Source organism: Flavobacterium galactosidilyticum (genome assembly GCF_020911945.1).
Classification (GTDB): Bacteria; Bacteroidota; Bacteroidia; order Flavobacteriales; family Flavobacteriaceae; genus Flavobacterium; species Flavobacterium galactosidilyticum.
Map to the genome: position 1 here is coordinate 2,659,729 of NZ_CP087135.1, position 461,373 is coordinate 3,121,101.

General features: G+C 32.9%; 401 protein-coding genes, 4 tRNA genes, 1 pseudogene and 1 riboswitch (1 of these 407 only partly in view). Of the genes and pseudogenes, 202 read left to right on the plus strand and 204 right to left on the minus strand.

Translation table 11 applies throughout. The annotated features are described in order from the left end of the window. Window positions 1-114 precede the first annotated feature (114 nt). A complete protein-coding gene (gene aroB, locus LNP27_RS11435) occupies window positions 115-1,182 on the minus strand; it encodes a 3-dehydroquinate synthase (protein ID WP_229941731.1) in 1,068 nt (355 codons plus the stop codon). 92 nt (window positions 1,183-1,274) lie between these two features. Between aroB and LNP27_RS11440 the strand changes: the two genes are divergently transcribed. Beyond that, entirely contained in the window at window positions 1,275-2,444 is a 1,170-nt protein-coding gene (locus LNP27_RS11440) for a proline dehydrogenase family protein (RefSeq protein WP_229941732.1), read from the plus strand. Between the two features lie 85 nt (window positions 2,445-2,529). Here the strand turns inward: LNP27_RS11440 and LNP27_RS11445 are convergent, their stop codons facing one another. Further along, window positions 2,530-4,317 (minus strand): ABC transporter ATP-binding protein, encoded by a 1,788-nt coding sequence (locus LNP27_RS11445; protein ID WP_229941733.1) that lies wholly within the window; start codon window positions 4,315-4,317, stop codon window positions 2,530-2,532. A 207-nt stretch (window positions 4,318-4,524) separates the two neighbouring features. Between LNP27_RS11445 and LNP27_RS11450 the strand changes: the two genes are divergently transcribed. Continuing rightward, a tRNA-Val gene (locus tag LNP27_RS11450) sits at window positions 4,525-4,602 on the plus strand. A gap of 784 nt (window positions 4,603-5,386) precedes the next feature. On the opposite strand, the gene LNP27_RS11455 is transcribed toward LNP27_RS11450, so the two are convergent. The 8 genes from LNP27_RS11455 to LNP27_RS11490 all read right to left on the minus strand — a co-directional run bounded on the left by LNP27_RS11455 (window position 5,387) and on the right by LNP27_RS11490 (window position 14,239). Next, window positions 5,387-6,844 (minus strand): FAD-dependent oxidoreductase, encoded by a 1,458-nt coding sequence (locus LNP27_RS11455; RefSeq protein ID WP_229941734.1) that lies wholly within the window; start codon window positions 6,842-6,844, stop codon window positions 5,387-5,389. 204 nt (window positions 6,845-7,048) lie between these two features. Then, window positions 7,049-9,307 (minus strand): acyl-CoA dehydrogenase family protein, encoded by a 2,259-nt coding sequence (locus LNP27_RS11460; RefSeq protein WP_229941735.1) that lies wholly within the window; start codon window positions 9,305-9,307, stop codon window positions 7,049-7,051. Between the two features lie 135 nt (window positions 9,308-9,442). Further along, complete coding sequence (locus LNP27_RS11465; protein WP_229941736.1) at window positions 9,443-10,375, minus strand: transglutaminase-like domain-containing protein; 933 nt, start codon at window positions 10,373-10,375, stop codon at window positions 9,443-9,445. Between the two features lie 22 nt (window positions 10,376-10,397). Further along, the gene (locus LNP27_RS11470; RefSeq protein WP_229941737.1) at window positions 10,398-11,249 is read right to left on the minus strand and encodes a substrate-binding domain-containing protein; all 852 of its coding nucleotides are present in this window, start codon (window positions 11,247-11,249) and stop codon (window positions 10,398-10,400) included. Beyond that, window positions 11,246-11,776 (minus strand): GNAT family N-acetyltransferase, encoded by a 531-nt coding sequence (locus tag LNP27_RS11475; protein ID WP_229941738.1) that lies wholly within the window; start codon window positions 11,774-11,776, stop codon window positions 11,246-11,248. The genes LNP27_RS11470 and LNP27_RS11475 overlap by 4 nt, the downstream gene beginning before the upstream one ends. A 124-nt stretch (window positions 11,777-11,900) precedes the next feature. Next, complete coding sequence (locus LNP27_RS11480) at window positions 11,901-12,770, minus strand: nucleoside phosphorylase (RefSeq protein WP_229941739.1); 870 nt, start codon at window positions 12,768-12,770, stop codon at window positions 11,901-11,903. Window positions 12,771-12,831: 61 nt separating this feature from the next. Next, on the minus strand, window positions 12,832-13,161 hold the full coding sequence (locus tag LNP27_RS11485) for a translation initiation factor (protein WP_229941740.1): 330 nt from the start codon (window positions 13,159-13,161) through the stop codon (window positions 12,832-12,834). Between the two features lie 127 nt (window positions 13,162-13,288). Next, the gene (locus LNP27_RS11490; RefSeq protein ID WP_229941741.1) at window positions 13,289-14,239 is read right to left on the minus strand and encodes an isopenicillin N synthase family dioxygenase; all 951 of its coding nucleotides are present in this window, start codon (window positions 14,237-14,239) and stop codon (window positions 13,289-13,291) included. 165 nt (window positions 14,240-14,404) lie between these two features. Between LNP27_RS11490 and LNP27_RS11495 the strand changes: the two genes are divergently transcribed. Next, window positions 14,405-16,381: an alpha-ketoacid dehydrogenase subunit alpha/beta gene (locus LNP27_RS11495; protein WP_229941742.1), complete on the plus strand. Its 1,977-nt coding sequence runs from the start codon at window positions 14,405-14,407 to the stop codon at window positions 16,379-16,381. 324 nt (window positions 16,382-16,705) lie between these two features. Next, the gene (locus LNP27_RS11500; protein WP_229941743.1) at window positions 16,706-16,927 is read left to right on the plus strand and encodes a hypothetical protein; all 222 of its coding nucleotides are present in this window, start codon (window positions 16,706-16,708) and stop codon (window positions 16,925-16,927) included. Window positions 16,928-16,957: 30 nt separating this feature from the next. Here LNP27_RS11500 and LNP27_RS11505 read toward each other — a convergent pair whose 3' ends face one another. Beyond that, window positions 16,958-18,502 (minus strand): hypothetical protein, encoded by a 1,545-nt coding sequence (locus tag LNP27_RS11505; RefSeq protein ID WP_229941744.1) that lies wholly within the window; start codon window positions 18,500-18,502, stop codon window positions 16,958-16,960. A gap of 155 nt (window positions 18,503-18,657) precedes the next feature. Here LNP27_RS11505 and LNP27_RS11510 point away from each other — a divergent pair, with 155 nt between their 5' ends. The 7 genes from LNP27_RS11510 to acs all read left to right on the plus strand — a co-directional run bounded on the left by LNP27_RS11510 (window position 18,658) and on the right by acs (window position 29,118). Then, entirely contained in the window at window positions 18,658-19,833 is a 1,176-nt protein-coding gene (locus LNP27_RS11510; RefSeq protein WP_229941745.1) for a 2-isopropylmalate synthase, read from the plus strand. Between the two features lie 47 nt (window positions 19,834-19,880). Beyond that, window positions 19,881-20,996 carry a 3-isopropylmalate dehydrogenase gene (gene leuB, locus LNP27_RS11515; protein WP_229941746.1) on the plus strand — a complete coding sequence of 372 codons (1,116 nt, stop codon included), beginning with the start codon at window positions 19,881-19,883 and terminating at the stop codon, window positions 20,994-20,996. A 276-nt stretch (window positions 20,997-21,272) separates the two neighbouring features. Beyond that, window positions 21,273-22,946: a dihydroxy-acid dehydratase gene (ilvD, locus tag LNP27_RS11520; protein ID WP_229941747.1), complete on the plus strand. Its 1,674-nt coding sequence runs from the start codon at window positions 21,273-21,275 to the stop codon at window positions 22,944-22,946. A 38-nt stretch (window positions 22,947-22,984) separates the two neighbouring features. Next, a complete protein-coding gene (gene ilvB / locus LNP27_RS11525) occupies window positions 22,985-24,682 on the plus strand; it encodes a biosynthetic-type acetolactate synthase large subunit (RefSeq protein WP_229941748.1) in 1,698 nt (565 codons plus the stop codon). 4 nt (window positions 24,683-24,686) lie between these two features. Continuing rightward, window positions 24,687-25,208: an acetolactate synthase small subunit gene (gene ilvN, locus LNP27_RS11530; protein ID WP_229941749.1), complete on the plus strand. Its 522-nt coding sequence runs from the start codon at window positions 24,687-24,689 to the stop codon at window positions 25,206-25,208. Between the two features lie 68 nt (window positions 25,209-25,276). Further along, window positions 25,277-26,746, plus strand: coding sequence for a ketol-acid reductoisomerase (gene ilvC, locus LNP27_RS11535; RefSeq protein WP_229941750.1), 1,470 nt, complete (start codon window positions 25,277-25,279; stop codon window positions 26,744-26,746). Window positions 26,747-27,210: 464 nt separating this feature from the next. Continuing rightward, the gene (acs, locus tag LNP27_RS11540; protein WP_229941751.1) at window positions 27,211-29,118 is read left to right on the plus strand and encodes an acetate--CoA ligase; all 1,908 of its coding nucleotides are present in this window, start codon (window positions 27,211-27,213) and stop codon (window positions 29,116-29,118) included. 51 nt (window positions 29,119-29,169) lie between these two features. Here the strand turns inward: acs and LNP27_RS11545 are convergent, their stop codons facing one another. Next, a complete protein-coding gene (locus LNP27_RS11545) occupies window positions 29,170-29,859 on the minus strand; it encodes a hypothetical protein (protein ID WP_229941752.1) in 690 nt (229 codons plus the stop codon). 107 nt (window positions 29,860-29,966) lie between these two features. On the opposite strand from LNP27_RS11545, the gene LNP27_RS11550 reads away from it, so the two are divergent. The 7 genes from LNP27_RS11550 to LNP27_RS11580 all read left to right on the plus strand — a co-directional run bounded on the left by LNP27_RS11550 (window position 29,967) and on the right by LNP27_RS11580 (window position 35,746). After that, window positions 29,967-31,079, plus strand: coding sequence for an NAD(P)/FAD-dependent oxidoreductase (locus tag LNP27_RS11550; RefSeq protein WP_229941753.1), 1,113 nt, complete (start codon window positions 29,967-29,969; stop codon window positions 31,077-31,079). Then, window positions 31,080-31,793, plus strand: coding sequence for a methyltransferase domain-containing protein (locus LNP27_RS11555; RefSeq protein WP_229941754.1), 714 nt, complete (start codon window positions 31,080-31,082; stop codon window positions 31,791-31,793). It begins immediately after the preceding gene. Beyond that, window positions 31,790-32,842 (plus strand): type III polyketide synthase, encoded by a 1,053-nt coding sequence (locus LNP27_RS11560; protein WP_229941755.1) that lies wholly within the window; start codon window positions 31,790-31,792, stop codon window positions 32,840-32,842. The genes LNP27_RS11555 and LNP27_RS11560 overlap by 4 nt, the downstream gene beginning before the upstream one ends. 243 nt (window positions 32,843-33,085) lie before the next feature. After that, a complete protein-coding gene (locus tag LNP27_RS11565) occupies window positions 33,086-33,514 on the plus strand; it encodes a 3-hydroxyacyl-ACP dehydratase FabZ family protein (protein ID WP_229941756.1) in 429 nt (142 codons plus the stop codon). A gap of 69 nt (window positions 33,515-33,583) precedes the next feature. Then, window positions 33,584-34,858 (plus strand): beta-ketoacyl-[acyl-carrier-protein] synthase family protein, encoded by a 1,275-nt coding sequence (locus LNP27_RS11570; RefSeq protein ID WP_229941757.1) that lies wholly within the window; start codon window positions 33,584-33,586, stop codon window positions 34,856-34,858. A 68-nt stretch (window positions 34,859-34,926) separates the two neighbouring features. Beyond that, a complete protein-coding gene (locus LNP27_RS11575; RefSeq protein WP_229944067.1) occupies window positions 34,927-35,181 on the plus strand; it encodes an acyl carrier protein in 255 nt (84 codons plus the stop codon). A 58-nt stretch (window positions 35,182-35,239) separates the two neighbouring features. Next, the gene (locus tag LNP27_RS11580; RefSeq protein WP_229941758.1) at window positions 35,240-35,746 is read left to right on the plus strand and encodes a 4'-phosphopantetheinyl transferase family protein; all 507 of its coding nucleotides are present in this window, start codon (window positions 35,240-35,242) and stop codon (window positions 35,744-35,746) included. Window positions 35,747-35,753: 7 nt separating this feature from the next. Here LNP27_RS11580 and LNP27_RS11585 read toward each other — a convergent pair whose 3' ends face one another. Next, complete coding sequence (locus LNP27_RS11585) at window positions 35,754-36,350, minus strand: 3'-5' exonuclease (RefSeq protein WP_229941759.1); 597 nt, start codon at window positions 36,348-36,350, stop codon at window positions 35,754-35,756. Between the two features lie 2 nt (window positions 36,351-36,352). Beyond that, complete coding sequence (locus tag LNP27_RS11590; RefSeq protein ID WP_229941760.1) at window positions 36,353-38,269, minus strand: DUF294 nucleotidyltransferase-like domain-containing protein; 1,917 nt, start codon at window positions 38,267-38,269, stop codon at window positions 36,353-36,355. Window positions 38,270-38,453: 184 nt separating this feature from the next. On the opposite strand from LNP27_RS11590, the gene LNP27_RS11595 reads away from it, so the two are divergent. Next, window positions 38,454-38,960 carry a DUF2911 domain-containing protein gene (locus LNP27_RS11595; protein ID WP_229941761.1) on the plus strand — a complete coding sequence of 169 codons (507 nt, stop codon included), beginning with the start codon at window positions 38,454-38,456 and terminating at the stop codon, window positions 38,958-38,960. 346 nt (window positions 38,961-39,306) lie between these two features. Then, a complete protein-coding gene (locus LNP27_RS11600) occupies window positions 39,307-40,536 on the plus strand; it encodes a multidrug effflux MFS transporter (protein ID WP_229944068.1) in 1,230 nt (409 codons plus the stop codon). A gap of 182 nt (window positions 40,537-40,718) precedes the next feature. Here LNP27_RS11600 and LNP27_RS11605 read toward each other — a convergent pair whose 3' ends face one another. From LNP27_RS11605 to LNP27_RS11660, 12 genes are all read right to left on the minus strand, one after another. Continuing rightward, the gene (locus LNP27_RS11605) at window positions 40,719-41,975 is read right to left on the minus strand and encodes an NAD(P)/FAD-dependent oxidoreductase (protein WP_229941762.1); all 1,257 of its coding nucleotides are present in this window, start codon (window positions 41,973-41,975) and stop codon (window positions 40,719-40,721) included. A 142-nt stretch (window positions 41,976-42,117) separates the two neighbouring features. Further along, complete coding sequence (locus LNP27_RS11610; RefSeq protein ID WP_229941763.1) at window positions 42,118-44,355, minus strand: multicopper oxidase family protein; 2,238 nt, start codon at window positions 44,353-44,355, stop codon at window positions 42,118-42,120. Window positions 44,356-44,476: 121 nt separating this feature from the next. Beyond that, window positions 44,477-45,286 carry a hypothetical protein gene (locus tag LNP27_RS11615; protein ID WP_229941764.1) on the minus strand — a complete coding sequence of 270 codons (810 nt, stop codon included), beginning with the start codon at window positions 45,284-45,286 and terminating at the stop codon, window positions 44,477-44,479. Next, window positions 45,286-45,783, minus strand: a complete 498-nt coding sequence (locus LNP27_RS11620; protein WP_229941765.1) for a heavy-metal-associated domain-containing protein — start codon at window positions 45,781-45,783, stop codon at window positions 45,286-45,288. The genes LNP27_RS11615 and LNP27_RS11620 overlap by 1 nt, the downstream gene beginning before the upstream one ends. A gap of 1 nt (window position 45,784) precedes the next feature. Then, window positions 45,785-46,261, minus strand: coding sequence for a TlpA family protein disulfide reductase (locus LNP27_RS11625; RefSeq protein WP_229941766.1), 477 nt, complete (start codon window positions 46,259-46,261; stop codon window positions 45,785-45,787). A 62-nt stretch (window positions 46,262-46,323) separates the two neighbouring features. Further along, entirely contained in the window at window positions 46,324-47,187 is an 864-nt protein-coding gene (locus LNP27_RS11630; RefSeq protein ID WP_229941767.1) for a DUF3347 domain-containing protein, read from the minus strand. Between the two features lie 178 nt (window positions 47,188-47,365). Further along, on the minus strand, window positions 47,366-47,734 hold the full coding sequence (locus LNP27_RS11635) for a hypothetical protein (protein WP_229941768.1): 369 nt from the start codon (window positions 47,732-47,734) through the stop codon (window positions 47,366-47,368). Between the two features lie 245 nt (window positions 47,735-47,979). Further along, entirely contained in the window at window positions 47,980-48,987 is a 1,008-nt protein-coding gene (locus LNP27_RS11640; protein ID WP_229941769.1) for a DNA topoisomerase IB, read from the minus strand. Window positions 48,988-49,408: 421 nt separating this feature from the next. Continuing rightward, a complete protein-coding gene (locus LNP27_RS11645) occupies window positions 49,409-50,392 on the minus strand; it encodes a LamG-like jellyroll fold domain-containing protein (protein WP_229941770.1) in 984 nt (327 codons plus the stop codon). Window positions 50,393-50,736: 344 nt separating this feature from the next. Further along, the gene (locus LNP27_RS11650; RefSeq protein WP_229941771.1) at window positions 50,737-52,074 is read right to left on the minus strand and encodes a DEAD/DEAH box helicase; all 1,338 of its coding nucleotides are present in this window, start codon (window positions 52,072-52,074) and stop codon (window positions 50,737-50,739) included. A 130-nt stretch (window positions 52,075-52,204) separates the two neighbouring features. After that, on the minus strand, window positions 52,205-53,749 hold the full coding sequence (locus LNP27_RS11655) for a DEAD/DEAH box helicase (protein WP_229941772.1): 1,545 nt from the start codon (window positions 53,747-53,749) through the stop codon (window positions 52,205-52,207). A gap of 425 nt (window positions 53,750-54,174) precedes the next feature. Beyond that, window positions 54,175-54,702, minus strand: coding sequence for a DUF6155 family protein (locus LNP27_RS11660; protein ID WP_229941773.1), 528 nt, complete (start codon window positions 54,700-54,702; stop codon window positions 54,175-54,177). A 102-nt stretch (window positions 54,703-54,804) separates the two neighbouring features. On the opposite strand from LNP27_RS11660, the gene LNP27_RS11665 reads away from it, so the two are divergent. From LNP27_RS11665 to LNP27_RS11750, 18 genes are all read left to right on the plus strand, one after another. After that, complete coding sequence (locus tag LNP27_RS11665) at window positions 54,805-55,083, plus strand: DUF3817 domain-containing protein (protein WP_229941774.1); 279 nt, start codon at window positions 54,805-54,807, stop codon at window positions 55,081-55,083. Continuing rightward, window positions 55,076-56,323, plus strand: coding sequence for a mechanosensitive ion channel family protein (locus LNP27_RS11670; protein WP_229941775.1), 1,248 nt, complete (start codon window positions 55,076-55,078; stop codon window positions 56,321-56,323). Before LNP27_RS11665 ends, LNP27_RS11670 begins: the two co-directional genes overlap by 8 nt. 191 nt (window positions 56,324-56,514) lie before the next feature. After that, window positions 56,515-56,907, plus strand: coding sequence for a glyoxalase (locus LNP27_RS11675; RefSeq protein ID WP_229941776.1), 393 nt, complete (start codon window positions 56,515-56,517; stop codon window positions 56,905-56,907). A gap of 304 nt (window positions 56,908-57,211) precedes the next feature. Beyond that, window positions 57,212-57,925 (plus strand): esterase family protein, encoded by a 714-nt coding sequence (locus LNP27_RS11680; protein ID WP_229941777.1) that lies wholly within the window; start codon window positions 57,212-57,214, stop codon window positions 57,923-57,925. 18 nt (window positions 57,926-57,943) lie between these two features. After that, window positions 57,944-58,891, plus strand: a complete 948-nt coding sequence (locus LNP27_RS11685; protein ID WP_229941778.1) for an ATP-grasp domain-containing protein — start codon at window positions 57,944-57,946, stop codon at window positions 58,889-58,891. 147 nt (window positions 58,892-59,038) lie between these two features. Further along, window positions 59,039-60,145: a carboxylate-amine ligase gene (locus tag LNP27_RS11690; RefSeq protein ID WP_229941779.1), complete on the plus strand. Its 1,107-nt coding sequence runs from the start codon at window positions 59,039-59,041 to the stop codon at window positions 60,143-60,145. A 43-nt stretch (window positions 60,146-60,188) separates the two neighbouring features. Continuing rightward, the gene (locus LNP27_RS11695; RefSeq protein WP_229941780.1) at window positions 60,189-61,019 is read left to right on the plus strand and encodes a type 1 glutamine amidotransferase; all 831 of its coding nucleotides are present in this window, start codon (window positions 60,189-60,191) and stop codon (window positions 61,017-61,019) included. Window positions 61,020-61,034: 15 nt separating this feature from the next. Continuing rightward, entirely contained in the window at window positions 61,035-62,225 is a 1,191-nt protein-coding gene (locus tag LNP27_RS11700; protein ID WP_229941781.1) for a hypothetical protein, read from the plus strand. Window positions 62,226-62,695: 470 nt separating this feature from the next. Further along, on the plus strand, window positions 62,696-63,256 hold the full coding sequence (locus LNP27_RS11705; protein WP_229941782.1) for a gluconate 2-dehydrogenase subunit 3 family protein: 561 nt from the start codon (window positions 62,696-62,698) through the stop codon (window positions 63,254-63,256). A 50-nt stretch (window positions 63,257-63,306) separates the two neighbouring features. Then, the gene (locus LNP27_RS11710; RefSeq protein ID WP_229941783.1) at window positions 63,307-65,010 is read left to right on the plus strand and encodes a GMC oxidoreductase; all 1,704 of its coding nucleotides are present in this window, start codon (window positions 63,307-63,309) and stop codon (window positions 65,008-65,010) included. 10 nt (window positions 65,011-65,020) lie between these two features. Beyond that, entirely contained in the window at window positions 65,021-66,178 is a 1,158-nt protein-coding gene (locus tag LNP27_RS11715; RefSeq protein ID WP_229941784.1) for a Gfo/Idh/MocA family protein, read from the plus strand. A gap of 5 nt (window positions 66,179-66,183) precedes the next feature. Further along, window positions 66,184-67,236, plus strand: coding sequence for a sugar phosphate isomerase/epimerase family protein (locus LNP27_RS11720; RefSeq protein WP_229941785.1), 1,053 nt, complete (start codon window positions 66,184-66,186; stop codon window positions 67,234-67,236). 13 nt (window positions 67,237-67,249) lie between these two features. Then, window positions 67,250-67,615, plus strand: a complete 366-nt coding sequence (locus LNP27_RS11725; RefSeq protein WP_229941786.1) for a c-type cytochrome — start codon at window positions 67,250-67,252, stop codon at window positions 67,613-67,615. A gap of 53 nt (window positions 67,616-67,668) precedes the next feature. Next, the gene (locus tag LNP27_RS11730) at window positions 67,669-69,126 is read left to right on the plus strand and encodes a Gfo/Idh/MocA family protein (RefSeq protein WP_229941787.1); all 1,458 of its coding nucleotides are present in this window, start codon (window positions 67,669-67,671) and stop codon (window positions 69,124-69,126) included. Between the two features lie 30 nt (window positions 69,127-69,156). Further along, window positions 69,157-69,879, plus strand: a complete 723-nt coding sequence (locus tag LNP27_RS11735) for a 3-keto-disaccharide hydrolase (protein ID WP_229941788.1) — start codon at window positions 69,157-69,159, stop codon at window positions 69,877-69,879. Between the two features lie 45 nt (window positions 69,880-69,924). Further along, on the plus strand, window positions 69,925-71,154 hold the full coding sequence (locus LNP27_RS11740) for a nucleoside permease (RefSeq protein ID WP_229941789.1): 1,230 nt from the start codon (window positions 69,925-69,927) through the stop codon (window positions 71,152-71,154). Window positions 71,155-71,166: 12 nt separating this feature from the next. Then, the gene (locus LNP27_RS11745; protein ID WP_229941790.1) at window positions 71,167-72,057 is read left to right on the plus strand and encodes a hydroxypyruvate isomerase family protein; all 891 of its coding nucleotides are present in this window, start codon (window positions 71,167-71,169) and stop codon (window positions 72,055-72,057) included. 44 nt (window positions 72,058-72,101) lie between these two features. After that, on the plus strand, window positions 72,102-72,974 hold the full coding sequence (locus tag LNP27_RS11750; RefSeq protein ID WP_229941791.1) for a sugar phosphate isomerase/epimerase family protein: 873 nt from the start codon (window positions 72,102-72,104) through the stop codon (window positions 72,972-72,974). Window positions 72,975-73,053: 79 nt separating this feature from the next. Here the strand turns inward: LNP27_RS11750 and LNP27_RS11755 are convergent, their stop codons facing one another. The 19 genes from LNP27_RS11755 to LNP27_RS11845 form a co-directional block, all read right to left on the minus strand. Continuing rightward, entirely contained in the window at window positions 73,054-74,709 is a 1,656-nt protein-coding gene (locus tag LNP27_RS11755; RefSeq protein ID WP_229941792.1) for a M1 family metallopeptidase, read from the minus strand. 66 nt (window positions 74,710-74,775) lie between these two features. Beyond that, window positions 74,776-75,813: an alkaline phosphatase D family protein gene (locus LNP27_RS11760; protein WP_229941793.1), complete on the minus strand. Its 1,038-nt coding sequence runs from the start codon at window positions 75,811-75,813 to the stop codon at window positions 74,776-74,778. 129 nt (window positions 75,814-75,942) lie between these two features. Then, window positions 75,943-77,157, minus strand: a complete 1,215-nt coding sequence (locus tag LNP27_RS11765) for an ATP-grasp domain-containing protein (RefSeq protein WP_229941794.1) — start codon at window positions 77,155-77,157, stop codon at window positions 75,943-75,945. 3 nt (window positions 77,158-77,160) lie between these two features. Further along, window positions 77,161-78,594 (minus strand): leucyl aminopeptidase family protein, encoded by a 1,434-nt coding sequence (locus tag LNP27_RS11770; protein WP_229941795.1) that lies wholly within the window; start codon window positions 78,592-78,594, stop codon window positions 77,161-77,163. 56 nt (window positions 78,595-78,650) lie between these two features. Then, window positions 78,651-79,781: an alpha/beta hydrolase gene (locus LNP27_RS11775; protein ID WP_229941796.1), complete on the minus strand. Its 1,131-nt coding sequence runs from the start codon at window positions 79,779-79,781 to the stop codon at window positions 78,651-78,653. A gap of 135 nt (window positions 79,782-79,916) precedes the next feature. Beyond that, a complete protein-coding gene (hisIE, locus tag LNP27_RS11780; RefSeq protein WP_229941797.1) occupies window positions 79,917-80,516 on the minus strand; it encodes a bifunctional phosphoribosyl-AMP cyclohydrolase/phosphoribosyl-ATP diphosphatase HisIE in 600 nt (199 codons plus the stop codon). Between the two features lie 87 nt (window positions 80,517-80,603). Next, window positions 80,604-81,365: an imidazole glycerol phosphate synthase subunit HisF gene (gene hisF / locus LNP27_RS11785; protein WP_229941798.1), complete on the minus strand. Its 762-nt coding sequence runs from the start codon at window positions 81,363-81,365 to the stop codon at window positions 80,604-80,606. A gap of 72 nt (window positions 81,366-81,437) precedes the next feature. Further along, a complete protein-coding gene (gene hisA / locus LNP27_RS11790; protein ID WP_229941799.1) occupies window positions 81,438-82,181 on the minus strand; it encodes a 1-(5-phosphoribosyl)-5-[(5-phosphoribosylamino)methylideneamino]imidazole-4-carboxamide isomerase in 744 nt (247 codons plus the stop codon). A gap of 57 nt (window positions 82,182-82,238) precedes the next feature. Then, window positions 82,239-82,820 (minus strand): imidazole glycerol phosphate synthase subunit HisH, encoded by a 582-nt coding sequence (gene hisH, locus LNP27_RS11795; RefSeq protein WP_229941800.1) that lies wholly within the window; start codon window positions 82,818-82,820, stop codon window positions 82,239-82,241. Window positions 82,821-82,919: 99 nt separating this feature from the next. Continuing rightward, window positions 82,920-84,056 carry a bifunctional histidinol-phosphatase/imidazoleglycerol-phosphate dehydratase HisB gene (gene hisB, locus LNP27_RS11800; RefSeq protein WP_229941801.1) on the minus strand — a complete coding sequence of 379 codons (1,137 nt, stop codon included), beginning with the start codon at window positions 84,054-84,056 and terminating at the stop codon, window positions 82,920-82,922. A gap of 23 nt (window positions 84,057-84,079) precedes the next feature. Next, window positions 84,080-85,129: a histidinol-phosphate transaminase gene (gene hisC, locus LNP27_RS11805; protein WP_229941802.1), complete on the minus strand. Its 1,050-nt coding sequence runs from the start codon at window positions 85,127-85,129 to the stop codon at window positions 84,080-84,082. Then, a complete protein-coding gene (hisD, locus tag LNP27_RS11810) occupies window positions 85,119-86,411 on the minus strand; it encodes a histidinol dehydrogenase (protein WP_229941803.1) in 1,293 nt (430 codons plus the stop codon). The genes hisC and hisD overlap by 11 nt, the downstream gene beginning before the upstream one ends. A gap of 121 nt (window positions 86,412-86,532) precedes the next feature. Beyond that, window positions 86,533-87,390: an ATP phosphoribosyltransferase gene (gene hisG / locus LNP27_RS11815; RefSeq protein WP_229941804.1), complete on the minus strand. Its 858-nt coding sequence runs from the start codon at window positions 87,388-87,390 to the stop codon at window positions 86,533-86,535. A gap of 286 nt (window positions 87,391-87,676) precedes the next feature. After that, on the minus strand, window positions 87,677-88,177 hold the full coding sequence (locus LNP27_RS11820; protein ID WP_229941805.1) for a DUF2231 domain-containing protein: 501 nt from the start codon (window positions 88,175-88,177) through the stop codon (window positions 87,677-87,679). A 73-nt stretch (window positions 88,178-88,250) separates the two neighbouring features. After that, a complete protein-coding gene (locus LNP27_RS11825) occupies window positions 88,251-89,369 on the minus strand; it encodes a VIT1/CCC1 transporter family protein (protein ID WP_229941806.1) in 1,119 nt (372 codons plus the stop codon). Window positions 89,370-89,384: 15 nt separating this feature from the next. Beyond that, entirely contained in the window at window positions 89,385-90,497 is a 1,113-nt protein-coding gene (locus tag LNP27_RS11830; RefSeq protein WP_229941807.1) for an efflux RND transporter periplasmic adaptor subunit, read from the minus strand. Between the two features lie 10 nt (window positions 90,498-90,507). Further along, entirely contained in the window at window positions 90,508-94,842 is a 4,335-nt protein-coding gene (locus tag LNP27_RS11835; RefSeq protein WP_229941808.1) for a CusA/CzcA family heavy metal efflux RND transporter, read from the minus strand. A 65-nt stretch (window positions 94,843-94,907) separates the two neighbouring features. Continuing rightward, a complete protein-coding gene (locus LNP27_RS11840; protein ID WP_229941809.1) occupies window positions 94,908-96,293 on the minus strand; it encodes a sensor histidine kinase in 1,386 nt (461 codons plus the stop codon). A 5-nt stretch (window positions 96,294-96,298) separates the two neighbouring features. Continuing rightward, entirely contained in the window at window positions 96,299-96,961 is a 663-nt protein-coding gene (locus LNP27_RS11845) for a response regulator transcription factor (protein ID WP_229941810.1), read from the minus strand. Window positions 96,962-97,152: 191 nt separating this feature from the next. Between LNP27_RS11845 and LNP27_RS11850 the strand changes: the two genes are divergently transcribed. Continuing rightward, window positions 97,153-99,252: an LTA synthase family protein gene (locus tag LNP27_RS11850; protein ID WP_229941811.1), complete on the plus strand. Its 2,100-nt coding sequence runs from the start codon at window positions 97,153-97,155 to the stop codon at window positions 99,250-99,252. A 60-nt stretch (window positions 99,253-99,312) separates the two neighbouring features. Here the strand turns inward: LNP27_RS11850 and LNP27_RS11855 are convergent, their stop codons facing one another. Continuing rightward, on the minus strand, window positions 99,313-100,311 hold the full coding sequence (locus LNP27_RS11855; protein ID WP_229941812.1) for a zinc dependent phospholipase C family protein: 999 nt from the start codon (window positions 100,309-100,311) through the stop codon (window positions 99,313-99,315). Between the two features lie 97 nt (window positions 100,312-100,408). On the opposite strand from LNP27_RS11855, the gene LNP27_RS11860 reads away from it, so the two are divergent. Continuing rightward, entirely contained in the window at window positions 100,409-101,149 is a 741-nt protein-coding gene (locus LNP27_RS11860; protein ID WP_229941813.1) for a YoaK family protein, read from the plus strand. Here LNP27_RS11860 and LNP27_RS11865 read toward each other — a convergent pair. From LNP27_RS11865 to LNP27_RS11930, 14 genes are all read right to left on the minus strand, one after another. After that, a complete protein-coding gene (locus LNP27_RS11865) occupies window positions 101,142-102,056 on the minus strand; it encodes a YeiH family protein (protein WP_229944069.1) in 915 nt (304 codons plus the stop codon). The genes LNP27_RS11860 and LNP27_RS11865 overlap by 8 nt on opposite strands. Window positions 102,057-102,194: 138 nt before the next feature. After that, entirely contained in the window at window positions 102,195-103,091 is an 897-nt protein-coding gene (locus LNP27_RS11870; protein WP_229941814.1) for a LysR family transcriptional regulator, read from the minus strand. A gap of 20 nt (window positions 103,092-103,111) precedes the next feature. Beyond that, a complete protein-coding gene (locus LNP27_RS11875; protein WP_229941815.1) occupies window positions 103,112-105,139 on the minus strand; it encodes a hypothetical protein in 2,028 nt (675 codons plus the stop codon). A gap of 68 nt (window positions 105,140-105,207) precedes the next feature. Continuing rightward, window positions 105,208-105,954 (minus strand): 3-oxoacyl-[acyl-carrier-protein] reductase, encoded by a 747-nt coding sequence (gene fabG, locus LNP27_RS11880; protein WP_229941816.1) that lies wholly within the window; start codon window positions 105,952-105,954, stop codon window positions 105,208-105,210. A 174-nt stretch (window positions 105,955-106,128) separates the two neighbouring features. Then, the gene (locus tag LNP27_RS11885; protein ID WP_229941817.1) at window positions 106,129-107,451 is read right to left on the minus strand and encodes a Na+/H+ antiporter NhaC family protein; all 1,323 of its coding nucleotides are present in this window, start codon (window positions 107,449-107,451) and stop codon (window positions 106,129-106,131) included. Window positions 107,452-107,508: 57 nt separating this feature from the next. Beyond that, a riboswitch (SAM-I-IV-variant riboswitch) is annotated at window positions 107,509-107,607 on the minus strand. A gap of 123 nt (window positions 107,608-107,730) precedes the next feature. After that, on the minus strand, window positions 107,731-108,153 hold the full coding sequence (locus LNP27_RS11890) for a hypothetical protein (RefSeq protein WP_229941818.1): 423 nt from the start codon (window positions 108,151-108,153) through the stop codon (window positions 107,731-107,733). A gap of 211 nt (window positions 108,154-108,364) precedes the next feature. Continuing rightward, a complete protein-coding gene (gene sucD, locus LNP27_RS11895; RefSeq protein WP_229941819.1) occupies window positions 108,365-109,237 on the minus strand; it encodes a succinate--CoA ligase subunit alpha in 873 nt (290 codons plus the stop codon). 97 nt (window positions 109,238-109,334) lie between these two features. Beyond that, on the minus strand, window positions 109,335-109,697 hold the full coding sequence (locus LNP27_RS11900) for a nuclear transport factor 2 family protein (protein WP_229941820.1): 363 nt from the start codon (window positions 109,695-109,697) through the stop codon (window positions 109,335-109,337). 1 nt (window position 109,698) lies between these two features. Beyond that, a complete protein-coding gene (locus LNP27_RS11905) occupies window positions 109,699-110,628 on the minus strand; it encodes a UDP-3-O-(3-hydroxymyristoyl)glucosamine N-acyltransferase (RefSeq protein ID WP_229941821.1) in 930 nt (309 codons plus the stop codon). A 133-nt stretch (window positions 110,629-110,761) separates the two neighbouring features. Next, entirely contained in the window at window positions 110,762-111,328 is a 567-nt protein-coding gene (efp, locus tag LNP27_RS11910; protein WP_229941822.1) for an elongation factor P, read from the minus strand. A 102-nt stretch (window positions 111,329-111,430) separates the two neighbouring features. Beyond that, the gene (lpxA, locus tag LNP27_RS11915; protein ID WP_121925176.1) at window positions 111,431-112,216 is read right to left on the minus strand and encodes an acyl-ACP--UDP-N-acetylglucosamine O-acyltransferase; all 786 of its coding nucleotides are present in this window, start codon (window positions 112,214-112,216) and stop codon (window positions 111,431-111,433) included. An 88-nt stretch (window positions 112,217-112,304) separates the two neighbouring features. Next, a complete protein-coding gene (locus LNP27_RS11920; RefSeq protein ID WP_229941823.1) occupies window positions 112,305-113,690 on the minus strand; it encodes a bifunctional UDP-3-O-[3-hydroxymyristoyl] N-acetylglucosamine deacetylase/3-hydroxyacyl-ACP dehydratase in 1,386 nt (461 codons plus the stop codon). Window positions 113,691-113,715: 25 nt separating this feature from the next. Beyond that, a complete protein-coding gene (gene lpxD, locus LNP27_RS11925; protein ID WP_229941824.1) occupies window positions 113,716-114,726 on the minus strand; it encodes a UDP-3-O-(3-hydroxymyristoyl)glucosamine N-acyltransferase in 1,011 nt (336 codons plus the stop codon). Between the two features lie 40 nt (window positions 114,727-114,766). Then, on the minus strand, window positions 114,767-115,996 hold the full coding sequence (locus LNP27_RS11930) for an HD domain-containing protein (protein ID WP_229941825.1): 1,230 nt from the start codon (window positions 115,994-115,996) through the stop codon (window positions 114,767-114,769). A gap of 305 nt (window positions 115,997-116,301) precedes the next feature. Between LNP27_RS11930 and LNP27_RS11935 the strand changes: the two genes are divergently transcribed. The 9 genes from LNP27_RS11935 (at window position 116,302) to LNP27_RS11975 (ending at window position 127,048) form a co-directional block, all read left to right on the plus strand. Beyond that, a complete protein-coding gene (locus tag LNP27_RS11935; RefSeq protein WP_229941826.1) occupies window positions 116,302-116,790 on the plus strand; it encodes a GbsR/MarR family transcriptional regulator in 489 nt (162 codons plus the stop codon). A 26-nt stretch (window positions 116,791-116,816) separates the two neighbouring features. After that, window positions 116,817-117,968 (plus strand): efflux RND transporter periplasmic adaptor subunit, encoded by a 1,152-nt coding sequence (locus LNP27_RS11940; RefSeq protein WP_229941827.1) that lies wholly within the window; start codon window positions 116,817-116,819, stop codon window positions 117,966-117,968. Between the two features lie 8 nt (window positions 117,969-117,976). Beyond that, complete coding sequence (locus LNP27_RS11945) at window positions 117,977-121,147, plus strand: efflux RND transporter permease subunit (RefSeq protein WP_229941828.1); 3,171 nt, start codon at window positions 117,977-117,979, stop codon at window positions 121,145-121,147. Beyond that, complete coding sequence (locus LNP27_RS11950) at window positions 121,137-122,537, plus strand: efflux transporter outer membrane subunit (RefSeq protein ID WP_229941829.1); 1,401 nt, start codon at window positions 121,137-121,139, stop codon at window positions 122,535-122,537. Before LNP27_RS11945 ends, LNP27_RS11950 begins: the two co-directional genes overlap by 11 nt. Window positions 122,538-122,822: 285 nt before the next feature. Beyond that, window positions 122,823-124,376 (plus strand): T9SS response regulator signal transducer PorX, encoded by a 1,554-nt coding sequence (porX, locus tag LNP27_RS11955; RefSeq protein WP_229941830.1) that lies wholly within the window; start codon window positions 122,823-122,825, stop codon window positions 124,374-124,376. Window positions 124,377-124,449: 73 nt separating this feature from the next. Continuing rightward, a complete protein-coding gene (tsaE, locus tag LNP27_RS11960; RefSeq protein WP_229941831.1) occupies window positions 124,450-124,857 on the plus strand; it encodes a tRNA (adenosine(37)-N6)-threonylcarbamoyltransferase complex ATPase subunit type 1 TsaE in 408 nt (135 codons plus the stop codon). 8 nt (window positions 124,858-124,865) lie between these two features. Further along, a complete protein-coding gene (locus LNP27_RS11965; protein ID WP_229941832.1) occupies window positions 124,866-125,339 on the plus strand; it encodes a GNAT family N-acetyltransferase in 474 nt (157 codons plus the stop codon). A 90-nt stretch (window positions 125,340-125,429) separates the two neighbouring features. Then, window positions 125,430-126,629, plus strand: a complete 1,200-nt coding sequence (locus LNP27_RS11970) for an alanine dehydrogenase (protein ID WP_229941833.1) — start codon at window positions 125,430-125,432, stop codon at window positions 126,627-126,629. A gap of 35 nt (window positions 126,630-126,664) precedes the next feature. Beyond that, a complete protein-coding gene (locus LNP27_RS11975; RefSeq protein ID WP_229941834.1) occupies window positions 126,665-127,048 on the plus strand; it encodes a DUF4258 domain-containing protein in 384 nt (127 codons plus the stop codon). 64 nt (window positions 127,049-127,112) lie between these two features. Here the strand turns inward: LNP27_RS11975 and ung are convergent, their stop codons facing one another. Then, complete coding sequence (gene ung / locus LNP27_RS11980; protein ID WP_229941835.1) at window positions 127,113-127,793, minus strand: uracil-DNA glycosylase; 681 nt, start codon at window positions 127,791-127,793, stop codon at window positions 127,113-127,115. Between the two features lie 171 nt (window positions 127,794-127,964). Between ung and LNP27_RS11985 the strand changes: the two genes are divergently transcribed. The 3 genes from LNP27_RS11985 to LNP27_RS15270 all read left to right on the plus strand — a co-directional run bounded on the left by LNP27_RS11985 (window position 127,965) and on the right by LNP27_RS15270 (window position 130,935). After that, window positions 127,965-130,130 carry an endonuclease MutS2 gene (locus LNP27_RS11985; RefSeq protein WP_229941836.1) on the plus strand — a complete coding sequence of 722 codons (2,166 nt, stop codon included), beginning with the start codon at window positions 127,965-127,967 and terminating at the stop codon, window positions 130,128-130,130. A 186-nt stretch (window positions 130,131-130,316) separates the two neighbouring features. Further along, complete coding sequence (locus LNP27_RS11990) at window positions 130,317-130,733, plus strand: thiol-disulfide oxidoreductase DCC family protein (RefSeq protein ID WP_229941837.1); 417 nt, start codon at window positions 130,317-130,319, stop codon at window positions 130,731-130,733. A 76-nt stretch (window positions 130,734-130,809) separates the two neighbouring features. After that, window positions 130,810-130,935, plus strand: coding sequence for a hypothetical protein (locus LNP27_RS15270; RefSeq protein WP_255673702.1), 126 nt, complete (start codon window positions 130,810-130,812; stop codon window positions 130,933-130,935). A 68-nt stretch (window positions 130,936-131,003) separates the two neighbouring features. On the opposite strand, the gene ettA is transcribed toward LNP27_RS15270, so the two are convergent. The 3 genes from ettA to holA all read right to left on the minus strand — a co-directional run bounded on the left by ettA (window position 131,004) and on the right by holA (window position 134,036). Next, complete coding sequence (gene ettA, locus LNP27_RS11995) at window positions 131,004-132,698, minus strand: energy-dependent translational throttle protein EttA (protein WP_229941838.1); 1,695 nt, start codon at window positions 132,696-132,698, stop codon at window positions 131,004-131,006. A gap of 74 nt (window positions 132,699-132,772) precedes the next feature. Beyond that, the gene (locus LNP27_RS12000; RefSeq protein ID WP_196851371.1) at window positions 132,773-132,955 is read right to left on the minus strand and encodes a CAL67264 family membrane protein; all 183 of its coding nucleotides are present in this window, start codon (window positions 132,953-132,955) and stop codon (window positions 132,773-132,775) included. A gap of 76 nt (window positions 132,956-133,031) precedes the next feature. After that, window positions 133,032-134,036 carry a DNA polymerase III subunit delta gene (gene holA, locus LNP27_RS12005; protein ID WP_229941839.1) on the minus strand — a complete coding sequence of 335 codons (1,005 nt, stop codon included), beginning with the start codon at window positions 134,034-134,036 and terminating at the stop codon, window positions 133,032-133,034. Between the two features lie 85 nt (window positions 134,037-134,121). Between holA and LNP27_RS12010 the strand changes: the two genes are divergently transcribed. Genes LNP27_RS12010 through LNP27_RS12020 form a run of 3 tightly spaced genes read left to right on the plus strand, consistent with a single transcriptional unit; the run spans window position 134,122 to window position 136,471 of the window. Next, the gene (locus LNP27_RS12010; protein WP_229941840.1) at window positions 134,122-134,571 is read left to right on the plus strand and encodes a type I restriction enzyme HsdR N-terminal domain-containing protein; all 450 of its coding nucleotides are present in this window, start codon (window positions 134,122-134,124) and stop codon (window positions 134,569-134,571) included. 12 nt (window positions 134,572-134,583) lie between these two features. Next, entirely contained in the window at window positions 134,584-135,582 is a 999-nt protein-coding gene (locus LNP27_RS12015) for a glycosyltransferase family 2 protein (RefSeq protein ID WP_229941841.1), read from the plus strand. 55 nt (window positions 135,583-135,637) lie between these two features. After that, entirely contained in the window at window positions 135,638-136,471 is an 834-nt protein-coding gene (locus LNP27_RS12020) for an OmpA/MotB family protein (RefSeq protein WP_229941842.1), read from the plus strand. Window positions 136,472-136,546: 75 nt separating this feature from the next. On the opposite strand, the gene LNP27_RS12025 is transcribed toward LNP27_RS12020, so the two are convergent. From LNP27_RS12025 to LNP27_RS12045, 5 genes are all read right to left on the minus strand, one after another. Then, window positions 136,547-137,284, minus strand: a complete 738-nt coding sequence (locus tag LNP27_RS12025; protein WP_229941843.1) for a LytR/AlgR family response regulator transcription factor — start codon at window positions 137,282-137,284, stop codon at window positions 136,547-136,549. Next, window positions 137,284-138,696, minus strand: coding sequence for a sensor histidine kinase (locus tag LNP27_RS12030; protein ID WP_229941844.1), 1,413 nt, complete (start codon window positions 138,694-138,696; stop codon window positions 137,284-137,286). The genes LNP27_RS12025 and LNP27_RS12030 overlap by 1 nt, the downstream gene beginning before the upstream one ends. Window positions 138,697-138,800: 104 nt before the next feature. Next, a complete protein-coding gene (locus tag LNP27_RS12035; RefSeq protein WP_229941845.1) occupies window positions 138,801-139,421 on the minus strand; it encodes an L-threonylcarbamoyladenylate synthase in 621 nt (206 codons plus the stop codon). Between the two features lie 60 nt (window positions 139,422-139,481). Continuing rightward, the gene (locus LNP27_RS12040) at window positions 139,482-141,815 is read right to left on the minus strand and encodes an ATP-dependent helicase (protein WP_229941846.1); all 2,334 of its coding nucleotides are present in this window, start codon (window positions 141,813-141,815) and stop codon (window positions 139,482-139,484) included. A gap of 117 nt (window positions 141,816-141,932) precedes the next feature. After that, a complete protein-coding gene (locus LNP27_RS12045) occupies window positions 141,933-142,700 on the minus strand; it encodes a sulfite exporter TauE/SafE family protein (protein ID WP_229941847.1) in 768 nt (255 codons plus the stop codon). Between the two features lie 129 nt (window positions 142,701-142,829). On the opposite strand from LNP27_RS12045, the gene LNP27_RS12050 reads away from it, so the two are divergent. Then, window positions 142,830-143,351 (plus strand): DUF7935 family protein, encoded by a 522-nt coding sequence (locus tag LNP27_RS12050; RefSeq protein ID WP_229941848.1) that lies wholly within the window; start codon window positions 142,830-142,832, stop codon window positions 143,349-143,351. Window positions 143,352-143,372: 21 nt separating this feature from the next. Here LNP27_RS12050 and LNP27_RS12055 read toward each other — a convergent pair whose 3' ends face one another. Genes LNP27_RS12055 through LNP27_RS12065 form a run of 3 tightly spaced genes read right to left on the minus strand, consistent with a single transcriptional unit; the run spans window position 143,373 to window position 147,572 of the window. Further along, entirely contained in the window at window positions 143,373-144,512 is a 1,140-nt protein-coding gene (locus LNP27_RS12055; RefSeq protein ID WP_229941850.1) for a serine hydrolase, read from the minus strand. Between the two features lie 57 nt (window positions 144,513-144,569). Beyond that, window positions 144,570-145,469, minus strand: coding sequence for a patatin-like phospholipase family protein (locus LNP27_RS12060; RefSeq protein WP_229941851.1), 900 nt, complete (start codon window positions 145,467-145,469; stop codon window positions 144,570-144,572). 39 nt (window positions 145,470-145,508) lie between these two features. After that, entirely contained in the window at window positions 145,509-147,572 is a 2,064-nt protein-coding gene (locus LNP27_RS12065; RefSeq protein WP_229941853.1) for a M1 family metallopeptidase, read from the minus strand. A gap of 101 nt (window positions 147,573-147,673) precedes the next feature. On the opposite strand from LNP27_RS12065, the gene LNP27_RS12070 reads away from it, so the two are divergent. Further along, the gene (locus LNP27_RS12070) at window positions 147,674-148,411 is read left to right on the plus strand and encodes a Dph6-related ATP pyrophosphatase (RefSeq protein ID WP_229941855.1); all 738 of its coding nucleotides are present in this window, start codon (window positions 147,674-147,676) and stop codon (window positions 148,409-148,411) included. A gap of 96 nt (window positions 148,412-148,507) precedes the next feature. Here the strand turns inward: LNP27_RS12070 and LNP27_RS12075 are convergent, their stop codons facing one another. Together LNP27_RS12075 and LNP27_RS12080 are read right to left on the minus strand one after the other, a co-directional pair. After that, on the minus strand, window positions 148,508-149,053 hold the full coding sequence (locus LNP27_RS12075; RefSeq protein WP_229941856.1) for a DUF1697 domain-containing protein: 546 nt from the start codon (window positions 149,051-149,053) through the stop codon (window positions 148,508-148,510). A 54-nt stretch (window positions 149,054-149,107) separates the two neighbouring features. Next, on the minus strand, window positions 149,108-149,554 hold the full coding sequence (locus LNP27_RS12080; protein WP_229941857.1) for a NanQ anomerase/TabA/YiaL family protein: 447 nt from the start codon (window positions 149,552-149,554) through the stop codon (window positions 149,108-149,110). 165 nt (window positions 149,555-149,719) lie between these two features. Here LNP27_RS12080 and recG point away from each other — a divergent pair, with 165 nt between their 5' ends. The 5 genes from recG to pheT all read left to right on the plus strand — a co-directional run bounded on the left by recG (window position 149,720) and on the right by pheT (window position 160,293). After that, window positions 149,720-151,828 (plus strand): ATP-dependent DNA helicase RecG, encoded by a 2,109-nt coding sequence (gene recG, locus LNP27_RS12085; protein WP_229941858.1) that lies wholly within the window; start codon window positions 149,720-149,722, stop codon window positions 151,826-151,828. Between the two features lie 223 nt (window positions 151,829-152,051). Beyond that, window positions 152,052-153,110 carry an efflux RND transporter periplasmic adaptor subunit gene (locus tag LNP27_RS12090; RefSeq protein WP_229941860.1) on the plus strand — a complete coding sequence of 353 codons (1,059 nt, stop codon included), beginning with the start codon at window positions 152,052-152,054 and terminating at the stop codon, window positions 153,108-153,110. Between the two features lie 60 nt (window positions 153,111-153,170). Continuing rightward, entirely contained in the window at window positions 153,171-156,266 is a 3,096-nt protein-coding gene (locus LNP27_RS12095) for an efflux RND transporter permease subunit (RefSeq protein WP_229941862.1), read from the plus strand. Window positions 156,267-156,347: 81 nt separating this feature from the next. Continuing rightward, window positions 156,348-157,661 carry a TolC family protein gene (locus LNP27_RS12100; protein ID WP_428979005.1) on the plus strand — a complete coding sequence of 438 codons (1,314 nt, stop codon included), beginning with the start codon at window positions 156,348-156,350 and terminating at the stop codon, window positions 157,659-157,661. 211 nt (window positions 157,662-157,872) lie between these two features. Further along, complete coding sequence (gene pheT / locus LNP27_RS12105; RefSeq protein WP_229941863.1) at window positions 157,873-160,293, plus strand: phenylalanine--tRNA ligase subunit beta; 2,421 nt, start codon at window positions 157,873-157,875, stop codon at window positions 160,291-160,293. 113 nt (window positions 160,294-160,406) lie between these two features. On the opposite strand, the gene LNP27_RS12110 is transcribed toward pheT, so the two are convergent. The 6 genes from LNP27_RS12110 to lon form a co-directional block, all read right to left on the minus strand. Then, window positions 160,407-160,961, minus strand: a complete 555-nt coding sequence (locus LNP27_RS12110; protein ID WP_229941864.1) for a fasciclin domain-containing protein — start codon at window positions 160,959-160,961, stop codon at window positions 160,407-160,409. A 352-nt stretch (window positions 160,962-161,313) separates the two neighbouring features. After that, window positions 161,314-163,092, minus strand: a complete 1,779-nt coding sequence (rpsA, locus tag LNP27_RS12115; RefSeq protein ID WP_229941865.1) for a 30S ribosomal protein S1 — start codon at window positions 163,090-163,092, stop codon at window positions 161,314-161,316. Between the two features lie 635 nt (window positions 163,093-163,727). Beyond that, the gene (locus LNP27_RS12120) at window positions 163,728-165,104 is read right to left on the minus strand and encodes a nucleoside permease (protein WP_229941866.1); all 1,377 of its coding nucleotides are present in this window, start codon (window positions 165,102-165,104) and stop codon (window positions 163,728-163,730) included. A 72-nt stretch (window positions 165,105-165,176) separates the two neighbouring features. Then, window positions 165,177-165,872 (minus strand): (d)CMP kinase, encoded by a 696-nt coding sequence (cmk, locus tag LNP27_RS12125; RefSeq protein ID WP_229941868.1) that lies wholly within the window; start codon window positions 165,870-165,872, stop codon window positions 165,177-165,179. A gap of 37 nt (window positions 165,873-165,909) precedes the next feature. Continuing rightward, on the minus strand, window positions 165,910-166,929 hold the full coding sequence (gene porQ / locus LNP27_RS12130) for a type IX secretion system protein PorQ (protein WP_229941869.1): 1,020 nt from the start codon (window positions 166,927-166,929) through the stop codon (window positions 165,910-165,912). Window positions 166,930-167,074: 145 nt separating this feature from the next. Beyond that, window positions 167,075-169,525 (minus strand): endopeptidase La, encoded by a 2,451-nt coding sequence (lon, locus tag LNP27_RS12135; protein WP_229941870.1) that lies wholly within the window; start codon window positions 169,523-169,525, stop codon window positions 167,075-167,077. A gap of 310 nt (window positions 169,526-169,835) precedes the next feature. Here lon and LNP27_RS12140 point away from each other — a divergent pair, with 310 nt between their 5' ends. The 4 genes from LNP27_RS12140 to LNP27_RS12155 are packed head-to-tail and all read left to right on the plus strand — an operon-like array spanning window position 169,836 to window position 172,714. Then, entirely contained in the window at window positions 169,836-170,390 is a 555-nt protein-coding gene (locus LNP27_RS12140; protein WP_229941871.1) for an RNA polymerase sigma factor, read from the plus strand. Continuing rightward, window positions 170,387-170,923 carry an anti-sigma factor gene (locus tag LNP27_RS12145; RefSeq protein WP_229941872.1) on the plus strand — a complete coding sequence of 179 codons (537 nt, stop codon included), beginning with the start codon at window positions 170,387-170,389 and terminating at the stop codon, window positions 170,921-170,923. The genes LNP27_RS12140 and LNP27_RS12145 overlap by 4 nt, the downstream gene beginning before the upstream one ends. Next, window positions 170,907-171,968, plus strand: coding sequence for a hypothetical protein (locus tag LNP27_RS12150; RefSeq protein ID WP_229941874.1), 1,062 nt, complete (start codon window positions 170,907-170,909; stop codon window positions 171,966-171,968). The genes LNP27_RS12145 and LNP27_RS12150 overlap by 17 nt, the downstream gene beginning before the upstream one ends. A gap of 11 nt (window positions 171,969-171,979) precedes the next feature. Further along, a complete protein-coding gene (locus tag LNP27_RS12155) occupies window positions 171,980-172,714 on the plus strand; it encodes a head GIN domain-containing protein (RefSeq protein WP_229941875.1) in 735 nt (244 codons plus the stop codon). 31 nt (window positions 172,715-172,745) lie between these two features. Here LNP27_RS12155 and LNP27_RS12160 read toward each other — a convergent pair whose 3' ends face one another. The 6 genes from LNP27_RS12160 to LNP27_RS12185 all read right to left on the minus strand — a co-directional run bounded on the left by LNP27_RS12160 (window position 172,746) and on the right by LNP27_RS12185 (window position 182,400). Continuing rightward, complete coding sequence (locus tag LNP27_RS12160; RefSeq protein WP_229941876.1) at window positions 172,746-174,074, minus strand: MFS transporter; 1,329 nt, start codon at window positions 174,072-174,074, stop codon at window positions 172,746-172,748. Between the two features lie 156 nt (window positions 174,075-174,230). Then, the gene (locus LNP27_RS12165) at window positions 174,231-175,043 is read right to left on the minus strand and encodes a M48 family metallopeptidase (RefSeq protein WP_229941877.1); all 813 of its coding nucleotides are present in this window, start codon (window positions 175,041-175,043) and stop codon (window positions 174,231-174,233) included. 84 nt (window positions 175,044-175,127) lie between these two features. Continuing rightward, window positions 175,128-177,530, minus strand: coding sequence for a glycoside hydrolase family 31 protein (locus LNP27_RS12170; RefSeq protein WP_229941878.1), 2,403 nt, complete (start codon window positions 177,528-177,530; stop codon window positions 175,128-175,130). 193 nt (window positions 177,531-177,723) lie between these two features. Next, window positions 177,724-179,631 (minus strand): 1,4-alpha-glucan branching protein GlgB, encoded by a 1,908-nt coding sequence (glgB, locus tag LNP27_RS12175; RefSeq protein WP_229941879.1) that lies wholly within the window; start codon window positions 179,629-179,631, stop codon window positions 177,724-177,726. Window positions 179,632-179,701: 70 nt separating this feature from the next. Further along, on the minus strand, window positions 179,702-180,982 hold the full coding sequence (locus tag LNP27_RS12180; protein ID WP_229941880.1) for a glucose-1-phosphate adenylyltransferase: 1,281 nt from the start codon (window positions 180,980-180,982) through the stop codon (window positions 179,702-179,704). Further along, window positions 180,979-182,400 carry a glycogen synthase gene (locus LNP27_RS12185; protein WP_229941882.1) on the minus strand — a complete coding sequence of 474 codons (1,422 nt, stop codon included), beginning with the start codon at window positions 182,398-182,400 and terminating at the stop codon, window positions 180,979-180,981. Before LNP27_RS12185 ends, LNP27_RS12180 begins: the two co-directional genes overlap by 4 nt. A gap of 163 nt (window positions 182,401-182,563) precedes the next feature. Between LNP27_RS12185 and LNP27_RS12190 the strand changes: the two genes are divergently transcribed. The 3 genes from LNP27_RS12190 to LNP27_RS12200 all read left to right on the plus strand — a co-directional run bounded on the left by LNP27_RS12190 (window position 182,564) and on the right by LNP27_RS12200 (window position 184,532). Next, window positions 182,564-183,427 carry an alpha/beta fold hydrolase gene (locus tag LNP27_RS12190; protein ID WP_229941883.1) on the plus strand — a complete coding sequence of 288 codons (864 nt, stop codon included), beginning with the start codon at window positions 182,564-182,566 and terminating at the stop codon, window positions 183,425-183,427. A 65-nt stretch (window positions 183,428-183,492) separates the two neighbouring features. Continuing rightward, the gene (gene msrB / locus LNP27_RS12195) at window positions 183,493-183,888 is read left to right on the plus strand and encodes a peptide-methionine (R)-S-oxide reductase MsrB (RefSeq protein WP_229941884.1); all 396 of its coding nucleotides are present in this window, start codon (window positions 183,493-183,495) and stop codon (window positions 183,886-183,888) included. Window positions 183,889-183,890: 2 nt separating this feature from the next. Beyond that, entirely contained in the window at window positions 183,891-184,532 is a 642-nt protein-coding gene (locus LNP27_RS12200) for an endonuclease III domain-containing protein (protein ID WP_229941885.1), read from the plus strand. A 390-nt stretch (window positions 184,533-184,922) separates the two neighbouring features. Here LNP27_RS12200 and LNP27_RS12205 read toward each other — a convergent pair whose 3' ends face one another. Further along, complete coding sequence (locus LNP27_RS12205) at window positions 184,923-185,171, minus strand: hypothetical protein (RefSeq protein ID WP_229941888.1); 249 nt, start codon at window positions 185,169-185,171, stop codon at window positions 184,923-184,925. Window positions 185,172-185,682: 511 nt separating this feature from the next. Next, on the minus strand, window positions 185,683-186,726 hold the full coding sequence (locus tag LNP27_RS12210) for an NAD(P)-dependent alcohol dehydrogenase (protein WP_229941889.1): 1,044 nt from the start codon (window positions 186,724-186,726) through the stop codon (window positions 185,683-185,685). Between the two features lie 337 nt (window positions 186,727-187,063). On the opposite strand from LNP27_RS12210, the gene LNP27_RS12215 reads away from it, so the two are divergent. Together LNP27_RS12215 and LNP27_RS12220 are read left to right on the plus strand one after the other, a co-directional pair. Continuing rightward, window positions 187,064-187,498, plus strand: coding sequence for a DUF6526 family protein (locus tag LNP27_RS12215; protein ID WP_229941891.1), 435 nt, complete (start codon window positions 187,064-187,066; stop codon window positions 187,496-187,498). 89 nt (window positions 187,499-187,587) lie between these two features. Then, window positions 187,588-188,157: a pentapeptide repeat-containing protein gene (locus tag LNP27_RS12220; RefSeq protein ID WP_229941893.1), complete on the plus strand. Its 570-nt coding sequence runs from the start codon at window positions 187,588-187,590 to the stop codon at window positions 188,155-188,157. On the opposite strand, the gene LNP27_RS12225 is transcribed toward LNP27_RS12220, so the two are convergent. The 5 genes from LNP27_RS12225 to glyA all read right to left on the minus strand — a co-directional run bounded on the left by LNP27_RS12225 (window position 188,154) and on the right by glyA (window position 193,330). Beyond that, on the minus strand, window positions 188,154-188,834 hold the full coding sequence (locus tag LNP27_RS12225) for an ABC transporter ATP-binding protein (RefSeq protein ID WP_229941894.1): 681 nt from the start codon (window positions 188,832-188,834) through the stop codon (window positions 188,154-188,156). The genes LNP27_RS12220 and LNP27_RS12225 overlap by 4 nt on opposite strands. A gap of 15 nt (window positions 188,835-188,849) precedes the next feature. Continuing rightward, the gene (locus LNP27_RS12230) at window positions 188,850-190,106 is read right to left on the minus strand and encodes an ABC transporter permease (protein ID WP_229941895.1); all 1,257 of its coding nucleotides are present in this window, start codon (window positions 190,104-190,106) and stop codon (window positions 188,850-188,852) included. After that, entirely contained in the window at window positions 190,106-191,131 is a 1,026-nt protein-coding gene (locus tag LNP27_RS12235) for an efflux RND transporter periplasmic adaptor subunit (protein ID WP_229941896.1), read from the minus strand. The genes LNP27_RS12230 and LNP27_RS12235 overlap by 1 nt, the downstream gene beginning before the upstream one ends. 217 nt (window positions 191,132-191,348) lie before the next feature. Beyond that, window positions 191,349-191,942, minus strand: a complete 594-nt coding sequence (locus LNP27_RS12240; RefSeq protein ID WP_229941898.1) for a MiaE family protein — start codon at window positions 191,940-191,942, stop codon at window positions 191,349-191,351. Between the two features lie 113 nt (window positions 191,943-192,055). Then, entirely contained in the window at window positions 192,056-193,330 is a 1,275-nt protein-coding gene (glyA, locus tag LNP27_RS12245) for a serine hydroxymethyltransferase (protein WP_229941899.1), read from the minus strand. Window positions 193,331-193,438: 108 nt separating this feature from the next. Between glyA and fahA the strand changes: the two genes are divergently transcribed. From fahA to LNP27_RS12315, 14 genes are all read left to right on the plus strand, one after another. Further along, the gene (gene fahA / locus LNP27_RS12250; protein WP_229941900.1) at window positions 193,439-194,722 is read left to right on the plus strand and encodes a fumarylacetoacetase; all 1,284 of its coding nucleotides are present in this window, start codon (window positions 193,439-193,441) and stop codon (window positions 194,720-194,722) included. A 131-nt stretch (window positions 194,723-194,853) separates the two neighbouring features. After that, complete coding sequence (locus LNP27_RS12255; protein WP_229941901.1) at window positions 194,854-196,038, plus strand: hypothetical protein; 1,185 nt, start codon at window positions 194,854-194,856, stop codon at window positions 196,036-196,038. A 474-nt stretch (window positions 196,039-196,512) separates the two neighbouring features. After that, window positions 196,513-197,130, plus strand: a complete 618-nt coding sequence (locus LNP27_RS12260) for a GNAT family N-acetyltransferase (protein ID WP_229941902.1) — start codon at window positions 196,513-196,515, stop codon at window positions 197,128-197,130. Window positions 197,131-197,194: 64 nt separating this feature from the next. After that, a complete protein-coding gene (locus LNP27_RS12265; protein WP_229941903.1) occupies window positions 197,195-198,388 on the plus strand; it encodes an argininosuccinate synthase in 1,194 nt (397 codons plus the stop codon). Beyond that, window positions 198,381-199,358: an N-acetyl-gamma-glutamyl-phosphate reductase gene (gene argC / locus LNP27_RS12270; RefSeq protein ID WP_229941904.1), complete on the plus strand. Its 978-nt coding sequence runs from the start codon at window positions 198,381-198,383 to the stop codon at window positions 199,356-199,358. Before LNP27_RS12265 ends, argC begins: the two co-directional genes overlap by 8 nt. Before the next feature lie 91 nt (window positions 199,359-199,449). Next, on the plus strand, window positions 199,450-200,586 hold the full coding sequence (locus tag LNP27_RS12275; protein ID WP_229941905.1) for an aspartate aminotransferase family protein: 1,137 nt from the start codon (window positions 199,450-199,452) through the stop codon (window positions 200,584-200,586). A 5-nt stretch (window positions 200,587-200,591) separates the two neighbouring features. After that, window positions 200,592-201,788: a glutamate-5-semialdehyde dehydrogenase gene (locus LNP27_RS12280; RefSeq protein ID WP_229944071.1), complete on the plus strand. Its 1,197-nt coding sequence runs from the start codon at window positions 200,592-200,594 to the stop codon at window positions 201,786-201,788. A gap of 131 nt (window positions 201,789-201,919) precedes the next feature. Then, window positions 201,920-202,681, plus strand: a complete 762-nt coding sequence (proB, locus tag LNP27_RS12285) for a glutamate 5-kinase (protein WP_229941906.1) — start codon at window positions 201,920-201,922, stop codon at window positions 202,679-202,681. A gap of 36 nt (window positions 202,682-202,717) precedes the next feature. Further along, window positions 202,718-203,665, plus strand: a complete 948-nt coding sequence (locus tag LNP27_RS12290; RefSeq protein ID WP_229941907.1) for an N-acetylornithine carbamoyltransferase — start codon at window positions 202,718-202,720, stop codon at window positions 203,663-203,665. After that, window positions 203,655-204,440: an acetylglutamate kinase gene (argB, locus tag LNP27_RS12295; protein WP_229941908.1), complete on the plus strand. Its 786-nt coding sequence runs from the start codon at window positions 203,655-203,657 to the stop codon at window positions 204,438-204,440. The genes LNP27_RS12290 and argB overlap by 11 nt, the downstream gene beginning before the upstream one ends. A 51-nt stretch (window positions 204,441-204,491) precedes the next feature. Further along, on the plus strand, window positions 204,492-205,562 hold the full coding sequence (locus LNP27_RS12300; RefSeq protein ID WP_229941909.1) for a M20 family metallo-hydrolase: 1,071 nt from the start codon (window positions 204,492-204,494) through the stop codon (window positions 205,560-205,562). Between the two features lie 182 nt (window positions 205,563-205,744). After that, on the plus strand, window positions 205,745-207,025 hold the full coding sequence (argH, locus tag LNP27_RS12305; protein ID WP_229941910.1) for an argininosuccinate lyase: 1,281 nt from the start codon (window positions 205,745-205,747) through the stop codon (window positions 207,023-207,025). Between the two features lie 102 nt (window positions 207,026-207,127). Further along, on the plus strand, window positions 207,128-208,117 hold the full coding sequence (locus LNP27_RS12310; RefSeq protein WP_229941911.1) for a DUF2157 domain-containing protein: 990 nt from the start codon (window positions 207,128-207,130) through the stop codon (window positions 208,115-208,117). Beyond that, the gene (locus LNP27_RS12315; RefSeq protein WP_229941912.1) at window positions 208,114-209,277 is read left to right on the plus strand and encodes a hypothetical protein; all 1,164 of its coding nucleotides are present in this window, start codon (window positions 208,114-208,116) and stop codon (window positions 209,275-209,277) included. Before LNP27_RS12310 ends, LNP27_RS12315 begins: the two co-directional genes overlap by 4 nt. A 69-nt stretch (window positions 209,278-209,346) precedes the next feature. Here LNP27_RS12315 and ytxJ read toward each other — a convergent pair whose 3' ends face one another. After that, the gene (ytxJ, locus tag LNP27_RS12320; RefSeq protein WP_229941913.1) at window positions 209,347-209,736 is read right to left on the minus strand and encodes a bacillithiol system redox-active protein YtxJ; all 390 of its coding nucleotides are present in this window, start codon (window positions 209,734-209,736) and stop codon (window positions 209,347-209,349) included. A gap of 144 nt (window positions 209,737-209,880) precedes the next feature. Between ytxJ and clpB the strand changes: the two genes are divergently transcribed. Further along, window positions 209,881-212,484 (plus strand): ATP-dependent chaperone ClpB, encoded by a 2,604-nt coding sequence (clpB, locus tag LNP27_RS12325; RefSeq protein ID WP_229941914.1) that lies wholly within the window; start codon window positions 209,881-209,883, stop codon window positions 212,482-212,484. 95 nt (window positions 212,485-212,579) lie between these two features. On the opposite strand, the gene LNP27_RS12330 is transcribed toward clpB, so the two are convergent. Then, window positions 212,580-212,861 carry a hypothetical protein gene (locus LNP27_RS12330; RefSeq protein ID WP_229941915.1) on the minus strand — a complete coding sequence of 94 codons (282 nt, stop codon included), beginning with the start codon at window positions 212,859-212,861 and terminating at the stop codon, window positions 212,580-212,582. A 314-nt stretch (window positions 212,862-213,175) separates the two neighbouring features. Here LNP27_RS12330 and LNP27_RS12335 point away from each other — a divergent pair, with 314 nt between their 5' ends. After that, complete coding sequence (locus LNP27_RS12335; protein ID WP_229941916.1) at window positions 213,176-214,063, plus strand: carbon-nitrogen hydrolase; 888 nt, start codon at window positions 213,176-213,178, stop codon at window positions 214,061-214,063. A 3-nt stretch (window positions 214,064-214,066) separates the two neighbouring features. Further along, complete coding sequence (locus LNP27_RS12340) at window positions 214,067-215,107, plus strand: agmatine deiminase family protein (protein WP_229941917.1); 1,041 nt, start codon at window positions 214,067-214,069, stop codon at window positions 215,105-215,107. An 81-nt stretch (window positions 215,108-215,188) separates the two neighbouring features. Here the strand turns inward: LNP27_RS12340 and LNP27_RS12345 are convergent, their stop codons facing one another. Then, on the minus strand, window positions 215,189-217,456 hold the full coding sequence (locus LNP27_RS12345; RefSeq protein ID WP_229941918.1) for a M1 family metallopeptidase: 2,268 nt from the start codon (window positions 217,454-217,456) through the stop codon (window positions 215,189-215,191). A 173-nt stretch (window positions 217,457-217,629) separates the two neighbouring features. Between LNP27_RS12345 and LNP27_RS12350 the strand changes: the two genes are divergently transcribed. The 3 genes from LNP27_RS12350 (at window position 217,630) to LNP27_RS12360 (ending at window position 219,709) form a co-directional block, all read left to right on the plus strand. Next, window positions 217,630-218,481 carry an aldose 1-epimerase family protein gene (locus tag LNP27_RS12350; protein WP_229941919.1) on the plus strand — a complete coding sequence of 284 codons (852 nt, stop codon included), beginning with the start codon at window positions 217,630-217,632 and terminating at the stop codon, window positions 218,479-218,481. Window positions 218,482-218,491: 10 nt separating this feature from the next. After that, complete coding sequence (locus LNP27_RS12355) at window positions 218,492-219,043, plus strand: GNAT family N-acetyltransferase (protein WP_229941920.1); 552 nt, start codon at window positions 218,492-218,494, stop codon at window positions 219,041-219,043. A 114-nt stretch (window positions 219,044-219,157) separates the two neighbouring features. Next, window positions 219,158-219,709: a DUF3575 domain-containing protein gene (locus LNP27_RS12360; protein WP_229941921.1), complete on the plus strand. Its 552-nt coding sequence runs from the start codon at window positions 219,158-219,160 to the stop codon at window positions 219,707-219,709. Between the two features lie 7 nt (window positions 219,710-219,716). Here LNP27_RS12360 and LNP27_RS12365 read toward each other — a convergent pair whose 3' ends face one another. Then, window positions 219,717-219,947, minus strand: coding sequence for a VF530 family protein (locus tag LNP27_RS12365; protein WP_229941922.1), 231 nt, complete (start codon window positions 219,945-219,947; stop codon window positions 219,717-219,719). A gap of 49 nt (window positions 219,948-219,996) precedes the next feature. Between LNP27_RS12365 and LNP27_RS12370 the strand changes: the two genes are divergently transcribed. The 3 genes from LNP27_RS12370 to LNP27_RS12380 all read left to right on the plus strand — a co-directional run bounded on the left by LNP27_RS12370 (window position 219,997) and on the right by LNP27_RS12380 (window position 222,142). Next, window positions 219,997-220,482: a phosphoglycerate mutase family protein gene (locus LNP27_RS12370; RefSeq protein ID WP_229941923.1), complete on the plus strand. Its 486-nt coding sequence runs from the start codon at window positions 219,997-219,999 to the stop codon at window positions 220,480-220,482. A gap of 73 nt (window positions 220,483-220,555) precedes the next feature. Continuing rightward, window positions 220,556-221,008 (plus strand): SsrA-binding protein SmpB, encoded by a 453-nt coding sequence (gene smpB / locus LNP27_RS12375; protein WP_229941924.1) that lies wholly within the window; start codon window positions 220,556-220,558, stop codon window positions 221,006-221,008. Between the two features lie 84 nt (window positions 221,009-221,092). Further along, a complete protein-coding gene (locus LNP27_RS12380) occupies window positions 221,093-222,142 on the plus strand; it encodes a Fic family protein (RefSeq protein ID WP_229941925.1) in 1,050 nt (349 codons plus the stop codon). A 223-nt stretch (window positions 222,143-222,365) separates the two neighbouring features. Here the strand turns inward: LNP27_RS12380 and LNP27_RS12385 are convergent, their stop codons facing one another. Next, window positions 222,366-223,007 (minus strand): protein-L-isoaspartate(D-aspartate) O-methyltransferase, encoded by a 642-nt coding sequence (locus LNP27_RS12385; RefSeq protein ID WP_229941928.1) that lies wholly within the window; start codon window positions 223,005-223,007, stop codon window positions 222,366-222,368. A gap of 154 nt (window positions 223,008-223,161) precedes the next feature. On the opposite strand from LNP27_RS12385, the gene LNP27_RS12390 reads away from it, so the two are divergent. The 8 genes from LNP27_RS12390 (at window position 223,162) to LNP27_RS12425 (ending at window position 231,219) form a co-directional block, all read left to right on the plus strand. Then, window positions 223,162-224,127 carry a Gfo/Idh/MocA family protein gene (locus LNP27_RS12390; RefSeq protein ID WP_229941930.1) on the plus strand — a complete coding sequence of 322 codons (966 nt, stop codon included), beginning with the start codon at window positions 223,162-223,164 and terminating at the stop codon, window positions 224,125-224,127. A gap of 69 nt (window positions 224,128-224,196) precedes the next feature. After that, entirely contained in the window at window positions 224,197-225,084 is an 888-nt protein-coding gene (locus LNP27_RS12395; RefSeq protein ID WP_229941932.1) for a 3-hydroxyacyl-CoA dehydrogenase family protein, read from the plus strand. Between the two features lie 78 nt (window positions 225,085-225,162). Continuing rightward, window positions 225,163-226,383 (plus strand): DUF1015 domain-containing protein, encoded by a 1,221-nt coding sequence (locus tag LNP27_RS12400; protein WP_229941933.1) that lies wholly within the window; start codon window positions 225,163-225,165, stop codon window positions 226,381-226,383. Window positions 226,384-226,416: 33 nt separating this feature from the next. Further along, entirely contained in the window at window positions 226,417-227,079 is a 663-nt protein-coding gene (locus tag LNP27_RS12405) for a YggS family pyridoxal phosphate-dependent enzyme (protein WP_229941934.1), read from the plus strand. Between the two features lie 105 nt (window positions 227,080-227,184). Then, complete coding sequence (locus LNP27_RS12410) at window positions 227,185-228,546, plus strand: exonuclease domain-containing protein (protein ID WP_229941935.1); 1,362 nt, start codon at window positions 227,185-227,187, stop codon at window positions 228,544-228,546. Window positions 228,547-228,571: 25 nt separating this feature from the next. Next, on the plus strand, window positions 228,572-229,402 hold the full coding sequence (locus tag LNP27_RS12415; protein WP_229941936.1) for an ion transporter: 831 nt from the start codon (window positions 228,572-228,574) through the stop codon (window positions 229,400-229,402). Window positions 229,403-229,503: 101 nt separating this feature from the next. Further along, complete coding sequence (gene miaA / locus LNP27_RS12420; protein WP_229941943.1) at window positions 229,504-230,421, plus strand: tRNA (adenosine(37)-N6)-dimethylallyltransferase MiaA; 918 nt, start codon at window positions 229,504-229,506, stop codon at window positions 230,419-230,421. A 48-nt stretch (window positions 230,422-230,469) separates the two neighbouring features. Then, a complete protein-coding gene (locus LNP27_RS12425; protein WP_229941944.1) occupies window positions 230,470-231,219 on the plus strand; it encodes an acyl-[acyl-carrier-protein] thioesterase in 750 nt (249 codons plus the stop codon). Window positions 231,220-231,536: 317 nt separating this feature from the next. Here the strand turns inward: LNP27_RS12425 and LNP27_RS12430 are convergent, their stop codons facing one another. The 12 genes from LNP27_RS12430 to LNP27_RS12485 all read right to left on the minus strand — a co-directional run bounded on the left by LNP27_RS12430 (window position 231,537) and on the right by LNP27_RS12485 (window position 243,420). Further along, a complete protein-coding gene (locus LNP27_RS12430) occupies window positions 231,537-232,253 on the minus strand; it encodes a response regulator transcription factor (RefSeq protein WP_229941946.1) in 717 nt (238 codons plus the stop codon). Between the two features lie 3 nt (window positions 232,254-232,256). Beyond that, window positions 232,257-233,840, minus strand: coding sequence for a sensor histidine kinase (locus LNP27_RS12435; RefSeq protein ID WP_229941947.1), 1,584 nt, complete (start codon window positions 233,838-233,840; stop codon window positions 232,257-232,259). Window positions 233,841-233,911: 71 nt separating this feature from the next. Then, on the minus strand, window positions 233,912-234,496 hold the full coding sequence (gene coaE, locus LNP27_RS12440) for a dephospho-CoA kinase (protein ID WP_229941948.1): 585 nt from the start codon (window positions 234,494-234,496) through the stop codon (window positions 233,912-233,914). Window position 234,497: 1 nt separating this feature from the next. Continuing rightward, entirely contained in the window at window positions 234,498-235,499 is a 1,002-nt protein-coding gene (locus LNP27_RS12445) for a glycosyltransferase family 2 protein (protein WP_229941950.1), read from the minus strand. Between the two features lie 153 nt (window positions 235,500-235,652). Further along, window positions 235,653-236,843, minus strand: a complete 1,191-nt coding sequence (gene fabV, locus LNP27_RS12450; RefSeq protein WP_229941951.1) for an enoyl-ACP reductase FabV — start codon at window positions 236,841-236,843, stop codon at window positions 235,653-235,655. Window positions 236,844-236,930: 87 nt separating this feature from the next. Continuing rightward, window positions 236,931-238,583, minus strand: a complete 1,653-nt coding sequence (gene recN / locus LNP27_RS12455; protein WP_229941952.1) for a DNA repair protein RecN — start codon at window positions 238,581-238,583, stop codon at window positions 236,931-236,933. A 54-nt stretch (window positions 238,584-238,637) separates the two neighbouring features. Next, entirely contained in the window at window positions 238,638-239,522 is an 885-nt protein-coding gene (gene porD, locus LNP27_RS12460) for a type IX secretion system protein PorD (protein WP_229941953.1), read from the minus strand. A 70-nt stretch (window positions 239,523-239,592) separates the two neighbouring features. Next, the gene (coaBC, locus tag LNP27_RS12465) at window positions 239,593-240,804 is read right to left on the minus strand and encodes a bifunctional phosphopantothenoylcysteine decarboxylase/phosphopantothenate--cysteine ligase CoaBC (RefSeq protein WP_229941955.1); all 1,212 of its coding nucleotides are present in this window, start codon (window positions 240,802-240,804) and stop codon (window positions 239,593-239,595) included. A gap of 7 nt (window positions 240,805-240,811) precedes the next feature. Next, window positions 240,812-241,129 carry a DNA-directed RNA polymerase subunit omega gene (locus LNP27_RS12470; protein WP_026709525.1) on the minus strand — a complete coding sequence of 106 codons (318 nt, stop codon included), beginning with the start codon at window positions 241,127-241,129 and terminating at the stop codon, window positions 240,812-240,814. Window positions 241,130-241,137: 8 nt separating this feature from the next. Beyond that, entirely contained in the window at window positions 241,138-241,932 is a 795-nt protein-coding gene (locus tag LNP27_RS12475) for an outer membrane protein assembly factor BamD (RefSeq protein WP_229941956.1), read from the minus strand. Between the two features lie 134 nt (window positions 241,933-242,066). Continuing rightward, window positions 242,067-242,948, minus strand: coding sequence for a 4-hydroxy-tetrahydrodipicolinate synthase (gene dapA / locus LNP27_RS12480; protein ID WP_229941957.1), 882 nt, complete (start codon window positions 242,946-242,948; stop codon window positions 242,067-242,069). A 7-nt stretch (window positions 242,949-242,955) separates the two neighbouring features. Beyond that, window positions 242,956-243,420, minus strand: a complete 465-nt coding sequence (locus tag LNP27_RS12485) for a DUF6913 domain-containing protein (RefSeq protein WP_229941958.1) — start codon at window positions 243,418-243,420, stop codon at window positions 242,956-242,958. Between the two features lie 100 nt (window positions 243,421-243,520). On the opposite strand from LNP27_RS12485, the gene LNP27_RS12490 reads away from it, so the two are divergent. Then, the gene (locus LNP27_RS12490; protein WP_229941960.1) at window positions 243,521-244,297 is read left to right on the plus strand and encodes a 5'-nucleotidase C-terminal domain-containing protein; all 777 of its coding nucleotides are present in this window, start codon (window positions 243,521-243,523) and stop codon (window positions 244,295-244,297) included. Between the two features lie 157 nt (window positions 244,298-244,454). Then, the gene (locus LNP27_RS12495) at window positions 244,455-245,366 is read left to right on the plus strand and encodes a bifunctional metallophosphatase/5'-nucleotidase (protein WP_229941962.1); all 912 of its coding nucleotides are present in this window, start codon (window positions 244,455-244,457) and stop codon (window positions 245,364-245,366) included. Here LNP27_RS12495 and LNP27_RS12500 read toward each other — a convergent pair. The 6 genes from LNP27_RS12500 to rpsF form a co-directional block, all read right to left on the minus strand. Then, complete coding sequence (locus LNP27_RS12500; RefSeq protein WP_229941963.1) at window positions 245,352-246,065, minus strand: hypothetical protein; 714 nt, start codon at window positions 246,063-246,065, stop codon at window positions 245,352-245,354. The two genes, LNP27_RS12495 and LNP27_RS12500, sit on opposite strands and share 15 nt — an antisense overlap. 118 nt (window positions 246,066-246,183) lie before the next feature. Further along, window positions 246,184-248,181: an NAD-dependent DNA ligase LigA gene (gene ligA / locus LNP27_RS12505; RefSeq protein ID WP_229941965.1), complete on the minus strand. Its 1,998-nt coding sequence runs from the start codon at window positions 248,179-248,181 to the stop codon at window positions 246,184-246,186. A 75-nt stretch (window positions 248,182-248,256) separates the two neighbouring features. Continuing rightward, the gene (locus tag LNP27_RS12510) at window positions 248,257-248,730 is read right to left on the minus strand and encodes a DUF6495 family protein (protein ID WP_229941967.1); all 474 of its coding nucleotides are present in this window, start codon (window positions 248,728-248,730) and stop codon (window positions 248,257-248,259) included. Window positions 248,731-248,947: 217 nt separating this feature from the next. Continuing rightward, entirely contained in the window at window positions 248,948-249,391 is a 444-nt protein-coding gene (gene rplI / locus LNP27_RS12515) for a 50S ribosomal protein L9 (RefSeq protein WP_229941969.1), read from the minus strand. A 64-nt stretch (window positions 249,392-249,455) separates the two neighbouring features. Then, window positions 249,456-249,752 carry a 30S ribosomal protein S18 gene (gene rpsR / locus LNP27_RS12520; RefSeq protein WP_066077030.1) on the minus strand — a complete coding sequence of 99 codons (297 nt, stop codon included), beginning with the start codon at window positions 249,750-249,752 and terminating at the stop codon, window positions 249,456-249,458. A gap of 2 nt (window positions 249,753-249,754) precedes the next feature. Further along, window positions 249,755-250,096 (minus strand): 30S ribosomal protein S6, encoded by a 342-nt coding sequence (rpsF, locus tag LNP27_RS12525; protein ID WP_229941971.1) that lies wholly within the window; start codon window positions 250,094-250,096, stop codon window positions 249,755-249,757. A gap of 168 nt (window positions 250,097-250,264) precedes the next feature. Here rpsF and LNP27_RS12530 point away from each other — a divergent pair, with 168 nt between their 5' ends. Then, window positions 250,265-250,954 carry a LytR/AlgR family response regulator transcription factor gene (locus LNP27_RS12530; RefSeq protein ID WP_229941973.1) on the plus strand — a complete coding sequence of 230 codons (690 nt, stop codon included), beginning with the start codon at window positions 250,265-250,267 and terminating at the stop codon, window positions 250,952-250,954. 136 nt (window positions 250,955-251,090) lie between these two features. Here LNP27_RS12530 and priA read toward each other — a convergent pair whose 3' ends face one another. From priA to nadC, 4 genes are all read right to left on the minus strand, one after another. Continuing rightward, a complete protein-coding gene (gene priA, locus LNP27_RS12535; RefSeq protein WP_229941975.1) occupies window positions 251,091-253,541 on the minus strand; it encodes a replication restart helicase PriA in 2,451 nt (816 codons plus the stop codon). Between the two features lie 74 nt (window positions 253,542-253,615). Further along, entirely contained in the window at window positions 253,616-254,044 is a 429-nt protein-coding gene (locus tag LNP27_RS12540) for a DUF2147 domain-containing protein (protein ID WP_229941977.1), read from the minus strand. Window positions 254,045-254,160: 116 nt separating this feature from the next. After that, window positions 254,161-255,072: a YihY/virulence factor BrkB family protein gene (locus tag LNP27_RS12545; RefSeq protein ID WP_229941979.1), complete on the minus strand. Its 912-nt coding sequence runs from the start codon at window positions 255,070-255,072 to the stop codon at window positions 254,161-254,163. Then, the gene (gene nadC / locus LNP27_RS12550; RefSeq protein ID WP_229941984.1) at window positions 255,069-255,926 is read right to left on the minus strand and encodes a carboxylating nicotinate-nucleotide diphosphorylase; all 858 of its coding nucleotides are present in this window, start codon (window positions 255,924-255,926) and stop codon (window positions 255,069-255,071) included. Before nadC ends, LNP27_RS12545 begins: the two co-directional genes overlap by 4 nt. Before the next feature lie 262 nt (window positions 255,927-256,188). Here nadC and LNP27_RS12555 point away from each other — a divergent pair, with 262 nt between their 5' ends. The 4 genes from LNP27_RS12555 to rlmH are packed head-to-tail and all read left to right on the plus strand — an operon-like array spanning window position 256,189 to window position 258,927. Next, window positions 256,189-256,641, plus strand: a complete 453-nt coding sequence (locus LNP27_RS12555) for a hypothetical protein (protein ID WP_229941985.1) — start codon at window positions 256,189-256,191, stop codon at window positions 256,639-256,641. A 19-nt stretch (window positions 256,642-256,660) separates the two neighbouring features. Continuing rightward, a complete protein-coding gene (locus tag LNP27_RS12560; RefSeq protein WP_229941986.1) occupies window positions 256,661-257,152 on the plus strand; it encodes a CIA30 family protein in 492 nt (163 codons plus the stop codon). 26 nt (window positions 257,153-257,178) lie between these two features. Continuing rightward, window positions 257,179-258,417: an ATP-binding cassette domain-containing protein gene (locus tag LNP27_RS12565; protein WP_229941987.1), complete on the plus strand. Its 1,239-nt coding sequence runs from the start codon at window positions 257,179-257,181 to the stop codon at window positions 258,415-258,417. 36 nt (window positions 258,418-258,453) lie between these two features. Beyond that, the gene (gene rlmH / locus LNP27_RS12570; RefSeq protein WP_229941988.1) at window positions 258,454-258,927 is read left to right on the plus strand and encodes a 23S rRNA (pseudouridine(1915)-N(3))-methyltransferase RlmH; all 474 of its coding nucleotides are present in this window, start codon (window positions 258,454-258,456) and stop codon (window positions 258,925-258,927) included. Window positions 258,928-259,116: 189 nt separating this feature from the next. Here rlmH and LNP27_RS12575 read toward each other — a convergent pair whose 3' ends face one another. Beyond that, complete coding sequence (locus LNP27_RS12575; RefSeq protein ID WP_229941989.1) at window positions 259,117-259,740, minus strand: hypothetical protein; 624 nt, start codon at window positions 259,738-259,740, stop codon at window positions 259,117-259,119. After that, complete coding sequence (gene folP, locus LNP27_RS12580) at window positions 259,740-260,564, minus strand: dihydropteroate synthase (protein ID WP_229941990.1); 825 nt, start codon at window positions 260,562-260,564, stop codon at window positions 259,740-259,742. Before folP ends, LNP27_RS12575 begins: the two co-directional genes overlap by 1 nt. Window positions 260,565-260,653: 89 nt before the next feature. On the opposite strand from folP, the gene LNP27_RS12585 reads away from it, so the two are divergent. The 4 genes from LNP27_RS12585 to tpiA all read left to right on the plus strand — a co-directional run bounded on the left by LNP27_RS12585 (window position 260,654) and on the right by tpiA (window position 263,838). Continuing rightward, window positions 260,654-261,199, plus strand: a complete 546-nt coding sequence (locus LNP27_RS12585; RefSeq protein ID WP_229941991.1) for a DUF1599 domain-containing protein — start codon at window positions 260,654-260,656, stop codon at window positions 261,197-261,199. Between the two features lie 12 nt (window positions 261,200-261,211). After that, window positions 261,212-262,312: a BT_3928 family protein gene (locus LNP27_RS12590; RefSeq protein ID WP_229941992.1), complete on the plus strand. Its 1,101-nt coding sequence runs from the start codon at window positions 261,212-261,214 to the stop codon at window positions 262,310-262,312. 187 nt (window positions 262,313-262,499) lie between these two features. Next, window positions 262,500-262,994, plus strand: a complete 495-nt coding sequence (locus LNP27_RS12595) for a TlpA family protein disulfide reductase (RefSeq protein ID WP_229941993.1) — start codon at window positions 262,500-262,502, stop codon at window positions 262,992-262,994. Between the two features lie 91 nt (window positions 262,995-263,085). After that, window positions 263,086-263,838: a triose-phosphate isomerase gene (tpiA, locus tag LNP27_RS12600; RefSeq protein WP_229941994.1), complete on the plus strand. Its 753-nt coding sequence runs from the start codon at window positions 263,086-263,088 to the stop codon at window positions 263,836-263,838. A 54-nt stretch (window positions 263,839-263,892) separates the two neighbouring features. On the opposite strand, the gene LNP27_RS12605 is transcribed toward tpiA, so the two are convergent. Beyond that, complete coding sequence (locus LNP27_RS12605; protein ID WP_229941995.1) at window positions 263,893-265,116, minus strand: porin; 1,224 nt, start codon at window positions 265,114-265,116, stop codon at window positions 263,893-263,895. Between the two features lie 95 nt (window positions 265,117-265,211). Between LNP27_RS12605 and prmA the strand changes: the two genes are divergently transcribed. The 4 genes from prmA to LNP27_RS12625 all read left to right on the plus strand — a co-directional run bounded on the left by prmA (window position 265,212) and on the right by LNP27_RS12625 (window position 268,412). Continuing rightward, window positions 265,212-266,045 carry a 50S ribosomal protein L11 methyltransferase gene (gene prmA, locus LNP27_RS12610; RefSeq protein ID WP_229941996.1) on the plus strand — a complete coding sequence of 278 codons (834 nt, stop codon included), beginning with the start codon at window positions 265,212-265,214 and terminating at the stop codon, window positions 266,043-266,045. 45 nt (window positions 266,046-266,090) lie between these two features. Then, a complete protein-coding gene (locus LNP27_RS12615; RefSeq protein WP_229941997.1) occupies window positions 266,091-266,366 on the plus strand; it encodes an ATP-dependent Clp protease adaptor ClpS in 276 nt (91 codons plus the stop codon). Window positions 266,367-266,447: 81 nt separating this feature from the next. Next, window positions 266,448-267,713, plus strand: a complete 1,266-nt coding sequence (locus LNP27_RS12620) for a sterol desaturase family protein (protein ID WP_229941998.1) — start codon at window positions 266,448-266,450, stop codon at window positions 267,711-267,713. A 15-nt stretch (window positions 267,714-267,728) separates the two neighbouring features. After that, on the plus strand, window positions 267,729-268,412 hold the full coding sequence (locus LNP27_RS12625; RefSeq protein WP_229941999.1) for a lysoplasmalogenase: 684 nt from the start codon (window positions 267,729-267,731) through the stop codon (window positions 268,410-268,412). Window positions 268,413-268,554: 142 nt separating this feature from the next. Here LNP27_RS12625 and LNP27_RS12630 read toward each other — a convergent pair whose 3' ends face one another. From LNP27_RS12630 to LNP27_RS12640, 3 genes are all read right to left on the minus strand, one after another. After that, window positions 268,555-269,073, minus strand: a complete 519-nt coding sequence (locus tag LNP27_RS12630) for a GNAT family N-acetyltransferase (protein ID WP_229942000.1) — start codon at window positions 269,071-269,073, stop codon at window positions 268,555-268,557. A gap of 78 nt (window positions 269,074-269,151) precedes the next feature. Further along, window positions 269,152-269,568, minus strand: coding sequence for a DUF6691 family protein (locus LNP27_RS12635; protein WP_229942001.1), 417 nt, complete (start codon window positions 269,566-269,568; stop codon window positions 269,152-269,154). A 45-nt stretch (window positions 269,569-269,613) separates the two neighbouring features. Beyond that, window positions 269,614-270,174, minus strand: coding sequence for a YeeE/YedE family protein (locus LNP27_RS12640; protein ID WP_229942002.1), 561 nt, complete (start codon window positions 270,172-270,174; stop codon window positions 269,614-269,616). Window positions 270,175-270,415: 241 nt separating this feature from the next. Between LNP27_RS12640 and LNP27_RS12645 the strand changes: the two genes are divergently transcribed. From LNP27_RS12645 to LNP27_RS12685, 9 genes are all read left to right on the plus strand, one after another. Further along, on the plus strand, window positions 270,416-271,729 hold the full coding sequence (locus LNP27_RS12645; RefSeq protein ID WP_229942003.1) for a TolC family protein: 1,314 nt from the start codon (window positions 270,416-270,418) through the stop codon (window positions 271,727-271,729). A 62-nt stretch (window positions 271,730-271,791) separates the two neighbouring features. Then, the gene (locus LNP27_RS12650) at window positions 271,792-272,868 is read left to right on the plus strand and encodes an efflux RND transporter periplasmic adaptor subunit (protein ID WP_229942004.1); all 1,077 of its coding nucleotides are present in this window, start codon (window positions 271,792-271,794) and stop codon (window positions 272,866-272,868) included. A gap of 163 nt (window positions 272,869-273,031) precedes the next feature. Next, window positions 273,032-276,265, plus strand: coding sequence for an efflux RND transporter permease subunit (locus LNP27_RS12655; protein WP_229942005.1), 3,234 nt, complete (start codon window positions 273,032-273,034; stop codon window positions 276,263-276,265). A 49-nt stretch (window positions 276,266-276,314) separates the two neighbouring features. Next, window positions 276,315-276,587, plus strand: coding sequence for a hypothetical protein (locus LNP27_RS12660; RefSeq protein WP_229942006.1), 273 nt, complete (start codon window positions 276,315-276,317; stop codon window positions 276,585-276,587). Between the two features lie 49 nt (window positions 276,588-276,636). After that, window positions 276,637-276,822, plus strand: coding sequence for a YgaP family membrane protein (locus LNP27_RS12665; protein WP_229942007.1), 186 nt, complete (start codon window positions 276,637-276,639; stop codon window positions 276,820-276,822). A 280-nt stretch (window positions 276,823-277,102) separates the two neighbouring features. Continuing rightward, the gene (locus LNP27_RS12670; protein ID WP_229942008.1) at window positions 277,103-277,555 is read left to right on the plus strand and encodes a 2-dehydro-3-deoxyphosphooctonate aldolase; all 453 of its coding nucleotides are present in this window, start codon (window positions 277,103-277,105) and stop codon (window positions 277,553-277,555) included. A gap of 244 nt (window positions 277,556-277,799) precedes the next feature. Then, window positions 277,800-278,618 (plus strand): 3-deoxy-8-phosphooctulonate synthase, encoded by an 819-nt coding sequence (gene kdsA / locus LNP27_RS12675; RefSeq protein ID WP_229942009.1) that lies wholly within the window; start codon window positions 277,800-277,802, stop codon window positions 278,616-278,618. A gap of 18 nt (window positions 278,619-278,636) precedes the next feature. Continuing rightward, the gene (locus tag LNP27_RS12680; RefSeq protein WP_229942010.1) at window positions 278,637-279,491 is read left to right on the plus strand and encodes a hypothetical protein; all 855 of its coding nucleotides are present in this window, start codon (window positions 278,637-278,639) and stop codon (window positions 279,489-279,491) included. Window positions 279,492-279,732: 241 nt separating this feature from the next. Further along, the gene (locus tag LNP27_RS12685) at window positions 279,733-280,839 is read left to right on the plus strand and encodes a PAS domain-containing sensor histidine kinase (protein ID WP_229942011.1); all 1,107 of its coding nucleotides are present in this window, start codon (window positions 279,733-279,735) and stop codon (window positions 280,837-280,839) included. 39 nt (window positions 280,840-280,878) lie between these two features. Here LNP27_RS12685 and LNP27_RS12690 read toward each other — a convergent pair. The 4 genes and pseudogenes from LNP27_RS12690 to corA all read right to left on the minus strand — a co-directional run bounded on the left by LNP27_RS12690 (window position 280,879) and on the right by corA (window position 286,928). Next, a pseudogene (locus LNP27_RS12690) lies at window positions 280,879-282,258 on the minus strand (M28 family peptidase). Window positions 282,259-282,425: 167 nt separating this feature from the next. After that, a complete protein-coding gene (locus LNP27_RS12695; protein WP_229942012.1) occupies window positions 282,426-283,622 on the minus strand; it encodes an acetate/propionate family kinase in 1,197 nt (398 codons plus the stop codon). Window positions 283,623-283,694: 72 nt separating this feature from the next. Beyond that, the gene (pta, locus tag LNP27_RS12700) at window positions 283,695-285,788 is read right to left on the minus strand and encodes a phosphate acetyltransferase (protein ID WP_229942013.1); all 2,094 of its coding nucleotides are present in this window, start codon (window positions 285,786-285,788) and stop codon (window positions 283,695-283,697) included. Window positions 285,789-285,857: 69 nt separating this feature from the next. Further along, window positions 285,858-286,928 (minus strand): magnesium/cobalt transporter CorA, encoded by a 1,071-nt coding sequence (gene corA / locus LNP27_RS12705; protein WP_229942014.1) that lies wholly within the window; start codon window positions 286,926-286,928, stop codon window positions 285,858-285,860. Window positions 286,929-287,277: 349 nt separating this feature from the next. Here corA and LNP27_RS12710 point away from each other — a divergent pair, with 349 nt between their 5' ends. Continuing rightward, on the plus strand, window positions 287,278-289,815 hold the full coding sequence (locus tag LNP27_RS12710) for a zinc-dependent metalloprotease (protein ID WP_229942015.1): 2,538 nt from the start codon (window positions 287,278-287,280) through the stop codon (window positions 289,813-289,815). Window positions 289,816-290,096: 281 nt separating this feature from the next. Here LNP27_RS12710 and LNP27_RS12715 read toward each other — a convergent pair whose 3' ends face one another. Further along, window positions 290,097-291,386, minus strand: a complete 1,290-nt coding sequence (locus LNP27_RS12715) for a dicarboxylate/amino acid:cation symporter (RefSeq protein WP_229942016.1) — start codon at window positions 291,384-291,386, stop codon at window positions 290,097-290,099. Between the two features lie 104 nt (window positions 291,387-291,490). After that, window positions 291,491-292,549, minus strand: a complete 1,059-nt coding sequence (gene aroC / locus LNP27_RS12720) for a chorismate synthase (RefSeq protein ID WP_229942017.1) — start codon at window positions 292,547-292,549, stop codon at window positions 291,491-291,493. 301 nt (window positions 292,550-292,850) lie between these two features. Between aroC and LNP27_RS12725 the strand changes: the two genes are divergently transcribed. After that, a complete protein-coding gene (locus tag LNP27_RS12725) occupies window positions 292,851-293,357 on the plus strand; it encodes a hypothetical protein (protein ID WP_229942018.1) in 507 nt (168 codons plus the stop codon). Window positions 293,358-293,528: 171 nt separating this feature from the next. Here LNP27_RS12725 and LNP27_RS12730 read toward each other — a convergent pair whose 3' ends face one another. From LNP27_RS12730 to LNP27_RS12785, 12 genes are all read right to left on the minus strand, one after another. After that, window positions 293,529-293,957: a protease complex subunit PrcB family protein gene (locus LNP27_RS12730; protein ID WP_229942019.1), complete on the minus strand. Its 429-nt coding sequence runs from the start codon at window positions 293,955-293,957 to the stop codon at window positions 293,529-293,531. A gap of 330 nt (window positions 293,958-294,287) precedes the next feature. Further along, window positions 294,288-295,421 (minus strand): N-acetyl-alpha-D-glucosaminyl L-malate synthase BshA, encoded by a 1,134-nt coding sequence (bshA, locus tag LNP27_RS12735; RefSeq protein ID WP_229942020.1) that lies wholly within the window; start codon window positions 295,419-295,421, stop codon window positions 294,288-294,290. Window positions 295,422-295,501: 80 nt separating this feature from the next. After that, a complete protein-coding gene (locus tag LNP27_RS12740) occupies window positions 295,502-297,520 on the minus strand; it encodes a heavy metal translocating P-type ATPase (protein ID WP_229942021.1) in 2,019 nt (672 codons plus the stop codon). Next, a complete protein-coding gene (locus LNP27_RS12745) occupies window positions 297,504-298,703 on the minus strand; it encodes an MFS transporter (RefSeq protein ID WP_229942022.1) in 1,200 nt (399 codons plus the stop codon). The genes LNP27_RS12740 and LNP27_RS12745 overlap by 17 nt, the downstream gene beginning before the upstream one ends. 31 nt (window positions 298,704-298,734) lie before the next feature. After that, window positions 298,735-299,373, minus strand: a complete 639-nt coding sequence (locus LNP27_RS12750) for a phosphatase PAP2 family protein (protein ID WP_229942023.1) — start codon at window positions 299,371-299,373, stop codon at window positions 298,735-298,737. A 154-nt stretch (window positions 299,374-299,527) separates the two neighbouring features. Continuing rightward, the gene (locus LNP27_RS12755) at window positions 299,528-302,524 is read right to left on the minus strand and encodes a serine hydrolase domain-containing protein (protein WP_229942024.1); all 2,997 of its coding nucleotides are present in this window, start codon (window positions 302,522-302,524) and stop codon (window positions 299,528-299,530) included. A gap of 15 nt (window positions 302,525-302,539) precedes the next feature. Then, the gene (locus LNP27_RS12760; protein WP_229942025.1) at window positions 302,540-303,022 is read right to left on the minus strand and encodes an ABC transporter ATPase; all 483 of its coding nucleotides are present in this window, start codon (window positions 303,020-303,022) and stop codon (window positions 302,540-302,542) included. A 43-nt stretch (window positions 303,023-303,065) separates the two neighbouring features. Further along, window positions 303,066-303,857 carry a (Fe-S)-binding protein gene (locus tag LNP27_RS12765; RefSeq protein ID WP_229942026.1) on the minus strand — a complete coding sequence of 264 codons (792 nt, stop codon included), beginning with the start codon at window positions 303,855-303,857 and terminating at the stop codon, window positions 303,066-303,068. A gap of 69 nt (window positions 303,858-303,926) precedes the next feature. Beyond that, on the minus strand, window positions 303,927-305,261 hold the full coding sequence (locus LNP27_RS12770) for a 4Fe-4S dicluster domain-containing protein (RefSeq protein ID WP_229942027.1): 1,335 nt from the start codon (window positions 305,259-305,261) through the stop codon (window positions 303,927-303,929). A gap of 5 nt (window positions 305,262-305,266) precedes the next feature. Next, window positions 305,267-306,232 carry an MlaD family protein gene (locus tag LNP27_RS12775; protein ID WP_229942028.1) on the minus strand — a complete coding sequence of 322 codons (966 nt, stop codon included), beginning with the start codon at window positions 306,230-306,232 and terminating at the stop codon, window positions 305,267-305,269. Between the two features lie 50 nt (window positions 306,233-306,282). Further along, a complete protein-coding gene (locus LNP27_RS12780) occupies window positions 306,283-307,440 on the minus strand; it encodes an N-acetylmuramoyl-L-alanine amidase family protein (protein WP_229942029.1) in 1,158 nt (385 codons plus the stop codon). A 55-nt stretch (window positions 307,441-307,495) separates the two neighbouring features. After that, window positions 307,496-308,662, minus strand: coding sequence for an N-acetylmuramoyl-L-alanine amidase family protein (locus LNP27_RS12785; RefSeq protein WP_229942030.1), 1,167 nt, complete (start codon window positions 308,660-308,662; stop codon window positions 307,496-307,498). A 134-nt stretch (window positions 308,663-308,796) separates the two neighbouring features. Here LNP27_RS12785 and LNP27_RS12790 point away from each other — a divergent pair, with 134 nt between their 5' ends. Both LNP27_RS12790 and LNP27_RS12795 read left to right on the plus strand, forming a co-directional pair. Then, the gene (locus tag LNP27_RS12790) at window positions 308,797-311,493 is read left to right on the plus strand and encodes a putative LPS assembly protein LptD (RefSeq protein WP_428979006.1); all 2,697 of its coding nucleotides are present in this window, start codon (window positions 308,797-308,799) and stop codon (window positions 311,491-311,493) included. Window positions 311,494-311,555: 62 nt separating this feature from the next. Further along, on the plus strand, window positions 311,556-311,936 hold the full coding sequence (locus LNP27_RS12795; RefSeq protein ID WP_229942032.1) for a RidA family protein: 381 nt from the start codon (window positions 311,556-311,558) through the stop codon (window positions 311,934-311,936). Here the strand turns inward: LNP27_RS12795 and LNP27_RS12800 are convergent. The 5 genes from LNP27_RS12800 to LNP27_RS12820 form a co-directional block, all read right to left on the minus strand. Next, window positions 311,917-312,291, minus strand: coding sequence for a methylglyoxal synthase (locus LNP27_RS12800; protein ID WP_229942033.1), 375 nt, complete (start codon window positions 312,289-312,291; stop codon window positions 311,917-311,919). The two genes, LNP27_RS12795 and LNP27_RS12800, sit on opposite strands and share 20 nt — an antisense overlap. Before the next feature lie 3 nt (window positions 312,292-312,294). Continuing rightward, the gene (locus LNP27_RS12805; protein WP_229942034.1) at window positions 312,295-313,146 is read right to left on the minus strand and encodes an N-acetylglucosamine kinase; all 852 of its coding nucleotides are present in this window, start codon (window positions 313,144-313,146) and stop codon (window positions 312,295-312,297) included. A gap of 134 nt (window positions 313,147-313,280) precedes the next feature. Beyond that, on the minus strand, window positions 313,281-314,285 hold the full coding sequence (gene gap, locus LNP27_RS12810; RefSeq protein ID WP_229942035.1) for a type I glyceraldehyde-3-phosphate dehydrogenase: 1,005 nt from the start codon (window positions 314,283-314,285) through the stop codon (window positions 313,281-313,283). Between the two features lie 74 nt (window positions 314,286-314,359). Next, window positions 314,360-315,346 (minus strand): 6-phosphofructokinase, encoded by a 987-nt coding sequence (pfkA, locus tag LNP27_RS12815; protein ID WP_229942036.1) that lies wholly within the window; start codon window positions 315,344-315,346, stop codon window positions 314,360-314,362. 342 nt (window positions 315,347-315,688) lie between these two features. Next, a complete protein-coding gene (locus tag LNP27_RS12820; RefSeq protein ID WP_229942037.1) occupies window positions 315,689-320,086 on the minus strand; it encodes a translocation/assembly module TamB domain-containing protein in 4,398 nt (1,465 codons plus the stop codon). A 238-nt stretch (window positions 320,087-320,324) separates the two neighbouring features. Here LNP27_RS12820 and tsaD point away from each other — a divergent pair, with 238 nt between their 5' ends. The 6 genes from tsaD to LNP27_RS12850 all read left to right on the plus strand — a co-directional run bounded on the left by tsaD (window position 320,325) and on the right by LNP27_RS12850 (window position 325,633). Next, the gene (gene tsaD / locus LNP27_RS12825; protein ID WP_229942038.1) at window positions 320,325-321,347 is read left to right on the plus strand and encodes a tRNA (adenosine(37)-N6)-threonylcarbamoyltransferase complex transferase subunit TsaD; all 1,023 of its coding nucleotides are present in this window, start codon (window positions 320,325-320,327) and stop codon (window positions 321,345-321,347) included. 3 nt (window positions 321,348-321,350) lie between these two features. After that, on the plus strand, window positions 321,351-322,058 hold the full coding sequence (locus LNP27_RS12830) for a 16S rRNA (uracil(1498)-N(3))-methyltransferase (protein ID WP_229942039.1): 708 nt from the start codon (window positions 321,351-321,353) through the stop codon (window positions 322,056-322,058). Window positions 322,059-322,073: 15 nt separating this feature from the next. Then, window positions 322,074-322,712 (plus strand): DUF4159 domain-containing protein, encoded by a 639-nt coding sequence (locus LNP27_RS12835; protein WP_229942040.1) that lies wholly within the window; start codon window positions 322,074-322,076, stop codon window positions 322,710-322,712. Window positions 322,713-322,788: 76 nt separating this feature from the next. Next, window positions 322,789-323,880, plus strand: a complete 1,092-nt coding sequence (locus tag LNP27_RS12840; RefSeq protein WP_229942041.1) for an AI-2E family transporter — start codon at window positions 322,789-322,791, stop codon at window positions 323,878-323,880. Between the two features lie 2 nt (window positions 323,881-323,882). After that, window positions 323,883-325,061 (plus strand): THUMP-like domain-containing protein, encoded by a 1,179-nt coding sequence (locus LNP27_RS12845; RefSeq protein WP_229942042.1) that lies wholly within the window; start codon window positions 323,883-323,885, stop codon window positions 325,059-325,061. A 5-nt stretch (window positions 325,062-325,066) separates the two neighbouring features. Then, a complete protein-coding gene (locus LNP27_RS12850; protein ID WP_229942043.1) occupies window positions 325,067-325,633 on the plus strand; it encodes a hypothetical protein in 567 nt (188 codons plus the stop codon). 1 nt (window position 325,634) lies between these two features. On the opposite strand, the gene LNP27_RS12855 is transcribed toward LNP27_RS12850, so the two are convergent. Beyond that, complete coding sequence (locus LNP27_RS12855; protein ID WP_229942044.1) at window positions 325,635-326,294, minus strand: M15 family metallopeptidase; 660 nt, start codon at window positions 326,292-326,294, stop codon at window positions 325,635-325,637. Window positions 326,295-326,693: 399 nt separating this feature from the next. Here LNP27_RS12855 and LNP27_RS12860 point away from each other — a divergent pair, with 399 nt between their 5' ends. Continuing rightward, entirely contained in the window at window positions 326,694-328,070 is a 1,377-nt protein-coding gene (locus tag LNP27_RS12860; protein ID WP_346432406.1) for a flavin-containing monooxygenase, read from the plus strand. Window positions 328,071-328,142: 72 nt separating this feature from the next. Here LNP27_RS12860 and LNP27_RS12865 read toward each other — a convergent pair whose 3' ends face one another. The 4 genes from LNP27_RS12865 to LNP27_RS12880 all read right to left on the minus strand — a co-directional run bounded on the left by LNP27_RS12865 (window position 328,143) and on the right by LNP27_RS12880 (window position 329,027). Then, window positions 328,143-328,541, minus strand: a complete 399-nt coding sequence (locus tag LNP27_RS12865; RefSeq protein WP_229942046.1) for a DUF2452 domain-containing protein — start codon at window positions 328,539-328,541, stop codon at window positions 328,143-328,145. Between the two features lie 193 nt (window positions 328,542-328,734). Then, window positions 328,735-328,808, minus strand: a tRNA-Arg gene (locus LNP27_RS12870). Between the two features lie 40 nt (window positions 328,809-328,848). Then, window positions 328,849-328,923, minus strand: a tRNA-Pro gene (locus LNP27_RS12875). 20 nt (window positions 328,924-328,943) lie between these two features. Then, window positions 328,944-329,027, minus strand: a tRNA-Ser gene (locus LNP27_RS12880). 230 nt (window positions 329,028-329,257) lie between these two features. Between LNP27_RS12880 and LNP27_RS12885 the strand changes: the two genes are divergently transcribed. After that, entirely contained in the window at window positions 329,258-330,436 is a 1,179-nt protein-coding gene (locus LNP27_RS12885) for an acetyl-CoA C-acyltransferase (RefSeq protein WP_229942047.1), read from the plus strand. Between the two features lie 74 nt (window positions 330,437-330,510). Further along, a complete protein-coding gene (locus LNP27_RS12890) occupies window positions 330,511-331,272 on the plus strand; it encodes a C40 family peptidase (RefSeq protein WP_229942048.1) in 762 nt (253 codons plus the stop codon). A 75-nt stretch (window positions 331,273-331,347) separates the two neighbouring features. On the opposite strand, the gene LNP27_RS12895 is transcribed toward LNP27_RS12890, so the two are convergent. Beyond that, window positions 331,348-332,616, minus strand: a complete 1,269-nt coding sequence (locus tag LNP27_RS12895) for a tetratricopeptide repeat protein (RefSeq protein ID WP_229942049.1) — start codon at window positions 332,614-332,616, stop codon at window positions 331,348-331,350. 49 nt (window positions 332,617-332,665) lie between these two features. Next, entirely contained in the window at window positions 332,666-335,317 is a 2,652-nt protein-coding gene (gene gyrA, locus LNP27_RS12900; protein ID WP_229942050.1) for a DNA gyrase subunit A, read from the minus strand. A 256-nt stretch (window positions 335,318-335,573) separates the two neighbouring features. On the opposite strand from gyrA, the gene LNP27_RS12905 reads away from it, so the two are divergent. The 4 genes from LNP27_RS12905 to LNP27_RS12920 all read left to right on the plus strand — a co-directional run bounded on the left by LNP27_RS12905 (window position 335,574) and on the right by LNP27_RS12920 (window position 340,641). Then, complete coding sequence (locus LNP27_RS12905; RefSeq protein ID WP_229942051.1) at window positions 335,574-338,120, plus strand: ATP-dependent Clp protease ATP-binding subunit; 2,547 nt, start codon at window positions 335,574-335,576, stop codon at window positions 338,118-338,120. A gap of 138 nt (window positions 338,121-338,258) precedes the next feature. Continuing rightward, complete coding sequence (gene rimK, locus LNP27_RS12910; protein ID WP_229942052.1) at window positions 338,259-339,629, plus strand: 30S ribosomal protein S6--L-glutamate ligase; 1,371 nt, start codon at window positions 338,259-338,261, stop codon at window positions 339,627-339,629. Window positions 339,630-339,653: 24 nt separating this feature from the next. Beyond that, entirely contained in the window at window positions 339,654-340,169 is a 516-nt protein-coding gene (locus LNP27_RS12915; RefSeq protein WP_229942053.1) for a DUF421 domain-containing protein, read from the plus strand. 79 nt (window positions 340,170-340,248) lie between these two features. Continuing rightward, window positions 340,249-340,641 carry an OsmC family protein gene (locus tag LNP27_RS12920; protein WP_229942054.1) on the plus strand — a complete coding sequence of 131 codons (393 nt, stop codon included), beginning with the start codon at window positions 340,249-340,251 and terminating at the stop codon, window positions 340,639-340,641. Between the two features lie 76 nt (window positions 340,642-340,717). Here LNP27_RS12920 and LNP27_RS12925 read toward each other — a convergent pair whose 3' ends face one another. Genes LNP27_RS12925 through hutH form a run of 3 tightly spaced genes read right to left on the minus strand, consistent with a single transcriptional unit; the run spans window position 340,718 to window position 344,303 of the window. Beyond that, a complete protein-coding gene (locus LNP27_RS12925) occupies window positions 340,718-342,064 on the minus strand; it encodes an inorganic phosphate transporter (protein ID WP_229942055.1) in 1,347 nt (448 codons plus the stop codon). 30 nt (window positions 342,065-342,094) lie between these two features. After that, window positions 342,095-342,739 (minus strand): DUF47 domain-containing protein, encoded by a 645-nt coding sequence (locus LNP27_RS12930; RefSeq protein WP_121925471.1) that lies wholly within the window; start codon window positions 342,737-342,739, stop codon window positions 342,095-342,097. A gap of 49 nt (window positions 342,740-342,788) precedes the next feature. Continuing rightward, entirely contained in the window at window positions 342,789-344,303 is a 1,515-nt protein-coding gene (gene hutH / locus LNP27_RS12935) for a histidine ammonia-lyase (RefSeq protein WP_229942056.1), read from the minus strand. A 736-nt stretch (window positions 344,304-345,039) separates the two neighbouring features. Between hutH and thrA the strand changes: the two genes are divergently transcribed. The 4 genes from thrA (at window position 345,040) to LNP27_RS12955 (ending at window position 351,971) form a co-directional block, all read left to right on the plus strand. Then, window positions 345,040-347,487, plus strand: coding sequence for a bifunctional aspartate kinase/homoserine dehydrogenase I (gene thrA, locus LNP27_RS12940; protein ID WP_229942057.1), 2,448 nt, complete (start codon window positions 345,040-345,042; stop codon window positions 347,485-347,487). A gap of 42 nt (window positions 347,488-347,529) precedes the next feature. After that, a complete protein-coding gene (locus LNP27_RS12945) occupies window positions 347,530-348,450 on the plus strand; it encodes a homoserine kinase (protein WP_229942058.1) in 921 nt (306 codons plus the stop codon). Between the two features lie 89 nt (window positions 348,451-348,539). Next, window positions 348,540-349,832, plus strand: a complete 1,293-nt coding sequence (gene thrC, locus LNP27_RS12950; protein ID WP_229942059.1) for a threonine synthase — start codon at window positions 348,540-348,542, stop codon at window positions 349,830-349,832. Window positions 349,833-350,546: 714 nt separating this feature from the next. Next, window positions 350,547-351,971, plus strand: a complete 1,425-nt coding sequence (locus LNP27_RS12955; protein ID WP_229942060.1) for a hypothetical protein — start codon at window positions 350,547-350,549, stop codon at window positions 351,969-351,971. An 82-nt stretch (window positions 351,972-352,053) separates the two neighbouring features. Here the strand turns inward: LNP27_RS12955 and LNP27_RS12960 are convergent, their stop codons facing one another. Further along, complete coding sequence (locus tag LNP27_RS12960; RefSeq protein WP_229942061.1) at window positions 352,054-352,962, minus strand: SH3 domain-containing protein; 909 nt, start codon at window positions 352,960-352,962, stop codon at window positions 352,054-352,056. Between the two features lie 278 nt (window positions 352,963-353,240). Here LNP27_RS12960 and LNP27_RS12965 point away from each other — a divergent pair, with 278 nt between their 5' ends. Continuing rightward, on the plus strand, window positions 353,241-353,750 hold the full coding sequence (locus tag LNP27_RS12965) for a GNAT family N-acetyltransferase (RefSeq protein ID WP_229942062.1): 510 nt from the start codon (window positions 353,241-353,243) through the stop codon (window positions 353,748-353,750). 301 nt (window positions 353,751-354,051) lie between these two features. After that, window positions 354,052-355,242 carry a BaiN/RdsA family NAD(P)/FAD-dependent oxidoreductase gene (locus LNP27_RS12970; RefSeq protein WP_229942063.1) on the plus strand — a complete coding sequence of 397 codons (1,191 nt, stop codon included), beginning with the start codon at window positions 354,052-354,054 and terminating at the stop codon, window positions 355,240-355,242. A gap of 67 nt (window positions 355,243-355,309) precedes the next feature. Here LNP27_RS12970 and LNP27_RS12975 read toward each other — a convergent pair whose 3' ends face one another. The 3 genes from LNP27_RS12975 to LNP27_RS12985 are packed head-to-tail and all read right to left on the minus strand — an operon-like array spanning window position 355,310 to window position 357,395. Further along, window positions 355,310-355,693 (minus strand): DUF3037 domain-containing protein, encoded by a 384-nt coding sequence (locus LNP27_RS12975; RefSeq protein WP_229942064.1) that lies wholly within the window; start codon window positions 355,691-355,693, stop codon window positions 355,310-355,312. Next, entirely contained in the window at window positions 355,671-356,465 is a 795-nt protein-coding gene (locus LNP27_RS12980) for a HipA family kinase (protein ID WP_229942065.1), read from the minus strand. Before LNP27_RS12980 ends, LNP27_RS12975 begins: the two co-directional genes overlap by 23 nt. A gap of 60 nt (window positions 356,466-356,525) precedes the next feature. Further along, window positions 356,526-357,395 carry an NAD(P)H-hydrate dehydratase gene (locus LNP27_RS12985; protein WP_229942066.1) on the minus strand — a complete coding sequence of 290 codons (870 nt, stop codon included), beginning with the start codon at window positions 357,393-357,395 and terminating at the stop codon, window positions 356,526-356,528. A gap of 233 nt (window positions 357,396-357,628) precedes the next feature. On the opposite strand from LNP27_RS12985, the gene LNP27_RS12990 reads away from it, so the two are divergent. The 8 genes from LNP27_RS12990 (at window position 357,629) to LNP27_RS13025 (ending at window position 368,622) form a co-directional block, all read left to right on the plus strand. Further along, a complete protein-coding gene (locus LNP27_RS12990) occupies window positions 357,629-359,026 on the plus strand; it encodes an alpha/beta hydrolase family protein (RefSeq protein WP_229942067.1) in 1,398 nt (465 codons plus the stop codon). A 261-nt stretch (window positions 359,027-359,287) separates the two neighbouring features. Then, entirely contained in the window at window positions 359,288-360,004 is a 717-nt protein-coding gene (locus tag LNP27_RS12995) for an AAA family ATPase (protein WP_229942068.1), read from the plus strand. A 213-nt stretch (window positions 360,005-360,217) separates the two neighbouring features. Next, entirely contained in the window at window positions 360,218-360,610 is a 393-nt protein-coding gene (locus LNP27_RS13000) for a hypothetical protein (protein ID WP_229942069.1), read from the plus strand. Between the two features lie 34 nt (window positions 360,611-360,644). After that, window positions 360,645-361,673: a TQO small subunit DoxD gene (locus tag LNP27_RS13005; RefSeq protein ID WP_229942070.1), complete on the plus strand. Its 1,029-nt coding sequence runs from the start codon at window positions 360,645-360,647 to the stop codon at window positions 361,671-361,673. Between the two features lie 331 nt (window positions 361,674-362,004). Then, window positions 362,005-363,087, plus strand: coding sequence for a glycine cleavage system aminomethyltransferase GcvT (gene gcvT / locus LNP27_RS13010; protein ID WP_229942071.1), 1,083 nt, complete (start codon window positions 362,005-362,007; stop codon window positions 363,085-363,087). A 127-nt stretch (window positions 363,088-363,214) separates the two neighbouring features. After that, window positions 363,215-365,260 carry a S41 family peptidase gene (locus tag LNP27_RS13015; protein WP_229942072.1) on the plus strand — a complete coding sequence of 682 codons (2,046 nt, stop codon included), beginning with the start codon at window positions 363,215-363,217 and terminating at the stop codon, window positions 365,258-365,260. Between the two features lie 168 nt (window positions 365,261-365,428). Next, a complete protein-coding gene (locus LNP27_RS13020) occupies window positions 365,429-366,142 on the plus strand; it encodes a YebC/PmpR family DNA-binding transcriptional regulator (protein WP_229942073.1) in 714 nt (237 codons plus the stop codon). Window positions 366,143-366,549: 407 nt separating this feature from the next. Continuing rightward, window positions 366,550-368,622: a hypothetical protein gene (locus tag LNP27_RS13025; RefSeq protein ID WP_229942074.1), complete on the plus strand. Its 2,073-nt coding sequence runs from the start codon at window positions 366,550-366,552 to the stop codon at window positions 368,620-368,622. 128 nt (window positions 368,623-368,750) lie between these two features. Here LNP27_RS13025 and capA read toward each other — a convergent pair whose 3' ends face one another. Together capA and LNP27_RS13035 are read right to left on the minus strand one after the other, a co-directional pair. Further along, on the minus strand, window positions 368,751-369,791 hold the full coding sequence (gene capA / locus LNP27_RS13030) for a cysteate synthase (protein WP_229942075.1): 1,041 nt from the start codon (window positions 369,789-369,791) through the stop codon (window positions 368,751-368,753). Between the two features lie 68 nt (window positions 369,792-369,859). Further along, a complete protein-coding gene (locus LNP27_RS13035; protein WP_229942076.1) occupies window positions 369,860-371,920 on the minus strand; it encodes a S9 family peptidase in 2,061 nt (686 codons plus the stop codon). A 145-nt stretch (window positions 371,921-372,065) separates the two neighbouring features. On the opposite strand from LNP27_RS13035, the gene LNP27_RS13040 reads away from it, so the two are divergent. Then, on the plus strand, window positions 372,066-372,386 hold the full coding sequence (locus tag LNP27_RS13040; RefSeq protein ID WP_229942077.1) for a YbaB/EbfC family nucleoid-associated protein: 321 nt from the start codon (window positions 372,066-372,068) through the stop codon (window positions 372,384-372,386). A gap of 62 nt (window positions 372,387-372,448) precedes the next feature. Here the strand turns inward: LNP27_RS13040 and LNP27_RS13045 are convergent, their stop codons facing one another. Beyond that, window positions 372,449-373,468 (minus strand): threonine aldolase family protein, encoded by a 1,020-nt coding sequence (locus LNP27_RS13045; RefSeq protein WP_229942078.1) that lies wholly within the window; start codon window positions 373,466-373,468, stop codon window positions 372,449-372,451. Window positions 373,469-373,557: 89 nt separating this feature from the next. On the opposite strand from LNP27_RS13045, the gene prfB reads away from it, so the two are divergent. The 4 genes from prfB (at window position 373,558) to LNP27_RS13065 (ending at window position 379,527) form a co-directional block, all read left to right on the plus strand. Continuing rightward, window positions 373,558-374,656, plus strand: a protein-coding gene (prfB, locus tag LNP27_RS13050; RefSeq protein WP_229942079.1) for a peptide chain release factor 2 whose coding sequence is annotated in 2 segments (ribosomal slippage) — window positions 373,558-373,620 and window positions 373,622-374,656 — 1,098 coding nt in all. Because the reading frame shifts where the segments join, the coding sequence is not laid out codon by codon here. Between the two features lie 152 nt (window positions 374,657-374,808). Next, a complete protein-coding gene (locus LNP27_RS13055) occupies window positions 374,809-376,413 on the plus strand; it encodes a DUF4139 domain-containing protein (protein ID WP_229942080.1) in 1,605 nt (534 codons plus the stop codon). A gap of 332 nt (window positions 376,414-376,745) precedes the next feature. After that, a complete protein-coding gene (lpxD, locus tag LNP27_RS13060; protein ID WP_229942081.1) occupies window positions 376,746-377,747 on the plus strand; it encodes a UDP-3-O-(3-hydroxymyristoyl)glucosamine N-acyltransferase in 1,002 nt (333 codons plus the stop codon). Window positions 377,748-377,898: 151 nt separating this feature from the next. Beyond that, a complete protein-coding gene (locus tag LNP27_RS13065; RefSeq protein ID WP_229942082.1) occupies window positions 377,899-379,527 on the plus strand; it encodes an acyl-CoA carboxylase subunit beta in 1,629 nt (542 codons plus the stop codon). An 82-nt stretch (window positions 379,528-379,609) separates the two neighbouring features. Here the strand turns inward: LNP27_RS13065 and LNP27_RS13070 are convergent, their stop codons facing one another. Together LNP27_RS13070 and LNP27_RS13075 are read right to left on the minus strand one after the other, a co-directional pair. After that, on the minus strand, window positions 379,610-380,662 hold the full coding sequence (locus LNP27_RS13070; RefSeq protein ID WP_229942083.1) for an AMP-binding protein: 1,053 nt from the start codon (window positions 380,660-380,662) through the stop codon (window positions 379,610-379,612). A 40-nt stretch (window positions 380,663-380,702) separates the two neighbouring features. Continuing rightward, complete coding sequence (locus LNP27_RS13075; protein ID WP_229942084.1) at window positions 380,703-381,617, minus strand: CPBP family intramembrane glutamic endopeptidase; 915 nt, start codon at window positions 381,615-381,617, stop codon at window positions 380,703-380,705. A gap of 99 nt (window positions 381,618-381,716) precedes the next feature. Here LNP27_RS13075 and LNP27_RS13080 point away from each other — a divergent pair, with 99 nt between their 5' ends. Together LNP27_RS13080 and LNP27_RS13085 are read left to right on the plus strand one after the other, a co-directional pair. Continuing rightward, window positions 381,717-382,061 (plus strand): ArsC/Spx/MgsR family protein, encoded by a 345-nt coding sequence (locus LNP27_RS13080; RefSeq protein ID WP_229942085.1) that lies wholly within the window; start codon window positions 381,717-381,719, stop codon window positions 382,059-382,061. Between the two features lie 95 nt (window positions 382,062-382,156). Then, window positions 382,157-384,610 carry a TonB-dependent receptor gene (locus LNP27_RS13085; RefSeq protein ID WP_229942086.1) on the plus strand — a complete coding sequence of 818 codons (2,454 nt, stop codon included), beginning with the start codon at window positions 382,157-382,159 and terminating at the stop codon, window positions 384,608-384,610. 114 nt (window positions 384,611-384,724) lie between these two features. Here the strand turns inward: LNP27_RS13085 and LNP27_RS13090 are convergent, their stop codons facing one another. Continuing rightward, window positions 384,725-384,898 carry a hypothetical protein gene (locus tag LNP27_RS13090; protein ID WP_229942087.1) on the minus strand — a complete coding sequence of 58 codons (174 nt, stop codon included), beginning with the start codon at window positions 384,896-384,898 and terminating at the stop codon, window positions 384,725-384,727. Between the two features lie 245 nt (window positions 384,899-385,143). Between LNP27_RS13090 and fumC the strand changes: the two genes are divergently transcribed. Continuing rightward, window positions 385,144-386,541: a class II fumarate hydratase gene (fumC, locus tag LNP27_RS13095; RefSeq protein ID WP_229942088.1), complete on the plus strand. Its 1,398-nt coding sequence runs from the start codon at window positions 385,144-385,146 to the stop codon at window positions 386,539-386,541. Window positions 386,542-386,643: 102 nt separating this feature from the next. On the opposite strand, the gene lpdA is transcribed toward fumC, so the two are convergent. Further along, the gene (gene lpdA / locus LNP27_RS13100) at window positions 386,644-388,047 is read right to left on the minus strand and encodes a dihydrolipoyl dehydrogenase (RefSeq protein ID WP_229942089.1); all 1,404 of its coding nucleotides are present in this window, start codon (window positions 388,045-388,047) and stop codon (window positions 386,644-386,646) included. A 230-nt stretch (window positions 388,048-388,277) separates the two neighbouring features. Next, complete coding sequence (locus LNP27_RS13105) at window positions 388,278-388,736, minus strand: Lrp/AsnC family transcriptional regulator (protein ID WP_229942090.1); 459 nt, start codon at window positions 388,734-388,736, stop codon at window positions 388,278-388,280. Window positions 388,737-388,999: 263 nt separating this feature from the next. Between LNP27_RS13105 and LNP27_RS13110 the strand changes: the two genes are divergently transcribed. After that, window positions 389,000-390,208, plus strand: coding sequence for an aminotransferase class I/II-fold pyridoxal phosphate-dependent enzyme (locus LNP27_RS13110; protein ID WP_229942091.1), 1,209 nt, complete (start codon window positions 389,000-389,002; stop codon window positions 390,206-390,208). Between the two features lie 121 nt (window positions 390,209-390,329). Here LNP27_RS13110 and LNP27_RS13115 read toward each other — a convergent pair whose 3' ends face one another. The 3 genes from LNP27_RS13115 to LNP27_RS13125 are packed head-to-tail and all read right to left on the minus strand — an operon-like array spanning window position 390,330 to window position 396,331. Beyond that, a complete protein-coding gene (locus LNP27_RS13115; RefSeq protein WP_229942092.1) occupies window positions 390,330-391,973 on the minus strand; it encodes a PAS domain-containing hybrid sensor histidine kinase/response regulator in 1,644 nt (547 codons plus the stop codon). Window positions 391,974-391,991: 18 nt separating this feature from the next. After that, window positions 391,992-394,667, minus strand: a complete 2,676-nt coding sequence (locus LNP27_RS13120; RefSeq protein WP_229942093.1) for a PAS domain S-box protein — start codon at window positions 394,665-394,667, stop codon at window positions 391,992-391,994. Window positions 394,668-394,675: 8 nt separating this feature from the next. Next, window positions 394,676-396,331, minus strand: a complete 1,656-nt coding sequence (locus tag LNP27_RS13125) for a PAS domain-containing protein (RefSeq protein WP_229942094.1) — start codon at window positions 396,329-396,331, stop codon at window positions 394,676-394,678. 506 nt (window positions 396,332-396,837) lie between these two features. Here LNP27_RS13125 and LNP27_RS13130 point away from each other — a divergent pair. From LNP27_RS13130 to LNP27_RS13140, 3 genes are all read left to right on the plus strand, one after another. Next, entirely contained in the window at window positions 396,838-397,311 is a 474-nt protein-coding gene (locus tag LNP27_RS13130) for a GlcG/HbpS family heme-binding protein (protein ID WP_229942095.1), read from the plus strand. Window positions 397,312-397,512: 201 nt separating this feature from the next. Next, window positions 397,513-398,097, plus strand: coding sequence for a fasciclin domain-containing protein (locus LNP27_RS13135; RefSeq protein WP_229942096.1), 585 nt, complete (start codon window positions 397,513-397,515; stop codon window positions 398,095-398,097). A 228-nt stretch (window positions 398,098-398,325) separates the two neighbouring features. After that, window positions 398,326-398,835: a GNAT family N-acetyltransferase gene (locus LNP27_RS13140; RefSeq protein ID WP_229942097.1), complete on the plus strand. Its 510-nt coding sequence runs from the start codon at window positions 398,326-398,328 to the stop codon at window positions 398,833-398,835. A 94-nt stretch (window positions 398,836-398,929) separates the two neighbouring features. On the opposite strand, the gene LNP27_RS13145 is transcribed toward LNP27_RS13140, so the two are convergent. The 4 genes from LNP27_RS13145 to LNP27_RS13160 form a co-directional block, all read right to left on the minus strand. After that, the gene (locus tag LNP27_RS13145; RefSeq protein ID WP_229942098.1) at window positions 398,930-399,481 is read right to left on the minus strand and encodes a DUF4494 domain-containing protein; all 552 of its coding nucleotides are present in this window, start codon (window positions 399,479-399,481) and stop codon (window positions 398,930-398,932) included. Between the two features lie 194 nt (window positions 399,482-399,675). Then, window positions 399,676-400,308: a nitroreductase family protein gene (locus LNP27_RS13150; protein ID WP_229942099.1), complete on the minus strand. Its 633-nt coding sequence runs from the start codon at window positions 400,306-400,308 to the stop codon at window positions 399,676-399,678. A gap of 44 nt (window positions 400,309-400,352) precedes the next feature. Continuing rightward, a complete protein-coding gene (locus LNP27_RS13155; RefSeq protein WP_229942100.1) occupies window positions 400,353-400,931 on the minus strand; it encodes a TetR/AcrR family transcriptional regulator in 579 nt (192 codons plus the stop codon). A gap of 1 nt (window position 400,932) precedes the next feature. Continuing rightward, the gene (locus LNP27_RS13160) at window positions 400,933-401,325 is read right to left on the minus strand and encodes a DoxX family protein (RefSeq protein WP_229942101.1); all 393 of its coding nucleotides are present in this window, start codon (window positions 401,323-401,325) and stop codon (window positions 400,933-400,935) included. Window positions 401,326-401,701: 376 nt separating this feature from the next. On the opposite strand from LNP27_RS13160, the gene LNP27_RS13165 reads away from it, so the two are divergent. The 4 genes from LNP27_RS13165 to LNP27_RS13180 are packed head-to-tail and all read left to right on the plus strand — an operon-like array spanning window position 401,702 to window position 406,319. Next, a complete protein-coding gene (locus LNP27_RS13165; RefSeq protein ID WP_229942102.1) occupies window positions 401,702-402,328 on the plus strand; it encodes a TetR/AcrR family transcriptional regulator in 627 nt (208 codons plus the stop codon). Beyond that, window positions 402,318-403,646 (plus strand): TolC family protein, encoded by a 1,329-nt coding sequence (locus LNP27_RS13170; RefSeq protein ID WP_229942103.1) that lies wholly within the window; start codon window positions 402,318-402,320, stop codon window positions 403,644-403,646. The genes LNP27_RS13165 and LNP27_RS13170 overlap by 11 nt, the downstream gene beginning before the upstream one ends. Before the next feature lie 11 nt (window positions 403,647-403,657). Continuing rightward, window positions 403,658-404,737, plus strand: coding sequence for an HlyD family secretion protein (locus LNP27_RS13175; RefSeq protein ID WP_229942104.1), 1,080 nt, complete (start codon window positions 403,658-403,660; stop codon window positions 404,735-404,737). Between the two features lies 1 nt (window position 404,738). Beyond that, the gene (locus tag LNP27_RS13180) at window positions 404,739-406,319 is read left to right on the plus strand and encodes an MDR family MFS transporter (RefSeq protein WP_229942105.1); all 1,581 of its coding nucleotides are present in this window, start codon (window positions 404,739-404,741) and stop codon (window positions 406,317-406,319) included. Between the two features lie 67 nt (window positions 406,320-406,386). On the opposite strand, the gene yaaA is transcribed toward LNP27_RS13180, so the two are convergent. After that, complete coding sequence (gene yaaA / locus LNP27_RS13185) at window positions 406,387-407,145, minus strand: peroxide stress protein YaaA (protein WP_229942106.1); 759 nt, start codon at window positions 407,143-407,145, stop codon at window positions 406,387-406,389. Between the two features lie 343 nt (window positions 407,146-407,488). On the opposite strand from yaaA, the gene LNP27_RS13190 reads away from it, so the two are divergent. Further along, complete coding sequence (locus tag LNP27_RS13190; protein WP_229942107.1) at window positions 407,489-408,727, plus strand: NAD(P)/FAD-dependent oxidoreductase; 1,239 nt, start codon at window positions 407,489-407,491, stop codon at window positions 408,725-408,727. Between the two features lie 100 nt (window positions 408,728-408,827). Here the strand turns inward: LNP27_RS13190 and LNP27_RS13195 are convergent, their stop codons facing one another. After that, window positions 408,828-410,360 carry a SulP family inorganic anion transporter gene (locus LNP27_RS13195; protein WP_229944072.1) on the minus strand — a complete coding sequence of 511 codons (1,533 nt, stop codon included), beginning with the start codon at window positions 410,358-410,360 and terminating at the stop codon, window positions 408,828-408,830. Window positions 410,361-410,700: 340 nt separating this feature from the next. Here LNP27_RS13195 and LNP27_RS13200 point away from each other — a divergent pair, with 340 nt between their 5' ends. Then, on the plus strand, window positions 410,701-412,119 hold the full coding sequence (locus tag LNP27_RS13200) for an amidohydrolase family protein (RefSeq protein WP_229942108.1): 1,419 nt from the start codon (window positions 410,701-410,703) through the stop codon (window positions 412,117-412,119). Between the two features lie 106 nt (window positions 412,120-412,225). Here the strand turns inward: LNP27_RS13200 and LNP27_RS13205 are convergent, their stop codons facing one another. The 5 genes from LNP27_RS13205 to LNP27_RS13225 are packed head-to-tail and all read right to left on the minus strand — an operon-like array spanning window position 412,226 to window position 418,495. Continuing rightward, window positions 412,226-414,577 carry a response regulator gene (locus LNP27_RS13205; protein ID WP_229942109.1) on the minus strand — a complete coding sequence of 784 codons (2,352 nt, stop codon included), beginning with the start codon at window positions 414,575-414,577 and terminating at the stop codon, window positions 412,226-412,228. A gap of 17 nt (window positions 414,578-414,594) precedes the next feature. Further along, the gene (locus tag LNP27_RS13210) at window positions 414,595-415,005 is read right to left on the minus strand and encodes a response regulator (RefSeq protein WP_229942110.1); all 411 of its coding nucleotides are present in this window, start codon (window positions 415,003-415,005) and stop codon (window positions 414,595-414,597) included. 21 nt (window positions 415,006-415,026) lie between these two features. Next, window positions 415,027-415,437 carry a response regulator gene (locus LNP27_RS13215; protein ID WP_229942111.1) on the minus strand — a complete coding sequence of 137 codons (411 nt, stop codon included), beginning with the start codon at window positions 415,435-415,437 and terminating at the stop codon, window positions 415,027-415,029. Between the two features lie 4 nt (window positions 415,438-415,441). Next, the gene (locus LNP27_RS13220; protein WP_229942112.1) at window positions 415,442-416,170 is read right to left on the minus strand and encodes a sensor histidine kinase; all 729 of its coding nucleotides are present in this window, start codon (window positions 416,168-416,170) and stop codon (window positions 415,442-415,444) included. Window positions 416,171-416,176: 6 nt separating this feature from the next. Further along, window positions 416,177-418,495, minus strand: a complete 2,319-nt coding sequence (locus tag LNP27_RS13225; RefSeq protein ID WP_229942113.1) for a PAS domain-containing protein — start codon at window positions 418,493-418,495, stop codon at window positions 416,177-416,179. Window positions 418,496-419,157: 662 nt separating this feature from the next. Here LNP27_RS13225 and LNP27_RS13230 point away from each other — a divergent pair. The 3 genes from LNP27_RS13230 (at window position 419,158) to LNP27_RS13240 (ending at window position 421,653) form a co-directional block, all read left to right on the plus strand. Then, the gene (locus LNP27_RS13230; RefSeq protein ID WP_229942114.1) at window positions 419,158-420,312 is read left to right on the plus strand and encodes a phospholipase D-like domain-containing protein; all 1,155 of its coding nucleotides are present in this window, start codon (window positions 419,158-419,160) and stop codon (window positions 420,310-420,312) included. 145 nt (window positions 420,313-420,457) lie between these two features. Next, window positions 420,458-421,363, plus strand: a complete 906-nt coding sequence (locus tag LNP27_RS13235) for a DnaJ C-terminal domain-containing protein (RefSeq protein ID WP_229942115.1) — start codon at window positions 420,458-420,460, stop codon at window positions 421,361-421,363. Beyond that, complete coding sequence (locus tag LNP27_RS13240; protein WP_229942116.1) at window positions 421,360-421,653, plus strand: chaperone modulator CbpM; 294 nt, start codon at window positions 421,360-421,362, stop codon at window positions 421,651-421,653. The genes LNP27_RS13235 and LNP27_RS13240 overlap by 4 nt, the downstream gene beginning before the upstream one ends. Here LNP27_RS13240 and LNP27_RS13245 read toward each other — a convergent pair. From LNP27_RS13245 to LNP27_RS13255, 3 genes are read right to left on the minus strand one after another with little or no spacing between them, the layout of a single operon-like run. Then, window positions 421,621-422,439: a hypothetical protein gene (locus LNP27_RS13245; protein ID WP_229942117.1), complete on the minus strand. Its 819-nt coding sequence runs from the start codon at window positions 422,437-422,439 to the stop codon at window positions 421,621-421,623. The two genes, LNP27_RS13240 and LNP27_RS13245, sit on opposite strands and share 33 nt — an antisense overlap. Before the next feature lie 16 nt (window positions 422,440-422,455). Further along, window positions 422,456-423,580: a cysteine desulfurase family protein gene (locus LNP27_RS13250; RefSeq protein ID WP_229942118.1), complete on the minus strand. Its 1,125-nt coding sequence runs from the start codon at window positions 423,578-423,580 to the stop codon at window positions 422,456-422,458. A 16-nt stretch (window positions 423,581-423,596) separates the two neighbouring features. Beyond that, window positions 423,597-424,517 (minus strand): EamA family transporter, encoded by a 921-nt coding sequence (locus LNP27_RS13255; RefSeq protein ID WP_229942119.1) that lies wholly within the window; start codon window positions 424,515-424,517, stop codon window positions 423,597-423,599. A 203-nt stretch (window positions 424,518-424,720) separates the two neighbouring features. On the opposite strand from LNP27_RS13255, the gene LNP27_RS13260 reads away from it, so the two are divergent. Continuing rightward, entirely contained in the window at window positions 424,721-425,665 is a 945-nt protein-coding gene (locus LNP27_RS13260; RefSeq protein WP_229942120.1) for a hypothetical protein, read from the plus strand. A 140-nt stretch (window positions 425,666-425,805) separates the two neighbouring features. On the opposite strand, the gene LNP27_RS13265 is transcribed toward LNP27_RS13260, so the two are convergent. Further along, window positions 425,806-426,357: a Smr/MutS family protein gene (locus LNP27_RS13265; RefSeq protein WP_229942121.1), complete on the minus strand. Its 552-nt coding sequence runs from the start codon at window positions 426,355-426,357 to the stop codon at window positions 425,806-425,808. Beyond that, a complete protein-coding gene (locus LNP27_RS13270) occupies window positions 426,350-426,532 on the minus strand; it encodes a hypothetical protein (protein ID WP_229942122.1) in 183 nt (60 codons plus the stop codon). The genes LNP27_RS13265 and LNP27_RS13270 overlap by 8 nt, the downstream gene beginning before the upstream one ends. Before the next feature lie 92 nt (window positions 426,533-426,624). Between LNP27_RS13270 and LNP27_RS13275 the strand changes: the two genes are divergently transcribed. After that, window positions 426,625-426,915, plus strand: coding sequence for a DUF2752 domain-containing protein (locus tag LNP27_RS13275; protein WP_229942123.1), 291 nt, complete (start codon window positions 426,625-426,627; stop codon window positions 426,913-426,915). A gap of 27 nt (window positions 426,916-426,942) precedes the next feature. Here the strand turns inward: LNP27_RS13275 and LNP27_RS13280 are convergent, their stop codons facing one another. Further along, entirely contained in the window at window positions 426,943-427,641 is a 699-nt protein-coding gene (locus LNP27_RS13280) for a DUF1003 domain-containing protein (protein WP_229942124.1), read from the minus strand. A 301-nt stretch (window positions 427,642-427,942) separates the two neighbouring features. Here LNP27_RS13280 and cysM point away from each other — a divergent pair, with 301 nt between their 5' ends. Continuing rightward, window positions 427,943-428,830, plus strand: coding sequence for a cysteine synthase CysM (gene cysM, locus LNP27_RS13285; protein WP_229942125.1), 888 nt, complete (start codon window positions 427,943-427,945; stop codon window positions 428,828-428,830). Window positions 428,831-428,903: 73 nt separating this feature from the next. On the opposite strand, the gene LNP27_RS13290 is transcribed toward cysM, so the two are convergent. Together LNP27_RS13290 and LNP27_RS13295 are read right to left on the minus strand one after the other, a co-directional pair. After that, window positions 428,904-429,314: an OsmC family peroxiredoxin gene (locus LNP27_RS13290; RefSeq protein ID WP_229942126.1), complete on the minus strand. Its 411-nt coding sequence runs from the start codon at window positions 429,312-429,314 to the stop codon at window positions 428,904-428,906. Between the two features lie 162 nt (window positions 429,315-429,476). After that, the gene (locus tag LNP27_RS13295) at window positions 429,477-430,532 is read right to left on the minus strand and encodes a sensor histidine kinase (RefSeq protein WP_229942127.1); all 1,056 of its coding nucleotides are present in this window, start codon (window positions 430,530-430,532) and stop codon (window positions 429,477-429,479) included. 296 nt (window positions 430,533-430,828) lie between these two features. On the opposite strand from LNP27_RS13295, the gene LNP27_RS13300 reads away from it, so the two are divergent. The 4 genes from LNP27_RS13300 to LNP27_RS13315 all read left to right on the plus strand — a co-directional run bounded on the left by LNP27_RS13300 (window position 430,829) and on the right by LNP27_RS13315 (window position 434,588). After that, window positions 430,829-431,521 carry an SGNH/GDSL hydrolase family protein gene (locus LNP27_RS13300; protein ID WP_229942128.1) on the plus strand — a complete coding sequence of 231 codons (693 nt, stop codon included), beginning with the start codon at window positions 430,829-430,831 and terminating at the stop codon, window positions 431,519-431,521. A gap of 239 nt (window positions 431,522-431,760) precedes the next feature. Further along, window positions 431,761-433,176, plus strand: a complete 1,416-nt coding sequence (rlmD, locus tag LNP27_RS13305) for a 23S rRNA (uracil(1939)-C(5))-methyltransferase RlmD (protein ID WP_229942129.1) — start codon at window positions 431,761-431,763, stop codon at window positions 433,174-433,176. A 79-nt stretch (window positions 433,177-433,255) separates the two neighbouring features. Further along, entirely contained in the window at window positions 433,256-433,777 is a 522-nt protein-coding gene (locus tag LNP27_RS13310; protein WP_229942130.1) for a DUF6452 family protein, read from the plus strand. Next, the gene (locus LNP27_RS13315) at window positions 433,749-434,588 is read left to right on the plus strand and encodes a DUF6048 family protein (protein ID WP_229942131.1); all 840 of its coding nucleotides are present in this window, start codon (window positions 433,749-433,751) and stop codon (window positions 434,586-434,588) included. The genes LNP27_RS13310 and LNP27_RS13315 overlap by 29 nt, the downstream gene beginning before the upstream one ends. A gap of 96 nt (window positions 434,589-434,684) precedes the next feature. Here the strand turns inward: LNP27_RS13315 and LNP27_RS13320 are convergent, their stop codons facing one another. Continuing rightward, window positions 434,685-434,921, minus strand: a complete 237-nt coding sequence (locus LNP27_RS13320; RefSeq protein ID WP_229942132.1) for a hypothetical protein — start codon at window positions 434,919-434,921, stop codon at window positions 434,685-434,687. A gap of 40 nt (window positions 434,922-434,961) precedes the next feature. Next, the gene (locus LNP27_RS13325; protein ID WP_229942133.1) at window positions 434,962-436,155 is read right to left on the minus strand and encodes a THUMP domain-containing class I SAM-dependent RNA methyltransferase; all 1,194 of its coding nucleotides are present in this window, start codon (window positions 436,153-436,155) and stop codon (window positions 434,962-434,964) included. Window positions 436,156-436,359: 204 nt separating this feature from the next. Between LNP27_RS13325 and LNP27_RS13330 the strand changes: the two genes are divergently transcribed. From LNP27_RS13330 to LNP27_RS13360, 7 genes are all read left to right on the plus strand, one after another. Next, window positions 436,360-437,124 (plus strand): class I SAM-dependent methyltransferase, encoded by a 765-nt coding sequence (locus LNP27_RS13330; protein ID WP_229942134.1) that lies wholly within the window; start codon window positions 436,360-436,362, stop codon window positions 437,122-437,124. After that, entirely contained in the window at window positions 437,124-437,819 is a 696-nt protein-coding gene (locus tag LNP27_RS13335) for a ZIP family metal transporter (RefSeq protein ID WP_229942135.1), read from the plus strand. Before LNP27_RS13330 ends, LNP27_RS13335 begins: the two co-directional genes overlap by 1 nt. Window positions 437,820-437,980: 161 nt before the next feature. Beyond that, complete coding sequence (gene murQ, locus LNP27_RS13340; RefSeq protein ID WP_229942136.1) at window positions 437,981-438,793, plus strand: N-acetylmuramic acid 6-phosphate etherase; 813 nt, start codon at window positions 437,981-437,983, stop codon at window positions 438,791-438,793. A 39-nt stretch (window positions 438,794-438,832) separates the two neighbouring features. After that, a complete protein-coding gene (locus tag LNP27_RS13345; RefSeq protein WP_229942137.1) occupies window positions 438,833-439,054 on the plus strand; it encodes a DUF6095 family protein in 222 nt (73 codons plus the stop codon). Continuing rightward, on the plus strand, window positions 439,054-439,626 hold the full coding sequence (locus LNP27_RS13350) for a pentapeptide repeat-containing protein (RefSeq protein WP_229942138.1): 573 nt from the start codon (window positions 439,054-439,056) through the stop codon (window positions 439,624-439,626). Before LNP27_RS13345 ends, LNP27_RS13350 begins: the two co-directional genes overlap by 1 nt. A gap of 170 nt (window positions 439,627-439,796) precedes the next feature. After that, window positions 439,797-440,171 (plus strand): DNA topoisomerase IV, encoded by a 375-nt coding sequence (locus LNP27_RS13355; protein WP_229942139.1) that lies wholly within the window; start codon window positions 439,797-439,799, stop codon window positions 440,169-440,171. A 37-nt stretch (window positions 440,172-440,208) separates the two neighbouring features. After that, window positions 440,209-440,979 carry a TerC family protein gene (locus LNP27_RS13360; RefSeq protein WP_229942140.1) on the plus strand — a complete coding sequence of 257 codons (771 nt, stop codon included), beginning with the start codon at window positions 440,209-440,211 and terminating at the stop codon, window positions 440,977-440,979. A 40-nt stretch (window positions 440,980-441,019) separates the two neighbouring features. Here the strand turns inward: LNP27_RS13360 and LNP27_RS13365 are convergent, their stop codons facing one another. The 6 genes from LNP27_RS13365 to ychF all read right to left on the minus strand — a co-directional run bounded on the left by LNP27_RS13365 (window position 441,020) and on the right by ychF (window position 449,267). Beyond that, on the minus strand, window positions 441,020-443,725 hold the full coding sequence (locus LNP27_RS13365; RefSeq protein ID WP_229942141.1) for a DNA gyrase/topoisomerase IV subunit A: 2,706 nt from the start codon (window positions 443,723-443,725) through the stop codon (window positions 441,020-441,022). Between the two features lie 115 nt (window positions 443,726-443,840). Continuing rightward, window positions 443,841-444,170: a DUF1016 N-terminal domain-containing protein gene (locus LNP27_RS13370; RefSeq protein ID WP_229942142.1), complete on the minus strand. Its 330-nt coding sequence runs from the start codon at window positions 444,168-444,170 to the stop codon at window positions 443,841-443,843. Window positions 444,171-444,192: 22 nt separating this feature from the next. Further along, window positions 444,193-446,055 (minus strand): DNA topoisomerase IV subunit B, encoded by a 1,863-nt coding sequence (locus tag LNP27_RS13375; protein WP_229942143.1) that lies wholly within the window; start codon window positions 446,053-446,055, stop codon window positions 444,193-444,195. A gap of 151 nt (window positions 446,056-446,206) precedes the next feature. Continuing rightward, a complete protein-coding gene (pncB, locus tag LNP27_RS13380; protein ID WP_229942144.1) occupies window positions 446,207-447,385 on the minus strand; it encodes a nicotinate phosphoribosyltransferase in 1,179 nt (392 codons plus the stop codon). Between the two features lie 6 nt (window positions 447,386-447,391). Beyond that, window positions 447,392-447,916 carry an NADPH-dependent FMN reductase gene (locus LNP27_RS13385; RefSeq protein WP_229942145.1) on the minus strand — a complete coding sequence of 175 codons (525 nt, stop codon included), beginning with the start codon at window positions 447,914-447,916 and terminating at the stop codon, window positions 447,392-447,394. 256 nt (window positions 447,917-448,172) lie between these two features. After that, window positions 448,173-449,267, minus strand: a complete 1,095-nt coding sequence (gene ychF, locus LNP27_RS13390; protein WP_229942146.1) for a redox-regulated ATPase YchF — start codon at window positions 449,265-449,267, stop codon at window positions 448,173-448,175. A gap of 314 nt (window positions 449,268-449,581) precedes the next feature. Between ychF and LNP27_RS13395 the strand changes: the two genes are divergently transcribed. Continuing rightward, window positions 449,582-452,290 carry a TonB-dependent receptor gene (locus LNP27_RS13395; RefSeq protein ID WP_229942147.1) on the plus strand — a complete coding sequence of 903 codons (2,709 nt, stop codon included), beginning with the start codon at window positions 449,582-449,584 and terminating at the stop codon, window positions 452,288-452,290. A gap of 149 nt (window positions 452,291-452,439) precedes the next feature. Here LNP27_RS13395 and LNP27_RS13400 read toward each other — a convergent pair whose 3' ends face one another. Beyond that, window positions 452,440-452,790 (minus strand): 4Fe-4S dicluster domain-containing protein, encoded by a 351-nt coding sequence (locus LNP27_RS13400; protein ID WP_229942148.1) that lies wholly within the window; start codon window positions 452,788-452,790, stop codon window positions 452,440-452,442. Window positions 452,791-452,926: 136 nt separating this feature from the next. Here LNP27_RS13400 and LNP27_RS13405 point away from each other — a divergent pair, with 136 nt between their 5' ends. The 6 genes from LNP27_RS13405 (at window position 452,927) to LNP27_RS13430 (ending at window position 457,845) form a co-directional block, all read left to right on the plus strand. Continuing rightward, window positions 452,927-453,985: an acyl-CoA reductase gene (locus LNP27_RS13405; RefSeq protein ID WP_229942149.1), complete on the plus strand. Its 1,059-nt coding sequence runs from the start codon at window positions 452,927-452,929 to the stop codon at window positions 453,983-453,985. Between the two features lie 93 nt (window positions 453,986-454,078). After that, window positions 454,079-455,149 carry a 3-phosphoserine/phosphohydroxythreonine transaminase gene (gene serC / locus LNP27_RS13410; protein ID WP_229942150.1) on the plus strand — a complete coding sequence of 357 codons (1,071 nt, stop codon included), beginning with the start codon at window positions 454,079-454,081 and terminating at the stop codon, window positions 455,147-455,149. A 201-nt stretch (window positions 455,150-455,350) separates the two neighbouring features. Further along, window positions 455,351-456,301 (plus strand): D-2-hydroxyacid dehydrogenase, encoded by a 951-nt coding sequence (locus LNP27_RS13415; RefSeq protein ID WP_229942151.1) that lies wholly within the window; start codon window positions 455,351-455,353, stop codon window positions 456,299-456,301. Between the two features lie 92 nt (window positions 456,302-456,393). Next, window positions 456,394-456,954 (plus strand): DUF937 domain-containing protein, encoded by a 561-nt coding sequence (locus LNP27_RS13420; protein WP_229942152.1) that lies wholly within the window; start codon window positions 456,394-456,396, stop codon window positions 456,952-456,954. 121 nt (window positions 456,955-457,075) lie between these two features. Continuing rightward, a complete protein-coding gene (locus LNP27_RS13425; RefSeq protein ID WP_229942153.1) occupies window positions 457,076-457,510 on the plus strand; it encodes a DUF6146 family protein in 435 nt (144 codons plus the stop codon). A gap of 32 nt (window positions 457,511-457,542) precedes the next feature. Then, window positions 457,543-457,845, plus strand: a complete 303-nt coding sequence (locus LNP27_RS13430; RefSeq protein ID WP_229942154.1) for a DUF6787 family protein — start codon at window positions 457,543-457,545, stop codon at window positions 457,843-457,845. Window positions 457,846-457,857: 12 nt separating this feature from the next. On the opposite strand, the gene LNP27_RS13435 is transcribed toward LNP27_RS13430, so the two are convergent. Together LNP27_RS13435 and msrA are read right to left on the minus strand one after the other, a co-directional pair. Beyond that, complete coding sequence (locus LNP27_RS13435) at window positions 457,858-458,157, minus strand: hypothetical protein (protein ID WP_229942155.1); 300 nt, start codon at window positions 458,155-458,157, stop codon at window positions 457,858-457,860. Window positions 458,158-458,200: 43 nt separating this feature from the next. Continuing rightward, window positions 458,201-458,749: a peptide-methionine (S)-S-oxide reductase MsrA gene (msrA, locus tag LNP27_RS13440; protein ID WP_229944073.1), complete on the minus strand. Its 549-nt coding sequence runs from the start codon at window positions 458,747-458,749 to the stop codon at window positions 458,201-458,203. Between the two features lie 245 nt (window positions 458,750-458,994). On the opposite strand from msrA, the gene LNP27_RS13445 reads away from it, so the two are divergent. From LNP27_RS13445 to LNP27_RS13455, 3 genes are all read left to right on the plus strand, one after another. Further along, window positions 458,995-459,657, plus strand: a complete 663-nt coding sequence (locus LNP27_RS13445; RefSeq protein ID WP_229942156.1) for an ABC transporter ATP-binding protein — start codon at window positions 458,995-458,997, stop codon at window positions 459,655-459,657. A 64-nt stretch (window positions 459,658-459,721) separates the two neighbouring features. Continuing rightward, window positions 459,722-460,486 carry a TIGR02757 family protein gene (locus LNP27_RS13450; protein WP_229942157.1) on the plus strand — a complete coding sequence of 255 codons (765 nt, stop codon included), beginning with the start codon at window positions 459,722-459,724 and terminating at the stop codon, window positions 460,484-460,486. Window positions 460,487-461,124: 638 nt separating this feature from the next. Further along, window positions 461,125-461,373 carry the 5' portion of a response regulator transcription factor gene (locus tag LNP27_RS13455; RefSeq protein WP_229942158.1) on the plus strand. The gene runs 120 nt beyond the window's last position, so only the first 249 of its 369 coding nucleotides appear in the window; it begins with the start codon at window positions 461,125-461,127; the stop codon falls past the right edge of the window.

The window sequence follows — 461,373 nt, forward strand, 5'->3', positions numbered from 1 at the left end:
CATGTTATTGCTGGTTTTACTAGAACTATAAATTGGCTTATTTTGACATTTTTTCATTGGTGCAAATGTAAAAAAATATTAGAAACACAATGCGTACTTTTTATAAAAATAAAATTAAGATTTATAATCTTGGAAGGCATTAAGAATTAATTCATTTTCAACGGATTGATTAATTTTTATTTTCCCGATACCTTCTATCAATGCGAACTGTATCGTGCCGTATTCATTTTTTTTGTCATGAATTAGTAACTCCAATATCGGATCAATATCATTTTCTTCAAAAAGTATGTCCTCGTAGATTGCTTTTAGGTTTGATTTTATTTGAAAATATTCTGGCTCACTTAGTAAATCCTTCTTAAATGAAATGTAACTCTCTAAAATCATTCCTACTGCAATCGCTTCTCCATGAAGTAAAGTGGTTTTATTATCATTTTCTAAAAAATAACTTTCTATGGCGTGTCCTAGAGTATGTCCGAAATTCAAAGATTTACGAATATTTTTTTCAGTAGGATCTTGTGTTACAATTTCATTCTTTATTTCTACAGAGCGGTAAATAAGCTGGTCGAAATCAGCAAAATCTATAGCTTTTAAATCTGAAAATTGTTCCCAATAGTCCTTATCATATATCAAACCGTGCTTCAGCATTTCAGCTAGACCGGAACGCATTTCGTTTTGAGGCACTGTTTCAAGGTATTGAGTGTCTATAAGTACCATTATTGGTGTGTTAATAACGCCAATTTGGTTTTTTAGGTTTCCTAAATCAACGCCGTTTTTACCACCTACAGAAGCATCAACCATTGATAGTAGAGTAGTAGGAATATGTATAAAATCAACACCCCGCTTAAATGTGGAAGCAACAAAACCGCCTAGATCAGTAACGACTCCACCACCTAAATTAATAACAAGACTTTTTCTATCGGCACCAAGTTCTGTTAATACATTCCAGATTTGAACACAGGTTTCAATGTTTTTATTGATTTCTCCATTTTCAAACTCAATTATTTCAACAGATAAATCGGTTTCTAAAAACGGCAAAAAATGAGGTAGACAAAACTCATTTGTATTGCTATCTACTATAATAAATACATTCGAATATTTACTTTCTTTTACATGAAGGTTTAGTGCTTCGTATGCTTTTTCGTTAAAATGAATAGGGTAAGTATTGGCTTGGATTGACTGCATTTCTTTTAATTTATTGTAATGGCAAAATAAGGTAATTTTTGCTGAATAATGTTTAAAACTCTCTTTATATTTGTACAAAAATATCACAAATAATGGAAAAAATATTTAATAATACTGAAGTTGCATTTGCATTAAAAAGCGATACCGAACTGGATAGAGCTTATTTTCTTTTTAAAATGATTGATAATCAACCTTTAGTACGAATAGGAACTGCGGTTACAAATTTTGCTTTAAAAGCTAATCTTCCAGTTGAAGGATTGATTCGCGCTACTGTTTTTGATCATTTTTGTGGAGGAGTGAATGAGGATGACTGTCTTTCTGTCGTTGATAAAATGTTTACTAAAGGTGTTTCGTCTGTTTTAGATTATTCTGTTGAAGGAAAAGAAGAAGAAAATCAGTTTGATGCGGCATTAGATATGACGCTAAAAACAATCGAATTTGCTAAAGAACGACTAGCAATCCCGTTTGCCGTTTTTAAACCAACTGGTTTTGGGCGTTTTGAATTATATGAAAAATTAGGAGAAAAGCAGATCTTGACTTCAGATGAACAATTGGAATGGAATAGAGTAGTGGCACGTTTTGATATCGTTTGTAGCGCAGCACACAAAAAAAATGTTGCCTTATTAATTGATGGTGAAGAAAGTTGGATGCAAGATGCGGCTGATGATTTGGTAACCGAAATGATGCGTAAATATAACAAGGAAAAAGCTATCGTTTTTAACACCCTACAACTGTATCGTTGGGATCGTTTGGATTATTTAAAAAAATTACACGAACAAGCTAAAAATGATGGTTTTTATATAGGTATGAAATTAGTTCGCGGTGCTTATATGGAAAAAGAAATAGCTCGTGCTATAGAAAAAGGATATCCATCACCAATTTGTGATACTAAAGAAGATACTGATAAAAGTTATGATACAACTGTTCGCTACATGTCAGATCATTTAGATATGATGTCTATTTTTGCAGGAACTCATAATGAATTAAGTACTTATAAGCTTATGGATATCATGAAGGAAAAAGGAATTAAAACCAATGATGACAGAATCTGGTTTGGTCAACTTTACGGAATGAGCGATAATATTAGCTATAATTTAGCGGCTAATGGCTATAATGTGGCGAAGTATTTACCTTTTGGTCCTGTAAAAGATGTGATGCCGTATTTGATTCGTCGTGCAGAAGAAAACACTTCAGTTGCTGGACAAACAAGTCGTGAATTATCGATGATAAAAGCAGAGAGAAATAGAAGAAAAGGAAAATAGTGATCAGTTATCAGTCTTTTTAAGCTATAAAAAACTCCATTCGATAAGCTGAATGGAGTTTTTTTTGTCAAATTAGTGCTGAGATTTAAGAATGGCTAAACTGTAAATTGCTTAAGTTTTTATAAATTCCATTTTCTAATCCTATTAATTCCTGGTGCGTTCCTTGTTCAGAAATCACGCCATTATCCAAAACTAGGATTTGATCAGCGCTGCGAATAGTAGATAGTCTGTGCGCAATAATAATACTGGTTCTTCCTTGCATCAAAATTTCTAAAGCTTCTTGGACTAATTTTTCGCTTTCACTATCTAATGAAGAAGTAGCTTCGTCTAATATCAAAATACTAGGGTTTTTAAGCAAAGCGCGCGCAATTGCAATGCGTTGTCTTTGTCCACCTGATAATTTGATTCCTCTTTCGCCTACAACAGTTTCAAATTTTTCAGGGAAACTTTCAATAAAATTGTATGCGTTAGCTTGTTGAGCTGCTAAGAGGATTTCTTCATCCGTTGCATCTGGTTTTCCGTAAGCAATATTTTCTTTTATAGTACCACCAAATAAAATAACGTCTTGCGGCACAATACTCATATTCCCACGTAGATTTTCTAAATCGAAATCGTAAATACTTTTCCCATCAATTAATATTTCTCCAGCTTCAATATCGTAAAAACGCAATAGTAACGAAGCAATAGTTGATTTACCCACACCACTTGGTCCTACAATAGCAATTTTTTGTCCAAAACTAGCAGTGAAATTTACATTTTTAAGCACTTTGATTTCTTTTCTAGAAGGATAGCTGAAAGCTACATTCTTAAAACTTACATTCCCTTTTATTTTCTGCAATGAAGAAGCATTTTTTATAGCTTTAATTTCTTCAGGAGTTTCTTCTAGTAATTCAAAAACACGTTCGGTTGCACCAATTGCTTTTTGCATTTGAGCATACAATTCTGCTATACCACCAGACGAAGCACCTACATAACTAGAGTACAATATGAAGGTGAATAATTCTCCAACAGTGATTTCGCCACCTATACTCAATTGAACACCATACCAAACTACGGCTACAATAGTTCCAAACAAACAGATAATTATAAAGGATGCAAAATAGCCTCTAAGCTGACCGCCTTTGATAGCAATTTTCACTACTTCTTTAATTCTATCTTTATAACGTGCTATCTCATACCATTCATTGGCGAAAGCTTTTACAATACTGATGCCTTGCATTGTCTCCTCAACCACAACTTGACTTTCAGCAACCTGATCTTGTACTTTTTTAGAATACTTTCTGATAAATCGACCAAAAAACACAGCTGCAACTCCTACTAATGGCACTACAGAAACCATCATAATAGTCAATTTGACATTTATACTCGCCAACATAATAAAACTCCCGATTATCAATATAAATTGACGCAGAAATTCGGCAATGGTTGTGGTTAATGTATCTTGAATTTGAGTGATGTCATTACTGATTCTACTATTCAGTTCTCCAACTCGTTTTTGAGAGAAGAAAGTCATTGGTAATTTAACTAAATTAGTATAAAGTGCTAATCGAACATTTGCCAACGTATTCTCAGTAAAATTGACAAACAAAGACAATCTAAAGAAGGAGAAAATAGATTGTAATATTAAGACCAATCCAAGACCAAGTGCGATTTGGTTCGCAAGTTCGCTATCTTTTTTGTTCACGCAATCCACTAACATTCCCATGAACTTAGGAAAAGCTAATGCAGTTACACTGGTCAGTAGCAAAAAAACAAGACCAACATAGAATTTCCAGCTATTATTGCCTGCATATTTGAAAATTATTTTTGCTTTATTGAGCGAACTTGCTGTAATTTTTGATTTTGGTAAATCGTTTTCTTTGAATCTTCCCATTTTTTCTTATTTGTGGAGCAAATGTAAGACTATAAGAAGTGAATACAAAAAAATGATCGAGTTTCATCCCTTATTTAAAACACTGTTAAAGAGCATTAAAGGTAATTACATGAAAATAATTTTTATTTATTTTACAAAAGTGCTTGCAAATACCATTTCTAGCTGTATATTTGCACTCGCAATAACGCAAGACATTGCAACCCGAAAGGGCGATTAGCTCAGCTGGTTCAGAGCACCTCGTTTACACCGAGGGGGTCGGGGGTTCGAACCCCTCATCGCCCACCAAGAAACTCCTTAAGAAATTAAGGAGTTTTTTTTATTATCAAAATTTATGTCTTGTCAAAAGACCCAGAGGACGAGACTTTGGAGATTGTCGAGATCAAGAACATAGCATACTTTATAATTGAAATCTACTAAAGGATCTACAAATACTCCAAAAACTAAGCTTCAATTTACAAATAGCCGCTAATGTTTAATGTGACTAGCATAATTGCAACAATTGGCAATACAACAAAAAATAACAAGACATAACCAACAAATAAATACTGAATAAAGCTAGGTGATTTTTTAAAATTAATCAGTAATACATCGAGATCTTTATCTCTGTTTTTTGTGTAATAATGAATTAGTGGACCAAAGCACATCAAAACAGGAAATATAATTACAAGAAATAGGTTGCTAGTAAAACGATACAGCAATACCATCATCAAAATAGTTATTATACTAAGTGTAGCACGCAATACTATAGAACCCCAAATTTCACGAGCAAATCGACCAAAAATCTTTTTCTGAACAATATAGCATGCACTATAAATATGGTCAAAAATAAAATACATCTTAATTTATATTATTGGTTAACTAAAATAACTACCTCTTCTGTCATTAAACCATCTGAGTCAAAAGTACAATGAAAAATCGATAATAAACCAATTACCATAATAATATGTTGAGCTGTTAAAAATGCTATTACTTCCCGGGATAAACAAAGGATCAATCGCAAAAGTTGGGATTTAGAGATAAATTCCAAAAACCGACACCTAACAACAAGATTTAGTAACTCTGCGATACATTACAATTCTCTTTTATCCACACAACTTCCTCTTGGTGCATCCATTTCTGATAATACACTTTCAGAATGAAGAAACTGGGCTGCTGCCGCTGAATCTTTCACTTTAATTGAACTGCGGTCGATCATAACTGATTCAAATTCTTTTAGGACTGTTTGCCTTAATCCAATTTCTCTCCAATCTGGATTCGATTTACATTCTTTAGAAATGGCTCTCGCCAATGCCAAGGCATCAAGTAGTGCTTGGTTTGCACCTTGACCTTTAAACGGGCTCATCGGATGAGCTGCATCACCAATTAATGTTACTTGACCAGCCTTAGATAATAGTTCTGTAGTAAGTAATTCACGATCATAAACTGGATATCCAGAAATTTGAACTTCTGCGGTAGCCCCGATAATCTGGGGAACGGGTTCGTGCCATTGACATCTTCTGATTGCTTCCGCTTTAAGTGCAAAAGTTCCTTTTTCACTCAAGATTTTCGCTTCTTCTTCAGACATTGGAAAACTAAGTTGCCACATTACTGAATCCGAAGTAAAAGGCATGACATAAATTCGCTCGTTGCCATTAGCAGTTTGAAATACTGTAGCTGAATCTAATAGTGGATTGTCAGGACCTTCGAGATCTTTTAAGAGGCAAATACCTAAAATAACAATACAACCGAGGTAAACCAGTGGAGTATCATTGTCGCCAAATAACATTTTTCGCACCGAACTTCTAATACCATCAGCTCCAACTACTAAATCATGAGTAGCTATTTTTATTTTTCCATTCACTTGAAAACGTACATTGAAGGTTTTATCCTGATTTTCATTTAAATCTACTAGCTGATGATTCCATTGCACAGCATTATTTCCTCCAAGTTGTTCTAATAGAGCTTGTCGCAAAGCTTGTCTGGCGATATGAATATTCGAGTTTTTTGAACTTTCTTTGGAGTTTTGGTTCATCCATTTTCTAAGACCCCATTCTCCAATTACCTTTCCAGAAGTAGTATGAACCAGATGTTTTGTAGAAGTTATACCTTCCTTTAAAGTTTGGATTCCGAGTCCTTTCAATGCTTTACTAGCTTGCTGTAAGGTGAGGCCATATCCCTGCGAACGCGCTTCAAAACTAGTATCGCGTTCATAAAGTGAAAAAGGTATTCCCCGATGTAAACAAGCTACTGCCAAAGCAACGCCGCCAATACCACCACCAATAATAGCCACATTTGGATAATTACTAGTATCAACCATTTTATTAGTGGTAGAATGAATAAGCCCTGATCCTGAGCAATTGGTACATAAATACAAGTGGCCTTTAGGAATGGCAGGAGGAATTAAATCGTCTTTATTTTTTTCAAATTCTGCTAATTCTAGCTGGTATTGAAACTGCAATTTCTTACTTAAACCTTTGCTTTTTTTGGCTTGCCCATGACATTCAGGACAAATAATCCAATTGAAAGAGTCTTTTTCTATTTGTTTCAATTCTTTTTTCTTCTAAATTTAAACGTATTTCTTTAAAACAATAATCTGATAAATTCACTATTTCGATGACAATCAAAAAATCACATAGTTTTTTCAATTCAGATACTCTTTGAAATTTTTATGCAATGGTGCAAATTTAGGTGAAATAGTTATAAACTAACTACTGTAATTACGGGCTGGTGACAATTAAAATTCGCAAGCAATTCAAAAAGCAATTGGCGCACTCAAGCAACTGTCCGGAATATTAAAAGCTTCTACTAATGAAACTGCTTCTGGTCTTAGATTCCAGCATAATTGATTAACCATTTTGCGAATAGCTTTTGTTTTTACTGCTTCCATATAACCATCTTCAAGGTACCAACCTTTGTTTATTTCAATTTGTGATAGTGCGTACAATTGACATAATTTTACCATTACAGTTTTACTATTTGGGTCTTTGATACTTGCGATCGCAATTTGAAACTGTTCAAGTACAATTCGTTCCAGATAAGCTTGCGTTACATCAATCATTTGGTGTTGAACAACATTAAACGCATCGTAAGGAGCTAATCCGCTATCAATTAATTTTTTCAAACGCTTTGCAGCTGATGCCAAAGTCGTTTTTTCTCGGTATTGAAAGGCACTAAGGTGGAATTTATCATCTTGAAGATGCGCTTCATCTGTATTTCTTGTTGCAATTGGATTCTTTTCGGAAATCACTGTTTTAGCATTTTCATAAACATATTGAATCATTCCCTTGGCATCCATTTGACCAAAAGCTTTTCTAAATTCTGACAAGCGGTTTTTAGCAACTAATTGCATCAATACGGTATTGTCACCTTCAAAAGTAGTGTAGACTTCTGTATCATTTTTTAAAGCATCGATACGATTTTCCCAGAGGTATGCTTTACCACCACAGGCTTCTCTACATTCTTGCAAAACAGCAGTTGTATTCCATGTAGAGTAGGCTTTCATGCCTGCCGCGAGCGCTTCAATTTCAGGCATTTCCGATTCACTTCTAGCCATAAAACGGCTTGTAACATATTGTAAAGCAAAATGAATTGCATAGGTTTTAGCTAGTTTTGGAAGTAGTCTCCGTTGGTGAATACGGTAATTTAAAATGGGAACCTCTGAACCACCTTCTGGTCCAAATTGGCGTCGCTTATCGCTATATTTAATAGCTATTGTCAAACCAGATTTGGCTGCAGCCAAAGCAGATCGAGGAATACCAATTCGTCCTCCAACTAAAGTGCCGAGCATGGTAAAAAATCGTCGGTTATCGCTTGGGATTGGGCTTTCAAATTCTCCTTTTTCATTTACTGAAGCAAATCGATCCAGCATGTTTTCTTTCGGAATAACAACTTGATCAAAATTAATTGTACCATTATCAACTCCGTTCAATCCCATTTTACGGCCACAATCATTTATAGTAATTCCTTTCAAAATGTGACTATTTTTATCTCTAATAGGAACTATAAATGCATTTACACCATAATCGATACCACCAATAATTAACTTTGCAAAAACGGTCGCCATTTGGCCATGAACAGCAGCATTACCTATATATTCTTTCTGTGCCTTTTGATGTGGAGTATGGATAGTAAATGTCTGCTCTTCATGATTGTAAGTAGCGGTTGTTTCTAATCCTTTTACGTTAGAACCATGATTGGTCTCCGTCATAGCAAAACATCCAGGAAGCTTTAAAGAACCAATATCTTTCAAGTATTTAGCATAATGTTTTTCTGTTCCAAGAGAATGTACGCTCATTCCCCAAAGTCCAAATTGAACACCAAATTTAATCACTAAGCTTAAATCATGATAACTCAACGTTTCCATTATGGCAAAATAAGCAGCGATGTTATCGCCACCACCATATTCTTTAGGATAAGCCATGTTTCCTAAATTTTCTTTAGCCAATATTTTACACCATTTATACACCTTATTTCTGTAAATATTGATGTCAGTCGATGTTTCGTAAGCAAATTCAGGTCGGCTTATAATAGATTTTACTTTATTAATAATCAGGGCTTGTTCACCGTCCAGAATTTTGGTCAACTTTTCAATTTCGAAAGTGGTTACACCTTTATAACTAGAGGTGAGTGTATTCTCTGCTATTTTTAAATCACCAATAATTTCTACTCCTGAAATTCCTAGATCATTTTCAAGTTTTATAAAATCAGTACGCAAATCTTTCATTAATGAATCACTGCCAGAAAGCACTAGCGACATTTCAAAAATTGATTTTATCGAATTGTTCTCTTTTAAAACTGTCTCGATTTGAGACTTCCAGTCATTTAGTTGCGCTCGAGAAGGCGGCGATTTGGTATCTAGTTTAGAAATTAGCTCTTTTTGCTCCTCTACGGATAACCAAGCTTGAGAAAGAATAAATTTTTGTAATGTTAAAAACTCTTTTTGAGTTAAGAGATCATCTGACCAAACAAGATAAAAATGCGGTATAAAAATTTTAAGTTTTGAATTTCCCATATTTCACTAAATTAAGTAAGAATCTTAAGTTGCGTTAATATAAGAAAATTTGAGCAAGGCGAACTGACATTAACACCATTTTCACTTTTATCCAAGTGAAAATTAGTCTATTAAACTTTGATTTATTTAAGATAATTAATCTATTGTCAAAGCACCTAAAATTTCTTCTGACAAGAATGGTCCGCCTGGATAATGCGCAGTATAATCTAAATTCATCCATATTTGGCCACGTTCGTCAACGTGATAAAAAAGTTTTTTATCCTTACTTTCGTTAGGAAATAAAATGTTCTTAATTAAAAAGTTTACTTTTTCTAAATCAGCTTGGGTGCCTATTAAAATTTCTGGATATATATGACCTTTAGTATGTATCAGTCGGGGAGTACCACCAATTGCTCTTACGGTAGCAGCCATCAATATTGAATGATCATCGCAATCTCCTGAAAAATAAAGTAATGATTCTGTTGCCGTAGCAATATAATCACCAGCCTTTGGGTCACTCACATAATTCCATCTACTATTAATCTCTTTAAATACCGCAAAGCACTGAATTATAGTTCTATAATCAGAATAACCTTTTACATCCTTGAAATATTTTGAAGTAGCCATAATGGCAAAATTCCTAACTTTAGGATTTTGATATTCTATCGCATTTATAATCTTAGACTTATTAGGAAAGGGTAGCAGTTTAGCAATAATAATATCTTGCGGATAGGGATTGTATGACATACTATACATCATGGAGTTGTAATCTTCAAAAACACTATTAAAGCCGTAATTTCCAATAGTAGACCCATAAATTAACGCAATAAAATAGAGTATGATACAGAAAATAATAATGGTTCGTAACATTCTGAGAATAATTTGAATGACAACGACCATTACAATAAAAAGGATGACTCTATCTAAATTTAAAAACCAGTTAGGATTGATTAAATTTTGATGTAATATGATAAAAAGAGGTATTGCTATCAAAATATTCAACACAAAAATAATAACATCATCCCAAGGTTTTTTGACCTGAAGTTTTTGTTTAATGTCTTGAAAAGTAATGTTTTTGATTTTTATCATAATTAACAATAGAAACAGTATTCTATACGGTTTCTACAATTTGCTCAAAAGTACCTTTTTTATCTATAATTTTAAGTTCTAAAAGTTGATTTTGAACTTTGTTTAACATTTTTTCACTTAATGGTTTTTGCGACCAATGTGTCAATGACAGCCATTCCTGAATATCCTTAATTTTTTGTTGATAATTTGATGCTAAAGTTTTATCAATACTAGGAATTTCTTTAAATTCCTCAGTAGTTTGATTAATTATTTCAAGAATTTTTACAATAATGGTTGGATTACTTTCTAAAATTTCATTTCGAACAGCAATTACAAAGCAAGGCCAAGGCGTAGGGCAATCAGCGATTCTTCTGAAAACACCTTTGTCAACTAGAGGTTTTGTCATAAAACGTTCCCACATAAAATAATCAGCAGTTCCATTTGTCAGCGCTTCAACAGCTCCATCAATCGTATTTATAATTTCAAATTCTAGATTTTCTGTATTCCACTTTTGATTATCTGCGTTCACATACGCCATTAATTGAGAGCCTGAACCCAAACGAGAAATAGCTACTTTTTTGTTTTCTAAATCAGACAGCTCTTTATAATCTGATTTCGCCGCCACGTGAATTCCCCATACCAATGGACTTTCAACATAAACTTGAACAATTTTGCTTGGATTACCAGCAACGATATCTTTTACGATTCCTTCCGTCAAGATTACAGCAATATCAGTAGAACCATCACGAAGCATTTGGCACATTTTACCAGTTCCCTCTGGAACATCAGTCCATTGTAAATCAATATTTTCTTTTTCGAAATCTCCGTTTTCGATCGCTAAATGCCAAGGAAGATTAAAGTGTTCTGGAACTCCAGCTATTTTTATAGATTTCATTTTATCACATTATTTTTTAATTCATACCAATTCCATAAAACTTCATCTTCCCAATAATCTTCGGTAAATTTCATTCCAATTTTTTTCAGAATAGCATTGGAAGCACCATTTTCAGCATGTGCAGCGGCCATAATTGTATTCAGATTCATCGTTTTGAAGCCATAATCAAGCCAAGCAAATGCCACTTCAGAGGCGTATCCTTTGCCCCAAGAGTTTTCATTTAATCGGTAACCAATATCATAAAAATTTATTTTATTATTAACTTCTACCGTATTGTATTTTAATCCAGCCCAACCTATTAATTCATTGCTTTCTTTTTCGATAACGACAAATCTGCCAATTTTATTTTTAATATACTGATCCCTAACCATTTCAATATATTCATCTACTTCTTCAATTGAACTAATCGGTTTATTCCACAGGTATTTATGTACATTAGGATTGCAGTCCATCTCATATAATTTTTCTGCATCTGATAATTTCATTTCTCTAAGCAGTAGTCGGTCAGTTTCAAGTACTAGATTCATCTTTTATAAAATTAATAGTGTGTAAGCAACTGTTTTTAGCCCTGATCGAAACGGCATCCTTTTGTACTCTGACTTAGGAGTACAAAAGATACAGTGAAGAGCAGGAAATAGCTCTAAAAAAATATTAACCTTGGGCTAATTTATCTAAAGTATAAGCGATTAACGCATCTACGGCTTTATAAGGGTCTTCGCTAAATGTTCCAGAAGCACGATTAGCAATTATCGCATTTAACGAAAGTGCATTATGTCCCAAAAGTGCTGAAAGTCCATATATTGCTCCAGTTTCCATTTCGAGATTTGTAATTCGGTTGCCTTCAAACTGAAAATTATCCATTTTAGAATTCAGATTTTCATCCTGAATTTGCAATCGTAAAACACGTCCTTGAGGACCATAAAAACCACCTGCAGTTGCTGTGATTCCTTTATGCATTTTATCGCTTTCTATTATTTTTTCTAACTTTGCAGAACAAGAAATAACGTAAGGTTTTCCTTTTTTAGGATCCCAATTCGTGTGATTTACAAAAGCGTCTTCCATATCGATGTTAGAAACTTCATCGATTAAATAGGAGCGTAGCATGTTATCCAATCCTAAGCCAAATTTTGACATTACAAAACTATCTACAGGAATATCCGCTTGCAGAGATCCCGAAGTCCCAATTCTAATGATATTTAGTGAGGTTAATTTGTCTTTTGGTTTTTTAGTTTCTAAATCGATGTTGACCAATGCATCTAATTCATTGACTACTATATCAATATTATCGGGACCAATTCCAGTTGACATCACTGTAATTCTTTTGCCTTTGAAAATTCCCGTTTGGGTTTTAAATTCTCTTTTTTGAGTCGAAAATTCTATGCTATCAAAAAACTGTGTTATTTTTTCTACCCGATTTTGATCACCTACAAAGATGATGTCGTGGGCTATATTTTCTGGTTTCAAGTTTAAATGGTATACACTACCATCTGGATTTAATATTAATTCTGATGACTTTATCATTGTTTTTTTTGTTTAAATGTTTTAGGTTTCAAGTTCCTCAACTGATTACTAAACAATTTCTCTAGCCTCCAACGCGTTTTACCTTGAAGCCTTTATCTTTTAAAATCGTCATAATCTTATCACGATAATCGCCTTGTATGATTATGGAGTCGTCTTTGAAGGTGCCACCAACACTCAATTTAGTTTTAATTTCTTTAGCTAGAATTTTGAAATCTTCATCAGTACCTTCATAACCTTCTATTATGGTTGTAGCTTTTCCTTTTCTCTTTTCAAATTTACAAATCATAGGTTCTTTTTGAACGTATAATTCATGCGGAACTGCTTCAATCAATTCTTCAGGAACTGGTTCGTGATCAGGAAAAAGGTTTTTTAATTGGTCTTGTAAGTCCATTTGTTTTAAATTAAAATTTCAAAAAATAAATTCCAAATTCCAATATTTTGTGACTTGATAAGTAGTCTCATTTTCTTGGTATTTGGAATTTATATAATTATTCCCCGCCGCGGCGGGTTGTAGGATTTTATTTTTTAATTAACCCTAAATCCACTAAACGTTCATATAAATAAGCGCCTGCTGTAATGTCTTCAAATTGTTTTGGATGTTCTGCATCAATACAATTATCTAAACAATCTAATTTCATATCACTAACAGGGTGCATAAAAAATGGAATGGAATAACGTGAAGTTCCCCATAATTCTCGAGGTGGATTTACCACTTGGTGAATTGTAGATTTCAATTTATTATTTGTGTGGCGAGATAGCATATCACCAACATTGATAACTAATTCGTCTGGCTCCGCAATAGCGTCAATCCACTCGCCGTCATGAGTTTGTACTTGCAATCCTTTTCCTTGCGCTCCCATCAATAAAGTAATCAAATTGATATCTCCATGCGCTGCAGCACGAATCGCATTTGCAGGTTCCGATGTAATAGGAGGATAGTGAATAGGCCTTAGTATTGAATTTCCCTCTTTAGCATAATTATCAAAATAAAATTCATCTAAACCTAGATGTAGTGCCAAGGCTCTCAACACATAAACACCAGTTTTTTCTAACATTTGGTAAGCTTCTTTTCCTACCACATTAAAACGAGGTAATTCTTTCACTTCAACATTTTCAGGATATTCAGCGGCATATTTTGAATCTTCTGATACATACTGTCCAAAATGCCAAAACTCCTTTAAATCCCCTTCTATACGGCCTTTAGCATGTTCAGTTCCAAAAGAAACATAACCTCTTTGTCCGCCAATTCCAGGAATTTCATAACTGTGTTTTGTTTCTAACGGTAAAGAGAAAAAATTTCTAATTTCGCCATACAATTCATCAACCAGTTGGTCGTTTAAAAAATGCCCTTTTAGCGCTACGAAGCCAATATCTTCAAAAGCACTTCCGATTTCATTTACAAATTTTTGTTTACGTTTCGGGTCGTCCGAAAGGAAATCACGCAAGTCAACACTAGGAATGTTTTGCATATTTTTTTATTTTATAAATAACAAGACATAAATCTTGTAAACACAAAGATAAAGAATAATTTTAATTCCAAATTTATAATACAACCATTAAAATAAAAAAATATAACAATTTATAGTAAAACTGTTATATTTTTTTATCTTTGAACTATACCAAAAAATTAGAAAATGACCTTCGACAGAAAAAATCTTACTGATAACCAATTACTAGATTTGTATAAAAAACTATTAAAGCCTAGGCTGATAGAAGAAAAAATGTTAATTCTGATTCGTCAGGGAAAGGTCTCAAAATGGTTTTCAGGAATAGGTCAAGAAGCAATTTCTGTTGGAGTCACAGCAGTTTTAGAAGCTGATGAATACATTTTACCAATGCATAGGAATTTAGGTGTTTTTACAGGAAGAAATATTCCTTTATACCGCCTTTTTTCGCAGTGGCAAGGAAAAGCAAATGGTTTCACCAAAGGTAGAGATCGCAGTTTTCACTTTGGCACCCAACAATATAAAATTATCGGAATGATTTCGCATTTAGGACCTCAATTAGGAGTTGCTGACGGAATTGCATTAGCTAATAAATTAAAGAAAAACGGTAAAATAACAGCTGTTTTTACTGGTGAAGGCGCTACCAGCGAGGGAGATTTTCACGAGGCGTTAAACATTGCTTCGGTTTGGGAATTGCCGGTGATGTTTATTATAGAAAATAATGGTTATGGTTTATCGACACCAACAAATGAGCAATATCGTTGCGAAAATCTTGCTGACAAAGGCGTAGGTTACGGCATGGAAAGTCACATTGTTGATGGCAATAATATTCTTGAAGTTTTTAATCTTTTATCTGAATTAAAAGCATCGATGATCGAAAGACCTCGTCCTGTTTTACTAGAATTTAAAACTTTCAGAATGCGCGGGCATGAAGAGGCGAGTGGTACAAAATACGTTCCACAGGAATTAATGGATATTTGGGCGATTAAAGATCCCGTTGATAATTTTAGAAAATTTTTAATGGAAAGTGGAATTCTTTCTGAAGCCTTTGACCTAGATTTAAAAACAGAGATTAAGAAAGAAATAGATGAAGGTTTGGCTATTGCCAATGCTGAACCAAAAATTGAAGCTAATTATAGTGGAGAATTAGATGATGTCTATAAACCCTATCAACATGAGGAATTTAAGCATTCAGAAAAAAAAGAAAATATTCGCTTCATAGATGCAATTTCTAATAGTTTACGCGAATCGATGGAACGCCACCCAGAGTCGGTTATAATGGGTCAGGATATTGCGGATTACGGTGGTGCGTTCAAAATCACGGAGGGTTTTGTAGAAAAATTTGGCAAAGAGCGTGTGCGTAATACGCCAATTTGTGAGAGTGCAGTCGTGTCTGCAGGAATGGGATTATCTATAAATGGATATAAAGCAATTGTTGAAATGCAGTTTGCTGATTTTGTTTCGAGTGGTTTTAACCCAATAGTAAATTTATTAGCGAAATCGCATTATCGCTGGCTTGAAAAAGCTGATGTTGTTGTTCGAATGCCTTGCGGCGGCGGCACTCAAGCAGGGCCTTTCCACTCACAAACAAACGAAGCTTGGTTTACTAAAACACCAGGCTTAAAAGTAGTTTATCCAGCATTTCCTTATGACGCTAAAGGCTTATTGAATACTTCGATTAATGATCCGAATCCGGTTTTATTTTTTGAACACAAACAATTATACAGAAGTGTTCAACAAGAAGTTCCAACAGACTATTACACAATTCCTTTAGGAAAAGCAGCTTTATTAAAAGAAGGAAATCAGGTGACTATTATTTCATTTGGTGCAGCAGTTCATTGGGCATTAGATACCCTATCAAAAAATCCAGGTATTTCTGCTGATTTATTAGATTTACGAACTTTGCAACCTTTAGATACTGAAGCCATTTTTGCTTCAGTAAAGAAAACTGCAAGAGTAATTATATATCAAGAAGACAGTATGTTTGGCGGTTTAGCCAGTGATATATCAGCAATGATTATGGAAAATTGTTTTCAATATTTAGATGCTCCCGTCAAACGTGTCGCTAGTTTAGATAGTCCAATTCCATTTACAAAAGCTCTAGAAGATCAGTACCTACCTAAAGGCAGATTCGAAAATGATCTTAAAGAGCTTTTGAAGTATTAATAGAGAAATTATTATTTGGTTTATTTTTAATTCACATTCTAAAAATAACCTAATATCCAGTATATAATAATAAATACTATAATTGTTCCGAAGCATCCTCCGCCTAATTTCTTGGCGCCATAGCCTGCTAGTAATGTTTTGAAAAATCCGTTCATAGTTTTAAGTTTTAGAGTAGTTGTTAAAGTATCTAATTTTGTGTGAAATATTTATTTGGTATTTTTATCATGATTCAAATCATAAATAATTTGATTATAGTATAAAAATAGAATAATATTTTGGCAACATGACGACGATACTTTAATTTTGAAACATTAATAAAAAATTATGAAACCTTTAAAAGAGAAACTACTAATTAAAGACGCAACGATCAATAAAATACAATTTGATACCGAATGGTTTTTTCATTTAGACGATATGACATTTTACTTAAAAGAGGATTTATCAGAAGTAGAATTCGTGTATTTGCCGATGATTATCGCTGGAAATCAAGAGTATGTAAAATGTGCAGCCTTCGATGATATTATCAGAGGTAGAAAGGAAGCATAAAAAAATAGAAGCTACGAACTGCTATTTTTTTTATCTATTACCTAATTTAGCTTTTGCCTTGATAATATCACTTATTTTTCTATTTTCAATTTTGCTTTCAAGCCAAGAAATGATGTCCAGATATAAAAACGCTCTTTTCTCGTAAGTGTTATTTTCTAATTCGATAAAACGTTGTCGCATTTTTATGAATTCTTTTTTAATGTCACTGGGATAAATAGAATTAAGATTTTTCATGAATCGTATAATCTCTTTTTGAACCTCATGCAAATCATTCATTTTAAGCAAGAACTTGTAGGTGTTTTTAAGTTGATTTTCTAAATAGTAATCATTCCCAAGTTCATAATGCGCTATTAAACTCAATAATCGAGCAAAACACATCAAATCTTCGCGCATCGAAAGATTTTTGTTATTTATGATTTTCTCTAAGTAAAATATACATTCTACATATTTTTCAATTCCAAAATAAATACTTGCTATCTTATAAAAGAATAGCATTTCGTGATGCTCGTCTAAGTGCTCGCTATGTAGCTTTAATTTGTCTAAAATTTCTGGAATTAGGTATTCACTTTCGTTAAAAGTTCCTTCTAAAATATGATAATTTAGTTTGTTGTTATACAGATATAAAAATGATAACGAAGCGATATTATCATTGACAGGAAATCTAGGATCGCTGGTAGTTTCTTCTAACAACATCAAATATTTCTTAAATTTTGATTTATATTTAAGCATGAACAACGACTCCAATAAATAATGATTTCCTTTCAAAAAGAATACAGGATTTAGATAGATCATTGTAGGATTATTGTAAAAAAGTGTAACCCACTTATACGCATACTTATAACTGGCTAAAAAATCCTGAACTAAAAAACTGTGCCAAAGATTAGCATTATAAAACCAATATTTTTCCCTAAAACCGAATTTTTTTTCATCAAATTTAGCAATGTGCTTGTTGAAATAATTGTCAATATATTTATATTCCTCATCGCTTTTTACATAACCAGTTTTTAGCATGATTCCATAAAGTTGTAACGATAAATTAGATAATTTGCTGGAAATTGTATTTTGATAATTTAATTCTTTTGCCTGAATAACTAATTCATCTGCACGACCTTGTATACTTCGGGTGATATATTGTGATTCAATTAGTTTTTCAAACTCTACAATTTCGTATGCCATTAATTTTTCGTCATTTTCTAATGCGATAATTTTGGTTTTATCTAAAATTTTTAAGCTTTGCTTATACAAACCTTTATTATACAAAATAGTGGCAAAATCGATTTGTTCACGTATTTGATAACGGGTATTTTGACTTGGAATATTTAATCTAATGCTGACTAAAATTTGTTTATACAGATAGGATTTCAGATTCGACAATTGGACTTTCTTGATAATTCCACTCTTCAAAATGAGTTTTTCATCATATGCTTCTGACTTATCTAAAATATTGAATAATTCAATAAATTTTGTGTTTGAACTAGTTTCAAGTCTGCTTGCAAAAATCTTAAATTGTCTTTTTTCAGACTTTGAAAGTGATTTTATTAGAACAAATAGAAAATCTTTTTGATGGTTAGCCATTGTAAAATACTGAAGTGCAATGTACTGTAAATAAGCTTATTAAGTGTTTATTAATTGCTTTATGAGCAGTATATTTGGTTAAAATGAGTTTTATAATTAAAGTGTTGAAATCTAACTTTGTTACTAAGTTGTGAAATTACATTAAATAAATGAAAATGAATAGAGAGAAAGTCCAAATTTTTGATACTACTTTGAGAGATGGAGAACAAGTCCCAGGCTGTAAGTTAGATACCAATCAAAAACTCGTGATAGCGAATAGATTAGACGATATGGGTGTTGATATCATCGAAGCTGGTTTCCCTGTTTCTAGCCCAGGCGATTTTTTATCTGTTACAGAAATCAGTAAAATTGTAAAAAACGCAACGGTTTGCGGCTTGACAAGAGCAGTAAAAAATGATATTGACGTTGCTGCACAAGCTTTAAAACATGCTAAACATCCTCGTATTCATACCGGAATAGGAACTTCAGAATCACATATTGTACATAAATTAAACACAACAAGAGAAGATGTAATTGCAAGAGCTAAATACGCTGTTGCACACGCTAAATCGTATGTTGAAGATGTAGAATTTTATGCTGAAGATGCCGGTAGAACTGACAATGATTTCCTAGCGCGAGTCTGTGAAGAAGTAATTAAATCAGGCGCTACTGTACTTAATATTCCTGACACAACAGGATATTGTTTACCAGAAGAATACGGTGCAAAAATTAAATACCTACGCGAAAACGTAAAGGGAATTGAAAACGTGATTCTTTCTTGCCACTGTCACAATGATTTAGGAATGGCAACTGCAAATTCGATTTCAGGAGCAGTAAACGGTGCTAGACAAATTGAGTGTACTATCAATGGAATAGGAGAGAGAGCAGGAAATACAGCACTTGAAGAAGTAGTGATGATTTTTAAGCAGCATCCCTATTTGAATTTATACACTGATATCGATTCAAAACAGTTAAACGAAATGAGCCGTTTAGTTTCTGAAAGCATGGGAATGATCGTTCAGCCTAATAAAGCTATTGTTGGTGCTAATGCATTTGCACACAGTTCAGGAATTCATCAAGACGGTGTGATAAAAAATAGAGCGACTTATGAAATCATGGATCCTTTAGATGTTGGGGTCAATGAGTCTTCAATAGTTCTTACTGCTAGAAGTGGTAGAGCTGCATTAGCTTATAGAGCAAAAAAAGTAGGTTATGAGCTTTCAAAAGTTCAATTAGATGTTGTTTACATCGAATTTTTGAAGTTTGCAGATATTAAAAAAGAGGTTATTGATGATGATATTCATCAAATTATAGAAGTATGCAAAATACAAGGTGAATTAATTAGATGTTAATCCACAAATCAAATTGAAGTAAGCATTCTAAAAATAAAAACAGTCCTATGAACTTAAAAATAGCGGTACTTTCAGGAGATGGAATTGGTCCAGAAGTAATTTTACAGGCAAAAAAAGCATTATATGCAATTGCTGTGGTTTTCGACCATGAGTTTGTATTTGAAGATGCTCTAATAGGAGCCTATGCTATAGAGAAAACAGGAAATCCATTACCAGAGCAAACGCTGAACCTTTGTTTAAATACAGATGCAGTTTTAATGGGAGCAATTGGTGACATTAAATACGACCATAATTCCAATACAAAATTGCGTCCTATCGACGGATTATTAAGACTAAGGCAAGCACTAGGATTATATGCAAATATTAGACCTATAAAACCATATAGGGATTTATTGGATTTGTCTCCCTTAAAAAGAAAAATCATTGAGGATACTGATTTTGTAATTTTTAGAGAAATTTCAGGAGGATCTTATTTCACTGAAAAAAAGATAAATGAACAAGGAACTGTAGCCTCTGATTTATGTGAGTACACTGAGGATGAAATTATTCGAATTACTCATTTAGCCTTCAAAACAGCACAAAAAAGAAGAAATAAAGTCACGTTAGTTGATAAAGCCAATATTTTAGAAACTTCTAAGTTATGGAGAAAAATTGTTACTGAAATTAGCGATTCCTATCCTGAAGTAGAAACTGAATTCTTGTTTGTTGATGATGCAGCTATGAAAATTATTATCAATCCAAAGCAGTTTGACGTTATTTTGACAGAGAATTTGTTTGGTGATATTTTATCGGATGAAGCTAGTGTGATTACAGGCGCCATTGGTTTATTGCCATCTGCTTCATTAGGTAATTCTACTGCTCTTTTTAAACCTATTCATGGCTCTTTTTCTGAAGCAAAAACAAAAAACATTGCTAACCCAATCGCTTCTGTGCTTTCAGCAGCAATGTTGTTGGAGCATTTTAGTCTTCATCTCGAAGCCGAAAAAGTGTATGAAGCTGTTGCAAAAGCGATCGAATTAAATGTAGTCACAGCTGATTTGAATCCGTATTCGAAATTTGGAACAAATGAAGTAGGGGATTTTATCTCGAATTTTATTTTAAGTAAGGACGACTTATATTTTAAAAGCGATAATGTTTACATTGGTCAATCGACTATTGTTTAACATAATATAGTTAAAAAGCACATTTTTTAATTGGTAATGTGTTAATAATTGAGATTTTATTTTTTTAATGCTTCAAGTATTCATACTTTTGTCAATGTAAAAAAATATAAAAATGCAAAATTCAATTATTATTTCTCCAATTATTAGTGTCATTGTGGTAATCACATATGCAGGGGAAATGGTATAGATATAATTAGAAATATATTTAAAACCTCCCATCATTTTGGGAGGTTTTTTTTTAGGGATAAATCAAAAATATTGACAAATATAAATACAATGGAATTAAATAAATACAGCAAGACAATCACACAGGATGAAACGCAACCAGCGTCGCAGGCTATGTTTTATGGTATTGGATTAACTGAAGAAGATCTTAAAAAAGCACAAGTTGGAATCGTTAGTATGGGTTATGATGGTAATCCTTGTAACATGCACTTAAACGATTTAGCAAAGGATATTAAAACGGGGGTCTGGAAAGAAGATTTAGTTGGTTTAATTTTTAATACTATTGGAGTAAGCGACGGAATTTCTAATGGGAATGATGGAATGCGTTTTTCGTTGGTTTCTCGTGATGTAATTGCTGATTCTATTGAAACTGTTATGGGAGCGCAATGGTACGATGGCTTAATCGCTGTTCCTGGTTGCGACAAAAATATGCCTGGAGCACTTATGGCTATGGGAAGAGTTAACCGCCCATCGATTATGGTTTACGGTGGTTCTATTCATCCAGGAAAATGGAAAGGGGAGGATTTGAATATTGTTTCTGCTTTTGAAGCATTAGGTAAAAAATTTAGTAACACAATTTCTCCTGAAGATTTCAAAGGTGTAATTCAAAATGCTTGCCCTGGTGCTGGAGCTTGTGGTGGAATGTACACGGCAAATACGATGTCATCAGCAATTGAAGCATTAGGAATGAGTTTGCCTTATAGCTCTTCAAACCCAGCTTTAAGTCCAGAAAAAAAACAAGAATGTATTGATGCTGGTAAAGCAATAAGAATACTGCTAGAAAAAGATATTAAGCCTAGAGACATTATGACTCGTAAAGCATTTGAAAATGCAATTACAATGGTAGCTGTTTTAGGAGGTTCGACAAATGCCGTAATGCACTTAATTGCAATGGCCCATTCGGTAGGAATTGAATTGACATTACAAGATTTCCAAGATATAAGTGATAAAACACCATTATTAGCCGACTTGAAACCAAGTGGAAAATATTTAATGGAAGATTTACACAATGTAGGTGGTGTTCCGGCAGTAATGAAATATTTATTGAAAGAAGGTCTGTTGCATGGAGAATGTTTGACTGTAACAGGTAAAACTATCGCTGAAAATTTAGAAACAATTCCTGCTTTACATGATGGTCAAGAAGTTATTTTCGAAATTCAAAAAGCACTAAAAGCAACTGGAAATATCCAAATTCTATACGGAAACATTGCTTCAGAAGGTTGTGTAGCTAAAATTAGCGGTAAAGAAGGAGAGTTTTTTGAAGGTACAGCAGTAGTTTATGAAAACGAAAAAGATGTAATTAAAGGAATTCAAGGTGGTGAAGTAAAACCAGGAAATGTCGTCATCATTCGTTACTGTGGTCCAAAAGGTGGCCCAGGAATGTCTGAAATGTTGAAACCAACTTCTGCTATTATGGGTGCTGGTTTAGGAAGCACAGTCGCTTTGATCACTGACGGACGTTTTTCAGGTGGTTCCCACGGTTTTGTTGTAGGACATGTAACTCCAGAAGCGTATCAAGGTGGTGGAATTGCACTGATTGAAAATGGCGATATAATTACAATTGATGCTGTAAAAAACACCATTAATATGAAAATTTCTGATGAAGAATTTGCAAAACGTAAAGCAAATTGGAAACAACCAGAATCCGCAATCAAACAAGGAGTTTTACTTAAATATATGCGTTCGGTCTCTAGTGCTTCAGAAGGATGTGTTACTGATAAATAAAAAGCAATTTCAATACTAATTGAAAATATAAATTAAAAATGAAAAACAATAAAATATCTGGTGCTGAGGCTGTAATTAGATGCTTGCTAGAAGAAGATGTTAACATAGTTTATGGTTATCCAGGTGGTGCTATAATGCCTGTTTATGATGAATTGTATAAATTTCAAGACCAATTACACCATGTTTTAGTACGCCACGAGCAAGGAGCAACGCACGCAGCGCAAGGTTTTGCAAGAGCAACTGGAAAAGTAGGAGTAGCCATTGCAACATCAGGGCCAGGTGCAACTAATCTTGTTACTGGAATTGCTGATGCACAAATAGATTCTACTCCGATGGTTTGTATCACGGGCCAAGTAGGCAAACATTTATTGGGTTCTGATGCTTTTCAGGAAACTGATATTATCGGGATTTCCACTCCAGTTACAAAATGGAATTACCAAATTACGGAAGCTTCTGAGATTCCAGAAATTATGGCAAAAGCTTTTTATATTGCTAAATCCGGTCGTCCAGGTCCGGTATTGATTGATATTACAAAAAATGCTCAATTTGACGAAATCGAATTTAGTTATGAAAAATGCACCAGCATTAGAAGTTACAATCCAAAACCAACATTACATCTAGATAAAGTTAAGGAAGCGGCAGCGTTGATTAATACTGCTAAAAAACCTTTTATCGTATTTGGTCAAGGAGTTATCCTTAGCGAAGCAGAAGCCGAATTAAAAGCATTAGTTGAAAAATCAGGAATTCCAGCTGCTTGGACTATTCTTGGACTTTCAGCATTGCCAACTGACCATCCATTAAATGTGGGAATGGTAGGAATGCATGGAAATTACGGTCCAAATGTATTGACTAATGAATGCGATGTCCTTATTGCTCTTGGAATGCGTTTTGATGACCGTGTTACGGGTAATTTAGCAACTTATGCGAAACAAGCTAAAGTAATTCATTTTGAAATTGATCCTGCGGAAATTGATAAGAATGTGAAAACAACTGTTGCAGTTTTAGCAGATTTGAAAGAGTCTTTGACTGCTTTACTACCTTTAATTGAGAATAAAAAGCATGAATCGTGGCACAATGAATTCAAAGAAAAATACGAAACTGAATTAGCGCAAGTGATCAATGAAGAGTTAGCTCCAACCAATGGGAAAGGAATTTCTATGGGAGAAACTATTGAAATGATTAACAAACACTCGAAAGGGGATGCGATAATGGTTTCAGATGTAGGACAACACCAAATGTTCGCTTGTCGTTACGCCAAATTTAATACTACAAAAAGTAATGTTACCTCTGGTGGTTTAGGAACCATGGGATTTGCTTTACCAGCTGCTATTGGAGCTAAAATGGGAATGCCAGACCGCGAAGTAGTTGCTATAATTGGAGATGGAGGTTTTCAAATGACTATTCAAGAGCTAGGAACTATTTTCCAAACTAAAGTTCCTGTCAAAATTGTAGTACTAAACAATGAGTTTTTAGGAATGGTTCGTCAGTGGCAACAATTATTTTTTGACAAGCGATATGCTTCTACTGAAATGACTAATCCTAACTTTATAGCGATTGCTGAAGGCTACTATATCAAAGCGAAAAAAGTAACCAAAAGAGAAGATTTGGATGGGGCAGTTGCTGAAATGATGGCTTCAAAAGAATCGTATTTCTTAGAAGTTATGGTAGAGAAAGAAAATAATGTATTCCCAATGATCCCAACAGGAGCGTCGGTTTCTGATATCAGATTAAGTTAATATTATGGAAAATAAAACATTCACCATTTCTGTTTATTCAGAAAACAACGTTGGCTTATTAAACAGAATATCGGGGATATTCTTGAAACGTCATATCAATATTTTAAGTTTAAATGTATCCGAATCTGAGATAGAAAATGTTTCTAGATTCATTATTGTAGTCAATACAACAGAAAAATGGGTGCAAAATATAGTAGGACAAATAGAAAAGCAAATCGAAGTCATCAAAGCTTTCTATCATATTGACGAGGAAACTATTTTCTTAGAAAATGCTTTGTTTAAAATTGAATCTAACTTATTATTTGATGAGAGAGAAATTCAAAATATAATTAAAGAAAGTCATTCTGAAATTGTAACCGTAGCAAGAGACTTTTTTGTGATTTCAAAATCGGGACAACGTGATGAAATTGAAGAATTATACGAAAAATTAAAACCTTTTGGAATCATGCAATTTGTGCGATCTGGAAGAATATCGGTTTCCAAACAAAAAATGGAAATTTCAAGTTTATTAGAAACATTAAAGTAAAAGTAGCTTCTAGATATTAGAAGGAGTTATTTCAAAAATTAAATTTTACAATCATTAAAAAATAAAAAATGGCAAATTATTTCAATTCATTACCACTTAGATTACAATTAGAACAATTAGGCGTTTGCGAATTCATGGATCAATCAGAATTTGTGGATGGAATTAAAGCTTTAGAAGGGAAAAAAATTGTTATTGTAGGTTGTGGAGCTCAAGGTTTGAACCAAGGATTGAACATGAGAGATTCTGGTTTAGATATTTCTTATGCTTTGCGTGCTGATGCTATTGCAGAAAAAAGACCTTCATTCAAAAATGCTTCTGATAATGGTTTTAAAGTGGGAACATATGAAGAATTAATCCCAACAGCAGATTTAGTTTGCAACTTAACACCTGATAAACAGCACACTGCTGTGGTTACTGCAATCATGCCTTTAATGAAAAAAGGATCTACATTAGCTTATTCTCATGGTTTTAATATTGTAGAGGAAGGAATGCAAATTCGTAAAGATATTACGGTTATCATGTGTGCACCTAAATGCCCTGGATCTGAAGTAAGAGAGGAATATAAAAGAGGGTTTGGGGTTCCAACATTAATTGCCGTACACCCTGAAAATGATCCAAACCGTGAAGGTTTAGGCCAAGCTAAAGCGTATGCTGTAGCGACTGGCGGACATAAAGCAGGTGTTTTGAAATCATCTTTCGTTGCTGAAGTAAAATCAGATTTAATGGGAGAGCAAACTATTCTTTGTGGATTGTTGCAAACAGGTTCTATCTTATGTTTTGACAAAATGGTTGAAAAAGGAATCGAGCCAGCTTATGCTTCTAAATTGATTCAGTATGGATGGGAAACTATCACTGAAGCGTTGAAACATGGTGGTATTACAAATATGATGGATCGTCTTTCTAATCCTGCAAAAATTAAAGCATTTGAAATGGCAGAGGAATTGAAAGACATTATGCGTCCATTGTTCCAAAAACACCAAGATGATATCATTTCGGGAGAATTCTCTAGAACAATGATGATTGACTGGGCTAATGATGATGTGAATTTATTAAAATGGAGAGCTGCAACAGGTGAAACTAATTTCGAAAAAACAGCTCCAACAACAACTACTATTTCAGAACAAGAATATTTTGATAATGGTGTTTTAATGATTGCTATGGTTAAAGCTGGAGTTGAATTAGCTTTTGAAACAATGACTGAAGCAGGTATCATTGAAGAATCAGCATATTATGAGTCATTACATGAATTGCCTTTGATTGCTAATACTATAGCAAGAAAAAAATTATTCGAAATGAACCGTGTAATTTCAGATACGGCTGAATATGGTTGTTATTTATTTGACCATGCATGCAAACCGTTATTGACAGAATTCATGAAAAATGTAGAGACGAATGTAATTGGAAAACCGTATTCAACTTCAAATGGAGTAGATAATGCGGTACTAATTGCAGTGAACAAAAGTATTCGTCAGCATCCAATTGAAGAAGTTGGAGAATGGTTAAGAGAATCTATGACTGCTATGAAAAAAATTGGATAAATAAAAAATAGATAGTACACCTAAGAGGATGTGTTGGGATTAGCACTATATCATTTAATTTCTTAAAATTTTGAATTAGTTAAGCATTATTACATAAGAAAAGATGAATAGGAGTGCTGTTACATTCACTTAACTTTGAATGAGGTTAAAGTTGAGTGAAGTAATCCCTAATGGTAAAAATTTAGAAATTACCGTTTTTTGTATAGCTTATTTAATTTGTAGCGCTGTTCAAAAAATAGTTTTTGATTACTATTTTCTTGGTTTTAAAAATTGTTATATCAAAAGTGAGAGGGATTTAATCTTTCTCGCTTTTTTTTAAATCTATATTTTAAAAATAATAAAAGTTCAATAAATCAAAGGAAAAATTAATTATTATTAGATTTCATTTAATTTATTATGATTATTACAATATAAATAATTTTAACAATAGAGGGATATTTAATACTTTTATAAAAAAATAAAACATGAGCTACTACACCATTGAAAATTTAGAACAATATTTTAAACACTACAATAAATCAGTTCGTGAGCCTAGGAAATTCTGGGGAAAAATTGCACAAGAAAATTTCACTTGGTATCAACAATGGGATAAAGTTGTTGAATTTGATATGGCTGAAGCCGATATCAAATGGTTTACAGAAGCAAAAGTAAATATTGTTAAAAATTGTATCGACAGGCATTTAGCAAAAAAGGGGAATAAAACTGCAATCATTTTCGAACCTAATGATCCGTCAGAAGAAGCATTACATATAACCTATAATGAATTACACGAGCGCGTATGTAAAATGGCAAACGTACTGCGTGAACAAGGAATTAAGAAAGGAGATCGTGTTTGTATTTACTTACCTATGATTCCTGAATTGGCCATTACTACTTTGGCTTGTGCTCGAATTGGTGCGATACACTCTGTTGTTTTTGCTGGATTTTCAGCATCAGCAGTAGCAAGCCGTATTACTGATAGCGAGTGCAAAATGGTAATTACATCTGACGGTGGTTATAGAGGAAATAAAACCATTGATTTAAAAGGAATTGTTGACGAAGCATTAGAAAAATGCTCTTGCGTTGAGAATGTTTTGGTTGTTAAAAGAATCAATAATGATATAAATATGAAAGAAGGTCGCGACCAATGGTTACAGCCTCTTTTAGATTCCGCTTCTGATAATAATGTTGCTGAAATAATGGATGCCGAAGATCCTTTATTTATACTTTACACTTCCGGTTCTACAGGAAAACCAAAGGGAATGGTACATACTACCGCAGGTTATATGGTTTATAGTGCATACACATTCAAAAATGTCTTTAATTACGAGGATAATGATATTTTTTGGTGTACAGCTGATATCGGCTGGATCACAGGGCATTCTTATATTCTATATGGTCCGTTATTAAATGGAGCGACTACAGTGATTTTTGAAGGAGTGCCTTCTTATCCAGATTTTAGTCGTTTTTGGGAAATAATAGAAAAACATAAAATAACGCAATTCTATACAGCACCAACTGCCATTCGTGCTTTGGCAAAAGAGAATTTAGAATTTGTTCAAAAATATCCTCTTAAATCACTCAAAGTAATTGGTTCTGTTGGAGAGCCTATTAATGAAGAAGCTTGGCACTGGTATAATGACCATGTGGGAGGAAAAAGATGTCCATTAGTAGATACTTGGTGGCAAACAGAAACTGGAGGTATCTTAATTTCACCTATCGCTTTCGTAACTCCTACAAAACCTACTTATGCTTCCTTACCATTACCGGGAGTTCAACCTGTTCTAATGGATGAAAAACGAAATGAGATAGAAGGCAATCAAGTTACAGGAAGTCTTTGTATTAAATTTCCTTGGCCAGGAATTGCTAGAACGATTTGGGGAGATCATCAACGTTATAAAGATACTTATTTCTCCGCTTTTCCAGGTAAATACTTTACAGGGGACGGCGCTTTGAGAGATGAAGTAGGATACTACAGAATTACGGGTCGTGTTGATGATGTGGTAATCGTTTCTGGTCATAACCTTGGAACAGCGCCTATTGAGGATGCTATCAATGAGCATCCAGCAGTTGCTGAAAGTGCAATTGTAGGCTTCCCGCATGATATCAAAGGAAATGCTTTATACGGATTTGTAATTCTGAAAGAAGCAGGTGAGTATCGTGATAGAGAAAACTTAACTAAGGAAATTAATCAAATGATTTCTGATCATATTGGACCTATTGCAAAATTAGATAAAATTCAGTTTGTGTCTGGTTTACCAAAAACACGTTCTGGAAAAATCATGCGTCGAATTTTGCGTAAAATTGCAGAAGGCGACTACTCTAATTTTGGAGATATTTCAACTTTATTAAATCCTGAAATTGTGGAACAAATAAAAGAAGGCAAAGTGTAAAGTAAAGTAATTTATTTATAATAGTAAGGTTGAGAATCTGTTACAAGATTTTCAACCTTTTTTTTTATCAGCAATCACGAATAAATAAATTAAATAGAATGAAGTAAAATGTAATATTCTATCGAAAGTGTTCAAAACAACGTTATCAACAAAGTATGTTCCAATAGCGGCAAAGACATCATTGAATATTAGCGCAAATACTCCAAAAAAGTAATAATAGGCTTTCTGATTCGCAAATTTACCTAAATATAAAACTGCAGTAATGCCAAGGAATACAGCAACTATAGCATTGAAAACTAATATAACATCAAGGTAAACCTCAGTTATAGCGGATATTAAAATATATAAAATTCCAGATAGGAAAAAAAAGTTTAATGCAAATATAAATAAAGTAAATCCCCCTGGTTGAGTAAATATTTTTACAGTTTTGATAGAACTATATCCTAAACTCAGTAGTGACAGATAGCAAAAAAAAGACGCTATCAATGCTACCGAAAATATTTCTAATGAATTTTCCCAGAATAAAATTAATACTTCATTTAAATAAAATAGCGCGACGAATAGATAATAGTTGAGAGTAAGTTTCTTGTAATTAGTAGCTATTGCATAAATTAAAAACGTCGGAATTATTAGTGGTTTAATGTAAATCACTAAAGCAGGATCATAAAAAATTCCAGCGCAGTAGTAAACTACCAGTAAAATTCCGAGGATAAATAGTAGCGTACTTTTGATGTTATTCATGGTTAAACAAAACTAGTATTTTAAATTTTTATTACAAAAAAAATAGTATTTAAAAATTTAACACGGTTCCGAAGTATTCTTAGACTAAATTCTTAAATTTACAAGATATGACAGATCAAGCTATAGTAATTATTGGCGGTGGCTTAGCGGGACTTACAGCGGCGATTCATTTTAGAAAGAATAATTACAGCGTTATAGTTATCGAAAAAAATGAATTCCCAAAGCATAAAGTATGTGGTGAGTACATATCCAATGAGGTTTTACCCTATTTAGAATCACTTGGGCTGGACATTGAATCATTGCATCCTAAGCATATTAGTAAACTTTCTTTTTCCTTAGTTTCAGGCAAAACTTTAAATACTACGTTACCTTTAGGAGGATTTGGAATTAGCAGGTATGAATTAGACCACTATTTATACAATCACGCAATAAAAATAGGATGTAAAATAATCCAAGAAACTGTTGTGGATATTGAGTATGACAATGAAAAATTCTGGATAGCTACAAATCTGAATCAGTATCAAGCTCGTCTTGCTATTGGTGCTTTCGGCAAAAGGTCAAATTTAGACATCAAATTAAAGCGTATTTTTATTCAAAAACAATCACACTGGCTCGGTATTAAAGCGCATTATGAGCTCGAATTCCCTGAGGATCAAGTAGGTTTACATCATTTTGAAGGTGGTTATTGTGGCGTTTCAAAAATAGAAAACAATTTAGTAAATATATGTTACTTAGCTAATTACGACACATTTAAAAAATACAAATCGATTGAGGATTATAAAATAAATGTTGTTTACAGAAATCCTAATTTGAAAGCAATTTTCGAAAAAGCAGCTATACAATTTGAAAAACCGTTGACCATCAGTCAAGTTTCTTTCGAAAAAAAGAAAAGTGTTGAAAATCATATTTTAATGATTGGTGATACCGCTGGACTGATTCATCCACTTTGTGGAAATGGGATGGCAATGGCTATTCATAGTGCTAAATTAGCTGTAGGAAATTCGATAGAGTTTCTTGAAAATAGAATAAATAGGTCTACCTTAGAAAATAATTATATAATCGATTGGAATAAAAATTTTAAAAGTAGGTTGAGAGTAGGTCGTTTCTTGGGAAAGCTTTTACAAAGAGAAAAGACTGCTCAATTTACACTTAAAATTTTACTTGTATTTCCGTTTCTATTACCATTGATAATAAAAAAAACGCATGGAAAAGTAATCTAGATGGCGATAAACACCAAGTATAGAACGGATGAGCCTGAAATAATGGACGATTTTGCCATGGAAGGTGAAATATTAAGAGATGCATTAGATAAGATTGCCAAAATTAATCAGCTTTTAGGAGGTAATAAACTGACGCTACAAGGTGTGCAAGATTTATTACCTGCAGTTAGAAATGACAGAGAAATCGTAATAGTTGATGTTGGTTGTGGGAATGGAGATATGCTGCGACATCTTGCTGAATTTGGATTAAAAAATAATTACAAATTTAAGTTAATAGGGATTGATGCGAATAATTTCACTATTTCACATGCGCAAAAATTATCTAAGAACTACAGTAATATTTCATATATCTGTCAAGATATCTTTAGTGACTCATTTCAAGAATTAAAATACGACATTGTACTGTGCACATTGACTTTACATCATTTTAAAGACGATGAAATCATTCACTTATTAGGTGTGTTTTATAAAAATTCAAACATAGGAGTTGTTATTAATGATTTGCAACGTAGTGCGATTGCCTATCGTTTATTTCAAGGATTGTGCTTTGTTTTTCAATTAAATGATATGTCTCGAGAAGATGGGTTAATCTCCATACTGAGAGGATTTAAAAAAGAAGAATTAGTAGCATTTTCTAAAAAACTACGTTTTAATAAATATAAAATTCAATGGAAATGGGCTTTCCGCTACCAATGGATAATTTCAAAAATATGAGTGTAAAAATCAAAACGGTAGCCAAACAACTACCTCAATATTCCAGAAATACCAACGAGATAGTTCCTTTTCTCGATTCATGGCTAGTGGGACAAGACGATCGATTTATTAGGAAAGTAAAAAAGATTTTCGAGGGTGCTTTAGTCGATAAGCGATATTCGATAATGGATCCAATCGAAGTTTTTACAAAAACTTCTTTTGAGGAAAGAAATGATATTTATGTCCGTGAAGTAATTGATTTGGGCGAAAAAGTACTAGAAAAAGCATTAGTAAAAGCTAGTTGGAATCCTGAAGATTTAGATTATATCATAACTGTGAGTTGTACGGGAATCATGATTCCTTCTTTAGATGCTTATTTAATCAATAAATTGAAATTACGTAAGGATATTGTTCGGCTTCCTGTGACAGAAATGGGTTGTGCGGCAGGAATCTCCGGAATTATATATGCTAAAAACTTCTTAAAAGCTAATCCTGGGAAACGTGCTGCTGTTATTGCTGTCGAAAGCCCTACTGCAACCTTTCAATTAGATGATTTTTCTATGGCAAATATTGTAAGTGCAGCTATTTTTGGAGATGGAGCAGCTTGCGTTTTACTTTCGTCTCATGAGGACGATGAAGGTCCAGAAATCGTGGCAGAAGAGATGTACCATTTCTACGATAATATTGATATGATGGGATTTAAATTGACTAATTCCGGTTTACAAATGGTTTTAGACATTGAGGTTCCTGAAACTATTTCGTCGCATTTTCCAGACATTATTAATCCATTTTTAGAAAAGAATAAATTAGATATTACCCAAATTGATCACTTAATTTTTCATCCCGGAGGTAAAAAAATTGTCCAGACCGTAGAAGGACTATTCTTAGATATGGGAAAAAATATAAATGATACCAAAGAAGTGCTGCGCTTGTACGGAAATATGTCTAGTGCAACGGTTTTATATGTTTTAGAACGAATTATGGATGACAATCCGAAAAAGGGTACTAAAGGATTAATGCTCAGTTTTGGACCAGGATTCTCAGCACAAAGAGTGTTGTTGCAGTTTTAGAACGTTTAACCGCAGATGCGCTGATTTTTTTTAAAATTTAAAACAGAAACATATGCCTGATATTAATTTAAACTACAAGAATCGTAGATCTTGTAATGTTTAAAGGGCGAAATAGCTTCTTGAAATATTGCTTTGAATTAAATTGAACTTTACATTTTTTTTTAAAGGTTTCAAAAGCTTCTAATGAAACATCTAATATAAAATTAAAATTTGCGCATCTGCGCTATACAAACTATTTACAATATGAAGTTTCAAGAAATTATATCTAGGTTACCGTATTCAAAACCATTTTTGTTTGTAGATGAAATCATTCATATTGATGAAAACAGAGTGGAAGGCACTTATACATTTGACGAGAATTTAGATTTTTACAAAGGACATTTTAAAGATAATCCAATTACGCCAGGTGTAATTTTAACAGAGACAATGGCACAAATAGGACTGGTTTGTTTGGGTGTTTTTTTATTGAATGATAACTTTAGAACCAAATCTTCAATAGCTTTAACATCAACAGATATGGAGTTTTTAAAAGCAGTTTATCCAAAAGAAAAAGTAACTGTTATTTCAGAGAAAATTTATTTTAGATTTGGAAAATTAAAATGCAAAGTTATCATGAAAAATGAAAAAGAAGAGGTGGTTTGTTCAGGAACAATTGCCGGAATGATAGTATAGATTGTCTACATTGACATTGCGTTACTATTACCATTGAAATTTTAGTTCTCATTAAAATTGAATTTATAAATGAATAGAAGAGTAGTAATAACAGGACTTGGAATTGTAGCACCCAATGGAATAGGGCTTGATGCCTTTACACATTCGATTAAAAATGGTATTTCAGGAATTAAACACGATGCGGAACTAGAAAGACTTCAGTTTTCATGTCAGATTTCAGGAAAGCCAGAGATTTCTACTGAATTATCACTAAATTATTTCTCAGAGTTAGAACTTCGAAATTTCAATTCGACCGGTATTTTATATGGTGTTATAGCGGGAATGGATGCTTGGAAAGATGCGGGATTACCAATTGAAAACAATGAAGAACCTGATTGGGACAGCGGGACAATTTTTGGAACAGGAACTTCGGGTATTGAAAAATTTAGAGAAAGTATTTATAAGATCGATGATTTTCAAACTAGACGCTTAGGAAGTACTGCTGTGGCTCAAACTATGAATAGTGGTGTAAGTGCTTATCTTGGCGGTAAACTAGGCTTAGGGAATCAAGTTACAACTAATTCGTCAGCTTGTACAACAGGTACCGAAAGTATTTTGATGGCTTATGAACGGATTAAATCTGGTCAAGCTAAACGAGTTTTAGCAGGAAGCACAAGCGATTCCGGCCCTTATATTTGGGGTGGATTTGATGCAATGCGTGTCTGTACTTTTAAACATAATGATTCTCCAGAGCAAGGCTCGAGACCAATGAGTGCTTCTGCATCTGGATTTGTTCCCGGGAGTGGAGCAGGAGCGATGCTTATTGAAGATCTAGACACAGCTTTAGCTCGTGGAGCGAGAATTTACGCTGAAATTTTAGGAGGAAATATAAATTCAGGCGGACAAAGAGGTTTAGGAACCATGACGGCACCAAATCCAATTGCAGTACAAAAATGTATAAAGGATGCTGTGGCAAATGCTGGAATTCATGCCAATGAAATAGATTCTATTAACGGACATTTGACGGCCACAGCCAAAGATAGTTTAGAAGTTCAGAATTGGAGGGAAGCATTAGGACGAAATGGTACGGATTTCCCTTATATCAATTCGCTCAAATCAATGGTAGGACATTGTTTGTCTGGCGCTGGAAGTATAGAAAGCGTCGCTTCAGTATTGCAATTGCATCATGGATTTATTTTTCCCAATAGCAATTGCAATGATCTTCATCCAGAAATTACTGCCGCGATCGCCGAAGCAAAGATTCCAAGAAAAATAATAGAAAAAGATATAAAAATTGTTGCGAAAGCTAGTTTTGGTTTTGGTGATGTAAATGGCTGCTTAATTTTTAAAAAATTTGAAAAATAAATAAAGTAAGAGGTACTGCATAATTTAAAAATAAATACTTTACTTTAGTGAAAAATCAGCGAACTACGATGCAAAAAGAAGAAATAATCGAGCAATTAAAAGCAATTGTTAAGCCTTACATTCAAAATCAAGCAGCATTTGATTCGCTTACTGAAAATACGGATTTCATAAATGATCTAAAAATAAATTCAGCAAACCTTGTGGATGTCATTTTAGATATTGAAGAAAAATACAATATTGTCATCGATAACGATTCAATGGAACGAATGGTAAACGTAAAAGCCGCCATCGAAATTATTGAATCTACACTTTCTGAAAGATAGAATGCTTTAACTCGAAGCATTCTTAAAATTCGTTCTCTTTTCAAATAAAGATTACCTAATGATAGGAAATGACATTGTAGATTTGGCTTTGGCCAAAAAAGAAAACAACTGCCAACGTAAAGGGTTTTTAGATAAAATTTTTACTCAAAATGAGCAATTGCTCATTAAAAATGCCGTTGATCCTGAGTTGATGGTATGGAATTTATGGACACGAAAAGAAGCAGCTTATAAAATCTACAATCGGGAAACGAACATTCGGGCATACATACCATTGAAATTAGAATGTGTTTGGGAAAGTGAGGCAATGGGAACTGTTTGCTGCAATGGATTCAGTTTTTATACTATTACAAAAATTTCTCAAGAATGTATTTATACCATTGCGGTTAGTCAAAAAGAATATTTCCATCAGATTACTACTATCACCTTAGAAACTAAAATCAGCAAAATAAATGGTATACCTTCTATAATTGAAGAATCTACTTTAGTTTCACATCCAGTCTCTATAACGCATCACGGCCGTTTTTGGGAAGGAATTACATTATTCAACCCAACTATGCAACCTTAAATTAAATCTATTTTAATCCCAATCTCGATTTTAATTTTAAAAATAATAAAGCGGTTTTATAAGCATCTTCAGCGGCTGAATTTCGGTCACTAAGAGGTACATTATAGATTTTAGAAAGCTCATCTAGTGAAAATTGTTTATCGTTAATATCTAGTAATTTTCGATGCATAACATCAATATCTAAAGCCTCATTTTTCAGACGTCCACATTCCATTCGCTCTAACGCTTGATTGATTATTTCAACATCAAAATCAATGTGGTGCCCCACTATAACCGAGTTACCTATAAATTCAATTAAGGATTGCATCGCCTCTGGTTCTGCTAATTTCTTCATTTTGCTCTCTACCATAAATTCATTCAAAAGGCCATTGTCATGAAAAAATTTATACTGTAATAAGGTTGTTTCGAAGCTATCTCCGATTAGAATGCTATCATTAACTACAGCAAAAGCCCCTATTGATAGAATTACGTCTTTCGTAGGGCTTAATCCCGATGTTTCGGTAGATAAAACTACAAAACGAGATGATTTTTCATCAAATTTAGAAATGTAACTTTTCCAAAATTCTGGATACTCTTTATTAATATTTTTTAGCCAGTCTAACATAATTATGAAAAATGTGTAAGTTGAAATTTACTCTTTATTAATTCTTCTAATTCTCTCATAGGAGCTAATGCATTTTTCAGTTTTTCACGATCAATCTTAGATAATTCTTCTAAATTTATAAATTGACCTGAATTATCATTCTTTAAACCTTCTAATGTTCTGAATTTCGATAGTGTCAGGAATGCTTCTGCACAATTAAGATATATTTCAGAATGTTTAGAATCTGTAATAGCAAATTGTCTAAATCGCTGATAGGTGTTATTTATTCCTCGAATTTCAAAATATAGAGCAAAAAGACGTGCGCCATCAATTAGTGGCATTAAGGCACGCGTTTTTATATCAAATTTATTCTTATTAGGACCTTCATCTTCAACATTAAAATTTTTGAAAAAACTTAATGGGGAATTTTTTCTCAGCGCATCATTTCCTAAATAATCAAAGAACAAAGTATTGTTTTTTGCATTTTTAAAAATAACATCTCCAATGGTGTCCTCAATCTTTTGTTCACCAAAAGCAATCTCATAGTCAAAGAAAATACTGCTTAAATCACTACTGTTTTCACCTGGAGTATTCATCCAATTATCGTACTGTTTTATCCAATCAGTCAGTGATTTACACCAAATAATACTACTTCCCATGTGACCATTAGGACACAACTCATAACCAATCTTTTCGAGCGTTGTCGTTGTCCTTTTTCCTAACTTTAAGAAGTAATCTTTTACGTCCCGATATTTTTCTGCAGATACATCTTCAAAAATTAAAATACTATCTTGATCGGTTAACAAAAGCTGTTCTTTCCGACCTTGACTACCAATACTCAACCAAGCAAAACGGGCAGGAGGTGAGCCTAAATCTAAAATTGATAATTCGACTGATCGTTTTATAATGGCCAAATTAATTTCACTAGCAATATTAAAAATATGAGAAATAGGAATATTTTTAGTAATTGAAGTCTGAATCAAATCGGTTAAGCGTTCCCGAATTTGCTTTAGTTCTTTAGGTGATTGGCAACGTTTAATTTCTTTTATTAAAACACCTGGATTATTAGCTTGAGCAATAATCATATCATGCTCACTGATAATTCCTTTTAAATTAGATTTATCAGTTCCATCAACAGTCACACATAAATGAGTCACATTATGTTTAAGCATCAGCAACTGCGCTTCAGCTAAAGATACATTTTCCATTACAGTGATAACAGGTGAAGACATAATTTTATCTACTGAAATTGTTATCGGATAACGACCAGTAGCAATTTTAGAGCGCATATCAGTATCAGTTATAATACCTATAGGAAAATTATTATTACATACTACAATACTATTTTTCAGCGCTTCAGTCATTATTTGCGCAACATCTTGAACAATTGCGCTACTGCTAGTCTTAAGTGGCGAAGTATTATAAGACAACGATTGAAAATATTGCATTTCTGATTTCTGTCCAGAATAATAAACATTATCAGATATCAGTTTGCCAATGAGATTCTCTTTGTCTTTAGGATTTCGAGTATTAACGGCAAAACTTTCTAATAAATAATTTAAAACGTCAGCATTATTAGCAACAAAAGGTCGGAATGTAGCAATAGGTATAGCATAAACAATACTTTCCTCTCTCGCCTTAGCAGTCATCATATAATTATTCTTTGCGAAAAAAGGACGCAACCCAAAGATATCTCCGGCAGCACATTTGTTTAGCAACGTCTCTTCTGCATCTGAAATAATAGATAGATTCATAACACCAGAAGCAACAACGTAAAAACTATCATGCAGATTCTCGTTTACTTGGAATAAGAATTTATGTTTCTCCAGATTTACAACACGAATATTAGATGCGATTTCAGATAATTCCTTAAAAGTCAAGTGATTGAATGGTGGATATTCCTTTAAAAAATCAGCAATATGTTCAGCAATAGTATTCATAGTACACCGGATAAATATGTATGTTTTTGTAAAAATAACTAAATTTAAAATTATAACACAATCATTCGTGAAGCAAAACAAATTTATTATACAATGCATAATTTTTTCATAAAAAAAATATGATTTTTTTTGTTTAAAAAGAACTTAGATTACTTTTATTAAATAAACTAAAACATTTTAAATCATGAAGTTAATTAGAAAAATGCAGTTTTCGCTTATTGCGTTATTTATTGTAAATTTTGTTAGCGCGCAAGGCAAACCAGCGAGCAGTGCTGAAGTTGCTACTGGGAACATTAATGGTGCAACAATTACAGTTAAATACGGAAGTCCGTCAGTTAAAGCGAGACAAATTTGGGGAGCATTGGTTCCATTTAATCAAGTTTGGCGTGCTGGTGCAAACGAAGCAACAACCTTTGAAACAGATAAGGATTTGATGATTGAAGGTTCTAAATTACCAGCTGGGAAATATTCGTTTTTTGTTATTCCAAATGAAAAAGAATGCACAGTAATTTTTAATAAAATAGCCAAGCAATGGGGTTCTGGAAAATACAATGAGAAAGAAGATCAGTTACGAGTTAAAGTAAAACCAGAAACTGCGAAGTCATCAAGTGAAAAATTAGTTTATAGCATTGATAAAAATAAAGTAGTTCTGATTTGGGAGAAATGGAATATTCCATTGAAAGTGAAATAGAGTTAGTGATTTAGTGTTAGATAGATTTTTTGTTTAAAGCATTACCGACAGGTGATGCTTTTTTTGTTTTGCTAAAAATAGGTGTGAATTTAGATTTAGATAAATTCTATTTTACATAATATAAATTATAGTTCATTTATATCGTAGTATTATTGATCAGAAAAGTAATGTTTTTAGACATTAATTCCATAGCTTCAAATAATTTTGATATCGTCTTGTTGATCAAAAATTAAGAGAACTTTAATATTTTACATTTTCCTTTCAGAGGATTAGGTTTTCCTCCCTAGATTATTTCATCTACCTTTGCAAATAATTAAAAATACCCGTTTTGAACACAAATACTGCAATTACAAAGAAAAAATACATCAAATTAATATTAATTTTAGGTTGGTTAACTGCACTGGGACCATTTTCAATCGACATGTATTTGCCTGGTTTTGCAGGAATAGCTAAAGATTTAAATACTTCAGTTGCAAATGTTTCTATGACTTTGTCTAGTTACTTTATTGGAATTTCTGCAGGACAACTATTATACGGACCTTTATTAGATCGTTTTGGAAGAAAAAGACCGCTATTTATAGGATTAATTGTTTACATATTAGCCTCATTGGGTTGTGTTTTCGTTACCGATATTGATACGTTTATCGGTTTACGATTTGTGCAAGCTGTTGGAAGTTGTGCAGCGACAGTAGCATCAGTATCTATGGTGCGTGATTTATTTCCAGTAAAAGATATTCCTAAAGTATTTTCGATGTTGATGCTTGTTGTTGGACTTTCGCCAATGTTAGCGCCTACAATTGGTGGTTATATAACAGCTGATTACGGTTGGCACACTGTCTTTTTTATATTGATGTGTATGGGAATTGTTATTCTTATTGCATCACAAATTGTGTTGCCAAATACCTATTTACCTGATACTTCCATTTCATTAAAACCTAGACCGATTATTACTAATTTCATAAAGATCATCAAAGAGCCTCAGTTTTACACTTATGCGTTTGCCGGAGCAATAGCTTTTTCTGGATTATTTACTTATGTTGCGGCCTCACCTATCGTATTTATGGATATTTTTAAAGTCGATGCTAAAACGTACGGTTGGATTTTTGCTTTTATGTCATTGAGTTTTATTAGTGCCAGCCAGGTAAATTCATTGTTGTTACGAAAATTTAAGAGCGAACAAATGATTTTTGGAGCTTTAATTTCTCAAACTTTTGTCGTAATTTTATTCCTAATTCTTTCCATTAATGATCTTTTAGGCTTATACGGAACTATTATAATGCTATTTTTATTCCTTGCCTGTCTGGGAATTTCAAATCCTAATACCGCTGGGCTTACCCTTGCTCCTTTCGCTCGAAACGCAGGAAGTGCCTCCGCTTTAATGGGTGCTATCCAATTAGGTTTGGGTGCTTTTGTATCCTTTGCAGTGGGTATTTTTGTAGATAATTCTGTTGTACCAATGGTAATAATAATGACTATTACAACGATTTTAGCTATGATAATTTTAATATTTGGTAGAAGGAATATAAAAAGAACGATTACTAATTCAACTGATGAAGAAATTGCAATCGCTCATTAATACTACAAATTTAATTACTTCTTTTATTTTCGTGCATCGCTTCAAGTAAAGAAGGATATTATAATAATAAGCAGTTTAATAGCCAAATAAAATACCACATCCATTTTAGCGTAAAAAATAAAAAAAAACCATTCCTAAATTTTATAATTTAGGAATGGTTTTAAAATATAATCTAAGAAGATTTAATTTTTATCAGGTCGTATAATCATTCTTAATGATTGATCTTTTGAAAAATACGCTATCATCCAGTTGTAAAAAGTCTTTACTCGGTTGCGATAAGCGATCAATGAAATAAGGTGTATAAACAACCAAATCATCCATGCAAAAAAGCCTTTGAAGTGCATTTTAGGTTTTGGAAGATCAACGACTGCTTTATTTTTTCCGATGATTGCCATGGAACCTTTGTCATGATATTTAAACGGACGCATTTGTTTATTATCTTTTAATAATTTAAAGTTTTGCGCTAAATTAATCCCTTGTTGAATAGCGACTTGTGCCACTTGCGGATGTCCATTAGGAAAACCTTCATCGGTGAGTTGGATACAAGTATCTCCTATCGCATATATATTTTGAGTTCCATTTACCTTATTAAAGGCGTCAGTAGCCATTCTTTTTCCACGACCGTAACTTTCTTCAGGAATTCCTTCAAACGCTTTTGCAGATACTCCTGCTGCCCAAATCAAATTTTTTGTTTGAATGGTTTCACCGTTTGAAAAATGAACCGTATCGTCAACATAATCAACTACCATAGTGTTTAATTTCACTACTACTCCTAAATCTGTTAAGGCTTTATAAGTGTCCTCCTGAGATTCTTTGCTCATGGGTGTTAATAGAGCATTTGAGCCGTCAACTAAATAAATATTACTTGCAGAAGTCGCTAGCTCAGGATATTCTTTAAGAAATATACTTTTTCTCATTTCGGCAAACATACCTGAAACTTCAACTCCTGTTGGCCCTCCTCCTGCTACAACAATAGTAAGTAATTTTCTTCTTTTCCTAATATCTTTACAAATGGCCGCTTTTTCTAGATTTTTTAAGATGGTATTACGCATCTCAATAGCATCATTGAGCGTTTTCATCGGAATGGCATTTTTCTTTACGTTTTCCATGCCAAAATAACTCGTTTCAGCACCAGTAGCAAAAACCAAATGATCATAGCTTAATTCGCCATTGTTAAGAATAATTTTATTTTCTGATGGAACTACTTTAATCAATTCTCCTAAGCGAAATTGCAAGTTCTTTTTACCTGCAAAAAATTTTCGAAACGGATAACTGATACTGGATGGCTCCAAAAAGGCTGTAGCAACCTGATATATAAGTGGTGGAAAGAAATTATAATTGTTTTTATCAACTAAAGTAACATGAATCCCTTTTTGGTTTAAAAGTTCCTTAGCAAGATTTATTCCTGCAAATCCCCCTCCAATGATTACAATTTCCATAGCGTGTTTTTTTAATAATTATAGTACAAAAATAACCTTTATAAACTTCAAACTTTGAAAAACAAGTATTAAAAAAGGGTTAAAAGAAGTTCTGTTTTCAGCAACAACTATGTATTTTTTTTATAGTCACGCCGGTATCATATTAGTAATTAACTAATAAACCCACTCCAAAACCCATATCGCTATCGTAATGAGTCCTAATACCCATGTTTTTGTTTATGATATAGCGTAAATCTGCCATATATTCCTTGTCGGTATTTACCATAAAACCTGCTCGTAATCTTTTTGAAACTGGAATGTCTTCGCGCATTAATTGGAAACGGACATCGCCATTATGATACACTTCTGCTTGAAAAATGACTAACATTGGTAATGTATAATCAAACCCTATACTTACTAGACTTCGGTTATCCTTAGTGTTAGACTGGTTGAATAAATTAGTTTCTTGTTGGTCCTTTCCCATTTTTCTATAGCGATAATCAAATCCAACAAATGGCATAAACCATTGATTTTTGCCAATGTATCTGCCCATGTGAGTTTCTACTTCATAGCCGTGCATACTGTTATATCCTAAACGCCATTCTGTGCCAAAACTCCAACGTGCATTCTGCACCATTGCCATTCCATCATTACCATTGGTCGCAAAATCATTTTGAGTCATAAAATGAGTTTCATTACTTTCGGCTTGCAATTTTTTATAAGCTGCAGCTTTGTTCGGTAAATAAGGATTCGGTTCTGAATTTTCATAACTAAATACCCGATTCATTCCAGACATCATGTGGTACAATATATGACAATGAAAGAACCAATCACCATCTGCATTTGCAGCAAATTCGATTACATCCGTTTCCATTGGCATAATGTCTAATACATTTTTCAAAGGAGAGTATTCGCCTTGGCCGTTTAAAACTCTAAAGTCATGTCCGTGTAGGTGCATAGGATGACGCATCATAGAATTATTGTATAATGTGATGCGAACTATTTCTCCTTTTTTAATTAAAATTTTATCCACTTCAGATAATACTTTGTTGTCCATACTCCAAACATAACGGTTCATGTTTCCCGTTAATTCAAATCTAATTTCGCGCACGGGAGCGCTCTTGTCTAGCGTAGTTTTAGTGGGCGATTTTAACATTGAATAATTCAGCGTTACAATATCGGCATTCATAGAACTCATACTGTGTTTTGAATGGTCCATTTTCATTCCACTTTCTTGTTCCTCTCCTTTGGAAGAATTTGGAACGGATTCAGGATACATAACTATATTCATATCCATTTTTTGTAATGACATATCCATTCCCATGTCGTTCATTGAACCATTCATGTTCATCATGCCATTCATCATCTTCATACCTTCAAAATATTTCAATTTTGGCATTGGACTGACTAATTGTTTGATTCCTTTACCAATATAAATTGAAGTTGATTTAGTTCTGTCTTCTGGAGTTGCTAAAAACTCATAAGAAGTATTTTCAGCAGGAATAGTAACGACAACATCGTAGGTTTCTGAAACTCCAATAATCAATCGATCTACTTCAACAGGTTCTACATCATTACCGTCGTTAGCAACTACCGTCATTTTTCCGCCAGCATAGTTTAACCAAAAATAGGATGAAGCACCACCATTCGAAATTCGTAATCGTACCTTATCTCCGGCTTTAAATTGGGACAACTGACTTTCATATTTTCCGTTGATTAAGAATTTGTCATAGTACACATCACTCACATCCATGGCTAGCATACGTTTCCATTCGTTGGTTAATTTGGTTTTAAAATGTCCTGCTTGTATCGCTTCTGTATAACTTTGAGTGGTTCCTTTTTTAATGGCAAACCAGTCAGAAGCATTATGCAATAATCGATGTACATTTTTTGGATTTAAATCGGTCCATTCGCTTAAAATTACGGGGACTTGAGGCAAGTCATCAATTCCTTTTCTAAACGTTTTATCGTCGGATTTTTTCTTTAAAATTAACGAACCATACATCCCAATTTGTTCTTGCATTCCGCTATGACTGTGGTACCAGTGCGTACCATTTTGAATAATAGGGAAACGATACGTAAAAGTTTCGCCAGGTTCAATAGGCATTTGAGTTAAGTGCGGAACCCCATCTTCTTTATTGGGTAAATATAAACCGTGCCAATGCAAAGAAGTGCTTTCTTTCAGTTGATTATGGACTACAATTTCAGCAATGTCGCCCTCAGTAAAGGTTAAAGTTGGCATTGGAATCTGACCATTTACAGCAATGGCCCTTTTCTCTTTTCCCGAAAAATTGACCAATGTATCTTTTACATAAAGATCATAATGGACTACTCTTTGGGCTAAAAGTATATTCGAAATAAAAAGTACAAAAACAATAGTGATTATTGTATTATTTTTCATTTTCTACTTTTTTAATCATTAAATTTATTTGTTCAATTATTATTTTGGAGCAGTGATTATATCAGCTGCTATTTTTTTTACTTCTCGATCTTTAATGAGCAAAGTGGTTTTATAAAGATATTTACTTTGTCAAATTGAAAAAAGTATAATATAAATTAAAATAAAATCCCTCGGAGGAAGATCGCGTCATCGAATTGATTAATTCTTTTCTGTATCCTAAATCCAAACGTGCTTGACTATTAAAAATAAATTGAACAACTGGAACTGCATCTAAATACGATTTTCCATTTTCATTGATAGTTTGACCAACAAATTCTAACATTAGGTTAATATTCGTTTGCTTTAAACTAGTATATTTTTTTGGATACATTAATTTACCAAAAGACAAGGTGTAGTTAGTCGCAGTGCTTCCAAAATTATCAGGAAAAATATGATTTGAAGTATTGTCAAATGCTTTTTCAAAACTTAGAGATGAACTTATTGCAAGTTTTTTAATCAATTTTGTAGCAACAATACCAGTTTCAAAACCGGTGTTGTTACCCATAATCTCAATTTGTTCTTGATTTACAGTTGAATTGTTAAAGCTGTACCGAGCAAATGCCGCCATTCGAAAATGACTATTGATATCATCCTCAGAATAAAAGCGGTACTTTGCATAAACTCCTCCACCTTCTGCTACAAAATTGTTATCAACATTGCTCGCAAACGCTGACACTCTCAACATTAAATTCTTATTGATTCCGTAACTTACTTCAGGCATTAAATGATAATTATATGCTGAACCACTCTCTTTTTTGAAAAAGGATTGCAGCACATTTACACCTAAAGAGTTTGCAGGAACATTACTTGCTGGATCTGTAACAAGGAATAATTCCTGACTCGTCCCTTTTTGAAAAATGAAAACGATAACTACTACTAGAAATTTCTTCATTATTTTACAATTTTAATATGAAAATCCATTTCATTGTTCATGGCGTAAGTTGTGCTGTTCTTGTAGGATTTAGATAGTTTTTTAAATTCTTTATCGGTTACATATCCTTTATCCAAAATCTGTACTTGAACTTCTTTATTCTTGCTTTCTTTACCATCCACAACAACATAAGAGTTTTTCTTTAGAGTTTCAGAATCAACTGTAACAATTAAAGAACCGATGAAGAATCCTGCTTTTTCCACTTTTTCTTTGAAGATCGAAGGAGATAACGAATTATTATCTGCTAACGAAACAATGAAGGTGTTAGAATTTAAGTCTATTTCCACATTCTTCACTTCTGGCATTGATTTTAATTGCTTGTTAATTGCATTTGAACACATAGAGCACGTTAGTCCGGTTGCTATAATCTCTGCTTTTGCAATTTGTGCATTACTTACCGTAGAAAGCATGACCATTAAAACTATTAAAAAGCTGTATTTTATATTTACTATTTTCATTTTATTTCTTTATTAAATTAATTATTTCTTGATCTGTTGGATTTTTCTTTATTAATATTCCTTTGCTATCAAAAAGAAATTTTGAAGGCAATTCCTCTACTCCAAAAATAAGTGCTGCTTTTGCATCAAAACCTTTTGGGTCGATTAATTGCAAAAAAGATATCTTATCTTTTTCAATAGCTTTACGCCATTTAGTAGAATCAGTATCTATTGAAATTCCAATAATTTCAATTTTACTGGAGTCTAAATCCCCATGCATTTGCACTAACTTTTTATTGCCTACTCTGCATGGTCCGCACCATGAAGCCCAAAAGTCTATTAGCACGTACTTACCTTTAAATTCGTTGATATTAACTTTTACATTTTTACTATTTTGCAGTTCAATTGAAGGAATTGTGTCTCCAATTTTTATTTGTGCAAATGAAGTTACACTAAAAATCAATAACGCAAAGGCGATTAGTTTTGTCCTGATATTCATTATAATTATCTGTTGTTTTATAAAAAACAAAGTCCAAATTTCATAAATGGACTTTGCTCCTTTTATTTTATTGTTTCTACCGTTTTACCACAAGTCAGCATCATCGCACCGTAATACGGATTTTTAACTGCATTTTCTTTACTCAACCAGTTCGCACCTTTTCCTTTATTTGCCATTGGACAAAACTGATAGTAGATTGGGTTTTCTGTTTTCGAAACTTTGATTAATTCGTACATATTTTTTGACAAATTGATAAATCGCTCTCTTTGGTGTGCAATATCTTTAGTGTCAGCAATGTGTTTAGCGTCTTCTTTTAAATTGGTAAAAACTTTCATCCAAACCATGTGGACATCCATTTCTAATTGATCCATTTTTACGACTTCTAAATTAGAAAGTAACATTTTAGCAATTCCTGAAGCCTTTGCTCCATCAGAATTTACCAATGCATCCTTGACTGCAAAATAGTTATCGAAAACTGCCGTAAGTTGGTTATCTTGCTGCAATTCTGTTTTTGTCATTTCCATGTGATTTCCATGATTATCATGATTCTCTGTAGTTGCAGTTGCTTTAACAGCAATTTTACTTACTCTATCATATTGGCAACAACCGTGTAATTCATTATAAACTTTGTCTGGAGCAAGAAACTTATCGCTATCGTAACCAGCTAAAGCAATACGTTTTAAAATTTCGGCTTGATTTGTTTTTTTAGCATCATACGTTAAAGTAGCCATTTTAGTATCTTTATTCCAATCTACTGTAGCTACATTTTTTAGATTACCTGCTTTTTCTATTGTTTTTTCGCACATGCCACAGTTACCGTAAATTTTTACGTTTTCAGTTACTGAATTTTTTATTTGTGCGTTAGAAATTGTAAAGGTTAACAACATAGTTGCTGCTACCAATATATTTGAAATTGAATATTTCATGGTATAGGGGATTTGTTTCAAAAGATTAAATTCTTTTGAAAATGATTTAATTAAAAATTTTAATTGTAGTAATTATAAAAAAAAGCGTGCCAAACAGGACCTTATTTGCTCTATAATTTAGAAAAAATTACTGCAAAAGCAATAAAATAGCCATATCTATGGCTGTCATAAAATAAAATTAGCCTATTTTAGGAATAAGCCATAATGAAGTAAATCCAGACGAAATAAAAGTTTTTGAACTGTAAAACTTCTGTTTTTCATTTGGAAAATTAAAGAAAGTGTAAGCAAATTCGTTTTCGCTAAACAATGCTAAGCTAACTTGTACCGAAGTTGTTGTACAAGTTGAATGTCCGCATTTACCGTCGCAACCGCTATTTTTATCTGCAGCATGACTTTTCTCAGAGCACTCTTTATGTTCTTGTTTTGAAGTTGTTTCTTTTTTACAACATTCTTTTTCTGACTGAGTTCCACACGCATAAGTCGAACTTGGCAATAGAAATAAGCCAAGCGTTAGAATTATGAGATATAGATGTAACTTTTTAGTCATTTGCCAAAGGTAAGCAGTAATTTTTTTAATAGGTTTAATTTTAACATTTCATATTGATTAGAATAATTACTATTTCTTCCCTACTCTTTGAATATCAGAATGGTATTACGACGCATGTTAGTTTTTACTTTTGAATTTCATTTAGCATAAGTAAACCATAAAAACACTATCTGGCTTAATGTTTACTATTATTGTTTGGATACAAATTCAAATTCCTCTCTACCGCCATCCATAACTCGTGGATGCTACAAGTGTTTCATTACTTCTTTTTCTGATAAAGTAAGCTCTGATTGTTTCATTCCCTTATCTTCATAATATTTATTAGGTAAACTTTTAGATTCAATTTTTTGCATGATATTGGGATGTACGTAATAGGATCTGCACACTTTAGGAGTGTTACCAAGCTCATCTGCTACCATTCGAATCAGCGCATTGCTGAACTTACTCTTTTTAGTTTCACCAATTGCTTCAATGGCATAAGGATATAGTTCCACTGCTAAACGACTAGCAACCCATGTTCTAAAATCTTTACTACTAAATCCTTTACCCATGTGCGCATGTATGTATTCATTTACATCGTCACTATCTACGGCTTGAAATTGACCATCATCATTCTTATATCTAAAGATTTCATACCCCGGCAATTCTGAGGTTTTCTTAATTAATTTTGCTAATTGTACATCATCAATCTCTACATGCCGCATTTGATTGCTTTTACCTTTGTATTCAAAAACTACCTGATTTTTCTCGAAAGTAATATGTTTTCTTCTTAATGTAGTTAAACCAAAAGTTCCATTTTGATTTACATATTGTTTGTTGCCTATTCGAATACCTGTTTCGTCTAAAAGTAATATAATTAAAGCTAAAACTTTATTTTTGTTCCATTCCTTTTCAGCGATATCTTCTAAAACTTTTATCCTAAATTTTTTAAGTGATTTACCAAAAGCTTTCATCTTAGCGAACTTCTCTTCTTGTTTGGATTTTTCAAACTCCGAGTGATAAATGTATTGTTTTCTCCCTTTTGCATCTCTCCCAATGGCTTGTATGTGTCCATCATCCCATTTGCAGATATAAACGTCGGTCCACATTGGCGGAATTATAAGTCGGCGAAACCTACTCAATAGTAATTTATCTTTGATTTTATTGCCGTCTTCATCAAAATATTGATATCCTTTTCCTCGTTTGCGTTTGTGAATTGACATTGCTTCATCGTCAACATGTTTTATGTCAATTTTAGTTTCTATCTTTTTCATAATCAATAACTATTTAATTAATTAAAGGTACTGAATAAGGAAATTACAGAATTTTAGAATAATTAAAGAATTTTATATAATTATTGCAAGACTAGATTTACAACAGATTTTTACCTACAATTTAATAGAAAAAAAATAAAAAAGCCATTCCTTTATCTTATAATTTAGGATTGGCTTCAAAGTATCATCTAAGATAGCTTAATTTTTATTAGGTCTAATAATCATTCTAGGAGATTGATTGCTTTAAAAACAGTCAATCATACATTTATAAAGTGTTTTGACTTTATTTTGATAAGAAATCAATGAAATTGATAACTAGCCAAATCATCAGGAAAATATTATAATGAAATAAACCATTGCATAACTTTATCAAGCTCTTGCAATGGTTTAATTATTTAATCTTTGTTTTGTAAGCAAAAAATCATTCTTTAAAAAACTTAAAAGCTTTTACGCTCTCTAATTTTAAGAAGTACAATCCATTTGTCAAAGCTTGAATATTAATTTTTATCTTATCATCGATACTTCCCGCTTTTATCATTGATCCAAGAACATTGTATATTTTATAATTTTCTGTTGTAGTTAATGCTGAAATTTGAATAAAATCTGAGGAAGGATTAGGGAATATTTGTATCGTACTATTTAAATAATCAAAATTGTTTAGATCTAATGTATTATCTGACAACCAATTTGAAGTTGCACCTGTTAACGAAAATTTATTTAAAGTTCCATTATTTAAGCCAAGTTCGTCAATTAAAATAGTTTCTGAAGCGTTATTTCCACCAGCTATTCCTTGATTAAATTTATAATACGAAACTAAACCTGTTTGTGGTAATACTAACTCGTTAGATTTATTAGTACTAATTTGATTTCCTGTTCTGGCAGTATTCCAGATACGAACTTCGGCAATGTCTACATTTAAAAACCTGTCATCAGCAAAGGCTGAACCAATATAAATTTTAGGATTTGAATTTAGGACAGTCGAACTCCTGGAATTTGTCTTATTATCTAAAATTCCATCGACATATAATTTAACTCCAACGTTAGCTTCTCTAACTACGGCAACATGATGCCAATTTCCATCAAAAATAGTAATTTTTCCATTAGTACTGACGCTACTACTTCCGTCCCAAAAACTTAATTTATTGTTTAATATTGAAAAAATAAAATCATTTGCAGGGCCACTTACATCTGAGTCAAGAATTCCAGCACCTTGAAAAGCCTTCATTCCACCAGGGGAACTACTAAGTACCTTTATAAATGCCTCTAAAGTAAATGTGGCTGCTGTAATATTATTAATAGCAATAACATCGTCTACACCGTCAAAATTTAATTTGGTTGCAGTTTGCCCATTAGAAGTAAAAGAAAGCAACATTATAATTGATGCTAGTAAGTAGTTTTTATTCATAAATACAATTTTATTAAAATGATTTAGTGTTAGGTAATTTTTTCAAAAGTAAATGAAATATTTTAAGCATTATAATTTATCAAAAGATGTTTAATTCAAAGTAGATAAAAAAGTAAAACGGAGTGTTTTTTCAAAAAAAGTAAACTGTTTTATTTCCCAACTCTATCAATGATAAAGGTAGTTCGTAGTTTCTCAATTTAGTCTTATCACTTCTATCAAGAATAAAAATAGTTCCCTTTAATTTTAAAAATTGATCTTTACTTTCTACATTTCGACAAAAAGAAAAAACCATTGCTTGGCTTTATCAACCTCTTGCAATGGTTTTAAATTTTACATTTAAAAGACTATTTCATTTTTTGTCTTTTAACCGGTTTTTCGGTTGGCTCGCTTTTGTTTTGCAACAAATAATTAGCCAATAGTTTTTCAATCAATTCATCTTTAGTTAAATGATGAAAAACGGTTTTTATTTTTGTTTTCAATTCCGCATCCACTTCATGGTTGGGTTTAGTTTTGAATATTTGTTTTGCCCATAAAAGGGTATTATTTTCTTCGATACTTAGTGTACTTGGTTTTTTGAATTCGCTGAATTTAATTCCCAATTCTTTTTCGAATTCGGCAATCTCACCCACTTCTTCTGGTTGTAATACCGTTAACGAAAGTCCCTTTGCTCCTGCTCTAGCTGTTCTTCCGCTACGGTGAACGTAAGCTTCGTAAGCGTCCGGTAAATGGTAATTGACAACATACGAAATTTCCTTTACGTCAATTCCTCTTGCGGCAAGATCTGTAGCTACCAATATATTAATATGACCTTCACGGAATTGCTCCATAATACGATCTCTGATTCCTTGTGATAAACTACCGTGTAATGCACCGGATGAAAAACGATTGATTGCTAAATTCTTAGCTAGTTTATTAACAGCAGCTTTGGTTTTACAAAAGATAATTCCGCGTTCGCCTTCTTTTGAATTCAGGAAATGCATCAAAACATCTAGTTTTTCAATTGGATCTACCACGATATATTCGTGATCAATACCTTGATTTCCTGCTGTTTCCATGTTGGCACTAACTTGAATTACGTTTTTATTTAAGTAATTCTGAACCAATTGCTTGATGGTTCCTGGCATAGTTGCTGAAAACAAAAAGGTTTTGTGCTCTTTAGGCAACTCAGCTACGATTTCGTCTAGGCTTTCCTTTAAAATAGAAACCATTTCATCTGCTTCATCAAGTACCAGAAATTTAGTTTCTTTCAGATTGATAGCCTTACGCTGAATTAAATCAATCAAACGTCCTGGTGTTGCAACTACAATATGCGTTGGCGCTGTTAATCGTTCGATTTGAGGTTTGATAGGAATTCCTCCGCAAGTTGCTGCAATAGAAACGTGAGGTAAGAAAGTAGCAAACGACTCCAAATTTTTGAATATTTGTTGGCCTAATTCTCTTGTTGGTGCCAGTATTACTGCTTGCACAACTGGAGAATCAGTATCTATTAATTGTAAAATAGGCAGTCCAAAAGCAGCTGTTTTTCCAGTACCTGTTTTTGCAAGTCCCACTAAATCGGTCTTGTTTTCCAGAAGTAAAGGAATTGTCTTTTGTTGGATTTCTGTGGGTACAGTAATCTTCAATTCGCTAAGTGCTTTAAGTAAAGCGGTCGAAATTCCTAAATCAGTGAATTGTTTTGACATGTTTTTTGGATGTGTTATTTTATAAAAAATAGTTGTTTGTAACCGTAAATACTAGCCCCGATTGAAATGGAAATCCCACGCTTTTGGGCGTGGATTGCAATGGAAAGCGGGAAAGAGCTCCTAATAAAAATTAATCTTCATCAGGTTCGTTCATAATCTTCTCACGGTATTTTTTTCCTGTTAACAATACTAATTTTAATTTGTAATCGTCAACAAGCCATTCGCGGTAGTTTTTACTGCATTGACTCAAACATTTTGAATAGCGCTTAATACGGCAATCAATATCATCTTCAAGTAATTTTCCTAATGCTTTTGCCTCTTGCAAGGTTTCAGAATTATCGACACACATGGCAGCGTGTTGCTCTAATGATTTATCAAGCACTTCTTTAGAACGTAAGTTTTGTTTGATGATCAGTTTATGTTCTTCATCGACATCAAAACTAACGTCAGCTGTTTTGCTGAATTTAGCACGCAATTCTGGAGGCATACTGTATTTAAAATACAACTCAATTTCCGTATCGTCACGTAAGTTTTCTAAGTAAAATTCAGGCGATTTAAAGATATGTTGCCAGTTAACAGGCTCACTCCACAACCCAAAACGAGCTGCATTGTTCCCTAAATCGATCACGCTAAAGTTATCTTTATTTGGTAATTTACGAGAACCACGACCGATCATTTGGTAGTATAAAGTCAATGATTTTGTCGCTCTATTTAATATAATAGTCTCCACAGTAGGCTCATCAAAACCAGTGGTAAGAATCCCAACGGAGGTTAATATAGCGTCTGGCGTATGCTTGAACCAATGTAAAATTTCTTTACGTTCTTCAGTGCTACTGGTGTTATCCAAATGGCGAATTTCATAACCTGCTTCTCTAAACGTTTCATAAACATACAAAGAGGTGTTGATGCCGTTATTGAAAATTAAGGTTTTCTTGCCTAAAGACTTCTCCGTATAGGCATGCAATAATTTCTCTTGCATAGCCATATTAGTATATAAATCATCTGATGATTTTACGGTGTAATCTCCGTTGATACCTACTTTCAGCGATGTTAAACCAACGTCATAGCTGTAGGTTACGGCTTTCGCCAAAAAGCCTTTGTCGATCAATGAGCTAATAGTATCTCCTACAATTAACTCATCGTAACTTTCGTGCATTGGCAATTTAATATTCGAACTCAGCGGCGTGGCTGTAACCCCTAATATAAAGGCGTTTTTGAAAGAGCTTAATAATTTTCTGAAAGAGTTGTAATGCGCCTCATCGATAATTACTAAACCGATGTTGTCTAAATGCAATTTTTCATCATTGATTCGGTTTTTCAAAGTTTCTACCATGGCAACAAAACAAGAGTAATCGTTTTGGTCTGGAAGTTCTTTTACTTTACTGTTGATGATTTTATTTTTTACATCAAAACCCTTCAACATTTTTGAGGTTTGCTTACAAAGCTCAATTCTGTGAGTTAATACAACTACTTTTTTATCGTGTTTTGATAAATAGCGGCGAACGATTTCTGAGAAAACTACTGTTTTCCCTCCACCTGTTGGTAATTGATATAATAAATGATGTTGACTGGGTCCATTATCGATTCGTTCAAAGATGGCATCTATATCTCCTTTCTGGTAAGCATAGAGTTCTTTTTTGTCTTCGATTTCAATTTCTAAAGTGTTTTGCGACATTTCTTGTTATTGGATTTTTGCAAAAATACGCCTAAAAAACAGTTTAATTGTCACATTTAAGTAAAAATATTGAGTCGTCCTTAAATAATATTGATTTATAGATCACTAAATATTAGCAGAAAAACATAAGATTGTTTTTTTAACCATATAAGACATGTTAAGTTTTGAGTTTAATCTTAGTTCTTGTAAATAAAAAGGTTCAGCAGATGGTAATCGTTTATTTTTAAGTCTTTTATAGTTCGTAAAAGCAGCTAAAAAACAAACTATTTGCAGTCTTTACATCTCGTTATTGCTTCTGTAAAAACTCTCCAAAGATTGATAGGACTTAAACTGTGTAAATCAATTTAATCTGTGACTAATTTTCACTTTTTTTCGCAATTAAACTTTGCAATTCTTCAGTCCTACTTGTTTTTTATAGTAATTACTTAATATTCAAATCGCTCGATTATAGCGTTAAATTCTGTTTCATTATACCATTTTTGGACAATAGTCTCCTTGTGAATGGCTAGAATTCTTGTTTTAAATTCAGATAGAATTCCGTTAGCGATCAAAAAAACAACTACTTGCTCAAAGGAGTTGAACATACTTTTGAAAAACAAATCGTTCTTAATCAGATTTTCAGAGGAAAACGTTTGGGCAATTTCAACATTATAAAGCATTACATCTGCAATTATAAATGGATCGACTCCTAAAAGTAAAAAATGCTTAATGTATTTTTGAGCAACAGACCGTCTCATTTTCGGCTTGCTCCTTCTGCCCGCTTTTTTAACAGGGAAGTATTCATTTGAGATTTTGAGTTTGCATTCCTGCAAAAGCGTTTCTTCCTTTGGGTTAAAAACAAAATTGTAATAGACCTTAACGGGACTAAATTTTTCGTACAATTCAATTATTTGTTCTTCGAGTTGTTCTTTATTCAGTTCGTTTAAATATTTTTTTAAATCGCGCTTGCTCATTATCAAAGTTTAAGAGTACAAAAGTAAATTACTTTAGGAATCAATATGCTAAAAATCAATGTTTATAGCTATTTTTGCCCATTAAAACTAAAAACGTTTAAAATGCTCAAGATTTTTAAGATTATTGCTACAATAGAAGGAATTTCTGCTTTACTATTATTTTTCTTTGCTATGCCAATGAAATACATTTATGATGATCCTTACTATGTAAAGCATGTAGGTATGGCGCATGGAGTTTTATTCACAATTTATATTGTGATGGCTACCATTTTAAAATTTACAGAAAAGTGGGATTTTAAAAAATACTTTATAATCTGTATTGCTTCAATTCCTCCTTTTGGTACTTTTTACATTGAAAGAAAATATCTAAAAAATGCATAACTATCTAGAAAAGTTATTTCATGTACTATATCCCATATTCCGTAAATGGGGAATGGGAAGCGGATTTGCATCTTACATTAGTTTGTTTATAAATATTGCTGTTTTATGCGTGATAGCGTATGTGATTTATGTGGTGTTCCGCCTCGTATTAGTCACTATTATGGTGCTTATAGCAAAAAAGACTAAAACTAAATTTGATGATTTATTGGTTACCAATAAAACAGCTAAGTATATAGCACATTTAATTCCATTTTTATTTATTTACAAATCAGTTCCTATAATCCTAGATCGGTACGAATACTGGGAGGGCGTTTTTGGAAAATTTGTTGGAATTTACATCGTAATGCTACTTTTATGGATCATCAGAACTATATTTAATGCATTAAGAGATTATTTAAAATTAAAACCGCGCTACAGCGACAAACCTATTGACAGCTTCATACAAGTAATTATGATTGTGCTTTGGGTTGTGGGTATCGCTGTGATTTTATCCAAGTTATTTGAAATCAATCAAAAGGAACTGCTAACCATTTTAGGAGCTGTTTCAGCAGTTATCATATTAATTTTTAGAGATACCATTTTAGGCTTTGTTTCAAGCGTACAAGTATCTATAAATGATATGGTTCGCATTGGCGATTGGATTACAATGGAGCGTTTTGGAGCGGATGGAGATGTTATCGAAATCAATCTTGCAACGGTAAAAGTTCGAAATTTTGACAATACAACAACCACTATTCCGACTTACAGTTTAAGTTCCGATTCTTTTCAGAATTGGCGCGGAATGCTCAATTCTGATGGTCGACGTATCAAAAGACACATTTTAATAAAAGCGAGCAGTATTCGATTTTTAGGAGAGGAAGAGCTGAATAATTTGAAAAAAATTCAACTGATCACAAATTATATTGACACCCGAACGGCGGAAATTGATACCTTTAATTCTACCAATAAAATTGACAAATCCTTACCTATCAACGGTAGGAATATGACCAATTTAGGTTTGTTTCGAAAATACATCACCGAATATTTACACAAACATCCAGCCTTAAACCAAAATATGCTAATGGTTTGCCGCCAATTGCAATCTACGACGCATGGCGTTCCTCTGGAGGTTTACGCTTTTTCACGTGACAAAAGATTTGAAAATTATGAGTATATCATGGCAGATATATTTGATCATATTATTGCATCCGTAGCTTATTTTGATTTAGAAATTTCTGATAATAATTTCCATATAGAATAATATACCTAGGAAAATAAAAGCTAGTAATTTCTATTTAATAGAACTATTTAAAAATTGCACAAGTATTCACAACCACAGTGAAGCTTGTGCATTTTTTTTTGAATGAAAAATAAAACAACACGCTTCATGTGTACTTTCGAAGTTTTAAATATCAACCTTGATTTTTTTTTCTATATTTAAAGAAAAAAAACATGAACTCACGCGATACTTTTTTAAAAGAACTTAGAGGACAATCAATTGGCTCCGTAACGAGTCAATCAACTGCTGAAGAATCTTTTCAGAACGAGGTCCTTCGACCAATTTTAAAACTGCAAAATGACTTGTTTATAGCTTCATTTATTAATTATATCAAAGAAAATAAAGTTGATTTTAATTCGAAAACTGTGGAGGCTAAGTTGGCAGTTATAGATAATACCGTTCAGAAAGACATAAAATTTAGAAATGAGATGAAGGGGATTATCATTGGATTGTTTACTACCGAAGAGTATAAATTTTATACTAAAAACGCTTCAAATATCAACAAAAGAATCAAGAATATGTTGCTGGAAAGGCTAAAAAGCCAAGTGCAACTCTTTGATAATTAAAAAATAGCTTTCGTTTTTATTGTACTTCACTTAGTCCGAAAACACAAAATGCCGCAAAACGGCTGTGTTTTGGTTTCATTTTTACAGCCTTTACGGTTTAAACAAGTTATGCGCGTACCAGTGATATGTTAAAATAACGTATTTCATTGTTCATAATTTAAAAAGTAGCTGTTTAACACTAAAAAAAATATGATTCCATTATTATTTAATGATTCCTATCTTTTTTATAATAATTATTGAAATAGTTAATTTTTATCTGCCATTTGCACGATTTTTTTTATTATAATTGTTAAAAATAATACTTATGAAGGAAGAATATTTTAAATGGCGTTCACCAAATTTAAATAAAGATATTGAAATGCTGGTTTTTGGACATGCAGGATATCCGGTTATTTTATTTCCCACTTCAATGGGTTCTTACCATGAAAATAAGGACATGGGATTGATTGAATCAGCGAGATGGTATATTGAACAAGGATTAATCCAGATTTATTGCCCTGACAGTGTTGATAGCGATAGTTTTTACAATAAGTACATTCACCCTGTTCATCGCATAGAAAATCATGTGCGATACGATAAAATGATTTGTCATGAAATTGTAGAAAGAGTTAAAAATAATTCTAATTCCGGAAAAGTGGCTGTTGCAGGTTGCAGTTTTGGGGGGTATCATGCCGCTAATTTTGCTTTTAGACATCCAGGTTATGTGAGCCATCTTTTCTCGATGAGCGGCGCTTTTGATATTAAAAATTTTATGGATGGTTTTCATAATGATGATGTTTTTTACAATAGTCCACTGGATTTCTTATATGGACTTGATGACCACGAACTATGGAATATGGATATCGTGTTAGGAACTTCTAACTGGGATATTTGCTTAGATGCTAATTTGAAATTGAGTAAAGTACTTAGCCATAAAGGGGTCGAACATTGGCTGGACATTCGTCAGGAAAAAAAACACGATTGGCCAGTTTGGAAAGAAATGTTTCCACATTATTTATCGAGAATCAATTTTTTTTAAAAATATAAACGTACTAAGATGAAAAAAATAGGAATTTTATTTGGGATGGAAGACACCTATCCACAAGCATTTATAGACAGAGTAAACTCGAAAAATGAAAAGGGAATTATTGCTGAAGCGGTTAGTATTGATAAAGTATTGCAAAACAAAGGCGGAGAATATGCAGTAATAATTGATAGGATTTCTCAAGATGTTCCTTTCTATCGTGCTTATTTAAAAAATGCAGCACTGACAGGTACAAATGTGATTAATAATCCATTCTGGTGGAGTGCTGATGATAAATTTTTCAATAATGCATTGGCTGATACCCTTGGCGTTCCATTACCGAATACTGTAATTCTTCCTTCAGCTGAGCATCCTACAGATACTACTAGTAAATCATTTAGAAACTTAAAATACCCGATGGATTGGGAAGGTATTTTTGATTACATCGGATTTCCTGCGTACATGAAACCGTATGCTGGAGGTGGATGGAAAAATGTATATCGCCTCGAAAACAAAGAAGAATTTTGGGAAAAGCATCAAGAAACAGGACAACTAGTAATGATGTTGCAAGAGGAAATTAGTTTTACAGAATATTTTAGAGTGTATTGTTTAGGAAATAAAGCGGTGAGAATTATGCAATACGAACCAAGGAATCCACATCATTTGCGCTACGTTATTGATGGTCCGCCAACTGATAAAAAATTATTAGCAACTATAAAAGACTATACTTTACGCCTATGCAAAGGTCTAGGTTATGATTTTAATACTGTCGAATTCGCTGTACGTGATGGTATTCCGTACGCAATTGATTTTGGGAATCCAGCACCTGATGCTGAACTAACCTCAGTAGGTGCTGAAAATTTTGAATGGGTAGTTGAAGAATCTGCTAAGATGGCTATTGCTGCAGCAAAAAAGCAAAAACCGGGAAAAATGAATTTGACTTGGGGAACATTTATCAAAGATGCCGCTGCTGAAAAATAATGTCGATTTAGTATCGAAATCCCATAGCCCCGATTGAAGTGGAAATCCTTTTTTAATTTTTCTTGAAATTGCCTTAAAAGCAATTTCAATAAAAATTAAAAAAGATTGAAGCGTAAAGCGGGATATAGCTCCTAAAAAAATAAAGTGATGAAAAAATTACCAGTTTTTACACTTGGTGTAGAAGAAGAATATCAAATAATTGACCCCGTTACCAGAGATCTGCGTTCGCATTTGTCTAAAATTGTGGATGGTGCCAAGATCATTTTGAATGAGCAGGTTAAGGCAGAAATGCATCAGTCTGTGGTAGAAGTGGGTACCAATATTTGTAAAAATGTAAATGACGCTAAGAATGAAATTCGCTATTTACGCTCTAAAATTGTTGAATTAGCAGACAAGCAGGACTTAATTGTAGGTGGCGCTGGAACACATCCTTTTTCGAAATGGCAAGACCAACCTATTACTGATGATCCTCGTTATCACGATATCGTAAATGAATTGCAAGATGCGGCACGCTCTAATTTAATTTTTGGAATGCACTGTCATGTAGGAATCGAGAACCGTGAGATAGGATTGCAATTAATGAATCAAGCAACTTATTTCCTGCCTCACATTTTTGCGCTTTCTACTAATTCTCCTTTTTGGGAAGGCAGACAAACAGGTTACAAATCTTTTAGAACTAAAGTCTTTGATAAATTTCCTAGAACAGGTTTACCTGAATATTTTGACTCTGTTTCCTCTTATCAAAATTATTTAGATACGTTAGTAAAAACGAATTGTATCGATAATCCCAAGAAAATTTGGTGGGATTTGCGATTGCATCCGTTTTATGACACTATTGAATTTAGAATATGTGACATGTCGCTTACTGTGGATGAAACTATTTGTATCGTAGCTATTATTCAAGCCATTGTAGCTAAATTGTACAAATTGAATATGCAAAACACAAGTTTTAATATTTACAGACTAGCATTAATAAAAGAAAACAAGTTTCGAGCTGCTCGTTATGGTATTGATAATACTATGATCGATTTTGGTTTACAAAAAGAGGTAGAAACAAAAATGTTAATTCACGAATTACTTGAATTTATTGATGATGTAGTCGATGAATTGGGTAGCCGCGAGGACATTAATTACGTTCATGAAATACTAAGAACTGGAACAGGCGCTGACAAACAATTGGCGGTTTTTAACGAAACTGGCGATCTTACAAAAGTGGTCGATTTTATTACTGGCGAATTTTCAAAAGGATTATAAAATAAATATAATTACCTTTACTCATGCATTTTAATAAAAATATATGTCCGATAAAATAATAAAAATTGCCATTCTAGATATGTACAACGGAGAACGAAATCAAGGGATGCGTTGTATTATTGATGTGGTAAACAGATTTAGTCCAGTAATGAGTTTCGAAATATTTGATGTTCGCGTAAAATGTGAATTACCAGATATTAGTAAATTTGATATTTATATTTCAACAGGTGGGCCAGGGAATCCATTAATTGGTGATGGAAATTGGGATACTAAGTATTATGAATTCATTGATGCATTAAGTAAATGGAATAACGAAAATAGTGTAAAAAAACATGTTTTATTTATTTGTCATTCATTTCAAATGGCTTGTTTGCATTTTGGCTTGGCTACAGTTACAAAAAGAAATGATACTTCATTTGGAGTGATGACTATACATAAAACTAAAGAAGGAGCTACAGATTCTTTGTTTGAAGGTCTAGCAGATCCTTTTTACGGAATTGATTCAAGAGATTATCAAGTAATACAACCTAAACTTAGTGTTTTTGCTAAACATGGTGCTAAGATCATTTCATTAGAAAAAATTAGAGATCATGTGCAGTATGAGCGTGCTATTATGGCAGTTCGTTTTACAGATTATTTTGTCGGCACACAATTTCATCCAGAAGCAGATCCTATCAGTTTTGTAGCGCACCTTAGAAACAAGGAAGCGAAAGACAAAATTAAGAATATGAAAGGCAAAAAGAAATTCAGGAATATGCTGGAGGATTTAATGGATGATGATAAAATTTATAAAACAAACGAAACCTTGATTCCCAATTTTCTTCGTACAGCAATTAATGATGTAATGAAAAGCAAGAAAATGTTATCTAATTAAAAAAAATAATAGTTTATGATTGCAAAATATCGGGAGTTATTTAACACTCAATTTACGGTTGAAAAGTATCAAGATTTTGCAGCTGATATTGCTTCCGATTTTGACTATATGCCAACTTTTCGATTAGGTGAAACTCCTTTTTTTATATCAAATGAATTAAAAACACAGTTAGTTGAAGGATGTAATGAAGTTATATCTTTTATTCAAAAGGAAGATTTTAAACTTCTTACTAACAAATCATTAGAGCTAAATCATAAAGTGCCAAATGAAGATGAACACACTTCTTTTTTAGCAATTGATTTTGGAATATGTGAAGAAGATGGTAAAACTATTCCTAAACTAATTGAAGTACAAGGATTCCCTTCTTTGTACAATTATCAAGTTAATCTATATGATAAATTCAAAAACCACTATCCTTTTCTTCAAGAGTTAACTCCTTTTGTTAATGATATTACAGCTCAAGAATATCATGATATTCTCGAAGAAGTAATTTGTAATAATCATCCTAAAGAAAATGTAATTCTGCTTGAAATAGAACCTGAAAAACAAAACACAAAAATTGACTTTTACTATTGCAAAAGAGATATTGGAATTCCAATTGTTTGCGTTACAGAGTTACTAAAAAGAGGCAAGCAGCTTTTTTATAAAAATGAACAAGGTCAAGAAATTCTAGTAAAACGAATTTACAATCGTGTTATTTTTGACGAATTGGATTTACGAACTGATTTAAAATTGAATTTTCATTTCTCAGATGATTTAGAAGTGGAATGGGCAGGACATCCAAATTGGTTTTTCAGAATCAGTAAATTTATTTTGCCTTTCTTAAAGGGAAAATATTTTATTGAAACTACTCTACTAAGTGAACTTAAAGAAATTCCTGAGGATTTAGAAAATTATGTTTTAAAGCCCTTGTTTTCTTTTTCCGGTTCTGGTGTTATTTTCAATGTAAAAAAAGGAGATATTGAATCCGTGTTTGATAAAGAACTTTATATACTTCAAAAAAAAGTAAAATATATACCAATAGTGCAATCCCCAGATGGAAAAGTAAAAGCCGAAGTTCGCATACTTTGCACTTGGAAAAAAGACGATAAAACTCCTACTCTACTTTGTAATTTAGTTAGACTAAGTCGTGGCGAAATGATAGGTGTAAAATTCAACAAAGACAAGGATTGGGTTGGTGGTACTTTAGGTCTATTTGAAAGATAATATTCTTTCATTACATTAACATCAAAAGCAAATTAGATTTTACTCTTTATAGAAAATCACTTTGAAGCATTTTAAGCTTTTGAGTGATTTTTTTTTTAGACCATTATTCCAAGTGTTTAATTTTAATGTGAGTTACAAATTATTTTACTTCTTCTCATAATCTTTCATTTATAACTAATAATAACACTAATAAAAATCACTAAATCGATTTTTTGTAGTAAAAATGCTTCTTAATTTATAAAATATTATTATTTAACAGTTTCTGCAATTACATTTTCTTTAGTCTTATGTAACGATTTCATACGTTGATTGCAATTTTCAAAATTATCGAAGCAGATAACTCCTAATTACTTAATTAACAACTTATTTTAGTGTTAAAATTACAAATCTGTCTTTTTTTTAGTTATTATTGTAAGGATTTAATAATTATGAAATCTTCTTTATTAAACAATATCATTAATAATTAAGCGATGGATAGACGTAAAGCACTAAAAAATGTAGCCTTATTATTAGGAACAGCAATCTCCTCAAGCACAATTGGAGTTTTATTTGAAAATTTCGGAGTGTATGAGAGTGAAAAAAATCAAGTTTCTTTTTCTGCTAGTGATGAAGAAATATTAGGTGAATATGCTGATATTATTATACCTACAACAGCTTCCTCTCAAGGAGCTAAAGCAGCTGGATTGGGAGCTTTTATTCCCATGATGGTTAGAGATTGTTATCCTGCTAATTTGCAACAACTTTTTGCGTCGGGAATGAAAGACATGTTGGCTAAATGCCAAAAAGACTTTAACAAAGATTTTATGCAATTGAATGCAGAGGAACGTCATAAATTAATGACTGATTTAACTGCCGAAGCAATTGCTAATAAAAAGAAACCTTCTTTCTTTATGATTGCTAGAGATTTAACCTTATTGGGCTATTTCTCTTCTGAAATTGGCTGTACTGAAGCACGGGAATACCTTCCTGTTCCAGGACGATATGACGGCAATGCAGATTATAAGCCAGGGCAAAAAGCTTGGGCTACATAATTTTTTGCTAGCATAATGCTTTTTATTATTAATATTTAAATGAAGTAAAAGTGAACATAAATACTGATTTAAAAAAAGAAAATACTTACGATGCTATTGTAGTTGGATCTGGTATAAGCGGCGGTTGGGCAGCTAAAGAACTTACTGAAAAGGGACTAAAAGTTTTGATGTTAGAACGAGGAATGAATATCGAGCATATCAAAGATTATGAATCGGCTATGAAAGCACCTTGGGAAATTGAACATCGAGGCAGATTGACTCAAGAACAAAGAAGAACACATCCTGTTCAAAGCAGAGATTATCCTTATAATGAAGCGACTGAAAAATGGTGGGTTAACGATTTAGAATGTCCCTATACTGAAGACAAGCGTTTTGACTGGTACCGCGGTTTTCATGTGGGTGGAAAATCCTTGATGTGGGGACGTCAAAGCTATCGTTTTAGCGAACATAACTTTGAAGATAATGCAAAAGACGGCTATGGAAATGACTGGCCTATTCGTTATAAAGATGTAGCGCCTTGGTACGATTATGTCGAGAAATTTGCTGGTATTAGTGGGCAAGCTGAAAACTGGCCTCTACTACCCGATGGTAAATTCTTGCCACCAATGGATATGAATTGCGTTGAAAAATCAGTAAAAGCTAGATTAGAAAAACATTACAACTATACTAGGCTAATGACGATCGGTAGAACCGCTAACTTAACGGTTCCGCACAAAGGCAGAGGAAATTGTCAATATAGAAATTTATGCAGTCGCGGTTGTCCGTTTGGTGCTTATTTTAGTACGCAGTCCTCCACTTTACCCGCTGCCGTGGCTACTAAAAGACTAACCGTCAGACCTTACTCTATCGTGAATCATATTATCTATGATAAAAATACTAAAAAAGCAAAAGGGGTTATGGTCATTGATGCCGAAACCAATGAAACGATGGAGTTTTACGCTAAAATCGTTTTTGTGAATGCGTCTACTTTAGGATCTACTTTCTTACTATTAAACTCTACTTCAGAAGCTCACCCTAATGGAATGGGGAATGCTAGCGGGCAATTAGGACATAACTTGATGGATCACCATTTCCGTTGTGGTGCCGAAGGAACTGCAGAAGGTTTTGAAGACAAATACACATACGGACGAAGAGCCAACGGAATCTACATTCCAAGATACCAAAACGTAGGTAACGATAAAAGAAACTATTTAAGAGGTTTTGGTTACCAAGGTGGTGCCAGCAAAGGAACTTGGCATAAAGAAGTCGCTGAATTGGCTTTCGGTGGTGGTTTTAAAGATACTTTATCACTTCCTGAAAAACATTGGGGAATGGGATTGGGTGGCTTTGGAGAAATGCTTCCATACTATGAAAACAAGGTTTACATCGATCATTCTAAAAAAGATAAATGGGGACAACCTGTTTTAGCTATTGACTGCGAATACAAGGAAAACGAAGCTAAAATGCGCGAAGATATGATGAATGACGCTGCAGAAATGTTAGAAGCATCTGGTGTCAAAAATGTCCGAACGTATGACAATGATTGCTATCCTGGAATGGCTATTCACGAAATGGGAACCGCTAGGATGGGTAACGATCCTAAAGATTCTGTTTTAAACAAATGGAATCAGTTGCATGAAGTCAATAATGTCTTTGTAACAGATGGTTCTTGTATGCCATCAATAGCTTGTCAAAATCCATCATTGACTTTTATGGCTTTAACAGCCAGAGCTTGTGATTATGCTGTGAGAGAATTGAAAAAAGGAAATCTATAGCATCCATATAATGACAAGAAAATTAAAAATGGGCATGATTGGCGGTGGAAAAAACGCTTTTATTGGCGCCATTCATCGCATTGCTGCTAATATGGATGGATTAGTCGAATTGCATTGTGGCGCTTTTAGTTCTAATCCAAAAATCTCAAAGGAATCTGGAAAGGAATTATTTCTTAGCGATGCTAAGTGTTATAATTCTTTCGAGGAAATGATCGTGACAGAAAGTAAACTTCCTATTGCGGAGAGAATGGATTTTGTTACAATTGTAACGCCCAATTTTGCTCACTTTAAACCTGCGATGATGGCTTTAGATCACGGTTTTCATGTTTTAATTGATAAACCAATGACTTTAAGCCTTGACGAAGCTAAACAATTGCAAAAAAAAGTAAAAGACACAGGACTTACTTTATGTCTCACGCATACCTATTCGGGTTATCCAATGGTAAAGCAAGCACGAAAAATGGTTGGCGACAATGACTTAGGAAAAATCAGAAAAGTAATAGTCGAATACAATCAAGGTTGGTTGAGTTCTTCATTCGAAAAGGAAGGAAACAAACAAGCTATTTGGCGAACAGATCCTTCTAAAAGCGGAATAAGTGGTTGTATGGGCGATATTGGAACCCATGCTGCTCAACTAGCAGAATATATTTCAGGTTTAAAAATTACTCAATTGTGTGCTGATATTAATAATGTCGTAGAAGGACGTCAACTAGATGATGACGGAAATGTTTTATTGAAATTTGATAATGGCGCCAATGGAATTTTAGTAGCTACTCAAATTGCTGCCGGAGAAGAAAATGGTTTAAAAATTAAAATTTACGGTGAAAAAGGTGGTTTAGAGTGGGATCAGATGGAACCCAATTCTTTGATAATTAAATGGCTCGATGCACCAATGCAAGTTTACAGAACTGGAAATAGCTATTTATCGAATTTCGCAATGGAAAATACGCGAACACCAAGCGGTCATCCTGAAGGCTATCTCGAAGCTTTTGCCAATTTATACAAAAACTTTGCTTTGACTTTATCATCACTATCAGAAGGAAAAGAGCCTACTGCAACGATGCTCGATTTCCCATCTGTCGACGATGGTGTTCGTGGAATGGCTTTTATTGAAAACGTAATTGCTTCAGGCAAATCAGATCAAAAATGGTTTGATTTTAAAATTTAAATAGAATGACAACAATACAAGGACCAGCTGTTTTTCTAGCGCAGTTTATTGGCGATAAAGCTCCTTTTAATTCTTTAGATGAAATTTGTAAATGGGCTGTTGACTTAGGTTTTAAAGGTATTCAAATGCCAACTTTAGATCCTCGATTTATTGATTTACAAAAAGCAGCAGAGAGTAAAACTTATGCCGATGAGTTAAAAGGTAAAATTACTTCCTACGGATTGGAAATAACAGAATTATCGACACATTTACAAGGTCAATTGGTGGCTGTTCATCCTGCTTACGATGATTTTTTTGATGCTTTTGCACCTAAAGAAGTCCATGGAAACTCAAAAGCAAGACAAGAATGGGCGGTCCAACAATTAAAATATGCCGCTAAAGCTTCACAAAACTTAGGATTAAATGCTCATGCTACGTTTAGCGGTTCATTGCTCTGGCAATATTTTCATCCTTGGCCACAACGGCCTCCAGGTTTAGTAGAAGAAGGTTTTGCCGAATTAGCCAAACGTTGGTTGCCAATCTTAAACGAATTTGATCAAGCGGGTGTTGATCTTTGTTATGAGATTCATCCTGGAGAAGATTTGTTTGACGGCGAAACCTATGAAATGTTCTTGAAGGCAGTCGATAATCATTCAAGAGCATGTATATTATATGACCCCTCCCATTTTGTTTTACAGCAATTGGATTACATCCAATATATTGATTTCTACCACGAAAGAATAAAGGCTTTTCATGTAAAGGATGCCGAGTTTAATCCAACAGGCAAACAAGGCACTTTTGGAGGATACCAAAGTTGGATTAACCGTGCAGGACGTTATCGTTCTCCTGGAGACGGACAAATCGATTTTAAAACCATATTTAGCAAATTAGCTCAATATGATTTTAAAGGTTGGGCAGTAATGGAATGGGAATGTTGTATAAAAAATCAAGAAGACGGTGCAAGAGAAGGTGCAGATTTTATCAAAAAGCATATTATAAAAGTGACCGATAAAGCTTTTGATGACTTCGCAGCTGTCGAAACAAATCAAGCTTTTAATAGAAAAAATTTAGGATTATAAAAAAGATAAAATAATGAAATTTAAATATTTAGTACTAGCAATATCTACAATCACTTTAACTTCTTTTACAAGAGAAAATAAAAAGGAAAAATACAGCAATATAGCCAATGTCGTTTTCCAATCTTCCGAAGGAGAGAAATTGATTGCAAAGTCAGATTGTGTGGCTTGTCATAAAATAGACAAAAAATTGATAGGTCCCTCCTATTTAGATATTGCCAATAAATATGCTGACAGTGAGAAGAGTATTTCTTATTTATCAAATAAAATTATAAAAGGTGGTTCTGGAGTTTGGGGAACAATTCCAATGGCAGCTCATGCGACTATGAAAAAAGACGAAGCAAGAACAATCGCTAAATACATTTTATCGTTAAAAAAATAATACAGTTACTCCAATACATTTATTAACTAACCAACCAAACTATTAAATTGTAAATGGAAAAAGAACAAAACAATACTAAAATCACGAATAACCGTCGTGATTTTATAAAAAGCACTGCAATAGCCGCAGCTGCATTTATGATTGTTCCCCGTCATGTTTTGGGGAGAGGATTTGTAGCACCTAGTGATCGCTTGTTAATTGCCGGTATCGGTGTTGGTGGTAAGGGATCGCATGATATTGCAATGTTTTCTAAAAGTGGAAAAGCGGATATTGCCTTTCTATGTGATGTAGATACACGCAGAGCAGCACGCAGTGTAAACGCTTTTCCGAAAGCAAAATTCTACAAGGATTGGCGTGAAATGTTGGATAAGGAGCATAAAAATTTTGACGCCGTTTCAGTTTCAACACCAGATCACAACCATGCTATTCAAACCTTGGCAGCCATGCAATTAGGAAAGCATGTTTATGTTCAAAAACCATTAACACATGATATTTATGAGGCTCGAATTCTAACTCAAGCAGCAAAAAAATACAAAGTGGTTACTCAAATGGGAAATCAAGGATCTTCAAATGATGGAACCCGAATCATGAGAGAATGGTATGAAGCCGGACTAATTGGCGATGTTCATACGGTAAAAGCTTGGACAGATCGTCCGGTGTGGCCACAAGGAATTCCTTGGCCAACAGCAAAAACAGAAATTCCAAAAGAATTAGACTGGGATTTATGGTTGGGAACCGCTCCACAAAAGAACTATGTCGATAAATTAGTGCCTTTCAATTGGCGTGGATGGTGGGATTACGGGACAGGAGCTCTTGGTGATATGGGATGCCACCTAATTGAAGCTCCTTTTAGTATTTTAAACTTAAAATATGCCAAAGATGTTCAATGCAGCGTAGGCTCCGTTTATGTAGATGAATTCAAAAGAGGCTATTTCCCAGATAGTTGTCCTCCTTCTAGCCATGTTACTTTAACTTTTCCGAAGACCGATAAAACAAAAGGTGATGTAAAATTACATTGGATGGATGGAGGTATTCAACCAGAAAGACCAGAAGAATTACAGCCAAACGAAATTTTTGGTGACGGTGGTAATGGTACATTATTCATTGGAACAAAAGGGAAAATGATGTGTGATACTTACGGATTAAATCCTCGTTTACTTCCTTTAAGCCGAAATGAAAACATCAAATTAGCTGAGAAATACTCAAGAGTAAAAGGCGGTGCTGATGGGCATTACGGCCAATGGGTTGAAGCTTCAATTGCAGGCTATGGCAAGCAGGAATTAAGTTCACCTTTTGAGATTGCTGGACCTTTGACGGAGGCATTATTAATGGCAAATCTTGCCATTAGAGGTTACGATATACAAAAAGAGATATTAGGCGAGGATGTTTATCCTGGTCGTTCTGCAAAATTATTATGGGACAATAATAACATGAAAATTACCAATTTTGATGATGTCAATCAGTTTGTAAAACGAGACTATCGAGAAGGTTGGGCAAATTTAACTTTATAAATAAGTATTAACAATTTAAAAGTGAAAGTGATGATAAAAAATATTGGCGCAGCCATACTATTAATGACGGTAATTCATACTACTAATGCTCAAAAGGGGTTTAAACCCATATTTGACGGAAAAACAACAGCTGGTTGGCACAATTATGGAAAAACTACCGTCGGATCAGCTTGGAAAGTTGATGATGGAGTGTTGCATTTTGATCCTTCTGCAGCAAAAAACGGCCAAGGTGGTGATTTAGTAACCGATCAAGAATATACTAATTTCCATTTGAAATTAGAATGGAAAGTAGCTCCGAATGCCAATAGCGGAATTATTTTTTACGTAAATGAAGATTTAGAAAAACACCCAAACACCTATTCTACAGGTTTAGAAATGCAAATATTGGATAATGATGGCCATCCTGATGGTAAAATAAACAAACATCAAGCCGGAGACTTATATGACTTAATCAAAAGTTCTAAAGCAGCTGCAAAACCCGTGGGTGAATGGAATACAGCAGAAATCGTATGCAAGTTTGGAAAGCTAACTTTAGTTTTAAACGGTGTATTTGTAGTAGAAACCAAACTTTGGGATGATAATTATAAAGCTTTAGTAGCAGGAAGCAAATTTGCCACTTGGAAAGATTTTGGAACATTCAAAACCGGGAAAATTGCTTTGCAAGATCATGGAGATGCAGTTTCATTTAGAAATATTATGATCAAAGAATGGAATACAATGGATATTACTACTGGCTGTGAAAACGGCATGTAAGAAGAACTAAAAGCTAACAATGTCATAAATAACCAAAAAAAAATAATGAATACCACTACCCGATTTAAATTATCATTAATGATGTTCCTAGAGTTTTTTATCTGGGGAGCTTGGTTTGTAACTTTAGGTACTTTCTTAGGAAACAATTTAAAAGCTTCTGGATCAGAGATAGCTGCTATTTTTTCAACTCAATCTTGGGGAGCCATCGTAGCTCCTTTTATTATAGGTTTGATTGCTGATCGCTACTTTAATGCCGAGAAAATTTTGGGACTACTTCACCTTTTAGGTGCTTTTTTGATGTATCAAATGTATCAATCGGATGATATTGGACTATTTTACACCTATGTTTTAAGTTATATGATTTTGTATATGCCCACTTTAGCATTAGTGAATTCAGTTGCTTTTAATCAGATGAAAGATCCTGAAAAAGAATTTCCTAACATTCGTGTTTGGGGAACAATTGGTTGGATTTTAGCTGGATTATCAATTAGTTTCATATTCCATTGGGATTCTACAGAAGCGATTGGTCAAGGATTACTTAAAAATACTTTTATGTTAGCAGGTGTTGCTGCATTGGTATTGGGAATTTTTAGTTTTACATTACCTAAAACACCACCAAAAGTAGCGGCTAACGAAAAAATTAAGATTGGAGACCTACTTGGTTTTGATGCTCTAAAATTATTAAAAGATAAAAATTTCGCCATATTTTTTGTATCATCCATTCTGATTTGTATTCCGTTAGCTTTTTATTACCAAAATGCGCATCCGTTTTTGACAGATGCCGGAATTGAAAATCCAACTGGAAAAATGGCTATTGGTCAAATATCCGAAGCTTTATTTCTACTTTTAATTCCAATGTTCTTTGTGCGCTTTGGATTCAAAAAAACCATTTTAGTAGGTATGTTGGCATGGGCAATTCGTTATGTACTCTTTGCTTATGGTAATGGTGCAGATTTAAGTTTTATGCTTATTATTGGAATCGCTTTACACGGAATTTGTTACGATTTCTTTTTTGTTGCGGGTCAAATTTATACCAATTCAAAAGCAGGTGAAAAATATAAAAGCGCTGCTCAAGGTCTAATAACATTAGCTACTTATGGTGTGGGAATGTTAATAGGGTTTGGAGTTGCAGGATGGATTACTGATAATCATAAAACGCTAGAAGGAAAAATTAACTGGGAAATGGTTTGGATCATTCCAGCCGGAATAGCATTGGTGGTATTTATTGTTTTTGCCCTTTTATTCAACGAAAAAACTAGAACTGAAACACACTAAATTATAAAAATGATGAGTACGAACTTAAGCAGAAGAGCTGTTTTAAAAAATATTGTTGCTGGAGCAATTGTTCTAAACATTCCTACCAGTTTTTCCGCTACCGCAAAAGAAAGAACAGTAGCTGCAAATGACCAAAATAGGAAAGGAAATATAAATCATTCTGTTTGCAGATGGTGCTTTAGTAGTATAGATCTCGATACACTTTGCATAGAATCCAAAAAGATAGGAATTACAGCTATTGATTTAGTTGGACCAAAAGAATGGCCTACTTTAAAAAAACACGGTCTTGATTCAGCCATGTGCAACGGAGCTGAAATCAATTTAGTTGATGGATTTAATGATCCCCAATTCCATGAAACTTTGATAAAAAACTATTCAGAAATGATTCCTTTGGTAGCCAAGGCGGGTTATAAAAACTTGATTTGTTTTAGTGGAAATAAAAGAGGAAAAACAGATGAAGAAGGATGGAATAATTGCGTGAAGGGATTAAAAGCATTAATGCCTTTGGCTGAAAAGCATAATGTGGTCTTGGTAATGGAATTATTAAATAGTAAAATTGACCATAAAGATTACCAATGTGATACCACAAAATGGGGAGTTGAATTGGCTAAGCGATTAGGTTCAGAAAATTTTAAATTGCTATACGACATCTATCACATGCAAATTGACGAAGGTGATGTAATACGAACTATTAGAGACAATCATAAATACATAGGGCATTATCACACTGCTGGTGTTCCGGGACGAAATGAAATTGACGAAACGCAAGAGTTAAACTATGTAGCAATTATGAAAGCAATTCAGCAGACTGGATTTAAAGGCTATGTAGCACAAGAATTTCTTCCAAAAAATCCGAACAAGATTGATTCTTTGAGAAAGGCAATCGAAATTTGCGATATCTAGCAGATTATAACTTCATTCAAAAGAACAATAAACTATAACACTCCATGATAAAAAGAAGAGATTTTTTAATAAATAGTGGTTTAGCATTAGGAGCTTTAGCAATTGCACCTTCTATTGCTTTTAATGCCAAAAAGAAAAATATTGGGCTACAACTCTATTCTTTAAGAGCGTCGTTTCCAAAAGATGTAAAGGGAGTTTTAGAACAAGTTGCAAAAGCAGGATTTACGGAGGTTGAAACTTATGGATATTCTGTAAAAAATGGATTTTTTGACACTCCCGTAAAAGAATTTAAAACTATTTTATCTGCTAATGGACTAAAAAATCCGAGTGGGCATTACGATTTGGGTTCTTTACTTAAAGACGGAAACACTGAAGTTCTAAAAAACACAATAGAAGCAGCTAATTTATTAGGTAATAAATACATTACAATCCCTTGGTTAGATGACTCCATCAGGAAAACTGCCGATGACTATAAAAAAATTGCCGAAAACATGAATTTAGCGGCGGTGGTTTGTAAAGAATCGGGATTAAAACTGGCCTATCACAACCATGCATTCGAGTTTACTACTTTTGGTCAGACTAACGGATACGAAATATTATTAAACGAAACAGACAAGAAATTAGTTGATTTTGAACTTGATTTATACTGGGTAGAACGATCTGGCAATAATCCTCTGCATCTATTTAAGGAACATCCAGGACGTTTTAGCATGTGGCATGTCAAAGATATGGACAAGAATAATCAGGATTGGAACACAGAAATTGGAAAAGGAGCTATTGATTTTAAAGCTATTTTTGCAGAAGCAAAACTTTCAGGAATGAAACACTTTTTTGTTGAACAAGAGACTAATTATATCCCTAATCCAATAGAATCTGTAAAAACAAGTTGTACTTACATCAATAAAAATTTAGTGTAATTTATAATCTTTAATTAAGTAAAAAGAGTCAATCCAATGGTTAGGATTGACTCTTTTTAAATGTAAAAACAATGTTGTTTTAATCTGTAATATTAAAACTCGCGACATAAAAATTAGTATCAACGACAAGTGTTGGATTGTTCGTTTTTGCTTCCATACGCTCCCATTCCGTTTTAGGATTTAATATTAGCTCTTTTGTATTCACAGTAACATGTACAGGCATATTGAAACCAGACACGCAATTGGTCCAACGATATCCTAGTTGGCCATCTTTGAAAAAATATTCTAAAGTTGGAATTCTAGTATCTCTTAAATATTGATTAAAAAATGGATTTAAATCCATCCCAACTTCCTGACTTAAATAATCTTCTATTTGTTTAGTAGTAACTGTTTGATGATAAAAAGTGCTACTTAAACCTCTCAATATTCCTCGCCATTTTTCATCATTATTTACAATTTGGCGTAAAGTATGCAACATATTAGCTCCCTTGTAATACATATCTCCCGATCCTTCATTATTTACATCATAATGACCTATTATAGGTTTGTCATTTCTAATACTTTTTCTAAGGCCTTTTACATAAGCATAGCCCGCTTCCTTACCATAATAATACTCCACAAATAGACTTTCAGAATAGTTTGTAAAACTCTCGTGAATCCACATATCAGCAATATCTTTGTAGGTGATGTTATTAGCAAACCATTCATGCCCAGATTCATGAATAATGATAAAATCAAATTTTAATCCCCAACCTGTTCCACTTAAATCTCTACCGCGATACCCATTTTCAAATCCATTTCCGTAGGTTACAGAACTCTGATGTTCCATTCCTAAATAAGGAGCTTCAACCAATTTATAACTGTCTTCATAAAATGGATAAGGTCCAAACCAGTGTTCGAATGCTTTTAGCATTCTTGGAGCATCTTTAAATTGTTTTTTAGCTTTGTCCAAATTTTCTCGCAACACATAATACGTGCAATCAAGTTCTTCTTTTTCGCCTTTAAATTTCTCCGAAAAAGAAACGTAATCTCCAATATTTATATTTACTCCATAATTATTAATTGGGTTGGATACGTACCAATTATAGGTTTTCGTTCCGTCTTTCTGTTGTTTTACACTTTGCAAACGACCATTAGAAACTGCCATTAAATTTTTTGGAGCGTTTATACTAATCAGCATATTCTCCACTTCATCATACATATGATCTTTATTAGGCCACCAAACACTAGCACCTAATCCTTGACACGAAGAACCTATAAACGGTTTGCCATTACTATCTTTTTTCCATGAAAAACCTCCGTCCCAAGGAGCATTAACTGCTACTCTTGGCTTTCCTCCGTAAAATACAGTAAGCTCTTTTACTGAACCATTTTTTTGAGGAGCTATCAAGTTAATAAAGAAAGCATTTCCTTCTCTTGTGTATTTTAGCTCTTTTCCGTCTTGAATTACTTTATAAATCTGCATTGGATTTTGTAAATCAATTTGCATCACATTATACTCCTGTAAAACTTTATATCCTATAGTGTTAGAACCAGTAATAGTACTATCTGCAGGATTGACTTTAACGTCAAGATGGTAACTTTTAACATCCCACCAAGCTCTTTCTTTAGTAATACTTCCACGTAAAGTATCTTGTCTAGTGAATATTTCTGCTTTAGGTTGTAAAAGGCCTTGTGCCTTTACTCCATTAAAAAGAAGAAATGAGAAAAAAATAATGCCTAATTGTCTTTTCATGTTTAATTCGTTTTGTACAAAATTAAACTTTAAAACTAAAGAAAGACAATCCTCGAAAGTTTATTTTTATGGATAAATCAGAGCATATTCTTGAAGTAATTTATTCTCCTTACCCCGTATTTCCATAGTGACTTTATTTTTTTTAAAATCAAATTTTAGGACTCCAAAGTTGATCTCTTTAACTACTTCACCTTTTACAAACAAATTTTCTTCCCCTGAAAAATTTTTATAAATGTGTGTGAGTCCGCTGGAAGTAAAATCAACTAATGGATACGACAAACCTGGAATGTTTTTAGAAGAGAAAGTTGCAATATGACGATCACCAGAAATGATAAACGTCCCTTTAGCTTTTGAGGAAACTATTATTTTTTCTAATTTATCAATTTCATGAGGGAAATTTGCCCAAGCTTCAAAACCATGCTTATTTGATAAAAACTGAATGCTGCTTACAATAACGTTAAACTGAGCATCTGATGAATTAAGTTCATTTTCAAGCCATTTCCATTGTGCTTCTCCAAGCATTGTTCCTTCACCATATTTATTCGGTTGAAAACGTTTTGAACCAACTCCTTTAGTAAGCCCTGTTCTAAAAAAACGAGTATCTAATACAATAATTTTTACTTTATTTTTATTGACAGTGATGATTTTAGAATTATAAACCCCATCTCTTTTTCGTTCAATCGCATTTTTTGGAGTATCTAAAAAATCCAGTAATAATTGTTGGCTTTCTCTTTTGAATGGGTAATTCTCTCCTCCATCATTAGCACCAAAATCATGATCATCCCAAGTTCCTAATATAATTTTATCTTTAATGAATTTTAAATAATCCGCATCTTGCTTTTGAAAATTATAATTATTTTCTAGAAACTTCATGTCTTCGGTATCAGAATAGACGTTGTCACCTCCCCAAATCCAAACTGAAGGATGGTTTTTATCTATAGCTGGCCACAGTTCGTTTTTAATCTTTTGATTGTCACAAGAACCGAATGCAATTGTAAACAGTGAATTTTGATTTTGATTTTCTATTGCGATCGTATTTTCAGCATGCTGCGTTTTGCAATTTGTGAAAACTGCAACAGTCAGAAGGAACAGTACTTTTTTCATTTATTTTATTTTTGAAAAATCTATTCGAAGGTAATACAATCAATAGTATTTAACGTTACGTTATGTTTATTAAAAAAGCGACTAAATCAATGTGAAGTAGTCGCTTATTTCAATTATTAATTTAATGATTTAATGTAAGTTGGTCACTTTAGCTTGCGCAACAACAGCAGTAAATTCAGCTGCTAAACGAGAACCATAATCTTCTAATAGTTCTAAAACTCTTTCTTGCTTATCTGATTTTACAATTAGTCCTGCATGATAATCTAAAGGAACTTTAAAACACACTTCAGGATCTGAGAATGAAGATAGATCTGGATGCTCAAACTTAGATAACGTTAAAACAATACCAGCGTACTCTTTTTTAACTTTAGGCAAATTATATTTAGTTCCTTTAACCAAACAGTCTTCTATAGCTGCCCATTCTTTCCACAAATTAATATTAGAAGCTTCAGCCACCATTTCAGCAATATGCGCTCCACCTACTCTTGAAGAGGTTTCTAGGAAATAAATTTGTCCAGTTTCTTTACATTTGATAAATTCAGTGTGCGATGCACCATGTTTCAATCCAAAACCTTTTATTACTTGTTCGTTTACTTTTTTGATAGCCTTATCATCTTCAGAGTTGTATTTGACATTTGCTGAACGAAAAACACCTCCACCTTGCGAAACTTCCATCGGTGTAACCAGATACCTTGAAGTGAGGCTAAAAAGTATTTTACCTTCAAAAATTAAACTATCACAATGATAAACATCACCGGGTTTAAATTGCTCTAATAAATACTTGAATCTGTTATTTCCCATCTCGTTGATGTGAATCCACAAACTCTCTTTATCATAGACTTTTATGATACCAGATGCTGAAGCCTCAGAACGCGGTTTAAAAACCCATGGTGCTTCAACTGAATCAGCGAAAGTATTAATGTCATGATCGTTAAATAATGAGCAAAAAGCAGGAATTGGTATTCCGCAACTTTTTGCACGCATACGCATCGCTAATTTATCTCTAAAATAACGTCCTGTTGTTTGACCCATTCCGCTAATCCGAAGATTTTCTCGCAAATATGTCGCTTTTTCAACATCGTAATCATCCAAAGCTACAATTGCATCCACTTTATTTGACTTCATAAAATTGCCAACGCCTAACAAAAGGTGCTCTAGATTCCACTCGAAATCTTGACCTTCCATATAGAAAATCTCATCAATGTGCTCGTGTGGCCATGCTTCGTCTTTAAGTTTATCGCTGGTAACTAAATAAACTTTGTTGCCCAAATTTTTTAATTGAATTAAAAAATCGGCACCCTTGAAATAATTTGAAATACAAAGTAAGGTTTTTGAGTTTTCCATAGATTATAAGTTTTCAATGAATTTAGTTAATAAATGTACGCCATAAGCGGTTGCGTGTTTACTTTTTGCAAATTCATCATCGCCAAATGCGACACCGGCAACATCAAGATGTGCCCAAGCAGTATGTTCCTGTGTAAAGTATTCTAAAAATTTAGCTGCGCTAATCGCTCCTGCAACTGGTTTTCCACTATAGTTTTTCACATCAGCAATATCGCTCTCAATATCTGATTTATAAACGTCCCAAAGCGGTAAAGGCCAAAGACGTTCTCCAACTTCATCGCCACTTTCTTGTAACTTCTTTGACATTTCTTCATTATTAGTAAACAAAGCGCCACATTCATATCCAAAAGTACCAACACTACTTCCGGTAAGAGTAGCAATGTCAACAACGTAATCGGGCTTGAAATTCTTGATTAAATACGATAATCCATCGGCTAAAACGAGTCGGCCTTCCGCATCAGTATCAATAATCTCAATAGAATTACCACTGTAACTATGGATAACATCACTTGGTAAAAATGACTTTGAATCTACTGAATTTTCAGCACATGGAACTATAGCTGTAACTTTTATAGGCAATTGTAAATCAGCTATAAGTTGCATCGCTCCTAAAATAGCTCCTCCACCAGCCATGTCACATTTCATGTGAAGCATACCAGCGGTTTTTATATTTAATCCTCCAGTATCGAAGGTGATTCCTTTTCCTACTAAACCTACGTGTTTCATTGATTTCACTTCTACTTTTGGAGTGTAATTCATGATAATAAATTGAGGTTCATTTTCACTTCCTTTTCCAACAGCTAAGAATGCGCCTAAACCAGCTATTTTTGAGGCATCGTATCCTAAAACTTCTACTTCAAAACCGTATTTCTCTCCAGTATCTTTAGCCCAATTAGATAAGTATTTAGGAGTAACTGTATTAGGTGGTAAATCAACTAAATTGTACACACTTAATTGTGCTTTACTTATTTTAATTGCTTTTTTGGCTGTAGCCAAATGATCTTTACCAGAAACTAAATTTAAAGTAAAATCAGGATCTAAAAAAGGATGTGCCTTTTTATCAGCTTTAAAATGACCTAAATCATAAGTACCTAATAACAACCCAGAAATAATTGCTTCTACCTGATTATCTGTCAATTGCTCAGGTAAAACTAAAGCTATGTTGGAACTAAAATATTCTTTTTGTTTAGCTGAAATTCTACGAAAAATAATCTTTAAAGCTTTATAATCTATTGCTTTTCCTAATCCAATAAATAAGTAAATATTATTATTCTTCTCTGCTAAATAGTGCGTGTCTTTTTTCCCAAAAAAAACTTTTGCAGGAATTTCTAATCCATCAAACGCAATTGGAACAATATTTTTTTCATAAGTTTCGAATACCGCAATTAAAACTGTTCCTGAAAAATGATCTGTATTTTGTATTGTGTTTGTTTTCATTTGTTACTTTTTAATTCTTAATCGATATTATAAATAATTACACGCTCTGTAAAATTTTATTTTGATTGAAAAAACAACCACTCAATTGCTTTTGGAAATTCATCACTCCAATAGGTTTCATTATGTTTTCCTTTTGGATTTATACTTAAATTAATTTTAGTATTCTCTTTTATAAAGGTACTAGAAATCAATTTTTGCTTAAAACTTTTCATATCACTAACCATTGTTTGGCTTTCCTGTCCTCCTCCGTACAAATAAATTTTTGTATCCGCTACAGTTGCTTTTTTGGAACTTATTTTTATTTCTGGAACCACCCAGAGTGAGGGAGAAAAAATCATAAGTCTACCAAATACATCTGGATTTTGTAATCCGCTAAAAATGCTTACTAATCCACCCATTGAGCTTCCTCCTATTCCAGTGAATTCTTGTTCTTTTTTAGTTCTAAAATTACTATCTATAAAAGGCTTAAGCGTATCTCTTACAAAGCGAATGTATTTTTTTCCTTCTCCTTTTCCTAAGATTGTTTTTCCAACATTATATTCTTTTATACGATCTTCGTCAGCGTGCTCTATAGCTATAATTATTATTTTTCCAATTTTATACTCAGACATTACTGCCAATTTTTTATCAATTTCCCAATTGCCAAATTCGGCAGATTCATTGAATAAATTTTGCGCATCCTGCAAATACATCACTGGATAACTCTCACTAGAATTATCATAATCATGTGGCAATAAAGCCCATATTTTTCTAGTTTTATTCAGTTGTGGAATTTCAAATTCATCTGAAATTAACAAAACCTGTGGTAAATAATTTTGCTTAAAAGGCAACCAATTTTTTCTCCATCTTGCTACATGCTCTTCTTGAATTCCCGTATGAAGGAACGTGGAGCGATTTTCAGTACGATTCCCTTCATTGTTTATTTCTACGTCACTCCAATCTCCTTTTGTAAACTTATATAGAAGTTCATCTGGATAATCAAAATCATTCGGGAATTTATAATGATAAGAACTACTTCCTATTTTCTCCATCATAAATTCTTTGTCCTGCGTTCTCCAATTGTTGAAATTCCCTGAAATATAAACCGGACGAGAATCATCTTCATCAGTAGTCAAAATAATATTTAAACCTGTATTTATTGTTGTACTTTTTAATTCTTCTTTAAATGGGAAATTATCTGAATTCATAAATCACTTGTTATTCTAGTATTTTATACGAATAGTAAATATAGTGGATTGTTTTTTGAAATAAAAGAAAAAAAATCCAATAGACAATCGAAATTGTTATTGGATTTATATTTAAGGAGGGAAATTAAAACTATTTTATTTTTGGCGACTTTTTAAAACATCGACAACATCGTTCAACTGAAACCCTTTGGCCTGTAATAAAATAAGATAATGAAAAAGTAAATCCGCACTTTCGCTCAAAAATAAATCATCATTATCGTCTTTGGCTTCGATTACAACTTCTACAGCTTCTTCACCGACTTTTTGAGCAATTTTATTGATTCCTAATTTAAACAAGGATGCTACGTAACTTTTTTCAGAATCGGCATTTTCTCTTCGAATCTTAATTGTATTTTCTAAATCTGAAATAAAACCGTAATCTATTTTATTTTTTTCTGCCCAGCACGTATCAGTTCCTTTATGGCAAGTTGGTCCCTCTGGTTTCACTTGAATTAACAACGTATCATTATCACAGTCATTTTTGATGTCAATCAAATTTAAAAAATTACCACTTTCCTCGCCTTTTGTCCAAAGTCTTTGTTTCGTGCGACTGTAAAAAGTTACCTTTTTAGTATCCAATGTTTTTTGATACGCTTCAGCATTCATGTAACCCAACATCAAAACTGATTTCGTTTCGCTGTCTTGAATGATGGCAGGAATCAATCCGTCTGTATTTTTTGAAAAATCTATATTCATTTTTTTTTAAGTTTAGTAAATTGTCAGAACTGAATAGTTATTAGTAAAAAGCATAATTTTTTTTTACATTCTACTACTCACTTTTCATTACTCACATATTCGTACTTCTATATTGTTATTTTTTAATTCCTTTTTTAAAGTCTTAATTTCAATTTCTTTAAAATGAAATACGCTTGCCGCCAAAGCTGCATCAGCTTTTCCTATTTGAAAAGCATCTACAAAATGCTCGATATTTCCTGCACCGCCAGACGCGATTATTGGAATATTAACTAATTCTGATAATTTTGCCAAAGCTTCATTAGCAAATCCATTTTTGGTTCCGTCATTATCCATTGAAGTAAATAGAATTTCTCCCGCTCCTCTTTGTTCAACTTCTTGAGCCCAATCAAATAAATTCAATTCTGTAGCTACTTTTCCACCTACTAAATGCACGATCCATTGTTCATCAATTTGTTTGGCATCAATAGCAACTACTACACATTGACTCCCAAATTTTTGCGCCAAATCATTAATTAATTCTGGATTTTTAACGGCTGATGAATTGATAGAAACTTTATCCGCTCCATTTTGAAGCAAAATTTCAACATCTTCAACAGAAGAAATTCCACCGCCAACAGTAAATGGAATATTGATTGTCGAGGCTACTTTTCGAACCAAATCAACCAAAGTTTTCCTTCTTTCTTCGGTAGCTGAAATATCCAAGAAAACTAATTCGTCAGCTCCTTCATCCGAATAGATTTTAGCTAATTCTACGGGATCACCTGCATCACGTAAATCTACAAAATTTACACCTTTCACCGTTCGTCCGTTTTTAATATCTAAACAAGGAATTATTCTTTTAGTAAGCATCTTTTTTAAATTTATTAATTAGAAAATTAGTCAATCAGATAATGTAAAAAATCATCCAATTTTCTAATTATCTTATTTTCTAATTATGAATTCTTCCAATTGTTTCATCAAAATTCTACCTTCATAAATCGCTTTTCCGATGATTGTTCCTTCACAACCTAATTCGGCTAATTTAGGTAATTCATCAAAAGTTGATATTCCTCCCGAAGCGATTAATTTAATCTCGACTCCGCTCGATTTGACATTACATTGGTCCAATATTTTGGCATATAAATCAAAACTTGGTCCTTCAAGCATGCCATCTTTAGCTATATCGGTACAAATTACATATTGAATTCCTTTATTTTGATAATCTTGTATAAACGGAATCAAATCCTCGTTAGAATCTTCTAACCAGCCTGAAACTGCCACTTTTTCATTGGTAGCATCCGCACCCAAAATGATTTTATCAGCACCATATTCAGCAATCCATTTTTCGAAAATGGCTCTGTTTTTGACAGCAATACTGCCACCCGTAATTTGGTTCGCGCCACTTTCAAAGGCAATCTTTAAATCAGCATCCGATTTTAATCCACCACCAAAATCAATTTTTAGTTTTGTTTTTGAGGCAATCTGTTCCAATATTTTGTAGTTTACAATTTGACTCGATTTTGCTCCGTCTAAATCTACCAAATGTAAGTATTCAATTCCGTGTGCTTCAAATTCTTTGGCTACTTCAAGCGGATTTTCATTGTATATAATCTTAGTGTTGTAATCCCCTTTGGACAAACGAACACATTTTCCGTCTATGATATCTATTGCTGGTATTATTCTCATTGAATTTTAGATTTCAAATTATAATTGCTTTTTTTTTTTGCAATTGATATTGCTATTTTACATTTTTAAAAAATTCCCCAAAATTTGTTCTCCAATATCACCGCTTTTCTCGGGGTGAAACTGCGTTCCGTAAAAATTATCTTTTTGCAAAGCTGAAGAATATTCTACTTCATAATTAGTAGTAGCAATAGCTTCAATACAAAGTGGAGCATAAAAACTATGAACTAAGTACATGTATTCATTTTCACTAATTCCGTCAAACAAAGGCGATTTGAGATTGTAAATTTGGTTCCAACCCATTTGCGGAACTTTTACTTTATTTGAAAATTTCACAACATCAACATCAAAAATCCCTAAACCTTCAGTATTTCCCTCTTCAGAAGATTTGCACATTAATTGCATTCCCAAACAAATTCCTAAAACAGGTTGTTCTAATGTTGGAATCAAGCTCTCCAAACCACTTTCTACAAGCATTTTCATTGCTGAACTTGCTTCACCAACCCCAGGAAAAATTACTTTATCCGCAGCTTTTATTTCTTTCGGATTGTTACTCAAAATAGCTTTGAATCCCAATCTTTCGATGGCAAATAGGATACTTTGAATATTTCCTGCTCCGTAATTTATGATTACTATTTTCATTTTTGTTAAGCTTTTGGCTGTTAGCTTTTAGTAAGCACAATACCTAAATTTAAAATTATCGTTTTGCCAAAAGCCAAAAGCTAATGGCTAAAAGCCTTTCTACAGCATGCCCTTCGTACTAGGCAAAATCATTTTTTCCGTATCCCGTTTTACCGCTACTTTTATCGCTTTGGCGAAAGCTTTAAATATAGCTTCTATTTTGTGATGTTCGTTTTGTCCTTCTGCTTTGATATTAATGTTGGCTTTTGCACCATCTGAGAATGATTTGAAAAAGTGTAAAAACATTTCTGTTGGCATTTTACCCACCATTTCACGTTTGAATTCGGTTTCCCAAACTAGCCAATTTCTACCGCCAAAATCAATAGCAACTTGTGCTAAACAATCGTCCATTGGCAAACAAAAACCATAACGTTCAATCCCTAATTTGTTTCCTAAAGCTTTTGCAAAAACTTCTCCAAGGGCTATTGCAGTATCTTCAATCGTGTGGTGTTCATCTACTTCTAAATCGCCTTTCACAAGAATCTCTAAATCCATTTGTCCGTGACGTGCAATTTGGTCCAACATATGATCAAAAAAGGCAATTCCAGTTTCGATTTTGCTTTTTCCAGTTCCATCAAGGTTTAATTTGATAAAAATATCCGTTTCGTTCGTTTTTCTTTCAATAGAAGCCGTACGTTCTTCTAGTTTTAAAAACTCATAAATTGCTTGCCAATCAGTTGTTTGTAAAGCGATAAACGAATCTAATTCTTCTCTTTTGGAAGCAATTTCAGCACTTCCTAACCCTTCATCAGTATTGATGAAAATCGCTTTTGAACCCAAATTTTTAGCTAGTTCCACATCCGTAATTCTGTCTCCAATAACGAAAGAATTCTCTAAATCATAGTCAGAATTATCAATATATTTTGTCAATAAACCGGTAGCAGGCTTGCGTGTTGGTGCATTTTCATGCGGGAATGTTTTGTCAATCAAGACTTCTTTGAAAACAACACCTTCATTTTCAAATGATTTCATAACTAAATTATGAACGGGCCAAAAATTAATTTCTGGATGAGAATCAGTTCCCAAACCATCTTGATTGGTGACCATTACTAAGTCGAAATTCAATTCTTTTGCAATTTTCCCAAGATATTGAAATACATTTGGATAAAATTCTAATTTTTCGAAACTGTCTAATTGATAATCATTCGGTTCTAAAACCATTGTTCCGTCACGGTCTATAAAAAGTATTTTTTTCATTAAAAAAGTTTAAAGTATTAGGTTTAAAGTTGCTTTAAAACCTCCATTAATTTTCTGTTTTCTAGTTCTGTACCAACAGTTAATCGCAAGCAATTACCGCACAATGGTTGTGTAGTTCTATTCCTAATCACGATTCCTTTTGCAATTAATTCGGCATATCTTTTATTGGCATCATCTACTTTTACCAAAATAAAATTGGCTTCTGTTGGATAAATTTTTTCGACAAAATTCACATTAAGTAAGACTTTAAGTAACTCTTCTCTTTGTCTTATTATAGAAGCAATTTCAGTATTTATTTTATTACTATCCGCTAATCGCTCCAAAGCTCTTTTTTGACTTAATTCGTTCACATTATACGGTGGTTTAATTTTGTTTAAAACTGAAATGACTTCTGCAGTTGCATAACAAATACCCAATCTAATTCCTGCTAAACCATACGCTTTTGATAATGTTTGAGTAATAACTAAATTTGGATATTCATCTAATTCATTGATCCAACTTTCTTTTTTTGAAAAGTCAATATAGGCTTCATCAATGACTACTAGACCACTAAAGTTTTTCAAAAGATAAACCACGCTTTCATCTGAGAATGAGTTTCCAGTTGGATTATTGGGTGAACACAAAAAGATAATTTTAGTGTTTTCATCTACTGCTTCAATAATTTTCTCAATTTGGGGTTGAAAATCATCTGAAAGTAAGACTTCTTTATTTTCAACTGCATTAATATTGGCTAGAACACCATACATGCCGTAGGTTGGCGGCAAAGTAATTACATTATCAGTTTTGGGTTCACAAAAGGCTCTGAACAATAAATCTAACACTTCATCGCTTCCATTACCTAATAAAATTTGGTTCAATTTTACATTTTTCTGTTTCGCCAAAATCGCTTTCACGCTCATTTGTTGGGGATCTGGATACCGATTCACACCATTTTCAAACGGGTTTTCATTGGCGTCCAAGAAAATCATATCAGCAGAATCAAAATCCTCAAATTCATCACGAGCAGAAGAATAGGGTTTTAATACTTTTACGTTTTCTCTAACTATTGTATTTATATCAAAATTATTTTTCATTTTCAATTGCTTTTAATCGTAAAGAAACTGCGTTTTTGTGTGCTTGTAATCCTTCGGCTTCTGCCATGATTTCGATGGCTTTACCAATATTTTGAATACCTTGTTTAGATATTTTTTGGAAAGTCATCGCTTTAGTAAAACTGTCTAAGTTTACACCGCTATAATTCTTAGCATAACCATTTGTTGGCAAGGTATGATTCGTTCCAGAAGCATAATCTCCTGCACTTTCCGGCGTATAATTTCCAATAAATACCGAACCTGCATTTTGAACACCATTACTGTAATAATCATCAAACTCTGAGCAGATAATGAAGTGCTCTGGTCCATATTCGTTGATTAAATCTAAAGCAATTTTATCATTTTCAACAAAAATTAATTTAGAATTGACAATCGCTTTTACAGCTATATCTTTTCTTGGCAAAACCTCTAGTTGTAATATAATTTCCTTCTCAACAGCATCAATTAGCTTTTTTGAAGTAGAAACTAATATCACTTGGCTATCAGTTCCATGCTCGGCTTGTGATAATAAATCTGATGCTACAAAAGCAGGAACAGCGGTTTCATCAGCAACAACCAATAATTCAGATGGCCCAGCGGGCATATCAATCGCTACACCAAAGTGTGTTGCCAACTGTTTTGCGACAGTCACATATTGATTTCCAGGTCCGAAAATTTTATAGACTTTAGGAATCGTTTCCGTCCCAAAAGTTAGACCTGCAATTGCTTGAATTCCTCCAACTTTAAGAATTTTAGTCACACCACATAGATCAGCAGCGTACAAAATAGCGGGATTTATATTTCCGTTTTTATCTGGTGGCGAACATAAAACTACTTCATTGCAACCTGCGATTTTAGCAGGAATAGCTAACATTAAAACTGTTGAAAACAACGGAGCAGTTCCTCCAGGAATATACAAACCTATTTTTTGTATAGGTCGTTTTTCTTGCCAGCAATTTACACCTTCTATTGTTTCTACTACTACTCTGTCTGTTTTTTGAGCGATGTGAAACTTTTTTATATTTGATTTTGCTAATTGAATGGCTTCTTTCAATTCAGGAGAAATAGTTTCAATTGCAGCTTCAATCTCTGCTTTAGAGACTTCAATATTTGAAACACTGACGCCATCAAAAAGCGATGTGTATTTTGAAACAGCACTATCTCCTTTTTTCTGAACTTCCTTAAAAATTTCTTTTACGGTCGCTTCAATATCATCTACAGTTTTCGTTGGTCGTTCTAAAATAGTAGACCAAGTTTCTGGTTTTGGGTTGTATATTTTGTTCATATTTTAAAGTCTAACCGCAAAGTTCACAATGTTTTGGCAAATTTTGCAAAGGTTATTATTTCTATTTTCTATGTTTAAAGTTCATTTCCTATCTCGTACCACAAAGTTCGCAAATCGCACTTTACAATACCATTTTCTCAATTGGACAAACTAAAATGCCTTCGGCTCCTACTTCTTTCAATTGATCGATAACATCCCAAAAAGTATCCTTTTCAATAACTGAGTGCACGCTGCTCCAACCTTCTTGTGCCAGCGGTAAAACAGTTAAACTTCTTAAAACTGGAAGGATTCTACCAACAGCTTCAATTTTGTCATTGGGAACATTCATCAGAATATATTTTGATTTTCTAGCTCTTAAAACAGATTCTATTCTGAATTTTAAAGTATTGATGATTTTTTGAGATTCAGGACTTACTTTTGGAGAAACAGCTAATACAGCTTCGCTTTTATAAATAACTTCTACTTCTTTTAGATTATTTTTAAATAAAGTACTACCGCTAGATACAATATCAACGATAGCATCAGCTAAACCAATATTTGGTGCTATTTCAACCGAACCAGAAATTTGGTGAATATCAACAGAAACTCCTTTAGAATTAAAAAAATCAAGTACTGTTTTAGGATATGAAGTAGCAATTCGCATACCGTTTAAATCTTCAACTGACCTATATTCAAATGCTTTTGGTACGGCAACTGACACTTTACATTTTGAAAATCCTAACTTCTGAATAACTTCAATATCTCCCCCTTTTTCCACCAATAAATTATCACCAACAATAGCAATATCTACCACTCCATCCATCAAATATTGAGGAATATCCGAATTTCTTAAATATAAAACCTCTAAAGGGAAATTAGACGCTTCTGCTTTTAACTGATCGATTCCATTATCAATTGAAATACCCGCATCTTTAAGAATTTGGATACTATCTTCGTTTAAACGTCCTGATTTTTGAATTGCAATTTTTAAAGTACTCATTTTTTTAATTTTTTAATTTTGTTAATTATTTTTGATTGAGTACAAATATTAGGCAATAAAAAACCCGTTTGATGTACTCAAACGGGTTCTTAGAATATGATGATTTACACACATACCATTAACACATCGCTTGAGAGCAATAATGAAAATGATGATGATGCAATTGATTTGTAAACATTTTTGTTTTTATTTTTTATAACCGTTGGCAAATATAAGAGATTAATTTATTAAAATGCAATTAAATTTCTAACTTATTGCTCTTAAATTGTTAAAACTACTTGACCTGCTATTCTTTATCAACATTTATAGTGCTTGAGCTCTCAGGAATAATTTTAGTATTATTACTATCTGTCCTAATTTCAGTATGACGAATTTCTCCACCTGTAGTACCAACTAGCTGTGCTAAATAAACCGCTCCAATAGCAACAATTAAGGCTACGATAGAAATAAATTTTGCTTTGGCATGATTTTTTAAATTTAAAATAATTCCTAAAACTGATATCCCTCCCAATAAATAAAGTACAATAGCTAATTTTTCGGCTATTTCTTCATGCACGTGGATAATTCGCTTACCAATATTAGGCATATCTTCAACCATTTCCTCCGCTCCTTCTCCAGTTGACATGCTCAATGCCGCAAAGATTGCCGAAACAATAAATAGACCATAGGCAGTATTTTTTACTGAACTATTTTTCAGAAAAAAACCTGCTATTAAAACGCCAAGCGCTAAAATCGTCCCAATAATTGGGAAATGATTTACTACTAAGTGTAAATGTGCATCATTCATAATTTTGTATTTTTAAGGTTTAGATTAAATTTTATTTTTAAATAAAAAGGGGAATAAAATATGTTACAAAAAACTATCCAGCTAATGAAACGCCTATTAAAGATCCAATTCCATACGTTATTGCAGCTGCTGCTAAACCAAAACCAACTTGTCTTAATCCAGAGAACATAACACTTTTACCCGTCAATAAAGTGATCGCAGCCCCAATTCCAAACAGGCCAACGACACTGCTTCCTACGCTTAAAAAAATAGCATTTTTACCTTCTAAGATCATAAATGGATATAAAGGAATAATAGCTCCAATAGAAAAAAGAACAAAAGAAGCAATAGCTGCTTCCCAAGCTGAGCCGCCTAACTCTTCTTTATCAATGCCTAATTCTTCGGTTATAATAGCGTCAATAGCTGTTTCATGACTTTCAAAAGCTTTGTCAGCTAATTTTTGCGCTTCAAAAACATTCATTCCTTTGGCTTGATACAGTAAAACTAATTCCTTTTTCTCTTCTTGGGGTGAAGCTAATAACTCTTCGGTTTCCAAGTCAATTTGGCGTTGGTTTAATTCTCTAGAACTTTGTACCGAAAGCCATTCGCCCAAAGCCATCGAAATTGCTCCTGCTAAAAGCCCTGCGATTCCGGTTAATAAAATAGTATTGTTGGAAACTGCAGCTCCAGCAACTCCCATTACCAAACTCATGTTAGAAACTAAGCCATCATTAGAACCTAAAACTGCAGCACGCAAGGCATTTCCTCCAACAGATTTATGCCTGCTTTCAAATTTTGATAAAAAACCTCCTGAAACATTTAAAGCGGCATTATTATTTACGGCTTCAATGATTTTGAGGTGATTGTGTTCAAAACCCGTTGGTTTTTCACCATTTTTAATTTTATTTTTGACTGCATTTACTGCAAATTGCTTTTCAACACTTGAAAGACTACTAATTATCGAACTGTAGCCAAAAATTTTGCCTAGTTTCAATTGTAGTTTTGCTCTTGAAGACGGCATTGGCATTTGGTATTTGGAATCAATTGTCAAAACTTTATCGAGCATGTTCTTGGCATGACCTTTCTCGATTTGAGATAAACTTCGTAAAACTCTTGTCAGATTATCGTCAGATTGTATAGAAGCGATACTGTCATATAAAAATGCAGTATCGACTTCTGTTTGCAATTGACCTTTTAGTTTATCTAAATCCATGTTGTTTGCTATAAATTAGTTAACCAAATCAAAAACACCTTTTGTCAAAATTTTTGATTCAGAATTAATTACTGAATTTGGTATTATTTCTACAAATTTTTCCGATTTCTCTCCTACGGTAACACTTACCTTTTTGAATGAGAAGCCGTTTTTTTGATTCTCTAATAAAAGTACGAAATTTTTGTTATTCTCGGTTATTAATGCTTCCGTAGGAATTGCTAATCCTTTTTTAGAATCTACAATAATTTGAGCTTCAACAAACATTCCTATTAATAGCTTTTGCTTAATAGCATCGTCTAAATGTGCATGAATATTTATGGTTCTATCGTTTCCTTCGATTGATTTTCCAACCAAATGCACTTTGGCATTAAAAATAGCTGCGGAGGCTGCTGGAACTGTAAAGGTGATTTTTTGTCCAATTTTTACGTTCAAAATATCTTTTTCAAAAACAGCCAGTTCTAAATGCAGGTGGTCCGTGTCTACAATTTCCAGAATTACATCTGATGGTGCTGCGTACATGCCTACATTAGCATTCATCACCACAATATCACCAGCTATAGGAGAAAAAATAGTAATTGTTGAAGTTAAGTTTCCCTGCTCCACATTGGCGGGATTGATATTTAAAAGCACTAATTTGGCACGCAAACTTTGGTATATCGCTCTAGCTGTTTTATACTCACTTTCGGCCTTTAAATAGTTTTTTTGCGAAGTAATTTTTTCATCAAATAGTGTTTTTTGTCGGTTGTATTCTGACTTCAAGAAAGTAATTTGCTCCGCCACTGCCCTATATTCTTTTTGTATATCCAAAAATTCGGTGTTTTGTAGGACTAATAATGCCTGTCCTTTTTTTACTTTATCACCTACTAAAAGTGTGGTCGATTTTACATATCCACCCATAAATGTGGTCACTTTTGCACGATTTTGCGGCGGCACATCAACTTTACCCGACGCTTTGACCGTTACATCAAAATCTTGTTCGGTTGGGCTGCCAATTTCCATTCCTGCAGATTGAAATTGTACTGCACTTACAGTAGTTAAGTCGTCTTGTAATGGTACTTCTTCTGTTTTTGATTCTTTACAAGAGACAAAAACAATGGATAAGGCGGCTATATAGAGTAGTTTTTTCATTATAATGGTATTAAAAATTTAAGTATTGTAAATCCAATTGGGTTTGGTTAAATTGTAAAATGGTGTCTAAATAATCGACTTGAATTGTAGTTGCGTTTTCTAAACTTTGTATGTATTGAAAAAAGTCTATTTCGCCATGTTTAAAACTACTATTTCCAACTTTTATAATCTCATCTGATAATTTCTTTCCATACAAATTATAGTAGTTTATAGCTTCCTGATATTTGGCTAGTTCATTCGTTTTTTGATTGATGTACTGTTCTATTTTCGATTCCTCATTTTGTTTTTGCTGTTCCCAACTTTGTAATTCGAGTTGGGCTACTTTTGATTTAGAAATAGTTCCAGAAAAAAATATGGGTACGGCTAATCCAACTTGAAAACCATACAATGATTGTGATAATCCTTTATTTCGTCCTTGAAAATAATCTAAATTAATATCAGGTAACCACGCTTGTTTTTGCAAATTAATTTGAGTTTTATGTAGTTTTGTAATACTCTCTAAATAAGCGGTATAAAATGATTTATTTGATACATCATTTAAAGTATTTAAAGGTTTTATTTCATTATTTTTTATCACAGTTATTTCGTCACTTTGAATTAAAGATTGTAACAATTCATACTGTGCTTTTTTATCTTTATCGATTTGAGAAAGTTTGGTTGCAATTTGTCTGAATTTAGCTTGAGCCGTAATTTTTTCAAGATAATTAGTTTCTCCCAATTCAAAACGTCGGTCGCTGGCTTTCGAAAAATTTTGATACAAACTATCTAAATACTGATACAGTTTTTCTTGATTTTGCAGATATACAATATGCTGATAGGATTTGGAAACTGCCATTAAAAGTTTATTTTTTTGAATATCAAAATTGGCTTTCTCTCTTTCGTATTCAGAAGAATAGACCTTTTTTTGAGCTCCGTAGACGGTTGGAAAAGAAAAGCGTTGCTGCACTCCAAACACCTTTAAAGGCAGATTATTCATAGCAACGTTATTTTGATCATAACTGTAATAAACATTGGTTTTATCATAGGTGTAAGCCGATTTTATATTAGCTTTTGCTTTATCTACTTGCAATTGAGCTGCTTTAATTCCTTTGTTATTTTGTATCGTTTGCGACAATAAACCGTCTAATTCTGAATTTGAATTTTGAGAAAAAGCTAAAGAAGAACTCAACAAAAACATAATAATATAGGTAGCACTTTGATGCTTTTTGAACTTGGCTTTTTTAAATTCTCGGCTATCAAAAACTTTATACAAAATAGGAAGAACAATCATCGTTAAAATAGTTGCTGTGATCAACCCACCAATTACTACTGTTGCTAAAGGACGTTGTACCTCTGCCCCAGCCGATGATGAAATCGCCATGGGTAAAAAACCTAAAGCAGCAGCAGCAGCGGTTAATAAAACTGGTCGTAATCGGTCTGTAGTTCCTTTTAAAATTAATGCATCTATATCTTTCATTCCTTGATGTTTGAGCTCTTTAAAATGTTCTATTAATACAATCCCATTTAATACTGCAATTCCAAAAAGTGCTATAAATCCAACTCCTGCCGAAATACTGAATGGTAAATCACGAATCCATAAAAATAAAATACCACCAACTGCTGAAAGTGGAATTGCTGAATACACCATTAGTGCTTCTTTTACAGAACCAAAAGCAAAGTACAAAAGAATGAATATTAAAAATAAAGCTATTGGAACTGCAATCATCAAGCGCGCTTTGGCGCTTTGTAAGTTCTCAAATTGGCCGCCGTATTTCACATAATAGCCGGCAGGTAATTTAATTTCACTGTCAACAATTTTCTGAATGTCCAAAACAACACTTTGTAAATCGCGGTTTCTAACATTGATTCCAACCGCAATTAGTCTATTGGTATTTTCTCTTGAAATCTTCGCAGGACCTTCAGTATATTCTATCGAAGCCAATTCCTGTAACGGAATTTGTTCACTGTTAGCAGTGGCAACATACAAATTACGTAAATCCTCGATATCATGACGATTTTCTTGACCTAAGCGAATTACCATATCAAAACGTTTTTCGCCTTCAAATACATTTCCAACTGTTTTTCCAGCAAAACCAAGCGCAATCATTTCGTTCAAATCAGAAATATTAAGTCCGTAGCGAGCAATTTTAGAACGATCATAAACTACAGACATTTGTGGTAAACCGTCTGTTTTTTCGATAATAATGTCTGAAGCACCTTCAACTTTTGCAATTGCTTTTTTGATTTCATGTGCTTTTCTTGCCAGAATCTCTAAATCTTCTCCAAAAACCTTCACCGCCACATCAGAACGTGTTCCAGAAATTAATTCGTTGAAGCGCATTTCGATAGGCTGTGTAAACTCAATTTCCATATTTGGAATTTCATTTTCAAGTGCTGCTTTAATTTTATCAGCTAATTCATCTTTGGTAGAAGCGGAAGTCCATTGTGATTTGGGTTTCAATTTGACAATAACATCACTTTCCTCCATTGACATTGGATCAGTAGGTACCTCGGCAGCACCTATTCTGCTGACTACTTGTGTTACCTCAGGGAAGTTTTTAAGAATTATTTTCTCAATTTTAGTGGTAATAGCAATTGTTTTGGTCAAAGAAGTTCCTGTTTTTAAAACAGGCTGTATAACAAAATCTCCCTCATCTAATGTTGGGATGAACTCCCCGCCCATCGTTGCGAATAATCCCACTGCAAGCAATAGTAATCCTAACGCCCCGTACAATACTTTTTTAGTGTTCCCAATTGCCCAAGTGATTAGAGGCAAATACCATGAATTTAGTTTACGGATTAATTTACTAGAAATAGAATCTGGATTCTCTGGTTTTGGTTTTAAAAATAAAGAAGAAACTACCGGAACATAGGTAAAACAGAATATCATAGCCCCTACTAAAGCAAAACTAAAGGTCATCGCCATAGGTTTGAACATTTTTCCTTCGATTCCTGAGAGCGATAGAATTGGAATAAAAACAATCAATATAATTAACTGACCAAAAATAGCCGAGTTCATCATTTTTGAAGCACTCTTATACGTAATTTGATCGATTTGCAACTGACGTTCTTCTTTTTCAAGACCTACTAAATGAGCTGATTTGCTCGCTATCTGAAAAGCAATAAACTCCACTATAATTACCGCACCGTCTATTATAATTCCAAAATCGATGGCACCAAGACTCATTAAGTTAGCATCTATTCCAAAAATATTCATAAACGAAATAGCAAATAATAGACACAACGGAATTACCGATGCTACTACTAATCCAGAACGCCAGTTGCCTAGCAATAAAATCACCACAAAAATTACGATTAAACAGCCTAATATTAAGTTTTCTGCCACCGTAAAAGTCGTTTTACCAACTAACTCACTTCTTTCTAAAAATCCATTAATGTAAACGCCATCAGGCAACGATTTTTGAATTTCTGCTACTCTATGTTTCACATCATCAATTACTTGTTTAGAGTTCCCTCCTTTAAGCATCATTACTTGCCCCATCACTTTTTCACCTTCACCATTTGCAGTTATAGCTCCAAAACGATTTGCATGACCGAAACGAACATCCGCTACATTTTTGATATAAATAGGTAAACCATTGGCGTTTTTTACTACAATGTTGCCAATATCTTCTGCAGATTTTACTTTGCCTTCTCCTCGTATAAAATAACTTTGATTTACTTTTTCGATATAAGCACCACCAGCGATACTATTGTTTTTTTCAAGCGCGATGAATACATCAGCGGTTGTAATATTCATTGCTTTTAAACGCGATGGATTAATCGCAATTTCATATTGTTTTAGATAACCACCCCAAGTATTAATTTCGACCACTCCTTTTATTCCAGATAACTGTCGTTTTACTACCCAATCCTGAATAGTTCGTAAATCAGTAACGGTATAATTGGCTTTGAATTCTGGTTTTACCTCCAAAGTATATTGATAAATTTCACCAAGACCTGTAGTAATAGGTCCCATTTCGGGAGTTCCAAAACCTTGCGGAATTTTCTCAGAAGCAGCTTTAATTTTTTCAGCGATGAGTTGCCTTGGCAAATAGGTTCCTAAACCATCTTCAAAAACGATAGTCACAACGGATAAACCAAATTTTGAAATAGATCTAATTTCGGTTACACCAGGTAAATTAGCCATTTCAATCTCAACAGGATACGTAATGTATTGTTCGATATCCTGAGTAGATAGATTTCCAGAAGTTGTAATTACCTGAACCTGATTATTAGTAACATCTGGAACGGCTCCTATTGAAATTTGAAATACCGATAACATACCGTACCCAACAACTCCAAGGGTGAAAAGCAAAACAATGAGTTTGTTTTTTAAACTGAAAGCAATTATTTTTTCGAGCATTTTTATTTTATTTACTCTTCAAAAGTACTGCTTAAAGATAGGTTTTTCCTTAAGAACAACTTAAGTTACGCTTCAAATAAACTTAAAATTACTTTTGTTCCAAGACCTTCCTGACTAGTAATTCTTATTTCAATAGAAAGTAAAGAACAAAGCCTTTTTACAATCGATAATCCTAAACCTGTTCCCTTAATTTCTGGGTGATCCGTTGCATTTGATCGATAAAAAGGATTGAAAATTCTTTCTAAATTTTCTTTTGGTATTCCAATGCCAGAATCAATTATATGACATTCCACTTTAGCATCATTATTGAATATTCTAACAGTAAGATTTCCATTTGAATTAGAATATTTCAATGCATTTGAAATCAAATTATTAATGACTATCGAAAATAAATAACCATCTGTTTCTGTATAAAAATCTCTCTCAAAATCACTACTAATAGTTATATTTTTTGACTGAATTTTAGATGAATATCGGGCAAAGCTATCAAGAAAAAGTGAATTCAGATATACTTTTTCGAGTTTTAAAGTTTGTTTTTGGTTTTCAAATCGAGCTAAAAGCAGGAGCTGATCCACTAAATTATTCAAGCGATCCACTTCATTGACACAAAAATTAATTTTTTCCTCATATTCAGCTGCTATTCTAGGTTTACGTATTAAAACTTCTAAAGTTCCCTTAATAACCGTCAATGGTGTTCTTAATTCATGCGATGCATCTGAAGTAAACTGTTTTTCTCTTTCAATCGCAGTTTCAATTCGGTCTAATAAGCTATTTATGGTCTGGGATAAAACAAATAATTCGTCTTTATTTTGAGGAAGTGGAATTCTAGACCTTAAATTGTCTTTTGTGATTATATTAGACGTATTAATAATAGAATTAATAGGTTTTATACTTCTTCCAGCAATAAATCGAGCAATAAAAAAAAGGATAATCAAAATTAAAGGATAGGCAATACTTAATATTTTAGATAAATTTTGCAGCACCATCGATGCCCCTTCTAAGGACATGGCAATCACAATATATCCAACAATTGTGGATCCATCATAAATAGGCACTTGAATTTGGCGTATTTTATTACCTAAAATTTTAGTGTCATATAATTCGCTATCATTCTTTTTCTTGTCAAAAAATAAAACCTCATTTTTTAAGTTGGGAGATTTTTCGATAATTGTTCCGTTTTTATCTAAAAACTGAATAAAAACTGGATTTACATCAACCGTATTGTGTTCACGCTCTTCCCATTCATCCATGTGAATTAGGCGAAAAGTATTGTTTTTTATTTCAATTTCATTCAAATGGTTTTCGACTTCCTTCGAAATATCAGTATTAAGATGATTGTAAACACTGAGTTTTACGATAGAATAAATAACAAAAAAGACTACAAAAATCAACAAAGCTGTAGTGATAATGTAATGAGAGGCTATTCGATTTTTAAAGGAAAGTTGTTGCATTTTATTTAGTCATTAGCAATATATCCTACACCGCGAACGGTTTTGATGTAGTCTTCTTCTATTTTTAAATTTAATTTTTTGCGAATTGCGTTCATAAAAACATCGATAACACCAGTATCGTATTCAAAATGAATATCCCAAACGTCTTCAATAATTTGAGTTCTGGTACATACTTTTCCTTTATTTTTCACCAGATATGTCAAAAGCTCAAATTCCCGCTGTGTTAATGAAACTTCCGACTGATTGACTAAAACTTGGTATTTTACAATATTAATTTCAATAGTACCAAGAGTCAAGATTTCATCTTGTTTTTGATTTCTAAAGTGAATTTTGATACGTTCTACTAATTCATCAAAACTAAAAGGTTTCTTGATATAATCATTTGCCCCTGCTTTAAGCCCTTCAATTGTTTCTTGAACAGTATCTTTAGCAGTCAAAAATATAATGGGTGTATGGTTATTGTTTAGTCGAATAGCCTTACAAAGTTCTAAACCTGTCATTTTGGGAAGCATCCAATCTAACAAAATCAAATCAAAATCTTCTTTTTGAATAATTTCAAATCCTTTCAAACCATCAGAAACACTTGTAATTTGGTAACCTTCCTCTTCTAGACCTTGTTTCAGGAATTGTACAATGCCAGCTTCGTCTTCTACTATTAATATATGCATAGTGTAGGCTTTTGTAAATTTAATGTTTAAAACTCGAATTGATTTTTTGGATATTCAAAAATAATCTTTTTATTTTGAGTAAATCCCTGTTAGTTTCTTTCTTAAGTTAATATTAATTTTCATTATTAATTAAGCAATTCTTAAAATATATGTTTGAAAATTAATTATACTTTTACACAAAATATAATTGTATGAATTTATCTAAAAAAGTTTCTCCATTTTATTATTTACTATTATTTTACGTAGCTGTAAGCTTTATATCAAGAGTCCTTCTTTTTTTTCATCCTATAACTCAAACGACCTTCACTTTTGGCGATACGTTATCGGTATTCTTATTTGGATTTTTATCCGATTTTTTCATTTTTGTATTAATTAGTGGCTTTTTGTGGCTTTATCTTATTTTTATATCTAATACTAAATATTATAAGCCTTATGGTTATATAATTTTTGGACTCTTTGTTGCATTATTTTTATATATACTTTCAGGAAAATCAATACTTAATGAATACGGTGGTGCTTTACCGGAAATTGGTTTAGTGTTTATAGGGATTAAAACAATGTTATTTGGATTACTTCTTTTTTTACCAAAATACCGCAATCAAATCCGTTTTTGGTTATTCTCTTTTGTAATTTTCTTACACGTAGTTTTAATTCTGCAAAATGCTATTAGCGAGTACTTTTTCTGGAACGAATTCGGTGTTAAATACAATTTTATAGCTGTAAATTATTTGATTTATACTAATGAAGTTATTGGAAATATTATGGAGTCCTATCCCGTAATTCCTATATTTTCGGCTCTATTTATCATTGCTGGCTTGGTTACTTATTTGATAGTTAAAAAATCAAAAGTTTATATCGAGAACATTCCGCATTTTATTGAAAAAGTAAAAATTTCAGGAGTTTACATGGTGCTTTTTGCCTTGTCGTTATTTGCAATTCCTGCTTTAGCCAATAAAGAAAATGCTCAAAATATTTTTGCAAATGAATTGCAAGCGAATGGTATTTACAAATTCTATTTGGCGTTCATGAACAGCGAATTAGATTATTTTAAATTCTATAAAACAGTTCCAAACAGCGAAGCTTATGCGGAATTAAAATTACAACTTCCAGCAATTTCAGGTGAATCGACTTTAAGACAAATACAAGGAGAAACCGCAGAAAATCATAAAAATGTAGTTTTGATAACTATAGAAAGTTACAGCGCTGAGTTTATGAAAATGTATGGCAATGAACAAAATATAACTCCTTTCTTAGATAGTTTAGCAACAAAAAGTTTGGTGTTTTCTAACCTATATGCGGTAGGAAACAGAACCGTTCGTGGTCTTGAAGCCGTTACTTTATGTTTTCCTCCTACTGCTGGTGAAAGTGTGGTAAAAAGAAAAGACAACAAAGATAAATTCTCAACTGGAGCTATTTTTAAAGAAAAAGGGTATGATGTGAAATATATGTATGGTGGTGATGCCTTTTTTGACAACATGGAAGACTTTTTTGGAGGAAATGGATACGATATTGTAGATAAAAAAACCTTTGCACCAACTGAAATTACTTTTGCAAATATTTGGGGGGTTTGCGACGAAGACATGTACAATAAAGCCATTAAAATTATGGACAAAGAAGCGCAAACTGGAAAGCCGTTTTTTAATCATATTATGACAGTGAGTAATCACAGACCGTTTACTTATCCTAATGGAAAAATTGATATTCCTGGTGATGCTAAATCGCGTGATGGCGGTGTAAAATATACCGATTATGCGATGAAAAAATTCTTCGAAATGGCTAAGAAACAACCATGGTTCAAAAATACCGTATTTGTTATTGTTGCCGATCACTGTGCATCTAGTGCTGGTAAAACAGAACTTCCTGCCGATAAATACAGAATTCCAGCTATGATATACAGTCCTGGTTTTGTGGAACCTCAATACTATACTAATTTGATGTCACAGATTGATGTAATGCCGACAGTTTTAGGATTATTAAACTTCAATTATCAAAGTAAGTTTTACGGTCAAGATGTTTTAAAATCTGATTATAAACCAAGAGCGTTGATCGCAACTTATCAAGACTTAGGATTGATAAAAGATAATATTTTAACGATTATTTCGCCAAAACAAACAGTAAAACAGTTTCAATTGACTTTGAAACCAAACCAAAAAGTAGCTCCAGATTTCCAGATTTTTTATGATCAAATACCAATGACAAAAGAAAGAACAGATTTAGTAAATGAAACTATTTCCTATTATCAAACTGCCTCGGATATCTTAAAAAACAAGAAGTATCAAAAAATTAAGTAGCATAAAAAAACGGCTGAAATATGATTCTCAGCCGTTTTTTTTTTTAAAGTAAACTTATGTTTATTCTTTATCATATATTAAACCAAAAAGTTTTCCATGTTCAAAAGTTTTTAAATCCTTTTTCAAGAATTTATGATTGCGTTTGGTAAGTTCTTTAGTATCCAGTTTGCTTAAATCTGGTTTTCCAGCATTTACCCATGCCGTGTACCAAAAACTAGCTGTTACTGTAATCGCTTTTTTCATTTGGTTTTCTACCATTCCATTCAATTCCATGTGAAATTTTGCAGCATACTCATCAGAATATAATACACCACCGTATTTATTTTTAAGAACAACTCCGTTTGCATCGGTAACATACATTTTATTTTCGGCAGTAGCTGTTCTTAATTTTTTATCTGCAGCTAATAATGGCTCTACCAAACTGTGAGTATCCGCCATTAATTCCCAGATTGCAGCATCTACGTTTTCTAGGTATTTTCCTTGAGGAACATTTAATTTGTAATCCTTTACAAATAATTCTGGTAAACGGCTTTCCCATAAAGAATGAATCCCTTTTTGATTCGTATTTTGTCCGTCATGATTGTCAGAGGTATGCAAAGGCATGTGCGCATCTGCAATATAATGGCCTAAATCAGCTGCAATAAATAATATTTCATTCTTTCTTTTATCTTTGAAAGCCTTGGTTAATTTGGTCATCATATCTTGTATGTGCCAAGGCAAAACACCATTTTTATCTAAAAACTTATCATCATATTTTTTTCTCGCTTCTTCTATAGTTTTTGGGAAAGTAGCTACATCACCAAAATTTTCCATATCAAAATAATGACGAGAAGGTTCCATTTTGTCATTTAAAACATTTCTTCTCAAATCTGGTACAGTAGATTCTTGAGTAATATAATCGATGTGATTATAGAAAAAAGTCTGTAATGGTGCAGGAAGTGCTAAAACTGCTGCTCTATTAATTCTTTCGTGTCCGATAACTCCCCAAGAAATAGCTAAAAAAGCAACAACAAGAGCAGATAAAGCGATAAGCGTAGGCTTAATTTTAAAATTTTTCATTAAATTTAGTTTTTAGAAGTGCAAATGTATTTCTTTAAATGGTTATTATATAAAATTAGCATTTAAGATTCTGTTAATAAAAAAGAAAACTACATATATGTTTCGACATCAAGGAAAAAACAGAACTTTTATTCACAATCTTCGTTTAGCTATCTTATTATCTTTTGTTGCAGGAATTGTAAACATCACTGGAGTTTTATCAATTCATACCTTAACTACAAATGTAACTGGCCATTTTGCTTATTTTGCTGAGGAGGTAATGAAGCAGGATTACGCAGCGGCATTCACTTTTTTTGTACTAACACTTTTCTTTCTATTTGGTGCTTTTACTTCAAATTTTCTTGCGGAATTAATTGCTAAGAAATACACTCATTTGTCTCATGTGATTCCAATTTCTCTCGAAATGATCATTTTATTAGGTATTGGCTTTTTAGGATTTCAAACTGAATTATCAAGTAATGAAGGAAAATGGATTGCCTTTTCAATGCTTTTTGCTATGGGAATGCAAAATGCTATGGTTACCAAAATTTCTCAATCAACTGTAAGAACAACTCACTTAACAGGATTATTTACAGATCTTGGAATAGAATTATCTCAATTATTTTTCTATAAAAAGCCAGAAGAAACCAAAAAATTAAAAACAAGTATTTATCTCAGGTTGTCAATTATTATCTGCTTTTTCATTGGATGCGTATCTGGCGGTTTTATTTATAATATATTGAAATTGAAAACGCTTTTTATAGCTGTAGCTTTTCTTTTGATAGCGCTTTTGTATGATTATATCAGAATGCAGTTTCATGTCATAAAACGTAAAACATTACATCAGAAACCTAATTGAAATATATTATTGAAAGTAAAGCAGCTGATGCAACAAAAATCCATAATAAAATACCTTGAAATAATGGTTTTACGCCAACGGATATTAGAACATTAAAGTTTAATCCTGCTCCAATTAAAAATAAGGTAATAGTCAAACCAATTTTAGCGATATTCACTAAATAAGGAGCTACTAAATCTGTTTGAGGAACATACGTATTCAATAGCATTGCTATAATAAATAGTCCAATAAAATACGGGATTTTTACTTTACTAGATTTATTATTAAATAAAACCGAAGTTAATAAAGCAACAGGAATAATCCATAAAGCTCTAGCTAATTTTACAGTAGTTGCAATTTGTAATGCTTCAGGTCCATATTTATTAGCCGCACCAACTACTGAACTCGTGTCATGAATCGCAATTGCACACCACAAACCAAACTCTTGTTGGCTAAGGTCTAACCAATGTCCAATTACCGGAAATAAAAATAAAGCAATAGAATTCAAGATAAAAATTACTCCAAGTGCTACTGAAGTTTGTTTTTCATCTGAGTTTATCACAGGGGCTATGGCTGCAATAGCGCTTCCCCCGCAAATAGCAGTGCCGCATGAAATTAAATGCGACGTTTTCTTTTCAATTTTTAACCATTTTCCAATAAAGAAACCTAAGATCAAAGTGCTAAAGATAGAAGCAACTGTAAAAATAAATCCTTCTTTGCCAGCTGATAAAGCACTATTTACGTTCATTCCAAAGCCAAGTCCAACAACTGAAAATTGCAAAAGAATATTGGTTGCTTTATGATTGAATTGCAAAAAAGGATGTCCAGAAAGATTGGCTACAACTAAACCAAGCAATAAAGCAACTGGTGGCGATATGAAACCGGTAAGACATAGGATCGTTAACAAGAAAAAAAATATTTTTTGCACCGTTGGGCTTACTTTTAGAAAAGCGGCAGTATCTTTTTTAGGGATTGCATTATAATTTTCCACAATAGAGTTATTTAATTATGACTCTACAAAGGTCTGCAGATTTTGTAACATTTGATAATCAAAATAAGCAATCTACTATAACTCCAAGTTATAGTAACTAGAAATTATTTTAATAAATAGATTAGAAAGAGAATCGTTCTTTCCTTGAAGGTTAATAATATAAAAATAACGTTCCAAACTTAGATTTTTTACATCTAGAATGGTCAATTCGTCATTTTTTAGCTCTTTTTCAATAGCATGAATTGACATAAAAGCAACGCAATCAGAGTTTAGCAAATACGATTTTATACTTTCAGTACTTCCTAATTGCATTTCAATATTTAAATCTGAAAATTTGAGTTCCAATGATTTCAAAGCGTGCTCAATAACTTCAAGTGTTCCAGAACCTTGCTCCCGAATTAAAAAATTCATTTTCTTTAAATCCTCTGGAGTGCATTCGTCTTTGTTTAACAGCGAATGGGAACTTTTACAAACTAGAACTAATTCGTCTTTTAAAAATTGGGTATATTTAATAGACTTATTTTTAGATTGTCCTTCAACAATTCCAATTTCAATTTCTTTGTTTAATAAAGCACTTTCTATTTGTTCTGTATTTCCATTCAGTAAATTCACTTTGATATTTTCCATTTTCTTATGAAAACGAGCTAAAAGTGGTGGAATAATATATTGAGAAATAGTAGTGCTTGCTCCTACTCTTAGTAATCCAGTTCTTTCATTAATTAGTGAACTCATGTCGAAATCTATTTCCCGATAAATTTCAAAAATATTCTTGCTGTGTTTTAGTAATACTTCGCCAGCGTCAGTCAGTGAAATTTTAGAACCGTTTCTCTCAAAAAGTTTGATTTTATATTGTTCCTCTAATTCCTGTATGTGTTTAGAAATTGCAGGTTGTGTTATAAATAATTCGGTTGCCGCCTTTGTAAAACTCAAACGGTTCGCCACAGTATAAAAAACTTTTAGTCTAAAATCCATAATTGTACTGTTTTGATTTATTAAAGTAAACCATTGTATTTACGAACAAACCATTCTGTTGCGAGTGAAACAGAAATAAAAATCAATAGCCAAACCCAATCAATTAGAGGAGTTTTAGCCACTACATTTTTCTGTATTGACTTATATTCTTTATTTTCTAATAAACTTTTAATTAATTCGTCAACCTCATTAGGAAAATAAGCTTTTGCATTAGCTTGCATCGCTAATTGAGTTAATTTTTCAATATCTGGATTCACAAATTGCTTTTCAATATCAAAATCAAGAATTTCAAAACTACTCGAATAAATAGTATTGGAATTTAATTCTTTTAAAATAAAACTATAGTTGCCAGCTTTAAGTCCATCCAGATTAACTTTATAATAATTAGTACTTTTTAATAAATCGTAATTTTTAATTTGTTTCGATTTTGTATCAGTAACTGCAATTGTTAAACGTGCTTTTTCATCAAACTCATAATTTTTATTAAAATATTGAGCTGAAATTTCAATTGCTTCGCCAAAATTATAAAAACGTTCGTGTTCTACAACCAATGATTTCTTTCCTGTACTTGTTGCTAAAAACTGTATTATTTTATCTACAAAAACATCATATCTTTCAAAAGATTGATTTTTTACATGTGTTTGCAATCGCCATTTCCAACTATTTTCACCAAGAAGGTAAGCAGTACGCTTATTCTGATTTTCTGCGAAAGCTAGTAAAGGAATATTAGTTTCTATATTTCTGATTTTGGACGAAAGTAAAACAGATAGTGAACCATTTAGGGTAACGGATCCAAAAGCATTTTGTAATGGAGGTAAATTTTCAAACCCGATATTATCAATTGCAAATAAGTTAAACTGCGGATTAAAAACAGACAAATAATCTTCTTTTTGTCCGCTCATTTTAAAGTTTAAATTGTTCTGTTGCTGATTCAAAAAATTAAAATCAGTACTGTTTCCAGTAATAATAAAGGTGTTTATCCCAGCTATTTTGTTATTGTCAAAAAGCGTTTTAAATTCTGTTGTAGGCTGATATAAAACTAATACATTATAACCATGTAACAACTTAATATCGTTTGGTTTAATTATAGTTACCTTACGTTGTTCATTAGATTCAATTGCTCTTTTTAAAGCTCCCAAATCAGGATGATTAATTGCTGAAACTACCGCAATATTTGTTTTTTGGTCAATGACTTCGACCGCAAAGTTCTTCGTATTATTATAACTGTTTTTCTCTTTTTCGGAAGATAAAATAGTGGCTTTAAAAACTTGAATTCCTATTTTGTCAGCAGGTAACAGTATGTTGACAGTAGCCGTTTTTTTATTACCTGAAAATGAAATTTTCTGTTTACTGAGTATGGAATTTCCTTGTGAAATAACAAAATCAGCTGTTACAATTATACTTCCTGAATAGCTTAAAAATGCTTCAACAGGAAATTTATTCTTGTGAAAAGCATACTTATTTACATTCAGTTGGTTAATTTTTAAATCTAAAAAAGTCGTTGTATCGCCTACAATTAATGGATACACTTTGTTTTCAGTACCAAAACTATACACATAATCATTCCCAGAAGTTTGATTACCATCCGAAATCAAAATTGTTGGATAATTGGTGTTTTTATAAATGCTTTTTAGATTTTTAGCAACAACATCTATATTAGTTTGTGTGCCTTTGAAAGTAAAAGTTTCTGAAGGTTCGAAATCTTCTGAAAATTGATACGATTGCACATCAAATTTATCTTGAATAGCAGTATTACCACTAATTTTTTTATGCAATTCTACTACTTCTTTATTGACATTCAAAAATGAAATTGAATTGGAATTATCTACCACTAAAGCCAAAGGTGTTTTTACAATTTCTAAAGTATTCTTGGTTATTATTGGATTTATAAGCAATAATAAAATCGAAAAAATACTTAAAAAACGCAAAAAAGCCAAAAACAAATTCACTTTAGATTTGTTTTTGGCTTTGAAAATATATTGAAAATGGGATAAACCACCCGCTATTAATATTGAAAGAACTAATAATAGAAGCGTAGTTGTTGTCATATTTCAGTAGTATTAAGAAATCTGTATTTAGTTCTAATTACTGAGCACTAAAAACAGATCACTTTTTATTAAGTAAGCATTCCTCCACAAACATTCATAACCTGACCAGTTACATAACCGCTCATGTCTGAAGCGAAGAAAAGACAAGCATTAGCAACATCTTCAGTAGTTCCGCCACGTTTCAATGGAATTCCATCTCTCCATCCTTTTACCACATCTTCATTTAATTTAGCAGTCATCTCAGTTTCAATAAATCCCGGAGCAATTACATTACAACGAATATTACGCGATCCCAATTCTAATGCTACCGATTTAGAAAAACCTATAACTCCTGCTTTAGAAGCAGCATAATTCGTTTGACCAGCATTTCCTTTAACTCCAACTACTGAACTCATATTGATGATCGACCCAGCACGTTTTTTAAGGAATGTTTTCTGAATTGCTTTTGTCATATTGAAAACTGATTTCAAGTTTACATCCATTACTTGATCAAAATCTTGTTCAGACATACGCATTAACAAGTTATCTTTGGTAATACCGGCATTGTTAATCAAAATATCAACAGTTCCAAATTCAGCTAAAATAGCATCAACAAGAATTTGCGCTTCGTTAAAATCAGCAGCGTTAGACTGATATCCTTTCGCTTTAATTTCTAGTGCGTTCAATTCATTTTCTAATGCCATAGCTGATTCTACAGACGAACTGTATGTAAAAGCAACATTTGCACCGTGTTTTGCAAAAACTTCTGCAATTCCTTTACCTATTCCGCGGCTTGCACCTGTAATTATAGCTACTTTTCCTTCTAGTAATTTCATATTCAAAACTTAGTTTAATTTTTATTTGAAGCTATTCCTGCTATCCGCTACAATCCACGCCCAAAAGCGTGGGATTTTCACTTCTATCAGGGCTATTTTATATCTGCCAAATATATAATATTTCCTTTTTTAAAAAAAATTCAAATCCATTTACATTGATATAAATAGCAGCTTTTAGATTTTAATGATTCGATTCACCCATTTGTCCCAAAAATTAGCATAAATAGCTATTAATGTAAATATAAATAAGAATAAGTGATACCATGCGTTACTAATCAAATCTAAAAAATTAAGTTTTCCATCGGCAAAACTTAAAATCAACAGCACTTGTGCACCATAAGGTAAAATTCCTTGAATAACACATGAAAAAATATCAAGTATTGTCGCCGTTTTCTTTGCACTCAAATTATATTCATCGTTTATTTCTTTAGCAATACTACCTGTAATCACAATAGAAACTGTATTATTAGCGATTGCTAAATTTGTCAATCCAACTAAAGCACCAATTCCTGTCTGCGCTGATTTCTTGCTTTTGATTCGCTTTTTAACTTGGTACAAAACATAATCAATTCCGCCCGCTTTATCCACCATCGCTGCTAAACCACCAGAAAGCATCGAAAGTAAGAAAATTTCAGTCATACTGGTAAAACCCTCATATATTTTTTGGGCAAAAACCAAAAGCGTAAAATTACCTCCAAAATAACCAATTAGCCCCGCTAACAACGTTCCTATAATTAAAGTAGAAAACACATTAAGTCCCGAAACTGCTAACACAATGACCAGTAGATATGGTATAATAGTAATCCAATTAAAATCAGTTTTAGGTATCTCAACTGAAACAACTTCAGAATTTAAACCCAAATAAAAAAAGACTAGAATCGTAATTAAAGCAGCAGGAAAAGCAATAAATAAATTAATTTTAAATTTATCTTTCAATTTACAACCTAAAGATTGCGTTGCAGCAATAGTGGTATCTGAAATCATCGAAAGATTATCACCTAACATAGAACCTCCTAATAATGCACCCGAAATCAAAGGTAAAGAGGCACCACTTTTGTCAGCTAAACTCACTGCAATAGGACCAATGGCAACAATTGCTCCCACAGAAGTACCTGTCGCAGTAGATAAAAATGCAGCAATTAAAAATATACCTAAAGGAAAATAAGCAACATCTATATTGTTTATTCCTAAATTTACCACTGCATCTACTCCACCAGTAGCTTTACTCACCACTGCAAATGCACCAGCCAGTAAATAAATAAGACACATAGTCATAATTTTACTTTCACCACAGCCTGTAATCAACGTATTGACTTTCTCTTCTGTAGAAGATTTAAAAAGTAAGAATGCAGCAATTATACCAATTAAAACAGCAATTGGTGATGGAAAAGCATAAAAGTCATCTAGCCAAATACCAACACCTAAAAAAGTTGCAATAAATATAAATAAAGGAATTAATGCGAATGGATTACCATTATTTTCACCATGTTTAGTCATAATCATTTTTTTTAATTAAAGGTATATGACGAAAAACAAAAAGGCAAAACAGGAATAAAAAGCAACATTTTTTCCAAAGGATTTGGCTTATCGTTTTAGCACCTTGCTCGTTGTTGCAGGTTGCTATCTCCATTTAAGAGATTCGTGATAACGGTGGCAAAAATAGCACTTATTCTATTATAAAAACAACTAAAAAAAAATATTTATGAATTTAATGCAAAAAAGGCTTTACCGAAGTAAAGCCTTTTGAAATGTAAATGTATTTTTTACGGAAATAGCTTAAAAGGCTACATTCCATTTTGGTAATCTTCCGCTCTCGTCCAAGAAATTCTGTAAAACTTGTGCTTCTACAAATGTTGGAATTACCTTAGAATCGTTATTAAAAGTCTCATACCAAACTACTTCAAGTGTAGTAATATCCTCTTTTTTCATTTGTGCTGGCCAAGAATATTTTCTTCCTGTTTTAGCAAATTGGTGTCCTTCAACAATTTTGTCATTTAAACCACCATTTTTAATTTTCAAAGTTCCGTCATTTTGAACAGTTCCAGTAGAACCAACCATAATTAACTCTTTTGCTTCTCCAACTGCATAAACCAAAAATACACCAGATCCTTCTGAAGCATTGCAAACTTCTGCTAAGCTATCTTCTGTTGTAAATGAAAACTGATTGGTAACTTTGAATTTTTCTAATTCCTTGTACATATATTATATTTTTATTTGAATTGGTCTCCATAAATAAAACTCACAAAATGAGGAGCATCATCTAAACCATTCGTTTACGTTTGTTATTTATTAAAATTTAATCTGTAAAACAGTTTTTTTAATAAAGTGCAAAGGTATTCTTTAATTCGATTCTATAATAAAAAAGCCTCACAAAATGTGAGGCTTTTAAAATATTTAATTTAGAAAAAGATTATCCTAAAACTTCTTTTACTTTTTTACCAATTTCAGCTGGAGAATCTACTACGTGAATACCACATTCTCTCATAATTTGTTTTTTGGCTTCAGCAGTATCATCAGATCCACCAACGATAGCACCTGCATGTCCCATTGTACGTCCTGCTGGAGCAGTAACTCCTGCAATAAAACCTACAACTGGCTTACGGTTACCATCCGCTTTGATCCAATGAGCAGCATCCGCTTCTAATTGTCCACCAATTTCACCAATCATTACGATACACTCCGTTTCTGGGTCATTCATCAATAATTCAACTGCTTCTTTAGTTGTAGTTCCAATGATTGGATCTCCACCAATTCCGATAGCAGTAGTTATTCCTAAACCTTGTTTCACCACTTGGTCAGCAGCTTCGTAAGTTAAGGTACCTGATTTAGAAACAATTCCAATAGTTCCTTTTTTGAAAACAAAACCTGGCATAATACCAACTTTAGCTTCCCCTGGAGTAATAATTCCTGGACAGTTTGGACCAATTAATCTTGCATTTCTTTCTTTAACGTAACTGTTTGCTTTTATCATGTCAGCAACAGGGATTCCTTCAGTAATTGCAATAATTACTTTGATTCCTGCATCAGCAGCTTCCATTATTGCATCAGCAGCAAAAGCTGGTGGTACAAAAATGATAGTTGTATCAGCTCCTGCTTGTTCAACAGCATCTTTTACAGTATTGAAAACGGGTATGTCTAAGTGAGTTGTTCCACCTTTTCCTGGAGTTACACCACCAACAACATTAGTTCCATACTCAATCATTTGAGAAGCATGGAAAGTTCCTTCACTTCCTGTAAAACCTTGAACAATTATTTTGGAATCTTTATTAACTAAAACACTCATGATATATTTTTTTTATGTAGTTTTTAAAATCGTAATGCAAAAGTATAAAATAGTAAGCACTAAATTGGCATTCACTATTCAAATTTTTGACACTAAATTAGTATAATTGGCTTATTTGATAGCCACGAAACAACTTACTGTCTTTTATTTGCCAAATAATGAAAAAATGTGCCAATAACATTTCTTCTCTTGGGTTCTCAATCGTTTTTACAAAATGATCATATCGTACCGAAACCATATCATTTTCACTTATAATATGACTAATTCGAACCTTAGAACGAACATATGCTTTGCTTAAATCATTGGATAAATCCAATAATGAATTATAATTATGCTCCACAAAACCTGTACTGCTATTCCATTCAACAAGTACATCTGGATGCAAATAATCTTTCATTACCTCACTGTCAATTAAGGCATCTGATTTATAAAACTTTTTAACGATTTCTTTAGCAGACATATTATTTTATTTTATTTAATAGTTCAGGAATCTTTTTGATATTTGCTAGCTGTTTCAATTTTTCTCTTGATTCCTCTATTGGAGTACCAAAATATGATTTACCTCCTTCAACAGATTTGGTAACTCCAGTTTGTCCCATAATAACGGCCTTAGCTCCTATTGTGATTCCGCTAGTAGTTCCTACTTGTCCCCAGAGTGTAACTTCATCTTCAATAATTACACAACCAGCAATTCCAGTTTGAGATGCTATTAAACATTTTTTTCCAATCACAGTGTCATGTCCAACATGTACCTGATTGTCAATTTTTGTTCCTTCTCCAATTCTTGTATCGCCAGTAACTCCTTTATCGATAGTACAAAGTGCCCCAATACCAACATTGTCCTCAATAACGACTCTTCCTCCAGAAAGCAATTGATCAAATCCTTCCGCTCTTTTTTTATAATAAAAAGCATCTGCTCCCAAAATTGTTCCTGCATGAATGATAACATTGTCACCAATTACAGTATGATCGTAAATAGAAACATTAGAATGTATCAAACAATTTTCTCCTATAACAACGTGATTCCCAATAAATGTATTAGGCTGAATAACAGTTCCGTGACCTATAGAAGCTGAAGTAGCTATAGAAGCATTTGAAAATTGAAAAGGTTTGAAGTATTTTGTTAATTTATTGAAATCTCTAAACGGATCCTCTGAAATCAACAATGCTTTTCCATCCGGACAATCCACATTTTTATTAATTAAAATAATGGTAGCTGCAGAATCTAAAGCTTTATCATAATATTTAGGATGATCTACAAAAACAATATCGCCTGCTTCAACAACGTGAATTTCGTTCATTCCTGTTACCGGAAAATTGGCATCACCAACATATTCACTGCCAATAATAGTTGCGATCGTTTCTAAAGAGTAAACTTTTGGGAATTTCATATTTTATAATTAGAAAATTTGTCAATTAGAAAATGAGTCAATTAGTAAATGAGTCAGCTAGAAAACAAATCGAAAAATTGTGTTTATTTAAAAATTTTCTAATTGACTCATTGACAAATTATCTTAATTAAAATTACTCTTTTACGCGTTCCATGTAGTTTCCAGAAGTTGTATCAATTTTAATTTTATCACCTTCGTTGATAAACAAAGGAACATTTACTAACGCTCCTGTTTCAACAGTCGCTGATTTAGTAGCATTAGTTGCAGTATTCCCTTTAATTCCCGGTTCAGCATAGGTAACTTCAAGTATAACTGAAGCAGGCATATCAACTGAAAGAGGCAAATCAGTTTCTGTGTTGATACTTATCATTACATTTTCTCCTTCTTTCAATAAACCAGGAGAATCTAAAATATTTTTATTTAATGTAATTTGTTCGAAAGTTTCTGCATTCATAAAATGAAACTCATCACCTTCAGGATATAAAAACTGAAATTTATGGTTTTCAACTCGTACTTCTTCAATTTTATGTCCTGCAGAAAAGGTATTATCTAATACTCTTCCATTAGTTAAACTTCTTAGTTTTGTTCTAACAAAAGCAGGTCCTTTACCTGGTTTCACATGAAGAAATTCAACAATTTTATAGATGTCATTGTTGAACTTAATGCATAATCCGTTTTTAATATCTGATGTAGATGCCATTTATAATTTGCTTTTGGCTGTTAGCCCTTGGCTGTTAGCGATTTATATTTGATTATTTATTTTTAAGGCTAATAGCTAAGTGCCGAGAGCCAAATCTTTTTTTTAATAATTCCCTGAATACCCTTTCATTACTCCACGAGAAGAATTTCTGATGAAATCGATAATTTCATCTCTTTCTGGTGTGGCTTCCATCTCAGCTTCAATAATACCTAAAGCTTGAGTGGTATTGTAATTTTTTTGGTATAAAATTCTGTAGATTCCTTGAATTTCTCTGATTTTTTCAGATGTGAATCCACGTCTTCTTAAACCTACTGAATTAATCCCAACGTAGGACAAAGGCTCTTTGGCTGCCTTTGTATAAGGTGGCACATCTTTTCTTAGAAGTGAACCTCCAGAAATCATCGCATGATCACCAATACTTATAAATTGATGTACTGCAGATAATCCTCCAATAATTGCATGATTACCAACGGTTACATGTCCTCCTAAAAGTACACCGTTTACAATAATTACGTTGTGACCAATATGACAATCATGAGCAATATGTGCCGTTGCCATAATAAGGCAATTATCACCTATAGTGGTTTGACCTGATGCAATAGTTCCTCTATTGATCGTAACACATTCTCTAATAGTACAATTATCGCCAATTATCGCTAAAGAATCTTCTCCTCCAAATTTCAAATCCTGTGGAACCGCTGAAATTACTGCGCCTGGAAATATATTACAATTTTTTCCAATTCTTGCTCCCTCCATTATTGTTACATTAGACCCAATCCAAGTTCCATCTCCAATAATCACGTTATTATGAATGGTTGTAAATGGTTCAATAACTACATTTTTAGCTATTTTAGCGCCTGGATGTACGTATGCTAGTGGTTGATTCATCAGCTATTATTTATATTTTATATTTATCAGAATAAAACGCAAATCAATTTTTATCAAATATCACTGAAACGTTTTAAATCCAAATCTTTTATTTTTTTGCAATTTGTGCCATCAATTCCGCTTCAGCAACCAATCTACCATTTGCATAAGCATTTGCCTGCATGTGACAAATACCTCTTCTGATGGGAGTTATCAAATCACATTTAAAAATCAACGTATCCCCCGGCAACACTTTTTGTTTGAATTTAACATTGTCAATTTTCATGAAATAAGTCAAATAATTTTCAGGGTCTGGAACTGTACTTAAAACTAGAATTCCACCCGTTTGTGCCATTGCTTCAACAATTATAACACCGGGCATCACTGGAGCTTCAGGAAAATGTCCTACAAAGAAATTTTCATTCATAGTTACATTTTTCATACCTACAACATGACTTTCAGACATTTCAATGATTCTATCAATGAACAAAAATGGAGGTCTATGAGGAAGAACCGCCATGATTTTATGAATATCCATCAAAGGCTCAGCGTTTAAATCATAAACTGGAACAAAATTTCTTTGCTCAATTTTTATAATTTTAGCCATTTTCTTTGCAAACTGAGTATTTACAAAATGTCCTGGCTTATTAGCTATAATTTTACCTTGTATTTTTGTACCTATTAGAGCTAAATCCCCGACTACATCTAGCAGTTTGTGTCTTGCTGCTTCATTTGGATAATGTAAAGTTAGGTTGTCTAAAATTCCGTTGGATTTAACCGTTATTTCTTCTTTATCAAAAGCGACTTTTAATTTCTCCATCGTAGATGCAGAAATTTCTTTGTCAACATAAACAATAGCATTATTTAAATCACCACCTTTTATTAAACCTTCTTCTAAAAGAAATTCTAATTCATGCAAAAAGCTAAATGTTCTAGATTGCGAAATTTCAGTTTTGAAATCGCCAATACTTTTCATATTTGCATTTTGGGTTCCTAAAATTTTAGTACCAAAATCAACCATTGCTGTTACACAATAATGATCGCTTGGCATTACTAAAATTTCACTTCCTGATGCTTCATCGGTAAAAGAAACAACCTCTTTGACAACATATACGTTTCTTTTAGCATTTTGCTCTTCGATTCCTGCTGCTTCGATGGCTTCAACAAAAAACTTAGAAGAACCATCCATGATTGGAAGTTCCGAAGCACTCAATTCGATAATTATATTGTCTAAATCACAACCAACTAATGCAGCTAAAACATGCTCTGGAGTTTGAATTTTAACTCCAAGTTTTTCTAAATTAGTTCCTCTTTGCGTATTTACAACATAGTTTGCATCAGCTTCGACAATAGGGTGCCCTTCTAAATCTACTCGAACAAAGGTAAAACCATTATTCACCGGAGCAGGTTTAAAAGTCATTTTTACTTCTTTACCAGTATGCAGTCCAACTCCCGTAAGTGAGATTTCCTTCTTGATGGTCTTCTGTTTAACCATTGTTTCCATTTTTTTGGTTTAATATTTATTTCTTTAATTCTTTTATTTCTGCAACAATTTTAGGTAAGTTCTTAAAATGAACAAACGATTTACTAAAGTCGTTGTATGCAAATGCAGGGCTACCTTGCAAGATCTCATTATCTTTAATATTCTTTCCTATACCTGATTGAGCCTGAATGCGGACATTATCGCCAATGTGTAAATGACCTGAAATCCCAACTTGCCCACCAATCATTCCATTTTTACCAATTTTAGTAGAACCTGCAACACCGGTTTGAGCAGCTATTACAGTATTCTCACCTATTTCGACATTATGGGCAATCTGAATTTGATTGTCTAATTTAACTCCTTTTCTAATAATAGTTGAGCCCATTGTTGCTCTATCAACTGTAGTGCACGAACCTATATCAACGTTATCCTCAATAATTACATTACCAATCTGAGGAATTTTAGTGTAGGTTCCATCAGGATTTGGCGCAAATCCAAAACCATCCGAACCAATAACAGCTCCTGAATGAATTGTACAATTATTTCCAATAATTGTTTCTGAATAAATTTTTGTACCAGCAAATAAGGTAACATTATTACCTAATACTACATTATCTCCGATGAAACAGTTTGGATAAATTTTTACATTATTACCTATAACTACATTTTCGCCAAGGTAACTAAAACTTCCTAAATAAAGGTTTTCACCATATATAACAGTTGGTGCAATATATGAAGGTTGTTCAATACCACTTTTATGCTGCTTTACTTCATTATAATAGGCTAATAATTTAGAAAATGCTGCATAAGCATCTTGAACTTTTATAAGTGTAGTAGTTAATTCAGTATCAGCGACAAATGTATCATTTACAATTGTTACCGAAGCTTTAGTGGAGTAAATATAATTAAGATATTTAGGATTTGACAAAAAAGTAAGCGAACCATCGCTACCTTCCTCGATTTTTGACAATCGAAAAACTTCTACCGCTGGATTCCCAACAACTTCTCCTTGTAAAATACCTGCTATTTGTTCTGCTGTAAATTTCATCGCGACAAAAATATAAAAAAATAGATTTTAAATGGTGTTTTTATAACAGTTGTTTTGGAAAACAGATGTAATACTTGGTTACTGATTTCGATAATGATTTTAAATTCAGTTGATCCGATGATTCAATCACATCTTCAACAGTATTGTCTTTTTTCAAAATTCTTATGGGTTCTACTTCTTTATCATAAGCTTGGTTTTTTATTTTTCCTTTAAAAATAAAATAACTCGTATCTAAAATAGAAATTTCATTTTCTGCAGCAAAACGCTCTTTCAATGGCAGCAATTCCTCATTCGCTACTTTTTCACTACTTAATTTTATTTTTAATAAATCTCGGTTAACGATCATTTTACTTAACGTAGATAATATAAAATCACCATTTTTTTGCCAGGATTTTAAAGCTCCTATAATATCAAAATCATCTAACTGAGCAAATAAATCTAAGGTTTGCGCATCAAATGTTTCTATTGCTACTTTATTTTGCATAAAAAACAATAACGGTTCGCTACATGGCAATGAAACTCCTTTAAGCGTTAATTCTTTGGCGCGTTTTAAGATTCTCATCAAAATTAATTCTGCCACTAAGCTCGTTTTATGCAAATACGCTTGCCAATACATTAAGCGTCGCGACATTAAAAATTTCTCTACAGAGTAGATTCCTTTTTCTTCTATAACTAAATAATCATCAACGACATTCATCATCTGAATCAATCGTTCTGAATTCACATTTCCTTCAGCAACACCCGAATAATAACTATCGCGTTTCAAATAATCCATTCGATCCATATCTAGTTGACTGGAAATCAACTGAAGCATGAATTTACGATGATATTCTCCTTTAAAAACCTGAATCGCTAAATCTAACTTGCCTTTAAATTCAACATTCAGTTGATTCATAAACAGCAATGAAATTTCTTCGTGATGAACCTCTTCAACAATGCTTTTTTCCATTGCATGTGAAAATGGTCCGTGTCCTATATCATGTAATAGAATCGCAATATATAAAGCATTTTCCTCTTCAGGCGAAATGACAACCTCTTTAAAACGAAGTACATCAACGGCTTTTTGCATTAAGTGCATACAGCCCAAAGCATGATGAAAACGAGTGTGATTTGCTCCAGGATAGACTAAATACGACAATCCCATTTGCGATATACGGCGCAAACGTTGAAAATAAGGATGCTGGATTAAATCGTAAATTAAGGCATTTGGAATGCTAATAAACCCATAAATGGGATCATTGAATATTTTAAGCTTATTGATTTGACTCACTACTCTATTTTTTAGGTCAACAAATATAAGGAAATTAGGTCTCAAATTAGAAAGCTTAAACCAAACGGATTGATGGTTAGAAAAAAGTATCTTTTTAAAATTCTCTTTTGTATCGATTTTATACGGAGAATCTAACTCAAACTCTATCGTAACTACACCAAAATAAAATACTTAAAAACTGAAATCTAATTTCATTGAAGCCTTCATAAAAAAATGCAAGAAAAAAAACGTTAAAAAATTAACATAACTTTAAGTTCGTTTAGTTCGCAAAACTCCGAACTAACTCTACTTTTGCAAAAAAAATTATGACAACAATACAAAAAGAACGAGAAGAACTGATTGAAATGTTCGGAAATCATTTTGAATTATTATATAATTTACCACCTCTAGGTTCTAGAATTCTTGGATTATTAATAATCGATGGATGCAAGACAGGGTTAACTTTTGAAGAAATAGTGGCGAAAATGAAAGCTAGTAAAAGTTCTGTTTCTACTAATTTGAATTTGCTATCAAAAATGGATAAAATAACCTATTACACTGTTGCAGGTGACCGAAAAAAATATTTCAAGCCATCTCCCTTCAGTGAAAGATTAGCAAACTATATCAAACTAGTGGATTTTGAAAAGACAATTTTAGACCGATTAATTCATTATCGTGAGCAAACAATTACCTGTTCAGAAGAACGATACAATATGGAGGACATAATAGCTTACAAAACGCACATTTGCGAAGTCGAAGAACTTTTGATCAAAACCATTGAAAAATTTAAAATAATAGAAGAAAATAATCACTAAATATAAATCCAAACTCAAGAATAAAAATGAAAAAAAATTCGATATTTACTTTATTTGTATTGCTAATTCTAGCCTCATGCGGTAAAAAAGAAGAACACCAAATGCCAGCTCCAACTGCTGCTCCATTTCCAGTTCAAACCATTTCAACAGAGGATGCTGTTGTTTATCAAGAATTCACAGCCAATCTTGAAGGCCAACAAAATGTGGAAATCCGTCCTAAAGTAACTGGATTCATTCAAAAAATATATGTTGATGAAGGACAAGTAGTAAGAAAAGGACAATTGCTTTTCAAACTAGAAACCCAAACATTAAACCAAGATGCTTCTGCTGCCAAAGCTATGATTCAAGCCGCTCAGGTGGAAGTAGACCGATTGAAACCTCTAGTAGATCGTAAAATCATCAGTAATGTTCAACTGGAAACTGCTAAAGCAAAATTAGCTCAAGCCAAAAGTGCTTACGGAAGTATTGCTTCAAATATTGGTTTTGGGACAATCGTTTCTCCTGTAAATGGAGTTATTGGTAGTTTGCCTTTTCGTGAAGGAAGTTTAGTTAATTCAACTAGCGAAATGCCTTTGACTACTGTATCAGATACCAAAATAATACGTGCTTACTTTTCAATGAATGAAAAGCAATTGCTACTCTTTAATAAAACTTTTAAAGGTGCGACAACGGCTGAAAAATTAAAATCAGTTCCAGAAGTTTCATTGCTTTTAGTTGACAACTCTGAATATGACCAAAAAGGTAAAATTGTTACCATGAATGGTTTGGTCAATCCAACAACGGGAACAACGCAATTTAGAGCCGAGTTCAAAAACCCTGAAGCAATTTTGAGAAGTGGAAATAGCGGGATTATTCGTTTGCCAATTGTTCAAAAGGATGTTGTTGTTGTACCACAAAATGCTGTTTTTGAAGTTCAAGGAAAACAAATGATTTTTGTTGTAGGAGAAGGAAATAAGGTACAATCTAAAATTATTACTACAAACGGAACATCTGATTTAAACTTTATTGTTACTGAAGGACTTTCTGAAGGTGATATTGTAGTTGTTGAAGGTGCATCAAAATTAAAAAACGACACAGAGATTGTTCCGCAACAAGTAAATCAATCTGCAATAGCAAAAACTGTAGCTCCTACAGCTAAAGAATTAGTAAAAACAAATGCTGCTCCAGCTAAAAAATAATATTCAAAATGTTAAAAACTTTTATAGAAAGACCTGTCCTATCGACCGTAATCTCTATCTTAATAACCATATTAGGGGTTTTAGGATTGATGTCATTACCTGTAGAACAGTATCCAGAAATTGCACCGCCAACAGTTCAAGTTAATGCTACTTATACCGGTGCCAATGCAGAAACAGTACTAAATAGTGTTGTTATTCCGCTAGAAGAGGAAATTAATGGTGTAGAAGGAATGACGTATATGACTTCCTCTGCTGCAAATGATGGTTCTGCTAAAATCTCGGTTTATTTTGAGTTAGGTGTAGATCCAGATATTGCTGCGGTAAACGTTCAAAATAGGGTTTCGCGTGCTACAAGTAAACTGCCTCAAGCGGTAGTTCAAACTGGGGTTACCACGTTAAAAAGTCAAACAAGTGCTTTGATGTTTTTTGCTTTATATTCAAAGAACAAAGATTTTGACGAAACTTATATTCAGAATTATGCTAAAATAAATTTAGTTCCAAAATTACAACGTGTAAAAGGTGTTGGACAAGTAAATGTTTTTGGGGCCAAAGATTACTCAATGAGAATCTGGATTGATCCTGCAAAAATGGCTTCGTATAATGTTTCTCCAAAAGAGATTCAAGCAGCATTGCAAGAACAAAACGTAGAAGCAGCTCCTGGAAAATTTGGCGAGAATGCTGAAGGTGTTTATGAATATGTAATTAAATATAAAGGAAGACTTTCTGAAATTTCAGATTACGAAAATATTGTTATTCGCTCCACAGGAAATGGGAATTTCTTACACTTAAAAGACGTTGCTACTGTCGAATTAGGAGGTTTCAATTATGGAACTAAGAATATCGCAATGGGTAAACAAGGTGTTGCAGTAGGGGTTTTTCAAACTTCCGGTTCTAATGCACAAGATATTATTACCGAGGTAATGCAAATCTTAGAAGATACAAAACCAGACTTCCCAAAAGGTGTTGATTATGTGATTCCATTAAATACCAAGACATTTCTAGATGCCTCTATAGACAAAGTATTAACTACATTACTTGAAGCCTTTATACTGGTATTTATTGTCGTGTATATATTCTTGCAAGATTTCCGTTCGACGCTAATTCCTGCAATTGCTGTTCCAGTAGCTATTGTTGGAACCTTTTTCTTCCTACAAATATTTGGATTCTCGATCAATATGTTGACGTTGTTTGCTATGATTCTAGCTATTGGAATTGTGGTCGATGATGCTATTGTCGTCGTCGAGGCAGTGCATGCCAAACTGGATGAAGGCGCAAAATCAGGAAAAGAAGCAACTATTTCTGCGATGAGTGAGATTACAGGAGCTATTATTTCCATCACAATGGTAATGGCAGCAGTATTTATTCCTGTGTCCTTCTTGAGTGGTCCATCGGGAGTATTTTACCAACAGTTTGCAATTACTTTAGCTATTGCAATTTTGATTTCAGCCGTTAATGCTTTGACTTTAAGTCCTGCATTATGTGCTTTATTCTTAAAACCTCATAAAGATTCGGATCATCGTGATGCTAATTTTAAAGATCGTTTTTTCATTGCTTTCAATTCTAGTTTTGATAGAATGAATAACAAATATGTGAAGTCATTAGGATTTTTAGCAAGAAAAAAATGGATCACAGTTATAGGACTTATTGCCTTTTCAGGAATCACATTCCTTTTATTTCAAACCACACCCTCTGGATTTATTCCAAATGAAGATCGTGGAATAATAATGGCCGATTTAACATTGCCTCCAGGAACAACATTAGAGAAAACTGAAAAAGCAGTTAAAGAACTAGATACTATTTTAGGTTCGATGGATATAATTGAATCGAGAATGAGCGTTGTAGGTTTCAGTTTGCTGAACAGTGTAAATGGAGGATCTTATGCCTTTACAGTAATAAAATTAAAAGATTGGAAATACCGTAAGGAAGCCAATCAATCCGTGGATGCTGTTGTAAAAGAGTTGTTTGGAAAAACAGCGCATTTTAAAGATGCAAGAGCTTTATTTTTCACACCTCCTAGTGTTCAAGGTTTTGGTTCAGCTGATGGTTTCGAATTAAAAATTCAAGATAAGGGAGATGATGATTGGGCTACGGTAAGTAAAGTGAGTAATGAATTTCTTGGAGAATTAATGAAAAGACCTGAAATTCAATATGCTCAAACCAACTTTAATGCGGCTTTCCCTCAATTCCAAATGGATATTAATGTAGAAAGAGCTAAGGATGCTGGAGTATCGGTTTCAGATATTTTCAACACCATGCAAGGGTACTACGGTGGATTGTACACTACTGATTTTAATAAATTTGGTAAACAATACCGTGTAATGATTCAGGCTAAACCGTCTGACAGAGCTAACGAAGCTTCCATTAATAATATTTATGTAAAGAATGCAGCAGGTCAACAAGTGGCTATTAGTCAGTTTATAAATTTAAAAAGAATTTATGGTCCTGAAGCTGTAGCCCGATTTAATATGCTGAAGGCGGTAAACGTAAACGGAAAAGCAAATCCTGGTTATAGTTCTGGTGATGCTATTAAAGCAATTCAAGAAGTTGCTGCACAGCATTTACCTAAAACGTATAGTTATGAGTTTTCGGGAATGACGCGTGAAGAGATTCTTGCAGGAAATCAAGCGATTGGTGTATTCTTACTAAGTTTAATATTTGTTTATTTCTTGTTAAGTGCACAATATGAAAGTTATTTAGTACCACTATCTGTACTACTTTCATTGCCTGTAGGTATTGCTGGTGCAATTGCTTTTGTAAAATTTGCTGGATTGGAAAATAATATTTATTTCCAAGTCGCGCTGATAATGCTGATAGGACTATTAGCCAAAAATGCCATTTTGATCGTGGAGTTTGCCATACAAAGACGCCGACACGGAATGGACTTAGCGCAAGCCGCTATCGAAGGTGCTAAAGCGCGTTTACGCCCTATTTTAATGACTTCTCTAGCTTTCATCTTCGGATTATTGCCTTTGGCTTTTGCTTCTGGAGTTGGTGCCGTTGGTAACCGTTCGATTGGTATGGGAGCTGTAGGTGGAATGTTAGTAGGAACCATTTTAGGAGTATTTGTAGTTCCAATTTTGTTCATCATATTCCAAAACTTACAAGAAAAAATTTCAGGAAAACCTGTAGTTACTACCGAATCTGATACTATACTTTTAAATGAAGAAAATGAAAAATAATTTCTATAACATAGGAGTCCTTGTTCTAACAGCAACAGTAATGCAATCGTGTTTTGTAGCCAAAGATTACAAGCGCCCAGAATTAAAAACAGAAAATTTATACCGTAACGAAGTCGTTTCAAATGACACTTTATCCTTTGCCAATGTGGCTTGGGATAAAGTTTTCACTGACACGCTTTTACAAGGATATATTCAAAAAGGTTTAGATAATAATCTAGATGTCAAAATCGCTATACAAAACATTGTAGCTGCAGAAGCTGCGATGAAACAAGGAAAAGCGGGATACTTCCCTACTTTTTCAGCGGGCGCTGATTGGACGCATCAAGAACTTTCTAAAAATAGTCAATTTGGTGCTTTGTTAAAAAATACATCTACCGATCAATATCAATTGACGGGAAATCTTTCTTGGGAAGCAGATATTTGGGGTAAAATAAGAAGTAATAAGCGAGCTGCAAATGCCAGTTATTTCCAAACAACTGCCGTCAACCAAGCTGTAAAAACGCAATTAATTGCTAACATCGCTGCAACCTATTACCAATTACTTTCTGTTGATGCTCAAATCAAATTAGCAGAGAAAACTTTAATTAACAGAAACCAAAGTATCGAAACTATAATTTCATTGAAGGATGCTGGTAATGTTACTGAAGTTGGTGTGAAACAAACAGAAGCACAGAAATATGCTACTGAAATTATTATAGCTGATTTAAAGAACAGTATCATTATTTTAGAAAATAGCATGAGTATTCTTTTAGGCGAAAGTGGTACTCAAATTGAAAGAAGCACTTTTGAAAATCAATTAATGCAACCTAGTATTACGCTTGGTGTTCCTGCAACTTTGTTAAGAAACAGACCGGATGTAATCGCTGCAGAATACAATTTGATTTCTAATTTTGAACAAACTAATATTGCCAAAAGTAACTTTTATCCAACTTTAAAAGTAACAGCATCAGGCGGACTGCAAAGTATTGATTTGAAAGAATGGTTTAGTGCCAATTCGCTTTTTGCAAATGTAATTACAGGTTTAACACAACCAATTTTTAACCAGAGACAGATCAAAACGAAGTTCGAAATTGCAAAAGCTAATCAAGAAAAAGCATATTTACAATTTGAACAATCGTTGTTAACAGCTGGAAAAGAAGTTTCGGATGCTTTGGCGCAATATAATAATGAGACTTACAAACTTACTGTTAGAGAAAAGCAAGTGGATGCATTGAATAAAGCAACTGATTATTCAGATGAATTGTTAACCTATGGTTTGGCCAATTATTTAGAAGTATTGACTGTAAAAGACAATGCACTGAATGCTGAACTTAGTTTAATAGACAATAAATATCAACAATATAAAGCCATAATCCAATTGTATCGCGCACTTGGTGGCGGATGGCAATAGCGGACTGTACGCCTATTATTAATTTTTGTTTGTTTAAAACCACTGCCTTATTTAATAGGCAGTGGTTTTTTGTTTAAAATATGATTTTATTTTTTTAAAGATCGATGATGAAAACACATTCAATAAAAAGAAATAAAATTTCAAAACTATTTGCTGCACGTTCTTCTTCATCATTTTCAAAATTAATATGTTAAAAAATTATAATAATATTAGCAGATAGAACTTTTAAAAAAATGTAATTTGGCACTTTGATTTAGTACCTTAGAACACTAGTTTATAGAACTTATGGATAAAATAAAAATACTTTGGGTTGATGATGAAATCGACCTATTGAAACCACATATATTATTTCTAGAAAAGAAAAATTACGAAGTAACAACCTGTAATAATGGGCTTGATGCGATAACTATTTTTGAAGAAAACAACTTTGATATTGTTTTTCTAGATGAAAACATGCCTGGAATGAGCGGCTTGGAAACCCTATCAGAGATGAAGGAAAAGAAGTCATCGATTCCAATGATTATGATTACCAAAAGCGAAGAAGAATACATAATGGAGGAAGCCATAGGTTCTAAAATTGCTGATTATTTAATTAAACCAGTGAATCCAAATCAGATTTTGTTAAGCTTAAAGAAAAATCTCGATCATTCTAGATTAATTTCTCAAAAAACAACTTTAGATTACCAAAAGGAGTTTAGAAAGATTACAATGGAAATGGCACAAGTCAATTCATACGAAGATTGGATCGAAATGTACAAAAAATTGATTTTCTGGGAATTAGAACTAGAGAATATTGCTGATCAAGGAATGGTTGAAATATTAGAATCTCAAAAAGCAGAGGCTAATTCGCAATTCGGAAAATTTATAGAGCGCAATTATGAGGACTGGTTTGAACCAAAAGCGGATAAACCAGTTCAATCCCATACGTTATTCAAAGAGCTAGTAGTTCCAGAACTCAAGAAAAAAGACAAACCTATTTTGTTCGTTGTAATCGATAATCTGCGCTACGACCAATGGAAAGCGTTTGAAAGCGTAGTAGGAAACTACTATAAGTTAGAAAAAGAAGTGCCTTATTATTCCATTTTACCTACTGCTACTCAGTACGCGCGCAACGCTATTTTCTCTGGTTTAACACCACTAGACATGGAAAAAAAGTTTCCACAATATTGGAAAAATGATCCTGAAGAAGGCGGGAAAAACTTATATGAAGCGGAATTTTTGACAGCACAATTGAAAAGATTGGGATTGAATATCAAGGAAGATTATTTTAAAATAACAAATCTTGCTGGTGGTAAAAAGTTAGTGGAAGGCTTTAAAGCTTTGAAAAATAATGATTTAGTTACTGTTGTGTATAATTTTGTAGATATGCTTTCGCATGCTAAAACCGAAATGGATGTAGTAAAAGAACTTGCCTCCGATGATAAGGCGTATCGTTCGCTTACGTTGAGTTGGTTTAAAAACTCACCGCTTTTAGAAATCATTCAGCAAGCTCAAAAATTAGGGTTCAAATTAATACTTACTACAGATCACGGAACTATAAATGTGAAAAATCCATCAAAAGTTGTTGGTGATAAAAACACTAGTTTGAATTTGCGTTACAAAACAGGACGCAGTTTAACATATGAACACAAAGATGTTTATGCTGTAAAAGATCCAAAAAACATTGGTTTACCTGCTATAAATATGAGTAGTTCTTATATTTTTGCAAAAAATGATTTGTTCTTGGCTTATGTCAATAATTACAATCATTATGTGAGTTATTATAAAAATACGTATCAGCACGGTGGAATTTCATTAGAAGAAATGATTATTCCGTTTTTAGTTTTTAACCCAAAATAAAAAAAGAAGTAAAGCTTAGTTTTCAGTGTACGGCAAGAACCTTAAACTTTAAAATTTAAACAATTTTATAAGAATGAATATCATTTTTTCTATTGACCAGCTCGAAGAAGTAGCGCAAAAAATTATAGCCAATAACCCTAAAAAAGTGATTCTTTTTCATGGCGAAATGGGTGTTGGAAAAACAACTTTAATCAAGCAATTGTGTCGAAATCTTGGCGTTACTGATGCAACAAGCAGTCCAACTTTTTCTTTAGTTAATGAATATGAAGCCGATAATAATCAACTAGTTTACCATTTTGATTTTTACCGTCTAAATAAAGAAACCGAAGCATTAGATATGGGTATTGATGATTATTTATATTCGGGTAATTGGTGCTTTATCGAATGGGCAGAAAAAATTCCAAATTTGATCCCTAATAAACATTCTGTTATAACTATTTCACTGCTTCCTGATGGAAAAAGATCTTTAACCTTAAGTTAAAAGTAATTATGAGTTTAGACAATACTGTAGAAATCATCCCTTTTTCAGCAACATTAGCAGCGCCTATAAAAACTTTGAACTTGGAATGGCTGAAAAAATATTTCAAGGTGGAACCCAAAGACGAAATCGTACTTTCGGATCCAAAAGGCCAAATTATAGATAAAGGCGGAATGATTTTTTATGCGAAATATAAAGATGAAATCGTTGGAACGGTATCCTTAATAAAAATTGACGATACGACTTTCGAACTGAGTAAAATGGCAGTTACTGATGGTCTTCAAGGATTAGGAATTGGCAAAAAATTAGTAGAACATTGTTTGGCTTTTGCCAAAGAAAGAAACATTCAAAAACTGATTTTATATTCGAATCGAAAGCTAGAACCAGCAATTCATTTGTATAAAAAACACGGTTTTGTCGAAATAGAATTAGAAAACGGAATCTATGAAAGAGCTGATATCAAAATGGAAAAAATAGTTATATAAGTTGCTAAAATTCATATCTACTTATAAAATAAACTATTATACTTTTTTCTAAAACTTTTGCGTAAATTGTACCTTCAAAATAACAACCTAATGCCAATTACTAACACACCATTTACAAAGCAACAATTACTACCTCAGGAAGAAAAACTTGAAGTAGGAAGAAAGAAAAGTGAACTTTTTATTGGGATACCAAAGGAAACCAGTCATCAAGAACGCCGCATTTGTCTTACTCCTGATGCTGTAAATTCGCTTACTTATCATGGTCACCGAGTTATGATTGAATCTGGCGCAGGAGAAAGTTCAAGCTATTCTGACAAGGAATATAGTGAAGCAGGTGCAGAAGTTACTAATGACACTAAAAAAGTATTTAGCTGCCCGATGATTCTTAAAGTAGAACCCGCTACAACTGCGGAAATAGCGATGATGAATCCGCAAACAATTCTAATTTCGGCGATTCAAATAAAGACTAGAAAGAAAAAATATTTTGAGGCATTAAGCAAAAGGAAAATTACTGCCTTAGCCTTTGAATACATTAAAGATGAAGATGGATATTATCCCGCTGTGAAGTCATTAAGCGAAATAGCAGGAACCGCGTCGATACTAATCGCTGCCGAATTAATGATTACGAATGAGTTTGGAAAAGGATTATTGTTCGGAAATATTACTGGCGTCCCGCCTACTGATGTTGTTATTTTAGGTGCAGGAACAGTAGGTGAATTTGCTGCTAAAACAGCGATTGGTCTAGGAGCAAGTGTTAAAGTATTTGACAATTCGATAACTAAATTACGTCGTTTGCAGAATAATTTAAATCAACGAATTTTTACTTCTACCATTCAACCTAAATCATTATTAAAAGCTTTACGACGTTGCGATGTCGCTATTGGCGCCATGCGAGGGAAAGAACGATGTCCTATAATTGTTACAGAAACTATGGTCGAACACATGAAAAATGGTGCCGTAATCGTCGATGTAAGTATAGATACTGGAGGGTGTTTTGAAACTTCTGAAGTTACCACTCACGAGAAACCCACCTTTGTCAAAAATAATGTAGTACATTATTGCGTACCCAATATTCCTTCCCGATATTCTAAAACAGCCTCACTTTCTATAAGCAATATAATTTCTCCTTACTTAATGCAAATTGCTGCAGATGGTGGAATTGAAATGGCGATTCGTTTCGATAAAGGATTAAAAAACGGAGTATATATGTACCACGGAATCCTCACTAATAGCGCTATAGGAGATTGGTTTGATTTACCTAGCAACGACATTAATTTAATTGTTTTTTAAGGAAACTTTCTTCTACCTTTGCACAAAAATTAGTCATGAAGTTTATACATCGTTTTGCTTATTATTTAGTAGGTTTAGTAATTGGAGTCTTTTTCGTTGCAATGGTTTTTAGTGGTAAAGATACACGCTGTAATTATTTTCCAAATTCAAGAGTTTTGAATGATTTGCGCAATAAACCTTTTCATTATTCTGAAAAAGCCTCGCAAATACTTACTGAAAAATGGGTCGACACATCCGATATTAAAAACTCATTAAAATTTGGTGATGTAGATTTTGACCAAAGTAATGTTGTATACAAAAAAGGAAAATTATATATTATCGAAGGAAAAACCGTAAAAAACCAAGAGATTATTCTAAAAGTAATTAACTACGACAATAAAGCAGTTTTAGACGATATTATAAAAATAGAGAATAAATAAGCTATTCCATTTATTTGGGCGTGCCACCATCAAAAAAGATATTTAGATTTCCTTACCTATAAATTTAGTATTGGGAGAACCATTTAATAGCTTCTTTTCCATTTTGTTTTAAATAATCATTCGTTTTACTAAAATGTTTATTTCCAAACCATTTCCCTTGATTAGCGCTCATGGGCGAAGGATGTCCAGATTCTAAAACTAAATGTTTGTTTCTATCTATTTTAAGTCCTTTTTTATTTGCAAATGCGCCCCAAAGTAGGAATACCACATTTTCTTTTTCTTCTGAAATTTTCTGAATTACAGCATCGGTAAAATGATTCCATTTTAAATGTTTGTGACTATTTGGCGAATCCTCTCTTACAGTCAAAGATGCATTCAACAGTAAAATTCCTTGTCTTGCCCAATCTTCAAGATTACCAGAAGTTGGTAGAAAAATAGTTCCTAAATCATCACTCAGTTCTCGGTAAATATTTCGTAATGATGGCGGAATCCGAATATCATCGTTCACTGAAAAACACAAACCATTCGCTTCCCCTTTACCATGATAAGGATCTTGACCAATAATCACTACTTTTAAATCATTGAAACTACAATAATTAAAGGCCGAAAAAATTAATTCTTTGGGCGGATAACATATATGTGCGTAGTATTCCTCGGCAACATCTTCCATTAAGTCATCAAAATACGGCTTCTGGATTTCATCTGACAAAACAGTTTGCCATTTTGGATTGAGATTCGTTTGCATAAATAATTATTATTTAGCAAAGATACACAGAGTAATTGCAGAGCAAGAGCAAGAATCTATAATTTTTCACGTTAAATAAGGATAATAAACATTCATTAATTCTTTGTGAATGACTGTTAAATAGTCTTAACTATTAACTATTTTTGTGTCGCAAAGAATTATTATAGATAAATGATATCCATCACCGAAAAGACATTACAAGATTTACAATTTCCAACCGTTCTTGAAACGATTTCGGCAATTTGTAATACTGATATAGGAAAACAAAAAGCACTTGAAATAACTCCTTTTAAGGATAAGGAAACTTTGATGAAGGCATTAATGCAAACATCAGAATATGTTTCGTCTTTCCAAAATAATAATGCAATTCCAAATCATGGTTTTGATGCGATCACGCATGAAATTAGATTTCTTGCTATTGAAGATAGTTTTCTTGAAGTAGGTAGTTTTAGAAAAATAGCAACTATATCCTCAACGGTAAATTTTCTATTGACTTATTTTAAAAAATTTGAAGACTACTATCCCAATCTAAACTCTAGAGCTTTGCAGGTTGAATTCACCAAAGATATTATCACAATGGTGGATGAAATTGTTGATAAATACGGCGAAATAAAAGATAATGCTTCACCAGATTTATTGAACATTCGTAGAAATATGAATGTGATTCGTGGAAAAGTCAATCAAAGTTTTGGAACTGCGCTAACACAATATAATGCTTTAGGATATTTAGATGATATTAAAGAAAGCTTTGTGCAAAATCGTAGAGTTTTGGCAGTTTTAGCCATGTACCGACGTAAAGTAAAAGGATCTATTTTAGGTAGTTCTAAAACCGGAAGTATTGCATATATCGAACCTGAAGCAACGCTAAACTATTCTAGAGAACTGAGCAACTTAGAATATGAGGAAAAAGAAGAAATAACTAGAATTCTAAAACAATTAACAAATCAAATTAGGCCTTATCTACCATTGCTTATAGAGTATCAAGAGTTCTTGAGCGATATTGATGTAATTGCTGCTAAAGCAAAATACGCCAATCGCATCAATGGAATTATGCCTAACATTACTGATAATAGAAGGCTGTATTTTAGAGATGCCTTCCATCCTATTTTGTATTTGAATAACAAACAAAAAAACGAAATTACGCATCCACAAACTATTGAATTAAGTCAGGAAAATAGAATTATTGTTATTTCTGGTCCTAACGCTGGTGGAAAAACGATCTCACTTAAGACCGTTGGTTTACTACAGTTGATGTTACAATCAGGAATGTTGATTCCTGTTCACGAACGTAGTGAAACTTTCTTATTCGACAGAATACTTACAGATATTGGAGACAATCAATCAATTGAAAATCATTTAAGTACTTATAGTTACCGACTAAAAAACATGAACTACTTTCTAAAGAAGTGTAATCGAAAAACGATGTTCCTTATTGATGAATTTGGGACCGGTTCTGACCCTGAATTAGGAGGCGCGTTAGCTGAGATTTTCTTAGAAGAGTTTTATCATCGGGAAGCTTTCGGGATCATTACAACACATTATTCCAACTTAAAAATTTTAGCAAACGAACTGCCTTTTGCTACTAATGCAAACATGCTTTTTGACGAAAAGTCATTAGAACCGATGTATAAATTAGCTTTGGGACAAGCAGGAAGTTCTTTCACATTTGAAGTAGCATTGAAAAACGGAATCCCTTTTGGGTTAATCAATCGCGCTAAAAAGAAGATTGAAGTTGGAAAAGTTCGTTTTGATAAAACTATTGCAACCTTACAGAAAGAACGTTCTAAAATGGAAAAAACGTCGCAAACACTAAAAGAAGAAGAGAGTAAAGCGCGTGAAGAAGGAAAGAAGATGGAAACTATCAATATAAAAATCAAACAAAAATTGGAAAGCTACCAGGAATTGTATGATAGCAACCAAAAAACGATTTATATAGGTACTAAAATAGAAGATATTGCGGAGAAATATTTCAATAATAAAAACAAAAAAGATCTGATTGCTGAGTTTTTAAAAATCATAGAAATAGAAAATTCCAAGCGTAAAAAAGCGACTCCTAAGGAAGCAAAAGCGATTGTTGCAAAGAAAAAAGAGGTCATTCAAGAAGTAACTGTTCATGTTGAGGAGATTAGAAAAGAAAAGAAAGAAAAGAAACTAAAACCTGTAATTGAAAAACCGAAGCATATTTTAAAAGTTGGTGACAGAGTACGAATGTTAGACGGAAAAGCAGTTGGAAGTATTGAAACCATTGAAAAAAATAAAGTAAATGTAAATTACGGAATGTTTATGTCTAAAGTAAGTTTAGATGATCTAGAATTAGTTGAAGCAGTTAAAAAGTAGCGTAATTCATTGCGAGGAAAAGCTCTTTCTGATCTATTTATCATCTCAGTGCGAGGAACTACGCAATTACACGAAAATAAACAGATAGATTAAGCAATGAAATTGAGTCATTAAAATAGCAATGAAAAAGATCAACTGAAGTGAGCAACGTAGCAAGATTACTTCGTAACTCGCAATGGCAAAAAAATGGAAAAACTACCTAAAGACAAAAAAATCATCCTCTTTGATGGCGTTTGCAATTTATGCGATTCGGCTGTTCAAGTTGTAATTAAAAACGATAAAAAAGATATTTTTAGATTCGTCTCTTTACAATCTGATTTAGGACAAGAAATCATCAAATACTTAGGACTTCCGAGTAAGGAAATGAATAGTATTATTCTCTATCAGCCCGGTTTTGCTTATTACACTAAATCAGAAGCAGTTTTTCAAATCGCAAAATACTTAAGTGGGATATTATATTTAACCACTCTGTTTTCGATATTACCCACTTCATTGACCGATTCAATCTATGATTATATTGCTAAAAACCGTTATAATTGGTACGGAAAAAAGGAAAACTGCTTAATTCCAACTAAAGAGCTAGAATCCAAATTTTTGGAATAAAAATAAGTATGATAAATATCATACCCTACATATTACAAGAAGTATATATTTGGACAATATTTAAAATTTGATAAAGATGAAAGACACTACACTTTTTACAATGGATAACGGGACGTTTATAATGGTTATCGTATTTGGTTTGGTAATAGTTGGACTAGTTGCCGCCGTTTTTATTATGATGAATTCAGATAAAAAGAAATAACAGTATAAAAAAAGAGGATGTCCAAAATTTAGACATCCTCTTTTGCTGTTGAAAAAATTAGAAGTGAACTAGCTTCTAATCAATTTTCTATATTTCAGTCGTTTTGGTGTTAAATCACCACCAAGACGTTTCTTCTTATTTTCTTCATAATCAGAGAAACCTCCTTCAAAATAATACACTTCAGAATCTCCTTCAAAAGCCAAAATGTGCGTACAAATTCTGTCTAGAAACCATCTGTCGTGAGAAATTACTACTGCACAACCTGCAAAACTCTCTAGACCTTCTTCTAAAGCTCTAAGTGTATTGATATCCAAGTCATTCGTAGGCTCATCCAGTAACAATACGTTTCCTTCTTCTTTAAGTGTCATGGCAAGGTGCAAACGGTTACGTTCTCCTCCAGAAAGCATCGAAACTTTCTTGTTTTGCTCACCACCACCAAAATTAAAACGAGACAAGTACGCTCTTGAATTCACTTGCTTTCCTCCCATCATGATCAATTCCTGACCATCAGCGAAGTTTTCCCAAATAGATTTATTTGGATCAATATTAGAATGCGCTTGATCTACGTAAGCGATTTTCACAGTATCACCAATTAAAAACTCACCTGAATCTGGTTTTTCTTCACCCATTATCATTTTGAAAATGGTCGATTTACCAGCACCATTTGGTCCGATGATTCCAACAATTCCAGCTTGTGGTAAGGTAAAATTTAAATTATCATATAGTAATTTATCACCAAAAGCTTTGGCAACATTTTTAGCTTCAATTACATTCGTTCCTAAACGTGGGCCATTTGGAATATAAATTTCTAAATTTTCATCCAATTGTTTTTGATCTTCATTTAATAACTTATCATAGTTCTGCAAACGTGCTTTTTGTTTCGTCTGACGACCTTTAGCTCCTTGACGAACCCAATCCAATTCGCGTTCTAAATTTTTTCTGCGTTTTGAAGCTACTTTCTCCTCAAGAGCCATTCTGCTCGATTTTTGGTCTAACCATGAAGAATAGTTCCCTTTCCAAGGAATACCTTCACCTCTGTCTAATTCCAAAATCCAACCGGCAACATTATCCAAGAAATATCTATCGTGCGTTACTGCAATTACAGTTCCCGCATATTGTGCTAAATGTTGCTCTAACCAAAGTACACTTTCCGCATCCAAGTGATTCGTAGGCTCATCTAAAAGCAATACATCAGGTTGTTGCAATAACAAACGACATAAAGCTACACGACGTCGCTCTCCTCCTGATAAGTTTTTAATTGGGGTATCACCTTCTGGAGTACGCAACGCATCCATTGCAATCTCTAATTTAGTGTCTATTTCCCACGCACCTAAAGAATCGATTTTATCCTGCAAAGCTGCTTGACGATCCATTAACTTGTCCATTTTATCTGGATCTGAATAGTTTTCTTCAAGACCAAATAAATCGTTAATTTGATTGTATTCTTCTAAAACAGCCATCGTCTCAGCAACTCCTTCTCTTACAATTTCAATAACTGTTTTACTGTCATCTAAAATAGGTTCTTGCTCTAAATAACCAACAGTATATCCTGGTGCAAAAACTACATCTCCTTGGTAATTTTTATCAACACCAGCAATAATTTTTAATAAAGAAGATTTCCCAGATCCATTCAAACCTAAAATACCAATTTTAGCTCCGTAGAAGAAACTCAAATAAATATTTTTAAGTACAGGCTTATCAGCTCCTTGATAGGTTTTACTCAATTTTGACATTGAGAAGATCACTTTTTTATCGTCTGCCATTTTTTTTTATTTAAAATTTAATATTACTTCGTCTATTCGCTCTTTCAGGCTCGGGTCAACATTTAAAACAACTATTAAAGTCTACCTTTAAGTGAACTGAACACCCAAGCATTGGCTAAAAATCCAACACCTACTGCTGCAAATCCCCATCCTGATACATCACTGTATCTAAATGCGCCTAATCCTATTAGTAGTAAACCCATTAAAATCATGATTAATGTGGCCCATCCTAAAATGGTATTCTTATTCATTCCCATAATTTGTGGAGTTTTATTTTTAATTCCGATTTCGATGCTTCGAAACCGATTTACAAATATCGGTAATTTTTAGTCTTTAATTAAATATTTTATAAAGCATTTCTCTTAATAAATCAGATTGTGATAATGCATTAGCACCCACACCTTTACTCTTTACATCAATATCTCTCAGTGCAGCCACAATTTGACTCACTTTTTTCATTGGATAGTTTTTCAAAGCAACATCATATTCTTTTAAAAAGAAAGGATTTACCCCTATCACTGCCGCTACATTTTTAGGATTTCGATCTTTCAATCCATGGTATTTTAGCAATTGGATAAAAAATCCAAAAACTAAACTCGTAGTTACCACCATTGGATTGTCTTTTGGGTTTTGGGCAAAATTTTCAGCAATAGTGTAGGCTTTTAATTGGTTGCGTTCGCCAAGTGCTTTTCGCAATTCAAATACATTAAAATCTTTACTAAAGCCTATATTCTCTTCAATATGCATGGGATTTATAACACTTCCAACAGGAAGAATAATTTGTAGCTTTTCAAGTTCATTGTTAATTTTACTCAAGTCAGCACCTAAAAATTCAACTAGCATTGCTGTAGCTTTTGGTTCTATGGTGTATTTTTTCCCTGCTAAAACACGTTTGATCCAGTCACCCACTTGATTTTCATATAATTTTTTACTTTCGAAAACAACACCATTTTTTGCTATTAGCTTGGTTACTTTTTTTCTTTTATCAAGAGATTTATATTTATAGCAAATGACTAAAACTGTTGTAGGCATTGGATTCTCAGCATAACTTTCCAGCTTGTCAATAGTTCGAAGTAAATCTTGAGCTTCTTTGACAATGACAACTTGGCGTTCTGCCATCATAGGATATCGCTTGGCTGTCGACACAATATCTTCAATAGTAACATCTCTTCCGTATAGAACCGTTTGATTAAAACCTTTTTCCTCTTCGGTAAGTACCTTTTTCTCAATATAGTCAGACAACTTATCTATATAATAGGATTCTTCTCCCATCAAGAAATAAATTGGTTTTATGTTACCCGTTTTTATATCATTTACAATTTTAAGTACTTCGTCCATTGTTTATTGTTTCAAATTCCAGCTTTGTCAAACCTTGAGTAAGATTAAACTTTAATTTTTAAATCTTATTTTATACTTTTGCTCCATGCGGCAATTAAATTTTTCTAAATATCAATTTCGTTTCAAAAATAGCGAAAATAAAGTGGCTATTTTTGATGCAATTAGAAAAAAATTTATTGCACTTACTCCTGAAGAATGGGTTCGTCAGCATGTTGTCCAATTTCTATTGGAAGAAAAAAAATATCCCAAATCACTAATCAATGTTGAAAAGGTTTTAAAGGTCAATGGCTTACGCAAAAGATACGATGTTGTTGTGTACAATTCTGATGGTTCCATATTCATTTTAGTTGAATGTAAAGCGCCTGAAATTAAAATTGCTCAAGCAACTTTTGATCAAATTGCAACCTATAATATGACTTTGAATGCCCAATTTTTGATGGTAACTAACGGATTGAATCATTACTTTTGTCAAATGGATTTTGAAAACGAAAAATATCAATTCCTTAGTGAATTGCCAATTTATCAAATCCGATAATCAAATTTTAAGATGAAAATAGCTGTTGTTATACTAAATTGGAATGGAATGTTATTGCTAGAAAAATTTCTTCCATCCATAGTTGAATATTCTCCTCAAGCAACTATTTATGTGGTTGACAATGCCTCTACTGACGATTCGAATTCCTATATAAAAGCATTTTATCCAACTGTTACCATTATTAAAAACGAAAGTAATCTTGGTTTTGCAAGTGGATACAATCAAGCTTTGAAAAATATTGATTCAGAAATTTACGCCTTAGTGAACTCTGATATTGAGGTTACAAAAAATTGGTTACAACCTATTATTAATACTTTCGAAAATGAAAGCAGCACCGCTATAATCCAACCAAAAATATTAGACTATAAGCGTAAAGAATATTTTGAATATGCTGGAGCGGCGGGCGGATTCATCGATCAGTACGGTTATCCTTATTGCAGAGGTAGAATTTTTGATACTTTAGAAAAAGATAGCGGACAGTACAATGATAACTGTGAAATATTTTGGGCATCTGGAGCGTGCTTTTTTATTAGAAGCCAAGTTTACCAGGAACTCAATGGATTTGATGGAGAGTTTTTTGCTCACCAAGAAGAAATTGATTTATGCTGGAGAGCCATTAATGAAGGTCACAAAATAAAATACAATTCACAATCGATCGTATACCATGTGGGCGGGGCTACTTTGCAACAAGGTAATCCTATGAAGACATTTTTGAATTTCAGAAATTCATTATTGATGTTGACTAAAAACCTTCCGAAAGAGAAATTATATAAAATTTTAATGGGCCGAATGGTATTAGATGGTGCGGCAGGAATTCAATTTTTAGTAAAAGGAAAACCAAAACATTTGTGGGCAATTCTAAAAGCGCATTGGTCATTTTACGGTTTCTACAATAGGTATTACAAAAAGCGAAGTAAAACACAATGTCATAAATATTACAATGTCAAAAGCATCGTGTACTCCTATTTTATTAGAAAAGTTGTCGTTTTTAACGATTTATTTAGAATTTAATTAAATATAAAAATTAACTTTGCGACTAACACTATAATCTAAATTTAAACTATTTATGAAAAAAATTGTAATAGCCTTATCAGTAATGGCTCTGTTAACTTCTTGTGTTTCTAAAAAGAAATATGCAGACTTAGAAGCTAGAAACAAAGAAACTCAAGATTTATTAAATACTGCAACAGTAAAATTAAATTCTTGTTTAGAAGAGAAAGCGGGTCTTGTTGCTAGAGTTGATGGTTTGAAAGAACACAATCAAACTTTAATCAACACTTCAAAAGACATGACAATCTTGACTACAAAAGGTGCTGCTAGTATTGAAAAAGCTTTAGAATCTATTAAAGAAAAAGATTTAAAAATAAGCAGAATGCAAGATGCTTTAACTAAAAAAGATAGTGTAACTCTTGCGGTCGTAACTAGTTTAAAAAGTGCGGTTGGAATTTCTGATCCAGATATCGAAATCAATGTTGAGAAAGGTGTAGTATTTATCTCTATTGCAGATAAATTATTATTCAAAACAGGAAGTTATGATGTAACTGACAAAGCAAAAGGTGTTTTAGCTAAAGTTGCAAAAGTAGTTAATGACAAACCAGATTTTGAATGTATGGTTGAAGGACATACTGACAATGTACCTTACAATGGTTCAGGGATTTTATTAGACAACTGGGACTTAAGTGTTAAACGTTCTACTTCAATTATTCGTGTATTAACAAACCAATTAGGTGTTAAGCCAGAGCAATTAATTGCAGCAGGTAGAAGTTCATACGTTCCACTAGTTGGTAATGATTCAGCTGAAAACAGAGCTCGTAACAGAAGAACTCGTATCGTTGTTTTACCTAAAATTGATCAATTCTACGAAATGATTGAGAAAGAAATGAAAAAACAAACTAAATAATATAGTATTCAGTGAACATTAATTAGTGTTCAGTCTACTTATAATACTAAAACGTCTTGATTTCTCAAGACGTTTTTATTTTTTATACCATTCTAAAAAGGTCCTTATTCTTAATCGGCTGACCACAAAATTAAATTCTTTTGCATCAGGAATTTGAAGTATCATTTGGGTGTCATTTTTCAATGCTGAGATATATTTTTTATTGACCAGAAACTTTCGGTTAATTCTAAAAAACGACTCTGGCGCGAGCTGTTGCTCTAAGTTATCTAAAGAATTATTGATTGTAAATTGCCTGGATTGATTGGTCAAAATAAAAGAAGCATTGGCATCACTAAAAAAACAAATCACTTCATCGGATTCGATTTTTTTCAGATGATTCCCAGAAGAAACTAGGAAGGAGGTCTTAAATTTATTTTCTATATTTTCTTCCAAAAATCTCCAGTTCGACGCATTTGCAAAACCAGTTTTGAAAGCATCATATTTTGAAATCATTTTATCCAACTTAGACTCATCAATGGGTTTCAAAAGATAATCAATAGCATTATAATTGAATGCCTTCAGCGCAAATTCATCATAAGCCGTGGTGAAAACAATCTTGGATTTTATTTGAATGCTATCCAATATTCTAAAACAATTTCCGTCCCTCAATTTGATATCCATGAAAACCAAATCGGGATGATTATTTTCTTCAAACCACCTCAAAGCACTGACAACCGAAGTTAGAACGACTAACACCGTGAAGTCTTTTTCAATCAATAGCTTCTCCAGTCGCTTGGCTCCCGGAATTTCATCCTCAATAATTACTGCCGTCATTAGGATTCAAGTGTTAAAATGGGAAGACTTACTTGATGCATACTTGAAGTACTAACAATCTGAATTTCTTTATTAGTCAAAATTTTGTAGCGTTTATTAATATTTTCCAAACCTATTTGATTGGATTGCTTGTTTAATCTATTAGAAACGGAATTCTCAATAAGCAAGCCATCATCACCTGTTGAAATTCGTATTTCCAAAGGACTCTCTTCGTCCATCTTGTTATGCTTAAAAACATTGTCTACAATTTCCTGCAGCGAAAGGGACAACATGTATTCGTTTTCTTTTGGAAGAGCGCTAATTTCAAATGAGAAACCATTTTCAAATTTCGCCTTATAAATTTCAAGATATTCTTTTATAAACTCCAATTCCTCTTTTAGTAAAACAAAATCATCGTTTTGATTCTTTAAATAATGACGATAAGTATTCGATAAATGATGACCGAATTCAACCGCTTTCTTAGGATTTATTTCGATAAAAGAAATTAAAGTGTTCAAATTATTGAATAAAAAATGAGGATTAATCTGATTTTTCAATTGCAAATATTCGGCTTCTTTTTTAGAAAAGGAATTGGTTAAGGTTTTTATTTTAAAATCAGTGTTCCTTTGGTTAATGCGATACAAAAGTAAAACCATTAATAAAGCAGGTGCTAAAGTAGAGGGGTCAAAAAATGAATTTAAATAAATATTATCGTAAACGTGTATCTGTAATCTTAATAGAAAGGTCAGTGATAAAAAAAGTATTAGGACTATCAATAAATTGTTTTGTTTTAAAAATGGTAAACGTGATAATCCCCAGATTAAAACTAATGAAACACTTGTAACCAGAAGGCAATATCCACATATTTCAAGAAAGATAGGAATTAGGTTATTTACGGACAAACGATCAAAAGTAGAGAATGCACTTTCTATTTGAGTTAATATTAACATCATTCCAAATAGGGATAAAACGAAACTTGTTAATATAATTAATTTAATATAAAAAAGTATTTTTTCATCAAAAAATAATTGATCTGATTTGGAAGAGTATACCAGCAGCTTCGAGCCCAAATATTCAAGAGAGAAGATGCATATACAAAGAAAATAATGAGAGGTTACACCCGAATAGAAACTTTTACTAATCTCTGACAAATCGCCTAAAATAAGTCCATTATATAAAACAACCAAAATAAAGAGACTTGCAGCAGCTAGCAATAAATTACGTGTAATACTCTCATTTTTATTTTGCTGTCTTTCAAAAATGTAAACATAACTAAATGAAGACAACCCAAAATAACCTGAATAATAACTAAAAACATACCATATTGAGCCTGTGAAATTAGCACCAAACTTACCTAGAATGGTACTAAAAAATACTATAAAAATAATAAAAGATAAGATGGTCAGTAAACAAAACTTTTTAAATGCTTTCATAATGCTGTTTTTTAAAATTTAAATCAAAAGTCGGATGATTTGAATTTTAATAAAAAATAAAGATAGTGAAATGCATTTATCGGCTAGTGAATGGTAAATAATCTTTAAATAATATCCAAACTCCCTTTCCCTTCCCTTACTACAATAGGCTCATCACCTGATAAATCAATAATTGTTGATGCTACATTATTTCCATAACCACCATCAATAACTAAATCGACAAGATTTTGCCATTTTTCAAAAATGAGCTCAGGATCAGTAGTATATTCTATAACATCATCTTCATCACGAATTGAGGTAGAAACAATAGGATTTCCCAACATTTTTACAATTTCCAATGCAATAGAATTATCAGGAACACGGATTCCGACCGTAGTTTTCTTCTTGAATTCTTTTGGTAAATTGTTATTGCCCGGCAAAATGAAAGTATAGGGTCCAGGCAAAGCCCTTTTCAGCAACTTAAAAGTAGAAGTATCTATTTGACGTACATAATCTGAAATATTACTTAAGTCGTGACAAATAAACGAGAAATTAGCTTTTTCAAGCTTAATACCTTTAATTTTAGCGATGCGCTCTAGTGCTTTTGTATTGGTAATATCACAACCTAATCCATAAACGGTATCCGTTGGATAAATAATTAAGCCACCTTCTTTTAAAACTTTTACTACTTTGCCAATAGCCGCTTCGTTAGGTTTATCTTCGTATATTTTTATAAATTGAGCCATTTTTTTATTTTATTTATGGTTAGCTAATACATTAACTAGAGCATACTATTACTATCACTATTACCCTATAATATCCAGTTTGGCAAATCGCAATAATAACTTTTTAATTCCGCCGACTTCAAATTTGATTTCTGCTTTTTTATCAGCACCAACGCCTTCGAGATTTACGACTTGTCCTTTCCCAAAACGTTCGTGCATTACAATATTTCCAGCAACCAATTTATTATCAAATAAATTAGCGCTTCCAGAACCTGCATTAGTAGAAACTGGTTTTAATCTGCGTACATTAATGTCCGCTTTAACTTCATTATTTGAAGGATTTGGTGGTGGCGTTCCTCCTATCGGTTTTGCAAGACGTAATTTAGATTTATCTACATCTCCAAAAATATCGCTATCAATCATTGGTTTGTATCGATAATTATTTTCAGGCGGTGTCATATATTCTAGATACTGACTATCAATTTCTTCAATAAAACGAGAAGGCTCACTGTCAGTTAATTTTCCCCAGCGATAACGCGACTGTGCGTAAGTCAAATATGCTTGGTGTTCTGCACGAGTCAACGCTACATAAAACAAACGACGCTCTTCCTCTAGTTCACTTCTAGTACTCATACTCATCGCACTTGGGAATAAATCTTCCTCCATTCCTACCACAAAAACATGAGGGAATTCCAATCCTTTAGCTAAGTGAATAGTCATCAGAGCCACACGATCTTCATCGCTAGTATCTTTGTCTAAATCTGTTGCTAAAGCTACATCTTCCATAAATTCAGATAAAGCTCCTCTAGCGCCATCTACTTCTTTTTGTCCATCCGTAAAATCCTTGATTCCGTTTAATAACTCTTCAATATTTTGAATTTTACCCATTCCTTCCGGAGTAGCATCTTTCTTTAACTCTTGAACTAATCCTGTTTTTTTAGCCACATGATCCGTTACATAAAAAGCATCCTGATTTTCATTAATCGCTTGAAAACTTTGAATCATAGTGACGAAATCAAGTAGCTTTTGTTTGGTTCCAGCATTCAGTTTTAAATCTATTCGTTCGATATTTTGCATTACTTCAAAAATAGAACGCTTGTAATGATTGGCTGCAATAGTTAATTTTTCGATAGTTGTATTCCCAATTCCACGAGCAGGATAATTGATTACTCGCATTAAAGCTTCCTCATCTTTTGGATTAATTACTAACCGTAAATAACACAAAACATCCTTAACTTCTTTTCTTTGGTAAAAGGAAAGTCCACCGTAAATACGATACGGAATATCTCTTTTACGCAAAGCATCTTCCATAGCACGCGATTGCGCATTGGTGCGATATAAAATAGCAAAAGCACCATTATTCAGTTGGTTCTGCATTTTTTGCTCCCAAATGGTACTTGCTACAAATCGACCTTCTTCATTATCCGTTAAACTGCGATGCACTTTTATTTTGGGACCAAAATCATTGGCAGTCCAAACTACTTTATCTAGCTTTACTTTATTTTTATCTATAATTGTATTCGCTGCTTCTACAATATTTTTAGTCGAACGGTAGTTTTGTTCCAGTCGATACGTTTGCACGCCTTCATAATCCTTCTGGAAGTTCAAAATATTATTAATGTTCGCACCACGGAAAGCATAAATACTTTGTGCATCATCACCTACCACACATATATTTTGGAATTTATCTGATAACGCACGAACGATTAAGTACTGAGAGTGATTCGTATCTTGATACTCATCCACTAATATATATCGAAAACGATTTTGATATTTAGCAAGAACTTCCGGAAAACGAGTTAGTAATTCGTTAGTTTTCAATAACAAATCATCAAAATCCATTGCGCCTGATTTGAAACAACGGTCTACATAATTTTGATAAATTTCACCCATTCGAGGTTTTTTAGACATCGCATCGGCTTCTTGTAATTCAGGATCATTAAAATAGGCTTTTACTGTAATCAAACTATTTTTAAAATTAGATATTCTGCTTAAAACCTGTTTGGGTTTATACACATCTCTATCTAATTGCATTTCTTTGATTATTCCTGAAATAGCACGAAGTGAATCCTGAGAATCATAAATGGTAAAGTTAGAAGGATACCCTAGATGTTCTGCTTCTGAACGTAAAATTCGAGCAAAAACAGAGTGGAATGTTCCCATCCAAAGATTTTTAGCCTCGCCTGCACCCACAATATCTGAAATACGCTTTTTCATTTCGCGAGCAGCCTTGTTGGTAAAAGTTAATGACAAAATACTAAACGCATCAATTCCTTGGTGCATCAAATAAGCAATTCTAATAGTCAGCACACGCGTTTTTCCAGAACCAGCACCTGCAATAATTATCATGGGTCCTTCTTTTTGCAAAACAGGTTCACGCTGGGCTTCATTAAGTTGATCGATATATTTATGCATGGAAATTTTTATAGTATTGTATGCAAAAATAGCAATTTTGAATGAGGTTTTAAGCACTAAAAAATAACTATTGATTAATTCATTATTGCTTTACTATTAATAAGATATTCTCCTCATTTATTTATAAAATACATCATAAGAAAAACGGATTAATGTTCCTATCACTACTATTAAAAAGAAAACACGAATAAAGCTATTTCCTTTATTAATGGCAAGTTTTGCTCCAATCCAACCCCCTAAAGCATTACTAGCAGCCATAGGCAGTGCAATTGCCCAAATTATTTTTCCTTTTAAAATAAACAAACAAATAGATCCAAAATTTGTTGCCAAATTAACCATTTTGGCATTAGCTGAGGCATGCAAAAAATCGAAACCCATAATTGCAATAAAGGCTACCACTAAAAAACTACCAGTTCCCGGACCAATAAATCCATCATAGAGTCCAACAATAAAACTAATTCCAATGGCATTGATAATTTGAGTTCTGGGGGAATGTTCTTTTTCAGCATGCTGACCAAAATTCTTTTTTGCATAGGTATAAATGACCAAGAATGACAAAACTACTAACAATAATGGTTTCATGAAATCATTACTAACATAAGTCAATAATGTAGATCCTAAAAAAGCCGAAGGAAAAGCCAAAAGCATCATAATGAGTAATAATTTCCAGTTCATATCTACCTTTTTAAGGTATTGATAAGCCGCAAATGACGTTCCACTAAAAGCAGGAACTTTTAAAGTTCCAATAACCGTGGAAACAGGCAAATTAGGCAATAAAATTAGTCCCATAGGCGTTTGTATTAGTCCACCACCTCCTACAATTGCATCTATGAATCCCGCAGCAAAAGCAGCTAAACAAAGTAAAACCAATACGTAAGTTTCCATTACTATAAGTACTATTAAATTTCCAAGTATAAACGGCAAAAATACTATTCACAATCATTTATTACTAATTAAATGAGGTCGATTTATAATCAAAAAAGTATATTTTTGCTTTTCAAAATTTACATCAAAATGGACTCTACAAAAATCATCGAAATAATTGCTTATACCTTGCCTTCGCTAATTACTGGCGGTGTTGCTTATTTTTTATTTGATTCTTATTTTAAGGATCAGCAAAACACCAGACGTTGGTTATTGCAAAAAGAAAATAAACCCGCTATTTTGCCACTTCGACTGCAAGCGTATGAACGCCTAACCTTGTTGATGGAGCGCATAAATCCGTCACAAATGATGGTAAGAATAAGTCCATTATCAAATGATAAAACAGACTATCAAAACTTAGTAATAGCACAGATAGATCAAGAATTTGAACATAATTTATCGCAACAAATCTATGTTTCAGAAGAGTGTTGGTCTGTAATACTTACTGCTAAGAATGCAACTATCCAAATGATACGATTAGCTACTCAAAACGAAAAAGTTACTGATGCTGATAGTTTACGGGCATTTATAGTTAGCGATTTTCTAGAAAAGCCAACCCCAAGTAGTGCTGCACTTTCTTTTATTAAAAATGAAGTTGGACAATTGTGGTAAAAGTAAAAAGTTTAGATTTATTTATCTTTCTAATTTTTTATTTCTATCATACAATTGGCGTCCTAACTCTGCTAGGAAAGGCAAACTTATACTATCGTATTCATACTTGTTATCATTAAAAATGCCATTTTTATTGGCTATAATTGTTGCTGAAAGCATAAATTCAACTTTATTCACTTCATCAACAATATAGGCACAGTCTATCATTGTACCATAAGCATTACCTACTTTGTTATAAATCTTTATGTTTGAAGGGATATTTTCTTTAGTGTCTCCAAACATGAAAAACTTGCAATAACCATCGTAGTATTCGACTGCATCAAATCCAGCATTTCTTGGTAAATTCTGCATTGAAAAGAGAATGAATTCGCGATCTTTTTCAGTAATTTTAAAGCGCTCTTCCTCTTTGAAAACTGTTGGAAAAACGAGTCGTTTTAGTGTATTATGAAGCGTTTCCAATGGATAATAATTCCTTTTAGAAAAATCAAAAGGCTCATTAACTAATTTATCTTCACCATTTATGTAGCCAATTCCTTTTTTGATGCCGTTTAGATCTAAAGGGATTACTGATTGATTTACTTTCGAAGGAAATATTTCAACGCTATTATCACCTTTAAATGTCTTTGTCGATTTGACAAACGGACTACTTGGATTAGTACCTGAAAGGCGATGACTCATTCTAAACGGCGACAGGCCCTTATCTTTCATCTTTTGATTCATATAATCGAATCCTATAAACTCAAATAAATTGGTGCTTGCAACATTGTCACTTACCGCAAAAACTTTAGAGATTTCCTCTGAAAACTTTAATTTAACATTATTTCCCTCAATTTGATATTCGGTGTTTACTGAAGTATTTTTAATTGTATTTAACTTTTCTAATGCTAAAATAGCTATTGGAAATTTTATAGTACTCGCTGGATAGAAATAATTATTAGCATCAAGGTTATAAGTGTAGTCCTTAAAGGAAACATTGCCTTTTTTATCTCTTATAATTTGAGTGTAAATAATTTGAATTTCATGTTGCTTTACGTTGTCCATCACGCGTTTTATATTTGGATTTTTAGACGCTAAAGTTTTTTGAAGCACATTTTTTTGTGAAGTACAACCCACTAAGGTTAGTACTAAGAAATAAAAAATAGATTTTTTAAGTTGGATCATAATTGCTTTGTTAACTATATAATTTATCTTATTGATTCAGAAATTTTCTCATCTTAACTATTTATTAGCAGGAACATTTTGTAATTTGTTTGAAGCATATTCATATCCTGCTTTCCACCACTCTTTCATTCTGTTTCTATTAAATATCAAAGCATTGTGAGTTAAATTAATTGGAGTGTAGTAAATATTGAGTTTTACCTTATTGTCTTCCGCAGATATCTTTCCCAATAATATATCATGTTTCTCAATTTGGTCTAATTCAATTCGGAATAAATCAATCAATAATGAAAATGGATTTTTTCCAATAGCAATTTTATCTAATGTCTTTTCGGTTTCCAAAACGATAACATCAATTTCAGTAGCTCCACGAATAATAGCTTGACGAATAGGTACTAAACTCGAGAAACCACCATCACCGTAATCAAAACCTTCTTTTGAAACTAAACTCATAAATGGGATATAATTACTTGAAATCCATACCCATTCACAAAATTCATCATACGTGCATCCATGAATAGATTTATATTCTGCTTCGTTTGTTGAAAGATTGGTAACGGTAATAATAATGTCCGTTTTTAAAGCTTTCAATTGGTTAAATTCGGAAACAGTAAATTTTTTTTTAATATATTTTAAAAGCCTTTTGCTTTCCCCAAAAGTTCTTTTTCTTTTTAAAAATTGCCAAATAACATTCACATGGTTAATAGTGACAATATCCATCCCATTTTTATTTTTAACTACAAATGGGTTTACATTGAATATTTTCTTCATATCAACATTTGTATATATCTTATAAATCTTGTCGATATCTCCTAATGCTAAATGAGGAATCAGTAAGCTTCCTGTTGAAGTGCCTATAAAAACATCGTATTTATTTTTCTCTATTTCTATAAGGTATTGGGCTACACCGCCCGCGAATGCTTCTTTGCTCCCTCCACCTGAAATTACTAATGCTCTCATAGAATTATCCTTAATTCAAAATTAACATACGAAACGAATCTATTCCTTTAATAATCTATCAAGCTGAAAACGCTCACTTTCATTTAAATCTGGTGAGATTCTTTCAAATGAAACTCTCATTTCATTATTTTTCAATAACTTTCTAATAGTGTCTCTTCCAAATTTAGAAAATTGCCACATATGATGTGTTGTTGCATTAACTAAATTTTTAAGAACAGTGTCATTTACTAATTGAAAAGTAATTAAGTTCTCCAAAGCATTCTGACGCGTGGCCGCCTCATAATTTATAGAGGAATATCCAATTAGTTCATTGATTAAATCCTCCTTATGCTCCACATAATTTGGAGTACTTAAAGCTAATGATAACCATAAATTTCTTAAGTTATAATCATTAAATCCAATCCAATTTTTTGCTTTATCCAAATATTGAAAACGCTTGCTTGGAAAATTATTCCAAAGTGTAAATAAAGCAATTTCCTGAGTTTGATAGGACTTATCATCTAATAAACTTTCATAATTTAATCTAAAATTTTCTGGAATATTACTCAAATTAGTGGCTACTGCTTGACGAATTTGCAAGTTAATAGTTTGTAAAGCGAGCAATAATAATTCCTTTTTATCATCAAATTTTTCCTTTTTTATTTGGTTTAAAATAGCCTGTTTAATGGTGAAATAAACATCAGACTGCATTACTTTAGTAAAGAAATCCTTTTTGTCTAAAAATGTAGTATTTCTTAATTTATCTACTTCTAAAAACACTTTAGTAGCATTATTTTTTTCTAGTAAACTATTCGCTTCTTGAGTATTAAACGCACTAGATTCAAGCCACACTTTACTAAATTTATTCAAATCATAAGAAGAGACTTTTTTAATTTCAGCAAAGAAATCTTGAGTATTAACAGATTTAAAAGAGTATTTTTTCAAATACGATTTTACCGCTTTTTTAAAGTTTTTTTCACCTAAAGCTTCTTGTAAAGCAAATAATGCCCAAGCTCCTTTTTGATAGAATGTCAACGAACTCGCCTTGGGGTTCAAAACTGGAATAGTATCGGTTCTAGAGGCAAACTTCAATTGCTGAGCTGATTCATACAATTTAGAATAAAAGTAATCTTCGCCATACACTTCTTTCTCCGCAAGCAAGGCATAATAGGTAGCAAAACCTTCTTGTAGCCAATGATGTGTACTACTTTCAGCAGTGACTAAATCTCCAAACCATTGATGTGCTAATTCATGTGCATTAACATTAGTATAATTTCGATCTATAAAACCTATTGAATCGACTACATAGCGTGTTGAAAATAAAGTGGCCGAAGTGTTTTCCATTCCTGCATATAAAAAATCACGAACAGGAACTTGCTTATAAATTTCCCAAGGATACTTCACTCCTATTTCTTTTTCAAGGAAATCAAACATCGTTTTTGAATAGCGATAAGTAGTTTCAAATCTAGATTGATCTTTCGGTTCATAATACATCTCCAAAGGAATTCCAGAATGAGATAATTGTGTTTGTTTTTCAAATTTTCCAATGGCCAACATCAATAAATAGGAACTCATAGGCTGTTGCATTCGGTAATTCCAAATAGAAAAGCCACCTAATTCCGATTTTAAATCTAATTTACCGTTAGAAATAACTTGATATTCATTTTTGAAAGAAATATCTAAATTAAATATCACCTTTTCATTCACATCATCAAAACTAGGAAACCAATGACTGGTGTATTTCCCTTGTCCTTGTGTCCAAATTTGTAAATTGTCTTTCTCTTCTGATCCAACAAAATATAGCGTTTGTTTTGGAGTAGCTGAATACGTGAAAATCAGTATGTTTTTTCCTTTTTTGAATGGGAAAATGATTTGTAATTGCTTTTGAGTATTGCTATAATTGACTTCCTTTCCGTTGAGTTTTAAATTATAAAATGTCATGTTTTGCGCATCAATTTTAATGGTATCAATAGGCTTTAACACATCAAAATCATATTGTACATCACCTGAAACAGCTCTATCCGTTGGATTTATGTGAATTTTTCCTAAAACCGTTTTAAAATCAACAAATTGAGTTTGCTGAGAAAAAACAAAAGAACTTATAAGAAGGAATAAATATTTCATTGGCATTATTTTATACTAAAAACTCAAAGTTACAATGATTTGTCAAACTAATCGATGGAATAACGTAAGTTTACGACTTGAAAAACTACAATATATTTACATTGAAAACGAAAGCAATATTTAACTGGAGCAGCGGAAAAGATTCTGCTTTAGCATTATACAAAGTACTACAAAATTCTGAATTTGAAATCACATACCTACTAACAAGCGTAAACAAAGAATTTCAGCGCATTTCGATGCATGGCGTGCGAGTTGAGCTTTTAGAGCAACAAGCTAAAAGTCTCGGACTACCGCTTGAAATCATGCAAATTCCTGAAATGCCTACCATGGAAGCGTATGAAAATGTCATGACTGAAACATTAACTAAGCTGAAAAACCAAGGCGTTACGCACTCCATTTTTGGAGATATTTTACTGGAAGATTTACGTAAATATAGAGAGAAACAATTAGCCAAAATAGGTTTTGAAGCTATTTTTCCGCTTTGGCAAATACCTACAGCAGATTTGATTCAAGAGTTTATAGCTTTGGGATTTAAGACTATTGTAGTTTGTGTCAACGAGCGTTTTTTAGACAAAAGTTTTGTGGGTCGTGTAATAGATCAAGATTTTATCAATGATTTACCGGAAAATGTAGATCTATGTGGTGAAAATGGTGAATTCCATACTTTCACTTTTGATGGACCTATTTTCTCTAAACCAATCGATTTTGAAGTTGGCGAAATTGTGTATCGAAAATATGAAAAACCAAAACAAGAAGAATCGTCAGAAACAGCATGTGACACGGCAAGTCCCGATGTATTTGATTTTGGGTTTTGGTATTGTGATTTGATCGCTAAATAAACAAACGCTGCCATTTTTGTCACGCTGGAAGCGTCCCAACTTTCAAGAGCAACTTAATTGAGATGCTTTCAGCATAACAAACTAGGTAAAAATAAACTATCTCTCTTCATACATTTTTAATAGTTGCGTTACTGTATTCCAATTGCGAATCGTAGCGATTACATTCAATTTTTTCTCAATGTATTTTTGATCAAAACGGGTTTTAACAGCTCCAACTGCATATTTTATAAAAATTTTGTTGCCGTCAATACTGGCTTCATCAGGTTTGAATTGACTAATTCTTAAGTCATTCATGCTCGTGCTTGATAAAGTAGTGGAAATAAAAGCAACATATAATTTTTTAAAATCTACATCTTTCTCTTTCAGGAAGGGATTGTTTTTAAAACAGGAATCTAAATCTGCTTTGCTTATAACCACGACCGGAACTTCATGACCAAAAACCTTGAAAATTTCTTGCTTTATTTTGAAACCAACAGCTGCAGCACTTTCTTCTTCAGTATCTACAAAAACATTTCCAGATTGAATATAGGTTAGAACATTTTGAAAACCTATAGCTTCCAAAGTCGTTTTTAGAGCGTCCATTTTGATCATGCTATGACCGGAAACGTTGATTCCACGTAGTAATGCGAGATGAGTAGTCATATTTTATGTATTTCTGAAGTGATTTTGATTTTGGAGGAATAATTATTGAAAATATTAGATTTTCACTTTTACAACCACTTTTTTTACTTTGGCAATTTGATCTAATTTCACTCCTGGTCTATGAAGATCTTCTGGGAAAAAGATTGTAAACATTCCCTCTTCGACCTTAAGCATCGAAGTTTCTGCTTTATAAAAAGTATAATCTTTTTCTAAATTTTCTTCGACAACTACTTGGTCATTTAGGAAGGCTACTCCCATCAACTCAGTTCCTTTAATAATATATTGAATGTCAATGTATTTATGATGGCTTTCTAAAACACAATCTTGCTCTTCTTTAGTATCGTATTCTTGCACAATTGCAAAAATATTGTCGTTGTCAATTTCATATTTCCCAGATTCAATGGCTACTAAATCAGTATTGGTTATAAACTCAAATCCTTTCAATAACCTACTCGTTAGCGTACTGTATAATCTGTAATTCTCTATTTTATCAACAACCATTCTGTGTTTTATTTATATTCGATTTCAAAGATATATTGAATTATAACCATTTCCAAAACAATCGTATTTCCAAATTTCCAAACAAACCCCTATCTTCGCTTTTTGAACGAAAAATGATTATCGGGTAAAAGGAATTTACTCTAAAATCAATATTTAAAAACACACATGTCTAACAACCTCCTACTTACCCAAATAGAATACTTAAAAGGCGTTGGTCCAAGTCGGGGCGAATTGCTTCGTAAGGAATTGGGAATTCATAAGTATGCAGATTTAGTTAATTTTTTTCCAAATAGATATATAGATAGAACGCGTTATTACAAAATAAATGAACTGCAAAATAACGGTGCTGAAGTTCAGATTATTGGAAAAATTATAAATATTAAAACAGTTGAATTTGGTAAAAACCAAAAACGGCTAGTTGCTACATTTGTTGATGATACGGGACAAATGGAACTCGTTTGGTTTCAAGGACACAAATGGATTAGAGAAAGTTTAAAATTGAATGAAGTTTGTGTGATTTATGGGAAATGTACTTCTTTTGGAAGTACATTTAACATGGCGCATCCGGAAATTGAATTAATGACGGAGCATAAGCAAAGCCTTCGTTCTGCTATGCAACCCGTTTATCCATCGACAGAAACATTGACAAATCGTGGAGTTTCTAATAAAGTCATTAATAAAATGATGCAGCAGTTGTTTGTTGAAACTCAAAATTTATTCACGGAGACTTTACCTGATTATCTGATTGCTGAACTAAAACTGATTTCAAAAAAAGAAGCGCTATTCAACATTCATTTCCCCAAGAGTACCGAAGCTTTGGCGAAAGCCAAATTTCGCTTAGTCTTTGAAGAATTGTTCTTTATCCAATTACAATTAATTACCAAAAATCTCATTCAAAAGCATAAAATAAAAGGCCACCCTTTTACAAAAGTGGGTGAATATTTTAATGATTTTTATCAGAATCATTTGCCTTTTGAACTTACTAATGCGCAAAAAAGAGTAATAAAAGAGATAAGAAATGACATGGGTAGCAATGCCCAAATGAACCGATTGTTACAAGGAGATGTAGGTTCTGGGAAAACAATTGTTGCTTTTATGAGCATGCTTTTAGCACTTGATAATGGCTTTCAAGCTTGCTTGATGGCACCCACAGAAATCTTAGCAAACCAGCATTTTATTGGTTTATCAGAATTGGCACAGACCATAAATATTAATATTCGAATTCTTACGGGCTCCACTAAAATAGCACAACGCAGAATAATTCATGAAGAGCTGGAAAACGGAACTTTAGATATTCTTATTGGAACGCATGCTTTAATAGAAGATAAAGTAAAATTTAAGAACTTAGGTCTGGCAGTAATTGATGAGCAACATCGTTTTGGTGTTGAACAACGTTCAAAACTATGGAAGAAAAATACGATTCCACCTCATGTTTTAGTCATGACCGCCACTCCTATTCCACGAACATTAGCAATGAGTTTGTATGGTAATTTAGACATTTCAGTGATTGACGAATTACCACCTGGAAGAAAACCAATTCAAACCGTACATCGATTTGACAGCAACCGTTTGCGGGTATGGAAATTCTTGAGAGATGAAATCGCTTTAGGTCGCCAAATCTATATTGTATATCCGTTGATTCAAGAATCTGAAAAAATGGATTATAAAGATTTAATGGATGGTTACGAAAGTATTTCTAGAGATTTCCCTTTGCCACAATACTCTATTTCTATCTTGCATGGAAAGATGAAACCGGCTGATAAAGACGCTGAAATGAAACGTTTCTCCGAAGGTAAAACCAATATTATGGTCGCGACAACCGTAATTGAAGTCGGTGTTAATGTGCCTAATGCGAGCGTAATGATTATAGAAAGTGCGGAACGTTTTGGATTGTCACAGCTCCATCAACTTCGGGGTCGAGTGGGTCGTGGTGCAGAACAAAGTTACTGTATATTAATGACTAGCCATAAAATGAGTGCTGATAGCAAAACCAGAATGGAAACGATGGTTAGCACGAATGACGGTTTCGAAATTGCCGAAGTCGACTTAAAACTTCGTGGTCCCGGAAATTTGATGGGAACGCAACAGAGCGGTGTACTTAGCCTACAAATTGCAGATTTAGTTAGAGATCGAGATACTTTGGCTTTAGCCAGAAATTATGCTATGAAATTGTTGAAGGAAGATCCTGCAATGCAAAAACTAGAACATAGTGCATTAAGAGTCGTTTTCATTGAAATGACCAAGAAGAAAAACATCTGGAACTACATTAGCTGATCTTTTTTTTAGCTCCCATTTAAACCTAAACCGTTTTTTAAAGTCTTATTACTCTAAGACTTTTAAAGATTCAGAAATTGAATTTTTTATGTTTTAATTAATATTTGTATGTACAAGTGTTAAATAATAATTAACATATCAACTATTTACAATACTAAAAACTAAATTTGTTTTTGTCGAAATAATAAAAATTGATACCTATTCTTACTTTATAAATTAAAATATGAAAATTAAATACCTAGTTTACACATTATTAGCTGTTGGAATTATTGGATTTATTGGCTACCGAATCAACTCTAACAGTAGTAAGGGCGGAGATTCAAAAAGTCCAAAAGGAAAGTCTAAATCGATTACCGTAAATGGAATCGTTGTAAAATATGAGACTTTTGACAATAATTTATCGCTTTCGGGTTCCATTGAAGCTAATGAACAAGTAGAAATTCGCAGTGAAGTGTCAGGAATTGTGGAAGGAATTTATTTTCAGGAAGGAAGCTTTGTAAATAAAGGTCAAGTACTTTTTAAAGTGAATGATATTGAGTTAAGAGCGCAATTACGACAAACTTCAACTAAAGAAGGATTAGCAGCAGAAAACGAAAGAAGAGCAAAATTACTTTTGCAAAAAGAAGCAATTAGTCAAGAAGAATATGATTTAGCTAGAGCCGATTTAAAATCAGCGCAAGCGCAAAGTCAATTGATTCAGGCACAAATTGCAAAAACATCTGTTAGAGCGCCATTTTCAGGGAAAATTGGTTTACGTTCCATATCACCTGGAACCTATATTACTCCTGCGATTTTAGTTACCAAATTAGTTAATACAGGCAAATTGAAAATTACTTTTTCTATTCCAGAAAAATATGCAAGTCAGGTTAAGACAAATACTACAATAAGCTTTAAAGTTGCAGGTTCTCAAAATAGATATTCTGCAAAAATTTATGCTATCGAACCAGAAATTGCAGTTGCAACAAGAACTTTACAAGTTCGTGCGATTGCTGAAAATAAAGATGGAAAATTGTTACCAGGAACATTTGCTGATGTAGAATTACCTCTAGACATCATTAAAGACGCAATTGTAGTTCCTACTGAAGCCATTATCCCTATACAAAATGGGAAGAAAATTTTTATCACTACTAATGGATTAGCAAAAGAAATAATGATAGAAACGGCTACAAGAACAGAGACTTCTGTTTTAGTGCTTTCTGGCCTAAAAGAGGGAGATACCGTTTTGACAAATGGCGTAATGGCATTAAAAAATGACGATCCAGTTAAAGTTATTGTAAAGTAAAATATGCTCGTAGATTACTTTTTCAAATCTAAAGGCAGCAATCAAAAATCTAAAATCTAAATGAGTTTATCAACTACAAGTATTAGAAGACCAGTAATGACCATCGTCATCAATTTGGCCATTGTGTTATTCGGGATAATAGGATATACTTTTCTGGGCGTTCGAGAGTTTCCATCCATTGACCCTGCTCAAGTTTCTATTCGTACGAATTACGCTGGTGCAAATGCTGATATTATCGAATCGCAAATTACAGAACCATTAGAAAAAGCAATCAACTCGATTGACGGAATTCGGAATGTAACTTCTTCAAGTGCGCAAGGAAGCAGTAATATTACTATCGAGTTTAATTTGGATAAAAATCTGGAAGATGCTGCTAACGATGTTCGTGATAAAGTGTCTCAGGCAGTTCGAAATCTTCCTCAAGATATTGACTCTCCTCCAGTTGTTTCAAAGGCTGATGCCAATGGTGAAGCAATTATTTCCATGACAGTTCAAAGTGATACTCGAAGTGCGCTAGAACTGAGTGATTATGCTGAAAATGTAATTTCGCAACGTTTAGAAACAATTCCTGGCGTAAGTGGTGTCCAAATTTGGGGTCAAAAAAGATACGCAATGCGTTTGTGGATAGATCCTGTAAAGTTAGCTTCTTATGGTTGCACTGTTTCAGAAGTTCGAAATGCATTGAATAAGCAGAATGTTGAATTACCGTCCGGAAAATTAACCGGCGCTAATACGGAGTTAACTGTAAAAACGGTTGGAAATCTTTCTACTGCAGAAGAATTCAATAATATTATCATCCGTTCAGAAGGCGATAAAATTGTTCGCTTGAGCGATATTGGTAGCGCTAGTATTGGTCCAGAAAACATCGAAACTAAAATGACACAGTCGGGAACTCCGTTAGTTGGTGTTGCTATTGTTCCACTACCTGGTGCTAATTATTTGGATATTTCCAAAGAATTTTACAAAGTTTTTGAAGCTTTGAAAAAGGATTTACCAAAAGATATTAAATTAAACATTGCTATTGACAACACTATTTTTGTCAAAAGATCAGTTATTGAAGTAGCAGAAACATTAGGGATTTCGATAATTCTGGTAATCTTGATTATCTTTTTATTTTTCAGAGATTGGGCAATTGCATTTAGACCATTAATTGACATTCCTGTTTCATTAATTGCTACTTTCTTTATTATGTGGCTTTTTGGATTCTCGATAAACGTATTGACTTTACTTGCCATTGTATTAGCAACAGGACTTGTAGTTGACGATGGAATTGTAGTTACCGAAAATATTTTTAAGAAAGTAGAAGAAGGAATGACTCCAATCGAGGCTGCAATAAAAGGCTCCAATGAAATCTTTTTTGCAGTAATCTCTATTTCTGTAACTTTAGCCGCAGTATTCTTGCCTGTGATATTCCTCGAAGGATTTGTTGGTCGATTATTTAGAGAATTTGGCGTCGTAATTGGCGCAGCGGTTTTGATTTCTGCATTTGTATCACTGACTTTAACACCTATGTTGAATGCCTACTTGATGAAAAGTGGTGAGCAAAAAAAATCAAATTTCTATCTTAAAACGGAGCCTTATTTCCAGAGACTAAATAAAGGATATGCTGATTCATTAGCTAAGTTTATGAAAAGAAAATGGTTGAGTTTCCCTATTTTATTGGTTTGTTTTGGATTGATTTATCTGTTTTTTAATTTGTTACAAAAAGAAACAGCACCGTACGATGACAGAAGTAGTTTTGTGATGCGCATGACTACTCCAGAAGGCTCTTCTTACGAATACACAGATAGATTTATGCAAGAAATATCAAAATTAGTTGATGATTCTATTGCCGGAAAAAAAGTGAGTTTGGTTATTACCTCGCCTGGTTTCGGATCTTCATCAGTAAATAGTGGTTTTATTCGCGTTTCTTTAGTAGACCCAAGTGAAAGAACCGATTCTCAAAAAGAAATTGCCGAGAAATTAACAAAATGGACTAAACGGTATCCTGAAGCAAAAACTTCCATTATTGAACAACCTACAATTGCAGTAAACAGACGCGGAGGTTTACCAATTCAGTATATCATTCAAGCTCCAAATTTTGAAAAACTAAGAGAGAAGATTCCAGTTTTCATGGACGAGGCTGCTAAAAATGAAACATTCTCTATTACTGATGTAAATTTGAAATTCAATAAACCGGAAATCAACGTAACTATAGATCGTGAAAAAGCAGAAAGTTTAGGAATTTCAGTAATTGATATCGCTCAAACTTTACAGCTATCCTTAAGTGGACAACGTTTTGGTTACTTCATGAGAAACGGAAAGCAATACCAAGTAATTGGTCAATTTGATCAAAAAGACCGTTCTAAACCTCTAGATTTAACTTCTATGTTTGTTAAAAACAATAAAGGAGAATTGATACAAATGGACAATGTTGTCAATGTAGAAGAGCAAAGTAATCCGCCACAATTGTATCACAATAATAGGTATTTGTCAGCGACTGTTTCTGCAGGTCTTGCTCCAGGCAAAAGTATCAATGATGGTATTGATGCGATGAATGAAATAAAAGCCAAAGTTTTAGACGATACATTCACCACTGATTTAGGTGGAGAATCTAGAGATTTTGTCGAAAGTAGTTCAAATACAGCTTTTGCATTTGGATTAGCTTTATTATTAATTTTCCTTATTCTATCTGCCCAGTTTGAAAGTTTTATAGATCCATTCATTATTATTTTGACAGTTCCTATGGCAGTCGCAGGTGCATTGTTCTCTTTATGGCTATTTAATCAAACTTGGAATATCTTTAGCCAAATTGGAACTGTTATGCTTATTGGTTTGGTAACCAAGAACGGAATTCTGATAGTCGAATTTGCTAATCAGCTTCGAGAACAAGGAAAACCTAAATTAGAGGCAATATTAGAAGCTTCTGAAGCTAGACTTCGTCCTATTTTGATGACCAGTTTAGCAATCTCATTAGGTGCATTACCAATTGCAATTTCATTTGGAGCCGCTTCAACTAGTAGAATGGGAATGGGTGTTGTAATTGTAGGAGGAACTATTTTCTCTTTGGTCTTGACTTTATTTGTAATTCCAGCGATGTATTTAATGTGGTCTAAAGCAAGAAAACATTATCCAGAATTTGATCATATTGAAGAATATGAAAAAGACGTAAAATAGTAATAATGAAACTCCACGGCACACATTGATTAATCTGATTTATGTTAGAAAAAATTAATTTGTGTCAAATAAAATATAATTATGATAAATACCAAAATACTGTTTCGAAGTTTAATTCTATTATTCTTTTTTGTAGTAAAAATAAGCGCGCAAGAAGTTCTTACATTAGAAAATGCAGTAAAAGTTGCATTAGAAAATAATTATGAAATAAAAATTGCTTCTAATAATTCCCTAATTAGCAAGACAAATGTAACGAGTGGAAATGCAGGAATGCTCCCAAAAGCTACAGCTACAATTACAGATAGTAACGGTATTCAAAACCTATCGCAAACGCGAGCTGACGGAACTGTTAATGAACTTGATAACGGAAAAAGCAGCAATTTGAATTATGGTATTGGTTTAGATTGGACCATTTTTGACGGTTTCAAAATGTTTGCTAAACGAGATCAATTAAAAGAGTTGCAGAAATTAGGAGAAGCGCAGCTTAAAATGACAATAATTACAAAAATTAGTGATGTAAGTGCTACTTATTTTGATTTAGTACAACAGCAACAGCAATTAGCAGCACTGGACACCACAATCGTAATTTCAAATCAGCGTTTGAATTTAGCACAAAACCGTTTTTCGATAGGGAAAGCATCTAAATTAGAAGTTTTAAACGCACAAGTAGACTTAAACACTGATAAAGTTGCACTGTTGAGACAGAAGGAATTGTATGCTAACACTAAGATTATATTAAATCAAATTTTAGCTAGAGATGTAAAAACTGATTTCACTGTAATAGATAATATCACTGTTGATAGCCAATTATTACTTCCGGAATTAACGGCTTTAGCTGAAAAACAAAATCCGCAATTAGAAGCCCAAATTATAAACAGAAAAGTTGCAGAATTACAATTAAAACAAATAAAAGGAACAAGATATCCTACAGTTAAATTAAACACAGGATACAATTTTTCAGAAAGTAGATCAAGTCTTGGTTTTACAACTCAATCATCAGCCAGAGGTTTAAATTATGGTTTTAATGCTTCTCTAAATTTATTTGATGGTTTTGCACAAAATAGAAATGAGCAAATAGCTAAAATTCAAATTGACAATTCTAAGTTGGCATTTGATCAGCAAAACGAACTATTATATTCTCAATTAGCGACATCGTACCAAACCTATTTAACTAATTTAGAACTGATTAATTTAGAAGAAAAAAACGAGGCAATTGCAAATCAAAATTTGAATATCACTTTAGACAAATTTAAAATTGGAACGATAACAACTTTAGAATTCAGAACAGCACAATTAAATTATGTAAATGCAAAAGTGCGTTATAGTAATGCTCAATTTCAAGCTAAATTATCGGAAATTGCTTTAAAGGAACTTGCTGGAACTATTACATTTTAAAAGATATAAAAGGTTTCGAATGTTCTTATTAATTCATATACTTTTAAATAATTTAATTCACTGCTCTCCTCCTTTTCATTTAGGTTTCCACTTAAAAAGTTAGTATATAAAATACACACTTAGTTGTATCAAGGAATTAGAAAAAACCAAAAAAAATGTTTCTTTCTACAACATGCAATCCTTATATTTGCAAACTCATTAAAATTCACAGATGAAAATATCTTACAACTGGTTAAAGCAGTTCATTAAAATAGACTCGAATTCCGAAGAAACAGCGGCTTTACTAACCGATTTAGGTCTTGAAGTAGAAATTGTTGATAAATACCAATCGGTAAAAGGCGGATTAGAAGGCATCGTTGTAGGACACGTACTTACTTGTATTCAGCATCCGGATGCTGATCGATTGAAAATAACTACAGTCGATTTAGGAACTGGTATTCCCGTACAAATTGTATGTGGTGCAAGCAATGTTGCTGCAGGACAAAAAGTACCTGTTGCGACTATTGGAACTGTATTATACGACAAAGAAGGTGTTGCTTTTACAATCAAAAAAGGAAAAATACGAGGACAAGAAAGCCACGGAATGATTTGCGCTGAAGATGAATTAGGTCTTGGTGAAGGTCATGATGGTATTATGGTTCTTGATGACGAACTAGTACCGGGAACTCTTGCAGCTACTGTATTCAAAATTGAGAATGATGAAGTATTCGAAATTGGATTAACTCCCAATCGCGCTGATGCGATGAGTCATTTAGGGACAGCTCGTGATTTGAGAGCAGGTATGATCCAAAATGGTACAAACGTTGAACTGATAACTCCTTCAGTAAGTAATTTTAGAGTTGATAAAAGAACTTTAAAAATTGATATTGACGTCAAAGAGCCTAAACTAGCTCCTAGATATTGCGGTGTAACTATTTCAGGAATCGAAGTTAAAGCTTCTCCAGCATGGTTACAAAATAGATTAAAAGCTATTGGATTAAGTCCAAAAAACAATATTGTCGATGTTACAAATTATGTGTTACATGAATTAGGACAGCCACTTCATGCTTTTGATGCATCAAAAATTAATGGCAAAATCATTGTGCAAACACTTCCGACGGGAACTAAGTTTGTTACTCTTGACGATGTTGAAAGAACATTGCATGAAGAAGATTTGATGATTTGTGACGAAAAAGGTCCCTTATGTATCGCTGGAGTTTTTGGTGGTAAAAAATCGGGAGTTTCTGAGAATACCAGTTCTATCTTCTTAGAAAGCGCGTACTTCAATCCAGTTACTATCCGTAAATCAGCTAAAAGACATCAGTTAAACACGGACGCATCTTTTAGATTTGAAAGAGGTATTGACCCAACTATTACGGAGTATGCTTTAAAACGTGCTGCTTTATTAATTCAAGAAGTTGCAGGTGGTGAAATCACATCAGATTTAATCAACGTTTATCCAAAGAAAATTGAGGATTTCTCAGTTTTTCTAAACTTTAGTAAAGCAGCTAAAATTATAGGTGAGGAATTACCAAAAGACACTATTAAGAAGATATTAGTTTCATTAGACATTAAAGTAAATAGTGTTTCTGACGCTGGTTTAGGATTAACAATTCCTGCTTACCGCGTTGACGTACAAAGAGAAATCGATGTGATTGAAGAAATATTGAGAGTCTATGGATACAACAATATTAAGTTTTCTAAAAAAGTAAACGCTACCGTTTCTAATTCACCACGAAACGAAGATTACAAAGTACAAAATGTAATTGCTACACAATTAAATTCACAAGGATTTAATGAAATGATGGCTAACTCATTGACTACAGCTACTTATGTTGAACTTTCAGAGGAATTAAATCCTTCGCATAATGTCACAATGCTTAATCCGTTGAGTGCTGATTTAGCAACGATGAGACAATCATTATTATTTTCAGGATTAGAAGTAGTTTCTTATAATATCAATCGAAAAAATGCCGATTTAAAATTATTTGAATTTGGGAAAACATACCATAACTATCTTGCTGGTTACGAAGAGATAAAACATTTAAGTTTATTTCTAACGGGTAGCAGAAATCAGGAAAGTTGGACTGGCGCTCAAAAGCCATCTGATTTTTTCTTATTCAAGGGCTATGTAACTGGAATACTTTCTAGATTAGGCATCACAAAAACTCAAAATGTACCATCAACTTCAGATGTATTCTCAGAAGGAATCGCGATTGCAATTGGTAATGATACATTGGTAGAGTTAGGAGTAGTAAAAAAATCAATATTAAAACATTTTGGAATCAAGCAAGAAGTTTTTTACGCTGATTTTAATTGGGCTTTAATTTTAAAATTAATTGCTACTAAAATAAAATATACAGAGATTCCTAAATATCCAGAAGTGCGAAGAGATTTAGCTTTGTTGATTGACCAAAATGTATCTTACGAGAGTATTTACAATATTGCTAAACAAACGGAAAAAGCACTTTTAAAAGACATTAATTTATTTGATGTTTACGAAGGACAAAATCTTCCGGAAGGTAAAAAATCATACGCATTGCGTTTCACTATTCAAGACAATTCAAAAACATTGACCGATACTCAAATTGATAAAATTATGAGTAAATTGCAAAATAATTTTGAAACAGAACTTGGTGCAAGTTTAAGATAATTTTTTTTTTTTTTGAAATCCCATTCGCTCCGGTGAATGGGATTTTTTTATACAGAAAAGGCTCTGCAAATCGCAGAGCCTTTTCATTACAAAAACATCAACCTATAAACAAACTAACTTTTTGGTAATACTACGGCGTCAATTACATGAATTACGCCGTTTGATTGGTTTACATCGGCAATAGTTACTTTAGCACTATTTCCGTTCTCATCCGTAATGTATAAATTTTTTCCTTTCATCCAAGCAGTCAAAGTTCCACCACTAACTGTTTTCATAATTGCTTTCCCCTTTCCCATTTTAATAGCTTTAGCTACATCCGTTGAATTCATTTTTCCTGCTACAACATGATACGTCAAGATTGTTTGTAACATTTTCATATTTTCTGGCATCAATAAAGTCTCAACTGTTCCCTTTGGTAATTTATCAAATGCAGCGTTTGTTGGGGCAAAAACGGTGAATGGTCCTTTACTTTGTAATGTTTCTACTAATCCTGCTGCTTTAACAGCCGCAACAAGCGTAGTATGATCTTTTGAGTTTACAGCGTTTTCTATGATGTTTTTAGTTGGATACATTGCTGCTCCACCAACCATTTTTGTTTTTTGAGCAAATGATGTAGCTCCAAATACTAATGCTATAAAAGCAACTGATAAAAATTTTCTAGTGTTCATAATAATCTATTTTTTAAGTTATATAAAGTCATTTACGCACTAAGATTGAGTTTGGTTTTAAAAAAATGAAAATATTTTTTAAATTATTGATTACTAATTAGTTATTAATTATTATTTTTTACCCTTATGAAAATATAAAGTTCTACAATAGCCCCGATTGAAGCGCTATCCTGTTATAAAGCTTAGAGCCTTCGAAAGGCTAGAAGTTTTATAAAAGATATAGCGCAAAGCGGGATTACTCATGAATTGAAAAAAGATTGCCGTGCTCTAAAAGAAACAGCAGAACATTTTAAAGCAAAAAAAAAACTCCACATTGCTGTGGAGCTTTCTATATTTAAAAAATTTCAAGAAATTATTTTTTCTCTGATTTTTCCATTTTAGCTTTCAATGCAGCTAACATATCATTGTTATCACCTAAAGTTGCAGCTGGTGCATTTGTAGATGAGTTAGATGAAGTGTTTTCAGTCGCAGTTTTCACATTTTTCTCTTCTTCTTCACGGAAGATAGCTGTGTGAGATGCAACTACTCTTTTAAATTCTTTGTTGAATTCAATTACTTTAAAATCAGCAGAATCTCCTTTTTTCAATTTCTTTCCGTCTTCTTTTTCAAGGTGACGAGTAGGAATGAAAGCAACGATATCATCTCCGAATTCTACAGTAGCTCCTTTGTCAACAATTTCAGAAATTTCACCATTGTGGATAGTTCCTACAGCGAAAGAATCTTCATACTGATCCCAAGGATTAGCAGTTGTTTGTTTGTGACCTAAAGATAATTTACGTCCATCAACATCTAACTCTAATACTACTACGTCAAGTTTTTCACCAACATTTACAAATTCAGATGGGTGTTTGATTTTCTTAGTCCAAGAAAGATCAGAAATGTAGATTAATCCATCAATTCCTTCTTCTAATTCTACGAAAATACCAAAGTTTGTAAAGTTTCTAACGATACCTGTATGTTTAGAACCTACTGGGTATTTAGCAGTGATATCAGTCCAAGGATCTTGAGACAATTGTTTGATACCTAATGACATTTTACGGTCATCTCTATCTAAAGTTAAGATAACAGCCTCAACAACATCACCTACTTTTACGAAATCTTGAGCAGAACGTAAATGAGTAGACCAAGACATTTCAGAAACGTGGATTAAACCTTCAACACCTTCAGCAACTTCGATAAATGCACCGTAATCAGCGATTACAACTACTTTACCTTTTACTTTGTCTCCAATTGCTAATTTAGCATCTAGAGCATCCCAAGGGTGAGCGTTTAATTGTTTCAATCCTAATTGAATTCTTGTTTTCTCATCATCGAAATCAAGGATTACAACGTTTAATTTTTGATCTAATTCAAGAACTTCAGATGGGTGGTTGATTCTAGACCAAGAAAGGTCAGTAATGTGAATCAATCCATCAACTCCACCTAAGTCAATAAAGACACCGTAAGAAGTAATGTTTTTAACAACACCTTCTAATACTTGACCTTTTTGTAATTGACCGATAATTTCTTTTTTCTGGATTTCGATATCCGCTTCAATAAGCGCTTTATGCGAAACAACAACATTTTTGAATTCGTGGTTGATTTTCACAACTTTAAATTCCATCATTTTGTTTACATATACATCGTAGTCTCTAATTGGTTTAACATCAATTTGAGATCCTGGTAAAAACGCTTCAATTCCGAAAACGTCAACGATCATACCACCTTTAGTTCTGCATTTTACAAAACCATTAACGATTTCTCCTGTTTCGTTAGCCGAAATAACTCTATCCCATGATTTGATAGTACGTGCTTTTCTGTGAGATAAAACTAATTGACCAGTTTTGTCCTCACGGATGTCGATTAATACTTCAACAGTATCACCTACTTTTAATGCTGGGTTGTAACGGAATTCGTTTAATGAAATAACACCTTCCGATTTTGCGTTGATATCAACGATAACGTCTCTATCTGTAATTCTAACAACTACTCCATCTACCACTTCTTCTTGATCAGTAGCGATAAAAGTTTTTGAAACTAGTTCTTCGAATTCTAATAAGTTTTTCTCATCAACTGCATCAATACCTTCTTCGAAATTGTGCCAGTTAAAATTTGCTAAAAACTCTTCTTGTGATTTTACTTGTTCAGACATGCTGATTAAAAATTTGTATTCTGTATTCTCTCGAGTTTCTTAATGCGATAGAAAACAGCAGAAGTTGTTTGTATAATTAGTTGATACCTAAAGGAAACTCTTATTCACCAAAAGGTTTGCAAAAGTAACACTTTTATTTTTATCCGCAAAATATTTAATCACTCATAACCAACAGAAATTAGAAATTTAAATCATTGATTATCAATACTAAATATAAAAACGATTAGGAGCGAGTTACTGGGGCTTTTTCAGGTATTAGGATTCCCGCTTTACACTATATCTTTTTTCTACCTTCCAGCCCTCAAATTGCTGTAAGCTAGAAAAAAGGAAACCGTTTCAATCGGGGCTAGATTGGGTTTAGTATTTTATGTTTGTGAAATTTCTCCAGGATGCAAAGTCAGGGGCTTAAAGACTTGCAAATAAATGGGGAAAAGCGCATAGACAATAAAGAGTTTATATTTCTTATCAATGCTTCCAGCCTATTAAACGTTGTAAGCATTACAAATACTGTAAGCAATAAGAACAATATTTCCTGAAACTTTTGGAACAATTGCAGTCATCACCCTTTATTGAGTATTTTTCATTATAAAAAAAACCGACAACTATTATCAGTTATCGGTTAATATTATATTTTTTTAATGTGTAAAGCTCTCCAGCGCTTTAGGATCGTGTTTATGTTTAAAAAATATTGCAAAGGCAATTGCTATCACTAAAGCATATGCTGCAAAGGCTAACCATATATTTGGCCAGTCTTTCATAAAAATGGTCTGACTCAACGTTCCATCCGATCCAACTGTCGCATTCGATTTACTTATAAAAGCAGCCAGATGACTGTCTCCTGGAACTGTTTGAAGGTGTGTTGCCAAACCAGATACAGTCGTATACGCTTTTGTAAAGAAATGTTCAATTGCCCATCCAGCAATTACGCTTCCTAAAACTGCCCCTACCCCATTTGTCATCATCATAAATAAACCTTGTGCAGATGACCGTGTCTCTGCATCGGTATTCGTATCGACAAACAACGATCCCGAAATATTGAAGAAGTCAAATGCCATTCCGTAAACCACACATGAAAATATAATCATCCACAATCCGTCGATAGGATCTCCAAAAGCAAAAAGACCAAAACGCAATACCCAAGCAAGCATACTAATTAACATAACCTGTTTAATACCAAATCGTTTAAGAAAGAACGGAATGGCGAGTATGAACAAAGTCTCAGAAATCTGCGAAATAGACATAATAATTGTCGAACGTTCTACTACGAAAGAGGTCGCATATTTAGGAAAATGTTCAAATTCGCTCAAAAACAAATCACCGTAAGCATTTGTAAGTTGAAGCGCACCTCCAAGGAACATCGCAAAAATAAAAAACAAAGCCATCTTGTAATCGGCAAAAAGTTTAAAAGCCCCTAGTCCTAAAGTTTCGGCAAGCGGCGCATTTTCTTTGGTTTGATTTTGTGGTGGACATTTCGGTAATGTCAAAGCATACAATGCCAATCCGATTGCTACAATTCCAGCAATATAAAACTGATTTGCAGTTGCTTTGCTATCGGTAAGATTGGTGATCCACATCGCTACAATAAAACCAATAGTTCCCCAAACGCGAATTGGTGGAAAATCCTTAATTACATCGCCGTTGCTTTGCTTTAAAACGTTGTACGATACAGAATTGCTTAATGAAATCGTCGGCATGTAAAAACACATGGCTACGAACATGACATAAATAAATGTCGTCGGATCATTAACTGTAGGCAGGTAAAACAAAACTGCGGCATACAAAATGTGCATAATCGCATATAATTTTTCAGCATTAATCCATCGATCGGCAATGATTCCGGTGATAGTAGGCATAAAGATTGAAGCAAAACCCATCGTTCCAAAAACAAGCCCGAACTGCGTATTGTCCCAATGTTTGGTGCCAAACCAATAATTGGCAATTGTTAACAGCCACGCACCCCAAACAAAAAACTGAAGGAAGCTCATTATAATCAATCGTAATTTTATGCTCATAATATTTGGGTTAGTTTTTTTGAAAAATAACAGGGCGTAAATCTACTATTTAAAATGAGATTTGCAACTATATTATGCTGATTTAATAGTATCATTTACTAATTCTAAAACGAGTTCAAATTGCTCTTTTCTATCCAAATGTGAATTGTCAATCTCGATAGCATCATCAGCCATTATCAAGGGAGAATCTTCTCGATGTGTATCAATGTAATCACGTTCTTCGACATTTTTAAGCACTTCTTCAAACGACACATCGTCGCCTTTCGCAACGAGTTCATCGTAACGTCTTTGCGCTCTGGTTGTTGCACTAGAAGTCATGAATATTTTAAGTTCGGCATCTGGAAAAACAACAGTTCCAATGTCTCTACCGTCCATTACAATTGCTTTGTCTTTGCCCATTTCTTTTTGTTGTTCTACTAACTTGGCACGAACCTCAGAAACTTCGGCTACTTTACTAACAAAACGGGAAACTTCGATCGTTCTAATTTCAGTTTCTACATTTAGATTATTCAAATACATTTCGGCAAAACCTAAATCAGCATTAAATTTGAATTGTAATTTGATGTTTAGCAAACTGTTTATTAATGATTCTTTATCGAAAAAATCTGCATTTATATACCCTTGTTGCATTGCAAAAAAAGCTACGGCACGATACATTGCGCCCGTATCTACGTAAACATATCCTAAATGATTAGCGAGCTGCTTTGCTAAAGTACTTTTTCCAGTAGATGAAAAGCCATCAATTGCAATAGTAATTTTTTTATTCAAAATGTAAAATTTAAAGATTTATGTTATTTTCAAATCGTTATTGGAAATTCATTGTTAGCCCAAAAAGGCTTGTATTTCCTGCTAATGTATATCTAGAATAGGAATAGTTAAATTTGAGTTTGTTCATTTTTAGACCAAATCCCAATGAAACTCCTGAAAAATTACGCTGTTCCAAAAGTCTTAATTCTTCTGCTCTTCTAAAGTTGTATCCAACACGCAAATTAAAAGCTTTTTTTGGAAAAAGCTCTACACCCATAATTACATGACGCAAAGTATTATTCACAAACGAAACTTTTTCGTCCGCTACTTGACCGTCGAGTGATGATTGTGATTGTGAAGGATTCACAAAAGCTATGTTCCACTGTTGCAAATTTTCTAAAGTAAGATGCCATCGAATAGGTACATTTTCGAGTTCTTGCGAGACACCTGCTATTATTTCGAGCGGCAATCTCTCACTGACGCCGTTATAGCTTGAAAATTGAGTTCCAATATTTCGGATTACTAATGCCCAATTTACGTCGTTTTTTTCATCAATAAAAACAGCTCCAATATCTAAAGCACCTCCTAAAGAGTGGTAACTTTCTAAAGTTGAAGAGATTAGTTTAGCACTTGCTCCAATATGAATATCTGTATAAGGAATATTGTAAGCGTAACCTACAGAAAGCGCCACTTCACTCCCCGTGAAATTGGAAGTAGGTTGACCATTTTCATCATAACCTTCAAAACTTCCATAGTTCACATAATTAACTCCAGCTTGAAAGGTTTGTAAATGACGATCATAGGTATAAGCATATGAAGCTGTTCCATATGTTACTTCTTTGAAATAGCTTCCATAATTTAACGCTAAATTATTATCCATTTCTTCATTTATAGTTGCGGGATTGTAATGGGCTTGGTTCACATCATTATCATAAATTGTAATGACTTTTCCGCCTAATGCAGCTTGCCTTGGAGAAGTAACTAAATTCAAAAACTGATAGGTATACTTGCCTCCTATTTGACTGTATGAAACAGCGCAAACAAAAAGTAAAATGTATAACAATAGTTTTTTAATCATCTTTTTAAAGACAGTTTATAAGAGAAAAACGCAATTGCGAAGATAAAATTATAATTTTAAAATAAATCAAAAAACAAATTCCAAATTCCAATACTTATTAGATAAGTTATGGAGTTTGGAATTTTTAAATTTTAACCGTTATTACCTACAGTTCCTTAGCGTTTTTGACACTTTGATCTGTTAAAGCAAATTCTAATACTTCGCTCATTTCCTTTACATAATGAAAAGAAAGTCCTTCTAGATATTCGGCTTTTATTTCGTCAATATCACTTTTATTTTCGTGACATAGAATGATTTCTTTAATATTAGCTCTCTTTGCTGCTAGAATTTTTTCTTTAATTCCACCTACAGGTAATACCTTACCACGTAAAGTAATTTCTCCTGTCATGGCTAGGTTTTTCTTCACTCTTTTTTGCGTAAACAATGAAACTAACGATGTCAACATGGCAATTCCTGCACTTGGTCCATCCTTAGGAGTTGCTCCTTCTGGAACGTGTAAATGAATGTTATATTTTGAAATAATATCAGCATCTAATCCTAAAAGTTTACTATTTGCTTTAATATATTCTAAAGCAATAGTAGCTGATTCTTTCATTACTGTACCTAAGTTCCCAGTGATAGTCATGGTTCCCTTTCCAGGAGAAAGTAATGATTCTATGAAAAGAATATCACCTCCAACTGAAGTCCAAGCCAATCCGGTAACTACTCCGGCAACATCGTTACTCTCGTATTTATCTCGACCTAATCTTGGAGCACCCAATATTTTGATAATATTCTCGTCCGTAACTTTTTTGTTGTACTCTTCTTCCATAGCAACAGACTTAGCTGCGTTACGGATTACTTGGGCAATCTTAGCTTCCAGATTTCGAACACCAGATTCACGAGTATAGCCTTCTACAATTTTTTCCAATTGTTTTTTTCCAATTGATAAATCTTTGGTGGTCATTCCATGCTCTTTCAATTGTCTAGGAAACAAATGCTGACGCGCAATTTCTACCTTTTCCTCAATGGTGTAACCAGACATTCTGATCACTTCCATCCTGTCTTGCAGTGCGGGTTGAATAGCTGCCATATTATTAGATGTTGCAATGAACATCACTTTTGATAAATCATAACCCATTTCAAGGAAATTATCATAGAAAGAATTATTCTGCTCTGGATCTAAAACTTCGAGTAAAGCTGATGATGGATCGCCATTATGACTGTTTGATAATTTATCGATTTCATCCAAAACAAAAACTGGATTAGATGTTCCCGCTTTCTTCAAGCTTTGAATAATTCGCCCCGGCATCGCACCTATATATGTTTTTCTATGTCCTCTAATTTCAGACTCATCACGCAAACCACCAAGTGAAATACGAACGTATTCTCTTCCTAATGATTCGGCAATCGAACGACCAATCGAAGTTTTACCAACTCCCGGAGGTCCCGTCAAACAAATAATTGGGGATTTCATATCATTTCGCAATTTTAAAACGGCTAAATGCTCAATCATTCTCTTTTTAACCTCTTCAAGACCAAAATGATCTCTGTCTAATATCTTCTGCGCTCTTTTTAAATCAAAATTATCTTTAGAATATTCATTCCAAGGCAATTCTAAAAATAATTCTAAGTAATTTCTTTGAATACCAAAATCAGGCGCTTGAGGATTCATGCGACGCATTTTAGACAATTCCTTTTCGAAATGCATCTTGGTTTTATCATCCCATTTCTTTGTCAAAGACTTCGCTAACATTTCATCCATTTCCTCTTCCTGAGACACACCGCCAAGTTCTTCTTGGATGGTTTTCATTTGCTGATGAAGAAAATATTCGCGTTGTTGTTGATCTAAATCAAAACGTACTTTAGATTGAATATCATTTTTCAATTCGAGTTTTTGCAACTCGATATTCATATATCGAAGAGTTTCTAACGCTCTATCTTTCAACTTATTAATAGCTAGCAAATCTTGTTTCTCTTTAACAGACAAATTCATGTTAGAAGTAACAAAATTAATCAAGAATGACTGGCTCTCAATATTCTTTATCGCGAAGGTTGCTTCGCTAGGAATATTTGGACTTTCCTTAATAATTTGAATTGCTAATTCTTTAACTGAGTCAAGAATTGCTAAAAATTCACTGTCGTTTTTCTTAGGTCGTTTTTCAGGAACCTCCTTAATTTTAGCTGTTAAGTACGGTAATTCTTCAACAACAGAATCAATTTCAAAGCGCTTTTTACCTTGTAGAATTACAGTAACATTCCCATCAGGCATTTTTAAAACTCGCAAAATACGAGCAACAGTACCTATTTTATGAATATCTTTTCTAGTAGGATCTTCCTCTTCTTCATTAATTTGAGCCACGACACCAATATTCTTACCCGCTGCGTTAGCATCATTAATTAGCTTAATTGATTTATCGCGACCAGCAGTAATTGGGATTACCACTCCTGGAAATAGAACCATGTTACGCAAAGGTAATATAGCTAATAATTCAGGTAATGATTCATTATTCATTTCCTCCTCGTCTTCAGGAGTTAAAAGTGGAATTAAATCTGCTTCAGAATCAAATTCCTGAAGTGACAGATTGTCAATAGTTAGTATTTTATGATTTGACATATATCGTTTTAAGTCTTTTTGTCATTAAAAAATTTCATTATATAAGCAAATATAATGTTTCGGCGTAGGCTATAACTATAAAAACTCAGTTTAATAGTGAATATTTGCTAGAGCCTAAAGGAGTCAATCTCTGTGCCAAAATAGAATCTTTAAAACCTGATTTGGAGTAAAAAGATTATTCGTTGGACTGTAAAAGAAGACTGATGATATTCAAAAGTCCTCCTGATTAGTAAAAAATATTAAGTTTAAATTTATAAACTGTAACAAAAGCATATATTGTAAGTCTATATAAGAAATCACCAGCAACTGTTTGAGTTTAGAACAACATAATATCGAGGATCTGATTTTGCTTTGTAAGCAAAAAAATCAAAAAGCACAATGCGAAATTTATAATCGCTATGCTAAGGCGATGTATAATGTCTCCTATCGAATTGTTAAAGATGCGCATTTTGCAGAAGATGTTATGCAAGAAGGTTTTTTAAAAGCGTTCAATAAAATAAATGATTTCAAAGAAGAAGTAGCTTTTGGCGCGTGGTTAAAGAGGATAATCGTTAATGGAAGCATAGATTTTTATAAAAAAAACAATCTATTCAAAGTAGAAGATTTTAATGCTGCGTTACACAAAACTGAAGATGTAATTCTAAATGATACAGATGACAATAATTTCAATGAACTAAAAGTAAAGCAAATACTTGAAACCATTAATTCCTTAAAATACAATTATCGAATGGTTTTAACACTATTTTACATTGAAGGATATGACTCAGAAGAAATTAGTGAAATTTTAAATATTAGCTACGCTAATTGCAGAACGACATTAAGCAGAGCAAAAGATTGTTTAAGAAAAAAACTAGAGGAACTATGAAAAATGAAAATGAAAAACTAGATAATTTATTCCAAAAACTGGAGCATGATTGGGATACTGAAGAAATTGAATTTAAGCATGAACAACGATTTTTAGATAGATTGAATTCAAATAAGCCATCAAAAAAATACTTTCTAGCTATAGCAATCGCAGCTTCAGTAATACTTTTTATTGGAATATCTTTATTGCATAGAACTGAAGTTAAAGAAAATGAATTTCACTTTGCTTCAAAAGAAACCCAGCAAACCGATTCTATTTTTACTGTTTTAATAGAAAAAGAATTGGAAAAAATAAACGAAAAGAAATCTCCTGAAAACAAAAAAATTATCACTGACGCGCTAAAGCAAATGAAAGTTCTAGATCAGGATTATGAAAAAATCATAAAAGAATTAGAGACTAATGGAGAAAGCAAACAAATTATTTACGCCATGATAAGTAATCTTCAAACTCGGATTTCCTTTTTGCAAACGGTTTTAGAACATATAGAAGAAAATGAACAAGCAATACAGCTACCCAATGAAAAAACAATTTAGCATTTTTATTTTTTTGCTCTTGATACCTTTTTTTGGCTATTCTAGTGAAAGTGATTTTAATTATTCCAAACAAAAAAATATTAATAAAGCCTATTACGTAAACTCTAATGCTACGCTCGCAATAGACAATTCGTACGGAAATATTTCAGTAACGACTTGGAATCAGGATAAGATAGAGTTAGATATTAGTATTAAGGTAAGTGGTGACAATGAAAATTGGGTAAACCAACGTATTAATGATATTGACATCGACATAATTGCTCTCAAAGGAATGATAACGGCAAAAACAGTTTTTGGAAATTCAAGTTCTAAAAATCAAGGTCGAAACAATAGTTTTGAAATAAATTTCACCCTTAAAATTCCAAAAAACGGCAGCGTTAAACTTAATAACAAATATGGTAATATCAGCACATCTGATATTTTTGCTGATGCAGATATAAAGTGTAAGTATGGTAAAATAAACTTAGGTAATTTAGTAGGTAACACTGCTATACAAATGGATTACTGTTCTAATTCCAGTATTACCTCATTAAAAAATGGAGTTATAAATGCTAAATACTCTAACTTAAAAATTAATGAAGTAGGAAAGCTAGATTTAATTTCTGATTATACCGACATTGAAATAAATAACAGTGAGGCTATAAAATACAATAGCAAATACGGTAAAATTAGATTAAAGAATGTCAAGAAATTAGATGCTTCTGGGAATTATTTAACCATTAGAATAGGCGAAGTTTTCGATAATTTGAAATTGAACACAAAGTACAGCTCCTTAACTATTGAGACTTTAAATGCTAAAGCAAACAACATAAATATTAACTCAGGATATACGGGAATAAGCATTGGATACGACAACAATTTTGCTTTCGATTTCAATATTATTTTGAAGTATGCCAATTTTAATTTTAGTAATGATTTAGAAATACTTTCAAAAGAAGAGGTGTCAAATTCAAAAAAATACAGTGGCTTTTATAAAAATAAGGGAATCAATAGTTTAAACATAATCTCAGATTATGGAAATGTATCATTAAAAAACAATAATTAATCAAACAAATCATGAGAAATTCAAGTCAATTACTTATTATCTGCGCCGTATTACTAACTTCCGTGATGCAGGCACAATGGAGAAGCAACCAGAAAGTTAAAGGAAATGGAAATGTAATTTCTGAAAAAAGATCAACCACTAACTATGATAAAATAGCTATTACAGGTTTTTTTGATGTGGAGTTAGTTTCTGGGAAAGAAGGTAACATTACTATAAAAGGAGAAGAGAATCTATTGCCACACATTAAAATTGAAGTGGTAAATCAAGAACTAAAAATAACCACAGATAAAAATAAATACATCAGTACTAGTAATGGAAAAAACATTGTCATAACCATTCCTTTCGAAAGTATCAATCAAGTTTCCCTGACAGGTTCTGGTAATATTTCAACTAAAAATACTATTACTTCGGATTCTTTTGCTGCAAAGCTAACCGGTTCAGGAGATTTAAAATTAAATGTAGAGGCTAAGAATATTGAAATCAATCTGAATGGTTCAGGAGACATAGTTCTAATAGGTAAAACCGACAACATTACGAGTACTTTAAATGGCTCTGGAGATATAAAAGCTAGCGCAATGAAATCTACAAATGCAAAGGTTACCGTTTCTGGTTCTGGAGATACTTCCGTTTTTTGCTCCGAAAGTATTTATGCGCGAGTTTCAGGTTCAGGCGATATAAAGTACAGCGGTAATCCAGAGAAAAAAGACACAAAGGTTAATGGATCTGGGGATATATCTAAGTCATAGATACCACATACTGTTTTAAAAAAAGGTGTTTTTAAGGATTTAAAACACCTTTCTTTGGAACTCTATTCAACAGAATAACTGCGATAACAAAAAATAATGCTAAGGAAGCAATTCCTAGTCTAGGACTTCCAGTAATTTGATCAATTATTCCGTAAACCATCATTCCTATAACTATTCCTATTTTCTCCGCTACATCATAAAAGCTAAAAAAGGAAGCTGTATCTTCTGTCTCCGGTAGTAATTTTGAATAAGTAGAGCGAGACAATGCTTGTATTCCTCCCATCACAAGTCCGACCAAAGTTGCCATTACGTAAAACTCAATTGGTTTTGTAATGAAATAAGCACCCACACAAAGCAGCACCCAAAAACAATTAATCGCGATTAAAGTTCGTATATTACCAAATTTCTCAGACGCTCTAGAAGTCAAAATTGCGCCTAAAATCGCCACTATTTGAATCAATAAAATACAAATTATTAATCCAATTGTACTTTCTTCTTTTGAAGACCATGCTATTTCTTGAGCTCCAAAATAAGTGGCGACTAACATAGCTGTTTGTACCGCCATGCTTGAAATAAAAAAACTTCCTAAATAGCGTTTCAACGGAACGTTTACTTTTAATAAAACCCAAACTTTCTTTAATTCTTTAAATCCATTAAATACAAGATGATGCATAACTTTGCATTCTGCATTTTTATTGCCTTTGGGTAAATAATAATACGAATATTGACTGAATACAATCCACCAAACCCCAACCATAACAAATGAGTAGCGCATTGCCTTCATTGCAGCCTCGCCATCTGTACCAGCGATTCCAAAAAGTTTTGGTTTCATGATCATTGCCAAATTGATAATTAACAAAATCACACTACCAATATATCCCATTGAATATCCTTTGGCGCTAATTTTATCTTGCTGCTCTACAAAAGCGATATCAGGTAAATAGGAATTATAAAAAACTAAACTTCCCCAATACCCAATCAATCCAAAAAAGTAAAATGCTAATCCTACGTATATGTTGTCAAGATCAAACCAATATAATCCCATACAGGATAAGGATCCTACATAGCAAAAGAATTTCATAAACGCTTTTTTATTTCCGACATAATCAGCAATCCCTGATAATAACGGAGACATAAAAGCAACTACTAAAAAAGCAGTAGCAGTTACAAAACTTATCAAAGCAGAATTTTTTAAACTAAACCCAAAAACGGTGATATAATGACTTCTTTCTGAGAATAAGGCTTCATAAAAAATTGGGAATATTGCTGATGCAATTGTAAGCGTATAAACGGAATTTGCCCAGTCATAGAAAGCCCAAGCGTTTAATAATTTTTTACTTCCCTTAGGTAAATCTGCCATATACTATTTTTTATGGTGCTAATTTATTCAATAATATTCAAATTCCTATTTTAAATAGTAATACTTGTTAGTGCTACATTTTAAAGATCGATCATGTAAAAAAAAAGGTTATTCTCGTTTGAGAATAACCTTTAGTATAAAATTTATTTGATTATATTATTTTAAAACACCAACCTTAGCAGCTAATGCTTTTGCTTCTGGTATTAATGCTTTTAAATTTGCAATTCTTGTAGCATCGGATGGATGCGTGCTCATAAATTCTGGTGGCGCTTGACCTGACGATTTTTCAGCCATTCTTGACCAGAATGTAATAGATTCATCTGGATTATAGCCTGCAATAGCCATCAACGTAAGACCTATTTTGTCTGCTTCAGTTTCGTGATTTCTACTAAATGGTAACATTACTCCTACTTGAGATCCTAAACCATAATACTGTTGCCACATTTGTTGCTTTTCGGATGATTGTCCACCAGTCGCTACAGCAACTCCAACAGCTCCTAATTGTTGTAATTGAGAAGCACTCATACGTTGCGCGCCATGATTTGCTAATGCGTGAGAAACTTCATGCCCCATCACAGTCGCTAATCCAGCGTCATTTTTTGTAATTGGTAAAATCCCTGAATAAACAACGATTTTTCCTCCTGGCATACACCAAGCATTAACTTCTTTGCTATCAATTAGTTTGTATTCCCAACGATAGTCTTGTAAGTATTGTGCTTGTCCTAAATAAGTTAAATACTTTTCCGCAGCAGATTTGATTCTCGAACCCACAGCTTCAACTTTTCTTGCGTCAGCAGTTCCCGAAATTACTTTATTTTCCTTCAAGAAAGTTCCATATTGTTGAAAAGCAGAGGGAAATAATTCACTGTTGGAAACAAAATTTAGAGTCTTCTTTCCAGTTAGAGGATTCGTCGCACAGGAATAAACCATTGATAACGCACAAATTCCTAATAATATCTGTTTTTTCATAATTTTAAGTTTTACTAGTCAAAGATACACTTAATAAAAACTTAATTTTTTATATAATTATAAAATTAAGTTTCAACATTATTGTTATTCTCCTATAATTTGTAAAGTTGAAAATTCCTTATCTATGGTTATTGAATTAGTTCTCTCTAAATCATCCATATCCACGGCCACTTCTACATTATCAATCTGGATCGTTTTAATTTTAAAAGGCAAGCCAATCAAATTTAATATATATTTAGAATAATGCGTGTCATACTTACCTTCTTTATGCAATTGGATATTAAGTTCGTTTTCTTTACCATTTGTTTTAAATGATAATAAACTATAACGTCCTTTTTTATAATCGTAACCGTCCTGAGCATCTTCGTACACTACTGACTTTTCTTTTCCCTCTTTAAAATATATGTCTAATGCTAATTCGTCAAATTCTAGCTCACCAACATATTGTTGAACTGGATATTTTGGAATTACTGCTCCCGCTTTAACAAAAATTGGAATTTCATCAAATTTAGTATCTACCCAAATTTCCTTTCCGCCATTAACAGCTTCTTTTGTCCAATAATTAAACCAGTTTCCTCTAGGAATATACATTCTTCTACCCAAAGCATTTGGTTCTAAAATTGGGCAAACTAAAATTTGGTTTCCAAAGACAAACTCATCATTTCTGTAATGTGTTTGAATATCCTCTTGGTCAAAATATACTAATGGTTTCAACATTGGCAAACCTTCTTCAATATACTGCCAAAACATAGTGTATAAATAAGGTAATAATTGGTATCTTAAGTTTACAAATTTTCTAGTGATATCTATAACTTCTTCATCAAATGCCCACGGTTCTTGATCTCCGTGATCTCCTGATGAGTGCGTTCTGCAAAAAGGATGAAAAACACCTAGTTGAATCCAACGAGCATATAATTCTCCCGAAGGTTGCTCCGCAAATCCGCCAATATCAGAACCAGTGAATCCCATTCCTGAAATAGACATACGTTGCACCTGGATATTTGCAATCCATAAATGTTCCCAAGTAGCTACATTATCGCCTGTCCATGAAGAAGAATAACGCTGTGCTCCAGAATAAGCTGATCTTGTGATAACAAAAGGTCTTTTTGGATAAGCAAAACGTTTCACACCATGATAAGTAGCTCTTGCCATTTGTGTTCCATATATATTATGTGCTTTTCTATGGCTACAAGGATTTCCATCATAATCATGACGCACATCCATAGGGAAAGTTTTATTAGGAACCTCCATCACAGCAGGTTCGTTCATATCATTCCACACTCCTTTTACTCCTATCTCTGAAATTAATTCTTTGAATAGTCCAGCCCACCATTCACGAACTGCTGGATTAGTATAGTCTGGGAAATTGCACTCTCCAGGCCACACTTTTCCTTTCATATATGGTCCATCGGCTCTTTTACAGAAATAATCTTTTTCTAAAGCTTCTTTATAAACAGAATATTCTTTATCAATTTTTATTCCTGGATCAATGATAACAACTGTTTTGAAACCATCTTCCGCCAGTTCAGCGACCATTCTTTTTGGATCTGGAAAATATTCTTTGTTCCAAGTAAAGCAACGAAATCCATCCATATAATCAATGTCTAAATAAAGTGCATCACAGGGAATTTTTAACTCTCTAAATTTTGCCGCAACTTCTTTTAGATTACTTTCTGGATAATAACTCCATTTACACTGATGATATCCCAGTGCCCAAAGCGGTGGTAATTCTGGTTTACCAGTCAAATCGGTATAAGTGGTAACTACGTCTTGCATTTGTGGACCGTAAATGAAGTAATAATTCATTTCACCACCTTCAGCCCAAAAACTGGTTACATTTCTTCTTTCATGACAAAAATCAAAATACGTTCTAAAAGTATTGTCAAAGAAAATTCCGTAGGATTGTTTGTTATGCAAACCAATGTAAAACGGAACTACCTTATATAAAGGTTCTTGGTCTTTTTGAAAAGCATATTGATCTGTCGCAAAATTCTCTATTCTTTTCCCTTTCAAATTTAATTGAGTGGCTTTGTCACCAAGCCCGTAAAAGCACTCTCCCTCTTTTGAAGATTTACTCATCTTTACGATATTCCCACCAAATTCGTAACTTTCTTCCCAATGAAAACCTAGTTCATCTTCTAAAATAACCTTATCTTCCAAATCATAAATAGACAATCTCATGTCTGATTTTTGGATTTTACATCTTACTTTATTAGTACGAATTTGATAATAATCATTCTCTTCTATAACTTCCAAAAGGTTGTAACCATGAGAGTGGCTCTTATCAATAGCATATGAAAAATCTTTGCTAAAATACCCTTTGGTAGTAAATCTAAAGCGTATTAAGCTATCTCTTAAAACTGTTACTCTTAAAATAACACTATTATCAGTATAAAAACTTATTGAATCTACTTCGTCTTGCTCAAAAGAAATTATTTTTGTTGGATATAAATCTCCTTTATATTCTAATTCGGTATTTGTAATCATTCGTTATGATGTTATTTTTATTCAATTTTGGGTTTCCAAAAGTACAAAATTACTTAGTACAGAGTTAATTACGATTTAAGTATTCGCGAAAACGATATAGCAAACGCACAAGATTAATCAAAACTCTACACAATAATGGTTCTCATTGCAAATGAAAACCATTATATTTATTATTAAAAAGTGAAAGAGTCTTCTAACTAATTTTAAAAACTAACACGCTAAGCGGAGCTAAAAGTAATTCAGCTGAATAATCACGACCGTCATATGGCATTGCTGCAATTGTAACTTTCTTAGCGTTAGATACTCCGCTACCACCATAAATGGTTGCATCGCTATTAAAAATTTCTATCAATTTTCCTTTTCTTGGTAGACCTATTCGATAGTTTTCCCTCACAACTTGCGTAAAATTGCAAACTATGATTATCTCTTCTTTTAGTTCTTTACCTTTTCTAATAAAAGACATCACTGCATTCTGATGATCTGAATAATTAATCCATTCAAACCCTTCTTGACTAAATTGTTTTTCATACAAAGCAGGTTCCGTTTTGTACAAATGATTCAAGTCTGTAATCAATTTTTTAACGCCTAAATGAAATGGGTATTGTAATAAATCCCAATCCAAGCTTCCTTCAAAATTCCATTCTCTACTTTGTCCAAATTCGCTTCCCATAAACAATAATTTTGTTCCAGGATGCATAAACATGTAACCGTAAAGCAATCTCAAATTAGCAAATTTCTGCCATTCGTCGCCTGGCATTCTCCCTGCAATAGATTTTTTGCCGTACACTACTTCATCATGTGAAAGCGGCAACATGAAATTTTCAGAAAAAGTATAAGTCATCGAGAAAGTTAAATCATTTTGATGGTATTTCCTGTAAACGGTCTCTTTTTGAAAATATTCTAATGTATCGTGCATCCAACCCATCATCCATTTCATTCCGAATCCTAAACCACCTATTGATGTTGGTCTTGAAACCATTGGAAAAGAAGTACTCTCTTCAGCAATAGTTTGAACACCTTCATAATTTGAATATACGGCTTCGTTAAATTCTTTCAAGAAACTTATTGTATCCAGGTTTTCTCTTCCACCGTAAATATTCGGCTCCCACTCTCCATCGTTTCTAGAATAATCTAAATACAACATAGAGGCAACAGCATCTACTCGAAGCGCGTCAGCATGGTAATATTGCAACCAGAATAATGCATTGCTAATCAAGAAGGACCGAACTTCATTTCTTCCATAATTAAAAACGAGACTTTTCCAGTCAGGATGATATCCTTTTCTACGATCTGGATGTTCAAAAAGATTTGATCCATCAAAAAATCCTAATCCATGTGCATCATCAGGAAAGTGAGAAGGAACCCAATCCAGAATTACTCCTATTCCAGCCTCATGTAACTTATCAACCAAAAACATAAATTCTTGCGGATTGCCGAAACGAGAGGTTGGTGCAAAATATCCAACTAGTTGATATCCCCATGACGGATCATAAGGATACTCCATTATTGGCATAAATTCGATATGTGTAAAGCCTGTTTCTTTAACATAATTTACTAAATCATCCGCAAATTCGATGTAAGTCAAAAATCGATCTTCAGTAGAATGACGTTTCCAAGAACCTAAATGTACTTCGTAAACAGAATAAGGCTTGTCTAAACCATTATTATTCTGACGCGTTTCCATCCATTTCTCATCTTTCCATTTATAATATAAATCCCAAACGACAGAAGCCGTACAAGGTGGTTTTTCACAGTAAAAAGCAAAAGGATCAGCCTTTTCTGTACTAATTCCGTTATTATTCGAGTGTATTTTATACTTATAGGTGGTTCCTTTTTCTACATTTGGAATAAAACCTTCCCAAATTCCCGAGGAATCCCAACGAACATTTAACTGATGTTCCTTATCATTCCAGAAATTAAAATCACCTATAACAGAGACCGAATGCGCCGAAGGAGCCCAAACAGCAAAATAGACGCCTTCGACTCCGTCAACTGATATCAGGTGCGCTCCTAGTTTTTCGTAAAGTCGGAAATGTTTTCCAGATTTGAATAAATCAATATCAAAATCAGTTAAAAGAGAATGCGTGATAACTTTATTCATACAATAATTGTGTAACTCTCATTTTATAAAAAAAGAGAATATTATTTTTAAGAAAAAACAGTTTGTAGATTTACTTTATAATGTAATTATCTGGTATAACTGCTCCTTTTTTAATGACAACGATTCCTTCTTTTATAGCATATAATTCATTTGAAAAATCTCCTAAATGCGAACCTCCATTGATATATACATCGTTACCAATTCTACAATTTTTATCGATAAGTGCATTGTTTATAAAGCATCTTTCACCAATTCCTACTAAGATTTTTCCACTTTCTCTATCTTCATTCATAGTTTCGATGTTCTGATAGTAATCGTTACCCATCACATAGGAATTCTGAATTATAGTGCCGTCACCAATTCGAGATCTGATGCCAATTACAGAATGTTTAATTTCTTTTCCATTCAAAATACAACCTTCAGAAATTAAAGATTTGTCAACAAGTATATTTTGAAATTTAGAAGGAGGAAGCAACCTTGGCCTTGTGTAAATTTTATTATTATCATCAAATAAATTAAACTTTGGCAAGTCTTCAGTAAGTCCAATATTAGCTTCAAAAAAAGAATCAATATTACCAATATCTGTCCAATAACCCTCGTATTGAAAGCTTAATATCTTATTGTTACTTACAGCTTGCGGTATAATTTCTTTACCAAAATCTTTTGTTTCTTTATTTGACATTATATCAATCAACAATTTCCTATTGAAAATATAAATTCCCATAGAAGCTAAATAATGCTTCCCTTCACTTTTCATTTGATCACTCACCTCCGATTCCCAATCGGGCAATAATTCTTTAGCTGGTTTTTCAATAAAAGATTCAATATAACTTTCTGAATTTGTTTTTAGGATTCCAAATTCAGGTGCATCTTTTGCATTTACAGGTAAAGTCGCAATAGAAATATCAGCTTCGTTATTTATGTGTGCCTCAAGCATTTCATTAAAATCCATTTGATACAACTGATCACCGGAAAGAATTAATGCGTAATCAAAATCATGATTCAAAAAATGGGGCATACACTGTCTTACAGCATCAGCAGTACCTTGAAACCAAGTTGGGTTATCAGGAGTTTGTTCTGCTGCAAGAATATCTACAAAAGCGTGACTAAAAATACTAAAGTTATAAGTGTTTTTGATGTGCGCATTTAAAGAAGCTGAATTAAATTGTGTTAGTACAAACATTCTATAAATATCTGAATTCATACAATTTGAAATTGGAATATCAACCAATCTGTATTTCCCTCCTATTGGCACAGCTGGTTTAGATCTCGTTTCTGTTAATGGATATAGCCTTGAACCTTGTCCTCCACCTAAAATTATCGCAATAACATTTTTCTTTTTAACTTTCATCTTTTGTCAATTATTTGTTTGTACATCTCTATGTATTCCTGACATACACGTTCCCATGAATGGTCTGTGTTCATGCCCATTTTTCTAATTTTGTTTAGTTGCTTTTTATCGTCATATAATTTAATCGCTCTTTGGATTGAATAACAAACATCACCCACTGTTGCTTGATCGTGACAGATACCATTTCCCCCGTCTCCAAAATCAATTACGGTATCTTTCAAACCTCCAGTTCTTCTTACAATTGGAATAGTACCATATCGCATTGAATACATTTGGTTTAAACCACATGGCTCTACTCTTGAAGGCATCAGTAGGAAATCAGCACCAGCATAAATCAAGTGAGCTAGTTCTTCGTTGTACCCAATAAAAGCATTGTAATTGCCTTTATAATCTTGCAACAAACTGCTTAATTGGCTTTCGATCATGCTGTTTCCGGAGCCTAAAATTAAAATGTTCAATTTTTGATAATTCTCAGACAAAGCAACTGCTGAAGCATGCGGCAATAAATCTCCTCCTTTTTCTTCTAACAATCGACCAATAAAACTAAATAATGGTTTTGTTGGATCTAAATTAAAAAGTTTACATAATTTCTCTTTATTTTCTTGTTTTCCAACTTCATAATTTTTTATGGAGTAGTTTTTTTCAAGAGCAGTATCAGTTGCTGGATCCCAAACTTCAATATCGATACCGTTCAAAATACCTTTTGATTTATAACGAACCATATTAAATAATGCTTCTAAACCATTGGCTGAAAAATTAATTTCATTCAAGTAATTGGGTGAAACAGTTGTTACAGCCCATGCACATTTGATAGCAACAGCTAACGAATTGATACAATTACCCCACTCCAAGACATTGACGTGTGACAAATCAAATTCAGGTACATAATACAACTTATCAAAACTAAATTGTCCTTGATACAAGCCATTGTGAATCGTAATCATGGACGGAGTATATTGTAGCCTATTGTATTTATGACAATACAACATCATAAAGGGAATTAATCCAGTGTGATGATCATGGCAATTAATTACATCCGGCATCTCGTTTCTACCTATTATCCAATCTAAAGTGGCGATTTGGAAAGATAAAAAACGCTCAATATCATCTTGATGACCATATACGTCTTTCCTATCAAACAACTCGGGAATTTCGATTTGGTACAATTCAAATCCTAACCTATCTGTTGTTTCTTTTAAGACATTGAAAGGAAAATTGAAATTACCTAACTTAACATGTCCCCAATGTACACATTCAAATTCATTTTCTTTTCGGAACTTAGTATCGTAGCAAGGAACAACAACTCTTACGCGATGTCCAGCATTACTTTGATATTTTGGTAATGCTCCTACGACATCAGCTAAACCTCCTACTTTCGCTATTGGATAACATTCTGCACTGATATGAAATATTTCCATCTATGAAATTTTGTTATTATTCAATTATTAGTATTTCAATTATTTAATATTTGAAGCTTTTATGTTAATTAAAATAAAAACCGCCATAATAATATTACTTTTATATTTTTCTAAATTTAGTAAAAAAATATTAACATACTTACTTGCTTGAAAATTTATTGATATGTCAAAAAAAGCTTCAATTCATACACAATCCTTAAAAATTCCAAAAATTATAGTACTAACTAGCAGATTAATCTCTATTATTTCACCAAAATTGGTTACTTTATTCGCCGCAAAATTATTTACAACACCAATAAAACATAAAATTCCTAAAAGAGAATTAGAAATGGATCGTAAAAGCATCCAAAAATTAACATTTATTCCAGCTATTAATAAAGAAGTTGTTTTATATCAATATGGTGATAGTAAAAAGAAAATTTTACTAGTACATGGCTGGTCAGGACGTGGAACGCAACTTTTTAAGATAGCAGAAGGATTACAAAAAGAAGGATATTCAACCATTAGTTTTGATGCTCCAGCACATGGTAAATCTTCGGGAAAAATGACGATAATGACTGATTTTATAGCTACAATTATGGAAATTGACAAACAACAAGGGCCTTTCGAAGCCGCTATTGGCCACTCATTAGGCGGAATGTCGGTTTTAAATTCTATAAAGGAAGGGTTAAAAGTAAAGCATGCCGTGGTGATTGGCAGCGGAGATATTGTCCAAGATATTCTCGACGATTTTGTAGCTAAATTACAATTGAAACCAAATATTAGTACGCTACTACGTTTACATTTCGAAAAAAAATATAACGAAAAAATGAATAATTATTCCGCTTATTTAGCTGCTGCTGAAACTGACATACCAGTTTTAGTGATCCATGATCACAATGATCCAGAAGTACCGGTAAAAGCTGGCATCCATATTCATAAGTATTTAAAAAACGGAGATCTAATGGTAACGGAAGGATTAGGACACCGAAAAATACTTGGGAATAGTGCTGTGATTGAGAAGATCATTCAGTTTATAAGTAAATAAAATTATATTAATTAGATTAGAAGTTATCATTTGAATACTATTAATAATCATTAAATTAGGAAAACATGAAATATCCAATAGAAAAATCAGAAGAGCAATGGAAATTAGAACTAGGAGAAGAACGCTATAGAATTCTTCGTAAAAAAGGAACTGAATATCCTCATACTGGCAAATACAATCTTAATTTTGAAAAAGGAACCTATTGTTGTGGAGCTTGTGGGGAAAATTTGTTTGAAAGTAGTACAAAATTTGATGCACATTGTGGCTGGCCTTCTTTTGACGAATCATTACCAGGAAAAGTGGAATATATATCCGATGTAACTCTGGGAATGAAACGTACAGAAATTTTGTGCGCCAATTGCGGTAGCCATTTAGGTCATGTATTTGATGATGGCCCAACAAAAACGGGACAACGCTACTGTGTAAATTCACTGTCAGTTGATTTTAAAGAGGAAGAATAATTATGGATTTATTTGGGAACTCGAATGATTGGGCAGACAAGCTACAACCTATTATAAAAAACTATAGCGGAAGAAAGCATCCATTAGAATATCAAAATTTATATCAGTTACTAGTTATGGTTGTTCTATCTGCTCAAGATTCTGATGCAAATATAAACACCATCGCTCCTTTGTTATTTGATGCTTACCCTAATATGGAAAGTTTGGCTGCTTCTACTGCTGATGCATTGATTCCTTATATATCCAAAGTTAGGAATTTTGGAACAAAAACCAACTGGCTTACAGAAATTGCAAAAACAATACAAAAAGACAGCAATATTCCTCTAACCATGGATGGTTTGACTGCGCTAAAAGGGATTGGAAGAAAATCAGCTAATGTCATTATGAGAGAAGCCAAAATGCCAGCAGTGGGAATTATCGCTGATTTACACGTAATACGTGTTGCACCCAGAATTGGATTAATAACTGAAACCAAAGATGGTATTAAAGCTGAGAAACAATTAATCCAAGTACTTCCACAAGAAATTTGGGGCGAAATTGGGATGGCTATTTCTTTTCTAGGAAGAGAAATTTGTAGACCAAAACCAAAATGTATAGAATGTCCAATTAAGGAAATTTGTCTTTACTATTCAAAAAACAAATAAAAAGGTAACAAATTGAAACGACCTAATCTTAAATTACAAAGTAAATTATCTTACAAAGAAGAGCGTTTAAATTCTGGTTTTACTTTTTTCTAGAAGCTTGGTCATAGTCATATCCTATTCCTATAAGTTTATCTTCCGTATAACCTTTGCAAAAAAAAAGATAGACCTACGGGTAAAAATCATAAACTGTATCGGATGCAACAGTAATATGTGGTTATCCACTTATAGGATCCGCAGCCGTTAGTCAATATTCTCACCAACGGTCTCTGTATATGTTGTCTATACTTCAGCTTATTCTCCTAGTTATCCCGCAAATAGCACCTAATTTTTGATCATTAAAAATAGTATCTAAAATCCTTTTACTACAAATATGACTTTTTTCTAAAGCTTTTAAATGTTTTTCAGCTTTAAGTCAGCTTTTGCATTTGAACTTTCTAATAATTCTTGCTTAAAATAAGGCATTGCTTTATCTTCATTCGCACTATTAAAGTCAATTACCACTTTTAACGCTTTTACTTTTGCATTTCCTGAAGCCAAATAATCATTAAAACCATCTTTAAATTCATATTTCAAAACTTCAAATTCAGCTTCGCTTAAAGAAGATTTTTTTTCTAAGTAGTCAATTTCAATTAATATCACTCCTTTCTTTTCAAAAGATTTACAAATTCTTCTAAAAGTACATTGACATATTTATTATCTCTATTTTCTTTATTAAAAGCATGAAAAAATACCAAATTCAACAAACTCTTTGGAGTCGTTTTTCCGACATTTAAAAGACAATCAAAATGTTCACAGAGGATTAAGTTTTGCTAATAGAAGGAACTTCTTGAAATGGCATTTGTATTATTGAAATCAATAAGTAGGTTTTCTGTAGTTATCGGGTACTCCAAAAAATGTATAAAAAAGGCCAGATTGAACCGCCCTCATTTTTTGTATGTACAATAACCAATTGCTAATTGGTTGCCACTAAGCAGAGCCAATGTCCTTTTCAATTTGATAGGGTAATAACTAATTTAAAACGAAAAATTACCAACTATTTTTGACCACATTATCATAAAATCACTTAGTGATATAAATGATCTTTAGAAACTTTTATAAAAATTTTACCCATTTTATAGGATGCTACCTAAATTCTTAGGAATTGTAGCTATTACAAAGTTGCCATATCAATTACAAAACGATATCTCACATCGCCTTTAATCATGCGGTCATAAGCTTCATGTACGTTTTTAATATCAATCATTTCAATATCCGAAACGATTCCGTGTTCCGCACAGTAATCTAACATTTCTTGAGTTTCTGGCAAACCACCAATTAATGATCCGGCTAAGCTTTTTCGACCACCGATTAAGCTAAAAGCATGAATTTCATAAGGTGTTGGCGGTACACCTACACAAATGTGGACTCCGTTTACTCGTAATAAAGAGAGATACAAATTCAAATCATGAGGTGCTGAAACCGTGTCCAAAATAAAATCAAAATATCCGGTAACGCTTTTTAACTGTTCAGCATCTTTAGTAACTATAAATTTATGTGCACCTAATTTTTTAGCATCCGCTTCCTTTTTTGGAGAAGTACTCAAAACTGTAACTTCTGCTCCAAAAGCAACTCCAAACTTAACTGCCATGTGTCCTAAACCACCCAATCCTAAAACAGCGAGATTATGTCCTTTGCCTACTTTCCAATGGCGTAATGGCGAATATGTTGTTATTCCCGCACATAGCAATGGCGCAACAGCTGCGAGATTTAATTTATCAGAAATATGCAAAACAAAATCTTCATGCACTACAATTGTTTTCGAATACCCACCATAAGTTGGAGTTTTTCCATCTTGCTCCAAAGCGTTGTAGGTTCCTGTACTTCCATTGGAACAAAATTGCTCTAATCCTTCTTGACAGTTTTCACATTTTCTACAAGAATCTACTAAACATCCTGTACCGGCAAGATCACCTACTTTAAATTTTTTTACGTGACTACCTATTTTGACAACTTTTCCAACAATCTCATGACCTGGAACCATTGGAAAAATAGATCCACCCCATTCGTCTTTAATTTGGTGTAAATCACTGTGGCAGACTCCACAAAATTGGATATCAAATTGTACATCGTGAGGCCCTACTTCTCTTCTTTCAAAAGTCCAAGGAGCTAAATCTGTTTTTGCGTCCTGAACTGCGTATCCTTTCGTTGGTATCATAAATTTATTTTTTACTAAAATTACTAATTTATTAGATTTAATGACTTGTCGCACCTCATAATATTTCCACAATTTTATACCGATTCTAGATTGAAAATAATCATAACCATCAATATCACGCTTTACAGAAGTTAAAATGCTTTAGATTTAGATTGCATTTTTTTGTAAAACCTTAGATTATTCATACCGTTACTAATCTGGATTACAAACTTCGATATTTTTCAATTTCAGGTATGATTCAAAAAATAAAAACATTAATGCTATAAAAAATTCTTTTTTAGAATTCTTTAATTTCAAATCAATTGCTTTTAAGTATATTTAAAAAAAATATGAAAATATGAAAACGCAATCCTATAAAAATCACATTCGGTATTATCCACCACATCATTTTGTTTATTATCCTATCGTACTGGCATTTTTCTCTTTTAGCATTTACTTTGCTGTTAATACTGATGATACACTATTATGGAGTTTTATAAGTGCCATTTTTTTAGTGCTTTTCTGTTTAGCGTTTATGCTCCGTCAACATTACGCTTTAACATTACAAAACCGAATTGTGCGGCTTGAACTGAGATACCGCTATCTCGCCACAACGAGACAAAGATTTGAGGAAATAGAAAACAAACTTAATGACGCCCAATTATTTGCCTTACGCTTTGCTCCAGATGAAGAGCTTTATAATTTAACTCAAAGAGCACTAAACGAAAATCTATCAGCTGATACAATCAAAAAATCAATTAATAACTGGAAAGGCGATTACGAGAGAGTTTAATATTCAGAAATAATAGTAGTAAATACTACCAAATAGCAATTTAGAATTTGTTTCTTTGTTGCTATTAATGCCGAATTTAAAATTACAAAATGCCCGAATATTTTCTAGATATTGAATACGACACCATTATTTATAATGAAGAAGAAGTAAACTTTAAGGAATTTGAGTGCTGTACTTTTACAAATTGCAATTTCTCACAGTGTGTATTTGTAGCAGTTACTTTTATAGATTGCACTTTCAATAATTGTACTTTTAGTAATGCCAAGATTAATTATGTAGCTTTTAGAACGGTGATTTTTAATCGATGCGAAATTAAAGATGTCAATTTTGCAATGTGTGATAAATTAATTTTCGAAATTGCTTTTAACGACTGTATTTTAGATTTCTCTAAATTTTATACTTTAAAAACAAAAAGAACTTCTTTTACTAACTGCAGTCTAATTGCAGTTGATTTCATGAATACTGACTTAACCGACGTAGTTTTTGATAATTGTGATTTATACCGAAGTGAGTTTGCAAAAGCAATAGCTAACAAAGCAAATTTTCAAACGAGCTACAACTACACCATTGACCCAACTAAAACAAAAATAAAGAAAGCGGTTTTTTCTTTAGAAGGTTTAAAAGGCTTGCTCTATAAACATGATATTATAGTAAATTAAGAAATTATTTTTCCATCTTCCATGGTGATAATTCTATTGGTTCTTTCTGCAAAATCAGTATCGTGCGTCACTACTAACAAAGTTTGATTTTGTTCTTGAGTCAACTTATTGAAAATATCAAAAACCAAATCACTATTTCTCTTGTCTAAATTTCCTGTAGGCTCATCACCCATTATAATCAGTGGATCGTTTATCAAAGCACGTGCAATTGCCACGCGCTGTTTTTGTCCGCCGCTCAATTGATTAGGCATTTTCAGCGCTTGATCCTGCATATCCAACGTTTTTAAATGTTCCATGGCGCGATGCTCTAATTCTTTATCAGAGTATTTAGCTAACTTCATCCCCGGAAGCATTACATTTTTTAGCACATTATATTCTGCCAGTAAGTAATGAAACTGAAATACAAAACCTATTTTTTCATTTCTGATTAATGCCAATTCTTTGTCGGTCTTTCCAGTAACAAGTTCGTTGTGAATCAATATCTGACCTTCATAATCTGTATCCATCGTAGAAAGTAAATACAACAAAGTCGATTTCCCACAACCCGACTTCCCTACTATAGAAACAAACTCGCCATGATTCACACGCATGCTAATTTCCTTTAAAACTTGGAATTTTACAGGGTCGTAAAAATATTTACTTAGTCCAATTGTCTCTAAAACTGTATTATTTTCCATTTTTATTTTCCATTTCTATTTTCCTCTGATGATTTCTACGGGATCTACTTTACTGGCTTTTAAAGCAGGAAAAAGTCCGGCAATTGTCGTTGTAAACAATGCAAAAACAATCCCGATAACATAATATATAGCATTGTAATTGATAGGGTAAGTTTTCACCGTAGGTAATGAAGACGTTTCAAATGGAATTACATCAATAATTGAAGAAAAAATGTAGCCAAACAATAATCCAAACAACCCGCCGGCTAATCCAATAATGATGGAAAGCGAAACAAAAATCCATTTCACATCATTACCTGAAAATCCAGTCGCTTTTAGTATCGCAATACTGTCCATTTTTTCATAAATCATCATGTTCAAAATGTTGTAAATTCCAAAACCAGCAACAATCAGCAACACTACTCCAACGGAATAGGAAATAATACTTCGCACCGTACTTCCAGTTTCAAACTGAGAATTTGCGGTTTGATAATCAATTGTATCTAGATTGAAGGTATCCTGAAACTCTTTTGCAACAACAGGCGCTGCAGTCATATCATACAAGTTCAGCTGAATATCGGTAATGTAATTTGTAGGTTCTCCCAATATTTTTTGGGCTGTCGCCAAAGAGGTATAACTCATCACATTATCGATTTCAGCAATTCCAATCTCGGAAATACCCACAATTTTAAGCGAAGCCAAATTTCCTTTAGTAGTGGTTATTTTAATAATATCACCTATTGAAAGCAACATTTTATCTGACAAACCTTTCCCAATAATAATACTGTTATTCTGAAGCAGGTTAGCTACTTTTCCTTCAATTATATAATCGCTGATTTTAAATAATTTATCTTCGGACAAAACATCAATTCCGTTGATTATTCCTGATATTTCTATCGTCCCAGAATTAAAAAAAACGGGAGAAGTCACTTTTGGCGCAACATCAATAACCCGCGGATCTTTTTTTAAAACAGCAATAATTTTTTTACTGTTGTAAATGGATTTCCCACGGTCTTTAGGTTTAATCGAACGAACAAAATTGGTGTGTTTTTTAAATTCTTCGGATAAGAGAACGGGTTGGTTTTCTGGAGGTTTTATTTCGTTATACAGCAGTACATGAGGTGTTCTATTAAGCATTAGACCATCCAGTAAATCATTCAAACCATTCATAAAACTAACCAAAGCAATAAACATGGCAATACTGAAAGTTACCCCAATAGCCGCAACAATAGTTTGCTTCAATCGCGCTCGGAGCAAATGCAATGCAATGTTCAAAATGAGTTTAAAGTTCATTATTGGGGTTTATAAATCGTTTCTCCGGCGGTTAAACCAGATGAAATTTCCACTTTTTGATAATCGCTTAAACCCGTTTTTACTTCGCGTTTTTCGTCTTTATTTACTAAAACATATTTGCCTTGTATTAAATATGCTTTTGGAATCGTAATGGCATTTTTCTTAATCTGAATGATAATATTGGCTTCAGCCGTAAGATTTGGATATAATTTCTGTGGTGGATTTGTAAAATGTGCTTCAATTTTAAAAGTGCGCGAGCGCTCATCCATAATAGGATAAATTTTATCAACAGTTGCATCAAAAACTTGTCCTTTATAACTATCCATAGTCACAAGCACTTTTTGACCTGTTTTGACACGAACCATATCATTTTCATCCACTTCTAGTTCTAGTAAAAAAGAATTGGCTTGACCAATGATTGCTAAAGGAATTTGTGGAGTAATTAACGTTCCTTCCTTAACTAAAACATCAAATAATTGTCCAGAAAAAGCACTTTTAATGACAAAATCATTTTGGGATTGCTGGCTTAATCTAAGATTATTAGCATCTCTGCTTTGATCATTTTTTAACTGCGCTTTGAGTTGCGTCAATTGTTTTTGAGAAGATTCGTAATTGATTTTAGAACTTTTATAACCCAATTCAATTCTTTCATAATCAACTTGCGAAATCCCTCCTTGTTTGATTACATTTTTGTTTCGGTTAAAAATAGATTCATCCAATGATAATTTGTCTTTTGCAGATTGAACTTTCATTTCCATTTCAGCAATTTTATCTTGAATGTATCTGCTACTTTCTAAACTTAATTGATAAGCCAACCGAGCATTTTCTGTATTGATTTCCGCTTTATCACTTTCTAATTCAAAAAGAGCTTGACCTTTATTTATAGATTGCCCAACACTAACATTTACTTTTTGTAATGTTCCGTTGACGGTGGCATAAACGGTATATTGTCCTTCGGCTTTTATCACTCCTGATCCATAAACGCTTTCTATAACGTTTCCTATTGTTGGTTTTATTTTTTCCATTTCCTTTTTGGAACAAGAAAATAAAAGCAACAACACCAATATTGGTAGTATTTTAGAAATCATTTTGCTTCTTCTTTAACTTTAGTAATTCGAGCTAATTAAGCTATAAATATACGAAAATAAGGAAGTGAAACTGATTTCGTTCATACATAATTCTCTCAAAAAAGTAGTAAAATTAAGAAATAGAATTATCCATGTTTAGAAGACTAAAAATCAATTATCCATGAATCGTTTCACTTTTACCATAATTCGCAATAACAGAAGCTTCAAATTCAATCCATTCTCGCCATCTTTTTTCTACGTCTATTCCTGTACCGTATTTACGAGCGTACGTGATAAAAGTAGTGTAATGACCTGCTTCACTTTCCATTAAATCTCTATAAAAAATAGATAGTTCTTCATCTTGGATGTTTTCTGAAAGTACTTTGAAACGTTCACAGCTTCTAGCTTCAATCATAGCAGAGAAAAGTAATCGTTCGACTAAACTAGAAACACGGCTGCCATTACCGCTTTTCTTCATATACAAATACAATTCGTTTACGTAATCGTCTTTGCGTTCACGACCCAACTTTAATCCACGTTTGATGATGATATTATGAACTTGTTCAAAATGATCAATTTCTTCTTTGGCTAATGCCAATAAATCTTGTACTAAATCCTGATGCTCTGAGTTATTCGTGATAATCGTAATCGCATTTGTAGCTGCTTTCTGTTCGCACCAAGCGTGATCCGTCAATATTTCTTCAATATTTTTTTCTACAATATTCACCCATCTTGGATCTGTTGGCAATTTTAATCTTAGTACAGACATAATTTTTTATTTATAAGTTGAAAATCAAAAGTCGAAAGTTAAAACTAAAAAAGAATACTTATATCTTTTCCAATCTCAACTTTCGACTTTTAAACCTTGAATACTATTTTGTATTAATATACGAAAATAGCTCTTTCGCTCATCATTTCGTTTACTTCATTAGCAACCGCTTCGATAACATCTTCATTAGTATGATCTACTAAAACTCTGTCGATCAAGGCAACAATAGTTTCCATATCAGCTTCAACAAGACCACGAGTGGTAATGGCTGCAGTACCTACACGAATTCCTGACGTAACAAATGGAGATTTGTCATCAAATGGAACCATGTTTTTATTTACTGTAATTTCTGCTTTAACTAGTGCATTTTCAGCATCTTTTCCAGAAATATTTTTGTTTCTTAAATCAATCAACATCATGTGATTGTCAGTTCCTCCAGAAATAATTTCGTATCCTCTTTTTACAAAAGCATCAGCCATAGCATTTGCATTTTTTTGCAATTGCAAAGCATACGTAAAGAATTCATCTTTCAATGCTTCACCAAAAGCTACTGCTTTAGCAGCAATAATATGCATTAATGGACCACCTTGATTTCCCGGAAAAACAGCTAAATCCAATAAAGAAGACATCATTCGTACTTCACCTTTTGGAGTTGTTATTCCAAATGGATTTGGAAAATCTTTTCCCATCATAATTAAACCACCACGAGGACCACGTAAAGTTTTGTGTGTTGTAGTTGTTACAATATGACAATGAGGTAACGGATCATTCATCAAACCTTTGGCGATAAGCCCAGCGGGATGAGAAATATCAGCTAATAAAATAGCACCTACACTATCAGCAATTACTCTAAAACGCTCAAAATCCATATCACGAGAATAAGCCGAAGCTCCTGCTATAATTAATTTTGGTTGCTCTTTAGTAGCTATTTCTTGAATTTTATCATAATTTAATAATCCAGTTTCTTTATCAACACCATAAAATGAAGGTGTGTATAAACGTCCGGAGAAGTTTACAGGAGAACCGTGAGTAAGGTGACCACCGTGAGATAAGTCAAAACCTAAGATTTTGTCTCCAGGTTTAATACAAGCATGGTAAACTGCAGTATTTGCTTGAGATCCTGAGTGTGGTTGCACGTTTGCATATTCAGCACCAAATAACTCTTTGGCTCTGTCAATCGCAATTTGCTCCACAACGTCAACTACTTCACAACCTCCGTAGTATCTTTTGCCAGGATATCCTTCAGCATATTTGTTAGTTAAAACAGAACCAGCTGCTTCCATTACTTCATCACTTACAAAGTTCTCTGAAGCGATTAGTTCTAATCCGTGAATTTGTCTTTCTTGTTCTTCTAGAATAAGGTCAAAAATTTGTTCGTCGCGTTGCATTTTTTTGATTTTCGTTAATTTGATGCAAAAATACAAAAAAACGTTTGGTTAATAGTTAGATTATAATATATTTGATGAGTAATTTTTGAACAAAATAATTAACAAAATATGCCAATAATAGCTAACGATATAAATAGAAAATCATGGATGGAAGTTCGTCCGGACAGTGATTTCCCTATACAAAACATACCTTTCGGAGTTTTTCTTACAAAAGAAAACGTTGTAACCGTAGGGACCAGAATTGGCGATTTCGCAATTGACCTAGGAGCTTTGCAACAATTAAATTATTTTGAGGGCATCGAACTTACAGATGATATGTTCATGCAGGATACTTTGAATGATTTTATTTCTGATGGTCAAAAAACATGGCGTTTAGTTCGCAATCGAATTGCAGAAATTTTTGATGTGAAAAATCCGAAATTGCAAGACAACGCAAAAGACAAAGAAATCATCATTTTCAAAATGGATGATGTAGAAATGCAATTACCCGTACTTATAGGTGATTACACTGATTTTTACTCAAGTAAAGAGCACGCTACCAATGTTGGAAAAATGTTTAGAGATCCTGAAAATGCATTGTTACCAAACTGGCTTCACATTCCTGTAGGATATCATGGTAGAAGTTCGACAATTGTTCCTTCTGGAATTCCGGTTCATAGACCAATGGGACAAACATTGCCAAATGGTGAAATGACTCCGGTTTTTGGACCATCACGTTTAGTAGATTTCGAATTAGAAACTGCTTTCATCACTACTGACGTGAATATTATGGGCGAAAATATTTTAGTAACTGAAGCTGAAGAGTATATTTTCGGAATGGTTCTACTAAATGACTGGAGCGCACGTGATATTCAAAAATGGGAATATGTGCCATTAGGTCCATTCTTAGCTAAAAATTTCGCATCATCAATATCACCTTGGATTGTAACAATGGATGCTTTAGAACCTTTTAGAACCAAAGGTCCAAAACAAGAACCAACACCACTTCCCTACTTACAGCAAAAAGGAAAACATTCCTTCGATATTCATCTCGAAGTGGCTATTCAGCCTGAAAAATCAGAACCAACTGTTATTTCGCGTTCTAATTTCAAATACATGTATTGGACTATGAGCCAGCAATTAGCACATCATACCTCTAATGGCTGTCGCGTTAATTCTGGTGATATGATGGGTTCAGGTACTATTTCAGGACCAACTCCAGATAGCTATGGCTCAATGTTAGAATTAACCTGGGGAGGAAAAAATCCACTTAAGTTAAATGACGGAACCGAACGTAAATTCATAAATGATAACGATACAGTTATCATAAAAGGATATTCACAAAATGAAAATGTAAGAATCGGTTTTGGTGAAGTTTCAAGCAAGTTACTTCCCACATTTGTTAGAACATAAAATCTCTAAATTAAATCTTTAAAACCTAACATTTATTCTATTTTTGTTAGGTTTTTTTGTGTTATTATTTTTGGTTTTTAAAATCAAACTCTTACAAAATTTATAAATTTATACCTAAGACAGCTACGCTTATGAAAAAAATTACGCTTTTAGTTACGCTATTTATTCTCACATCAGCTTGTGGAGTCAAACAAACTCAAAACTTATTAGGCTCCGGAAATTATGATCAAGCAATTGACAATGCAGTATCTAACTTACGAACTAATAAAGATAAAAAGGGAAAGCAAGATTATGTTTATTTATTAGAAGAGGCTTTCGCCAAAGCTAAAGAACGCGATTTAAATACAATAAACTTCCTAGCAAAAGATACGAATCCTGCGCAGTTAGAAAAAATGTACAATACCTATTTACAATTAAACCAGCGTCAGGAAAAAATCAAACCAATACTTCCTTTGAAACTACTAAAAGAAGGTAGAAATGCCACTTTCCCTTTTGATAATTATAATGATCAAATCATAGATAGCAAAAATGCATTGGCAGCGTTTTTATATACTAATGCTAAAAAATTAATGATCTCTTCTGACAAAATTAATTTTAGAAAAGCGTATGATGATTTGGATTATTTGAACCAAATAAATCCAAATTATAAAGATGTTTTAAAATTGATGGATAATGCTAAACTCAAAGGCTCCGACTATGTTACCGTATACACCAAAAATGAAACGAATATGATTATTCCGATTCGGCTTCAAAATGATTTATTGGATTTCAGCACTTATGGCTTAAATGATAAATGGACCGTTTATCATAGCAATAAACAAACGGGAATAAATTACGATTATGGATTAGTAATTAATTTTAAACAGATTTATATTTCACCAGAGCAAATTAAGGAACGAGAATTTGCAAAAGAACGAATTATAAAAGATGGCGTAAAAAAACTGATTGACTCAAACGGAAAAGAAGTATTAGATGAAAAAGGAAAAATAGTAATGGTTGATAATCTAAGAAAGGTAAACGCTACTATTTATGAATTCAGGCAATACAAGTCATGCCAGATTACTGCAAAAATTGACTATTTCAATCATAAAAGTAATCAATTATTGAAAACATTTCCCGTTACTAGTGAGTATGTTTTTGAAAATATTTACGCAAGTTACAAAGGAGACAAACGCGCATCTGACGACAATTACTACTCTAATTTTAATAGAAAAGCAGTACTGTTTCCTAATAGTGAACAAATGATTTATGATACTGGTGAAGATTTAAAAGCGAAAGTAAAAAATATCATAAGCCAAAATAGGTTTAGAAACTAATAACTTTAAGGCAACAATATTTTAATAAACTCCTTGATAAATAGACATCAAGGAGTTTTTTTTTATCCTTAAAAAATCAACAATAGTATAAAATTTTGTTAGAAAATACAAAATCAACATTGCGTAACCAAAAAATGTTTACTTTTGCACCAATGAATAACAACAATATAAATATAACTCCTATCTCACGGACAAACAGACCTACGACTTCTCCCGAAGTACGGATGCTATTAGTATAGTCTCCACAAGCGTTTTGTTTTATTTTTATTCATTTACATTTTTTCGTTTTGAAATTACCACTATTTTCTATTGGATTAATATATCCAAGAACTACTACTAATTTATTTATTTCTAGCTATAATTTTATTTATTGTCTTGGGATAAACTCATTGGATTTGGTAGCTAATTTTTATGGAAATTTATTTCAAAAGCAAATTATCAACTCATTGTTTAACAACAAATTCAACTCTTGAAATGAATATTTCTATCATTGTAACTCAGGAAGAACATTATAAATATGCGCAAGAAATATGCGATACTATTGAATTATCTGCCCTATTAAGAGGTACTGGAATTGCTAAAAGAACTCCTGAATACATTCAAAAAAAAATGGAAAGCAGTGATGCAGTCATCGCATTAATCGATGGGAAATTTGCTGGTTTTTGCTATATCGAAAGTTGGCAACACGGGAAATTTGTAGCACACTCAGGATTAATAGTACATCCAGATTTCAGAAATTTAGGATTAGCAAAAAGAATTAAATCATTCGTTTTCGACTATTCGTTAAAAAAATACCCAGAAGCTAAAGTTTTTGGAATAACAACAGGTTTAGCGGTAATGAAAATTAATTCTGACCTAGGATACAAACCAGTTCCTTTTTCTGAACTAACTAATGATCCAAGTTTCTGGAAAGGATGCCAAACCTGTACTAATTACGAAATTCTAAAAAGTAAAGAAAACAAAATGTGTTTGTGCACGGGAATGCTGTATGATCCTAAGGAAAAAGCTAAAATCCCTCCAAAACACCCATTTAATATTCGTATTTGGAACCGATTAAAAAAGATCAAACAAGCTCTTTTTTTAGAAAACTAAAATTAAAAATTAAAACACAATCAGCTAAATAGAGTAATTACATTTAGTTAATAATAACACAAAAATGAAAAAAGTAGTATTAGCATATAGCGGAGGTCTAGATACCTCATATTGTCTTAAATATTTAAAAAACGAGAAAGGATATGAAGTTCATACTGTACTTATAAATACAGGAGGATTTGATGAAGAGGAATTAGCGGCTATAGAAGAAAGAGCTTATGATTTAGGAAGCGCACAACACGCTAACTTAACCATAGTAGATAAATACTATGACAAAGCTATTAAATATTTGATTTATGGTAATGTCTTAAAAAACAACACTTATCCATTATCAGTAAGTGCTGAGCGAGTTTTCCAGGCTATTGAAGCCATTAAATATGCTAAATCTGTTGGCGCAAGTGCTATAGCTCACGGAAGCACTGGAGCAGGAAATGATCAAATTCGTTTTGATTTAATTTTTCAAACCATCGCTCCCGAAATCGAAATCATCACTCCAATTAGAGATTTAAAATTATCTAGACAAGAAGAAGTTGACTATTTAGCAAAAAATGGCGTACATTATTCTTGGGAAAAAGCACAATACTCTATCAATAAAGGATTGTGGGGAACAAGCGTAGGAGGTAAAGAAACATTGACTTCACACCAAGCTTTGCCAAGTGAAGCTTACCCTTCTCAATTAACAAAAGAAGGTGAAGAAAAAGTAACTCTTGAATTCAAAAAAGGCGAATTGGTTGCCGTAAATGGAAAAGCAGACAAACCATCAAATAATATTGTCGTTTTAGAGAAATTAGCAAATGCCTACGCAATTGGGAGAGACACTCACGTAGGTGATACTATTATAGGCATCAAAGGAAGAGTTGGTTTTGAAGCTGCTGCACCACTTGTTATCATTAAAGCGCATCACTTATTAGAAAAACATACGTTAGGAAAATGGCAACAATACTGGAAAGAACAACTAGGAAACTGGTACGGAATGTTATTTCATGAAGGACAATTTCTTGATCCTGTAATGCGTAACATCGAGGCTTTCCTCGAAGATACTCAAAAAACAGTAAACGGAACGGTAACAGTTTCCTTGAAACCATATCATTTTTCCCTTGATGGAATTGAATCTGAAAATGATTTGATGAATACTGGTTTTGGTCAATATGGCGAGATGAACAACGCTTGGACATCTGATGATGCGAAAGGATTTATCAAAATTTTGGGTAATGCCCAAAACATATTTTCATCAGTAAATGATTTGAATTATGATTAATGTTGGAATAATAGGTGGTTCTGGTTATACTGCCGGAGAACTCATCAGAATATTGATGTTCCATCCCAATGCAACTCTTGATTTTGTTTACAGTACGACAAATGCAGGAAAACCACTTTCAGTGGCGCATCATGATTTGATGGGTGATATTGAAATGGATTTTACTGATACCGTAAATCCAAATGTAAATGTGCTATTCTTGTGCTTGGGTCATGGAAAATCAAAATCATTTTTAGAGCAGAACCAATTTGCGAGCCATACTAAAATTATCGATTTAGGAAATGATTTCCGCTTAACTAAAGATAAAGAATTTGAAGGAAAATCTTTCGTATATGGACTTCCGGAATTGAATAAAAAAGCGATCAAAAACGCACATTTTATTGCAAATCCAGGTTGTTTTGCAACGGCTATTCAATTAGCATTATTGCCTTTGGCGGAAGCCAAATTATTGAATACTGACGTGCATATTAATGCTACAACTGGGAGTACTGGAGCTGGAGTTTCTCCTTCAGAAACGACACATTTTAGTTGGCGATCTAATAACATGTCACATTACAAAGCTTTTGATCACCAACATTTAGGCGAAATAAACCAAAGTGTTAATCAACTTCAATCAGATTATAAAGACGAATTGATTTTCATTCCTAATAGAGGAGATTTTGCTAGAGGAATTTTTGCAACATTATATACAACAGTCGAAGAAAGTCTTGAAGATATAGTGGGGAAATATGAGGCTTTTTATAAAGACCAACCTTTTGTAACTGTTACTACAACTGGAATTAATATGAAACAAGTAGTACAAACGAATAAATGTATTATTAGCCTAATGAAAAAAGGCAACCGCTTGTTGATAACTTCGATTATTGATAACTTAGTAAAAGGAGCCTCAGGACAGGCCGTGCAAAACATGAATTTGATGTTTGGACTCGATGAAACCACAGGATTGCAGTTAAAACCAAGTGGGTTTTAATTTTTTATGTTTTAAATGATAAATTTTAAATTCTAAATTTAAAAAAACGATTCATTTAAAATTCATAATTTAACATTTAAAATAATTTATAATGAACTTATTTGACGTTTACCCATTATACGACATTACTCCTGTAAAAGCACTAGATTGCACTATTACGGATGAAAAAGGAATTGAATATTTAGATTTATACGGTGGTCACGGTGTGATTTCTATTGGACATACGCAACCACATTATGTAGTAAAATTGAAAGATCAATTAGATAATATTGGTTTTTATTCTAATGCGATTCAGAATCCCTTACAAGTAGAATTAGCACATAAATTAGGAAAATTATCAGGATTAGAGGATTATACCTTATTCTTATGTAGTTCTGGGGCTGAAGCCAATGAAAACGCTTTAAAACTAGCTTCCTTTCACAATAATAAATCCCGTGTAATTGCTTTCAACAATTCCTTTCACGGAAGAACTTCGGCAGCAGTTGCAGTTACAGATAACAAAAAAATTGTGGCACCTATAAATGCGCAACAAGTCGTTACATTTTTACCATTGAATGACATTGCTTTAGTAGAAGACGAATTGAAAAAAGGAGATGTTTCTTCTGTAATTATTGAAGGAATTCAAGGAGTTGGTGGTTTGGACCAAGGTACAACTGAGTTTTTTCAAGCTTTAGAAAAAATATGTGTGACTTACGATGTTGTTTTAATTTTAGACGAAGTGCAGTCAGGATATGGTAGAAGCGGAAAGTTTTTCGCACACCAACATCATAATATCAAAGCTGATATTATTTGCTTAGCGAAAGGAATGGGAAATGGATTTCCTATTGGTGGCATCTTGATTTCTCCAAAATTCAAAGCGAGTTATGGACTTTTAGGAACTACTTTTGGTGGAAACCATTTGGCTTGTGCTGCAGGAATAGCAGTTTTGGATGTGATTGAAAGCGAGAAATTAATGGATAACGTAAATGCTATTTACGCCTATTTTTCAGAAGCAATCAAACAAGTTCCTGAAGTAATCCAAGTAAAAGGAAGAGGATTGATGTTAGGTGTAGAATTTGATTTTGACGTAAGTGCACTCCGTAAAAAAATGATTGTAGACAAGCATATTTTTACTGGAAATGCCAACAATAAAAACTTATTAAGAATCCTTCCTCCATTAACAATCAAGAAGGAAGCCATTGACACCTTCATTGTAGCTTTAAAAGAATCCTTGGCAGAAATAAATTAAAAATGATGAACCATTTACTACCAATAGAAAAACGAGATTCAGTTTTAAGCAAGATGGCGGAGCTTTTAGAAAAAGAAAGAACCAACCTTAAAACCATAAATCAACAGGATATAATTAATTATTCAGGCGATGACTTGGCTATGGAAAAACGCTTGCTAGTTGATGATACTAAGATTGATGGAATGATTTTATCGCTTCAACAATTAGCAAGTCAAGAAGATCCTATTGGTGTAGAACGTTTTAATTTTGATCATGCCAATGGCATGAAAATCATCAATAAAACAGCTGCTTTTGGAACCATAATGATTATTTATGAATCTAGACCAGATGTTACTGTTGAAGCTGGAGGAATTGCTTTTAAATCAGGAAATAAGATTTTACTAAAAGGTGGAAAAGAATCTTTGCTATCTAATTTGAAAATTGTCGAATTATGGCACCAAGCTTTAAAAGAGAACAATGTTTCACCAGAATGGGTAGAATATTTAAATTATGATCGTGAAGAAACACAAGCTTTTTTAGAAAAACCGACACAAAAAGTGGATTTAATTATTCCTCGAGGTGGTGAAAAATTAATAGCATTTGTAAAAAAACATGCTACTTGTCCCGTTATAATAAGTGGCCGAGGAAATAACTTTGTTTATGTACAGGCTGAAGCTGATTTAGACAAAGCACTTGAAATCATAATAAATGCAAAGACCTCAAATATATCAGTTTGCAATGCTTTAGATAAAGTTTTAATTGATACTAATTTAGAGAATTGGGAAGCATTTGCAAAACAAATAATAGTCGAATTACAACAAAAAAACGTAGCTATTATAGGCGATGAAAATATTTCTAAAATAGCAGATGTTCCTCAAATTAATTCCGATTTAATTTGGTACGAAGAGTTTTTAGATTACAAAATTGTTATTGGAACAACTAATTCTGATCAAGAAGCTATTGATAAAATTAATAAATATTGCGGTGGGCATTCGGCTTCCATAATCACAAAGAATGATGCAATTGCTCAGGAATTTATGGAAAATGTGGATACGGCAGCCGTTTATCAAAACGCCTCTACCCGATTTACAGATGGAGGACAATTTGGTCTTGGAGGTGAATTAGCAATTAGCACTGATAAATTACACCAGCGTGGACCAATAGCATTACAACATTTGGTTACCAATAAATGGTATATTTACGGAGATGGACAAATACGGTAGTATTCAGTAAACAGTTATTAGTGTTCAGTTTGAAAAATAATCAACTACTAAATTAGAATTTAAAAAAACTTTGTGAACTATTAGCTTATAAAGTAAAATTAAAATTTTGCGCCCTTTGTGGTTAAATAACAATGACTAAGAAAAGAATATTATTAAAGTTAGGAAGTAATACTCTAACCAAAGAAACCAATCATATCTCAAGAGGGAAAATTGAGGATATAGGAATACAAATAGCTGCTTTGCAAGATGAATATGAATTTGTAATTGTGAGTTCAGGCGCGATAGCTGCGGCTAAACAGTTTGTTAAACTAGAAAATCAAGACAAAGATGTTTTTGTAAAACAAGCACTAGCTTCTATAGGTCAGCCGCATTTAATGCGGATTTATCATGAAAGCTTTAGTGATTTAGGATTACTAATTTCGCAATGCTTGCTTTCTTATTCTGATTTCGAAAAAGAACAATCCAAAGTAAATATTGTCAACACGATTAATGTTTTAGTCAAAAATAATTACATACCGATTATTAATGAAAATGACACCGTGGCAACGGACGAAATTCGGTTTGGCGATAACGATAAATTAGCCGCTTTAACAGCCGTTTTATTAAAAGCTGACATTCTAATCATTGCTACTAATACGAATGGAATTTACACTAAATTGTCAATTAAAGATGTTGTTCCTGAAACGATTTCACTTGTTACTGACTTACAACTGATGGAAAAAGAAATTGGCGATTCTAAATCGTCTCACGGAACTGGCGGAATGCATTCCAAAATTGAAGCAACAGCAATTGCAAAAGCAGCCAATATCGAAACTTGGATTGTCAACGGTTTAGAAGACAATTTCATTTTGAAAGCATTAAAAAACGAAATTCCTTTTACCAAAATTATATAATTAGAAAATTACATCATCTAATAAAAACATATAAACATGAACTACATCTCTATAAAAAACATCGATTCGATTAACAAATGGGTCAAACAAGCTTTAAAAATCAAGAAAAAACCATTAAAAAACAAAAAACTGGGTAAAAACAAGACCTTAGGAATGCTGTTTTTCAATTCTAGTTTAAGAACTCGTCTGAGCACTCAAAAAGCAGCTCTAAACCTAGGAATGAACGTGATGGTAATGAATTTTACTAACGAAGGTTGGACACTTGAGTTTGAAGATGGCGCTATTATGAATTCAGGTGCGTCAGAACATATTAAAGAAGCTGCGGAAGTAGTTTCTCAATATTGCGATATTATAGCTATTAGAGCTTTTGCAGGATTAATTGACAAAGAAAAAGACAATGCAGAAACCGTTCTTACAGGTTTTTTAAAATACGCTACCGTACCAATTGTTAATATGGAAAGTGCCACCGGACATCCATTACAGTCTCTTGCAGACGCTATCACTATGGCGGAACACAAAACAAAACACAGACCAAAAGTAGTTTTATCTTGGGCTCCACATCCTAAAGCTTTGCCCCAAGCGGTAGCCAATTCCTTTGTGGAAATGATGCAGTTACAAGATGCTGATTTTGTCATCACTCATCCTATAGGATATGAATTGAATCCTGAAATTACTAAAGATTCAACAATCGAATACGATCAAAATAAAGCTTTTGAAAATGCCGATTTTATCTATACTAAAAATTGGAGCAACTATACTGATTATGGGAAAATTACGAATTCAGATCCTAACTGGACCGTTACTGCTAACAAAATGGCTTTGACTAATAATGCTAAGTTTATGCATTGTCTACCTGTAAGACGTAATGTCATTGTTACAGATGAAGTTTTGGACAGCGAAAATTCAATTGTTATCGAACAAGCCAATAACAGAACGTATGCTGCGCAGTTAGTGTTGCAAAAAATATTAGAAAATGGACAATAAAAAACCCATAACGGTAGTCAAAATTGGTGGAAACATTATTGATGATGCCACAGAACTAAAGCAATTTTTAGCTGACTTTTCAAAAATTGAAGGAAATAAAGTATTGGTTCACGGTGGAGGAAAATCGGCTACGAAAATGGCAAAAAGTATTGGTCTCATTCCTCAAATGATTGATGGTCGTCGTATTACAGATGCTGCCATGCTTGAAGTAGTGGTAATGATTTATGCTGGCCAAATCAATAAAGATATCGTAGCGCAACTACAAGCTATTAATACGAATGCTATGGGATTCTCTGGCGCAGATGGGAATTTAATCCAGTCGCAGAAAAGAAACCATCCCACAATTGACTATGGTTTTGTGGGCGATGTCAAAAAAGTAAACACTCCCCTATTAGAAACTTTAATTTCAAGCGGAATAGTTCCTGTTTTTTGCGCCATTACGCATGATAAAAACGGGCAGTTGCTAAACACCAATGCGGATACAATTGCCAGTGAATTAGCAATAGCTTTGTCGGAAGTTTTTGAGGTAACATTGAGTTATTGTTTCGAAAAACCAGGCGTTTTATTTGATGCTGAGGATGATTCTTCCGTAATAGAAAAAATGAACCAAGAATTGTACGCCAAATTAAAAGCAGAGAAAGCCATTCATTCTGGTATGATTCCTAAATTAGACAACTGTTTTAATAGTTTGTCAAAAGGAGTGCAAGTAATAAAAATTGGACATCACAAAATGCTCAAAGATGCTAACGCAGTTTGCACACGGATAGAATTATAATAAAAGTTAGTCGCATCCTAAAACGATAATGGCGACAAAACATAATAAAACATGAAAAATAGAGAAACACTTACTCAGGAAGCTATCACATTATTAAAAAACCTGATTGAAACCCAATCTTTTTCTAGCGAAGAAGAGCATACAGCGGTTTTGATCGAAAAATGGTTTTCAGTAAACGAAATTCCATTTGAGAGAGAGAACAATAATATCTGGGCCTACAACAAAACATTTGACAAAAGTAAACCAACCCTTTTATTAAATTCACATCACGATACTGTAAGACCCAATCAAGCTTATACCAAAGACCCTCTGAAAGCAATTGTTGAAGAAGGTAAATTATATGGACTAGGAAGTAACGATGCCGGAGGATGTCTCGTTTCACTTTTGGCCACTTTTGTACATTTTTACGCAAATGAAAAGCTAAATTATAATATTGTTATAGTAGCTTCAGCTGAAGAAGAAAGCAGTGGCAAAAATGGCTTGAATAGCGTATTGAAACATTTGCCAGAACTGGAATGTGCTATTGTAGGTGAACCAACATTGATGCAATTAGCCATCGCCGAAAAAGGATTATTAGTGCTTGACGTAAAAATAAAAGGAACACCAAGTCATGCCGCGCATCAAAATGACGACAACGCAATCTACAAAACGATTCCAGTAATAGAATGGTTTAAAAACTATACATTCGATAAAATATCAGATCAATTAGGACCGGTAAAAATGACCGTAACACAGATTAACGCTGGAAAACAACACAATGTCGTACCTTCAGAATGTGATTTAGTAATTGATATTCGTGTCAACGATTGCTACACTAATCACGAGATTTTAGAAATTGTAAAAGAAAATATTAACGCTGAAGTTACGCCGCGTTCTATGAATTTGAGCTCATCTTCAATTCCTGTAACACATGGTTTAGTAAAAGCTGGAATCGCCTTGGGAAGAACAACCTATGGCTCTCCTACCCTCTCAGATCAATCGGTGTTGAGTTGCAAATCCTTGAAACTAGGACCTGGAGATACGCTGCGGTCGCACTCCGCTGACGAATTTATATATTTGAACGAAATTGAAGAAGGAATTGAACTGTACATAAGAATATTAGAAGATTTCTTAAATAATTAAACTATTTTTAGAAGTTAATCCCGCTATCCGCTATATCTTTCCCTGCCTAAAGAAAGCAGCAAAAGGATACCGCTTCTATCAGAGCTAAAAACGAATCGTCTTCGTTTAAAAACATTAAAAATTAAAAAATTGCGAATCTCCGAGAAACCTCTTAGAAATTTTGCAAAACAAAATATACAACTATGAAACTTTGGGAAAAAGGAATACCAACAGATAAGCAAATCGAACAATTCACCGTTGGAAACGACAGAGAACTGGATTTAGTTTTAACCAAGTACGATGCATTGGGTTCTATTGCACATGCTAAAATGCTAGGTCAAATTGGACTTTTAACTGATGCTGAGACACTTTCTCTAGTTTTGGCTTTAGAAGATATTATAACCGATGCTGAAAATGGAGATTTCGAAATTGAAGATAGCTTTGAAGATGTACATTCTAAAATCGAATATTTATTAACGATAAAACTAGGTGATGCTGGTAAAAAAATCCACACTGCACGTTCTCGTAACGATCAAGTTCTAGTTGACGTAAATCTGTATTTAAAAGACGTTGTGAAAGACTTTAAAAGTCAAGTAAAGACCCTTTTTGATATATTGATGGAATCAGCTGAGAAGCATCAAAATGTTTTATTACCAGGCTATACGCATTTACAAATTGCAATGCCATCCTCTTTTGGAATGTGGTTTTCTGCTTATGCTGAAACATTGATTGATGATATAACAATGTTGAATGCAGCATTGAAAATTGTTGACCAAAACCCGTTAGGTTCTGCTGCTGGTTACGGTAGCTCGTTTCCTATCAACAGGACATTTACAACTCAAGAATTAGGTTTCGAAACCTTAAAATACAATTCGGTTGCAGCCCAAATGAGTCGCGGCAAATCAGAAAAAACGATTGCTTTTGCCATGAGCAGCGTTGCAGCAACTTTGGCAAAATTTTCGATGGATGTATGTTTATACATGAGTCAAAATTTTGATTTTATTACGCTACCAGCACACCTTACAACAGGTTCGAGCATTATGCCTCACAAAAAAAATCCTGACGTTTTTGAATTGATTCGTGGAAAATGCAACAAAATTCAAGCTTTGCCTTATGAAATAACTTTGATTACAAACAACTTACCCAGCGGCTATCACAGAGATTTACAACTATTGAAAGAGGGATTGTTTCCTGCCATTCAAAATCTAAAAGCTTGTTTAGATATTGCTATATTTTCGATCAAAGATATTACAGTTAAGGAAGGGATTTTGGAGGATAAAAAATACGATCATTTGTTTACAGTAGATTCGTTAAATGAAATGGTTGTTGAAGGAATGCCATTTAGAGATGCTTACAAAGCAGTTGCCGAACAGTTAGAAAACGGTACATTTCAATCTCCAAAAGAAACAAAACACACACACGAAGGAAGCATAAATAATTTGTGTTTAAATGAAATTAAAGAAAAAATGAAACTTGCTTATTAAAAAGTACAAAATCAATCACAAAATAACGCACCATTAATTTGAGTGCGTTTTTTTATGCAAAAAAAACTATACTTTTGATTTTGTTAATCTTATACATTCTCCATGGAAAAAATGAATGAGCAAGCAACTCAAAAGCTTTTTGATAAAGGATTAATTTCTAAAAAACAGTTTGACCAAATTACGAATTATCGTAATTTGAATGTCTTTTCTTTAAATGCAGAATTAAAAATATTTCTGTACGTATCAGTTCTATTATTCACATCGGGAATTGGCATTTTAGTCTATCAAAATATTGATACAATAGGTCATTCAATTATCATTTCCTTAATTGCAATTGTAACTGTACTATGCTATTATTTTAGTTTTAAAAAAGTACCAAAATTTGAAAAAAATCAAACGCATTTTGTAAGTCCGGTGATGGAGTACATCGTTCTTACTGCAAATCTTTTGACTTGTATATTAATTGCTTATTTACAAATTCAATATAATACTTTTGGAACGCATTACGGACTTGCTACTATCATTCCCACCGCTATTGGACTGTTTTCTGGTTACTATTTTGATAACAAGAATATTCTTTCATTGGCTATAACAGGATTAGCTGCCTACATAGGATTAACTGTATCGCCACAAGCACTTTTACAAAATGAAGTATACAATACAAATTCACTGAGTTACGCTGCAATCGGCTTAGGACTAGTTCTTATTATTTGGAATTATTACACTTCAAAAATTAATTTTAAAACACATTTTGCATTAATATTGCTAACTTTTGCAGTTCACCTAATTGGAATTGCGTGTGTAAATAATGTTATTGATAGTAATTACTTCTTTACATTTTCAATTATTTTAGGATTAGCAACCTATTATTTTTATATTTCTAGCTACAAAATTAAATCTGTTTCGCTATTCGTTTTTACTCTTCTTTATGGTTTTATAGGTTTAAATATTACTCTATTTAAAATTATTGAGAATTTAAATCTAACTGATTTCTTTGAATTCATATTGGTATTAAGTCCGTTTTATTCAATTGGAGCAATTATACTTTTTATAATGATGATCAAAAAATTTAATTCCGAAATTAAAAAATGATAGCACAAGATAAGAGATTATTAGAAAATCAGTTTTTAGTTGCTGAAGCACATTCTTTATATAAAGCTAAATTTATAACAGAAGTACAATTCAGTGAAATTCAAAAAGCGATTCCGACGCCCAAAAAATCAAAAAATATTTTGCTGCGAATAGGATTTGCATTTTTAGGAATGCTTTTATACGCCTCCATTTGCGGATTCATTTCTTTATTGGGGCTTAGGATTATAGACAACAGCTTTACGTTTTTTATTTTTGTTTATGCAGCTATTGGTTTTATTGGAGCCGAGTTTTTTGTACGACAAAATCACTCCGAACAAGGCCTAGACGATAGCTTTCTTATTATTGGTCAATTACTTTTGGGTGCAGGAATTGGAACTATTACTGATGGCTACGAACTTCCCGTTGCATTTGTTGCAACAATCGTTTCGCTCCTTACCTATTTACGATATATTAATCGTGCTTCGATACTAATCTTTTGTATTGTTAGCACAGCGACTATTGCTTTCGGTATGTTTGAATTAGGCGCTTTAGGCAAAGCCACTTTGCCATTTATATTAATGCTTTACGGACTAGCAATTTATTTTATTTGCAGAAAACTAACTAAAAATTTTCAATTTCCTTTTTATCATCAAGGAATACTTTTAGTTAAATATTTTGGGCTGATCTTATTTTACTTTGCTGGAAATTATTTAGTAGTTCGTGAACTTTCAGTCGTATTGTTAGGAAACGAAATTGCACCTAACTCGGACATTCCATTTGCTTGGTTCTTTTATATTTTTACATTTATAGTGCCTGTAGCCTATACGTTTTATGGAATAAAACTATTCGAACGAGCTATATTGTGGATTGGATTCCTAACACTTGGATTTTCATTTTACACTATAGATTACTATTTTCTAGAAGTGCCCATTGAAATATATTTGACTTCAGGAGGTCTACTGCTTTTCGCAATTGCTTATTTCAGTATCAGAAAATTAAAAGATAAAACAAAAGGAATTACATTTCAATCCGATCGCTTTATCAATTCAAGTGATTTCTTGCATACAGAAGCTTTGATTCTCACTTCTCAATTTGGATTAAAACCTGAAGCTACAATCGATTCTCCAATGGAATTTGGAGGAGGTGGTTTTAGCGGGGGCGGATCTAGTGGGGAATTTTAAAAACCACAATTCACACATTGTATTTAAGTTTCTATTTGTGAATTGCGGTTTCCTTTTTAAGGCATAAAGCTATACTTTTTTACCTAATTCTTCAGCGTCAATATCACTATGTGAAACATGATATGTTGCTTTTCCATCTTTAATTAAAATCAGTTGTGGTGATTGATGTGTTATTCCAAACCGATGCGCTATTTCATTAGAAACCTCTCTATTAGCAATTAAATCTAAAAAATAAAGCGTAACTTTACCAGAGCTATCAAACTCATTTTCGAACTGCTTTAGCGCCATTCTGCTTATACTGCAACGCGTACTGTGTTTGAAAATTGCTACTGCTTTTTCACTAGATAACGTACTAATTTCATTTAACTGTCCTAAATCAGTAAGCTCGATCCAATTGATTTTGCTTTCTTTTGATCCATTGTCGTCTGAACTACTAAACATATTTTTAAAAAAACTCATAATTGTCTTATTTTAAGACATTTTGACGTTTTGAAATGATAAAAATCATGAAAATTCTGTCAATTTGTCTGTATTATTGTGATGGAATATAAATTGAATACTAAATGTCAAAGTTAGTCAAATAACAACAAAACTCGTAAAATCATGAACATAAATAAATTCACTATTAAATCCCAGGAAGCGATTCAGCTTTCACAACAATTGGCGCAAAGCCACGGGCAGCAACAAATAGAAAATGAACATATTTTCAAGGCAATTTTTGAAGTCGATGAGAATGTAGCTCCTTTTATATTGAAAAAACTGAACGTGAATGTCCCTTTATTTATTCAAATATTAGATAGCACTATTCAGAGTTTTCCTAAAGTTTCTGGTGGTGAAATAATGTTATCCAGAACAGCAAACACCGCTCTGAATGAAGCCGAAATTATTGCAAAAAAGATGAATGATGAATTCGTTTCGATAGAGCATTTAATTTTAGCCATTTTTGATTCAAAAACAAAAGCAGCGCAAATCTTAAAAGATCAAGGTGTAACAGGAAAAGGACTTAAAGCCGCAATCGATGAATTGCGTAAAGGAGAAAGAGTAACATCGGCATCCGCTGAGGAAACCTATAACTCTCTAAATAAATACGCAAAAAACCTAAATGAATTAGCTCGAAATGGAAAACTAGATCCAGTGATAGGACGTGATGAAGAAATTCGTCGTGTATTACAGATTTTAATGCGTAGAACTAAAAACAACCCAATGCTAGTGGGAGAACCTGGAGTGGGTAAAACCGCCATTGCAGAAGGTTTAGCACATCGAATTGTGGACGGAGATGTTCCAGATAATTTAAAAGACAAAATCGTTTATTCGCTAGATATGGGAGCGCTGATTGCTGGTGCAAAATTCAAAGGAGAATTTGAAGAGCGTTTGAAAGCTGTCGTTAAAGAAGTAACTTCTTCTGAAGGTGATATTGTATTATTCATTGACGAAATTCATACGCTTGTAGGTGCTGGTGGTGGCGAAGGTGCTATGGACGCTGCTAATATTTTAAAACCAGCTTTGGCTCGTGGAGAACTTCGCGCTATTGGTGCGACAACATTAGATGAATATCAAAAATATTTTGAAAAAGATAAAGCATTAGAAAGACGTTTCCAGAAAATAATGGTCGAAGAACCAGATACAGAAAGTGCCATTTCTATTTTGCGTGGTATTAAGGAAAAATACGAGACGCATCATAAAGTTCAAATAAAAGATGACGCCATTATTGCTGCTGTTGAATTATCACAACGTTACATTACGAACCGTTTTCTTCCAGACAAAGCGATTGACTTAATGGATGAAGCGGCTTCAAAACTGCGTATGGAAATCAACTCAAAACCCGAAGAATTAGATGTTTTAGATCGAAAAATCATGCAGTTAGAAATTGAAATCGAAGCGATCAAACGAGAAAAGGACGAAAGCAAACTCAAAATTTTGGGAATGGATTTGGCTAATCTCAAAGAAGATCGTAACGAAATTTATGCTAAATGGAAATCTGAAAAAGATGTAGTTGATAACATTCAAACGGTAAAAACAGAAATTGAAGACTTTAAATATGAAGCAGAACGTGCAGAACGTGATGGTGATTATGGAAAAGTAGCTGAAATTCGTTACGGTAAAATCAAAGAAGCGCAGGAAAGATTAGACATTCTAATCAAAGAATTACAAGAAAATCAATCTGGAACTTCATTGATAAAAGAAGAAGTTACTCGCGAGGACATTGCTGAAGTAGTAGCAAAATGGACAGGAATTCCAGTTATGAAAATGCTTCAAGGGGAACGTGAAAAACTACTTAAACTGGAAGCTGAATTACATCAACGTGTCGTAGGTCAAGAGGAAGCTATTGAGGCAGTAAGTGACGCAGTTCGCCGAAGCCGCGCTGGTTTGCAGGATATGAAAAAGCCTGTTGGAACTTTCCTTTTCCTTGGAACCACAGGAGTAGGAAAAACAGAATTAGCAAAAGCGTTAGCCGAATATCTATTTGATGATGAAAATGCAATGACTAGAATTGACATGAGCGAATATCAAGAACGTCATAGTGTAAGCCGCCTAGTTGGTGCGCCTCCGGGATATGTGGGTTATGATGAAGGTGGGCAATTAACAGAAGCGGTGAGAAGAAAACCGTATTCTGTAATTTTATTAGACGAAATTGAAAAAGCACATCCTGATACGTTTAATATTTTGCTTCAAGTACTAGATGAAGGACGTTTGACAGATAATAAAGGACGTCTAGCCGATTTTAAAAATACAATTATCATCATGACTTCCAATATGGGAAGCCAAATCATTCAGGATAAATTTGAGAATCTAAAAGGTGGTGTAGAAGCTGCAACTGAAGCTGCAAAAGTAGAAGTACTAGGTTTATTGAAGCAAACGGTTCGTCCAGAATTCATCAATCGTATTGATGAAATTGTAATGTTTACGCCACTTACCAATGAAAACATTGCTAAAATTGTAAGTTTACAACTTAAAAGTGTTACTAAAATGCTTGCACTTCAAGGCATAACAATGGATGCTACTCCTGAAGCAATTGCTTATTTGACAGAGAAAGGATATGATCCGCAATTTGGAGCTAGACCAGTGAAAAGAGTTATTCAAAGAGATGTTCTTAATGAGCTTTCGAAAGAAATATTATCTGGTAAAATCACTACAGATAGCATTGTTCTAATTGATGCGTTTGATGGAAAATTAGTTTTTAGAAATCAAACCGAGTTAGTCAATTAAATAAAAAACTTTGCCAAAGTTTAGAACTTTGGCAAAGTTGATCAAAATCACCAGTAGGACAGCTGGTGATTTTTTTTATACGCTAGAGTAAAGAATTAAAACAGCTTATAAATTCTATTAATTGGAATTCTAACGCCCTGTTTTAAAACAACATTTTTATCTGTAACAGCCCAAACTGTAGTATCTACTTTATATTTAGTTTCAGTATCTTCAAAGAAAATTTGAATTTTAGAATGCTCTAAATTACCTAATGCTAAAGCCCTATTAATTTCACCAATCCTAGTTTTTTTCTCGCTATCGTCTTCAAGAACATCTGAAACAGGAAATTTAAGAAGTTCTATATCTTCTTTATCAATTATTTTGAATTCATCTGACATATTTTTAAAATTTAAATTAGTTACAAATTCACACTTTTTCAGGAGAAGCTTTTTACTTAAAAAGCTTTACTAAATATACAAAAATAAACGCTCTACTTTTTATTTACACCAATATAAAATTAACTTTTTAACCTAATAAACGTGTTTAAAAAATTGATTAGTTACTGATTCCACAATTGTATAATTATTTTTTCATTCAATTTTAGTTGTTAAAATGCAGTGCAACAAACTCATAGCTAATTTATACTTTTCCCAATACTCAATTTTATAATCGCTGTAAAATTCACTATTTTTGCAGTTAAATTTTTTTAGCCATGCCAAACAAGAAATACAAAATAGCAGTTATTCAACTAAATCTTAACGATATTGCCGAAAACAACCTAAAAAAATGTTTAAGTTGGGTTCGTGATGCTGCTAAACTTGGTGCCGAAGTGATTTCGCTACCAGAATTATATAGTAGTCATTACTTTTGCCAAAGCGAAGATGTAGATAATTTTGCATTAGCTGAGCCTTTATATAGTACTTCGTTTACTGCTTTTAGCGCTTTAGCAAAAGAGTTAGGCGTTGTAATAATCGTTCCTTTTTTCGAAAAGAGAATGGCAGGTATTTATCACAATAGTGCTTATATCATTGATACTGATGGCTCTGAAGCAGGTTTGTATCGTAAAATGCACATACCAGACGATCCTCATTTCTACGAGAAATTCTATTTTACTCCTGGTGATTTAGGTTTCAAAACTATTCCTACTAAAAAAGGAAAAATTGGAACATTGATTTGTTGGGATCAGTGGTATCCAGAAGCGGCTCGTTTGACTGCCTTAGGCGGTTCAGAAGTTTTATTTTATCCAACAGCTATTGGATGGCATCCAGGGGAAAAAGAGCAGTATGGCGAGAACCAATATGGCGCTTGGATGAATGTAATGAAAGGTCACGCTGTTGCAAATGGTGTATATGTAGCTGCAGCAAACAGAATAGGTTTAGAGCAATATTTACCTGATACAGATGGAATACAGTTTTGGGGAGCTTCATTTATTGCGGGACCACAAGGTGAAATTTTGGCGCAAGCCTCACATGATAAAGAAGAAATACTTATCGCAGAAGTTGATTTAGATTTACAAGAAAATGTACGTCAGAACTGGCCATTTTTTAGAGATAGAAGAATTGACGCTTTTGGTGACATTACAAAAAGAGCAATAGATTAATTTATGAGTACAAATAACAGAAGATTTCCTGCAGAATGGGAAAAGCAACAAGGGATTTTACTTTGTTTTCCACATAATGGCAATGATTGGCCAGGTAAATACGAAGCCGTTAAATGGGCTTTCGTAGAATTCATTAAAAAAGTAGCTACTTTCGAGGAAGTGTTTTTAATGGTAGCTGATGAGAATCAAAAGGAGAAAGTTAGCGTAATGCTCGAAACTGCTCATGTAGATCTAAGCAAAGTTTCCTATATCATTCAAAAAACGAATAGAAGTTGGATGCGTGATTCTGGTCCTATTATCGTTAAAAACGGAGAGCATAGAGAAGCATTAAACTTTAATTTTAATGGTTGGGCAAAGTACAAAAACATTCAATTAGACAAACATGTTCCCACTAAAGTAGGCGAGTTTCTAAATATTCCTGTTACGCAAGTAATTTATAAAGGGAAACCAGTAATTGTTGAAGGCGGTGCGATTGATACCAATGGTAGAGGTACTTTATTGACTTCAGAAGAGTGTTTGATGCATCCTGATATACAAGTTAGGAATCCAAATTTCAGCAAAGAAGATTACGAAGCAGTCTTCAAAGAATATCTTGGAATCACAAATGTTATTTGGCTAGGTGACGGCGTTGAAGGCGATGATACACACGGACATATTGATGATTTATGCCGTTTTGTAAACGAAGATACCATTGTTACTATTGTAGAAACTGATCCACAAGATCATAACTACAAACCTTTGCAAGACAACTTAAAAAGGTTACAAAATGCTAAATTAGAAAATGGTAAATCACCTGTAATTGTGGCTTTACCAATGCCAAAACGTTTGGATTTTGAAGGATTGAGATTACCGGCTAGTTATGCTAATTTCTTGATTTTAAACAATTCAGTGTTGGTTCCTACTTTCAACGATTCAAATGATCGAGTAGCTTTAAATATAATTTCAGAATGTTTCCCTGATCGAGAAATCATAGGGATTAGTTGTACTGATTTTATTTGGGGTTTTGGCACATTACACTGTTTAAGCCAGCAAATTCCTGAATAAATTTCAGAATATAAAATAGGATAAACAAAAAAAAGACTTGTAGAATTAATCTACAAGTCTTTTTTATTTGAGCTCTAGAAACTATTTATCTTTAGTAAATGGTACTTTTTGCCCTTCAGAAGTCAACATAGTAAATCCATTCAAACTGTCATTAAATTCAAATTTTAGACCCGCTTGTTTCGATTCGAAAGTGTTGTTCCCAATCGATTCAACTGAAAAGTTAGGATAACCAACTATTGAAACATTTAATGCTCCTCTTTTCTCAGAAAAAGTAATTTTTAATGGCGCCATTTTAGTTGAATAAACTCCCAAATAACCATCAAGAATTACATCTTTCTCAATTAATCCTTTATCTGACGTCCATGTATTATTAGCTGAATTGCTATCTGGAAGAACGCGATCTGGATCGATAGTGATGCTTTCAATTTCTTCGGTAGAATCATGTTTGAAAGACCAAGCTTTATTTTTTTGCCAAACTTCCACTGGTAAATTGACACGAGTTACTTTTCCGCTTTTGGTTTTTACATCTAAAGTAACCGGCATTGCCATTTTCTCGAAGTTTTCAATTGAAATTACAACTCCTTGTTTTGGATCATTTTTCACGTATTTAATACTATTGATTCCTTGATCTAAACGCCAGTTGTATTGAAACCAACCTCTCCAAAACCAACTTAAATCTTCTCCAGCCACATTCTCGATAGTTCTGAAGAAATCATCTGGAGTAGGATGTTTATATGCCCAACGCTCTATATAAGTACGTAAAGCACGATCAAAACGCTCTTCACCTAGTACTTGCTCACGCAAAATAATCAATCCTGAGCTTGGTTTTGAATACGCTAAAACTCCAATATTAGCTTCTTTCATATTGTCAGGAGAACTCATTATGGTTTCAAGATTCGGATTTGTATAGTAATCCGCTCTTTGATGCATATCAGCCTTTGGCTCTTTGTATTCACCATTATTAAAATCAGCTGAACTCACAGAATTTAAAAAAGTATTAAACCCTTCATCCATCCATCCAAAAACTCTTTCATTTGAACCTACGATCATAGGAAACCAGATATGACCAAATTCATGATCAGTAACTCCCCATAAATCAGCTCCTTTAGATTCCCAACTACAAAAAACGATACCTGGGTATTCCATTCCACCTTCATTTCCTGCTACATTTGTAGCTACTGGATACGGATATTCCAACCATCTTTTAGAATAATTTTCGATTGAGCCTTTTGTATATTCTGTCGAGCGTCCCCATGCATCGTTTCCTGCACTTTCTACTGGATAAGCTGAAAGTGCTAACGACTTTTTACCACTTGGTAAATTAATTTTAGCACCATCTAAGATAAATGCTGCAGAAGATGCCCACGAAACATCGCGAGAGTTTTTTATCTTAAAATTCCAAGTTTTAGTAGCGTTAGTAGTGTTTTTTGACATATTAGCTACCTCTTCAGCAGTACGTATAAAAACAGTTTTATCACTCAATTTTGCTTGTGCTAAACGCTTTTGTTCTTCAGCAGAATAAACTGCAGTAGGGTTTAACAGTTCCCCTGAACTTACTACAATGTGATTTGAAGGAGCAGTAATGCTCACATCAAAATCACCGTATCCTAAGTAAAACTCTGAAGCTCCTAAATATGGATTCGTATTCCAGCCTCTAACGTCATCATACACGCACATTCTAGGATACCACTGAGCAATAGTAAATATTTTACCGTTTTTAGTGTCCAAAACTCCGGTTCTATCAGAACCTTCGATAGGAGATATATATGAAAAATCGATTTTTATTGTAACAGAACCACCTTTAGATTTTAATTCTTGCGGTAGAAAAACTTGCATTCTGGTATCAGTAATAAGAAACTTAGAATCAGTTTCTGTAGATTTTCCCTTGTTAGTACTAATCACCTTAACTGATTTTATTTTATGACCACCGTCAAAAACTTGACCTTGCGCTCCATTACGACTTCCTGAAACTGGAACAACGGCATTTCCACGAGAATCAGCTTTGAATAAATTTTGATCTAAATGCATCCAAACGAATGACATTTTATCCGGACTATTATTAGTGTAAGTAATTATTCCAGATCCTACGATTTCATTATTCGATTCATTTAATTTTGCCGCCAATTTATAATCAGCTCTGTTTTGCCAATATTCAGCACCTGGCTGGCCACTTGCAGATCTTGTTGCTGTTCCGTTTTTCGAATAAAAAAATGGTGCAAAAGCATCATGATAATCATAATTCGAAATAGGACTGATTGATCCGTTTTTTTGGGTTTGTTGTGCCCATGTAGACGTAATCCCCATTAATAAAGTCAATTGTATAATGACTCCGAAGCGAATGTTTTTCATTTTTTACTATTTTTATAGCAAATAAATGAAAAATAAACGTAAATCTAAATTATATCCTAAGAATAGAATGTGATTTAGCAAAATTTCAAGGAATATTCAATTCTAAATAGTTTCCATTTTGAAAAAATTTAAAATACATTTACCTATTAATAAATTCAATTGTACCAATTATTTTGAAGACTTCAATTAAAAATTCAATTCTTACCGCTGAAATTAAAAGTTTAGGTGCCGAGTTATGTTCCTTAAAGGACAATGATAATAAAGAATATATCTGGGAAGGTAATACTGATATTTGGGGTAAACACTCCCCTATTTTATTCCCTATTGTGGGAACCTTAAAAAATGATACATATCATTATAATCATATTGATTTTCATTTATCGAGGCATGGTTTTGCAAGAGATATGGAGTTCAAATTAGTAGAAAAACAGGAGAATTGTGCTGTTTTTTCATTACACTCTTCTACCGAATCACGAAAATCATATCCTTTTGAGTTTGAACTTCAAATCATTTACACTTTAAATGACATTAGTTTAACTATTGAATATAAAGTAATTAACATCAGTGGAGTGACTTTACCATTTTCAATTGGTGGACATCCTGCTTTTGCTTTACCAAATCAATTTGAAAACTATTCGCTTGAGTTTGAAAAACAAGAATCTTTAAACTATTACCTTTTAGCAAATAATTTAATTTCGCACGAAACAAAATCATTAGAGTTAAAAGATAAAAAAGTCTCTTTGAATTATGAATTATTCAAAAATGACGCTTTGATTTTAAAGACTTTAGAATCCAATTCCTTAACTATTTTAGAAAATAACAAACCATTTTTGAAAGTGAGTTTTGAAGATTTCCCCAACTTAGGTATTTGGACAAAAATCAATGCTCCTTTTCTTTGTATCGAACCTTGGTTTGGATATTCTGATACCACCCAAAGTTCTGGAGATCTATTTAAAAAAGAAGGCATTATAGTTTTAGAACCAGAACAAACCTTCAAATCGCAATACCAAATTACAATCTTATAATATTGAATCTATGTTAGCTGTAAATTTCCATCCCTTTCACAATTTAGAAACTGAACGTTTGCTTTTAAGAAGAGTAAATAATAATGATTGTAAAGAAATTTTATCCTTGAGATCTAATCCTGAAACGATGAAATACATTCCAAGACCATTACTAAAAAATGAGGAGGATGCTTTAGCTCACATCTTGATGATTGAGACTAAAATTCAAAATAATGAAGGTATTAATTGGGCAATTACTTTAAAAGGAAATCCAAAACTTATTGGAGTAATTGGTCACTATAGAATCCAACTAGAAAATTATCGTGCCGAAATTGGATATATGATTCTTCCTGAATTCAATGGTCTAGGTATTGTCACAGAGGCGGTAAAAGAAGTAGTGAAATACGGTTTTGAAATAATGAAACTACATTCAATTGAGGCAGTTATCGATCCTGATAATGAAGCTTCTGCTTGTGTGCTAAAAAAGAATGGCTTCGTTAAAGAAGCACATTTAAAAGAAAACGAATTTCATGATGGACGTTTTTACGATAGTGTTATTTATTCGCTTTTAAATAAGGAATAAGTAAAACTGTTAATTTAAATTTAATACTAATAATCCCAAAACATTAATCTTTACATTTGCCGCTGTTTATTTTATGACTACTTAATCAGGCAAAAGTATTAGATAATCCTCTTTATGAAAAAAATATTTTTACTCTCTCTCCTTCTAATTAGTGCTCTTTGTACTAGTCAAACGTACGTAAAAGTAAATGCATTGACTACTTTACTAACAGTTCCAAATGTAGCTATTGAAACTAGTATTGGACATAAATCAACTTTTCAATTTGACATCTTGGGTTCTCCTTGGAAATCTGTGAATGGAAAACCAAGAGAATTTTACACGTTTATACCTGAATATCGCTATCATTTTCAAGAAAAATATAATGGCTTTTACGCGGGCGCGCACATCGGTTTAACTTTATACAATTTCCAAAAATGGAATTATCTGAATACAGATCTTTATGAAAAAGGTTTAGGATACGTAGTAGGAGCTACTATTGGATATCAGAAAAAAATTAATGATCGTTTTATGCTAGACTGCTTTTTAGGTGCTGGAAATCATCAAGGGTTTTATCATGGATACAACATTAGCACTGGCGAACGCTATGAAAAAGCAAAAAATTGGAATAAAAGCGGCGAATGGATACCATACCGCGGCGGCGTAATGATTTCTTACAAGATCAACTAGCGATACACTACGTCGTAAATTTAGATAGTGATTTAATGTACAAATCTTCCACTTGCTTTCTGGCCCAATCTGTTTTGCGCAGGAAGGTTAACGAAGATCTTACACTAGGATTATCGGTAAAACATTTGATCTTAATTAATTCTCCCAGCGTGTCAAATCCGTAATGGGCGACTAATTGCTCCACTATTTTTAGTAGTGTAATTCCGTGAAGAGGATCTTTTGATTTTGAATTTTCCATTTTACAAATATATAAAATCAAAAAATAACAATTTTTAAAATTACTTCCAATGAAAAGATATTTCTTAATAATTGCATTTTTTGTTTTGCAAACTATTTTTGGACAAAACACAACAACAACTTATTATTTTATAAGGCATGGTGAGAAAGTAGATAATACTAAAAATCCTGATTTATCTGAAACTGGTTTTGAAAGAGCAAAAACTTGGGAAGAATTATTTTCCAAAATTAAATTTGATGCAATCTACTCTACTGATTATAAAAGAACACTCCAAACTGTTGTACCTACAGCTAAAAGCCAAAAACGTAGCATTACAAAATACGATCCTAAAACTATCAATATTGAATCTTTCAAAAAGGAAAATGTAGGTAATAAAGTTTTAATTGTAGGTCATAGTAACACAATCCCTAATTTTGTAAATGCAATGGTAAATCAAAGTATTTATCCTGAAATTGATGATTTAACTTTTGGAAATCTTTATATTGTGACGCTAATTGACGACATTGTCAGTCATCAATTATTAAAATTACGCTAGAACGCACGTTCCTAAATCTAATTATTATCCATTATTACCAATCTTTTCTTTTTTATCATACCTTTGCACCACTATGCTAAAAACAATAAATATATTCAATAAAAGAGCCAAATTCGACTATGAAATAATCGAAACATTTACTGCTGGAATAGTTTTAGCCGGCACCGAAATAAAATCGATTCGATTAGGAAAAGCTAATATCACGGAGAGTTTCTGTGAATTTAGTAATAATGAACTCTTTGCTATCAATACTTATATTGAGGAATATACTTTTGGTAATCAATTCAACCATAAAGCCAGAAGCGAACGTAAATTACTTTTAAATAAAAAAGAATTAAAAGGTTTACTCAAAAGTGTACAAGCAAAAGGATTGACGATAGTTCCTTTAAAATTGTTTACTAATGAAAAAGGACTAGCAAAACTACAAATTGGGCTTTGTAAAGGAAAGAAAACGTATGACAAACGTGAATCTTTGAAAGAACAAGACACTAAAAGAGATCTTGATAGAATAAAAAAATCATTTTAAAAATTGGTAAAATATTTTAATGTGTTTTTTTTGTCATTATAAAATGACTAAATCTGTCACGACATTTTAAATCAACCTCTAAATATGAAAACACTTCTTAAAAATGGCAGAGACCAAAAAGGTCTCAAAACCAGAGAAGTGGCGCAACTTTTAGGTATTGACCAAGCTTTGATAAGTAAATTTGAAAGTGGCGCTAGAAAACCTACACGAGAACAAGTTATCAAACTAGCTTCATTGTTAGAAATAGATTTAGAAACAATGATGGTCGCTTGGCTTAAAGAAAAAATTCTTTATGAAATTGGTCAAGATGAATTTGCATTAAAAGCTTTATTAGTTGCCGAACAAGAAATTCGATACCAAAGGAAGTCAACTACTAAAACATTATCCGAAGCATTACAGAAAATTTTGGCCGAAATAGATGTTTTAAAAACAAAACTAGATACATTTCGTCAGTATGAAAGCACTAGCATTACTCAAGCATTAGAACTAGAATATACTTTTGAAAGCAATCGTTTTGAAGGAAACACGCTGACGCTTCGTGAAACGGATTTGGTTATCAATGAAGGTGTAACGATTTCTGGAAAAAGCATGCGAGAACATCTGGAAGCAATTAATCATCAAGAAGCTATAGCTTTTATCAAAGATTTGGCTCAAAAAAACACGCCACTAGATGAGCGCGAAGTTTTATCGATTCATAATTTAATATTGAGAGGGATTCATCCTCAAAATGCCGGACGCTATCGAAAAGTGCAAGTGATTTTAAAAGGAAGTACCTACATGCCGCCACAACCTCATATGGTTGCTAAGGAAATGGAAGATTTTTTTATTTGGTATGAAACAAACAAAAATAAAATTCATCCTATTGTTTTAGCTGCTGAAATGCACGAGCGTTTAGTTACAATTCATCCATTTATTGATGGAAACGGACGAACTTCTCAATTAGTGATGAATTTGATTTTATTGCAAAATGGCTACATAATTGCTAATATCAAAGGTGATTATGAAAATAGAATGCAGTACTATCAATCACTTGAAACTGCACAAACCAAAAACAACAAAGAAGATTTTATTATTTTTATAGCGCAAACAGAAAAAGAAAGTTTAGAGCATTACATTGAGATTATTGGACAATAAAAATCATATTTTACTTCTATAGTGTTTCAGTAGTTCAAGGCATTTACTTATTAAAAGTTAGATAGGAATTTCACAAATTACCACGAATAACATTTCCTTTTAATTACACAAATTCTTATGAAATAGAGAATTCGTGTAATTATTTTATTTCTTAAAGTTTTTAATTTGTGTAATTAGTGTCGAAAAAATTTAAAAACCAACCCTTGAAAAAGCTATGATATTCTTAATTTTTATCTTCTAATAAGGGAACGAATCGAAACTCTCCAAATTCATGTTTCTCAAATTGAGTTTCATTAACTCGAATAAGTAACGTCATAATTTGAACATCCTCACCAAGAGGGATTACGAGTCTTCCTCCTACTTTAAGCTGCGCCATCAATGGCTGCGGAATGAATGGAGCTCCCGCTGTAACAATGATACTGTCAAATGGAGCATGGTTTGGCAATCCTTTATAACCATCCCCAAAAGAAAGATGTTTAGGACGAATATTTAGTTTTGGGAATAAATTCGAGGTTTTCTTGAACAATTCATTTTGTCGCTCAATACTATAGACTTTAGCGCCCATACTACATAAAACCGCCGTTTGATAACCAGAACCAGTTCCTATTTCTAATATTTTATGCTCTTTTTTTACTTCTAATAATTGGGACTGAAAGGCAACGGTGTAAGGTTGCGATATTGTTTGACCAGCTCCAATAGGAAACGCTTTGTCTTGATATGCGTAATCTTCAAAACTAGAATTCAAAAACAAGTGCCTTGGTACTTTTTTTATTGCATCCAAAACACTTTTATCAGTAATTCCTTTTTGCTCTAAAACGTTTACTAATTGATTGCGAAGTCCTTGATGTTTGGCTGTATCTTTCAAAATTAAATATTGTTTTTTTGGTAAAAATAGAGGGAATAAAAACAAAAAACAAGTGCAAAATTCCTAATCAAATTATTATAAATTAAATGGATTTTGAGGCTTTAGTAAATGGAATTTTAATTTTAATTGCTATTTTTGTAGAAAGAACATCATTATGCTAAAAATTGGAGTATTAGGTGCTGGGCACTTAGGAAAAATACATTTGCGTTTACTACAACAATCTGAAAAATACGAATTAGTCGGTTTTTATGACCCAAATCAGGAGCATGCTGAAAAAGTTGCTAAAGAATTTGGCTATAAACATTTTAGTACAATCGCCACTCTTATACATGCAGTTGATGTTATTGATATTGTTACCCCTACTCTTTCTCACTACAAATGTGCTAAAGTTGCTATCAAATCTGGCAAGCATGTTTTTATAGAAAAACCAATTTCAAACACGGTAGAAGAAGCTGATGAAATCATTGCATTAGCAAACGAATATAACATTAAAGGTCAAGTGGGGCACGTAGAACGCTTCAATCCAGCATTTATAGCTACAAAAAACATGATCGAAAACCCCATGTTTATTGAAACTCATCGTCTGGCTGAATTCAATCCTCGTGGTACTGATGTACCGGTAGTGCTAGATTTGATGATTCATGATATTGATGCTATTTTAAGTGTTGTACAATCTAAAGTGAAAAATATTAACGCAAGTGGTGTGTCTGTTATTAGTGATACTCCAGATATTGCAAATGCTCGAATTGAATTTGAAAATGGTTGTGTAGCCAATTTGACAGCTAGTAGAATTTCGATGAAAAACATGCGTAAATCTCGTTTTTTCCAGAAAGATGCTTACATATCTGTTGATTTCCTCGAAAAGAAATGTGAAGTGGTAAAAATGAAAGATGCGCCGGAAGTTCCTGGTGATTTTGATATGATTTTACAAAATGCAGAAGGTGTAAAAAAGCAAATCTATTTCTCCAATCCAGATGTAGAACAAAACAATGCAATTCTTGACGAATTAGAATCTTTTGCAGATGCCATAATCAATGATACAGAACCTGTTGTAACATTAGAACAAGCAACTGAAGCACTAAGAGTGGCTTATCAAATTATTGATTGTTTTAAAAAATAAATAGATAACTATAGAAATTTAGTGCACTCCAGTTTAAAATGTTGAACATTGAATCATAAAAAATAAATAATGAAAATAATAGCAGTTATTGGAGCAGGAACAATGGGAAATGGAATCGCCCACACCTTTGCACAAAGTGGTTTCACTGTAAAATTAATTGATGTTTCTGAGAAATCATTGGATAAAGGAATGAATACGATTGCCGCTAATCTTGACAGAATGGTAGCTAAGGGAACAATCACACAAGAAGATAAAGTAAAAACTATTACTAACATCATAACTTACACTGATATCAAAGATGGAGTTGTAGGAGTAGATCTAGTAGTGGAAGCGGCAACTGAAAATGTAGAATTAAAATTAAATATTTTCAAGCAATTGAATGAAGCTTGTTCTCACAATACTATTCTAGCGTCCAATACTTCTTCAATTTCTATAACACAAATAGGAGCTGTTGTAACGCATCCAGAACGAGTAATAGGAATGCACTTCATGAATCCCGTACCTATTATGAAGCTCGTTGAAATCATTCGTGGTTACAACACTTCAGACGAGGTGACGAAAATCATCATGGATTTATCTGAAAAATTAGGAAAAACTCCTGTTGAAGTAAATGACTATCCTGGATTTGTTGCAAATAGAATTTTGATGCCTATGATTAATGAGGCTATCGAAACTTTATACAATAAAGTAGCAGGTGTTTACGAAATTGATACAGTAATGAAATTAGGTATGGGCCACCCAATGGGGCCTTTACAATTAGCTGATTTCATTGGACTTGATGTTTGCTTGGCAATTTTGAATGTAATGTATGATGGTTTCAAAAATCCAAAATACGCTCCTTGTCCTTTATTAGTAAACATGGTTCGTGCCGGTAAAATGGGTGTGAAATCCGGTGAAGGTTTCTACGACTATAGCGAAAGTAAAAAAGCAGAAAAAATTTCTAAACAATTTAAATAGTCTTCATTTTTGAAAAGTCGAAAGTCTTGACATTAGTTTGTTGAGATCTTCGGCTTTTAATTTTTTTTTCACAAACTTATGGCTAAAATAGTTCCTTTTCAAGCAGTAAGACCTACTCGAGATAAAGTTTGCTTGGTAACTTGTCGTTCCTATGAAGAATATGTAAATGCCGAATTAGCCGCGCAATTAGATTTTAACCCATTATCTTTTTTACATATTTTAAAACCAGCGTACACCAATCAAGAAACGGTTTCTTTTGAAAAAAGATATCGACAAGTACACCAAAAATATCAAGAGTTCAAAAATGAAATTATTTTAATCAAAGACAACAAGCCTGCTATTTATATTCACAAAATCGTTACTAAAACGCATTCATTCACAGGAATTATTGTAGGAACAAGCGTGGAGGATTACTGCAATAATATCATTAAAAAACACGAAGACATAATTGAATTTAGAGTTCAGCTATTGAAAAACTATATGCAATATACGGAGTTCAACACAGAGCCCGTTTTAATGACATATCCGGACAATAAAACCATTGAAAATTGGATTTATAATTGCTCTCAAAAACTAGCCGATTTTGAATTTTCAACTACTAAGAAAGAAATCCATTATTTATGGAAAATTGACGATACCTTAGAAATCAATTGGCTTCAAAATATTTTTAGTAAAACAGAAAGCCTTTATATAGCTGACGGACATCATCGCACAGAGGCTTTAAAATTACTTTCTAATGAGAATGAAGTTTTAGAAAACCCTTCTAAAAATCATATATTAAGCTATTTAATTTCCGAGAATAATGTTAAAATATACGAATTCAATCGACTTGTAAAAGATTTGAATGGTTTATCTAAACGAGATTTTATAAAAGCTATAGAAAAGAATTTTATTGTTGAAATTAAATTCCAGCAGCCTTTTAAACCTTTAGAAAAAAAACATTTCGGAATGTATCTTGACCATGATTTTTACAGCTTAATTTTAAGAGAAGAAAATAATATATTCAATAATGCATTGGAGAGTTTAGATGCTCAAATATTATATAGAAAAGTACTCTTGCCCATTCTCGGCATTGAAGACCTACGTAATGATGAACGAATTGAATATCTCTCAGGAAAGCAATCAATATTAGAAGTGAAAAATAAAATTGACCAAGGAGAATTTAAAGTCGGTTTCTTATTATTTCCATCAAATATTCAAGAAATAAAAGCTTTATCGGATGCCAATCAGATTATGCCTCCAAAAAGCACATATATTGAACCAAAATTCCGAAGTGGATTAGTGATTTATGAATTTTAGATTTGCAATTATAAATATTTAAAAGATTGAAAAATGTCAATAGAACAAAATTTACTCTCTATAAAATCAACTTTACCAAAACAAGTGACACTTGTTGCAGTTTCAAAAACGAAACCCGTTTCAGATTTAATGGAAGCTTATGAAGCAGGTCAATGTGTTTTTGGAGAAAACAAAATTCAGGAAATGGTTGAAAAATGGGAAATGATGCCAAAAGACATTCAGTGGCACATGATTGGTCACGTTCAAACGAATAAAGTCAAATTCATGGCACCATTTGTAAATCTAATCCACGGAGTTGATAGCTTGAAATTATTACAGGAAATCGACAAACAAGCAAAAAAAAACAACAGAACAATTGATTGCTTACTTCAAATATTCGTTGCAGAAGAGGAAACTAAATTTGGACTAGACGAAGATGAGTTAGCTTTACTTCTCTCCTCTACTATATTTCAAGGATTAAAAAACATTAGGGTCATTGGTTTAATGGGAATGGCAACATTTACAGCTAATCAAAACCAAATTAAGAAAGAATTTACACACTTAAAAACTATTTTTGATAAGCTTCAAGTCACGAAAACTACAAATTGCCAACTTAATACCATCTCAATGGGAATGTCTGGCGATTATCAACTCGCAATTGATTGCGGAAGCACAATGGTTCGAATAGGAAGTAGTATCTTTGGCGGGAGAAAATAAATGCGAATCTCAGATTAACTATTTTTGATTTTAGATTTAAAAAATAAGATTAGAAATGTAAGATTAATTACTAAACAATGAATACTGAACACTGAACACTGAAATTTGTACGCAATACTTGACATAGAAACCACTGGGGGACAATTTAACGAAGAAGGAATTACTGAAATCGCCATTTATAAATTTGATGGTCATGAGGTGGTCGATCAATTCATCAGCTTGGTCAATCCGGAAATTCCCATTCAGCCCTTTGTAGTAAAACTGACTGGCATAAACAACGCTATGCTAATCTCAGCACCTAAATTTTTTGAAGTTGCAAAACGTATTATCGAAATAACTAATGACTGCGTGATTGTTGCTCATAACGCTTCATTTGACTATCGAATTTTAAGAACAGAATTCAGGCGTTTAGGTTATAATTTCGAAGCTAGAACGCTTTGCACCGTTGAATTATCTAAAAAATTGCTGCCGGAACAACCTTCTCATAGTTTAGGAAAGCTAGTTCGCGCATTAGGAATTCCTATGGCAGACCGACACCGTGCAAGTGGCGATGCGCTAGCAACTATTAAGTTATTCAAAATACTTTTAGAAAAAGATATCGAAAAAGAAATCGTAAAAGATTTTATCAAACTCGAAGTCGAAAAAGGCATAGCACCACAACTGTTAGATATAATCTCAAGCTTACCTTCAACTACTGGTGTGTATTATATTCACAATGAAAAAGGTAATGTAATTTACATTGGCAAAAGCCGAAATATAAAAAAGCGAATTAATCAGCATTTTACAGGTACATCAGCTAAATGTAAAAAAATTCAAGCGCAGGTTTTTACCGTGTCCTATGAGGAAACGGGAAGCGAACTAATTGCTTTACTGAAAGAGAGTCAAGAGATAAAAATCAATAAACCTATATTAAATAGAGCGCAACGAAAGAGTATTTTTCAATATGCATTATATGCAGAAAAGGATGAGAAAGGATATTTAAATCTTAAAATTCAAAAAGCTGACGGCCGTAAAAGAGAAATAACTTCATTTTCGTCATTGCAAGAAGCAAAAAACACCTTATTCAGAATAACATCACATTATAATTTATGCCAAAAACTAACAGGTTTGTACCATACAAAAACAAATTGTTTTCAATATAGCATAAAGGAGTGCGATGGCGCATGCATTGGCGCAGTATCGCCAGAAATTTATAACGCCAGAGTACACGAGTTTATCGAAAAAAATACATTTGAAAATCAAAATATGATTCTTACCGACAAAGGAAGAAATATAAGTGAGCGATCAGCAGTTTTAATAGAAAACGGCATCTATAAAGGATATGCTTTTTATGATTTGAACTACCAAGTCCATACTATCGAAATCTTGAGAAATATTATTATTCCCATGCAAAACAATCGAGACACAAAGAGTATTATTCAAGGGCACATCCGAAAAAGTAAATCAATAAAAACGATAAAATTCTAAACGTGTATTAATCAACAATTGATTTATGGAAAGAATGAAGTCAAAATTTGACACCTTCAGACAGAAAGTAAATATCATAATATACGGAACTAATACAGCTTACGGTCGCTTATTTGATCTAGTACTTTTAGGAGTAATTGTGGTAAGTGCCATTATTGTAATGCTAGAAACAGTAAAGGGTTTTGACCAAAAATACCATGTAGAACTGATCGTTTTAGAATGGATTATAACCATTTTCTTTACCCTCGAATATATTCTTCGGATTATATCTATTAAAAAACCGATTCGATACATCTTTAGTTTTTACGGAATTATTGATTTGCTGGCCACTTTACCCATGTATTTATCGCTATTTTTTGCCGGAGCAAGTGTATTATCTATTTTACGCGCCGTGAGACTATTAAGATTGTTTAAAATTTTAAAACATCCTAAATTCTCAAATCAATCCAGTCATTTACGTGAAGCATTAATAGCTAGCAAAGGAAAAATTCTTATTTTTATGTATTTCATGTTAGTGAGCAGCGTAATTATTGGGTCATTAATGTACGTTGTAGAAGGAAAAGAAGGAGGCTTCAGTAGTATTCCTATCAGCATATATTGGACCATTGTAACCCTAACAACGGTAGGATACGGTGATATTTCACCTATTACACCTCTAGGACAAGCCATTGCTTCAATAGTAATGATAATGGGTTACGGAATTATAGCAGTGCCCACCGGAATAGTTTCGGCTGAATTTGCAAGTTTTAATGTAAAAAAATCAATACCTGAACGAGTTAATCCATGCCATAATTGTGGTGTAGATGGACATGAGTTCAATGCTAAATACTGCTATAATTGCGGTGAAGCGCTCTAATTTATTAATCTGAAGCAAATCCAGCTATACACTGCAACTCCTCAGTAGCACAGTTATTTTTCTACTTCTGGCGTTTCCTTTGCTATCTGGGCTAAAAATATATGAAATATCTAATCACAATAGTTGGCCCCACAGCCATAGGAAAAACTTCCAGGAGTATTATACTAGCCAATCATTTTAACTGTGAAATTGTTTCCTGTGACAGCCGACAATTTTTTAAGGAAATGACAATAGGAACTGCTGTTCCAAGCTCTGCTGAACTTGCTTCAGCCAAACATCATTTCATACAAAACAAATCGATTTTCGAAAATTACACCGTAGGCGACTATGAAAAAGAAGCCATCGCTAAACTAGATGAATTATTCTTAACGAATGACTACGCCATATTAGTTGGTGGATCTGGCCTATATGTCGATGCAGTACTAAAAGGATTTGATGAATTTCCTGAAATTGACCCTACTTTACGATTAGAAGTTAATTCAAATTACGAAAAACTAGGCATTGGACACTTACAACAAAAATTAGAACAATTAGATCCTAATTATTATAAAACCTTAACTATTGAGAATCCACAGACTTTACTAAATCCTCAACGTATGATGCGATTTGTAGAGGTTTGCATTGGCTCAGGCAAACCTTATTCCTCTTTTTTAAATCAAAAGCAAAACAGTAGAAGCTTCACTCCCATTTTGATAGGCTTAGAAGCAGAAAGAAAAATAATATACGACCGCATCAATAAGCGTGTGGATATTATGATGCATGAAGGGCTATTAAATGAAGCGAAAAAGTTATATCCTAATAAAGAGCTGAATGCATTGCAAACTGTAGGTTACAGAGAGCTTTTTAGTTATTTTAATCACGAAATTTCATTAGATTTTGCGGTAGAAGAAATCAAGAAAAACACAAGACGATTTTCTAAACGACAATTAACTTGGTTTAAAAGAAATGAAAATACAAAATGGTTCGATTTTGAAACTCCAATAGAAAAACTGATTACATATATTAATTCTTTGAAGTAGTAAAAATCAAGTATAAATTAAATCTGAATTCTAAAAACAAAAATACAAATGCCAGTAGCACCAAATTTCACATCCACATTAAGCAAAGATTGGACTATTAATTTTACGCAATGCGCGCCAAATGGTTATTTGAAATATACTGACTTATGCAATCTGTTGCAACTAACAGCGGCGGCACATTCTGAAACTGGAGGAATTAGTTTTATGGACATGCAGGAATTTGATCAAGCTTGGGTTTTGAGTAGAATGCGTGTTGAAATTACTAAATTACCAAAATCAGGAGATATAGTAACTGTAAAAACTTGGATAAATTCACTAGAAAATTCCCGTTCTGTTCGTGCTTTAGAAATGCATCTAAATGGTGAAAAAATAGTAGGTTCTGAAACTTTTTGGGCCGTTTTCAACACAAAAAAACGTCGTCCTGAACCACTAGCACTACCATACGAGCATTTTCAACTCTACCCTGAAAAAAGAGCGACAATTGAAGGATTCTCTAAGATAAGTTTAAATCATGACAAAGAAATAGTTTTTGAAAAAACAGTTTTCCTATCTGATTTAGATATCGTAAATCATGTTAACAATGTGAAATATTTGGAATGGTGTATGGATTTAGTCGATGAGAACTTAATTCTCAATCAAAAATTAGAAAGTTTCGAAATGAATTTCATGAAGGAATTATCATTTAAAGACACTGTTATTATTCACGAAAGTATTTCGGCAAGTGATGCTGTTTTTAGTATAACAAAGGAAGAAAAAGCTTGTTTTGCTCTACAATTGAATTGGAGTAATCCCAAGTAATTGTACTATTAATTTTCACTAAACCATTTAGAAAGTTCAGTTAAGTTTTACTCTATATAAACATTTAAACGATAAAAGCTCAATATTTCATAATAACTAAACCATTGAACGTTAAGTCCAGTTAAGTTTTATAATGCGTACAAAAAAAGCAAAAAAGTTTTATATTTTAACATCACCGAAAAATAGCAATTAGAAAAAAATAAAGCCCTGATTGCAACCACATCCTTTTTCTTGCTGTCTTTAGCAAGAAAAAGATACAGTGGAAAGCAGGAATAGCCCCAAAAGAAAAAGGCCCCAATTTCTTGAAGCCTTTAGTATTATTCTGATACTTTATTTTTAACTACTAATCTAAAACCTTCACCGTGAATATTTAAGATTTCAACATTATCATCTAGTTTTAAATATTTTCGCAATTTAGCAATGTAAACATCCATACTTCTTGATGTGAAATAATTATCATCTCTCCATATTTTTGTCAACGCTAATTCTCTGGGCATCAAGTCATTTTCATGAAGAATAAGCATTTTTAATAGTTCGTTCTCTTTTGGAGATAGTTTTATTGGTTCTTCATTACTGAAGGTTAAAAAACGAAGTTTAGAGTTCAAATGAAATTTACCAATATTGAATTCAAATTGTACTTGTTCTGCTTTAGTATCTGAAGATTTTCTTTGGATAATCGCTTTGATTTTCATCAACAACACTTCAGAATCAAAAGGTTTGTTCAAGTAATCATCAGCACCAGCTTTGTATCCTTTTAACACATCCTCTTTCATAGATTTTGCTGTTAAGAAAATAATAGGCACCTCATTATTTTTTTCTCGAATTTCCTTAGCAAGTGTATATCCATCTTTGTAAGGCATCATTACGTCAAGTATACACAAATCGTAAGTGTCTTTTTTGAACTTTTCAAAACCTTCCATGCCGTTTTTAGCCAAGGTAACTTCAAAATCATTTAGCATTAAATAATCTTTTAATACTGCACCAAAATTAAGATCGTCTTCTACAAGAAGTATTTTTTTATTTACATTTTCCATATATTAATTTATTAGTGGTAATTTTATTATGAAGGTACTTCCTTTTCCCTTTTCACTTTCAACATATACTTGACCGTTGTGGTCGTCAACTATTCTTTTTACATACGCTAAACCTAAACCATGCCCTTTGACATTATGTATGTCACCTGTATGCTCTCTATAAAACTTTTCGAAAATTCTTTTCTGAGCTACTTTACTCATTCCAAGACCTTTATCTTTAACTTTTATAATGATCATATCTTTGATATTCTCAGTTATAATCTCAATTACAGGAACATTTGGTGAATATTTAATCGCATTTTCTAAAATATTTACAATCACATTTGTAAAATGGACATCATTAATTAAAACTGTGTCCCTCAAAGCATCAAAATGCGTTGTGATTACTCCTTCTCTATCTTCTAAAATCAAATTAACATGTTCAATGGCATCATTAATAATATCTTGAACATTATGCGATTCCTTAACAATATCTAATTCCTTCTTCTCTAATTTAGATATACGTAATACATTTTCAACTTGCGCATGCATCCGTTTATTTTCATCTTTTATCATCTGCAAGTAGCGCAATACTTTTTCTTTATCATCAATTATCTTTGGGTTTCTAATCGCGTCTAATGCTAAATTGATAGTTGCAATAGGCGTTTTAAACTCATGAGTCATATTATTAATGAAGTCATTTTTGATTTCAGAAATCTGACGTTGACGAATTAATTGATTTAATGCGCTGCTATAAGCAATTAAAATAATTAATGTAAAAACTATTGATAGAACGGTAATACTAACTAACTCAGATAACAAAAATTTCTTTTTATAAGGAAAAGTAACTAACAGTTGGTATTTACTATTTCCTTCATTATCAGAAAAAACCGGAATAGAATAGGTTGCATTTTTATCGTACTTAAATTCAGCCGATTTTACATTCGTTGCTAAATTATTACTGTAAACACTAAATTCAAACTTCGTATTCACTCCAGACTCTTCAAGTTCTTTTCGTATCAGTTTGGTTAAAGTTTCTTTTGAAACTCGTTCCTGAATTGGCAATGCAGCCGTAACATCTTTATAATATATCTCGAATGAAGCACTGTCTAGTGCATCAAGATTACCCATTTTTTCTACTCGAACATCTGGTATCAAACTTTGCGAAACACCTGATTTATCAATAGAATTATCATTATAAACTTCTGTAGTTCTTTTAGAGCTAAAACTTCTAAATTTTTCGCTATCAAATTTTTTATCAAAGTACGTAGGCGAAATATTGAAATTTTCAGAAGTTATACTGTTAGAATAAACTATTGTTTTATTAGTTTTCGGATTCTTTTGAACATAATAGAATTCCGTTATCTCTTCTCTTTTTGGAATATTTCCTGTGCTATCCTTGTAATGATTTATTTTATCATAAAAACTATAAGCTTCTTGTTTTTGAATTTTATCAGCAACGTTTCCTAAAACTTGTTTAACATGAAGTTTGAATTGCTCATCATTATTCTTGAATGACGTATTAAACCAATACACCTGAACAAGAATAATCCCAATTAGGGATAAGCTCATCAACAAAACAAGTAATCTAAAAAAAAGTTTATTCATCGAAACAAAATTAGTATTTTAACAATATAATTAATTATACATTAACCAAACATTAACACCTGCAAGGGTTTTTATTTAATCTTTAAAATTTTAAGAATTTCGTCCACTTTTTGTTTTGCAGTTTTAAGATCCTCATTTTCTATAACAAAATCACTCTTTGAAACTCGTTGCTCATCTGTCCACTGCGCTTCCATTCGCTTCAATATAAGTTCGCGACTGGTTTTGTCACGTTTCATCACACGCTCGATCCTAATATCTATAGGAGCTACGACAGTAATTATATAATCGCAGTTTAAGTAGTTTCCGCTTTCAAACAAAATTGCTGCTTCGTAAATGATAAAAGGAGCGCTCTTATTTTGCAAAAGCCACTCTTTAAAATCGCTTTTTACAGCAGGATGAATAATCGCATTTAATTCCTCTAATTTCTCAGGTTCGTTAAACACAATTTCAGCTAGTTTGGCTCTATTGAGTATCTCTTTGTCAAAAATAACTTCTCCAAATTTCTTTTTAATTGCATGTACAATTTCATGAGACTCCATCAATTTTCTGGCCTGATCATCAGCAATATAGAGTGGAATACCAAAAGAATGCATATATTTGGCAATTGTAGTTTTCCCACTACCAATTCCACCTGTTAAACCTATAATTTTTGTCATATTAAATCTTGAAAAATAATTCAGGGAAAGCCTCTTGTGGTTTCTGTTTTAAAACAATCACTTTAAAAAAAGATTTTATAAATCCGATGCCATAACCGTAAAACTGAATCCATACCGCGATAAGAGCGAAATAGCCAATTTTAATGCTCTTACTTTGGTAAGATGACACTAAGAAAAGTATTAAAAAGTATAAAAAATATAGCTGTAATAGATAATCAAAATTATAAATAAGCATTAGAAAAATAGATATAGCAAACCCAATAATAAAAACTGATGGAAAGAAAAAAGTAAGTTTATTATATTTAGGGTACCAACTATTTAATATAGGTCTTGCTTTTCCAAATTTATTTACCTGAACAGAGAATTTTTCCCAATCAATTCTTCTTTTATGATATACATACGCATTAGGAAACAATTTGGTTTCAAAACCAAGATTCCATAATCGTATTGAAAGATCTGGATCTTCACCTGGATGGATGTTTCCAAATCCTTTTGATGCTTCAAAAGCTTTTTTAGACAATCCCATGTTAAAACTTCGCGGCTGAAACTTCCCTATTTTTTCAGAGCCGCCTCGAATTCCTCCAGTAGTAAGAAAAGAGGTCATTGCGAAATTAATTGCTTTTTGTTTATCTGAAAAACTATCCAAAGCCCTGTCCGGGCCTCCAAAACAGTCTACATAATTTTGCTTCAAGGCTTTATCAACTTCTGTCAAATAATCTTGTGGAATGATACAATCCGAATCAAAAATTATAAAGTATTCACCTTTAGCCATTTTCATTCCGTAGTTCCTAGAATCTCCAGGCCCTGAATTTTCCTTAAAATAATAAGATATATCAAGTCGGTCAGCATAATTTTGAGCAATATTTTTACATAATAAACTAGAACCATCTTCTACAAGCACAATTTCGAATGTTTCTTTGTATGTTGAATGAGTTAAACTCTCTAAAAGTTCATCAACTTCATCTGGACGATTGTAAACAGGGATTATTAAGGAAAATAACATAAGTTAGATTGGTTATTATTTTTATTTTTTAACGAATTGAAAATTTTAACAAATGTAATCTTTATCCATAAAAAAACCACCAACTAGAAGTTGATGGTTTTGAAATAATTATTATCATTATTTAAGCAATCCGTAAGTGGAACCAAGTTTAACTTACGCTATGCTTTCAATATTTACTACTTCGTTTGTCTCTGTGTTATAATCCACTCCTTCAACATCAAAACCAAATAGATTGTAGAAATCTTTTCTGTATCCTTCTAAATCGCCTATTTCAGCTAAGTTTTCGGTAACAGCTACATTCCATAATTTAGCAACTTTCTCCTGAACATCAGCACGCATTTCTAAATCATCAATACGGATTCTTCCCTTTTCATCAACAGGAACTTCAGTACCAGCATACAATCTATCTTGATACAAACGCTGAATTTGCTCAATACAACCTTCATGAATTCCTTCTTCTTTCATTATTTTATACAATAATGATATATACAACGGAATAACTGGAATTGCAGAACTTGCTTGAGTAACTAATGCTTTATTCACTGAAACGAATGCTTTACCATTAATGTTAGCTAATTTTTCAGTAATTGCAAATGCTGTAGCTTCAAGATGATCTTTAGCGCGTCCTATTGTTCCCTTTCTATAAACTGCTTCGGTTAATGATGGCCCTATATAAGAATAAGCAACCGTTGTAGCACCTGCAGCTAATAAATTTTCAGCTTGTAAAGCATCAATCCACATTGACCAATCTTCACCGCCCATTACAGCAACCGTGTTTTCTATATCTCCCTCACCACTTGGTTGAATCGATATTTCAGAAACTTTCCCTGAGTGAAAATCAACAGTTTTGTTAGTAAACACATCTCCTATTGGTTTCAAAACTGAACGATGCAAAACTCCTGTTTCAGGATTCATACGAACTGGCGAAGCCAAACTATATATTACTAAATCAACCTGACCTAAATCAGCTTTAATTAAGTCTAGTGTTTGTTTTTTTATTTCATTTGAAAAAGCATCTCCATTAATACTTTTTGCATAGATTCCAGCTTTATGAGCTTCTGTTTCAAAAGCAGCAGAATTATACCAACCAGGTGAAGCCGTTTTACCTTCAGCAGGTTCTTTTTCAAAAAACACACCTATCGTTGCTGCATTAGATCCAAAAGCACTTGTAATTCTAGAAGCTAGACCAAAACCGGTTGATCCTCCAATTACTAATACCTTTTTTGCGCCGTCAATAGCTCCTTTAGATTTTATATATGCTATCTGATTTTTAACATTTTGCGCGCATCCGTCCGGGTGAGATGTAGTGCAAATAAATCCTCTCATTCTAGGTTCTATAATCATATGTGCTTATTCTTTAAATTTAATTTCTGTGTAATTTTTTAATTTTTTCGAACTGTTTTCAAAAGAAAACAAATATAAAGGAAAATATTAGTTGAGCAAGGCTTTTGCATGATTTAAGGCGGATTCAGAAACAATAGTTCCTGACAACATTTGCGCAATTTCCACTACTCTTTCCTCCTCGCTCAATAACTTTAGTTCTGATTGTGTGTCGTCACCAACAGTAGATTTAGATACTTTGAAATGCGCATCACCTTTAGCAGCGATTTGAGGCAAATGCGTGATGGCAAAAATTTGCATTTCGGCACTCATTTCCTTCATTATTTCTCCCATTCTAATTGCAATTTCCCCAGAAACACCCGTGTCTATTTCATCAAAAATTAATGTTGGTAATTTTGAATACTGTGCCAATATAGCTTTAACAGCCAACATAATTCGTGACATTTCTCCACCAGAAGCAACTTTTTTAAGTAAGCCAAAATCAGTCCCTTTATTTGCCGAAAATAAAAATTGAAGTTCATCTTTTCCGTTTAGAAAATAAGTTTCGCTGGAAGAAACATCAATTTTAAATCGAACATTTGGCATTCCCAATGTTTCTAAAATTGAAATTAATTTATTTGATAAAACTGGAATCGCTTGTAATCTATTGCTATGAATTATCTCTGAATATTGATCTAATTCTATTCTATTCTGATCTATACTACTTGTCAGTACAACGATTTCCTCGTCGATATTTTCAAGTTCTAAAACTAAATTTTCTAGGTTATTTTGAATTTGCAACAATTCATCAACTGAACTAACTTGATGCTTTTTTTGCAAATTATAAATAACTTGTAACTTTTGACTAATTAAATCTAATTGTTCAGGATCATTGATAAGCTTGTCCGAACAGCGATTCATTTCTGCAGCAATATCATCAAATTCAATCGTTACGCTTGAAATTCTCTCTAACAACGAGCTATAATCTGTGGAAAAAGAAGCGATTTTTTGCAGTGAAACTTTAATTTCTTTCAGATTATTCATTACTCCTATCTGCTCTTCATTGGCTATAGCCAAAGCTTTATCAATAGATTCTTTGATCGTTTCTACATTATTCAATTTCTCAAAATCAGCTTCTAAAATCTCTTGTTCCCCTGATTTTAATTGCGCTGCAACCAATTCGTCTAATAAAAACGTATTGTACTCTTGCTCTTTCTTAGATTCGCTAAGCTTTTTAAGCAACTCGTTCAATTTAGACTTATCAGCTTTATAGCTTTTTAGAAGTGTATGATATTCTAATATCGTTTCTTTATTATTAGAAATGGCATCAATAATCTTGAACTGCACATTTTCATCTGAAAGTTCTTGGGTTTGCTGTTGCGAATGTATATCTATTAAAAACAAACTCAATTCTTGAAGTTCTTGAAGATTTACTGGACTATCATTTATAAATGCTCTTGATTTACCCGAAGGAAGAATCTCACGTCTGATGATAGTTTCAGCATCATAATCTAAATCATTAACTTCAAAAAATGGTAAAAGATTGTATTTCCCTATCTCAAAATGCGCTTCAATAATACATTTTTCCTCTTTGTTTTTTAAAGAAGTTAAGTCGGCTCTCTTTCCCAATACAAGTCCAATTGCACCTAAAATAATCGATTTTCCAGCGCCTGTTTCTCCAGTAATAGTAGAAAAACCTTTGGAAAAATCAATTGACAATTTTTCAATTAATGCATAGTTTTTTATCGAAAGTGACGTTATCATTTGTGTTTAATTTTGGGTAATAAAAACGAGAGTAGGACTAAATTATAATAAAAATTAATATTTTATCATCGCCCATTTGCTCGAGTTCAACGGAGAAATACTATTCAAATTTTCTGTTAAGTCAGACACAGTAATACTAGGTCCACCAGAAAATATAGAAACTATTTCATCTGATTTAGCATCAAGAAATACACGTGTTAAAAACGCATTAGGTCGTAAAGCATTTAGATTTGATAGCTTCTCTATTGAAGTTTTTATTTTTTCTTTAGCCATTTTCAAATCCTTAGTCATCAGATCCAAGCCTGAATGGTATTCGAAAGCAGCAGCTCTAACTAGTTTAAATGTTGGCGATAGGAGATCATTTATCAAAAAATAACGTGTTTGATAACCATCACTTTGACTCCATCCTATTGAACCGCCTTGTTGGGCAACATTAGCAATATTTTGCGCAATTTCAAAATTAGGAGTTCCAGATTCTAGAACGAATGTATCTGAATCCATTGCTATTATTAAATTACTATAAAAAGCTAACACTGAAACAAGATTTGAATCAAAAGTGTTGGGATTAAATTGAAGATTTTCAAATTCCGTATATCTAAAATTAAAATCTTTATCATTAAAATTTAATACCGGGGACGAATACGACGAATTATAAATTGGTCTAGAAGATTGTACTTGAATCGTAGCTGTAAATTGATCGGAATTCATTGCAGAGATAGTGATATACATCGAGCAATTAATTTTTTCATTTTGTTTTACACTAGTTCCTGTCCAATCAGTTTTATTAACAAACTCACTTATTGAAGTTTCTAAAGTCTTATACACTTTTTGGTTTGTAGCTCCTAATCGCTGTGCATCGACTGTCACCGTACAATTAAGTTGCTGCGCTTGAGCGATTCCAATAGTAAAAAGTAGCAATAAAGTAAATAATTTATTCATTTCTAGTTTTGTATTTTTCAGTTTTGTTAAAACAATAGCGACTATCTTAGTGCAATTTACTTTAACGAGTTTACATTTCAAAATGCTTCATTATTTTGCTTAGAATATCATCAGCAACTGCTTCTTTAGATTTTAATTCCATCTCTTCGACAAAGAAATTCTTATCAATAAAAGTAACTTTATTAGTCGCTTTTCCAAAACCAGCACCTTCATCTTGCAATGAATTCAGAACTATCAAATCTAGGTTTTTTTTCTGGATTTTCAGCTTTGCATTCTCAATTTCATTTTCTGTTTCTAATGCAAAGCCAATCAGAAACTGATTTTTCTTTTCTAAACCTAGCGAAGTCAAGATATCTTTAGTTTTTTCGAGTTCGATCACAAAACTATCTGCAGCCTTTTTAATCTTTTGCAACGCTACATTTTTCGGCTTGTAATCTGCAACTGCTGCCGCAGCTATTACAACATCAACATCAGCATAAAACTGATGACAAGCTTGATACATTTCCTCGGCAGAAATTACTGGAATAATATTAATGAGCGAATTTGAAACTTTACAATGTGTAGGTCCAGAAATTAAAATTACTGAAGCTCCTAAACTTGCTGCACTACTCGCTATATCAAAACCCATTTTACCCGAAGAATGATTTCCTACAAAACGCACAGGATCGATTGCTTCGTATGTAGGACCAGCAGTGATCAGTATTTTTTTTCCTTTAAGAGGTAGTTTTCTATTTAAATCATCTTCAATAAAAGCCACAATATGTTCGGGTTCAGCCATTCTTCCTTCACCAGATAATCCGCTTGCTAATTCGCCACTTTCAGCAGGGATCATGATATTACCATATTGATTTAGTAAAGTAAAATTAGCGATTGTAGAGGCATGTTTATACATGTCTAAATCCATTGCAGGCGCAAAATAAACGGGACATTTAGCTGATAAATAAGTAGCAATTAAAAGATTGTCACAGCTGCCATTTGTCATTTTAGACAAGGTATTTGCTGTAGCTGGAGCAATTATCATTAAATCAGCCCAAAGTGCTAATTCAACATGATTGTTCCATTTTTCATTTTCGTCATCCTGATTGTAAAAACTGGAAAAAACAGGGTTTTTAGATAAGGTAGATAACGTAAGTGGAGTTATAAAATCCTTAGAAGCAGGTGTCATTATCACCTGGACATGTGCACCTGCTTTTATGAAAAGTCGTACTAATGATGCTGTTTTATACGCTGCAATTCCACCAGAAATTCCTAGTAAAATTTTCTTACCGCTTAAAACTGACATCGTACAATTATTTATTAGAATCTCTGTGGTAGATTTTACCATCTAACCATTCTTGAACCGCTAAAGCGTGTGGTTTAGGTAACTTTTCGTAAAATTTAGAAACCTCAATTTGTTCTTTATTTTCAAAAACTTCTTCAAGACTGTCATTATATGTAGCAAATTCTTCCAATTTCTCTGTCAATTCTTTTTTGATTTCAGAGTTGATTTGGTTTGCTCTTTTAGCCATAATGGTTATCGCTTCATACACATTACCAGTAGGTTCTTCAATAACAGTTTTATTGTATGTTATTGTATTTACTGGAGCATTCGTCTTTTTTAAATCCATGACTTTATTTATTTAGTAAATTTTTGTAAATCTTTTTCTATTCGTACTAACATTTCGTCAGCTACTTTTTTGTATTTTGTTTCTGCATTAAACTTCATCAAACTTGCTTGAGCTGCTTTAGCAACAAGTAAACGCTCTTCCATTTTTGAAGGAATACTATTTATCCCTAACTGATAGGCAGAATCTAATTTGTAAAACAATGCATCTTCTTTGAAAGGTGTTCCAGGATAATCAGCAACAAAATTATCTAAGGCAACAATAGCTGATTTAAAATCAGATATCGTATTGTATCCCTTGGCATTTTCGAACACTTTCTTTTCTAGTTTTTCACTTAGCGCTTTTACAGTTGCATTAGCTTCAACTAAATATTCTGTTTGCGGATAGTTATCAATAAATGTTTGTAATTTATCTAATGCTTTGTTTGTATCAGTTTGATCTAAACTATAAACTGGAGACAACATAGAATAACTTTTTGCACCTAAATATGCAGCTTCTTGTTGTTTTTCACTTTTAGGATATCCAGAAACAAAACTTTCAAACTGATAACCTGAAAGTGTGTATTGTTTTGTTCTGTAATACGATTGAGCAAACATGTAAAACAATTTTTCCGCTTGAGGTTTTCCTCTGTAAGCTGGAGCAATTTGTTCAAAAATACGAATCGCTTTAGAATATTTACCAGCATCGTATAATTTAGTAGCCATATCAAACTTGACAGCTACATCTTCGGATTTTAATGCTTTTTGGTACTCGTTGCAAGAACTAAAGACCGCAACAAGAAGTAATAGAGATATTATTTTTTTCATTTTTTTACTTTTATTATGATTCCATGCTAGAAACTGCCTACGAAATCATACCGAAGTTTCGGTGGCAAATTTAGGCATTAATTTAGCTACTACAAAATATATTTTTGGTTTAAAAAAATAGTCTTTTTTTGCGCTTATTTATCGATATTTTTAACAAACTGGTCTATTCTAGCTGCTAATGAATCGTCGACACTCACTAATGGCAAGCGAACAGTTTTCTCGCAAATTCCTAGTGATACAAACACTTGCTTGATTCCAGCTGGGTTTCCCTGCTCAAAAATCATATCGATAGAATCGGATAAAAGGTATTGGTATTTGAATGCTTCATCCACTTTCTTATTTAAACCTAAGCGTATCATTTCTGAAAACTCTTTGGGAAAACCTTGCCCAATAACTGAAATTACACCGGATCCACCCGCTAATATCATTGGCAAAGCAATCATATCATCTCCTGAAAGTACAAGAAAATCTTTTGGTTTATTCTTTATTATTTGCATAGCTTGAACAATATCACCAGCAGCTTCCTTAATAGCCACTACATTTTTGAAATCATTAGCTAAACGCAAAACGGTTGCAGGTAACATATTGCTTGATGTACGTCCCGGAACATTATACAAAATTACCGGAATTGGAGATGCCTCAGCAACAGCTTTAAAATGCTGATAAATTCCTTCTTGAGTTGGCTTGTTATAATAAGGCGAAACAGAAAGAATTGCAGCAAATTTAGACAAATCTCTTGTTTTTAATTCTTTGACCACTTCCATAGTGTTGTTACCTCCTACTCCTAAAACTAATGGTAAACTACCATTATTAGCTTCAATTACAGTACGGATAACAAATTCTTTTTCTTCTGATGACAACGTTGCATTTTCAGCAGTTGTTCCCATTACGACAAGGTACTCAATTCCGCCATCGATTGAAAAATTTACAATTCTTTTTAATGCTTCAGTATCAATTGAAAAATCTTTTTTAAATGGAGTTACAAGAGCAACACCTGTTCCTATTAATGATTGCATAACTAGATTATATTTTGTTTAATAATTTTAAATATTTGAATAATTCATTTACAAAAACAGCATGATTATTACTTGTACTATTAATCATAAAATGATTTAACCTTTTGTCAATTGACGAAAAACCTACTTTAAAATGTGCTTTAGAATCATGAGTAATTTTCAATAGAATCGCTCTTTCGATGTCGTAATAACTAATTAAAAGATCAAATTCTTCGTTTATAAAGGAATTGATCTCGTGCTTTATAATTCCTCCATCCCATTTTATACTATTAGCATTAAATGCAAAGTAGCTTGCTGCCTCACTTTTCTTAATTTTATCAGCGTATACAATTGTATGGATATTATCTCGAGAAAAACCAATGGCTATCAACTTTTTAATCAATTGTTCTGTTTCTATAAAAGTAGTGGCGTCGATCAATAAACCAACTTTTTCAATAGCATTAGCTGAAAAATTATTTTCTAAATTTTTCAAGTTCTTTTTTAATGTTTTTTTTACAATAAAATCCTTTATATAATTTAAAAACATATTACTTTTACTTGGTTACAAAATTAATTAATTAAGTCGCATTTAAATGGTAAATCTAAAAAAGTATAATTACGTTTTTAAACTTTTTGTTATATTCTTAACACTTTTGTTTGTTGTCTCTTGTAGTAAACAAAATTATAATGTTACTAAAATAGCAGGAAAACGCATTCCGATTACTGAAAAAGAAAATCAAGTTCCTCAAATAGAGAATTTTATCAAACCGTATAGAGAACACATTAATAAGGATCTAGACAGCAATCTTGCTTATTGCCCAATTACACTTGATAAAAGTGGCAAATGGCAATCAACTATCGGTAATCTAATGGCCGATGTGTCGCTTATGCGAGGTAATCTTGTTTTTGAAGAAAGAGAAAACAAGAAAATTGATATTTGCTTGCTCAATAGCGGCGGAATTCGATCTATACTTCCAAAAGGAAATATTACAGCGAGAAATGCTTTTGAGATTATGCCTTTTGAAAACAGCATGGTTGTTATTGCTTTGAGAGGAGAGCAAATAAGTGAAATGGTTGATTTTTTAATTGCAGATAAAAAACCACATCCTCTATCTGGAATAACTTTTACTATTGATAAAAACAATCAGTCTAAGAATATTTTAGTTCAAGGAAAACCACTTCAAAAAGAGACTGTATATTATGTGGGAACAAATGATTATTTATCTGACGGAGGCGACAATATGAATTTCTTCAAAAAAGCAATTAAGAAATATGATCTAGATTACAAGTTGCGAAATATCCTTATTGACTATTTTAAACAAGTTGATACTATTCCTGTAATAACTGATATCAGAATTACTGTTGAATAACCAATTGAATTGTAAAATAAAATATTCTGTAAAAACATAAAACCATAGCCCCGATTGAAGCGGCATCCTACGCTTTTTAGTGTGGAGACAGCCTAAAGCGGTATTAAGCTCCTGATTGTTATTTGCCTTAGAATGACAATAACTAAAAACACATAAAATGAAAAGAAGAGAATTTATTGAAAAAACAGCTGCAAGTTCAGCATTATTGAGTTTAGGGCTATCCTTAAGTAGTTTTGATACTGCAAAAACAAAGCAATTAACTGTTTTACACACTAACGATGTTCACAGTTATATTGATCCGTTCCCCGCAGATCATCCCCGAAATGCTAATATGGGAGGAGTAGCGCGAAGAGCAGCACTAATTGAATCAATTCGCAAAGAAAATCCAAATGTATTACTACTGGATGCGGGTGATATTTTTCAAGGAACTCCCTATTTTAATTACTATGGCGGAGAATTAGAATTCAAATTAATGAGCATGATGAAATATGATGCATCAACAATAGGAAATCACGATTTTGATAATGGGTTGCAAGGATTGTATGCACAATTACCCCATGCTACTTTCGATTTTATTTCAGCCAATTACGATTTTAAAAATACAGTAATGGATGGTTTTGTAAAACCTTATAAAATTTTCGACAAAAACGGAATCAAAGTTGGTGTTTTTGGACTAGGAGTTGAGCTTCAAGGTTTAGTAGATAAAAAAATGTATGGCGAAACCGTATATAATGATCCCGTAGAAACGGCTCAAGATATGGTTCGCATTTTGAAGAAAGAACAAAAATGTGACTTAGTAATTTGCCTGTCTCACATTGGTTATTCTTATAGAAATGAGCCTAATAAAATATGTGATTTAAACTTAGCCACTTTGACTAAAGATATTGACATGATTATTGGTGGACATACACACACCTTTCTGGACAAACCTACAGTTGTTAAAAATCTTGAAGGCAAGGATGTTTTAGTAAATCAAGTGGGATGTTACGGAATAAACCTAGGACGTATAGACGTATTTTTTGATTCTGATAAAAACAAAATACACGAAGGACGATCAATCGTTGTCTAATGCGCTAATTTTATTGTTTACATTTTCAGCATTTATAATAAATCGATAAAACGAATACAACACACTAGCGTTTAAAAGCATCGCCAATGGCCTAAAAGCTGTTGGTGCTAAACTCATTAAGTAGTATTTTTCGATAAAAACAATAAAATACTGCATTACGGAAAGTAATCCAAAAATAAATAGCCAAGTGTTCATTTTATTATAATTCATTACATACTCTGATAAAGCAAGGCCGCCAACAATTGAAATTAAGATGTTTTGAATTATCAATACAAAATATCCTGATGCTGATGAATCAGATGAGATACTTAGCAAGTAAAAGAAAACAAACAGAAACGGTACTATAGCTATCAACAAAGGAACGTAATCCTCGAGTTTGATCAATTGTATTACATAATAAATTAGTAATATTCTATGTATCATAAAGACAAGCAAGGCTATAATTAAAAGTTCATAAGTATTGGGAATAAATAGAATATTAGTAATCATTGACAACAATATTATTGCAAAAAACAAAGGCGTTTTTACCTTAGATGCATTCCAATAAAGCACCATAATCCCAATTGATATTAAGGGTTTGAATATATATATTAGCAACTTACTGGAAAACATTTCTGCAGTCACTTCAATAGCTATGCACGCAAAAAATAGAATCGAAAACAATCTCCCGTAACTATTTTCATGTTTAAGTGTAAACATTTTTTAAGGCTTTTTTAATTGTTCAAAATAATTAAATCTTAAGCTCTAAGCGTGCTAAAACAATGGCGACACTAAGCTCTATTACTACACTTAATAATCTCTACTAAATATACGATTTTTATCCCAACAAAGCCATAAACTCAACTTCAGAAATAATAGGAATATTGAGTTTATTTGCTTTTTCTAATTTTGCTGGGCCCATATTATCACCTGCAACTACATAATGAGTCTTAGCCGAAATAGAACTTCCTACCTTACCTCCATTATCTTCAATGGCTTTTTTCAAATCATCACGAGAGAATCTCTCAAAGACACCTGAAACTACAAAAATTTTACCAGCGAGTTTGTTTGTAGCATTTGGATTTACTTTCTCAATAATTTCAAATTGTACTCCGTAGCTTTTCAGTTTACCAATAATTATTTTATTTTCTTCGTTGCTAAAAAATTCAATTACACTTTGCGCGATTCTTTCTCCAATTTCCTCTACTAAAATTAAATCTATTAAGGATGCTTGACTTAATGCATCAATATTCTTGTAGTGTTTTGCTAATTTTTTAGCCACAGTTTCACCCACAAAGCGAATTCCTAGAGCAAACAAAACACTTTCGAACGGAATATTTTTCGAATCTTCAACACCTTTTATCAAATTTTCAGCAGATTTTTGAGCCATTCTCTCTAAAGGGAGAATTTGCTCTACTGTCAAATCATATAAATCAGCATAATTACGAACCAAGCCATTATTGAATAATAATGCAACCGTTTCACCGCCTAGCCCTTCAATATCCATGGCTTTTCTAGAAATATAATGCTGGATTCTACCAATTATTTGCGGAGGACAACCATAAAAATTAGGACAGTAATGATTGGCTTCCCCTTCATTGCGAACCAGTAAACTTTGACATTCTGGACAATGCGTAATGTATATGATAGGTTTTGAATTTTCTACTCGTTTACTTAAATCTACAGCAATAATTTTAGGAATAATTTCACCTCCTTTTTCTACAAAAACCGTATCACCAATACGTATATCTAATTTTTCGATTTGGTCTGCATTATGCAAAGAGGCTCTTTTTACAATTGTTCCTGCTAACTGCACAGGTTCAAGATTAGCAACCGGGGTTATTGCTCCAGTTCGACCTACTTGATAAGAAATGGTATTTAATTTTGTAGAAACCTGTTCGGATTTAAATTTATAGGCAATTGCCCAACGAGGTGATTTAGCCGTGAAACCTAATTCATCTTGATAATGAAATGAATTTACCTTTACTACCACTCCATCTGTTTCATAAGGCAGATTATGTCTGTGCATATCCCAATAATCAATAAATTCAAAAACCTGCTCTAAACTTTTGGCCAATTTAGCTTCTTTAGGTGCTTTAAACCCCCATTTACGGGCTGTTTCTAATCCCTCAAATTGAGAATTAAATGGTAGATTATTTCCAACCAAGAAATATAGCAAACAATCTAATGGACGTTTAGCTACTTCAGCACTATCTTGTAATTTTAAACTTCCAGAAGCTGTATTTCTAGGATTTGAATAAGGAGTTTCACCTATTTCTATTAATTCCTGATTCATTTTTTCGAAACCAGCAAAAGGCAAAATAATTTCACCACGAACATCAAATTTATCGGGGAAATCTCCCTTCAACTTCAGCGGAATCGATTTTATAGTTTTGATATTATTTGTTACATCATCACCTTGAAAACCATCTCCACGTGTCAGTGCTCGTTTTAAGATTCCATTTTCATAGGTTATACTAATTGATGCGCCATCATATTTTAATTCACAAGTATATTCTAAAGGAACATCTCCCAATACTTTTTGAATTCGTTTTTCCCAATCCATTAATTCTTCTTTCGAATAGGAATTGTCAAGAGAATACATTCGATGTTGATGAGCAACAGTTTGAAAATTCTTTGTAATTGCTCCACCTACTCGTTGCGTAGGGGAGTTTTCATCATAGTATTCAGGATATTGGTCCTCAAGCTCTTGAAGCTGCTTTAATTTTAAATCAAATTCATAATCAGAAATTATTGGTTCATCTAGTACATAATAATTATAATTATGCTGATTTAGTTCCTCTCTTAGAATTTGAATTGTATTTTGGATATCCATAAAAAATAAAATTGGCTATTTTAGTTGCTGTAAAAGCGTACTAAAATAACCAATTTAAAAATAAGAACAATAAAATTACGACTCAATAATCGAATTTATTTGTTTGTATAAAAGTCCATCGCTCAAAAATGCACCTTGCTGTATTAATGCAAAAAGCGAAGTATTACGATCTTCTGTAAACTCTTTTTTACCTGTTTTCATTTCGATAGTATCAGTAAACATATTATCGCTCAGCCATTGTAATCCTTCACGAGTTAAAAAATCGGTCTCTGGAACTAACGACTTCAAAACGATAGATTGTACGTAAGTATCAAAACACTGAAAAAGAAAAATATGATTTTTAGAGAAATGTTCTAAATAATCTGCTTTTGAAAGAACGCCTTCCCAAATCAAATCAGAAAAAACATCTAATTCTTGTTCAGCCACTTCCGGCTTTTCTTTTTTAATGGTATCCCATTCCGCTTTATCAATGGTTTGAGTAGCTAGAAAAGTACTGAATTCCTGATGTAATTCCTCAAATTGTTCTTTAGTTAATCTGGAATATTTCATAGTAGTAAATTTTGCTGCTAAGGTACTAAGGCGCAAAGCATTTATTTATGACTTGTGTTGATATTTACTTTTTTTTACGAAATCGAAAAGGTTTTTAGAATCGTCTGAAATAAAAATTATTCAAAACAAAAAACTTGTAGACCACTGTGACTTCGCGACATAGTTTAAACAAAAAAATCCCGACTCACATCGGGATTTAGATATCTAAATATAGAAATTATGCTTTTTCAGCAACAATTTCATAATCCAATTCAACGATTACATCTCTGTGTAAACGTACGCTAGCATTATATTTACCAGTACGTTTAACGATTCCGCTAGTTATGAATTTTCTTTCGATTGTTTGTCCACCTTTAGCTAAAGCTTCAGCGATATCAATATTCGTGATTGAACCGAATAATTTTTCACCACCTGCTTTTGCAAAGATTTTGATTTCAATAGCTTTCAAAGCTTCAGCTAATGCTTTTGCATCTGCTACAACTTTAGCTTCTTTGTGCGCTCTTTGTTTTAGGTTTTCAGCTAATACTTTCTTTGCAGAAGAAGTAGCTAAATGTGCTTGACCTGTTGGGATCAAAAAATTACGACCATAACCGTTTTTTACATTAACGATATCATCTTTAAATCCTAAATTTTGAACGTCTTGTCTAAGAATAAGTTCCATGTTGTTGTCCTTTATTATAGAAGTTAGGTTTCATGTCTCAGAAAACCAACAACTGAGTTAAATATTATTTAAGTAAATCTGCCACGTATGGCATTAAAGCTAAGTGACGCGCTCTTTTTACAGCTACTGAAACTTTTCTTTGGTATTTTAATGAAGTTCCTGTTAAACGACGAGGAAGAATTTTCCCTTGTTCGTTTACGAATTTCAATAAGAAATCAGCATCTTTATAATCAATATATTTGATACCTGATTTTTTGAAACGACAATACTTTTTTTGTTTGTTTGTCTCTATGTTCAAAGGCGTAAGATATCTGATATCCCCGTCTTTTTTTCCTGAAGCTGATTGTTGTAGTGTAGCCATGATTATGCTTTTGTTGCTTTTAATTTAGTTCTTCTTCTCTCCGCCCAAGAAATTGCGTGTTTGTCTAAACTTACAGTTAAGAAACGCATAATTCTTTCGTCACGTCTAAATTCAGTTTCAAAAGCGATAAGAACTTCTCCTGATACTTTGAATTCAAAAAGGTGATAAAAACCAGATTTTTTGTGTTGAATTTCGTAAGCCATTTTCTTAAGGCCCCAATCTTCTTTCGATACCATTTCTGCTCCTCTACTAGTAAGAAATTCTTCAAATTTGCTTACTGTTTCCTTTACCTGTGTGTCAGATAAAACGGGATTTAAAATGAAAACAGTTTCATAATGATTCATAAAAATATATTTAAATGTTAATTTGGGTGCAAAAGTAAACAAAAAACCTAAACTAGCAAGCGTTATTTAGTTTTAATCGATTAAAGACAAAAAAAACTGCCTGATTCTTTTTAAATTAAATAAATAAAGTTATGTTTACATAGCCAAATCTTTTAATACAATTAATTTATGAAACTAAACTGTGTTGTAGTAGATGATAGTTCTATACAAAGGATGATTATCGCTAAATTAGTTAATAATCATCAAAATCTTCATTTGATTGGAGATTTTTCAAATGCAATTGAGGCAAAAAGCTGTATGTCCGTTCATAATGTGGACTTAATTTTCCTTGATATAGAGATGCCAGTCATTAGTGGTTTCGATTTCATTGATGGCTTAAAAGTAAAACCGCAAATTATTTTCATCACTTCTAAGGCAGAATATGCCATGAAAGCTTTTGATTATGATGCAACTGATTATCTTCAAAAACCTATAGCAATTGATCGTTTTAATGCCTCGGTCAAAAGAGCTATTGACTTTCATTTACTTAAAAATGATCCAAAAGAAGATGACGGCGATCATATTTTTATAAAAAGTAATCTTAAAAAACTTAAAATATTTACTTCTAAAATTAAATGGATTGAGGCTTTTGGCGATTACGTTAGAGTAGTTACTGAAGACGATAGTAATCTGGTACTCTCTACAATGAAGGCTTTTGAGGGTGATTTACCTAGAGATAAATTTATAAGAGTCCATAAATCTTATATTATCAACATTGATAAAGTTGATCGTTTTAATAGTAAATATGCTGAAATTGGACCCACAAAAATTCCATTAAGCCGACATAAAAAAGAGGATTTAGTTAAAGCACTTTCTTAATAGCTGTTTTTATTAATGTCTTAAATTGGACAATTATATTATTTGATTTATAAAAGTTCTGATTTTCTTGCACGGTCTTAAAACCCGCAATAGAATCAGAACTTCTCATTTTACATACGCGCAGTAATTGTATATACTAATAAAAATCTACATTCAAAATTACTTTTATAGATCTAAATTGCGCTACTGCTTCAAAACTATTCAACATTTTCTGAATTGTATTTTTAGTATTCCCAATAGCTATATTCTGAGGAATTTTAATAATAATAGTACGAATATATTCATTTCTTATTCTACTAATAAGTGGTTCTTCAGGACCTAAAACTGGCATATTTAGATTTTGACTCATAACTTGGTACAGCCACATAGCACCCACTTTTAATTTTTCATAATCACGCTGCTTCAGCGTGACTTTTATAATTCTGAAATAAGGTGGGTATTTATAAATTTGGCGATCATAGAGCTGTTCCTTATACATTTCCATATAATCATTATTTGTAACCTGCTGTATAGTATTATGATTAGGATTATAAGTTTGAACAATTACTTTCCCTTGTTTTTCTGATCGTCCTGCTCTACCTGCAACTTGAGTCAACATTTGAAAACTTCTTTCAAAAGCTCTGAAATCAGGATGATACAACATATTATCAGCGTTCATAACGCCTACTAAACTTACGTTGTCAAAATCCAATCCTTTGGCTAACATTTGGGTTCCAACAAGAATATCAATCTCTCTATTTTTAAAACTATCAATTATTTTTTCGAAGCCAAATTTTCCTCGTGTGGTATCCTGATCCATTCTACCTATTTTTGAACTTGGAAAAATAGATACTAATTCTTGTTCAATTTGTTCGGTTCCAAAACCCTTCGTAGTAAGTTCAACACTGGAACATGCATGACAATTTGTTGGTTTTGCCATGGTATAACCGCAATAATGACAACGCAACTGATTTTTATGTTTATGATAAGTCAAACTCACATCGCACTGCTGACATTGTGGTACGTGACCACAAGTAAGACATTCTACTATAGGAGAATATCCTCTCCTGTTTTGAAACAAAATCACTTGCTCGCCTAACGACAATGCAGTTGTAATCTCCTCAATAAGCACATCGCTAAAATGTCCTGTCATTTTTTTACGAAAGTACTTGTCTTTCAAATCCACTAATTCAATAATAGGCATCTTTACATTTCCGTATCGCTTTGAAATTTCGACTAAACCAAATTTCTTCGATTTAGCGTTGAAATACGTTTCCAAGCTAGGCGTTGCAGAACCTAATAAAACTTTTGCTTTATGCGAATGAGCCAATACTATTGCAGAATCACGGGCATGATAGCGCGGTGCTGGATCAGCTTGCTTAAAGGTTTGCTCATGCTCCTCATCGACTATTATAAATCCAAGATCGTGAAATGGCAAGAATAAAGCGGATCTCGCTCCTATTACAACTTGAGCTTTATCAGAGTTTTGTAAAACTTGATTCCAAACTTCAATACGCTCATTATTATTATATTTCGAATGAAAAACAGCAACTTTATTTCCAAAATATGATCTCAACCGACCTACTAATTGCGTAGTCAGTGCGATTTCGGGCAATAAATACAAGATTTGCTTTCCTGTTTCCAGATATTCTTCAATGAGTTTAATATAAATTTCAGTTTTTCCGCTGGAAGTAACACCGTGAAGTAAACAAACCTCTTTTGACACAAAACTATCTTTAATTGCCAAAAAAGCATCATTTTGATCGGAACTTAATTGCAACTCTTTCTCATTAATTTTTCCGTCGAAGTTTACTCTGTCAACCTGCAAATGATAGTCTTCAAAAATTTCTTTTTCGATTAAAGCTTTTACAATAACCGACGATGAATTCGCTTCATCAACTAGTTTTTTAACAGTAATAGGTTTTTTTTCGGTTGCGCTTAATTGGAAATAACGCATAACGATTTCCTTTTGTTTATTGGCACTTTTTAGTATTTCCAGTAATTCACTTAGTCCTTGATTCGAATCGTATTTAGAATGCAGACGTACATAGCGCACTAGCTTTGGCTTGTAGCTTTCCTGAATTTCCTCTTGAAGGATTAAAATATTTTTATCAATCAATTTTTGAATAACAGGAAAAATATTTTTCTTGTTTAAAATTGCGATGATATCTTGAACTTTTAAAGAACTTTGCTGCTGAAGCGCTTCGTAAACGAGAAACTCGTCATCTGAAAGCAAACTAGTATCTACAAATAAATTTGTTTTCTGAGAAATCAGCGTTTCGCTTTCCAGCAAAAGAGCGCTGGGCATTGCTCCCCGATACACATCGCCAATGGCGCACATATAATAAGAAGCAATCCATTGCCAATGCTTAATTTGAATTTGGGTAACAATAGGTTTTTCATCTAGAATTTGATGAATTTCCTTTGCTTCGTATAAATCGGGTTTGTTTTGATGAATTTCAATAACTAAAGCGGTGTAAATTTTACTTTTACCAAAAGGAACCGCTACTCGCATGCCTATTTTAATAAAGTGAAACTCAGCTTCTGAAACACTATAGGTAAATGTTTTAGCTAAGGAAAGTGGTAAAATTACTTCTACGAAATACATCTATAATTAATTATGAGTTATGAATTGAGCTATGACTTGAATCTTAACTCTAACTCATAACTCATCCTTTATTTTTATTTTACTCTCTGCCAAGTTTGTGTTCTTCCAAACAAAGAAAGACCAATATAACCACGAACATTTAATTTGTCGCTACCATCTAGAGCTAAAAAGCATTTGTACATTTTTCCTGTTACAGGATCTAAAATTTTACCTCCATTATATTCACTACCATCTTTTTTAAGACCTTTAATAATAACAAGACCCATTACTGGTTTATTTTTATCTTCACCTGGACAATTAGTACATAAGTTCTTCTTTTTACTTACCTCAAATATGTCAACAATTTTGCCATAAATTTTACCCGAATTTTCATAGATTTCTACAATAGATTTGGGTTTCCCAGTTTCGTCATCGATAGTTTTCCATTTTCCTACAACGGAGTTACCTTGTGCATAAAAAGCCATTGTTACAAACAAGGCCAGAATTGTGATTGTGTTTTTCATCGTCTTTTTTTTAGCCCTGATAGAAGTGAAAATTCTTTTTCTCGTTTCTTAACGAGGAAAAGATTGTAACGAATAGCAGGAAATAGCTTCTAAAAATAAAGCTATTAATTGATTAATTAATTATTATTTAGTTTTTTCATTTTATTGACCGTGCCGTTGAGCTCGAAACCTAAAAGCAAGATCATACAATTAATCCAAATATAAAACATCAAAACCAATAATGTTCCTATGGAGCCATATAATTCATTGTATTGTGAAAAGTTTTTAACCCAAATTCCGAAAAAATAAGAGTCTAAAATAATCAAAATAGTTGTAAACACTGATCCAATAGAGATAAATGCTCGGCTTTTATCGTGTTTAGTTCCAAACTTAAAAAGAATGGATGTTGTTACTAAGATCATCAAAATAACAAATGCATATCGACCCATAACGATTAGCTGAACTTGATCGTTAAAGAACGTCTGTTGTATGATTACTTCAAAAACTACAATTATAGCAACAGTTACGATTAACAATAATGACAACAATAATGACATCCCTAACGCAACCACATATTGCCGTATAAAACCTCTTTTTATAAGAACATGCCGTGAGGTTTGAAAACCTCCTAAGATCCCGTTTAATCCATTTGCCATTAAAAAAATGGACAGAATAAAACCGGAAGATAATAGTCCGGAATCACTATTATTAAGAATATCACTGATGATTTGATAAATTGCATCATACGTATTTGGCGGAACTCCATCCTTAACAAACATCAAAAAATCTTCTTGGAAACCCTCAATAGGAATGTACGGTATTAGATTTAAAATAAAAAGCGCAAAAGGAAACAATGCCATAAAAAAACTAAATGCAATCGCACTCGCATGATACGTCAGCGCGCTTTCTACAATGCCTAGTCCATATAATTCAAGCAGGTCATACAAAGACATGCCGTGAAGCCAAGGGAGTTTTATCTTTTTTAGACCGAATACAAGATTCCGAACGATAGGAATTCTATCTAGTTTTGCTTCAATTTCTTCACTCATATTGCTTTTAGACTCAAGTCCATATTATATACAGAATGTGTCAAGGCACCTGATGAAATATAATCTACTCCACACTCAGCGTAGCTATGAATTGTATTTTCATTTATATTTCCAGAGGATTCTGTTAAGCAGATATCACCAATCATGCCAACGGCAGTTTTTGTGTCTTCAAAATTAAAATTGTCTATCAGAATTCGATAAACGCCATCACTTTGTAGAATTTCTTCAATTTCATCCAAGTCTCTGGCTTCTATAATTATTTTTAAATCCAGATTGTTTTCTTTTAAATATGCTTTTGTTTTAGCTATAGCCAAAGTAATACCGCCTGCAAAATCAATATGATTGTCTTTAAGCATTACCATATCATACAATGCAAAACGGTGATTTTCACCGCCACCTATTTTCACTGCCCATTTTTCACAAGCTCTAAAACCAGGAGTTGTTTTACGCGTATCTAAAACTTTAGTTTTAGTTCCTTCTAATAATTGAACGTATGATTTCGTTTTTGTTGCTATAGCAGACATTCTTTGCATAGAATTCAACACTAATCGCTCTGCTTTTAATATAGATTGTGAACTTCCTGAAACATGAAAAACCACATCTCCAAATTTTACTGCAGCCCCATCTTCGATAAAAGTTTCGACTTGTAAATTAGGATCTACATATTTAAAAACCATTTTAGCAAAAGCTACACCAGCAATAATACCGTCTTCTTTAACCAATAATTTTGCTTTACCCGTTGCAGTTGCTGGAATACAAGCCAATGAGCTGTAATCGCCAGGACCAACATCTTCCCTAATGGCATTTTCTATTATTAAATCTAACTCTTTTTGAAACTGTGCTTCGCTAATCATTTTTACAAAAAATTTATGGAATGCTAAAGTAAGATATTTTTTGTGGAATTGAAAATTTGTATGCTGCGTTCTTTGGAGAAAAACTGAATAAAGCTCCTTCAGTAAAAACAAGTGCTTAGTTAATATGCTAGTAAAAATTTATTTTCTCTAACAATTGCCTGTTTACTACATTATCATTTAAATCTAAAAAATCAATTATTTTTATTTTGGGCATTCTTATTTAAAAAGTTATATTTGGAAATAGTAATTTAAACACCATTTTATGAAATCTTTTATAAGTTTACTTTTTGTATCGTCACTACTAATTACTTCTTGTAAGAATAATACTGAATCAAAAAACACCAGCACACCATCAAATGTAGTTCCATTTACAGTTGTCGGAAATCAAATGAAAGCGGAATCGCAATCGACAGCTGAACAACAAACAGTACCTAATAATGCGACAACTAACGCCACTGCTGCTGGTATGAATCCCGCACACGGTCAACCTGGTCACCGTTGCGAAATTCCTGTAGGCGCGCCATTAAATACCCCAGCCCCAACTAATAATCCACAAAAAACAGCTGCACCAATGCCTACAGTAACTACAACTCCTAACCCATCTGCGACAACTACTATTGAATCAGTTCCTACTGCGGAAGGAATGAATCCGCCGCACGGTCAAGCCAATCATAGATGTGATATTGCTGTGGGTGCGCCTTTACCAAAAGCGTAATCTTGTAATTTACAGACAAATGAATCCTATCCTAATTTTTGATTTTAACACAAAAAGTGACTTAAGTAACTGGCGAGTAGTCAATGATGGCGTTATGGGGGGAACATCAAGAAGTAAGTTCTACTTAAATTCCAAAGGTCACGGATGTTTTGATGGAACGGTTTCATTAGAAAATAATGGTGGATTTTGCTCTGTTAAATATGAATTTAACTCCATTTCTTTAGATAAAAAAAAAATTATTTGCCTACGTATTAAAGGAGATGGCAAAAACTATCAATTTAGGGTAAAAACTAATAAAAGTGATGCTCATTCTTATATCTATCCTTTCCGAACTTCAGGGGATTGGCAAAATATAGAAATTTCTGTTATCGAGTTTTATCCTTCTTTTAGAGGTCGAAAATTAGATATTCCAAATTATGATGGCTCGCGTTTAGAGGAAATAGCTTTTTTGATTGGGAATAAAAAAGGAGAGAACTTTCAATTACTGCTTGATAGAATTGAGGTAAAATAATACTTTTGAGCTTTCAAAAATACAAAATGCAGCAAATCAAACATTGGGATATCCTTTTACGGAATCAAGTAGCCAAAAAAGAATTCATAAACAAAATTTTAAACGGTCATGCCGATGGTGAGCTAGAACACTTCAATACAAAAAAAGGAATTTTGTTTTCCGATTTAGCTATCGAACACTTTATCGAGAAGGAATATCAATACGATTCTGTTGAAGCTGCTCCTGAAACAAGCAGACAATTGCGCACTTTTTCATCTGGTGAACGTAAGAAAGCCTTTTTGAAATACTGCATCAACCAAAATCCTGATTTTATCATTTTAGATAATCTTATGGACCATTTAGATCTACACTCTAGGAAAGTATTACACATTCAACTTGAAGAATTAGGCAAAAATATAACTTTAATTCAAATTATAAATCGTAGCACAGATTTGTTACCCTTTATTAGCAACAAACGTCAAATTAATGACAATTCGTTTGTTTTAAATTCGTTGGATAGTATTTCAAACACACGAACTTTTTCATTAAAAGCAGTTCCTAAGCCAATCACAACTATCGAATATACAGATACTGTTTTGATCCAAATGAACAATCTAAAAGTAAGCTATGATGAGAAACCAATTTTGAACAACATAAATTGGACCATTAAAAAAGGAGAGTTTTGGCAACTTATAGGTCCGAATGGTTCTGGAAAAAGCACCATTCTTTCTCTAATTACGGGTGATAATCCAAAAGGATATGGACAAGATTTATATTTGTTTGGCAAAAAGAAAGGAAGCGGCGAAAGCATTTGGGATATCAAGAAAAATATCGGTCAATTTTCAACTGCTATGATGGATTTATTTCAAAAAAACCATACTGTTGAACAAATGATCCTTTCTGGTTTTTTTGACTCTATCGGTCTTTACATTCAGCCTAGTACTTTACAAATAAAACTGATGCATGAATGGCTGGATTTTCTAAACATGAATCATTTGAAGAAAACCGTCTTTATCAATCTTTCTGTTGGACAACAGCGCGCCATTATGATTATTAGAGCCGTTTTAAAAAATCCTCCCTTATTAATTTTAGACGAACCAACGGAAGGTTTGGATGATGAAAATGTTGTATTAGTTACCCAACTTATCGCTCATTTGGCTAAAGAAACCAATATCGCTATCATTTTTGTTTCGCATCGTATTGAAGCGATATTAGCACCTAATTCAATTCTAGAATTAACGCCAAAGCCAACAGGTTCCGAAGGAAAAATTAAAATCCAGAACTAGTTTGTTATCTTTGCCTTACTCTGAAAAAAGCAACCCATGAACATCAAACTTATTGCTATCGGCAAAACCGATAATAAAGCACTCCAAACTTTAATCGACGATTATACGAAGCGCTTGTCTTTTTATATCAAATTTGATTTGGATATTATTCCTGATATCAAAAATGTAAAAAACTTATCAGAAAGCCAGCAAAAAGAAAAAGAAGGTGAATTAATTTTAGCAAAAATCACTCCTACAGACCAATTGATTTTATTAGATGAAAACGGAAAAACATTTTCTAGTGTGGCTTTTTCAGAAGAGTTACAAAAGAAAATGAACTCCGGTATCAAAACTTTAGTTTTTGTAATTGGTGGTCCCTATGGCTTCTCCGATACCGTTTATGCTAAAGCTCAAGGTAAAATTTCGCTTTCTTTAATGACTTTTTCACACCAAATGGTACGTTTATTTTTTATCGAACAATTGTATAGAGGTTTTACGATTTTGAAAAACGAACCGTATCATCATCAGTAAATGACACTAGGTTTCAAGTACGAGGTGTGAGTTACGAATTACGAGGTTGGAGGTTAGATATAAAGAATGGAAATTTAAGTTTAAAGAATTGAGATATCGCCATTCCACAATTGTCACTACCCTATTTGTCCCGCTGGAATCATCTCAACATAGACGATCAATTAACTATAGATTAATAAAATCCTTACTCTAAAAAACAAATTCATTTTCAACCACATTTGCTTTAGAAGGAATTAAGCTTTCAATAAAAATTTTGTTCTGGATGTAACCTCCGTAAGACATCTCTTTATCAAAGCAAAAAGATACTTCTTTAGATTTACCTTTTAATTCCAGTAAGTAATTTTTCAAATCCTCTTTCTTAATGCCATTACTATTGACAGTAATTTCATTCTTCTTATTAAAATAAATAACAGTGCCAATAGGTTTCCCCATTTTGTAAAACACGTTTGTAAAAGGAATAAAAGCTAAGTTTTTACCAATCGTGTCTGCATAAGAATAATAATTTTCGGCTTTTTCATTTTTGTGTGCTTTTTCTTCACGTTTCTTTCTTTGTAATTTCATAACCTCCGGAATAACTAATCGAAGTGGCAAACGCTTGTCGATATTCAAAATCCAATTGGTAGAAATGATGCTGTTTTTTCTATTTACTTCCGCTAAAGTGTCTTTTCCATTTACTCGAAAAAAGATATAAATTGGAGATAAATCATTAACATCTTTTACAATAGTAGAGGCTGCTTTTGGCAACAATATATCTTCTTTATTTCCACAAGAAAAAAGCATGCAAAGAATAATCAGAGTAAAATATTTCATCATTATAAATTAATTTTATTAAATAAGGTAACACATTCCGCAGCTTCTTTTACATCATGAACTCGGATAATGTTAGCTCCTTTTGTTAATGCTAACGTATTTAAAACTGTTGTGCCGTTCATAGCTTTTTCGATAGTACTATCAAGCGTTTTATAAATCATCGACTTCCTTGAAATACCCACTAGCAACGGCAATTCTAGCATTTTAAATAATTCCATCTTTTGAAAAACTTCGTAATTTTGGTCGATAGTTTTGGCAAAGCCAAATCCTGGATCGAGGATCAAATCATTGATTCCGAAAGTTCTAGCTTTAGCCACTCTTTCTGAAAAGTAAAACAGCATTTCTTTTACAATATCTTCATAATTAGTCAGCGTTTGCATTGTCTGTGGGTTGCCACGCATGTGCATCATAATATAAGGAACATTATATTTGCCTATTACTTCTAACATTTTATCATCAAGATTTCCTGCCGAAATATCATTAATAATGGCTGCACCATTTTCTATGGCAACCTTTGCTACTTTACTTCTAAAAGTATCAATAGACAACATCGTATCAGGAAAATGCTTTAGTACTAAATCGACAACGGGAATAATTCTAGAAATTTCTTCTTGTTCTGAAACAAATTCGGCATTTGGTTTGCTAGAATACGCGCCAATATCAATAAAACTACCGCCATCTACGAGCATTTTTTCAACTTGAGAAAGTATTTCGGATTCGTTTTTATACTTTCCGCCATCGTAAAATGAGTTGGGCGTCACATTCAAAATCCCCATTACTTTGGGAGTTGATAAGTCAACTAGTATTCCTTTGCAGTTAATAGTCATTCGTTTACAGTTTTAAAGACTTCAAAATTCTCCAATGAAAAAAATTATTCCTATTTTTGGAGAAATTTGAATACAAATATACATCAATAATGAAGAATACTTCAAAGGAATATGACACAGTAATTGCTACTTGTCGTACACTGTTTATAAATAAAATGAAAGATTACGGATGTGCTTGGCGTATTTTGAGACTGCCTTCATTAACTGATCAAATCTACATCAAAGCACAGCGAATTAGAAGTTTACAAGAAAACGAAATTCGAAAAGTTGACGAAGATGAAACAGGTGAATTCATCGGGATTATCAATTATTCAATCATGGCATTGATTCAGCTAGAATTAGGTGTTGCTGACCAACCAGATTTAAGCGTTGAAAGAGCAACTCAATTATATGATTCAAAAGTAGCGTTGACTAAAGAATTAATGCAGAATAAAAATCATGATTATGGCGAAGCGTGGCGAGAAATGCGTGTGAGTTCACTAACGGATTTGATTTTGCAAAAACTACTTCGTGTCAAACAAATTGAAGATAATAAAGGAAAAACCTTAGTATCTGAAGGAATCGATGCTAATTATCAAGACATGATTAACTACTCGATTTTCGCCTTGATTTTAATGGGTTTTGGTAATAAATAAAAAACATCAAAAATGAAAAACATAATTACTCAATTTTCTAGAATATTTGTTGGAGTTCTATTCATCATTTCTGGATTAATTAAATTAAATGATCCTTTGGGATTCTCTTATAAATTAGCCGAATATTTCAGTGAACCAGTATTCAACATGCCGTTTTTTGTACCTTTCTCATTGGCAATCGCATTGTTTTTAGTAATTCTTGAAGTGGTTTTAGGAATTATGCTACTTATTGGTTACAAAACAAAATTTACAGTTTGGAGTCTATTGCTTTTGATCGTAATGTTCACTTTCCTTACTTTTTATTCTGCTTACTTTAATGTAGTAAAAGATTGTGGTTGTTTTGGTGATGCCTTAAAACTGACTCCTTGGCAATCATTTACTAAGGATATAGTGCTGTTATTCTTTGTTTTAATATTATTTTTTAATCAAAAACTGATTAAACCGTTATTTAAAAATAGCATACAAAACATAATTATCTACGGTAGTATCGTTTTATGCGCTTTTATAGGAGTTATAGTTTTAAATCACTTGCCTTTTATCGATTTCAGACCTTTTAAAATTGGAAATAGTATCCAAGAAGGAATGGTAATTCCTGATAACGCTGAAAAATCAGTAGTTGAAATGGTATTTGTTTACAAAGTAAACGGCGTTGACAAAGAATTTACAGAGAATGAGCTAGGGAATATTCCTGAAGGAGCTGTATTTGTTGATCGTAAAGACAAAGTGATTACAGAAGGTTACGTTCCTCCTATTCATGATTTCACTATGGAAAAAAATGATACGGATTATAAGGACGATTTTTTAGAGTCACAAAAAGTTATGTTTATCGTGGCATACGATTTAGTGAATGCAGATAAAGATGGTCTAGCAAAAATGGAAAAACTATATATAGATGCTAAAGCCAAAGGGTATAAAGTGGCGGGAATGACTGCTTCATCACCAGAAGAAATTGCTGCAGCAAAAAAACGATTTGGAATGACATTCGACTTTTATTTCTGCGATGCTATTACGTTGAAAACAATTGAAAGAGCTAATCCTAGCATTGTTATTCTTGAGAAAGGCACAATAACTCAAAAAGCCCATCATAATGATCTTTCCAATTTGAAATTATAAAATTAGTAAAAAAGTAAGATTTAAAGTTCACACAACTTTAAATCTTACTTTTTTACTTTAGCATAAAAACTAAAGATTAGCTGTTTTTATTAACTATAACGATATTAGTTTTGAATTGACATGCTCAAAATTTAGAAAACATACATCAAACTCCATTTTTTTTTTAACTTTACTAAAATTATAACTAATGAAAAGAATAATTCTAGCCCTTATTGCACTTGCAACATTTTCTTGTTCTAAAGCACAAAAAACAGAATTCTCAAAAGTAGCTTTATCAGAAACTTTATTAGCTACTGATGGAAGTCAAGTTGCTTTTAAAAACATCTTAAAGAAATATAAAGGAAAAACTTTAGTGATCGAAGTTTGGGCTTCGTGGTGTAGCGATTGTGTAAAAGCAATGCCAAAAATTAAGGAATTGCAAGCTAATAATCCAGCTGTAGCTTACCTATTTATATCAATGGATAAAACTGCTGAGCAATGGAAAAAAGGAATTGAGAAACACGAAATTAAAGGAGATCATTTCATGGCAAATGACCAAATGAAAGGTGTCTTTGGAAAAGCAATTGACGCAGATTGGATTCCTAGATATATTGTAGTTGACAAAAAAGGAAAAATTGTCTTGTATCGCGCCATTGAAACAGACTTTGACAAAATAAACGAGACGCTGGAAAAATTGAAATAAACATTTAAGAGTAATGGCAATCACAACCTAAAAATTGATTGTATTACTTTTTAAAACAAAAGAAAAAAAAACTAAATATAACACGATTAAAATGAGAAAGAAGATTGTAGCAGGAAACTGGAAAATGAATAAAAATGCAGAGCAAACAGAAGATTTATTGAATGAACTTATAGCACAAATACCTACTGAAACTGCTGTACAAGTAATAGTTGCACCTACTTTTGTAAACTTAGCTTCGGCTGTAGATCATTTAGAATTCACTAATATCGATGTTGCCGCACAGAATGTTCATCAAGCGGAAGCTGGTGCTTTTACAGGTGAAATTTCAGCTGATATGTTGAAAAGTGTTGGTGTAAATACTGTTATTTTAGGACATTCAGAACGCAGAGCTATTTTCCATGAAACTGATGCATTAATCGCTAATAAAGTTGATACCGCTTTAGAACATGATATGACAGTTATTTTTTGTTTTGGAGAAGAATTAAAAGATCGCCAAACTAAAAATCATTTTAATATAGTAGAAAATCAGTTGAAAGACGGTATATTTCATATTGAGGCTAAAGATTGGGAAAATATTGTTTTAGCCTACGAACCTGTTTGGGCAATAGGAACTGGCGAAACTGCCTCTCCGGAACAAGCGCAAGAAATGCATGAATTTATTAGAGAAACCGTTCGTAAAGCTTTTGGAAGCGATATTGCTGATAACGTATCTATTCTTTATGGAGGAAGCGTGAAGCCTGATAATGCAAAAGAAATATTCTCAAAACCCGATGTAGACGGTGGGCTTATTGGAGGCGCTGCATTAAAAGCTGATGATTTTGTTGCAATTATAAATGCAGTATAAATTTCATTTTCAGATTGTATAAAAAAAGCGGTGATTTATTTTCACCGCTTTTTTTTAAATACCTATTTCTACCTGAAAACGTAAATACCAATTATTCTTAGTGCTTCCGTCGAAATAATTTAAATTGTCAAAAGTCAATTCGCTTTGCAGCTTAAAAGTGTGTTCCCAAATATATTTGGTTAAACCAATAGTATATTGCTTAGAATTTGGAGCCAAAATCCTAATATCTTCTCCTACTTTTTGAGTGGAATACCTACCTATAATCTCATAATTTGAAGGGAAATTATAACTCAACTGATGATCAAATCCACTACCTACATAAGCAAAATTAGTTTGTGAAATATCGTCTGGATTGATGGTAACAGCATTCCTGGAAGTAGTTCTAGACAAGTAACTTGACATGGCTGCCCATCCATTGTATTTCAACATAGCGTCCAGCATCACTGATTTCATGGTACGGGCTTCAAACAAATCATTTCCTAATTGACCTTGTGTTCTTTTGGCATGATTATTTTGCTGAAAAGCTCCAGAAAGCATCAGTTTGGGCTTTTTTTCTCTTACAATATCCCCTTCAAAATAGGTCCCGTCCCTAGAAAAAGCTCCAAACGGCAGCAGCTCTACTTTTCCAGTTACAGCAACTCCTGCATCAGCATTTCCTGTTATATTCCTGCCTTCTCCAGTAGAAATAGCAGTTTTAAAATTATAAGAAAACTGATCTTTGAATTCATTCATATTATGAACTTGAAAACCAAAATCCCTATCAATAGTAAAACGAGCATTATTAATCGATCGATCCGTTAACTGAAGACCGCCTGAAGAATTTACACGCTGACGGTTTCCCGGTAATTTTGTTTGTCCAAAACTGATATTCCAATTTTTATTAGGTCTGTAAAAAACAACAGCATCACGAATAATATTGATATTTTCTCCTTCTATAATTTCGCCAAGATCGCCTGGGGCAAATGACAATTGGACTGCATATAAAAATTTTGGTGAACCTACATAACCGTCAAATCGCAAACGCAAACGCCTGATTTGTCCATCATAAACGCCATCTTCGCCTTCATTTTCAGTATAAGTAACTCTATTTTGCATTCGAAACCGAATGTTTAATTGATATAAACTGTCTGGAGAAGTAATTCCAATGCCTTTACCAAAGCTGTAATAAGGAAGTGCAGATAATTTTAAGTCATTATCTTGTTTATTTTGCTTTACAGTAACTTGAGCATTACCGGCAATACTGAGCAGAAAAACAAAAAATAAAATACTTTTTTTCATTGTGTAGTTGTGTGTTAGTGGTGCAAATGTAAAATAAAATTTGATTTACAAATGCCGTTTAGATAGTGATTGTTACCTTTGCAAAAAAAATAAGCATGTCAAACATATATATTGGATACCATTTTACTATTGAGCCAAAAGAATTAGGCTCTGAAATATTAATCGCAGAGCTGGGAGAAAGAGCATTTGAGAGTTTTACAGAAACTGAAACTGGGATTTCAGCTTTTGTACAAAAGGATTTGTGGGATGAAATGATTCTTGAAGACATTCGCATTCTACAATCAGACGAATTTACTATCGCTTATACTTTTGAAGAAATCGAACAAGTAAATTGGAACGAAGAATGGGAAAAGAATTTTGAAGCGATAGATGTAGATGGAAACTGTCATGTTCGTGCTCCTTTCCACCCAAAAACTGATGCAGAATTTGATATAGTTATCGAACCAAAAATGAGTTTTGGAACAGGACATCATGAAACTACGCACATGATGATTCAGCATCTATTAGAAATGGATGTTGCTGGAATGAAAACCCTAGATATGGGTTGCGGAACAGCCATTTTAGCAATTCTTGCGGAGATGAAAGGCGCACAACCTATTGATGCTATTGATATCGACAATTGGTGTTACTTAAATTCAATCGAGAATGCAGAGCGTAACAATTGCAAGCATATAACAGTTTATGAAGGTGAAGCAGCATTATTAGAGGGGAAAAAGTACGATTTGATTATTGCCAATATCAATCGAAACATTTTGCTGAACGATATGCAAAGTTATGTTGATTGTTTAAATCCTAATGGAACACTTCTTTTAAGTGGTTTCTATAATGAAGACATCCCGTTTATCGACGCTTCATGCACAGGAAAAGGCTTAACTTATGTTAAAAAATTTGAAAGAAACAATTGGGTCTCTTTAAAATATGTAAATTAGTAATGTTATTTTTTTATTAATTACGAAAGTACAAAAACCTAAAAAATGAGTACTAAAGAAAAAGTTAGAGAAAGAGTAAGTGTCAAAGAAGCGATTCAGTTAGATAATGAAATTGTAGTTTACAACGACGATGTAAATACTTTTGACCATGTTATTGAAACTTTGATGCGTGTTTGTGAGCACGCACCCGAACAAGCAGAACAATGTTCGCTAATTATACATTACAATGGAAAATGCACCGTTAAAACGGGTTCACTGGAAAAATTAAAACCACAATGCACACAATTATTAGAAGCAGGATTAAATGCCGTAATAATTTAAAAACCTAGCGTTTATTTTCTCGATATAATTCAAACACACTTTCTTTTATCCTATATTTGATAAAAGAAAGTGTGTTTTTTTATGGAAGAATATAGTAAAATTTTAGTTTTTGTAATGCCCATTTTTTTAATTTTAATCATCATTGAAAAAATTTACGGCCATTATAAAGGAGAGAACACTTCTCCAAATATGGATTCTGTCTCGAGCGTTAGCTCGGGAATGGTCAATTCTGTTAAAGATGTTTTAGGAATTAGTGTTACACTCGTTTCCTATGATTGGATGGTTTCTAAAATCGCTTTATTCCAAATGGAAGCAAACGTATTCACTTACATTATCGGTTTTATTGTTATCGATTTTTATGGATATTGGAGCCATCGATTGTCACACCAAATAAATTTTTTGTGGAACAAGCACGCCATTCATCACAGTAGTGAGGAATTTAATTTGGCTTGTGCTTTACGTCAAACTGTATCTAGTTTTGTAAATCTCTTTACGTTTTTATTAATTCCTGCTGCGCTTATTGGCGTTCCCGCCAAAGTTATTGCGATAACTATTCCTATACATTTATTTTTGCAGTTTTGGTATCACACTAAGCATATTAAAAAAATTGGATTTCTAGAAAAAATTCTGGTTTCTCCTTCTCATCACAGAGTGCACCATGCGATAAATCCAGAATACATGGATAAGAATCATTCGCAAATATTTATTTTTTGGGATAAGTTGTTTGGTACATTTCAAGAAGAACTAGAAAATGTCCCACCCGTTTATGGTATTACGCGACCAGCACGAACATGGAATCCCATTCGCATCAACTTTCAACATTTATGGTTATTGATTACCGATGCTTGGCGCGCAGAGAACTGGAAAGATAAAGTTACTATTTGGTTTAAACCAACGGGATGGCGTCCTGAAAATTTTGAAAATAAGTATCCCGTGACTAAAATTACCGATGTTTATAATTTTGAAAAATACGGAATACAGCATTCTAAAAAACTGATGTATTGGTCCATTTTTCAAGCAGCAATGACGTTGGTATTGATTACCTATATGTATAACTCTATTGCAATAATAGGACTACCAAATGTATTTATTTATGGAGCTTTTATTTTTCTAAGCGTTTACAGTTACACTGAATTAATGGATGAGCGCAAAAGTTCCATTATTTGGGAAGGTATTCGATTTGCATGTGGTATCGGATTGATATTCTATTTTGGAGATTGGTTTGGCATGAATCATTTATTTCCTTTTGCCAATTATATTATTCTAAGCTATCTTATTTTCTCACTTTTAGTAACCATTTATTTTGTCAGTATTAAGTTTGAAAAAGAAACAGTAATTGTCGCATAACCCTAAAAGTAATTTATGAAAATTAACTCTATATTAAACAGCTTTATTGGATTCAGTTGTATATATCTTTTGATAATTCTTTTTGGAAAAGAAGATATCGCTTGGTTTTTGAAACCATTTCTATTACCATTTCTACTATTGGCTGTTTACTTTCATGAAAGATTTGCAACTAGAAATATTCTTTTGGGAGCATTGACTTTGTCATGGATTGGTGATATTATTTTACTCTTTGCAGATAAAGGAGAATTGTATTTTATCTTTGGATTAGTTGCTTTTCTTTTTTCACATATTTTCTATATCCTATTATTTAATAAACAGTTAAAAATGTATTTAAAGAAGAGTAGAACCATTTACTGGATTGGAATTACATTAATTATTACTTATTTATTAATTATGATGCTCCTATTAATGCCCTATCTGGGTGATTTGTTACTTCCTGTATTTGTGTATGCAATGACTATTTCAATAATGCTATTATTCGCATTAAAAGGATTCTTGAATTGGAAGAAGCCAGCAAATAGTTATATTTTAATAGGAGCAATAATTTTTGTAGCTTCGGATAGTATCTTGGCCTTTGATAAATTTTATACTCATATACAGTATAACTCATTTTTAATTATGTCAACTTATTTGACAGCACAATATTTAATAATGAGAGGAATTTTTGATTTAAATAAAAAAAAGCTGCATATTCTTTAGAAAGTACAGCTTTGACTAGTTTTTATGGGGATTTCTGAAAATAATAAATAGAAAATTTCGGATCGAAAATAATATAGGATAAAAAAGTTAGTCAACTAAAATTGCAAAGTTAAAAGACAATATTAATTTGGATTTTATTATTTTAATACTGTCTTTTGGCAGCTATTAATTCATATTCGACTTCATTTTCTTGCAGCTCGCTATTTTTTTTAAAACCAATTCGTTCAAGAAGTCTTATAGCTTTGTCATTTTGCTTACTTGTTACAGCAAAGATTCGTTTTAATCCGATATTTTTAAATCCAAAATCAATTGCTAATAACATTGCATCAGTCATAAAGCCTTTTCCACGATATTGAGGTAATAAAACGCAACCAAGTTCACCTTGATCTTTGTGAAAACCACGATAATATCCACAAGTACCTACAATTTCATTCGTTTGATTGTCTATAATTCCCCAGTGAATTGAATTGCTATTATCATAATCATTATCAATTTTCGAATTCATTTCTATTGCTTGTTCCAAACTTATTGCTTGAATAGCATCATAAAATGAAATTTCAATAATGGCATTAATATCTGAATTAATAATCTTCCTTAATGCTACTTTTTCGTTAGAAACATGCGGATATACACTATAAGGAGGCCTTTTATTTGTCTTCATCTGTTAGTACATTTTTCCTGTCTTATATATTTCAATTTGCTTGTTGGTTTAACCAAAGTAATAAGTGAATTTTGGAAATTAATGAGGTAATTTATCTTTTAGTAATCCGTATAAATAAGTTCCTAATAAGGCTCCAAATAACACAATAAGTACAGTCCAGAAACCAGCTCCTATCAATATAAATATTGGTCCGGGACAAGAGCCAACAAGAGCCCAACCCAATCCAAAGAATATACCACCTATCCAATAACGGGCTGATCCTTTTTCTTTATCTACAATGACAATTGGTTGTCCTTTAATGTCTTTTATACTCTTTCTTTTAATCAATTGGATACCAAGTACTCCTACTAAAATCGCTACAGAAATAATTCCGTACATATGAAACGATTGAAATTGAAACATTTCATAAATGCGATACCAAGAAACAGCTTCTGATTTGGTTAAAACGATTCCAAAAATAAAACCGACTATTAAGTATTTTAATATATTTTTCATGCTTTACATTTTATTTATTTTAAAATTTTATTGTTGAATTATGGTTTATTTTAAAAGTAATGGTAATAGAAAATGTGCCATTATCAATCCACCAACAAAGAAACCAATAACCGCTTTTAGTGAAGGAATTTGGAGATTACTCAAACCAGAAATGGCATGCCCTGAAGTACAACCGCCGGCGTAACGAGAACCAAAACCAATCAAAATACCACCAATTAATAAGATCAATATAATTTTAGGTGACTGAAAAATTTCAGTTCCAAAAAGCGCTTCAGGCATTAATTTCCCATTTGGAGCATCAATCCCCATTTCAGCTAACTGTTCGATAGTCTGCGGATTTATCGAAACATTTGATGGAGCACTCATATAATGGACAGCGACAAAACCACCTAACATTGCACCTAAAACAACAACTAGATTCCAGCGTTGTGCTTTCCAGTCAAAATCAAAAAACGAAACTCTTTTTCCTAAACCAGCGATAGAGCAAAGCGAGCGCAAATTAGATGACATTCCGAAAGTCTTTCCAAAATAGATTAAGCAAAGCATAATCATACCTATTATAAATCCAGAAACATACCAAGACCATGTTTGAAAAATCACTTCCATATTTTATTTTTTTGACAAAGATAGGATGCATTTTCAATAAAAAAAAAGAGTATGCCAATGAAAGTCGTTGATTTTAGTAGGATTCCGTAATCCTACGTCAATTCTGAATGGTACTGTAATTAAAGTACACTAGAAACCAATTCTTTAAAAAAACATATTTTAAAACGCGAGTGTGACTTATGTTACTGTACACGCTTTTTTGTCGCTCTATCTTTGCTTCATAAACTAGAGAAAGTCAATTATGAAGAAAATAAATTTAATACTGCTATTAGGAATATTATCTATTTCTACTATAGGATTTGGTCAAGATACAGTGGCCATTTCTAAAAAAGATATTTGGTTAAAAGCAACGGATAAGAACTTGCAAATTAAAATTTCAAATCAAGATTTCAAATCAGCACAAGCAGATTACAGACAATCAAATTCATTGTTTTTGCCAAGTATTTCAGCTTCACATACCGCTATTTCTACTACAAATCCATTAATGGCTTTTGGTTCTAAACTGAATCAGGAAATTTTAACGGCTTCTGATTTTGATCCTAATTTGCTAAACAATCCTGCGCGAACAAAAAACTTCGCTACCAAATTTGAAATTTTACAACCTCTACTAAATGTTGACGGAATTTATGGAAGACAAGCTGCTAAAGCTAAAATGCATGCTTACGCTTTACAAACAGAACGTACTAAAGAATATCTAGAACTTGAGGTTAACAAAGCTTTCATGGAATTGCAATTAGGATATAAAGCAGTTAAAGTTTTAGAGAAAGCTAATAGGACTGGTGATGCTAATTTAAAATTGATACAAAACTATTTTAAGCAAGGAATACTTCAAAAAACAGATTTGCTATCTGTTCAGGTTCGTGTAAATGAAATAGAAAACCAGTTACAATACGCTAAAAGTAATGTTCAAAATGCATCTGATTATTTAGCATTCCTTTTAAATGAAGACAACACGAACAAAGTGTATAAACCAATTGAGGAATTAGAAAATGTAATTGCACTAGAAAGTATTAACAACGCACTTTCAAATGATAGAAAAGACATTCAAGCGATGGATAAATCATCAGAAGCTTACGCAAAAATGTTGCAGTCTAGTAAAATGAATTTCTTACCAAGATTAAATGCTTTTGGGAGTTACGAGTTGTACGATGATACGTTGTTTGGAACAACCGCTAAAGGATATTTAGTAGGAGCACAATTGTCTTGGAGTTTATTCGATGGTTACAAATCAATTGGAAAAATAGAAAAAGCAAAAGCAGAATTCAAAAAATCAGAGATTGAGACACAACAATATAAGGCCAAAAGCCAGTTGGAATTAAACAAAACCAACCGTCAATTAAAAGATGCTGAAAATAAAGTAAACCTTTCCAAACTAGCTTTAGAACAATCGCAAGAAGCCTATCGCATTCGCAGCAACCGTTTCACACAAGGTTTAGAAAAAACAACCGACTTGCTACAATCAGAAACACTGATGTTTCAAAAAGAATTGGAATTTTTACAAGCTGTTTTCGAATATAACTTTACTCAAAACTATTTACATTTTTTAACAAAATAAAAAAGAATCAAATTTCAATTACAAATGCAAAAATCAATTGCAAAATCAATAAAAATAAAACTATGAAAAAGATATATATACCCTTATTAGCATTAGTTCTTGTAGCTTCATGTAATAGCGAAAAGAAAAAAGAAATCGTAAAAGAAACTGCTATTGCTGTAAAAGTAAGTGGAGTTTCTGAAAATAACAACAGTCCTTTTGTGACTGCAAGCGGAAAAATTGAAGCGAAGAACAGTGCTAATTTAAGCACTAGAATAATGGGTTATGTAACCAAAGTTCATGTGCAAGTAGGTCAAAAAGTAAATGCAGGACAATTATTAGTAAGTATTAACAATACCGATTTACAAGCTAAAAAAGCGCAAGTTGATGCGAGTATACTTCAAGCGACTGCAGGTTTTAACAGTGCAAAAAAAGATTATGATCGTTTTGTCAATTTGTTCAAACAACAAAGTGCTTCTCAAAAAGAATTAGACGATATGACGGCACGCTACGAAATGGCAAAAGCGGGATTAGAAGTTGCAAAACAAATGAGGAATGAAGTAACGGCACAGTTTTCTTATTCGAATATTACAGCTCCATTTCCTGGTGTGGTAACCAATACATTTATCAAACAAGGTGATATGGCTAGTCCAGGAATGCCTTTAGTAAGTGTTGAAGGTGCGTCTAAATTGCAAGTTATGGCAATGGTTCCTGAAAATGATATTGCTGCAATAAAAAAAGGAATGCCAGTTAGCGTTTTAGTAAAATCATCTAATGAGAAATTGAACGGAAAAGTGAGCGAAGTGAGCATTTCAGCAACTAATACAGGTGGACAATATTTAGTAAAAGTAGACTTAAACAAAACAGACCACACAGTTTTATCAGGAATGTTTGTTAATGTGCAATTTCCTTTAGCCAACAAAGCAACAAACTCAAAAAGCGAACTGCTTTTAGTTCCTGAAAGCGCCTTGGTAAAACAAGGTCAACTTACTGGAATGTACACTATAGGAACTGGGAATGTAGCCATATTAAGGTGGTTGCGTATTGGAAAAAGCTTTGGCGATCAAGTCGAAGTTCTATCTGGCCTTTCGGCTAACGAGCAATATATCGTTTCAGCAGATGGAAAATTATATAATGGAGCTAATGTAAGTGTTCAGTAGAGCAATCAAAAGTGCTCAGTGTTTATTTTAGATAAATAAGAAAAATTTGTCCTTAATTCCGCGTGAGGGATAGCAGTGGAAATCCCAAGCTTTTTAGCGTGGATTGTAACGAATAGACCGAACCGACCTTTTGGGAGAGTCACGCCTAAATAAATAAAAAATTATGCAAGAAGGTATTTCAGGTAAAATAGCCAATTTATTCATGAACTCAAAACTGACCATTTTGTTGATGATTGGTTTGATGATTATTGGGGTTTACAGTTCGTTTTTGATTCCAAGGGAAGAAGAGCCGCAAATTAATGTGCCAATGGCCGACATTCTAGTTGGTTATCCGGGCGCGAGTCCGAAGGAAGTGGAAAGTAGAGTGGCAAAACCACTAGAGAAAATTATATCTAACATAAAGGGTGTTGAGCATGTGCATACGATGGCTATGAACGGTCAGGCGATGATTATTGTACAGTTTTATGTAGGTCAAGATGTAGAGCGTTCGTATGTAAAATTATACGATGAGTTAACGAAACATGAGGATATGTTCCCAAAAGGAGTGTATAAACCAATGGTAAAAACGCGTTCGATTGATGACGTTCCGATGCTAGGAATTACTTTGTGGAGCGAAAAAGAAGGTGCTTTTCAATTGCGCCAAATTGCTGAAGAAGTAACTTCGGAGATTGAAAAAATCAAAGATGTAGCTATTACGAAAGAAATTGGAGGAGATAATCGTGCGCTAAAAGTAATTTTAGACAAAGATAAAATGGCCGAGAATGGCGTGGATGCTTTAGGAATTATGCAAATGATTCAGGCTAATAATGGTAGCTCACAATCTGGTAGTTTTGTTCAAAATGATCAAGAGTATTTAGTGACTACGGGACAATTTTTGTCCAGTGCTGAAGATGTTGAAAACTTGGTAATAGGCGTGAATAAAAACATGCCTGTCTATTTGAAGCAAGTGGCCAAAATACAAGATGGAGCAGAAACGCCGAGAAGTTATGTGTCTTTTGGGTATGGCAAAGCCAATGAAAAATTCAAAACGGCTCAATCAGAATATCCTGCTGTTACGATTTCTATTGGAAAAGTAAAAGGAGCAGATGCGATGAAAATTTCGGAGAAAATCCTTCACAAAGTAGAATTATTAAAGAAAGATTTAATTCCGGATGATGTTCATGTTGAAGTAACTCGAAATTATGGAGAAACAGCTTCGGATAAAGTAGGTGAACTTTTATTTCACTTATTTATCGCGATTGTTGCTGTTACTGTTTTAGTAATGCTTGCTATGGGATGGCGAGGTGGTTTAGTGGTGTTTTTCTCCGTTCCGCTGACCTTTGCATTGACCTTGTTCAGTTACTATTTATTGGATTACACTTTAAATAGAATTACACTTTTTGCACTAGTTTTTGTGGTGGGAATTGTTGTTGATGATAGTATTATTATTGCGGAGAATATGCACCGCCATTTCAAGATGAAGCGACTGCCGTTTAAACAAGCAGCTATTTATGCGATTAATGAAGTAGGAAATCCAACAATATTAGCCACTTTTACAGTTATCGCAGCGATTTTACCAATGGCTTTCGTATCAGGAATGATGGGGCCTTATATGAGTCCAATGCCCATTGGAGCTTCGATTGCGATGATATTGTCATTGTTTGTAGCCTTGACAGTTACGCCTTATTTAGGCTATCATTTACTTCAAGAAAAAGACACACAAGAACACAAAGAAGCAGAAGGTTTAGAAACTAGCTTTATTTATAAAATATACAACAAACTAGAACGCCCTTTATTAGAAAGTAGCTCTAAGAGAAGAATACTTTTAGCTGTAACGGTTTTGTTATTAATTAGTTCCGTTTTTATGTTTTTCACCAAATCGGTGGTGGTAAAAATGTTGCCTTTTGACAATAAAAATGAATTCCAAGTTGTGATTGATATGCCCGAAGGAACTACGCTAGAACGCACAGCAGCGGTAACTAAAGAAATTGCGCAATACCTATCGACACGACCAGAAGTAATTAATTATCAAAATTATATTGGCACCTCTGCTCCTATTACTTTCAATGGTTTAGTGCGTCATTACGACATGCGTGGTGGTAGTAATATGGCTGACATTCAAGTTAATTTACTACACAAAGAAGAGAGATCGATTCAAAGTCATGCTATTGCGAGAGACATGCGTGCCGATGTTCAGAAAATTGCTAAAAAGTATGGTGCGAATGTGAAACTGATTGAAGTGCCACCAGGACCACCGGTTTTATCAACTTTAGTTGCTGAGATTTATGGAGGACCTAATTATAACGAGCAAATAAAAGTAGCCAAACAAGTAAAAACTATTTTAGAAAACACTTCTGATGTAGTTGATATCGACTGGATGGTGGAGGACAATCAAGTGGAATACAAACTCGAAATAGATAAGGAAAAAGCAATGCTAAACGGAATTGCTCCGCAGCAAGTGGTTGGAAATCTTACCTATTTATTAAAAGAATATCCTATTTCTAACTTGTACGATGAAAATTCAAATGATAATGTAGCCATAGTTCTTTCGCTAGATGATAAAGACAAAACCAGCTTACAAGATATTCAGAATTTAAAAATTAAAGGAAGTCAAGGAAACATGATTCCGGTGAGTGATTTAGTACAAGTAAAAACAGATACTTTACAAAAAACCATTTACAGAAAAGATCAAAAGCGTGTGGTTTATGTAACAGCTGATATGGCTGGAGCGTTAGAAAGCCCTGTATATGCGATTTTAGGAATGAGTGATCAACTGGCTAAGATGAAAGTTCCAAAAGGCTATAAAGTAGATGAATTGTATATGGAACAACCTACAGATGAAAGTAATTTCACCGTAAAATGGGATGGAGAATGGCAAATTACACTAGAAGTATTCCGTGATTTAGGAGTTGCTTTTATGGTAGCGATTGTTATCATCTACATGTTAATCGTAGGATGGTTCCAAAACTTTAAAACGCCAATCGTAATGATGTTGGCTATTCCGTTATCACTGATTGGGATTGTTTTTGGACACTGGTTGCTAAGTGCTTATTTTACAGCTACTTCTTTCATCGGGATGATTGCTTTAGCAGGAGTAATGGTTCGCAACTCGGTTTTACTAATTGACTTTATCGAAATTAGATTACAAGATGGCGTTCCGTTGAAACAAGCGATTATAGAAGCTGGAGCGGTAAGAACTTCACCTATTTTATTGACAACAGGAGCAGTGGTCATTGGAGCATCGATCATATTGTTTGACCCATTGTTTCAAGGACTGGCAATTTCATTAGTTTTTGGAGCTATTGTTTCTACCATTTTAACATTACTAGTGGTGCCATTAATTTATTATATCACAGAAAGAAAAAAATGGGAATCCAATTCTGAAATTTCAATCAAGAATGATGATGAAGCATTATAATTAATAAAAAAAACTATGAAATTACTTATCAGAACAGGAATCATAACTTTTGAAAAGGACATCAAGGCGATGCTTAAAAAAAGCGAATGTAAAAATCTTTACTTATATAGTAGTGAATGGTTTCACAGATCTTTCTGAAGAAAGAATAGAAAGTAACTGGTTTGCAACTGATATAACTGAAACAGAATCTATACTTTTTTATGTCTTTATAAAAAAAGATAAGATAACCCCTTTGTTCGATTTGGTCAATGACTGTAATGCAAAACAAGAAACAAAATCAAACATTCATATTGCAGTTCTCAATATCGAAAAATCAAATTAATAAGAATTAAATAAGAGGCGAAGATTGCTTCGTACCTCGCCATAAATTTATGAAAAACAGAATTGTAAGAGCCGTAGCCGGAATTTTTATATTAACTAGTTTACTTTTAGCTCATTATTTTAGTCCAAATTGGTTATGGCTTACCGCCTTTGTAGGAGCTAATTTATTACAGTCCTCTATCAGTAAATGGTGTTTAATGGACACGATTTTAGAGAAATTAGGTGTGAAGGACTAACTATTTATGTCTTTAACATTGTCCTTATTTTCTAGTCCTTAGCCTTAAATTATTATCTTTTCTTTTTAAAGCATAATAGTAAACGCTTTCGATTTTAGAGTAAACTCTTTTAACTAAAAACTACGAGCTATAGATTAAGTAGTAGTTTTTTAAGTTTTTCATTATAAAAAAACGTTTCGTCGTCTTACGGGATGTAAAGTTCTGTTTATCTTTGTACCACTGATTAATTTTTTGCCTGAGCAATTATTAAATATTTTAACGTTACAGATTAATGAAAAATATGAAAAAAAATCTTCTATTTGTCGCTCTATTAATGCTTAGTGTATCTTGTGCGAGTACAAAATCAACTTTGAAAAACGTAGATAATAACGCCCCGGACTTGTACCTTTCACGAGAAAATACTTTTGTAATTACTGAATTTAGTAAAGACAAAAAATATGGTTATGATGCTGACTATCCTATTAACCTATTTTTTCAAAACACAAGAAATGAGAAAATTAATCAGGAACGTTTTTTAAATGCTTTGGCAGGGCCAAAAGGAGAAAAAATTACTTTTATTAAACTAGAAAGCTGCTGTCCTTTTCCAACAAAAAGAACAGATCTTGGTGCTGGTTTGCTAGATGTCTACGAACTGAAATGGGAAGGTCAAAAAAAACCAGCAAAACTGTATCTGAATATATTTGAAAAAGGCATTTTGATGGTTCCTGTTGGGCTTAGTTTAAAGAAAAACTAGGGTCGTAAAACTATAATTTTTAAGCAACTATTTTGAGATTGTGAGGATACTGAAAAACAGTTTCAATCCTGTATTGAAAGCTGTACAGAGTAGGATTTCTTTGACGCATGCCTCGCAACTCCTCACAATGACCAATTGTAACGTCCCGAATCATCGGGAGCAGGAAATAGCTCCAAATAAAAACGGAAATCTTAAACTAGAGTCGTAAAACCTAACTATCTTTGCACTTTCAAAAATAACTACTATGAATATAAATCATATCCCACAGATCAAACACACTGAAAGTGGAAATTTTTTCCTTCTTGCTGGTCCTTGCGCTATTGAAAGTGAAGAAATGGCAATGCGAATTGCTGAAAAATTAGTTGGCATAACTGACAACTTACAAATTCCATTTGTTTTTAAAGGATCGTTTAAAAAAGCAAATCGCTCTAGAATTGACAGTTTTTCAGGAATTGGTGATGAAAAAGCGCTAAAGATTCTTAGAAAAGTTTCAGAGACTTTTGGTGTTCCAACGGTTACTGATATCCATACTAATGAGGATGCTGACATGGCGGCACAATATGTTGATGTGCTGCAAATTCCAGCTTTTTTAGTTCGTCAAACTGATTTAGTTGTGGCTGCTGCCAATACTGGAAAAGTGGTAAACTTGAAAAAAGGACAGTTTATGAGTCCTGAAAGTATGAAACACGCCGTACAGAAAGTTTTAGATTGTCAAAATGAAAATGTAATGGTAACAGATAGAGGAACTATGTTTGGATACCAAGATATGATTGTTGATTTTAGAGGAATTCCTACTATGCAACAATATGCTACAACGGTTCTTGATGTAACGCACTCGCTACAACAACCCAATCAAACTGCAGGCGTAACAGGCGGGCGACCAGATATGATTGAAACTGTTGCTAAAGCTGGTATTTCAGTTGGTGTCGATGGAATTTTTATAGAAACTCATTTTGATCCTGCTAACGCAAAAAGTGATGGTGCTAATATGTTGCATTTGGATTATTTTGAATCCCTAATGACTAAGTTAGTAGCGATTAGAAAAACAATAAATACATTTTAATTTTAATACAAAAGTTCATTGAAAACTAAATTTTTATTTTTCATCTTGTTCGGTTTTTCATTAAACTCATTGGCACAAGAAGAGATTAAAGTAGAGAAATATACCGCGCATAATAAAGGTAAATTCTTTGTTTCATGGGGCGGTAACAGAGAAAGTTACACTAAATCTGATGTGACTTTTACTGGGAAAGATTACAATTTTACCATTGATAATATGGCAGCTAGAGATAAACCAAAAGGCTGGCATGTTGATTACATTAATCCTATGAGGATGACCATTCCTCAAACTAATTTTAGATTAGGGTATTTTGTAAGCGATCATTATAGCGTAACGGTTGGCGTTGACCATATGAAATATGTGATGACACAAAATCAAATTGCAAACGTTACTGGCTCTATTAACTTGCCAATTGGTGATGCGGGTGCTATACATAATGGAATATACAATAATACTCCAGTTAATTTCGCTGATGAAACATTCTTGATATACGAGCATACTGATGGCTTGAATTATGTGAATACTGAAATTTCGAGACACGATGATATTTCGTCTTTATTCAGGATTACGAATACTGATAAAATCCAAGTTAACTTAACAGAAGGTGTTGGAGTTGGAGTTTTATACCCAAAAACTAATACTACACTACTGGGAAAAAGTCGTCACGATGAATTTCATGTTTCTGGTTATGGTACTTCTGTAAAAGCAGGATTAAATATTACATTTTTCAAGCATTTTTACATTCAAGGAGAATTAAAAGGTGGATATATCAATATGCAAGATATTAGAACTACGCAAAGTAATGAAGACAAAGCGTCACAAGATTTTTTCTTTTTTCAGAGAATAATTGCTTTTGGGGGAATATTCAAAATCTAAAAATTTTGACATAATAATAAAATCAAAATGATTCAAGTTATAAAACAAAGAAGCCGTCTCAAAACTGAGGCGGTTTTTTTGTTTATTATTGTGCTTTTGCTATCAATTAACATTTTTATTAAACAAAAAATTCGAATTAAATACTAACTATACTTTAATAATTAATAATTAAATTTGAAAAATAGTATCGTTTTTTACTTGATAAAGAATCTATAGTATTAGCACAAGACCCAAACGAACAATGATGAATTTTGAAAATGTAGTTGCCGAAGACAATTCTGCCCCTGAAATAATTTATTCCTTTGATAATTTTTTTAAGATTTCAGCAGATTTCATTTGTATTGCTGGATTTGATGGCTATTTCAAGAGAATAAACCCCGCAGTTTCAAAATTATTAGGATATACGGAAGAAGAATTATATTCTAGGCCTATACATGAATTTGTGTACACTCATGATCTTAAAATCACTTTAGAAACAAGAGAGCAGGTTTATAAAAACAAGCCGTTGCTAAACTTTGAAAACAGATATTTAACTAAAAGTGGTGAAATTGTATGGCTATCTTGGACTTCAATGCCTGTTGAAAACGAAAAATTAGTATATGCAATTGCAAAAAATATAACTCACAAAAAAAGAATAGAGGAGCAACGAAATTTACTTATCGCGAATCTTACGAAAATAAATAAGGAATTGACTATCCTTTCTCATAAAACATCACATGATCTAAAGTCACCTATTAACAATATGCTTTCCGTTTTTAGTCTTATTGATGCTTCTAAAATTTCTGATCCAGAAACTTTAGAATTAATAGATATTCTCAAGTTAACTAGTGAAAATTTGAAAGAGACGCTAAACAATTCGATAGATTACCTGATTGAAAATGCAACTATTTCTACGGTAGTTGAGGAAATAAATCTACGCGAATCTCTTGATGAGGTATTAAGCTCCATAAATTCATTGATTTGCGACTCTAAAGCGGTTATCAATGTTGACTTTTCAGAAGTTAAAAATATTACTTTTAATAAAGCCTATATGAAAAGTATCTTTTTGAATTTAATTTCAAATTCTATAAAATATACCAGACCTCATCAAGCGCCAATTATTACAATCCAATCTAAAAAGACTAACGGAATCGACCAATTAATTTTCTCAGATAACGGACTTGGTTTTGATATGGATAAAGTGAAAGAAAAGATTTTTGGCCTTTATGAAAAATTCCATAAAAATGATGATAGCAATGGTATAGGACTATACCTAGTCTATAATCACGTCACTAGTTTAGGTGGTCGAATTGCGGTGGAGAGTAAAATAAATAAAGGTGCTACATTCACCATATCTTTCAAATACTGAAATAATAGTAGTGTAGCTCCTTCATAAATTTTGATATTCTTATTTTACAATTCCATTTTGATCTACAAGGTAGATTAAAGAAGCCATTGCAGCTGCCCCTAATTCTAATTCTCTTTTATTGACTGCGTCAAATGTATCATTTGCAGCATGATGGTGATCAAAATAGCGCTGTGAATCTGGCTGCAGACCCACTTTTACAATATGTTTAGATTGTAAAGGTCCAATATCAACTCCTGAGTGTCCTTTAACAAATCTATGAATTAAATACGGTTCGAATAATGTTGACCAACTGCTTATTTTATTAAAATTAACCTCATCAGCTTCAATTGTAAAACCTCTTGGTGAGAAACCTCCAGAATCACTCTCTTAAGCAAAAATATGATTTTCGTTATTTTTACGAGATTGTGTTTCATATTCTTTCCCTCCTCTTACACCGTTTTCTTCATTCATGAATAACACAACTCTCAACGTGTTTTTTGGCTTATAGCCAATATTTTTGAAGATATTTAGTACTTCCATACTTTGAACACAACCTGCTCCATCATCATGCGATCCATCTCCTAAATCCCAAGAATCCAGATGTCCGCCTACTACCATTATTCTATCGGGATGTTCAGTGCCTTTTATTTCACCTACAACATTATAAGATAAAACATCTGGAAAAGTTTCACATGACTGTTTGAAAAATAAAGTTGAATTTGGATTTTCTTTCAAGCTTTTACTTAAAAGTTCAGCTCCAATAGTACTAATAGCTGCAGCCGGAATTTTTTGATCATTAGAAATATCACCATAATTAGTAGAACCCGTATGTGGCAAATCATCCAGTCTCAAATTCATTGATCTAACAATGACCGCTTTCGCGCCTAATAATCCTGCTTCTCTTGCGCCAGAAGATCTTTGATCCACACAACTACCATAGGCTTTAAAAGTCTCTACATATTCAGGATCCATAGGTCTGTTGAAGAAAATAATTTTGTCTTTTACTTTCGTAGCACCTAATGCTTTTAACTCTTCTAAACTTTTTACCTCTATAATACCAGCTTGTACCCCTTTTTTAGGAGTAGCAACGGAACCACCCAAAGCACAAATTTGGAAATTGATTTTTTGCTTTCCAAGTTGTAAATAAGCGATTTCTTTTTCACCTCTAACCCATTTAGGGACCATCACTTCTTGAAGATAAACCTTGTCTAATCCTAATGTCTCTAATTGTGCTTTAGTATAAATTACCGCTTTTTCTGCTCCTGTCGATCCTGATAAACGCGAACCAATCGAATTAGATAGGTGATCTAACCAAGGGTAGCATTTAGCATTGGTAAGTGATGATTTATAAATTTCCTTTAGAGCTTGCTCGTCCTTAGATTGTGCAAATGCAGTGATTCCGCTAAATAATAAAGCGGCTAAAACAATTGATTTTTTCATGGTTAATAAAACTGAATTTATTATTTATATTTTGGTTTCTGATCTTGCGCAATTTCGTGATTATTAATGAATAATTTCGAGATGATGCTCTAAAAAAATCCTGAAGGTTTTAATTGCCTTCAGGATATAAATCAAATCTTTTTTTTTGTAAAAAGTAAATCTCACTATTAACTCACTAACAATTCAAATACTTGATTTGCAATTTCAATTTCTTCGTTTGTAGGAATAACTAATATTTTAGTTCTAGATTGAGCTGTATTAATTTCGCGAGATTCTTTCGAACGAACTTCATTTATAGCCCTGTCTAATTTAATCCCAAAATACTCCATATCCGTACATACTAATTTTCTGATATAAGAAGAATTTTCGCCAATTCCAGCAGTAAAAATAATAGCATCTAACCCATTTAATACCGAGGTATAGGAACCTATATATTTTTTTATTCGGTAAGCGTTCATGGCTAAAGCCAACTGACAATCCACATTTCCATTTTCAGCAGTGGATTCAATATCTCTCAAATCACTGTATCCAGTAAGTCCTAACATTCCACTTTGTTTTTGCAACATTGTATTGACTGCTTCTAACGAGTAACCTAAAGTTTTTGTTAAATAAAAAATTAATGATGAATCTATATCACCGCTTCGAGTTCCCATAATAAGTCCGCTATTTGGCGAAAACCCCATAGATGTATCAACACTTTTACCATCTTTTATAGCAGTAATACTACAGCCGTTTCCTAAATGTATTGCAATTATATTTTGATGTGGTTTATTAACCGATTGTAAATACTCAATCGCTTTTTCTGAAACGTACTTATGAGAAGTTCCATGAAAGCCATAGGCTCTAATTTTATTTTGGGTCAATAAATAATTAGGAACAGCATATTTATAAGCTACTTCAGGCATAGTTTGATGAAATGCGGTATCAAAAACTGCAACTTGTTTCGCTAAAGAAAACACCTCTTCTGCCACAACAATTCCTTCTAAATTAGCAGGATTGTGGAGAGGAGCTAATTCAAAAAGTTGCCTGATTTTATCTTTAACTTCATCAGTAATAATTACAGTATTCGAAAAACTACTTCCGCCATGAACTACACGATGTCCCACTGCATCGATCTCATTAGTGCTTTTTATCACGCCTATTTTATCATCCATTAACAATTTAGCTATTTTTTCTAACCCAATTTTATGATTTGCAATTGGCAAGGAATCTTCAATTTTGTCTTTAACAGTTACATATGTTAGATTCGAAGTTTCTAAACCAATCCGATCAATCATTCCGGAACAAATTACTTCGTTAGCAGGCATGTCAATTAGTTGGTATTTTATGGAGGAACTTCCTGAGTTTATAATTATTATTTTCATTGAAATAAAATGCTTTTAGCTTTTGGCTATTCACCATTAGCAATTAGATATGTATGTTTTAACTTTTATATTTTAAAGTCCTTGCGCTTGAATAGCTGTAATTACAACTGTATTGATAATATCATCTACCGTACAACCACGACTCAAATCATTAACGGGTTTATTCAGTCCTTGTAACATTGGACCAATTGCTAATGCTCCTGTTTCTCTTTGAACTGCTTTATAGGTATTGTTTCCCGTATTCAAATCAGGAAAAATAAGTACACTCGCTTGCCCTGCAACCTCTGAATTTGGCATTTTACTTTTTCCTACTGCCATATCAACTGCGGCGTCATATTGAATAGGCCCTTCAATTTTCAAATCAGGGCGTTTTTTTCTTACTATTTCGGTAGCTGCTCTAACTTTATCCACTTCATCACCTTTTCCTGATGCCCCTGATGAATAAGATAGCATAGCTACTTTTGGTTCTATTCCAAATGCCAAACTAGAATCCGCTGATGAAATAGCTATTTCGGCCAATTGCTCCGCTGTTGGATTTGGATTAATAGCACAATCGCCAAAAACAGAAACTCTGTCCTCTAAACACATGAAAAATATGGAAGAAACAATACAAGTATCCGGTTTTGTTTTTATGAATTGCAAGGCAGGTAAAATAGTGTGTTGTGTCGTGTGTGCGGCACCAGAAACCATTCCGTCAGCATCGCCTTTATACACCATCATCGTTCCGAAATACGATACGTCTTCTAATAAATCTTTGGCCATAGCCATAGAAACATTTTTGTTTTTTCGCAATTCGTAATAGGTGTTTACATAATCCTCATATTTCTCTGACTCGATAGGATTTATGATTTTTACTTTTGAAAAATCAAATGCTATTCCGAGTTCAGCTACCTTACTTTCTATTTGTTTTTTATTTCCAATAATAGAGATATCCACCACATCCATTGCTAATAATCGCGAAGTTGCAATGATTATCCTTTCGTCACTTCCTTCTGGTAATACAATATGCTTACGGTGTTGTTTTGCTCTTTTTACAAGATTGTATTGAAACATTTTAGGAGTCATTCCTTCAGCTTCAAAAGAAACTAATTTTTTAGATAATTCATCCAAATCAACATATTTTTCAAAAGTGCTTATGGAACCCTCAATCTTGTGCGTATTATCAGCGTAAATTTTGGACTTAATATTCCCTAGCTTGTTTGTTATTTGATAAGTTCCACCTTCTACAGTAATTATAGGTACAACAGTTGTCAATCCCTCTATTAACTTCATAATACTTTCCTCCGGAAGAATATTCCCCGTTAAAACAATGCCAGAAATAATAGGATAATTTGCAGACTCATTAGCTTGTAAAGCACCTAGAATAATATCAGCTCTGTCTCCAGGAGTGATTACAAGTGCATTTTCTTTCAAGTGCAACAAATAGTTTCGCAATTGCATCGCACCTACGCTAAAATTCCCGACTTCATTATTCAAAAAATCATCTCCAAATAAAACTTTGGCCTCTAATACATCAACTATTTCTTTTATCGTAGGGTTATTTAAACTAGAAATAATTGGGATAGCATTGACTAAAACTTCGGGTGGTAGGTTAGCTTGTAAGCCATCTGTAACTAATTTTATATTCTGCTCTTGTACTTTATTAGCAATAACCGCTAATACTTCTACATCTTTTACTTTAAATGAATCGTAAGCAAGGTAAAGGCTATCTATAAGTTCTTCAAGTGTTTTACCCACTCCTGAACCCACAATTATAGTAGGAATTCCAAGGTTTTTAGCGATTAAGACATTCATATCTAATTCTATTACCGTTCCTTCTCCACTAAAACTAGTTCCTTCGACTAAAACAAAATCGAACTGCTCTTCCAGTCGTTTGTATTTTTCAATAATGAGATCTAAAACCTCCCCTATTTTTCCTTTATTTTTCTTTTTAATCAGCTTGCTTTTGGTGATAGCAAATGCATCTTCAAAGTCAATATCCAACCCAAAATGAGAAATTACGGTTTCGATATGATTATCCAATTTACCATCCTCAAAATCCTCAATTATGGGTCTGAAGTAACCTACTTTGGCTGTTTTACCTATAAGCATACTCATCAAACCAAGAGTCACAATAGATTTTCCGCTATTGTGTTCACTAGTCGCTATATATATGGCTTTGTTCATTATATTATTTTTTATTCTTACTAAATTTAATTTTCTATAACTTGTTATAACTAATCTTGATCATTTGAATCAGAACCATTTCCTTTTTTTAAAATAAAAAATCATTCCTATTCCTATTAAAACCATAATTCCAATGATAATATAATACCCATTACGATATTCTAATTCTGGCATAAACTTGAAATTCATTCCATAAACACCCACAATAAATGTCAAAGGAATAAAAATGGCAGAGACAATAGTCAGCGTTTTCATAATCTCATTCATCTTATGTGTTTGAGCAGCAAAATAGAAATTAGAAGCACTTTCTAATGATCCCATATCTGATTCTATCTGCTCTAAAAGCTCCAAGCTTTTTTGATGCAAGCGCGCAAAAAAACTAAAACTTTCCATTTCCATTGCATTAAAAACATCGTCATCTTTTATACTTTTAATTTCGTACAAAGAATCCCTAAGCGGAATTATAGATCGTTTTAAAAAATTAAAATTGTCTCTGTGTTTTTCAATACGCTCTAAGGTTAATGGATCGGCACTTTTTTTTGAAAGATTAATCAATTCTTCAACTTTGTCTTCTTCATTCTCGATAGTGATGTAAAAATTTTCCATAATAGCATCTAAAAGAATGTACAACAAATAGTCTACTTTCTTGCTTCGAACAAGACCTGAATGCGTGCGAATTCGTTCCCGAATATGTGTGAAAAAATCAGAACGCTTTTCCTGAAAAGAAATTAAAATACCTTCCTTTATCAAAAAACTAATTTGCTCAATGCTAATATTATCTGAATCTCCTGCTGGCAAAAGTGATTTTATATTAAAAAATAAAACATCAGATTGTTCTTCTAGTTTAGTTCTTCTAGTGGTATTTAGAATATCAGTAAGCATAAAATTGTCTACATGAAAATAACTACCAATCGCTTTTATTAACTCAATATTATTTAAACCATGAATATTCAGCCAATTATTTTTTTGAGTATCAATATATTTATCCAGATATGAAACTTTAAAATCTTCGTATTCTGTCAAATTAACATTATCATAAACAAATAACTGCATTTCTGACTCATGCTGTTTGTGAATTCCAGTGTATTCGAGATTATACGGTTGTAATTTTCGACCTTTCTTGTATTTAATTTTTCTCATGCAAAATCGTTTATATGTAATATTACAAAACTTTTTTAAAAGTAACGTTACTTATGCCTTTTGAGAGCCTTCAAACGAATACAACTTTTTAATTTCTATTTCGAAAACAAAAATAATTACAATTAACATACTATTTTATGAGATAAATCATGTTCTACTTATAAAGGAGTAGTTCATGAACAAGTGTTAATTATCTAAAATTACATATCTAATTATTAGATTTCAAAAATATATCTATAGATTTGAGATCTGATCGTAGAAAAATAGGAATTATTATGTTTTTCAACTCAAACTATTTATTAACCAATACAAGTTTTACTAAATGATTAAAAAAAATTTAACCTTGCTCATGGCGAGTCTTTTAATTTTTTCTGCACAAGAGACATTTGCTCAAAGCAGAAAAGACAGGAAAAAAGCAGCTACTAATGCTACTGCAAAGGCGGAAACTAAACCCGCTGACACTAAAAAGGAGCCTAAACCGTATAACAAAGTTATTGACAATACTGCAGTGACCCAAAACGGATTAATCACTGTTCATAAGATGGATAACAAATATCTTTATGAAATTTCCGATTCTCTTTTAGGAAGTGATATTATGACCATTACTAGATACTCAAAAACTCCTGCAGGAGGAGGAATCTTTGGTGGTGAAGAAATAAATAGACAAGTTGTTCGCTGGGAAAAAGGATTGAACAACAACATTCTCCTTAGATCGATAACCTATGTTATCATGTCTCCAGACGCTGATAAACCTTTGGCCCAAGCCGTAAAAAACTCAACCGCAGATCCAATTATTGGGAACTATGATGTTTTAGCCTATAAAAAAGATGAATCAGGAAAAATCACAGGTTATGTCCTTGATTTAACATCAACGTTTGATGCTGATGTACAAACTTTCTCGTTAGATCCAATAAAAAAGCAAATGCTAAATATTGTAGCATTTCAAAAAGATAAGTCCTTTATCTCGAAAGTGAGTAGTTTCCCTATAAACACTGAAATTAGGAGTGTAAAAACATTTACCACTACACCACCAAGAATTAGCACGACGCCAACACCACAAATTGGAGTTAATCTACCTTCGGCACTAGATGCAGGTTTGATAACGATGGAAATGAATACATCAATGATTTTGCTACCACAAACACCTATGCGCAAAAGGGAATTTGACGCGCGAGTAGGATATTTTGCAAATCAATTTGGAGTATTTGAAGAAGATTCTCAAAAGTCAGAAACTTCGGTTTTTGCCGTAAGATGGCGTTTAGAACCAAAATCTCCAGAAGATGCTCTAAAGCAAAAAAATGGGGAATTAATTGAACCTTTGAAACCTATTGTGTATTATATTGATCCTGCTACACCTGATAAATGGAAAAAATACATCAAACAAGGTATTGACGATTGGCAAGTTGCTTTTGAAGCTGCTGGTTGGAAAAACGCCATTCGTGGTGAATATTGGCCAGAAAATGATCCAACGATGAGTCTGGAAGATGCTCGTTTTTCGGTTTTAAGATATTTCGCTGCAGAGATTCAAAATGCATACGGACCAAATGTACATGATCCTAGAAGTGGGGAAATTTTAGAAAGCCACATTGGTTGGTATCACAACATTATGAGCCTTCTGAGAAACTGGTATTTAATTCAGACTGCTGCTGCAAATCCAGAAGCAAGAGCTAAGAAATTTGACGATAAATTAATGGGGGAACTAATTCGATTTGTTTCTTCTCACGAAGTAGGACATACATTAGGTTTGCGTCATAATATGGGTGCAAGTTCTGCAACTCCTGTTGAAAAATTAAGAGACAAAGACTTTGTAGCAAAAAATGGACATACCTCTTCTATAATGGATTACGCTCGTTTTAATTATGTGGCGCAACCTGAAGATGGTGTAACAGACTTTTTTCCAAAAATTGGAGACTATGACAAATGGGCTATCAAATGGGGTTACTCATATTTTGCAGATGCAAAATCTGAAAAGGCTGAAAAAGCTATTTTGAATGAAATGACAAAAGAAGCGTATAAGAACAATCGCTTATGGTTTGGAACTGAAACGAGTCCGTATGACCCTAGATATCAAACAGAAGATATTGGAGATAATGCCATGAAAGCATCTGAATATGGAATTAAAAACTTAAAACGAATTCTACCTAATTTAGTTCAATGGTCTAGTGAAAAAGGAGAAAGCTACAGTGAACTAGATGATCTGTACGCTGCTCTAACTGGACAGTTTAGAAGATACATGGGACATGTAACTAAAAACGTAGGTGGAATTTATGATTCGCCAAAAACGTATGACATGACTGGAGATCAGTTTGTAGTTGTTCCAAAAAGTATTCAGAAAGAAGCGGTAACATTCTTAAACAATCAATTATTTACTACTCCTAAATGGTTGTTGAACCAAGATGTTCTTTCGAAAATTAATCCAGAAAGTGGTGTTGAAGCAATCAAATCCATGCAAGATGCTACATTAAGCAGTTTACTTGCTGGAGATAGAATAGTTCGACTAATTGAAGCATCTAGCGCAAACAAAGACAATTATTCTGTTGATGAATTAATCACTGATTTAAATAAAGGAATTTTCTCTGAATTAAAAGGTGCAAGTTCTATAGATATATATCGCAGAAACGTACAGAAACTATACGTAGACAAGTTAATCGAGATGCTTAAACCAGGTACTGCGACTGTTAGAGCAGTTCCAGTAGGTGTCACTTATGGATTTACGACAAAAAGAGTTAATCTATCACAAACTGATTTACCATCTATAAGTAGAGGGCAGTTGAATGCATTGAAAAACGATTTAAAAATGTCTTCTGCTAGAATGAGCGATCGAATGAGTAAATATCATGTTCAAGATTTGATTTCGAGAATTGGTCAAGCTTTAGATCCAAAGTAATTTAAATATATAAACCCGGCAAATTGTAAAAAATCTGTCGGGTTTTTTGTTTCTTAGAATGACTAAACCGCTTCGTATTAAAACTTTATAAATCTACTTATGTGAGCAATAGTATTCCACTTTGAAATGCACAAATAAAGTAAAAAAAATTAGCCACACATTAAATTGATTTCAAAGGACTAACTCCTTATTATCATCTTAATATGTGGCTAAAATTTATACAAGCTAAAGCAAATTGAAATAAAAACGCATTGTTTTAAAATCTATTTGCGACTACTAAATTAGGCGTCCGTAGATTCTGGAAGCATTTTTTCACTATCACCTTCCCATTGCCCTACAACTGATGTAGCTAAAGCATTTCCTAAAACATTTGTTGCGCTTCTAAACATATCACAAAAGTGGTCAATTGGCAATATTAGTGCAATTCCTTCGATTGGAATATCAAACATTCCGCAAGTCGCAGCAACAACAACTAAACTAGCTCTTGGTACACCTGCAATTCCTTTGCTCGTAAGCATCAAAACTAAAAGCATAGTCATTTGTGTTCCAATATCTAAATCGATACCGTAGGCTTGAGCAATAAAAATACTTGCAAAAGTCATGTACATCATACTTCCGTCTAGATTGAACGAATAGCCTAGTGGTAACATAAAAGAAACAATCTTGTCTTTAACTCCAAAACGTTCTAACTCTTCTGTTAACTTTGGAAAAACAGCTTCACTACTAGTAGTTCCAAAAGCAATGATTAATGGACTAACGATTCGTTTAAGTAATATAGTCATCCTACTTTTTAGAAAAAGATAACCTACTAAAATCAAAATGACCCAAAGAGAAGAAATTCCAATTAAAAAGGAACCAAAAAACTTAAAGTAGGTAATCGCTAATTCTTGAAAATCCCTAACTGCAAAAACTCCCGCTATTGCTCCAAAAACTCCAATTGGCGCAAATTTCATAACATAGTTCACCATTTTCAGGACAATATGTGATGTTTTTTCTAAAGCATTAGTTACTGGTTTTACATAATCTCCTAAAGAAGCTGCAGCTAAACCAAAGAAAATCGAGAAAATTACAATTTGCAAAATCTCATTAGTAGCCATTGCCTCAAATATACTTTTAGGAACAATATGCTCAATAAAGTTTTCAAAAGATATATTCTGTGTTTTTCCTGTTACTTCTGATGCTGATGCTAAATCAATACTTGGAAGATTAAGTCCAACTCCTGGTTTAAGCACATTTACGAAAAACATCCCTAATAGTAAAGAAATAAATGAGGCTGTAAAAAACCAACCCATTGCTTTACCACCTATTCTACCTACAGCTTTAATGTCTCCAAGCTTAGCTATTCCTACTACTAAAGTGGTAAAAACTAAAGGAGAAATTATCATTTGAACTAGCCTAATAAATACAGTAGCTAGTATTTTTATTTTTTTGCTGAAAGCTGCAGCATCTGCAGGAGAGATATAATTATGTATGATAATGCCTAAAACAGCACCTAAAACCATAGCAATTAATATTTGTCCTGTTAATCCTTTAAAGAAGGATGGACTTTTCGTTGTAGTATTATCATTCATTAATTTAGTTATTTAGGTTTTATTTAGCCTTACAATTTTATTATAAATCTTTTAGAAACAACACATAAGCAAATAGCATCGAAAATTACGAGGGAATTTTAATATTAATATGTTTTATTTATCAAATGAAAATCAGCTAATACTATCGCTGCCATAGCTTCAACGATGGGTACAGCACGTGGAACAACGCAAGGATCATGACGTCCCTTTCCAGTCATTTCAGTAATATTTCCAGTACTATCTAACGATTCTTGTTTTTGCATAATAGTTGCAACAGGTTTGAAAGCTACTCGGAAATAAATATCCATTCCGTTGCTTATTCCTCCTTGAATTCCTCCAGAAAGATTAGTTCTTGTAGTCCCGTCAGTATTGTAAAGATCATTATGTTCGCTACCTTTCATTTTTGCACCGCAAAATCCGCTTCCATATTCAAAACCTTTTACAGCATTGATCGATAGCATTGCTTTACCAAGTTCAGCATGCAGTTTATCAAAAACTGGTTCTCCAAGTCCAACTGGCACATTCTGAATCACACAGGTTACAGTTCCACCTACAGTATCACCTTGTTTTCTAATATCACGAATATAGTCTTCCATAACAACTGCCATTTCTTCGTCAGGGCAGCGAACAGGATTATTTTCGATTTTTGAAAAGTCTAAATCTTGGTATGGTTTTTCTAAGAAAATAGGACCTACTGACGAAACGTAAGCATTTATTTTTATGTCTTTCAACATTTGTTTAGCTACAGCTCCTGCCACTACTCTACTGGCTGTTTCACGAGCAGAACTACGTCCACCACCGCGATAATCACGTACGCCATACTTTTTCTCATAAACATAATCGGCATGACTGGGTCTATAATTATCTTTTATATGCGAGTAATCATCTGATTTTTGATTGGTATTAGGAATAATAAAACCAATTGGTGTTCCGGTGGTTTTACCTTCAAATATTCCGGATAGGAATTGAACATCATCCGGTTCTTTACGTTGCGTAACAATAGCGGATTGCCCGGGCTTTCTTCTTGACATTTCAAATTGAATTGCATCTAGATCTAATGCTATTCCTGGAGGACAACCGTCTATTATTCCACCTAAAGCTTCGCCATGAGATTCTCCAAAAGTTGTTATTCTAAATAGTGTTCCGTAGCTATTTCCTGCCATTATAATTAGTTTTTAACAAAAGTACCATTTTAGTTTAAAGTTCAAAATTTTAGAGTTTAAAGTTTTAAGAAACATTTCAGTAAATTGTTAATATAGTAGTCTTATCCCTTATTTATCAACTTCAAATTACTTTTCCTATAATTACAAATCAATTATTCCCATTAACTTAAAATTCTGGATAGTTATATTATTTATAGACTACTAAGTAATAATAATGTGGTAATTATGTAATTATATTGTAAAATTTTATAAGTAGCAATCTAACTAAAGGGCTAGATTTGCACCAATAAAAAACACACTTATGAAAAAATTAATTTTATCGGCAATAATGTTAATTGGATTAGCATTTACCGCAGAGGCACAGGATATTTCTAAAAATGCTTTAGGTTTACGTTTAGGAGGTAATAATGGTTTTGGTGGAGAACTTTCTTACCAAAGAGGATTATCTAAAAACAATAGACTTGAATTAGATTTAGGATGGAGAAACAGAAGTAATTACGATGACCATGATTACGATGACAACGCTATCAAATTAGCAGCATTATACCAATGGGTTTGGAACATTGATGGTGGTTTCAACTGGTATGCTGGTGTAGGTGGTGGTGCAGGTAACTACAGTTATGACGATAAAAATGACAAGCGTTATAGCGATACTTTCGTATTTGCTGCTGGAGATATTGGACTTGAATACAACTTTGACTTTCCATTGTTAATTTCTTTAGATTTCAGACCTGAGTTCGGTGGAAATGGATATTATAAAAATAATTATGGTTCTGATATTGCGTTGGGTTTAAGATTCCAATTTTAATACCATCATAAACTATCTATGAAATAGGCTGTTCGTAACGAACAGCCTATTTTTTTTTATATCATTGTCCTTTATAATTTGACACCCATTTCACAAATCTCCAAAGATTAATTTGTGAAATGGGTGTCAAGAAAGTCAATCATAGTCTGCTTAACAGATAGTCCTATTATTTTATTTAAACACAATAGGTTTTTTAGAATTTATCTTTACTACACTAAAAGGAGAAGTAAAGGATTGTGTTACCATACTTCCTGGAACAGGATTCGTTTCTTTAACAGTTATTATAATATTAGAATCTGTTTCCACAACATTTTCAATCCCAATACTATATCCTCCAGTAGATTTTTCTCCCATATTCAAAATAACAAAATTAGCATTCTGAACATCAGTAGCATTAATTTTATGTTTTAAAGAATCATCATTCAGCAACATTTTAATTTCATTTGGCTCAGAAAGTATTTCAAAAAAACGGATACTTGCTCCACCATAAGACTGCTGAGTTACTATTTCATACAGTTTATTGGCATCAGTACTTTTGACAATAGCTGTGCTACAAGAGGCTAATGCTATTACAAATAATGATAGAATTATTTTTTTCATTTTATATTTTTAAATTTAGCTAAGTAAGTCGAAAGTTTAAAAGTCATAAAGAAAAAAGAAAAAACATTTTGAATAATCCCTTAAAATCAACCTGTCGTATCGTTTTTATCTAATTTTAAAATACGCCATTATACGATTATTATTGCATATTACATATTCCTTATTGCTGATTGCTTATTCCTTATTCCTTATTATTTATTGCATATTGCTTATTACATATTCCTTATTCCTTATTATTTATTGCTGATTGCTGATTGCTTATCGCTTATCGCCTATTTCTTAATCAACTTCTGCAAATGTGATTTACTGCTATAAATTATTAAATACAACTTATAAATATTTATTAATAGCCTTTTGATACAGTGCTTCGTACAGCGGTAAAATGTTTAGAATATCAAATTTTTTTGCAACTGAAAATGCATTTTCTTTAAATTTTTCGAGCGTGGCATTATCTTTCAAGATTTTCAATGCATTTTGAGCCATTTCTTCTACATTCCCTACATCACTTAAATAACCGGAAATACCGTCAAAGTTTACTTCGGGTAAACCACCTGAATTACTAGAAATAACAGGAACGTTCCACGCCATTGCTTCTAGGGCAACCAACCCAAAACTTTCTGTTTCTGATGGCAATAAAAATAAATCTGTCAAGCATAAAATCTTGTCAATTTCGTTACTATTACCAAAGAAAATTACTTTATTCTCAATGCCTAATTCTTGGCAAAGGTATTCTGCTTTTTCTTTTTCAGGACCATCTCCTACCATCATCAATTTAGCTGGAATCTCTTTTTGGATATTATAGAAAATTTTTATTACATCAGGAATTCGCTTTACTTTTCTAAAATTACTGATATGCGTTATAATACGCTCATTCTCATTTGCCATAACAGAGCGTTGACATGGAGCAGTAACATCCTTAACATTTTTATCCAATTCAATAAAATTAGGAATCACCTCAATATCCTTTTTTATATTGAATAATTTCATTGTGTCATCCTTCAAACTTTGGGAAACCGAAGTAACAAAATCTGATTTATTGATGCTGAAAGTTACAGCAGGTTTGTAAAATGGATGATTCCCTACTAAAGTAATATCCGTACCATGCAAAGTGGTTACCATAGGAATATTAATTCCTTCATCTTTTAGCATTTGTTTAGCCATGTATCCAGCATAAGCGTGCGGAATAGCGTAATGTACGTGTAGTAATTCAATTTTATATAACTTAACCATATCGACTAATTTGCTTGACAAAGCCAATTCATACGGTTGGTAACGAAACAATGGATATTCAGGAACATTCACTTCGTGGTAGTGCACATTAGGGCTCAAAAGCGCTAAACGTACTGGCTGGTTGTAGGTTATAAAATGGATTTCATGACCACGACGAGCCAATTCTAAACCTAATTCTGTAGCGACAACACCACTTCCACCAAAGGTAGGATAACAAACTATTGCAATTTTCATGTATGTAATTTAATAAAAACGAATTTAGTAAAATACAGATGAGTTTTATGGAAATTTAAGTTAAAAAATAAGTTGAAGATTTAAAACTTCATTCGCTGAATCCGTACTGCATTTAAAATGGCTAATAATGCCACGCCCACATCTGCGAAAACGGCCTCCCACATCGTTGCTAAACCACCAGCTCCGAGAATTAAAACGACCAATTTTACGATAAAAGCCAAAGTTATATTTTGCCAAACAATTTGTTTTGTTTTTCGTCCAATATTTATCGCTGTGAATATCTTCGTGGGCTTATCATTTTGTATGACAATATCAGCCGTTTCAATGGTCGCATCGCTTCCTAAACCTCCCATTGCAATTCCAGCATCTGCCAGAGCTATTACGGGAGCATCATTTACTCCATCGCCCACGAATGCCACTTTCATTTTTTGATTTAGCAGTAATTCTACTTTTTCCACTTTATGCTCTGGTAATAAATTACCAAGGGCTTCATCAATATTTAATTCTTTGGCTACAGCCGAAACCACTGCTTGATTATCACCAGAAAGTAAAATTGTTTTAATTTTTAATTTATGTAAACTTTCAATGGCCGTTTTGGCATCTTCTTTTATTTCATCAGCAATAATAAAATGACCTGCATATTTTTGATTGAATGCCACAACGATTGTAGTATAAGGAATCGTGTCCAATTCAGTATCATAATCGATATCCAATTTCTTCATCAATTTAGGACTTCCAACTGCAATTTCGTTTCCATTTACTCGCCCTTTCAATCCCATTCCAGGAATCTCACTTACATCAGTAACTGTAATTTCATTATAATTATCATTGGCAAATGCCACTATCGCTGAACCTACAGGATGTGTCGATTTTGCTTCGATTGCTGCAGTATATCTAACTAAATCAACTGCAGAAATACCGATAGCAACTACCTTTTGAACTTTAAAAACACCTTTAGTCAACGTACCTGTTTTGTCCATTACAACCACTTGAATGGCAGCCATCACATCTAGAAATGTAGAGCCTTTAAACAAGATTCCGTTTTTACTAGCTGCTCCAATTCCACCAAAATATCCTAAAGGAATGGAAATAACCAACGCACATGGACAGGAAATAACCAAGAAAATCAAGGCTCTGTATAACCAATCCTTAAATGTATAATCATCAACAAACAACATTGGAATCAAACAAATCCCTATGGCTAGATAGACAACAACTGGAGTGTATACTTTAGCAAACTTTCGAATAAATAACTCTGTTGGTGCTTTTTTAGCAGTGGCTTCCTGAACCATGTCCAAAATTTTAGACAATTTACTATCTGTAAATGCTGTAGTCACTTCGACAAGAGCAACGGCATTTAAATTAATCATTCCCGCGAGAATTATTTCCCCTTTTGACTTGGAATCAGGTTTACTTTCTCCTGTTAATGCTGCTGTATTGAAAGTAGCATAATCGGATAGTAATTTACCGTCAAGGGCTAGTTTTTCTCCTGGTTTTAACTCAATAATTTCGCCAATGCTTACATCAGAAGCTTTCTTCGAAATCACTTTTTTCCCTTCTAAAACATTGGCCACATCCGGTCTTTGATCCAATAATGATTTTATATTTGATTTGGCTTTTCTTACTGCTAACATTTGAAATAATTCTCCAATAGAATAGAACAACATCACAGTAACTCCTTCAGCATATTGGCCAATTGCAAAAGCACCAACAGTAGCAATACTCATTAGAAAAAATTCTGAAAAAACATCACCTCTTTTAATACTTTGATAAGAATCTTTCAAAACTGGAAACCCTACTGGAAGATAGGCAACAACATACCAAGCAATTCGAATCCAACCACTAAACCAAGTTTGAGAAAATAAATGATCAAACGATATTGCTACTCCCAAAAGAACGAAACTGATAACAGAAGGTAGAAATAGTTCTAATACTGATTGATTTTCGCCGCCATGATCATGGTCGTGCCCAGAATGTCCACCTTCATTATCGTCTGAGCCACAGCATCCCGCTGTTGCATATCCGCTTTTAGGATTTGATTTATTCTCTGGTGCGCAACACTCATTATCGTGATCTTCGTGTTTATGTAAGTGTGTCATTTTTAATAATTTTATCTTTCATAAAGAAAGTAAAGTAAATAATAATCAAAATTGTAGCAATTCCAGTTGTAATAAATGTTGCCGAAGCACCAAATTCATACCAAATAAGTCCTGCAAAAGAACTCGCAATTAATGCACAAATACTTTGAAATGCTGAATAAGTTCCTATAGCGGTAGCAGTATCTTTTTTATCACTTATATTACTAATCCAAGCTTTTGATACTCCTTCAGTCGCCGCAGCATAAACGCCATATACAAAAAAGAATATCGCAATCAGATACCTGTTGTCACTAAAAGCCATTCCAAAATAGACTATCGCAAACAAGGCTAGTCCAAAAACAAACATCTTCTTTAAACCTATTTTATCTGCTAAAATACCAATTGGTAAAGAAGTAATTGCATAAACCAAATTATAAAAGATATATATACCAATTACATAGGTATCGTTAAGACCTACTTGTTTTGCTCTTAATAACAAAAAAATATCAGAACTATTAAATGCTGCAAATACCAATAATCCTATTACCACTTTTTTATATTCATCTGAACTTAATTTCCAATACTTTAAAAAAGATAAAAAGGAAACCTTGTTTTTACTAACCGGTTCACTATAAGAGTTATCTTTTAGCAAAAACGAAACAAAAACAGCGAGCAAACCTGGAAGAAATGCTATATAAAAAAGAGTTTTATATTGTTGTGGATAATAATATAAATAGATCAGTGCAATCAGAGGACCTACAACGGCTCCAAAAGTATCCATTGCTCTATGGAAACCAAAAATCTTACCTTTGGTTTCAGGAGTTGCTTCATGGGATAAAATAGCATCGCGAGCACCCGTACGAATACCTTTTCCAAAACGGTCGATCGTTCTCGCAAAGAAAATCCACAATGGAAAAATAAACAACGCCATCATGGGCTTAGAAATTGCGCTCAGACCATAACCAAATTGTACAAAAGGAGTGCGCTTACCTGAATTATCGGATAATTTACCAAAATAACCTTTACTTAAACCCGCTAAAGCTTCGGCAAATCCTTCTAAAACTCCAATTAATACAATTGAAAACCCAATCGTTTTAAGATAAATAGGCATAATAGGGTAAAGCATTTCACTTGCCGTATCAGTAAACAAACTTACTAATGATAATATCCAAACCGGCCTTGAAATATACTTTAACATTCTCATTTTATGAATATTTTATTTCATAAATACTAATTCATTCTATTAGTTCAGGTTGCTTGTGTTTTTCGGATCTCTTTTTATTAATCCACTTATTAAGTTTATAACTAATATAAGCAGAACCACTCCCTACAATTGCTCCCGCTACAACATCAGACGGATAATGCACGCCTAAGTGCATCCTAGAATACCCCACAGCAGATGCCCATGCAAATGAAGGAGCAATAATATACCATTTAGGATATTCCATACTCAATGATGTTGCAGTTGCAAATGCAGTAGAAGTGTGTCCTGAGGGGAATGAATATCCAGGTGCTGCAGTTACTTTTTCAATATCTGGATAGGTATTAAATGGTCTTTCCCTCTTTATAGAATATTTTAAAGCCGTGGTAATAAATGCCGAAACTAGAAAGGTTTCTCCAATAAATAATGCTTGATTTTTGATAGTACTGTCTTTCTTTATTAGTCCAACAGAATAAATAATTAAAGGAGTTGCAACACTAATTGGCAACGTACTGTTTGTTATTGCCTTAAATGTAGGATCTAATGAGGTATTTCGGTTAACATTTATATCACTCAAAATAGTGATATCAATATTTTGAGCATTGATAAAGCTTACGCAGAAAAACAACCCAATAAAATTAGTAATTTTCAAAAAATGATTCCTTTTATTCATACCAATTATTTTCATATCAAATATACCTAGTTCCTATTAAAAACTGTAGTTAAATTTTTGAAAACAAATTTTTATCTGAAATCTTAACTAATATTATAAAATATTTTTGGAATGCTATTTATATTAAATTCATTCAAGCGAATACAATAATTTATTATCTAACAATTGCTTCATAGATGACTTGCTGAATGTCTTCGCGAATATTAGCTTTAGATAATTTATTTTCAGTAGCAACGGGAAAAGTTCTATTAGATAAAAAAACATATACAATTTGATTTTCCGGATCAGCCCAAGCCATCGTTCCGGTATAACCAGTGTGCCCAAAACTAGTCATTGAAGCACATCCGCAAGTAGGACCTGAAACGCCTAACTGTGGTTTATCAAAACCGACACCTCGCCTATTTCCTTCTGCGCAAAAATAACAGGTATTAAAATCATCGAATGTTTTTTCAGAAAAATAAAGTTGATTCCCATAACTTCCTTTTTGCAAATAAAGTTGCATTATTTTAGCTACATCCATCACATTCGAAAAAACTCCTGCATGTCCCGAAACACCTCCTTCTAAACCAGCTGACAAGTCATTTACATATCCTTGCAAAAGCTGATGACGGAAATAAGCATCTGTTTCTGTTGGTGGTATTCTATTTTTATCAAATTTAGTCAACGGATTAAAACTAGAATTGTTCATACCTAATGAACGATAAAAGTTCTCTTGAATTAAAACATCTAGGCTTTTTCCAGTGGTTTTCTCTAGATAATCTTTTAGAATCATAAAGGTAAGATCGCTGTATCTGTATTCTTTTTTATGTGAAAGCTTACTATCAACAATCATTTTCATAATTGTGTCACTAAAATCATTTCTAATATAAAGACTATCACCTAATTTCTTCGTGAAATTAACTTCAGGCGTTTTTCTAAAATATGCTTCCGAAGGTTTTTTGGATTGATTTAATGCTTCTTTGTAAAAGGGAAGTCCCGCAGGTAATCCTGCATAATGTGACAATAAATCCTTGAAGTTAATATTTTGCTTATTTGAACCTTTAAAAACGGGAGACATTGTTCCTAATGTAGTTTCTAAGTTTATTTTATGTTGGTCGTATTGTAGCATCACATTAGGCAAAGTTGCTAAAATTTTGGTTAACGAGGCAACATCATAAATATCTGAATTTTGAACTTTAATTATTTTGTCATACGTATGATAGCCAAATGATTTTTGGTAAATTACTTTACCATCTTTAGCCACTAATACCTGAATTCCAGGTGTCATTTTAGCATTAATTGCTTTGTTTGCAATACCATCTATCTTAGCTAAAATTTCAGAATCCATGCCAACATTCTCAGCAGTGGTAAATCCTAAACGGTTTAATTTTTCTGTCGAAATTCCATCATTTACTTTAAAATTAGAATTGATAGAAACCGGTAATTTCCCTTTAGCGGCAATAGCTCCAAAAATTAATTCGGCAGATACAATTTGAGAAATCGTCGTATTTTGATAAGAAATCACTAACCCTTTAATAGCATCGAAATTGTCTAAAGGTATCAGTGAATACGGTTTAGCAAATACATCTAGAATGACATTATTTCGTTGCGCTAAAAAAGAAATTTTAGCCAATTCGTCTGTTCTAAAATCATCATTTTTGAATGCAACATCTGATTTGTGATACCCAATAATAACAGTAGTAAAAGGGGCTAATTTAACTTGCAAACTATCCAGATTCTTATCTTCTACAACAGTTACATCAGCGTATTTCTGTAAAGTTGAAACAAAAGAATCATTATTATCATCACCTATTTTCACATAAGCAATCTTTTGTTTATCTAAATTTTTAATCGGTAAAATGGTCTCCCTGTTTTTTAGAACCGTAATTGCATTTTCATATAATTGATATTGCAGCGCTTCATTTTCAGCAGCATTTAAGTCATTGTATAAGTTTTCAGTTGCAATAGGTTTATATGCGTTTAAACCCGCTTTATATTTAAACTTCAAAATTTTCTTTACAGAAAAAGCCAATCTTTCAGCGGAAAATAAATTAAGTGAATAAGCAAGCATAAACTTTTCGATTGTTGCAGGTACATTTTCAGGAAATAACAGTACATCGTTTCCAGCCATAAAAGCTTCAAAGTTAATTTCACTAGGCAATTTAAAATCACTTACGCCTTTCATATTCAAAGCATCTGTAAAAATAAGTCCTTTGAAACCCAATTCTTTTTGAAGCACATTCGTAACTACATTATAAGAAATAGAAGACGGATAATTAGCTTGAGTCTCTAAACTAGGTACATTTAGATGTCCAACCATAACCGAAGAAAGTCCTTTATGAAACATTTTTCGATAGGGATAGAACTCCACCTCTTCTAGCTTTTCTTTTGTAGCATAAATAGTTGGTAATTCTTTATGAGAATCTTTTGAAGTATCGCCATGTCCCGGAAAATGTTTTCCAGTAGCAAATACGTTCTGACTTTGTATTCCTTTCATTAAAGCGATAGCATGTTCAGTAACCTTAAATTTGTCTTCTCCAAAAGAACGAAAACCAATTATAGGATTTTTAGGATTTGAATTGATATCTAGAACGGGAGCAAAATTAAATTGTAAACCCAATCGTTTGCTTTGTTTTGCCATTTGGGTACCAAGCTTTTCTATCAACTTCATGTCTTGAATAGCTCCAAGAGTCATGTTCCAAGGATAACGATAAGTAGAATCCAGACGCATCCCTAAACCCCACTCTGCATCATTACCAATAAATAATGGGGTTTTTGATAAAGCTTGATAACGGTTTGTTAGTTTCGCTTGTCGAACAGGTCCACCTTGAAAGAAAATTAATCCTCCAATTTTATTTTCCTGAATCAATTTGTCAATGGCAGCGTAATGTTTAGCATCTTTATTAGAATAAGCAGCAACCATAAATAATTGCCCGAACTTCTCTTCTAAAGTCATTGAACTGTATATACTATCTACCCATTTGTCCCCTTCATATTGAACATCAAAAAGCACTGGAGCATTAGCAATAGCAATGCTATCTAGATTTTGGATTTTGACAGGAAGGTTGGTTAAAATTACTTTATTCTTATTAATTTTTGTACCAACACAACTAGCAGCAGCAAAAAGAAATAAGACATAAAAAGTAAAAATTTTAATGTCTATTTTTCTCATTGGACAGTTATTATTTTAAAAGAAGCGACTATGCCAGCTATCAATAGCAGGGACTTCCCAAGATTCATTAAATTCTTCGATATTATTTACTAAGTTATTAAAAACGATAGTATTTTCAGTAACGGCTTTATCTTTGACCATTTTCTTAAAATCAATCAAAGGTTTATGGGCAATGTGCTCGCCTAGTTTGAAAGTAACATTCATTTTATCCAATAAATCAACACCGTATTTCTGTTCCAAACTTTGAATAAATTCTACAGAAGAATCAATAGAACAACCCGTAGCAGCTTGCACGTCCTGATTTACGGCAATAATAATAAATCGATTGTATTTTAATTGGTAAGACGATTCTAGACTCGTACCATGTGCTGCCCATTCTCCAAGAAAAGACTGTAATGCAGTTTCTATTTCAGAAAACTCCGCATCCGAAAATTTTCTATTCGATTGATAAATCCATATTTTAGACTCTTCGGGTAAATTTTCAAAAGGAATGTACATGCTTATTTATATTTAAAAAGTATAATTCAATTATTTGGATTCTTTACAAATCTTGTGCGTTAGCAATTAATTCAGCAACGTCCATAACTTTCACAGCACCTTCCTTTTCTTTAATTTTAATACCATCCGTCATCATGGTATTACAAAAAGGACATCCCGTTGCAATTATTTCAGATTGTATTTCTAAGGCGTCTTCTGTTCTTTCAACGTTGATTTCTTTGTTTCCAGGTTCGGCATCTTTAAACATTTGAGCTCCACCAGCACCACAACACAATCCATTTGCTTTTGAACGCTTCATTTCAACCAATTCAGCATCTAATTTAAGAATCAAATCTCTTGGTGCTTCATATACCTTATTCGCTCTTCCTAGATAGCAAGGATCATGAAAAGTAATACGTTTTCCTTTGAATTGCCCTCCTTCAATGGTTAGTCTTCCATCATCTAGTAAAGATTTCAGAAACTCTGTATGATGTACCACTTCATATTTACCACCTAATTCTGGATACTCATTTTTCAAAGTATTAAAACAGTGTGGACAAGCAGTAACGATTTTTTTTGCTTCGTATGCATTCAAAACCTCAATATTCATCATGGCTTGCATTTGAAACAAAAATTCATTTCCTGCTCTTTTTGCGGGATCTCCAGTACAACTTTCTTCCGTTCCTAAAACTGCAAAAGAAATATTGGCACGATTTAGAATTCGGACAAATGCTTTTGTGATTTTTTTTGCTCTATCATCAAAACTTCCTGCGCAACCTACCCAAAACAAGACTTCTGGTTGTTTACCTTGAGCTAACATTTCGGCCATCGTTGGCACTACTAAATTCTCTGACATAACTTTTATTTTTTTCAAATGGTTGAAAAGAACCTATTTCAATATTATAATTTTAATCGTAAAAAGGTATTAATTTTCATTTTTCCAATTCAAACGATCTTGTTGATTGTAAGGCCATGGAGCACCGTTGTTTTCAACATTAGTCATCATAGCGTTTAATGTAGTAGGCGCCGCACTTTGCTCCATAACTAAATAACGTCGCATATCCATTATTATTGAAAGCGGGCTAATATTAACCGGACATTCTTCTACGCAGGCGTTACATGAGGTACATGCCCACAATTCTTCTGGTGTGATAAAATCGTTAAGTAATGATTTATTATCTGGAACAAATACTCCCTTATTATCGTCAATATTTTTTCCTACTTCTTCTAATCTATCTCTGGTATCCATCATTATTTTACGAGGAGAAAGTTTTTTACCTGTAATATTAGCTGGACAAACTGAAGTACAGCGACCACATTCAGTACAAGTGTAAGCATTCAGCAATTGAACCCAGTTTAAATCTTGAACATCGCTAGCGCCAAACTTACTTGGCATCGCATTCTCATCAACTGGTGCTGCTGCAAATGGATCAGCGTTTGGATCCATCATTAATTTTACTTCTTTAGTAACTGACTCTAGATTATCAAATTCTCCTAAAGGATTTAAATTCGCAAAGTAGGTATTAGGGAACGCTAATAATATGTGTAAATGCTTAGAGAAATACAAGTAGTTCATAAAAATTAAAATACCTATAATATGCAACCACCAAAACATTTCAGCTAATAACAGCACCGTCTCGTTTGACATTCCATTGAAAATAGGCTCAATAAATTGACTAATTGGGAAAGAACCCGCTTTAATAAAATGAGAGAAACCTCCCGGTACATTTTGCAAATGCAAATCAGAAGCGTTCATTAATAAAAATAATGTCATTAAAACTACCTCAAAATACAAGATGTAATTACCGTCACTTTTTGGCCATCCTTTTAGATCAGAGCTGATAAATCGCTTTAAATTAATCACATTTCTTCTTGTCCAAAATACGATAACAGCCACTAAAACTAAAAGGGCTAAGATTTCAAAAGAAGCAATAAGAACGTTATAGGTAGTTCCTAGAAAAGCAAAAATACGATGCGTGCCAAAAAGACCATCGATTATAATTTCTAATAGTTCAATATTTATAATTATAAATCCTAAATAAACTACAATATGCAAAAATCCAGCAACAGGTCTCTTTACCATTTTAGATTGCCCTAGAGCAATCATTGCCATATTAGTCCATCGCTCTTTTGGATTGTCAGAACGATTGACATCAGTACCAAGATTTATATTTCTAACTATTTTTTTAATGTTAGTATAAAAAAAACCAAAACCAATCACTAAAAGGATGGCAAATAAAATATTATCTAGGTAACTCATAAGTGCTAATTTATTACATTAGTTACAGAATCCTTTTCAGGACCCACATAAGGTTTGTTTTTCTTTCCAAATACAGAAATATTGACATATCGAGTTGGATACAATCTAATATCTTGTAATAATAATTCTAATTCTTTTGTTGAAGATTTTATGTTTTGATAAAAAGCTTCATCGTTTAGCAATTTACCCATAGAACCTTTACCTGATTCTAATCCTGTCATGATACCATCTACTTTCGCTAAAGTTGCATTCAAATTATTTACAGATTTGCCTAAATCAGCTTTATTTAAAGAAGTAGAAATCTCAGAAAAATCACTACTAATTTTACTAAAATTAGTAACAACACCGTTTATTTGAGTTCTATTTTGGTCTAATAAACTGTTCACACTTTTAGAAGCGATATGAAACTGCTCAATAGTCTTACTAAGTTCAGCTAAAGTAATTTTCAAATCTTGCTGTCCTTTTTCGTCCAGAACATTGTTAACTCCAGTAATTAATTTATCAGTAGTACCCAACAACTTTTCTAGTTTTTCCTGAAGAGGTGCTAATTGATCTCCTACTTTATCAGTAAGACCTAGCTTTACACCAGCTTGTAATTTTTGGCCATCAACCGCTAAGGTTTTGTCTTCAAAATTAGGAACAATTGCGATTTGCTTTCCACCAATAAAACCAGGCTCATATAGAGAAGCTATACTAGATTTAGAAATAGGAAAATCAGTTTTTATTTGTAATTCTACAGTTAAGGTTCCTGTATTTTCATTGATTGTTATAGCGCTAACTTTACCTATAATAAGTCCATTTAATGTAACCGGCGCTGAAGTAGCTAAACCTTCCACACTTTTATACTCAACATAAAATGTTTTATAATTAGTAAAAAGGTCTCTGCCTTTTAAAAAGCTATAGCCCCAAATAAATAATAAAATAGATGCTATTACTAAAATAGCTGTTTTAATTTCTCGTGTTATTTTCAAAATTCAAGTATTTTTGACAAATTTAATATAAAATATTAGACTTGTAGTTATTATTTAAGCGCTTCTTCCACGCTCATGTTTTTCCCATCTTTAAATGCAATAATATACGCTGAAGAATAACCTTTGGATTTAACTTCTTGTAAATCTTTTTTTGCTTGATTATAATCAGCAGTATCTCCATATGCATATTTGTAAAATTTGCCGTTATTTGTTCTTACCGATACGTTTTTCAACCCTTTAAAATTAGATGGAACTAATTTAATGTTTTGATTTCCAGCAGCAAATTGGATTTTAAAAACAATATCTGCGTTTTTTGATTTTACATCTCGATTTTCAGGAGTTTGTTTTTCATTACCTCGTTTTGATTTGGAATCATTCGCATTGTCTTTTGCTCCGCTATTAACTGTTTTATTTGAGTTGCCTTTCCCATACCCATTGCCAAAATTTTCCTTTTTATATGAAATTATAGCTGATGCAATGGCTTGTGCCATATTTTCTTGTCCAATATCAGAGTTCAAATATTTTCCCTCTTTGTTATTAGATAAAAAACCCAGTTCTATCAATACACTTGGCATGTAGGCTGCATCTAAAACCCAAAGCGGCGTTTGCTTTATCCCTCTTGATTTTCGGTTTAATTTATGTTTAAAATTATTTTCAATTTTTGAAGCTAATTGAATGCTTCTATCTAGATAATCTTCTTGTAGAATTTTAAGACCAATTAAAGTTTCAGGATTCTTTGGATCAAAACCTTTATACGTTTGCTTGTAGTTCTTCTCTAATAAAATAACTGAATTCTCTTGTTTTGCGATCTCTAAATTACCTTTGCTTCTGGTTAAACCCATTACAAAAGTCTCTGTACCAAAAGGAACGGGGTTACTAACAGAATTGCAATGTATAGAAACAAATAAATTAGCATCCATATGATTTGCTTTTTTAGGCCTATCCACTAATTCAATAAAAACATCTGTTTTTCTGGTATGAATAACTTGAATGTCATTCTCTTTATTTAGGATTTTCTCTAATTTTAAAGCAGTCTTAAGTGCAATTTCTTTTTCGACAAAACCATTATAGGAGTTTCCTGGATCTTTACCTCCGTGCCCCGCATCTAAAATAACAATAAATTTACTATTGGACTGAGGAAAAACAGTAATGGAAAACAATAAAAATAGAATTACAATTATGGGTTTAATCGTTTTAATAAGCTTCAAAGTATTCTTGTTTTTTTTTAAAAAAATTTAATATAAGGAACGTTTTTGATTGCGTTTATCTAAGAGCGTCTTGTACGCTAATTTTCTCTCCGTTTTTGAATGCAATTAAAAATGCTGTATCATATCCTTTTGATTTTGCTTCCTGCAATTGTTGCTTTGCTTCGTTATAATCAGCTGTTTCACCGTACATGTATTTGTAAACACTATTTTCAAAAGCCATCGAAATATTATTCAGTCCTTTAAAGTTTCTAGGAATAAGCTCTACTTTTTTAATACTTGCAGAAAGTTGAACTTTAAAGATTGGTTTAGAACTATCAACCATTTTCTTAGGTTGAATAGAATCTTCATTACGCGATACCGTTTTTGCTTTTACTGGTGTTACAGTATCCTTAATTGGTTTCTCATTAATTTTTTGAGATGGTAATTCACCTGTTACTTCAAATTCTCCATTACCGTAATATTCTTTTTTATAACTGATAATAGCATCAGCAATAGCTTTAGCAATTTCGTTTTGACCTTCTTCAGAATTTAATATATTACCTTCTATTCTATTTGAAATAAATCCCATTTCAATCAACACTCTTGGCATATACGCTTTATGAAGTACCATAAAAGGCGCTTGTTTTACTCCGCCACCTCTAATTTTCTTTCCTAAATCAGCAAAAGAATCTTCTATTTTACTAGCTAGCGAAATACTATTATCTAAGTATTCTTCCTGCATCAAAGTCATTCCAATCATTGTTTCAGGAGAGTTTGGATCAAAACCTTCATATTTTTGTTTGTAATCTTTTTCTAAAGTGATTACAGAGTTTTCCTTTTTTGCAGCTTCAAGATTTGACGCTACTTTACTCAATCCCATTACATACGTTTCAGTACCGTCGGCAGCCGTATTTCTATTAGCGTTACAATGGATTGAAACAAAAATATTAGCGTTAACTCTATTAGCAATATTAGCTCTTTCAATCAAATCTATAAAAACGTCTGTTTTTCTTGTGTAATTTACCTTCATTTGTGGAGTAGATTCTAGTATTTTACCCACTTTTAAAACAACAGCTAAAGCAATATTCTTTTCGATCCGACCTTCATAAACGGCACCAAAATCGTGAGCTCCGTGTCCCGCATCTAAAGTTACCCTGAAATCATTAGATTGACTAAAACCTGTAGCCGAAATGATCATTAAAATAAAAGATACTATTATTTTAATTCTATATTTTTTGTGCATAAAGCTATAAGTTAATTTAATTAAAAGACTACTGCCATAAAATTATTTATTTGCCTATTTTTGGCAATTAATAATATGTAATTTTGAGCTGTCAAAAAACAAGCCATCATTTTACAAAAATAGCATTTAAACCTTTGTATACAAACTTATTTAATATCGTTTTAATATCCGTTTTCCTATCTTTAGGTTCAAGTAAATTATATTCGCAGGATATAACTAAAAAAAATACAAGCTTACCTGTTAATAAACAAATAGATAGCTCCAAAAAAACCTCAAACCAAATTAAAACTCCCATTTTAGCTGTTACAAAACAAAATGACAGTATAAAAAAAGATAGTGTACAACCCAAAAAACCATTTCTAGACGGCAAAGTAAAATACAAAGCAAATAAATACGCTAAAATTGACCAAAAGAAAAAACTCATCACTTTATATGATAAGGCAGAACTCTATTACCAAGATATAGAGTTAAAATCAGGTGTTATTGTAATGGACTACGAAAAGAACGAAGTTTATGCAGGAAGAATCAAAGATTCTACTGGAAAATTCACACAATATCCAAATTTCAAACAAGGCGAAAATGTCGTCGAACCAGACTCTATACGTTTCAATTTCAAAACAAAAAAAGCATTAATTTATAATTCAAGATCTGAACAGGGAGAATTTAGAATTAAGGCAGCTGTTACTAAAAAAGAGAATGACTCTGTTTACTTTTTAAAACGCGCTATTTTCACGACTTCTAAAGATGTTGATAATCCAGAATATTATTTTCAAACTAGTAAAGTGAAGCTTATTCCTGGTAAAAAGGTTGTAACCGGATTAACTAACATGGTTATTGCTAATGTTCCTACTCCTATAGCATTGCCTTTTGCTTTTTTTCCAATGAGTAAAGAAACGAGTATATCTGGACTTATTTTACCTAGTTATAATGACTCCAATCAGCGTGGTTTTTCACTTCAAAATTTAGGATACTATTTCGCACTAAATGATCATTATGATTTAACGGTTTTAGGTGATTATTACACTAATGGTAGTTACGGAATGCGTTTTGAGTCGAGTTATGCGAAAAGATATAGTTTTAGAGGAAATGTAAACGTTCGTTTTGAAAACTTAATTTCCAGTGAAAGAGGATATCCGGACTACTCAAAGCAAAATATTTATAATATTCAATGGTCTCATTCTAGAGATACTAAAGCAAGTCCAAACTCAAGCTTTTCGGCTTCTGTCAATTTAGGAAGCAGCAAGTATTTCCAGCAATCTATTAATCAAAACAATATTGGTTCTAACCTGAATAATACTTTAAGTTCGTCTATTTCGTATTCTAAAACATTCAATTCCGTTCCTCAAGTTCGATTGTCTCTGACGGCAACACATTCGCAAAATACACAAACGCAAGAAATAAATATGACTTTACCAACGTTGCAATTAAGTGTAGATAGAATTTATCCATTTGTTGGTAAGGATGGTCTAAAAAAAGGGTTTTTCAAGAATATCAATTTACAGTATAATTTAAACGGTCGTAATAGTTTTGTTACTAATGATTCTTTGTTCTTCAAACCACAAATGTTTAGAGATGCTAAAATAGGAGTTCAACACAGTATTCCTTTAAGTACTAATTTTAAATTATTCAAATATTTTAGTGCTTCAACCTCTATGAATTATGAGGAAATATGGTATGCTAAAACAATTGAAAGAGGTTATGATGTTGATCAAAGTAAAGTTGTAGATAAAGTAGTCAATGGTTTTGCTGCATTTAGAACCTATTCCTTCTCTTCAAGTTTAGGAACTACTGTTTACGGAACTTTTAATTTTGGCGCCGACAAAAAAATAAAATCGATACGACACGTCATGAGACCTTCTGTATCGTATGGATATACTCCGAGTTTTGAAAAATACTATGATACCTATGCTTCAGATGCAACTGGAACTATGGACAAAAGATATACTCGATTTGAAAATGGAATTTTTGGTGCTCCAGGACTAAACAATTCTAATAATTTAGGTTTTGACTTAAGCAATACTTTTGAAGCTAAAGTAACGGACAGAGACAGTACTAAAACGGAACCGAAAAAGATTATGTTACTTAACAACTTAAATCTTTCTACAAGTTATAATCTTGATGCTGATGGTGTAAATTCACTTGCTTTTTCTCCGGTTAGACTAAGTGGTGGAACCCAAATATTCAATAATAAAATGAATGTCAACTTTGGGGCAACACTAGATCCTTACGCTATTGATAATTCTGGAAGACGTATTAATAAATTTAATATTGATAATGGCGGAAGTCTTTTTAGAATGACTAGTTCTAATATGACCATCAACTACTCTGTTGCGAGTAAAGGAAAAGATGATAAAAAGAAGGATAAAAACCTTCAAAGTCAGCGAAATGGCGGTCGTGAAGATGATTTATTTGGTACAAATACTGATTTAGGTGATGCTAGAAGAAGTCAATTTGAAGATGAAGACGACGACGGTGTAGATAAGATTTCAGAATTCTTTAATTCTAAATTACCTTGGGATATGACATTTGCTTATTCCCTAACTTATGGAAATAACAACCGTGAAAATAAAATTATAGGAAACTCAATTATGATTTCTGCCAATGCCGATATTACTCCAAAATGGAAAGCAGGTGTTTCTACAGGTTATGATTTTGTTCAACAAGGGGTTACTTTCACGCAACTTCGTTTTGAGAGAGATTTGTTGAGCTGGAGAATGGATTTTAACTGGGCTCCTTTTGGAAATAATGCAAACTGGGGTTTCTTTATCGGAATAAAATCTGGCATCCTTAGCGACATTAAATGGGACAAACGAAGCGTAATTAACAGATAGATCAAAGCAAATTTATAAGGATTTAGAATTTAATTTTTGAAATTATAAAACACAACTATATTATGAAAAAGATAATTTTTACCGAAAACGCTCCAGCGCCAATAGGACCATACAACCAAGCTGTGCTTACTGGCAACACACTTTATACTTCTGGACAAATAGCTATAGATCCTGCAACAGGCGAGTTAGTAACCGACAACATTGAAGTGGAGACAAAACAGGTTATGAATAATATGAAAGCGGTATTAGCAGCTGCAGGAATGACATTTGAAAACGTTGTAAAGACGTCAATATTTATTATGGATATGAATGACTTTGGAAAAATAAACACGGTTTATGGCTCTTATTTTAACGAAAAAACCGCTCCAGCACGTGAAACGGTTCAAGTGGCTTGTTTGCCAAAAAATGTAAATGTAGAAATCTCTATGATTGCAATGCTATAGCATTTAGTAATAATTGTGCCGTTGCTTCATTAGTTGCCAATGGCACATTATGCACATCACAAACACGAATAAGCATATTAATATCAGCTTCGTGTGGGTGACTCGATAATGGATCTTTAAAAAAGAAAACCATTTTCGTTTTTCCTTCTGCTACTCTACCAGCGATTTGCGCATCACCACCTAATGGTCCTGAAAGCATTCTTCTAACAGTAAAACCAGCTTCTTCCGCTTTACCTCCGGTCGTGCCAGTGGCGATAATTTTAATATGTTCTTCTAATAGAAGATCTTTGTTTTTAATCAGAAAAGCAATTAAATCCACTTTCTTACCATCATGAGCAATAACAGCTATTTCCATATTTTATTTATTAGCAATATGATATGCAATTAGTCCGTCAATTGGCCTTCTTAGCACGTTACCTAATTGCAATTCGTACTTGTCAAAAGTTTCTTGTAATTCCTCTTTTAAATAAAATGCAATCGAGCCTACAAAATGAACAGGTACTTCTTTGCAATTTTCAAATTGCTTGATGTAATTTTTTACAAAAGATTTCATTCCTTTCAAAATGATTTTTCTACAGAATTCAGTCTCTTTATGTTGAATCAAAAACTTAGCGTAAGTTGCTAAATAAGCATTTGGATTTGCTTCTTTATACAATTTACTTTTTATAGCATCTGGATCAACATCATATTCTTTTTCAAACTCAACAGCTAATTCTTTAGGCATTTTGTTGAAATAATATTTTCGAATTAATTCTTTTCCAAAAACATTACCACTACAATCATCCATTATTATGTATCCTAACGATTGTACTTTCTGATGTAATTCTTTACCGTCAAAGTAGCTACAGTTTGATCCTGTACCTAATATGCTTACTATTGCTTTTTCACCTTTAGGCGTTGTTGCATATACAGCAGCGTACGTATCTTCTTCAACAGAAATAATAGCGTTAGAAAAATATTCTTGAAAAATTTGTGACAGTGCAATTTTCATTCGATCTGTTCCACAACCGGCACCATAAAAAAACAAATGAGTAACTTCCTTTTTGTTATGCAAAATATCAAAACGATCATTTAATCGCTCAACAATTTCATCGCCGTCCAGTATTTCAGGATTCAAACCTAAAGTTTGCGTTGTAAACAACACTTTTCCTTCTTCATTTATTGCAATCCAATCGGCTTTAGTAGAACCGCTATCAACTATTAATCTCATTTCTTTTGGTTTTTTGGTTTCACTTATAGTCACTTATTCAAAAATTAGTTTATTGAAAATACTAATTTAAAAAAGCAACAAAATATAAAATCCCGTTACCTATAAAAATAACGGGATTTTGTAAATATAGATAATTATTTTAAACCAGCAATGTGTACTGATAAATCGATTAATTTACTAGAATAACCATATTCATTATCATACCAAGATATGATTTTGAAGAATGTAGAATTCAAGCCAATACCAGCATTAGCATCAATAATAGAAGTTCTTGGATCAGAAACAAAATCTTGAGAAACTACTAAATCTTCCGTATATCCTAAAACACCTTTCATTGTAGTTTCAGATGCTTTTTTCAAAACTGCCATGATTTCTTCATATGAAGTTTCTTTAGCCACTTTTACAGTTAAATCTACTGCAGAAACGTCTGTTGTAGGTACTCTAAAAGCCATACCAGTTAACTTTCCGTTCAACTCAGGAATAACTTTCCCTACTGCTTTAGCAGCTCCAGTTGACGAAGGAATAATGTTGCATGAAGCAGCACGTCCACCTCTCCAGTCTTTTCTAGAAGGACCATCAGTAGTCATTTGAGTAGAAGTTGTAGCGTGAACTGTAGTCATTAACGCTTCAACAATTCCAAAATTATCATTGATAACTTTTGCTAAAGGAGCTAAACAGTTTGTAGTACATGAAGCATTAGAAACCACTAAATCAGAAGCTTTTGCAGTTTCATGATTTACACCCATTACAAACATAGGAGCATCAGCAGAAGGTGCAGAAATAATTACTTTTTTAGCACCACCAGTTATGTGCGCGTTTGCTGTTTCTAGAGTTGTAAAGAAACCTGTACACTCAGCAACAACATCAACATCAACTTCATTCCATTTTAAGTCAGCAGGATTTCTCTCAGCTGTAATTCTAATATGTTTGTCATTTACAAAAAGCTTTCCGTCTTTAACTTCAACTTTTCCTGCAAAACGACCGTGAACTGAATCATATTTTAACAAGTAAGCTAAGTGATCTACATCTAGCAAATCATTGATTGCTACTACCTCTACATTATCTCTGTTGAAAGATTCTCTGAAAACAATTCTTCCAATTCTTCCAAACCCATTTATTCCTAATTTTACTTTTGACATTTTAGTTTAATTTTTTTGTTTATTTTTATTCACTTAACATAAAGTCTAATTTCCTCACAATAAACTTTAACCACTTATGTAGACATAATGTCTGAAACTCTTAATAATTCTCTATCGATTTCTGTTTTACCTTTAATAGCTTGTACCAAAGGAGTCAACGTGATTTTATCACATTGTAATCCTACCATGTAACTTTCTTTTCCTTCAATCAAAGACTCAACAGCTTTTACTCCTAATCTACTTGCAAGAACTCTATCAAAACAAGAAGGCGATCCACCGCGTTGCATGTGGCCTAAAACAGAAACTCGTACGTCATATTCAGGTAAATTAGCTTCAACATAATCTTTTAGTTCGAATACATTTTTACCAATTTTATCACCTTCAGCGATAACAACGATGCTTGATGATTTTCCTGATGCTTTACTTTTTCTTAAAGATTCTAACAAACGTTCTAAACCTAAATCTTCTTCTGGAATAAGAATTTCTTCAGCACCAGCACCAATTCCCGCATTCAATGCAAGATGACCAGCATCTCTACCCATAACCTCTACAAAGAATAAACGATTATGTGAGCTTGCAGTATCTCTAATTTTATCAATTACTTCAATTACAGTATTTAATGCAGTATCGTAACCTAAAGTATGGCTTGTTCCAAAAATATCGTTATCAATAGTTCCCGGAATTCCCATAATTGGGAAATTAAATTCATTACTAAATACTAATCCTCCAGTAAATGTTCCGTCACCACCAATAACTACTAAAGCATCAACACCTGCTTTTAAAAGATTTTCATGTGCTTTTTTTCTGCCTTCTACGGTTTTGAATTCCATAGAACGAGCCGATTTAAGTATCGTACCCCCTTTATTTACAATATTATTTACACTACGAGGTCCCATTTCTTTGAAGTCACCTTCAATCATTCCTTGATATCCTCTGTAAATCCCTATACATTCTATATTATGATAAGCACAAGTTCGAACAACCGAACGAATAGCAGCATTCATACCAGGAGAATCTCCTCCTGAAGTTAGAACACCAACTTTTTTTATAATTTTTGGCATTATTTAAAGTATTAAAGTGTAAAATTAACAAACATAAACCACTTTCAAGGCTGAGTTTTTGATTAATTAAGATCGGTTTTTAAATTCAAACGTTTTCGTTGATAAGTTTTTTAAAAACAAAATAAATTGAATATTATTTAACAAAACTTAAAAATAGCCTAATTTAATTTAATAATACACAATACATGCGTTTGTTTTATTAAAAAACAGAAGTGTACTAGTAGAAGTAAATTTACAGACAGAAATCAAAAATTATATTTTCTTTAGTGGAATATAAATGACAAAATACAAAGCCATTAAAAATGGCTGTAGATGCTGTATAAGCAAGATTGTAGCTGCTATTTAATTTTCCTCAGGAATCAAGCCTTCTTGGTTCTTTTTGATTTTTTCAGTATTCGTTTTTTTGGAACGCTGAAATTTAATGTATTCTGGGGATAAGTTAGAATCCTGATCTTCAGCTGCAGGAGTACCTACTTTTTCAAACTTAAGATTTTTAAAAATCTTATTGACAAACTCTTTAAAAGTATCAAAATCCACTTCGTATGAAACCCCTAAGCCTTGTGTATAGCCAATTCCTTGACCCACATAGTTGATGTCGTTTTCTTTATTAAACAGTCTTAAATTTAATGTTCCATCTTCATTTACTCGGAATAGAACTTCAACATCTCCCACGATAGCTGACTCATTAATTCCTCCAAAAGGCACTCCCAATTTTCCATTTATAGTAACTCTGTCATTAATTTTAGAGGAAATAGTAGCAACAAATCTTCCATCGGTTTCTTTACCTATTCTCCTATCGGCACCAATAAAATTAATACCCACCTTAAACTTTTCATCATCAGATTGAATGATTCCTCCCAGAATACTTGAAGCTGCTTCAAACAAACTTCCAGAAAAATCAGATTGATTAATCCCTTCTGCGCTTAAGAATCCGCCAGAAGACAGCAAGTATAAAGCTTGAGTTTGCCTTACATCTTTGTCATTTAGTTTGTATTGAATTTCTGATTTCAGTACATTACTAACCGTTGGAAATTCTATATTAAAATCAGGCTCTGGACTTGTTAAATCCCCGCGGACACCAATTATTACTTCGACCGGAACTTTAGTATTAAAAGAGGAATTATCTAATAAAACAGCTGGGTTTGCAGTAGTTTTGTAAATCGCTTCAAGATTCAACTGCGCTTTCATAGGATTTCCTTCCCATGTGATTGAGCCTCCCTTTTTAACCTCAAATTTCTTATCAATAAGTCCACCATATTTAAAATTGTACGTTCCTTCATATGCCTGGAAATCTCCCCACATATTAAATCTACCAAGCGTATTTATCTTAAACAACAAGGACCCAAATCCTTTCCCTCGCATTCCGTGACCTGTATTTCGATCTAGAATTACTTCAACTTCAGCATCAGGTGTAATATCAAAATCAAACTCTAATTCAAGTCCGTTGTAATTTCTGGTATTATCGACAATGCCATTTTGTAAATTGTATTTTTCTTTCTCTGTCACGAAATGGATAAAGATATTATCACTTACACTCTCCGCATTGTTAATAGGTATTTTTACTGCAGTTCCTTTTTCTGATTTTGCATCTACTTTTATAAATAAGGAATTAGTAGGCCCTTTTATCGTAGCCGTTCCATCAATAAAAGCCGTTCCGTAATAAGCTGCATCTTCACTGTCTTTTGTGTCTAAAGCCAAAAACCTTTTAGAATTGATAGTCAAATCTAACTTCCAATCAGCAAAATTATTATGCTCTATATATCCGTTTAAGTTTCCTTTCGTGCCATATTTAGTATCAGTTAGCGTATTGTTTCTGAATAAAAATCGTTCATCCGTTAAATCAATTATCGTATTATCACCCAATCCATAATCGACATTTAGATAAGGTATACTTATTCCTCCTTTATCTAAAAAAAGACGCCCGATGATATTCGGTTTCTTCAGATTCCCCTCTATCACAGCATTCCCCGAAATAGAACCTCTAATATTAGATAATACTTCTCCGCCAAGGGAGTTTAAAGCAGCAATATTAAATTTATCGAATTTTAATTTTAAATCTAAAACGGTCTCCTTATTTACTATTTCAAAACTACCATCAGCATTAAATGACTCTAAGTTTTTATTTTCTAAATTAGAATTTATAGTGAACTTTTGAAGATTTTCATCACCTGCAATATCAAAATTAAGAGTGCCTAAATCAGTCTTATTGACATTCAAGTTATCTATAATAATCGATGCTGTAGGTTGGTAAACATTGTTGTTTTGTTTAAAACTGACCTCTCCATTAATATTTCCCGCAAAAACAAACTTGTCATTCGTGGGAGTAATCTGGTTTAAATCAACATCCTTAAAATTCAGTTTTACATCCTTGACTGTAGGACCCTTGAATATTCCACCTAAGGAAATAGACTGATTTTCATGAGAAAGTATAATGTTGTCAATAGTAAAATTTTTAAATGATTTATCAAAAACAATCTGATTATCCGGCGTTTCATTTTCATTCAAAAACCAAAGATAATCCTTGAATTTAATTTCTGATTTACTAATTCCAACAACATTATTGTTGTCTTTATTTATAGTGTGGTATAAGTTGAGATTGTAATAATCCTCCGCATTCTTACCTCCTTTAAACTCAGAACGAAAATACAAAGTATCCTTCATTGTTACATTAATCAAGCTAAAATCTCGAATTTTATAGTATTTTGTTTTAATGCTATCTAGCTCAATATAGGCATTGTATAATGGATTTTTATTATCGACGGACACATTAACATTATCAAGAGTATTATCAGAAATAACAATTTGAGGTGAATTAAAATTAAATTTAAACTCTTGATTGTCAGAGCTCATATTTCCTTTAACAATCGTATTAGCTCCTATTGCAATTTCTGGGAAAAATATTTCAACTATCTTATTATAAATGGAGAAATTAAACTTTAAGAATTGTCCTTTCTTAACTTTATGAGGTTTAAAGTTAGTGTACAAACTTCCTAAAGAATTCTTTACTAGGTTTTCTAATTGATTAAATTCAAATTTACCTACAATTTCACCCTGAACAATATCAGGTGAATTTACTGTTATGGCTCTAATTCTACTTTGATCAAAAACAGAATTTATGGCAAAATCATCAAAATTATACGTGTCTTTTGCGTTCTGGTAGGATGTTTTGTTGATATAGACATTACCTTGAAAGTTCTCAATATTATTTCCAGAAGCTTGTACAACAACATCGCCTTTAAAAATAGAAATGGAATCTTTGACTAGTTTTAGCTTAGTCAAATCAGCATTTTCAACATCAATATGAAAATCATACTGACTGTCCTTGTTGCTTAGATCCAACAAACCGTCAAAATTCATGCTTAAATTTGGGTCGTTAATTGAGATTTGACCTTTGTACTTTGGACTCTTAAGCGTGCCGTCGACTATAATATTAGAATAGCTGTAATTTTTATAATCAATTTTACTTACGTCTCCTTTGATGGCCGTATTCAAATATTTTTGTTTGAATCCTTTTCCATCCACGTCAATATTCATCGTTATTCGTCCTAGATCTTGTTGCTCGATAAGAGTTCCAATATCAAAATCTTCTAAGATAACGTTTCCTATATATGACGCTTTGTCAATATTATCAATATTTTGTATTTCTAAATTTGAAATTACATTTCCTAGTTGAGTACTCATAGAAAAATCAGCTTCCACGGCGGTAGTAGAAACATTAGAGGTTCCCGACGCTGAAAAATTCCCTAGTTTCTTTAAAGAAGTTGGTAATTTATTCCCTAAAATGTTTGGTAAAATCACCACCAAATTCTCGTAGCTAGAAGTTAGCTTGTCAAATTGAGCAGACATCGAAAATTTCTGTCCTTTTTTAGCAAAAAGATTTTTAAAATTGAAATCACCTATTATTTCTGTTTTACGGTCATCAACTAACTTTAGATCTTTAAAGCTCAAATCGTTAAGAGTTCCTTTGATGCTAGTCTTAATCGTGAAACGTTGGTTTTTACCAATTTCATCATAAAAATAACGAATGTCATTAGAAGCGATAGAAGCCGTATTCAATTTAATATCAAAGCGTACCTTGTCATTAAAATTAATGAAGTCTTCAATTTTGTATTTTAACAAAACACTTCCAGTCAAAGAGGACTCTTTGGTTTGTAAATCTAAATTATCAAGTTTTATATTTTTTTTAGAATAAGCAAATTTAGATTTCAAGTTCTTTACATACAAACCTCTAAAATCCATGAATGACATTTTATTGATGTTTGTAGTAACATCAGGACCGTAAATCATAAAATCAGTTACGGAAGCATTTAATTTAGTAAAATCGACGTCCTTTGGATTTTCCCGGTTTTCATCTGTGAGGATAAAATGCCCATTGCTAATATCTACTTTTTTAGCTTTAAGCAAAAATTTTCTGGTAGAAGGTTTACCAGTTTCAAAGGCATCAATGAATTTATCAAGGTTAGTATCCTTTTCGTTTTTATAGGTTTTTAGATTAAAAAGCAAACCGTTTAAAGCCAATCCATCAAAAATCAAATCACCATCTAATAGTTTTTTACCTTCTAGAATAGTAGTTGCAATTCTTTGGGAGTAAATTAAAGTGTCTTTATGATGATCGCGAATCAGTACGTCCTTGAATTTTATCCCTCCAAAAACAGAGATTGCGACTCCATCAATAGCGATATTAGTCCCAAAATCTTTATTAATACTGTTGGTGAAATATTGAGCGATTTTTGTTTGCACAAACGGTAGAGTAAGCGCTATAGCAAGAACCAACAAAAGTAGGATTAATCCAAGAAGGGAACGAAATGCTATTTTTATAAATTTTTTGATACCTATTTATTATTTTAATTTTCTAATATTTCATTTTGCTTTTAGAAACGAGATGCCTTTGATAAAAATTCTTTAATTTTGGCCTTTGACAAAAAAACATTTGTCTATCACTCACTTGTCAAAAGTAATTCAAAATTAGTGCCTTTTTATGCAAAATCCTGAGGTTTTTATTCTTGCTATCGAAAGTTCCTGTGACGACACCGCAGCTGCCGTTTTACAGAACGATAAAGTACTGTCAAATGTTGTGGCAAATCAGTTGATTCATACTCAATATGGCGGCGTAGTTCCTGAACTCGCTTCGCGTGCACACCAGCAAAATATTGTTCCCGTAGTAGATGCCGCACTACACAAAGCAAATATACAAAAAGAACAGCTATCTGCAATTGCATTCACCCAAGGCCCAGGGTTGATGGGATCGCTCTTAGTAGGCAGTTCCTTTGCTAAATCAATGGCGTTAGCATTAGGAATTCCGTTGATTGCAGTAAACCACATGCAAGCGCATGTTTTAGCACATTTCATTGCCGAAGAGGGTTTCGAAAAACCTACTTTTCCATTTCTAGCATTGACAATAAGTGGCGGACATACTCAAATAATCAAAGTAAATCACTTTTTTGACATGACTGTTATTGGAGAAACTACTGATGATGCTGTGGGGGAAGCTTTTGATAAAAGTGCCAAAATTTTAGGCCTTCCCTATCCTGGCGGTCCATTGATCGATAAATATGCACAATTAGGAAATCCAAAAGCTTTTGCCTTTACAAAACCAAAAGTTCCCGGATTAGACTTTAGTTTCTCTGGATTAAAAACTGCGATTTTATATTTTATCCAAAAGAAAAAAATAGAAAACCCCAGTTTTGTTGACGAAAACCTAAATGATATTTGTGCGTCCATTCAACATACGATTATTGAAATTTTAATGGACAAATTAAAATTGGCAGTAAAAGAAACAGGAATTAAACAAATCGCAATTGGCGGAGGAGTTTCAGCTAATTCAGGAATTAGAAATACGTTAAAAGCAGCGGAGAATACGTATGGCTGGAAAACTTTTATTCCAAAATTTGAATACACCACAGATAATGCTGCAATGATTGGAATTGTAGGTTATGAAAAATTTTTAACACAAACATTTGAAACAGCAGCCGTTGTTTCTAAAGCAAGAATACAATTATAAATTATGCAATTATTTTACAATCCAACTATAAACGAAGCTACTGAAACATTTTCTTTTGATAAAGAAGAGAGTAAACACATCATTAAAGTATTGCGTAAAAAAGATACTGATATTTTACACGTTACTAATGGCTTAGGATTTTTATTTACAACCGAAATTACTTTAGCCTCTGACACTAAGTGCACTGTAAAAATCATCTCTTTCGAGAAAGCTGCTGCTTCAAAATTTAGATTGCATCTTGCTGTTGCACCAACTAAAATGAACGATCGATACGAATGGTTTCTAGAGAAAGCTACTGAAATTGGCATACAAGAAATAACTCCAATAATCTGTGATCACTCTGAAAGAAAAGTAATTAACAACGAACGATTTGATAAAATTCTTTTGGCGGCGATGAAACAAGCTAATGAATTGTACCTTCCTAAATTGAATCCTGCAATAACATTCAAGGAATTCATAAGTCTACAAAATGACGATTTAAAAATGATTGCGCATTGTGAAGAAACGGATAAAAAAACACTAAAATCAGTATTGCAATCCAATCAGAATATAACGATGTTGATAGGACCAGAAGGGGATTTTTCTCAAAAAGAAATTGCACTAGCATTAAGTAATAATTACACTGCTGTTTCATTAGGAAACACGAGACTACGAACAGAAACAGCTGCAATTGTAGCCTGTCACAGCGTTGTATTTGTAAATGAAGCATAAACTACTTTAATACTTATGAAAAAAATATTTTATCTTTTAGTACTCTTTTCAATGCAAGCATTTTCTCAAGAAATCGCTTTGATGAAATACAGCGGTGGCGGTGATTGGTATGCAAACCCCACTTCATTACCTAACTTGATAAAATATTGTAATGCGACTATTAAAACTCAAATAAAATTACAACCGGCAACGGTGGAACCTAGTAGTCCTGACTTATTTTCCTATCCTTTCGTACACATGACAGGCCACGGAAACGTTGTTTTTAGTGATTCTGATCTAAGTAACCTAAAAAACTATTTAGCAGCCGGCGGTTTTTTGCATATTGATGATAATTACGGTATGGATCAATATATAAGAAAAGAAATTAAAAAAATATTTCCGAATAATGATCTAGTGGAAATTCCAGCGAGTCATTTAATTTTTCAGAAACCCAATCCCTTCCCAAACGGATTACCTAAAATACATGAGCACGATGGCAAGCGTCCGCAAGCTTTTGGAATATTTTTGGCTAATAAATTAGTTTTACTTTACACTTACGAATGTGATTTAGGCGATGGTTGGGAAGATGCTGAAGTAAATAATGACCCAAAAGAAATTCGTGAAAAAGCATTAAAAATGGGAGCTAATATTATTAATTACATTTTCAATAATTAAGGATCTAATTATTGTAGCCATAATAACTTACAAATTATTTACTATTTTAGTTATATTTACAAACTAAAATAAAATCATGATTACTTCAAAAACTATATCAAACGGGATTTTAAGAGCAGTGTTTATACTGATTTTTATTAGTTTAGCCCTACTATTTTTCTATCAAATACAATCCGTTCTAATCTACCTGATCGTCTCTTTGATACTAACGCTAATAGGAAATCCAATCTTAGATTTTTTCAAAAGAAGATTGAAATTCAATCATGTTTTTGCAACCATAGCGGTGTTGTGCATTTTCATATTAATCATATTTGGGTTTATAATGATGTTTGTTCCTTTGATTTTATCTCAAGGACAAAATTTATCATTACTAAATACTGGTGCAATAGAAAAAAATATAACGCAGCTAGTCGATCAAATCACTGTATTCTTAGAAAGTCACCATATTGATTCATCGCAAGTGCTGCAAGAAGCCAACATTACATCCAAAGTAAATTTCAATTTTATTCCAGATTTTCTAAATACACTTCTTGGCACTATTAGCAGCTTCGGGATGGGCTTAGCGTCAGTTTTATTTATCACTTTTTTCTTTTTGAAAGATAGAAGAGCATTCTTAATAGGAGCCAAAAAATTAATTCCAGACAGTCATGAAGAACCTATTTTGAACTCATTGGAGAAAACAAATCACTTGTTATCACGTTATTTTATTGGATTATTGATTCAGTTATTCATCGTTTTTATTTGCTACATAATCGTCTTACTAATATTTGGAATTCCTAATGCATTTATAATTGCTTTTTTATGTGCGGTGTTGAATATCATTCCTTACGTTGGACCGCTAATAGCTTCATTTTTAGCAGCCGTATTAACAATGCTAAGCAATTTAGGAAGTGACTTTCAATCTGAAATTTTGCCGACTACGATTTATGTTTTAATTGGGTTTTGGATTGTTCAAATCATTGATAATAATGTATCTCAACCTATTATTTTCTCAAAAAGTGTCAGTTCGCACCCACTGGAAATTTTTCTTGTCATTTTGATTGCAGGTTTTATTTTTGGAATACTAGGAATGATCGTAGCTGTTCCACTTTATACTATATTTAAAGTAATTGGTAAAGAGTTCTTTCCTGAAAATCAGATTGTCAAACTATTAACTAAAGATATATAATTTTGGATCAACAGATTCTGAATGCCGACGTACAAGCATTTATCACTAAAAATATCGGCCAAAGTATTTCTAAATTAGCCTTGCAAAAGAATCCTTTTCCAGAGGTTGATTGGATTGCTATTTTGAATCAAATTGAAGCTAAAACAAAATCAAAGGACAAATTACCAACTTGGTTTTCAACAGAAAATATAATTTACCCAGCGAAGATTTCGATAGAACAAACTTCATCAGAAAAAGCAGCTCAATACAAAGCATCGATTGTTTCAGGCGAAAGTTTGATAGACTTAACAGGAGGTTTTGGAATAGATGATTATTTTTTTTCTCAAAAAATAAAAAATGTTGCTCACTGCGAAATAAATACCGATTTATCTACAATTGTAGCGCATAATTTTAAGCAACTAAACATTAATAATTGTACATGCTACGCTGGAGACAGCTTAGAAACTTTAAAAAAATTAAACACGAAATGGGATTGGATTTACATTGATCCCTCACGTCGTAACGACGCAAAAGGAAAGGTTTTTTTGCTAAAAGACTGTTTGCCAAATGTTCCCGAAAATTTAGATTTCTATTTCACTTATTCAGATGCTATACTGATAAAAACGGCACCATTGCTAGACATTTCTGCTGGCTTATCTGAATTGAAACATGTCAAAGCAATCCATATTATTGCAGTTGAAAATGAAGTTAAAGAATTACTATGGGAATTGCATTCCTCTTTTTCTGGCAAAACGATCATAAAAACTATCAATTTTGTCAAGGATAAATTAGAGTCATTTGATTTTGTATTAAATGAAAATAATGTTTTTTTGCCTTTTAGTGTACCTCAAAAATATTTGTTTGAACCCAATAGTGCGATTATGAAATCAGGAGGTTTCGATGAAGTTGGAGCTTCGTACAAGGCGAATAAACTCCACAAACATTCGCACTTATACACTTCTCAAGATCTAATTTCATTTCCTGGACGTATTTTTGAAATTCAAGAGTCGATTCCTTACAATAAAAAGGAAATGAAATCATTTTTAGAAAATAAACAAGCGAACATAACCACAAGGAATTTTCCAGATAGCGTCGAAAGCATTCGAAAAAAATGGAAAATCAAGGACGGAGGAAATACGTATTGTTTTTTCACAACTGATTTGAATAATGATAAATTAGTTATAATTTGCACCAAAATTTAATAAAAATGAAACACCTACTTTCGCTTACTTTTTTTCTTTTAACAATAAGTTTACTAGCTCAAAAACCGTGTGAATATAGTGCTAATGTAACTGATTCAATAGGAACTTATAAAGCAACTAAAGAATATATGATTAGTGAGAAGAATTTTGGCGGAACTGCTAGCTATATATTTTATTCATTAGCATTAACAGATGGTATTCCTACATTGTCTCTGCAACTCCTTCAAAAAAGTAAAGGTTTTATGAAAGCAAATTGTTTTGATAAAAACTCTAAATTATTTCTTCAATTAAACAATGGTAAAATAGTTACTTTGATACATGTAGAGCAAGAAAATTGCGGGACTATGATACGTGATGACAAAGGATTTGATAACCGAATTAATTCCGGAATTTTTATGTTTACCAAAGATGGTTTTGAAGATTTAAAAAAATCTCCCGTCTCTATGATGCGAATTAAATACTTAACAGAAAGTGAAGATTATATTTTGAAAAAAGAGTTTAAATCTGAACTAAACAATGAGACCTATTATCCAGAGACCTATTTCATGGAAAATCTGAGATGTCTAGAGTAAACTAATCACAGTCCCATTTTACATTTGAAACTTTATCATTCAATCCTGTTTTAAGATTGTAATGCCACCATTCCGAATCAAAAGAATTAAAGCCACTCTCAATCATTACAGATTTCAAAAATTTTCTGTTATTTATAATTCGAACAGATAAGTTGGTATAATTATGGCTCGCTTCTTTTCCAAAAAAATCAAAAGTAGTACCCATTTCTAATTCTTTTCCAGAGCTATCCACTAAAGTAATATCCACTGCTCCACCTCTATTGTGAATAGAACCTTTTGCAGGATTAGCTACATATTCAGGATTAGAAACGATTTCCCACATTCTTTTTTGGATATCCAAAGGGCGATAACAATCAAAAAGCTTAATACGGTATCCTTTTTTAATGAATTTTTTATTAGCTTCGACCAAAGCGTTAACAGTTTTTAGCCGCAAAAAGCACTCTGCACAATCATATACTTTAGCTTTTAGAAAATTATCTTCCGTGGCATATTTCATATCATACACAAAATCTGCGCTGTAATCTTTAAGATTTACAAAAGTAGTATCATTAACTACTGTGTTGCTTTTCTCAGAAGTACCGACGCTCGTAACTTGCGATTTACAAGAAACAATACTGAAAAGCGAACAAAGAATTAATAGTGGTTTTATCTTGAAATTCATATTTGGGTATTTTTTTATAAAAATAGCACAATTTGAGTACTTTCAAAGAAATAAAAAGCTAAAAATCTAAGAAATCAGATTTGTTGTTTTTAGCATAATCAGCACTATTTAGATAAAAAAGAGAGTCAAACGCCCTGTTTAAACTCATTTCGCATTCATAAATTTGGAATTTCGCAATAAAGAGCGTAATTTAGCAATATTGCTATTTTATAAAATTCATATTGGAAACTTTATTAATTGATCATCTATCAATTAATTTCCAATGTTAGAGTACTAACCTCTATCCGCTGCATACTGCAGAATTTTTTTCAAGCGAGTATTAATTTTTGAGTAATGACTTTTTTACGAAAGTTAAATTCTCTTGTAATCCTAAATAATAAAAACATGAACAAAAATTCCATGAAAAACAAACGCATAGGTATAATTGGTGCGGGCCCCAGCGGTTTAGCTCAAATTCGCGCTTTTGAAGCCTTAAAAGAAAAAGGATATGCTATGCCTGAAATTATCTGCTTTGAAAAACAAGATAATTGGGGCGGCATGTGGAACTACTCATGGAGAACTGGAGTAGGGAAATATGGCGAACCTCTTCATGGAAGTATGTACAAGTATTTATGGTCAAATGGTCCTAAAGAGTGCTTAGAATTTTCAGATTATTCATTTGACGAGCATTTCAAAAAACCAATATCTTCCTATCCACCTAGACCCGTTCTATTTGACTATATACAGGGACGCATTAAAAAGAGTAATGCAAGAGATTATATCCGTTTTGATACCACAGTTAGATGGGTAAGTTTCGATGAAGGTTCACAGAAATTTTCAGTCGTTTTAGATGATTTAAAAGCCGATAAAACTTACACTGAAGAACTAGACTATTTAGTTGTTGCTTCTGGACATTTCTCTACTCCAAATATGCCATATTTTAAAGGAATTGAAAACTTTCCAAGCACCGTAATGCACGCACATGATTTTAGAGGTGCCGATCAGTTTAAGGAACGTAATGTATTATTAATAGGCAGCAGCTATTCTGCAGAAGATATAGGTGTTCAATGTTATAAACATGGCGCAAAATCAGTAACCTTGAGTTACAGAAGTAATCCTATAGGTATAGATTGGCCTGAAGGAATAAAAGAACTTCCTATGGTTACCCATTTTGAAGGTGATACCGCTTTCTTTAAAGATGGAAGTACGGAGAAATATGACGCCGTAATCATGTGTACCGGTTACCAACACAAGTTCCCTTTCCTACCAGATGAACTTCGATTGAAAACTACAAACAATCTTTTCCCTGATCATTTGTATAAAGGAATATTTTTTAACAAGTTACCTCAATTAATATATTTGGGTATGCAGGATCAATATTACACTTTCAATATGTTTGATGCTCAAGCTTGGGTTGCAAGAGATTTTATGATGAAAACATTAGAAATACCTAATGAGACTGAAAGAAGGCTAGACATAGACAAATGGTTACAAAGAAATAATACATTAGAAAATAGTTCACACAATATTGATTTCCAATCGGATTATATTAAGGACTTACTTTCGCTTTCTGACTACCCACATTTTAATGTTGATAAAGTAGCTGAAATGTTCAAGGAATGGCTTCAAGATAAAGAAGAGAACGTATTAACCTATCGAGATAAAACGTACCAAAGTGTCGTAACGGGAACCATAGCTGCCCAGCACCACACGGAATGGATGGATGAACTAGACGATAGTAAAGAACGCTACCTTTATGAAGCTGAAGAAGAAGAAATGACTCTAGAAAATCTTTAACATAAATACTTCAAAAAAACACTTTTCAAAATTTTTGAAAGGTGTTTTTTTTTGATCGATTTAGTGCAATAATCAAGAAAGATGAATCCATTTCTTGTCGCTATTTAACTTAAAAGTACCGATATGTTCTTTATTCCACTCTTCTGGTCCAATCAAGGAAAGGAAATCAGTTCCGTCATTGCTTCTGTACAAATGATAAACTTCACCTATAACTGGCTCAAAAGAGAATTTAGAACTATAAACCAGTTCGTTCCACTCAAATTCTTCAATTAAACTTTGATATTGCGCTTTGAGCTCATCAAACTTACTTTTAAATTCTTTGTTCACAGTAGTAATTCCTCTACTTTTCCAAGAAACTAAATCATCTACTCTAATTACCGGAGCGCCGACACTTGTACCATACGGTAGCACATTAGCGTTGTATCCCTCAATTTCAGAGTAGACTATATTATCTGGTTTTTTACTTTCCATTGCCTTATTTAATCTAGTATGTTAAAATAGTTTTCTTGCCTGTATTTTGAAAAGGTGATTTATACAAAGCTTCCCTTTTAAAATAAAATGCAAATATAAAATATATTATTTTGTTTAACAATAAATATTTAAAGTTAAACAAAAATAGTATTAGACACAAAAAAACCGATACTAATGAAAGTATCGGTTTTCGTGAAGGCAGAAGGATTCGAACCTTCGACCGCCTGCTTAGAAGGCAGGTGCTCTATCCAGCTGAGCTATGCCTCCATTTTTCTTTTAAAACATAAATGGAAAAAGTTCTTTTTTGTCGGGGTGGCAGGATTCGAACCTGCGGCCTCCTGCTCCCAAAGCAGGCGCGATAACCGAGCTACGCTACACCCCGAAAAACAAAATTAATAACAGCGGAGAGACAGGGACTCGAACCCTGGCACCGATCACTCGATGACAGTTTAGCAAACTGCTCCATTACCACTCTGGCACCTCTCCAAGCTCAAAGAAACATGTCTTGTTTTGCGGTTGCAAATTTAGGACTTCTTTACGTTACTCACAAGTATTTTGAACCTTTTTTTTCATTCTTTTTTGCCCTTTTTACAAAAACACTTCACAATCAAACATATAGAATCAAAATAAATTTAAAAAAGATTATCTCATTCGCAAAAATATGAAATTGTCTAAAAAAGATTAAATTTGCTACATAAACCTACAATATCAAAGTTATGAACAAAAGAGTTGTTATCGTTTCTGCCGTTAGGACACCTATCGGAAGTTTTATGGGAGGATTATCTACAGTTACCGCTCCAAGATTAGGTGCAGTAGCTATTAAAGGAGCATTGGACAAAATTAATTTAGATCCAGAGTTAGTTGATGAAGTATATATGGGCAACGTAGTTCAAGCGGGCACAGGTCAAGCTCCTGCTCGCCAAGCGGCTATATTTGCAGGTTTATCTGAAAAAGTGGCGTGTACTACTATAAATAAAGTGTGTGCATCAGGAATGAAAGCAGTGATGTTAGGCGCGCAATCAATTCAATGTGGTGATGCTGAAATTGTAGTTGCTGGAGGAATGGAGAACATGAGCTTGATCCCACATTATATAAATCTTAGAAGCGGAACTAAATTTGGTCCAGCAACTATGGTTGATGGAATGCAGAAAGACGGACTTACTGATGCTTACGACAATAATGCAATGGGAGTTTGTGCTGATCTATGTGCTACAGAATATAACTTTAGTCGTGAAGACCAAGATAACTTCGCTATTCAATCATATGAGCGTAGTGCAAAAGCTTGGGAAGCTAGAAAATTTGATAACGAAATAGTTCCTGTTCCTGTTCAGCAAAGAAAAGGAGCTCCTATACTGGTTTCTAAAGATGAAGAGTTCACTAATGTTAAATTAGACAAAATTCCTTCTTTAAACCCTGTTTTCACAAAAGACGGAACAGTTACCGCAGCAAATGCATCAACTATAAATGATGGTGCAGCAGCAGTAATATTGATGAGCGAAGAAAAAGCACTAGCATTAGGTTTGAAACCACTAGCCTACATCAAAGGATACGCTGACGCCGCACAAGAACCAAAATGGTTTACTACTAGCCCCGCTAAAGCGCTTCCTAAAGCTTTAGACAAAGCAGGAATAACTATTGACGCTGTAGACTATTTTGAATTTAATGAAGCTTTTGCAGTCGTAGGATTAGCTAATGCTAAAATTCTAGGTCTAGCAAACGATAAAGTAAACGTGAATGGCGGTGCAGTATCATTAGGACATCCGCTTGGTTGTTCTGGAGTGCGAATCATAGTTACTCTTTTAAATGTTTTAGAACAAAATAATGCTAAAACTGGTGCTGCCGCAATATGTAATGGCGGCGGTGGAGCCTCAGCAATTGTTATTGAAAGAATCTAAAAATAATTATAATTGTTGGGTTTTAAGTTTTAAAACTTGAAACCCAACAATTATTAACTCCTAATTAAATATAGATGTTTGGAATTTGTAATCTAGCGATGATACCGCTCCGATTTGAACCCAGTGATAGAAGTGAAATTGTCTCTCAAGTCTTATTTGGAGAACATTTTGAAATTTTAGAACAAGTGAAGCAGTGGACTCGCATCAGAATGCAATTTGATGATTATGAAGGTTGGATCGATTTTAAGCAGTTGCAACTTATTACTGAAGCGGATTTCAATAAATTGTCGTTAGAACCCATCGTTCTTAATGCCGATTTAATAGAATACATCACTACCGCATCAAATTCATTGATTCCAATTCCGTTAGGTTCCGCATTAACGTTCCTAAATCACAAGGAAATTAATACTTCTAATTTCGATTTTGAAGGAACAAGCACTACTGGACTAAAAAGTAAATCGCACTTAATCGACACTGCATTTATGTATTTGAATGCACCCTATCTCTGGGGAGGAAAAACTCCTTTTGGCATTGATTGTTCTGGCTTTACTCAAATGGTATATAAACTAAATGGCTACAAATTACTTAGAGACGCTTCACAACAAGCAGCACAAGGAGAACCCTTAAGTTTTATTGAAGAGAGCGAGGCAGGAGATTTAGCTTTCTTTGACAATGACGAAGGAAATATCATCCATGTCGGCATAATGATGGAGGACAATTATATCATTCACGCAAGTGGTAAGATTCGAGTGGATCGGTTAGATCATTTAGGTATTTTTAACGCCGAGACCAATAAGCATACCCATAAGTTAAGAGTCATTAAAAAAATAATATAAATAAATATTAAAAATAAAATAAAAAACGGTTTGAATTTCTTCAAACCGTTTTTTGTTTATGGACTAAAATAAGTATTACATTTTAGCTTTCAATGCTTTTGATTCAGCTGTCATTTCTAGAGCACTGTACACATTCAATAGCGTTTTAGCAACATCTTTATTAGCAGGATCTAAATCGTATGCTTTTTTAAGCGAAGGAATTACACTTTTAAATATGTTTTCTCTTTGTAATTTCAACACATCGTAACGCTTCATGTCTTTTGCTGAAGTTCCCAGTTTATTCATTTCGTCAATGATAGGTCTTTCCGCTTCTAATTTCAAAGCAGCTAGATTGATATAAGCGTTGATATAATCTGGCTTAATTTCGATAGCGCGAGCGTAATACTTTTCAGCATCAGCTACATTTCCAGCATTACCGCTTATAACTCCTAAATTAAAAGTCAAATCAGCATCATTAGGATTTTTAGCTAAAACCTCACCAATTAATTTTTTGTACGTTTCAAAATCTTTAGTTTCTAAATATAAGTTAGCTTCTGTTAAAACCAATGACGTATCATCTGGATTTGACAATCTTGCCTCAGAAATTGCTTTTTTAGCTTCTTCAGTTTTACCGCCTTCTACTAAAATCAAAGCCATATTTTTATATATCTCTCCTCTTTTTGATGGAACAACCTCATTTCTTGGCTTCAAGTGCGTACCAAGTTTTACTGACAAATCTCTTTCTTTTGCAGTAGCAAAGAAATCTTCCTCATTAGTTAACTTATTAACCGCAAAATAGCTAGTTCCTTTTCCAGAATAGTTAATGTTTTTCAAGTTTTCATACAACTCAAGTGCTTTTACATACTCCTTTGCGTTTACATAAGTAGAAGCCGCATAATACAAGTTGATTGTATCATTTTTATCAAGTAAGTACGCATCATAAAGTTTTCTAGCACTTTCTGAGTGCTTATCGATCTTTGAATCAGCAATAGCCGCGTTTATCAAACTGAATTTAATATCCTTCATTGAGGTAACTGCCTGTGGTGTATATTTTACTTTACCAGAAGCTTTCTCAACATCCATTAAATTTTTATATGCTACGGTTGCAATTTCTAAATTTTTATCAGCATTTACTTTTTTAGTGGCTAAATCTAAACTAGCGTTTCCTTTTAAAAAGAAAAACTGTGCTTTTTCAGCATCAGAAGCATTAGACAATAAAGACTCCGCTTCTGCTAAAATAGTTGCCGCTTCTTGAGACTTACCTCCTTTCAGTGCTTTTTCAGCTGCTTTAATTTGATCTTTTTGAGCAAAAGTAGCCACTGATATCAGTAACGCTGATGCTAATACTACATATTTACTTTTCATAACATTCTTTGTTTTATTTAATAATTATTATTGGTTCACTATTTTAAAATTAAGCCTCATCGTCAGAATCATCTTCGTCTTCATCCTCTTCTAATTCTTCATCAGCTTCAGAATCGTCGTCTTCATCGTCGTCTTCAGAACCTTCGTCTTCCAGTACTTCTAAAACTGGTTTAACTCTTTCAATTGTTTCGGTTTCAACTATATTTCCATCTTCATCAACCACAACTTCAGCTACATCATCTTTCATTACTTTAGTAACTGCGGCGATAGAGTCTTTACCTTTTAGATTAATCAATTTAACTCCTTGAGTTGCACGTCCCATAACGCGCAAATCCTCAATAGCCATTCTGATTGTCAATCCAGATTTATTGATAATCATCAAATCATCAGCATCAGTAACAGCACTAATAGAAATTAAATTTCCAGTTTTTTCAGTAATGTTTAAAGTCTTAACTCCTTTACCACCGCGATTTGTAATTCTGTACACGTCTTCACCGTCGTCATCAACAAGTTTAGTGCGCTTACCGTAACCGTTTTCAGTAACAACTAAGATTTGAGATTCGTTAATATTTTCCTTATCTACAGTAACCATACCAATTACTTCATCCGCATCATCTTTTAACGTAATTCCTCTAACTCCTGAAGCAGTTCTACCCATTGGACGGGTTTTAGTTTCTTCAAAACGAACTAATTTACCTGATTTTACCGCTAATATAATTTGGCTTTCCCCATTCGTTAATTGCGCTCCTAACAACTCATCCCCTTCTTTAATTGTAATAGCAGCAACACCATTAACTCTAGGTTTAGAATATTTCTCTAACGATGTTTTCTTAACTTGACCTTTTTTAGTCACCATAATAAGGTTATGGCTATTGATGTACTCTTTGTCTTTTAAATCTTGCGTACAAATAAAAGCTTTAACTTTATCGTCACTTTCGATGTTTACCAAGTTTTGAATCGCTCTTCCTTTAGCAGTTTTACTTCCCTCTGGAATTTCATAAACACGCATCCAGAAACATTTTCCCTTTTGAGTAAAGAACATCATGTACTGGTGATTTGTAGCTACAAACATGTGTTCTAAGAAATCTTGATCTCTTGTTCCTGCACTTTTTTGACCTACTCCTCCTCTATTCTGTGTTTTGTATTCTGTTAAATTCGTACGTTTGATATATCCAGCGTGAGAAATTGTAATTACTACATTCTCATCAGCGATTAAATCTTCAATACTTACATCTCCACCTGAATACTCAATTATAGAACGTCTTTCGTCTCCGTACTTATCGCGAATTTCTACTAATTCTTCTTTTATCAAGTTTGTTCTCAAATCAACATTTTCTAACAATGCTTTTAAGTGAGCAATTAACTTCATCAACTCCTCATACTCCGCTCTTAACTTGTCTTGTTCTAGACCTGTTAATTGACGCAAACGCATTTCGACAATTGCACGTGCTTGAATATCTGATAATTCGAATCTAGCAATTAATTTCTCTCTTGCCTCTTCTGTATTTTTCGAACCTCTAATTAATGCAATTACTTCGTCAATATTATCAGAAGCAATGATCAATCCCTCTAAAATATGCGCTCTTTCTTCTGCCTTACGCAATTCAAATTTAGTTCTTCGAACCACTACATCGTGACGGTGTTCTACAAAATAATGAATCATCTCTTTTAGATTCAACATTTGCGGACGTCCTTTTACTAACGCAATATTATTGACACTGAAAGAAGATTGTAATTGTGTAAACTTGTAAAGCGTATTTAAAACCACATTTGGCGTTGCATCACGCTTCAAAATATAAACGATACGCATACCATTTCTATCTGACTCATCGCGAATATTTGCAATTCCATCTATTTTTTTATCATTTACCAAATCCGCAGTACGCTTGATCATATCTGCTTTATTGACTTGGTATGGAATCTCTGTAACAATAATACATTCTCTTCCGTCAACTTCTTCAAAACCAACTTTCGCACGCATTACAACACGTCCACGACCCGTTTTAAATGCTTCACGAACGCCATCATAACCATATATCACACCACCTGTTGGAAAATCAGGCGCTTTAATATGATTCATCAATTCATCGATTTCGATGTCATTGTTGTCCATATAAGCTAAAGTACCGTTGATTACTTCCGTTAAGTTGTGCGGTGGCATATTAGTAGCCATACCTACTGCAATCCCTGTAGCTCCATTAATTAATAAAGTAGGAACTCTTGTAGGCATTACTGTTGGCTCATATAAAGTATCGTCAAAGTTTAATTGAAAATCAACTGTTTCTTTTTCGATGTCAGCCATAATTTCTTCCGAAATTTTACGCATTCTAGCTTCTGTATAACGCATTGCTGCTGGACTATCACCATCTACAGAACCAAAGTTACCTTGACCATCTACTAATAAATAACGCAAGCTCCACTCTTGTGCCATACGAACCATCGCATCGTAAACTGAAGTATCTCCGTGTGGGTGATACTTACCTAAAACTTCACCGACAATTCTGGCGGACTTTTTATGGGCTTTATTTGAAAAAACTCCTAAATCATACATTCCGTAAAGAACCCTTCTATGAACAGGCTTCAAGCCATCTCTAACATCTGGAAGTGCCCTTGATACAATTACTGACATCGAGTAATCGATGTAAGCTGATTTCATTTCATCTTCTATGTTAATAGGAATTAACTTTTCTCCTTCAGACATAAGTTGTTATATTAAAAAATTATATTAGTTTCAAAACGTGCCAATATACATCTTTTTGAAATTTTTTGACCCATTTTAACATTCTTATTTCAATGATTTATTAACAAAACAATCTTGACTTTTAGTTAATAATTTAAGGGAAATTTAACGCTTAAGTTGTTATATTTTTTGTCTATTAGCTGACAAGACTACTAAAAGGAATAGTTTTTGTTTTCCAAACAGTAATTCACTAAATTTACGATATCAAATATATAATATGGATGATAATTTTTCACCAAGAGTAAAAGATGTTATTACTTACAGCAAAGAAGAAGCTTTGCGATTAGGTCATGACTTCATAGGCACAGAACATTTGATGCTAGGTATCCTAAGAGACGGAAATGGAAAAGCAATTCAAATACTAAATAACTTAAATGTTGATTTAGACCATTTACGTCGAAAAGTAGAAATTCTGAGTCCAGCTAGTCCAAGTTTAGAAATAAACATAGAAAAGAAAAACTTACACTTGACTCGTCAGGCAGAACGTGCGCTGAAAACTACTTTTTTAGAAGCTAAAGTGTACCAAAGTTCTTCTATTAGCACTGCACATTTATTACTGTGTATTTTAAGAAACGAAAACGATCCAACAACCAAGCTATTGAATAAACTGAAAATTGATTATGATATAGCTAAAGAACAATATATAAACATGACTCCAAACGAAGACGATTTTATAGATAACTTGCCAAAAAACGAATCGTACAATGATGATTCAGGACAAGATGACAGTTTAAAAGAAGGTACTTTTAACAATCCCGCCAACAAATCGAACAAGAAATCTAAAACTCCTGTGTTAGATAATTTTGGGAGAGATTTAACAGAAATGGCTGAGGAAGGAAAACTAGATCCAGTTGTAGGTAGAGAAAAAGAAATTGAGCGTGTTTCTCAAATTTTGAGCCGACGCAAAAAGAACAATCCTTTACTAATAGGGGAACCTGGAGTGGGGAAATCTGCTATTGCCGAAGGTTTAGCGTTGCGCATTATTCAGAAAAAAGTTTCTCGTACTTTATTCAACAAACGCGTTGTTACTTTAGATCTAGCTAGCCTAGTTGCCGGTACAAAATACAGAGGACAATTTGAAGAACGCATGAAAGCGGTGATGAATGAACTAGAGAAAAATGATGATATCATTCTTTTTATAGATGAAATTCATACTATCGTTGGCGCTGGTGGTGCAACAGGTTCTTTGGATGCATCAAATATGTTTAAACCTGCCTTAGCTCGTGGCGAAATTCAATGTATTGGTGCTACTACTCTCGACGAATACCGTCAGTACATAGAGAAAGATGGCGCACTAGAAAGACGTTTCCAAAAGATAATTGTAGAGCCAACTTCGGTTGAAGAGACGATTACCATTTTGCATAATATCAAAAACAAATACGAAGATCATCATAATGTAACATTTACTGACGATGCAATAGAGGCTTGTGTAAAATTAACGGATCGTTATATGTCTGATCGTTTCTTGCCAGACAAAGCTATCGATGCTTTAGACGAAGCAGGTTCTAGAGTTCACATTACTAATATCGAAGTACCCAAACAAATTTTAGATCTTGAACGCCAATTAGAAGACGTTCGCGAACTGAAAAATGTGGTAGTCAAAAAACAAAAATATGAAGAAGCTGCTAAACTTCGAGATGATGAAAAACGCATTGAAAAAGATTTGGCTATAGCCCAAGAACAATGGGAAGAAGATGCTAAAAACAACCGAATTGAAGTTACTGAGGACAATGTTGCTGATGTAGTTTCTATGATGAGTGGTATTCCTGTAAATCGCATTGCTCAAACAGAAAGCAATAAGTTAGCTAAATTACCAGAACTTATTGAAGGTAAAGTGATTGGACAAAAAGAAGCGGTGATAAAAATCGCTCGTTCAATTCAACGTAATCGTGCAGGTTTAAAAGATCCAAACAGACCCATTGGTTCGTTTATTTTCTTGGGACAAACCGGTGTTGGTAAAACGCAATTAGCTAAAGTACTAGCTAAAGAATTATTCGATTCTGAAGATGCTTTAATTCGAATAGATATGAGTGAGTACATGGAAAAATTCGCAATCTCTAGATTAGTTGGAGCACCTCCAGGATACGTGGGTTACGAAGAAGGTGGACAGTTGACAGAGAAAGTTCGTAGAAAACCATACTGTGTTGTATTATTAGATGAAATTGAAAAAGCCCATCCTGATGTATTCAACATGCTTTTACAAGTATTAGATGATGGTTATCTAACAGATAGTTTGGGCCGTAAAATTGATTTCAAAAACACTATAATTATCATGACTTCCAATGTTGGAGCGAGACAATTAAAAGATTTTGGACAAGGTGTTGGTTTTGGAACTGCCGCTAAAGTGGCTCAAGCGGACGATAACTCTAAAAGTATCATCGAAAATGCATTAAAGAAAACTTTTGCTCCAGAATTCTTAAATAGAATAGATGACGTAATTGTATTTAACGCTTTAGAAAAAGAACACATTGATTTGATTATAGAAATCGAATTAAAAAAATTATATGCTCGTGTTGCAGAATTAGGATATCAATTAAACCTTTCAGATAAAGCAAAAGCTTTTATCGCTGATAAAGGTTTCGATAGACAATTTGGAGCAAGACCATTAAAAAGAGCTATTCAGAAATATGTTGAAGACACACTTGCCGAAGAAATAATCACTTCTAAAATTGGTTCTGGAGACGAAATTTTTATGGATATTGAAGAAGGAGCTCAAGAACTTACGGTACAAGTTCACAAAGCTGGCGAGCCGACTAATTTATAGGCTTAAACACTAATAATTCAAATAAACCCGTTACGTTTTCATAACCTAACGGGTTTATTCTTTAATACAAATACTCCTTTTTTTGAAAACAAATATTTACATTTGGTTTTTAGAAAATGAGACAATTAAAAATAATTTATGTCAGATAACAAAGTCATACTGGGAAGCGAAGAGTGGTGCTCTTTTCCTGAATTAGGAATTCCAACAATAAAAGCGCGAGTAGATTCTGGTGCTAAAACATCCGCTTTACACGCGATTAATATTGCGCCATTTATTAAAAATGAAAGCAACTGGGTTAAGTTTGACATCAATCCAATACAGAATAACCTTAAAACAGTTATTCATTGCGAAGCTCCATTAATCGACAAGCGAATTGTAAAAAGTTCAAGCGGATTTAGAGAGCAACGTTATGTAATACAAACTAATCTTCAAATTGGCACTTCGACTTGGCCAATTGAAATGACATTGACTAATCGCGATTCAATGGGATTTAGAATGCTTTTAGGTCGTGAAGCGATGAGCGGAAGAGTTCTAGTTGATCCAGAGCAAAAATATCTTTTGGGCCAACCAACATCAGACAGCTTAAAGGAACTTTACAAAAACTCTGAAAAAGCAACATCTGGTTTGCGAATAGGACTTTTAGCCAGTAATCCTGAATTGTATAGCAACAAGCGAATAATGGAAGCGGGTGAAATGCGTGGACATGAAATGCACTTCTTGAATATCAAGGAATGCTATATGAAATTAGATGCCAAAACACCAGAAATTCACTATCGCGGTGGGAAAATATTAAATCAATTTGATGCGATTATCCCAAGAATAAGACCTAGTATAACTTTTTATGGTTGCGCGTTAACTAGACAATTTGAGGCCTTAAAAGTATATTGCTTAAATTCATCGAATGCCATTACACAATCACGTGACAAACTATATTCTTTGCAATTATTACTAAATCATGGCGTAGCGATTCCTACTACTGGTTTTGCAAATTCACCATTAGACACCGATGATTTAATAAAAATGGTCGGTGGATCTCCATTGATTGTAAAATTACTCGAAGGAACTCAAGGCAAAGGTGTCGTTTTAGCAGAAACAAAGAAAGCTGCAGAAAGTGTAATTAATGCATTCAAAAGCTTAAACGCTAATATATTAGTTCAGGAATTTATAAAAGAGGCGAATGGAAAAGATATTCGCTGTTTTGTAATTGACGGCAAAGTAGTAGCAGCTATTCAGCGGGAAGCAATGCCTGGAGAATTTAGAGCAAACATACATCTTGGCGGAACAGCCTCAATTATAAAAGTTACAGCTGAAGAAAAACGTATCGCCATAAAAGCAACTAAAGCAATGGACTTGAAAGTGGCTGGTGTAGATATCATTAGATCTTCTAAAGGACCATTGTTATTAGAAGTAAACTCTTCACCGGGATTAGAAGGAATTGAAGGCGCTACTAATAAAGACATTGCTGGCGAAATGATAAAAGCCATCGAGAAAAATTTTAAGTTAAAATAAGTAGTAGCCTTTAATTGAAAAAAAATGAACGAATATCTTGATATAATTTTTAGAAGTACCGCCGTTTATTTTTTTATGGTTATCGCTTTACGTGTCTTTGGTAAAAAAGAGTTATCACAACTTAATACTACTGACATTATTTTGATTTTACTGATAAGCAATTCCGTTCAAAATGCAATGGTAGGTACTAACACTACTCTCTATGGCGGACTTGCGGCAGCAACAGTACTATTTACTGTCAATTTTATATTAAAAAGATTGATGTTTAAGTACAAGAAATTTAATTCCTTTATGCAGCAAAAACCTGAAATTCTAATTCATAATGGCAATTTAGACTTTAAGGCTTTAAGCAAGTTAAACATTACCTCTGATGAATTGAAAGAAGCCATGCGCGAGCATGGAGTAGAATATTTTAAGGATGTAAAACTGGCAATGCTTGAAATTGATGGCAACATCAGTATTATTTCTGGGCATCAAGATTTAAAACAAACGCATTACAAGCGTAGGCATAATCACAAAAATTTAAGTGGAATATTTTAATCAACAGCATAATCTAAATCTTCTTTGTAAAATTGATTCATCTATTTTAATCTTAAGAATAAATTAAAATACTAAGACAATGAAAAAAATAACGGCACATATTGGAGCAGCACATTACAAAACTGAAATTAGATCAGCGACAAATACTATCATTTCAGATGAACCAGAAAGTGTAGGCGGAACTGATTTAGGCTTTGCGCCAGATGAATTGCTAGCATCATCACTTGCAGCCTGCACTTGTATTACGTTACGAATGTACGCCGATAGAAAAGAATGGGCTTTGCATGATGTTATAGTAGAAGTCACTTTTGAAAAAAATCAAGAAGAAAATAAAACAAATATCATTCGCTCTATTCAACTTTTTGGAGACCTAGATAACGAGCAAAAAACTAAATTATTACAAATTGCTGACAAATGCCCGATGCACAAACTCCTGAGCAACCCAATAGCTATTACAACTGATTTAAAATAACCTCAGATAACTTCTGATTATATTCTATAAAAAAACCATTCATTCCGAATGGTTTTTTTATGAAATATAGTAGTTGTTAAATAAATATACTTAAAATATAATAAGTCAAAGCGGCTAAAATTGCTGATATTGGTATTGTCAAAACCCAAGCCCAAATTAAGCTTACGGTCATACCCCAACGAACCGCTGAAACTCTTTTAGTAAGTCCTACACCTATGATAGATCCAGTAATAGTATGTGTTGTACTTACAGGTACTTTAAAATGTTCTGTAAAATACAAGGTTAATGCTCCTGCTGTTTCGGCGGCAACTCCTTCAAAAGAAGTCACTTTTGTAATTTTAGAACCCATTGTTTTCACGATTTTCCATCCTCCACTTAACGTTCCTGCTGCAATTGCAGAGTAACAAGCTAAAGGAATCCATTCTGGCATTTTAAAATCACCATCAGCGTTAGGCAGGACCACATCTAACCAATCAGGAAGACTGTCTTGTGTAAGTCCACTATTAGCTATATAAACAGTAACTGCTGCTGCAATAATTCCCATTACTTTTTGAGAATCATTTCCACCATGGCCTAAACTAAAAGCCGCAGAAGATAATAGCTGCATTTTCTTCAACCAATAATTTGACTGATGTAAATTTAAACTACTGAATATCAAACAGAAAGCACTTATTGACAAGACAATAAAAGCAACTAAAAACCATTTAATATTATGTGATTCAAACGTTACGCTCCAAAAATGAGAGTCAAAACGAGGTTTTTTAATTTGGTCGTAAGAAATCATCTGACTTTCAACAAACCAAATCGTTAGCAACATCAAACCAATTGTAAACAGTTTTGGATAAATACTTTTTTTAGAAGCATTAAGCAGCCAAATAGATATTAAATACGACATTAGTGCCCCTAAAACAGGAGCTAAAACGATAAAAGCAATGATGATTAAAACTCCTGAAGGAAAACCACCATCTTTTCCAGCCGTATACCAGTTTACGGTATCGTACCAATGTGCAGCATACGTTTGAGCACCATCTACTGCGGTATATTCAAAAAAACCGTGAACAGCAATTGCATGCGCAATAGCTGCTCCAGCAAAACCACCAATAAGTGTATGTGAAGAACTCGATGGAATTCCTTGCCACCACGTAAATAAATTCCAAATAATAGCAGCAATAACCCCTGCAAGAATAACAACCAAATTAATTTCAGAAGTGTTTGCCGTTTTAGCAACCGTATCAGCTACACCAAAACCAAAAACCCAATAAGCTAAAAAGTTAAAAAAAGCTGCCCAAACTACGGCCTGAAAAGGAGTTAGTACTTTGGTAGCAACAACAGTAGCAATTGCATTAGCAGCATCATGAAAACCATTAATATAATCAAAGATTAAAGCTAATACGATGATAACTATAAGTAGAGTAAATTCCATAAGTTTAATTTCAGAATAAAACGATTAGAATTAGGAATGTTTTACAGAAATTGACTCTAGAACACTTGCGACACTTTTACATTTATCAGCAGCATTTTCTAAAACAGATAATACTTCCTTATATTTAATAATGTTTTTAGCATCAGTTTCATTTTCGAATAAATCAAGAACTGCTTTATCATAAACATTATCTGATTTATTTTCTAACTTATTAATTCGAACGATAGCATCAGTGATGTTTTTCATTTTTTTCAAATCTCTCAATTCTCGAACAGCAACATCAATATTCTGACAAGCCTCAAGATTAATTTCGGTCAGTTTTCGAATTGATTTCGTGATTTTATCAACTTGATACAATCTCATTCTACTAGCAGCACCATGAAGGTAATCAGCAACATTGTCAATTGAAGTAATTAAGGCATGAATGTCTTCTCTATCAAAGGGAGTAATGAAGTTTCTACTTAATTCCAAATTAGTTTGACGTGTAATGTCTTCTCCTTTTTGCTCCAATGTATCTATTTTTTGAAAAAGAACTTCGCGTTCCTTCAAAGGTAGATTAACAGCTTCATGCAAATTTGTCGCAATTTCGATTAGGTTACTTGATGCTTGTTCGAAAAGAGGAAAGAACTTTTTGTCTTTAGGAACCAAAAATTGGAAAAAATTATTTATGTTCATTTAATTTAAATTTAGTGGCGCAAAATTACGTCATTTTGAACTTTTAATGTTAAGTTAATATTAACAAATCGGATTCTATTTGAAAAGAATTTAAAAAATTTACCGTTTTTTCTATATCATAGTGTAAAATTCTGTCATATTTTATTAATGGAACTTCCGCACGATAGGCATTTAAGAACATTTCGATAAAATCACTAGATACTAATGGTCTTCTATATTCAATAGCTTGAGAAGCGTTCATTAACTCAATTGCTAGAATTCGCTCTAAATTATCTAAAACACGCAATGCCTTTGTTGCAGCATTTGCCCCCATGCTTACATGATCTTCTTGTCCGTTGCTCGAAACAATACTGTCAATACTTGCTGGTGTTGCCAGTTGTTTGTTTTGGCTAGCAATACTCGCTGCTGTATATTGAGGAATCATCAAACCGGAATTTAAACCTGGATTATCTACTAAAAAGGCTGGAAGGTTTCTTGTTCCTGAAATTAATTGATACGTTCTACGCTCTGAGATACTTCCTAATTCGGCCAAAGCAATTGCCATGAAATCTAAGGCTAAAGCCAAAGGTTGTCCGTGAAAATTTCCACCGGATATGATTTGGTCGCTTTCGATAAAAATATTAGGATTATCCGTCACTGAATTGATTTCAGTTTTGAAAACTTTTTTCACATAATCAATAGCATCTTTTGAAGCACCATGCACTTGAGGCATGCATCTAAAAGAATAGGGGTCTTGGACGTGAACTTTAGGCTGTTCTATAATCTCACTTCCTTCAAGAAAACTTTTTATACGTTTTGCCGTTATGATCTGCCCTTTGTGTGGTCTGATAAAATGGATTAGTTCATTGAAAGGTTCTATTCTACCATCAAAACCTTCTAAAGAAATTGTCCCTATTAAATCTGCTAAATATGAAAATTTACTTACTTTCATCAAAATATGAGCTCCATAAGCACTCATAAATTGAGTTCCATTCAATAAAGCCAGTCCTTCTTTTGATTGCAATACTAGAGGCTCCCAATTAAAAATTTTCATTATTTCGCTTGAGTGCACTTTCTCTCCTTCATAATACACATCACCTTCACCTAGCAATGGCAACGATAAGTGTGCTAAAGGTGCTAAGTCACCAGATGCACCAAGGGAACCTTGTGTGTAAATAACCGGCAAAACATCATGGTTATAAAATTCTATTAAGCGCTCAACAGTTTGTAATTGAACACCAGAATGACCATAACTCAATGATTGAATTTTTAGTAATAGCATTAATTTTACAATAGAAAGTGGAGCCTCATCGCCTACTCCACATGCATGCGATTTCACTAAGTTTTCTTGTAGTTTTGATAAATTCTCATTAGATATTTTCACATTACATAGCGATCCAAAACCAGTATTTATACCATAGATAGCCTCAGATTGGGAAGCCATTTTTTTGTCTAAATAGGCTCTACATTTTTGAATGTTTGCTGTAGCTTCCTCAGACAATGCCAATTTCTTACCATGCGAAATAATTTCTTCTAAAGTTTCAATACTAAGTAATTCAGTACTAATATAATGCGTATTATCCATTGTGATCGTGTTTGATTTGTAAAATTGAGTAAATCTTTATTATTACACAACTTATATTGCTAATAATTTAAAAACTACTATCAAACAAAACCAAAAATTAAATTCCATGTAATTAATCCAATAAGATGTAAAACTGAAATCTAGTTTTAAATAGAAACGCTCGTGAATATGAAAGACTAGATAATTTTCAATACGCAAACTATTTTGCCGCTCCAAAGCGTTCTGTTACAAAGCTCACCTGAATGCAAATCTCATTTTCTAAATTAGTTCGTAAAGCAAATAAAGAGGAAATCCAATGTATGATTTCATGTAACAAGCAACATTCTAGAATTTTAAAGATTAAATAATACGCGAATTATACGAATAGCATTAACTCAAAGATTATAAACGACACTAATTTTAAGTATTCATAATTGCCGCTAATAATTTTAAATTATTCGCAAAAATGCAACAAAAGCTTTCGTTTTTTAGAAAAAAGGCTATTTTTGTAATATAAAATGAAAAATAACAGAACAAAATATCAATCTTCGATAGCAACTCAAATTTGGGTTGATTCTTCTGTTACATTCACTACAACAACTACAACTACCCCTTTGGGGTAAGCATTCTACATATAATCCTTTTTATTATATCTTTTTTTTTTCAGAAGAAGGAAAAATAGTGGGCATATAAAAAACAGATTTTCATTATCTATTTGATGAAAATTATTCTATCATATTACAAATATAACCTTCGTATGAAAGTATTAAAATTTGGCGGCACCTCGGTTGCCAATGCACAAAACATAAAACTTGTTATAAACATAGTCAGCAAAAAAGCTATAGACGAAAAATTAATTGTTGTAGTTTCGGCTTTCAGTAAAGTAACCGACATGCTTCAAATAGCTTCTAAAAAAGCAGCGGCCGGTGACGAAAGCTTTAAAGAAATTCTTGCCGAAATAGAGAAAAAACATTTGGATGCTTTGAAAGAGCTTATTCCGGTAAGCGAACAAAGTAGTCTATTAAGTCATATCAAAAGAATTGTTAATCACCTAGAAACTTTATTAGATGGCTGCTATCTTTTAGGAGAATTATCGTTGCGAACAGCAGATACAATTTTAAGTTTTGGAGAACTGCTTTCGTCCTACATTATTGCCGAAGCATTAAAACAAAACTTAAAGAATAGCGGTTATAAAGACAGTCGTGAGCTGATAAAAACTAATAAGCATTTTGGCAAAGCAGCCGTAAACTTCGAAATCACAAATAGTCTAATAGTAGAATATTTTGGTTCGAATGAAAATCAAGTGGTGGTAATGCCAGGATTTATCGCTGCATCGCAAGATGGTATAAATACAACATTAGGTCGCGGAGGTTCTGATTATTCAGCGGCAATAATAGCAGGAGCATTAAATGCAACTGAACTAGAAATTTGGACAGACGTCAACGGAATGTTTACAGCAAACCCAAAAGTGGTTAAGCAAGCGCAACCTATTGCTTTTATTTCCTATCAAGAAGCGATGGAACTATCACATTTTGGTGCCAAAGTTTTATATCCACCAACAATTCAACCTGTGTTAAGAAAGAATATACCAATTCTTATCAAAAACACGTTTGACCCAGAAACGGATGGAACTTACATTTCGAATCAGGAATTGACACATACAAATCCTGTCAAAGGTATTAGTCATATAGATAATATCACTTTAATTACGCTGGAAGGCCCTGGAATGATCGGTGTGACTGGTTCATCTAAAAAACTTTTCGAGGTGCTATCGCATGAAAATATAAATGTTATATTTATTACTCAGGCATCCTCCGAACATTCTATATGTATCGGAATTTTAAATTCAGATGCTGATATTGCAGAAGAAGCAATCAACAAAGCTTTTGAAATTGAAATTTTTCAAAACAAAACCGATCCATGCATCGTTGAGAAAAACCTATGCATTATCGCTTTAGTAGGCGAGAACATGAAAAATCATCAAGGTTTAAGCGGCCGTATGTTCAGCACATTAGGAAAAAATAATGTTAACATTAGAGCGATTGCTCAAGGAGCATCTGAAAGAAACATTTCGGCAGTTATAAACGAGAGAGATGTCAAAAAAGCGCTAAATACACTACACGAAAACTTTTTTGAAGAAAATACAAAACAGTTGAATTTATTTGTCATGGGTGTTGGAAATGTAGGTGAAAAATTCATTGAACAAATTCACCAACAAAAGAAATTCTTAAAAGAGAACCTTAAGATAAACTTACGTGTAATTGCTTTGTCTAATTCAAGAAAAATGTATTTTGATGAAGATGGTATTTCATTAAAAGATTGGCAACCGCTACTAGAATTAGGAGAAGCTGCTAATCAAGAAAAATTTATTGAGAGAGTAAAAGACCTTAATTTGCGAAACAGTATTTTCGTTGATATCACAGCTAATGAAAGTATTTCAAGAACATACGAATATTATCTAAAACGTAATATTGCAGTTGTTACCTGTAACAAAATTGCGTGCGCTTCAGAATATGATAATTATAAAAAACTGAAAAAATTATCACGACAATTCAATGCACCGTTTTTATTCGAAACCAATGTTGGAGCAGGTTTACCAATTATAGACACAGTAAAAAACTTAGTTGCCTCTGGCGATCAAGTACATAAAATCCAAGCTGTTTTATCAGGAAGTTTAAACTTCATATTCAACAACTTTAATGAAAATAACACTTTTCATGATGTCGTGAAAGAAGCTGGAATACAAGGGTTTACAGAACCAGATCCCAAGATTGATTTGAGTGGAATTGACGTAGCTAGAAAGATACTAATTCTGATACGAGAAAGTGGTTACCAGATGGAAATTGAGGAGATTACAAATGAATCTTTTATGCCAGCAGAATGTTTAGATACTACTTCAAACGAAGCATTTTTCAAATCATTAATAGATCACGCTTCACATTTTGAAAATATCTACAAGGAAGCCTTAAGTAAAGATTCAAGACTTAAATATGTAGCTCAATTTGAAAATGGCAAAGCAAACGTAGGCTTACGATTCATTCCTAAAGACCATCCGTTTTACAATCTAGAAGGAAAAGATAATATTGTTTTATTCTTCACTGATCGTTACGTAGATCAACCATTATTAATAAAAGGCGCTGGTGCTGGAGCAGCAGTTACCGCAGCTGGAATTTTTGCAGATGTAATACGCATTGGAAATTTATAATCCCCCTAAGCCCGACATGGCGGGGAATAAAATGAAATAAAAATGAATGAAATAAAAATATTTTGCCCCGCAACAATTGCAAACTTATCCTGTGGATTTGATGTGCTTGGGTTGTGTCTAGAAACAGCAGGTGACGAAATGATTATAAAAAAATCAGATATAAAAGGGATCCGAATTACTAAAATCATTGGTGCTGATTTACCGTTAGAAACAGATAAAAATGTTGCTGGTGTTGCTGGTTTGGCAATGTTAGAAAATGTAGATACTGAATTTGGATTTGATATTGAAATTTACAAAAACATAAAAGCAGGAAGTGGAATCGGAAGCAGTGCTGCTAGTTCAGCTGGAGCGGTTTTTGGAATTAATGAATTACTAGGACGACCGTTTACACGAAAGGAATTAGTTTTATTTGCAATGCAAGGCGAAAAACTAGCTAGCGGAAATGCTCACGCGGACAACGTTGCTCCTGCACTTTTAGGTGGATTTACTTTAGTTCGAAGTTCAAATCCATTGGATATTATAAAAATTAAAAGTCCGTCAGAATTATACGCGACAGTGGTTCACCCTCAAATTGAATTAAAAACCTCGGATGCGCGTTCTGTATTAAAGCAAAACATATCGCTGAAAAGTGCTATAACACAATGGGGAAATGTTGGCGGATTAATTGCTGGATTATACACCAAAGATTATGAATTAATAGGACGCTCGTTGCATGATGTAATCATTGAACCATTACGAAGTGTCTTAATTCCCGGATTTGATTTAATCAAACAAACTGCGTTAGAAAATGGCGCTCTTGGTTCTGGAATATCAGGTTCTGGCCCTTCCATTTTTGCATTAAGCAAAGGGAAGGAAACCGCTGAAAAAATTGGAAAAGCAATGAGTGAAGTTTATGATAATATGAATTTACCTTATGAGATCCATGTGTCTAAGGTAAATGATGAGGGAATGAAAATAATTTAAGAATTTTGATTAACGATTTTTGATTTATGATGTAACTTCTGTTGCGGAAATCTTAAGCTAAAAATCGTTAATCTTCAATCAAAAATCAAATGAAATACTACAGTTTAAACCATAACGCACCAAAGGTTTCTTTCCAAGAAGCAGTAATACAAGGATTAGCATCTGACAAAGGATTGTATTTTCCTGAAACTATAATGCCATTAGGTGAAGCTTTTTTTGAGACTATCGAAAACTTGAGCAACGAAGAAATTGCTTTTGAAGCTATCAAACAATTTGTAGGTGACGAAATTCCCGAAAATATCTTAAAAGAAATCATTACAGAAACACTGTGTTTTAATTTTCCAGTAGTTATGGTAGAAAAAGATATTTATTCGCTAGAATTGTTTCATGGTCCAACAATGGCTTTTAAGGATGTAGGTGCACGATTTATGTCCAGATGCTTAGCCTATTTTAATAGAGACAAAAAAGACAACAAAAACACAGTTCTTGTTGCCACATCAGGTGATACTGGAGGTGCTGTCGCAAGCGGGTTTCTGGGTGTAAAAGGCGTTGATGTCATCATTTTATATCCTTCGGGAAAAGTAAGTGATATTCAGGAAAGACAACTAACCACTTTAGGCCAAAACATCACTGCTCTAGAAGTAGATGGCGTTTTTGATGATTGTCAAGATATGGTTAAAAAAGCATTCTTAGATGCGGATTTAAAAGATAAAAACCTGACTTCAGCAAATTCTATTAATATTGCACGTTGGTTACCTCAAATGTTCTATTTTTTCTTTGCTTATAAAGCATTAAAAAAGCAGAATAAACCATTAATTTTCTCCTGTCCGAGTGGTAATTTTGGAAACATTTGTGCTGGTATTATCGCTAAAAAAATGGGATTACCGATCGAGCATTTTGTAGCGTCCACTAACGTGAATGATACCGTTCCACGATTTTTAGAAAACGGAACTTACGCCCCAAAACCTTCTAAGACCACGATTTCGAATGCAATGGATGTTGGAAATCCAAGCAATTTCATCCGAATTCAGGAAATGTATCAAAATGATTTGAAGCAGTTCAAAAAAGACTTTTCAGCTTTTACTTTTTCTGACGAAGAAACGTTAGAAGCTATGAAATACATTTATAATACAGACGGCTATATTGCTGAACCACATGGAGCTGTTGGGTATTTAGGATTAAAAAAGGAATTGCAAAATCATGAAAATGCAATTGGTATTTTCTTAGAAACGGCTCATCCTATTAAATTCTTGGATACAGTTGAACCAACTTTAAATATAAAACTGCCTATCCCACCTCAAATCGAAAGTGTAATGGATAAAGAAAAAGTAAGTATAAAAATTAAAACTTACGAAGATTTGAAAGCGTTTTTACAAAAGTAAAATAGAAGGTAATAAATTATTAGTAATACGGAAATGTCAGTTATATTTCACAAGATAAGAATTAATTTCAACGCTTAGGGTATTGAAGAAAAGCTGATCTTATCTAAACAACAAATATCTAATCCTCATTACAATTTTTCAAATACAAGAGAAAAATTATGATGGGGATTTTGTTTGGTATAAAACGAATCCTGTCTGTACTTTTATATCTTGTTTTTTTTCTAAAAGTTCATTTGATAAAAAACGTGATATTTAACCTTGATAGGAGCGACATCTTTTATGCTTGGGGTTCAAGCATAAAGATAAAGCGAATAGCAAGAGTATATTTCTAAAAAAAAACGAAAACGGATGCTCCTGATTTAGAAAAAAAACTCGTATTTTTAACTTTTTAAAAGTGTGGCTAATCCTTTCAAAATTAAAAAACTACCATGCACTACATTTAAAAATTGCCAAAAAAAATAATTTAAAAACAGCTATTGATTTAGACCTAAATTATTTCTACTTTTGCAAAACTAAATAAGTTGATTTTTCATTTCTAGAATGAAGAGAAGGTTGGCTTATCTCACACAAAAAAAACAAATCTTTACATATAACTAACTTTTTGAATTTTAGACTATAAGAAATTCAGATTAACGGTTGTATTTTAAGAAAAACTACCTGATAAAGTAGCTTCCCATATCAACATAATTTATTAAAAGAAGGAGAAAAAATTGTATGACAAATCATAGCATGAATGCTGTTAGTTTTGAAATTGAATTATTGGACAAACATAAAGAGTATATCAATCAATATAAATCGAATGATTTTTATTGGGGTGTTGGTATCGAAAATGAATGTTATTTAGAGTTTGAAAAACACCGAAAGGTGGATAAAGATTTTTTGCTAACCAGAGGTCTGCATGAAAAGTATAGCGTCAATCATTTTAAGAATTACAAAGAAAATGTCTTTGAAAATTCTTTACTAAAGATATTAACGGATCAAGAATATCATATTCCTGTTTTAATGAATTCACATTCGTTCACAAAAACGGATGTAAATAACGAGCATGAAACTTTAGATTTTATAGATAAGGAACCAAATCCAGCCTATTCTGGAGTAAGTATATTTGACAAATTACAAAAAAACAACAGCTATTTTGTTGATGAACTTCAGAAGAAATTCATTTTTGATGGTGATACTATCGAATTTGTAACTCAAGATTTTTATAAAAAAGATGTTGATACTGTTATCGCTGAGCTAGCCAGAATAAAGCAGGAGTTTACTAGAAACTTACAAGATGGAATGGAACAAGAAAACATATTTCCGGAGTTTGGAAAAATAAAAATCTGCACTAAAAACCATCCTTTTGCTATATTTATTTCTAATAATGATAATTACTCTGTTTTTAACAACATGACGTATCATTTTAACTTAACCATTCCGACAGAATTAAATACAGAAGGTGAAATTAAAGACAAAATTGATTTTATAAAAAAACACCAGCGCACTATTCGGCTATTTCAATGGTTGAGTCCGTTGTTTATGATCAAATTTGGTTCCTCGGATTATTTATCACACAATGACATTGATGTAAACTTAACTAAGGCTTCGCAACGATGTGCCATGTCAAGATATATTGGCGTAGGGACTTATGATACTGATGTGATGAAAACGGGTAAGATTGTCCAAATGGATTTTACAGCACATCCTATGCATGATAATCCGATGTGGTGGGTAAATCGTTACTCAGAAATATCAGATTATGAGCAAATTGATAAAATAGGTTTAGATATTAATTTCCATAAACATAAAAACCACGGAATTGAGTTTAGAATGTTTGATTATTTTGAAGAAGAGCATTTGAAAGATGTATTACAATTTCTTGTTTTCATTATGGATCATTCCTTATTACACGAAATTGAGAATCCAATTTGCAATTTAGAGTGGAATAATTTCACATTTGAATCAATTGTACATGGTAAAGAAGCAAAAGTTCCAGCTGATTTTATTTCTATTTTAGAAGAAATGTTAGTTATAAATATACATTCAACTGACCCATTAGAAATCTATAATCAGATATATTCTAGTTTCCATGCTAAATATTATGAAAATGGTTTTTGTAGTTCGTTATTAATTAAGAAAGAGGCTGTATTGTCATAATTATTTTATCAAATAGGTTTCATAAAAAAAGACTTTTTAAGGTATTATCCCTTAAAAAGTCTTTTTTTTATACTATTTTTTTTTAATCGTGATAATAAAAAATCGCTGATGAATATCCTTTTTCAGGATCAGGATTAGCCCACCAATCTTTTCTTACTTCTGAAAAATAATTGTAATTATCATAACCCGCTTGCGATTGTAGCGGATAGATAACTTTACCATCGACTCTGAAGGCTTTCTCGGTCTCTGTTTCTGGAACTACCACAACAATGTGTCCTGATTTATTTAATATAAATCGTTTAGCAGAGATAATTCCTACTCCACCATTTTCATTTACTTTCTTTTGAAGTTCATCAACATCAGTGATTTTTTCCCAGCCAAAATTACTAGATGATTCTTCAAACCAATCATAAAGATAATTGGAATAAAAAGGCCTAACGGTATCATTAAAAACCAATGGCACTTCGTTACCTTTTTCTAATTCTTCTATTGCTTTATCGGTCCATCGCAACCTTGGAATATAGACCTTGGTAAAAAAACAGTAGTCAAATGTGTAAATGTTGCAATACGTATCGGCTTCATCCTTCTCGTATCTGAAACTTTTTGATACATTTAATTTGTCAATAATTTTTTTTATCGACGCTTTTTTTGTCTCTGCATTCGTTAAATCTCTAAAAGGAATATCAGGATTACCTATTGGCTTGTAAGTTTCTTCTTTACTATCCAGACTTGATTTAGGACTTGGCTCGAAATTAGGAATTTCTATATCTGAATTTCTCATTGTCGTTTCATCGATAAGTTCCAAGTCTTTAGAACACACAAAACCCTCTTTATCAGTATTTAAAAGCTTCACTTTCCACCAGTCAGACTCAGTGTTATCAAGTAATTTAACGGTATGCCTAAACGGTATATCTGCTAAAATTGTAGAATTATCCATCGTCGGCGGAAAATCTCTAAGATTTAATGACGAAGTTGCTACTCTATATTTCATAGTAATCTAATTTAAAATCTAAATTATTTGATGGCAAAATACTAAAAACCACCTAGAAATTATCATAACAAACTTATATTTTTTGAAAAAAAAAAAATTGAGATAAAAAACACCAAAGTTTATTTGTATTTTTTTTATCTATATTTTCTTTCATTAGCGAAATCTCTGGTACTGCAAAATATTTCTAAAATTTTGATCAAATACAAAACCAATACAAAGTAAATTATGACATTCTTTTTTACCTTTGAAAACTCAGAACTACAATTTATTTATTTCTCATGATTACAATTGCCACACTCGAAGACGTTTCATCATTAAACAACCTAATAAACTCAGCTTATCGTGGAGAATCTTCCAAAAAGGGATGGACAACTGAAGCAAACCTATTAGAAGGCCTTAGAACTACTGAACAGGAACTAAAAGAAATTATCGTAAATCCAACAAATACTATTCTGAAATTTACAAATAACAATGCTATTATTGGTTGTGTATTGTTAATCGAAAAAGAACAGCAATTGTATTTAGGAATGTTAACCGTTTCTCCTGAATTACAAAATAGTGGCGTTGGAAAAAAATTATTACAACAGGCAGAAATTCATGCTCAAAAAATAGGATTACCAACAATCGTAATGACTGTAATTTCAGTTCGAGAGGAACTTATTGCATGGTATAAACGCAATGGTTATGTAGATACAGGAGCAAGAGAATCCTTCCCAGCAAGTGATGTTCATATCCCAATTTCAGACAAACCTTTAGAATTTATTGTATTAGAAAAAAGTATTTTGTAAAATTTTTTTGTTATTTTTTTTAAACACTTAAGATACATAACAACATTTAAGCTTTAAATTAATTAATCCATTTTAATAGACTTGCATTTAGTTATTTATACTTTTATATATTAAATATTTTCGTTAACCTTTAATTAAATAAGCCTTTAATTATTTCTTAAATCTTCTTACTAAAACATTTATCTTTTTATTCACTAATAATTTGAGTAAGAGTTTTTGATTTACACTAAATAGTACATTTATTTTACACTTTATTATTTGGTAGCCAGCAATTGCATATCATAAACGTTACTTTTGTAGTGTGAAGAAAACAATTTCAATTATTGGAGGTGGTCCAGCAGCACTTTTACTCGCTGCTTTACTCGATTGCGAGAAATTTAAGGTGACTATTTACGAGAAAAACAAAACCCTTGGAAGAAAGTTTCTGGTAGCAGGAAAAGGTGGATTTAACCTCACCCATTCTGAACGAATTGACGAACTTGTAAATCGATATACTCCACCTCATTTTTTAGAAGAAGCGCTAAGGAATTTTGACAATCAAGATTTAAGAAATTGGCTAAAAAGCATTGGTATTCCAACTTACGTTGGAAGTAGCAAACGAGTATATCCTGAAAAAGGAATAAAGCCAATTGCTGTGCTCAACGCTTTTTTAGCAATTCTCGATAGGCAAAACGTTCTTGTAAAATACAACCACACGTGGACAGGTTGGGCGAACAGTGGAGCGCTTATTATTAATAAAAGTATCGAAATTGAATCTGACTATACCGTTTTTGCCTTAGGTGGTGGCAGCTGGAAAATAACAGGTTCTGATGGTTTATGGATTGATTTGTTTAAAGCTAAAGATATCGCTACTACTCCATTCCAAGCTTCAAACTGTGCTTATCAAGTAAATTGGCCTGACGATTTTATCGCCGAACATGCAGGAAATCCACTTAAAAATATAACAATTAGTTGCTTGAACAAAATTCAAAAAGGCGAAGCGGTAATTACCCGTTTTGGATTAGAAGGAAATGCCATTTATGCTCTTAGCCCACAAATTCGGCAAGAACTTACAAGCGAGCATAAAGCAACTATTTATTTAGATCTAAAACCTAGCTTGAGTCATCAAGAGATTTTCAATAAGATTGAAAACTCAATCTATAAAAAAACGAGTGAAACGTTACAAAAAGAACTTAAATTAAGTCTAGCACAAATTGGACTTTTGAAAAAATACCTTTCTAAAGAAACCTACTTAAATCCTGATTTACTAGCAACAAATATTAAGTACCTAGGTATCGAAATTACTGGTTCTGCCCTACTGAATGAAGCGATATCTACAGCAGGAGGTGTTTCACTAAATGCCGTTGACAAAAACTTTCAATTATTAAAAATAAAACACCACTACTGCATAGGCGAAATGCTTGACTGGGACACTCCTACTGGAGGCTATCTACTTCAAGCATGCTTTAGTATGAGTGCTCATCTTGCAAATTACTTTAATAAACATACTTAGTTTTTTTTCAGGAAAATAGTGAATGTATTAGCATAAAACACCCAAAATATTTTCTTAAAAAAGTAATTTACAGGACCATTTCTTCAAATAATCGTTGTGCGGTCTTGTCCAAATCGTTACTAAATCCCGGATGCGGTCTAGAAGTTTGAATCGCTGAACTTCTAAGTGCTGTCAACCATCGAAAACGTTCCGAAAGCTCAAATTGTGCGATCGGTCCGCCGTTCTTAGCTCCATGAGCTATTTTCTGAAAAGATTCAAGGTTTAATTGTAGCTGCTCAAAATCTAATTCGCTAGAAAATAATTTCATTTTTGATTCCTCAACAGTATAAATCATCTTTATAAACTTTGCTCTTTTACAAAAAAGAATAATACCCACATTAAGGAATTCTTCGCGTTCTACCCTTGGCACAACACGGATTACTGCGTACTCATATAAGTATTTTTCTTGCATTTTGAGCTTCATTTATAAAAATTTCAGAATGGTTCGATCTCATTAGCAAAAACTGAAGATAAACTTCACGAAGCGCTTCGGGTGTTTCATCGCTATCTTCCCACTGCAGCCATTCTTCTGGTATCAAATGAACAATAGATTGTAAAACAGTTGGAGATAAAATATTTTTAAACTCAGCGTCTACTTCATTCAAAAGAGTAGCTTGAGGTAACAAAACATGATCTTTTATTAATGCAAAAGGACTTTGCGCATGTTTTTCCCAATTGTTCCAAGAATGATGAAAGTACAAACAAGCGCCATGATCGATGAGCCATAATTCCTTGTGCCAAATCAACATATTAGTATTCCTAAAAGTCCTATCAACGTTTGTAATATAAGCATCTAACCACACAATTTGCGAAGCTAGTTTCGCATCTACAACCGTAACTACAGGATCATAATTGATAGCGCCAGATAAATAATGCAAAGCCAGATTAAGACCTTGACTGCCTTGTAATAAATCTTGAATTTCTTCATCAGCTTCACTACGTCCAAAAGCTTCATCGAGATTAGCAAAAACGAGTTCTGGCATTTTAAGTTTTAAAACACGAGCTATTTCTCCTCCTATTAATTCGGCAATTAGAGCTTTCACACCGTGACCAGCACCTTTGAATTTTAAAACATATTTAAAGTCATCATCGGCTTCCGCCAATGCCGGCAAAGAGCCACCTTCTCGCAGCGGAGTAATATATCGAGTAACATTTACAGTTCTTAGATGGGGTTTATTTTCCATAATCTAATTTTAATAGCGTTTTTTGCGCATGTACAAACTTACAAATAACTGTGCTTGATTTTATAGCAGTTCTTGGTATTTGTCATTATTTTCTAAAGTGAGATACGCTTTTCCTATATTCGAAATAATACTAGAAGCTATAAAAGACTGATATCCTGTTTCTGGTAAGGCAATGTCAGCCGTTAACCCATGAAGATAAACTCCTAAAATAGCAGCATTTATAGGTTCGCAGGATTGCGCCAATAAACTCGTAATCATTCCAGTCAAAACATCACCGCTTCCGGCTGTAGCCAAAGCTGCATTTCCTGTGCTATTTTCGTAAACTGTTTGTCCATCTATGATATAGGTGGGTGCTCCTTTCATGACAATAACCAAATTGTATTGTATAGAAAATGCAATAGTTTTATCAAATTTTTCCTTTTCAGAACTCCATTTCCCTATCAATCTTTCTAACTCTTTTGGATGAGGCGTAAGAATAGTTTTGGGTTTAATTAGAGAAAACCAAGATTTATTGAGTGATAAAATATTTAAAGCATCCGCGTCAATAACTAAAGGAGATTTGTTCATTCTCAAAAATTCATGAAAAGCATTTTGAGTTACTACCTCCTGCCCTATTCCTGGTCCAATTCCAATCGCTTGTGGATTAAAATCAAAACTGATATTCGAAATAAATTTCTCGCTCACGTCTGTCAGAACCATAACTTCAGGAATGGAAATTTGCACAATTTCATAACCGCATTTTGGAACAAATGCAATAACTAATCCGCAACCCGTTTTTAGAGCCGCTTTAGAAGCTAAGCAAATAGAACCTATTTTACCATAACTTCCACCAATTAGTAATGCATGTCCTTGAATGCCTTTATGCGTGTGTTTATCAATAGGTTTGTAACGCTTTAGAATTTCTGTTTTATCTAAAATTATAGCTTTCATTGAAGATTTTATTTGTTTAAAAATACACATTTTAAATAGAAATTGAATCTAGTTAATGGGATAAATAGCAACTCCTTTAAACTATTTTTTAAGCATTTGAAATTTGTTACCTATAAAAAACTTTTATTTCATAACTTAGTTTTCCTTTAAAGGAAAAACTAATATTATTTAGTCGCAATAAAATTTAATCAATACATGACAAACCATAATAATTTAAAAAGCAGAAAATTACAATGAGAACAATTACTATTTTACTACTTACCCTTTTTCTTTCTATCACCGCCACTGCCCAAGACATTACAGGAAAATGGAATGGTGTTTTGAAAGTTCAGGGAACACAACTCCGACTAGTTTTTAATGTAACAAAATCTGGAGAAGTACTTAATTCAACTATGGATAGCCCAGATCAAGGCGCAAACGGCATTCCAGTCACTAAAACAACATTTGAAAATTCAAAAATTAAATTTGAAGTTGCAAATGCGCGAATTGAATACGATGGCGAATTAAAAGGCAATGAAATTATTGGAACTTTCAAACAAGGTGGTCAAGAATTCCCAATGAATTTATCCAGAAAAGCAATTGAAAAAGAATTCGTAAAAAGACCTCAAGAACCAGTAAAACCTTTTTCATATTATTCAGAAGATGTAACTTTTCAAAATCTAAAAGCAAATATAACATTAGCAGGCACTTTAACACTTCCCAAGAAAGAAGGCGTTTTCCCAGTTGTAATTTTGATTTCGGGAAGCGGTCCGCAAAACAGAGACGAAGAATTATTAGGACATAAACCATTCTTAGTAATTTCTGATTATTTAACAAAAAACGGAATTGCCGTATTACGATATGATGACAGAGGTGTTGGAGAATCAAAAGGAGACTTTAAAACAGCAACTTCTGCCGACTTTGGCACTGATGTAGAAAGTGCTATTACTTACCTAAAAACAAGAAAAGAAATCAATAAAAAGGAAATAGGTTTAGTAGGACATAGTGAAGGAGGCTTGATTGCTCCATTGGTGGCTTCAAAATCAAAAGACGTAAGTTTTATCGTATTGCTAGCTGGTACAGGAATTCAAGGGGATAAATTATTATTACTGCAACAAGAATTAATAGCAAAAGCAAATGGTGCTTCTGAGACTGATATAAAAAAATCAATTCAAACAAATGCAAAACTTTTTGAAATGGTTGTTCAATCCCATGACAATCAAAAATTAAAAACAGATTTAAAAAGTAAACTAAACGAAATAATTGAGAATGATAGCACCACTAAAATTCCAAATGGAATGACAAAAGATCAATATATTTCCTTACAAGTAGATCAAATTGCAAGTCCTTGGATGCAATATTTCATGAAATACAATCCAGAACCTACTTTAAAGAAAGTAAAATGTCCCGTTTTAGCAGTAAATGGTGAAAAAGATTTACAAGTTCCACCAAAAGAGAATTTAACCGCAATAAAAAATGCTTTAGAAAAAGGAGGAAATAAAAATGTAACTACTATTGAGTTTGCAAATATGAACCATTTATTCCAACAATGCGCAACGGGTTCGCCTAATGAATACGCAACAATTGAACAAACATTTTCACCTACAGCTTTAAAAGAAATCACAAATTGGATAAAAGAACAAATTAAATAAAGCAACTTCTGATACAATTACACTATTTGTATTGATTGAAAAAATTGGTAGAATTATCAATATTAAAATAGATTCAAATTTTAGCCCATGATTTATTAAAAAAATTTATGGGCTTTTTTTTATCGCGCTTTTACAAAAAATGATAAATAAATTTTCGGCAACTATCTTTATTTTAAAAAAAAATCTAGCCCGAAAATGCTAATAAATAACGCTAGTTACTATTATTGCTTAATTTTGTAGCCAAAACAGACAACTACAATAATGGAATTACACAACCTGCTCATCAATGATAAAGAAATTGTTTCTTTAGATGATGTTTTCCTGAACCAATACAACCAAAAAAGCATTCAGCAACTCATCAAAGAAAACAAATATGTTGCTGAACTTACTAAATATGGTTTACCCGTAAACAATAAAATACTCCTGCAAGGAAACTCAGGTTGCGGAAAGACAACTACCGCTAAAGCTATTGCTAACGCAATTGGAAAATCTATACTGATACTGAATTTAAGTAATGTTGTTTGCTCTCGAATTGGGGAAACCTCACAAAATCTTAAACAAGTATTCGATAAAGCTGCAAGAGACAACTCAGTCCTTTTTTTAGATGAGTTTGACCAAATTGGAAAAGCAAGAGGAAATGACGAAAAAGATGTGGGTGAAATGCGACGTTTAGTAAATACTATTATTCAGTTAATAGATTATTTTCCAAAAAATGCATTACTAATCTGCGCTACTAATCATCCCGAGATTATTGATATTGCTTTGATGCGAAGATTTCAGCTGCGTATCAATTTTGAAATGCCTTCTAAAGAAATTTTAGACACTTACTATGATAAATTATTAGCTTCCTTTCCTTTAGAAATGCAACTTATTGAACGTAAATATAACATTTCATTTGCCGAAGCTAAAGATTATACATTCACGATAGTTAAAGCTGCATTGATTGAAAAATTAGAAAAAGAAGAACTACTGGATTAATTGTACTGTTAAGTAGCCAAAAAAAAATAAAGTAGTATTCCTGAAAATTAGGAACAAAAAAAAATCAGCAAGGTTTATTGCTTTCAACAAGATTTAATTCAATTGATAATGAATTCTTAAAATTTGAAGTCTTATTTGTAAACTATATCCTTATTTGATACTTTTGAAAAAATAGTTTCAAAAATTTAAAAACCATTTTTCGAACTAACTCAAATGAACAAAACCACAATCGATAAAACAAAATCAATTGTCATTATTATAATGACTTTTTTGTTGCTGATTGCACCCTGTTCCTTTAGAAACAATGTTGAATCTACTTTAGAGATTGCAGCAACTAAACCATTAAATCCTAGCAAAAGCGTCAATATTCCAGCTACTTTCTGTATTGATTCGGAAAATACTATAGAAAAAAAAGGCCCTCACATTTCTCAAAAGCAAATACAAAAGAAGTATCCTTTAATTGTATCTACTAATTTTGATCGTACTACTGGTTCAAAAAAGACACATTATCTTCAATTAAAAAAAAGGTCTAATTGGACACCTGCTTATTACATTTTATATAAAAGATTGAAAATCTTTGATTTAAGCGATATGAATTTCGCTTAAAATCAAATTAATCTTTTACTATAAAATACTTAAAATGCAAAATAAAGAATTATTGCAGTCCTATCATATGGCAGGACTTTTTACGTTGACCTTACGTTTAGTTGTTGGATGGACTTATTTCTCGGCGTTTTGGCGTCGATTAATTTTAGAGAACAAATTAGATCCCGAAACTGCAGGTTATATTGGTGAAAAATTCAATCACTTTTTACCAAATGCACTAGGAATCAAGCCTATTATAGAATATTTAGTTAGCACACCCGATGCGTTATGGTGGGCAATGGCAGTTTTTACAATCGTTGAAGCCATTGTAGGTTTGCTTATCATGCTAGGTTTATTCACCCGCTTAATGAGTATTGGCGTATTCAGTTTAGCCATGGGAATTTTACTAGGTTCCGGTTGGTTAGGAACCACTTGTTTAGACGAATGGCAGATTGGAGTACTTGGAGTAGCCTCAGGATTTACGATCTTCCTATCAGGAAGCGGAAAATATTCATTAGATTATTTCCTTCAGACTAGAAATTATAAAATTACGCAATACCAATTTTTCAATTGGTTAGGTTCAGGGGTTTTACCAATTAAATTTAATACGCTGCATAAAATTGTTTTTGGTGGTGCACTAGCTATTTTAGCACTTACTTTATATACCAACCAATATTTTCACGGTGGAGTTTGGGGAACACTACACAACAAATCAGTAAAACCTAAAATCGAAATCACTAATTCGACTTTACAGCAAGATGTGCTTTCGTTTCAACTTTTTAGAGTCGAAGGTGCTGATGTGTATGGTTCGTTCTTAATTGGAATCAAAATTGTCGATAGTAATGATAATACGATTTTAGAACTAGATCAAAATTCATTAGCAAATTTCCCAAAAGAAAACATCAAAAATCGATATGTTGCTAAAATAAAAAGTGGAAAACACAGCATGATTATTCCGCTGGGTGCCAAAGCAAATCTAGAAATCAAAGATGAAAAGCTAGCTCATTTATCTAATGGAAAGTACAAAGTTATCCTAACCGATATTAGTGGTGTAACTTGGAATGATACTTTTGAAATTCAATAATAACGTCTTATTCTTTAAAAGGCCTCATTACTCTCAAAAGAAGAGTAATGAGCTTTTTTTGTTTCGAAATACTATTGTTCTTTTCCTTAAAATAAAATGCGAACAAAATACGAAAACCACCCCAGATAGAAATGAAACCCCCACAGTCGAGCGTCTTAGCGAGACGAGGACTTGCAATGGATAGCTGGAAGACGCTCCAAAAAACAATTATCTCGAAAATACATTTTTGTTTCTTGAAAACGTTTGAATCTATGAATTTTGCTTGCTCTCTCCTTTGCCACTCCATAAAAAAGCAATAAATTAGCAACTTCAAATTTTATACAACAACACAATGAAAAATACTGCGCTTACGCACATACACGAAATTTTAGGAGCTAAAATGCTACCGTTTGCTGGATACAATATGCCAATTACTTATGAAGGAGTGAATGCTGAACACGAAACAGTAAGAAATGCTGTGGGTGTTTTTGATGTTTCGCACATGGGTGAATTCTTGCTTACAGGACCAAATGCTTTGGCTTTGATTCAAAAAGTTTGTTCGAATGATGCATCTACTTTGACAATTGGTAAAGCGCAATATTCTTGTTTGCCAAATGAAGACGGTGGAATTGTAGATGATTTAATTATCTATAAAATGAAAGAAGAAGAGTATTTATTAGTAGTAAATGCTTCTAATATCGATAAAGACTGGGAATGGATTTCGGCTCGAAATGATGTAGGTGCTGCTATGAAAAACCTTTCTGATGAATATTCTTTGTTTGCCATTCAAGGGCCAAAAGCAGTTGAAGCCATGCAACCTTTATCATCATTAGATTTAGCTGCTATTCCTTATTACCATTTTGAAGTAGGCGATTTTGCTGGTTTTGATAATGTAATTATTTCAGCTACTGGATATACTGGTTCAGGAGGTTTTGAAATTTACTGTAAAAATGACCAAGCAGAAGCAATTTGGAACAAAGTTTTTGAAGCTGGAGCTGCCTACGGAATCAAACCAATAGGTTTAGCGGCACGTGACACTTTACGTCTTGAAATGGGTTTCTGTTTGTATGGAAATGACATTAGCGATACTACTTCGCCATTAGAAGCGGGATTGGGTTGGATTACAAAATTTAACAAGGAGTTTACCAATTCTGAAAACTTGAAAAAACAAAAAGAAGAAGGTGTTACTAGAAAAATTGTTGCTTTTGAAATGCAAGAACGTGCAGTGCCTAGACACGATTACGAGATTGTTGATGGAACTGGAGCTGTAATTGGAATTGTAACTTCAGGAACTATGTCTCCGTCGATGAATAAAGGAATTGGATTGGGTTACGTTACTGTAGCAAACAGTGCTATTGATAGCGATATCTTTATTAGAATTCGTAAAAATGACGTTCCTGCTAAAGTGGTAAAATTGCCTTTTTACAAGAAATAACCTTTAAGTTACATCAAAAAAATTAACCACAAATTTCACGAATCATTACGTGTAAATTTGTGGTTAATTTTTTATAGTAGATCCCTTTCATTATCTTTAGCCAATAAATTCAATACTTTTTTATAAAATGAAAAAAATTTTACTTGTGTTTTTATTGGCCTCTTTCTCATTGTTTGGTCAAAGTGATGAAAATACTTGTGAATTAGTTTCTAAAATAAACACTTTACTCCAGCAAGAACATTTTAAACCAAAAAAAGTAGATGATAGTTTATCGGTTTATGTCTTTGATAATTTGATAGATGCACTGGACTTTAATAGAAATATCTTCACCAAAAAAGAATATTTAAAATTACGCAAGCACCGCTTAAAATTAGACAATTATATCTTGAAGAATAATTGCTCGTTTATGAATGAATTTATTTCTATTTATAAAACTGCACTAATTAGAAAAAAGAACGTTTTAGAAAAAATACAGAACGATCCATTTGACTACACTAAAAACGATTCCATTCGGTTTTCAAAGAAGAATTTTCCTTTTGACCTAGTTGCTAAAGATTTAGACTATGTTTGGAAAAAACGAATTAAGTACACTATTTTAGAAGACATTTCTAAAATGACTACCAACTTAGATTCATTGACAGAAAATTTTTCAGAGCTTGAAAAAATAACTAAAGCGAAACTATTTGACGCTAATTTATGTCAAGTAAATACTATTCTAGAAACTAAAAACCAGATAGAAGTTGATCTTCAAAACGCTTTCCTAAATTTATTTTGCACCTATTTTGACCCTCATACTAATTATTTTTCGCTAGCTGCAAAATCTAATTTTATGTCGGGTCTGTCATCAAGTACGTTATCACTAGGTTTAATTTTTCAATTGAATGAAAAAGAACAAATTGTAATAGCTGAAATTGTTCCTGCTGGTCCTGCAGCAAAGTCAAATAAATTTGAAAAAGATGACATACTATTAGAAATTTCAAATACTCGAAATATTTCCTATACTGTTTCATGCTCATCGATTGATAAAGTAGGCGAAATGATTTTTTCTGATACCAATCCTACCATTGAATTGACGATTCAGAAAAAAGGTGGAGCAGTTACAAAAGTAATACTCCAAAAGCAATTCATGAAAGCTACTGATAATGCCGTTTACAGTTTTATTGCAGAAAACGATACAAAAATTGGCTACATCAATATTCCTAGTTTTTACTCTAATTTTGACAATAATATCATTCAAGGTTGTACTGATGATGTAGCTAAAGAAATTGTAAAACTTCAAAAAGAAAATATTAAAGGATTAGTAATTGATCTTCAAAACAATGGAGGTGGCTCTATTGAGGAAGCAATTAGATTATCTGGAATTTTCATAGATCGTGGTCCTTTTTCCATATTAACTAACAATAAGAAAGACCAAATTATTCTCCAAAACGAATATGAAGGAAGTTTGTACAATGGTCCTATTGTGCTATTAATGAATGGCAACTCGGCATCAGCTAGTGAGCTTTTTGCGGCAGCAATTCAAGATTACAATAGAGGACTAGTGATAGGAAGTACATCATTAGGTAAAGCTACCATGCAGTCAATAGCTCCTCTGGATACAGCAAAAGAAGAAAGTTTTGTAAAAGTTACAATTGAAAAATTTTACAGGATTACTGGCGAGAGCAATCAAATAAAAGGTATTATTCCAGATGTGGCACTTCCCATTTTGTTTGACAGTATTATTCCTCGCGAAAAAAGTTACGCGACAGCTTTTAAAAACGAGTCAATCATTCCAAAAATCCGATTTGCACCACTACCAAATAACAATTTTTCGCAAATAATTAAATTGAGTAATAGCAGAGTGAAGAATAGCGCTATTTTTAATAAAATACGGATGGCAAATGAAGAAATCAACGCACTATATAACAACCCAAAAAAGCCAACTCGTCTAGCTTTTACAGATGTATTTGAAGACGTACACGAAAATGATTCATTATGGAATCAATTTAAAAAAATAGTTAATAGGGAAAGTAATTTTACGCTTTCAAACACAGCTGATGATTTAGAAAAAATAAAAAAAGATACTTTTCTGCAAGATATAAATTCATATAAAATTGAGAATTTAAAAAATAGTCCCTACTTAGAAGAAGCTATTGCAATCTTGAATGACTATAATAATCTACTTAAAAAATAGTCAGTACTTAATTCGTTTCAAATCCATATTGACTCTGTGATGACAATCTTTATCCAAAAAAGTAAACAGATTGAATTTTATTTTACTTCATGTTTTAATTGAGTACTAAAAATATTTGAAAAAATAACTAATAACTGTATTTTTGCAGTACAAAATAATAAAATAGCAATGGGAAGAGCGTTTGAGTTTAGAAAAGGAAGAAAAATGAAACGTTGGTCAGCAATGGCCAAAGCATTTACCAGAATTGGTAAAGATATTGTAATGGCAGTTAAGGAAGGCGGACCAAATCCAGAAGCCAACTCAAGATTAAGAGCAGTTATACAGAATTCAAAGGCAGCAAATATGCCTAAAGAAAATGTAGAGCGCGCCATTAAAAAAGCAACCGACAAAGACACTGCTAATTATAAAGAAGTTTTATTTGAAGGATACGCACCACACGGAATTGCCATTCTAGTAGAAACAGCTACTGACAATAATAATAGAACTGTGGCTAATGTTAGAAGTTTTTTTAACAAATGCAACGGAACTATGGGAACGCAAGGTTCAGTAGAATTCATGTTTGACCACACCTGTAACTTTAGAATTCCTGCAACTGGAATGGATCCAGAAGAATTAGAATTAGAATTAATTGACTTTGGTGCTGAAGAAGTTTTTGAAGATGAAGACGGAATTTTAATTTACGCACCTTTTAATAGTTTTGGAACCATCCAAAAAGAATTAGAAAATAGAGGTATTGAAATTCTTTCCTCTGGTTTTGAAAGAATACCACAGATTACAAAAAAGCTAACAGAAGCAGAAGTTGCTGATGTAGAGAAACTAATTGAAAAATTAGAGGAAGATGATGATGTGATGAATGTGTATCACACGATGGAAGAAAATTAATTTTTTATTAAAATCAATAACTACCCATTTCATACTCAACAAAAAAGTCCTTTTTGCATATGTAAAAGGGACTTTTTAATTCTCAATTTATTGACCTTGCTCTACATCAGCCACAACAAATTAAATAAGGAAACTTAAGCAAAAGAATATCATTCTTTACCGCAAGAAAGTAGTTATTGTTTAGCAATCAACTAAATTTAAATATTTTTGTATTAAATTTGGTAGAGACCGTCCATAAAAAAATACTACACCACAAATACAAGGCTGTTAACCATTAACGATTTATTAGATCGAGATTACACTTATCAACAAATTGAGCTTAGAAAACAGGAATAATATACTGTTTCCTTACTATAGACTCCTAATTAAAGAACTTCGTTCTAATGAACGTATTAAATATAATATCTATGACAAACAACATTCTAATTGAAAATCAATACAATAGAACTAGTTTATTCGAAAAGGAAAATGTAAACTACTTGGTTCGCGTTTTAAAAAGATTTAATACTGTACCTAAAGTAAATAATATCAATATTATTACCTCTACTACTGAGCCTACTATTTTTAAAATTATACCAAACAAATCGATAATTATTGGTTCGGCTTTTTTGAATCAACCGGTTTTAGCTTTGGTTTATTTAAGATATGGTATTGAATGGCAGCTATGGTATAAAGCGTTGAACAGCGACAAAAAAGACACTGTATTGTGCGACATTGCTGCGCTTGAAGTGACTCGAATATTTTACAAATTATTACCTAAAAATGACAAAGAAAAATTAGAAAAACTTGATTATTTTTTGATCAATTTGATTAAAAATGAAAGTGATTTAAGTACAGAATGTTCCTTAAAACATGAAGGTTTACAGAGTTTTCATGGATTGCAAACTTTAGAAAATAACTGTAAAGAATCGTGGAAGCCAATAATCGAAAATCTTGCTAAACCAACCGAATATTTATTAATGGCCGGAGGTGATCTTAGATTGAATATTGACGAAATTGAATTATTAAATAAATACGGATGTCGACCATTTCCTAGACCAGATGCGTTTACTTTTGCCTCTTCAACTGCATCGAGTGTTTCTAATTTTGCGTTTGATAAAACAGATAAAGTGAGAAGTATTTTAATTAATAATAGTTTAAAAAACGGGTTTAAAAAAGCCACAATAGACTTTTCTCAATTACTGAAAGATAACCTTCGAAAAATATTCAAACTAAATGATGAATGTGAAATAATATTTTCACCATCAGGCACCGACTCATCTCTTCAAATTGCAGCCATAACTCAGATCATGTCCGATAAAGAAATTACTCATATTTTAGTAGCTTCAGATGAAACAGGTAGTGGTGTTGCTTCGGCATTAAAAGGATGTCATTTTGAAAACACAACGGCTTTAAATTATCCAGTTAAAAAAGGCGATAGAATTGAAGGTTTTAGAGATGTCAATTTGATTAAAATTCCTTTTAGAGATGCAAACGGAGCATTAAAATCATCCACTCAATTAGACGAAGAAGTCTTTAATGCCGTTTTTAAAACTAGTGAATTAGGCAGACATGTTGTATTACATACGATGGATCAATCTAAATTGGGGTATCAATCACCTAGTGATGAATTTATTAAAAAATTGAATAGCCTCAAAAAGTTATCAATGCAAATCATTGTAGATGGCTCACAACTGAGATTAGACCCAAAAGACATCCAAAATTATTTAAGTAAAGGATATATTGTTACCATTACAGGAAGTAAATACTTTACTGGCCCACCTTATTGCGGCGCATTAATTTTGCCTAAAAACGTAGCTAAAGTAATAAGTTCAGCAAAAACTACGCTGCCAAAAGGTTTAACCCAATATTACAATCATTCTGATTGGCCCACTTCTTGGTCTTGTTCAAATGACTTATCAGACGGATATAATTACGGTTCCTATATGCGTTGGAATGCTGCCATAGTAGAAATGGACAGATACTATAAAACACCAATATTATATCGAAACATGGGAATTGAAATGTTCTGTAATTTTGTCGAAGACTCCATAAAAGATGCAGGTTTCTTAGTACCTATTTATGGCGATGAAACCAAAACTAATGCTTACCATAGTAAAGAATTTGGAATTAGAAACATTCGCACCATTTTCCCTTTCTTTATTCTTAAAAACAATGTAGCATTGTCAGTTGATAATGTTAAGAAACTTTATACTTTATTAAATTCGGATCTGTCCGATAAGTTTGCAGATTCTTCTATAGAAATTATTCGACTCGCTGCTCAAAAATGTCATATAGGGCAAGCTGTGGAAGTAAAATACAGTAATGATATTGAAAGTGCTGTTTTAAGAATGAGTTTGGGTGCAAGAGTTATTTCAGAAAGTTGGGTCAACAGAGATATCAGTCTATTCTTTAGGAATATCGAATTACAAATGAATCAAATTACGATTATCATTAAAAAGATAGAATTAATAATCAACACTCCTGATCTTTTGAACTAAATATAAAAGGACAAGCTGTTAGCGAGCCTTTAAAAAGATATGTCTAATGTTAAAATTAAATTGCCCCCAAAAAAGTGATACTATTTGGGGGCAATTTATTAATGGGACTTTATATCTAAAAATATAAATTATTTTATAAATTCAATTTTTTGAGCTTCTTCTTGATTAATGCTATCAAAGAAACCTTGTTCATTCATCCAATCATCACTAAATACTTTACTCATATAGCGAGAGCCATGATCTGGAAAAACAGCAATAACATTACTGCTTTCGTCAAATTCGCCTTCTTCAGCATATTGTTTGATTGCCTGCATTACTGCTCCCGAGGTGTAGCCAACAAACAAACCTTCTTTTCTAGTTATTTCTCTTGCTGAATGCGCACTTTCTTCATCAGTAACTTTCATAAACTTATCAATTACATCAAAATCTGTAGCTGATGGAATTAAATTTTTCCCTAAACCTTCGATTCTGTATGGATAAATTTCCTCGCTATCAAATTCTTTGGTTTCGTGATACTTTTTTAGTACTGATCCAAAAGCATCAACACCAAGAATTCTGATATTTGGATTTTGTTCCTTTAAGTATTTTGCTATACCTGAAATAGTTCCTCCAGTACCGCTGCAAGCGACAAGATGCGTTATTAGACCATTAGTTTGATTCCAAATTTCTGGTCCGGTAGATTTATAATGTGCATCAATATTCAACTGATTAAAATATTGATTGATGTAAACAGACCCTTTCGTTTCTTCGTGCAAACGTTTTGCTACATTGTAATAAGAACGTTCGTCATCAGCAGATACGTGTGCTGGACAAACATACACTTTAGCCCCTAAGCTGCGAAGCATATCTATTTTATCTTTAGAGGATTTAGAACTAACGGCAAGAATGCAATTATATCCCTTAATGATACTAACCATCGCTAAACTAAAACCCGTATTACCAGAGGTGGTTTCGATTATTGTATCTCCCGGAGATAAAATACCTCTTTTTTCTGCTTCTTCAATTATGTATAAAGCAATTCTATCTTTTGACGAATGTCCCGGATTAAAAGCTTCTACCTTGGCATAGAAATTACCTTTTAACTCTTCAGTAACTTTATTTAGCTTAATAAGTGGAGTGTCTCCTATTAATTCTAAAACATTATTGTAGGCGTTTATTTCTTTTTTCATAAAAAAATAGTTAGTCGTAGCTAATTTTATTTAAGCACGAACGATGCAAATTTAACAAAAAAAAGTTATTACTTTTTTATTTGTTCTAAATCTAATAAAAAAGCGTACTCCTTAGCTAATTCCTTCAACGCTTCAAATCGTCCTGAAGCCCCACCGTGACCAGCATCCATATTAGTATTTAGGTACAAAACAGTATCATTAGTTTTTTGAGTTCTTAATTTTGCAACCCACTTTGCAGGCTCCCAATATTGTACTTGTGAATCATGAAGCCCTGTAGAAACATACATATTTGGATAATTTTGAGCTTTTACATTGTCATAAGGAGAGTAAGACAGCATATAATCATAGTATTTTTTAATATTTGGATTTCCCCATTCGTCATACTCTCCCGTTGTAAGCGGAATAGTATCATCTAGCATAGTATTTATTACATCCACAAAAGGAACTTGAGCGATAACACCATTATATAGTTCAGGAGCACTGTTGACCACAACTCCCATTAGTAATCCACCTGCAGATCCACCTTCAGCATATAAATGTTTAGGGGAACTATATTTTTCGTTTATTAAAAATTTAGAACAGTCGATATAATCCGTAAACGTATTTTTCTTTTTTAACAACTTACCATCCTCATACCATTGTCTGCCCAAATCCTCACCACCGCGTATGTGCGCAATTGCAAAAACAAAACCTCTGTCTAAAATAGATAATCTTGTAGATGAAAAGTAAGTATCCATAGTAACACCGTACGAACCATATGCGTAAAGTAGCAAAGGATTTTCCCCATCTTTTTTCAATCCTTTTTTGTAAACCATAGAGATAGGAACTTTGGTACCATCAGTTGCAGTAGCCCAAACACGTTCTTCTATATAATTATTTTTATCAAATTTACCTCCTAGAACTTGCTGCTCCTTTTTAACTTCCTTTTCCTTAGTTCTCATGTTAAAATCAATCACTGAAGCAGGAGTTGCTAATGATTGATAACTGTAACGTACTATTTCTGTATCAAAATCTACATTTGTAGTCGTCCCAGCGCTGTAGGTTTCGCTTCCAAAAGGCAAGTAATACTCTCCTTCTCCACTCCATGGAATTATGCGAATGTGATTCAATCCGTTAGAGCGTTCTTCAACTACTAGATAATTACTAAAGATCTCGATATCTTCTAGAAGCACGTCATCGCGATGCGGAATTACTTCGGTCCAATTCTCTTTTGTAGTAGCATTTTCCGGCGTTTTCATCAGTTTAAAATTAGTCGCTTTATCTTTATTAGTCAAGATATAAAACGAATCTCCAAAATGAGAAATACTATATTCTAAACCGCGAACTCTTTTTTGAAAAACATCAAATTTACCATCAGGATTATCTGAATTTAGTATTCGGTATTCAGTAGTTAGCGTACTACCTGAACCAATTACTATATATTTTCTTGACTTTTCTTTACCTACCGAAACGTCGAATGTATCATCTTTTTCATGAAATACAAGTATATCATTTGATGAATCAGTATCTAATTTATGTTTAAAAACCTTGTCAGATCGAAGCGTCACTTCATCTTGCTTCGTGTAAAACAACGTTTTATTGTCATTAGCCCAAACTGAGCTTCCTGTAGCATTCTCTATCTTATCAGAAAGAATTTCACCAGTAGTAAGGTTCTTTATTTGAATAGTATAAATACGTCTTCCAACGGTATCACTACCAAAACTTACAAAATTATTATCAGGACTTATACTTAAACCTCCTAATTTAAAATAGGCATGTCCGATTGACATCTCGTTACAATTGAATAAAATCTCCTCTTTTGCATCTAGACTTCCCCTTTTTCTTGAATAAATAGGATAATCTTTCCCGGTTTCAAAACGAGTGATGTAATAATATCCATTATATAAATAAGGGACAGACTCATCATCTTCCTTAATACGCGATTTCATTTCTTCATACAGATCTTTTTGAAAACCCTTCGTGTCAGCAGTCATTGTGTCGTAATACGTGTTTTCTTGATTCAAATAATCAATAACCTCGGGATTTTCGCGATCATTCAACCAGAAATAATTATCAACTCTTTTTATTTTATGTGTTTCTAAAGTTTTAGGAATAATTTTAGCGATTGGAGCTACAATATTTTTTGACATTTTTTGTGCTTTAATTTTAGTGTATGAAGCTACAAAAATAAGACAAAGGGAAGTTAAGATGAGCTTATTTTTCATGATTTTTTATTGATTATGACTATGCAATATAGTAAATTTGCTTTTTAGTTTAATTTCAAAAAACAGTAAGATGGATTTAATGGGAATGATGGGTAAACTTAAGGAGACCCAACAAAAAATAGAGGATACAAAAAACCGCTTGGATACGGTTTTGATCGATGAGCAAAGCAATGATGGTTTATTAAAAGTAACTCTCACTGCTAATAGAGCTATAAAATCAATCACAATTGATGATTCATTATTAGAAGATAAAGATCAATTAGAAGATTATTTGATTTTAACATTAAACAAAGCGATTGAAAAAGCTACCGATGTAAACCAAACAGAACTTGATGCAGTTACTAAAATGGACATGCCAATGATTCCTGGTATGGAAGATTTGTTTAAGTAATGGTAAATTATGAATTAATGAGTTTTTAAATTAAAAGACTCATTAATTCATAATTACTAAGTTTATAACTTCAATAACGTATCTAAAACATACGTGTGCATTACTTCTTTATAATCAAGATGGGTCACAATTCGAAGTTTTCCTTGTCCCATGGAACTAATTGAAATATTTTTTTGCTTCAATAATTCAATTAAATTCTTTTCGATACAATTTGGAACTAAAGTAAAAATCAAAATATTAGTTTCAACGGGCTCTACTGAAGCAACCCAATTTACTTTCTGTAATACTTCTGCTATTTCTTTAGCTCTTCTGTGATCTTCAGCAAGTCGTCTGATGTTATTTTCCAAGGCATAGATTCCGGCTGCTGCCAAATAACCTACTTGACGCATTCCACCGCCTAATATTTTACGAATGCGCAAAGCTCTATGAATAGTTGCTTTATCCCCCAATAAAACAGAACCAATAGGCGCTCCTAAACCTTTAGATAAACAAACGGAAATAGTATCGAATATTTTTCCAAATTCTTTTGGATCTTGATTCTTAGCTACTAAAGCATTCCAAATACGCGCACCATCTAAGTGAAATTTCAAATCATTAGCGTCGCAAACTTCTTTTATTTTTCGTAGATCTTCTAATTCATAACATGCCCCACCACCTTTATTAGTGGTGTTTTCTACACAAACTAAACTAGTTAGTGGACTGTGATAAAACTCTGGATCATTGATCGCACCTGCCACTTGTTCAGCAGTAATCATTCCGCGATTTCCATCTAATAAACAACAAGAAACGCCACTATTAAATGAAACTCCGCCACCTTCATAATTGTAAACATGAGCGTATTTGTCAGCTATTAATTGTTCTCCAGGCTGGGTATGCAATTTTATAGCAGTTTGATTGGCCATTGTCCCTGAAGGAAAAAATAGCCCCGCTTCCATACCAAACATGGCAGCAGTTCTCCCCTCAAGTTCAATAACAGTAGGATCTTGTTTGTAAACATCATCTCCCACAACAGCGTTTAACATGTGCACTAACATCTCTCGTGAAGGTTTAGTGATGGTATCGCTAACTAAATTTATTTCCATATCTTTATTATTATTTTTGATAAGGACAAGTACCAACTTGCCCCTCCGTAAAAAATTTTCTATTTTTGTCGCACAAAATTACATAATTTATGACAACTACCGAACAAATAAAAGGTATTGTAGAGCGCCTTGGTGCGTTGAGGAGGTATCTTTGACGTTGATGCCAAATTAATTGAAATTTCAAACGAGGAAGAAAAAACTTTTGCTCCAGACTTTTGGAATAACGCAAAAGATGCTGAAATCATTGTAAAGAATCTCCGAAATAAAAAAAAATGGATTGAAGATTACAACAAAGCAGTCGAAATGACTGACGAGCTGCAACTAGCCTATGATTTTTATAAAGAAGGCGAACTAACAACTGATGAATTAGACGAGCAATACACACTGACTCAAACCCACATTGAAGCAATTGAATTCAAAAATATGCTTTCGGATGAGGGTGATACATTGAGTGCAGTACTTCAAATCACTGCTGGTGCTGGTGGTACCGAGAGCTGCGACTGGGCTTCTATGCTGATGCGTATGTACATGATGTGGGGTGAAAAATATGGATTCAAAATAAAAGAACTTAACTTTCAAGCTGGTGAGGTTGCAGGAATTAAAACGGTAACACTCGAATTTGAAGGTGATTATTCTTTTGGTTACTTAAAAGGTGAAAATGGCGTACACCGTTTAGTACGCATATCCCCTTTTGACAGTAATGCAAAACGCCATACTTCTTTCGCTTCAGTTTACGTATATCCGCTTGTTGATGATAGTATCGAAATTGATATTAACCCTGCTGATATTGAAATTACAACTTCTAGATCAAGCGGTGCTGGAGGGCAAAATGTCAATAAGGTAGAAACAAAAGTGCAATTGTTTCACAAACCAACAGGAATTCAAATTCAATGTTCTGAAACGCGTTCGCAACAAGACAATAGACAACGTGCCATGCAAATGCTGCGCTCTCAATTGTATGAAATTGAACTAAAAAAGAAGCAAGCACAACGTGCTGATATCGAAGCTGGTAAAATGAAAATTGAGTGGGGATCTCAAATCAGAAATTACGTAATGCAACCGTATAAGTTAGTCAAAGATGTTCGCACTGGCCATGAAACAAGTAACGTAGATGGCGTGATGAATGGTGAAATTGATGACTTTTTGAAAGCATACTTGATGATGATGGGACAAAAAGAAGAAGAATAAATTCCTTTCAAAATATAAAATATAATAGCTACCCGAAAGTTTATCTGAACTTTCGGGTTTTATTTTTCCTTCTCACCAATACTATTTGGAATAAAAATTGTAGTGGTTTTTTACTTACATTTACAAAAAGCACTTTCTAATTTTTTATTTCTATGAAAAACCAGTTACTCCTAATTTCCTGTTTGATAACGATAGTCTCATTTGCACAAAAACCCATTTTTACGACCGTAAAGGTAAAGTCTGCAACAGTTTACTTTAATGCCGCTGAACTTTCTCAAAGTACATCAGTAAATCTACCATTAGGAACCAGTGAAGTCATTGTTAAAAACGTCGCTAATTCCTTAAATCAAAATACAATTCAAATAGTTGCTCCAAGCAATATCACTGTTTTATCAGTACAATTTACGAATAACTACATTTCAGAATTTGAGATAGATGATAGCAACCCAGCCATAAAAAAAGTACGAGACAGTATCACTTTGGTTAAAAAAGAAATTAAAAAAACACAAATACAAACCCTTTCAAATACACAAGCAATTGGATTGCTGGATAGTAATAAGGTGATATCAGGAGCAAATAATGGTTTGAACGTTGCTGAATTAATAAAACTAGTTGACTATTATAAATCTAAAAGAACTGAGCTTGAAAACACTATTGTAGACTTAAAAGAAAAAGAGGAGAATTGGACTAAAAAACTAACTACACTAAACAATAAATTAGAATTCAATTCTAAAAATGAGGAGAAAACCTCTTCAGGAAAATTGATTCTGCAAGTGATGAATAGTGTGGCAGGAATTACGCCACTTGATATTTCGTATATAACCAATTCAGCTAGATGGAATCCATTTTATGATTTACGTGCCGAAAGTATCAAAGAGCCAATTAATATGATGTACAAAGCGCAGGTGTTTCAAAATTCTGGAATTGATTGGAAAAAAGTAAAACTCACTTTATCTAGTGGTAATCCAAATCAAAATAATCATGCTCCGGAATTGCAACCTTGGTTTTTAAAATACAACGAACCTAAAGTTTACGCCGCTAGAAACATGGCGCTTGAAGAAGTTGTTGTAGTTGGTTACGGATCATTAAAAGACGATGCAAAAGCAAAAGAATCCAGTGTTTCTAATTTCACTACTATTAATGAAAATCAGCTTAATATATCCTTTGATATTGATATTCCTTACGATATTTTATCAAACGGAAAAGCTCATAGTGTGGCATTGAAAGAAATAAAATTACCTGCTGCTTACAATTATTATGCTGCGCCAAGATTGGATAAAGAAGCTTTTTTATTAGCAGAAATTGCTGATTATTCTAAATACAACTTACTTAAAGGTGAAGCTAATATCATTTTTGAAGGAATGTATGTAGGAAAAACAATGATTAGTCCCAATCAAATTACTGATACGCTTAAATTAAGTATGGGTAGAGATAAAAAAATTGCTATTTCGAGAGACATAGTATTCGATAAATCAGGAACAAAATTTTTGTCTTCTTATAAAGAACAGACTTTTACTTACGATACAACAATTAAAAATAACAAAAAAGAAAGCATAGAAATAGCGTTGAAAGATCAATTCCCTATCAGCACAGACAAAGAAATTACCATTGAACTTTTAGAGAATGGCAAAGCCAAGGTAAATAGTGAAAATGGAATCATAGATTGGGATTTAAAGTTAGCAGCTAACGAAACAAAGAAAATCAGAATTAGCTATAAAGTCAGATATCCAAAAGATAAAATTATTGACAATTTGTAGTTTGACGGCAAATACAAAAGTTATTTCTTTTGCCACATATTACATGAATTTGCAATAATAGCTATAATTTTAAAAAGCGAATAGCACTAATTTTTAAGTATTGGAAGATTGGTGCAATATTAAAACACTGTAATTCTATTGTTTTTCTTGTAATAGGTGGCTAATATTTATTTTTTTAAGCTTGTGTCTTTGCCTAAATGTAGTATTTCGTATTTCTATAAATACAAGTCCATAACCTAACGGAGACTCTGCCATTAATAAAATATTAGGAATATTAACTCAAATTTGTTTTATTTGATAAGTAAAAAGTAACCAAATCCAAATTAAACTTAATGAAATCCTATTCGATTCAAGAAATAAATGAAATTTTAAAAGGAGTAATTGTCGGTAATACATTCCATAACATCACTGCTCCTGAACAACTTGAAGTTGCTAATGAGACCGAAATTTCATTTATTGGAAACAAAAAATACGAAAAGTTATGGACTACCTCCAAAGCTTGTGTTGCTGTTGTAAATGAGGATATTTCGATAGAACCTGGAGAAAACAAAGCATTTATAAAAGTAAAAAATGCTGATTTAGCCATGTCTCAAATATTAGAGCTTTTTGCTCCACCTACTCCACTATTTCATATCGATATTCATCCAACAGCGACAATTGATAAGACTGCAACTATTTGCAATAGCGCTCGAATCGGTGCGGGTTGTTATATTGGTCCAAATGTTATCGTGGGCGACAACACTACTATTTATCCAAATGTGACTATCCTTGATGAATGTACTATTGGAAAAAACACAGTGATTTGGTCCGGAACAGTAATTAGAGAGCGTTGCCATATAGGTAATGATTGTATTATACACCCAAACGCCACTATTGGTGCAGATGGATTTGGTTTCCGCCCAGATCCACAACGCGGTTTGGTTAAAATTCCACAAATTGGAAATGTAATCATTGGAAACAATGTCGAAATTGGTGCTAATTCTTGCGTTGATAGAGGAAAATTCAGTTCAACAGTTTTAGGAGATGGTTGCAAAATTGATAATTTAGTACAAATAGGACACAATAGCAAATTAGGAATGTTTTGTATTATGGCTGGAAACAGCGGATTAGCAGGGTCAGTAACGCTAGGAAACGGCGTTATTATTGGCGGAAGCGCCTCTATTAAAGACCATACTACCATAGGTGATGGCGCTATTGTAGGTGCAGGTTCAGGCGTAACAGGAGATATCCCTGCAGGAAAAACAATGCTTGGTTATCCAGCAGTTGAAGCTCGTGATGCTCTGAAACAATGGGCTATATTAAAAAGACTCGTAAACGAATCTAAAAGTAAATAATCACATATTATTAAATTCATAAAAAAACAGAAGTAAAATTCTGTTTTTTTTCATTTAAAAGCAAATTTAAATCCTATTTCTTTCTAAAATCATAAAGTTCATTTAGTAGGATTTTGTATTTTAGCACAAAAATTTTAAATATCATTTCATCATGGATTTGAACTTCAACAAAAACGAAGACCACAATAAATTATTACTTTCTGCTTTACGCAAAAAATTAAACATAGTACAACTAGGAGGCGGTGAAAAACGCATCCAGAAATTACATGCTGAAGGTAAAATGACAGCGAGAGAACGCATTGATTATTTATTGGATCCAAAAGCAAAAGCAATAGAAATTGGGGCATTTGTAGGTGAAGGAATGTACGCCGAGCACGGTGGTTGTCCATCAGGTGGTGTAATTGTTAAGATAGGATATATTAGAGGAAAACAGTGTATTGTCGTAGCTAATGATGCTACCGTAAAAGCGGGCGCTTGGTTCCCTATAACAGCTAAGAAAAATTTACGCGCGCAAGAAATAGCAATGGAAAACCGACTTCCAATCATTTATTTGGTTGATAGTGCTGGAGTTTATTTACCACTACAAGACGAAATTTTCCCTGACAAAGAACATTTTGGACGCATCTTTAGAAACAACGCTCAAATGAGTAGCATGGGAATTACCCAAATTTCAGCCGTAATGGGAAGTTGTGTTGCCGGTGGCGCTTACTTACCCATTATGAGTGATGAAGCTTTGATTGTTGAAAAAACGGGAAGTATCTTCCTTGCGGGAAGTTATTTAGTAAAAGCTGCTATTGGTGAAAGTATTGATAATGAAACTTTAGGTGGAGCAACGACGCATTGTGAAATTTCAGGCGTTACGGATTATAAAGCTAAAGACGATAAAGATGCACTAGACAAAATAAAAAATATAGTTGACAAAATAGGTGATTTTGACAAAGCAGGGTACAGCCGTATAAAAGCAGAGAAACCAGCATTAGACGAAAAAGAAATCTATGGCATTTTACCAAAAGCACGAAATGAACAATACGATATGATGGAAATCATCAATCGTTTAGTTGATAATTCAGAGTTTGAAGCATACAAAGATGGCTACGGGCAAACCATAATTACTGGTTATGCTAGAATTGATGGTTGGGCAGTAGGAATTGTAGCTAACCAAAGAAAAGTAGTTAAAACAAAGAATGGCGAAATGCAATTTGGAGGTGTAATCTACTCTGATAGCGCTGATAAAGCAACTCGTTTTATTGCTAATTGTAATCAGAAAAAAATTCCTTTGGTTTTTGTTCAAGACGTTACCGGATTTATGGTGGGCTCTAAATCAGAACATGGCGGAATTATAAAAGATGGCGCTAAAATGGTAAATGCGGTGAGTAATTCTGTAGTGCCAAAATTTACTGTCATCGTAGGGAATTCATACGGCGCCGGAAATTATGCAATGTGTGGTAAAGCCTATGATCCAAGATTAATCTTTGCATGGCCTAGCGCAGAACTAGCAGTTATGGGCGGAACACAAGCAGCGAAAGTATTAGCACAAATTGAAGCTTCGTCGCTTAAAGCAAAAGGCGAAGTCGTAGATGAAACAAAAGAAGCAGCGTTATTTGATAAAATAAAAGCCAGATACGATGAGCAAGTTTCTCCTTACTATGCAGCATCGCGATTATGGACTGATGCAATCATTGATCCTTTAGAAACAAGAACTTGGATTTCTTTGGGTATTGAAGCAGCAAACCACGCTCCTATTGAGAAAAAATTTAACTTGGGCGTAATACAAGTGTAATGCAATAATAGGAAAATATTTATATAAAAAAGGCATTTGTTTATTTAGACAGATGCTTTTTCGCTATTTATAAAGAGCTATACTAGATACTCTCCAAAATCTCTTTGCGTTTTACTTTCCCATTATCCGTTTCTACAAATTTTGACACAAAAAAAACATCTTTTGGTTTTTCGTATTTATCTAGGTCATCAAAAATAGCATCATCAAGATTTTGTTTTTCTCCTTCGATAACTAAAACTAGTTTCTCACCTAACACTTGATCCGGCATTCCTGCAACAAAAAATCTTGCATTAATTTTTGAAGTAAGCTTATCTTCAATTTGCTCCGGAATTAATTTGATCCCGCCACTATTGATTACATTATCGATCCGACCCATTAAAACAAATTGACGATCTCCAACTAACTTTATTAAATCGTTAGTTACAACTGATTCAGCTGCTATTCCTGGAGCATCAATTACCAGACAATTTCTTTCATCTTGCGCAATATTTATATTTGGTAACAAAGAAAATACTTCTTCTTTTATATTCTTCGCAGCAATATGAGTAAGCGTTTCAGTCATACCATAAGTTTCAAAAACTTGTGTTTTTAAAGTAGATAATTCCTTAACTAGTTCATTATTAATTTTGCTCCCTCCAATAATTAATTTTTTAACATTTTTGAGCTTTCCTATTGAGTTTTGAACTTGCATAGGTAGCATCGCTACAAAATCATATTTAACATCACTTTTCACGACAGGATTTGAACTTGGCTCTACCAAGTCCATATCAAGACCTAGAATAAGACCTCTTACAAACATCATTTTACCAGCTATATATTTACAAGGCAAACAATGTAATACCTTATTTCCAGGTTGTAAATCAAAGAAATTACCTGTGGCAATTGCAGAGTTTACCATCGCTTGCTTTTCAATTCTAACAATTTTAGGCGCTCCCGTTGTGCCCGATGTTTTCAGCTCGACATATGATTTAGAATCAAACCAATCTAATATAAAGTCGCCCATCGCTTTTTCGTAGATATCACCTTCCTTAATAAAGCTATATGCAATACGACACAAATCATTACGTTTGAGATGATACCCATTCAATTTAAATAGGTTATGAACATTATTATAAGTTATTGTACTGGTCATCATTTTGTAGTATATTATTTTGGAGATAATTGAAAGGCTCAATTTACAAAATTTTCCCAAGTAATTTATCTTTCCAGTTGCTCCAATTGTACTTTTTACTAAAAATAAATAATAGGATAGGAAAAACAATGATAACCGGAAAAATAATATCAAATCCTGCAGAAGGATCCGATATATCCTTAAAAATTGAATGCGTTTGTAATGCTGACCAATCAGAAGTAACGAGTAAAGCTCCCACTAAATTATTAGCGGCATGAAATCCCAACGCGAGTTCCATACCTTCATCCATCAACGTAATTATCCCCAGGAACAAACCAGTTCCTATATAGTAGATCATAATTATGGGTCCAATTTTAGTAACTTCAGGATTAAACCAATGCATACCTCCAAAAATTAGCGAAGTCATAAGCAACGGAAACCATCTGTTTTTAGCGAGATTAGCAAAACCCTGCATCAAATAACCTCTAAAAATAAATTCCTCACAACTGGTTTGTATCGGAATGAAAATAATCCCAATTAAAACCAAAAAAGCAAATGGAATGGGTTTAAAATTAAATACAAAATCACCTGGACTAAAATAATAAGCTAAAAGCGTCGAAATTATAGTAAAAGCTGACCAAAGCAAAAATGAAAATACTATCCTACTCCAATCGACCTTTTTTCGCGATGTGGTAATCGACTGCAAACTTTGATTATGCAAATTACGAACAACAAAAAAAATACCTACCATTGTGACAACAAACGAAACCATCACAAGAAATAAGGTCAGGTTCGAATCAAAATACTGCATTACAGCTTCATTGCTAGTAGGATATGATTTTGTATTTGCAAATGAACTATAAAGCAAAGCAACTAAAAACACTAATTGTCCAAGAAATGATGCAAAAATGATCAACAATGAACCCCAAATATATTTTGAAAACCTATTCCCTGGCTTAACACCCTGTTCTATAAACATAATTTTTTGTTTAATTTTATACGTACTTCGATAAACAAACCTTACTTTTGTTCGACGAAAAATATTTATTTACTAAATACCAGCCAAATATAAAGTAATATGATACAAATATACCATAATTCACGTTGTGGCAAATCTCGAAATTGCGTCGCATTTATTGAAGAATCGAAATACGAATATGAAATAATTAATTATTTAACAAACCCACCTACAATGGAAGAATTAAGTATAATTATTGAAAAGCTAAAGATTAAACCAATTGATTTAGTTCGACAAAAAGAAAAAATTTGGGTTGAAAATTTTAGAGACTTAAATTTAAACGAACAGCAAATCGTTCAAACGATGATTGAGAATCCAATATTAATTGAAAGGCCAATCGTCATCTTAGGCGACAAAGCAATCATCGGAAGATATTTAGAAAACGTTTCTGCCTTTTTACCTTAAAATACCCATTAAACTATTAACATTTATTTGTGACTTTTGGTTTTAAACCAAACACATTTTCTGAAATCTAACAAAATTAACTAATGTTTATAAAAATGAAAAAAATAAAATCTGCTTTAATTCTAGCTCTTTTTTTAACTACTATTTTTAGTTTTGCGCAACAGCCACCGATGAAACCTAAAATTAAAATAACAGGGAAAGTAATCGAAAAAGTAAGTAAACAACCACTTGAGTATGCAACTATTACTTTTTTACTTCCAAATAATCCAAAACCTGTAGCAGGTGGTATTACAAATCCAAAAGGAGAGTTTGATATTGAAGTTAATCCTGGCGTTTATGATATAAAAATTGAGTTTATATCTTTCAAAATTAATGAAATCAAACAAAAAAGTTTAAAGACTAGCACGAGTTTAGGTTTGATAAGTTTAGAAGAAGATGCTAATCAGTTAAACGAAGTTGTTATTCGTTCTGAAAAAACCACTGTCGAAATCAAATTAGACAAGAAAGTATATAACGTAGGGAATGACCTTATGGTAAAAGGTGGAACAGTAAGTGACGTTTTAGACAATATTCCTTCTGTTTCTGTAGATGTGGAAGGAAATGTAAGTTTACGTGGTAATGATAATGTAAGAGTACTTATTGATGGAAAACCATCAAACGCGATTAATATTGCTGAAGCTTTACGCTTAATTCCTGCTGATGCTATCGAAAAAGTGGAGGTTATTACTAATCCATCTGCTAGATATGACGCAGAAGGCGGTGGTGGTTTATTAAACATTATATTGAAAAAAGGAAAAAATCAAGGTTTAAATGGAACTTTTATAGCTTCTACAGGATATCCTGAAACCTATGGTTTAAGTGGAAATTTAAATTATAAATCAAAAAACTTCAATCTTTTTACTACTCAAGGATACAGCAATCGTAATAGTCCAGGTAGCTCGATAACTAATTCAGAATATTTGAATTCAGATAATTCTACAAGAAACTACATCTACGAAAACAGGGAAAACGAAAGAAATAATAAAGGATATAATGGAAATTTTGGAATTGAATTGTATTTAAATGAATCTACTTCTTGGACAAATTCATTAAACTACAGAAAAAGTAATGGAGATAACGTTGATAACGTTTTGCAAAATTATTATGATTCAGGTTTTAATTATGACTACACGAGAAACCGAATCAATGACGAGATTAGCGATAGTGAAAATGTAGAATTTGCCACTAATTTCATGAAAAAATTCAAGAGAGATGGTCACAAATTGACTATTGACGGTTCGTTCTCTTCTAATGATGATGTGAATGACGCTTTAATTACAGATACAGCGACGAATAGTAATGTGTTAAAATTAGACAAAACTATTAATAATCAAAATCAAAAAAGAAACTTAATTCAAATGGATTATGTTTTACCTTTTGGAAAAGGAAGTCAGTTTGAAGCAGGATACCGTGGTGATTTTTCAGATTTAGTTACTGATTACCAAGTGGAAAACGATGGGGTTATCAACAATAACTTTACCAATACATTAGAATATAAAGAGAAAGTAAATGCACTTTATACGCAATACGGACAAAAAATCAATAAATTCTCTGTTCTTTTTGGTTTGCGTTTTGAAGATTCAAATATCGAAATCAATCAATTAGCTACAAACGATTACAATACTAAAAAGTATAGTAACTTTTTCCCAAGCGCATTCTTCACTTATGAAATATCAGATCAAAGTAGTGCTTCTGTAAGTTATAGTCGAAGAATACAAAGGCCTAGAGGTCGTATGCTGAATCCTTTTAACAGTTTATCTAGTAACATCAATATTTTTGTGGGAAATCCGGACTTAAATCCAGCATTTTCTGATGCGCTTGATTTTGGATACATCAAAAGATGGGAAAAATTGACATTCAACACTTCGTTATATGTTAATAAAACAACAGATGTTTTTCAATTTGCAAGAAGAGAATCAGGTGCATTCGTTAACGGAACTCCAGTAATTATTAGCTCACCAATTAACTTAGCAACTGAGTATAGAACTGGATTTGAATTTACATTAAACTATTCTCCTTATAAATGGTGGAAATTAAATGGAAACTTCAACTTATTTAGAAATGAAACTCAAGGTATATTTACCTACACTGATTTTAACAATAACGTAAATGTCCAAGATTTTGGTAATGTAGCGACATCTTGGTCTTCAAGAATAACTTCAAAGATAACATTGCCGTACAAAATTGACTGGCAAACTAATGCAAGTTATAATGCACCACAAACAAGTGCTCAAGGTAAAAGCTTAGGTGTTTTTGCAGCTAACTTAGCGTTTAGTAAAGATGTTTTGAAAGATAAAGGAACACTATCGTTCAATATTAGTGATGTATTTAATTCTAGAAAAAGAATTACTGAGAATTATCTTCAAGGAGTTGTAAGTTCATACAGCGAAATGCAGTGGAGACAAAGACAATTTAGTCTATCATTCACATATCGTTTCAACAAACCTAAAAACGAGAGAGAAAGACCTAGACCAAATCAAAACGATAACGAAGGTGATTTCCAAGGATAAAACAAATACGGGCTTCAGAAATGGAGTCCTTATTTTTACAAAAATCCCAAAAATATATAGGCACAAAAAAAAGGACTCATTTACATGGGTCCTTTTTTTATTTAACAAACAGTTTTAAACTGCTTGTTGTTCTTGCTTCTTTTTTTCTCTTTTCTCTTTATATGCTTCCCAAGTTGCGCCACCTACCCAATAGGATACGAAACTTACTAAAAAAAACATTAACCAGAATCCTATTGTAAGAACGGTTAAGAAAAGTAAAAAGCCTAAATACTGTGAAAATTCAAACATGTTTTCCGGAATTTTTGAATGTAAGTACAAATGTAAGTTTAAATAGTTTTCATACCAATAAAAAAGCATAAAAACTATCAATGAATTTTTATAAAAAAGGAATTATCCGTATTTTTGAGCTCAGAATTTGGAGCTATTCCCGCTGTACACTCCAATCTTTTCTTTTTTAAGAAAAAAAGAAAAGGATTTCCATTTCCATCGGGGCTAAAAGTATAATAAACTACATATTTATAAATAACAACGACATGAAATTCAGAATAGAAAAAGACACCATGGGTGAAGTGCAGGTTCCTGCAGACAAATATTGGGGCGCACAAACTGAACGTTCTAGAAACAACTTCAAAATAGGATCTTCAGCATCAATGCCTAAAGAAATCATTGAAGGTTTTGCTTATCTAAAAAAAGCTGCTGCATATGCTAATTGCGATTTAGGAGTATTGCCAACAGAAAAAAGAGATGCAATTGCAGCTGTTTGTGATGAAATACTTGCCGGAAAATTAGATAATGAATTTCCATTGGTAATATGGCAAACAGGTTCTGGGACACAAAGCAACATGAACGTAAATGAAGTTGTTGCTAATCGTGCTCAAGTGTTAAAAGGTTTCAACATTGGCGAAGGCGAACAATTCATTAAAGCAAATGATGATGTAAACAAATCACAATCTTCTAATGATACTTTTCCCACAGGAATGCACATCGCTGCTTACAAAGCGGTTGTTGAAGTTACCATTCCAGGTGTTGAAAAACTAAGAGACACTTTGCACGCTAAGGCTATTGAATTCAAAAATGTTGTAAAAATTGGACGTACGCATTTAATGGATGCTACACCGCTTACCTTAGGTCAAGAAATTTCAGGATATGTAGCGCAATTAAACTACGGTTTAAAAGCAGTTAAAAACACGCTGGCTCACTTATCAGAAGTAGCTTTAGGAGGAACAGCAGTAGGAACTGGACTAAATACACCAGAAGGCTACGATGTAAAAGTAGCTGAGTATATCGCTGAATTTACAGGACATCCTTTTGTAACTGCTGAAAATAAATTTGAAGCATTAGCAGCTCATGATGCAATTGTAGAATCTCATGGTGCTTTAAAACAATTAGCCGTTTCATTAAACAAAATTGCTAATGATGTGCGTATGCTAGCTTCAGGACCACGTTCAGGAATTGGAGAAATAATAATTCCAGAAAACGAGCCTGGATCTTCAATTATGCCAGGAAAAGTAAATCCAACACAATGTGAAGCCTTAACTATGGTTTGCGCACAAGTGATGGGTAATGATGTTGCTATTACCGTTGGAGGAATGCAAGGTCAGTATGAATTGAATGTTTTTAAACCATTAATGGCTGCAAACTTTTTACAATCGGCTCGTTTATTAGGAGATGCATGTCTTTCTTTTGATGAACATTGCGCTCAAGGTATCGAACCAAACTACAAACGCATCAAAGAATTAGTTGATAATTCATTAATGTTAGTTACTGCTTTGAATACTAAAATTGGTTATTACAAATCTGCTGAAATTGCTCAAACAGCGCATAAAAACGGCACAACTTTAAAAGAAGAAGCAGTTCGTTTAGGATACGTTACTTCAGAAGATTTTGATGCTTGGGTAAAACCAGAAGATATGGTAGGAAGTTTGAAATAAAACGTAGTAAATTCCAAAAAAATCCCAAATTCCAATTATTATATTTTTGGAATTTGGGATTTATTATTTTGGAACTTGGAATTTCAAATATTAAAATTTCAACTATACGTGCAGTGCTCTATTATCTGTAGCGGCTAATGCAGCTTCTTTTATAGCCTCCGCAAAAGTAGGATGCGCATGTGACATTCTAGAAATATCTTCGGCAGATGCTTTAAATTCCATTGCAGTTACTGCTTCTGCAATCAAATCAGCACAACGAGCACCAATCATGTGAACTCCTAAAACCTCATCGGTTTTTGTATCAGCAAGAATTTTTACAAATCCGTCTAAATCTCCTCCTGCTCTCGCACGACCTAACGCTTTGAAAGGGAAACTTCCTGATTTATAATCTACACCAGCAGCTTTTAATTGCTCTTCTGTTTGTCCAACTGCAGCCACTTCTGGCCAAGTATAAACAACGCCTGGAATCAAGTTATAATCAATATGTGGTTTTTGACCTGCTAATATTTCAGCAACCATAGTACCTTCTTCTTCCGCTTTGTGTGCTAACATTGCACCACGAACTACATCACCAATTGCATAGATATTAGGAACATTAGTTTGTAAATGATCGTTTACTTCAACCATTCCTCTATCCGAAATTTTTACTCCAGCATTTTCAGCATTCAATCCTTCTGTATAGGGACGACGACCAACAGAAACTAAAGAGTAATCTCCTTGTAAAGTGATTGTTTCTCCTTTAGCATTTTCTGCTTGAACTACAACTCCATCTCCATTTCTTTCTACTGATTTCACTTTATGCGAAACGTAGAATTTCATACCTTGTTTTTTTAATACTTTAGTCAATTCTTTAGACAAAGAAGCATCCATTCCTGGAATAATTCTGTCTAAATATTCTACTACAGAAACTTGTGCTCCTAAACGTAAATAGACTTGACCTAACTCAATACCAATAACTCCACCACCAATAATAATTAAGTGTTTAGGTACTTCTTTCAATTTCAACGCTTCTGTAGAAGTAATGATTCTTTCTTTATCTAATTTGATAAATGGTAAAGAAGATGGTTTAGAACCTGTAGCAATAATTATATTTTTAGCCTCAATAGTTTCTGAAGTTCCATCAGCTTTAGCAACCGCAACATGCGTAGCATCAACAAAAGAACCTAAGCCTTCAAGAACAGTAATTTTATTTTTGTCCATCAAAAATTTCACACCACCAGAAGTTTGGTCAACAACAGCTTGTTTGCGTGCAATCATTTTTTCTAAATTTACTTTTACTTCACCAGAAACTTCGATTCCGTGATCTGCAAAATGTGAAATTTCACTATAATGGTGAGAAGAGGCAAGCAAAGCTTTAGAAGGAATACAACCTACATTTAAACAAGTTCCACCTAAAGTAGAATATTTCTCGATAATTGCTGTTTTAAAACCTAGTTGCGCACAACGAATTGCTGATACATATCCTCCAGGTCCTGAACCTATAATGACTACGTCAAATGAACTCATAGTAATTTATTTTAGTGTGTTTTTATAAAATGTTCCACAAAATTAAGGAATTAAGTTTTGTTTAAAGTTTAATTCGCGAGGTTTTTTGTTAAGAAAATGCATTCAGTAACAAATGGTTATAACACAATAGAATACAAATAAAATTATCAGTATTACAAATTCCAAAATCAGCTACAAACAATCAAGTTTTAAATTATTTGTAGCTGATTTTTAATATTGTTTTGTAACTATTAAAGTACAATGACTGTCGTATTTTTGACTTCATTGATCATAAAAGTACTGTGTGTACTTCCTATATGTTCTAAAGTGGTGAGTTTAGTAACCAAGAATTCTCGATAGGCTTCCATGTCTTTTACGACAATTTTTAGAATATAATCATAATCACCGCTTACATGATGGCATTCTAAGACTTCCTTTAGTTGCACGACTTGACTTTCAAATTTCGAAATAAACTCTTTAGTATGTTGGATCAGTTTTAGATGGCAAAAAACAACAAAACCTTTCTCGACTTTAGAGCGATCAACTAAAACTACATATTTATCTATTATGCCTTCCCGTTCTAATTTTTTGATTCGCTCATAAACTGCAGTTACAGAAAGGTTCAATTTGAGAGAAAGTTCTTTGGTTGTTTTCTTACAATCCGATTGTAACAGGAAAAGTAGGTTTTTATCTATTGCGTCTAGCATCATTTTTTTTGGATTTAAATTGAAATAAAATCTATACAAATCTTATTCTTCAGGTTAATTTAGAAAATAAATTTACAATTTTATTATTTAATAGTTTTAAAATCTAATGTAATACAATAGTATTGATTAATAATCTTAAATACTTTTATTTTGAATCGACTTATCAACAACGAAAAACCCTTGTCCTGATCAGCGGCATCCTTTTATTAGCGATAGCAAATAAAAAATATAGCGAATAGCAGGAAATAGCTCCAAAAAAAATAGATATGAAAAACTTCAATCCCGCAGACAATATTCAAGATTTACAATACTTTGGAGAATTTGGTGGTGTAAATCCATCCATTTCCGACTCATCAACTTACACCTTTCTTTCGGCAAAAACTATGTTTGATACTTTTGAAGGAAATATGGAAGGATGTTACTTGTATTCTCGCCATTCTTCGCCTAGTAATTTGTATTTAGACAAAGCTATGGCAGCGATGGAAGGAACAGAATCAGCTAATGTTTCGGCATCAGGAATGGGAGCCATCACGCCTACTCTACTACAATTATGTGGAACTGGCGATCACATTGTTTCAAGCAGAACAATATATGGGGGAACTTATGCTTTTTTAAAGAATTTTGCTCCAAGATTAGGCATTAAAACCACATTTGTAGATATTACAAAACTAGCTATTATAGAGAATGCCATCACTCCAAATACTAAAGTTTTATACTGTGAAACAGTGAGTAATCCTTTGCTTGAAGTGGCTGATATTGAAGGTTTGTCTGCAATTGCAAAGCGCCATAACTTAACACTTGTGGTTGACAACACTTTTTCACCCTTATCGGTTTCTCCAGCAAAACTAGGCGCTGATATCGTGATTCACAGTTTAACAAAATACATTAATGGAAGCAGTGATACTGTGGGCGGAGTAACTTGTGCATCACAAGCATTTATTGACAGTTTAAAAAATGTGAATAGCGGTGCTAGCATGTTGTTAGGGCCAACAATGGATAGTATGCGTTCTGCCAGTGTAATGAAAAACTTGCGTACACTACACATCCGTATGAAACAACACAGTCATAATGCTATGTATCTGGCGGAACGTTTCGAAAAAGACGGATTGACAACCGTTTATCCAGGTTTAGAAAGTCATCCGAGTCACAAATTGTACAAAACTATGATTAATCCAGAATATGGTTTTGGAGGAATGATGACGCTAGATGTAGGAACTTTGGCAAAAGCGAATGCTTTAATGGAATTAATGCAGTCTAAAAACTTAGGGTATTTAGCCGTGAGTTTAGGATTCTACAAAACACTATTTAGCGCTCCAGGAACCTCAACTTCAAGTGAAATTCCAGTAGATGAACAAATAGAAATGGGATTGACGGATGGTTTAATCCGTTTTTCTATAGGTTTAGATAATGATATCGAAAGAACCTACCAGATGATGAAAGCTTGTATGGTCGAACTGAAAATTATAAATAATTAACCAACTATATTTTAACCAAAACCTAAAAGCCTGTATGCTCAATCATACAGGCTTTTTTTATAGTAAATCAAACTGTTTTTATACGCTACAAAATTGCTTTCATTAATTTATTTAAAAAAAATCAATTCTTATGCAACCACTTGCACAATATTTTTTCTAAATCCAATTGAATAATTGGTTTTGGCAAGTAATCATTCATACCTGCTTCCAGACATTTTTCTTTAACTCCAACCATTATTCCCGCAGTGATTGCAATGATGGGAATATTTTCAGAATGATCAAACTTTCTAATTTCTTCTGTGGCTTCATATCCATTTTTATTTGGCATCTGAATATCCATTAAAATCACATCAGGTTTTTCTTTTTTATAAAGTGCTACAGCCTCATTACCATCATAAGCTTGTAAAACAGTACAATTAGAAATAATCCTTTTGACTAATGTCTTTGCTAAAAGCATATTAATCTTATTATCCTCCACAATCAGCACTTTTTTATCACTTAGTGTAACTACAGTTTCAGATGTACAGCTTTCAATAATTTCACTAAGACTAGCCTCTTTCACTTTTTTATTCTTTACTTTCTTTAATTTAATTGTAAAATAAAAGTCACTTCCATCACCATATTTACTAATTAATTCTAATTTACTATCCATTAAAGCTAAGAGCTGATTTGAAATGGATAATCCCAATCCTGTACCGCCAAATTTCCTGTTAGTAGAATTGCCCTCTTGCACAAATGACTTGAATATCTTTGCATTATTAACCGTTTTAATTCCAATCCCGGTATCTTTTACAGAAAAATTAAGAGTAGTCCATTTTTTTTCTGATGAGGGAATTTCATTAATATCCATTCTAATCTCACCAAAATTGGTAAACTTTATCGCATTACTTAATAGGTTCACCAATATTTGTTTTAATCGAACAGAATCAGTTAAAACAAATTGTGGAACTGATTTTTCGATGTTGAGAATTAAATCAATATTTTTTTGCTTGGCTTGAAAACTAAACAGATTAATAATTTGATTCGTTAATTTATGAAGATTTACCTTTTCTATATCTAATTCTAATTTTCCAGATTCAATTTTGGAGAAATCCAGAACATTATTAACTATTTGCATCAATGAATTGGCAGATTCATTGATGGTAGTCATATATTCGGATTGATTTTTCTTAAGATCAGACTTCATTAGTAAATGTGTAAAACCAATAATACCATTTAATGGTGTTCTAATCTCGTGACTCATATTAGCTAGGAAATTAGTTTTAGCTTTACTTGCGGATTCCGCTAATTCTTTAGCTTTTAGTAACTCCATTTCCATGACCTTTTGTTCTGTAATATCAATAAAACTAATTACAATTTCAGTAATATTCCCAGAAACATCAATATCAGGAAATCCATTAATTAAGTGCCACGCAACTTCATCAGTTAATTCATGTTTCACCCCTATTATGAAATTTTTCAGAGGTTCTTTACTTGCAATTATCTGATTTACAGGGCAATTATTCACATCCATAACAGAATTATCTTCGTTCAAAAACTGACAAGTTGCATCATAGGCTGTAATACCTACCATTCGATCGTAAGTTAAACCTATTAATTCGGCCGCCTTTTTATTTGAAACTACTATTGAACTGTCAGGAGCATAAACAACAATTCCCGCATCAAGATTATTTAATAAACCACGATAGCGTTCTTCACTTTTAAAGAGAGCATTGTCTGACTGCTTAGCGGTAGTAATATCGCGACACAGGCATATAAAATGCATGTTCTTTCCTATACTTTCTTACATAGGAGCTACAGAGAGTTCAAACCAATGCAACCCATTTTCTAATTGTAACGTATATTGCCTCCCAGATGAAAATCCTTTTTCTGAAGCTTCGTGTACGGCTGACAAACATAAATTAGCTGCATCAGAAGGTAATATTTCGGTGAAGTTTTTCCCTAAAAACATACTAGCTGGTATTGCTAATAAATCATTTCGACTAGAATGGTAATTATAAATTTTACCTTCTAAATCTACTTCAAACAATAAGTCTGGAATAGCGCCAAGGATGGCTTCCATTTTTTTATGCATTTTCGTAAACTCGTCATTTATCATTTTGCGTTCACTTATATCTCTTACAAAGGCAACAATCCTACCATCTACAATCATTTTTGCTGTAATTTCGACAGCAATTAAAGATCCATTTTTATGAAGCATATTACGTTCCAGCATAGTTTGCTCACCACGTAACAGCTCTTTGTACATTATTGGTCTTACCTTAAGTTCTTCAGGACTGTATAAATCTGAAATGTTTTTTGTGCAAAGTTCTTCTTTAGTGTAACCTAACAAATTACAAGCGCTTTCATTGACTTCAAGTAAATCTCCTGAAACATTATTAGTAAAAACAGCATCTGAAGCTTGATCAATAAGGCTTTTGTATTTCTCTTCACTGCTGATCAACTGCTTTTTAACGTTGTACAATTCTGTAATTTCAATCATAGCTCCGTTTAAGCGGACAGCTTTTCCATCTTCATCTCTTGAGATGATTCCTCTTGCATAAAATAACCCATAACTTCCGTCTGCTTTTGGGAATCTAAACTCATCGGACCATAAATTTACAGAATCCCTATATGAGTAATCCAGTTTTTCAGTAACACGCGCTCTATCGTCTAGATGAATCTTAGATCGCCATATTTCTCGATATTCATATCCATTACTTTTTGCACTACCAAAACCAAAAAGATCAATAAAATTTTTATTATTCCAGCTTTCTCCGGTCACTAAATCTAATTCAAAAACGGCATCCTTAGTAGCAGCAGAAATCATTTCATATCTTTCGTTTGCAATTTTTATCTTTTCTTCTGCTTTTTTTAATTCAGAAAGATCTAATCCCATTCCTACAATCCTTTTTTTGCCTTTATATTCAAAATATTGAGAATTTATATAAAAAGGAATTTTATTTTTATTTTTTGTAAAGAATTCAATTTCTGTTCCTGCAGTATCTCTTTCGAACACGTTTTCTATTCTTGCTTTTATTTTATTTTTTAAATCATCGTCAAAAAAATCAAGCGGATTCATTTGCGCTAATTCATTTGCACTATAGCCAGAAACTACCTCGAAATTTTTATTCCAGTTCATGATAACGCCATTTTCATCATAGAGATAAAAAATACCTGGAAGATTATTAATGATCATTTCTGAGAATTTTTTCTCTTCTAAAATTGCTTCTTCGGCAATCTTACGCTCGCTAATATCAGTTATAGTGCCTACGTAGCCTACAATCTCATTTCTAAAATTTATTTCTGGAATAGCTTGCCCCATCACCCAAGCTATTGAACCGTCTGGGCGAACAAAACGATACTCTTCTATTGATGAGCTTTTTGTAGTTGTAGCTAGTTCCCATTTCTGAAAGATTGTTTTTCTATCGTCCTCGTGCACCGCATTAATCCAACCATTTCCTATTCCTTCTTCAAAAGTCAGTCCTGAAATTTTGCACCAAAATGGATTAACATAAGTAGTAAAACCAGATGGATCAGTTCTAAAAATTCCTACTGAAGAAAACTCAGTCAAAGTGTGATATCTTCGCTCACTTTCTACAATAGCTTCCTCTGCTTTTTTGCGTAAAGCTTCTTTTTCAAAAATTTCTAATGCAAAAGAAATATCGTTAGTAGCTCCTTCTAGCAAGATTATTTCTTCAGAATCAAAAAAACATTTTTCACCAGAATAAAAACAAATCACTCCTATTACTTTCCCGAATTTTTTTATTGGTACCGCCATTAGAGATAAATAACCGCAAAATAAAGCTTCATTCCTCCATGGCAACATACTAGGGTCAGTTTCAATATCATTACAAATAACATATCTGTCATCTCTAATCGCGCAGCCAGCAGGACCTCTACCTAAAACCTCATCGTCTATTGATATAGAATTAATTCTAGCAAAGTATTCATAATCACTTCCTGCAACTTGAACGGGAATTATTTCTCTGGAACTTTCATCAATCACACCTATCCATGCCATTTTAAATTTACCGGTGTTTACCGCAATGTTGCATGCCTCATTATAAAGTGCTCTTTCATCAGTTGTACGTACGATCATCTGATTCATCTGACTAATAAACGAATAAAGTCTATTGGTTTTAATGATTTTCTGTTCTGCCAAAATTCGCTCAGTAACATCCGTAACAATGCCGTGGCAAATTACTGTTCCTTCAGGCTCAACTATTGGTAGAGAATTCACGTTATGCCATACTAATCCTTTTTCAGGATGAAAATAACGGTATTCTACTTTTAGTGGAATTAATTTCGTTTTAGTTTCCTTTATACTGAATACAACTTGATCTAAGTCTTCAGGATGAATATTCTCAAAAATTTTATTAGCATTATTCTCAATCTCAGGAAATGTTAATCCATAAATTTCTTCAACAGCAGTACTAGCATAAGGAAAACATAATGAACCATCAGCGTTTTGACGCATCGAATAAATCAAACCTGGCGAAGTTGCCGCAATTTTAGCAAATTTATCTTTCCATGGGCTGTTTTTGCTTCAGTTACATCTTTTAAATTTGCGATTATGCCTCCCACACTCTTGTCTAAAATTCTATTATTTAGAATTCCTTGAAGCCAGATATAATGTCCTTTTTTATGTTTTACCTGAAAAACTACATCTATCGGAATACCAGGATTATCTGCTGACTGCTGAATCTTTGTTTTTACATAATCTAAAAAATCAGGATGGTAATAAGTACTACTAGAGATTCTTTTAAACTCTTTGTCAGAATATCCCGTAATTCGTGACGAAGAGGCGCTTCTAAAAAGAGTCTTTAGGTCTTTATCTATTATCGTGATAATACCTTCATTATATTCTACTAACTTCCTGAAGCGTTTTTCGCTCTCCACGATCAGCTCTTCTGCATTTTTCTTTGCTGTTATGTCTTTAACAAATCCGAGGAACCTATTTTCTGATAGTTTTATTACATCAAGAAAACACCACAAAACTTCAGCAGTTTTGCGAATAATTTTCATTTCTCCCTTTAAAACACCGGTTGTCTCAAGATCTTGTACCATACTAGTCAATTCATCGTCTTCCTCTTTTGGAGATAAATCTCCAAATTTCATTTGCAAAAGCTCCTCTTTAGAATATCCAGTCAATTGTACTGCAGCGTAATTAACCTCTAGATAATTTCTACTCCCGTCAAAAACAAAAATGCCATCAGGAGCATTCTCTACATAATTTTTAAACTTAGAATTCCTTTCTTGTGTAATGAGCTTTAGCCGATACTCAACTACTGCAGCTTCCTGAGCTTTTATTGCTTGCTCAGTAATTACTTTCTCAGTAATATCTTGCGTGTTACCTCTTATTGCAGAAACTAATCCGTTATCATCAATAATAGGTATCACAATAGCATTTAGCCATTTTTTTATATTATTTGATAGAATGATTTCTTGTTCAACTTCAAATTGCTTTCTATCTTTAATAGCTTGTTCGATTTTTTTTAAAAAGAAGGAAGCATCTTCTTTTGAGAAAAGATTTAAAAACTCGTGATACAAATTTTGTTCTTGCTTGACTTCAATATTATAGAGTTGGTAGAGTTGATTTGACCAAATCATTTCTTTAGTAACCAAATTTAATTCCCAACTGCCAATTTTAGCAATTTTTTGGGCTTCATTTAGTAATCGTTCATTAGCAATTAAACGCTCATTATTCCTTCTTTCTTCAGTAATATCTCTACCAATAGCATATAAAAAATCTCCTACTGGAGATAATGTCATAGTCCATTCTACGGTTACAATTTCTTTATTTTTTTTAACATATCGATTTTCAAAATTCATTGAAGATTTCGATTCTGATAACAGTTGTGCTTCTATAGCGGTTTTTTCAACATCTTCAGGATGTAGAAATGATCGGATCGGATTTGCTAATAATTCCTCCTTAGTATAACCCAAAATCTTTATGAAGGCGGGGTTAATCTCTTTAAAAAAACCATCTAAATCTACTACACATACTAGATCTTGAGATCCATTTTGGTAGAAGTCAAAGTAGCTGCGGAATTGCCCTTCCTTTACAAGTCGGTTTATTTCAGATTCTTGCTCATCAATTTTACGCAGTAGAGAGTCGTTAGAAAGTTTCTCGTTGTTCATACCTATCCATTTCTTGTAGAGGATAAAAGTAATAAATTATCAATAAAAAGTTTTAATCGCTCTAAAAGTAAAATATAACAAAGTTAATTCTTATCGAAATTCGATTTTCAAAGTCAATTAAGGCACCTAATAAGAAGTAAAAAAGCGCATTAAACGAATGAAAACAACACTTAAAAGCAACTTTAAGAAGGATTTAAGCGGCATTTAAACACTTTAGAATAACTGTTTAACCTCTTTTATGCACAAGTGAATAAAAGCAATGTTTTTAGTAATTAGTTAGCCTTATCAATGTATGATAACAACATCAGCAAAACCCTAAATTGTATGTTTTAATGATTGAAAATAGTAGAATTAATAGGTAAAGCAGCCCGAAACGTATTAAAAAAAGGCTTAAATTAGCTAAGCATTTGACATTCTTCAAGTGAAAGTCTTTAGCCTGGTGATGTCTGTTCTTGGATACCAATTTGATGTAGTCAATACCGGTCTACCACCTAAAAAATAAAATAATGAACAGAAAAATAATAATAACAGCCCTACTTTTTATTGTAACTATGGTAAACTCTCAAGAAAAAATAACAACAGAACCTATTCTTACTGGAGAATCTGCTAGGAAAATTGTACAGCGCGCATTTGAACAGGCAGAAAAAGACAGATTATTCGTAACTATCACTGTAGTTGACAAATCTGGGCAAACACTAGCGGTATTGAGACATCATAACGCTGGAGTGCATACTGTAAGGGCAAGTTATAAAAAAGCTTATACCGCTTCTTCTCAAAAAAGGGAAACTGCGGAAATTGCTAAAGGACTTAAAAACGGTAGTATTCCAGAGGATTTCAGATTTCTAGATGAGAATATTTTAGCGATGGATGGAGGAATCCCAATTTATATTAATGGGAAAGTAGTAGGTGGTATTGGCGTTGGAGGTGCTCATGGAGACGAAGATGTTCGCATTGCAAAAGCAGGATTATATGGATTTTAAATGTATTATTTGTAATTTTTGTAATTAAAATGGACAATCGCTTAATTATATTTCGTAAGCAATACAACTGATTATTAAGTATACAGCTGCTCTTTTATTCTTTGTTTTAAATTTGTTTAATTTTTTGTTAAAAAGATTAAACAATTAAAATAAATAGCTATCTTTGAGTATCTTAATTAATTTAAACTTAAAACACAAACTATGAAATTAGTAAAAACAATTAGTGCGTTTGCACTATTAGGAGCAATCGTTACTTCATGTGGTGAAAAGAAAACAGCTGATACTACTGATATGGCTGACACTACAACAGTAGCAATGGATACAATGGCTGTGGCTGAAACTGGAACTATTGTGGATGTTGCGGCTGGAAATGCAGATTTTTCAACGCTTGTAGCAGCAGTTAAAGCGGCTGGCTTAGTTGAAACATTGAGCGGAGCAGGTCCATTTACAGTATTTGCACCTAATAACGCTGCTTTTGATAAACTGCCAGCTGGAACAGTAGATAGTTTATTGAAGCCTGAGAATGTTGAAATGTTGAAATCAATTCTGACATATCATGTAGTAGCGGGAAAATTTGACGCGGCAGCTGTAATCGAAGCAATAAACGGGAACAAAGGAAAATACACTGTTACAACTGTTCAAGGAGAAAAAATTGATTTGAGTTTAAAAGATGGAAAAGTAATGTTGACTGACGCAAAAGGTGGTATGTCAGCAGTTATACTTGCTGATGTAGCAGCATCTAACGGAGTGATTCATGCAATTGACACCGTTATTATGCCAAAATAACGTTTTGTTTATTTATTTTGTAAAAACCGTTGCAACATCATTGTGCAACGGTTTTTTTTTGTATCAGAATAACTGTAAAAACAGGTTAATTTATTTTTAACATGTTAATTGCGTTTTTTTCGATCTGTGACAAAAAAATGATGCTATGAACTACAAACAGTAATTAAAAGTCCCAGTTCTTTTGTACTTTTAGCACTTATTTATCTTTTGAAAACTTAATAAAAAATAATGAATTACCAATTTAGAAAAGCAGAATTAACTGAACTCGAACAAATATGGACGATTTTGCAGCAAGCGATTCAACGCCGAAAAGAAGATGGCAGCGATCAATGGCAAGATGGTTACCCTAATCCAGAAGTAATACAAAAAGACATTGAAAAAGGCTCAGGATTTGTTTTGCTGGAAAACGAAAAAGTAACAGGTTACACTGCACTCTTAATTAGTGACGAACCAGCATACGCTGCTATTGAAGGTAAATGGCTTACAAACGATGAATTCGTTGTACTCCATCGAGTAGCTATCGCTGAAGAGCATTTAGGTAAAGGTCTTGCTAAAATGATAATGAAACACATAGAAGCTTTTGCTATAAGCAATAACATCTACAGCATCAAAGCCGATACTAATTTTGATAATCTTGCGATGATTAAAATTTTTGAAAGTCTTGGCTATACATACTGCGGCGAAGTATATTTTAGAGGAAGCCCCAGAAAAGCGTATGAGAAAGTGTTAGAGAAATAGATTTTAAAATAAAAAACCACAAATACACAAACAAAAAATCCCATTATGACTTCTTAATTTGTGTATTTGCGGGATTTATTTTAATGCAAAATAGTTAGGAAAATGTTTCTTCTTCAGCAACAAACTCCATGTGGTCTTCTATTTCTGCTGCCACTTCTGGTTTTGAAGCTTTCAGTGCGTTGAATTTTTCTAGTTGTTCCAACTCTCCTTCTTCTCCTGAGAAATAAGGAAAAACATCCATAATAGGTGATTCTGAAATAGCAGGAATAGTATAGTCGCCCATAGTTCCTTTCATAACTCCTGTAGTATTGTCAAAAGCTTCTTTGACATCATTAGCTTGAACTAATAAATACATGCTCGTTTTGCGCTCTTTACCGCTTTCTTCGTCGTAAGCCAATAAAGATACTTTTGATTTAAACCAACGGTCCGCATTTTCAAACGGATGTATTTCGGCATAATTAGCCATTTTTATATTGGTGATTTTAAATTCTTCACTAATATATGCTGACATCTCTTCTGTAATTCTACTTTCTGCTTCTGTATAAGACAAAGCATCTACTAGATAAGGTTCAGTTGTGATTTTTTGTCCACCAGTTTCGTCTGTTTTTCTATATTTTACTTTGCATTCGTACCAAATTGTGCTCATCTCTAATTTTTTTTAAGGATGTCAAAGATAGATTTAAAAGAAAAAATAAAAGGACGATTCATAAAATAGATATTCACAATTTTGAATAATACAATCAAAAAACTTCATAATATATAAGTCAAATATGTTTCAAAAAAAACAGCCTCTCTACAAAAGAAAGACTGATTTAAGAAACTATTTTTTATAGCAATAGCTTAGTCAATTAGTGTAACTAAATCTTCCTTGCTTTTTCTAACTTTAACTAAATTAACTAACCAGTCATTCTCAGCATCTCTGTAACCAAGAGGAAGAATTACACAACTTCTTAGTCCTTTTGCTCTTAATCCTAGAATTTCATCTAAGGCATTTTCATCAAACCCTTCGATAGGTGTACTGTCTACGCCTTCAAAAGCTGCTGCTGCAATAGCTTGCGAAAACGCAATATAAGCTTGTCTTGCAGCATGCTGAAAGTTAACTTCAGGATCTCTTTGAGGATAAAGTCCTAAAAGCATTTGACGGTAATTTTCCCAACCCTCATTTTTGAAACCACGAATTTCATTAGTCAAGTCAAACATTTTATTGATACGCTCCACAGTATAATTATCCCAAGCAGCAAAAACAAGCAAATGGGAACAATCAGTAATCACGGATTGATTCCAGCCAATAGCTCTAATTTTTTCCTTTATCTCTTGATTTGTAACCACCATAATTTCAAAAGGTTGCAAACCACTTGATGTTGGCGCTAGTGAAGCCGCTTCAATAATGGTATCTATTTTTTCTTGTGCTACTTTTTGACCATTCATCGCTTTAGCAGCGTAACGCCATTTCAATTTATCTATTAATTCCATTTTTATTTTATGTATTTATTGTTATTTTTTAATTCATTAAAATTTTAAACCCGAATACTATCCCAAGCCGCTTGAAAAGCATCTTTTAAAACGGTATCGCATAATGGACAAAGCTTTCTATTTTCCATATTCATCAGAAAAGCTAAGGGATAAATCGTAAAAGCATAAAGTAAATAGGGTGACATTTCTTTTATTATCCCGTCCTGTTTTGCTTTTGTCCACAAATCAAAAAGAGGAGCAATATGTTTCAGTCCTTCTTGTCTGGTTGCTTCATCGATCATAGGTGTATTGTCGCATTGTGACAAAAAAGAAGCTTCCTCTTTTTGTTGCAATTTAAAATCAGCCATATTTAACCATATCTTTTCGAAACTTTCTCTTATGGGTTTTTCAGAATCATATCCTTTAAACGCTGCTTCCGCAAAAGAGGATTTGACATCTAGATACAATTGATTGACCATGTCTTGCTTGCTCTCAAAATATAGATAAATAGTAGCTGGAGAAACATTGGCAACTTTAGCCACTTTGGCCATTGACGCACCTTGAATACCTCCATTATTAACCAGAAACAATGTCGCTTTTAAAAGCGAGCTTCGTTTCTCAATACTTTTTTGCAGTAGTGCCATATTATTTTTTATTAAAATAAATATTTTTTAATTTCCAAGCTATCGCTATTAATCCGAATTGAATAACTAAACGAATCAATGCCAATTGATGACTTCCAATTGCTGGAGTATCTGAGAATACATCCCAAATGTGGATGGGTAAAAAAAATAGCATTAACGCAAATAAAGAAAATGCTCCAATTCCTCTATATTTTTTTATTAAAAGAAGTAATGTTATAGCTATTTCTATTACACCATAAAAATAAATAATCACCATTTTGAAAGGCAAAAAGTTAGGAACAAAAGGATTATAAAATACTGAATTCCTAAAATGTTGCACACCACTGTAAAACATAAAAACAGCCATAATAATTACAACAACATTCCAAATCCTCTTTGCAACGCTTTCCACCATTTAATTTATTTGATAGTGCAAAAGTAAAACAAAAAAAAAGAATGAACGTTCATAAATTAAAATTTTAAGCATTGTTTAATACAATTTAGCCTTAGCATAAAATATATGCGATGAAAAACTATTCAATTATCAAATACAATATTCCCAAACCAATTTATGAATAAAACAATTAGTTAAAAAACTCATAAACAACTAAATAAAGTAGATGATTATTCGAAAAATATAAGACAAACTACAACCCAAAGCACAGATTTGCAAATACATATATACTTTATTCCTACTTTAAAACAATAGTTAAAATTATGTTAAAATTAAATTAAACGAACGTTTAATTTAAACGGTTGTTTAATTTTGCTCTCCTAAAAAAATCAATAATTTGGAAACTAATTTCAACGATAAACAAATCAAGATACTCGAAGTGGCAGAACTGCTATTTTCGGAAAAAGGTTTTGATGGAACATCGATACGGGATATATCTAAAGAAGCGAAAATAAACATCGCTATGATTTCTTATTACTTTGGATCTAAGGAGCGACTACTAGAAGCGCTAATTCTCCATCGAACTACCGACTTAAAACTACAATTAGATCATTTGATATTAGAAAATCTAGAGCCGATTGAAAAAGTCAATAAGCTAATTGAACTTTACATTAATCGCGTCAATTCTAATAGAGGACTTTACAGAATTTTACACTTCGAATTTACTTCAAAAAAGAGAAACATAAATCATGAGACATTTTCTGAACTCAAAAAGGGAAACCTCAAATCTTTAGAAACTATTATAATAGAGGGACAAAACAAAGGTGTTTTTAGAAAGGATATTGTAATACCGCTAATCACACCCACTATTTTAGGTACATTTTTTCATTTTCAAATGAATAGACCGTTTTTTGAAAACTTATTAAACTTGAACACGGAAGCGCTATATGATAATTACATAAAAACAGTTCTCACAAAACACATTCAACAAACAATAAAAGCACTACTAGTATATGAAAGTTAGTCAAATAATGTTCTTAGGCATCTTTTTCATAGGAATTAATTCTATTGAAGCACAAGATAGAACGAGTTTTTCTCTTGAGGAAGCCGTTCATATGGCTTGGACCAAAAGCAATGAGGTCTCGCTAGCAAACACGAAAGTGAACACCAAAAAATATGAATTACAGTCCGTAAAAAACAATCAGTATCCTGATTTTAAAGTCTCGGGGCAGTATCAAAGATTAGCTAAGGCATCTGTAGACTTAAAAATTAACAAAAACAGTTCTTCGACAACAGCTATTCCTACTGTAGATCAATTAATTATCGGACAAGCAAATGCTACTTTACCTATTTTTGGAGGATTCAAAATTCAAAATAGCATTAAACTTCAAGATAATCTCTATCAAGCGGAAACGGCTAATTCCTTGCAAACAAAGGAAGATGTTGCAATGAATGTGGTAAATTATTACGCGAGTTTGTATAAGGCACAAAAAACAATAGAGCTCCTTAAAGAAAATCAGAAGAAAGCAGAACAACGCGTAACTGATTTTATCGAATTAGAAAAAAACGGAATCATTCCTAGAAATGATTTATTAAAATCGCAACTACAAGTTTCAAAAATACAACTATCATTAGATGAAGCAAACAACAATTTAAACATTGTCAATTACTCGCTGACAACACTTTTAAAATTACCTCCAAACACTAAACTAGAAGTAAAAGAAAGTGATTTTGTTGATTTGACTATGGATAATGTTCCTACAAGCGAAGAACCTGCACTGCAAAATCGTAAAGATTTAGAAGCTATTCACTTTCAGGAAAAAGCGAGTCAAGCCAATATAAAAATGGCTAAAAGCGCGTATTATCCGTCCCTATCACTAATTGGAGGGTATACCGTATTAGATATTAAAAATGTTGTTACGATCCAAAATGCTATGAACTTTGGTGTAGGTGTTTCCTATGATTTGAGTTCCATTCTAAAAAATGGCACTATGGTAAAACTAGCAGAAAGTAAAGCATCGGAAGTCCAAAATTCAGAAGAAATGCTGACTGACTATATCAAAATTGAAGTTCAAAAATCGATAGAAGACTATCAATTAGCGCTTAAACAAAGTAATGTATACACTCAGGCGGTTGAACAGTCTACTGAAAACTATCGCATCATAAAAGATAAATACGACAATGGTTTATCAAATACCAATGATTTACTAGAAGCTGATGTCGAACAACTAAATGCTACCATTAATAAAGCTTTGGCCAAAGCCAATATCGTTCAAAAATATTACGAGTTACTTTCAGTAACAGGACAATTATCTAAAACCTTCAACCTTTCAAAAATATAATTATTACTCACATGGAAAAGAAACAAACAAATACAAAATTTATTATTATCCTAGTGATCTTGGTAGTGATAGGCGGAGGATATGGAACTTATAAATACTTACACTCGTTAGCCCACGAGCAAACGGATGATGCTCAAATTGAGAAAAACATGAACCCAATTATTCCAAGAGTATCGGGTTACGTAAGTAAAGTGTACATAAAAGATAACGACTATGTAAAAAAAGGAGATACTTTATTTACGATCGATAAGAAAGATTATCAATTAAAAATCGCGGAAGCAACTGCTGCTCTTGCTGCTGCTGAAGGAAACTTTGAGGTTTCTAGGGCAGATATCAGTAGCGCGCTTGCAAGTGTTTCTGCCTCTGACGCTACTGTTCAATCGGCTAGCGGAAGTATTGAAAGTGCTAAAATTAAATTGGCGCAAATAACTAGTGACTACAATCGCTACAACAATTTGTATAAAAGCCATACCATCACTAAACAACAGTATGAACAAGCTTCTACAGCGAAACAAGAAGCTGAAAACCAAGTCCGCATTTTGCAACAACAACAAAAAGCAAGTGCTTACCAAAAATCAGTTATTATAGCGAAATCGAAAGCTTCAGATAAACTAACTGAAGTGGCTGCTGCCAATATCAAAAGAGCACAAGCTTTACTAGATGCAGCAAATTTAAATATCTCTTATACCGTTATTACGGCTGCAATTGACGGTCAGGTTTCAAAAATTGATATTCAACCAGGGCAATTAGTTCAACCAGGACAATCGTTATTTTATATTATCAATAACCAAGAAGCTTGGGTAATTGCTAATTTCAAAGAAACGCAATTGAACAAAATGGTAATGGGACAAAAAGTAACTTTAAAAGTAGATGCTTATCCTGACTATGATTTCCAAGGTACAATTACCTCTTTTTCACCCGCTACAGGATCTCGTTTCTCTATTTTGCCTCCAGATAATGCAACTGGTAACTTTGTAAAAACAATTCAAAGATTACCGGTAAAAATATCCTTAGATGCATCAAATGACGCTGAAAAAATAAAATTACTGAGACCAGGAATGAATGTTGATGTTGATGTACATGTAAAATAAAATGACAGGAACTGAAGATGATTTAGTAGAATATGGCTTTAGACGGGTTATCATTACGATTACAGCTGTGCTTTGTGCACTGCTAGAAATTGTAGATACCACTATTGTCAATGTAGCTTTGACCAATATGAGGGGAAGCCTAGGTGCGACATTAACTGATGTTGCTTGGGTAATAACTGCATACGCCATTGCCAATGTTATTGTTATTCCAATGACGAGCTGGCTTTCACAACAATTTGGAAGACGTAATTATTTTGTCGTTTCCATTATTATTTTTACCACAGCTTCTTTTTTATGCGGTAATGCCACTAATATTTGGGAACTTATTGCTTTCCGATTTATACAAGGACTAGGCGGAGGAGCGCTATTAGTAACTGCTCAAACCATTATAACCGAAAGTTATCCGATTGCTAAACGTGGAATGGCGCAAGCTATTTACGGCATGGGTGTAATTGTAGGACCTACATTAGGTCCGCCATTAGGAGGTTACTTAGTAGATAATTTCTCTTGGCCTTACATTTTCTACATCAATATACCACTTGGAATTATTGCTGCTATTTTAGCTTTCACTTTTGTGAGAAGTCCAAAATTTGGTAAAAAATTAAAAGCAAGTCAAGTCGATTGGTGGGGAATTGTCCTTTTATCAGCTTTCATTGGTTCTTTACAGTTTGTTTTAGAACACGGTCAGCAAGATGACTGGTTCAATAATAGCACGATTACCGCATTGAGCGTGGTTTCTGTTTTTGGTTTGGTATTATTTATATGGAGAGAATTGACTTATAAATATCCTATTGTAAACCTAAGTGTTTTAAAAGATGGAAACTTAAGAATAGGAACGATAATGTGTTTCATCCTTGGATTTGGACTTTATGGGTCTACTTTGATTATCCCCATTTATACGCAATCAGTTTTAGGCTGGACTGCTACTGATGCTGGACTATTGCTTATTCCTGGTTCAATTACCACCGCTTTTATGATGCCAATTGTGGGTCGATTAATTCAAAAAGGAGTGCCACAAGGGTATATGGTAGGTGTTGGGTTTTTAATATTCTTTTTCTTTACCCTAATGATGTATAATAATATGACACCTGATACGGGAGCTGAACATTTATTTTGGCCATTAATTTTAAGAGGAATAGGACTTGGATTACTTTTTGTACCTATTACCACTTTGTCTCTTTCTACTTTAAAAGGAAAACATATTGGAGAAGGTGCCGCTTTTACTGGTATGATGCGACAACTTGGAGGTTCTTTTGGTATCGCCATCATTACCACTTTTATTACAAGATTTAGCCAGAAACATCGTGTGGACTTAGTTTCTAATCTTGACGGAACGAGACTTGAAGTTCAAGAAAAAATTACGCTATTACAACAAGGATTTATGTCTAAAGGGTTTAGCGCTAACGAAGCATTAAAAAAGGCATATCAAGTAATTGATTTTTCAGTGATGAAACAAAGCACCGTTTTAGCCTATATGGATATTTTCCTTTACCTAGGTATTATGTTTTTATGTTGTATTCCTATTATCTTTTTTATCAAAAAAGGAAAAAATAAAATCAATCCTGCAGATGCAATGCATTAATTTGATTTTTACAAAAAAAACGCCGAACTCGTAATGAATTCGGCGTTTTTGTTTTTATATAAAATTCTTAACGGGTAAAAACAAGCTGATTTTCTTTCGATAAATTAGCATCAAATTGATAGCCATCATAATTAAATCCTTTCAAATCTTCAATGGTTTCAGCATTAGTATCAATAATATAACGCACCATCATTCCTCTTGCTTTTTTAGCAAAAAAACTAATTATTTTCAGTTTTCCATTTTTATAGTCTTTGAATTCTGGAGTAATTACTGGAACCTTCAAGGCTTTGACATCTATTGCCGAAAAATATTCATTACTAGCTAAGTTGACGAATAATTCTCCTTCCTTGAGTTCTTTATTTAAAGCCTTAGTAATGGTCGGTTTCCAAAACTGATATAGGTTTTGGCTTTCACCAATAGGTAATTTAGTTCCCATTTCAAGACGGTACGCTTGCATCAAATCCAATGGCTTGAGTAATCCGTATAAACCGGAAAGTATTCTCAAACGATCTTGTAAGACTTCTAATTTATTTAATGGAATCGAAAAAGCATCTAAACCAGTGTAAACATCGCCGTCAAAAGTATAAACTGCCGGACGAGAATTTGATGTGGTAAAAGGTGTTTTCCAATCTTGATTTCGTTTCCAATTTAACTCCGCCAGTTTATCAGAAATACTCATTAAGTCAGCTAATTCAGCAGGTTTTTTCTCCTTCAAAACTTTGTGAACGTGTCTCGATTCTTTTAAAAATGAAGGTTCTGTATGTATAGGAGTTGGTAAATCTTTTTCGAAATTTAAGGACTTGGCTGGTGATATAACAATTTTCATATTCAATACTCTTTAAGTGCTTTCTATAAGTTTTCTCAAAAATACTAATTGAAAACAAGAAACAAAACCTAATTATATTGATTTCTTAAATAGTGCAATAGATATCTTACTTATACAAACAATATTTAGTATATTTAAAGTAACATAAATATTAAAATACTATCTAATGAATGCCATTGAAATCCGCACAGCAACAATGGCTAATTTAGAGATAATTCTAAAAATTAGCATCCATCTCTTTACGGTAACTTTTAATTTGCACACTATACTTTCAAAATATCATATCTTTTTATCTTGACACAAGTCAATTTGATGTATTTTTGTATAAACATTTTCAAAAAACATGAAACAAGATGTGATTATTATAGGAGCAGGATTAGCAGGACTTTCTGCAGCTGTTCATTTACACCGTCAGGGACGAAAGGTTTTAATTCTAGAAGCTACAGACCGCGCAGGGGGGAGAATAAAAACCGACTCACATGATGGATTTCTTTTAGACAGAGGTTTTCAAGTGTTTTTGACTGCTTACCCAGAGTCAAAATCTTTACTCAATTATACGGATTTAAATTTAAAGAAAATGTTGCCCGGCGCAACTGTTCTCTATGATGATGGGCAATTTGAAATTGCAGATCCGTTGCGAAGACCTTCAGCAGCTTTAGCGACTTTTTTTGCTCCAGTAGGAACTTTAAAAGATAAAATAAATACACTTTGGCTAAAAAATAAATTACAAAATTTAACAATCGATCAAATTTTTCAACAACCAGAACAAACGACTAGAAAGCAATTGACTGAATATGGTTTTAGTCCAAAAATGATTGAGCGATTTTATGCCCCTTTCCTCTCTGGAATATTTTTAGAAAATGATTTATCAACTTCTAGAAGAATGTTTGATTTTGTGATGAAAATGTTTTCTGATGGAGATGTGGCAGTTCCAGCTCTAGGCATGGAAGAAATACCAAAACAATTAGTTGCCATGCTTCCAGAAAATAGTATTCGTTGTAACACTCAAGTAATGAAAATAGAGGGAAATAAAGTGACTATAGCCGATGGAACTGTTTTAGAAGCCAACCAAATTCTTTTGGCTACGACCGCAAATTCACTAGCGCAAGAATTCTTTCCCAAGCAAAAAATGACTTCTCATCAAGTCACTAATGTTTATTTTGAAGCATCTGAAACTCCTACGAGAAAAGCAGTGGTAATACTCAATGCATCAAAAATCAAAAAGTGGGTAAATAACTTGACTGTAATGTCTAATGTATCTTCCGCTTATTCTCCAAAGGGCAAAGTGCTTATTTCTGTCTCTTACAATGGAATTCCAACTATAGGCGACGCTGCTTTAGCCGAAAACATGAAGCGAGAATTAAAAAAATGGTTTGGCCAAAAAGTAAACAATTGGAAAATGTTAAAAGTATACCGAATTGAATATGCTTTACCTACGCAGGAAAGCGTGCGAAATGAAATTCCAGCTTCTGAAATTAAGATCTCTGATACTCTTTTTATATGCGGTGATAATTTATTGAATGGCTCAATAAATGCGGCGATGAAAACAGGTAGACTAGCAGCTGAAGCAATGCAGCTATAGATTTCATATTTACTAAAAACTGTATTAAATTTTATAAAATCATTACGGATGATAAATTTTTATGTTCTTTATGGTTGTAATAGCTAGTGTAAAATTCAATTTAATCTAGTGCTACTTTATAGGTTGGATCTTCAAGAATATTAACATCAATAATAGCGTCTGCATTTTTTAATAAAGTTTTACAATCCGCACTCAAATGCTGTAGGTGAACCTTTTTATTGAGTTGCGCATACTTTTCGGTGATTTTATTGACAGCGTCAATCGCACTCATATCCGTTATTTTACTTTCTTTAAAGTCGATTATTATTTCATTTGGATCATTAGCGACATCAAATTTTTCTAAGAAAGCAGTTGTTGACGCAAAAAACAAAGGACCATATATTTCATAATGCTTCACTCCTTTTTCATCGATATACTTCTTCGCACGAATTCTTTTGGCACTTTCCCATGCAAAAACCAAAGCTGAAATTATTACACCAATCAAAACTGCTAAAGCCAAGTTGTGTAATAAAATTGTTATTACTGCTACTAGTATCCCAACAAAAATATCGTGCTTTGGCATCTTATTAATGATTCGGAAACTTGTCCATTCAAAAGTTCCAATCGCTACCATTACCATAACTCCTACTAAGGCTGCCATTGGTACTCGTTCAATTACAGGCGCACCAAATAAAATAATAATCAGTATGGTTAATGCAGCTACAATTCCAGATAAACGCGCTCTAGAACCAGCAGAAAGATTAACTAATGTTTGTGCAATCATAGGACAACCACCCATTCCAAAGAAAAAACCATTCAGAATATTAGAGCTTCCTTGCGCAATACATTCTCTATTTCCATTTCCCTTAGTTCCCGTAATTTCATCGACTAAAGTCAATGTCAATAATCCTTCCGTTAATCCCACTGAAGCCATAATTAAAGCATATGGAAATATAATTTTCAGCATTTCTAAATTGATTGGCACAGTAGGAATGTGAAATGGAGGAAAACCACCACTTATAGAAGCAATATCTCTCACCGTCTTAGTTTCAATTTTAAAGAAAAAAACCAAGGCAAAGATTATAATAATTGCTACTAATGAAGCTGGAACAGCTTTGGTAATTTTAGGAAAAAGCACAATAATTCCGATGGTTAGTGCAACTAAACCAGCCATAATCAAGAGTGGAATGCCAGTAAGCCATTCTACTTGACCGTTGACTACTTTCTTAAATTGTTCTAACTGTGACATAAAAATGATAACGGCTAAACCGTTTACAAACCCAAACATAACAGGTTGCGGCACCAATCCTATAAATTTTCCGAGTTTAAATATCCCTATCAAAATTTGAATGACACCAGCTAATGCAACTGCGGCAAAAACATATTCCAAACCATTCGAGTTCATTAGCGCTATTAAAACAATTACAGTAGCTCCTGCTCCTCCAGAAATCATTCCAGGTCTTCCACCAAAAATAGCTGTTACTAAACCTGCAATAAATGCAGCATATAAACCCATCAAGGGAGGGAAACCAGCTAATATTGCAAATGACAGCGACTCAGGAATCATAGTCATAGCAACTGTTAAGCCTGCTAGGATTTCGGTTCTAAAATTGACTTTTTGTGAAAAGTCAAATAAATTAAATACTTTTTTCATATAATAATTAAGGTAGTCCATACCTACTTTTGACATCAGAAATCGTAATTAAAACAATTTAGATGTAATCTTAAGCCGAATACTATTTACTGTAAAAACCATTGTCGAGAAACGAATGGCGGTATGGATAATACTTATGTTGGAAGTGCAAAAATAAAACTTTCGAGGCCATTCTACAACAAGACACTACAATTAATTAAATTGATAAGCCTACAAAACTATTCATAAAAAAATAAGAGTTTAGCTTCTAAATTTTAAAATTCCATCAAAAATATCCATCTTTGATTAATTTTACGATGAAAAACCAAAAATTACCTTTTGAAAAACTGAAAAAAATACAATGAAATTACTTTATACTTTATGTTTCGCTTTTTTATTTACCGTTACTTATTCACAAGCGACTAACGACTACTTAGAAAGAATTAGAGATAATGAGGTTGCCTTAACCGCTTTCTTTTCGCAAATGCCAAAAGGAGGTGACTTACATCATCATTTCTCGGGTTCAATTTATGCAGAACCACTATTACAGCAGGCCATTACCGCTGATTTCTATCTGAACATTGAAACAATGGATGTATTAAAAGATAAACCAGTGAATGGAAACTGGGAAAAATTTTCAACATTAAAAAATAATGGAACCTTAGAAGTCTACAAGCAAAAAATTATGCAAAAATGGTCTGTAAAAGACTATAATTATGTAGATTATCCTTCTGATAAGTTGTTTTTCGAGTCATTTATGAAATTTGAACCAGCCATACAAGGAAATTTTGGAAGCGGACTATTAGAATTAAAAAATAGAGCCATTTCTGAAAATGTAAGTTATATAGAAACGCAATTATCTACTATTCCTACTGATATGAATACGGATGATTTAACAAAATTTAATTTCCGATTAAGAAAGCTAGCTTTATTAAAAGATGAAAAAGCGATCATAAAATCACTTGATTCTGTGTATAATTCACTACTCAAAAAAGACGCTATTTCATATGCTAAAGATTTCAATATTAATTTTGTGAGTAGACTTCACAAAGATTTAAAAATTGATGATTCCAGATTTACAATGCGTTATCAAAACTTTGTTCTACGTTTCATGGAGCCGGTTGATTTATTTAAAAATCTAGTTATCGCATTTATTTCAGCAGATACTAGTCCACTAATGGCTGGGGTAAATATTGTTTCTCCTGAAGATGGCGAAACTTCGATGAAGGATTATTGGTTGCACATGATGATGTTTAAATACTGTCATTCTAAATATCCAAACGTAAAATACACGATGCATGCTGGCGAACTGACTCTTGGTTTGGTTCAGCCAGAAGAACTGACTTGGCATATTGGAGCAGCAGTTCATACTGCAGGAGCTAATCGAATTGGTCATGGAGTTGATATGGCCTATGAAAAAGATGCTTATGATTTATTGCGTTATATGGCTAAAAAATCAATACCTATCGAAATCAACTTAGTGAGTAACGAGTTTATATTAAAAGTAAAAGGCAGCCGTCATCCTTTAACTTTGTATAAAGAATTTGGCGTTCCTATCGTAATTAGTACTGATGATGCGGGAATCTTACGCACTAATATGACTGAGCAATATGTATTATTAGCCAAACGCTACAAAGACATCTCCTATAATGATATTAAGAAATTTGTTTACAACAGTATCAATTATAGTTTTATAAAAGAAGCTTCTGTAAAAAAACAATTATTGAAGGACTTAGACAATCGCTTTAAAAAGTTTGAAGCTATATTTCCATTAAATTAATTAGATTGTACATTAAAAGACCTTCTATAAAAAATCAAACCTCGCTAATTATAAAATAGCGAGGTTTGATTTTGATAAATGCCGACCTATAAAAGAGTCTAATGAACTAAAATTCATTTGCAAATTCCAACTCTTTAATAGCTAACTGACACATGACGTTCAGATTGTTAACCTCATCTTTACGCTTTTGACCTAACGGATTTATTTCTATTTCCTTTTCGATAATATCAACACAATCAGAGGCTTTGACCATTCCTAAAATACTGAGTGACGATTTTAGTTTATGAATCTCATCTTTCAAGATTTTGATATCATCGTTTGTATTAGACTCCATGATTATTTCCATTGTTTCTGGAGTTTTATCTAAAAAAAGAGAAATCATATTTTTTATAAAATTCTCGTCACCATCTGAAAAATCTTTTAAATAGTGAAAATCAATTAATTTTTCTGATGTAACTTGTTCTTTCTGCGTTTCAAAAACCGGCATATTATTTACTTTATTCTTATTTAAATTTTGATATATTTTATTCAATAACACATTGAAATCATATGGTTTAGATAAATAATCATTCATTCCACTGTCTAGACATTTTTGCTCCTCATCTACTGTTGCATGAGCTGTCAAAGCAATTATTGGAATAACAGATTTTTCTCCCATGTTTTCTCTAATGTAACTTGTAAGCTCTAATCCATCCATTTCTGGCATTTGAATATCCATTAAAATAATATCATAAGTATTATTAGTAATCTTTTCAATTGCTAATTTTCCATTATCAACTATGTCAATTTTCTTATTCCATTTTTCAAAAACTTTTACCGCTAAGAGCTGATTGAGTTCGTTGTCTTCAACCAATAAGATTTTAATATCCTTCAAAAAATCTGAATCTATAGTGCTACTGTTTACATGTGTATCAATCAGCATTCCTTTTTGTACCTTTTTATATTTTAAGTAAAAAGAAAATTCACTTCCTTCAGAAACAGTACTTTCAACTTTAATCTTTCCACCTTGCAACTCGACAAGTTTCTTAGTAATGGTAAGGCCTAATCCCGTACCGCCATATCTTCTTGTTGTTTCATTTGATGCTTGATTAAAGCTTTCAAATACAGAATCTATTTTATCTGTTGGAATACCTATTCCCGTATCGACTATTACAAACTTCAACAAAGTTTCAGTTTCAGTCTCTTCAATTTCACTAACAATTAATTCGACAAAGCCCTTTTCTGTAAATTTCAATGCATTACCTACTAAGTTGAGTAAAATTTGAATCAACTTTGTAGGATCTCCTATTAGATTATCATTTATCTTAGGGTCGATATCGCACAATAATTTTATTTTTTTCTCACTTGCGTTTTGAAAAAGCAATTCAATTACAGAGTTTACGGTTCTTGACAAAGAGAAATCTACTTCTTCCAAAGTCATTTTATCGGCTTCAATTTTAGAGAAATCCAGAATATCATTAATAATATACATCAAGTTTTGACCTGCTTTTTTTATAGCTTCTACGCTTTGTTTTTGATTATCATCTAAATTTGTGCTTTCTAAAATCCTAGCAAATCCAATGATCCCATTCATAGGTGTACGAATTTCATGACTCATATTAGCAAGAAACTGCTCCTTAATCACAACAGCTTTTTCAGCTAATTCTTTGGCTCGTATTAGCTCTAATTCTGTTATTTTTTGTTCACTAATATCTTGAATTGTACCCAGAATTTTATAAGGCTTGTTCTTTTCATCATTCAAACATTTTATATATTGATTGATGTATTTTACATTTCCTTTTTTACTCGTGATGCTATGATGAAATTGTGTTTCAGCATTAGTAGCCATAACAGATTTCAAATTGTTTTTAAAAAGCGCTAAATCTTTTACATCAGTAAAAAAAGATTTAAAATAATCAATTGAAGTAATTTTTTGTCTTTCAACTTCAAAAATAGCAAAGAATTCATCTGAGAAATATATCTCATTATTACTCATGTTAATTTCCCAGCTTCCTATTTTAGCTAATTTGTGTGCTTCAAGAAGTCGATTAGAATTTATCTTCAGTTCTAATTCCGCAGCTTTTCGAAGTTTTAAACTTTCGTGTAATTTAATTGTATTTCTAATACTTTGCGATACACCATCAGGGGTCAATAAAGTTTTCGGAATATAATCAGACGCACCGCTTAAAATGGCTTGACTGGCTATTTTCTCATCCCCTTGTGAGGTTACAAAAATAACTGGAGTTTCAATATCTAAATCTCTAATTTTCTTTAGGAAAGTAATACCATCAGTGTCCGGCATTAAGTAATCTAAAAAGATTAAGTCATACTTTAATGATTTAATCATTTCGATTCCTTCTTTTGCTGAGAAAACACTGTCAACCTCTGCTACAATTCCAGATTGAGATATAGAACGACTAATAGTTGTAGAGTCAACTTTATCGTCATCAATTATTAAAATTTTTAAAACAACTGTCATAGTAATTTATTATTTATCTAAAACTCAATGATATTCCAGTAGTCATTCAATATCGAAAAAGAAGGATTCAATTTACCGCTTTCAAATACCATATGAATATAGCCAGCTATATTCAATTGTAAAGCAGCTTCTTTATTTATTTCTTGTTTTGAATCAGTGATTACAAAAACTAAACTTGACTTTAAATCAGGATGATTTCGTATTGCTTTCAAAAAATCAATTCCTTCATTATTTGTACTATTCACATCAATCAATATAATTTTAGGAATTGGATTTAATTTATGAGAACCATCTAGCATCAACCATGCCTCATTTTCATTTGCTGCTGTAAATAGTACATGTTTAATCTTAACTTCCAGAAAAGATTTTTTAATAGTTTCGATAATAGTTTTTCGATTATCAATCAGCAGAATTGTTGTGTTTCTCATAATAAAAATGAATTAAGCCAATTACATTTCACACAATTGCCAAAAGTTTTTAAGAGTAGCGACTGAGGTTAAAAATTTTTCAAAAGAAAGCGGTTTAAGGATATAACCCGCAACATTCAGATTGTATGCATTTATCTTGTCACTGTCTTCATTAGATGTTGTCATCACAAAAACAGATATATTTTTAAGCTTTTCATTTTCTCTCATTATTTTTAGAAACTCAATTCCATTCATTTTTGGCATATTGATATCCAAAATAATGATTTTAGGCAAAGGAATAATTTTACTTTCTAACATTTCAAGTGCTTCAATTCCATTTCCGGCAACAAAAAGCGGATTCATTATATTGTTTTTAGAGAATGCTCTTTTTACATTCATTACATCTACTTCATCGTCTTCGACTAATAAAATATTTACCAATTTTTGGTTCATAATATTATTTTTTTAATGTTATTATTTTAGGCCAATTTAGTGTAAAAACAGAACCGTTATCGATACCTGCTGTATATTTTAACTCTCCACCTACTAATTTCATGATCTTACAACTTATGGCTAATCCTGCACCAGTAGTGTTAACAACATCCTTAGAACTAACGGTATAAAAAATAGTGAAAATTTTATGAGCAACATCCTCTGGTATTCCAGGTCCGTTATCCGCAACTATAATTTGATAATCATTCTCGTTTTCTATAATCGAAATCGCTACTTTTTTACTTTCCTTATCGTTGAATTGAATGGCATTATCAATCAAATTACTTAATACTTTTTGCAATTTTAAGCCTAAAGTTACGCAGTTTTCGTTAATTAGATTACTTGCTATGCTAAATTCTACATTTGAATCATTATTAAATAAGTCGATACAACTACTCATCATTTTGGGAATATTCACTTCATAAAACTCCAAATCCGTTCTTTCCACACGAGAGAGTTCTAACAAGCCATTCATCATGCTTTCCAGACGATTCACTCTATTTTTTAGTAAATCTAAGTTAGTTTTGACGTCTTTATTCGCTATTTCACCAAGATCTTCTTCTATCCAAGTTGCAATGTTTGAAATCGCTCTCATGGGTGATTTTATATCATGTGAGACTATGTAGACGAAATCATCAAACTCCTTTTTAAGGGCTATTAATTCCTGTTGTGTATTTTTTTCAGACTGCTCCATTTATAATTATTTAGGGAATGTAAAAATGAAACTACATCCTTTATTTTCTTGCGATTCAATATGTATAGTTCCTCCTTTTTCTTCAACGATTTTTTTGACAATAGACAAACCAACACCAGTACTTTCTTTTACATCTCGTGCTTCAATAGTTTGAAATACTTTGAATATTTTTTCATGGTACTCTTCGGCAATTCCAGGACCATTATCTTTTATAGTAAATTGATGATAATCAGGTAACGATTCATAGATACATTCTATTTCACCTACAGGTTTATTACTGTATTTTACCGCATTACTGATCAAATTGCTAAAAACTTGTTGCAAAAGTATTTTTTCTGATTCAATGACTGGAAAGTTATCACTCACTTTTATTTCAAAACCTTCTTTTGGAACTATAGAATCAATAATCTGGTCTAACAACTCTTTCAAATCTATATCTTCTTTTTCGAGAGCTATTCTACCAATACGTGCATACTCCAGAACACCGTTAATTAAGTTTTCCATTCGCAAAACTCTACCGCGAAGCAAATCAAAATTTGAAATGACATCTTGTGGCATATTTGGCATATCTTCCACTATCCATTCTGAAAGATTGTTAATTGCTCTTAGTGGAGCTTTCAAATCATGCGAGACTACGTAAGCAAATTCGTCGAGTTCCTTGTTCTTTTTTTCAAGACTTACCAGTGCATCAGTTAAATTTTCTTCTGCATTCTTTTGATCACTTATGTCTGTACTTATTGAAATGTATTGATAAGGTTTGTTCATTTCATCTAAAAAAGGAACGATAGTCATCTTTTCCCAATAAGAAGAACCGTCTTTAGCTGAATTTTTAATTTCACCCTTCCACACATTCCCTTGTACAATAGTATTCAAAATTTCTTTAGTTCCATCTTTAGAGAAATATCCGGTAATAGTTCGCTGATCTCTACCTATCAGTTCATTGTGAGAATACTTAGAAACAGTACAGAAATTATCATTTACAAAAGTGAGTAATCCGTTTTGATCAGAAATAGAAACAATTGCTGATTCGTCAAGAGCTGATCTAATATCTTTAATTTCTTTAGTTTTTTGTGTAATTTCTCTTTCAGCTACCGTTATCTCGGTAATATCTTGAATAATACCTTTTAACTCAATTACTTCTCCTTTTTCATTTTTAAAAGGTTGCCCAATCTCTAAAATATGTTTTATTCGTTCATTAGGAAGTACAATTCTATATTTCACTTTGAAATTTTCGCCGGTTTTCAAAGCCTTCTCATTTACCTTATCTAGCTTGATTAAGTCATCTTTATGTACTAAATCTCTGTAGGTTTTATACAGTTCATTAGAAGGCAATTTATCCATTTCAAAAATACGATAATGACCGTCAGACCAAACAAGATCATTGGTAGTTAAATTAAATTTCCAACTCCCAATTTTTGCAATTCGCTGTGACTCTTCTAGTAAATTATTACCATCAATTAAATTTTGTTCTGCAATTTTTTCTTTAGTTATATTTCGGGCAATACAATATAAATTGCCTGTCACTGGATTTGGTGAGGTATTCCAGCTCAAAACTATATAATCACCATTTTTACAACGATAACGGTTTTCAAAACTAATACTCATCTCACCTTGCGCTAGTTTTTCTACTTCCTTGAAAGTCATTGCTAAATCATCTGGATGAACTAAGTTCATAAAAGAGGATCCTGCAAGCTCTTCTTTAGAATAGCCTAAAACAGTAGTAAAAGCTGGATTTACTTTATAAAGCATCCCGTCTACATTTGCGATGCAAACTAAATCTACAGAAAGTTCAATAAAATTATCTAACTCTTTCTGAGAGTCAAGGAAATCAGAATTTTTTTTACGTAAATCCAATAAAGAAACTACTTGAGCAGCTAGCAATTGGAGCGCTTTTTTTTGATCATCAGTAAGACTCCTTGCTTTGGTATCAATTACACAAAGTGAGCCCAAATTGTATCCCTCTTTATTACGAAGTGGTGCTCCAGCATAAAATCGAATGTCAGGATTACCCGTAACAAGTGGATTTTCAGAAAACAATTCGCTTTCTAGCGCATTAGCCACTTCAAAAATATCATCGCCCATAATTGTATATTGGCAAAAAGATATGTTTCTTGGAGTTTCACTAGCTTCTAAGCCAACGGTTGATTTAAACCATTGCCGTTCTTCATCTATTAAACTAACTAACGCTATAGGAGTGTCACATATATAAGAGGCAAGCTGCGTAATGGCATCGTATTCTTTCTCAGATAAAGTATCTAAAACGGAATATGCTTTAAGTGCTTTGAGTCTTTCAGTTTCATTAGTAGGTGTAGGATATATTTTCATTAAGAGGGCTTTTAATTTTCTCAATATTAGCTAAGAATTAATAATTTTTTGATGGTTAATGAATTAATTTTTTGCTACAATTCAATTCTAATTCGTATTTTAAGAAAATATTAATTTGCCAGACAAAATTAAAATTATTTTTGTAGCAAACAGTCCTTAAGCCCGTTAAAATTGAGCAAACCCTAAAAAGGAGCCATTGCATTTACCTTGCTTACCTAAAAAAAACTAAATCAGTTTAGAACAAACTCATTATCAATTAAGTAAATCTAGATTGATCAAAATAAAAATTGCAGATAATATAAATTGATTTTTATTATTCTATTTTGATTTCTAATCTGACAACTGTAACAAAAAATTGAAATCAAAACTTAAAACGCTTTTAAACAAGCAATTAAAACGATTAAACTAAACTTTTTAACATCATACATATTTATTATTTAAATTTACAAAGCATTTTTGTTTTAAATGAATCGCATATAATTCTTCCATGCAAGACATAATGCGTCTCTAAAACTAAATAAGAGCATATTTTATATTTTTTTTAAAAGAAAAGTTGAAGGGATTAAATTTTCTAATAGGAGAATAAAATTCTTTTTGGTTTGCTGCTTAATTTTAAACAACACTATGTTTTTTTCATTAATTAGTTAGAATAAATATTGAGTATGATAAAAACTGACGATAGCTTTATTATTCCTAACAATCTGGAGTTAGTGCACAGTGGCGAAGATTACTTTGCCCGTTTAGAAGCTATCCTACAAGGAGCACACGTTGAGATTTATATTCTAATGTATCTTTTTGAAAATGATACGACAGGCAAAAAAATTATCACTGCATTAAAGGAAGCTGCTCTCCGGAAGGTTGCTATTTATATAGTTTTGGATGGATTAGGATCTTTATCGTTTCCTTCAGAACAGATAATTCAACTAAAAGAAACGGGGATCAATATTCGCTTTTTCGCTCCTTTATTCTCAACCTATTCCTTTTATCTTGGTCGAAGACTTCACAGTAAAATTGTAGTTGTCGATGCAAAAATTGCACTAATTGGCGGAATAAATATCGCTAATAAATACCAAGGTACTACAACAGAAAAAGCTTGGTTGGACTATGCTGTTCAATTAAAAGGCGAAGTTGCTAAACCTCTTAAACAGCTTTGTAGCGATATTTACTTAAAAAAAAGAAAGCTAAGAGACAAGAAACTAAGATTTATATTTGGGATGCAACAGGACACTTCTATTCGCATCCTTCAGAATGATTGGTTAAAAGGAAAAGACCAAATTTGTGATTCCTACATACACTCGATACGAAATGCAAAAAAAGAAATCATCATTGTAGGTAGTTATTTTCTTCCCGGAATCCGCATCATTCAAGCTTTGAAAAAAGCATCTAAAAATAAAGTGGCTATCAAATTAATTTTATCCGGCAAATCAGATCTTCCGCTAACAAGACGAGCAACTTGCTTTCTTTACGAAAAACTTCTCAAATACAATATTGAATTGTACGAATGGGACGAATCTGTTTTGCATGGAAAAGTGGCCGTTATTGATGGCAAATGGTCAACAATAGGCTCATTTAACCTGAACAATTTAAGTTCATATGGTAGTCTGGAAACTAATGTCGAAATAAATTCTGAATCTTTTTCCATTATGTTTCGCGAACACCTCAACGAAATCATCTTACAATGTCATAATATAACCCTAGAATCGCTAAAAGCAAAAAACAGTGTAATGACAAAATTTATTAATTTAATTTCGTACGGGATTACTAGAATTATCGAAATACTGATTACCTACACACCCTATAAACGTTTTTATCATTAACCTATATTTAACTGTAATAAAGCAATTTAGTACGGTTTTACATAAAAAAAATGATTAAATTTGACACTATAGACTTTATGTTACTACTTTATATATATCTAGTTTTTAAGGTAAACCAATTAACTTCAACTTAAAAAAAAATCTAATGGCGTTCATAGACTATTACAAGACACTTGAAGTAGACAAAAAAGCAACTGAAGCCGAAATTAAAAAGGCGTATCGTAAACTTGCTCGTAAATACCATCCTGATTTGAATCCCAATGACAAAGAAGCTGAAAGAAAATTCAAGGAATTAAATGAAGCGAATGAAGTGCTAAGTCACGTAGAAAATCGTAAAAAATATGATGAATACGGCGAAAACTGGCAACATGGAGAACAATTTGAAAAATTCCAACAGCAACGTCATTATCAAGGTAATCCACAACAAGGAGGATTTGACAGTTCATCTTTCAGCGGCGAAGGTGATTTCTCTGATTTCTTTGAATCCATGTTTGGTGGTCGATCTTCCAGTAGTGGAGGACGCAGAAATGCACAATTTAAAGGTCAGGATTTTAATGCTGAACTGCAATTAGATCTAAAAGATATTTATACCGCACACAAAAGAACACTAACCATAAATGGAAAAAATATCCGAATTACAATTCCAGCTGGAGTAGAAAACGGACAGCAGATCAAAATAAGTGGATTGGGTGGCGAAGGTTCTGCTAATGCACCTAAAGGCGATTTATACATTACATTTTCTATTGAAAATCACACTAATTTTAAATTAGAAAAACACAATCTATACTCTAGCGTAGATATCGATATATATACTGCTATATTAGGAGGAGAAATTACCGCAGATACCTTTGATGGAAAAGTAAAACTGATAGTAAAACCAGGAACCCAAAATGGAACTAAAGTAAAGCTGAAAGGAAAAGGATTCCCCGTTTACAAAAAAGAAGGAGAATTTGGCGATTTGTATCTCACCTATCAAATACAAATTCCAAAAAATTTGTCTGAAAAAGAAAAAGAATTATTCACTGAACTCGCTAAATTAAGAACCTCATGAATTTAGAAAATTTGATACCAATCCCCGAGTTGTGTTCCCATTACGAACTTGAGATGTCATTTTTTGTAAATCTCAGTGAAATGGGTTTGTTGCAAATAACAACATTTGAAACTACCGCTTATATTGATTTAGATTCTATATACAAAATAGAAAAAATAATACATCTACATCAAGACTTAGAAGTGAACATCGAAGGAATTGATGTGATTTTTAATTTGTTACAAAAAATGGATTCACTACAAAAAGAAGTAATTGCCCTAAAAAACAGGTTGCGGTTGTACGAAAGTTAAAACGAGCCTTTTAATTAAAAAAACATAATTTATAGTTAAAAAAACACATTCAGTAGCTCCTTTTTTACTTTTTTGAAATAGGCGTCTTAGCTTTTCGTATTTGATTTTCAGCTTTTTGACGTAATTGTTCGTGATGCAAGAACCAACCTCCAATAGCTCCAATACAACTTCCGATAAAAATATAAAAACTCCCACAATTACAGATTCAAAAAGAGTGGTGTTCTTATTCTTTTCAACAATAATGAGCTCTTTTTTAAGAGGATATTTTTTAGCACTTAACAAACTATAAGCAAAGGCAAGTGTACATGCAAGCATGGCTCCCATTCCAATTAAGCCCACACGAAGTGGAATTGTTTCCAAATTAAACGGCATACAACTTGCAAGAGAAGCAATCATAATAAAAAAGAAACCTCCTGGAGGCTTCATTTTTATGTAACTAAGAATCCAATTTATGGTCATCGCAAACAATCCCATTACTACTGAAGAAATAATTGGATTAAAGCTAAAACAAATTCCTATAAAAAAGGAAATCATAAAACCAAACGAGCAACCTAATAGAGTAATCATACGGTCAGCCACTGAAGTGGATGGCATATATAAAATAACAAGTCCTGCCAAACAAGCTAATATGCCATAATCTAGTCGACCAAAATAATAGCCTGCTAGCAATGGTAGTCCAACACATAATGATGCTAAAACTGGAATATGCCAAAGCCGTTCTGTTTTTTTTAGTTCAAACAGTGCTTTAATTTCACTAACAATCAATATTTTTAAATTATCATTCATCAATAAGTCGTTTTTTCTAAATACTTTTTAAAGCTTCTACTAATATATCAATATCCTCTTTAGTATTGAAATGACTAAACGATATGCGTAAACTTGGCTTCTTTAAATCTTCTTCTGACAAAATCTCGAGTAAAACATGGGATGGTTTTATACTCCCTGATTGACAAGCACTTCCCCTAGAAACGGCAATACCTTTCATGTCTAAATGAAATAAAATCATCGCTGTCTTAGCTTCTGAAAAAGGCAATAAAACATTTAAAATAGTATAAAAAGCATCAGAACCACCATTAATTTTATGATCTGGAAATTCTAATTCTAATTTTGATATAAGATACTTTTTTAAATCTAAAATATGACTTTGATGCGCCTCTAAACAGTTATAAGAAAGAGATAATGCCTTTGCCATACCAGCAATTTGATGCAAAGCTTCGGTTCCTGCTCGCAAACCTTTTTCTTGTTCTCCTCCAAAAAACAAAGGTTGCAATCCTGAATTTTTACGTACAAAAGCAAAACCAACACCTTTAGGACCGTGAAATTTATGAGCACTAGCTACGATAAAATCTACTGAGAGTTTTTGCAAATCAATAGCTGTTTTACCAACAGACTGAACAGTATCTGAATGAAATAACGCACTATGTTCTTGACAAATAACACCAACTCGCTCTAAGTCTAATACAGTCCCAGTCTCATTATTTACATGCATCAAGCTAACTAATGTTTTCGTTTCCTGCGAAAGTAGCTCCACTAAATGTGTCAAATCCACTTCGCCACTTGGTTTTACATGCACATAGTCGATTTGAATACCAAAATCTTTTTCTAATACTAAGGCAGTATACAAAACAGCGTGATGTTCCATTTTGCTCGTAATGATGCGCTTTACTTTCAAATCTTTAACCGCTGAACGAAGAACCCAATTATTAGCTTCTGTGCCGCAAGAAGTGAAAATTATTTCCTGTGCAGTAGCGTTCATATTTTGTGCAATAGACTTTCGAGAAAGTTCGAGAATACTTTTAGACTTACGCCCTAAGCTGTGAGTGGATGATGGATTTCCATAATCCTCAGTTAAAACCTTTGTCATTTCTTGAATTACTTCTGGATACACAGCAGTTGTTGATGCGTTATCAAGATATACTTTTTTCATTTATTAGTATTATAAATTAATTAGAAGGCTTAATTTCTGATCGGACTACTTTTAATTTTCTAGCGAATAATGCCTTTTCATTATAAATCAATATCGAAATAAAGATTAAGAAGTACGAAAATATTTGAATAGCACTTATTTGTTCATTATAATAAAAAATAGCTACTAAGAACGTAATTATTGGATTGATGTAAATCATAATTCCTACTGCTGAAGAGTTGATTCCTTTAAGAGCATACAGGTTTAAGAATAACGGAATGATTGTAAACAGTGCAACAATGAATAACATACATCCGTAAAACAAAGGCTCTATAGGAATTGCACCACTATACTTTGGATAAAAAGGAAGAAGAACAATTGCTGTGAAAACCAGTTGAATAGTAAGTACTAAAAATTTATCAATTTCGCTATTTTTTCTTTGGCTCACTAAGTATAGTGCATAAGTTGCAGCGACAATCAGACTGTAAAATATATCATGAAAATGACCGAATGAAAGTAAAACACAGCTAAAAAGACTAATCATTACAGCCACCCATTGCCACTTACTCAATTTTTCCTTTAGAATAAAGAAAGCAAAAACTGTGGTGAGAATAGGACAAATCAAATACGCTAGGGAAGCCGCATTCACGCTGATATGATTGACAACATAAATGAAAACAAACCAATTTAAGGTAAGAAATAATCCTCCTCCAAGGGTCAAAGCTACGATGCTTTTTCTCTCTTTAATAGAGCTGTTTTTAAAATGATTCCAGTCTTTTCTAATTACATTTCTCCTAAAAGCGAGATTAATTAACAGCATTGTTGTTACACTAAAAAATACCCGATAAAATAGAATATCTAACGAAGGATAATTATGTAAAGGCTTTAAAGCAAAACTAAAAAAACCCCAGATGAAAAAAGCTAAAAAAGCAGCCGAATAATATTTATTAAGTCTCATAGACAGTGTTAATTTCGCGCAAATATACGATTTTCAATCCGCTTTAGAATAGCATAATTTGATCTGTCAAAGTAGAAAGTACATCGTGTTTTTAAAAACCGAATAAAGCATAAAACACAATATGCTGTTAAATAAGCTATTTTTAAACGGGAATGTAATTGGAACAAATTAAAAATTCTACTTTTGTTACAAATATTATAAAAATGAAACGAATACTAAGCTTATTGGCTTTTGCCTTATTATTAAACAGTTGTGATGACGGAGATTTAACTCAAGAAGATATCAGTTTTGATGCTGTGACCGTACAAAAATGCACTACAAACCCGCTACTTTATAAATTAAAAGATAATGAATCCTTAATTTTTGAAGCAACAGGTATTACTTTTCCAACAGAAACAACAACGCAAACACTAGACATCAGCGGGTCGAATCGTGTGATTTATCGTTTTTACAATAATAAAGTAACTGGAGCAACTATTTGCGAGAGCATTCCGCCAGCTAGCCCTACAGTAACAGATCAATGGACTGCAAGCGGTGGAAAAATAGTTATAAATACTACTGCTGTTAAAACTAACGATACAAAAGATAACAGTTCAAGGATTACAGGTTACAATCATAATATAACTTTTAAAAACATAACGTTTAGTAAATCAAACGGAACGCAAGTTTATGAAACTTTTACTTTTGGTGATTACGTTGTAAGCGCTACGGCTTTGCCACTGGCTTTTACTAAAGTGTTAAAGCAATGCTCAATTTCAAAACGTTTGTACGATAAAAATAGCAGCGAAGCGCTGATTCTTGATATAGATCAAACTCTAATTGTTAATGCTGCAACACCGCTAAATACTCCGAGAATAGGATTGATAAGTGACACGAAAAACAAATTAACATACCGATTGTTCTCTGGTTTATTAACTGACGATTACTTTTGCAACACTACATACCCAACTACTCCAGCGATAAATGAAGAATGGATTGCGGTTCCTGGCGTGACAAATAATAGTGGTATTATTGAAGTAACAACCACTGTATATGGGAACGGCTTTAAGCATACTGTGGTTATCAAAAAGGCAAAATTACAGAAAGGAAATAGCGATTTTCTATTAGGTGATAATTACATTTATGGCGAATTATTAACGACAAATTAATCGAAATAAATAGCTAAAAGCAGCATCTTTTTGATGCTGCTTTTTACCTAAAAAAAAGATCCGATTTTAAATGATTTTTCTAATTGAAATTCATTTAAAATCGGATCTTTTATGTTGAGTTATAAAAATAGAAAGACGACTTACATCGCACTTTGTTTGATGAAGACCTCGGTTGCGCCTTGACCATATTTTTGATAATTAGCTTCAGCGAAAGCAATATTATCGTAACGTCCTAATAAGAAATCTAACTCGGATTTTAGGACTCCTTCGCCAACACCATGTATAAAAACAATCTTTGGTATTCGGTTTCTTATTGCAAATTCAATGTGGCGTTTTGCAGTTTCAGTTTGTAAAGTTAGAATGTCATAGTTAGACATTCCTCGTTTGTTTGGCACCAGTTTTTCAATGTGTAAATCGAACTCTGGCGCTGGTATTTCATGTTTAGATTTCTTCTCTTTCACAAAACTTCTCGGTTTTGGAATCTCTTTCTCTTTTGACAACTCACTTACATTAACTCTTTTAATAGAATCCATTAAGTTACTGGTAACATGAATTTTAATCAATTCATTGACAAAAAATGTCATCACGAATCCATCTTCAGTTTCGATAGTTACTTGGTTATCTTTCACTGACAACACTACCCCATTCATAGCTTCATCAAGTACTGAAACTTTATCTCCTTTACTAAACATGATCGTCTTCTTTATCTTGATTTTTACTCGGCGTTTTAGCACTCAGCTTCATCATCCCAATCATAAAAACTATAATTGCAATGACCATGATGTACACATTTTTTTCGTTACTCGCCTGTTGGTACAAAGCAACAAATATGGCAATAACCATTATCGGTATTATAAACTTTTTCATTTTATTTCATATCAGATTCCAAAAGTAATGAATTTAAAATTACCCGTTTTTTATTTCGATCGTTAGTTATTTTTTTTGTAAAATTGTACAAAATGAAAACATTGATTTTAGAGAAATATATGTTCCCTTGTTTAAGCAAAACTCTATTTGGAATAGAGTGTTTGGGTTGTGGTTTTCAGCGTAGTTTAGTGATGCTTTTGCAAGGTGATTTTTCCGGATCTTTTAAGATGTATCCAGCACTCCTTACTACCTTTTTATTTCTTGGAATTTTAGGTTTAAATTTTATAGACACCAACAGAAATTATAAAAAATCACTTATGGTTTCTGCTTTTATAAATGGCGCTTTTATGGTAGTAGGTTATTTTTTCAAACACTACCATTAAAATTGTTTCTGATTTGAAATCGAACTCTTATTTAATCCTTGATAAAATATCATTCATCATTTCGATTTGAACTTTTTGAATTTCTATTAACTCTTCTTGTTGATGCATAATTAAATGATCTAACTTTTCATGAAGCATTCTGATTTCAAGTTCTGATTTTAAATTAATCATATAATCTTTCTTTGCTCTATCGCGATCTTTTTCTTCCTGACGATTTTGGCTCATCATAATTACTGGAGCTTGAAGTGCAGCTAAACAAGATAAAATCAAATTCAACAAAATAAATGGATAGGGATCAAATCCTTTATTTAATAACAAATAAATATTAGCGGCAATCCAAAGTAAAATAAAAAATCCGAATAGGATTATAAATTTCCAGCTACCGCCAAAAGCAGCGACTCTATCGGCTATCTTTTGCCCAAATGTTCGAATTCCAATTTCATCTTCTACAGTATTAACCAGAGATACATCTTCATTCAGGGCATCGACAACCTTATTTTCTAAATTAGATAACTCTCCTATTTCAACAGACAGATAATTAGAAATGTATTTCTCTCTGTATAAATGGAGTTCGCTTACAGAGAGGCAGTCCTCTTCTTTAAAGTCGGGAAAATCATTTTTAATGAGTGATAATATTGGATTCCTCACTGTTTTCGCAAGTACTTTATCAGCTATTGGAAATTCTTTCTTAGATACATCACTTATAAAAGTCAAATTATTATTCATGAGATTTTATTTATTAGCTAATTTAAAAAAAGATGTAATCAATATACTTTTTCATACTGCAAAGTTTAAAGTATTTAACAAATGAGCTTATTTACCCAGAATCTCTTTCCATCTACAAATAAATTATTCGAAATAGTTCAATATATTTGTGTCTTGATATAAAACTAAGAAAATGATTTTAAATTTTACTTCTACACCTTATTGTCATTGTTGTTGCTGTTTTTAAAAAATCCTTTACGATAAAAAAGACAATAGAGGATAATTAAATCCTCCTCATTAAAATCATTAGATACAAAACAGCATGAAATCACAAAAATTAGTGGACTTAATAGGCAATACACCGTTAGTAGAATCTATTAACCTAGTACAAAATAAAAACGTAAAACTTTTACTAAAACTAGAAGGCAATAACCCTGGAGGCAGCGTCAAAGATAGAGCAGCTTACAACATGATTAAATCCGCATTAGAACGTGGAGAAATCAAAAAAGGAGATAAACTTATCGAGGCTACAAGCGGTAATACTGGAATTGCATTAGCAATGATTGCGCAATTATTTAATATAGAAATTGAACTCGTTTTACCAGAGGATTCTACTAAAGAGCGTACTCAAACCATGCGTGCGTACGGCGCTACAGTCATTTTAACACCTGCTAGCACGGGGATTATTGGCTCAAGGGATTATGCTGACAAAAAAGTGGCTGAAGGCGGTTATATTATGTTAAATCAGTTTGCTAATGATGACAACTGGAAAGCCCATTACAAAACAACAGGTCCAGAAATATGGAATGATACCGATGGAACTGTTACTCATTTTGTATCTGCTATGGGAACTACAGGGACAATTATAGGAACATCTGCATACCTGAAAGAACAGAATCCTGCTATCCAAATAATAGGTGCGCAACCTAGCGATGGTTCTCAAATTCCTGGAATCAGGAAATGGCCAAAAGAATATTTACCAAAGATTTTTGACCCATCAAAAGTTGATACTGTAATAGAAGTTTCAGAAGAAGAAGCGCGAGCGATGACGAAACGATTGGCGCTTGAAGAAGGTGTTTTCGCAGGAATGAGTAGTGGAGGTTCTGTAGCTGCAGCATTAAAAATCGCAACTACTTTAGAATCTGGGGTGATTGTCGCAATCATTTGCGACCGTGGCGATCGTTATTTATCATCTGATCTATTTGATTAAATAGCTATTTCTACATAACAAAAGAGGCTTGATTTCAAAAACATCAAGCCTCTTTCCTTTAGTAATCAATTATTTATACTAAAATTGCAGTCGTCGAAATAGCTGCGTTTAACACTTTAGAAACGGGACAGTTTTTCTCCGCTTTTGCAACAAACTGCTGAAAAATGTCTTCAGAAATATCTTTTATTTTAGCATGTATTGTTAAGTGGGATGTGATTATCGTTCCGTCAACTAAGTCAATATCACATTTAGACTCAATACTTTCTACTTCAAAGCCTTCCTCACTGATATAGGCGGTAAGCTGCATGGTGAAGCAACCAGCATGAGCTGCCGCAATAAGTTCCTCAGGATTTGTACCTACTCCTTCCTCAAAACGAGATTTAAACGAATATTGCGTATCTTTTAATGTAGTGGTTTCTGTGCTTAGTTTCCCGGCTCCTTCTTTAAGTGAACCATTCCAGACGGCGGTTGCATTTCTTTTCATAGTTTGTAGTTTTAATAGTGTAAATGATTTAATAATTGTTACAAATTTTAATAATCAAATAAATAATTTCAAAAATCGTGTTTTCTCAAATTTAGGTCATCTATCAACAAATCTCGAGTAAAAGCAGTTTATTTAACTAAAGTTTAAAACTAATCAACATAATCATTTCTCGTTTTTAAAGAGTACTGAGAATGTAGCGCCTTGATTAACTCCTTCACTATCAAGAAGAAAATCCCCATGATATTTTTGTACAATTTTTCTACATAAATATAGACCAATACCAGTTGATGGTTCGTTAGCAGTTCCTAATCGCCCTCTGTTTGTAAATTTTTCATACAGTTCCACCTTATTTTTTGGATCAAATCCTATTCCTGAATCTGATACTGAAAATGCTACTTTACCATCAATAACGCTTACAGTTAGTTTAATTTCACTATTCGAGAAAGAAAACTTTATCGCATTATCTACTAAATTAACTAAAACACGAACTAATAAATCTTCGTCAATCATTAGCACAGCTTCTTCGAGTTCAGAACTTGTCTTTAATTCAATTTGTTTTGAAAGTAATTTTTGCCCTAATTGACTCGTTACCGAATCAAACACAGCATGTAAGTTGATTGTGTTGGTTTGCAAACCTCGATTAGAAAGTTCATCCTCATCTTTAATCAATTTGATAAAAATATCTATAAAAATAAACTGCTGGTTGGTTGATTGCAGAATTAACTTCGCATAATCCGAAACGTCTTTAGATGGATTTTCATGTAAAATAAGCTCCGCTAATCCTTGCGAATTCCCTGTGAAATTTTTGAAATCATGAGAAAGCAAGTAAATTAAGTCTTGTTTTTCACTTATGAAACGTTCGTGGTCTATAATAGTTTTTTGAATATTACTCATTAACAATCCGACCTCATCAGAAAAATTAGTAGGAAGTACAGGTACTTTTCGCTCATTTCGATAATTATCTAATGCTTTAGAAGCGGTTTCAATAGGCTTATTTAACTGTTTTAAAAAAAATAATGTAACTGCCGTAGCTAATAAGGTCATTACAAGTGCAAAAATCAAAATCGTACTAGCTAAAATTGTTTTATTTCCATACACAGCAAATAATAACATTCCTATCAGTGGTATATGAATTCCTACAAATGCAACAAACAAAAATTTAAAAGCGTAGCTGTTTTTTAAAAATTTTATATTCGATAATCTTTCGTACAGCTTCATTACTACTATTTTTAATTTGGTCAAATGTAAACATAATAAATCACCGCAATTAGTCGATCCTAAAGAGTCGTGTAATGTTGTAAATTAATTTGTAAATTCTAAAAAACAAGATTCTCGCTTATTATCCCCTTGACAAGACAACGACATACTAGCCAAGATATGTAAATATATTGGCGATAATTAACCTCTATGAAATAAAATACAGAGGGTAAACGAAATAGTTCCATAATTCGCTAAATTTGTGATTATTTCTAAATAATTGATATATAATTTTTAACTATTTATTGCAGAATAGAATGGCTCAATCACTTTCAAAATACTACATTTTACTATTAGTTCTCATTATGGCAGGAAATACAAAAGCTCAAGATTTCGCAAATTTAAATAAGTACAAATCTCAAAATACTTCGCTCCCACATCCTACTGCAGCGCAAAAAAGGATTGTATTTATGGGAGATTCAATAACCGAATTTTGGAACGTGCTTGAGCCTACTTATTTTTCAGGTAAATCCTATATCAATCGCGGAATTAGCGGGCAGACCACACCCCAAATGCTGATTCGCTTTAGAGCCGATGTCATCGCTTTGCAACCTACTGCAGTTGTAATTCTTGCTGGAATTAATGATATTGCAGGTAATACAGGTCCATCAAGTATTGAAATGATTAGGGATAATATTCTTTCTATGGCAGAATTAGCTAAAGCAAACAACATAAAAGTAATTTTATGTTCCGTTTTACCAGCATACGATTTTCCTTGGAAAGCCAATCAAGAACCAATTGAAAAAATAACAAAGTTGAACGAAATGCTAAAAAACTACGCTAAAGCAAATAATATAGCATTTGTTGATTATTATTCGGCTATGGTAGATGAAAGGCTGGGGCTAAAGATGGAATATTCTAAGGATGGCGTACATCCTAATAAAGCGGGCTATCAAACAATGGAGCCAATTGTCGAGAAAGCTATCTCTTTAGCTTTGAGAAAAGATTAGTCAATTTATCACCTGATTGCACTTCCCATGATTGCAGCGAAAAAACATGCAGTAGCATAAGCCTAAAAAACCGTAGGATATAATAGCGACCGTAGGAAGCTCCTTTTAGAGACGGTTTTAGGCTTATGAAACTAGGATTTGTAGTGAAAAGCAGGATGAGGCCCAAATAAAAAGGATGCATTTTGAAAATATTTCTTAATTTGAATTTATAAAAGAAATCAAAGGCTTATTTTTGCGCCATGGCTAAGAAAAATACAGACAAAGTTGTCTTTCATCAAATAAAAGTCCTTGATGCTGGTGCAAAAGGCGTTTCGGTAGCAAAGGCTCCCGATGGTAAAGTAGTTTTTATCCCTAATGTCGTTCCTGGCGACGTGGTAGACGTGCAAACATTCAAAAAACGCAAAGCGTATTACGAAGGAAAAGCAATTCATTTTCACGAATTTTCTGAACATCGTATAGAACCTATTTGCGAGCATTTTGGTGTTTGTGGCGGTTGTAAATGGCAGAACATGAAATACAGTCAACAGCTGTATTACAAGCAAAATGAAGTCTTGAACCACTTACAACGCATCGGAAAAGTAGAACTTCCTGAATTTGAGCCAATTTTAGGTTCAGAAAAACAGTTCTTTTATAGAAATAAAATGGAATTTTCGTTTTCAAACAGCCGTTGGTTAACCGAAGCTGAAATTGGAAGTACCGAAGATTTAGGAAATAGAAATGCACTAGGTTTTCATATTCCTAAAATGTGGGATAAAATTCTAGACATTAACAAATGTCATTTACAAGAAGACCCATCAAATGCGATTAGAAATGAAGTTCGTGCTTTTGCAAATGAGCATGGCTTGACTTTCTTTAATCCTAGAGCGCATGAAGGTTTGCTAAGAACATTAATGTTGCGTACTGCTTCGACTGGTGAAATCATGGTTTTAATTCAGTTTTTCGAAAACGATAAAGCCAATAGAGAATTACTTCTAGATCATCTTTATGAGAAATTCCCTCAAATTACTTCGTTGCAATATGTGGTAAACAATAAAGCGAACGATACTTTATACGATACTGATATCAAACTATATAAAGGTAGAGATTACATTCTGGAAGAAATGGAAGGTTTGAAATTTAGCATTAATGCTAAGTCTTTTTACCAAACCAATTCAGATCAAGCGTACGAACTATACAAAATAACAAGAGATTTTGCTGGATTAACAGGAAATGAAATTGTGTATGATTTATACACAGGAACAGGAACTATTGCTCAATTTGTGTCGAAGAAAGCTAAAAAAGTAATTGGTGTTGAAAGTGTCCCTGAAGCAATTAAAGATGCTAAACTGAATGCTGAACGCAATGAAATTACCAATTGTGAGTTCTTTGTAGGTGATATGAAAATAGTATTTAATGATGATTTTATCGCTCAGCATGGTCATCCTGATGTAATCATAACTGATCCACCAAGAGACGGAATGCACAAAGATGTTATAGAGCAAATTATGAAAATTGCTCCTGAAAAAGTGGTTTATGTAAGTTGTAACTCCGCAACTCAAGCGCGTGATTTAGCTTTGATGGATGAGAAATACAAAGTTACTCGTGTGCGTCCTGTAGATATGTTTCCGCAAACGCATCACGTAGAAAACGTAGTGCTTTTAGAGAGAAGAAAATAGTAGGCAGTAGTTAGCAGCAGTATTTAGTGCGATTAAACTGAATACTGCTACTGGAGACTGAACACTAAAGATATAATTTATGAAAAAAATAATTTTACTACTATTTGTTTTAGCACTATCCTTTTCCAGTTGTGAGAAAGATGATATTTGTGATGCAAATACGCCAACAACACCGCGATTAGTGATTGGGTTTTATGATTTTTTAAATCCGTCGGTTGCAAAAAGCGTAACTAATTTAAAAGTGGTGGGAGAAGGAATGCCATCTGGGGTTCTTTTTAATGGTTCTGAGACAACAAGTGCTAATACAATTTCGATACCATTAAAAACCAATGAGAACACCACTACTTATAGCTTTACATTGAATTTTGGAAATTCAAATCCGGCTTTAGTTGATGAAGATATTATAAAATTTGATTATAGTAAACAAGAACTTTTTGTATCAAGAGCTTGTGGTTACAAATCAATTTTCACATTTGATCCCACAGCTCCCTATACGCATACTGACCCAGTAGCTGCAAGTCAAAAATGGATCAAATTTATATCGGTTGAAAAAAATATTATAGAAAACGAAAATGAAACACACATTAAGATCTTTTTTTAGTTTTTTTCTCGTTTTATCGATGACTTTGGCGCAAGCGCAAGAAACTACTCCAAAACCAAAACAAGAGAAAAGCACAACTGTGAGTACAGAAGCGGATCAGAAAATTTCTGAAACGTCGATGCCTTTAGTTAAAATCGAACCTACTGCAAAAACAAATGATTCGATCCCAGCAAAAACGGACAGATACGGTATTCGTGTAGGTGTTGATTTGTACAAACTAACACGGGCATTGTATGATAAGAATTACAAAGGAATTGAATTAGTAGGAGATTACAGATTGACTAAAAAATACTTCCTTGCCGCTGAATTAGGAAATGAAAACAAAACTACTGATGATGATAGAGTCAACTTTACTACTAAAGGTTCCTATATAAAAGCAGGATTTGATTACAATGCTTATCAAAATTGGCTGGATATGGAAAATATAATTTCTATAGGTTTGCGATACGGTTTTAGCACTTTTAATCAAGAATTGAACAGCTACCGAATCTACAACTCAAATCCCTATTTTGGAGAAACACCTGTTATTGCTTCTGGGAAAAAATTTGATGGATTATCAGCAAGTTGGATAGAAGTAGTTGCGGGAGTGAAAGCTAAAGTTTTTGATAATGTATTTATGGGTTTCAGTCTGAGATTGAATAGACTAGTGACCAATAAGCAACCAGAAAATTTTTCCAACTTATACATTCCAGGATTCAACAGAACGTATGATGGAGATTTTGGCGTAGGATTTAATTACACTGTTACCTACTTTGTTCCTATATATAAAAAGAAAGTAAAACCCACTGTCACAGTAGAAAATAAGAAATAAGAAAATTAAAATAATCTTCTTCTAAAAAAAAAGAGATAAATTCGTAACGAACTTATCTCTTTTTTTTATGCTTCTTTCGAAATAGCTAACTAAAAACTATTCTATTTCCTTAATTCCTTTCATGAATATCCATTTCATGTATAATTTTTCACCATCTTTCGTTTTTACCGCTTGAAATTTAGGTGATAAAAGTGTCCCAATAGCAAAAGCAGTTAGCGGAATCCAAAAATCCTTTAGCCCAGTATACTGCTCTACTAAATATCTAAAAGAAATAAACAATATTGCAAAACATCCTAACTGATATAGAAATGCTCGTATTTGTAATTTGGTCATTATTTTTTTAAAGTTGTGAGTTATTATTCGTATTCAAAAATTATATCGAAGTCTCTGGAGTACTATTATTTCCGTCAGAAACTTGAAATTTTGTTCTCTTACTTCCTTCATACATTTCGTATTTTACCAATCGCGCTTCTAAACCTGCGTTGAAAAGCTTAATTTTTCTCGAAGGTTTTAATCCTACATATTTTAGTGCTTCAAGATTTGCTGTAATCATCCAAGCATTAGTTCCTGGGTAATTCTTCTTTAAAGTATCCCCTATGTTTTTATAAAATTCTTCCATGTGAATATCCAATCGCTCATCATAAGGAGGATTAAAAACCATATGTAATTTCCCTTCAGTAGATTTTTCGGTATCAAAGAAATTATTTTCTTCAATAGAAACATAATCATCAAGATTGGCATTTTTGATGTTGTCCTTAGCTTTCTGAACCGCGCTTGGAGCTTTATCATATCCTTTAATAGTATGATGAAACTCGCGAACACGTTTTAATAAACTGCCAGAAATAGCATCGAACAAATCATTATCCCAGTCGTTCCATTTTTCGAAAGCAAATTCCTTACGATTGATGTTTGCCGGAATATTACAAGCAATCATCGCTGCTTCGGCAAGGAATGTTCCAGAACCACACATTGGATCCAAGAAATCTGTTTGACCATCCCAACCTGAAAGCAATAATATTCCAGCTGCTAAAACTTCGTTTATAGGAGCAATATTAGTAGCGGTTCGATATCCACGTTGATTTAATGCATTTCCTGAAGTATCTAATGCAACCGAAACTTGGTCTTTATCAATATGAATATTAATTCGCAAATCAGGATGCACTTTATCAATACTTGGACGTTGCCCTGTTCTTTCTCTAAATTGATCTACAATAGCATCTTTACATTTTTGAGAAACAAATTCAGAGTGATTAAAATATTCCGAATGTACCGTTGTATCAATTACAAAAGTTTGGTTTGCACCAATTAGCTTTGACCAGTTTACACCTGAAATTCCCTTGTATAAAGCTTGTTCATTATTAGCTTTAAAAAAATAGATAGGTTTCAAGATTTTCAAAGCAGTACGCAAAGCTAAATTAGCTTTATACATAAAACCTTTATCTCCTTTAAAACTTACCATTCGCACGCCTTGCTCCACATTTTGTGCACCTAGCATTTGCAATTCTTTTGCTAATATCTCCTCAAAACCAAAAAAGGTTTTGGCAACCATTCTAAAATTATCTTCCATCTTTATTTAAATTCCAACACGTAAATTCTACTTAAACTATTACCAACGAAACTTTTTTAGGCAACACTTTACAAATCGAAATTGATACGTTCATAATTTCTAAAAAAATTAACGCCTTTGTTCACTTTGTCTTGTAGTGTAATAGTTCTTTTTCTGCAAAAATACACTAAATTTGCATCAATCGAATTAATTGAAAAAGAATAAATGTCTGAAGTTCAAAATCTCTCAACCGAAAATCAAGTAAAACCAATTAAAATGTGGTACTCATCCTGGTTTGATACACCTTATTATCATATACTTTACAAGGAGCGCAACTATAGAGAAGCACAAATTTTCATGGATAATTTGACGCAATACCTCAATCTTCCAGAAAAAGCAAAAGTATTAGATTTAGCTTGTGGCAAAGGCCGTCATTCTATTTATTTGAATCAATTAGGATTCGACGTTCTTGGTGCTGATTTATCTGAAAACAGTATTGCAGAGGCTAGTAAAAATGCTAACGATACCTTGCATTTCAAAGTGCATGATATGCGTCAACCTTTTGAGGAGAAATACGATGCCATTTTCAATTTATTTACCAGCTTTGGTTATTTCGAAAATGATGAAGACAATCTAACGACATTAAAAGCTATCAAAGAAAGCTTGTCAGAATACGGATTTGCGGCCATTGACTTCATGAATGTTAATCAGGTAGTCAACACACTTGTTCCTGAAGAAATTAAAGTGGTAGATGAAATTGAATTTCATATCAAGCGTTATCTAAAAGACGGTCATATTTATAAAGAAATTGATTTTGAAGACAAGGGACAAAAATTCCATTTTACTGAAAAGGTAAAAGCGTTGACACTTCAAGATTTTGAACTATTAATGGACGAAGCTGGAATTTACTTGTTGGATATTTTTGGAGATTATAAATTAAAGAAATTCCACAAAACAGAAAGTGAGCGATTAATCATGATTTTTAAATAATGAACTATCTTTTACCCCTACTTTCCGTACTTCTAGGATATGTAGTTGCTTTGGTTTTAAAACCAAAAAACAAAACTAATCTTAAGTTGTTACTAGCTTTTAGCGGATCATTCTTGCTATCCTTAACTGTTATGCATTTGCTTCCAGAAGTATATGCAGTACACGACCACGGCGCAGGCGAAAGCCACGATAGCAATGCAGGAATCTTTATTATGTTAGGGATTTTATTCCAAATCGTCCTAGAGTTTTTCTCAAAAGGGGCTGAGCATGGACACGTCCATGGAAATCCTAACATGTCTCACATTCCCTGGTTACTGTTCATTAGCTTGTGTATTCATGCCTTTCTAGAAGGGTTTCCAGTGGGTCATGATCATGGCAAACTAGCTCTAGGAATCGCAATTCATCACCTTCCTATCGCTATTATACTAACTACTTTTTTCATTAATTCGCATTTAAACAAAAAAGCGATTTTCGTCTTTATGTTAACATTTGCATTAATGACGCCGTTAGGAACTTTAGCCTCTGATTATTTGACAGGATTAAACGAATACCATAGCCAGATTACGGCAGTGGTTATTGGTATTTTATTTCATATTTCTTCTACAATTATTTTCGAAAGTAGCGAAGGACACAAATTTAATATCGCCAAAGTTTCCATGATTGTAATCGGAATTGTATTGGCGTATTTTTTATAATTAATAATTTGGGCGTGTTCGCAAAGGCGAACCGGGCTATACGTTGCAATATTTTTTATTTCGCTATCGCTACATAAAAAAGGATTTCCACTACTATCCCTCACGCAAAAAAATAGAAACAGAACATAAATTGCGTTCTAAAAATTTTAACAGCATTAAAAATGACATTTACTAAAACGACAGAACAATCTTCAAAATACGAACATTTAGAAAAAATGTCGGTTTCAAACTTGCTTTCGAATATTAATAACGAAGACAAGACCGTTCCTTTAGCAGTTGAAAAAGCATTGCCACAAATAGAAAATCTAGTAAATGCAATTGTTCCTAAAATGAAATTAGGCGGGCGTTTATTCTACATAGGAGCAGGAACTTCTGGACGTTTAGGAATTCTAGATGCATCGGAATGTCCACCAACTTTTGGTGTTCCTTTCGATTTAGTAATTGGGATAATTGCTGGTGGAGACACTGCCATTCGCAAGGCAGTAGAAAATGCCGAAGACAATGCTAATCAAGCTTGGTTTGATTTACAAGCGCATAATATTAGCGAAAATGATGTTGTGGTGGGAATCGCCGCTTCAGGAACTACACCTTATGTAATTGCTGGTTTAGAAGAATGCAATAAAAACAACATTATTACAGGAAGCATTTCCTGTAATGCAGGAAGTCCACTTTCATTGACAGCACAATTTCCTATTGACGTGGTTGTGGGTCCTGAATTTGTAACTGGAAGTTCTCGTATGAAAGCAGGTACGGCGCAAAAACTGGTCCTTAATATGATTACAACCGCCACCATGGTTCAGTTAGGAAAAGTAAAAGGTAATAAAATGGTCGATATGCAATTGAGTAACAGCAAACTTGTAGATCGTGGTGTAAAAATGATCATGGACGAAGTCGCAGTTTCGTATGAAGAAGCAAGTGATTTATTAAAAAAACATGGAAGTGTACGGAAAGCTGTTGATTATTACAATCAATAATTTTTAATTGAACTTTTAATCTAATGTTAAAGCAAAAAAATGGCAACAAATAAAGAACTTTTAAACAAAGGAATCAAGTATTTAGCGGGATCTTTACCTCTTCTTTTCATTGGCCCAGCTGTAATTTATAATGCATTTGTAAACAAGGAAAATGGATGGCATTATTTAGTATTGGCCGTTGGGATTATCTTTTGTGGAATTGGTGTATATTTAGCGTTTTTAGGTTTAAAAGTTATGGTAAAAAGCTTATTTAATGACTAATGGAAGATTTAATACACATTCAGAAAACATTCGAAAAAGTCGATTGGATCAACAAGAGAATTAATCATCGAGAATTTGAAGATTGTACTTTCAAAAACTGCGATTTCTCTAACAGTGATTTTTCAAATAACACTTTTATGGATTGCGAATTTATCGATTGTAATTTAGCTATGATTGATTTAACAGCAACAAGTTTAAAAACTGTTGGATTTAAAAACTGCAAACTACTGGGAATCCATTTTAATAAATGCACTGATTTTTTGTTTAGTGTCACTTTTCACGATTGCGTTATTGATTATTCGTCTTTTGCCAATAAAAAAATGCCAAAAACAAAGTTCAATTCGTGTTCGATGAAAGAGGTTACTTTTACTGGTTCAAATCTTACGCAATCTAGTTTTGAAAATTGTAATCTTGATAGTGCTATTTTTAACGATACGCTTTTAGCTGGCGTAGATTTTACTTCAGCATACAATTACAAAATTGATCCTGAATTTAATTCTATGAAAAAAGCTAAATTTTCAATGCAAGGAATTCCTGGACTTTTAGAGAAATACGATATTAAAATACTATAACTGTAATATCCAGATGGAAGTGAAAATCCCGCAGGGCATAAAACTATTTTTTCTTTACAAAAAAGAGCGACAGAAAGAAGCTCCTTTATTGTCATTAGAAAAAAAGTTTTATAACCGAGGAATTGCAGCATACAGCTGGATTGGACCCTAATAAAAACAAAAAATATAATATGAAAAAGATAATCTTACTTCCGCTACTACTAGTACTAATGTCGTGTTATGATGTGGAACGCAACTGCAAGGACTTTAAAACTGGAAAATTCAAATTTGAACATGTAGTTGATGGTGTGAAACAAACCACCTATTTTGAACGCAATGACACGATTGAAATTGAAACTTATGAAGGTAAAACAGATACAGCATCGATACGATGGGTGAGTGATTGTGAATATGTGTTGCAGAAATTACATCCTAAAAACAAAGCAGAAGAGAAAGCTATAAGCATGAAAATATTGACAACTACAAAAGATTCTTATACTTTTGAGTTTGGAATGGTTGGATATGATGCAAAACAAAAAGGAACTGTAACAAAACTGGGAAACTAACGACTAAATAAAAAAAATAAACTTTAACTAAATAAAAATGGAAGTATTTTTAAATCCGGATGCATGGATTGCGTTGTTAACATTAACTTTTCTTGAAATCATCTTGGGAATTGACAATATCATCTTCATATCAATTGTAACTGGAAAATTACCTGAAGAAAAGCGTAAAAAAGCGACGCAAATTGGTTTGTTTTTGGCTATGTTCATGCGTATTGCTTTACTTTTTGGAATTACGGTGTTAATTGCTATGAAAGAACCATTTTTTAGTGTGAATTGGACTTGGTTTAGTGCAGATTTTACGGGTCAAGCGATGATTTTATTTTTAGGAGGTTTATTTCTAATTTATAAAAGTACCAAAGAAATTCATGAAAAAGTAGATCATAAGGGAGAAGAAGAAAAGGACTTAAAAACTACTGCAGCAAAATCTTTTGGGAATGTAATTTTCCAAATTTTATTGATTGACCTTATTTTCTCTGTGGATAGTATATTGACTGCTGTTGGTATGACAAATGGCGTTCCAGGAGCATTATATATTATGGTGACTGCCGTAATTATCTCTGTTGGAGTAATGATGCTTTTTGCAGTTCCAGTAGGGAATTTTGTAAATGTGAATCCGTCGATACAAATTTTAGGATTGGCTTTCTTAATCCTTATTGGTTTCATGTTGATTACAGAAAGTATGCACTTATCAAATGCTGCGTTGGTTGGCGAACATGTTGGTGCGGTTCCTAAAGGATATTTATACTTTGCAATTGCTTTTTCATTAGCAGTAGAATTCCTGAATATGAAAATGCGAAAGAAAAACTAATAGTATTTAAAAAAAATAGCGCTCCAAAAGCGCTATTTTTTTATTCTAAACTTAAAGTTACTTGACCATCATCATCTAATTGCACACCTGACTCATCAAGGTTTTCATCTAACTTAACTTTTTCAGGAACAACCTCCACAGGAAGCTCATAATGCAAAGGCTCCAGAAGATTTACTTGTTTTAATTTATCGGTTGTCAATTGATTTCCTAATGCTTTAAATCCTTTTATAGCAATATAGGATTCGATATCTACTGTTACGCTTTCTTTTTGAACTCCTTTTACTTTTGGGAAAACTAATTCTGCCACAGGACGATAATCCGTTGACACGATTTCTAATTGTGAATTAGGATGTTCCGTAATAAAACTTTCTTCTTTATTCTCCGTTTCTACTAGGAAGCGTTTTATGTAATAGCGCTCTTTTTCACCATCGTAATAAATAGCTGAAATTGGTTTAGCAGGAACCCATTTCTCTAAAACTACCATATCAGTATCAAAATGTGTCGTTAATTCAGGCGTAATTACTTTTAATTTTCCTGTTTGGGATATAATCAAGATTTTATCACTTGGCCTAAATTCGCCAAGCAATTCCCCTCTTCCATCAACATTTAATCTTTGAACTGTATCATCAAACCATACTTTTCGAGGCAAAAGAGTCGAAATTCCTTTCTCTTTCAATTCGATTTTTTTGATAGGATATTTGGTCACTAAGTTACCTTTTGAACTTCGACCTTTAATTGCCAGATTAGCAAAATCAATATCGAATTTCAGTTTTTTGACGGTTCCTATTTGGCGTAGCAAAATAGTAATTACCTCAGCTTCTCCATTTGGATTACAAGAAAAATATACTACTTGCGATCCAGCGGTTTCATTGGTTAAATCATATGCTTTATCTCGAGTTACACCTGAAACATTAAAACGTTTTATATAAGAAGGCCCTGATTTTCCATCACGATAAATCATGTTATAAATCGTTCGCTTGTCGCTTTTATCAAAAATAGCAATATGAATAATATCTTTCCCAACAAATGTTTTAGCATCTACCTTTGTAATCATCATTTTTCCGTCACGAAGAAAAACAATTACATCATCAATATCAGAACAGTCCGTTACATATTCATCTTTTTTCAAACTCGTTCCTACAAAACCTTCTTCTTTATTTACATACAATTTTGTATTTCGCAACACTACTTTCGTCGCTTCGATGTCATCAAAAATACGAAGTTCTGTTTGGCGCTCACGGCCTTTGCCATACTTCTCTTTTAACTTTGCAAAATAAGCAATCGCAAAATCAATCAGATGTTCTAAATGGTGTTTTACTTGCTCGATATCTCCTTCCAAAGATTCGATTTTGTCTTGGGCTTTATTGCTGTCAAACTTAGAAATACGCATGATTCGAATATCTAACAATCGTAGAATATCCTCTTCGGTAACGGCACGTTTTAAATGTTTTATATGCGGTTTTAACCCATCATCAACGGCTTTTAGTACCGTTTCACGAGTAGTCATTTCTTCAATATCTCGATAGATTTTATTTTCGATAAAAATACGTTCCAAGGATAGAAAGTGCCATTGTTCTTCAAGTTCACTCAATTGAATTTCAAGTTCACTTTTTAGCAGTTGTACCGTTCTATTAGTTGAAATTCGCAACATATCAGAAACACCTACAAACAACGGTTTATTATCCTCAATCACACAACCTAGTGGCGCTACCGAAGTTTCGCAAGCTGTAAAAGCAAACAAGGCATCAATTGTTTTATCAGGAGAAACACCTGGAAAAAGATGTATTAATATCTCTACATCTGCAGCAGTATTATCCTCAATTTTTTTAATTTTGATTTTCCCTTTATCATTGGCTTTCAAAATACTGTCAATCAAAGTCGTCGTATTGGTCGAAAATGGAATTTGGGTAATTACCAAAGTATTTTTATCCAGTTGCGCAATTTTAGCACGCACGCGAACACGACCGCCGCGCAAACCATCATTGTAATTTGATATATCAGCAATACCTTGTGTCATGAAATCAGGGTACAAGGTAAACGGCTTTCCTTTTAATATTTTTATTGAACAATCTATTAACTCATTAAAGTTATGAGGCAATACTTTCATCGAAAGCCCAACCGCAATCCCTTCAGCACCTTGTGCTAAAAGCAACGGGAATTTTACAGGAAGATTATTGGGTTCTGCTCGACGACCATCATACGAAACGCCCCAATCTGTAATTTTTGGAGAATATAAAACCTCCAAAGCAAATTTAGACAATCGTGCTTCTATATAACGGGAAGCTGCTGCTCCATCACCGGTTAAGATATTTCCCCAGTTTCCTTGACAGTCGATTAGCAATTCTTTTTGACCTATTTGCACCATCGCATCACCAATACTCTGATCTCCATGAGGGTGATACTGCATCGTGTGTCCCACAACGTTTGCCACTTTGTTATAACGACCGTCATCTAATTCTTTAAGCGAATGCATGATTCTACGTTGCACCGGTTTGAAACCATCTTCAATCGCCGGAACGGCACGCTCCAGAATTACATAAGAGGCATAATCTAGAAACCAGTCTTTATACATTCCCGTAACTTTGGTAATGGTATCGTTTCCGTCTTCTTGATTATCATAAAAATGGTGTTCCCCCGAAGTTACTATGTCGTCAAATCCTTCGTCGTTTGATTCCTTGGAATCGTTGATTTCGTTTTGCGATTCGTCTTCATTTGGTATAATGTTATCTTCTTCTTCGTCTTTCATAAAAATGCTTAAAACTCAAGTTATGGCGCTATAAAAAACCCCATTTATTGACTATATAGTTAAATTTTAAAAATTCCGTTACATTTTCTCGGAATTCATTTTTCAGAATTCGTCATCAGTGATGAGGAATTTTAATTTCAGAAATCATAGACAGTGCCTGAGGAATTGAGTAAATCAAATAAAACTTTCTCATATTTTCTAAATTAACGACAGAAAATCCCTTTCCAAACTCCTGATTCAGCTGTTTCGAAAGTCCTTTTAATAATTGTTTACCATATTCAGCGCGATCTTTGCCCTTTTGTTCTTCTTCGACTATAACTCTTCCTATTTCAAAATAGGTATAAACCATAGTTGAGTTTATTGTACGCAAAACTTGTTGACGAGCATTTTGCAATAGCTCGACCACTTGAGAAAATAAAATTTTATTTTGAATATCGTTTGACAATATATTTTTCTCTCTTTAAACCTTACACTTTCTCAATTACATCCAATTCCACTTTCAAATTCTTGATAATAAATTCTTGCCTATCAGGGGTGTTTTTGCCCATGTAAAAAGACAACAACTGTTCAATTGAAGTGTTTTTATCCATCATTACAGGATCTAGACGAATGGTTTCTCCGATAAAGTTTTTGAACTCATCTGGCGAAATCTCTCCCAAACCTTTGAATCGGGTAATTTCTGGTTTTGGTTTTAATTTTTCGATAGCTTCTTTTCGTTCGTCATCGGAATAACAGTAAATCGTTTCTTTCTTGTTTCGAACTCTAAAAAGAGGCGTTTGCAAAATATACAAGTGCCCTTCTTTAATCAACTCAGGAAAAAACTGCAAGAAAAAAGTAATCAATAACAAGCGAATGTGCATTCCATCGACATCCGCATCAGTTGCAATTACGATATTGTTGTACCGTAATTTTTCCAGTCCATCTTCAATATCTAAAGCGGCTTGCAACAAGTTAAATTCTTCATTTTCATACACAATTTTCTTACTCATTCCGTAAGAGTTCAAAGGCTTTCCACGCAAACTAAAAACGGCTTGCGTATTGACATCGCGTGATTTTGTAATCGATCCAGATGCCGAATCTCCCTCGGTTATAAAAAGCGTGCTTTCTAAGTTTCTAGGATTTTTTGTATCTGGAAGATGCGCTCTACAATCTCTCAGTTTTTTATTGTGTAAATTTGCTTTCTTAGCACGATCTGTAGCGAGTTTTCTAATTCCAGATAATTCTTTGCGTTCTCTTTCAGCTTGCAAAATTTTACGCAATAATGCCTCTGCAGTAGTAGGATTCTTGTGTAAATAATTATCTAATTTTGTTTTCACAAAATCATTTACAAAAGTACGTACCGATGGCATTCCTGGATCAGAACCTATATCTGTAGAACCTAATTTAGTTTTGGTTTGCGACTCAAAAACAGGCTCCATTACTTTAATACTAATCGCACTCACAACCGATTTACGAACATCAGAAGCTTCGAAACTTTTATTATAAAACTCTCGAATCGTTTTTACAATTGCTTCACGATACGCCACTAAATGAGTTCCTCCCTGCGTGGTGTTTTGACCGTTTACAAAAGAGTGGTATTCCTCGCTATATTGCGTTTTACTATGCGTTAAGGCCATTTCAATATCCTCCCCTTTCAGGTGAATGATAGGATATTCTAAATCCTCAGCGTTAATAGTCGCTTCTAATAAATCTTTAAGACCATTTTCAGAATAGTACTTTTCTCCATTAAAAATAATCGTCAAGCCATTGTTTAAGTAACAATAATTTTTGACCATTTTAATAACATATTCTAAACGGAACTTGTAATTCTTAAAAATAGTTTCATCAGGCGTAAAAGTAACTTTAGTTCCTTTACGCTTAGTGGTATCAATTATATCTTCTTCTAAAACTAAATTTCCGGCTGAAAATTCGGCTGCTTTTTGTTTTTCGTCACGAACCGATTCGACACGAAAATAATCAGACAAAGCATTTACGGCTTTAGTACCGACACCGTTTAAACCAACTGATTTCTGGAAAGCTTTAGAATCGTATTTTCCTCCCGTATTCATTTTAGAAACCACGTCAACCACTTTACCTAATGGTATTCCACGACCATAATCCCTAACTGAAACTGTTTTGTCTCTGATGGTTACTTCAATGGTTTTTCCAGCTCCCATCGCAAATTCATCGATACAGTTGTCTAGAACCTCTTTTAAAAGAATATAAATACCATCATCTGGCGAAGAACCGTCTCCAAGTTTCCCGATATACATTCCGGGACGCATGCGAATGTGCTCTTTCCAGTCGAGTGACCGAATATTATCTTCGGTATATTGATTTTTATCGGACATTGTGAGTTTTGTGGATTTTAACTTCGTTCTGTTTAGTCTTAGCTTTGACTTAGACCTTGAGTGTGCTAATATAGCATATCTCAATATATTTTAAAAGAGCTACGCTTCAAAATTACAAAAAATGATTTTGCCATTATAGAAGCGATTGCTTTTAGGATTCTATTCCTAAAACTTGTTGTGCCAAAGCAATCATTTTGGGAGTTCCTGTATGTTTATTTTTTTCATCCGATAATTTCACAACCGCTTCCCAATGACTATTTTCGGGTTTAGTATCTGTGAGTTTAATTACCATATTCATTGCAGGCAAGCCAACATCATTACTGAAATTTGTTCCAATTCCGAAGGACATTTTTATTTTTCCTCGACAAAAATCGGCAATGACTTTTACTTTTTCAAAATTCAAGGAGTCGGAGAAAACAATAATTTTTGATTTGGGATCTATTCCCATTTTTTCGTAATGTTCGATCGTTTTTTTGGCAAACTCAATTGGATCACCACTGTCGTGTCGGACACCATCAAAAAGTTTAGAATATTTTTTATTAAATTGTTCAAAAAAGACTTCGGTTGTATACGTATCCGTTAACGCAATCCCAAGATCACCTTGGTACACTTTTGTCCAATTTTCGAGACTTACAGCATTAGCTACTTTAAACCCGTATTCCGAAGCGTGATACATAAACCACTCATGAGCGTGTGTTCCTGACGGTTTTCTATTTTGTAACATTGCGAAATGCACATTGCTTGTTCCTAAAAAACTTTTTGAACCAAAAGTGTCTAATGTTTCATTAACCAATCTTTGGACTTCATAGGAGTGACGGCGACGGGTTCCGAATTCTAAAATCACAACTCCCAAACTATTGTAATTCTCTATTTTTTCTTTGGTGATTCGCTTCACTTCTTCATCATCTACACGAATTAAATTTTGAGAAGCATAAAAAAGTTCTGATATCAAAGCCATTAAGGGAACTTCCCAAAGAATCGTTCGGTACCAATATCCTTCAATGATTACTTTCAAATCACTTCCGTTCTGCTCAATTGCAATTTCGGTAGGATCGTATTGGTAACCTTGTAAAAAATCCAAGTAGGTAGGATCTAAATAGGGACAATTATCAGCCAGGAAATTCTTTTCGGCTAATGTCAATTTTAGATGAATCATCGCATCAACTGCTTTACGAAGTAATTCCGCAAAATGAGGTGGAAATTCATGTTTACCTCGATTAATAAATGCGTACCGAACTTTAGCCTTTGGAAAAAGTTTGATTACAGCGTGCTGCATAGTAAATTTGTAAAAGTCATTATCTAAAATCGAATGCAATTGAACTAAATTCATATGTGGTTAAAAATTATCTGTAATTAGTTTTTGAAGTTCTTTTCGCAATTCGATATTGCTAATCCCCCCTTTTTCAATATCAAAATTAGTGTCAAAACTAGGTAAAGAGAATGTTGCTTTAATGTTTCCCCCATAAAATGGAAAAGCATTCTTAGCAATTCCTAATACACTTGCACCACCTTTGGCACCTGTAGAAGTTGCCATTACAAGCATAGGTTTGTCTTGAAAAACATCTTTTCTAATTCTTGTACACCAATCGAATACATTTTTGAAAGCCGCTGAATAATTACCATTATTTTCGGCAAGAGAAACTACTAAAATAGTAGCGGTAGCAATTTTATCCAAAAACGCCTGTGCAAGAGCATGCTTTCCTATTTCTTTTTCGACATCTATACTAAATAATGGCATCTGGAAATCGTTTAAATCAAGTACTTCCACTTCTGCATTTTCAAATAAATCAGCTGCATAAGCAGCTAATTTTTTATTGATCGAGTTTTTACTAGGGCTTGCGCCAAAAGCTATAATCTTCATAAAAGTTTATTTTTCTTAAATATACTAAAAATAAAATTATGCGGACTCTGTTTTCATACCCACATTGAAATGGAAAGCATTTTTCAGATCAATCTTATTTTTTCTTGATGAAAAAGAGCGACCAAAGGAAGCTCCTTTTTTATCGTAGAAAAAAAGACGGATAGAAAAATCTTGAAGTAAAAAGCTGGAATAGGTCCAAAAAAAAAGTCGAAAGCTATTACTAACTTTCGACTTAATACAGCTATGATTATTGTTTTTATACGTTAAAACGGAAATGCATTACATCACCATCTTTTACGATATATTCTTTTCCTTCTACTTTAAATTTTCCTGCTTCTTTACATTTAGCCTCTGAACCGTACTGTACGAAATCCTCATAAGCAATAACTTCTGCACGGATAAAGCCTTTTTCGAAATCAGTATGAATTACTCCTGCAGCTTGTGGCGCAGTAGATCCAATATTAATTGTCCAAGCACGAACTTCTTTTACTCCTGCGGTAAAATACGTTTGTTGTTTTAGCAATTTATATGCTGCACGAATTAGAACGGATGCACCTGGCTCGCTCAACCCCATGTCTTCAAGAAAAACTTGGCGCTCTTCGTAGCTCTCTAACTCGGTAATATCTGCTTCAGCTCCTACAGAAAGTATAATAACCTCAGCATCTTCATCTTTTACTAATTCGCGAACTTGATCTACATATTTATTTCCGCTTACTGCTGAATTTTCATCTACATTACAAACATATAAAACTGGTTTTGCCGTAATCAGTTGGAAAGATTCCATCAAAACTTCCTCATCATTACCTTGCGGAGTTATTGTACGAGCTGATTTAGCTTGTAACAAAGACTCCCTGATACGATCTAAAAGTGCTTTTTCAGTTTGCGCTTCTTTATTTCCAGTTTTAGCAGCGCGATTTACTTTTTCCAAACGTTTTTCTACCGTTTCTAGATCTTTTAACTGCAACTCGATATCAATCGTTTCCTTGTCACGAATTGGGTTTACATTTCCATCAACGTGAACGATATTATCGTTATCAAAACAACGTAAAACGTGAATAATCGCGTTACACTCTCTAATGTTTCCAAGAAATTGATTTCCTAATCCTTCACCTTTACTAGCTCCTTTTACCAATCCTGCAATATCAACGATATCAACCGTAGCCATTTGAACACGCTCTGGTTTAACTAATTCTTCTAATTTTTCAATTCTTGGATCTGGTACATTTACCACTCCTATATTTGGTTCAATTGTACAAAAAGGAAAATTAGCACTTTGTGCCTTTGCATTTGACAAACAATTAAATAATGTTGATTTTCCAACATTTGGCAACCCTACAATTCCTGCTTTCATACTATTTTAGTTTACAAATAGCAGATGCCTGCTACACGTTTTTTTATAATTACTTTTTAAAGTTTGCAAATATAAGATTTAATAAATGTATGATAGCATATTCAACAAATTAATGCGTGATAAAAATATTTTTATAACATTTTGAAGCACTTTCATACTTTTTTATAAAAATTTATTGATATCATAATTTAAATTACTGATTTTAGAAGAATAGTATTTTTTTTATGAATTAAAATTAATATACTAATATTATGTTAAAAAAATATTATATTGCAGTACTAATTACTGCTAACTAAAACCAAATTCATCAAATTATGAAAAAATTAATTTTACTTCTATTTCTACTAAACGCTTCTTTTCTTTTTGCTCAAAAAGAAATCTCAGGTGTGGTAAAAGACAATACAGGCGCTGCCTTACCAGGTGTAAATATTATTGAAAAAGGAACAACTAACGGAGTTTCAACTGAGTCGAATGGAGCTTACAGAATAAAAGTTAAAGACGGCGCAACTTTAGTTTTTAGCTACGTTGGATTTTCTAACATGGAAAAAGCCGCTACAAGCGCAACTATCAATGTTGTTTTATCTGAAGAAGGCGGACAAGCTTTAAGAGAAGTCCAAATTGTAGGATCAAGAAATACAAAGAGAACTGTTGTAAATTCAGCAGTTCCTATCGATATTATCAGCGTGAAAGATGTCACAACGCAAAGCGGAAAACTAGAAATAAATGAATTACTTCAATATGTTGCTCCTTCATTTAATGCAAACAAACAATCTGGTTCTGATGGTGCGGATCACGTAGATCCAGCATCTTTAAGAGGTTTAGGTCCAGATCAAACTTTAGTTTTAATAAACGGAAAAAGGAGACATCAGTCGTCTCTTATCAATCTTTTTGGAACTCGTGGACGTGGAAATACAGGAACTGATTTAAATGCAATTCCTGCGGCTTCAATCAAAAGAATTGAAATACTTAGAGATGGTGCTGCAGCGCAATATGGTTCTGATGCTATTGCGGGTGTAATCAATATTGTTTTAAATGACAATGTAAACGAACTAACTGGTACTGTAACTTACGGTGCTTTTAACACCAATGCTAAGGGAGATTTTCCAGTAGGAACGGCTAATACTGATGGGTACCGTTTAGACAAAAATGGAAATGGTAATTCATTTGGAAAAAATCAATCTTTTGACGGAGGATCTGTAAAGGTTGCTGCAAATTATGGTATTGCAATTGGTGAAAAAGGCGGTTTTGCAAACTTCACAACTGAATACATCAACAAAAATAAAACACTCCGTCCTGGATTCGATTTCAGAAAAGGATTTGGAGAAGCAGCAATTCAGGGTTTTAACCTTTTTGCGAACATGGCTATCCCTATATCGGACAAAACAGAATTTTACGCCTTTGGAGGAAGAAACTACAGAGATACTGACGCTTACGCATTTACAAGAAATGATGGACCACGTGTTGTAGAATCAATATATCCAGGGGGTTATACTCCTAGAATTACATCAAATATCATCGACAACTCTATGGCGGTAGGATTTAGAACTGAAACTACTGGAGGATGGAAAATTGACATTAGTAACACATTTGGAAAAAACCTTTTTCATTATTATACAAAAGGAACGATCAATGCTTCACTAGAAGGAGCATCTCCAACAGAATTTGATGCTGGTGGTCATAGTTTAAGTCAAAACACTACCAATTTTGATCTTTCTAAAAACTATCCCTCTGTAATGAATGGACTAAACCTTGCTTTTGGAGCAGAGTTTAGAACTGAAAAATTTAACATTTTTGCTGGTGAAGAAGGTTCATATGCAACGTATGACATTAGCAGAAGACCGATTATCGACCCTACCACACAAACAATCCCTTCTATCCCTAATCCGGATTACGACTCTGCAGATCCAGATTCTCCAATCGCTCTTCCAAGACCAGGAGGCTCTCAAGGATTTCCAGGATACAGCCCACTTAATGTTGTAGATAGAAGTAGAACCAATTTATCTTTATACACAGATGCTGAGCTAGATATAACCGAAGCATTTTTAGTAAGTGGAGCCGTTCGTTTTGAAAACTACAGTGATTTTGGTAGCACATTGAATGGTAAATTAGCAATGAGATTAAAAGCGAACAAAAATATCAATTTTAGAGGATCTGTAAGTACTGGTTTCCGTGCGCCATCATTAGCACAAGTATATTACAACTTACGTTTTACGAATTTTAGTTCAGCTGGAGCAACCGAAGTTTTACTTTCGCCAAATAATAGTCCGGTGACGAAATCATTTGGAATAGAAAAATTGAACGAAGAAAAAGCAGTAAATGCCTCTTTAGGATTTACAGCTAATTACGGAGATTTTACAGCTACAATTGACGGATACTTGATTAATGTAAAAGACAGAATTGTATTAACTGGTTATTTTGATGCAACTCCGTTAGGTGTTGGCGTTGATAAAGCACAATTTTTCGTAAATGGTGTTGATACTAAAACTACAGGATTAGACGTAGTATTAGCGTGGAAAAAAACAATCAACGACAGTAAATTTGGGGTAACATTAGTGGGTAACATCAATGACATGAAAATTGACAAAGTAAAAAACGGTAATCTTCCAGCTGGTGCATTTTTTGGAGAGCGCGACAAAGGATTTTTATTAGCATCTGCTCCAAATAACAAATTTGGTTTAAATTTCAACTACAATAGAAAATCTTTTGATGCTGGATTAGCATTTACAAGATTTAGCGAGGTTAAATTACTAGATTATCAGATGGATGAAGATGTTGCGGACTATGGTTCATTTGCAAATCAAGTAAAAGCGGCAACTGATACTTACGGTGCAAAAATAGTAACTGACTTAACATTAGGTTATAAACTTAGTAAGTCAGCTAAAATCACTTTAGGTGCTAATAATTTACTAAATGTTTACCCTGATCAGCAAGACGACTGGGTTGAAGGTGGTGGATATTGGGATGCAGTGCAAATGGGTTTTAGTGGCGCTTACTACTACGCTAGACTTGGTTTTACATTCTAATACTATTTGTAGAAATATATTATTTAAAAAAAAGAGTTGTTGCAAGACAACTCTTTTTTGTTTGCTATTTTCAAACAAACATTTAAAACATAAAAAAACCTGTTTGCATAAGCAAACAGGTTCTATACTAAATCGTAAGCCTAAGCTACTTATTCGTTATGTAAAAATGCTTGTCTGTTTAGCAATGTTTCTTCTGACTCAACGTGATTATCATCAGGAATACAACAATCTACAGGACAAACTGCAGCACATTGTGGTTCGTCATGAAACCCTTTACATTCCGTACATTTCCCAGGAACGATGTAATAAACTTCGTCAGAAATAGGAGTTTGAGCATCGTCAGCGTCCACTTCAGTGCCATCAGGCAAAATTACTTTACCTGTCAGTCTCGTTCCGTCTTTATATCTCCAATCGTCTGCTCCCTCGTATATTGCTGTATTTGGGCACTCTGGTTCACATGCTCCACAATTGATACATTCGTCAGTTATAATTATTGCCATTTTACTATAGTATTTGGTTATTCAAGCTAAAAAAAACTGCAACAAGTCATTTTTGACTTTAAGTCTTTTGACTTTCGGCTTTTTAAAGCTTAATTTTGTGCAAAATTACAATCAAAACTATTCATAAACAAACATTATGACATTAGAAACAAAAAAAAGTGTTTTTGTTGAATTAGGGAAATTTTTAGCGCAATTTTCCGAGAATAACACTTTAAAGAATTCCGCGGTTTTGCATAACGAAACATTTTTTGATGCGTTCGTTGATTTAATTCATTTATCGCAGTCACATAATGGATGGTATACCCCAGAACAAGTGTACTTTTCGATTCAATCGTGGGCAGAAGCACTGACTGATGAAAACTTAAGCCAATGGCTTTCTGAATATGATTTAGAAAAAAACAATTCTAAAAACGTTGCTTTAATTCTTGCAGGAAATATTCCGCTGGTAGGATTTCACGATTTTTTATCGGTATTAATTACTGGAAACAATGTATTAGTTAAGACATCATCTAACGACCAACATTTACTGCCTTTTTTAGCAAAATATATTATCGCTGTTGAGCCTGAATTTGAGAAAAGAATAAAATTTATAGAAGGAAAGCTAGAAAATTTTGATGCAGTAATAGCCACTGGAAGCAACAATACCGCCCGTTATTTTGAATATTATTTTAAGGACAAACCTTCAATCATAAGAAAAAGCAGAAATTCAGTTGCTGTATTGACTGGTAATGAAACTAAGGAACAACTAGCTGCTTTAGGTGAAGATATTTTTAGATATTTTGGTTTAGGATGTCGAAATGTATCTAAACTTTTTGTTCCTAAAGACTATTCTTTTGTTGCTTTTTTCGAAGCCATTTTCGAATATCAGGATGTTATTCATTATGAAAAGTATGCTAATAATTACGATTACAACAAAGCCGTTTTCTTGATGAGCAACTTTAAATTATTAGATAATGGGTTTTTAACACTAAAAGAAGATAAAAGCCACGCCTCTCCTATTTCAAGCGTTTTTTATGAAAATTACGAAACTGTGAGCGAACTTCAAAAGCGACTAGAAGCAGAAAGCGAACAAATACAGTGCATTGTTAGCGATAATTTGATAGAAAACAGCGTAGATTTTGGACAAACTCAAAAACCTGCATTATGGAATTACGCAGATAACATCGATACTATTTCGTTTTTGTTAACAACATAACTAAAAAACGTTAGATTATTGCTAGATATTTAACGTTATTTAAAATTCTATTACCGAAATTTGCCCTTTAATTTTTCGGATATAAACTACACCATGAAAAAACACAACTACAGCGCAGGACCTTGTATTTTACCGCAAGAAGTTTTTGAAAAATCAGCACAAGCAATATTAAATTTTAATGATTCAGGATTATCTATCTTAGAAATTTCGCATAGAAGTAAAGACTTCGTAGCGGTTATGGACGAGGCTAGAGCGCTTGCTATTGAGCTTTTAGGCCTTGAAGGAAAGGGATATAGTGCCTTATTTCTTGCTGGCGGAGCAAGCTTAGAATTCTTAATGGTTCCTTATAACTTAATGAAGGAAAACGGAAAAGCAGCGTACCTTGATACTGGTACGTGGGCTTCTGCAGCAATAAAAGAAGCAAAGTTTTTTGGAGACACAGTTATTGTAGCTTCATCAAAAGATCAAAATTATAACCATATTCCAAAAGGATATACTGTTCCTGCAGATGCAGATTATTTACACTGCACAAGTAACAACACGATTTTTGGGACACAAATGAAGGAATTTCCATCAGTGGATATGCCATTAGTTTGCGACATGAGTTCAGATATATTTTCAAGAGTAATTGACTTTACGCAATTTGACATTATTTACGCAGGTGCACAAAAAAATATGGGACCAGCAGGAACGACTTTAGTTATTATCAAAGACGAAATTCTTGGTAAAAACGGAAGAGCAATTCCAAGTATGTTAGATTACGCTAAACATATTAAAGCAGAAAGTATGTTTAATACTCCACCTGTTTTTCCAGTTTATGCGTCTTTATTGACGTTACAATGGTTGAAAAATCTTGGTGGTATAGCAGCAGTTGAAAAAATAAACAATGCAAAAGCAGCTTTGTTATATGCTGAAATAGACAGAAATCCATTATTTAAAGGAGCTGCGGCTGTTAAAGACCGTTCTAACATGAATGCTACTTTCTTGTTGAATGATGAAGCTCATGCAGCAACATTTGACGCCATGTGGAAAGCAGCAGGAATCTCTGGATTGCCAGGACACCGCTCTGTAGGTGGTTACAGAGCTTCTATGTACAATGCACTTCCTATTGAAAGCGTACAAGTATTAGTTGACGTAATGAAAGAATTAGAGTCTAAAATATAGTCTCTCTAACGAAGGAGGAATTTAGGAATACAAAAAACATTTTTTACAAGGGATTCTAGCCCCGATAGTAGTGAAAATCCTTTTTATGAGCCTTTTCGGCGACTAAAAAGATTGCAACAAATAGCGGGAAATAGCTCCTGAAAAATAATAAAAATTAACTTTGAGAACTGAAGGTCTTCTTTTCTCGCAATGATAAAAATAATGAAAGTATTAGCCAATGACGGAATTTCGAAAAGTGGAATTCTAGCTTTAGAAAGAGGTGGTTTTGAAGTAATTACTACAAAAGTAGCACAAGAACAAGTAGCTAACTTTGTAAACGAAAATAACGTGGATGTAGTTTTAGTGCGAAGTGCCACTAAAGTTCGTCAAGATATTATTGATGCTTGTCCTGGATTAAAAATCATAGGTCGCGGTGGTGTAGGAATGGATAATATTGATGTGGATTATGCTAAAAGCAAAGGAATTCATGTGATAAATACGCCGGCTTCATCATCAGAATCAGTAGCGGAATTAGTTTTTGCTCACTTATTTTCAGGTGTTCGTTTCTTGCATGATTCTAACAGAAATATGCCTCTTGAAGGAGATACGAATTTTGATGGTTTGAAAAAAGCTTATGCAAACGGAATTGAATTAAGAGGAAAAACACTTGGTATAGTAGGAATTGGACGTATAGGTCAAGCTACTGCTAAAATGGCGCTAGGTTTAGGTATGAAAGTTATCGCTGCGGATAGTTTTATTCCGCAAGTAGATATTAAAGTTGAGTTTTTTGACGGTCAATCAGTAACTACAACCATAGTTTCACAATCATTAGAATCTTTATTTAAAGAAGCTGATTTTATCACTTTGCACGTTCCTGCTCAAGATGGTTACATCATAGGCGAAAAGGAATTAGCAATAATGAAAGACGGCGTAGGTATTGTAAACTGTGCTCGTGGTGGCGTAATTGACGAAGTTGCATTAGTAAAAGCATTAGATAGCGGAAAAGTTTTATTTGCTGGATTAGATGTTTTTGAAAGTGAACCAAAACCTGAAATGACAATATTAATGCATCATAAAATCTCGTTGACACCTCATATTGGTGCTGCAACAGGAGAAGCGCAAGACAGAATTGGTACTGAATTAGCTTCGCAAATAATCAGTTTGCTGAAATAATTTTTTCAATAAAGAGTAAAAAAGGATTTATTAACTAGCTTAATAAATTCTTTTTTTTGCTTAAATTTGAGTCTAATCTAATCTAAAATCTCATGTTTGAACAATTAACTCAATTAGTACAACAATTTGGAAATGATGCAGTTGTAAGAAACGACGCTATTCCGAATGAACAAAACGAAGCAGTAATGAATGAAGCGAGTAGCTCTATTCTTTCTGGCCTACAAAAAATGGTTTCAGAAGGTGGTGTAGAACAGCTTGCTGGTTTATTCAACGGAAATAATGCTACAAATACTTCTAATCCCGCAGTTCAACAACTTACGGAGCAACTTACAGGTAATCTTGGTTCTAAATTTGGATTAAGTAACGAAGTAGCTTCTGGCGTTGCTGCCGGTATGATTCCTAAAATTTTAGGTTCGTTGATAGGAAAAGCTAAAGATCCGAACGATTCTAGCTTTAACATTACAGATTTAGTAAGCGCTATTTCTGGAGGTGGTCAAAATTCAGGTATAATGGATGCTATTTCAAAATATGGTGGGCAATTTGGTTTAGACCAAAATGCAGATGGAAAAGTAGATATGTCAGACGCTATAGATGCGGTTACAAAAAACAGTGGCGGCGTAGGAGGTCTATTAGGTAAACTTTTTGGAAAATAAAATCGCAACATATTAAATTATAGGAAGTCATTTATTAAAAGTAAGTGACTTTTTTTATTCGAAGAAAACTAGTAATCAGTCCTTTATTATCCTTAACTTTAATGCTATAATTCTACTCATTATGAAAAATAGTATTTATTTAATAGCCATTATCTGTTGTATTCTAATAGGTTGTACAACTTCTAAGTCTACTACGGTTGACAAACAAAAGCCAACAGGTGTGAAAAGCGATACGATCAGAATCGCTAATGATAAGTTAGAATATGAAGTTATAATAATTGATCCTGGTTTTAGTTCTTGGCTTATTTCTAATGCTCATCCTCGCAACTACCATTCACAAAGTTATTTAGAAAGTAAGAATCAAATATGGATCAGCGAATGGAACAGTAGAGTATTACAACCGACGCGCTATAATCCTAATTTATATCAAATGACTATCGACTACAATCCTTCTATTGACTATGGTTACGAAGTGAATTATTTGATCTATAATTATTTAGTTTATTTTCAAAATACCTATAAACAAAAGCTTTTTGGTTACGTTCCCTTAAGATAAACTTCTTATATTTGTAATCATTATAAATAAAGATGAACAAGTTAAAGAAACGTTGGGGTATTGAAACAAATTACCAACTTACAATTATATTTATTGTTTTTGCAATTACAGGATCGGCATCAGCTTGGCTCTCAAAACCTTTTTGTATTTGGCTTGGAATCACAAAAGAAGACATTGGAATCTGGTTTACTCCCGTTCGTTTAATTTTGATTTTCCCAATATACCAAGTGCTTTTAGTCACAATTGGACTGCTATTTGGGCAGTTTAAATTCTTTTGGGCTTTCGAAAAAAAGATGCTAAAACGTATGGGTTTAGGATTTCTCTTTAAAGCATAAAAAACGCCCAGATTACTGAGCGTTTTGTTTTTTTATTAAATAAGTATAAATCCAAGTTAAGGTAAACGTAGGAATAAAATCTGTAAAAGGTAAAATTTCTTCCAAGAAAGCAATTGTTCCTCCCACCTTCCCTATCGTTCCTTTATACATCCATGTCATTAGAAATCCTGCTAGAGGTGCCCAAATTACATCTGAGAATTCCCCAATAAAAGGAACCGTAAAGGATAGCATTCCAATCGCATCAAATAGAATCCCCAGAACTAGATCTCTGGTTTTATTATTTACTGTAACGATTTGTGCTTGTTCTTCCATGTTATTTTTTTAATTTACAGAATAATAACAAATCTAATGCCAGTTATTTTTTAAGCTTATCTTGATACATTTTCTTCAGTTTATCAATTTTAGGCGTTATAACATAACTGCAGTATCCTTGCGTTTTGTTCTGATTGTAATAGTTCTGGTGATAATCTTCTGCTTCATAAAAAGTAGACGCTCCAGAAATTTTTGTTACAATTGGTTTTCCAAAAGTATTTTCGGTAGTCATTAAAGCAATATAATCTTCTGATAATTGTTTTTGTGCAGCATTATGATAGAATATCTCGCTGCGGTATTGTGTGCCTACATCATTTCCTTGACGGTTTAAAGTCGTGGGATCGTGTGTTGCAAAAAATATTTCTAGCAACTCTCCAAAACTTATTTTTGTAGGATCAAAAGTAATTTCGATCGCTTCAGCATGACCAGTATCGCCATTGCTAATTTCCTTATAAGTAGGATTTATTGTTTTGCCACCAATATATCCAGAAACTACACTTTTTACTCCATTCAATTCTAAAAAAACTGCTTCCGTACACCAGAAACATCCTCCTGCAAAAGTCGCTACTTCTAATCCTTCTCTTATTTCCATACTATTTGTTTCTGTACTTTTGGGTACTTTAATATTTTTGTCTTTAGCACAAAATGAAAAAGGCAATAGTGCTAAAAAAATTCCAATTATCTTTTTCATATTTCGTGTTTTATACCAAAATTAAAGATTAAACCGAAGCTACTACTCTCTGTTAACTAAAGTTTATAAGTTGTTAGAGGAAAATAAAAGGCGATCCAATTCATAATTATTAAAATCTTTGTTTCTTTGTGAAAATAGTTTTAAAAATGATACATACTAAAAATCTACATAAATATTACGATCAACTACATGTTTTAAAAGGAGTTGATTTACATATTCAAAAAGGAGAGATTGTTTCCATTGTGGGAGCTTCAGGTGCAGGAAAAACTACACTTTTACAAATCCTTGGGACTTTAGATAAACCTTCTGTGGAAAATGGAATAGAATTACGAATCAACAATGAAGATATTCTGACTATGAATGACAAAACATTATCTAAATTCAGAAATTTGAATTTAGGTTTTATCTTCCAGTTTCATCAGTTACTTCCTGAATTTACAGCTTTAGAAAATGTCTGTATTCCGGCATTTATCGCTAACAAACCCAAACAAGAAACCGAAATAGAAGCCAAAAAATTATTAGATTACCTTGGGCTTTCGCATCGAATTAATCATAAACCTAATGAATTATCTGGTGGAGAACAACAGCGTGTAGCAGTAGCCAGAGCATTAATTAATAAACCGGCTATCATTTTTGCTGATGAGCCATCTGGGAATTTAGACACTGCTTCTGCAGAAAATTTGCACCAACTTTTTTTCAAATTAAGAGACGAATTAGGTCAGACTTTTGTGATTGTGACTCACAATGAAGAATTAGCTAATATGGCTGACAGAAAATTGGTTATGGTTGATGGACAAATTAGTAATTAGGAGCTTTTTTTAGTTTTATTCTAAAGTAAAACTATGAACTGCTCGCGTAAATTTCATTTCATTAATGACTCAATCAGAACTCAAAGATTTTCTTGACGAAAAAGTTATTCAATACAATACATTTGATTTTATAGAAAGTGATCCCGTGCAAATTCCGCATTTATTTTCACAAAAAGAAGATATTGAAATTGCAGGTTTTCTAAGCGCAACTATTGCTTGGGGAAACCGTAAAATGATCATAAAAAACTCGCATCGCATGATGGATTTAATGGGAAATGCTCCTTACGATTTTGTTATGTCACATACTGAAAATGATTTAGAGACTTTAGAATCTTTTGTACATAGAACTTTCAACGGTGGTGATTTTTCCACTTTTATTAGAAGTTTAAAGCACATTTACCAAAATCATGGTGGACTAGAAAATGTTTTCAATAAACATCAAGAAGCAGGTTCTATGCAAAAAAGCATTCATGAACTCAAAAAGTTATTTTTTGAAATTCCACATCAAAAGAGGAGTCAAAAACATATTTCGGACCCGCTAAATAATTCCGCAGCGAAACGAATCAACATGTACCTTCGATGGATGATTCGACAAGATAATAAGGGCGTAGATTTAGGAATATGGAAAGACATTCCACCATCGGCATTATCATGCCCATTAGATGTGCATTCGGGAAATGTAGCACGAAAATTAGGGCTATTGACTCGAAAACAAAATGACGGTAAAGCACTTGTAGAATTAGACTTACAACTTCGAAAACTAGATGCAAATGATCCTGTTAAGTATGATTTTGCTTTATTTGGATTAGGCGTTTTCGAGGGTTTTTAGCCTACTTTCTACTAATTTAACATTTTTCAGAAATATAATATCTATCTTTGTAAAGTATATAAAAATACGATAGTCCCCACTATTTTATTTGCAAGACATACCATATTTTAATCATATTTAAATTAACAGAAACATGAAAGCCTACTTATCTGTTTTGCTGCAAAATTGCGTTTCACAATATACCTGTTTTCAATCTCAATCCTATTTCTTTAACGCTAACTCAAAAAGTTCCATTCATCTATTTAAACCGCAGGATGATTTAACTGCTCGTGATTCCGTTAGCACTATTTGTAATCAATCACCTCTTAACTTTAAGAAAGTATTTTTTGATTTTAAAACTAACTTTCGATTTAGAGAATTTATTCCTATACCACTTTTGTAAAGAACAAATTCACTAATTAATCAGGAAAAAGAAACCTTATTAATTCACTCGGCTGTATGTTTACGATCATACGATGAGAAGAAGTCTTCTTCTTAAATGGAATAAATAATTCTAAATTAAATAAAGTAGATATTGAATGTTTTAGAAAAAAGATATTTCGTAAAATCAACAAATTACTGTAGAAGTATTTACCATTCGACAAAATCTTTAAAAATATAATTCATTTGCTAACGCAAAAAAACAATACAAATCTAATATGGAACTTGCTAAAAAAATTGTACTCGCTGAAGACAATTCAATGCTTTCAACTTTACTTAAATTCAAATTAGAAAAAGAAGGATATTCTCTCTTTATAGCTGAAAACGGAAAAGAAACTATTGAATTAATTGAAGAGCACAATCCACAATTAATTCTAACGGATATTATGATGCCTTTTATCAGTGGATTAGAAGTGATTAGTCACGTAAGAAATATATTAAAATTACAAACACCTATTGTTGTATTT

Coding starts and splice junctions, on each gene's coding strand:
- LNP27_RS13205 (WP_229942109.1), bottom strand. CDS start 414,577: ATGACAGTTGTTTTAAAAATTTTAATAATTGATGACGATAAAGTTGAC.
- kdsA (WP_229942009.1), top strand. CDS start 277,800: ATGAATATAAATCATATCCCACAGATCAAACACACTGAAAGTGGAAAT.
- LNP27_RS13020 (WP_229942073.1), top strand. CDS start 365,429: ATGGGAAGAGCGTTTGAGTTTAGAAAAGGAAGAAAAATGAAACGTTGG.
- LNP27_RS13315 (WP_229942131.1), top strand. CDS start 433,749: ATGAAACACACATTAAGATCTTTTTTTAGTTTTTTTCTCGTTTTATCG.
- LNP27_RS12725 (WP_229942018.1), top strand. CDS start 292,851: ATGAAAAAATTAATTTTATCGGCAATAATGTTAATTGGATTAGCATTT.
- LNP27_RS11970 (WP_229941833.1), top strand. CDS start 125,430: ATGCCAATTACTAACACACCATTTACAAAGCAACAATTACTACCTCAG.
- LNP27_RS12645 (WP_229942003.1), top strand. CDS start 270,416: ATGAAGAAAATAAATTTAATACTGCTATTAGGAATATTATCTATTTCT.
- porQ (WP_229941869.1), bottom strand. CDS start 166,929: ATGATTAAAAAACTATTGTTATACATTTTACTTTTTGTTTGCGCTGTT.
- LNP27_RS12010 (WP_229941840.1), top strand. CDS start 134,122: ATGCGGCAATTAAATTTTTCTAAATATCAATTTCGTTTCAAAAATAGC.
- LNP27_RS12215 (WP_229941891.1), top strand. CDS start 187,064: ATGAAAACGCAATCCTATAAAAATCACATTCGGTATTATCCACCACAT.
- hisA (WP_229941799.1), bottom strand. CDS start 82,181: ATGAGAATAATACCAGCAATAGATATCATAGACGGAAAATGTGTTCGT.
- LNP27_RS12405 (WP_229941934.1), top strand. CDS start 226,417: ATGTCAATAGAACAAAATTTACTCTCTATAAAATCAACTTTACCAAAA.
- LNP27_RS13015 (WP_229942072.1), top strand. CDS start 363,215: ATGAAAAAAATTTTACTTGTGTTTTTATTGGCCTCTTTCTCATTGTTT.
- LNP27_RS11870 (WP_229941814.1), bottom strand. CDS start 103,091: ATGGATTTTAGACTAAAAGTTTTTTATACTGTGGCGAACCGTTTGAGT.
- LNP27_RS12000 (WP_196851371.1), bottom strand. CDS start 132,955: ATGGGAATGAATAAGAATACCATTTTAGGATGGGCCACATTAATCATG.
- hisC (WP_229941802.1), bottom strand. CDS start 85,129: ATGAAAAATAATTTTGATATAAATACAATAGTTAGAGAAAACGTAAAA.
- LNP27_RS13220 (WP_229942112.1), bottom strand. CDS start 416,170: ATGGAGCAGTCTGAAAAAAATACACAACAGGAATTAATAGCCCTTAAA.
- LNP27_RS12315 (WP_229941912.1), top strand. CDS start 208,114: ATGATAGCACAAGATAAGAGATTATTAGAAAATCAGTTTTTAGTTGCT.
- lpdA (WP_229942089.1), bottom strand. CDS start 388,047: ATGAGTTCATTTGACGTAGTCATTATAGGTTCAGGACCTGGAGGATAT.
- LNP27_RS11670 (WP_229941775.1), top strand. CDS start 55,076: ATGCATAACTATCTAGAAAAGTTATTTCATGTACTATATCCCATATTC.
- LNP27_RS11620 (WP_229941765.1), bottom strand. CDS start 45,783: ATGAAAATAGTAAATATAAAATACAGCTTTTTAATAGTTTTAATGGTC.
- LNP27_RS11665 (WP_229941774.1), top strand. CDS start 54,805: ATGCTCAAGATTTTTAAGATTATTGCTACAATAGAAGGAATTTCTGCT.
- LNP27_RS12060 (WP_229941851.1), bottom strand. CDS start 145,469: ATGAGAGCATTAGTAATTTCAGGTGGAGGGAGCAAAGAAGCATTCGCG.
- LNP27_RS11595 (WP_229941761.1), top strand. CDS start 38,454: ATGAAGTTAATTAGAAAAATGCAGTTTTCGCTTATTGCGTTATTTATT.
- recG (WP_229941858.1), top strand. CDS start 149,720: ATGTCTAACAACCTCCTACTTACCCAAATAGAATACTTAAAAGGCGTT.
- LNP27_RS12860 (WP_346432406.1), top strand. CDS start 326,694: ATGAAAAACAAACGCATAGGTATAATTGGTGCGGGCCCCAGCGGTTTA.
- LNP27_RS11560 (WP_229941755.1), top strand. CDS start 31,790: ATGAGTGTAAAAATCAAAACGGTAGCCAAACAACTACCTCAATATTCC.
- LNP27_RS12495 (WP_229941962.1), top strand. CDS start 244,455: ATGAAAAGAAGAGAATTTATTGAAAAAACAGCTGCAAGTTCAGCATTA.
- LNP27_RS12300 (WP_229941909.1), top strand. CDS start 204,492: ATGAAAAATAGAGAAACACTTACTCAGGAAGCTATCACATTATTAAAA.
- LNP27_RS11570 (WP_229941757.1), top strand. CDS start 33,584: ATGAATAGAAGAGTAGTAATAACAGGACTTGGAATTGTAGCACCCAAT.
- ilvD (WP_229941747.1), top strand. CDS start 21,273: ATGGAATTAAATAAATACAGCAAGACAATCACACAGGATGAAACGCAA.
- LNP27_RS11735 (WP_229941788.1), top strand. CDS start 69,157: ATGATAAAAAATATTGGCGCAGCCATACTATTAATGACGGTAATTCAT.
- LNP27_RS13200 (WP_229942108.1), top strand. CDS start 410,701: ATGAAATTACTTTATACTTTATGTTTCGCTTTTTTATTTACCGTTACT.
- LNP27_RS13080 (WP_229942085.1), top strand. CDS start 381,717: ATGATACAAATATACCATAATTCACGTTGTGGCAAATCTCGAAATTGC.
- LNP27_RS12265 (WP_229941903.1), top strand. CDS start 197,195: ATGAAAAAAGTAGTATTAGCATATAGCGGAGGTCTAGATACCTCATAT.
- LNP27_RS11575 (WP_229944067.1), top strand. CDS start 34,927: ATGCAAAAAGAAGAAATAATCGAGCAATTAAAAGCAATTGTTAAGCCT.
- rlmD (WP_229942129.1), top strand. CDS start 431,761: ATGGCTAAGAAAAATACAGACAAAGTTGTCTTTCATCAAATAAAAGTC.
- LNP27_RS13155 (WP_229942100.1), bottom strand. CDS start 400,931: ATGGCACTACTGCAAAAAAGTATTGAGAAACGAAGCTCGCTTTTAAAA.
- tpiA (WP_229941994.1), top strand. CDS start 263,086: ATGAGAAAGAAGATTGTAGCAGGAAACTGGAAAATGAATAAAAATGCA.
- LNP27_RS13110 (WP_229942091.1), top strand. CDS start 389,000: ATGAAAAACTTCAATCCCGCAGACAATATTCAAGATTTACAATACTTT.
- LNP27_RS12065 (WP_229941853.1), bottom strand. CDS start 147,572: ATGAAATATTTATTCCTTCTTATAAGTTCTTTTGTTTTTTCTCAGCAA.
- pfkA (WP_229942036.1), bottom strand. CDS start 315,346: ATGCCAAAAATTATAAAAAAAGTTGGTGTTCTAACTTCAGGAGGAGAT.
- LNP27_RS13265 (WP_229942121.1), bottom strand. CDS start 426,357: ATGTTTAGTAAAGGAGATAAAGTTTCAGTACTTGATGAAGCTATGAAT.
- LNP27_RS12915 (WP_229942053.1), top strand. CDS start 339,654: ATGAACGAATATCTTGATATAATTTTTAGAAGTACCGCCGTTTATTTT.
- LNP27_RS13395 (WP_229942147.1), top strand. CDS start 449,582: ATGAAAAAATTAATTTTACTTCTATTTCTACTAAACGCTTCTTTTCTT.
- LNP27_RS12965 (WP_229942062.1), top strand. CDS start 353,241: ATGATTACAATTGCCACACTCGAAGACGTTTCATCATTAAACAACCTA.
- LNP27_RS13135 (WP_229942096.1), top strand. CDS start 397,513: ATGAAATTAGTAAAAACAATTAGTGCGTTTGCACTATTAGGAGCAATC.
- rlmH (WP_229941988.1), top strand. CDS start 258,454: ATGAACATCAAACTTATTGCTATCGGCAAAACCGATAATAAAGCACTC.
- LNP27_RS11840 (WP_229941809.1), bottom strand. CDS start 96,293: ATGCAACAACTTTCCTTTAAAAATCGAATAGCCTCTCATTACATTATC.
- LNP27_RS13025 (WP_229942074.1), top strand. CDS start 366,550: ATGACAAACAACATTCTAATTGAAAATCAATACAATAGAACTAGTTTA.
- LNP27_RS11695 (WP_229941780.1), top strand. CDS start 60,189: ATGTCCGATAAAATAATAAAAATTGCCATTCTAGATATGTACAACGGA.
- LNP27_RS13195 (WP_229944072.1), bottom strand. CDS start 410,360: ATGAAAAAAGTATTTAATTTATTTGACTTTTCACAAAAAGTCAATTTT.
- LNP27_RS13075 (WP_229942084.1), bottom strand. CDS start 381,617: ATGTTTATAGAACAGGGTGTTAAGCCAGGGAATAGGTTTTCAAAATAT.
- LNP27_RS12280 (WP_229944071.1), top strand. CDS start 200,592: ATGAACCATTTACTACCAATAGAAAAACGAGATTCAGTTTTAAGCAAG.
- pncB (WP_229942144.1), bottom strand. CDS start 447,385: ATGAATTTAGTTCAATTGCATTCGATTTTAGATAATGACTTTTACAAA.
- smpB (WP_229941924.1), top strand. CDS start 220,556: ATGCTAAAAACAATAAATATATTCAATAAAAGAGCCAAATTCGACTAT.
- LNP27_RS13130 (WP_229942095.1), top strand. CDS start 396,838: ATGAACAGAAAAATAATAATAACAGCCCTACTTTTTATTGTAACTATG.
- LNP27_RS12025 (WP_229941843.1), bottom strand. CDS start 137,284: ATGACGGCAGTAATTATTGAGGATGAAATTCCGGGAGCCAAGCGACTG.
- LNP27_RS11440 (WP_229941732.1), top strand. CDS start 1,275: ATGGAAAAAATATTTAATAATACTGAAGTTGCATTTGCATTAAAAAGC.
- aroB (WP_229941731.1), bottom strand. CDS start 1,182: ATGCAGTCAATCCAAGCCAATACTTACCCTATTCATTTTAACGAAAAA.
- LNP27_RS13240 (WP_229942116.1), top strand. CDS start 421,360: ATGAATTTAGAAAATTTGATACCAATCCCCGAGTTGTGTTCCCATTAC.
- LNP27_RS12050 (WP_229941848.1), top strand. CDS start 142,830: ATGGACTCTACAAAAATCATCGAAATAATTGCTTATACCTTGCCTTCG.
- ytxJ (WP_229941913.1), bottom strand. CDS start 209,736: ATGAGTTTTTTTAAAAATATGTTTAGTAGTTCAGACGACAATGGATCA.
- LNP27_RS11550 (WP_229941753.1), top strand. CDS start 29,967: ATGACAGATCAAGCTATAGTAATTATTGGCGGTGGCTTAGCGGGACTT.
- msrA (WP_229944073.1), bottom strand. CDS start 458,749: ATGGAAATAAGAGAAGGATTAGAAGTAGCGACTTTTGCAGGAGGATGT.
- rimK (WP_229942052.1), top strand. CDS start 338,259: ATGTCAGATAACAAAGTCATACTGGGAAGCGAAGAGTGGTGCTCTTTT.
- LNP27_RS12370 (WP_229941923.1), top strand. CDS start 219,997: ATGAAAAGATATTTCTTAATAATTGCATTTTTTGTTTTGCAAACTATT.
- LNP27_RS12275 (WP_229941905.1), top strand. CDS start 199,450: ATGAACTTATTTGACGTTTACCCATTATACGACATTACTCCTGTAAAA.
- LNP27_RS13350 (WP_229942138.1), top strand. CDS start 439,054: ATGGAAGATTTAATACACATTCAGAAAACATTCGAAAAAGTCGATTGG.
- LNP27_RS12670 (WP_229942008.1), top strand. CDS start 277,103: ATGAAAAAAAATCTTCTATTTGTCGCTCTATTAATGCTTAGTGTATCT.
- LNP27_RS11920 (WP_229941823.1), bottom strand. CDS start 113,690: ATGGTTAAACAGAAGACCATCAAGAAGGAAATCTCACTTACGGGAGTT.
- LNP27_RS11845 (WP_229941810.1), bottom strand. CDS start 96,961: ATGCATATATTAATAGTAGAAGACGAAGCTGGCATTGTACAATTCCTG.
- ilvN (WP_229941749.1), top strand. CDS start 24,687: ATGGAAAATAAAACATTCACCATTTCTGTTTATTCAGAAAACAACGTT.
- hisIE (WP_229941797.1), bottom strand. CDS start 80,516: ATGAATATAGATTTTTCAAAAAATACAGACGGATTGATTCCTGCCATC.
- LNP27_RS12400 (WP_229941933.1), top strand. CDS start 225,163: ATGGCTAAAATAGTTCCTTTTCAAGCAGTAAGACCTACTCGAGATAAA.
- LNP27_RS13250 (WP_229942118.1), bottom strand. CDS start 423,580: ATGAAAAAAGTATATCTTGATAACGCATCAACAACTGCTGTGTATCCA.
- cysM (WP_229942125.1), top strand. CDS start 427,943: ATGAAATCACAAAAATTAGTGGACTTAATAGGCAATACACCGTTAGTA.
- LNP27_RS13415 (WP_229942151.1), top strand. CDS start 455,351: ATGAAAGTATTAGCCAATGACGGAATTTCGAAAAGTGGAATTCTAGCT.
- hisD (WP_229941803.1), bottom strand. CDS start 86,411: ATGAACAAAATATACAACCCAAAACCAGAAACTTGGTCTACTATTTTA.
- LNP27_RS13150 (WP_229942099.1), bottom strand. CDS start 400,308: ATGGAATTAATAGATAAATTGAAATGGCGTTACGCTGCTAAAGCGATG.
- LNP27_RS13215 (WP_229942111.1), bottom strand. CDS start 415,437: ATGAACCAAAAATTGGTAAATATTTTATTAGTCGAAGACGATGAAGTA.
- LNP27_RS11565 (WP_229941756.1), top strand. CDS start 33,086: ATGAAGTTTCAAGAAATTATATCTAGGTTACCGTATTCAAAACCATTT.
- LNP27_RS11480 (WP_229941739.1), bottom strand. CDS start 12,770: ATGATAAAGTCATCAGAATTAATATTAAATCCAGATGGTAGTGTATAC.
- argC (WP_229941904.1), top strand. CDS start 198,381: ATGATTAATGTTGGAATAATAGGTGGTTCTGGTTATACTGCCGGAGAA.
- LNP27_RS11715 (WP_229941784.1), top strand. CDS start 65,021: ATGACAAGAAAATTAAAAATGGGCATGATTGGCGGTGGAAAAAACGCT.
- LNP27_RS12165 (WP_229941877.1), bottom strand. CDS start 175,043: ATGAAAAAACAGATATTATTAGGAATTTGTGCGTTATCAATGGTTTAT.
- LNP27_RS13070 (WP_229942083.1), bottom strand. CDS start 380,662: ATGATGACCAGTACAATAACTTATAATAATGTTCATAACCTATTTAAA.
- fabG (WP_229941816.1), bottom strand. CDS start 105,954: ATGAAATTACTAGAAGGAAAAGTAGCTATAATTACAGGTGCAAGCCGC.
- LNP27_RS12145 (WP_229941872.1), top strand. CDS start 170,387: ATGAAAAATGAAAATGAAAAACTAGATAATTTATTCCAAAAACTGGAG.
- LNP27_RS13180 (WP_229942105.1), top strand. CDS start 404,739: ATGACAGGAACTGAAGATGATTTAGTAGAATATGGCTTTAGACGGGTT.
- LNP27_RS12090 (WP_229941860.1), top strand. CDS start 152,052: ATGAAAATTAAATACCTAGTTTACACATTATTAGCTGTTGGAATTATT.
- LNP27_RS12415 (WP_229941936.1), top strand. CDS start 228,572: ATGGAAAGAATGAAGTCAAAATTTGACACCTTCAGACAGAAAGTAAAT.
- LNP27_RS11555 (WP_229941754.1), top strand. CDS start 31,080: ATGGCGATAAACACCAAGTATAGAACGGATGAGCCTGAAATAATGGAC.
- LNP27_RS11905 (WP_229941821.1), bottom strand. CDS start 110,628: ATGAAATTCCCAAAAGTTTACTCTTTAGAAACGATCGCAACTATTATT.
- LNP27_RS13360 (WP_229942140.1), top strand. CDS start 440,209: ATGGAAGTATTTTTAAATCCGGATGCATGGATTGCGTTGTTAACATTA.
- LNP27_RS12585 (WP_229941991.1), top strand. CDS start 260,654: ATGAAGAATACTTCAAAGGAATATGACACAGTAATTGCTACTTGTCGT.
- LNP27_RS12475 (WP_229941956.1), bottom strand. CDS start 241,932: ATGAAAAAAATAATATCTCTATTACTTCTTGTTGCGGTCTTTAGTTCT.
- LNP27_RS12865 (WP_229942046.1), bottom strand. CDS start 328,541: ATGGAAAGTAAAAAACCAGATAATATAGTCTACTCTGAAATTGAGGGA.
- LNP27_RS12260 (WP_229941902.1), top strand. CDS start 196,513: ATGAATATTTCTATCATTGTAACTCAGGAAGAACATTATAAATATGCG.
- holA (WP_229941839.1), bottom strand. CDS start 134,036: ATGGACGAAGTACTTAAAATTGTAAATGATATAAAAACGGGTAACATA.
- LNP27_RS11725 (WP_229941786.1), top strand. CDS start 67,250: ATGAAATTTAAATATTTAGTACTAGCAATATCTACAATCACTTTAACT.
- LNP27_RS12510 (WP_229941967.1), bottom strand. CDS start 248,730: ATGAAATATTCCAGATTAACTAAAGAACAATTTGAGGAATTACATCAG.
- msrB (WP_229941884.1), top strand. CDS start 183,493: ATGAAATATCCAATAGAAAAATCAGAAGAGCAATGGAAATTAGAACTA.
- LNP27_RS12715 (WP_229942016.1), bottom strand. CDS start 291,386: ATGAATGATAATACTACAACGAAAAGTCCATCCTTCTTTAAAGGATTA.
- thrC (WP_229942059.1), top strand. CDS start 348,540: ATGAAATACTACAGTTTAAACCATAACGCACCAAAGGTTTCTTTCCAA.
- LNP27_RS12975 (WP_229942064.1), bottom strand. CDS start 355,693: ATGCAAGAAAAATACTTATATGAGTACGCAGTAATCCGTGTTGTGCCA.
- LNP27_RS13295 (WP_229942127.1), bottom strand. CDS start 430,532: ATGAAGCTGTACGAAAGATTATCGAATATAAAATTTTTAAAAAACAGC.
- LNP27_RS11470 (WP_229941737.1), bottom strand. CDS start 11,249: ATGAAATCTATAAAAATAGCTGGAGTTCCAGAACACTTTAATCTTCCT.
- recN (WP_229941952.1), bottom strand. CDS start 238,583: ATGATAACGTCACTTTCGATAAAAAACTATGCATTAATTGAAAAATTG.
- LNP27_RS12530 (WP_229941973.1), top strand. CDS start 250,265: ATGAAACTAAACTGTGTTGTAGTAGATGATAGTTCTATACAAAGGATG.
- LNP27_RS11740 (WP_229941789.1), top strand. CDS start 69,925: ATGAATACCACTACCCGATTTAAATTATCATTAATGATGTTCCTAGAG.
- LNP27_RS13300 (WP_229942128.1), top strand. CDS start 430,829: ATGGCTCAATCACTTTCAAAATACTACATTTTACTATTAGTTCTCATT.
- LNP27_RS12210 (WP_229941889.1), bottom strand. CDS start 186,726: ATGATACCAACGAAAGGATACGCAGTTCAGGACGCAAAAACAGATTTA.
- LNP27_RS13365 (WP_229942141.1), bottom strand. CDS start 443,725: ATGAAAGACGAAGAAGAAGATAACATTATACCAAATGAAGACGAATCG.
- LNP27_RS11775 (WP_229941796.1), bottom strand. CDS start 79,781: ATGAATTCAGATAATTTCCCATTTAAAGAAGAATTAAAAAGTACAACA.
- LNP27_RS13120 (WP_229942093.1), bottom strand. CDS start 394,667: ATGCGTCAAAACGCTGATGGTTCATTATGTTTTCCTTATGCTAGTACT.
- LNP27_RS12470 (WP_026709525.1), bottom strand. CDS start 241,129: ATGGATTTAAAAAAGACGAATGCTCCAGTAAATACAATAACATACAAT.
- hisB (WP_229941801.1), bottom strand. CDS start 84,056: ATGAAAAAAATACTTTTTATAGACCGTGACGGAACAATGGTTTTAGAA.
- LNP27_RS12785 (WP_229942030.1), bottom strand. CDS start 308,662: ATGCACAAAAAATATAGAATTAAAATAATAGTATCTTTTATTTTAATG.
- LNP27_RS12805 (WP_229942034.1), bottom strand. CDS start 313,146: ATGAGATTAATAGTTGATAGCGGTTCTACTAAAGCCGATTGGATTGCA.
- LNP27_RS12220 (WP_229941893.1), top strand. CDS start 187,588: ATGCCCGAATATTTTCTAGATATTGAATACGACACCATTATTTATAAT.
- LNP27_RS12840 (WP_229942041.1), top strand. CDS start 322,789: ATGATTACTTCAAAAACTATATCAAACGGGATTTTAAGAGCAGTGTTT.
- LNP27_RS12605 (WP_229941995.1), bottom strand. CDS start 265,116: ATGAAAAAAAGTATTTTATTTTTTGTTTTTCTGCTCAGTATTGCCGGT.
- LNP27_RS13275 (WP_229942123.1), top strand. CDS start 426,625: ATGAAAACATTGATTTTAGAGAAATATATGTTCCCTTGTTTAAGCAAA.
- LNP27_RS12100 (WP_428979005.1), top strand. CDS start 156,348: ATGATAAATACCAAAATACTGTTTCGAAGTTTAATTCTATTATTCTTT.
- LNP27_RS11635 (WP_229941768.1), bottom strand. CDS start 47,734: ATGACTAAAAAGTTACATCTATATCTCATAATTCTAACGCTTGGCTTA.
- LNP27_RS12995 (WP_229942068.1), top strand. CDS start 359,288: ATGGAATTACACAACCTGCTCATCAATGATAAAGAAATTGTTTCTTTA.
- LNP27_RS13235 (WP_229942115.1), top strand. CDS start 420,458: ATGGCGTTCATAGACTATTACAAGACACTTGAAGTAGACAAAAAAGCA.
- LNP27_RS13170 (WP_229942103.1), top strand. CDS start 402,318: ATGAAAGTTAGTCAAATAATGTTCTTAGGCATCTTTTTCATAGGAATT.
- LNP27_RS12665 (WP_229942007.1), top strand. CDS start 276,637: ATGAAAAACAGAATTGTAAGAGCCGTAGCCGGAATTTTTATATTAACT.
- LNP27_RS12850 (WP_229942043.1), top strand. CDS start 325,067: ATGAAACACCTACTTTCGCTTACTTTTTTTCTTTTAACAATAAGTTTA.
- LNP27_RS12985 (WP_229942066.1), bottom strand. CDS start 357,395: ATGAAAGCTATAATTTTAGATAAAACAGAAATTCTAAAGCGTTACAAA.
- hisH (WP_229941800.1), bottom strand. CDS start 82,820: ATGAAAATAGTAATCATAAATTACGGAGCAGGAAATATTCAAAGTATC.
- LNP27_RS12255 (WP_229941901.1), top strand. CDS start 194,854: ATGAAAAAAATTACGCTTTTAGTTACGCTATTTATTCTCACATCAGCT.
- LNP27_RS11660 (WP_229941773.1), bottom strand. CDS start 54,702: ATGAGCAAGCGCGATTTAAAAAAATATTTAAACGAACTGAATAAAGAA.
- LNP27_RS12490 (WP_229941960.1), top strand. CDS start 243,521: ATGGTAAATCTAAAAAAGTATAATTACGTTTTTAAACTTTTTGTTATA.
- LNP27_RS13400 (WP_229942148.1), bottom strand. CDS start 452,790: ATGGCAATAATTATAACTGACGAATGTATCAATTGTGGAGCATGTGAA.
- LNP27_RS11465 (WP_229941736.1), bottom strand. CDS start 10,375: ATGATAAAAATCAAAAACATTACTTTTCAAGACATTAAACAAAAACTT.
- hisG (WP_229941804.1), bottom strand. CDS start 87,390: ATGAGTACTTTAAAAATTGCAATTCAAAAATCAGGACGTTTAAACGAA.
- LNP27_RS12575 (WP_229941989.1), bottom strand. CDS start 259,740: ATGATGAAATATTTTACTCTGATTATTCTTTGCATGCTTTTTTCTTGT.
- LNP27_RS13420 (WP_229942152.1), top strand. CDS start 456,394: ATGTTTGAACAATTAACTCAATTAGTACAACAATTTGGAAATGATGCA.
- LNP27_RS12830 (WP_229942039.1), top strand. CDS start 321,351: ATGCAATTATTTTACAATCCAACTATAAACGAAGCTACTGAAACATTT.
- LNP27_RS13210 (WP_229942110.1), bottom strand. CDS start 415,005: ATGAGAAACACAACAATTCTGCTGATTGATAATCGAAAAACTATTATC.
- LNP27_RS12770 (WP_229942027.1), bottom strand. CDS start 305,261: ATGAGTTACCTAGATAATATTTTATTTGCCATCCTTTTAGTGATTGGT.
- LNP27_RS12500 (WP_229941963.1), bottom strand. CDS start 246,065: ATGTTTACACTTAAACATGAAAATAGTTACGGGAGATTGTTTTCGATT.
- LNP27_RS11590 (WP_229941760.1), bottom strand. CDS start 38,269: ATGAATACTATTGCTGAACATATTGCTGATTTTTTAAAGGAATATCCA.
- LNP27_RS11625 (WP_229941766.1), bottom strand. CDS start 46,261: ATGAATATCAGGACAAAACTAATCGCCTTTGCGTTATTGATTTTTAGT.
- LNP27_RS13325 (WP_229942133.1), bottom strand. CDS start 436,155: ATGGAAGATAATTTTAGAATGGTTGCCAAAACCTTTTTTGGTTTTGAG.
- yaaA (WP_229942106.1), bottom strand. CDS start 407,145: ATGAAAATTGTTATATCACCAGCCAAGTCCTTAAATTTCGAAAAAGAT.
- LNP27_RS12335 (WP_229941916.1), top strand. CDS start 213,176: ATGCCAAACAAGAAATACAAAATAGCAGTTATTCAACTAAATCTTAAC.
- LNP27_RS11490 (WP_229941741.1), bottom strand. CDS start 14,239: ATGCAAAACATTCCTAGTGTTGACTTGCGTGATTTCCTTTCGGACGAC.
- LNP27_RS12755 (WP_229942024.1), bottom strand. CDS start 302,524: ATGAGAAAAATAGACATTAAAATTTTTACTTTTTATGTCTTATTTCTT.
- LNP27_RS11680 (WP_229941777.1), top strand. CDS start 57,212: ATGAAGGAAGAATATTTTAAATGGCGTTCACCAAATTTAAATAAAGAT.
- thrA (WP_229942057.1), top strand. CDS start 345,040: ATGAAAGTATTAAAATTTGGCGGCACCTCGGTTGCCAATGCACAAAAC.
- LNP27_RS11940 (WP_229941827.1), top strand. CDS start 116,817: ATGAAAAAAAATTCGATATTTACTTTATTTGTATTGCTAATTCTAGCC.
- ilvC (WP_229941750.1), top strand. CDS start 25,277: ATGGCAAATTATTTCAATTCATTACCACTTAGATTACAATTAGAACAA.
- LNP27_RS12015 (WP_229941841.1), top strand. CDS start 134,584: ATGAAAATAGCTGTTGTTATACTAAATTGGAATGGAATGTTATTGCTA.
- tsaE (WP_229941831.1), top strand. CDS start 124,450: ATGAATATCATTTTTTCTATTGACCAGCTCGAAGAAGTAGCGCAAAAA.
- LNP27_RS12835 (WP_229942040.1), top strand. CDS start 322,074: ATGAAAAAAATATTTTATCTTTTAGTACTCTTTTCAATGCAAGCATTT.
- ettA (WP_229941838.1), bottom strand. CDS start 132,698: ATGGCAGACGATAAAAAAGTGATCTTCTCAATGTCAAAATTGAGTAAA.
- folP (WP_229941990.1), bottom strand. CDS start 260,564: ATGACTATTAACTGCAAAGGAATACTAGTTGACTTATCAACTCCCAAA.
- rpsA (WP_229941865.1), bottom strand. CDS start 163,092: ATGTCTGAACAAGTAAAATCACAAGAAGAGTTTTTAGCAAATTTTAAC.
- LNP27_RS13255 (WP_229942119.1), bottom strand. CDS start 424,517: ATGAGACTTAATAAATATTATTCGGCTGCTTTTTTAGCTTTTTTCATC.
- LNP27_RS12390 (WP_229941930.1), top strand. CDS start 223,162: ATGCTAAAAATTGGAGTATTAGGTGCTGGGCACTTAGGAAAAATACAT.
- LNP27_RS13045 (WP_229942078.1), bottom strand. CDS start 373,468: ATGGAAATAAATTTAGTTAGCGATACCATCACTAAACCTTCACGAGAG.
- LNP27_RS11745 (WP_229941790.1), top strand. CDS start 71,167: ATGAGTACGAACTTAAGCAGAAGAGCTGTTTTAAAAAATATTGTTGCT.
- LNP27_RS12150 (WP_229941874.1), top strand. CDS start 170,907: ATGAAAAAACAATTTAGCATTTTTATTTTTTTGCTCTTGATACCTTTT.
- LNP27_RS13140 (WP_229942097.1), top strand. CDS start 398,326: ATGAATTACCAATTTAGAAAAGCAGAATTAACTGAACTCGAACAAATA.
- LNP27_RS11605 (WP_229941762.1), bottom strand. CDS start 41,975: ATGGAAATTGTAATCATTGGAGGGGGATTTGCAGGAATAAATCTTGCT.
- LNP27_RS11705 (WP_229941782.1), top strand. CDS start 62,696: ATGGATAGACGTAAAGCACTAAAAAATGTAGCCTTATTATTAGGAACA.
- lpxD (WP_229941824.1), bottom strand. CDS start 114,726: ATGAAATTTACAGCAGAACAAATAGCAGGTATTTTACAAGGAGAAGTT.
- LNP27_RS12925 (WP_229942055.1), bottom strand. CDS start 342,064: ATGGAATTTACTCTACTTATAGTTATCATCGTATTAGCTTTAATCTTT.
- LNP27_RS12045 (WP_229941847.1), bottom strand. CDS start 142,700: ATGGAAACTTACGTATTGGTTTTACTTTGTTTAGCTGCTTTTGCTGCG.
- gyrA (WP_229942050.1), bottom strand. CDS start 335,317: ATGTCTGAAGGAGAAAAGTTAATTCCTATTAACATAGAAGATGAAATG.
- LNP27_RS12990 (WP_229942067.1), top strand. CDS start 357,629: ATGAGAACAATTACTATTTTACTACTTACCCTTTTTCTTTCTATCACC.
- priA (WP_229941975.1), bottom strand. CDS start 253,541: ATGTATTTCGTAGAAGTAATTTTACCACTTTCCTTAGCTAAAACATTT.
- gap (WP_229942035.1), bottom strand. CDS start 314,285: ATGTCAAAAGTAAAATTAGGAATAAATGGGTTTGGAAGAATTGGAAGA.
- LNP27_RS11610 (WP_229941763.1), bottom strand. CDS start 44,355: ATGAAAAATAATACAATAATCACTATTGTTTTTGTACTTTTTATTTCG.
- rplI (WP_229941969.1), bottom strand. CDS start 249,391: ATGGAACTTATTCTTAGACAAGACGTTCAAAATTTAGGATTTAAAGAT.
- LNP27_RS12635 (WP_229942001.1), bottom strand. CDS start 269,568: ATGAAAAATATATTAAAATACTTAATAGTCGGTTTTATTTTTGGAATC.
- LNP27_RS11950 (WP_229941829.1), top strand. CDS start 121,137: ATGAAAAATAATTTCTATAACATAGGAGTCCTTGTTCTAACAGCAACA.
- prmA (WP_229941996.1), top strand. CDS start 265,212: ATGTCAAACATATATATTGGATACCATTTTACTATTGAGCCAAAAGAA.
- LNP27_RS11700 (WP_229941781.1), top strand. CDS start 61,035: ATGATTGCAAAATATCGGGAGTTATTTAACACTCAATTTACGGTTGAA.
- LNP27_RS12075 (WP_229941856.1), bottom strand. CDS start 149,053: ATGACTACTCATCTCGCATTACTACGTGGAATCAACGTTTCCGGTCAT.
- LNP27_RS12240 (WP_229941898.1), bottom strand. CDS start 191,942: ATGTCTGTACTAAGATTAAAATTGCCAACAGATCCAAGATGGGTGAAT.
- LNP27_RS12895 (WP_229942049.1), bottom strand. CDS start 332,616: ATGAAAAGTAAATATGTAGTATTAGCATCAGCGTTACTGATATCAGTG.
- LNP27_RS12960 (WP_229942061.1), bottom strand. CDS start 352,962: ATGAAATATAGAGTAGCAACTTCGTCATTAAATCTTAGAGATTTTCCG.
- LNP27_RS13145 (WP_229942098.1), bottom strand. CDS start 399,481: ATGAGCACAATTTGGTACGAATGCAAAGTAAAATATAGAAAAACAGAC.
- LNP27_RS11830 (WP_229941807.1), bottom strand. CDS start 90,497: ATGAAAAAACTACTCTATATAGCCGCCTTATCCATTGTTTTTGTCTCT.
- dapA (WP_229941957.1), bottom strand. CDS start 242,948: ATGCAATCATTAATAGGAACAGGTGTTGCTCTTGTAACTCCATTTAAA.
- LNP27_RS11495 (WP_229941742.1), top strand. CDS start 14,405: ATGACCTTCGACAGAAAAAATCTTACTGATAACCAATTACTAGATTTG.
- LNP27_RS13320 (WP_229942132.1), bottom strand. CDS start 434,921: ATGACCAAATTACAAATACGAGCATTTCTATATCAGTTAGGATGTTTT.
- LNP27_RS12620 (WP_229941998.1), top strand. CDS start 266,448: ATGGAAGAATATAGTAAAATTTTAGTTTTTGTAATGCCCATTTTTTTA.
- murQ (WP_229942136.1), top strand. CDS start 437,981: ATGACATTTACTAAAACGACAGAACAATCTTCAAAATACGAACATTTA.
- LNP27_RS12435 (WP_229941947.1), bottom strand. CDS start 233,840: ATGAATAAACTTTTTTTTAGATTACTTGTTTTGTTGATGAGCTTATCC.
- glyA (WP_229941899.1), bottom strand. CDS start 193,330: ATGCAACGCGACGAACAAATTTTTGACCTTATTCTAGAAGAACAAGAA.
- LNP27_RS11500 (WP_229941743.1), top strand. CDS start 16,706: ATGAAACCTTTAAAAGAGAAACTACTAATTAAAGACGCAACGATCAAT.
- LNP27_RS13085 (WP_229942086.1), top strand. CDS start 382,157: ATGAAAAAAATAAAATCTGCTTTAATTCTAGCTCTTTTTTTAACTACT.
- LNP27_RS13175 (WP_229942104.1), top strand. CDS start 403,658: ATGGAAAAGAAACAAACAAATACAAAATTTATTATTATCCTAGTGATC.
- LNP27_RS11630 (WP_229941767.1), bottom strand. CDS start 47,187: ATGAAATATTCAATTTCAAATATATTGGTAGCAGCAACTATGTTGTTA.
- LNP27_RS11585 (WP_229941759.1), bottom strand. CDS start 36,350: ATGTTAGACTGGCTAAAAAATATTAATAAAGAGTATCCAGAATTTTGG.
- LNP27_RS11685 (WP_229941778.1), top strand. CDS start 57,944: ATGAAAAAAATAGGAATTTTATTTGGGATGGAAGACACCTATCCACAA.
- LNP27_RS12160 (WP_229941876.1), bottom strand. CDS start 174,074: ATGGCAGATTTACCTAAGGGAAGTAAAAAATTATTAAACGCTTGGGCT.
- serC (WP_229942150.1), top strand. CDS start 454,079: ATGAAAAAACACAACTACAGCGCAGGACCTTGTATTTTACCGCAAGAA.
- LNP27_RS12340 (WP_229941917.1), top strand. CDS start 214,067: ATGAGTACAAATAACAGAAGATTTCCTGCAGAATGGGAAAAGCAACAA.
- LNP27_RS12020 (WP_229941842.1), top strand. CDS start 135,638: ATGAAAAAAATTGTAATAGCCTTATCAGTAATGGCTCTGTTAACTTCT.
- LNP27_RS12800 (WP_229942033.1), bottom strand. CDS start 312,291: ATGGAAATAGCTGTTATTGCTCATGATGGTAAGAAAGTGGATTTAATT.
- LNP27_RS12545 (WP_229941979.1), bottom strand. CDS start 255,072: ATGAGTGAAGAAATTGAAGCAAAACTAGATAGAATTCCTATCGTTCGG.
- LNP27_RS13055 (WP_229942080.1), top strand. CDS start 374,809: ATGAAAAACCAGTTACTCCTAATTTCCTGTTTGATAACGATAGTCTCA.
- LNP27_RS13330 (WP_229942134.1), top strand. CDS start 436,360: ATGTCTGAAGTTCAAAATCTCTCAACCGAAAATCAAGTAAAACCAATT.
- argH (WP_229941910.1), top strand. CDS start 205,745: ATGAAACTTTGGGAAAAAGGAATACCAACAGATAAGCAAATCGAACAA.
- argB (WP_229941908.1), top strand. CDS start 203,655: ATGGACAATAAAAAACCCATAACGGTAGTCAAAATTGGTGGAAACATT.
- LNP27_RS12180 (WP_229941880.1), bottom strand. CDS start 180,982: ATGAAAGTTAAAAAGAAAAATGTTATTGCGATAATTTTAGGTGGAGGA.
- LNP27_RS11820 (WP_229941805.1), bottom strand. CDS start 88,177: ATGAATGATGCACATTTACACTTAGTAGTAAATCATTTCCCAATTATT.
- LNP27_RS13405 (WP_229942149.1), top strand. CDS start 452,927: ATGACATTAGAAACAAAAAAAAGTGTTTTTGTTGAATTAGGGAAATTT.
- LNP27_RS11770 (WP_229941795.1), bottom strand. CDS start 78,594: ATGAAAACAAACACAATACAAAATACAGATCATTTTTCAGGAACAGTT.
- LNP27_RS12445 (WP_229941950.1), bottom strand. CDS start 235,499: ATGTTATTTTCCTTAATAATCCCTGTTTACAATCGTCCAGATGAAGTT.
- hisF (WP_229941798.1), bottom strand. CDS start 81,365: ATGCTTACTAAAAGAATAATTCCTTGTTTAGATATTAAAAACGGACGA.
- LNP27_RS12120 (WP_229941866.1), bottom strand. CDS start 165,104: ATGAGCATAAAATTACGATTGATTATAATGAGCTTCCTTCAGTTTTTT.
- LNP27_RS11615 (WP_229941764.1), bottom strand. CDS start 45,286: ATGAAGAAATTTCTAGTAGTAGTTATCGTTTTCATTTTTCAAAAAGGG.
- sucD (WP_229941819.1), bottom strand. CDS start 109,237: ATGAGTGTTTTAGTTAATAAAGATTCCAAAATAATTGTTCAAGGTTTT.
- fahA (WP_229941900.1), top strand. CDS start 193,439: ATGCCAATAATAGCTAACGATATAAATAGAAAATCATGGATGGAAGTT.
- LNP27_RS11835 (WP_229941808.1), bottom strand. CDS start 94,842: ATGCTCGAAAAAATAATTGCTTTCAGTTTAAAAAACAAACTCATTGTT.
- LNP27_RS13335 (WP_229942135.1), top strand. CDS start 437,124: ATGAACTATCTTTTACCCCTACTTTCCGTACTTCTAGGATATGTAGTT.
- LNP27_RS12540 (WP_229941977.1), bottom strand. CDS start 254,044: ATGAAAAACACAATCACAATTCTGGCCTTGTTTGTAACAATGGCTTTT.
- LNP27_RS12980 (WP_229942065.1), bottom strand. CDS start 356,465: ATGGAAAATAAACCCCATCTAAGAACTGTAAATGTTACTCGATATATT.
- LNP27_RS12170 (WP_229941878.1), bottom strand. CDS start 177,530: ATGATTACAAATACCGAATTAGAATATAAAGGAGATTTATATCCAACA.
- LNP27_RS13090 (WP_229942087.1), bottom strand. CDS start 384,898: ATGTTTGAATTTTCACAGTATTTAGGCTTTTTACTTTTCTTAACCGTT.
- coaE (WP_229941948.1), bottom strand. CDS start 234,496: ATGACAAAAATTATAGGTTTAACAGGTGGAATTGGTAGTGGGAAAACT.
- LNP27_RS13160 (WP_229942101.1), bottom strand. CDS start 401,325: ATGGTGGAAAGCGTTGCAAAGAGGATTTGGAATGTTGTTGTAATTATT.
- LNP27_RS12650 (WP_229942004.1), top strand. CDS start 271,792: ATGAAAAAGATATATATACCCTTATTAGCATTAGTTCTTGTAGCTTCA.
- LNP27_RS12745 (WP_229942022.1), bottom strand. CDS start 298,703: ATGAGAATGTTAAAGTATATTTCAAGGCCGGTTTGGATATTATCATTA.
- LNP27_RS11720 (WP_229941785.1), top strand. CDS start 66,184: ATGACAACAATACAAGGACCAGCTGTTTTTCTAGCGCAGTTTATTGGC.
- ilvB (WP_229941748.1), top strand. CDS start 22,985: ATGAAAAACAATAAAATATCTGGTGCTGAGGCTGTAATTAGATGCTTG.
- glgB (WP_229941879.1), bottom strand. CDS start 179,631: ATGAATAAAGTTATCACGCATTCTCTTTTAACTGATTTTGATATTGAT.
- LNP27_RS12710 (WP_229942015.1), top strand. CDS start 287,278: ATGGCGAGTCTTTTAATTTTTTCTGCACAAGAGACATTTGCTCAAAGC.
- LNP27_RS13035 (WP_229942076.1), bottom strand. CDS start 371,920: ATGTCAAAAAATATTGTAGCTCCAATCGCTAAAATTATTCCTAAAACT.
- LNP27_RS11850 (WP_229941811.1), top strand. CDS start 97,153: ATGAATTTATCTAAAAAAGTTTCTCCATTTTATTATTTACTATTATTT.
- LNP27_RS12640 (WP_229942002.1), bottom strand. CDS start 270,174: ATGGAAGTGATTTTTCAAACATGGTCTTGGTATGTTTCTGGATTTATA.
- LNP27_RS12795 (WP_229942032.1), top strand. CDS start 311,556: ATGAAAAAGATAATTTTTACCGAAAACGCTCCAGCGCCAATAGGACCA.
- pta (WP_229942013.1), bottom strand. CDS start 285,788: ATGAACAAAGCCATATATATAGCGACTAGTGAACACAATAGCGGAAAA.
- LNP27_RS13230 (WP_229942114.1), top strand. CDS start 419,158: ATGATAAAAACTGACGATAGCTTTATTATTCCTAACAATCTGGAGTTA.
- LNP27_RS11760 (WP_229941793.1), bottom strand. CDS start 75,813: ATGAAAAAAGTACTGTTCCTTCTGACTGTTGCAGTTTTCACAAATTGC.
- LNP27_RS13450 (WP_229942157.1), top strand. CDS start 459,722: ATGACTCAATCAGAACTCAAAGATTTTCTTGACGAAAAAGTTATTCAA.
- LNP27_RS12905 (WP_229942051.1), top strand. CDS start 335,574: ATGGATGATAATTTTTCACCAAGAGTAAAAGATGTTATTACTTACAGC.
- aroC (WP_229942017.1), bottom strand. CDS start 292,549: ATGGCAGGAAATAGCTACGGAACACTATTTAGAATAACAACTTTTGGA.
- LNP27_RS12225 (WP_229941894.1), bottom strand. CDS start 188,834: ATGGAAAATAATACAGTTTTAGAGACAATTGGACTAAGTAAATATTTT.
- corA (WP_229942014.1), bottom strand. CDS start 286,928: ATGAGAAAAATTAAATACAAGAAAGGTCGAAAATTACAACCGTATAAT.
- clpB (WP_229941914.1), top strand. CDS start 209,881: ATGAACATAAATAAATTCACTATTAAATCCCAGGAAGCGATTCAGCTT.
- LNP27_RS11945 (WP_229941828.1), top strand. CDS start 117,977: ATGTTAAAAACTTTTATAGAAAGACCTGTCCTATCGACCGTAATCTCT.
- LNP27_RS13430 (WP_229942154.1), top strand. CDS start 457,543: ATGAACAAGTTAAAGAAACGTTGGGGTATTGAAACAAATTACCAACTT.
- LNP27_RS11510 (WP_229941745.1), top strand. CDS start 18,658: ATGAATAGAGAGAAAGTCCAAATTTTTGATACTACTTTGAGAGATGGA.
- LNP27_RS13310 (WP_229942130.1), top strand. CDS start 433,256: ATGAAAAAAATAATTTTACTACTATTTGTTTTAGCACTATCCTTTTCC.
- coaBC (WP_229941955.1), bottom strand. CDS start 240,804: ATGTCAGTTTTAAGCGGTAAGAAAATTTTACTAGGAATTTCTGGTGGA.
- bshA (WP_229942020.1), bottom strand. CDS start 295,421: ATGAAAATTGCAATAGTTTGTTATCCTACCTTTGGTGGAAGTGGTGTT.
- LNP27_RS12430 (WP_229941946.1), bottom strand. CDS start 232,253: ATGGAAAATGTAAATAAAAAAATACTTCTTGTAGAAGACGATCTTAAT.
- LNP27_RS12855 (WP_229942044.1), bottom strand. CDS start 326,294: ATGAATTTCAAGATAAAACCACTATTAATTCTTTGTTCGCTTTTCAGT.
- LNP27_RS11975 (WP_229941834.1), top strand. CDS start 126,665: ATGAAGTTTATACATCGTTTTGCTTATTATTTAGTAGGTTTAGTAATT.
- LNP27_RS11645 (WP_229941770.1), bottom strand. CDS start 50,392: ATGAATAAAAACTACTTACTAGCATCAATTATAATGTTGCTTTCTTTT.
- LNP27_RS13125 (WP_229942094.1), bottom strand. CDS start 396,331: ATGAACAACGAGAAACTTTCTAACGACTCTCTACTGCGTAAAATTGAT.
- LNP27_RS12055 (WP_229941850.1), bottom strand. CDS start 144,512: ATGATCCAACTTAAAAAATCTATTTTTTATTTCTTAGTACTAACCTTA.
- LNP27_RS12290 (WP_229941907.1), top strand. CDS start 202,718: ATGAACTACATCTCTATAAAAAACATCGATTCGATTAACAAATGGGTC.
- LNP27_RS12625 (WP_229941999.1), top strand. CDS start 267,729: ATGAAAATTAACTCTATATTAAACAGCTTTATTGGATTCAGTTGTATA.
- LNP27_RS13280 (WP_229942124.1), bottom strand. CDS start 427,641: ATGAATAATAATTTGACTTTTATAAGTGATGTATCTAAGAAAGAATTT.
- LNP27_RS12185 (WP_229941882.1), bottom strand. CDS start 182,400: ATGGAAATATTTCATATCAGTGCAGAATGTTATCCAATAGCGAAAGTA.
- gcvT (WP_229942071.1), top strand. CDS start 362,005: ATGAAAAATACTGCGCTTACGCACATACACGAAATTTTAGGAGCTAAA.
- LNP27_RS12630 (WP_229942000.1), bottom strand. CDS start 269,073: ATGAAGACAAATAAAAGGCCTCCTTATAGTGTATATCCGCATGTTTCT.
- LNP27_RS13355 (WP_229942139.1), top strand. CDS start 439,797: ATGAAAAAGATAATCTTACTTCCGCTACTACTAGTACTAATGTCGTGT.
- LNP27_RS12615 (WP_229941997.1), top strand. CDS start 266,091: ATGAGTACTAAAGAAAAAGTTAGAGAAAGAGTAAGTGTCAAAGAAGCG.
- LNP27_RS12885 (WP_229942047.1), top strand. CDS start 329,258: ATGAACAAAAGAGTTGTTATCGTTTCTGCCGTTAGGACACCTATCGGA.
- acs (WP_229941751.1), top strand. CDS start 27,211: ATGAGCTACTACACCATTGAAAATTTAGAACAATATTTTAAACACTAC.
- LNP27_RS12190 (WP_229941883.1), top strand. CDS start 182,564: ATGTCAAAAAAAGCTTCAATTCATACACAATCCTTAAAAATTCCAAAA.
- LNP27_RS12590 (WP_229941992.1), top strand. CDS start 261,212: ATGAAAAACATAATTACTCAATTTTCTAGAATATTTGTTGGAGTTCTA.
- fumC (WP_229942088.1), top strand. CDS start 385,144: ATGAAATTCAGAATAGAAAAAGACACCATGGGTGAAGTGCAGGTTCCT.
- LNP27_RS12155 (WP_229941875.1), top strand. CDS start 171,980: ATGAGAAATTCAAGTCAATTACTTATTATCTGCGCCGTATTACTAACT.
- LNP27_RS11690 (WP_229941779.1), top strand. CDS start 59,039: ATGAAAAAATTACCAGTTTTTACACTTGGTGTAGAAGAAGAATATCAA.
- ychF (WP_229942146.1), bottom strand. CDS start 449,267: ATGAAAGCAGGAATTGTAGGGTTGCCAAATGTTGGAAAATCAACATTA.
- LNP27_RS11730 (WP_229941787.1), top strand. CDS start 67,669: ATGGAAAAAGAACAAAACAATACTAAAATCACGAATAACCGTCGTGAT.
- LNP27_RS12955 (WP_229942060.1), top strand. CDS start 350,547: ATGACAAATCATAGCATGAATGCTGTTAGTTTTGAAATTGAATTATTG.
- lpxD (WP_229942081.1), top strand. CDS start 376,746: ATGAAATCCTATTCGATTCAAGAAATAAATGAAATTTTAAAAGGAGTA.
- LNP27_RS11505 (WP_229941744.1), bottom strand. CDS start 18,502: ATGGCTAACCATCAAAAAGATTTTCTATTTGTTCTAATAAAATCACTT.
- LNP27_RS12695 (WP_229942012.1), bottom strand. CDS start 283,622: ATGAAAATAATAATTATAAACTCAGGAAGTTCCTCCATAAAATACCAA.
- LNP27_RS13190 (WP_229942107.1), top strand. CDS start 407,489: ATGAAACAAGATGTGATTATTATAGGAGCAGGATTAGCAGGACTTTCT.
- LNP27_RS15270 (WP_255673702.1), top strand. CDS start 130,810: ATGAAAGACACTACACTTTTTACAATGGATAACGGGACGTTTATAATG.
- LNP27_RS13290 (WP_229942126.1), bottom strand. CDS start 429,314: ATGAAAAGAAATGCAACCGCCGTCTGGAATGGTTCACTTAAAGAAGGA.
- LNP27_RS11875 (WP_229941815.1), bottom strand. CDS start 105,139: ATGACAACAACTACGCTTCTATTATTAGTTCTTTCAATATTAATAGCG.
- LNP27_RS13115 (WP_229942092.1), bottom strand. CDS start 391,973: ATGCATTTTATATGCCTGTGTCGCGATATTACTACCGCTAAGCAGTCA.
- LNP27_RS12345 (WP_229941918.1), bottom strand. CDS start 217,456: ATGAAAAACATTCGCTTCGGAGTCATTATACAATTGACTTTATTAATG.
- LNP27_RS13435 (WP_229942155.1), bottom strand. CDS start 458,157: ATGGAAGAACAAGCACAAATCGTTACAGTAAATAATAAAACCAGAGAT.
- LNP27_RS12655 (WP_229942005.1), top strand. CDS start 273,032: ATGCAAGAAGGTATTTCAGGTAAAATAGCCAATTTATTCATGAACTCA.
- LNP27_RS11885 (WP_229941817.1), bottom strand. CDS start 107,451: ATGACTAAACATGGTGAAAATAATGGTAATCCATTCGCATTAATTCCT.
- LNP27_RS12730 (WP_229942019.1), bottom strand. CDS start 293,957: ATGAAAAAAATAATTCTATCATTATTTGTAATAGCATTAGCCTCTTGT.
- LNP27_RS11650 (WP_229941771.1), bottom strand. CDS start 52,074: ATGTCAAAACAATTCACTGATTTAGGAATTTCGACCGCTTTACTTAAA.
- LNP27_RS11755 (WP_229941792.1), bottom strand. CDS start 74,709: ATGAAAAGACAATTAGGCATTATTTTTTTCTCATTTCTTCTTTTTAAT.
- LNP27_RS12555 (WP_229941985.1), top strand. CDS start 256,189: ATGAAATCTTTTATAAGTTTACTTTTTGTATCGTCACTACTAATTACT.
- efp (WP_229941822.1), bottom strand. CDS start 111,328: ATGGCATCTACATCAGATATTAAAAACGGATTATGCATTAAGTTCAAC.
- LNP27_RS11855 (WP_229941812.1), bottom strand. CDS start 100,311: ATGAAAAATTTTAAAATTAAGCCTACGCTTATCGCTTTATCTGCTCTT.
- lon (WP_229941870.1), bottom strand. CDS start 169,525: ATGTCAAATCATAAAATACTAACTATTGACAATCTGTCACTTCAGGAA.
- LNP27_RS13270 (WP_229942122.1), bottom strand. CDS start 426,532: ATGAAAAAGTTTATAATACCGATAATGGTTATTGCCATATTTGTTGCT.
- LNP27_RS12110 (WP_229941864.1), bottom strand. CDS start 160,961: ATGAACACTAGAAAATTTTTATCAGTTGCTTTTATAGCATTAGTATTT.
- LNP27_RS13065 (WP_229942082.1), top strand. CDS start 377,899: ATGGATTTGAACTTCAACAAAAACGAAGACCACAATAAATTATTACTT.
- LNP27_RS12920 (WP_229942054.1), top strand. CDS start 340,249: ATGAAAAAAATAACGGCACATATTGGAGCAGCACATTACAAAACTGAA.
- LNP27_RS11445 (WP_229941733.1), bottom strand. CDS start 4,317: ATGGGAAGATTCAAAGAAAACGATTTACCAAAATCAAAAATTACAGCA.
- LNP27_RS11485 (WP_229941740.1), bottom strand. CDS start 13,161: ATGGACTTACAAGACCAATTAAAAAACCTTTTTCCTGATCACGAACCA.
- LNP27_RS12740 (WP_229942021.1), bottom strand. CDS start 297,520: ATGACACACTTACATAAACACGAAGATCACGATAATGAGTGTTGCGCA.
- LNP27_RS12765 (WP_229942026.1), bottom strand. CDS start 303,857: ATGTCAGAGAATTTAGTAGTGCCAACGATGGCCGAAATGTTAGCTCAA.
- LNP27_RS13345 (WP_229942137.1), top strand. CDS start 438,833: ATGGCAACAAATAAAGAACTTTTAAACAAAGGAATCAAGTATTTAGCG.
- LNP27_RS12890 (WP_229942048.1), top strand. CDS start 330,511: ATGTTTGGAATTTGTAATCTAGCGATGATACCGCTCCGATTTGAACCC.
- LNP27_RS12595 (WP_229941993.1), top strand. CDS start 262,500: ATGAAAAGAATAATTCTAGCCCTTATTGCACTTGCAACATTTTCTTGT.
- LNP27_RS12360 (WP_229941921.1), top strand. CDS start 219,158: ATGAAAAAAATATTTTTACTCTCTCTCCTTCTAATTAGTGCTCTTTGT.
- LNP27_RS12230 (WP_229941895.1), bottom strand. CDS start 190,106: ATGAACTTTAAACTCATTTTGAACATTGCATTGCATTTGCTCCGAGCG.
- LNP27_RS12355 (WP_229941920.1), top strand. CDS start 218,492: ATGTTAGCTGTAAATTTCCATCCCTTTCACAATTTAGAAACTGAACGT.
- LNP27_RS13425 (WP_229942153.1), top strand. CDS start 457,076: ATGAAAAATAGTATTTATTTAATAGCCATTATCTGTTGTATTCTAATA.
- LNP27_RS13105 (WP_229942090.1), bottom strand. CDS start 388,736: ATGATGCTAGACGCAATAGATAAAAACCTACTTTTCCTGTTACAATCG.
- lpxA (WP_121925176.1), bottom strand. CDS start 112,216: ATGAATCAACCACTAGCATACGTACATCCAGGCGCTAAAATAGCTAAA.
- LNP27_RS11640 (WP_229941769.1), bottom strand. CDS start 48,987: ATGAAAAAGATAGAAACTAAAATTGACATAAAACATGTTGACGATGAA.
- ligA (WP_229941965.1), bottom strand. CDS start 248,181: ATGGATATCCAAAATACAATTCAAATTCTAAGAGAGGAACTAAATCAG.
- LNP27_RS12425 (WP_229941944.1), top strand. CDS start 230,470: ATGCCAGTAGCACCAAATTTCACATCCACATTAAGCAAAGATTGGACT.
- LNP27_RS13375 (WP_229942143.1), bottom strand. CDS start 446,055: ATGTCCGATAAAAATCAATATACCGAAGATAATATTCGGTCACTCGAC.
- LNP27_RS11990 (WP_229941837.1), top strand. CDS start 130,317: ATGGAAAAACTACCTAAAGACAAAAAAATCATCCTCTTTGATGGCGTT.
- LNP27_RS12560 (WP_229941986.1), top strand. CDS start 256,661: ATGAATCCTATCCTAATTTTTGATTTTAACACAAAAAGTGACTTAAGT.
- rpsF (WP_229941971.1), bottom strand. CDS start 250,096: ATGAATCATTATGAAACTGTTTTCATTTTAAATCCCGTTTTATCTGAC.
- ung (WP_229941835.1), bottom strand. CDS start 127,793: ATGCAAACGAATCTCAATCCAAAATGGCAAACTGTTTTGTCAGATGAA.
- LNP27_RS12200 (WP_229941885.1), top strand. CDS start 183,891: ATGGATTTATTTGGGAACTCGAATGATTGGGCAGACAAGCTACAACCT.
- LNP27_RS11460 (WP_229941735.1), bottom strand. CDS start 9,307: ATGGGAAATTCAAAACTTAAAATTTTTATACCGCATTTTTATCTTGTT.
- LNP27_RS12235 (WP_229941896.1), bottom strand. CDS start 191,131: ATGGAAAAAATAAAACCAACAATAGGAAACGTTATAGAAAGCGTTTAT.
- LNP27_RS12310 (WP_229941911.1), top strand. CDS start 207,128: ATGGAAAAAATGAATGAGCAAGCAACTCAAAAGCTTTTTGATAAAGGA.
- LNP27_RS11580 (WP_229941758.1), top strand. CDS start 35,240: ATGATAGGAAATGACATTGTAGATTTGGCTTTGGCCAAAAAAGAAAAC.
- LNP27_RS12380 (WP_229941925.1), top strand. CDS start 221,093: ATGAAAACACTTCTTAAAAATGGCAGAGACCAAAAAGGTCTCAAAACC.
- proB (WP_229941906.1), top strand. CDS start 201,920: ATGACTAAGAAAAGAATATTATTAAAGTTAGGAAGTAATACTCTAACC.
- LNP27_RS11655 (WP_229941772.1), bottom strand. CDS start 53,749: ATGTCGCAAAACACTTTAGAAATTGAAATCGAAGACAAAAAAGAACTC.
- LNP27_RS12685 (WP_229942011.1), top strand. CDS start 279,733: ATGATGAATTTTGAAAATGTAGTTGCCGAAGACAATTCTGCCCCTGAA.
- LNP27_RS13005 (WP_229942070.1), top strand. CDS start 360,645: ATGCAAAATAAAGAATTATTGCAGTCCTATCATATGGCAGGACTTTTT.
- LNP27_RS12030 (WP_229941844.1), bottom strand. CDS start 138,696: ATGAAAGCATTTAAAAAGTTTTGTTTACTGACCATCTTATCTTTTATT.
- LNP27_RS11545 (WP_229941752.1), bottom strand. CDS start 29,859: ATGAATAACATCAAAAGTACGCTACTATTTATCCTCGGAATTTTACTG.
- LNP27_RS13225 (WP_229942113.1), bottom strand. CDS start 418,495: ATGAAAATATATCCTACACCTACTAATGAAACTGAAAGACTCAAAGCA.
- LNP27_RS12750 (WP_229942023.1), bottom strand. CDS start 299,373: ATGAATAAAAGGAATCATTTTTTGAAAATTACTAATTTTATTGGGTTG.
- LNP27_RS12395 (WP_229941932.1), top strand. CDS start 224,197: ATGAAAATAATAGCAGTTATTGGAGCAGGAACAATGGGAAATGGAATC.
- LNP27_RS13260 (WP_229942120.1), top strand. CDS start 424,721: ATGAAACGAATACTAAGCTTATTGGCTTTTGCCTTATTATTAAACAGT.
- LNP27_RS13000 (WP_229942069.1), top strand. CDS start 360,218: ATGAACAAAACCACAATCGATAAAACAAAATCAATTGTCATTATTATA.
- LNP27_RS11475 (WP_229941738.1), bottom strand. CDS start 11,776: ATGAATCTAGTACTTGAAACTGACCGACTACTGCTTAGAGAAATGAAA.
- LNP27_RS13245 (WP_229942117.1), bottom strand. CDS start 422,439: ATGAATGATAATTTAAAAATATTGATTGTTAGTGAAATTAAAGCACTG.
- LNP27_RS13040 (WP_229942077.1), top strand. CDS start 372,066: ATGGATTTAATGGGAATGATGGGTAAACTTAAGGAGACCCAACAAAAA.
- LNP27_RS13385 (WP_229942145.1), bottom strand. CDS start 447,916: ATGAAGATTATAGCTTTTGGCGCAAGCCCTAGTAAAAACTCGATCAAT.
- pheT (WP_229941863.1), top strand. CDS start 157,873: ATGAAAATATCTTACAACTGGTTAAAGCAGTTCATTAAAATAGACTCG.
- LNP27_RS11675 (WP_229941776.1), top strand. CDS start 56,515: ATGAACTCACGCGATACTTTTTTAAAAGAACTTAGAGGACAATCAATT.
- LNP27_RS11935 (WP_229941826.1), top strand. CDS start 116,302: ATGACAACAATACAAAAAGAACGAGAAGAACTGATTGAAATGTTCGGA.
- nadC (WP_229941984.1), bottom strand. CDS start 255,926: ATGATTAGCGAAGCACAGTTTCAAAAAGAGTTAGATTTAATAATAGAA.
- hutH (WP_229942056.1), bottom strand. CDS start 344,303: ATGGATAATACGCATTATATTAGTACTGAATTACTTAGTATTGAAACT.
- LNP27_RS11750 (WP_229941791.1), top strand. CDS start 72,102: ATGATAAAAAGAAGAGATTTTTTAATAAATAGTGGTTTAGCATTAGGA.
- LNP27_RS12760 (WP_229942025.1), bottom strand. CDS start 303,022: ATGTACATTCCTTTTGAAAATTTACCCGAAGAGTCTAAAATATGGATT.
- LNP27_RS12095 (WP_229941862.1), top strand. CDS start 153,171: ATGAGTTTATCAACTACAAGTATTAGAAGACCAGTAATGACCATCGTC.
- LNP27_RS12035 (WP_229941845.1), bottom strand. CDS start 139,421: ATGGCTCAATTTATAAAAATATACGAAGATAAACCTAACGAAGCGGCT.
- porX (WP_229941830.1), top strand. CDS start 122,823: ATGGATAAAATAAAAATACTTTGGGTTGATGATGAAATCGACCTATTG.
- LNP27_RS11900 (WP_229941820.1), bottom strand. CDS start 109,697: ATGTCTGCTAAAGAAATCGTTAAAAAGTTTTATAAATCAGATGCCTTA.
- porD (WP_229941953.1), bottom strand. CDS start 239,522: ATGAATAAATTATTTACTTTATTGCTACTTTTTACTATTGGAATCGCT.
- LNP27_RS11965 (WP_229941832.1), top strand. CDS start 124,866: ATGAGTTTAGACAATACTGTAGAAATCATCCCTTTTTCAGCAACATTA.
- LNP27_RS11890 (WP_229941818.1), bottom strand. CDS start 108,153: ATGTACAAGGAATTAGAAAAATTCAAAGTTACCAATCAGTTTTCATTT.
- LNP27_RS12565 (WP_229941987.1), top strand. CDS start 257,179: ATGCAGCAAATCAAACATTGGGATATCCTTTTACGGAATCAAGTAGCC.
- LNP27_RS12040 (WP_229941846.1), bottom strand. CDS start 141,815: ATGCATAAATATATCGATCAACTTAATGAAGCCCAGCGTGAACCTGTT.
- leuB (WP_229941746.1), top strand. CDS start 19,881: ATGAACTTAAAAATAGCGGTACTTTCAGGAGATGGAATTGGTCCAGAA.
- LNP27_RS12080 (WP_229941857.1), bottom strand. CDS start 149,554: ATGGTTGTTGATAAAATAGAGAATTACAGATTATACAGTACGCTAACG.
- LNP27_RS11985 (WP_229941836.1), top strand. CDS start 127,965: ATGATATCCATCACCGAAAAGACATTACAAGATTTACAATTTCCAACC.
- rpsR (WP_066077030.1), bottom strand. CDS start 249,752: ATGGCTACACTACAACAATCAGCTTCAGGAAAAAAAGACGGGGATATC.
- LNP27_RS12930 (WP_121925471.1), bottom strand. CDS start 342,739: ATGAACATAAATAATTTTTTCCAATTTTTGGTTCCTAAAGACAAAAAG.
- LNP27_RS11860 (WP_229941813.1), top strand. CDS start 100,409: ATGTTTCGACATCAAGGAAAAAACAGAACTTTTATTCACAATCTTCGT.
- LNP27_RS13445 (WP_229942156.1), top strand. CDS start 458,995: ATGATACATACTAAAAATCTACATAAATATTACGATCAACTACATGTT.
- LNP27_RS12365 (WP_229941922.1), bottom strand. CDS start 219,947: ATGGAAAATTCAAAATCAAAAGATCCTCTTCACGGAATTACACTACTA.
- fabV (WP_229941951.1), bottom strand. CDS start 236,843: ATGATTATAGAACCTAGAATGAGAGGATTTATTTGCACTACATCTCAC.
- LNP27_RS11825 (WP_229941806.1), bottom strand. CDS start 89,369: ATGGATTTAGATAAACTAAAAGGTCAATTGCAAACAGAAGTCGATACT.
- LNP27_RS12945 (WP_229942058.1), top strand. CDS start 347,530: ATGAATGAAATAAAAATATTTTGCCCCGCAACAATTGCAAACTTATCC.
- tsaD (WP_229942038.1), top strand. CDS start 320,325: ATGCAAAATCCTGAGGTTTTTATTCTTGCTATCGAAAGTTCCTGTGAC.
- miaA (WP_229941943.1), top strand. CDS start 229,504: ATGAAATATCTAATCACAATAGTTGGCCCCACAGCCATAGGAAAAACT.
- capA (WP_229942075.1), bottom strand. CDS start 369,791: ATGAAAAAAGAAATAAACGCCTACAATAATGTTTTAGAATTAATAGGA.
- LNP27_RS11765 (WP_229941794.1), bottom strand. CDS start 77,157: ATGGAAAACTCAAAAACCTTACTTTGTATTTCAAATTATTTCAAGGGT.
- LNP27_RS12330 (WP_229941915.1), bottom strand. CDS start 212,861: ATGTCAGATGAATTCAAAATAATTGATAAAGAAGATATAGAACTTCTT.